General features: G+C 70.2%; 332 protein-coding genes and 1 tRNA gene (1 of these 333 cut by a window edge). 188 read left to right on the top strand and 145 right to left on the bottom strand.

Annotated elements, in window-relative coordinates; translation table 11 throughout:
- The 5 genes from FXF65_RS45220 to FXF65_RS12335 form a co-directional block, all read left to right on the top strand.
- Positions 1 to 1288, top strand: partial view of a type I polyketide synthase gene (locus FXF65_RS45220; RefSeq protein WP_148349896.1) — the 3' portion only. Its footprint begins 14957 nt before the window's first position; the window shows 1288 of its 16245 coding nt (coding positions 14958-16245); its start codon lies off the left edge, out of view; the stop codon is at positions 1286 to 1288.
- 161 nt (positions 1289 to 1449) lie between these two features.
- On the top strand, positions 1450 to 2355 hold the full coding sequence (locus FXF65_RS12350) for a proline iminopeptidase-family hydrolase (protein ID WP_148349895.1): 906 nt from the start codon (positions 1450 to 1452) through the stop codon (positions 2353 to 2355).
- Positions 2356 to 2357: 2 nt separating this feature from the next.
- Complete coding sequence (locus FXF65_RS12345; protein ID WP_187412241.1) at positions 2358 to 12836, top strand: type I polyketide synthase; 10479 nt, start codon at positions 2358 to 2360, stop codon at positions 12834 to 12836.
- A gap of 70 nt (positions 12837 to 12906) precedes the next feature.
- Entirely contained in the window at positions 12907 to 32805 is a 19899-nt protein-coding gene (locus tag FXF65_RS45215) for a type I polyketide synthase (RefSeq protein ID WP_148349894.1), read from the top strand.
- An 11-nt stretch (positions 32806 to 32816) separates the two neighbouring features.
- On the top strand, positions 32817 to 38267 hold the full coding sequence (locus tag FXF65_RS12335; protein WP_222868518.1) for a type I polyketide synthase: 5451 nt from the start codon (positions 32817 to 32819) through the stop codon (positions 38265 to 38267).
- Between the two features lie 33 nt (positions 38268 to 38300).
- Here FXF65_RS12335 and FXF65_RS12330 read toward each other — a convergent pair whose 3' ends face one another.
- From FXF65_RS12330 to FXF65_RS12320, 3 genes are all read right to left on the bottom strand, one after another.
- Positions 38301 to 39887 (bottom strand): MFS transporter, encoded by a 1587-nt coding sequence (locus FXF65_RS12330; RefSeq protein WP_148349893.1) that lies wholly within the window; start codon positions 39885 to 39887, stop codon positions 38301 to 38303.
- Positions 39888 to 39909: 22 nt separating this feature from the next.
- Positions 39910 to 41469, bottom strand: a complete 1560-nt coding sequence (locus FXF65_RS12325; protein WP_148349892.1) for an AMP-binding protein — start codon at positions 41467 to 41469, stop codon at positions 39910 to 39912.
- A gap of 73 nt (positions 41470 to 41542) precedes the next feature.
- Positions 41543 to 42511, bottom strand: a complete 969-nt coding sequence (locus tag FXF65_RS12320) for an ACP S-malonyltransferase (RefSeq protein ID WP_148349891.1) — start codon at positions 42509 to 42511, stop codon at positions 41543 to 41545.
- A 262-nt stretch (positions 42512 to 42773) separates the two neighbouring features.
- On the opposite strand from FXF65_RS12320, the gene FXF65_RS12315 reads away from it, so the two are divergent.
- From FXF65_RS12315 to thiO, 7 genes are all read left to right on the top strand, one after another.
- The gene (locus FXF65_RS12315; protein ID WP_148349890.1) at positions 42774 to 43634 is read left to right on the top strand and encodes an SDR family oxidoreductase; all 861 of its coding nucleotides are present in this window, start codon (positions 42774 to 42776) and stop codon (positions 43632 to 43634) included.
- 38 nt (positions 43635 to 43672) lie between these two features.
- Entirely contained in the window at positions 43673 to 43921 is a 249-nt protein-coding gene (locus FXF65_RS12310; protein WP_148349889.1) for an acyl carrier protein, read from the top strand.
- A 1-nt stretch (position 43922) separates the two neighbouring features.
- Positions 43923 to 45503, top strand: coding sequence for an AMP-binding protein (locus tag FXF65_RS12305; protein ID WP_148349888.1), 1581 nt, complete (start codon positions 43923 to 43925; stop codon positions 45501 to 45503).
- A gap of 82 nt (positions 45504 to 45585) precedes the next feature.
- Positions 45586 to 56484 (top strand): type I polyketide synthase, encoded by a 10899-nt coding sequence (locus FXF65_RS12300; protein ID WP_148349887.1) that lies wholly within the window; start codon positions 45586 to 45588, stop codon positions 56482 to 56484.
- A 51-nt stretch (positions 56485 to 56535) separates the two neighbouring features.
- Entirely contained in the window at positions 56536 to 57126 is a 591-nt protein-coding gene (locus tag FXF65_RS12295) for an FcoT family thioesterase (protein WP_222868517.1), read from the top strand.
- Between the two features lie 13 nt (positions 57127 to 57139).
- On the top strand, positions 57140 to 59266 hold the full coding sequence (locus FXF65_RS12290; RefSeq protein WP_148349886.1) for a type I polyketide synthase: 2127 nt from the start codon (positions 57140 to 57142) through the stop codon (positions 59264 to 59266).
- A 16-nt stretch (positions 59267 to 59282) separates the two neighbouring features.
- Positions 59283 to 60392: a glycine oxidase ThiO gene (thiO, locus tag FXF65_RS12285; RefSeq protein ID WP_148349885.1), complete on the top strand. Its 1110-nt coding sequence runs from the start codon at positions 59283 to 59285 to the stop codon at positions 60390 to 60392.
- A gap of 67 nt (positions 60393 to 60459) precedes the next feature.
- On the opposite strand, the gene FXF65_RS12280 is transcribed toward thiO, so the two are convergent.
- Positions 60460 to 71271: a type I polyketide synthase gene (locus FXF65_RS12280; protein ID WP_148349884.1), complete on the bottom strand. Its 10812-nt coding sequence runs from the start codon at positions 71269 to 71271 to the stop codon at positions 60460 to 60462.
- Between the two features lie 76 nt (positions 71272 to 71347).
- A complete protein-coding gene (locus FXF65_RS12275) occupies positions 71348 to 72121 on the bottom strand; it encodes a thioesterase II family protein (RefSeq protein ID WP_148349883.1) in 774 nt (257 codons plus the stop codon).
- 283 nt (positions 72122 to 72404) lie between these two features.
- On the opposite strand from FXF65_RS12275, the gene FXF65_RS12270 reads away from it, so the two are divergent.
- From FXF65_RS12270 to FXF65_RS12260, 3 genes are all read left to right on the top strand, one after another.
- A complete protein-coding gene (locus FXF65_RS12270) occupies positions 72405 to 73949 on the top strand; it encodes an acyl-CoA carboxylase subunit beta (RefSeq protein ID WP_187412249.1) in 1545 nt (514 codons plus the stop codon).
- 49 nt (positions 73950 to 73998) lie between these two features.
- Positions 73999 to 74208: an acyl-CoA carboxylase epsilon subunit gene (locus tag FXF65_RS12265; RefSeq protein WP_148349881.1), complete on the top strand. Its 210-nt coding sequence runs from the start codon at positions 73999 to 74001 to the stop codon at positions 74206 to 74208.
- 71 nt (positions 74209 to 74279) lie between these two features.
- Positions 74280 to 74960, top strand: coding sequence for a thioesterase II family protein (locus tag FXF65_RS12260; RefSeq protein ID WP_148349880.1), 681 nt, complete (start codon positions 74280 to 74282; stop codon positions 74958 to 74960).
- Positions 74961 to 75067: 107 nt separating this feature from the next.
- Here FXF65_RS12260 and FXF65_RS12255 read toward each other — a convergent pair whose 3' ends face one another.
- Positions 75068 to 78022: an ATP-binding protein gene (locus tag FXF65_RS12255; protein ID WP_148349879.1), complete on the bottom strand. Its 2955-nt coding sequence runs from the start codon at positions 78020 to 78022 to the stop codon at positions 75068 to 75070.
- 1867 nt (positions 78023 to 79889) lie between these two features.
- Here FXF65_RS12255 and FXF65_RS12250 point away from each other — a divergent pair.
- Positions 79890 to 81047, top strand: coding sequence for a magnesium and cobalt transport protein CorA (locus FXF65_RS12250; protein ID WP_148349878.1), 1158 nt, complete (start codon positions 79890 to 79892; stop codon positions 81045 to 81047).
- A 90-nt stretch (positions 81048 to 81137) separates the two neighbouring features.
- Here the strand turns inward: FXF65_RS12250 and FXF65_RS12245 are convergent, their stop codons facing one another.
- The 3 genes from FXF65_RS12245 to FXF65_RS12235 form a co-directional block, all read right to left on the bottom strand.
- Positions 81138 to 81329: a YbdD/YjiX family protein gene (locus FXF65_RS12245; RefSeq protein WP_246198508.1), complete on the bottom strand. Its 192-nt coding sequence runs from the start codon at positions 81327 to 81329 to the stop codon at positions 81138 to 81140.
- Positions 81326 to 83506, bottom strand: coding sequence for a carbon starvation CstA family protein (locus FXF65_RS12240; RefSeq protein WP_148349877.1), 2181 nt, complete (start codon positions 83504 to 83506; stop codon positions 81326 to 81328). The genes FXF65_RS12245 and FXF65_RS12240 overlap by 4 nt, the downstream gene beginning before the upstream one ends.
- Positions 83507 to 83627: 121 nt before the next feature.
- Positions 83628 to 83882, bottom strand: a complete 255-nt coding sequence (locus tag FXF65_RS12235; protein ID WP_148349876.1) for a DUF3311 domain-containing protein — start codon at positions 83880 to 83882, stop codon at positions 83628 to 83630.
- 136 nt (positions 83883 to 84018) lie between these two features.
- On the opposite strand from FXF65_RS12235, the gene FXF65_RS12230 reads away from it, so the two are divergent.
- From FXF65_RS12230 to FXF65_RS12195, 8 genes are all read left to right on the top strand, one after another.
- Positions 84019 to 85590: a sodium:solute symporter family protein gene (locus FXF65_RS12230; RefSeq protein ID WP_246198507.1), complete on the top strand. Its 1572-nt coding sequence runs from the start codon at positions 84019 to 84021 to the stop codon at positions 85588 to 85590.
- 349 nt (positions 85591 to 85939) lie between these two features.
- Positions 85940 to 86446: a sigma-70 family RNA polymerase sigma factor gene (locus FXF65_RS12225; RefSeq protein ID WP_148349875.1), complete on the top strand. Its 507-nt coding sequence runs from the start codon at positions 85940 to 85942 to the stop codon at positions 86444 to 86446.
- Positions 86443 to 86718, top strand: a complete 276-nt coding sequence (locus tag FXF65_RS12220) for a hypothetical protein (RefSeq protein ID WP_148349874.1) — start codon at positions 86443 to 86445, stop codon at positions 86716 to 86718. The genes FXF65_RS12225 and FXF65_RS12220 overlap by 4 nt, the downstream gene beginning before the upstream one ends.
- 67 nt (positions 86719 to 86785) lie before the next feature.
- On the top strand, positions 86786 to 87154 hold the full coding sequence (locus FXF65_RS12215) for a VOC family protein (protein WP_148349873.1): 369 nt from the start codon (positions 86786 to 86788) through the stop codon (positions 87152 to 87154).
- An 83-nt stretch (positions 87155 to 87237) separates the two neighbouring features.
- Positions 87238 to 88026, top strand: coding sequence for an SAM-dependent methyltransferase (locus FXF65_RS12210; protein WP_148349872.1), 789 nt, complete (start codon positions 87238 to 87240; stop codon positions 88024 to 88026).
- Between the two features lie 118 nt (positions 88027 to 88144).
- Positions 88145 to 89683, top strand: coding sequence for a phospholipid carrier-dependent glycosyltransferase (locus FXF65_RS12205; RefSeq protein ID WP_148349871.1), 1539 nt, complete (start codon positions 88145 to 88147; stop codon positions 89681 to 89683).
- 109 nt (positions 89684 to 89792) lie between these two features.
- Positions 89793 to 91478, top strand: a complete 1686-nt coding sequence (locus FXF65_RS12200) for a PHP domain-containing protein (protein WP_148349870.1) — start codon at positions 89793 to 89795, stop codon at positions 91476 to 91478.
- Positions 91475 to 92074 (top strand): hypothetical protein, encoded by a 600-nt coding sequence (locus FXF65_RS12195; RefSeq protein WP_148349869.1) that lies wholly within the window; start codon positions 91475 to 91477, stop codon positions 92072 to 92074. The genes FXF65_RS12200 and FXF65_RS12195 overlap by 4 nt, the downstream gene beginning before the upstream one ends.
- Before the next feature lie 9 nt (positions 92075 to 92083).
- Here the strand turns inward: FXF65_RS12195 and FXF65_RS12190 are convergent, their stop codons facing one another.
- On the bottom strand, positions 92084 to 93130 hold the full coding sequence (locus FXF65_RS12190; protein WP_148349868.1) for a hypothetical protein: 1047 nt from the start codon (positions 93128 to 93130) through the stop codon (positions 92084 to 92086).
- The gene (locus FXF65_RS12185; protein WP_148349867.1) at positions 93127 to 93630 is read right to left on the bottom strand and encodes a SigE family RNA polymerase sigma factor; all 504 of its coding nucleotides are present in this window, start codon (positions 93628 to 93630) and stop codon (positions 93127 to 93129) included. The genes FXF65_RS12190 and FXF65_RS12185 overlap by 4 nt, the downstream gene beginning before the upstream one ends.
- A gap of 262 nt (positions 93631 to 93892) precedes the next feature.
- On the opposite strand from FXF65_RS12185, the gene FXF65_RS12180 reads away from it, so the two are divergent.
- On the top strand, positions 93893 to 94996 hold the full coding sequence (locus FXF65_RS12180; RefSeq protein WP_148349866.1) for an L-type lectin family protein: 1104 nt from the start codon (positions 93893 to 93895) through the stop codon (positions 94994 to 94996).
- Between the two features lie 66 nt (positions 94997 to 95062).
- Here FXF65_RS12180 and FXF65_RS12175 read toward each other — a convergent pair whose 3' ends face one another.
- Positions 95063 to 96541 (bottom strand): M1 family metallopeptidase, encoded by a 1479-nt coding sequence (locus FXF65_RS12175; protein WP_148349865.1) that lies wholly within the window; start codon positions 96539 to 96541, stop codon positions 95063 to 95065.
- A 246-nt stretch (positions 96542 to 96787) separates the two neighbouring features.
- Between FXF65_RS12175 and FXF65_RS12170 the strand changes: the two genes are divergently transcribed.
- The gene (locus FXF65_RS12170) at positions 96788 to 97375 is read left to right on the top strand and encodes a VanZ family protein (protein ID WP_148349864.1); all 588 of its coding nucleotides are present in this window, start codon (positions 96788 to 96790) and stop codon (positions 97373 to 97375) included.
- 199 nt (positions 97376 to 97574) lie between these two features.
- Here FXF65_RS12170 and FXF65_RS12165 read toward each other — a convergent pair whose 3' ends face one another.
- Both FXF65_RS12165 and FXF65_RS12160 read right to left on the bottom strand, forming a co-directional pair.
- Positions 97575 to 98144 (bottom strand): hypothetical protein, encoded by a 570-nt coding sequence (locus FXF65_RS12165; protein WP_148349863.1) that lies wholly within the window; start codon positions 98142 to 98144, stop codon positions 97575 to 97577.
- Between the two features lie 251 nt (positions 98145 to 98395).
- Positions 98396 to 98704 (bottom strand): hypothetical protein, encoded by a 309-nt coding sequence (locus FXF65_RS12160; RefSeq protein WP_148349862.1) that lies wholly within the window; start codon positions 98702 to 98704, stop codon positions 98396 to 98398.
- Between the two features lie 601 nt (positions 98705 to 99305).
- Between FXF65_RS12160 and FXF65_RS12155 the strand changes: the two genes are divergently transcribed.
- Positions 99306 to 100022, top strand: a complete 717-nt coding sequence (locus FXF65_RS12155) for a response regulator transcription factor (protein WP_148349861.1) — start codon at positions 99306 to 99308, stop codon at positions 100020 to 100022.
- A gap of 200 nt (positions 100023 to 100222) precedes the next feature.
- Positions 100223 to 100504, top strand: a complete 282-nt coding sequence (locus FXF65_RS12150) for a hypothetical protein (protein WP_148349860.1) — start codon at positions 100223 to 100225, stop codon at positions 100502 to 100504.
- Between the two features lie 120 nt (positions 100505 to 100624).
- On the opposite strand, the gene FXF65_RS12145 is transcribed toward FXF65_RS12150, so the two are convergent.
- The gene (locus tag FXF65_RS12145; protein ID WP_148349859.1) at positions 100625 to 100891 is read right to left on the bottom strand and encodes a hypothetical protein; all 267 of its coding nucleotides are present in this window, start codon (positions 100889 to 100891) and stop codon (positions 100625 to 100627) included.
- Positions 100892 to 101234: 343 nt separating this feature from the next.
- Between FXF65_RS12145 and FXF65_RS43675 the strand changes: the two genes are divergently transcribed.
- From FXF65_RS43675 to FXF65_RS12105, 9 genes are all read left to right on the top strand, one after another.
- On the top strand, positions 101235 to 102131 hold the full coding sequence (locus FXF65_RS43675) for a DMT family transporter (protein ID WP_187412240.1): 897 nt from the start codon (positions 101235 to 101237) through the stop codon (positions 102129 to 102131).
- On the top strand, positions 102128 to 102583 hold the full coding sequence (locus FXF65_RS46210) for a phosphatidylglycerol lysyltransferase domain-containing protein (protein ID WP_187412239.1): 456 nt from the start codon (positions 102128 to 102130) through the stop codon (positions 102581 to 102583). The genes FXF65_RS43675 and FXF65_RS46210 overlap by 4 nt, the downstream gene beginning before the upstream one ends.
- Positions 102570 to 103073 carry an FBP domain-containing protein gene (locus FXF65_RS12135; RefSeq protein WP_148349858.1) on the top strand — a complete coding sequence of 168 codons (504 nt, stop codon included), beginning with the start codon at positions 102570 to 102572 and terminating at the stop codon, positions 103071 to 103073. Before FXF65_RS46210 ends, FXF65_RS12135 begins: the two co-directional genes overlap by 14 nt.
- A gap of 523 nt (positions 103074 to 103596) precedes the next feature.
- Entirely contained in the window at positions 103597 to 104007 is a 411-nt protein-coding gene (locus tag FXF65_RS12130) for an STAS domain-containing protein (RefSeq protein ID WP_148349857.1), read from the top strand.
- A gap of 295 nt (positions 104008 to 104302) precedes the next feature.
- Positions 104303 to 104956: a DUF4360 domain-containing protein gene (locus tag FXF65_RS12125; protein ID WP_148349856.1), complete on the top strand. Its 654-nt coding sequence runs from the start codon at positions 104303 to 104305 to the stop codon at positions 104954 to 104956.
- A 30-nt stretch (positions 104957 to 104986) separates the two neighbouring features.
- Positions 104987 to 105634: a DUF4360 domain-containing protein gene (locus FXF65_RS12120; protein ID WP_148349855.1), complete on the top strand. Its 648-nt coding sequence runs from the start codon at positions 104987 to 104989 to the stop codon at positions 105632 to 105634.
- A gap of 401 nt (positions 105635 to 106035) precedes the next feature.
- Positions 106036 to 108489, top strand: coding sequence for a LamG domain-containing protein (locus tag FXF65_RS12115; RefSeq protein WP_148349854.1), 2454 nt, complete (start codon positions 106036 to 106038; stop codon positions 108487 to 108489).
- A gap of 82 nt (positions 108490 to 108571) precedes the next feature.
- On the top strand, positions 108572 to 109756 hold the full coding sequence (locus FXF65_RS12110) for an MFS transporter (protein ID WP_148349853.1): 1185 nt from the start codon (positions 108572 to 108574) through the stop codon (positions 109754 to 109756).
- Positions 109753 to 110787, top strand: coding sequence for a TolB-like translocation protein (locus FXF65_RS12105; protein WP_148349852.1), 1035 nt, complete (start codon positions 109753 to 109755; stop codon positions 110785 to 110787). Before FXF65_RS12110 ends, FXF65_RS12105 begins: the two co-directional genes overlap by 4 nt.
- A gap of 1 nt (position 110788) precedes the next feature.
- On the opposite strand, the gene FXF65_RS12100 is transcribed toward FXF65_RS12105, so the two are convergent.
- Positions 110789 to 111430: a hypothetical protein gene (locus FXF65_RS12100; protein WP_148349851.1), complete on the bottom strand. Its 642-nt coding sequence runs from the start codon at positions 111428 to 111430 to the stop codon at positions 110789 to 110791.
- A 108-nt stretch (positions 111431 to 111538) separates the two neighbouring features.
- Here FXF65_RS12100 and FXF65_RS12095 point away from each other — a divergent pair, with 108 nt between their 5' ends.
- On the top strand, positions 111539 to 112450 hold the full coding sequence (locus tag FXF65_RS12095) for a glycoside hydrolase family protein (RefSeq protein ID WP_148349850.1): 912 nt from the start codon (positions 111539 to 111541) through the stop codon (positions 112448 to 112450).
- Positions 112451 to 112464: 14 nt separating this feature from the next.
- Here FXF65_RS12095 and FXF65_RS12090 read toward each other — a convergent pair whose 3' ends face one another.
- Positions 112465 to 113454 (bottom strand): sulfotransferase family protein, encoded by a 990-nt coding sequence (locus tag FXF65_RS12090; protein ID WP_148349849.1) that lies wholly within the window; start codon positions 113452 to 113454, stop codon positions 112465 to 112467.
- Between the two features lie 385 nt (positions 113455 to 113839).
- Between FXF65_RS12090 and rox the strand changes: the two genes are divergently transcribed.
- Positions 113840 to 115276 carry a rifampin monooxygenase gene (gene rox, locus FXF65_RS12085; protein WP_148349848.1) on the top strand — a complete coding sequence of 479 codons (1437 nt, stop codon included), beginning with the start codon at positions 113840 to 113842 and terminating at the stop codon, positions 115274 to 115276.
- A gap of 271 nt (positions 115277 to 115547) precedes the next feature.
- Complete coding sequence (locus FXF65_RS12080; protein WP_222868516.1) at positions 115548 to 117110, top strand: N,N-dimethylformamidase beta subunit family domain-containing protein; 1563 nt, start codon at positions 115548 to 115550, stop codon at positions 117108 to 117110.
- A gap of 24 nt (positions 117111 to 117134) precedes the next feature.
- Here FXF65_RS12080 and FXF65_RS12075 read toward each other — a convergent pair whose 3' ends face one another.
- The 6 genes from FXF65_RS12075 to FXF65_RS12050 form a co-directional block, all read right to left on the bottom strand.
- A complete protein-coding gene (locus FXF65_RS12075) occupies positions 117135 to 117779 on the bottom strand; it encodes a DedA family protein (protein WP_222868515.1) in 645 nt (214 codons plus the stop codon).
- 147 nt (positions 117780 to 117926) lie between these two features.
- The gene (locus FXF65_RS12070) at positions 117927 to 118337 is read right to left on the bottom strand and encodes a RidA family protein (RefSeq protein WP_148349847.1); all 411 of its coding nucleotides are present in this window, start codon (positions 118335 to 118337) and stop codon (positions 117927 to 117929) included.
- A 155-nt stretch (positions 118338 to 118492) separates the two neighbouring features.
- On the bottom strand, positions 118493 to 119080 hold the full coding sequence (locus FXF65_RS12065) for a maleylpyruvate isomerase family mycothiol-dependent enzyme (protein WP_148349846.1): 588 nt from the start codon (positions 119078 to 119080) through the stop codon (positions 118493 to 118495).
- Between the two features lie 67 nt (positions 119081 to 119147).
- Positions 119148 to 120107, bottom strand: a complete 960-nt coding sequence (locus FXF65_RS12060; protein WP_148349845.1) for an RNA polymerase subunit sigma-70 — start codon at positions 120105 to 120107, stop codon at positions 119148 to 119150.
- A gap of 56 nt (positions 120108 to 120163) precedes the next feature.
- A complete protein-coding gene (locus tag FXF65_RS12055) occupies positions 120164 to 120781 on the bottom strand; it encodes a methyltransferase family protein (protein ID WP_148349844.1) in 618 nt (205 codons plus the stop codon).
- Between the two features lie 73 nt (positions 120782 to 120854).
- Positions 120855 to 121382 (bottom strand): cation diffusion facilitator family transporter, encoded by a 528-nt coding sequence (locus FXF65_RS12050; RefSeq protein ID WP_187412237.1) that lies wholly within the window; start codon positions 121380 to 121382, stop codon positions 120855 to 120857.
- Between FXF65_RS12050 and FXF65_RS46205 the strand changes: the two genes are divergently transcribed.
- Entirely contained in the window at positions 121298 to 121492 is a 195-nt protein-coding gene (locus FXF65_RS46205; RefSeq protein ID WP_187412248.1) for an ABC transporter ATP-binding protein C-terminal domain-containing protein, read from the top strand. The genes FXF65_RS12050 and FXF65_RS46205 overlap by 85 nt on opposite strands.
- Before the next feature lie 130 nt (positions 121493 to 121622).
- Here FXF65_RS46205 and FXF65_RS12045 read toward each other — a convergent pair whose 3' ends face one another.
- Both FXF65_RS12045 and FXF65_RS12040 read right to left on the bottom strand, forming a co-directional pair.
- The gene (locus FXF65_RS12045) at positions 121623 to 122270 is read right to left on the bottom strand and encodes a DUF4360 domain-containing protein (RefSeq protein WP_148349842.1); all 648 of its coding nucleotides are present in this window, start codon (positions 122268 to 122270) and stop codon (positions 121623 to 121625) included.
- A gap of 793 nt (positions 122271 to 123063) precedes the next feature.
- On the bottom strand, positions 123064 to 123627 hold the full coding sequence (locus FXF65_RS12040) for an RICIN domain-containing protein (protein WP_187412236.1): 564 nt from the start codon (positions 123625 to 123627) through the stop codon (positions 123064 to 123066).
- 565 nt (positions 123628 to 124192) lie between these two features.
- On the opposite strand from FXF65_RS12040, the gene FXF65_RS12035 reads away from it, so the two are divergent.
- Positions 124193 to 124708 (top strand): TIGR04222 domain-containing membrane protein, encoded by a 516-nt coding sequence (locus tag FXF65_RS12035; RefSeq protein ID WP_148349840.1) that lies wholly within the window; start codon positions 124193 to 124195, stop codon positions 124706 to 124708.
- A gap of 112 nt (positions 124709 to 124820) precedes the next feature.
- Here FXF65_RS12035 and FXF65_RS12030 read toward each other — a convergent pair whose 3' ends face one another.
- Complete coding sequence (locus FXF65_RS12030; RefSeq protein WP_148349839.1) at positions 124821 to 125699, bottom strand: NAD(P)H-dependent oxidoreductase; 879 nt, start codon at positions 125697 to 125699, stop codon at positions 124821 to 124823.
- Between the two features lie 107 nt (positions 125700 to 125806).
- On the opposite strand from FXF65_RS12030, the gene FXF65_RS12025 reads away from it, so the two are divergent.
- Entirely contained in the window at positions 125807 to 126802 is a 996-nt protein-coding gene (locus tag FXF65_RS12025; protein ID WP_246198519.1) for a GlxA family transcriptional regulator, read from the top strand.
- 117 nt (positions 126803 to 126919) lie between these two features.
- Here FXF65_RS12025 and FXF65_RS12020 read toward each other — a convergent pair whose 3' ends face one another.
- Positions 126920 to 128116 (bottom strand): MFS transporter, encoded by a 1197-nt coding sequence (locus tag FXF65_RS12020; protein ID WP_148349837.1) that lies wholly within the window; start codon positions 128114 to 128116, stop codon positions 126920 to 126922.
- A gap of 103 nt (positions 128117 to 128219) precedes the next feature.
- Between FXF65_RS12020 and FXF65_RS12015 the strand changes: the two genes are divergently transcribed.
- Complete coding sequence (locus FXF65_RS12015) at positions 128220 to 128837, top strand: TetR/AcrR family transcriptional regulator (protein WP_148349836.1); 618 nt, start codon at positions 128220 to 128222, stop codon at positions 128835 to 128837.
- Positions 128838 to 128934: 97 nt separating this feature from the next.
- Here FXF65_RS12015 and FXF65_RS12010 read toward each other — a convergent pair whose 3' ends face one another.
- Positions 128935 to 129816 (bottom strand): LysR family transcriptional regulator, encoded by an 882-nt coding sequence (locus FXF65_RS12010; protein WP_148349835.1) that lies wholly within the window; start codon positions 129814 to 129816, stop codon positions 128935 to 128937.
- On the opposite strand from FXF65_RS12010, the gene FXF65_RS12005 reads away from it, so the two are divergent.
- The gene (locus FXF65_RS12005) at positions 129785 to 130609 is read left to right on the top strand and encodes a TrmH family RNA methyltransferase (RefSeq protein WP_148349834.1); all 825 of its coding nucleotides are present in this window, start codon (positions 129785 to 129787) and stop codon (positions 130607 to 130609) included. The genes FXF65_RS12010 and FXF65_RS12005 overlap by 32 nt on opposite strands.
- A gap of 34 nt (positions 130610 to 130643) precedes the next feature.
- Here the strand turns inward: FXF65_RS12005 and FXF65_RS12000 are convergent, their stop codons facing one another.
- The 6 genes from FXF65_RS12000 to pdxH all read right to left on the bottom strand — a co-directional run bounded on the left by FXF65_RS12000 (position 130644) and on the right by pdxH (position 136266).
- Positions 130644 to 131402 (bottom strand): hypothetical protein, encoded by a 759-nt coding sequence (locus FXF65_RS12000; RefSeq protein WP_148349833.1) that lies wholly within the window; start codon positions 131400 to 131402, stop codon positions 130644 to 130646.
- On the bottom strand, positions 131399 to 132028 hold the full coding sequence (locus FXF65_RS11995; protein WP_148349832.1) for an RNA polymerase sigma factor: 630 nt from the start codon (positions 132026 to 132028) through the stop codon (positions 131399 to 131401). The genes FXF65_RS12000 and FXF65_RS11995 overlap by 4 nt, the downstream gene beginning before the upstream one ends.
- Positions 132029 to 132294: 266 nt before the next feature.
- Positions 132295 to 132924: a DUF2461 domain-containing protein gene (locus tag FXF65_RS11990; RefSeq protein WP_148349831.1), complete on the bottom strand. Its 630-nt coding sequence runs from the start codon at positions 132922 to 132924 to the stop codon at positions 132295 to 132297.
- Between the two features lie 14 nt (positions 132925 to 132938).
- Positions 132939 to 134075 (bottom strand): 3-deoxy-7-phosphoheptulonate synthase, encoded by a 1137-nt coding sequence (locus FXF65_RS11985; RefSeq protein ID WP_246198506.1) that lies wholly within the window; start codon positions 134073 to 134075, stop codon positions 132939 to 132941.
- On the bottom strand, positions 134072 to 135637 hold the full coding sequence (locus tag FXF65_RS11980; RefSeq protein ID WP_148349830.1) for a (2,3-dihydroxybenzoyl)adenylate synthase: 1566 nt from the start codon (positions 135635 to 135637) through the stop codon (positions 134072 to 134074). The genes FXF65_RS11985 and FXF65_RS11980 overlap by 4 nt, the downstream gene beginning before the upstream one ends.
- Positions 135638 to 135663: 26 nt before the next feature.
- On the bottom strand, positions 135664 to 136266 hold the full coding sequence (gene pdxH / locus FXF65_RS11975) for a pyridoxamine 5'-phosphate oxidase (protein ID WP_246198505.1): 603 nt from the start codon (positions 136264 to 136266) through the stop codon (positions 135664 to 135666).
- A gap of 56 nt (positions 136267 to 136322) precedes the next feature.
- On the opposite strand from pdxH, the gene FXF65_RS11970 reads away from it, so the two are divergent.
- Positions 136323 to 136985: a methyltransferase gene (locus FXF65_RS11970; protein WP_148349828.1), complete on the top strand. Its 663-nt coding sequence runs from the start codon at positions 136323 to 136325 to the stop codon at positions 136983 to 136985.
- A 36-nt stretch (positions 136986 to 137021) separates the two neighbouring features.
- Here the strand turns inward: FXF65_RS11970 and FXF65_RS11965 are convergent, their stop codons facing one another.
- Genes FXF65_RS11965 through FXF65_RS11925 form a run of 9 tightly spaced genes read right to left on the bottom strand, consistent with a single transcriptional unit; the run spans position 137022 to position 154944 of the window.
- On the bottom strand, positions 137022 to 137771 hold the full coding sequence (locus tag FXF65_RS11965) for an ABC transporter permease (RefSeq protein ID WP_148349827.1): 750 nt from the start codon (positions 137769 to 137771) through the stop codon (positions 137022 to 137024).
- A complete protein-coding gene (locus tag FXF65_RS11960) occupies positions 137768 to 138547 on the bottom strand; it encodes an ABC transporter permease (protein ID WP_148349826.1) in 780 nt (259 codons plus the stop codon). The genes FXF65_RS11965 and FXF65_RS11960 overlap by 4 nt, the downstream gene beginning before the upstream one ends.
- Positions 138547 to 139494, bottom strand: coding sequence for an ATP-binding cassette domain-containing protein (locus FXF65_RS11955; protein WP_148349825.1), 948 nt, complete (start codon positions 139492 to 139494; stop codon positions 138547 to 138549). Before FXF65_RS11955 ends, FXF65_RS11960 begins: the two co-directional genes overlap by 1 nt.
- Before the next feature lie 46 nt (positions 139495 to 139540).
- A complete protein-coding gene (locus tag FXF65_RS11950) occupies positions 139541 to 139912 on the bottom strand; it encodes a nuclear transport factor 2 family protein (protein ID WP_148349824.1) in 372 nt (123 codons plus the stop codon).
- Positions 139913 to 139945: 33 nt separating this feature from the next.
- Positions 139946 to 140716 carry a thioesterase II family protein gene (locus FXF65_RS11945; protein ID WP_148349823.1) on the bottom strand — a complete coding sequence of 257 codons (771 nt, stop codon included), beginning with the start codon at positions 140714 to 140716 and terminating at the stop codon, positions 139946 to 139948.
- Positions 140713 to 141813 (bottom strand): Gfo/Idh/MocA family oxidoreductase, encoded by a 1101-nt coding sequence (locus FXF65_RS11940; protein WP_148349822.1) that lies wholly within the window; start codon positions 141811 to 141813, stop codon positions 140713 to 140715. Before FXF65_RS11940 ends, FXF65_RS11945 begins: the two co-directional genes overlap by 4 nt.
- Entirely contained in the window at positions 141810 to 142844 is a 1035-nt protein-coding gene (locus tag FXF65_RS11935; RefSeq protein ID WP_148349821.1) for a saccharopine dehydrogenase NADP-binding domain-containing protein, read from the bottom strand. The genes FXF65_RS11940 and FXF65_RS11935 overlap by 4 nt, the downstream gene beginning before the upstream one ends.
- The gene (locus FXF65_RS11930; protein WP_148349820.1) at positions 142841 to 148291 is read right to left on the bottom strand and encodes a non-ribosomal peptide synthetase; all 5451 of its coding nucleotides are present in this window, start codon (positions 148289 to 148291) and stop codon (positions 142841 to 142843) included. The genes FXF65_RS11935 and FXF65_RS11930 overlap by 4 nt, the downstream gene beginning before the upstream one ends.
- Entirely contained in the window at positions 148288 to 154944 is a 6657-nt protein-coding gene (locus tag FXF65_RS11925; RefSeq protein ID WP_246198504.1) for a non-ribosomal peptide synthetase, read from the bottom strand. The genes FXF65_RS11930 and FXF65_RS11925 overlap by 4 nt, the downstream gene beginning before the upstream one ends.
- Before the next feature lie 447 nt (positions 154945 to 155391).
- Here FXF65_RS11925 and FXF65_RS11920 point away from each other — a divergent pair, with 447 nt between their 5' ends.
- From FXF65_RS11920 to pabB, 5 genes are read left to right on the top strand one after another with little or no spacing between them, the layout of a single operon-like run.
- Positions 155392 to 156108, top strand: a complete 717-nt coding sequence (locus FXF65_RS11920) for a Phenylacetic acid catabolic protein (protein ID WP_187412235.1) — start codon at positions 155392 to 155394, stop codon at positions 156106 to 156108.
- Complete coding sequence (locus FXF65_RS11915) at positions 156087 to 156665, top strand: hypothetical protein (protein ID WP_148349819.1); 579 nt, start codon at positions 156087 to 156089, stop codon at positions 156663 to 156665. The genes FXF65_RS11920 and FXF65_RS11915 overlap by 22 nt, the downstream gene beginning before the upstream one ends.
- Entirely contained in the window at positions 156658 to 158208 is a 1551-nt protein-coding gene (locus tag FXF65_RS11910) for an AMP-binding protein (protein WP_148349818.1), read from the top strand. The genes FXF65_RS11915 and FXF65_RS11910 overlap by 8 nt, the downstream gene beginning before the upstream one ends.
- 2 nt (positions 158209 to 158210) lie before the next feature.
- Positions 158211 to 159035, top strand: a complete 825-nt coding sequence (locus FXF65_RS44535; protein WP_148349817.1) for an aminotransferase class IV — start codon at positions 158211 to 158213, stop codon at positions 159033 to 159035.
- Positions 159023 to 161170, top strand: coding sequence for an aminodeoxychorismate synthase component I (pabB, locus tag FXF65_RS11900; protein ID WP_148349816.1), 2148 nt, complete (start codon positions 159023 to 159025; stop codon positions 161168 to 161170). The genes FXF65_RS44535 and pabB overlap by 13 nt, the downstream gene beginning before the upstream one ends.
- Here pabB and FXF65_RS44530 read toward each other — a convergent pair.
- The 5 genes from FXF65_RS44530 to FXF65_RS11875 form a co-directional block, all read right to left on the bottom strand.
- Positions 161115 to 161879 carry a helix-turn-helix transcriptional regulator gene (locus FXF65_RS44530; protein WP_222868512.1) on the bottom strand — a complete coding sequence of 255 codons (765 nt, stop codon included), beginning with the start codon at positions 161877 to 161879 and terminating at the stop codon, positions 161115 to 161117. The two genes, pabB and FXF65_RS44530, sit on opposite strands and share 56 nt — an antisense overlap.
- A gap of 526 nt (positions 161880 to 162405) precedes the next feature.
- Positions 162406 to 165207 carry a CHAT domain-containing tetratricopeptide repeat protein gene (locus FXF65_RS11890; RefSeq protein ID WP_148349815.1) on the bottom strand — a complete coding sequence of 934 codons (2802 nt, stop codon included), beginning with the start codon at positions 165205 to 165207 and terminating at the stop codon, positions 162406 to 162408.
- Positions 165204 to 165749, bottom strand: a complete 546-nt coding sequence (locus tag FXF65_RS11885; protein WP_148349814.1) for a hypothetical protein — start codon at positions 165747 to 165749, stop codon at positions 165204 to 165206. Before FXF65_RS11885 ends, FXF65_RS11890 begins: the two co-directional genes overlap by 4 nt.
- Before the next feature lie 1072 nt (positions 165750 to 166821).
- Entirely contained in the window at positions 166822 to 167574 is a 753-nt protein-coding gene (locus tag FXF65_RS11880) for a methyltransferase domain-containing protein (RefSeq protein WP_148349813.1), read from the bottom strand.
- Entirely contained in the window at positions 167571 to 168737 is a 1167-nt protein-coding gene (locus FXF65_RS11875; protein WP_148349812.1) for an MFS transporter, read from the bottom strand. Before FXF65_RS11875 ends, FXF65_RS11880 begins: the two co-directional genes overlap by 4 nt.
- A gap of 104 nt (positions 168738 to 168841) precedes the next feature.
- Between FXF65_RS11875 and FXF65_RS11870 the strand changes: the two genes are divergently transcribed.
- Positions 168842 to 169831 carry a GlxA family transcriptional regulator gene (locus FXF65_RS11870; RefSeq protein ID WP_148349811.1) on the top strand — a complete coding sequence of 330 codons (990 nt, stop codon included), beginning with the start codon at positions 168842 to 168844 and terminating at the stop codon, positions 169829 to 169831.
- Between the two features lie 279 nt (positions 169832 to 170110).
- Here the strand turns inward: FXF65_RS11870 and FXF65_RS11865 are convergent, their stop codons facing one another.
- Both FXF65_RS11865 and FXF65_RS11860 read right to left on the bottom strand, forming a co-directional pair.
- The gene (locus FXF65_RS11865) at positions 170111 to 170674 is read right to left on the bottom strand and encodes an NADPH-dependent FMN reductase (protein WP_148349810.1); all 564 of its coding nucleotides are present in this window, start codon (positions 170672 to 170674) and stop codon (positions 170111 to 170113) included.
- Positions 170675 to 170730: 56 nt separating this feature from the next.
- The gene (locus FXF65_RS11860) at positions 170731 to 171885 is read right to left on the bottom strand and encodes an FAD-dependent oxidoreductase (protein WP_148349809.1); all 1155 of its coding nucleotides are present in this window, start codon (positions 171883 to 171885) and stop codon (positions 170731 to 170733) included.
- A 456-nt stretch (positions 171886 to 172341) separates the two neighbouring features.
- Here FXF65_RS11860 and FXF65_RS11855 point away from each other — a divergent pair, with 456 nt between their 5' ends.
- The 4 genes from FXF65_RS11855 to FXF65_RS11840 all read left to right on the top strand — a co-directional run bounded on the left by FXF65_RS11855 (position 172342) and on the right by FXF65_RS11840 (position 174739).
- Complete coding sequence (locus tag FXF65_RS11855; RefSeq protein ID WP_148349808.1) at positions 172342 to 172914, top strand: TerD family protein; 573 nt, start codon at positions 172342 to 172344, stop codon at positions 172912 to 172914.
- A 63-nt stretch (positions 172915 to 172977) separates the two neighbouring features.
- Entirely contained in the window at positions 172978 to 173898 is a 921-nt protein-coding gene (locus FXF65_RS11850; protein WP_148349807.1) for a cation diffusion facilitator family transporter, read from the top strand.
- A gap of 5 nt (positions 173899 to 173903) precedes the next feature.
- Entirely contained in the window at positions 173904 to 174170 is a 267-nt protein-coding gene (locus FXF65_RS43660; protein ID WP_187412234.1) for a BlaI/MecI/CopY family transcriptional regulator, read from the top strand.
- 44 nt (positions 174171 to 174214) lie between these two features.
- Complete coding sequence (locus FXF65_RS11840; RefSeq protein WP_148349806.1) at positions 174215 to 174739, top strand: AMIN-like domain-containing (lipo)protein; 525 nt, start codon at positions 174215 to 174217, stop codon at positions 174737 to 174739.
- A gap of 203 nt (positions 174740 to 174942) precedes the next feature.
- Here FXF65_RS11840 and FXF65_RS11835 read toward each other — a convergent pair whose 3' ends face one another.
- A complete protein-coding gene (locus FXF65_RS11835; RefSeq protein ID WP_246198503.1) occupies positions 174943 to 175869 on the bottom strand; it encodes an alpha/beta fold hydrolase in 927 nt (308 codons plus the stop codon).
- A gap of 133 nt (positions 175870 to 176002) precedes the next feature.
- On the opposite strand from FXF65_RS11835, the gene FXF65_RS11830 reads away from it, so the two are divergent.
- Entirely contained in the window at positions 176003 to 176332 is a 330-nt protein-coding gene (locus FXF65_RS11830; protein ID WP_246198502.1) for a TraR/DksA family transcriptional regulator, read from the top strand.
- A 60-nt stretch (positions 176333 to 176392) separates the two neighbouring features.
- Here FXF65_RS11830 and FXF65_RS11825 read toward each other — a convergent pair whose 3' ends face one another.
- Positions 176393 to 176965 (bottom strand): TetR/AcrR family transcriptional regulator, encoded by a 573-nt coding sequence (locus FXF65_RS11825; protein ID WP_148349805.1) that lies wholly within the window; start codon positions 176963 to 176965, stop codon positions 176393 to 176395.
- Between the two features lie 70 nt (positions 176966 to 177035).
- On the opposite strand from FXF65_RS11825, the gene FXF65_RS11820 reads away from it, so the two are divergent.
- Positions 177036 to 178160: an FAD-dependent monooxygenase gene (locus tag FXF65_RS11820; protein ID WP_148349804.1), complete on the top strand. Its 1125-nt coding sequence runs from the start codon at positions 177036 to 177038 to the stop codon at positions 178158 to 178160.
- A 77-nt stretch (positions 178161 to 178237) separates the two neighbouring features.
- Here FXF65_RS11820 and FXF65_RS11815 read toward each other — a convergent pair whose 3' ends face one another.
- Entirely contained in the window at positions 178238 to 179323 is a 1086-nt protein-coding gene (locus FXF65_RS11815) for a DUF5937 family protein (RefSeq protein ID WP_148349803.1), read from the bottom strand.
- A gap of 99 nt (positions 179324 to 179422) precedes the next feature.
- Between FXF65_RS11815 and FXF65_RS11810 the strand changes: the two genes are divergently transcribed.
- The gene (locus tag FXF65_RS11810) at positions 179423 to 180664 is read left to right on the top strand and encodes an MFS transporter (protein ID WP_148349802.1); all 1242 of its coding nucleotides are present in this window, start codon (positions 179423 to 179425) and stop codon (positions 180662 to 180664) included.
- Between the two features lie 33 nt (positions 180665 to 180697).
- Here FXF65_RS11810 and FXF65_RS11805 read toward each other — a convergent pair whose 3' ends face one another.
- The gene (locus tag FXF65_RS11805; protein WP_148349801.1) at positions 180698 to 181162 is read right to left on the bottom strand and encodes a nuclear transport factor 2 family protein; all 465 of its coding nucleotides are present in this window, start codon (positions 181160 to 181162) and stop codon (positions 180698 to 180700) included.
- Positions 181163 to 181360: 198 nt separating this feature from the next.
- Positions 181361 to 182383 carry an LLM class flavin-dependent oxidoreductase gene (locus FXF65_RS11800; RefSeq protein WP_148349955.1) on the bottom strand — a complete coding sequence of 341 codons (1023 nt, stop codon included), beginning with the start codon at positions 182381 to 182383 and terminating at the stop codon, positions 181361 to 181363.
- A gap of 334 nt (positions 182384 to 182717) precedes the next feature.
- Between FXF65_RS11800 and FXF65_RS11795 the strand changes: the two genes are divergently transcribed.
- From FXF65_RS11795 to lanL, 3 genes are all read left to right on the top strand, one after another.
- Positions 182718 to 184661, top strand: coding sequence for an ATP-binding cassette domain-containing protein (locus FXF65_RS11795; RefSeq protein WP_246198500.1), 1944 nt, complete (start codon positions 182718 to 182720; stop codon positions 184659 to 184661).
- Positions 184662 to 184802: 141 nt separating this feature from the next.
- Complete coding sequence (locus FXF65_RS11790) at positions 184803 to 184964, top strand: cinnamycin family lantibiotic (RefSeq protein ID WP_148349799.1); 162 nt, start codon at positions 184803 to 184805, stop codon at positions 184962 to 184964.
- A gap of 92 nt (positions 184965 to 185056) precedes the next feature.
- Positions 185057 to 187783, top strand: coding sequence for a class IV lanthionine synthetase LanL (lanL, locus tag FXF65_RS11785; protein ID WP_246198499.1), 2727 nt, complete (start codon positions 185057 to 185059; stop codon positions 187781 to 187783).
- 71 nt (positions 187784 to 187854) lie between these two features.
- Here the strand turns inward: lanL and FXF65_RS11780 are convergent, their stop codons facing one another.
- The 11 genes from FXF65_RS11780 to FXF65_RS11730 form a co-directional block, all read right to left on the bottom strand.
- Positions 187855 to 188868, bottom strand: coding sequence for a CU044_5270 family protein (locus FXF65_RS11780; RefSeq protein WP_148349798.1), 1014 nt, complete (start codon positions 188866 to 188868; stop codon positions 187855 to 187857).
- A gap of 2 nt (positions 188869 to 188870) precedes the next feature.
- The gene (locus tag FXF65_RS11775) at positions 188871 to 189443 is read right to left on the bottom strand and encodes an RNA polymerase sigma factor (RefSeq protein ID WP_148349797.1); all 573 of its coding nucleotides are present in this window, start codon (positions 189441 to 189443) and stop codon (positions 188871 to 188873) included.
- Positions 189444 to 189838: 395 nt separating this feature from the next.
- Positions 189839 to 191488: a carboxylesterase/lipase family protein gene (locus FXF65_RS11770; protein WP_222868511.1), complete on the bottom strand. Its 1650-nt coding sequence runs from the start codon at positions 191486 to 191488 to the stop codon at positions 189839 to 189841.
- Between the two features lie 760 nt (positions 191489 to 192248).
- Complete coding sequence (locus tag FXF65_RS11765; protein WP_148349796.1) at positions 192249 to 195149, bottom strand: hypothetical protein; 2901 nt, start codon at positions 195147 to 195149, stop codon at positions 192249 to 192251.
- Between the two features lie 194 nt (positions 195150 to 195343).
- A complete protein-coding gene (locus FXF65_RS11760) occupies positions 195344 to 196375 on the bottom strand; it encodes a serine hydrolase domain-containing protein (RefSeq protein ID WP_222868510.1) in 1032 nt (343 codons plus the stop codon).
- A gap of 205 nt (positions 196376 to 196580) precedes the next feature.
- On the bottom strand, positions 196581 to 198842 hold the full coding sequence (locus FXF65_RS11755; protein WP_148349794.1) for a GDSL-type esterase/lipase family protein: 2262 nt from the start codon (positions 198840 to 198842) through the stop codon (positions 196581 to 196583).
- A 191-nt stretch (positions 198843 to 199033) separates the two neighbouring features.
- A complete protein-coding gene (locus tag FXF65_RS11750; RefSeq protein ID WP_222868509.1) occupies positions 199034 to 199960 on the bottom strand; it encodes a carbon-nitrogen hydrolase family protein in 927 nt (308 codons plus the stop codon).
- Positions 199961 to 200666: 706 nt separating this feature from the next.
- Positions 200667 to 201947 (bottom strand): lipase family protein, encoded by a 1281-nt coding sequence (locus FXF65_RS11745; RefSeq protein ID WP_148349793.1) that lies wholly within the window; start codon positions 201945 to 201947, stop codon positions 200667 to 200669.
- Positions 201948 to 202052: 105 nt separating this feature from the next.
- A complete protein-coding gene (locus FXF65_RS11740; protein ID WP_148349792.1) occupies positions 202053 to 203276 on the bottom strand; it encodes a pyridoxal phosphate-dependent aminotransferase in 1224 nt (407 codons plus the stop codon).
- A complete protein-coding gene (gene hisC / locus FXF65_RS11735; RefSeq protein ID WP_148349791.1) occupies positions 203261 to 204361 on the bottom strand; it encodes a histidinol-phosphate transaminase in 1101 nt (366 codons plus the stop codon). Before hisC ends, FXF65_RS11740 begins: the two co-directional genes overlap by 16 nt.
- Positions 204362 to 205021 carry a GntR family transcriptional regulator gene (locus FXF65_RS11730; RefSeq protein WP_148349790.1) on the bottom strand — a complete coding sequence of 220 codons (660 nt, stop codon included), beginning with the start codon at positions 205019 to 205021 and terminating at the stop codon, positions 204362 to 204364.
- A gap of 77 nt (positions 205022 to 205098) precedes the next feature.
- Here FXF65_RS11730 and FXF65_RS11725 point away from each other — a divergent pair, with 77 nt between their 5' ends.
- The 12 genes from FXF65_RS11725 (at position 205099) to FXF65_RS11670 (ending at position 218516) form a co-directional block, all read left to right on the top strand.
- Entirely contained in the window at positions 205099 to 206298 is a 1200-nt protein-coding gene (locus tag FXF65_RS11725) for a diaminopropionate ammonia-lyase (protein ID WP_222868529.1), read from the top strand.
- 205 nt (positions 206299 to 206503) lie between these two features.
- Positions 206504 to 208096 (top strand): peptide ABC transporter substrate-binding protein, encoded by a 1593-nt coding sequence (locus tag FXF65_RS11720; RefSeq protein ID WP_148349788.1) that lies wholly within the window; start codon positions 206504 to 206506, stop codon positions 208094 to 208096.
- 15 nt (positions 208097 to 208111) lie between these two features.
- A complete protein-coding gene (locus tag FXF65_RS11715) occupies positions 208112 to 209035 on the top strand; it encodes an ABC transporter permease (protein WP_148349787.1) in 924 nt (307 codons plus the stop codon).
- Positions 209028 to 209939, top strand: coding sequence for an ABC transporter permease (locus FXF65_RS11710; RefSeq protein ID WP_148349786.1), 912 nt, complete (start codon positions 209028 to 209030; stop codon positions 209937 to 209939). The genes FXF65_RS11715 and FXF65_RS11710 overlap by 8 nt, the downstream gene beginning before the upstream one ends.
- Positions 209936 to 210997, top strand: a complete 1062-nt coding sequence (locus FXF65_RS11705; protein WP_246198497.1) for an ABC transporter ATP-binding protein — start codon at positions 209936 to 209938, stop codon at positions 210995 to 210997. Before FXF65_RS11710 ends, FXF65_RS11705 begins: the two co-directional genes overlap by 4 nt.
- Positions 210975 to 211973 carry an ABC transporter ATP-binding protein gene (locus FXF65_RS11700; protein ID WP_148349785.1) on the top strand — a complete coding sequence of 333 codons (999 nt, stop codon included), beginning with the start codon at positions 210975 to 210977 and terminating at the stop codon, positions 211971 to 211973. The genes FXF65_RS11705 and FXF65_RS11700 overlap by 23 nt, the downstream gene beginning before the upstream one ends.
- Positions 211974 to 212013: 40 nt before the next feature.
- Complete coding sequence (locus tag FXF65_RS11695) at positions 212014 to 213267, top strand: metal-dependent hydrolase family protein (RefSeq protein WP_148349784.1); 1254 nt, start codon at positions 212014 to 212016, stop codon at positions 213265 to 213267.
- Positions 213264 to 214463, top strand: coding sequence for an amidohydrolase family protein (locus FXF65_RS11690; RefSeq protein WP_187412232.1), 1200 nt, complete (start codon positions 213264 to 213266; stop codon positions 214461 to 214463). The genes FXF65_RS11695 and FXF65_RS11690 overlap by 4 nt, the downstream gene beginning before the upstream one ends.
- Before the next feature lie 90 nt (positions 214464 to 214553).
- Positions 214554 to 215597 carry an alpha/beta hydrolase gene (locus FXF65_RS11685; RefSeq protein WP_222868508.1) on the top strand — a complete coding sequence of 348 codons (1044 nt, stop codon included), beginning with the start codon at positions 214554 to 214556 and terminating at the stop codon, positions 215595 to 215597.
- Between the two features lie 37 nt (positions 215598 to 215634).
- A complete protein-coding gene (locus FXF65_RS11680; RefSeq protein WP_148349782.1) occupies positions 215635 to 216300 on the top strand; it encodes a nitroreductase in 666 nt (221 codons plus the stop codon).
- A 294-nt stretch (positions 216301 to 216594) separates the two neighbouring features.
- Positions 216595 to 217248, top strand: a complete 654-nt coding sequence (locus FXF65_RS11675; RefSeq protein ID WP_148349781.1) for a DUF4360 domain-containing protein — start codon at positions 216595 to 216597, stop codon at positions 217246 to 217248.
- A gap of 74 nt (positions 217249 to 217322) precedes the next feature.
- Positions 217323 to 218516, top strand: a complete 1194-nt coding sequence (locus FXF65_RS11670; RefSeq protein ID WP_148349780.1) for a hypothetical protein — start codon at positions 217323 to 217325, stop codon at positions 218514 to 218516.
- Positions 218517 to 218664: 148 nt separating this feature from the next.
- Here the strand turns inward: FXF65_RS11670 and FXF65_RS11665 are convergent, their stop codons facing one another.
- From FXF65_RS11665 to FXF65_RS11650, 4 genes are all read right to left on the bottom strand, one after another.
- Positions 218665 to 222036 (bottom strand): hypothetical protein, encoded by a 3372-nt coding sequence (locus FXF65_RS11665; RefSeq protein WP_148349779.1) that lies wholly within the window; start codon positions 222034 to 222036, stop codon positions 218665 to 218667.
- Between the two features lie 96 nt (positions 222037 to 222132).
- Positions 222133 to 222738, bottom strand: coding sequence for a hypothetical protein (locus FXF65_RS11660; protein ID WP_148349778.1), 606 nt, complete (start codon positions 222736 to 222738; stop codon positions 222133 to 222135).
- The gene (locus tag FXF65_RS11655; protein WP_148349777.1) at positions 222735 to 223061 is read right to left on the bottom strand and encodes a hypothetical protein; all 327 of its coding nucleotides are present in this window, start codon (positions 223059 to 223061) and stop codon (positions 222735 to 222737) included. Before FXF65_RS11655 ends, FXF65_RS11660 begins: the two co-directional genes overlap by 4 nt.
- 12 nt (positions 223062 to 223073) lie before the next feature.
- A complete protein-coding gene (locus FXF65_RS11650) occupies positions 223074 to 224375 on the bottom strand; it encodes a CHAT domain-containing protein (protein ID WP_187412231.1) in 1302 nt (433 codons plus the stop codon).
- A gap of 725 nt (positions 224376 to 225100) precedes the next feature.
- Between FXF65_RS11650 and FXF65_RS11645 the strand changes: the two genes are divergently transcribed.
- Positions 225101 to 225895, top strand: coding sequence for an AfsR/SARP family transcriptional regulator (locus tag FXF65_RS11645; protein WP_222868507.1), 795 nt, complete (start codon positions 225101 to 225103; stop codon positions 225893 to 225895).
- A 216-nt stretch (positions 225896 to 226111) separates the two neighbouring features.
- On the top strand, positions 226112 to 226966 hold the full coding sequence (locus tag FXF65_RS11640) for a hypothetical protein (RefSeq protein ID WP_148349775.1): 855 nt from the start codon (positions 226112 to 226114) through the stop codon (positions 226964 to 226966).
- Positions 226967 to 227033: 67 nt separating this feature from the next.
- Here the strand turns inward: FXF65_RS11640 and FXF65_RS11635 are convergent, their stop codons facing one another.
- The 6 genes from FXF65_RS11635 to wrbA all read right to left on the bottom strand — a co-directional run bounded on the left by FXF65_RS11635 (position 227034) and on the right by wrbA (position 232012).
- Positions 227034 to 228011 carry an aldo/keto reductase gene (locus FXF65_RS11635; protein WP_148349774.1) on the bottom strand — a complete coding sequence of 326 codons (978 nt, stop codon included), beginning with the start codon at positions 228009 to 228011 and terminating at the stop codon, positions 227034 to 227036.
- 6 nt (positions 228012 to 228017) lie between these two features.
- Positions 228018 to 228989: a DUF6081 family protein gene (locus FXF65_RS11630; protein ID WP_148349773.1), complete on the bottom strand. Its 972-nt coding sequence runs from the start codon at positions 228987 to 228989 to the stop codon at positions 228018 to 228020.
- Between the two features lie 16 nt (positions 228990 to 229005).
- Positions 229006 to 229938 (bottom strand): NADP-dependent oxidoreductase, encoded by a 933-nt coding sequence (locus FXF65_RS11625; RefSeq protein WP_148349772.1) that lies wholly within the window; start codon positions 229936 to 229938, stop codon positions 229006 to 229008.
- Positions 229935 to 230399, bottom strand: coding sequence for a lipocalin-like domain-containing protein (locus FXF65_RS11620; RefSeq protein WP_148349771.1), 465 nt, complete (start codon positions 230397 to 230399; stop codon positions 229935 to 229937). The genes FXF65_RS11625 and FXF65_RS11620 overlap by 4 nt, the downstream gene beginning before the upstream one ends.
- 6 nt (positions 230400 to 230405) lie before the next feature.
- Positions 230406 to 231320, bottom strand: coding sequence for a DUF6081 family protein (locus FXF65_RS11615; protein WP_148349770.1), 915 nt, complete (start codon positions 231318 to 231320; stop codon positions 230406 to 230408).
- Positions 231321 to 231400: 80 nt separating this feature from the next.
- On the bottom strand, positions 231401 to 232012 hold the full coding sequence (wrbA, locus tag FXF65_RS11610) for an NAD(P)H:quinone oxidoreductase (RefSeq protein WP_148349769.1): 612 nt from the start codon (positions 232010 to 232012) through the stop codon (positions 231401 to 231403).
- A gap of 301 nt (positions 232013 to 232313) precedes the next feature.
- Between wrbA and FXF65_RS11605 the strand changes: the two genes are divergently transcribed.
- The 4 genes from FXF65_RS11605 to FXF65_RS11590 all read left to right on the top strand — a co-directional run bounded on the left by FXF65_RS11605 (position 232314) and on the right by FXF65_RS11590 (position 237616).
- Complete coding sequence (locus FXF65_RS11605; protein ID WP_246198495.1) at positions 232314 to 232931, top strand: TetR/AcrR family transcriptional regulator; 618 nt, start codon at positions 232314 to 232316, stop codon at positions 232929 to 232931.
- A gap of 145 nt (positions 232932 to 233076) precedes the next feature.
- On the top strand, positions 233077 to 234999 hold the full coding sequence (locus FXF65_RS11600) for a flavin-containing monooxygenase (protein WP_148349768.1): 1923 nt from the start codon (positions 233077 to 233079) through the stop codon (positions 234997 to 234999).
- An 8-nt stretch (positions 235000 to 235007) separates the two neighbouring features.
- Positions 235008 to 236603 (top strand): FAD-binding oxidoreductase, encoded by a 1596-nt coding sequence (locus FXF65_RS11595; RefSeq protein ID WP_148349767.1) that lies wholly within the window; start codon positions 235008 to 235010, stop codon positions 236601 to 236603.
- A gap of 41 nt (positions 236604 to 236644) precedes the next feature.
- Complete coding sequence (locus tag FXF65_RS11590; protein WP_148349766.1) at positions 236645 to 237616, top strand: alpha/beta hydrolase; 972 nt, start codon at positions 236645 to 236647, stop codon at positions 237614 to 237616.
- A gap of 51 nt (positions 237617 to 237667) precedes the next feature.
- Here FXF65_RS11590 and FXF65_RS11585 read toward each other — a convergent pair whose 3' ends face one another.
- From FXF65_RS11585 to FXF65_RS11535, 11 genes are read right to left on the bottom strand one after another with little or no spacing between them, the layout of a single operon-like run.
- Positions 237668 to 238063: a nuclear transport factor 2 family protein gene (locus FXF65_RS11585; protein ID WP_148349765.1), complete on the bottom strand. Its 396-nt coding sequence runs from the start codon at positions 238061 to 238063 to the stop codon at positions 237668 to 237670.
- A gap of 2 nt (positions 238064 to 238065) precedes the next feature.
- Positions 238066 to 239436, bottom strand: a complete 1371-nt coding sequence (locus FXF65_RS11580) for an acetyl-CoA carboxylase biotin carboxylase subunit (protein WP_148349764.1) — start codon at positions 239434 to 239436, stop codon at positions 238066 to 238068.
- A 4-nt stretch (positions 239437 to 239440) separates the two neighbouring features.
- On the bottom strand, positions 239441 to 241123 hold the full coding sequence (gene accA / locus FXF65_RS11575) for an acetyl-CoA carboxylase carboxyl transferase subunit alpha (RefSeq protein WP_148349763.1): 1683 nt from the start codon (positions 241121 to 241123) through the stop codon (positions 239441 to 239443).
- Positions 241120 to 242256 carry an acyl-CoA dehydrogenase family protein gene (locus tag FXF65_RS11570; protein WP_148349762.1) on the bottom strand — a complete coding sequence of 379 codons (1137 nt, stop codon included), beginning with the start codon at positions 242254 to 242256 and terminating at the stop codon, positions 241120 to 241122. Before FXF65_RS11570 ends, accA begins: the two co-directional genes overlap by 4 nt.
- A gap of 25 nt (positions 242257 to 242281) precedes the next feature.
- Entirely contained in the window at positions 242282 to 242788 is a 507-nt protein-coding gene (locus FXF65_RS11565; RefSeq protein ID WP_148349761.1) for a flavin reductase family protein, read from the bottom strand.
- 17 nt (positions 242789 to 242805) lie between these two features.
- On the bottom strand, positions 242806 to 243720 hold the full coding sequence (locus FXF65_RS11560) for an MBL fold metallo-hydrolase (RefSeq protein ID WP_342787297.1): 915 nt from the start codon (positions 243718 to 243720) through the stop codon (positions 242806 to 242808).
- Complete coding sequence (locus FXF65_RS11555; RefSeq protein WP_148349760.1) at positions 243717 to 244661, bottom strand: aromatase/cyclase; 945 nt, start codon at positions 244659 to 244661, stop codon at positions 243717 to 243719. The genes FXF65_RS11560 and FXF65_RS11555 overlap by 4 nt, the downstream gene beginning before the upstream one ends.
- Positions 244658 to 244918, bottom strand: coding sequence for an acyl carrier protein (locus tag FXF65_RS11550; protein ID WP_148349759.1), 261 nt, complete (start codon positions 244916 to 244918; stop codon positions 244658 to 244660). Before FXF65_RS11550 ends, FXF65_RS11555 begins: the two co-directional genes overlap by 4 nt.
- Positions 244919 to 244958: 40 nt before the next feature.
- Positions 244959 to 246182, bottom strand: a complete 1224-nt coding sequence (locus FXF65_RS11545) for a ketosynthase chain-length factor (RefSeq protein ID WP_148349758.1) — start codon at positions 246180 to 246182, stop codon at positions 244959 to 244961.
- Positions 246179 to 247447 (bottom strand): beta-ketoacyl-[acyl-carrier-protein] synthase family protein, encoded by a 1269-nt coding sequence (locus FXF65_RS11540; RefSeq protein WP_148349757.1) that lies wholly within the window; start codon positions 247445 to 247447, stop codon positions 246179 to 246181. Before FXF65_RS11540 ends, FXF65_RS11545 begins: the two co-directional genes overlap by 4 nt.
- Before the next feature lie 60 nt (positions 247448 to 247507).
- The gene (locus FXF65_RS11535; RefSeq protein ID WP_148349756.1) at positions 247508 to 247936 is read right to left on the bottom strand and encodes a nuclear transport factor 2 family protein; all 429 of its coding nucleotides are present in this window, start codon (positions 247934 to 247936) and stop codon (positions 247508 to 247510) included.
- A 168-nt stretch (positions 247937 to 248104) separates the two neighbouring features.
- On the opposite strand from FXF65_RS11535, the gene FXF65_RS11530 reads away from it, so the two are divergent.
- Complete coding sequence (locus tag FXF65_RS11530) at positions 248105 to 248890, top strand: SDR family NAD(P)-dependent oxidoreductase (protein WP_148349755.1); 786 nt, start codon at positions 248105 to 248107, stop codon at positions 248888 to 248890.
- Positions 248890 to 249345: an acetyl-CoA carboxylase biotin carboxyl carrier protein gene (locus FXF65_RS11525; RefSeq protein WP_148349754.1), complete on the top strand. Its 456-nt coding sequence runs from the start codon at positions 248890 to 248892 to the stop codon at positions 249343 to 249345. Before FXF65_RS11530 ends, FXF65_RS11525 begins: the two co-directional genes overlap by 1 nt.
- A 170-nt stretch (positions 249346 to 249515) precedes the next feature.
- On the opposite strand, the gene FXF65_RS11520 is transcribed toward FXF65_RS11525, so the two are convergent.
- The 7 genes from FXF65_RS11520 to FXF65_RS11490 form a co-directional block, all read right to left on the bottom strand.
- Entirely contained in the window at positions 249516 to 249842 is a 327-nt protein-coding gene (locus FXF65_RS11520; RefSeq protein WP_148349753.1) for a DMT family transporter, read from the bottom strand.
- Positions 249839 to 250180: a DMT family transporter gene (locus FXF65_RS11515; RefSeq protein ID WP_148349752.1), complete on the bottom strand. Its 342-nt coding sequence runs from the start codon at positions 250178 to 250180 to the stop codon at positions 249839 to 249841. The genes FXF65_RS11520 and FXF65_RS11515 overlap by 4 nt, the downstream gene beginning before the upstream one ends.
- Complete coding sequence (locus FXF65_RS11510) at positions 250180 to 250725, bottom strand: TetR/AcrR family transcriptional regulator (RefSeq protein ID WP_148349751.1); 546 nt, start codon at positions 250723 to 250725, stop codon at positions 250180 to 250182. Before FXF65_RS11510 ends, FXF65_RS11515 begins: the two co-directional genes overlap by 1 nt.
- A 227-nt stretch (positions 250726 to 250952) precedes the next feature.
- Positions 250953 to 251330: a hypothetical protein gene (locus FXF65_RS11505; RefSeq protein WP_148349750.1), complete on the bottom strand. Its 378-nt coding sequence runs from the start codon at positions 251328 to 251330 to the stop codon at positions 250953 to 250955.
- Positions 251331 to 251722: 392 nt separating this feature from the next.
- Positions 251723 to 252397 carry an anti-sigma factor family protein gene (locus tag FXF65_RS11500; protein WP_148349749.1) on the bottom strand — a complete coding sequence of 225 codons (675 nt, stop codon included), beginning with the start codon at positions 252395 to 252397 and terminating at the stop codon, positions 251723 to 251725.
- Positions 252394 to 252597, bottom strand: coding sequence for a sigma factor-like helix-turn-helix DNA-binding protein (locus FXF65_RS45210; RefSeq protein WP_246198494.1), 204 nt, complete (start codon positions 252595 to 252597; stop codon positions 252394 to 252396). The genes FXF65_RS11500 and FXF65_RS45210 overlap by 4 nt, the downstream gene beginning before the upstream one ends.
- A gap of 336 nt (positions 252598 to 252933) precedes the next feature.
- Positions 252934 to 253389: a COG4315 family predicted lipoprotein gene (locus FXF65_RS11490; protein ID WP_148349747.1), complete on the bottom strand. Its 456-nt coding sequence runs from the start codon at positions 253387 to 253389 to the stop codon at positions 252934 to 252936.
- A 176-nt stretch (positions 253390 to 253565) separates the two neighbouring features.
- Between FXF65_RS11490 and FXF65_RS11485 the strand changes: the two genes are divergently transcribed.
- Positions 253566 to 254615: a CHRD domain-containing protein gene (locus FXF65_RS11485; RefSeq protein WP_148349746.1), complete on the top strand. Its 1050-nt coding sequence runs from the start codon at positions 253566 to 253568 to the stop codon at positions 254613 to 254615.
- Positions 254616 to 255023: 408 nt separating this feature from the next.
- Here FXF65_RS11485 and FXF65_RS11480 read toward each other — a convergent pair whose 3' ends face one another.
- The gene (locus FXF65_RS11480; protein WP_148349745.1) at positions 255024 to 255767 is read right to left on the bottom strand and encodes an anti-sigma factor family protein; all 744 of its coding nucleotides are present in this window, start codon (positions 255765 to 255767) and stop codon (positions 255024 to 255026) included.
- Entirely contained in the window at positions 255764 to 256336 is a 573-nt protein-coding gene (locus FXF65_RS11475) for a sigma-70 family RNA polymerase sigma factor (protein WP_148349939.1), read from the bottom strand. The genes FXF65_RS11480 and FXF65_RS11475 overlap by 4 nt, the downstream gene beginning before the upstream one ends.
- A 430-nt stretch (positions 256337 to 256766) precedes the next feature.
- Between FXF65_RS11475 and FXF65_RS11470 the strand changes: the two genes are divergently transcribed.
- The gene (locus FXF65_RS11470) at positions 256767 to 257645 is read left to right on the top strand and encodes a PhzF family phenazine biosynthesis protein (RefSeq protein WP_148349744.1); all 879 of its coding nucleotides are present in this window, start codon (positions 256767 to 256769) and stop codon (positions 257643 to 257645) included.
- A gap of 254 nt (positions 257646 to 257899) precedes the next feature.
- Here the strand turns inward: FXF65_RS11470 and FXF65_RS11465 are convergent, their stop codons facing one another.
- Complete coding sequence (locus FXF65_RS11465) at positions 257900 to 261091, bottom strand: DEAD/DEAH box helicase (protein WP_187412230.1); 3192 nt, start codon at positions 261089 to 261091, stop codon at positions 257900 to 257902.
- 1132 nt (positions 261092 to 262223) lie between these two features.
- On the opposite strand from FXF65_RS11465, the gene FXF65_RS11460 reads away from it, so the two are divergent.
- From FXF65_RS11460 to FXF65_RS11430, 7 genes are all read left to right on the top strand, one after another.
- A complete protein-coding gene (locus FXF65_RS11460) occupies positions 262224 to 262496 on the top strand; it encodes a histidine kinase dimerization/phospho-acceptor domain-containing protein (protein WP_148349742.1) in 273 nt (90 codons plus the stop codon).
- Between the two features lie 188 nt (positions 262497 to 262684).
- Positions 262685 to 264958: an ATP-binding protein gene (locus FXF65_RS11455; protein ID WP_246198493.1), complete on the top strand. Its 2274-nt coding sequence runs from the start codon at positions 262685 to 262687 to the stop codon at positions 264956 to 264958.
- A 166-nt stretch (positions 264959 to 265124) separates the two neighbouring features.
- The gene (locus tag FXF65_RS11450; RefSeq protein ID WP_148349740.1) at positions 265125 to 266183 is read left to right on the top strand and encodes a branched-chain amino acid ABC transporter permease; all 1059 of its coding nucleotides are present in this window, start codon (positions 265125 to 265127) and stop codon (positions 266181 to 266183) included.
- Positions 266173 to 266949, top strand: coding sequence for an ABC transporter ATP-binding protein (locus tag FXF65_RS11445; protein WP_148349937.1), 777 nt, complete (start codon positions 266173 to 266175; stop codon positions 266947 to 266949). Before FXF65_RS11450 ends, FXF65_RS11445 begins: the two co-directional genes overlap by 11 nt.
- The gene (locus tag FXF65_RS11440) at positions 266946 to 267671 is read left to right on the top strand and encodes an ABC transporter ATP-binding protein (protein WP_246198492.1); all 726 of its coding nucleotides are present in this window, start codon (positions 266946 to 266948) and stop codon (positions 267669 to 267671) included. Before FXF65_RS11445 ends, FXF65_RS11440 begins: the two co-directional genes overlap by 4 nt.
- Positions 267664 to 268578, top strand: a complete 915-nt coding sequence (locus tag FXF65_RS11435) for a branched-chain amino acid ABC transporter permease (protein ID WP_148349739.1) — start codon at positions 267664 to 267666, stop codon at positions 268576 to 268578. The genes FXF65_RS11440 and FXF65_RS11435 overlap by 8 nt, the downstream gene beginning before the upstream one ends.
- Before the next feature lie 9 nt (positions 268579 to 268587).
- Positions 268588 to 269790, top strand: a complete 1203-nt coding sequence (locus FXF65_RS11430) for an ABC transporter substrate-binding protein (protein WP_148349738.1) — start codon at positions 268588 to 268590, stop codon at positions 269788 to 269790.
- A gap of 16 nt (positions 269791 to 269806) precedes the next feature.
- On the opposite strand, the gene FXF65_RS11425 is transcribed toward FXF65_RS11430, so the two are convergent.
- Positions 269807 to 270493: a GntR family transcriptional regulator gene (locus FXF65_RS11425; protein WP_148349737.1), complete on the bottom strand. Its 687-nt coding sequence runs from the start codon at positions 270491 to 270493 to the stop codon at positions 269807 to 269809.
- A gap of 72 nt (positions 270494 to 270565) precedes the next feature.
- Between FXF65_RS11425 and FXF65_RS11420 the strand changes: the two genes are divergently transcribed.
- From FXF65_RS11420 to FXF65_RS11380, 9 genes are read left to right on the top strand one after another with little or no spacing between them, the layout of a single operon-like run.
- Positions 270566 to 271087 carry a flavin reductase family protein gene (locus FXF65_RS11420; protein ID WP_148349736.1) on the top strand — a complete coding sequence of 174 codons (522 nt, stop codon included), beginning with the start codon at positions 270566 to 270568 and terminating at the stop codon, positions 271085 to 271087.
- A gap of 41 nt (positions 271088 to 271128) precedes the next feature.
- On the top strand, positions 271129 to 272580 hold the full coding sequence (locus tag FXF65_RS11415; RefSeq protein ID WP_148349735.1) for an aldehyde dehydrogenase family protein: 1452 nt from the start codon (positions 271129 to 271131) through the stop codon (positions 272578 to 272580).
- 32 nt (positions 272581 to 272612) lie between these two features.
- On the top strand, positions 272613 to 274541 hold the full coding sequence (locus FXF65_RS11410) for a primary-amine oxidase (RefSeq protein WP_148349734.1): 1929 nt from the start codon (positions 272613 to 272615) through the stop codon (positions 274539 to 274541).
- Positions 274528 to 275730 carry an acyl-CoA dehydrogenase family protein gene (locus tag FXF65_RS11405; protein ID WP_148349733.1) on the top strand — a complete coding sequence of 401 codons (1203 nt, stop codon included), beginning with the start codon at positions 274528 to 274530 and terminating at the stop codon, positions 275728 to 275730. Before FXF65_RS11410 ends, FXF65_RS11405 begins: the two co-directional genes overlap by 14 nt.
- Complete coding sequence (locus FXF65_RS11400) at positions 275727 to 276119, top strand: hypothetical protein (RefSeq protein ID WP_148349732.1); 393 nt, start codon at positions 275727 to 275729, stop codon at positions 276117 to 276119. Before FXF65_RS11405 ends, FXF65_RS11400 begins: the two co-directional genes overlap by 4 nt.
- A gap of 1 nt (position 276120) precedes the next feature.
- Positions 276121 to 276945, top strand: coding sequence for an alpha/beta fold hydrolase (locus FXF65_RS11395; RefSeq protein ID WP_148349731.1), 825 nt, complete (start codon positions 276121 to 276123; stop codon positions 276943 to 276945).
- Positions 276942 to 278426 carry an aldehyde dehydrogenase gene (locus FXF65_RS11390; RefSeq protein ID WP_148349730.1) on the top strand — a complete coding sequence of 495 codons (1485 nt, stop codon included), beginning with the start codon at positions 276942 to 276944 and terminating at the stop codon, positions 278424 to 278426. Before FXF65_RS11395 ends, FXF65_RS11390 begins: the two co-directional genes overlap by 4 nt.
- A gap of 43 nt (positions 278427 to 278469) precedes the next feature.
- Positions 278470 to 279213, top strand: coding sequence for an SDR family oxidoreductase (locus FXF65_RS11385; protein ID WP_148349729.1), 744 nt, complete (start codon positions 278470 to 278472; stop codon positions 279211 to 279213).
- 18 nt (positions 279214 to 279231) lie between these two features.
- Positions 279232 to 279666 carry a RidA family protein gene (locus FXF65_RS11380; protein WP_281288899.1) on the top strand — a complete coding sequence of 145 codons (435 nt, stop codon included), beginning with the start codon at positions 279232 to 279234 and terminating at the stop codon, positions 279664 to 279666.
- Between the two features lie 49 nt (positions 279667 to 279715).
- On the opposite strand, the gene FXF65_RS11375 is transcribed toward FXF65_RS11380, so the two are convergent.
- Positions 279716 to 280465: an IclR family transcriptional regulator gene (locus tag FXF65_RS11375; RefSeq protein ID WP_222868506.1), complete on the bottom strand. Its 750-nt coding sequence runs from the start codon at positions 280463 to 280465 to the stop codon at positions 279716 to 279718.
- A 171-nt stretch (positions 280466 to 280636) separates the two neighbouring features.
- Here FXF65_RS11375 and FXF65_RS11370 point away from each other — a divergent pair, with 171 nt between their 5' ends.
- The 6 genes from FXF65_RS11370 (at position 280637) to FXF65_RS11345 (ending at position 288356) form a co-directional block, all read left to right on the top strand.
- Entirely contained in the window at positions 280637 to 281848 is a 1212-nt protein-coding gene (locus tag FXF65_RS11370; protein ID WP_148349726.1) for an FAD-dependent monooxygenase, read from the top strand.
- 136 nt (positions 281849 to 281984) lie between these two features.
- Positions 281985 to 283475, top strand: a complete 1491-nt coding sequence (locus FXF65_RS11365; RefSeq protein ID WP_148349725.1) for an aldehyde dehydrogenase — start codon at positions 281985 to 281987, stop codon at positions 283473 to 283475.
- A gap of 7 nt (positions 283476 to 283482) precedes the next feature.
- Positions 283483 to 285204, top strand: coding sequence for a thiamine pyrophosphate-dependent enzyme (locus tag FXF65_RS11360; protein ID WP_246198491.1), 1722 nt, complete (start codon positions 283483 to 283485; stop codon positions 285202 to 285204).
- 149 nt (positions 285205 to 285353) lie between these two features.
- The gene (locus FXF65_RS11355; protein WP_148349724.1) at positions 285354 to 285965 is read left to right on the top strand and encodes a hypothetical protein; all 612 of its coding nucleotides are present in this window, start codon (positions 285354 to 285356) and stop codon (positions 285963 to 285965) included.
- A 2-nt stretch (positions 285966 to 285967) separates the two neighbouring features.
- Positions 285968 to 286963, top strand: a complete 996-nt coding sequence (locus FXF65_RS11350; protein WP_148349723.1) for an amidohydrolase family protein — start codon at positions 285968 to 285970, stop codon at positions 286961 to 286963.
- Between the two features lie 106 nt (positions 286964 to 287069).
- Positions 287070 to 288356 (top strand): MFS transporter, encoded by a 1287-nt coding sequence (locus tag FXF65_RS11345; protein WP_148349722.1) that lies wholly within the window; start codon positions 287070 to 287072, stop codon positions 288354 to 288356.
- Between the two features lie 77 nt (positions 288357 to 288433).
- Here FXF65_RS11345 and FXF65_RS11340 read toward each other — a convergent pair whose 3' ends face one another.
- The 4 genes from FXF65_RS11340 to FXF65_RS11325 are packed head-to-tail and all read right to left on the bottom strand — an operon-like array spanning position 288434 to position 293933.
- Positions 288434 to 289945: a CoA-acylating methylmalonate-semialdehyde dehydrogenase gene (locus FXF65_RS11340; RefSeq protein WP_378231701.1), complete on the bottom strand. Its 1512-nt coding sequence runs from the start codon at positions 289943 to 289945 to the stop codon at positions 288434 to 288436.
- Positions 289942 to 290922, bottom strand: coding sequence for an alpha/beta hydrolase (locus FXF65_RS11335; RefSeq protein WP_148349721.1), 981 nt, complete (start codon positions 290920 to 290922; stop codon positions 289942 to 289944). The genes FXF65_RS11340 and FXF65_RS11335 overlap by 4 nt, the downstream gene beginning before the upstream one ends.
- A gap of 39 nt (positions 290923 to 290961) precedes the next feature.
- On the bottom strand, positions 290962 to 292314 hold the full coding sequence (locus FXF65_RS11330; RefSeq protein WP_148349720.1) for an amidohydrolase family protein: 1353 nt from the start codon (positions 292312 to 292314) through the stop codon (positions 290962 to 290964).
- A gap of 17 nt (positions 292315 to 292331) precedes the next feature.
- On the bottom strand, positions 292332 to 293933 hold the full coding sequence (locus FXF65_RS11325) for an FAD-dependent oxidoreductase (RefSeq protein WP_148349719.1): 1602 nt from the start codon (positions 293931 to 293933) through the stop codon (positions 292332 to 292334).
- 261 nt (positions 293934 to 294194) lie between these two features.
- Here FXF65_RS11325 and FXF65_RS11320 point away from each other — a divergent pair, with 261 nt between their 5' ends.
- Genes FXF65_RS11320 through FXF65_RS11310 form a run of 3 tightly spaced genes read left to right on the top strand, consistent with a single transcriptional unit; the run spans position 294195 to position 297040 of the window.
- Positions 294195 to 295001 (top strand): IclR family transcriptional regulator domain-containing protein, encoded by an 807-nt coding sequence (locus tag FXF65_RS11320; protein WP_148349718.1) that lies wholly within the window; start codon positions 294195 to 294197, stop codon positions 294999 to 295001.
- Positions 295002 to 295025: 24 nt separating this feature from the next.
- Positions 295026 to 295964 (top strand): dioxygenase family protein, encoded by a 939-nt coding sequence (locus FXF65_RS11315; protein ID WP_148349717.1) that lies wholly within the window; start codon positions 295026 to 295028, stop codon positions 295962 to 295964.
- A 2-nt stretch (positions 295965 to 295966) separates the two neighbouring features.
- On the top strand, positions 295967 to 297040 hold the full coding sequence (locus FXF65_RS11310; RefSeq protein WP_148349716.1) for a maleylacetate reductase: 1074 nt from the start codon (positions 295967 to 295969) through the stop codon (positions 297038 to 297040).
- Positions 297041 to 297161: 121 nt separating this feature from the next.
- Here the strand turns inward: FXF65_RS11310 and FXF65_RS11305 are convergent, their stop codons facing one another.
- The 5 genes from FXF65_RS11305 to FXF65_RS11285 form a co-directional block, all read right to left on the bottom strand.
- Complete coding sequence (locus FXF65_RS11305; RefSeq protein WP_148349715.1) at positions 297162 to 298214, bottom strand: ABC transporter permease; 1053 nt, start codon at positions 298212 to 298214, stop codon at positions 297162 to 297164.
- Positions 298211 to 299698, bottom strand: a complete 1488-nt coding sequence (locus FXF65_RS11300) for a sugar ABC transporter ATP-binding protein (protein ID WP_222868505.1) — start codon at positions 299696 to 299698, stop codon at positions 298211 to 298213. The genes FXF65_RS11305 and FXF65_RS11300 overlap by 4 nt, the downstream gene beginning before the upstream one ends.
- Before the next feature lie 101 nt (positions 299699 to 299799).
- Complete coding sequence (locus tag FXF65_RS11295; RefSeq protein ID WP_148349713.1) at positions 299800 to 300945, bottom strand: sugar ABC transporter substrate-binding protein; 1146 nt, start codon at positions 300943 to 300945, stop codon at positions 299800 to 299802.
- A gap of 718 nt (positions 300946 to 301663) precedes the next feature.
- Positions 301664 to 303697 carry an acetoacetate--CoA ligase gene (locus FXF65_RS11290; protein WP_148349712.1) on the bottom strand — a complete coding sequence of 678 codons (2034 nt, stop codon included), beginning with the start codon at positions 303695 to 303697 and terminating at the stop codon, positions 301664 to 301666.
- A complete protein-coding gene (locus FXF65_RS11285) occupies positions 303694 to 304446 on the bottom strand; it encodes a GntR family transcriptional regulator (protein ID WP_148349711.1) in 753 nt (250 codons plus the stop codon). The genes FXF65_RS11290 and FXF65_RS11285 overlap by 4 nt, the downstream gene beginning before the upstream one ends.
- A gap of 112 nt (positions 304447 to 304558) precedes the next feature.
- Between FXF65_RS11285 and FXF65_RS11280 the strand changes: the two genes are divergently transcribed.
- The 11 genes from FXF65_RS11280 (at position 304559) to FXF65_RS11230 (ending at position 317090) form a co-directional block, all read left to right on the top strand.
- A complete protein-coding gene (locus tag FXF65_RS11280) occupies positions 304559 to 305413 on the top strand; it encodes a fumarylacetoacetate hydrolase family protein (protein WP_148349710.1) in 855 nt (284 codons plus the stop codon).
- Positions 305414 to 305420: 7 nt separating this feature from the next.
- Complete coding sequence (locus tag FXF65_RS11275; RefSeq protein ID WP_148349709.1) at positions 305421 to 306344, top strand: VOC family protein; 924 nt, start codon at positions 305421 to 305423, stop codon at positions 306342 to 306344.
- Between the two features lie 15 nt (positions 306345 to 306359).
- Positions 306360 to 307856 carry a bifunctional 3-(3-hydroxy-phenyl)propionate/3-hydroxycinnamic acid hydroxylase gene (locus FXF65_RS11270; protein WP_148349708.1) on the top strand — a complete coding sequence of 499 codons (1497 nt, stop codon included), beginning with the start codon at positions 306360 to 306362 and terminating at the stop codon, positions 307854 to 307856.
- The gene (locus FXF65_RS11265) at positions 307853 to 308710 is read left to right on the top strand and encodes an SMP-30/gluconolactonase/LRE family protein (protein WP_148349707.1); all 858 of its coding nucleotides are present in this window, start codon (positions 307853 to 307855) and stop codon (positions 308708 to 308710) included. Before FXF65_RS11270 ends, FXF65_RS11265 begins: the two co-directional genes overlap by 4 nt.
- Before the next feature lie 152 nt (positions 308711 to 308862).
- A complete protein-coding gene (locus FXF65_RS11260; RefSeq protein WP_148349706.1) occupies positions 308863 to 309939 on the top strand; it encodes a sugar ABC transporter substrate-binding protein in 1077 nt (358 codons plus the stop codon).
- Positions 309936 to 311477, top strand: a complete 1542-nt coding sequence (locus FXF65_RS11255) for an ATP-binding cassette domain-containing protein (protein ID WP_222868504.1) — start codon at positions 309936 to 309938, stop codon at positions 311475 to 311477. The genes FXF65_RS11260 and FXF65_RS11255 overlap by 4 nt, the downstream gene beginning before the upstream one ends.
- Positions 311478 to 311480: 3 nt before the next feature.
- Positions 311481 to 312611 (top strand): ABC transporter permease, encoded by a 1131-nt coding sequence (locus FXF65_RS11250; protein ID WP_148349705.1) that lies wholly within the window; start codon positions 311481 to 311483, stop codon positions 312609 to 312611.
- 42 nt (positions 312612 to 312653) lie between these two features.
- Positions 312654 to 313634, top strand: a complete 981-nt coding sequence (locus tag FXF65_RS11245; protein WP_148349704.1) for an amidohydrolase family protein — start codon at positions 312654 to 312656, stop codon at positions 313632 to 313634.
- Between the two features lie 8 nt (positions 313635 to 313642).
- On the top strand, positions 313643 to 315106 hold the full coding sequence (locus tag FXF65_RS11240; RefSeq protein ID WP_148349703.1) for an aldehyde dehydrogenase family protein: 1464 nt from the start codon (positions 313643 to 313645) through the stop codon (positions 315104 to 315106).
- Positions 315103 to 315861: an SDR family NAD(P)-dependent oxidoreductase gene (locus tag FXF65_RS11235; RefSeq protein WP_148349702.1), complete on the top strand. Its 759-nt coding sequence runs from the start codon at positions 315103 to 315105 to the stop codon at positions 315859 to 315861. The genes FXF65_RS11240 and FXF65_RS11235 overlap by 4 nt, the downstream gene beginning before the upstream one ends.
- Positions 315858 to 317090 carry an acetyl-CoA C-acetyltransferase gene (locus FXF65_RS11230; protein ID WP_148349701.1) on the top strand — a complete coding sequence of 411 codons (1233 nt, stop codon included), beginning with the start codon at positions 315858 to 315860 and terminating at the stop codon, positions 317088 to 317090. Before FXF65_RS11235 ends, FXF65_RS11230 begins: the two co-directional genes overlap by 4 nt.
- Positions 317091 to 317222: 132 nt before the next feature.
- Here the strand turns inward: FXF65_RS11230 and FXF65_RS11225 are convergent, their stop codons facing one another.
- Positions 317223 to 317597: an RICIN domain-containing protein gene (locus FXF65_RS11225; RefSeq protein ID WP_187412227.1), complete on the bottom strand. Its 375-nt coding sequence runs from the start codon at positions 317595 to 317597 to the stop codon at positions 317223 to 317225.
- Between FXF65_RS11225 and FXF65_RS43650 the strand changes: the two genes are divergently transcribed.
- The 8 genes from FXF65_RS43650 (at position 317596) to FXF65_RS11190 (ending at position 325301) form a co-directional block, all read left to right on the top strand.
- Positions 317596 to 317766: a hypothetical protein gene (locus tag FXF65_RS43650; protein WP_187412226.1), complete on the top strand. Its 171-nt coding sequence runs from the start codon at positions 317596 to 317598 to the stop codon at positions 317764 to 317766. The genes FXF65_RS11225 and FXF65_RS43650 overlap by 2 nt on opposite strands.
- 762 nt (positions 317767 to 318528) lie before the next feature.
- Positions 318529 to 319494, top strand: a complete 966-nt coding sequence (locus FXF65_RS11220) for an ABC transporter substrate-binding protein (protein WP_246198490.1) — start codon at positions 318529 to 318531, stop codon at positions 319492 to 319494.
- Entirely contained in the window at positions 319491 to 320360 is an 870-nt protein-coding gene (locus FXF65_RS11215; RefSeq protein ID WP_148349698.1) for an ABC transporter permease, read from the top strand. Before FXF65_RS11220 ends, FXF65_RS11215 begins: the two co-directional genes overlap by 4 nt.
- Positions 320357 to 321229 carry an ABC transporter ATP-binding protein gene (locus FXF65_RS11210; RefSeq protein WP_148349697.1) on the top strand — a complete coding sequence of 291 codons (873 nt, stop codon included), beginning with the start codon at positions 320357 to 320359 and terminating at the stop codon, positions 321227 to 321229. The genes FXF65_RS11215 and FXF65_RS11210 overlap by 4 nt, the downstream gene beginning before the upstream one ends.
- A complete protein-coding gene (locus FXF65_RS11205; protein ID WP_148349696.1) occupies positions 321226 to 322254 on the top strand; it encodes an ABC transporter substrate-binding protein in 1029 nt (342 codons plus the stop codon). The genes FXF65_RS11210 and FXF65_RS11205 overlap by 4 nt, the downstream gene beginning before the upstream one ends.
- Positions 322251 to 323225: an LLM class flavin-dependent oxidoreductase gene (locus FXF65_RS11200; protein ID WP_148349695.1), complete on the top strand. Its 975-nt coding sequence runs from the start codon at positions 322251 to 322253 to the stop codon at positions 323223 to 323225. The genes FXF65_RS11205 and FXF65_RS11200 overlap by 4 nt, the downstream gene beginning before the upstream one ends.
- Positions 323215 to 324399 (top strand): LLM class flavin-dependent oxidoreductase, encoded by a 1185-nt coding sequence (locus FXF65_RS11195; RefSeq protein WP_148349694.1) that lies wholly within the window; start codon positions 323215 to 323217, stop codon positions 324397 to 324399. Before FXF65_RS11200 ends, FXF65_RS11195 begins: the two co-directional genes overlap by 11 nt.
- Positions 324396 to 325301 (top strand): ABC transporter substrate-binding protein, encoded by a 906-nt coding sequence (locus FXF65_RS11190; RefSeq protein ID WP_148349693.1) that lies wholly within the window; start codon positions 324396 to 324398, stop codon positions 325299 to 325301. The genes FXF65_RS11195 and FXF65_RS11190 overlap by 4 nt, the downstream gene beginning before the upstream one ends.
- Before the next feature lie 280 nt (positions 325302 to 325581).
- Here FXF65_RS11190 and FXF65_RS11185 read toward each other — a convergent pair whose 3' ends face one another.
- The gene (locus FXF65_RS11185; protein WP_148349692.1) at positions 325582 to 327075 is read right to left on the bottom strand and encodes a DHA2 family efflux MFS transporter permease subunit; all 1494 of its coding nucleotides are present in this window, start codon (positions 327073 to 327075) and stop codon (positions 325582 to 325584) included.
- A gap of 129 nt (positions 327076 to 327204) precedes the next feature.
- On the opposite strand from FXF65_RS11185, the gene FXF65_RS11180 reads away from it, so the two are divergent.
- A complete protein-coding gene (locus FXF65_RS11180; RefSeq protein ID WP_148349691.1) occupies positions 327205 to 327804 on the top strand; it encodes a TetR/AcrR family transcriptional regulator in 600 nt (199 codons plus the stop codon).
- A gap of 127 nt (positions 327805 to 327931) precedes the next feature.
- Here FXF65_RS11180 and FXF65_RS11175 read toward each other — a convergent pair whose 3' ends face one another.
- Positions 327932 to 328153 (bottom strand): hypothetical protein, encoded by a 222-nt coding sequence (locus FXF65_RS11175; protein ID WP_148349690.1) that lies wholly within the window; start codon positions 328151 to 328153, stop codon positions 327932 to 327934.
- 260 nt (positions 328154 to 328413) lie between these two features.
- On the opposite strand from FXF65_RS11175, the gene FXF65_RS11170 reads away from it, so the two are divergent.
- Positions 328414 to 332130: a hypothetical protein gene (locus tag FXF65_RS11170; protein WP_148349689.1), complete on the top strand. Its 3717-nt coding sequence runs from the start codon at positions 328414 to 328416 to the stop codon at positions 332128 to 332130.
- A 3-nt stretch (positions 332131 to 332133) separates the two neighbouring features.
- On the opposite strand, the gene FXF65_RS11165 is transcribed toward FXF65_RS11170, so the two are convergent.
- Positions 332134 to 332985 (bottom strand): hypothetical protein, encoded by an 852-nt coding sequence (locus FXF65_RS11165; RefSeq protein ID WP_148349688.1) that lies wholly within the window; start codon positions 332983 to 332985, stop codon positions 332134 to 332136.
- A gap of 899 nt (positions 332986 to 333884) precedes the next feature.
- Here FXF65_RS11165 and FXF65_RS11160 point away from each other — a divergent pair.
- Together FXF65_RS11160 and FXF65_RS11155 are read left to right on the top strand one after the other, a co-directional pair.
- Positions 333885 to 334091, top strand: a complete 207-nt coding sequence (locus tag FXF65_RS11160) for a hypothetical protein (protein ID WP_148349687.1) — start codon at positions 333885 to 333887, stop codon at positions 334089 to 334091.
- Positions 334092 to 334180: 89 nt separating this feature from the next.
- On the top strand, positions 334181 to 334375 hold the full coding sequence (locus FXF65_RS11155; RefSeq protein ID WP_148349686.1) for a CsbD family protein: 195 nt from the start codon (positions 334181 to 334183) through the stop codon (positions 334373 to 334375).
- Between the two features lie 169 nt (positions 334376 to 334544).
- Here the strand turns inward: FXF65_RS11155 and FXF65_RS11150 are convergent, their stop codons facing one another.
- From FXF65_RS11150 to FXF65_RS11130, 5 genes are all read right to left on the bottom strand, one after another.
- The gene (locus FXF65_RS11150) at positions 334545 to 335189 is read right to left on the bottom strand and encodes a transposase (protein ID WP_148349685.1); all 645 of its coding nucleotides are present in this window, start codon (positions 335187 to 335189) and stop codon (positions 334545 to 334547) included.
- A gap of 21 nt (positions 335190 to 335210) precedes the next feature.
- Positions 335211 to 336212, bottom strand: a complete 1002-nt coding sequence (locus FXF65_RS11145) for a hypothetical protein (protein ID WP_148349684.1) — start codon at positions 336210 to 336212, stop codon at positions 335211 to 335213.
- Entirely contained in the window at positions 336205 to 336501 is a 297-nt protein-coding gene (locus tag FXF65_RS11140) for a hypothetical protein (RefSeq protein WP_148349683.1), read from the bottom strand. The genes FXF65_RS11145 and FXF65_RS11140 overlap by 8 nt, the downstream gene beginning before the upstream one ends.
- Before the next feature lie 3 nt (positions 336502 to 336504).
- A complete protein-coding gene (locus FXF65_RS11135; protein WP_148349682.1) occupies positions 336505 to 336753 on the bottom strand; it encodes a hypothetical protein in 249 nt (82 codons plus the stop codon).
- A gap of 398 nt (positions 336754 to 337151) precedes the next feature.
- Positions 337152 to 338111 carry a winged helix-turn-helix domain-containing protein gene (locus FXF65_RS11130; RefSeq protein ID WP_148349681.1) on the bottom strand — a complete coding sequence of 320 codons (960 nt, stop codon included), beginning with the start codon at positions 338109 to 338111 and terminating at the stop codon, positions 337152 to 337154.
- Positions 338112 to 338245: 134 nt separating this feature from the next.
- Here FXF65_RS11130 and FXF65_RS11125 point away from each other — a divergent pair, with 134 nt between their 5' ends.
- The 6 genes from FXF65_RS11125 (at position 338246) to FXF65_RS11100 (ending at position 347911) form a co-directional block, all read left to right on the top strand.
- On the top strand, positions 338246 to 339277 hold the full coding sequence (locus tag FXF65_RS11125) for a hypothetical protein (protein ID WP_148349680.1): 1032 nt from the start codon (positions 338246 to 338248) through the stop codon (positions 339275 to 339277).
- Positions 339278 to 340784: 1507 nt separating this feature from the next.
- A complete protein-coding gene (locus FXF65_RS11120) occupies positions 340785 to 343094 on the top strand; it encodes a dynamin family protein (protein WP_187412224.1) in 2310 nt (769 codons plus the stop codon).
- Complete coding sequence (locus FXF65_RS11115) at positions 343091 to 344002, top strand: P-loop NTPase family protein (protein WP_148349678.1); 912 nt, start codon at positions 343091 to 343093, stop codon at positions 344000 to 344002. The genes FXF65_RS11120 and FXF65_RS11115 overlap by 4 nt, the downstream gene beginning before the upstream one ends.
- Positions 343999 to 345003, top strand: coding sequence for a hypothetical protein (locus tag FXF65_RS11110; RefSeq protein ID WP_148349677.1), 1005 nt, complete (start codon positions 343999 to 344001; stop codon positions 345001 to 345003). Before FXF65_RS11115 ends, FXF65_RS11110 begins: the two co-directional genes overlap by 4 nt.
- Positions 345000 to 346103 carry a patatin-like phospholipase family protein gene (locus FXF65_RS11105; protein WP_187412223.1) on the top strand — a complete coding sequence of 368 codons (1104 nt, stop codon included), beginning with the start codon at positions 345000 to 345002 and terminating at the stop codon, positions 346101 to 346103. Before FXF65_RS11110 ends, FXF65_RS11105 begins: the two co-directional genes overlap by 4 nt.
- 308 nt (positions 346104 to 346411) lie before the next feature.
- Positions 346412 to 347911, top strand: coding sequence for a DUF2971 domain-containing protein (locus FXF65_RS11100; RefSeq protein ID WP_148349675.1), 1500 nt, complete (start codon positions 346412 to 346414; stop codon positions 347909 to 347911).
- Between the two features lie 361 nt (positions 347912 to 348272).
- Here the strand turns inward: FXF65_RS11100 and FXF65_RS11095 are convergent, their stop codons facing one another.
- Entirely contained in the window at positions 348273 to 349019 is a 747-nt protein-coding gene (locus FXF65_RS11095) for a hypothetical protein (protein WP_148349674.1), read from the bottom strand.
- Between the two features lie 1098 nt (positions 349020 to 350117).
- Between FXF65_RS11095 and FXF65_RS11090 the strand changes: the two genes are divergently transcribed.
- A complete protein-coding gene (locus tag FXF65_RS11090) occupies positions 350118 to 351947 on the top strand; it encodes a hypothetical protein (protein ID WP_148349673.1) in 1830 nt (609 codons plus the stop codon).
- Between the two features lie 282 nt (positions 351948 to 352229).
- Here FXF65_RS11090 and FXF65_RS44525 read toward each other — a convergent pair whose 3' ends face one another.
- The 6 genes from FXF65_RS44525 to FXF65_RS11070 all read right to left on the bottom strand — a co-directional run bounded on the left by FXF65_RS44525 (position 352230) and on the right by FXF65_RS11070 (position 357438).
- Complete coding sequence (locus FXF65_RS44525) at positions 352230 to 352523, bottom strand: hypothetical protein (RefSeq protein WP_148349672.1); 294 nt, start codon at positions 352521 to 352523, stop codon at positions 352230 to 352232.
- Positions 352524 to 353058: 535 nt separating this feature from the next.
- Positions 353059 to 353208, bottom strand: a complete 150-nt coding sequence (locus tag FXF65_RS43645; protein ID WP_187412222.1) for a hypothetical protein — start codon at positions 353206 to 353208, stop codon at positions 353059 to 353061.
- Positions 353209 to 353288: 80 nt separating this feature from the next.
- The gene (locus tag FXF65_RS45835) at positions 353289 to 353423 is read right to left on the bottom strand and encodes a hypothetical protein (RefSeq protein ID WP_281288898.1); all 135 of its coding nucleotides are present in this window, start codon (positions 353421 to 353423) and stop codon (positions 353289 to 353291) included.
- A 175-nt stretch (positions 353424 to 353598) separates the two neighbouring features.
- Positions 353599 to 354069, bottom strand: coding sequence for a hypothetical protein (locus tag FXF65_RS11080; RefSeq protein ID WP_148349671.1), 471 nt, complete (start codon positions 354067 to 354069; stop codon positions 353599 to 353601).
- A gap of 613 nt (positions 354070 to 354682) precedes the next feature.
- Positions 354683 to 355399 (bottom strand): hypothetical protein, encoded by a 717-nt coding sequence (locus FXF65_RS11075; RefSeq protein ID WP_148349670.1) that lies wholly within the window; start codon positions 355397 to 355399, stop codon positions 354683 to 354685.
- Positions 355400 to 356832: 1433 nt separating this feature from the next.
- Entirely contained in the window at positions 356833 to 357438 is a 606-nt protein-coding gene (locus tag FXF65_RS11070) for a hypothetical protein (protein WP_148349669.1), read from the bottom strand.
- 452 nt (positions 357439 to 357890) lie between these two features.
- On the opposite strand from FXF65_RS11070, the gene FXF65_RS11065 reads away from it, so the two are divergent.
- Positions 357891 to 358739 (top strand): pentapeptide repeat-containing protein, encoded by an 849-nt coding sequence (locus FXF65_RS11065; RefSeq protein WP_187412220.1) that lies wholly within the window; start codon positions 357891 to 357893, stop codon positions 358737 to 358739.
- Between the two features lie 909 nt (positions 358740 to 359648).
- On the opposite strand, the gene FXF65_RS11060 is transcribed toward FXF65_RS11065, so the two are convergent.
- The 3 genes from FXF65_RS11060 to FXF65_RS11055 are packed head-to-tail and all read right to left on the bottom strand — an operon-like array spanning position 359649 to position 380013.
- Positions 359649 to 368330, bottom strand: coding sequence for a LamG domain-containing protein (locus FXF65_RS11060; RefSeq protein WP_148349667.1), 8682 nt, complete (start codon positions 368328 to 368330; stop codon positions 359649 to 359651).
- Positions 368331 to 368368: 38 nt separating this feature from the next.
- Entirely contained in the window at positions 368369 to 378349 is a 9981-nt protein-coding gene (locus tag FXF65_RS43640) for a hypothetical protein (protein WP_187412219.1), read from the bottom strand.
- The gene (locus FXF65_RS11055) at positions 378346 to 380013 is read right to left on the bottom strand and encodes a phospholipase D family protein (RefSeq protein WP_148349666.1); all 1668 of its coding nucleotides are present in this window, start codon (positions 380011 to 380013) and stop codon (positions 378346 to 378348) included. Before FXF65_RS11055 ends, FXF65_RS43640 begins: the two co-directional genes overlap by 4 nt.
- A 77-nt stretch (positions 380014 to 380090) precedes the next feature.
- On the opposite strand from FXF65_RS11055, the gene FXF65_RS46200 reads away from it, so the two are divergent.
- The 5 genes from FXF65_RS46200 (at position 380091) to FXF65_RS11030 (ending at position 384139) form a co-directional block, all read left to right on the top strand.
- On the top strand, positions 380091 to 380627 hold the full coding sequence (locus FXF65_RS46200) for a DNA methyltransferase (protein WP_425458744.1): 537 nt from the start codon (positions 380091 to 380093) through the stop codon (positions 380625 to 380627).
- A gap of 348 nt (positions 380628 to 380975) precedes the next feature.
- Positions 380976 to 381365 carry a tyrosine-type recombinase/integrase gene (locus FXF65_RS45205; protein WP_281288897.1) on the top strand — a complete coding sequence of 130 codons (390 nt, stop codon included), beginning with the start codon at positions 380976 to 380978 and terminating at the stop codon, positions 381363 to 381365.
- 4 nt (positions 381366 to 381369) lie between these two features.
- A complete protein-coding gene (locus FXF65_RS11040; RefSeq protein WP_148349665.1) occupies positions 381370 to 381627 on the top strand; it encodes a hypothetical protein in 258 nt (85 codons plus the stop codon).
- A 476-nt stretch (positions 381628 to 382103) separates the two neighbouring features.
- Positions 382104 to 382730: a hypothetical protein gene (locus FXF65_RS11035; RefSeq protein ID WP_148349664.1), complete on the top strand. Its 627-nt coding sequence runs from the start codon at positions 382104 to 382106 to the stop codon at positions 382728 to 382730.
- A gap of 797 nt (positions 382731 to 383527) precedes the next feature.
- Positions 383528 to 384139: a protein NO VEIN domain-containing protein gene (locus FXF65_RS11030; protein WP_148349663.1), complete on the top strand. Its 612-nt coding sequence runs from the start codon at positions 383528 to 383530 to the stop codon at positions 384137 to 384139.
- A gap of 1744 nt (positions 384140 to 385883) precedes the next feature.
- Here FXF65_RS11030 and FXF65_RS11025 read toward each other — a convergent pair.
- Complete coding sequence (locus tag FXF65_RS11025) at positions 385884 to 386315, bottom strand: hypothetical protein (protein WP_148349662.1); 432 nt, start codon at positions 386313 to 386315, stop codon at positions 385884 to 385886.
- 885 nt (positions 386316 to 387200) lie between these two features.
- Here FXF65_RS11025 and FXF65_RS11020 point away from each other — a divergent pair.
- The 3 genes from FXF65_RS11020 (at position 387201) to FXF65_RS11010 (ending at position 398234) form a co-directional block, all read left to right on the top strand.
- Complete coding sequence (locus FXF65_RS11020) at positions 387201 to 390707, top strand: LamG domain-containing protein (RefSeq protein ID WP_246198513.1); 3507 nt, start codon at positions 387201 to 387203, stop codon at positions 390705 to 390707.
- 136 nt (positions 390708 to 390843) lie between these two features.
- Positions 390844 to 397803, top strand: a complete 6960-nt coding sequence (locus tag FXF65_RS11015; protein ID WP_148349660.1) for an RHS repeat-associated core domain-containing protein — start codon at positions 390844 to 390846, stop codon at positions 397801 to 397803.
- A 74-nt stretch (positions 397804 to 397877) separates the two neighbouring features.
- Positions 397878 to 398234, top strand: coding sequence for a hypothetical protein (locus FXF65_RS11010; protein WP_222868501.1), 357 nt, complete (start codon positions 397878 to 397880; stop codon positions 398232 to 398234).
- A gap of 125 nt (positions 398235 to 398359) precedes the next feature.
- On the opposite strand, the gene FXF65_RS11005 is transcribed toward FXF65_RS11010, so the two are convergent.
- Together FXF65_RS11005 and FXF65_RS11000 are read right to left on the bottom strand one after the other, a co-directional pair.
- Positions 398360 to 398842: a hypothetical protein gene (locus tag FXF65_RS11005; protein WP_148349658.1), complete on the bottom strand. Its 483-nt coding sequence runs from the start codon at positions 398840 to 398842 to the stop codon at positions 398360 to 398362.
- A gap of 431 nt (positions 398843 to 399273) precedes the next feature.
- Positions 399274 to 400821, bottom strand: coding sequence for an ATP-dependent nuclease (locus tag FXF65_RS11000; protein WP_222868500.1), 1548 nt, complete (start codon positions 400819 to 400821; stop codon positions 399274 to 399276).
- A gap of 1270 nt (positions 400822 to 402091) precedes the next feature.
- Here FXF65_RS11000 and FXF65_RS10995 point away from each other — a divergent pair.
- Positions 402092 to 402310, top strand: coding sequence for a hypothetical protein (locus tag FXF65_RS10995; protein WP_148349656.1), 219 nt, complete (start codon positions 402092 to 402094; stop codon positions 402308 to 402310).
- A gap of 149 nt (positions 402311 to 402459) precedes the next feature.
- Here the strand turns inward: FXF65_RS10995 and FXF65_RS10990 are convergent, their stop codons facing one another.
- The 4 genes from FXF65_RS10990 to FXF65_RS10980 all read right to left on the bottom strand — a co-directional run bounded on the left by FXF65_RS10990 (position 402460) and on the right by FXF65_RS10980 (position 411724).
- On the bottom strand, positions 402460 to 405846 hold the full coding sequence (locus FXF65_RS10990; RefSeq protein WP_187412215.1) for an NACHT domain-containing protein: 3387 nt from the start codon (positions 405844 to 405846) through the stop codon (positions 402460 to 402462).
- Positions 405847 to 406503: 657 nt separating this feature from the next.
- Positions 406504 to 407013 carry a hypothetical protein gene (locus FXF65_RS10985; RefSeq protein ID WP_148349654.1) on the bottom strand — a complete coding sequence of 170 codons (510 nt, stop codon included), beginning with the start codon at positions 407011 to 407013 and terminating at the stop codon, positions 406504 to 406506.
- Positions 407014 to 407410: 397 nt separating this feature from the next.
- A complete protein-coding gene (locus FXF65_RS43630; RefSeq protein WP_187412214.1) occupies positions 407411 to 407581 on the bottom strand; it encodes a hypothetical protein in 171 nt (56 codons plus the stop codon).
- Between the two features lie 1920 nt (positions 407582 to 409501).
- Entirely contained in the window at positions 409502 to 411724 is a 2223-nt protein-coding gene (locus FXF65_RS10980) for a tetratricopeptide repeat protein (RefSeq protein WP_187412213.1), read from the bottom strand.
- Positions 411725 to 412496: 772 nt separating this feature from the next.
- Between FXF65_RS10980 and FXF65_RS10975 the strand changes: the two genes are divergently transcribed.
- The 3 genes from FXF65_RS10975 to FXF65_RS10965 are packed head-to-tail and all read left to right on the top strand — an operon-like array spanning position 412497 to position 415301.
- Positions 412497 to 413285, top strand: coding sequence for a COG4705 family protein (locus tag FXF65_RS10975; protein ID WP_222868499.1), 789 nt, complete (start codon positions 412497 to 412499; stop codon positions 413283 to 413285).
- A 10-nt stretch (positions 413286 to 413295) separates the two neighbouring features.
- Positions 413296 to 413952 (top strand): response regulator transcription factor, encoded by a 657-nt coding sequence (locus FXF65_RS10970; RefSeq protein ID WP_148349652.1) that lies wholly within the window; start codon positions 413296 to 413298, stop codon positions 413950 to 413952.
- A 59-nt stretch (positions 413953 to 414011) separates the two neighbouring features.
- A complete protein-coding gene (locus FXF65_RS10965) occupies positions 414012 to 415301 on the top strand; it encodes a sensor histidine kinase (RefSeq protein ID WP_222868498.1) in 1290 nt (429 codons plus the stop codon).
- Between the two features lie 64 nt (positions 415302 to 415365).
- Here the strand turns inward: FXF65_RS10965 and FXF65_RS43625 are convergent, their stop codons facing one another.
- Positions 415366 to 416037 (bottom strand): M14 family zinc carboxypeptidase, encoded by a 672-nt coding sequence (locus tag FXF65_RS43625; RefSeq protein ID WP_187412212.1) that lies wholly within the window; start codon positions 416035 to 416037, stop codon positions 415366 to 415368.
- A 394-nt stretch (positions 416038 to 416431) separates the two neighbouring features.
- On the opposite strand from FXF65_RS43625, the gene FXF65_RS10955 reads away from it, so the two are divergent.
- The 3 genes from FXF65_RS10955 to FXF65_RS10945 are packed head-to-tail and all read left to right on the top strand — an operon-like array spanning position 416432 to position 418469.
- The gene (locus FXF65_RS10955) at positions 416432 to 417124 is read left to right on the top strand and encodes a DedA family protein (RefSeq protein WP_187412211.1); all 693 of its coding nucleotides are present in this window, start codon (positions 416432 to 416434) and stop codon (positions 417122 to 417124) included.
- Between the two features lie 44 nt (positions 417125 to 417168).
- Entirely contained in the window at positions 417169 to 417525 is a 357-nt protein-coding gene (locus FXF65_RS10950; protein ID WP_148349648.1) for a BlaI/MecI/CopY family transcriptional regulator, read from the top strand.
- A gap of 5 nt (positions 417526 to 417530) precedes the next feature.
- Positions 417531 to 418469, top strand: coding sequence for a M56 family metallopeptidase (locus FXF65_RS10945; protein ID WP_148349647.1), 939 nt, complete (start codon positions 417531 to 417533; stop codon positions 418467 to 418469).
- A gap of 36 nt (positions 418470 to 418505) precedes the next feature.
- Here the strand turns inward: FXF65_RS10945 and FXF65_RS10940 are convergent, their stop codons facing one another.
- Complete coding sequence (locus tag FXF65_RS10940; protein WP_148349646.1) at positions 418506 to 418895, bottom strand: BlaI/MecI/CopY family transcriptional regulator; 390 nt, start codon at positions 418893 to 418895, stop codon at positions 418506 to 418508.
- A gap of 89 nt (positions 418896 to 418984) precedes the next feature.
- Here FXF65_RS10940 and FXF65_RS10935 point away from each other — a divergent pair, with 89 nt between their 5' ends.
- A complete protein-coding gene (locus tag FXF65_RS10935) occupies positions 418985 to 419647 on the top strand; it encodes a phosphatase PAP2 family protein (RefSeq protein ID WP_148349645.1) in 663 nt (220 codons plus the stop codon).
- A 1-nt stretch (position 419648) separates the two neighbouring features.
- Positions 419649 to 420344, top strand: a complete 696-nt coding sequence (locus tag FXF65_RS10930) for a response regulator transcription factor (protein WP_148349644.1) — start codon at positions 419649 to 419651, stop codon at positions 420342 to 420344.
- Here FXF65_RS10930 and FXF65_RS10925 read toward each other — a convergent pair.
- Positions 420326 to 421708 carry a sensor histidine kinase gene (locus FXF65_RS10925; RefSeq protein WP_148349643.1) on the bottom strand — a complete coding sequence of 461 codons (1383 nt, stop codon included), beginning with the start codon at positions 421706 to 421708 and terminating at the stop codon, positions 420326 to 420328. The two genes, FXF65_RS10930 and FXF65_RS10925, sit on opposite strands and share 19 nt — an antisense overlap.
- Before the next feature lie 215 nt (positions 421709 to 421923).
- On the opposite strand from FXF65_RS10925, the gene FXF65_RS10920 reads away from it, so the two are divergent.
- From FXF65_RS10920 to FXF65_RS10905, 4 genes are read left to right on the top strand one after another with little or no spacing between them, the layout of a single operon-like run.
- Positions 421924 to 422547, top strand: a complete 624-nt coding sequence (locus FXF65_RS10920; protein WP_148349642.1) for a hypothetical protein — start codon at positions 421924 to 421926, stop codon at positions 422545 to 422547.
- Positions 422535 to 423212: an ABC transporter ATP-binding protein gene (locus FXF65_RS10915; RefSeq protein ID WP_148349641.1), complete on the top strand. Its 678-nt coding sequence runs from the start codon at positions 422535 to 422537 to the stop codon at positions 423210 to 423212. The genes FXF65_RS10920 and FXF65_RS10915 overlap by 13 nt, the downstream gene beginning before the upstream one ends.
- Positions 423209 to 423898, top strand: a complete 690-nt coding sequence (locus FXF65_RS10910) for an ABC transporter ATP-binding protein (RefSeq protein WP_148349640.1) — start codon at positions 423209 to 423211, stop codon at positions 423896 to 423898. The genes FXF65_RS10915 and FXF65_RS10910 overlap by 4 nt, the downstream gene beginning before the upstream one ends.
- Positions 423886 to 426555 carry an ABC transporter permease gene (locus FXF65_RS10905; RefSeq protein ID WP_148349639.1) on the top strand — a complete coding sequence of 890 codons (2670 nt, stop codon included), beginning with the start codon at positions 423886 to 423888 and terminating at the stop codon, positions 426553 to 426555. Before FXF65_RS10910 ends, FXF65_RS10905 begins: the two co-directional genes overlap by 13 nt.
- A 99-nt stretch (positions 426556 to 426654) precedes the next feature.
- On the opposite strand, the gene FXF65_RS10900 is transcribed toward FXF65_RS10905, so the two are convergent.
- Both FXF65_RS10900 and FXF65_RS10895 read right to left on the bottom strand, forming a co-directional pair.
- Entirely contained in the window at positions 426655 to 427440 is a 786-nt protein-coding gene (locus tag FXF65_RS10900) for a hypothetical protein (RefSeq protein WP_148349638.1), read from the bottom strand.
- On the bottom strand, positions 427437 to 427748 hold the full coding sequence (locus FXF65_RS10895; RefSeq protein ID WP_148349637.1) for a PadR family transcriptional regulator: 312 nt from the start codon (positions 427746 to 427748) through the stop codon (positions 427437 to 427439). Before FXF65_RS10895 ends, FXF65_RS10900 begins: the two co-directional genes overlap by 4 nt.
- A gap of 81 nt (positions 427749 to 427829) precedes the next feature.
- On the opposite strand from FXF65_RS10895, the gene FXF65_RS10890 reads away from it, so the two are divergent.
- The 3 genes from FXF65_RS10890 to FXF65_RS10880 all read left to right on the top strand — a co-directional run bounded on the left by FXF65_RS10890 (position 427830) and on the right by FXF65_RS10880 (position 430428).
- Complete coding sequence (locus FXF65_RS10890) at positions 427830 to 428804, top strand: hypothetical protein (protein ID WP_148349636.1); 975 nt, start codon at positions 427830 to 427832, stop codon at positions 428802 to 428804.
- 72 nt (positions 428805 to 428876) lie between these two features.
- Positions 428877 to 429818 (top strand): ABC transporter ATP-binding protein, encoded by a 942-nt coding sequence (locus FXF65_RS10885; RefSeq protein WP_148349635.1) that lies wholly within the window; start codon positions 428877 to 428879, stop codon positions 429816 to 429818.
- Positions 429805 to 430428, top strand: a complete 624-nt coding sequence (locus FXF65_RS10880; RefSeq protein ID WP_148349634.1) for a hypothetical protein — start codon at positions 429805 to 429807, stop codon at positions 430426 to 430428. The genes FXF65_RS10885 and FXF65_RS10880 overlap by 14 nt, the downstream gene beginning before the upstream one ends.
- A 725-nt stretch (positions 430429 to 431153) precedes the next feature.
- Here the strand turns inward: FXF65_RS10880 and FXF65_RS10875 are convergent.
- Entirely contained in the window at positions 431154 to 432152 is a 999-nt protein-coding gene (locus FXF65_RS10875; protein WP_148349633.1) for an AraC family transcriptional regulator, read from the bottom strand.
- Between the two features lie 225 nt (positions 432153 to 432377).
- On the opposite strand from FXF65_RS10875, the gene FXF65_RS10870 reads away from it, so the two are divergent.
- Complete coding sequence (locus tag FXF65_RS10870) at positions 432378 to 433298, top strand: NADP-dependent oxidoreductase (RefSeq protein WP_246198489.1); 921 nt, start codon at positions 432378 to 432380, stop codon at positions 433296 to 433298.
- A gap of 11 nt (positions 433299 to 433309) precedes the next feature.
- The gene (locus FXF65_RS10865) at positions 433310 to 433750 is read left to right on the top strand and encodes a DUF6069 family protein (RefSeq protein ID WP_148349631.1); all 441 of its coding nucleotides are present in this window, start codon (positions 433310 to 433312) and stop codon (positions 433748 to 433750) included.
- 196 nt (positions 433751 to 433946) lie between these two features.
- Here FXF65_RS10865 and FXF65_RS10860 read toward each other — a convergent pair whose 3' ends face one another.
- Positions 433947 to 434324, bottom strand: coding sequence for a hypothetical protein (locus tag FXF65_RS10860; RefSeq protein WP_148349630.1), 378 nt, complete (start codon positions 434322 to 434324; stop codon positions 433947 to 433949).
- 162 nt (positions 434325 to 434486) lie between these two features.
- Between FXF65_RS10860 and FXF65_RS10855 the strand changes: the two genes are divergently transcribed.
- The 4 genes from FXF65_RS10855 to FXF65_RS10840 all read left to right on the top strand — a co-directional run bounded on the left by FXF65_RS10855 (position 434487) and on the right by FXF65_RS10840 (position 439995).
- On the top strand, positions 434487 to 436427 hold the full coding sequence (locus FXF65_RS10855; RefSeq protein WP_148349629.1) for a hypothetical protein: 1941 nt from the start codon (positions 434487 to 434489) through the stop codon (positions 436425 to 436427).
- A 276-nt stretch (positions 436428 to 436703) separates the two neighbouring features.
- The gene (locus tag FXF65_RS10850; RefSeq protein WP_148349628.1) at positions 436704 to 437027 is read left to right on the top strand and encodes a hypothetical protein; all 324 of its coding nucleotides are present in this window, start codon (positions 436704 to 436706) and stop codon (positions 437025 to 437027) included.
- A 719-nt stretch (positions 437028 to 437746) separates the two neighbouring features.
- Positions 437747 to 438139, top strand: coding sequence for a GNAT family N-acetyltransferase (locus tag FXF65_RS10845; RefSeq protein ID WP_222868497.1), 393 nt, complete (start codon positions 437747 to 437749; stop codon positions 438137 to 438139).
- Positions 438140 to 439341: 1202 nt separating this feature from the next.
- Complete coding sequence (locus FXF65_RS10840; RefSeq protein ID WP_148349627.1) at positions 439342 to 439995, top strand: SMI1/KNR4 family protein; 654 nt, start codon at positions 439342 to 439344, stop codon at positions 439993 to 439995.
- A gap of 57 nt (positions 439996 to 440052) precedes the next feature.
- Here FXF65_RS10840 and FXF65_RS10835 read toward each other — a convergent pair whose 3' ends face one another.
- Entirely contained in the window at positions 440053 to 442023 is a 1971-nt protein-coding gene (locus tag FXF65_RS10835; protein ID WP_187412210.1) for a hypothetical protein, read from the bottom strand.
- An 808-nt stretch (positions 442024 to 442831) separates the two neighbouring features.
- Here FXF65_RS10835 and FXF65_RS43620 point away from each other — a divergent pair.
- The 3 genes from FXF65_RS43620 to FXF65_RS46190 all read left to right on the top strand — a co-directional run bounded on the left by FXF65_RS43620 (position 442832) and on the right by FXF65_RS46190 (position 446056).
- On the top strand, positions 442832 to 443005 hold the full coding sequence (locus tag FXF65_RS43620) for a hypothetical protein (protein ID WP_187412209.1): 174 nt from the start codon (positions 442832 to 442834) through the stop codon (positions 443003 to 443005).
- A 1249-nt stretch (positions 443006 to 444254) separates the two neighbouring features.
- The gene (locus FXF65_RS46195) at positions 444255 to 445574 is read left to right on the top strand and encodes a LacI family DNA-binding transcriptional regulator (RefSeq protein WP_378231784.1); all 1320 of its coding nucleotides are present in this window, start codon (positions 444255 to 444257) and stop codon (positions 445572 to 445574) included.
- Positions 445475 to 446056 carry a tyrosine-type recombinase/integrase gene (locus FXF65_RS46190; RefSeq protein ID WP_425458743.1) on the top strand — a complete coding sequence of 194 codons (582 nt, stop codon included), beginning with the start codon at positions 445475 to 445477 and terminating at the stop codon, positions 446054 to 446056. Before FXF65_RS46195 ends, FXF65_RS46190 begins: the two co-directional genes overlap by 100 nt.
- Here FXF65_RS46190 and FXF65_RS10825 read toward each other — a convergent pair.
- Together FXF65_RS10825 and FXF65_RS10820 are read right to left on the bottom strand one after the other, a co-directional pair.
- Positions 446045 to 446713, bottom strand: coding sequence for a hypothetical protein (locus FXF65_RS10825; RefSeq protein ID WP_148349625.1), 669 nt, complete (start codon positions 446711 to 446713; stop codon positions 446045 to 446047). The genes FXF65_RS46190 and FXF65_RS10825 overlap by 12 nt on opposite strands.
- Before the next feature lie 650 nt (positions 446714 to 447363).
- On the bottom strand, positions 447364 to 448623 hold the full coding sequence (locus FXF65_RS10820; protein WP_187412208.1) for an NsdA family TPR-like regulatory protein: 1260 nt from the start codon (positions 448621 to 448623) through the stop codon (positions 447364 to 447366).
- A gap of 206 nt (positions 448624 to 448829) precedes the next feature.
- Here FXF65_RS10820 and FXF65_RS10815 point away from each other — a divergent pair, with 206 nt between their 5' ends.
- The 13 genes from FXF65_RS10815 to FXF65_RS10750 all read left to right on the top strand — a co-directional run bounded on the left by FXF65_RS10815 (position 448830) and on the right by FXF65_RS10750 (position 457980).
- Positions 448830 to 449138 carry a hypothetical protein gene (locus FXF65_RS10815; RefSeq protein WP_222868495.1) on the top strand — a complete coding sequence of 103 codons (309 nt, stop codon included), beginning with the start codon at positions 448830 to 448832 and terminating at the stop codon, positions 449136 to 449138.
- Positions 449139 to 449443: 305 nt separating this feature from the next.
- Positions 449444 to 449665, top strand: a complete 222-nt coding sequence (locus FXF65_RS10810; RefSeq protein WP_148349623.1) for a hypothetical protein — start codon at positions 449444 to 449446, stop codon at positions 449663 to 449665.
- 181 nt (positions 449666 to 449846) lie between these two features.
- A complete protein-coding gene (locus tag FXF65_RS10805) occupies positions 449847 to 450788 on the top strand; it encodes a hypothetical protein (RefSeq protein WP_222868494.1) in 942 nt (313 codons plus the stop codon).
- Positions 450789 to 450879: 91 nt separating this feature from the next.
- Positions 450880 to 451755: an FtsK/SpoIIIE domain-containing protein gene (locus FXF65_RS10800; RefSeq protein ID WP_148349622.1), complete on the top strand. Its 876-nt coding sequence runs from the start codon at positions 450880 to 450882 to the stop codon at positions 451753 to 451755.
- A gap of 65 nt (positions 451756 to 451820) precedes the next feature.
- Positions 451821 to 452099, top strand: coding sequence for a hypothetical protein (locus tag FXF65_RS10795; protein WP_148349621.1), 279 nt, complete (start codon positions 451821 to 451823; stop codon positions 452097 to 452099).
- On the top strand, positions 452096 to 452461 hold the full coding sequence (locus FXF65_RS10790; RefSeq protein ID WP_148349620.1) for a hypothetical protein: 366 nt from the start codon (positions 452096 to 452098) through the stop codon (positions 452459 to 452461). Before FXF65_RS10795 ends, FXF65_RS10790 begins: the two co-directional genes overlap by 4 nt.
- Positions 452458 to 453099, top strand: coding sequence for a hypothetical protein (locus FXF65_RS10785; protein ID WP_222868493.1), 642 nt, complete (start codon positions 452458 to 452460; stop codon positions 453097 to 453099). Before FXF65_RS10790 ends, FXF65_RS10785 begins: the two co-directional genes overlap by 4 nt.
- A gap of 112 nt (positions 453100 to 453211) precedes the next feature.
- Complete coding sequence (locus FXF65_RS10780) at positions 453212 to 453640, top strand: RRQRL motif-containing zinc-binding protein (protein ID WP_246198488.1); 429 nt, start codon at positions 453212 to 453214, stop codon at positions 453638 to 453640.
- Positions 453637 to 453930, top strand: coding sequence for a hypothetical protein (locus tag FXF65_RS10775; protein ID WP_148349619.1), 294 nt, complete (start codon positions 453637 to 453639; stop codon positions 453928 to 453930). Before FXF65_RS10780 ends, FXF65_RS10775 begins: the two co-directional genes overlap by 4 nt.
- Positions 453931 to 454216: 286 nt before the next feature.
- Complete coding sequence (locus FXF65_RS44510; RefSeq protein ID WP_222868492.1) at positions 454217 to 454897, top strand: hypothetical protein; 681 nt, start codon at positions 454217 to 454219, stop codon at positions 454895 to 454897.
- On the top strand, positions 454894 to 456516 hold the full coding sequence (locus tag FXF65_RS10760) for a replication initiator (RefSeq protein ID WP_222868491.1): 1623 nt from the start codon (positions 454894 to 454896) through the stop codon (positions 456514 to 456516). The genes FXF65_RS44510 and FXF65_RS10760 overlap by 4 nt, the downstream gene beginning before the upstream one ends.
- A 16-nt stretch (positions 456517 to 456532) precedes the next feature.
- Positions 456533 to 456775 carry a helix-turn-helix transcriptional regulator gene (locus tag FXF65_RS10755; RefSeq protein WP_148349617.1) on the top strand — a complete coding sequence of 81 codons (243 nt, stop codon included), beginning with the start codon at positions 456533 to 456535 and terminating at the stop codon, positions 456773 to 456775.
- Positions 456772 to 457980 (top strand): tyrosine-type recombinase/integrase, encoded by a 1209-nt coding sequence (locus FXF65_RS10750; protein ID WP_148349616.1) that lies wholly within the window; start codon positions 456772 to 456774, stop codon positions 457978 to 457980. The genes FXF65_RS10755 and FXF65_RS10750 overlap by 4 nt, the downstream gene beginning before the upstream one ends.
- 82 nt (positions 457981 to 458062) lie before the next feature.
- Here the strand turns inward: FXF65_RS10750 and FXF65_RS10745 are convergent.
- Positions 458063 to 458136, bottom strand: a tRNA-Pro gene (locus tag FXF65_RS10745).
- 219 nt (positions 458137 to 458355) lie between these two features.
- Here FXF65_RS10745 and FXF65_RS10740 point away from each other — a divergent pair.
- Positions 458356 to 459138 (top strand): hypothetical protein, encoded by a 783-nt coding sequence (locus FXF65_RS10740; RefSeq protein WP_148349615.1) that lies wholly within the window; start codon positions 458356 to 458358, stop codon positions 459136 to 459138.
- Positions 459139 to 459321: 183 nt separating this feature from the next.
- Complete coding sequence (locus tag FXF65_RS10735) at positions 459322 to 461220, top strand: SpoIIE family protein phosphatase (RefSeq protein ID WP_148349614.1); 1899 nt, start codon at positions 459322 to 459324, stop codon at positions 461218 to 461220.
- Positions 461221 to 461373: the final 153 nt, after the last annotated feature.

Raw genomic sequence — 461373 nt, 5'->3', positions numbered from 1 at the left:
GCTCGTCCCGATCCGGCTGGACCTGCGGGCCCTCGCCGCCGCGACCGGCGACGAGACGCCCCCGATCCTGCGCGGGCTGGTGCCGAGGACGCGCCGCAGCGCGTCGGCGGCGGGCGGCCGGGCCGACGCCGACGCGCTCCGCCGCCGCCTCGCCGCCCTCCCGGCGGACGAGCGCGAGGGCGAACTGCGGACGCTGGTGCTGACCCACGCCGCCGGGATCCTCGGACACGCCGGCCCGGACGCCGTCGACCCCGAACGCGACTTCCTCGAAGCGGGCTTCGACTCGCTCACCGCGATGGAGTTGCGAAACGGGCTCAACGCCGCCACCGGACTGCGGCTCCCCGCGATGGCCGTGTTCGACTCGAAGAACCCGGGCGAGCTGGCCCGCTACGTCCACTCGCAGCTCGCCGGTCACCTCGACGGCACCGCCGAAACCGGCGGAACACCGGCCGCCGAGTCCGGCGGGGACACGCTCAGCGACCTGTTCCGCTCGGCCGTCCTGGCGGGGAACTCGATGCAGGGGTTCGTCCTGCTCAGCGCGGTCGCGGACATCCGTCCGAGGTTCGGCGGGATCGCCGACCTCCCGGAGGTGCCCGCGCCGGTCGTCCTCGCGGACGGGCCCGAGCGCCCGCGCCTGATCTGCGTGTCCACGCCGATGGTGGTGGGCGGCGTCCACCAGCACGCCCGGCTGGTCTCGCACCTGGGCGGGGACCGGCACGTGTCCGCGCTCCCGCTGCCCGGCTTCGCGCCGGGCGAGAGCCTGGCGAAGTCGCTGGCGGCCCTGACCGAGGTGGTCACGGAGAGCGTGCTGCGCGCCGCGGACGGGGAGCCGTTCGTCCTGCTCGGCTACTCCTCGGGCGGGCTCATCGCACACGCCGTCGCGCGCCGCCTGGAGACGGCCAAGGACGTCGTGCCGGACGGCGTCGTCCTGCTCGACACCTTCCAGCCCCGGGACAAGGCCATGACGGCCGGACGCGAGCCGCTCGCGATGGCGATGCTGGAAATGGAACCGGCGTTCGGACGGTTCGACAGCGCCCGGCTGTCCGCGATGGGCCATTACACGAAGCTGCTCATCCAGTTCACGCCGAAAGCGCTGCGGGCGCCGGTGCTGTTCGTCCAGGCCGCCGAGTCGTTCATCACCGCGGGCGGCGGAGAGGAGCAGCTCGCGAAGCCCTGGGATTCCGCGCACGTCCTCGAAACGGCGCCAGGAAATCACTTCTCGATGGTGCAGGACGAGGCGGAGAGCACCGCCGCGATCGTGAACGAGTGGATCCGCACATTGCACTGAAGCCCGTCCCCGCGCGCCGCGGATAGGGGGTCGGAGGGGTCGGTTCAGGGGGGATTGCCTGGGCCGGCCGCCACTAGTGTCGAGTTGGACTGCCGCCGGTCCGGGGGACCGTCCTGCGGCGGGCAATTCACCGGCCGCACGAGCCGAATTAGGGGGACCAGGTGTCATTGGCGCCCAGTGCCAAGGGAATAGCGCCCTTCGGCGAGCACGGGACCTGGTACCGCGTCACGGGAGACCTCGGGGCCGGCCGCCCGCCGCTCGTGGTCGTCCACGGCGGGCCCGGGAGCACCCACGACTACCTGCTGAACCTCGCCTCGCTCAGCGAGCGCGGACGGCCCGTCGTGCACTACGACCAGCTCGGCAACGGCGGCTCCACGCGGCTGCCCGACCGGGGCCCGGAATTCTGGACCGTGCGGCTGTTCCTCGACGAGCTCGACAACCTGCTGAACGAGCTCGGAATCGCCGACGACTACATCCTCTACGGGCAGTCGTGGGGCGGATTGCTGTCGGCCGAACACGCCGCGACCCGTCCCGCCGGGCTGCGCGCACTCGTCATCGCGAATTCGCCCGCGTCCTATCCGCTGTGGCGGCAGGAAATGACGGTTCTGAGGAATGCGCTCCCGCCCGGAGTGAACGACACCCTCACCGAGCACGAAACCGCCGGAACGACCGACAGCCCGGAATACATGCAAGCCATGCAGATCTTCTATGAGAAACATCTGTGTCGAGTGCAACCGTGGCCGCGCGATCTCATCGCGTCGCTGATGGAGATCCAGAACGACTCCACGGTCTACGGCACGATGAACGGCCCGTCGGAGTTCCACGTGATCGGAACCCTGCGGGACTGGACGGTGGAGGACCGCCTGCCGCGCGTCGCCGTCCCCACGATGCTGCTCTCGGGGCGGCACGACGAGGCGACGCCCGTCACCGTGCGCCCCTACGCGGAACTGATCCCGGACGTCCGGCGGTGGGTGATCTTCGAGGAGTCGAGCCACGTGCCGCACCTGGAGGAGCCCGCGCGCTTCACCGACGTGCTGGCGGAGTTCCTGGACGAGGTCGGAGGCTGACCGTGGACGCGTCCGTCGAAGAGATCATCGAGGCGCTCCGCGACTCGCTGGTGGAGAACGAGCGGCTGCGGCGGCACAGCGCCGCGCTGGAGGCCGCCGCCACCGAACCCGTCGCGATCGTCGGCATGGCGTGCCGGTATCCGGGCGGCGTCGCCTCGCCCGAGGACCTGTGGCGGCTCGTCGCGGGCGGCGTCGACGCGGTGTCGGCGTTCCCGTCCGACCGGGGCTGGGACACCGAGCGCATCTACGACCCGGAGCCCGGCACGCCCGGCAAGAGCTATGTCCGCACCGGCGGTTTCCTGCACGACGCGGCGGAGTTCGACCCGGCCTTCTTCAAGATCAGCCCGCGTGAGGCGCTGGCGATGGACCCGCAGCAGCGGCTCCTGCTTGAGGTGTCGTGGGAGGCGCTCGAACGGGCGGGGATCGACCCGTCGTCCCTGCACGGCGAGCGGACCGGCGTGTTCGCCGGGCTCATGTACCACGACTACGGCAACAGCTCCAGCAACGGCAGCATCGTCTCGGGCCGGATCGCCTACACGCTGGGGCTGGAAGGCCCGGCCGTGACGGTGGACACGGCGTGTTCGTCGTCGTTGGTGGCGTTGCATCTGGCGGTGCAGGCGCTGCGGTCCGGGGAATGCTCCCTGGCGCTCGCCGGAGGTGTGACCGTCATGGCCACGCCGGGGACGTTCATCGAATTCAGCCTGGAAAGGGGCCTCGCCGGCGACGGCCGAGCGAAGTCGTTCGCCGCTTCGGCGGATGGGACGTCGTGGGGCGAGGGCGCGGGGATGTTGTTGGTCGAGCGTCTTTCTGACGCTCGGCGGCTTGGGCATCCGGTGCTGGCTGTGGTGCGTGGCTCTGCGGTCAATCAGGACGGTGCTTCGAATGGGTTGACGGCTCCTAACGGGCCGTCGCAGCAGCGGGTGATCGGCCAGGCATTGGCGAGCGCCGGGCTCAGCGCGGGTGACGTGGACGCGGTCGAGGCGCATGGCACGGGGACGAACCTCGGCGACCCGATCGAAGCGCAGGCATTGCTTGCGACTTATGGCCAGGGGCGTTCGGATGGGCATCCGCTGTGGCTGGGGTCGATCAAGTCGAATATCGGGCACACGCAGGCTGCGGCCGGAGTCGCCGGGATCATCAAGATGGTCCAGGCGATGCGGCATGGAGTGCTGCCGAAGACGCTGCATGTCGATGAGCCGACGCCGCACGTGGATTGGTCGGCGGGACGTGTCGAACTGCTCACCGAGTCGCGTGAATGGCCGGAGGAGGAGCGTCCGCGGCGGGCCGGGATTTCGTCGTTCGGGATCAGTGGGACGAATGCGCACGTCATCGTCGAGCAGGCTCCTTCGGTGGAGGAAGAGCCGCGTTCGGATTCGCCTGACGCGGGCGTGGTTCCGTGGGTGATCTCGGCGCGGAGCCGGGACGCGGTGCCCGCGCAGGCCGCGCGGCTGCTGGATTTCCTTGGGGAGCGGCCTGAGCCGCTTCCTGGGGACGTCGGGTTCTCGCTGGTCACGGCGCGGGCGGCGTTCGAGCATCGTGCGGTCGTGGTGGGCGAGAGCCGCGAGGAACTGCTCGTCGGGCTCGGACGGTTGGCGTCGGGGGAGTCGCGTCGTCCTGTTCGCTCCGACGGCAAGACGGCGTTCTTGTTCTCGGGGCAGGGGTCCCAGCGTGTCGGGATGGGACGGGAGTTGTATGCCGCGTTCCCGGCGTTCGCCGAGTCGTTCGACGCGGTGTGCGCGGAACTGGATAAGCATCTGGATCGGCCGCTGAAGGAAGTGGTCTGGTCCGAGCCTGAGTTGCTGAATCAGACGGCGTTCACTCAGACGGGTTTGTTCGCGGTTGAGGTTGCGCTTTATCGGCTGCTGGAGTCGTGGGGTGTCCGCCCTGATTTTCTGGCGGGTCATTCGATCGGTGAGTTGGCGGCTGCACATGTAGCCGGGATGTTCTCGCTGGAGGACGCGGCCCGGTTGGTGGCTGCTCGGGGTCGGTTGATGCAGGCGCTGCCATCGGGTGGGGCGATGGCGGCGATCCAGGCGACCGAGGATGAGGTCGTCGCGCTGCTGGACTCGACGGTCGTCGGCGTCGCGGCGGTGAACGGTCCTGAGTCGGTCGTGGTGTCGGGCGCCGAGGACGCGGTCACCAAGATCATCGAGCATTTCGCTGGGCTGGGACGCAAGACGACTCGATTGCGGGTGTCGCATGCGTTCCATTCGCCGCTGATGGACCCGATGCTGGACGACTTCCGCCAGGTCGCTGAATCCGTCACGTTCAAGACGCCTTCCATTCCTGTCCTGGGGGCGGAGGCGGATACCGGGTATTGGGTGCGGCATGTTCGTGAGGCTGTCCGGTTCCACGCCTCGGTGACTGATCTGCGTGATCAGGGTGTGTCGCGGTTCTTGGAGATCGGACCTGATGGCGTGCTGTCGGCGATGGTGCGGGGCGACTCGGACGCCGAATTCGTCGCGCCCACGCTGCGCCGGGACCGTCCGGAGGCCAGGGAGCTGCTGACTGCCCTGGGGCAGGCCCACGCGCACGGCCTGGACATCGACTGGCGTGCGATGTTCGCCGGACGCGCGGCCCGTGTGGTCGAGCTGCCGACCTACGCCTTCCAGCGTGAGCGCTACTGGCTCGACTCCTCGGCCCAGGACGGGGACGTCACCTCGGCCGGTCTGGAAGCCGTCGATCACCCGCTACTCGGTGCCGTGGTCGTCGCGCCCGACTCCGGCGGGGCCGTGCTGACCGGACGCCTGTCCGCCGAATCGCAGCCGTGGCTCGCCGACCATGAGGTGCTGGGGACCGTCCTGCTGCCGGGCGCCGCGTTCGTTGAACTGGCGATCCGCGCAGGTGACGAGGTCGGATGCGACGCGCTGCGGGAACTGACGCTCGGGGTGCCGCTGGTGTTGCCGGAGCGTGGCGGTGTCGCCGTCCAGATCGTGGTCGGCGACGCGGATGCCTCCGGCGATCGCCCGGTGGGCATCTACTCCCGGCCCGAGAACGATTCGTCCGACCAGGAATGGAAGCGGCACGCCACCGGGGTGCTGGGAACCGGTGCCGACATCCCGCCGGTCGACCTGACCGCGTGGCCTCCGCCGGGCGCCGTCCCCGTGAACCTGGACAACGCCTATCAGCGCCTGCACGACGGCGGCTACGCCTACGGTCCAGCCTTCCAGGGATTGCAGGCGGCCTGGCGGCGCGGCGACGACCTCTACACCGAAGCCGTCCTCCCCGAACAGGCCCGGGCCGACGCAGAACGGTTCGGTCTTCACCCGGCCCTGCTCGACGCGAGCATGCACGCCGAACTCCTCGACGTCGAACGTCCGGACGGCGCGACCCAACTCCCCTTCGAGTGGAGCGGGGTGAAACTGCACGCCTCCGGCGCGTCGGCGCTGCGCGTTCACACCCTGCTAGGACGGGACGGCGGCCCCACCACCATGACGGTGGCGGACGAGAACGGCCGCGCGGTGCTCAGCGTGGAATCCCTGGCAGCCCGGACGGTGTCACCCGAACAACTCACGGTGGCTGGCGGGGCGAGTGATTCGCTTCTCAAGGTGGAATGGTCGCCCAGGCCGGTGGGCGCGCTGAATGGTGATGTGAGCCTGGCCGTCCTGGGTTCGGATCGATGTGGCCTTTCCACAGACGTTCCAGTGTTCGCGGATCTGGCGGGTATCGCGGATGCCGGTGTGCCGGACGTCGTGGTGTGGTCGCCTCTCGCCGCTGATGGTGACGTTCTGGCGGATGTGCGTGTGACGGCTTGTTCCGCATTGGCTGTCGTGCAGGGGTGGCTGGGGGATGAGCGGTTTGCCGCCTCCCGCTTGGTGGTCGTCCTTCGCGATGCTGGTCTGGTTCTGGCGCCGGTGCGGGGTTTGTTGCGTGCGGCGCAGGCGGAGAATCCGGGTCGTTTCGTTCTGGTGGATCTGGATGACGAGTCCCAGTCGGCTAATGCGCTGGCTGGGGTCGTGGTGTCGGGTGACGAGCCCGAGGTCGCCATTCGTGGTGGCCAGGTAGGCGTCTCCCGCTTGGTGCGAACTCGCCCGAGCGAACCGTTCCGGTGGAACCGGTCTGGGACGGTCCTGGTGACCGGTGGGACGGGCGGCCTAGGTGCGCTGGTCGCGCGTCACCTGGTGTCGGTTCATGGTGTGCGGCATCTGGTTCTGACCAGCCGCCGTGGTCTGGACGCGCCGGGTGCTGCGGAGCTTCGCGCGGAGCTGGCGGACTTGGGCGCCGAGGTTTCGGTGGCCGCGTGTGATGTTTCGGATCGTCAGGCCGTGGCGGATTTGCTCGACGGGATAGCTGCGGAGCATCCGCTGACTGGTGTGGTGCATGCCGCCGGGGTGGTCGACAGCGGCTTGATCGGTTCGCTGTCGCCTGAGCGGGTTGATGCGGTGTTCGGTCCGAAGGTGGACGGTGCGTGGCATCTGCACGAGTTGACCCGTGACCTGGATCTGTCGGCGTTCGTGTTGTTCTCGTCTGCCGGTGGATTGGTTTTGGCGGCGGGGCAGGGCAATTATGCCGCGGCGAATGTGTTCTTGGACGAGTTGGCGGAGCATCGCCGCTCGCGCGGGCTGGCGGCGACGTCAATGGCGTTCGGGCTCTGGGACACCGGCGATTCCGCGGATCCCGACGGCGTGGACGCCGAACGCATGCGACGTCTGGGCCTGCCGCCGTTGTCCACGGACGAGGCCCTGGCATTGTTCGATGCCTCGCTCGCGGCGGATGACGCGGTGGTCGTCCCGCTCCGCGTCGACCGCGCGGTGCTGCGGAGGCGGGGCGATGACGTCCCGGCTCTGCTACGCGACATGTCCGGCGGCGGTTCAACCCGGGTGGTGCGAGGGCGCGCTGACTCGTCGATACAAGACCGCCTGGCGAATATGGATTCGGCCGGCCGCTTGGTCGTCCTCCTGGATTTGGTGCGTGCTCAGGTGGCGTCCGTTCTCGGACACCTGTCAGCGGAAGCGGTGGAGCCCAGCCGTGCATTCCGTGACCTGGGTTTCGATTCCCTCTCGGCGGTGGAGTTGCGGAATGCGCTGCGTGCCGAGACGGGTCTTCGTCTCCCGGCAACGCTGGTCTTCGATTACCCGACCGCACAGGCCGTCGCCGAATATCTGGAGGAGGAACTCTCCGGGACGACGACTGGCGGGCCGATCGTCACCGCCGGTGTTCAGAAGGTCGATGACGATCCGATCGTGATCGTGGGGATGGCGTGCCGTTATCCGGGTGGTGTCGCCTCGCCTGAGGACCTGTGGCGCCTGGTTGACGGCGGTGTGGACGCGGTGTCGGGGTTCCCGGCCGATCGCGGCTGGGATGGGGAGGGTCTGTTCGATCCGGTTCCTGGCCGCCCGGGTAAGAGCATCGCCCGTGAGGGCGGATTCCTTTACGACGCGGCGGATTTTGATGCTGATTTCTTTGGTGTGTCGCCGCGTGAGGCGGCGGATACTGATCCGCAGCAGCGTTTGTTGTTGGAGGCGTCGTGGGAGGCGTTTGAGCGGGCGGGTATTGATCCGTCGTCTCTGCGGGGGAGTGCGACCGGTGTTTTCGCCGGTCTGATGTATCACGACTACGCCCTCGGTGACCTGGACAGCGCAAGCACGAGTGGCGGGAGCCTGGTCTCCGGCCGTGTCGCGTACACGCTGGGCCTTGAAGGCCCGGCGGTCACAGTGGATACGGCGTGCTCTTCGTCCTTGGTGGCTCTGCATTGGGCCGCGCAGGCGTTGCGTTCGGGTGAGTGCTCGCTTGCTCTGGCTGGTGGTGTGACGGTGATGTCTACGCCGGGGATGTTTGTGGAGTTCAGTCGTCAGCGTGGTTTGGCTGCGGATGGGCGGTGCAAGTCGTTCTCGGCGTCGGCTGATGGCGCGGGTTGGGCTGAGGGTGTGGGTGTGCTGGTGGTCGAGCGTCTGTCGGACGCTCGCCGTAATGGTCACCCGGTGCTGGCGGTCGTTCGGGGGAGCGCGGTCAATCAGGACGGCGCGTCCAATGGCCTGACCGCTCCGAATGGCCCGTCGCAGCAGCGGGTTATTCGCCAGGCACTGGCCAATGCGGGTTTGGGCGTCGCCGACGTGGATGCGGTGGAAGCGCACGGCACGGGCACGGTCCTGGGTGACCCGATCGAGGCGCAGGCGGTGATTGCGACCTATGGTCAGGATCGCCCGGGGGATCGGCCGTTGTGGTTGGGGTCGATCAAATCCAACATGGGTCATGCGCAGGCCGCTGCCGGTGTCGCGGGGATCATCAAGATGGTTGAGGCGATGCGGCATGGTGTGCTGCCCAAGACGCTGCATGTGGACGAGCCGTCCCCGCACGTCGACTGGTCGGCTGGAGCCGTCGAGCTGCTGTCCGAGGCGCGCGAGTGGCCGCAGAACGGCCATCCCCGCCGGGCTGGGGTCTCCTCGTTCGGCATCAGCGGCACCAACGTTCACGTGATCATCGAGCAGGCCGAGGAAGCCGAAGCGGCGGCGTCGAAGTCCCCCGCTAGTCCGGGTGCGGTGCCGTGGACAGTCTCCGGCAAGTCCGTGGACGGCTTGCAGAATCAGGCGCAGAAACTGCGGTCCCACCTGCTCAACCACCCCGAACTCAACCCCTTGGACGTGGGTTTCTCGTTGGCGAGCGACCGTGCCTTGTTGGAGCGGCGTGCGGTTGTCTTGGCGGGCGATGGCGAATCCGCTTTGGAGGCGTTGGCTGCGTTGGCGGCTGGGAAGCCGCATCCGGACGTGGTCGTCGGCGGCGACTCCGCGAGCCCGGGTTCGACCGCGCTGCTGTTCTCCGGCCAAGGCGCACAACGTCTCGGTATGGGCTGGGAACTGTACGAGACGTTCCCGGTGTTCGCCGACGCTTTCGACACCGTGTGCGCCGAGCTGGAGCGGCACCTAGATCGGTCGTTGAAGGACGTCATCTGGTCTGAACCGGAACTGCTGAACCAGACCGCTTTTACCCAAACCGGTCTGTTCGCCATCGAAGTAGCCCTGTACCGCCTCCTGGAGTCGTGGGGTGTTCGCCCGGACTTCGTGGCGGGTCATTCGATCGGCGAGTTGGCGGCCGCGCATGTCGCGGGGATGTTCTCGCTGGAGGACGCGGCGAAGCTGGTCGCGGCGCGAGGCCGGTTGATGCAGGCGCTCCCGTCCGGGGGAGCGATGGCCGCGATCCAAGCCACCGAAGACGAAATCACTCCGCTTCTGGATCCGGCGGTGGTTGGTGTCGCGGCGGTGAACGGCCCGGATTCGACCGTGATATCCGGTGCCGAAGAGGCCGTCACCGGAATCATCGGCCACTTCACCGACCTCGGGCGCAAGGCGACCCGGCTCCGGGTCTCGCACGCGTTCCATTCCCCGTTGATGGATCCGATGCTGGACGAGTTCCGCCAGATCGCCCAGTCCATCACCTACAACACGCCCACCCTTCCCGTCGTGGGTGCGGAGCCCGACCCTGAGTACTGGGTGCGGCACGTTCGTGATGCCGTCCGGTTCCACGACACCCTCACCCACCTCCACGACAACGGCGTCACCCGATTCCTGGAAATCGGACCCGACGGCGTCCTCACCGCGATGGTCCAGGCCGACGGCACCGTCAGCGTCGCCGCGCTTCGTCGGGACCGTCCCGAAACCACGACCCTCCTCACCGCGCTCGCCCACCTCCACGTCACCGGAACCACCATCGACTGGCCCGCACTGTTCACCCACCACGGCGGACACCGAGTCGAACTCCCCACCTACGCATTCCAACGCACCCGCTACTGGACGAACGCGCCCACCTTCGCCGGGGACGCCTCCAGCCTCGGCCAGGCGTCCGCCGAGCACCCGCTGCTCGCGGCCGTGGTCGCCTCGCCCGACTCTGATGGCGTGGTGCTGACGGGACGGCTGTCCCCGGCCACGCAACCGTGGTTGGCAGACCACGAGATGTTCGGCGCGGCGGTCTTCCCCGCGTCCGGCTTCGTGGAGCTGGCCGTCCGGGCCGGGGACGAGGTCGGCTGCGATGTCGTCGACACCTTGACGGTCGACGCGCCCCTGTCGCTTCCAACAGACGGCGGGATTGACGTCCAAGTCGTCGTCGGTGCCCCGGATGAGTCGGGGAAGCGGACGGTGGCGATCCACTCCCGCCAGGACGGCGGACCCTGGGCCCGGAACGCCTCGGGCACGCTGACGTCCGACGCCGAAACACCTGCGACCGACCCGACCGCCGCTTGGCCACCCGCCGGAGCGACGGAACTCGATCTGGACGACGTCTACGACCAGCTGTTCGGCCGTGGCCACGCTTACGGTCCCTTCTTCCAAGGACTGCGCGCCGCATGGCGCCGAGACGACGAGCTGTTCGCAGAAGTGGCCCTCCAAACAGAGACGGAGACGGAGACCGACCGTTTCGGCATCCACCCGGCCTTGCTCGACGCCGCCACCCAACTCCAGTCGCTCAACCACGACGACGGACCACGGATACCATCCGCGTGGACGCGATTCACCCTCCACGCCACCGGCGCCAAGGCCCTCCGCGTCCGCCTCTCCCCAACCGGGGAAGGGCAGGACGGCATGAGCCTGCTGGCCACCGATGACACGGGAAGCCCGATCCTTTCGGTCCGCGCCGTGGCGTCGAGCCCCATAACGCCCGACCAGCTCGGTGCGGCCCGCGCCGAATACCTGGACTCGCTGTTCCGCGTCGAATGGTCCCCGATCACCCAAGCGACGACACCACACGAAAAGTCCTGGGCCCGCTGGGAGGACCTGGACGACGAAATCCCGGACGTCGTCGTCTTGGAGCCCGAAACCGGCGACGACGCGGAATCCGCTCACGCGACCGCGCACCAGACGCTCGAAGCACTCCAGACCTGGATGACCGACGAGCGGTTCCTGCAAAGCGACCTCCTGGTGCTCACCCGAGGCGCGATCTCCGTGCGTGGCGAGGACGCAACGAACCTCGCGGGCGCCGCGATATGGGGCCTCGTGAGGACGGCCCAACTCGAACACCCGGGCACGATCGTCCTAGCCGACCTGGACGCCGACGCGCACGACGCGACGGACATCGGCGCGCTCATGGCCGCGCAGCAACCAGAACTGGTCGTCCGCGACGACGTCACCTACGTGACGCGCCTGGCCCGAGTCCCACGCCCTCGACCTACCCCCAACGACCCCGCCGCCCCGACGTTCGCCCCGGACGGAACCGTGCTGATCACGGGCGGGACGGGCATGGCGGGACGGCTCGTCGCGACCCACCTGGTGGCCGAGCACGGCGTCCGGCACCTGCTGCTCGCCGGGCGGCGCGGCCTGGCCGCCGAGGGCGCCGCCGAGTTCCGCGACGAGCTGTCCGCGCTCGGCGCGACCGTCACCGTGGCCGCCTGCGACGTCGCCGACCGCGACTCCGCCGCCGCGCTGCTCGCCGGGATCGACCCCGCGCACCCGCTGTCCGGGATCGTCCACGCGGCGGGCGTCGTCGACGACGGCGCGCTCGGCTCGCTGACCCCCGGCCGGCTGGACGCGGTGTTCCGCCCGAAGGTCGACGCGGCCTGGAACCTGCACGAGCTGACCCGCGACCTGGGCCTGGACCTCGACGCCTTCGTGCTGTTCTCGTCCAACTCCGGTGTCTTCGGCAACGGCGGCCAGGGCAACTACGCGGCGGCCAACACGTTCCTGGACGCGCTCGCGGCCCACCGCCGGGCGAACGGGCTCGCCGGGCAGTCGCTCGCGTGGGGACTGTGGGCGGACGCCAGCGAGATGACGTCCGGGCTCGGGGAGGTCGACCGGCGGCGGATGGCCGAGGCCGGGATGATCCCCATGGCCGGGGACGAGGCCATGGGCCTGCTCGACGCGGCGGCGGGCGTGGACGAACCCGTGCTGGTCGCCGTCCCGCTGGACGAGCGGGCCGCCGCGCAGGCCGACCCCGCCCTGCTGCCGTGGAAGCTCCGCACCCTGTTCCGGGGGACGGCGCGCCGGACCGTCCGGGCGGGTCGGGACGCCGCCGCCGACCTCACCCGCCGGCTCGCCGGGCTGCCCGGCCCGGAACGCGAGAAGGAACTCCTCGGCCTGGTCCGCGAGCGAGTGGCGGTGGTGCTGCGGCGCGGGTCCGCGGGCGAAGTGGAGCCGGACCGCGCGTTCCGGGAACTCGGCTTCGACTCCCTCACCGCGCTGGAGCTCCGGAACGCGCTCAGCGCGGCGACCGGACTGCGGCTCCCCGCGACGCTGCTGTTCGACCATCCGACCGCCCGCGCCGTCGCGCAGGAGATCGGGACGTCCATCGCCCCCCGCGAGGACGACCCGTCGCGGCTCGTCCTGGCCGAGGCGGACCGGCTGGAGACGGCGCTGTCCGCACCCGGCCTGACCGCCGCCGACCTGCCGGACGGCGCGCACGCGCGCATCACCGCCCGCCTGGAGGCCCTGCTGCGCGCCTGGCAGGACCGGCACGACGGCGACGGCCCGGAGGACGACGCGGGCCGCGCGCCCGATCTCGACTCGGCCAGCGACAGCGAGCTGTTCGCCGTCCTGGACGAGGAACTCGGAATCTCCTGACCCCCGTACCTGCCTGACCTGTCCACTCCCTCGACTCTGATCTGCGATTCGCCGGAGATTGGTTCATCCGATGTCGAACGACGAGAAGCTCCGCGACTACCTCAAGCTCGCCACGAGCGAGCTCCAGCAGACCCGGCGGCGCCTCCGCGACCTGGAGGCCCGCGACCGCGAACCCATCGCGATCGTCGGGATGGCCTGCCGCTTCCCCGGCGGGGTGTCCTCGCCGGAGGACCTGTGGCGGCTGGTCGAGGACGGTCGGGACGCGGTGTCGCCGTTCCCGTCCGACCGCGGCTGGGACGTCGCCGAACTGTTCGACCCGACCGGTGAGCGGCCGAACACCAGCTACGTGAACACGGGCGGGTTCCTGGACGGCGCCGCGTCGTTCGACGCCGAGTTCTTCGGCATCAGCCCGAACGAGGCGCTCCTGATGGACCCGCAGCAGCGGATCCTCCTGGAGATCTCCTGGGAGGCGCTGGAGCGGGCCGGAATCGACCCGTCGTCGCTCGCGGGGACTTCGACCGGAGTTTTCGCGGGCCTCGTCTACCACGACTATTTCGCCAACAGCAATACGGGCGCCATCGCGTCCGGTCGCGTTTCTTACACGCTCGGGCTTGAGGGCCCGGCCGTGACGGTGGACACGGCGTGCTCGTCGTCCCTCGTGGCGTTGCATCTCGCGGTGCAGGCGCTGCGGTCGGGTGAATGCTCCCTGGCGCTGGCCGGGGGCGTGTCCGTCATGGCCACCCCGGAGACGTTCGTCGACTTCAGCCAGCAGCGCGGGCTGTCGCCGGACGGGCGCTGCAAGGCGTTCGCGGCGTCCGCCGACGGCACCGGCTGGGGCGAGGGCGCCGGGATGCTCCTCGTGGAGCGCCTCTCGGACGCACGCCGCAACGGCCACCCGGTGCTGGCCGTGGTGCGGGGCTCGGCGGTCAACCAGGACGGTGCGTCCAACGGCCTCACCGCGCCGAACGGGCCGTCGCAGCAGCGGGTGATCGCGCAGGCGCTCGCGAGCGCGCAGGTGTCCGCCGCCCAGGTCGACGTGGTGGAGGCGCACGGCACCGGGACGAAGCTCGGCGACCCGATCGAGGCGCAGGCGCTTCTCGCGACCTACGGCCAGGACCGTCCGGACGGGCGTCCGCTGTGGCTCGGGTCGATCAAGTCGAACATCGGTCACGCACAGGCCGCTGCCGGGGTCGCCGGGATCATCAAGATGGTCGAGGCGATGCGGCACGGCGTCCTGCCGAAGACGCTGCACGTTGACGCGCCGTCCCCGAACGTCGACTGGACGGCCGGGCGCGTCGAGCTCCTCACGGAGGCCCGCGAATGGCCGGAGGAGGAGCGTCCGCGCCGCGCTGGGATCTCGTCCTTCGGGATCAGCGGCACGAACGCGCACGTCATCGTTGAGCAGGCTCCTCCAGCCGAGGTGGAGTCGCGTTCGCCCGCGCCGGGCCCCGTGCCGTGGACGATCTCCGCGCGGAGCCGGGACGCGGTGCCCGCCCAGGCCGCCCGCCTGCTCGACTTCCTCGCGCAGCGCCCGGACCTGGACCCGGTGGACGTCGGGTTCTCGCTGGCCACGACGCGCGCCGCGCTGGAGCACCGCGCCGCCGTCGTCGCCCCGGACCGGGCCGCGCTCCTCGACGGCCTCGCCGCGCTCGCCGCCGACGAACCCGACTCGCGGGTGGTGCGCGGCTCGGCACGCCTGGAGGGCGGGACGGCCTTCCTGTTCTCTGGCCAGGGTTCGCAGCGACTCGGAATGGGCCGGGAACTGCACGAGAAGTTCCCTCTCTTCGCCGAGGCTTTCGACGCGGTATGCGCGGAACTGGACCGTCACCTGGACCGGCCCATCCGCGACGTCATCTGGTCTGAGCCTGAACTGCTCGATCAGACGGTCTTCACTCAGACGGCTCTGTTCGCGGTTGAGGTCGCGCTGTTCCGTCTCTTGGAGTCCTGGGGCGTCCGCCCCGATTTCCTGGCCGGTCATTCGATCGGTGAATTGGCGGCCGCGCATGTGGCCGGGATGTTCTCGCTGGAGGACGCCGCCAGGCTCGTCGCGGCTCGGGGCCGGTTGATGCAGGCGCTGCCGCCGGGTGGGGCGATGGCGGCGGTTCAGGCGACCGAGGACGAGGTCGTCCCGCTCCTGAACGACCAGGTCGGAATCGCCGCGGTGAACGGCCCCCAGGCCATTGTCGTCTCCGGCGCCGAAGCCGAAGTCACTCGCGTTCTTGCGCACTTCACGGAGCTGGGACGCAAGACGACCCGCCTCCGGGTTTCGCACGCCTTCCATTCCCCGCTCATGGACCCGATGCTCGACGACTTCCGCCAAGTCGCCGAATCCGTCGCCTACGCCGCCCCCGAAATCCCCATCGTCGGTGTGGAGGGGGAGGGCGAGTACTGGGTGCGGCACGTCCGCGAAGCCGTCCGGTTCCACGACGCCGTCACGCGCCTCCGCGACGAGGGCGTCGTCCGGTTCCTGGAGGTCGGGCCTGACGGCGTCCTCACCGCGATGGTGCGGGGCGGCGTGGACGGCGCGGTCGCCGAGCCCGTCCTGCGCAAGGGCCACGCCGAAGGGACGTCCCTGCTCACGGCCGTCGCGAACCTCCACGTGAACGGTGTCGCGCCCGACTGGCGCGCCGTGTTCGACGGACGCGACGCGGGCCGCGTGGACCTGCCGACGCACGCCTTCCAGCACCGCCGCTACTGGGTGGAGGCGTCGAGCGGCGCCGCGGACGTCGCGTCCGCCGGGCTGGGCAAGACCGGGCATCCGCTGCTCGCCGCGAGCGTGGTCCTGGCTGAGTCCGACGAGGTGATCCTGACCGGTCGGTTGTCCGCCGGGACGCAGCCGTGGCTCGCCGACCACGTCGTCGGCGGCGTCGTGCTGTTCCCCGGCGCCGGCTTCGTTGAACTCGCCGTCCGCGCCGGGGACGAGGTGGGCTGCGCCCGGATCGAGGAGCTGACCCTTCAGGCGCCGCTCGTCCTCCCGGCACAGGGCGGCGGGGTGCAGGTGCAGGTCGTCGTGGGCGTGCCGGACGCGTCCGGTGCGCGCCGCGTCAGCGTCCACTCCCGTGACGAGGGCGTCCCGGTGTGGACGCAGCACGCGGCCGGGACGCTCGCCCCCGCCGCGCGCCAAGACGGCGCCGACCTGACGCGATGGCCGCCGCCGGGCGCGGCCCCCGTCGAACTGGGCCGCTTCTACGAAGAACTCGCGGCGTCCGGGCTGGAGTACGGGCCGACGTTCCAGGGTCTGCAGGCCGTGTGGCGGGACGGCGACGACATCTACGCCGAGGTCGTCCTCCCCGACCAGGTCGCGGACGACGGCTACGGGCTCCACCCCGCGCTGCTCGACGCGGGCCTTCACGCGATCACGCTCCACGAGCCGGGCGGAGACGGCACGGCGCTGCCGTTCGCCTGGTCGGGCGTGGAACTGTACGCCTCGGGAGCCAGGGCGCTGCGGGTGCGGGTGTCTCCGACGACCGGCGACACGGTGTCCCTCCAGGTGGCGGACGGCACCGGACGGGCGGTCGCGGCGGTCGGGTCGCTGGCGCTCCGGCGGATCACCGCCGATCAGCTCTCGGCGGCCCGCTCGGTGTTCCACGAGTCGCTCTACCGCGTCGAATGGGCGCCCGTCCCGGACTCGCCGCCGGACACGCCCGCCTGGATCGGCTGGGACGACCTCGGGGCCGACGACGAAGTCCCGGCGGTCGTGGTCCTGCCGGTGGCGGGGGGCGTGGACGCGGCGTCCGTCCGCCCGGCGGTGGTGCGGGCGCTGGACGCGGTGCGGGCCTGGCTCGTTGAGGAGCGCTTCACCGACTCGACCCTGGTCGTCGCCACGGCGGGCGCCGTGTCGTCGTCCGGCGGTGAGGACGTCACCGACCTGGCGGGCGCGGCGGTGTGGGGGCTCGTCCGGACGGCGCAGTCGGAGAACCCGGGGCGGATCGTCCTGGCCGACCTCTTCCCAGGCGCCGGGCCCGCCGACGCGGCACGGGTGGTCGGTTCCGGTGAGCCGCAGGTGGCGGTGCGCGACGGTGCCGTGCGGGCTCCGAGGCTTGCTCGCGTGTCCGTCGCCACGCCGGACGCGCCGTCGGCGTCGGTCTTCGGCGGCGGCGCCGGGACGGTGCTGATCACCGGTGGCACCGGTGGCCTGGGCGCGCTGGTGGCGCGCCATCTGGTGACCGAGCACGGCGTTGATCGTCTGCTGCTGGTGAGCCGCCGGGGCGCGGATGCGCCGGGCGCGGTCGAGTTGCGGGACGAGCTGGCGGGCTTGGGCGCCGAGGTCGAGTTGGCGGCCTGCGATGCGGCCGACCGCGACGCTCTCGCCGGACTGCTGGCGGGACGCGACATTTCCGGCGTCGTGCACGCGGCCGGTGTCCTGGACGACGGCGTGATCTCGTCGCTGACGGCCGAGCGGGTGGACGCGGTCATGCGTCCCAAGGTGGACGCGGCGTGGAACCTGCACGAACTGACCCGCGACCTGCCGGACCTGTCGGCGTTCGTCCTGTTCTCATCGGCCGCGGGCGTGCTGGGGACTCCCGGCCAGGGCAACTACGCGGCGGCCAACGCCTTCCTGGACGGGCTCGCGGCGCACCGCGCATCGCTGGGCCTGCCCGTCCAGGCGCTGGCCTGGGGACCGTGGACGGCAGGGAGCGGGATGCTCGCCGGGCTCGACGACGGCGAAGTCCAGCGCATGGCCCGCTCCGGAGTGGAAGGGCTTTCCGGGGACGAAGGGCTCGCCCTGCTGGACACCGCCTGTGTGCTCGGCGATGCTTCGCTCGTCCCGATCCGGCTCGATCTGAAGGCGTTGGGCGCGGGCGGCGGCGAGGTCCCGCGGCTGTTCCACGGGCTCGTCCCGCGGGTGCGGCGGACCGCCGCGAGCGTCCAGGCGGACACGGGCGCGCTGCGGCGGCGGCTCGCGTCCCTGCCCGAGCCGGAGTGGTACGACGCGCTGTCGGTGCTGGTGCGCACGCAGGCGGCGATCGTCCTCGGGCACTCGGGGCCGGAGGCCGTGGAGCCCGAGCGCGCGTTCCGCGACCTGGGCTTCGACTCGCTGTCGGCGGTCGAGTTCCGCAACGCGCTGGCGGAGGCGAGCGGGCTTCGCCTGCCCGCGACGCTCGTCTTCGACTACCCGAGCCCGGACGTCCTGGCCCGCTATCTGCTGAGCGAGGTGTCCGGGGCGGGGGAGGCCCGGCTCGTGACGGCCACGTCCGCCGGGTCGGACGACGAGCCGATCGCGATCGTCGGAATGGCGTGCCGGTACCCGGGCGGCGTCGCCTCGCCGGAGGACCTGTGGCGGTTGGTCGCGGGCGGCGTGGACGCAGTGTCGCCGTTCCCGTCCGACCGGGGATGGGACACCTCCGGCCTTTTCGACCCCGCCGGGGAAAAGCCCAACACCAGCTACGTGAACACCGGCGGCTTCCTTCACGAAGCGGCGGAATTCGATCCGGGGTTCTTCGGCATCAGCCCGAACGAGGCGGCCGAGATGGACCCGCAGCAGAGGTTGTTGCTGGAGGTTTCGTGGGAGGCGCTGGAGCGAGCCGGGATCGACCCTTCTTCACTGCGGGGGAGTTCCACCGGTGTGTTCGCCGGGGTCATGTACCACGACTACGCGGACAGCAGTAGTTCCGGGTCTGTGGTCTCCGGCCGGATCTCCTACACGTTCGGGTTCGAGGGTCCGGCGGTGACGGTGGACACGGCGTGTTCGTCGTCGTTGGTGGCGTTGCATTGGGCGGCGCAGGCGTTGCGGTCGGGGGAGTGCTCGCTCGCGCTGGCCGGTGGCGTCGCTGTAATGGCGACCCCGTGGACGTTCGTGGAATTCAGCCGCCAGGGCGGTCTGGCCGCGGATGGACGAGCCAAGTCGTTCGCCGCTTCGGCGGATGGGACGTCGTGGGGTGAGGGTGCGGGGATGTTGCTGGTCGAGCGTCTTTCTGATGCTCGGCGGCTTGGGCATCCGGTGCTGGCTGTGGTGCGTGGTTCGGCGGTGAATCAGGATGGTGCGTCGAATGGGTTGACGGCTCCGAATGGTCCGTCGCAGCGTCGGGTGATCCGGCAGGCGTTGGCCAATGCCGGGTTGGGTGTCGGTGATGTGGATGCGGTTGAGGCGCATGGCACCGGTACGACTTTGGGTGACCCGATCGAGGCGCAGGCGTTGCTGGCGACCTATGGCCAGGACCGTGCGGACGATCGGCCGCTGTGGTTGGGGTCGATCAAGTCGAACATCGGGCATACACAGGCGGCTGCTGGGGTGGCTGGGATCATCAAGATGGTCCAGGCGATGCGGTATGGAGTGCTGCCCAAGACACTGCACGTGGACGAGCCGACGCCGCACGTGGATTGGTCGGTGGGGCAGGTCGAACTGCTGGCGGAGGAGCGGGAATGGCCGCAGAACGGTCATCCGCGCCGGGCCGGGATTTCTTCGTTCGGGATCAGCGGGACGAACGCGCACGTCATCGTCGAGCAGCCCCCGGCGGCTGACAAGGAATGGCCGTCTGCTGCGGAACTGCCGGTCGTTCCCTGGGTGGTGTCGGCACGGAGTGAGGCCGGTCTTCTGGGGCAGGCTGCTCGGCTCGCCGAGTTCGTCCGCGAGGACGAGCGGGTTTCGCCACTGGACGTGGGTTTCTCGCTAGTCGCCACGCGCGGAATGTTCGAGCACCGCGCGGTTGTGGTCGGCCAAGACCGCGATGAACTGCTGGCCGGGCTGGATCGGCTGGCAGCAGGAGAATCGCGCCGCCCTGACCGAAAGGAGGGCGGAACTGCCTTCCTGTTCTCGGGTCAGGGGTCGCAGCGTGTGGGGATGGGCCGGGGGTTGTATGAGGCGTTCCCGGTGTTCGCGGAGTCGTTCGATGCGGTCTGTGTGGAGTTGGACCGGCATCTGGACCGGCCTTTGAAGGATGTCGTGTGGTCTGAGCCTGAGTTGCTTGATCAGACGGTGTTCACTCAGACGGGTTTGTTCGCGGTCGAGGTTGCGCTGTTCCGTCTCTTGGAGTCGTGGGGCGTCCGCCCTGATTTCTTGGCGGGTCATTCGATCGGTGAGTTGGCGGCTGCGCATGTGGCGGGGATGTTCTCGCTGGGGGATGCCGCGAGGTTGGTGGCTGCTCGGGGTCGGTTGATGCAGGCGCTGCCGCCTGGTGGGGCGATGGCAGCGGTGCAGGCGACCGAAGACGAGATTCTCCCGCTGCTGGATCACCATGTCGGCGTCGCGGCGGTGAACGGCCCGGATTCGGTCGTGGTGTCCGGCGCGGAGGATGCGGTTTCCCGGATCGTGGAGCACTTCACGGAGTTGGGACGCAAGTCGACCCGGCTGCGGGTGTCTCATGCTTTCCATTCCCCGCTGATGGACCCGATGCTGGACGACTTCCGCCAGGTCGCCGAATCCATCACCTTTAACGAACCCGCCATTCCCATCGCGGGCGCCCAGCCGGACGCCGAGTACTGGGTTCGGCACGTCCGCGACGCCGTCCGGTTCCACGAGACCGTCGCTGAGCTGGGCAACCAGGGCGTCGGTCGGTTCCTGGAGGTAGGGCCGGACGGTGTGCTGACCGCGATCGTCCAGAGCAACTCTGACGGCGCGGTCGTCGTCCCGGTAATGCGCAGGGAGCACGACGAGACCAAGACCCTGTTCAAAGCTCTGGGCGGGCTGCATGCGTCCGGTGCGTCCATTGACTGGCGCACGGTTTTGGCAGGACGCGGTGCGCGTCAGGTCGAATTGCCGACCTACGCCTTCCAGCGCGAGCATTTCTGGCTGTCGGCTCCGCAGGCCGGTGGTGACGCCGAGTCGATGGGCCTCGGATCGGCCGACCATCCGCTCCTCAGCGCAGTGGTCTCCTCACCAGAGTCCGATGGTGTGGTGCTGTCGGGTCGCCTTTCCGTACACGCGCAGCCCTGGCTCGCCGACCACGCTTTCGGTGGCGTGACGGTCTTCCCGGGCACGGGATTCGTTGAGCTGGCCGTCCGCGCTGGAGATCAGGTCGGCTGCGGCCGGATCGAGGAACTCACCCTCGAACAGCCACTCGTCCTTCCTGGAGACGGCGGCACGTCGGTCCAGATCGTCGTCGGCGCGCCGCGCGAGGACGCCCGGCGGACCGTGAGCATCCATTCGCGCCAGGACGACGATGCGCCCTGGACCTGCCACGCAGTCGGCCTCCTCACCGACACCGGCACCGAAGCCGCCCCCGATTTCGAGATGGAGCAGTGGCCTCCGGCCAGTGCCGTCGAGGTCGAGACCGATGGGCTCTACGACGTCCTGGACTACGGCCCGGCATTCCAAGGCTTGCAGGCGGCCTGGCGGCGCGGCGACGAGGTGTTCGCCGAAATCGCCCTCCCTGAGCAGGTCGCCGAGGACCGCTTCGGCCTCCACCCCGCGCTGCTGGACGCCGCTCTGCACGCGATCGCGCTGAGCGACGTCGCGTCCGGTGACGGGGTGCTGCTGCCGTTCGCGTGGTCGGGCGTGGAACTCTTCGCCACCGGCGCGAGAACGCTCCGGGTGCGAGTGTCCCCGGCGGCGGGCGATGCCGTGTCCTTGCAGGTGGCGGACGGGTCCGGGCGTCCCGTCGCGGCGATCGGCTCGCTGGTGCTCCGGGAGGTCTCCGCCGACCGGTTCTCCGGGGCCGAGGCTCGCGATCCTTCCGGCGACTCCCTCTACCACGTGGAATGGACGCCGATCGGGCTCGAAAGCGACTCGGCGCCGTCCTGGACACGCTGGGAGGAACTCGACCAGAACACCGCCGTCCCCGATGTGGTCGTCCTTGAACCGGACGCGGGCGGCGAGGTGCGGGCGAGTGTCCATCAGGCGCTCGCGGCCGCGCAGGCGTGGTTGGCGGACGAGCGGTTCGCGTCGTCCACCCTGCTGGTCGTGACGTCCGGCGCGGTCTCCGTCGACGGCGAGGACGTCACCGATCTCGGCGGCGCGGCGGCCTGGGGGCTGATCCGCTCGGCGCAGTCGGAGAACCCGGGGCGGATCGTCCTGGCCGACCTCGACACCGGCATGAACACGGCCGATGCCCTGCCGGCGGTCGCGTCCGGGGAACCGCAGGTGGTGTTCCGCGATGGCGGGACGTTCGTGATGCGCCTGGCGCGCGTGCTCGCCCCCCGTCCGTCCGAGGAGACCTTCTCCGGCGACGGGACGGTACTCATCACCGGCGGAACCGGCGGCCTCGGCGCGCTGGTGGCGCGCCACCTGGTGACCGAGCACGGCGTGAGCCGCCTGCTGCTGGTGAGCCGCCGAGGCGCGGACGCGCCGGGCGTGCCCGAGTTGCGCGACGACCTGACCGCCTTGGGCGCCGAGGTCGAATTCGCCGCCTGCGATGTGTCCGACCGTGATGCGGCGGCGCAGCTACTGGCGGGCCGGGAAATAGCGGCCGTCGTGCACGCGGCCGGTGTCCTGGACGATGGCGTCATCTCGTCTTTGACCCCCGAGCGGATCGACGCGGTGCTCCGTCCCAAGGCGGACGCGGCCTGGAACCTGCACGAACTGACCCGCGACCTGAACCTGTCGGCATTCGTGCTGTTCTCGTCTGCGGCGGGCGTCCTGGGTTCGCCCGGTCAGGGCAACTACGCGGCGGCCAACGCGTTCCTGGACGGCCTCGCCGCACACCGCCGCGCCCACGGCATGCCCGCGCAGTCCCTGGCCTGGGGCCTGTGGAGCACCGGCATGGCGGAGCGGGCACAGAGCTTCGACCGGACCGGCCTGGAGGCGCTGCCGGACGACCAGGGCCTGGCGCTGTTCGACGCGGCGAGCCGGGTGGACGAGGCGATGCTCGTCCCCGTCCGCCTGAACCTGCGGACCCTCGCCTCCAACGGTGCCGGCGACGTGCCGCACGTGTTGCGGGGCCTGGTCCGCGGCACGCGCCGCCGTGCCGCCGCCGACAGCGGGGCGGGCGGCGCGGCGGCGCTCGGACGGCGCCTGTCCGGCCTGACCGAGGCCGAGCAGGAGGAGGCGGTGCTCGACATCGTGCGCGGCCGGGCCGCGTCCGTCCTCGGCTACGCGGGTCCGGCGGCCGTCGAGCCCGAGCGCGCGTTCCGCGACCTGGGCTTCGACTCGCTGTCGGCGGTCGAGTTCCGCAACGCCCTCGCGGAGGCGACCGGGCTTCGCCTGCCCGCGACGCTCGTCTTCGACTACCCGGCGCCGGTCGTGCTGGCCCGCCACCTGCTGGACGAGGTGACGGGCGCCGCGTCCGACCGCCCCGTCGTGGCCGCCGCGCGGGCGGACGACGAGCCGATCGCGATCGTCGGCATGGCGTGCCGCTTCCCCGGCGGCGTCACCGCGCCGGAGGACCTGTGGCGGCTCGTCGCGGACGGCGTGGACGCCGTCTCCGAATTCCCCGCCGACCGAGGCTGGGACGTCGACGGCCTATACGATCCCGAACCCGGCACGCCCGGAAAGAGCTACGTCCGGACCGGCGGCTTCCTGCACGACGCGGCGGAATTCGACCCGGGATTCTTCGGGATCAGCCCGCGCGAGGCATTGTCCATGGACCCGCAGCAGAGACTGCTGCTGGAAGTGTCCTGGGAGGCGCTCGAACGCGCTGGAATCGACCCGTCGTCCCTGCGCGGAAGCGCGACCGGCGTATTCGCCGGGGCGATGTACCACGACTACGCGGCGGGAAGTAATACCGGCTCGATCGTCTCGGGCCGGATCTCCTACACGTTCGGCCTCGAAGGCCCGGCGGTGACCGTGGACACGGCGTGCTCGTCGTCCCTGGTGGCGCTTCATCTCGCCGCGCAAGCACTGCGCTCCGGCGAATGCACCCTCGCGCTGGCCGGAGGTGTCGCCGTCATGGCGACGCCGGACACGTTCGTCGACTTCAGCCTGGAAAGGGGCCTTGCCCAGGACGGCCGCGCGAAGTCGTTCGCCGCCGCCGCGGACGGCACGTCCTGGGGCGAAGGCGCGGGAATGCTCCTGGTCGAGCGCCTCTCGGACGCCCGCCGCAACGGCCACCCGGTATTGGCTGTCGTGCGCGGTACGGCGGTCAATCAGGATGGGGCCTCGAATGGCTTGACGGCGCCGAACGGGCCGTCGCAGCAGCGGGTGATCCGGCAGGCATTGGCCAACGCCGGATTGGACGCCGCCGACGTGGACGCGGTCGAAGCGCACGGCACGGGAACGACGCTGGGCGACCCGATCGAGGCGCAGGCATTGCTCGCGACGTACGGACAGGGGCGTTCGGAGGATCGGCCGCTGTGGCTGGGGTCGATCAAATCGAACATCGGTCACACCCAGGCCGCCGCCGGCGTCGCCGGAATCATCAAGACGGTCTACGCGATGCGGCACGGCGTCCTGCCGAAGACGCTGCACGTGGACGAGCCGACCCCGCACGTCGACTGGACGGCGGGGCGCGTCGAACTGCTGGCGGAAGCACGGGAATGGCCGCAGAACGGTCATCCGCGCCGCGCCGGAATCTCCTCGTTCGGAATCAGCGGCACGAACGCGCACGTCATTCTCGAACAGGTTCCCGCGCCGGACGCGCCGGAGCGTCCTTCCGCCGAGGACGGAGTTCTTCCCTGGCTGCTCTCAGCGCGCGATGAGGCGGGTCTTCGCGGTCAGGCCGAAAGGCTCCGCGCGCATCTGCGCACGCACGCAGAGCCGGAACCATTGGACGTGGCGTTCACGCTGGCCACGTCCCGTGCGGTCCTGGAACACCGTGCGGTCGTGGTGGGCCGAGGCAGGGAAGAACTGCTGGCGGGCTTGGACGTCCTCGCCGAAGGACGCGCCGGCGGGCACGGCGTCGTCCGCGGAACCGCCAAGCCGGGCCAGACGGCCTTCCTGTTCTCGGGTCAGGGGTCGCAGCGTGTCGGGATGGGCCGGGAGTTGTATGAGGCGTTCCCGGTGTTCGCGGAGTCGTTCGACGCGGTCTGCGCTGAACTGGATCGGCATCTGGACCGGCCGCTGAAGGAAGTAGCTTGGTCTGAGCTTGAGCTGCTGAACCAGACGGTGTTCACTCAGACGAGTCTGTTCGCGGTTGAGGTTGCGCTTTACCGGTTGCTGGAGTCGTGGGGTGTCCGCCCTGATTTCCTGGCGGGTCATTCAATCGGTGAGCTGGCGGCCGCGCATGTGGCGGGGATGTTCTCGCTGGAGGATGCTGCGAAGCTGGTTGCGGCTCGGGGTCGGTTGATGCAGGCGCTCCCGTCCGGCGGAGCGATGGCGGCCATTCAGGCGACCGAGGATGAGGTCGTCCCGCTGCTGGATTCGGCGGTTGTCAGTGTCGCGGCGGTGAACGGCCCGGATTCGGTCGTGGTCTCCGGCGCCGAAGACGCGGTCTCCCGAATCATCGACCATTTCGCCGAGCTGGGACGCAAGACGACCCGCCTCCGAGTCTCGCACGCCTTCCATTCGCCGCTGATGGACCCGATGCTGGACGACTTCCGCCAGATCGCCGAATCCATCACCTTCAAGGCGCCTTCCATTCCTGTCCTGGGCGCGGAGGCGGACGCCGGGTATTGGGTGCGGCATGTCCGTGACGCCGTCCGATTCCACGACGCGGTTACCGAACTCCGCGATCAGGGCGTCACCCGGTTCTTGGAGATCGGGCCCGATGGCGTACTGACGGCGATGGTGCGGGGCGACTCGGACGGCGAGATCGCCGCGCCCGTCCTCCGCCGGGATCGTCCCGAGGCGCAGGAACTCTTGACCGCGCTGGGAAACGTCCACGCGCACGGCCTGGACGTCGACTGGGACGCCGTCTTCGCCGGGCGCGCCGCCCGCACGGTCGAGCTGCCGACCTACGCCTTCCAGCGCGAACGCTTCTGGCTGCTGGACACCGCGGCGAGCGACGACCCTTCGGCGCTCGGACTCGGCCCGGCCGAACACCCGCTGCTGGGTGCGGTGGTGCCGATCCCCGGATCGGACGGCGTGATGCTGACCGGCCGGCTTTCGGCCGACGCGCAACCGTGGCTGGCCGAGCACGAAGTGCTGGGCAGTGTCCTCCTGCCAGGCGCGGTGTTCGTGGAGTTGGCCGTCCGGGCCGGTGACCAGATCGGCTGCGATGTGCTGGAACAGCTCACGTTGGAGGCGCCGCTCGTCCTGCCCGAGCACGGCGGCGCGGCGATCCACGTGACGGTCGGCGCGGCCGACGAGCGGGGCCGCCGCCCGGTGAGCGTCCATTCGCTCCCCGAGGGCGGGACGGGGGACGGCGAGTGGACGCGGCACGCGGAGGGCGTCCTGGCCACGGGTGCGGCGCGGCCGCCGTCCGATCTCGCGCAATGGCCGCCCGCCGACGCGACCGCGCTCGACGTCGCCGACGCCTACGAGCGCCTCGCCGACCGTGGCTTCGGCTACGGACCCCTGTTCCAGGGGCTGCGGGCCGCCTGGCAACGCGGTGGCGACCTGTTCGCGGAGGTGGCGCTGCCGGACGACGCGCGAGACCAGGCGACCGCCTACGGCATCCACCCGGCGCTGCTCGACGCCGCGATGCACGTGATCCTGCTGGACGGAGGCGACGACGCGCTGCTCCCGTTCGAGTGGAGCGGGGTGAGTCTGCACGCGGCCGGTGCCTCGACGTTGCGGGTACGGGTGTCGCAGTTGGGCGACACGGTGGTGAGCCTGCTCGCGTCCGACGAGACGGGCCGCGCGGTGCTTAGCGTGGAATCGCTGGCGTCGCGGGCGTTGTCGGCTGAGCAACTGAGCACGTCCGGCGGACTGAACGATTCGCTGTTCACGGTCGCCTGGTCGCCCGCCCCGTCGATGGACGGACAGCCGCCCGCGTCGAGCCTGGCGGTGCTGGGTTCGGACCGGTGTGGCCTTTCCTCGGACGTCCCGCTCTTCGCCAATCTGGCGAGTATTGCGGACGCTGGTGTGCCGGACGTCGTCGTTTGGTCGCCTCCTGTGGCTGGTGATGGCGTTCTGGCGGATGTGCGTGCGACGGCCTACTCCGCGTTGGCCGTCGTGCAGGAGTGGCTGGGGGATGAGCGGTTTGCCGCGTCGCGACTTGTAGTCGTCCTTCGCGAGGGTCTGGCGCAGGCTCCGGTGCGGGGTCTGTTGCGTGCGGCGCAGGCGGAGAATCCGGGTCGTTTCGTTCTGGTGGATCTGGATGGTGCGTCCGAGTCGGCTGATGCTCTGGCCGGGGTCGCCGGGTCCGGTGACGAGCCCGAGGTCGCTATTCGTGGTGGCCTGGTTCGCCTGCCTCGTCTGACCGCCGCCCAGTCGGCGTCGTCCTTCGAGTGGGACCCGGACGGCACAGTCCTGGTGACTGGCGGGACGGGCGGCCTGGGCGCGCTGGTGGCGCGTCATCTGGTGTCGGTTCATGGTGTGCGGCATCTGGTTCTGACGAGCCGCCGTGGACTGGAGGCCCCGGGTGCTGCGGAGCTTCGCGCGGAGCTGGCGGGTCTAGGCACCGAGGTTTCGGTGGCCGCGTGTGATGTCTCGGATCGTCAGGCCGTGGCGGATCTGCTCGACGGGATCCCGGCGGAGCATCCGCTGACTGGTGTGGTGCACGCCGCGGGAGTGGCGGACAGCGGCTTGATCGGTTCGCTGTCGCCTGAGCGGGTTGATGCGGTGTTCGGTCCGAAGGTGGACGGTGCGTGGCATCTGCACGAGTTGACCCGTGACCTGGATCTGTCGGCGTTCGTGTTGTTCTCCTCTGCCGGTGGGATGGTCCTGGCGGCGGGGCAGGGCAATTACGCGGCGGCAAATGTCTTCTTGGACGCGCTCGCCGAGCATCGCCGCTCGCTCGGGCTCGCCGCGACATCAATGGCGTTCGGGCTCTGGGACACCACGGAGGGCATGTCCGCCGAACTGGACGCCTCGGACGCGGATCGCTTGCGGCGGCTCGGCATGCCGCCAATGTCCGTGGACGAAGGACTGGCGCTCTTCGACGCATCGTTGGGCGTCGATGAGGCGACGGTCGTCCCGTTGCGCGTGGACCGCGCGGTGTTGCGGGCACGACAGGGCGACGAGATCCCGGCCTTGCTACGCGGCCTCTCCGGCAATGGACGACGGCCCGTGCGCGGTCGGGTGGAAAGCTCACTGAGTGACCGCCTGATCAGAATGCTCCCGGACGAACGCCTCAACGCCCTGTCGGACATCGTCCGGACCCAAGTTGCGGCCGTACTGGGCCACGCCTCGGCAGATGCCGTACAGCCCGACCGTGCGTTCCGTGACCTGGGTTTCGATTCCCTTTCTGCGGTGGAGTTGCGTAATGCGCTGCGTGCCGAGACGGGTCTTCGTCTCCCGGCAACGCTGGTCTTCGATTATCCGAATGCGCACGCTGTGGCCGAATACCTGGAGAGTGAACTCTCCGGCACGGCGGCCGCTGGTGCGGTCATCGCCGCCAGTGTTCAGAAGGTCGATGACGATCCGATCGTGATCGTGGGGATGGCGTGCCGTTATCCCGGTGGTGTCGCCTCGCCCGAGGACTTGTGGCGTCTGGTCGAGGGTGGCGTAGACGCAGTCTCAGGTTTCCCGGTCGATCGGGGCTGGGATGTGGAGGGTCTGTTCGATCCAGTTCCTGGTCGTCCCGGCAAGAGCGTGGCCCGTGAGGGTGGGTTCTTGTATGACGCGGCGGATTTTGACGCTGGCTTCTTTGGTGTGTCGCCGCGTGAGGCGGCGGATACTGATCCGCAGCAGCGTTTGTTGTTGGAGGCGTCGTGGGAGGCGTTTGAGCGGGCGGGTATTGATCCGTCGTCTCTGCGGGGGAGTGCGACCGGTGTTTTCGCCGGTTTGATGTACCACGACTACGCGCTGGACGTCGATGCCGCCAGCACCAGTGCGGGCAGCCTCGCCTCCGGTCGCGTCTCGTATGTGTTCGGCTTGGAAGGACCCTCGGTAACGCTGGACACGGCCTGCTCGTCCTCTCTGGTGGCTTTGCACCTGGCAAGTCAGGCGCTGCGTTCGGGTGAATGCTCGCTCGCGTTGGCTGGTGGTGTGACGGTGATGTCTACGCCGGGGATGTTTGTGGAGTTCAGTCGTCAGCGTGGTTTGGCTGCGGATGGGCGGTGCAAGTCGTTCTCGGCGTCGGCTGATGGTGCGGGTTGGGCTGAGGGTGTGGGTGTTCTGGTGGTTGAGCGGTTGTCGGACGCTCGCCGTAATGGTCACCCGGTGTTGGCGGTCGTTCGGGGCAGTGCGGTCAATCAGGACGGCGCGTCCAATGGCCTGACCGCTCCGAATGGCCCGTCGCAGCAGCGGGTTATTCGCCAGGCACTCGCCAATTCCGGCCTGAACGCAGTGGACGTCGACGCGGTCGAGGCACACGGCACCGGCACTCGGCTGGGTGACCCGATCGAGGCGCAGGCGGTGATTGCGACCTATGGTCAGGATCGTCCTGAGGATCGGCCGTTGTGGTTGGGGTCGATCAAATCCAACATGGGTCACGCGCAGGCTGCTGCCGGTGTCGCGGGGATCATCAAGATGGTTCAGGCGATGCGACACGGCGTGCTGCCCAAGACGCTGCATGTGGACGAACCGTCCCCGCACGTCGACTGGTCGGCCGGAGCCGTCGAGTTGCTGTCCGAGGCGCGCGAGTGGCCGCAGAACGGCCATCCCCGCCGGGCTGGAGTCTCCTCGTTCGGCATCAGCGGCACCAACGTTCACCTCATTCTCGAAGAGCCGCCAGCCGCGAAATCCGAGGAAGTATCGCTCGATCCTCCCGCGAGGATTCCGTGGCTGATCTCCGCGCGTGACGAAGCGGGTCTTCAAGCCCAGGCGGAGCGGCTTCGCGCACATGTCCGTTCGACTCCTGAGCTGCGTCCCCTGGACGCGGGGTTCTCGTTGGCGAGTGACCGTGCGTTGTTGGAGCGGCGTGCGGTTGTCTTGGCGGGCGATGGCGAATCCGCTTTGGAGGCGTTGTCTGCGTTGGCGGCTGGGAAACCGCACCCGGACGTGGTCGTCGGTACCGGCCCGGCGAGCCAGGGTTCGACCGCGCTGCTGTTCTCCGGCCAAGGCGCACAACGCCTGGGCATGGGCCGGGAGTTGTACGAGACGTTCCCGGTGTTCGCCGACGCCTTCGACACCGTCTGCGCCGAACTGGACCAACACCTGGACCAGTCGTTGAAGGACGTCATCTGGTCCGAACCCGACCTACTGGATCAGACCGCTTTCACTCAGACCGGTCTGTTCGCCATCGAAATCGCCCTGTTCCGGCTTCTGGAATCGTGGGGTGTCCGCCCGGACTTCGTGGCGGGTCACTCGATTGGCGAGTTGGCGGCCGCGCACGTTGCGGGGATGTTCTCGCTGGAGGACGCGGCAAAGCTGGTCGCGGCGCGAGGGCGGTTGATGCAGGCGCTCCCGCCTGGCGGAGCGATGGCTGCAATCCAAGCCACCGAAGACGAGATCACTCCGCTGTTGAGCGACGAGGTCGGGCTCGCTGCTGTCAACGGCCCGCAGGCCATCGTCGTCTCTGGCACGGAGAACGAGGTCGCCCGAATCATCGACCATTTCACCGGCCTTGGGCGTAAGACGACCCGGCTCCGGGTCTCGCACGCCTTCCATTCCCCGCTGATGGATCCGATGCGGGACGAGTTCCGCCAGATCGCCGAATCCATCACCTACAACACGCCCACCCTTCCCGTCGTGGGTGCGGAGCCTGACCCTGAGTACTGGGTGCGGCACGTTCGTGATGCCGTCCGGTTCCACGACACCCTCACCCGCCTCCACGACAACGGCGTCACCCGATTCCTGGAAATCGGACCCGACGGCGTCCTCACCGCGATGGTCCCGGCCGACGAGGCCGTCAGCGTCGCCGCGCTCCGCCGCGACCGTCCCGAAACCACGACCCTCCTCACCGCGCTCGCCCACCTCCACGTCACCGGAACCACCGTCGACTGGCCCGCACTTTTCACCCACCACGGCGGACACCGAGTCGAACTCCCCACCTACGCATTCCAACGCACCCGCTACTGGTCGGACCCCGTCAGCACCACCCGCCCGTCCGACCCGGCAGACGCCGCCTTCTGGGACGCCGTGGAGCAGGGAGACCTCTCCTCCCTGGCCCAAAGCCTCGACCTGGCCCCCGAATCGCTCCGCGATGTCGCCCCTGCCCTCTCGGACTGGCGTCGCCGCAGCCGCGAGACCCGGGCCGTCGACTCCTGGCGCTACCGGATCGCGTGGAAGCCCCTGGCCGACCCGCCCCAAAACCCGCCGTCCGGCGAATGGCTGGTCGTAATGCCGTCCGGCCTCGACCTCACGCGGATCACCAAGGCGCTCACCGACAACGGCGTCCACCTCGTCCCAATGGAAGTGGACGACGACGACCGGAAGTCGCTGGCCGACAGGCTCCGTGACACCAAGGCCACGGACGGCGTCCTGTCCCTGCTAGCCCTGGACCCACGCCCCCACCCTCGCCACCCGGCGATCACCCGGGGAGTCGCGGCGACGATCGCCCTCGCACAGGCGCTGGACGACGCCGGGCACGACGCGCCGCTCTGGTGCGTGACGCAGGGCGCGGTCGCCGTGGACGACCCCGCCGAGATCACCGACCTGGCGCAGGCGTCCCTCTGGGGCCTCGGCACGGTCCTCGGCCTGGAACGCCCCCGGACCTGGGGCGGGATGATCGACCTCCCCGCAACCCCGGCCCGGGGCGACCTGGACGAGACGGTCCTCCGCACGCTCGCCACAGCGCTGACGGGCGAGGCCGGAGACCAGGTCGCGATCCGGCCCGGCAAGGTGGCCGTGCGCCGCCTGGTCCGCGCCGGGCTCAACGGCAGGACGCCCGCGCGCACCTGGCGTCCGCGCGGGACGGTCCTCGTCACCGGCGGCACCGGCGGCGTCGGCGCGCAGGTCGCCCGCCGCCTCGCCGCGGACGGCGCCGAGCACCTCGTCCTCACCAGCCGAAGCGGCCCGGCCGCGGAGGGGGCCGCCGAGTTGGAGGCGGAGCTGTCCGCGCTCGGCACCCGCGTGACGGTCGCGGCGTGCGACGTCGCCGACCGCGACGCCCTGCGCCGCCTGCTCGACTCGATCGGCGACGACCTCACGGCGGTCATGCACGCGGCCGGGACGCTCGGCGCGAACGCCCCGCTGTCCGACCTCACCCTGGACGAGCTGGCGGCGGTCATGCCGAAGGCCGTGGGCGCGGCGCACCTGGACGACCTCCTGGCGGACCGTCCGCTGGACGCGTTCGTGCTGTTCTCGTCCGGCGCGGCCGCGTGGGGCGGGGCGGGCCAGTCGGCCTACGCCGCCGCCAACGCCTACCTGGACGCGCTCGCCCACCGCCGCCGGGCGGACGGCCGCACCGCGACAGCGATCGCCTGGGGCACCTGGAACGCCGGGATGGTCGACGCCGACGCGGGCGCGGCGGCGCGCCGCCTCGGGCTCGCGCCGATGGAGCCGCGCCCGGCGATCAACGCGCTGCGGCAGGCGCTCGACCACGACGAGAGCCACCTCGTGGTCGCGGACATCGACTGGTCCCGGTTCACCGCCGCGTACACGCTCGCGCGGCCCCGTCCCCTGCTGGACGAACTGCCCGAAGCCCGCGCCGCCCTCGCCGCGCAGAACGACGACGAGGAAGAGACGAGCAGGCCCGAGTCCGGGTTCGCGGCGCGGCTCGCCGCGATGCCGGAGGCCGAACGCGGACGCGCGCTGCTCGACCTCGTCCGCACGCACGTCGCGGTGATCCTCGGCTACGACGACAGCGCCGCGCTCGACCCCGGCCGCGCCTTCAAGGAACTCGGGTTCGACTCGGTCGCCGCCGTGGAGCTCCGCACCCGGCTGAGCGCGGCGACCGGGCGGAAACTGCCCGCGACGCTGGCGTTCGACCACGCCTCCCCGGCCGCGCTGGCAGCGTTCCTCCAGACGCTCATGCGCCCGGCCGACACGACCGTCCAGGGCGACGTCCCGATCACGACCGAGCTGGACCGGCTCGAGGCGGCCGTGGCGGCGCTCCCCGCCGAGGAGATCGAGCGCTCCGGCGTCACCGCGCGGCTCCAGGCGCTGGTGGCGTCGCTGAACCAGTCCCTCGCCGGACGGGACGGCGGCGCGGACGTCGCAAGCCGCCTGGAGGACGCGACGGCCGACGACCTCTTCGACTTCATCGACAAAGATCTCGGGATGGCCTGAGAGAGGCGGACATGGCGAACGACGAGAAGCTGCTCGGCTACCTCAAACGGGTCACCGCGGAACTGCACCAGACCCGGCGGCGGCTCCAGGACGTCGAGACCAGGGAACGGGAGCCGATCGCGATCGTCGCGATGAGCTGCCGGTACCCGGGCGGCGTCCGGTCCCCGGAGGGGCTGTGGAAGCTGGTCGCGGACGGGACCGACGCCGTCGGCCCGTTCCCCGACGACCGGGGCTGGGACACCGGGCGGCTGTTCGACGCCGACCCCGACCGTCCCGGCGCGAGCTACGTCCGCGAAGGCGGGTTCGTGTACGACGCGGGGGACTTCGACGCCGGGTTCTTCGGCATCTCCCCGCGCGAGGCCCTCAGCATGGACCCGCAGCAGCGGATCGCGCTGGAGCTGTCCTGGGAGGTGTGCGAACGCGCCGGGATCGACCCGCACTCCCTCCGCGAGAAGCAGGTCGGGGTGTTCGTCGGGTCCGGCGGGCAGGACTACGCCTACGTTCTCGACGCCCTGCCCGAGGCCGAGGAGACGTACCTCAGCACCGCCAACGCGGCCTCGGTGATCTCCGGCCGGATCGCCTACACGCTCGGCCTTGAGGGGCCCGCGCTGACCGTCGACACGGCGTGCTCGTCGTCGCTGGTCGCGGTGCACCTCGCGGCGCACGCGCTGCGCCGCCGCGAATGCGACCTGGCGCTCGCGGGCGGCGTCCTCGTGATGTCGCTGCCCGCGCCGTTCATCGCGTTCAGCAGGCAGCGCGGGCTCGCTCCGGACGGCCGCTGCAAGGCGTTCTCCGACGCGGCGGACGGCACCGGCTGGAGCGAGGGCGCCGGGATCCTGCTGCTGGAGCGGCTGTCCGACGCGCGCCGCAACGGCCACCGGGTGCTGGCCGTCGTGCGGGGCAGCGCCGTCAACCAGGACGGCGCGTCCAACGGCCTGACCGCGCCGAACGGGCCGTCGCAGCAGCGGCTGATCCGGCACGCGCTCGCCGAGTCGCGGCTCGCGGCCGGGGACGTCGACGCGGTCGAGGGCCACGGGACGGGCACCACGCTCGGCGACCCGATCGAGGCGCAGGCGCTCCTCGCGACCTACGGGCAGAACCGTCCGGACGACCGTCCGCTGTGGCTCGGGTCGATCAAGTCGAACATCGGCCACGCGCAGGCCGCCGCCGGAGTCGCCGGGATCATCAAGACGGTCATGGCGATGCGGCACGGGCTGCTGCCGAAGACGCTGCACGTGACGGAGCCGTCCACCCACGTCGACTGGGACGAGGGGAACGTGCGCCTTCTCACCGAGGCGCGGGAATGGCCGGAGCACGACGACGACCGGCCGCGCCGCGCCGCCGTCTCCTCCTTCGGCGTCAGCGGCACCAACGCCCACCTGATCATCGAGCAGGCGCCGGGGGAAGACGCCGAGGCCGCGCCGCCGTGGCCGGACGGCGCGCCGGTGCCGTGGCCGGTGTCCGCGCGGGACGCCGCCACGCTCCGCGCCCAGGCAGGACGCGTCGCAGCCCACGTCGACGGCACCGATGCCCTGTCCGTCGGGTACTCGCTCGCGACCGGGCGCGCTGCGCTGGAGCACCGCGCCGTGGTCCTCGCCGCCGACACGGCCGCCGGGTCGAGCGGGCTCGCGGCGGTCGCCGCGGGCGAGCCGCGCCCGGACGTGCTCGGCGGCGTCGCCTCGACCGGGCTGACGGCGTTCCTGTTCTCCGGCCAGGGCGCGCAGCGTCCCGGCATGGGACGCGAGCTGTACCAGGCGTTCCCCGTGTTCGCGGACGCGCTCGACGCCGCGTGCGCCGAACTCGACAAGCACCTGGACGTGCCGCTGAAGACCGTGCTCTGGGACGACGACCGCGAGCGGCTCGACCAGACCGTCCACACCCAGGCCGGGTTGTTCGCCGTGGAGGTCGCGCTCTACCGGCTGCTGGAGTCGTGGGGGCTGCGGCCCGACCTCGTCGCCGGGCACTCCATCGGCGAGCTGGTCGCCGCGCACGTCGCGGGCGTCTGGACGCTGGCGGACGCCGCCGCGCTCGTCGCCGCGCGCGGGCGGCTGATGCAGGCGCTCCCGGCAGGCGGCGCGATGGCGGCCGTGCGGGCGACCGAGGACGAGGCGTCCGCCGTCCTCGGCCCGGACACCCCGAACACCGCGATCGCCGCCGTCAACGGCCCCGACTCGGTCGTCGTCTCCGGCCCGGAGGCCGAGGTCGAGCGCGTCGTCGCGCACTTCGCCGCGCTCGGCCGCAAGACGTCAAGGCTGCGCGTCTCGCACGCCTTCCACTCCCCGCTGCTCGACCCGATGCTCGACGAGTTCGGACGTGTCGCCGCCGGGCTCGACCACGCGGAGCCGTCGATCCCGATCGTCTCGAACGTCACCGGGGACGGCTCCGCCGACCACCGGTCGCCCGAGTACTGGGTGCGGCACGCGCGGGACGCCGTCCGGTTCGCCGACGGCGTCCGCCACCTCGAATCGGAGGGCGTCACCCGGTTCGTGGAGGTCGGGCCGGACGCCGTCCTGACCGCCCTCGTCGAAGACGTCCTCGACGGCGCGCACCGAGTCGTCGTGCCCGTGCTCCGCCGCGACGCAGGTGAAGCAGCCGCGCTCCTCACCGCGATCAGCGCGCTGTACGCGGACGGCGCGGACGTCGACTGGCACGCGGTGTTCGCCGGGCGCGGCGCCCGCGCCGTCGACCTGCCCACCTACCCCTTCCAGCGGAAACGCCACTGGCCCGACACGGCCGCCGGAGCGGCCGGGGACGTCGGCGCGGCCGGGCTCGAACCGGCCGGGCATCCGCTGCTCGGCGCCGTGGTCGCCGCGCCCGGCTCCGGCGGCGTCGTCCTCACCGGACGGCTCGCGGCCGGGGCCCGGCCGTGGCTCACCGAGCACGAGGTGCTCGGCGCGACTCCGCTGCCGGGCGCGGCGTTCGTGGACCTGCTCGTCCGCGCGGCCGACGAGGTCGGCGGCGACCTGGTCGAGGAGCTGACCGTCCACGAGCCGATGGTGCCGCCGGAGAGCGGGCTCGCGCTCCAGGTCGTCGTGGGGGAGCGGGACGAGTCCGGTGGATGGCCGGTGAGCGTCTTCTCCCGTCCCGCCGATGCCTCCTCGGACCTGCCGTGGACGCGCAACGCCACCGGACGCCTCGCCGCGGACGGCGCGCCGTCGCCCGCCGAACCATGGCAGTCGCCGCCGCGGGGTGCCACCGCCATCGACGTCGAGGACGCCTACAAGCGCCTCCTCGCCCGCGGCCACGCCTACGGCCTCCTCTTCCAAGGGCTGCGCGCGGCCTGGCGGCACGGCCGGGACCTCTACGCCGAGATCGCGCTGCCCGAAGGCACGGCCGGAGCGAGCGGATTCGGGATCCACCCCGCGCTGCTGGACGCCGCGACCCATCTCGTCCTGCTGGAGGAGGACGCCGAGCACGTCAGCCTTCCCACCGCGTGGAGCGGAGTGCGGCTGCACGCCGCAGGCGCGGAGGCCGTCCGGGTGCGGATCACGCCCGCCGAAGGCGGCGCGCACGCGCTCGACCTCGTCGACGAGGCCGGACGGCCCGTGCTGTCGGCGGCGTCCGTCACGCTGGAGCCCGTGTCCGCCGAACGGCTGGACGCGGCGGGGAACGCCCGGAACGACGCGCTGTTCCACGTCGAGTGGACCGGGACGCAGCTCGCCGCCACCGCCGTCCCGGACTGCGTCGTCCTCGGCGGCGACCGCTACGGCCTGCCGGGCGTCGCGGACCTGGCGGCACTCGCCGGATCCGCAGTGCCCGAAGTGGTTTTCGCGCCCGCGCCGTCCGGCGCCGGCCCGGCGGAGGTGCGGCGCGCCGGGCACGAGGTGCTCGCGCTCGCGCGGGAGTGGCTCGCCGACGAGCGGTTCGCCGGGTCCCGGCTCGCGGTGGTCACCGAGAACGCCGTCGCCGCCGCGCCGCACGAGAAGCCGGACGACCTCGCCGGGGCCGCGCTGTGGGGGCTGATCAGGTCCGCGCAGGAGGAGAACCCCGGACGGTTCGTCCTGCTCGACACCGACGGCGCCGACGACTCCGCGCGGGCGTTGCCCGCGGCGGCCGCGCTGTCCGAACCGCAGGTCGCGTTGCGCGCGGGCGAGCCGCGCGTGCCCCGGCTCGCGAGGTCGGCCGCGCCGCGCTCGGGCCCCGCGCCCTGGGAAGCCGCCGGGACCGTCCTGATCACCGGCGGGACGGGCGGCATCGGCCCGTTGATCGCCCGGCACCTGGTGTCCGCGCACGGCGTCCGGCGGCTGCTGCTGGTAAGCCGCCGCGGGCCCGACGCGCCAGGTGCGGCTGAGCTGCGCGACGATCTCGCCGCGCTCGGCGCGGACACCGAGATCGCCGCCTGCGACCTCGCCGACCGGGATGCCGTGGCCGAGCTCCTCGACGGCCGTCCGCTGACCGGCGTCGTGCACGCCGCCGGCCTCCTGGACGACGGCGTGATCTCGTCCCTCACCCCCGACCGCATGGACGCGGTACTGCGTCCCAAGGTCGACGCGGCCTGGAACCTCCACGAGCTGACCCGCGACATGGAGCTGACGGCGTTCGTGCTGTTCTCGTCCGTGTCCGGCGTCCTCGGCGGTCCCGGCCAGGGCAACTACGCCATGGCCAACGCCTACCTGGACGCGCTCGCCGTGCACCGCCGCGGCCTCGGCCTGCCCGCCGCGTCGCTCGCGTGGGGCCCGTGGGCGGAGGCGGGCATGGCCCGCCGCCTCGGCGACGCCGACCTGCGCCGCCACGAGCGCTCCGGAATCCCCGCGCTGACCACGGCCGACGCCCTCGGCCTGTTCGACCTCGCGCTGCGGGACGGCGCGCCGGCGCCGCTGCCCGTCCGGCTCGACCTGGCGGCGCTGCGCGCGCACGCCGCGTCGGGCGGGATCCCGGCGATGCTGCACGGCCTGGTCAAGGTTCCCGCACGGCAGTCCGTGCAGGACGGCGGGGCCGCCGTCCTGGCGCGGCGGCTCGCGGAGCTGGCCGGGCCGGAACGCGACCGGTTCCTGCTGGAGCTGGTGCAGTCGCAGGTCGCTGCCGTCCTCGGGCACGACGACCGGGACGCGGTCGAGCCGGAGCGCGCGTTCCGCGAACTCGGGTTCAGCTCGCTCACGGCCGTCCAGCTGCGGAACGCGCTCAACGCCGTCACCGGGCTGAGGCTTCCGTCCACGCTGGTGTTCGACCACCCGAACGCGGCGGCGGTCGCCGCCCTGCTCGACGCGGAACTGGACCCGGCCGAGCCGTCCGCCGCCCCTGCCCTGGACGAGCACCTGCGCGCCCTGGAACTGGCGGTCTCCACCGCTTCGGACCCGGACGCGCGGGCCCGCGTCACCGCCCGGCTCCGCGAGATCACCGCCGCGTGGGCCGCCGCGTCCCGCCCGGACGGCGAAACCGCCGCCGGGTCGGACGACCTGGCGGCGGTTTCGGCGAGCGAGATGTTCGAGATCCTGGACGGCGAGCTGGAGTCGTCCGCCTGACCGGGCCGCGCGGGGGACGCGGCCCGGTCAGGGTCAGCGTCCCCCGGCGGGCTCGGGAGTCTTCTCGACGGCGGCCTCCGGGCCCTCCTCGGGGCCGGTCTGCTTCGCGCCGTGGCCCCGCAGCAGCACCGTCCCGACGACCGCGATGACCGCGACCACGCCCGCGGCGATGCCCGCGTTGACGTTCAGGCCATGGACGAAGGCGTCCCGCGCCGCCTCGAGCAGCCCGGAACGCGCGTCGCCCGGCAGGCCCTTGGCGACCTCGGCGGCGCCGCCGAGCGTCTTCTCCGCGGCCTCGACCGCGTGCGGTGGCAGCCCGGCCGGGACGGCGTCGCCCATCCGGTCCCGGTAGATCGCCGCGCCGATGCTGCCCATGATCGCGACGCCGAGCGCGCCGCCGAGCTGGTTCCCGGTCTCCGACAGCGCCGACGCCGCGCCCGCCCGCTCCGGCGGCGCCGCGGTGAGGATCATGTCGGCGGTCAGCGTCATCGCCACCCCGAGGCCCGCCGCGACCAGCACCACGCCGGTCACCAGCACCGCCAGCGACGAATGGACCCCGACCCGCGTCACCACCAGGAACCCGGCCGCCGTCATCAGCAGGCCCGTCCCGATGATGTAGGCGGGACGGACCGTCTTGGCGAGGCCGCTCGCCACCGTCGTGGCCACCGCGACCGCCGCCGGGGCGGGCAGCGACCACAACGCCGCCTCCATCGGCCCCATCCCCCGGACGAGTTGCAGCCACTGCGTCGAGTACAGCGCGAACCCGACGAGCGCGAAGAACGCCACCAGGTTCACCGCCATCGGCACCGCGAACGTCCGCACCCGGAACAGCGCGAGGTCGATCATCGGGTCGCGCCGGGTCCGCTGCCACACGACGAACAGCGCGCCGAGCACCAGCCCCGCGACGACCGCCGCGACCGGGACGGCGCTCACCCCGTCCTGCGCCAGCTCCTTGATCCCGTAGACGGCGGGCAGCACGGCGGCGAGCGACAGCACCGCGCCTACCAGGTCGAACCGTCCCGGACGCGGGTCGCGGTACTCGGGGATCAGCAGCGGCGCCAGGATCAGCAGCAGGACCATCGGCGGGACGTTCAGCAGGAACACCGAACCCCACCAGAAATGGTCCAGCAGGACCCCGGACACCAGCGGGCCGAGCGCCGCGCCGCCGGAGAACCCGGCAGTCCAGATCGCGATCGCGGTGCGGCGCTGGTCGCCGTCCCGGAACATGCTGCGGATCAGCGCGAGCGTCGACGGCGCGAGCACCGCGCCCGCCACGCCCAGCGCGGCCCGCGCCCCGATCAGCGCCTCCGCGCTGGAGGAGTACGCCGCCGCGACCGACGCCGCGCCGAACAGCGCCGCGCCGAGCAGGAGCATGCGGCGGCGCCCGAACCGGTCGCCGAGGACGCCCATCGTGATGAGCAGACCGGCCAGCAGGAACCCGTAGACGTCGAGGATCCAGAGCTGCTGCGCGCCGCTCGGCTCCAGGTCGGCGGTGATGAACGGGACGGCGAGGTACAGCACCGAGACGTCCATAGCGACGAGCAGGTTCGCGAGGACCAGGACGGCGAGTCCCGCCCACTCCCTCCGGCCGGCGCGCTGCGGTGATGCTGAGGTGGACATGATCCTCCGTAAGACGGCCGCTTTAACCGCGCGCCGCTGGTCCGGCCGCCGCGGTCGCGGCGAGGCCGGCTCTGTCGATCTTCCGGTTGGGATTGAGGGGAAAGGACTCCAGGTGCCGGAACGCCCGCGGCAGCATCCCCTCGGGGAGCACCTGCCGGAGCCGTCCCGCGAGGACGGCGGGGGAGACGGGCGTGCCGGTGTAGAAGACGACGAGCTCCAGGCCCCCGGCGCCCGCCGGGCGGGTCACGGTCACCGCGTCCTCGACGCCGGGGCAGTCGCGGACGGCGTCGTCGATCTCCGCCAGCTCCACCCGCCACCCCTGGATCTGCACCTGGGCGTCCAGGCGGCCGAGGTAGGCGAGCTCGCCGCCGTCGAGACGGCGGACCCGGTCGCCGGTCCGGTACCAGCGGCGCCCGGCGTGGACGAGGAAGCGTCCCTCGTCGTCGCGGGGGTCGAGGTAACCGGGCGTCATCTGCGGTCCCGCGATGCACAGCTCGCCCTCGGCGCTGTCCGTCGCGCCGTCGTCCGGGTCGAGGAGGAGGTGGTCGTGGCCTTCGTGGACCGTCCCGATCGGGACGTGCCCGTTCACGCACAGCGCGGGCGACGTCTCCGGCGACCAGCGGTGCCCGGACACGGTGACGGTCAGCTCGGTCGGCCCGTACAGGTTCTCCACGGCGGACGCGGGCGCCGCGTCCTGCCATTCGGCGGCGTCCGCCTGGCGCAGCGCCTCACCGGCGAAGAAACTCCAGCGCAGCGACGGCATCGCGCCCGGCGCGAGCCCGCCCATCCGCCGGACGAGAGCGATCGCGGACGGCGTCGAGAACCACACCGTCATCGCCCGCTCGGACAGGAACGACGGCAGGTCCGTGTACGCCCGCACCGGGACGGTCCGCACGCTCGCCCCCGCGCCCCACGCGCAGAACAGGTCGAACATCGCGCAGTCGAAGTTGAGGCCGAACGTCTGGGAGAAGACGTCGTCCGGGCCGAAGTCGTACCGCTTGTCCAGCAGCGTGAAGTAGTGGTGCGTGGCGGCGTGCGTGATCTTGACGCCCTTCGGCCGTCCCGTCGAGCCGGACGTGAACAGCAGGTAGGCGACGTCCTCCGGGCGGACGGGGCGCGGCGCGTCCAGGGCGGCGCGTGCGGACGGGATGACCGGCGGCCGACCGGCGTCGTCGCCGTCCGTCAGGACCGGCAGCTCCAGTTCGGCGGCCTCCAGGGCGGCGATCCCGGCGGCGTCGGCGACGGCCGCGGAGACGTTCGCGTCCGCCAGCATCCGCCGCGTCCGGGCGGCGGGGAAGTCGGGGCTCAGCGGGACGACGGTCGCGCCCGTGTACAGCGCCGCGAGCAGCCCCCCGTACGCGACCGGGCCCTTCTCCGCCAGCACGGCGACCGCGGACGGCGGCCCGCCCGGCCCGGCGAGCAGCGCGCCCGCCCACGCCAGCGCCCGCTCGTGCAGCGCCTCGTATGTCATGGACGCCGTGGTCGTGGAACCGGTGTCGACGTGTAACGCGGGGCGCGAAGGCGACAGGGCGAGGCCGCGCAGGAAGCGGCCGTGCAGCGCGTGCTTGGGGATCTCGTTCATCGTGGTGTCTTCCCGGAAGAGGGTCGATTCGGAAGGAACGCCGCCGCCCGGCCCCGCCGCGCCGTCCGCCGTCCTAGCGGCCCGCCCGGGAGGCGCGCGCCGGGGTGCGCCGGGTGCGCGGACGCATCGCCAGCTCGGGACGCAGCGAGACGACGTCGAACCGGTCGGTCGCGCACCGCACGCGCCCCCACAGGTTGTCCGGCCCGCACACGTAGAGGCGTCCGACGCCGAGGCCCCTGAGGGCCTCCATGACGCCCGGCCAGCGGACCGGGCGGACCGCCGCGTCCAGCAGGAGCGTGCGCAGCTCCGCGCCGGACAGCAGCGGCCTCCCGTCGTGGTCGGAGACCACGGGAAGGGACGGATCGCGGAACTCGACGCCCGCGAACACCTCGCGTTCCAGGGAGTCGCGCAGCGACCCGAAGGCGCTGGAATGCATGGGCGGACGCATCACGGCGAGCGGAAGGCCGCCGACGCGGCGCAGCCGCTCGGTCAGCCAGTCGAGCCTGTCCTCGTGCACGGACAGCATGTAGAAGTCGTGGTCGACGTAGCAGGAGACGTCGTACCAGGCGCCCCGCTCGTCGAGGTCGCTCAGCACCTCGGCCAGCGCCTCCGGCGGGGTCCGGGCGAACGACTGGGTGACGATCCCGCGGTGCTCGCGCTGGAAGTACTCCTCGATGTGGCGGCCCGCGGCGGCGGTGAGGCGCACCGCGTCGGCGAAGCCGAGCGCGCCGGAGTGGACGGCCGCGGGCGTCCCGCCGAAGCTCGGCCCCGCGCACGCCACCGGGTCCGCGTCCAGGGCCGTCTCCGCCCACCCGGCCATCGCCAGGCAGTTCACGAGGAACGCGACCCGGGCGGGCTCGGTGTACTCGCCGTCGCTCGCCCGGAACCGGTCGACGAGGGAGTAGCCGAGCGCGTCGTCGGCCTCCGCGACGAGCCGCCGCGCGGCCGGGTGCATCAGCATGAATTTGCCGACGTCGCCGAAACTCGACGGGCTGATGGCGGGAAAGACGAGCGCGGCTTCCGCCCGGGGGCCGGTGTCCATGTCGTTCTTTCCCCCTCGCGTCGCGGCTGCCGCCGATCCATTGATTCCCGAGTTTGGCCGCGCCGCCGGCGGCCCCTGTACCCCTAGCCGCCCCTAACGGATCGGCGGGTCCGGCCCCTAGGGGTGCATAAGGGTTGGGGGGTGTTGGCGGCGCCGATAGCGTCCAGCGGAAAGAGGCGTGAAAACCGTCGGTTCCCGCGATTCCCGAGACGCGGTCGACCACTCCATTCCAGCCGACGGTGCCGCCAGTGGAGGAATTTCGATGAAGGTATTCGTCACCGCCGGGACGGGCGTCGTCGGCACCGCCCTGATCGCCGAGCTGAGGTCGCGCGGAGCCGAGGTCTCGGTGCTCACCCGCAGCGCCGAGAACGCCGAGGCGCTGCCCGACGGGGTGCGCGGCGTCGTCGGCGACCTGCTCGACTTCGAACTGGTCCGCACCGAGTTCGCCGCGGCCGACGCCGTCTTCCTCAACCTGCCCGTCGGCGCGGACGAGCTGTACCAGGGGCTCCTCGCCGTCGACGCCGCGAAGCGCGCCGACGTCCAGCACCTCGTCTACCTCTCCGCGCAGGACGTGGAGACGATGGTCACCGCGCCGTACTGTGCCGGCAAGGCCACGATCGAGCAGGCCGTCAAGAACTCGGGCGTCCCGTACACGATCATCCGCCGGGGCGAGCTGATGCAGAACGACATCGGCGCCAAGCCCATGCTCGACATGGGGATCTACGGCATCCCGTTCGGCGAGATCGGCGTGTCCCGGGTGGACGTGCGCGACGTCGCGGAGGCGGCGGCGATCGTCTTCACAACGCCCGGCCACTTCGGCGAGACCTACACCGTCACCGGCCCCGAGCCCGTGACCGGGCGGTTCGCCGCCGACACCTGGAAGCGCGTGCTCGACAGCGAGGTCGCCTACGTGGGCGACGACCTGGACTCGTGCTGGCAGATCCTCAACCAGATGATGCCGTCGCACATCGCCCGCGACATCTGGCTGATGTACGAGCACTACGACCACCACGGCCACGTCGCCGCCGAGGACGACATCGTCCGCGCGACGAAGCTGCTCGGCCACCCGCCGCGCTCCTTCACCGAATTCGCCGAGGAGACGGCCGCGGCCTGGAAATCCTGATCGGCCGCCGCCCGATCACGACACGCTCAGGAGCCATCATGTGGGATTCGCGCTTCGAGGAGATTCTGCGCGGCAGGCTGCCGTTCCTCGAAGAGGAGGAAAAGGTCGGCGAGGACCTCAGTCTGCGGGACTTCGGACTCGATTCGATGGGCGCCGTCGAATTGCTCGCCTCGTTGGAGCGGGCCTATTCGGTGCGGTTCGTCGACGACGCGCTCGACATGGCGAACTTCGCCACCCCCGGCGTCCTCTGGACGACCCTTTCCAAGATGATCGAGAAGGCGTCCTGAGATGAGCCCCAGCACCATGCTGCCCGCGCGCGTGCGGGACTCGGTCGACAACCTGCACGGCTTCATGCTCCAGACCGCCGGCGACGCCCCCGGCGCGCCGGCGGTCGTGGAGCCCGGCCCCGGCGGCGAGCTGACCGTCGTCACCTACGGCGAGCTGCGCGAACGGGTCGACGAGTACGCGGACGCGCTCGGCGCGCTCGGCCTCGACGTCGGCGACCGGGTGATCCTGGAGTCGCACACCTCGTCGACGGCGATCGCCGTCTACCTGGCGTGCTGCGCGCTCGGGCTGCCGTTCATCCCGGTGAGCCCGGAGACGCCCGCCAAGCGGCTGCTCGCGATCATCGACTCGGCGCGTCCCGCCCTGTACCTGCAGCACGAGGACGGCGGCCGGGACGGCGTCCCGCCCGGCGTCGGCACCGCGCGGTTCGGCCCGGCCGGGCTGCGGGTCGAGCGCGCGCCGGAGCCGCGGGCGCGGCGGCGGCGCGAGGTCGTCGGCACCGACCCGGCCTACATCATCTTCACCTCCGGGACGACGGGCCGCCCGAAGGGCGTCGTGATGAGCCACCGCGCCAGCACGGCCTTCTTCCGCGCGGTGCACGGGCTCGGCATCCTCCGCCCGGGGGACCGGGTCGCGACCGCGTCGCCGCTCCAGTTCGACTTCGCGCTGTTCGACATCGGCATCACGCTCGGCAGCGGCGCGACCCTGCTGCCGATCCCGCGCGAGCGGCTGCGCTGGCCGCGCCGCTTCGTCGGGTTCCTGCGGGACGCGGGCGCCACGCACGTGCACGGCGTCCCGTCCATCTGGCGGCCGCTGCTGCGGAACGAGCCGGACGAGCTGGCGACGCTCGGCCTGCGCGGCGTCCTGTTCTCCGGCGAGCAGTTCCCGATGCACGAGCTGCGCCAGCTGCGGTCGCTCGCGCCCGGCGCGCGGATCATCAACTGCTACGGCCCGACCGAGTCGATGGCGTGCTCGTTCACCGACGTCCCCGACCCCATCCCGGACGACCTGGAACTGCTGTCCATCGGGCACGCCTACCCCGGCGCGGAGATGATGATCGCCGACGAGCGCGGCCGGCCGATCGAGCGGCCCGGCGTCCCCGGCGAGATCTACCTGCGCGCCCCCGCCCTGTTCAGCGGCTACTGGGACGACCCGGAGACGACGGCGCGGGCGCTGGTCCGCGACCCGCTCAACCCGGCGTCGGGGCAGATCGTCCTGCGCACCGGGGACCTCGCGCACCGCGGCCCGGACGGCGAGCTGTACTTCCGCGCCCGCGTCGACTCGCAGGTGCAGATCCGCGGCAACCGGGTCGAGCTGACCGAGGTGGAGCGCAGGATCGCCGAGTTCCCCGGCGTCGGCGCCGCGGCCGTGACGGTCGCGGACGGCGGCTCCGCCGACCCGGTGCTGTGCGCGTTCGTCGTCGGTGCCCCGGGCGAGGGCGACCCGGACCGGATGGCGGTCCGCGCGTTCTGCGCGGAGGCGCTGCCCGACTACATGGTGCCGAGCGAGATCCACGTCGTCGCCGAGCTGCCCCTCACCGAGAACGGCAAGGTCGACCGCGCGCTGCTCGCGTCGACGCGCTAGGGCCCGCCGGCCGCCGGACGGCCCGCGAACGGGACGGCCGGACGGCCGCGGGCCGGAACGAGAGAGATGGTGGAGTGCGCGAATGAGTGAGCCCGGCGCGCCGGCGGGACGTCCGCCGCTGGACGTGGTGATCTCCGAGACCCTCGCCGTGCTGCGGAAGGTCGACCCGGACGGCCGGCACGCCGTCACCGGGGACCGCCCCTTCCTGGAGCTCGGGCTGGACTCCCTCGGCCTGGTGGACCTGCACGCCCGGCTGACGGCGGCGACCGGCCTGACGCTGCCGGTCACGGTCGGGTTCGACTACCCGACGCCGGGACGGCTCGCCGAGTACCTGCGCGCCCTCGCGGGCGGCGAGGAGACGGACCTCCCGGCCGTGCCGGCAGGCGCGGGCGGGGCGGCGGACGATCCGATCGCGGTCGTCGGCATCGGCTGCCGGTTCCCGGGCGGCGTCGCGTCCCCGGACGACCTGTGGCGGCTCGTCGACGGCGGCGTCCACGTCATCTCCGACTTCCCCGCCGACCGGGGCTGGGACCTCGACGCCCTCTTCGACCCGGACCCGGACGCGCCCCGCACCAGCTACGTCCGCGAGGGCGGCTTCCTGGACGACGCCGCCGACTTCGACGCCGCCTTCTTCGGCATCAGCCCGAAGGAGGCCCTGGCGATGGACCCGCAGCAGCGGGTCCTGCTGGAGACCTGCTGGGAGGCGCTGGAGCGGGCCGGCATCGATCCCGCCGACCTGCGCGGCTCCGCGTCCGGCGTGTTCGTCGGGATGGAGCCGCACGAGTACGGCCCGAAGACCCACGAGGCGCCGGACGGGCTCGACGGGCACCTGATGCTCGGCACGCTGCCGAGCGTCGTGTCCGGCCGCGTCGCCTACGTCCTCGGCCTCGAAGGGCCCGCGCTGACCGTGGACACGGCCTGCTCCGGCTCGCTGACCGCGCTGCACCTCGCCGTGCAGTCGCTGCGGCGCGGCGAGTGCTCGCTCGCGCTCGCGGGCGGCGTGACGGTCATGTCCGGACCGGGGACGTTCACGACGTTCAGCCGCCAGCGCGGCCTCGCCCCGGACGGCCGGTGCAAGGCGTTCGCCGCCGCGGCGGACGGCACCGGCTTCTCGGAGGGCGTCGGCGTGTTCGTCCTGGTCCGGCTGTCGGCGGCGCGCCGCGCGGGGTATCCCGTCCTGGCGCTGGTGCGCGGGTCGGCGATCAACCAGGACGGCGCGAGCAACGGCCTCACCGCGCCCAACGGGCCGTCGCAGCAGCGGGTGCTGCGCGCGGCGCTGGCCGACGCCGGGCTCACGGCTGACCAGGTCGACGCGGTCGAGGCGCACGGCACCGGGACCAGGCTGGGCGACCCGATCGAGGCGGGCGCGCTGATCGCGGCGTACGGGCGCGAGCACGCCCCGGACCGGCCGCTATGGCTCGGCTCCGTCAAGTCGAACATCGGGCACTCCGGGGCCGCCGCCGGGGCCGCCGGGATGATCAAGATGATCATGGCGATGCGGCACGGGGTGCTGCCGCGGACCCTGCACGTGGACGAGCCGTCCCCGCACATCGACTGGTCGGCCGGGACGGTCCGGCTGCTGACCGAGGCCGTTCCCTGGACGCGTCCCGACGACGGTGACGATGCCGCCGCCGAGCCGAGGCGGGCCGGGATCTCGTCCTTCGGGGCCAGCGGCACGAACGCGCACGTGATCATCGAGCAGCCGCCGGAGATCGAGGCCGAGGCGGGGCCCGAGCCGTCCAAGGAGCGGATCACGCCGCTGGCGCTGTCGGCGAAGAGCGAGCCCGCGCTGCGCGACCAGGCCCGCCTGCTGCGGGCGGCGCTCGCGGCGGACGAATCGCCGTCCCTGCTCGACGTCGCCTTCTCGGCGGCGACGACGCGGGCGTCCTTCGACCACCGCGCGGTCGTCGTCGCCGGAGACCGCGACGAGGCCCTGCGGGGCCTGGACGCCCTGGCCGACGGCAACGCCGTGGCCGGTGTGCCGCGGGGAGCCGCCGCGTCCCCGTCCGGTGGGACGGCGTTCCTGTTCACCGGGCAGGGCAGCCAGCGTCTCGGCATGGGGCGGCGCCTCTACGAGACCTTCCCCGCCTTCGCCGACGCTCTCGACGACGCCGCCGACCACCTCGACCTCCAGCTCGACGTGCCGCTGCTCGACGTCCTGTTCGGCACCGACCCGGACGCCGACGCCCTGCTCGACCAGACCGCCTACGCGCAGCCCGCGCTGTTCGCGGTCGAGGTCGCGCTGTTCCGCCTGCTGGAGTCGTGGGGCGTGGCCCCGGACCACGTGGCGGGCCACTCGGTCGGCGAACTGGTCGCGGCGCACGTCGCGGGCGTCCTGTCGCTGGAGGACGCGGCGCTGCTGGTCGCCGCGCGCGGACGCCTCATGCAGGAGCTCCCGCCCGGCGGCGCGATGATCGCCGTCGCGGCCGCCGAGGACGAGATCGCCCCCTACCTGGACGAACGGGTCGGCCTCGCCGCCGTCAACGGCCCGTCCGCGCTCGTGCTCTCCGGCGACGACGAGGCCGTGACCCGAGTCGCCGCCCTCTTCGCGGACGGCCGGGTCGGGGAGCCGCGCCGGACTCGTCGCCTCCGCGTGTCGCACGCGTTCCACTCGCCGCTGATGGAGCCGATGCTCGCGGAGTTCCGGCGGATCGCGGACGTGATGGCGTACGCGCCGCCGCGTGTCCCGATCGTGTCGAACGTGACCGGGCGGCCCGTCGAGCCCGACGCCGAGTACTGGGTGCGGCACGTGCGCGAGGCCGTCCGGTTCCGGGACGGCATGCGCTGGCTGCGCTCGGCGGGCGTCACCAGATTCCTGGAGCTGGGCCCGGACGGTGTCCTCTCGGCGATGGGCCGCGACTGCCTCGCCGCCGACGACGAGGACGCGCTCTTCGTGCCGGTCATGCGCGACGGACGCGACGAGGAACGCGAGCTGGTCTCGGCCGTCAGCCTCGCCCACGCGCACGGCGTCCCCGTCGACTGGGACGGCCTCTTCGCCGACAGCGGCGCCCGGCGCGTCGACCTGCCGACCTACCCCTTCCAGCGGCGGCGCTACTGGCTGGACATGGGCTCCGCTCCTGCCGGACGCCGCGACGGGCACCCGCTGCTCGACACCGTCCTCGGGCTGGCCGGGGGCGGCGGGACGGTCCTCGCCGGACGCCTGTCGACCCGCACGCAACCGTGGCTCGCGGATCATGTCGTCGCCGGGACCGTCCTGCTGCCCGCGACCGCGTTCGTCGAGATGGCGGTCCGCGCCGGAGACGAGGCGGGCTGCGGGACCGTCCGCGAACTGACGCTGGAGGCGCCCCTCGCGCTGCCCGCCGACGCCGAGGTCGCGGTGCAGGTCGTGGTCGGGGAGCCCGGCGAGGACGACGGCCGGACGGTGGAGATCTACTCCCGTCCCGGCGACGCCCTCCCGGGCGAGCCGTGGATCCGGCACGCGAGCGGCGCGCTGTCCGCGCATGCGGACGACACAGCCGCACCGGACCTCACGGCCTGGCCGCCGCCCGGCGCCGAGCCGATCGACCCCGCCGACCTCGACACCCCCGGTCTTGAGTTCGGCCCCATGTTCCAGGGCCTGCGCGCCGTCTGGCGCCGGGGCACGGAGATCTTCGCCGAGGCCGCCCTGCCGGAGGACGCGCAGCCCGGCTCGGAGCGGTTCGGGCTGCACCCGGCGCTGCTGGACTCGGCGCTCCGCCCCGCCGACCTCGCCGGAGACTCGGCAGAGGACGAGATCCGGCTCCCCTTCGCCTGGACGGACGTGACCCTCCACGCCACCGGTGCCGCGTCGGTGCGGGTGCGGATCGCGCCCGCCGGTTCCAGCGGCGCCGTGTCGGTCGCGGTGGCCGACGCGGCGGGCGCGCCGGTCGCGTCCATCGGCACGATCGTGACACGCGCCCTCCCCGCCGGACACGTCGAGAGCGGGAACGAGCCGCTGCACGTCGTCCGGTGGGAGCCGGTTCCGGCGCCGGAACCGGCGGCTGCGGACGGCTGGGCCGTCCTCGCGAGCGCGCCCGAACTGGAGAACGCCGGGACGGTCCACTCCGGGATTGAAGACCTTCTGGCGTCCGGTGCAGCAGTACCCGGTGTCGTGGTCGCGCCGTTCCTCCCGGCGGAGGGCACGCCACCCGAAGCCGCGCGGGCTGCCACCGTGCGCCTTCTCGACCTCTTCCAAAGCTGGTTGGCCGAGGAGCGGTTCGCCGCGTCCCGGCTGGTCATGGTGACGCGGCGGGCGGTCGCGGCCGGAGCCGACGAGGCCCCCGATCTCGCCACGGCCCCGCTCTGGGGCCTGGCGCGCGCCGCGCAGGCGGAGCACCCCGGACGCTTCACGCTCGTCGACCTGGACGCCGCCGCCGACGCCGTCCGCGCGCTGCGGACGGCGCTCGCGACCGGCGAACCGCAGGTCGCGGTCCGCGCGGGCGTGCCGCACGTGCCCGTCCTGGCGCGGGTGACCGGGGCCGGACGTCCCGCACCGTGGCGCGCCGACGGAACCGTGCTGATCACCGGCGGCACGGGCGGGCTCGGCGCGCGGGTCGCGCGGCACCTGATGGCCGGGCACGGCGTCCGGCGCCTGATCCTCGCGTCCCGGCGCGGCCCGGACGCCCCCGGCGCCGCCGACCTCCGCGCGGAACTGACCGGCCTCGGGGCAGACGTCACGATGGTCGCCTGCGACGTCGCCGACGCGGGGGCGCTCGCGGCCGTGCTGGCGGCGGTGCCGTCCGAGCATCCGCTGAGCGGCGTCGTCCACACGGCGGGCGTCGTGGACGACGGCCTGGTCGGGTCGCTGACCCACGAGCAGGTGGACGCCGTGCTGCGTCCCAAGGCGGACGCGGCCTGGAACCTCCACGAGCTGACCCGCGAACTCGACCTCTCGGCGTTCGTGCTGTTCTCGTCCGCGGCGGGCGTCATGGACGCCGCCGGGCAGGGCAACTACGCGGCCGCCAACGTGTTCCTCGACGCGCTGGCCCGGCACCGCCGCTCGGCAGGGCTCGCGGCGACGTCCCTGGCCTGGGGCCTGTGGGCGGGCGACGACGGCATGGGCGGACGCCTGGACGAGGTCACCCGCCGCCGCGCCGAACGGTCCGGCCTGGCCGCGCTGGCGGCGGACGAGAACCTCGCCCTCATGGACCTGGCGCTGCAAACGGAGGAGCCCGAGCTGGTCCCGGTCCGCGTGGACACGGCGGCGCTGCGGGCCCGGACGGACGCCGTCCCGGCGGTGCTGCGCGGGCTGGTGCGCGGACCGTCCCGCCGCCGCGCGGGCACGCCCGCCGGAGGGCTGGCGGCCCGCCTCGCGGACCTGCCCGAGTCCGAGCGGGAACGCGTCGTCCTGGACCTGGTGCGCACGCAGGTGGCGACCGTCCTCGGCCACGACGGCGCGGCCGAGATCGACCCCGGGCGCGCCTTCAACGAGATCGGGTTCGACTCGCTCGCGGCGGTCGAGCTGCGCAACGCGCTGAGCACGGCGACGGGACTGCGGCTGTCCACGACCCTGGTCTTCGACCACCCCAACCCGCGCGCCCTGGCCCGGCACATCGCGGACAAGGCGCTCAACACCGCGTCCGGCCCGCGCGCCGTGCGGGTGGCCGCGCCCGCGGACGAGCCGATCGCCATCGTCGGCATGGCCTGCCGCTACCCCGGCGGCGTCGCCGCCCCCGAGGACCTCTGGCGGCTGGTCGCCGCCGGACGCGACGGCATCGCCGAGTTCCCCGATGATCGGGGCTGGAACGTCGCGGACCTGTACGACCCGGAGCCCGGCCTGCCCGGCAAGAGCTACATCCGCGAGGGCGGGTTCCTCTACGACGCGGCCGACTTCGACGCCGACCTGTTCGGCATCAGCCCCCGCGAGGCGCTCGCCATGGATCCGCAGCAGCGCCTCCTGCTGGAGGTCTGCTGGGAGTCGCTGGAACGCGCGGGCGTCGACCCGCTGTCGGTGCGCGGCGCCCCGGTCGGCGTGTTCGCCGGGATCATGTACCACGACTGGGCCACCCGGCTCGCCGAAGTGCCCGAGGACCTCGCCGGATACCTCGGCAACGGCAGCGCGGGCAGCATCGCCACCGGACGCGTCTCCTACGCGCTCGGCCTGGAGGGCCCGGCCGTGACCGTGGACACGGCGTGCTCGTCGTCGCTGGTCGCGCTGCACTGGGCGATGCAGGCGCTCCGGCAGGGCGAGTGCACGCTCGCGCTGGCGGGCGGCGTGACGGTGATGGCCACCCCGGATACCTTCGTCGACTTCAGCCTCCAGCGCGGCCTCGCCAAGGACGGCCGCTGCAAGTCGTTCGCCGCCGCCGCGGACGGCACCGGCTGGGGCGAGGGCGCGGGCATGCTCCTGCTGGAGCGGCTGTCGGACGCCGAGCGCAACGGCCACCGGGTCCTCGCGGTCGTGCGGGGCAGCGCGATCAACCAGGACGGCGCGTCCAACGGCCTGACCGCGCCGAACGGGCCCTCGCAGCAGCGGGTGATCCGGCAGGCGCTCGCCAGCGCCGGGCTCGGCACCGGCGACGTGGACGCGGTCGAGGCACACGGCACGGGCACGACGCTCGGCGACCCGATCGAGGCGCAGGCCCTCCAGGAGACCTACGGTCAGGACCGTCCGGACGGGCGTCCGCTGTGGCTGGGGTCGATCAAGTCGAACATCGGCCACGCACAGGCCGCCGCCGGTGTCGCCGGGATCATCAAGATGGTCGAGGCGATGCGGCACGGCGTCCTGCCGAAGACTCTGCACGTTGACGCGCCGTCCCCGAACGTCGACTGGACGGCCGGGCGCGTCGAACTGCTCACCGAGTCTCGCGACTGGCCGGAGAACGGCCGCCCGCGCCGGGCCGGGATCTCGTCCTTCGGGATCAGCGGCACCAACGCGCACGTCATCATCGAGCAGGCCCCCGCGCACGCCGCGCCCGACGAGCCCCGGCCGGAGACGCCGCGGCTCGTGCCGTGGGTCATCGCCGGGAAGACCGCCGACGCGCTGCGGGCGCAGGCCGAGCGCCTCCACGCACACGTAAATGCCGAGGACGATCCGGCGGCGGTCGGCCGGGCGCTCGCGACGACCCGCGCCGCGCTCGAACACCGCGCGGTGCTGATCGGCGCCGATCACGACGAACTCGTCCGCGGCTTGGACGCCCTGGCCCGGCGGGACGCCTCCGCGGTCGCGGGCCAGGTCACCGGCGGCGGCGTCGCGTTCCTGTTCACCGGACAGGGATCGCAGCGTGTGGGAATGGGCCGCGAGCTGCACGCCCGGTTCCCCGTATTCGCGGACGCGTTCGATGCCGTCTGCGCCCGCCTTGACGAGCACCTAGAGCGTCCCCTCCGCGACGTGGTGTGGGACGACCAGGACCTCCTGAACCAGACCGTCTACACCCAGGCCGGGTTGTTCGCGGTCGAGGTTGCCCTGTTCCGGCTGCTGGAGTCGTGGGGCCTGCGCCCGGACCACCTGGCCGGGCACTCGGTCGGCGAGATCGCCGCCGCGCACGCCGCCGGAGCGCTGTCGCTGGACGCCGCCGCCGCGCTCGTCGCGGCGCGCGGCCGGTTGATGCAGGCGCTCCCGTCCGGCGGGGCGATGGTCGCGGTCCAGGCGGCGGAGGACGAGATCGTCCCGCTGCTGGGCGCCGGGGTGGCGATCGCGGCGGTCAACGGCCCGTCGGCGGTCGTGCTGTCCGGCGAGGCGGACGCGGTGCGCGCCCTCGCCGCCCGCCTGGCCGACGACGGCCGCCGGACCCGCGCCCTCGCCGTCTCGCACGCCTTCCACTCGCCGCTGATGGAGCCGATGCTCGCGGAGTTCCGGCGCGTCGCGGAAGGGCTGGACTACCGGCGTCCGGAGATCCCCGTCGTGTCCAACCTGACCGGCGAACCCGCCGACCAGGGATCGGCCGAGTACTGGGTGCGGCACGTCCGGGAACCGGTGCGGTTCGCGGACGGGATCAGCTTCCTCGAGTCGGTCGGGACGACGACGTTCGTCGAGGTCGGCCCGGACGCCGTCCTGTCCGCGATGGGCCGGGACTGCGCGGGCGGCGACGCGGCGTTCGTTCCGCTGCTGCGCCGCGACCGCCCGGAGGAGCACGAGCTGCTGACCGGGATCGCCGCCGCGTTCACGCGCGGCGCCCGCGTCGACTGGGACGCCTTCTTCGCGGACGTGTCCGGGCGGCCGTCCGTGGAGCTGCCGACGTACGCGTTCCAGCGCCGCCGGTACTGGCTCGACGCGGGAGTGCCCGCTGGCGACCCGGTCCGCGCGGGCCTTGACCCGGTCGGGCATCCGATGCTCGGCGCCGCCGTCGCCGCGCCCGGCTCCGACCAGGTGGTCCTCACCGGCCGCCTGTCCGCCGGGACGCAGCCGTGGCTCGCCGACCACGAGGTGCTCGGCTCGGTGCTGCTGCCCGGCACCGGGCTGGTGGAACTGGCTCTGCGAGCCGGCGACCAGGCCGGCTGCCGCTCGCTCGAAGAACTGACGCTGGAGGCGCCGCTCGTCCTCGACGGCCGCGCCGGGCATGCCGTCCGGGTCGTGGTCGACGGCCCGGACGAGGCGGGCGAGCGCGCCGTCGCCGTGTACTCGCGGCCGGACGGCGAGACGTCGGGCTGGACCCGGCACGCGTCGGGCGTCCTCGCCCCCGACCCCGGCGAACCGGCCTCCGACCTCGCGCACTGGCCCCCGGAAGGCGCGACCGCGCTGGACCTGGACGGCGCCTACGACCGGCTGTCCGGCATGGGCTACGGCTACGGTCCCGTCTTCCAGGGGCTGCGCGCGGCGTGGCGGCGCGGCGACGAGGTCTTCGCCGAGGTCGCCCTCCCGGACGACGCGCGCGGCGACGCTGCGCGCTACGGACTCCATCCGGCCCTGCTCGACGCCGCCCTGCACGCCGACGCCCTGAGCGACGACGCGGGGGAGGAGGACGCCGCTGCGAGCGTCCCGTTCCAATGGACGCGGGTGACGCTGCACGCGGAAGGCGCGTCGGTCGTCCGCGTCCGCACCCGCCGGGCGGACGCCTCCGGAACCCTCGCCATCGACCTCGCCGACACGGCCGGACGCCCGGTCGCCACCGTGGAGTCGCTGGTCACGCGCCCCGTGTCCGCCGACCAGCTGGCGAGCGGACGGCGGCCAACGCTCTACCGGGTCGGGTGGGGCGCGTCCCGCGCGACGTCCCCGGCCGAGGTCGGCGCGGTTATCGGCGTCGACCGGCTCGGCTTGGACGACGGCGTCCCGGCGTTCGGCGCCGTGGCCGCGCTGGCCGCGGCGGTCGGCTCCGGCGCGATGCCCGTGCCCGAACTGGCGGTGTTCGCCTGCCCTGCCGCGACCGCCGATCCTCTGGACGACGCTCGCACCGCGACGACCGCCGTCCTGGAGGCGTTGAGGGCGTGGCTGGCGGACGAGCGCCTCGCCGCGTCGCGTCTCGCCGTCGTCACTCGGAGCGCCGTCGACACCGGCGACGGGCGCGTCGAACCGGGACAGGCGGCGGTGTGGGGCCTGGTCCGCGCAGCGCAGGCGGAGAACCCCGGCCGATTCGCCCTGCTCGACCTTGACGGGCTCGACGCTTCCCTCCGCGCCCTGCCCGCCGCGCTGTCGCCGTCCGAACCGGAGGCGGCGCTGCGGGAAGGCACACCGTACGTCCCCCGCCTCACCGAAGCGCCCGCCCCACCAGGCGGGGCCTCGCCGTGGAACGCCGACGGAACCGTGCTGATCACCGGCGGGACGGGCGGCCTGGGCGCCCTCGTCGCGCGGCACCTCGTCACCGCGCACGGCGTGCGCCGCCTGGTGCTGGCCGGACGGCGCGGACCGTCCGCCGCCGGAGCCGCCGCGCTCGCCGCCGAACTGACCGGCCTCGGCGCCGACGTCGAGCTGGCCGCCTGCGACGTCGCGGACCGCGACGCGCTGTCCGCCCTCCTCGCCGCGATCCCGGCGGACCGTCCGCTGACCGGGGTGGTGCACCTCGCGGGCGTCCTGGACGACGGCGTGATCGGCTCGCTCGACCCCGGCCGCGTGGACGCGGTGCTGCGTCCCAAGGCGGACGCGGCCTGGCACCTGCACGAGCTGACCCGCGGCCTGCCGGACGTGTCGGCGTTCGTCCTGTTCTCGTCCGCCAGCGGCGTGCTGCTCGGCGCGGGCCAGGGCAACTACGCGGCGGCGAACGCGTTCCTCGACGCGCTCGCGTCCCACCGCCGCGCGCTCGGCCTCCCCGCGACGTCGCTCGCCTGGGGACTCTGGGACGAGAAGGACGGCATGGGCGGTCGGCTCGGCGACGCCGACCTGCGCCGCGCCGCCGAGTCCGGCATGCCCGCGCTGTCACCGGACGAGGGCCTCGCCCTGTTCGACGCCGCGCTCGCCGCGGACGCGCCCGCGCTGGTGCCCGTCCGGTTCGACCCGGCGGCGCTGCGCGCACAGGGCGGGGAGCCGCCCGCGATGCTGCGCGGCATCGTCCCGGCGGCGCCGCGCCGACAGGCGTCCGGGCCCGCGTCCGGCGGGCCCGGACTTGGACGTGGACTCGGACTCGCGGAGCGGATCGCCGCGCTGCCCCCGGACGACCGGGAGCGCGCCGCCCTGGACGCGGTGCGCGCCGAGGTCGCCGCCGTCCGGCACGACGAGGACCCGGCGTCCATCGACCCGGGCGCGCAGTTCGGCGACCTCGGGCTCGACTCGCTCGCCGCCGTGGAACTGCGGAACCGGCTCGGCGCGGCGTCCGGGCTGCGGCTCCCGGCGACCCTGATCTTCGACCACCCGACCCCCGCGCTGCTGGCGAAGTTCCTGCTGACCGAGCTGCTCCCGGACGACCCGGCGCCGTCCGGCGGCGAGGCGGCGGTGCGGGCGGCCCTCGCGGGCATCCCGCTGGACCGGCTCCGCGCGGCGGGAATCCTGGACACGCTGCTCGGCCTCGCCGACGCCGCCCCGCCGCCGCCCGCCGCGCCCGGCCCCGAGGACGCCGGGGACCCCGCCGAGGCGATCCGGAGCATGGGCGTCGACGACCTGCTCCGCGCCGCGCGCCGGACGACGCCGGGCTGACCGTCCCCGCGCCGACCAACGGACACCTGCGAACCCGAGGGAGACACCGAGATGGCGGAAGTGATGGAACGGCCGGGCGGCGCGCCGGCCCCGGCCCGCTACCCCGACGACCGGGACCTGCTCACCCAGGTCCTGCGGCCGTACCGGGCGAAGCGCTGCGAGTACCTGACGTCGGCCGAGCTGACCGTCGAGCGCGACCCGGCCGGGCCCGCCGACCAGCTCCGGGTCGGCGCGGCCTGCACGTTCGAGATCCCCGAGTCCTGCTACATCGACGACACCGGCCACTTCAACGCGGTCGAGTTCAACATCTGCTTCAACCAGATGTTCTACTACCTGGTCGCCAAGGCGGTGAAGGAGCGCGTCGTCGCGCCCTTCTCCCGCTGGGACATGGACGACTTCTGGACCCGCCAGCTCGGCGAGATCCTCATCACCGACCTGCGCAGCGCGTTCCGCACGCAGATGCGCGGACGGCTGTTCCAGGGCGAGATCCAGATCGCGGACGTCGCCGAGTGGGACGCCAGCGACATCCGCGACGCCCTGGTCGTGATCCGCACCACCTGCCGCTTCTGGGACGAGCACGGCGGCGACAGCCACGGCGAGGTCACCGCCGCGATCCTGAACCCGCCGCCGTCCGGCGGCTGAGCCGGAGGCAGCGATGGACGAGACGACGCCCGTTACCACCGAGACCGCGGAATGGCCGCCGCCGGACGCGGATCCGGTCGACACCGCCGACCTCTACGCCCGGCTCGCCGAGCGCGGCTTCCGCTACGGTCCCGCGTTCCGGGGGCTGCGGGCCGCGTGGCGGCGCGGCGACGAGCTGTTCGCGGAGATCGCCCTCGACCCGGGCCTGTCCGGCGCCGCGGCCTCCTACCTGCTGCATCCCGCCCTGTTCGACGGGGCGCTGCACACGACGCTGCTGCCCGCCGCGACCGGGCCGGACGCGCCGCGCGTCCCGTTCGTGTGGCGCGGCGTGCGGCTGGGCGGCGCGTCCGGGGCGCGCGAGCTGCGCGTCCGCGTGGCGCCGGACGGCGCGAACGCGGTGTCGCTGACCGTGACCGACGGCGAGGGGCGGCCGGTCGCCTCGGTCGCGTCCCTCGCGCTCCGCGCGCCCGGCGGCGGCCGGTCCGGCGCCGGGGCCGCGCTGCTGCGCCTCGACTGGACGGCCCTGGCCCGGCCGAGCGTCCCCGGCACCGGCGCGCTCGCCTTCCTCGGCACCGACCATCTCGGCGTCACCGGCGCGCTCAAGGCGGCGGGACGGCGGGTCGAGCTGTATCCGTCACTGCGGGCGTTGGACGACGGGCTGCGCGCGGGCGACGCCGTCCCCGAGACCGTCGTCGTGTCCTGCACCGACGAGGCCGCTGAGGTCCGGGCGGCGACGCAGCGGGCGCTCGTGCTGATCCAGGAATGGCTCGCCGACGAGCGGCTCGCCGGATCCCGGCTGGTTTTCGTCACCCAGGGCGCGGTCGCCGTGCGGGACGGGGACGACGTCCCCGACCTCGCGGGCGCCGCCGTGTGGGGCATGGTGCGGTCCGCCCAGTCCGAGCACCCGGGACGGTTCGCGCTCGTCGACCTGGACGACACCGGATCGTCGGGGCCCGCGCTCGCCGCCGCCGTGGACACCGGGGAGGCGCAGCTCGCCGTCCGGGACGGGCGCCCGTCCCGGCCCCGGCTGACCCGCGTGCCGCCCGCCGCGACCTCAGCCGCGTCGCCCCGCTGGGACCCGGCCGGGACCGTCCTCGTGACCGGCGGGCTCGGCGCGCTCGGGGCGCTGGTCGCGCGCCGCCTCGTCCGCGAGCACGGGGTGCGGCGGCTGCTGCTCCTCGGTCGCCGCGGCGACGCCACCCCCGGCGCGGCGGGGCTGGCAGCCGAGCTGAACGGCCTCGGCGCGGACGTCGACATCGCCGCCTGCGACGCGGCGGACCGTCCGGCGCTGGAACGCGTCCTCGCCGCGATCCCGGCGGAGCGTCCGCTCGTGGCAGTGGTGCACGCGGCGGGCGTCGTGGACGACGGGACCGTCACCGCGCTCACCCCCCGCCGGTTCGAGCGGGTGCTGCGTCCCAAGGCGGACGCCGCGCTGAACCTGCACGAGCTGACCGAACACCTGCCGGGCTGCGAGCTGGTCCTGTTCTCCTCCGTCTCCGGCATCGCCGGAGGCGCGGGCCAGGCCAACTACGCGGCGGCCAACGCGTTCCTGGACGCGCTCGCGCACCGCCGCCGCGCGACCGGGCTGCCCGGCCTGTCCCTGGCCTGGGGCCTGTGGGAGGACGGCATGGGCACCGGCCTCGGCGCCGCCGACCTCACCCGCCTCCGCCGCTCCGGCCTGGCACCGCTCACCGCCGACCAAGGCTTGGACCTGCTCGACGCGGCCCTCCGCCAGGACCGGGCCGTGCTGGCGCCCGTCCGGCTCGACGAGTCCGCGCTCCGCGCGGGACCGGGCGCGCTGCCCGAGGTGATGGCCGACCTCGCCGTCTCCGGCCGCACCGTCCGCCCCTCCGATGGCCCTGACCTGCGCGAACGGCTCGCGCACCTGTCCGGCGCCGAACGGGAGGACGTCGTCCTTGAGTTCGTGCGGGCACAGGTCGCCGACGTCCTCGGCCACTCGTCCCCGGACGGCCTCGACCCCGCCCGCGAGTTCGGCGAGCTCGGCATGGACTCCCTCACCACCGTGGAGCTGAACCGGCGGCTCGCCGCCCGGACGGGCCTGCGCCTCCCCGCGACCGTCGCGTTCGACCATCCGAGCGCCGCCCGGCTGGCCGGGCACCTGCACCGGCTGCTCTCCTGACCGAAGGGACCCCTCCATGCACGTGGTGATCGCCGGTGGCGGCGTGGTCGGCCTCGCCACCGCCTGGCGGGCGCTGACCGCCGGGCTGCGGGTGACCGTCGTCGACCCGGCCGAGCCGGGCCGCGCGTCGCACGTCTCCGGCGGCATGCTCCCGCCCCTCACCGAGCAGGTCCACGAGGAGGGCCCGCTGCGCGGGCTCTACCTCGCCTCGCGGGACCGCTACCCGTCCTTCGTCGCGGAGCTTGAGGAGGACGCGGGCCGCGACGCCGGGCACCGCCGCGACGGCGTCCTCGACGCCGCGTTCACCGGCGCCGACCTCGCCGTCCTGGAGCGGCTGCGCGCCCTCCAGGAGTCGCTCGGCATCCGCACGGAGGCGCTCACCGCCGCCGACTGCCGCGCGTACGAGCCGCGGCTCGCGCCGTCCGTCCGCGGCGGGCTGCTCGCCCCGGACGACGGCGCGATCGATCCGCGCCGCATGACGGCCGCGCTGACCGCCGCCATCGAGCGGCGCGGCGGGACGCTGATCGCGGACGCGGTCACCGAGGTCGTGGCGGGAGGCCGCGCGACCGGCGTCCGGCTCCGCTCGGGCGGGACCGTGTCCGGCGACCGCGTCGTCCTCGCGACGGGCTCCTGGACGCGCCGCATCGGTGGGCTGCCGCCGGGCGCCGTCCCGGAGATCCGGCCGGTCAAGGGGCAGATCGTTCGGCTGCGCTCCGCCGAGCCGTTCCTCGCGCGCACCACCCGCGCCGTCGTCGACGGCCGGGCCCTCTACCTCATCCCGCGCCTGGACGGCGAACTGGCCGTCGGCGCCACCTACGAGGACGTCGGCGACGACATGACCGTCACCGCCGGAGGCGTCCGCGACCTCCTGGCGCGGGCCGCAGCCGTCCTGCCGGACGTCACCTCCCTGGAGTTCGCGGAGGCGGGCGTCGGCATGCGTCCGGGCGCACCGGACGACCTTCCCGTGCTCGGCGAGACCATCGTCCCCGGACTGCTGCTGTGCACGGGGCATTTCCGGATCGGCGTCCAGCTCACGCCCGCCACCGCCGACGCCATGGTCCACGCGCTGACGACCGGCGCCCTGCCCGACGTCGCGAAGCCTTTCACCCCCCACCGCTTCGCCTGACCCACGCTCCTCTCAGACGTCTGCCCCGGCCGGATCTCCTTCCGACCGGGGCGGACGCGCGTCACGGTCAGGCGACCGGCTCCCTGACGGACGTCGTGGCGAGGGTCCCCTCGGCGTTCTGCGTCCAGGACGTGTCGTTCTCGCCCCGCGACCGGACGGTGACGGACCTGCGGCCCGTCTCGTCCGCCGGGCCGACCGCGACGTGCAGCAGGACGGCCCCGCGCGCGTCGAACGTGACCAGCGTGTGCAGGACGAACTCCTCGATCTCGTCGCACCCGGTCAGGGACGCGGCGTGCATCGCCAGCTCGACCAGCGCCGTGCCGGGCAGCAGCACCTCGTCCATGATCGTGTGGTCGGCGAGCCAGGGCTGGGCGTCCAGGGAGATCCGCCCGGTGAGGAGGCGGCCGCCGCCCGGCAGCTCGGTGGCCGTGGCGAGCAGCGGATGCCCCGCCGGGTCCAGGCCGAGGCCGGTGGCGCTGCCGGCCGCGGCGGGCGCCTCCAGCCAGTAGCGCCGCCGCTCGAACGGATAGGTCGGCAGGTCCACTCCGCGCCCGCCGGTGGGGAGGGCGGCGGGCCGGTCCGCGTCGGCGCGCACGTGGGCGAGCGCGGCGAGCAGCGTGCCGGGCTCGGACCGTCCCGGCCGCAGCAGCGGCAGCATGACCGCGTCCGTCTCGGGGTCGGCGTCCGCGACGGCTGTCTGCGCGAGCGCGGTCAGCACGGCGTCCGGTCCGAGTTCGAGGTAGGTGGTGACGCCTTCGCGGTGGAGTGTCTGTGCGCCTTGGTGGAATCGGACGGCTTGTCGGACGTGGCGGACCCAGTATTCGGGTGTGGTGATGTCGGGTCCGGCGATGTTTCCGGTGAGGTTGGAGACGATGGGGGTTTCGGGCTGGTGGTACTCCAGGCTTTCCGCGACTTGCCGGAATTCGTCGAGCATCGCGTCCATGTGTGGGGAATGGAATGCGTGGCTGACGCGGAGCTTGTGCGTCTTGACACCGCGTTCCTTCCATTCCGCCGCGATGGCCTGGACGGTATCGGCGTCGCCGGAAATGACGGTCGATCGAGGGCCGTTCACCGCCGCAATCGAGACGTCGCCGCGAAGGGTTTCGGCTACGTCGTCCTCGCCTGCCCGGATCGAGACCATCGCGCCGCCGGAGGGGAGTTGCTGCATGAGTTTGGCGCGGGTCGTGATGAGGACGGCGGCGTCGGGGAGGGTGAGTATCCCGGAGAGGTGGGCCGCGGTGAGTTCACCGAGGGAATGCCCGAGGAGGTAATCAGGGACGATGCCGTAGCTCTGGAGGAGGCGGTGAAGCGCGACTTGGAGAGCGAAGAGTGAGGTCTGCGTGCAGAGGGTTTGGTGGAGGAGGTGGTTTTTGGGGCTGTCGGGTGCGGCGAACAGGATGGGCTTGAGCGGGTGGGGGAGATGTGGGTCGAGATGGCGAATGGTCTCGTCGAGAGCCTCGGCGAACACCGGATAGGTGTCATAAAGCCCCCGTCCCATGCCGGGACGCTGAGAGCCTTGCCCCGTCAGCAGGAAGGCCAGTTTCTCCGAGCCCCCGACATGGCTGACGGGCGCCTGCCCAGTGGCCAGCGCATGCAGCCCGGAGAGGAGATCGTTGCGGGTCTCGCCGCTGACCACCGCCCGGTGGTCGAATTTCGTCCGGGTGTCGGCGAGCGTGTGGGCGACGTCGGCCGCCTCAAGCTCGGGACGAGCGGAAACGTGCTCGTGCAGGCGCGCGGCATGACTCCGCAGCGCCTCCTCCGACTTCGCGGACAGCACCCACGGCAGCGGTTCGTCCGAACCCGCGCCATCCACCCGTGCGGCCTCCACGGGCGGGGCCTGCTCGATGATGACGTGAGCGTTGGTCCCGGAAATCCCGAACGAGGAAACGGCGGCCCGGCGCGGGTGATCGGTGTCAGGCCAGGGCATCGGGTGATTGAGAAGCTGGACGGTCCCGTCGGACCAGTCGATATGGGGCGACGGCTCCTCGGCGTGCAAAGTGCGGGGCAGCAGTCCGTGCTGCATGGCCTGCACCATCTTGATGATTCCGCCCACCCCGGCGGCGGCCTGGGTGTGGCCGATGTTGGATTTCAGCGACCCCAGCCACAACGGGTTCTCGGTGTCGCGCTGCCGCCCGTAGGTGGCGATGAGAGCCTGCGCCTCGATCGGGTCGCCCAAGGTCGTTCCGGTGCCGTGGGCTTCCACGACATCGACGTCGCCACCGGTCAGCCGCGCATTGGCGAGCGCCTGCCGGATGACGCGCTGCTGCGACGGCCCGTTCGGCGCGGTCAGTCCATTGGAGGCGCCGTCCTGGTTGACCGCGCTGCCTCGGACGACGGCCAGAATGCGGTGGCCATTGTTGCGAGCGTCGGAGAGCCGTTCCAAGAGCAGCAGTCCCGCGCCCTCGCCCCATCCTGTGCCGTCGGCTTGGGCCGAGAACGCCTTGCATCGTCCATCGGTCGCCAACGCGCGCTGACGGCTGAATTCCACGAACGTCGTGGGCGTCGCCATGACGGTGACGCCACCGGCCAACGCCAGGTCGCATTCGCCGTTCCGCAGCGCCTGCGCGGCCAAATGCAACGCCACCAGCGAGGACGAGCACGCCGTGTCGACCGACACCGCCGGGCCCTCGAAACCGTACGTGTAGGAGACGCGCCCGGACGCGACGCTCGGCATGCTCCCGCTGCCGACATACCCCTCGAATTCGCCCGGTGCCGGGTTGAGGCGCGAGCCGTAGTCGTCGTACATGATTCCCGTGAAGACGCCGGTGCGGCTGCCGCGCAGCGTGCCGGGCGCGATGCCCGCGCGTTCGAGGGTCTCCCAGGCGACTTCCAGCAGGATCCGCTGCTGCGGGTCGATGGCGAGGGCCTCTCTCGGGCTGATCCCGAAGAAGCCCGGGTCGAAGTCGGCCGCGTCGTACAGGAACCCGCCCTGGCGTGTGTAGGACGTGCCGGTGCGGTCCGGGTCCGGGTCGTACAGCTCGTCGAGGTTCCAGCCGCGGTCGTCCGGGAACCCGGAGATCACGTCGGCGCCGTCCGCCACCAGCCGCCACAGCGCCTCCGGCGACCGGACGTCCCCCGGATAGCGGCAGCCCATCCCGACGATCACGATCGGGTCGCCGTCATCGGCCGCCCGGCCGGACGGCTCGACCTCCCGCGCCTCCGCGTCCTCGCCGCCGGACAACTCGCCGACGATGTGGTCGGCGAGGACGCCGGGCCTCGGATGGTCGAACAGCAGCGTGGTCGGGAGGCTGAGCCCGGTCGCGGCGTTCAGGCTGTTGCGCAGCTCGACGGCGGTCAGCGAGTCGAAACCGAGTTCCTTGAAGGCGCGCTCGGTGTCGATGTCGTCGGCGCGGCCGTGCCCGAGGACGGCGGCGGTGCTCGTCCGGACGAGGTCGAGAACGCGGGCGCGGCGCTCGGCGTCGGTCAGACCGTCCAGCCCGCGTAGGGACGCGCCGCCCTTCGCGCCGCCCTTCGCGCGGCCCCGGACGGGGGAGCGGACCAGGTCGCGCAGCAGCGGACCGGGCGTGCCCGCGCGTCCGAGCGCGGCGAGGTCCAGGCGCGCGGCGACGACCGAGGCACGGTCGCCGCCGAGGACGGCGTCGAGCAGCGCCAGCCCCTCGTCGGCGGGCAGCGGGACGACGCCGCCACGGGACCAGCGCGCCTTCTCCGCGTCGTCCAGGCCGTCCGCCATGCCGCCGTCCCACAGGCCCCAGCCGATGGAGACGGCGGGCAGGCCGAGGTCGCGGCGGTGCTGGGCCAGGGCGTCGAGGGACGCGTTGGCCGCCGCGTAGTTCCCCTGGCCGGGGCTGCCGATCGTCCCGGCGATCGAGGAGAACAGGACGAACGCCGCGAGGTCCAGGTCGCGGGTCAGCGCGTGCAGGTGCCAGGCCGCCGTCGCCTTCGGCCGCAGGACGGCGTCGAGCCGCTCCCCGGTCAGCCCGGTGACCACACCGTCGTCGAGCACGCCCGCCGCGTGCACCACCGCCGTCAGCGGATGCGCGTCGGGAACGGCGGCGACCAGTCCGGCAAGGGCGGCGGGATCGGCGGCGTCGCAGGCGGCGAACGTCACGTCGGCGTCCAGCGCGGACAACTCGGCCGCCAGCTCGGTCGCGCCGTCCGCGTCCGGCCCGCGGCGGCTCGCGAGCAGCAATCGCCGGACGCCGTGCCGCTGGACGAGATGCCGCGCGACCAGGCGTCCGAGGCCCCCGGTGCCGCCGGTGATCAAGACGGTCCCATCCGGGTCCAGCCGCCGACCACCGGCCGCCGCTGTGGTCCGGGCGAGGCGGGGCACGTACGCCCGGCCGTCGCGCAGGGCGACCTGCGGCTCGTCCCCGGCCAGGACGGCGGGCAGCGCCCGGTACGAGGCGGGACGGCCGTCGACGTCCACGAGGACGATCCGGTCCGGGTTCTCCGACTGCGCCGACCGCACCAGCCCCCAGCACGCGGCGGCGGCGGGGTCGGCGGGGCCGCCGTCCCCGGTCGCGACCGCGCCCCGCGTCACGACGGCCAGCCGGGACGACGCGAACCGCTCGTCGCCGAGCCATTCCCGCACCAGGTCGAGCGCCCGGCGCGCGTAAGCGTGGACGGCCTCGGCCGGATCGTCGTCGTCCGACGCCAACGCGACGGCGACGACCCCCGGCACCGAACCGCCGTTCGCGACGGAGGCGAGATCGCCGTGGACGCCGCCGTCCGGGGCGGCTTCGGTCAGGTCGGCGCCGACCGCCGCCCATCCGTCCGCCGGGACGCCGCCGACGTCGATCACCGGCCACCGCACCTCGAACAGCGACGTGCCGTTCGCGCTCGCGGCCGCCGAGATCCGGTCGGCAGAGGCCGCGAGCAGCGTCAACCCGGCGACCGACACGACGGGCGCTCCGGTGTCGTCGGTCATGGTCAGTGCCACCGTGTCCGGTCCGGTGCGGGTGACCTTCGCGCGTGACGCCGAGACGCCCGTGCCGTGCAACTGGACGCCCGTCCAGGAGAAGGGGAGGCGGAGGGAGGACGTTCCGTCCACGCCGAGCGCCGCGTGGAGGACGCCGTCGAACAGGGCCGGGTGGACGTTGAACCGTCCCGCCATCGCCTCCTGCTCCGGGGACAGCGCCACGTCTGCGAACACGTCGTCGCCGTTCCGCCATCCGTCCCGCAGGACGCGGAACGCCGGGCCGTACTCCAGGCCCCGGTCAGCGAGTGTGTCGTAGAGGTCGTCCGGGGCGAGGCGCTCCGTGTGGTTCGGAGGCCAGGGCCCGAGGCCGTCCGGGACGGCGTCCGCGCCGTCGCTGAACGTGCCCGTCGCGTGGCGGGTCCATGGCACGCCATCACCCGGCACCGGCCGCGAATGCACGCTGAACTCCCGCGCGCCGCCGGAGGACGGCGCGGTGACGATGAGCTGCACGTCCACCCCGGCCCCGTCCGGGACGGGTAGCGGGGCGTGCAGCACCAACTCGTCGATCCGGTCGCGGCCCGTCCGCCGTGCCGCTTCGAGGACGATTTCCACGATCGCGGTGCCCGGCAGCAGCACGGTCCCCGCGACGGTGTGGTCGGCGACCCAGCGGTGGGTGCGCCGGGAGATCCGTCCGGTGAAGGCGGTGCGGTCGTCGGCGAGCGCCGTCTCCGCTCCGAGCAGCGGGTGAGCGTCCGCGCCCGCGCCGCCGGAGGACGGCGCGTCGAGCCAGTAACGCTGCCGCTCGAACGGATAGGTCGGCACGTCCGACGGCCGCGCGGACGGGAAATGCGACGTCCAATCGACCCGGGTTCCGGCGACGTGGAGGTGCGCGAGCGCGGAGGTGAGCGTCGCCGCCTCCGGCCGGTCACGTCGCAGGACGGCGACGGCGGCGGCGTCCGGCAGCGCCTCCCGCACGAGCGCGGTCAGCACGGCGTCCGGTCCGAGTTCGAGGTAGGTGGTGACGCCTTCGCGGTGGAGTGTCTGTGCGCCTTGGTGGAATCGGACGGCTTGTCGGACGTGGCGGACCCAGTAGTCGGGTGTGGTGATTTCGGGTCCGGCGATGTTTCCGGTGAGGTTGGAGACGATGGGGGTTTCGGGCAGGCGGTACTCCAGAGTTTCCGCGACTTGCCGGAATTCGTCGAGCATCGCGTCCATGTGCGGGGAATGGAATGCGTGACTGACGCGGAGCTTGTGCGTCTTGAGGCCCCGCTCCGCCAACGCGGCCCCGATCGTCTGAACGGTGTCGGCGTCACCGGAAATGACGGTGGACCGGGGCCCGTTCGCCGCAGCTATCGAAACGCCGTCACCGTCACCGAGAAGCGGCCGGATCTCCTGCTCGCTCGCCTCCACCGCCAGCATCGCGCCGCCGGAGGGAAGTTGTTGCATGAGTTTGGCGCGGGTCGTGATGAGGACGGCGGCGTCGGGGAGGGTGAGTATCCCGGAGAGGTGGGCCGCGGTGAGTTCACCGAGGGAATGCCCGAGGAGGTAATCAGGGACGATGCCGTAGCTCTGGAGGAGGCGGTGAAGCGCGACTTGGAGAGCGAAGAGTGAGGTCTGCGTGTAGAGGGTTTGGTGGAGGAGGTGGATTTGGGGGCTGTCGGGTGCGGCGAACAGGATGGGCTTGAGCGGGTGGGGGAGATGCGGGTCGAGATGACGAATGGTCTCGTCGAGAGCCTCGGCGAAGACCGGATAGGCGTCGTAAAGTCCCCGCCCCATCTGGGCGCGTTGAGAGCCCTGACCGGTCAGCAGATAGGCCAGTTTCCCGGGGCCCGCGACATGGCGGACGGGCGCCTGCCCGGAGGCCAGCGCCCGCAGCCCGTCCAGCAACTCGCCACGGGACTCGCCCGTGACCGCGGCCCGGTGATCGAACGTCGCACGGGCTGTGGCCAGTGCAGACGCGACACCCGAGATATCCGGCTCGACGGCACCCGCGAGAGCGTCGTGCAACCGCTGAGCCTGTGCCCGGACCGCCGTCTCCGTCCTGCCGGACAGCAGCAACGGCGAGGAAGCGCCCGCCCGCGGAACGGCGACGGGCGCGTGCTCGATGATGACGTGCGCATTGGTGCCGGAAATGCCAAACGAGGAGACGGCGGCGCGACGCGGACGCCCGCTCTCGGGCCAGGGCGTCGCATCCGTAAGCAGTTGGACGGCCCCACCAGACCAGTCGATATGGGGCGACGGCTCCTCGGCATGCAAAGTGCGGGGCAGGAGACCATGCTGCATGGCCTCCACCATCTTGATGATCCCGCCCACCCCTGCCGCCGCTTGGGCGTGGCCGATATTGGATTTCAACGACCCCAGCCACAAAGGCCGCTCGGCATCCCGCTGCCCATAAGTGGCGATCAGCGCATGTGCCTCGATCGGATCGCCCAGAGTGGTCCCCGTGCCGTGGGCCTCCACCACATCGACATCGCTACCAGACAGCCGTGCATTGGCGAGCGCCTGCCGGATGACGCGCTGCTGCGACGGCCCGTTCGGTGCGGTCAACCCATTGGAGGCGCCGTCCTGATTGATCGCGCTTCCGCGGATGACCGCCACGACATGATGGCCATTGCGCTGAGCATCGGAGAGCCGCTCCAAGAGGAGCATCCCCGCGCCCTCACTCCATCCGGTGCCGTCCGCCTGGGCCGAGAACGCCTTGCATCGTCCATCCGACGCCAATCCGCGCTGACGGCTGAATTCCACGAACATGCCCGGAGTCGCCATGACCGTGACGCCGCCCGCCAAGGCCAGCGCGCACTCGCCCTGCCGGAGCGCCTGTGCGGCCTGGTGGATCGCGACCAGCGAGGACGAGCACGCCGTGTCGACCGTCACCGCCGGGCCCTCAAGCCCCAGCGTGAACGCGATGCGCCCGGACGCGATGCTCGCCGTGTTGCCGGTGAGCAGGTATCCGCCGACGTCCTCAGGCGACTCGTGCAGGCGCGGCCCGTACTCCTGGGCCGTCGCGCCGACGAACACGCCCGTCGCGGTGCCGTTCAGCGTCAGCGGGTCGATGCCCGCGCGTTCCAGGGTCTCCCAGGCGACCTCCAGCAGGACGCGCTGCTGCGGGTCCATCGCCGCCGCCTCACGCGGGCTGATCCCGAAGAACGCGGCGTCGAACCGGTCGGCGGCGTCCAGGAAACCGCCGTGCCGGGAGTAGGTCTTCCCGGGCAGGCCGGGCTCGGGCGAGTACAGGGCGTCGACGTCCCAGCCCCGGTCGTCGGGGAACCCGGTGATGGCGTCGACGCCGTCCGCGACCAGGCGCCACAGGTCGGCCGGAGAGGACACGCCGCCCGGATACCGGCAGCCCATCCCGACGATGGCGATCGGCTCGTCGGCGGCCGTCGCGGCGGTCACCGCGACGGGTCCGCCGGACGCGAGCGCGTCGCGCAGGTGCCCGGCCAGCTTCGCCGGGGTCGGGTGGTCGTAGACGGCCGTGGCGGGCAGCGGCAGGCCGGTGGCGTCCGCGAGCCGCTCGCTCAGCTCGACGGCGAGCGTCGAGTCGACGCCGAGGTCCTTGAAGGTCCGGCGGGTGTCGACCGTGTCCGCGGTGGCGTGGCCGAGGACGTCGGCCGCGTGCGCGCGCACGAGTCCGAGCAACTCGCCCGGCTCCGCGACCTCCGGGGTCGGCGCGACGGGGGCCGGTGCGGGTTCGCCGTCCGGCCAGTGGCGTTCGCGCTGGAACGCGTACGTGGGCAGGCCGACGCGCCGGGGCCGCCGTCCCGCGAACACGGCGGCCCAGTTCACCGGGACGCCGTGGACGTGCAGCTCCGCCATCGCCTCCAGCAGCGCCGTCCAGGACCCGGTACCGCGCCGGAGCGACCCAACGACGACCGAGGAAGCGGATACCCCCCGCACGATTCCACTGAGGACGGGATGCGGACTGACCTCGACGAACGTCCCATGGCCGTTCTCGACGAGGGCGCGTACGGCGTCCTCGAACGGCACCGGATCGGCGGCGTCCCCGCTACCGGACACCACGAGGCGGGCGGCGTCGTCCAGCGTCAGCGTGCCCGCGACGCAGTCGGCGGCGAGCCGCCCCGATCCCCGGCCGAGGACGGCGTCCGGCCGCACGCCGAGCCGCTCCCACACCCCGGCCAGCGCGACCATGACCGCGAACAGGACGGGCCGCGCGACGGCCGCGTCGTCCGCGTCCGGCGCGCCGGGCTCGCCGGTCAACACGTCCAGCAGCGACCAGCCCGTGAGCGGGTCGAGCACGGCGGCGCACTCGTCGATCCGCTCCCGGAACACGGCGGACGACCCCAGCAGATCGCGCGCCGCGACGTCCCACCGCGCCCCGCCGCTCAACTCGGGGAACACCAGCACGACGCGGCCCGTGCCGTCGCCGGTCTCGCCCCGCACCACCCCCGCGGAGTCCGTGCCTGCGGCGATGGCGTCGAGGCGGGCGAGTAGTTCGTCGCGGTCGGCGCCGAGCGCGACGGCGCGGTGCTCGAAGTGGGTACGGGCGGTGGCGAGCGTCCAGCCGACGTCGGCGGCGTCCTCCGGACGGTCGAGCAACAACTCCCGCAGCCGCTCCGCCTGGGCGCGGAGCGCCGCACCGGTCCGGCCGGACAACGTCCACGGGACGATCGGGACGGCCTCCACCGAAACCGACCCAGAGCCTCCGGTGACCGGGACAGGCGGCGGGTCGGACAGCACGACATGGCAGTTCGTCCCGCCCATCCCGAATGAACTCACCCCCGCGAGCAACCGCTCGCCGGGCCGTGCCCACGGACCGGTCTCGGTCTGGACGCGCAGCCCCAGCGCGTCCAGATCGATGCGCGGGTTCGGGGTCTCGAAGTTCAGGCTGGCGGGGACCTCGCGGTGCCGGATGCTCAGCACCGCCTTGATCAGCCCGGCGATGCCCGCCGCCGCCTCCAGGTGGCCCACGTTGGTCTTCGCCGAGCCGACCGCGACCGGCGGTCGCCGCGCCGCGTCGCCGAGCGCGGTCGCCAGACCCGCCGCCTCCAGCGGGTCGCCGACCGGCGTCCCCGTCCCGTGCAGTTCGACGTACTGCAGCGTTCCCGGGTCGATCCCCGCGCGGCGGCACGCTAGCCGGATCGCGTCGGCCTGCGCCGCCGCGCTCGGAACGGTCAGCCCCTCCGTCGCGCCGTCGTTGTTCACCGCGCTGCCGAGGACCACGGCGCGGACGTCGTCGCCGTCCTCGACCGCCCGGGACAGGAGCTTCAGCGCGACGACCCCGCCGCCCTCGCCCCGGACGTAGCCGTTGGCGCGGGCGTCGAAGGTGTGGCAGCGTCCGTCCGGCGACAGGGCGCCGAACTCGGCCACCGTCACCGCGCCGCCGGGCACGAGGTTCAGGTCGACGCCGCCCGCGAGCGCGAGGTCCGCCTGCCCCGTCCACAGGCTCTCGGCGGCCAGATGCACCGCGACCAGCGCCGACGCCTGCGCGGAGTCGACCGTCAGGCTCGGCCCGCGCAGGCCGAGCGCGTAGGACACGCGGTTCGCGATGATGCCGCGCTGCACGCCGGTCAGCGTGTGCGCGTTGATCGCGTCCGGTTCCTGGACGAGCGACGCGAAGTCGTTCGACATCGCGCCGACGAACACACCGGTCCCGCTGTCCCGCAGCGACGCCGGGACGATGCCCGCGTCCTCCAGCGCCTCCCAGGCCAGCTCCAGCGTCAGCCGCTGCTGCGGGTCCATCGCCGCCGCCTCGCGCGGTGAGATCCCGAAGAAGCCGGGGTCGAACTCGTCCACCCGGTCCAGGAACGCGCCGAACCGGACGCCGGGCCGGTCGAGGCCCGGCGCGTCGGCCGCCCAGCGTCCGGCGGGGACCTCGGTGACGGCGTCCGCCCCCGCGTGAAGCAGCCGCCAGTACGCGGCGGGGCTCGGCGCGCCCGGAAGCCGGCACGCCATACCGATGATCGCGACGGCCTCGCGGTCCGCCGCCGGAACGCCGGACGGGGCACGGCCGGACTGACTGGTCCCGGACTGACTGGGCATGGCGCCGAGCGCCTCCCTCACTGTGAGAGGAACGTGAAAGGAACCGGGCTGGGAGAACTGGGCCGGGCGAACCGGTCTAGGAGAACCGGGACAGCACGTCCGTGAGGCGGGCGAGGGTCTCCTTCGGCCGGGCGGTCAGGTAGAAGTGCCCGCCCTGGAAGACCTGGAGGTCGAACCCCCCGGTCGTGTGGTCGCGCCACGCCCGCGCCTCGTCGAGCGTGACGTGCGGGTCGTCGTCGCCGGTGAACACCGTGATCGGGCAGCTCAGCGGCGGTCCCTCCGGGCATTCGTAGGTCTCGATCGCCTGGTAGTCGCCGCGGACGGCGGGCAGGAACGTGCGGAGCAGCTCCTCGTCGTCCAGCAGGACGCTGCCCGTGCCGTTCAGGCGCTTCAGCTCCCGGACGATGCCGTCGTCGTCCCGCAGGTGCACCGACTCGGCGCGGCGCCGCGACGGGGCCCGGCGCCCGGACGCGACCAGCACGGCGGGGGAGTGGCCGTCCTCCCGCTCCATCCGGCGGGCGACCTCGAACGCGACGATCGCGCCCATGCTGTGCCCGAAGAACGCGGGCCGGTCGGCGAGCCGCGGGCGCAGCGCCTCGAACACCCGGTCGGCGAGCACCTGGATGTCGGTGATCGGAGCCTCGGCGCGGCGGTCCTGGCGGCCCGGGTACTGGACGGCCAGCACCTCGGTCTTCGGCCGCAGCGCCGCCGAGACCGGAAAGTAGAAGCTGGCGGCGCCGCCCGCGTGCGGAAAGCACACGAGCCGCGCGGCGGCGTCCGGCGCCGGGTGAAAGGCCCGCGCCCAGGCGTCGCCCGCCGTGCTGGAACCGGTGGTGGTCGAATGGGCCATCGTCGTCATCTTCCCCGCGAATGAAAGGAGAGTGGCATCGGATCATGATGCCGCCGCGCGGTAATTGGCCCCAACCCCTACGCTCCCCTAAGAGAATCCGCGGGGGTTGAATTCTCCGGCCGCGCCGGGTGACCTTGTCAACGACATGAGATCGCGGAGGAGCGCCGGTATGACGATAATTGCCCGTCCGGACTCGGCGGCCGCGACCGGGGCCGGGGAAGGCGAATCCGCCGGGGAGCCCGCCGGGGAGAGGACCGCCGCGGACCGCCCGGGGTCCGCCGATATGCGATCGAATGTGGCGGAGCTGCGCGAGGCCCGGGCCATGGCGCGGGAGGGTCCGTCGGCGGCGGCGACCGAGCGGCAGCACGCGCGCGGGAAGCTGACCGTCCACGAGCGGATCGACCTGCTGTTCGACCCCGGCACGTTCAGGGAGATCGAGCAGTTGCGGCGGCACCGCGCCAGCGGCTTCGGCCTCGAGGACAAGCGTCCCGCCACCGACGGCGTCGTGACCGGCTGGGGCAAGGTCATGGGCCGCACCGTGTTCGTCTTCGCGCACGACTTCCGCATCTTCGGCGGCTCGCTCGGCGAGGCGCACGCGCAGAAGATCCACAAGGTGATGGACCTCGCCGAGGCGGCCGGAGCGCCGCTGGTCGCGCTGAACGACGGCGCGGGCGCCCGGATCCAGGAGGGCGTCACCGCGCTCGCCGGGTACGGCGGGATCTTCCGCAGGACGGTCCGCGCGTCCGGCGTGATCCCGCGGATCAGCGTCATCCTCGGGCCGTGCGCGGGCGGCGCCGCCTACGCTCCGGCGCTCACCGACTTCGTGTTCATGGTCAGCGACACCGCGCAGATGTACATCACCGGGCCGGACGTCGTGAAGTCCGTGACCGGCGAGTCGATCACCCATGAGCAGCTAGGCGGCGCGGACGTGCACGGCTCGGTGTCCGGCGCCGCGACGATCGTCTGCGCGGACGAGCGGGAGTGCCTGGAGGACGTCCGGCACCTGCTGTCCCTGCTGCCGTCGAACAACCGCGAGCTGCCGCCGGTCGAGCCGTCCGGCGACCCGCCGGACCGGCGCTGCGAGGCGCTGCTCGACCTCGTCCCGCCGGACGCCCGGCAGTCCTACGACATGCGCGCGGTCATCGCGGAGTTCGTCGACGACGGCGATTTCTTCGAGATCCATTCCCGCTGGGCGCCGAATATCGTCTGCGCGTTCGCCCGGCTGGCCGGGCAGGTCGTCGGAATCGTCGGCAACCAGCCCGCCGCGCTCGCCGGCGTACTGGACATCCATGCGTCCGAAAAGGCCGCGAGATTCGTCCAGTTCTGCGACGCGTTCAACATTCCGCTGGTGACGCTGGTCGATGTGCCGGGATTTCTGCCGGGCAAGGACCAGGAATACGACGGCATCATCAGGCACGGCGCGAAACTGCTCTACGCGTACTGCGACGCGACCGTTCCGCGGATCCAGGTGATCCTGCGGAAGGCGTACGGCGGCGCCTACATCGTGATGGACTCCCGCTCGGTCGGCGCCGACCTGTCGTTCGCCTGGCCCGCCAACGAGATCGCGGTCATGGGCGCCGAGGGCGCCGCGAACGTCGTGTTCCGGCGGGAGATCGCCGCCGCGCCCGACCCGGACGAGGCCCGGCGGCAGCGGATCAAGGAGTACCGCCAGGAGCTGATGCATCCCTACTACGCGGCCGAGCGCGGGCTCGTCGACGACGTCATCGACCCCGCCGACACGCGGGCGGTGCTGGTCGACGCCCTCGCGATGCTGGCCGCGAAGGACGCGCCGACGCCGTCCCGCAAGCACGGCAACCAGCCGATGTGACCCCGCCACACGCCACGCCGTCAGGCGCGAGGCCGAGAGAAGGTGCCCGGTGGAGCATGCGACCGCCCCCGTCCTGCGCGTCGTGCGCGGCGCGCCGACCGATGCGGAGCTCGCGGCCGCCACCGCGGTGCTGCTCGCCGTGCTCCGCGGCCGTGCCGCCCGCGCCGACCCGGCGAACGTCGCGGGGCGGCCGCGCCGCCCGCCCCGGCGCCGCGTCCCGCGCCCGTACCGTGCCCCGAGGGCCTGGACTTCGGAGTGACCCCCCGCCCGGCCTCCCCCGAGACCACCGCCGCCGTGGCGGGCTCCATCCCCTGTGAGGATCGCGCCGACATGCCCGGCCCAGCTCCCGCCCGACTCTGGATCCGACAGTTCCGGCCGCTCGCCGGCTGCAAGGTGCTGATGGTGTGCCTGCCGCGCGCGGACGGGCGGCCCGACTCGTTCGCGGCGTTCGCCGACGCCCTCGCGCCGTCGGTCGGCGTCCTCGCCGTGCAGTACCGCGGCCCCCGCGGCGTGCCCCGCCGGTCGCCGCCGGAGAGCGTGGGGGAGCAGGCGGACTGCGTGCTGGAGGGGGTGAGCGAGTACATCGACCGTCCGGTGGCGCTGTTCGGGGACGGCGCGGGCGCCGTCCTCGCGTTCGAGATGGCGCTGCGGCTGGAGGAGGAGTACGGCGTCGACCCGGTCGCGCTGTTCGCGGTCGCGTCGCGGGTGCCGGCCAGGCGGTCGCGGGTGCGGTCCGCCATCGTCGCGCTCGGCGGGGACACCGACCGAGGCGTCCCGGTCAGCGACGTCCTGGACTGGGGCGCGCACACCGACGGCGAGTTCCAGACCAAGATCCTCACCGGTGGGCCGCCGTTCCTGGACGGCCATTTCGCCGAGGTGGTCAACACGGTGACCGACTTCCTGCTGCCCTTCTTCGACCCGGACGTCTCCGGCGCGGACGTCATCGACATCCGCCGCTACACCGACCCCGACGGCCGGATGCGAGCGCGGACGGATGAGGCGGGCGAGTAGATGAGAAGGCCCCCGCCGCGCTCGGGAGGCGCTGGCAGGGGCTGCGATCGGCGGGCTTGGAGGCCGGGGTCGGGAACTGGGGGTTCTGGGTGCCGTCGGACGGTCCGTCAGACGGCCTGGGAGTTGTCGATGTGGATGGCCGCGAGGAGCTGCTCGCGGTTTCTGATCTCCATCTTGCGGTAGACGCGGGTCAGGTGCTGCTCGACGGTGCTGACCGTGATGAACAGCTTGTCGGCGATCTCGCGGTTCGTGTACGCCTGGGCCGCCAGCATCGCGACGCGCCGTTCGGAGTCGCTCAGCCGGGCGAAGGTGTCGTACCCCGCCGCCGCGCCGTCGCCGCCGGCGGCGCTCGTCGCGGCGGGCTGCGGCGACGCGGTCGGCAGCAGCGCCTGGCACATCGCCTCCGCGTTGCAGCTCTTCGCGATCCGCCACGCCCGGCGCGCGGTGCGGCGGGCCTTCGCCTTGTCGCCGAGCTTCTGGTACGCGCCGCTCAGGTCGGCGAGCACCCCGGCCGTCTCGTACCGGGCGCCGCTGGCCTCCAGCAGTTGCAGCGCGTCCTGGAGGATGGTGGGACGCTGCGCCGCCGTCCGCACCGAGGCGAGCGTCTGCAACGCCATCCCGCGCGACCGCCGCAGGCCGGTGTCGGCCCGGGCGAGCTGCTCCTCGACGAGCCGGGTCGCCTGCTCGTGGTCGCCGAGCCGCCGCCACGCCTCCGCCGCGCCGAGCCGCCACGGGACGAGCGCCGGAGTGTCGATGTTCCAGCGCCGCATCAGCTCGCCGCACTTCATGAAGTCCGACAGCGCCATGTAGGTGTTGTCGGTGGCGAGGAGGTGGCGTCCGCGCGCGTACAGGTAGTGGAGACCGGCCCGGGTGAGGAACAGCTCCGGCGGAACCTCTAACGTCAGCTGCCGCGCCGCCGCCTGGTGATCGCCCATCGCGGTGTGCGCCTCGACCAGGATCGCGACCGCCATCGCGCCGCTGACGTTCCACTTCTGCCCGGACAGGACGGCGAGCGCCGTCGTCGCCTCCTCCACCGCGTGCGCGAGGCGGCCGCGGCGCAGCGCGACGAGCGCGCTCACGCAGTCCATCACCGCCCGACCGGCGGGCGCGTCGTGCTCGCCGATCTCGGCGGTGAGCCGCTCGCACCAGTCGCCGGCCGCGTCCAGCCGGTCGGCGTAGATCAGCGACAGCAGCGCGGCGAGGCGGCGTCCCCTGGTCATCGCCGGGGGCCGCTTCTCGGTGCTCTGCAGCACCTGCTCGGCCGTGGCGATCGCGTACTCGTCGGCGCCCCGTTCGAGGATCCGCACCAGGGCGTGCGAGGCGCGCAGCCCGGACGGCGACGTCACCGAGACCTCGACGCCGGGCAGCGGACGGCTCATCCGCTCCAGTACGCCCGGATACTCGGCGGCGAGCAGCAGCCGGGTGCCGTGCAGCTCGATGTCGGACTCCCAGTCGGCCTGCTGCCCGGTGCCGAGATGCTCGATGACCGCCAGGGCGTCGTCGAAGTCGAGATGGAACAGCATCCCCTGCGCGAGTTGCAGCGTGTCGTCGGCGGGGAGCCGCCCGGCGAGCAGCGGGGCCTTCAGCGCGGCGAAGTGCTGCGCCGACGCGGCGGGCCTGAGCTGCCACTGGACGCCCGCGTACTGCACCTTGACCGCCGTGCGCTGCGCCTCGTCCGTGCAGCACTCGTTGGCGAGCTCCAGGTACCGGATGACCCGCGTCACGTCGTTGTCGACGAGCGCCTCGTGCGCGGCCTCCTGCAGCACCGGCAGCACCCAGCCCTCCCGCAGCGGACCCGCGCCGAGCAGGTGCGGCGCGACGACCCGGGCGGGCGCCCCGGCCTCGTGCAGGAGGCGGGCGGCGCGGTGCCGCAGGTCCGCCCCGTCGCCCGGCGGGATCTCGTGCAGCACCGCCTGCCGGACGGCGACGCGGCGGAACCGCGGGCCGTCGAGGACGCCGATCTTGGTGAGCATCCGGATGAGCCGGTCCACCAGGTCCGGGTCGATGCCGCTCAACCGGCTGAGCAGCAGGGTGCTGGCCGAGTCGTCCAGGAGCGCGATGCTGTGCGCGAGCCGGACCGCGCTCGGGCCGAGCCGGTGCACGCACGCGAGCACCGCCTGGTGGAAGACGTGCCCGGTGGGCAGGCCGTGCCCGGCGTCGGGCCCGGTGCCGAGGTCGCGCGGGTCGTCCGCGCCGGGCTCGCCGCAGACCCGGTGCTCTTCGAGCAGGGCCTCGACGAGCAGCGGGTTCCCCGCGGTGAGCGCGTGGATCTCCGCGACGAGGTCGGGCGTGTGGGCGCACGACGTCCGGCCCTCGTCCTCGGCCAGGTGGGCGATGTCGTCCAGGGACAGCGGTTCGAGGTGGAAGCGCCGGACGTTCGGCCGGTAGAGCAGGTCGTGCAGGATGCTCGGCGGCTTCTCCTCGATGGACGCGCCGTGCGTGAACACCAGCGCGAGCGAGAGCGGCGAGAGGCGCTGCGCCACGTACCGCAGGCACCAGAGCGAGGCGGCGTCGGCGTGCTGGACGTCGTCGACGGTGATCAGCAGATGGTGCCGCCGCGTCAGCCGCGTGATGATCTCGTGCGCGGCACGGGCGATCGCGAGCGGCTCCCCGTCGTTCGGCTCCTTGCTCCCGGTGTCCTTGTTCCAGGCGTCCTTGCTCTCGGTGTACCTGCCGTTCCAGATGGTGTTCCCGTCGCCCGTGTCCGAGGCGCCGTCGTTCTGACCGCCGGTGTCGAGGGCGGCCGCGTCGTCGTCGCCCGTGTCCGGCGTGCCCGCCCCCGAGCAGGGCTTCGCCGGACCTCGCGGCTTCGAGCGGCGCAGTTCCATCGACGGGAACAGTTGGCCGAGCACGCCGTAGGGCACGTGGCGCTCGTCCCAGGAGCCGAGCGCGCTGAGCACCAGGCTCCCCGTCCCCGCCGCGCGTTCCGCGACGGCGTTGAGCAGGGCGGTCTTCCCGATCGCGGTCGGGCCGCTGATCGCGGCGACGGCCCCGTCCCCCCGGGCGGAACTGATCAGTAGGTCGTGAAGGTTCTCAAGAGTCTCTGCTCTTCTGACCAACATCCGCTGAGCTTCCCCCTTTGTAAGCTGCGGCGCCGCGAGGCCGGTTCGCCCCGCGGCATGCTGTCGTCCGGCTGTGGCGCGCGCGCCGTGCGTGTCATTCGCGTCGCGCGCGCCGGGTGCCGGCGTGCGGCCCGTCCGTCCCGCCAGAGTCCACATCCCCGTTGCTTTCACTTTCGGTCGGCTGTCGTACGTCTATCCGGATCTCTGGCCGGCGCCCCGGAGCCCTCGGGACATTCCGGGCACGGCATCTCGGCCAGCCTATTGGGACCCCTAATCGGTGGGGACCCCTACACTCCCCCTAGTCCTATTTTCTAGAACGTGATCATGACCGTTGGCAAGTGCGTTTGCTTTGCCGTCGCCCATTGGGTCTGCACGACCTGTGAGCAGGCATTCGCACGGCGTGAAAACCGGCCGGTAGACATTACGTTCGGTATTCGCGCATCTACGAATTAGTGGGTGTACGCGGGGGGTCCGGGCGGGTAGGGAACGGTCAATTTAATAGCAGGTGAAACATTGCGCGCGGCGCTTGCGTGGACGCGCGCGTCTGTTTTATCGCGGAAACACGTAAAAGCGACGCACTATCGCGGTGCATCGCTTGCGCGGAGCTCTTGTGGTCCGCATTTCAACCCCCGTTCACAGACTTCCCAGGATCTGGTGGCGCCGCGCGGGGGTCGGCTGTTTACACGTGTGGTGGGCGGAAGGCTCCGGCTGTCCTGGCGCCGGGACACGCCCTCAAGGGACCGGGCGGGGGCGAGGGACGCGACCGGCGCCTCGCGGGGAACGCGAGCGCATCATGGCGATGACGTCTTTGGCCGGGGAGCATGCGGTCATCGTCTCCGACATTCGCTTACCGGTCGCTAACCTCCCGGCCACGCGCTCTGACCTCGGCAGGCGCGGCCGAGTGCCGCCGCCGACCTAAAAGAGGCCGTGACCAGGGGATTCGTGTTCGCGGACGACGTTCCGGCAGGCTTACCGCGGGCTCGTTTGGCCGGGACCGGCCAGCGCATCGGCGAAGGTCAGCGCGCTTGCGTCTCCCTTGGGGAGGACGTCGGCAAGGCGCGGGCGTCACCGGACGGGAGGTCGGGCCGATGAGCGCAGCTCCGCGCCGCCGATTAGCGGTGAGGACGCTTCCGGGATGGGCAGGCCCCGGCGTCCGACGAAGTCGAGTTCGCGTGGACGCGGGCTACGCGACATTGTCACCGTCATTGGTGCCGCCGCGGTCCCTGGTGCCCGCTGCGCACATTCATGGCGGACGGAGCCGGAGCCGATACGGGTGCCGGGCGACACGGCGACCCATGCCCGACAGTGGCATTCCGGCCGCCGGACGGCGCCGTTTCGCCCTGCCGTTCCCGGTGTGCCGCCGAAGCCGGAATGAGCAGCGGCCATCTCGATCACCCGTCAGCAGGTGTGAACAACGTTCGCGTTTTATCACGTGCTGATCACTACGCCGAGTAAACCCGACAAGATTTCATGATCCCGCCATGCGCAGGCCGAATGGCCGTGCTCGCCGTCCGCCGCTCATCTCACCGTCGCACTGCGGGACACCGTTTTTCGGCGGCGACCCATCTCTCCTGGTCGAGCCGAAATTGGTCACGTTGGGCAATCGCCATTTCACACTTCCGCCGGGCGTCCATTCACTGGAGGCGACGGCAGCGGCGAGCGCCCGGCGGTCTGCGGTCGGCGGCGGGGGACACCCCGGCCTGCTCGCCGGTATGGCCGTGATGTCACTGTAGGTGGCGGGGCTGCGGAGCCGCCGTGGCGGCGGCCGTCACGGCACGCCGACACACCGGACGGCGACCCGGATGGGACGCCGACCCGGACATCATGGGCACAATCGTCCCCGATCCGAACCGAGGAGGTGGGAGGGATGGCCGAGCGCAGGCTGCGTCCGCTGCGTCCGCTCAAACGCGCGCAGGGCCCGGACCGCGGCTCCGCCGCCGACGAGTTCGTCGCGCCGGAGGAGTCGATGGACCCGCGGTCCCGCATCGCCGACGCCGCGATGGACAACCGCGTCATCGACAACGCCCTCTACCGCGGTGGACGGCGCGTCGACTCGCCCGCGACGCTGGCCGACACCATCACGCGGCTCCGCGCCACCAGCGGCGGCCTCGCCTGGATCGGCCTGTACCGGCCGGTCGAGGCGCAGCTGCTCGCGCTCTCGGAGGAGTTCGGGCTGCACGAACTGGCGCTGGAGGACGCCATCGTCGCCCACCAGCGTCCCAAGCTGGAGCGCTACGGCGAGACCCTGTTCGTGGTGCTGCGCTCGGCCCGCTACCTGGACGAGACCGAGGAGGTCGACTTCGGCGAGCTGCACGTGTTCCTCGGACCCGACTTCGTGCTGACCGTCCGGCACAGCGAGGCGCCCGACCTGGCCATCGTGCGCCGCCGCCTGGAGGACGACCCCGACCTGCTCAAACGCGGCACCGAAGCGATCCTTTACGCGATCCTCGACGCCGTCGTGGACGGGTACGCCCCCGTTGTCGCCGGGCTGCAGAACGACATCGACGAGATCGAGACGGAGGTCTTCGGCGGCGACCCGAAGGTGTCCCGGCGCATCTACGAGCTCTCCCGCGAGGTGATCGAGTTCCAGCGCGCCACGATCCCGCTGCTCGCCATGCTCGACCGCCTCATCGCCGGTTTCGACAAGTACGGCACGGACGAGGAGCTGCGCCGCTACCTGCGGGACGTCGCCGACCACGCCACGACCGTCGTCGAGCGGGTGACCGGGTTCCGGCAGATGCTGACCGACATCCTCACCGTCAACGCGACCCTGGTCTCCCAGGCGCAGAACGAGGAGATGAAGAACCTCACCGAGGCCAGCTACGCCCAGAACGAGGAGATCAAGAAGATCTCCGCCTGGGCGGCCATCCTGTTCGCCCCCACCCTGATCGGGACGGTCTACGGGATGAACTTCGACCACATGCCCGAACTCCACTGGATCGCGGGCTACCCCATAGCCCTGACCCTCATGCTGGGCACCTGCCTGACCCTCTACTTGATCTTCAAACGCCGCGACTGGCTCTGACCCGCCCCACCGCACCGAAAGCCGCCCTCACCGCTCAACGAACACCCCCGCTCGGTTCGGGGGCGGGATCGGGCCAGGTACGAGGTGGGGTCAGCAGCAGCGGCCTTCGGGGTTTTGGTCTCGGTGGGCGGTTCGGTGTCGTTCGTATTCGCGGCGGGTGGGCGCGTGGCCGGGGTGCCGTGCGACGTGCCGCTCGTAGGCGGCGTCTCCGGTGATCTCGCGCAGATACCAGCGGACGAACCGGACGACGTGCCGCAGCCACTCGGACGGCATCCCGGTCATGACGCGAGCGGCTCCGCTTCCTCGCTCGGCCCGGCGCCTGCGGCGGCGAGTTCGCGGCGCTCCGCCGGGGTCGTGAACAGCCCGGCTGGCGCGACGATCGTGGACGGCGTGTACGGCGCCTCCGCCGTCGGCAGTGGGCTCCGGGCCCGGATCGCCCGCCACGACACGACGGCCCCGTTGCCGATCACCAGCAGTACCAGGATCGCGAACAGCGCGGCGAGCACCCCGTCCACCGTGGAGTTCAGGACGATCGTGTGCATGTCGTCGAGGTTCTTGGCGGGCGGCAGCACCTTGCCCGCGTCGATCGCGGCGGAGAACTTGTCGCGCTGTGCGAAGAAGCCGATCTTCGGGTCGTCCGCGAAGATCTTCTGCCAGCTCGCGGTGAGCGTGACGGCGGCGTCCCAGGCGAGCGGGATGCCGGTGACCCACGCCCACCGCAGCCGCCCGCTCTTGATGAGCAGCGTGGTGGCGAGGGTCAGGGCGATGGCGGCGAGCAGCTGGTTGGCGATGCCGAACAGCGGGAAGAGCTGGTTGATCCCGCCGAGCGGGTCGGTGACGCCGACGTACAGGAAGTAGCCCCAGGCCAGGACGACGACGGCGCTGGTGCCCCACAGCCCGGGCTTCCAGCCCACCCGGCCGATCGGCTTCCAGACGTTGCCGAGGGCGTCCTGCAGCATGAACCGTCCGACGCGGGTTCCGGCGTCCACCGTGGTCAGGATGAACAGCGCCTCGAACATGATCGCGAAGTGGTACCAGAACGCCTTGAGCGCCGACCCGCCGATGACGCCGGACAGGATCTCCGACATGCCGAGGGCGAGCGTCGGCGCGCCGCCGGTGCGGGCGACGACGCTGTTCTCGTCGACGGCGGACGCCGCGCTCCGCAGGTCGTCCGGGGTGATGGTGAAGCCGAGGTGGGTGACCGCGGCGGCGGCGCTGTCCGGCGTGGCGCCGAGCAGCCCGGCCGGGGCGTTCATCGCGTAGTACAGGCCCGGGTCGAGGACGCACGCCGCGATCAGCGCCATGATCGCCACGAACGACTCCATCAGCATCGCGCCGTACCCGATCAGCCGGACCTGCGACTCCTTCTGGATCAGCTTCGGCGTCGTCCCGGACGAGATCAGCGCGTGGAACCCGGACAGCGCCCCGCAGGCGATCGTGATGAACACGAACGGGAACAGCGACCCGGCGAACACCGGTCCGTCGCCGCTGCCCGCGAACTTCGTGACCGCCTCGGTCTTCATCGTCGGCGCGACGACGAGGACCCCGATCGCGAGCAGCCCGATCGTCCCGACCTTCATGAACGTGGACAGGTAGTCGCGCGGGGTCAGCAGCATCCACACCGGCAGCACCGACGCCAGGAAGCCGTACACGACCAGGCAGATGACGAGCGTCTCCGGGCTGAGCGTGAACGCCCCGGCCAGCGCGGACTCCTGCACCCAGCCGCCGCCGACGATCGCGAGCAGCATCAGCGACACGCCGATCACGGTCGTCTCCATCACCCGTCCGGGCCTGATCGTCCGGAGGTAGAAGCCCATGAACAGGGCGATCGGGATCGTCATCGCGATGGAGAACGTCCCCCACGGCGACTTGGCCAGCGCGTTCACGACCACGAGCGCCAGCACCGCCAGCAGGATGACCATGATGACGAACACCCCGACGAGCGCGGCGACGCCGCCGACCACGCCGATCTCGTCCCGCACCATCTGGCCGAGGCTCTTGCCGTCCCGGCGCATGGACAGGAACAGGACGACCATGTCCTGGACGGCCCCCGCGAAGATGACGCCGACGATGATCCAGACGGTGCCCGGCAGGTAGCCCATCTGCGCGGCGAGCACCGGGCCGACCAACGGGCCCGCGCCCGCGATGGCGGCGAAGTGGTGGCCGAGCAGGACGCGCCGGTCGGTGGGCTGGAAGTCCACCCCGTCGTCGAGCCGCTCGGCGGGGGTGGCGCGGCCGTCGTCCACCTTCAGCACCCGGCGGGCGATGAACCGCGAGTAGAAGCGGTAGCCGATGGCGTATGAGCCGAGCGCGGCCACGACCAGCCAGATCGCGGAGATCCGCTCGCCGCGCGACAGGGCCAGCACGCCCCACGCGACGGCGCCCGCGAGCGAGACGGCGCTCCAGACGAGCACCGATCTGGTGGTCACTCGTGAGGCGAGGGAGCCTGGTCCGGGCATGGGGAACCTCCTGAGTTCCGGGATGAGGGCAGCGCGGAAGCGCGCCCGGTGCTGAACTGCGCGACCCGATGTCCTTCGGGACGGAGGAGAAAGGCGGCGGACGCTACGCGCCCGTCACGGGTCACTCACGGTCGCGGCCTCCTCGCAGCAGATAGGCGGCCACCATGAAGACGACGCTCCCCGGCACCCAGGCGAACTGGTACCAGTAGAAGAGCCGCACGCCCGCGAGATGGACGTCCGTGCCCGCGTACCAGGGCACGCCCAGCAGCGCCACGACCGGCACCGCCAAACAAACCGCCGCCGCCCACCGTCGCCCGGACCGGGGCACCTGGATGGGGTCGGGCGGGTGGTCCGGTGCGGCGCTCGACTCGCTCATCGGGGCCTCCGTGGGGTTGTCGTCGGAGCAGAGTTGCGGGCGCCGCCGGATCGGTTTACACGGACATCGGCCGAGATTCGCGGGCATCCGCTGTCAACCGATGCCGTGATCCGCGCAACATTAGTGAGATCAGGCGATGACTGGCGGTGATCTGATGATCGAGCCGATGGGCGCGGCGACCTTCGTCGCGGTGCTCGGCTGCACCTCCCTGCTGGCGTTCGCCGCGCGCTGGTTCCGGCCGGGGCCCGAGCTGCCGACGCTGGAGGGCTGGGCGCTCGCCGACCGCCGGTTCGGGACGGCCACCGTCTGGTTCCTGCTCGGCGGCACCATCTACACCGCCTACACGTTCGCCGCCCTCCCGGGCCTGGTCTACGGGACGGGCTCGCTCGGCTTCTTCGCGCTGCCCTACACGGTCATCGTCTATCCGCTGGCGTTCGTCCTGCTGCCCAAGCTGTGGACGGAGGCGCGCCGCGGCGGGCACATCACGGTGGCCGACTACGTCCGCGACCGGCACGGCTCGCCCGGCCTCGCGCTGGTGGTGGCGATCACCGGCGTGCTGGCCACCATGCCGTACATCGCGCTCCAACTCCTCGGCATCCGCGCGGTGCTCGCCGCGGGCGGCCTCTACCCGCGCGGCGCCGCCGGCGACCTCGCGCTGATCGGCGTCTTCGCCTTCCTGGCCTTCGCGACCTACCGGCACGGGCTGCGCGCCCCGGCGATCATCTCGCTGGCCAAGGGCACGGCGATCTTCGGCTCGGTGCTCGCCGTGACCGCCGTCGTCCTGCACCGGCTCGGCGGCCCCGGGCCGATGTTCGACGGCGCGGAACGCGAACTCGCCGCCCACGGCGCGCCAGGCGCCTCGCTGACCCTCGGACCGGGCATGTTCACCGTCTACGCCACGCTCGCCCTCGGCTCGGCGATGGCATTGCTGATGTACCCGCACGTGTTGACCGCCGCGTTCTCGGCGAGGAGCCCCGACACGCTGCGCCGCGCGTCCATCGGCCTCCCCGCCTGGACGGGCGTGCTCGGCCTCTTCGCGCTACTCGGGGTCGCCGCACTCGCCGCCGGGGTGCGGGCCCCGCCGGGCGCCGCCGAGGCCGCCGTCCCGCTACTGGTCAGGGAGCTGATGCCGGCGGCGCTCACCGGGCTCGTGTTCGGCGCCCTCGCGGTAGGCGCGCTCGTGCCCGCCGCGATCATGTCGATCGCGGTCGCGACGCTGTTCGTCCGCAACATCTACGCGCCCTACTTCCATCCGGCGTCCACGCCCCGGCACCAGATGCGGATCGCGCGCCTCGTCTCGCTGGTCGCCAAGGTCGGCGCGATCGTCTTCGTCTTCGGCCTGCGCGACCAGGACGCCATCAACCTGCAACTCCTCGGCGGGGTGTGGATCCTGCAGACGTTCCCCGCCGTCGCGATCGGGCTCTACAGCCGCCGCCTCCACCCCCGCGCGCTGCTCACCGGATGGGCCGCGGGCATGGTCACCGGGACGGTCCTGGTCGTCCGCAGCGGGTTCTCCTCGGTCGCGCCCATCGGCGTCGGCGGCTGGGAGGTCAACGCCTACACCGCGCTCATCGCGCTCGCGGCGAACCTCCTGGTGGTCGCGGCGCTCACCCCCGTCCTCGACCGGCTGGGCGTCCCGCGCGGCACCGGCCCCCGGCCGCGGACGGTACCGCCGCCTCTCGGCGGCAGAACGGAGACGATCGCATGAGCGCCCTCCGGCCGGGCGTGCCGCGCCGCACCGGCCCCCGACCGCGGAGACTCCCGCCGCCCCTCGGCGGCAGGACGGAGACGATCGCATGAGCGCCGTCCGGCCGGGCGTCTCCGTTCGCCTCTTCGCCCCCGGCAAGACGGCCGTCCCTGAGTCCCTGCCTGAGTCCCTGCCCAAGTCACCGCCGGGGTCCCTGCCCGAGGCCCCGGCAGCGGCCCCGGCGGTGTCTCCGGCGGAGTCCCCACCCGAGGCCCCGGCGAAGTCCCCGCCCGAATCCCCGGCGAAGTCCCTGCCTGAGGCCCCGACGGAGTCCCCGCCCGGATCCTCGGCGGGGACTTCGGCGGAGGAGATGGCGGACGACCTGCGCGGCGTCGATCGGGAGACCGCTGTCACCCGTCTGTTCGGTGCGCACTACGCCGGGCTGCTCCGCCTCGCGGTGCTGCTGGGCGCCGACGACGGGGAGGACATCGTCGCCGAGGCGTTCTGCCAGCTCCACCGCCGCTGGAACCGGTTGCGCACCGCCGAGTCCGCGCTGCCCTACCTCCGGTCCGTGGTCTGCAACCTCACCCGCATGCGGCTCAGGCATTTGCAGGTCGTCCGGAAGCACACCGACTGGTCCGCCGAGACGGAGGCGTCCGCGGAGAGCGTCGCGCTGCTGCACGACGACCAGCGGGCGCTGATCGAGGCGCTGCGGCGGCTGTCGGCGCGGCAGCGCGAGGCGCTCGTCCTGCGCTACTGGCTCGGGCTCCGCGAGAGCGACATCGCCGACGCGATGGGCATCTCCGCCGGGGCGGTCAAGGCGCACACCTCGCGGGGAATGGCCGCGCTCACCAAGATCCTGCGGGAGCGACGATGAACGACACCGAGGACCGCCTGCGCGACGCGCTGGACGCCCTCGCGGGCGGCGTCACGCCCGACCCGGACGCCTATCCGCGCGTCCGGCGCGAGTGGCGCCGCCGGGAGAGGCGGCGGCGGCTCGTCCTCTACATCCTTATCGCAGTGATCTTCACCGCCGCCGACGCGATCGGCCTGTGGGCGCTCAACCACGCGCACAACCGCCCGCACGTCATCTTCAGCGTCGAGGACTCGGCCACCCCGCGTCCGGCGCCGCCGATCGGGCCGTCCTGAGCGAACCGGGAGGCGGCGGGGCGGGGCGACGTCGGGGCCGTCGGACCGTCCTGGTTCACTTTCGTCCGTGCTGACTATCGGATCTGTCGTGCTCGGCGTGTCGGACGTCCGCCGCGCGGTGACCTTCTGGACGCGGGCCCTCGGGTACGTCCCCCGCGACGACGCGAACGACCGCTGGACCGTCCTGCTCCCCGCCGAAGGGAACGGCGTCCAGGTGGCGCTGGGCCTGAGCGAGTCACCCGTCCAGGAGCATCCGCGCGTGCACCTGGACCTGTACGCGGACAGCGCGGCCGAGCAGGCCGCCGAAGTCGAGCGGCTCGTGTCGCTCGGCGCGGAGCACGTCGACTGGGACCTCTATCCGGACGACCCGGACTTCATCGTCCTCGCCGACCCTGACGGGAACCGGTTCTGCGTCATCGACACCGGCCGAAGTTGACGGCCGGGCAAAAGACGTCCCGCGCCCGTGCTCCGGTGGCGCTCCCCGTGAACGGGCGGGCGGTGTGTGGGTAGCCCTTCACTATGAACCGGACGGACAAAATCGACACTTCCGTCCCGCATTCGGCGCGGGTCTGGAACTTCCTGCTGGGCGGAACCGACAACTTCCCCGTCGACCGGCGGGCGGGGGAGCAGGTCATCGCGGTCTTCCCGGGGATGGTCGACATGGCCCAGCAGTCCCGGCAGATGCTGCGGAGGGTGGTGCGGTACCTGGCGGGCGAGGCGGGCGTCGAGCAGTTCCTGGACATCGGCACCGGCCTCCCCACCATGGACAACACGCACGAGATCGCCCAGCGCCTGGTGCCGCGCTCCCGGATCGTCTACGTCGACAACGACCCGCTCGTCCTGACCCAGGCCAGGGCGCTGCTGACCAGCACGCCGGAGGGAGTCACCGACTACGTCGAGGCGGACGTCCACGACCCCGACGCCGTCCTGACCGAGGCAGCCCGGACGCTCGACTACGCCCGGCCGGTCGCGCTGATGCTGATGGGCATCATGGGGCTGGTCGGTGACGACGACGAGGCGCGCTCGATCGTGGCGCGGCTCATGGCGGCGCTGCCGTCCGGCAGCTACCTGGCCCTTTACGACGGCACGACCGCCGACCCCGCCTACACGCAGGCGATCAGCGCCTACAACGCGGGCAGCGGCGCGGCCCCGTACAAACCGCGCGATCCCGAGCAGCTCGCCCGCTTCTTCGACGGGCTCGACCTCGTCGAACCGGGCGTCGTCCCGGTCACGGACTGGCGCCCCGACCCAGGCCACGAGAACGCCCCCCGCGTCTCCTGCTCAGGCGGCCTAGCCCGCAAGCCCTGACTTCGACGGGTTTGACGTTCGTTGGCCCTGATGCCCGCAACCTGGTGTTCACCGTCCGGCCACGGGGCCCGCCTACCATGATCGTTTCTGTCATCGAGAACGATAGGGCGGAGTAGGCGTGCCCCCTGGGCTGATCGCGGCGTTCCCCGGTTTCGGACGGCGTCTCGTCCCCCTCCTCCGGCACGGCCCCTTCCTGCTGGCGCTGCTCGGCGGCGCACTGCTGCGCTGGACCGCCACACGCGCCTACCCGCAGGGCCTCTGGTTCACCGGCGACTCCTACTTCTACCTCGGATACGCGATGCGTCCCGAGCCGTCGCCGAGCAAGACGATCGGATACTCCTTCCTGCTCCGCCTGCTGGAGCCGCTGCACAGCCTGACCGCCGTCATGGTCGTGCAGCACCTCATGGGCCTGGCGGTCGCGGTGATGCTGTACGCGGTGCTCGTCCGGGCGCGGCTGCCCGGATGGGCGGCGACCATCGTCACGCTGCCGGTCCTGTTCGACGCCTACCAGGTGGAGCTTGAGCACCTGCTGATGTCGGAGGCCCTGTTCACGTTCCTTATCGCCGCCGGGCTGACGCTGCTGCTGTGGCGGAGCGGGGACGACCGTCCGGGCCCGCCGTTCTGGTGGCTCGCCCTGCCCGCGGGCCTGCTGCTCGGCGCCGCGGTCCTCGTCCGGTCGGCGGGGGCTCCGCTGATCCCGCTGATCCTGCTCGTCCTCCTGCTGCGGAGACGCAGGGCGCGGCTGTTCCCCGGACTGCTGCCCAAGGCACGCCCGGACTGGCGTCCGGCGCTGGCGTTCGGCGCGGCGGCGGCGATCCCGCTGGCCGCCTACGCGATGTGGTTCCATTCCGAGCGCGGCACCTACGGCCTCACCACCGCAGACGGCCTCTACCTGTGGGGACGGACGGCCGGCTTCGCCAACTGCGCGAAGATGCACCCCCCGGCGGACGAGCGGGACCTCTGCCTCGACGCGAAGACCAAGGCCGAGCACGACCCGCCGGGCCACCTGATCTGGCGCGCCGACGTCCCGCCGCGGCAGCGTCTCGACAACGTCGTGTCACCGGAGTCCAACGCGACGCTGCGCGACTTCGCGATCCGCGCGATCCTCGCCCAGCCCCGCGCCTACCTCAGCACGGTGGGACACGACCTCCGCCTGGCCTTCAGCCCGCACCGGTACCCGCGTCCGACCGCTTCGACCGAGGCGCTGTACCACTTCCCGGACAGCACGCAGATCTTCCCCGGCGGACGGAGCTGGCGGCGCGGCGGGACGGTCCTGTCGGACGCCATGAGCTACGGCCGCACCGACGAGCCGAGCCAGGTCGTCCAGCCCTACGCGGACAGCATGATCGCCTATCAGAAGCGGTACCACCTGCCGGGACCGGCGCTCGGCGGCGTGTTCGCGCTCGGCCTCCTGGGGCTGGCCGCGGCGCGGCGGCGGCGCAGGGAGGTCCTCCTGGCCTGGGGCGCGGGGACGACCCTCCTGGTGTTCCCCATCGCCAGCGCCGACTTCGACTACCGGTACGTGGTCCCCGCCATGCCGTTCGCCTGCCTGGCGGTCGGGCTCGCGCTGTCCGCCCTCCGCGCCGGGAAACGCGACTCCGAAGAAGCCGAAACGGCGGTTCAGGACGCCGACGACCTCGATCGGCAGCTCACCTGAGGACTTTCGTCGGTTATTGATCATCCTGGTGTTCCGTGATGTTCATGTTTGCTGGTCAAAGTGCTTCGCGGAGCCGGCCGGGGGTCGGCGGCGTCAGCGAGGAGGCGGCATGGGCCATCACCACCATCACCATTCGCACGGGGAGCGTCAGGAACTGCCGCCCGTCCTGGACGCGGCCGTGCCGGACGAGGCGCTGTCGCCCGCCGAGGTGTCGCGCCGCTCGATGCTGCGCGGCAGCGGGCTGCTCGGCGCGGGACTCGCCGCGGGGAGCGTCCTCGGAAGCGGGGGGACGGCCGCGGCGGCGCAGGCCCGGGCGGGCCGCCGGGAGCCGCGCGACGGGTACGTGTGGCTGGCGGGCGACCACCACATCCACACCCAGTTCAGCCCGGACGGCCAGTACCGCGTCATCGACCACGTCCGGCACGCCAACGCCTTCGGGCTGGACTGGATGGTCATCACCGACCACGGCAGCGTCCAGCACGCCAAGATCGGTGTCGAGAAGGTCAACCCCGACATCCGGGCCGCGCGCTCGGAGGTCGAGGACACGCTCGTGTTCCAGGGGCTCGAATGGAACATCCCGGCGGCCGAGCACGGCACCGTGTTCGTCCACCCGGGAAGCAGCGAGGTCGCGGTGCTGAAGGAGTTCGAGAACTCCTTCGACGGCGTGGTCAAGAACGCGACGGCCAGCACGCCCGCCAACGAGGCGCTGGCGATCGCGGGCGTGAACTTCCTCGCGGACGCGGTCCGCCGCCGCAAGGTCACGGACGCGCTGTTCCTCGCCAACCACCCGGCCCGCAAGGGCATCGACTCGCCGCACGAGATCCGCGGCTGGCGCGACGCCCAGCCCCGGATCGCCGTCGGCATGGAGGGCGCGCCCGGCCACCAGGCCGCCGGGATCCCGAAGCCGCACGGCCCCGGCTCGGGACGCGGCTTCTACGACAGCAACCCGAGCGCCGACTCCTTCCCCGGATACCCCGCCGAGAGCTACCGGACGTTCGGCGGCTTCGACTGGATGACCGCGACCGTCGGCGGCCTCTGGGACAGCCTCCTCGCGGAGGGCAAGCCGTGGTGGATCACCGCCAACTCCGACTCGCACACCGTCTACGCCGACAACTCGACGCGGGGCCCGGACAGCGACTTCAACAAGAACGGCTACTACAACGACCCCGTCTACGCGGGGGACGTCAACCTCGCCAACGGCGACTTCTGGCCCGGCTACTACAGCCGCACGCACGTGGGCGCGACGTCGTTCTCCTACGCCGCCGTCATGAACGCCATCCGTGAGGGACGGGTCTGGGTGGACCACGGCGGCCTGATCAGCGGCCTGGACGTCCGGGCCAGGGCGACCGGCGCCGGGCAGCGCGGCGTCCCGCTCGGCGGCGTCCTGCACGTCCGGCGTGGAGGCAAGGTGGAGCTGGTCATCGAGATCGACCTGGCGAACGGCCCGAACTGGGCGCAGTTCGTCCCGACGCTCGCGCGGGTGGACGTCGTCCAGGGCGACGTGACCGGGGCCGTCTCCGACAAGGACGCCTTCACCACGCCGAACACCAAGGTCGTGAAGTCGTTCGAGGTCGGGAGGAACTCGGGCTCGGTCCGGCTGGTCTACTCGCTCGGCGCCGTCGACAAGCCCGTCTACCTGCGGCTGCGCGGGACGGACGGCAACCGGAGCGCCCCGGGACTGCGCGGAAAGGACGTCGACCCGAACGGTCCCGCCATGGACGTCGTCGGCAACGCCGACCCGTGGAAGGACCTCTGGTTCTACAGCAACCCCATCTGGGTGCTCCCCGGCCGATGACGGGTCCGACGCCGAGGACGACCGCGCCGCCGGAGAAGCCCGCGACGCGCGTCCTCGGCGTCGACACCGGCACGAGGACGCTCCTGGAGGCCGAGCACCTGATCCGCGATCTGGTCACCGCGCTCGGCCTCCAGGACGGCGCCACCGCCTGCACCCATTTCATCCGCGACGGGCACCCGCACGTCGCGGTGTCACTGGACGTGCCCGCCGACGCCGATCTCGGCGCTCTCCCGGACGACGCCGGGGTCTCCTTCGACAGCCGCCGGGGCCCGTCCGACCTCGCCGGATCGGCCGCCGTCGCGGCGGGGGAGCACGCCGCCCGCCGGTCGGGACGCGCCGTCCTCTTTCCGGGGGCGGAGCGGCTCACCGGAACGCTCACCGTGGGCGACGTTTTGGAATTGTCGGCCATCGAACGGATTCGGGTACTCGCCACGCCCGAGCCGCCCGCGTCTGAAACGGTGCTCGACACCCGCGGGCACGTCCGTCCCGAATGGGCGGACGGCGTTCTAGTGCTGGCCGCGATGCCCGCCGCGGGCGGTGTGCTCGTGCCCTTCGAGGTACCCAATCCGACACCCTGCTGCGCCGATCATGCCTGACCCGGGAGTTCAGCGGGCGTAGACCTCAAGCGTCCATTTCCCGGCGGGCTTGACGCCTTTCATCAGTTTCGCGAGCGCGGCTTCATCGGTGGCGCGCACCTTGTTCGCCTCCGCCGGGAGGACCGCGATCATCAGGCTCGTGTCCGCCTCGATCCGGACGTCCCGGACGACGCCCTCCGACTCGGCCGCCTCGCAGGCGATGACGCGAGCGTGCGTCCCGTACTGGACGACGGCGGTGGCCGCGCCGTCCAGGCAGGTCACCCGCATGCGCAGCGAGGTGCCCGGCCGCTTGAGCCTGACCGGGCGGACGCGCCCGTCGGCCGTTCCCGTCACCCGCGCCAGCAACGGCAACCCCTCCACCGACGGCTGCCGCCGGGCGTCCCGGGGATTCGCCATCCATGTGCACATCGAACCGCATTTTCCGTTGTAGATCCGAATGCTCCAGTTTCCCGGCGTCGGCGGGTGCGAATTGAGATACCGGTAAAGGCCGGACACGCCGCCTCCGGTGACGAGGGCGTCGCTGAGCCCCCGTCCCGGCTCGACGGGAAGGACGGTCATCTGAACGGTGACGGGCATTCCCGGAGTGGTTCTGAGATACGACGTCGAACCGCAGTCGCCGCTCCCGAACGTCCCGCGCGTCGTTTCGAACGCCCTGCCATCCGCGCATTGTGCCGTGTACATCGTGAACGGCTCGGTCGGGGTGAACGTGACGCGCGCCATTCGTCCGAACTGGGTGAAACGGACCTCTTTCAGCGGGTGGAGTCCCTCGGCCTGGGGGCCGTCCCGGAAGGTCTCGTTCGGCGTGCCTGGCATGGCCGCCGCGAGCGCCCGCTGCTCGTCCCCAGGCGGCGGGCCCCCGCCGTCCGGCCGCGCGATCACCGCGAACGAGCCCGCGGCCGCCAGCGCGACTCCGAGCGCGCCCGCGGCGGCGCGGCGACGGTTGCCGCGCCGGACCCGGCGGCGGACGCCGTCCAGCAGGTCGGCCGGCGGCGTCCCGCGCGCGCTCTCGTCCTCCATGACCTCGACCAGGTCCTGCATCGAGTACGGCATGGTCATTCCCCTTCCCGCGACGCTGAGGCCAGGACGCTCGGATCGACCCGGAGCTTGGCGAGGGCCTTGCTGGTCTGGCTCTTCACGGTCCCGACCGAGCAGCCGAGCGCCGCCGCGACCTGCGACTCGGACAGGTCCTCGAAGTAGCGCAGCACGACGGTCGCGCGCTGCCGGTGGGGGAGCCGTCCGAGCGCGTCCCACAGCACCGCCTTGTCCTCGGCCGCGCCGATCCCGTCCGCCGGGTCGGGCCCGTCCGCCGGACGCTCGGTGGGACGCTCGCCCCGCCAGCGCCGCCGCGTCCAGGACGCGTGCGTGTTGACGAGGATGCGGTAGACGTACGGATCGGGGTCGTCCTCGATCCGCCGCCACGCCCGCCACGCCTTGACCAATGCCGTCTGCAGCAGGTCCTCGGCGAGCGCCCAGTCACGGCACAGCAGATAGGCCGTTCTGAGCAGGCGCGGCGACCGTTCCCTCACGTACGCCACGTAGTCCGGTTGCTCCCGCATCCACCCTCCAAGCAGATCTCCTGCCGACAACTACCGGCTGGACCCCCGGAACGGTTGCCCGGACAGTCGCGGACGCGGGTGCCGCGTCGGCCGATCGTCGCAGACCGGCCCGTGACCGCCACGGGTGATCACATGCGGTTCCGTAATGATCTGTCGCGGAGATCTCCACGAGAGGGGAACCGCGCGTTTCCGGTCGCGGCTTCGGGTTCATATGAGTGCGGTGGAGAGACGGCGGCGGACTCGCGAAGGAAGAGCCAACAACATGAGGCATGGGTTCACTCGAATGGTCGCGTCGATCGGGGTCGGCGCGGCCGTGGTCGCCGCCGCATTGCCCGGGAACGCACTGCCCGGGAACGCTTCGGAGGCGGCAAGGCGTCCGGGTTCTCTGCTGCTGGACGAGTCGTTCACGGGAGCCACCGCGGATTCGCGTTTCATCGGATACGGGTCCGCGTGCCTGACCGGTGCGGCGCGCGGGAAGGCGCCGGCCGATGGCTCGAACCATCCGCTGCGCGGATGCCGCCGGGACCCGGCCGGTCCGGTGCCGCCCGGCGGCGCGGCACGGCACGGATATCTCCAGCTCACCGACGCCCACCCCGAACAGACCGGCGCCGTGCTCTTCGACTCGCCCCTCTCCGCCAGGGACGGGATCGAGGCGACCTTCGAGCAATGGCAGTACGGCAATACGACGCGGTCGCCCGCCGACGGCATCTCGTTCTTCCTCACCGACGGATCGCGGCGCCTCACGACGCCGGGCGCGTTCGGCGGCAGCCTCGGCTACGCCCAGAAACGGCCGGGCGGCAGGTCCGACGCCCAGTTCGTGCCGGGCGTCGACGGCGGATATCTCGGTATCGGGCTCGACGCGCTCGGCGAATACTTCGGCGACGGGGAAGGGCGAGGGAATGGCTGCGACCGCCGTTCCCCGGCCGGGACGTCGTCCCGTCCGCCCGCTCCCGGACCCAATTTCGTGACCGCCCGCGGCCCCGGCAACGGCGTCCAGGGCTACTGCCTGCTCGCCGCCTCGAGCGAGGACAGGTCGGGCAGTGGCCGCTGGTCTTCGGCGCTACCCGGCAAACTCCACGGCGATCTGAGGAAGATGCCCGCCAGGGTGTCGGCGGAACGGGCCGAAGAGCTCCTCGAACCGGTGAAGCGGACCGTCCGCGTCGTGGTGTCGCCCGGCCCCAACCCGGTCGTCACCGTCGACGTCGATTTCGAGGACGACGACGGTTTCCAGGAAGTGCTGAGATTCCGCGCCCCGCGCGCCCTTCCGGCGACCGTGAAATTCGGGTTCGCCGCGTCCACGGGGCCGCTCACCGACGTGCAGCTCATCCGCCGAGTGGTCCTGCGCAGCAAGCGCGCATCCGAATAGGAGCCGTTCCCCGGCGGTGACCATGCGGCTTTCCGAGCGGAGCGCATGGTCACCGCCGGGTGAGGGTCAGCGGCCTTCCAGCGTGCGGGTCTGCCGGATCTCCTTCCAGCTCCGCGGGCTCGACGCCACCGCGACGCGCTGCGGCGGCGAGGCGGGACGGCCCGGCGTGTAAAGCCAGGTCTGGAAGAGGCCGTGCAGATCCTTTCCGGAGATCTTCTCGGAAAGGGCCTCGAACTGGGCCGTGGTGGCATTGCCGTAACGGTGGCGCTTCACCCAGGTGCGGAGAATGGCGAAGAACTTCGCGTCGCCGACCGCCGCGCGCAGCGCTTGGAGGGTCAGGGCCCCTCGGTCGTAGACGGCGTCATGGAACTGGTTCTCGCCGGGACCGGGATCCGCGACCTTGACCTTCCAGAACGGGTCGTCGGCCGGGTAACTGTCATAGGTCTTCTTCGCGACCTCGGCGGCGGTGCCCTGCCCGGTCTTCTCCGACCACAGCCACTCGGCATACGAGGCGAATCCCTCGTTCAGCCAGATGTCGCGCCAGGTCGTGAGCGAAACGCTGTCACCGAACCATTGGTGGGCGTTCTCGTGGACGATCAGATAGGGCCGGACGCCCGAGGCGAACGCGGCGGGACTGTAGAAGACCCGCGTCTGCTCCTCCAGCGAGAAACGCGACTTGACGTTCGGGACGTAGCCGCCGATCGACGTGAAGGGGTAGGGCCCGAACACCGTGCTCGCCCAGTCGACGATCTCCGGGGTGAGTTCGATGCTCGCCTTGGCCGCCTTGAGCAGCGCCGGGGCGACGTCCGGGCTGTAGGCGGTGATGACGGGCAGACCGCTCTCGGTGCGGCCCTGGTGGACCTCGAACTTCCCGACCGCGAGTGTGGCCAGGTAGGTCGCCTGCGGCTTGGCCTCGTGCCAGGCGGTGGTCGTCCAGCCATGGGACGTGCGGCTGCGGCGTGGCTCGCCGTTGCTGATCGTCTGGAGGCCCTCGGGAACCGTGATCCTGATGTCGTAGCTGGCCTTGTCGAGCGGATGGTCATTGCTGGGGAACCACCACCAGGCGCTCTCCGGCTCCTGGGCGGCGACCGCTCCGTCCGGCGTCCTGGCCCATCCGACGTAGTCGTTGTACTTCTTCGTGGACGGCACGTCCGAGTAGGACACCGCTATTTCGATCCGCGAGCCCTTGCGCAGAGCGCGCGCGGGCGTGATCACCAGTTCGTGCGCACCGGACTTGGCGAACACCGCTTTGCGACCGTTGACCGTGACCTTCTGGGTGTCGAGCAGAAAGTCGAGGTTGAAGCGGCTGAGGTCCTGGGTGGCCCGAGCCGTGATCTTGGCGGTGCCCTGGAGCGTGTCGGTGGCGGGCTGGTACTTGAGGTCGAGGTCGTAGTGGCCGACGTCGTACCCGCCGTTCCCGTAGTCCGGGTAGTACGGGTCGCCGATCCCGGGCGCGCCCGGCCCGGGGGCGGCGAGGGCCGAGGTGGCGCACAGCACCACGCCGGTGGCTGCGGCCGTGACGGCAAGGAGGGGGGTTCTTCGCATGGGGAGCACTCCTTCGCAAACTCTACTATTCCTATAGGAATATAGGAGATCCGGCCGGGCCGTGGCGTCGCGCCGACGGCTCGCGGGGATGCCGGGAGTCACCCGATGATTGTCTTGGAGGCCCCCCGGCGCGACTAGGGCCCTCCTCCGTGCCGGGACGCGTGTATCGCGGGCGTATCGAAAACCGCATACGCCGCCGCAACCGCCCACCGTCTTCAATGGGGCGAGACGGAAGCGGGAGGCAGCGTGATCAGGGGATGGCAGAGCTTGGCCGGGACGTTCACCGGCGTCGTGTTCATCACGGTGGCCGTCCTGCCCTTGGCGGCGCTTGCGGTGTGGGTGCTGGCACACCGCCGGAAAGCCGCCGGCGCCACGTCCGCCCGGGCGTGGCGAACGTCACTCGCGGACGTCGGCATCCTCTACGGGACGGCGCCGGGAATCTGGATGATCATGTTGCCGGGCCCGGGGGCGGGCATCGTCCCCGGCCGGGTGAGCCTGGTGCCGCTGCGGGACCTGGCCACGATGCCGACGGGCCAGGTCGTCGGCAACCTGCTGGTGTTCGCGGCGCTCGGATTCCTCGTCCCGCTGCGGTTCCCGGCGCTGGCGTCGGTGACGCGGATCCTGCTGCTCGGGGCGGGCTGCTCGGCCCTGGTCGAGACCGCGCAGTACGTCCTGTGGCTGGACCGCGTGTCCTCGGTGGACGACGTGCTGCTCAACGCCTCCGGAGCCGGGCTGGCCGCACTGGCGTCCCGCTGGTACTGGCGGTCGTCGTCCGGCGCCGACGAACCCGGATCTCACGCCGCGACCGCGACCGGACGCTCCTACGCGGGCTGATCAGAGGCGGCGGTCCGGGTTTGCATATCTCGGCGGCATGTTCCGGCCCTGGAGGCGGTGCTCGCTGGCGCGGGGCTCACCGCAGCCGACCTGGTCGTGGTCCTTCGGCCACGCTGACACGCCCCGCCTTCCCGCGGACATGGCGTCGTCGGCCGCCCGCCGTTCCGGTCCCGCCTGAGTCGGCTACTTGGGGGCGTTCCTATTCGGCGGGGCGGATCGTCTGGGCCGGGGTCACGGCGAGACCGGTGTTGATGGACACGGTTTCCGGCTCGTAGCAGTTACGGGGATCCCAGACCTCCAAGCCACCGCCGATGCCGGTGCTCAACCACATTTCAACCCTCTGGTTCCGGTACAGGACTTCGCTCTTACCCACGCGATCCGTCGGGCTGCCGATCCTGATCGGACACTGTCCGCCAATGTCGATGACGAGGGGGGAGAGCGATGCGGACACCGTGTCGATGGAAGATAGGTACCGGGTGGCCGTCATGGTGATCGGAACTCGGAAGGTGGGGTAGCCCAGGTTGTTTGTGCCGGAGCAGCCGTGAACCGTCACCTTGTCGATCTGGCCCTGCCCGGAACTGTCGAGGAAATCGCCGCTGAAGCGCACGTAGCAGTTCAGTTCGTTGAGCCGGACGTCTCCCTCGGCGGTGAACGTGCCACCTGGGGAAACCGTCCATGTCGTCTGCTGAGCGGACGCACTGGCCGGGACGAGCCAGGTAGCCAGGAGAGCGGCGAAGCCGACGACGAGGCTGGCGGGGGACCTTTGCATTATTCCTCCAAGGTGTGGTTCCCGGGAGGTTACGTCGGCCGATGGTCCGTACCCAGACCCAATTGTGAAGCGGGCGCGGGCTCCCGGCCGACTCAATTGGCATCTGATGACAAGCGGTCCGCTCGATGATCGACAGATGGGAAGAAATTGTGGTGCTGAGGTGATCACTGGGAAGGGCGAAGCGAATCGAGAAGGCGGTCGTCGGGTTGGCCGATTGCGGCCTCAGGAAGGTCCTGCAGAAAGGTGAGTTTTCAGCGGGCCGTTGGGCTTCGGTGACCTTCCTTGAGAAGCGGGTCGCAGGGTGGTCGTTCGTCAACGCGGAGCGAGTTGTCACAGGCAGGCGAGGCGGCCGCCATTGCGGCCCGGGTGCGCTGGGTTTCGGCGCCCTTTGCGAAGGCGCCGCGGAGGGCGCGCAGCACGGCGGTGTACCCGGCGCGGGCGGCCGGGAGCCGATAGGCCGCGAACAGGGCGTTGGCGTCCAGCACGATGAGCCCGCGGGTGAAGCACTCCTTGAGTTCGCCGGGGCCGGCCTGCTGCGGCCCCGTCAGGGGCCTGGTCACGGACAGAGGAGAACGGGGCATCGGTCGGGGCCTCCTGGCGCCGTTGCGCATCTCCTCGTGCCACGGCTGGGGGCTCATACAAGGTGGGGGTCAGCCCAGGGCCTGGAAGCAGCGGAAGGTGCCGATAGCGCTTCTGCCTGGATTGATCACCGTGGGCGGGTAGGTAGTGCCGAGGCAGCGTGGACGCGACAAACGGCCCGCTGTCCTCCAGCGGAGGAGCGGCGGGCCGTCTCTTGGCGGTGCCCCCGGCCAGGGCGAGCGCGTAGTAGTCGGCTACCACGACGGCCGCGGCGCCGACCTTGAGCTTCGTGCTCCCAGTTGCTCCTGTTCTGGGAGCTGGAGCGGCGCTGCCGCTGGTAGCGGCGATGGATCCGTTGCTCATCTGGTCAGACGGCGTCCTGCGGTCTGCCGCCGTGCGCGATGAAGAGGGCGCGGGCGGAGTGGTGGCTGTACACGCCGTCGACGAGGCCGACGACGGCGCGCAGGGTGCACTACAGGTGCATTCTTAAGATCGCTGACCGGCTCGCGTACAGGTAAGGGGGCTGCCGGTCTAACTCGTTTGCATACGTCGGCGATACGCCGTGTTGCCTAGGCTTGAGCCATGCGCGTGCTGATCGTGGAAGACGAGCCCTACCTGGCCGAAGCCGTCCGGGACGGGCTCCGGCTGGAGGCGATCGCCGCCGACATCGCCGGTGACGGGGACTCCGCCCTCGAACTGCTCAGCGTCAACTCCTACGACCTCGCGGTCCTCGACCGCGACATCCCCGGCCCGTCCGGCGACGAGGTCGCCCGGCGGATCGTCGCGTCCGGCAGCGGCATCCCGATCCTCATGCTCACCGCCGCCGACCGCATCGACGACAAGGCGTCGGGGTTCGGGCTCGGCGCCGACGACTACCTCACCAAGCCGTTCGAGCTCCGCGAGCTGGTGCTGCGGCTACGGGCGCTGGACCGCAGACGCGCGTACGCCCGGCCGCCGGTCAGCGAGATCGCGGGCCTGCGGCTGGACCCGTTCCGCCGGGAGGTCTTCCGCGACGGGCACTACGTCGCGCTCACCCGCAAGCAGTTCGCCGTCCTCGAAGTCCTGGTCGCCGCCCAGGGCGGTGTCGTCAGCGCCGAAGAGCTGCTGGAACGGGCCTGGGACGCCAACGCCGACCCCTTCACCAACGCGGTTCGCATCACCGTCTCGGCGCTGCGCAAGCGACTCGGCCAACCATGGCTGATCGCCACGGTCCCCGGCGTCGGCTACCGAATCGACACCCGCACCGAGAAAGACACCGAAACGGACACTGGAACGGACGCAGACACCGACGCCACCTAGCCCGGCACCCGCCCCGGTCGGCGTCTCAGCCCTTGTCGCGCGCCTCCGCGCCAAGCCGAAGGCATAGTCACCGGCCCGAAACGGCCTTCGGCTTGATCGAACCTGGAACGGGGATTCTGTGAAATCCCTACAACTCGTCGATCTTCCTTGCGCTATAGTCCTGCCGTTTTCGGTTATCCATCCCCCGCGCAAGGAAGCAGATGAACTTCGATTTCAGTGCCGAGCCCCTGTTCTCCTGGTACGTCATCGCGCTGATGGCGTCCGGCGTGCTGATGGCCGTCGCGGCGGCACTGCCGGGCTCCAAGGTCACGGAGCGGCTCCTGTACGTCGCGCTGGGCATCGGGATGCTCGGTTACGGCGTCTACCTGGGCTTCATTTTCGACGGCGGCTCGTACGAGATCTTCTTCTACGTGTTCGTGGTGCCGATCGTGGTGCTGGCGCGGGCGATTCGCGCCCTGGTCAGCGGGCCGCAGCGCGCCTGACGGAGTGAACTCGCGCCCTCGTGACGCGGGTTTGTGAAAACTGGTCGCCATCTCGAGAAACGAGATCGGCGACCAGCTTTCACCCCGCCGGAAAACTCTGTTGTGTAATCCGGCCTCGACCTAGTAGCGACCCATACCTATGGCCGTGCCGTCGCCATTGGTGACGACGGAGCCGTGTCCGGCGGCGGGGGCGTCCGAAGCGGACGCGGCTTGGTCATGGCTGACGGCGAGGCCGTATTCGATCGCCGTGGCGAATCCGAGGAGTGCGGCGAGCAGCGCGCCCAGTGCGAGAGCCCGTACCCGGCGCTGCCTACGACTTCTTCCTTGCCGATGACCGGTGGTCAGCGTACTGGCCGACATCGTTTCCTCGGCGACACGTGTCCTCATCGGATCCTCCTCTGTCCGACGTACGAAACGTCCACAACTACATATGCGCCTGGGTTACACGCCCCGGCCCGAGGAGGGGGGCGGCGATCGCGCGGCTCGCCGGTGAGGGTGCGCAGGCCAACTTTCCGGCACTGCGTCGTGCCGACTGTCTCCGCGAGCGCCGCGCACCGGTCAAGGCCGGTAAAGGAGGGGCCGTCTTTGTTAAGGGCCTGCCGCGCCGGGAACGGAGTCGGGAAGATGCGGCTGTTTCGCCTGGTGAGCGCGGGTGGGACGCCGCCATGGCGCGGGCGGGGGAGGTGCGCCTGACGATGCGCGCGGTCCTCGGGCCCAGGGCCCGGTCCGGATGAGCCTCCTGGCGATCGCGCTGGCCCTGGCGGCGGCGGTGTTCTTCGCAGTCGCGGCGGCGTTCCAGCACCACGCGGCGTTCCACGAGGTCCGCCACCGGCTGTTCGACGTGCGGCTGCTGTGGCGGCTGCTGCACCATCCGATCTGGGTCTGCGGGCAACTCGGCGACGTGGCGGGGATCGTCCTGCACACCACGGCGCTGCACGTCGGCACGCTCGTCCTCGTCCAGCCCGTCCTGGTCAGCGGACTGCTGCTGTCGGTGCCGACGGAGGCCGTGCTCGACCGCCGCCGCCCGCACCGGCGCGACCTCATCGGGGTCGCCTTCGCCACGGCGGGGCTGGTCGCCTTCCTCGCCGCCGCCGACCCGAAGGCGGGGACCAACCGTCCGACCGGGGCCGCCTGGCTCGTGTCCGGGGTGCTCATCGGGGTGACGGTGCTGGTCCTGCTCCTGCTGGCGCGGCGCACGGTCAGGGGGGCCCGCTCGGGTGCCTACATCGGCCTGGCCACCGGCGTCCTTTACGGCTTCGGCGCGGCGCTGCTCAAGACCAGCGCGGATCTGCTGACCTCCCATCCGCTCACGCTTCCGCTGCACTGGGAGATGTACGCGCTGATCGGCAGCGGAACCCTGGCGCTCCAGCTCAACCAGAGCGCGTTCCAGCACAGCTCGCTGGCGGCACCGCTGACGACCATGACGCTCGCCGAACCCCTGGTCTCGGTCATCCTCGGCCTCACCGCGTTCCACGAGCAGATCAGGACGTCCCCGGCGCGGCTGGCGATCATCGCCGTCGCCGCGCTCGCCATGGCCTACGGCGTCAGGACGACCAGCACCGGACGGCGGCCTCCGACTCGCGCGCGGGGCGCCGCCGTCCGGCCAGACGATCGCGGCGACCGTTGACGCCGGGGCTGGAACACGGTGCTGAAGGCCCATCGTTTTACAGGTGGGACTCAGGCAGTCTGGCGCTCCTGACGCACCGCCGCCTCCTTGACGATCGCGCGCGGTGGGCGGTGGGCCGCCGGGTGGACGGCGAGCCGGTCGCGTTCCGGCGCTACGTCCCGTGCGCGCGGGGCGCGGCGATATCCCTGGACGCGATGCGACGCCGCCCCGACGCCCCCAACGGCGTGCACGAAAGAATGATCGCCGACATCGTGCCCTGGGGACGCCGGCACGGCGTGGACGAGGTGTCACTGAACTTCGCGACCTCTCGCACTCTCCTCGACACCGCGGACCAGCCGCCGCGGCGGCCTGGCTGCTGCGGCACATCGACGGCGTCCTCAGCCTGTGCCCGGATAACCGTTTGCCCTAGTCACGGGCGCGAATCTAAGCTCGCGACTCATGCGAGCGATTAGCGAACGCGAGCTGCGGTCCTGCTTCGTCAACTGCTCCAAGGGTGACGCCAAGCGTCTCAATCTCCCCAAGGATTTCGCGGAGTCGCCCTGGGACGACCTCGAATTCCTCGGCTGGCGGGACCCCAAGGCCCCCGAGCGCGCCTACCTGGTCACCGAGACGGACGACCGGCTCACCGGGATCGCGCTGCGGTTCGCGTCCACGCCCGGCAAGGCGCGCGGGTTCAACTCGACCAGCCTGTGCTCGTTCTGCCAGACCGTGCACACCGGTGGCGGTGTCGCGCTGATGAGCGCGCGGCGCAGCGGTGAGGCGGGCAAGCAGGGCAACACCGTCGGGCAATACCTGTGCACCGACCTGGCCTGCTCCCTGTACGTGCGGGGCAAGAAGCACACCCTGCTGGGCGACGGCCACGACGACGGCGCCCCGCTCGAGGAGAAGATCGCGCGCATCAGGACGAAGCTCGACGCGTTCGTCGCCTCGGTCGTCGGCTGATCGGCGAGTCCGCGGGAGCGGGCTCGGACGGCACCGGGCGTGCGGGCCCGGTGCCGTCCTGAACCAGCCGGGAACACGTCCTAGCTGGCCAGGCGCGCTCGGCGGTCCTGTCTGTGATGAAGGCCGCGCTGTACGCCGCGCTCGCGCTGGTCCTGATGACCGCCGCGTTCGCGGCCGGGGACGACGCCTCGCGTCGTGGTGGCGCTGCCGGTGCTGGCGTTCGCTGCCGTCGCCTCGTCGGCCGAAGCGCTCCCGCCGGAGCGGGGCCGCGCGCGTCCGGGCTCGTCACCGGGCCGCGTCGCCTGCGGGCGAATGAAGAGAAACGCCCGAACGCGACGAACCGGCCCGCCTTCTGGACGTGCTTCGCGCCCCGTCCGACCTGTCCTGACCGCGTGATGGCGTGTGCGGTGCGCGGATCCGGGGCGGCTCGCGAGAGGATGGAGGCGTCCGCGTCGGCTCCCGGGCGCCGGTCGGCCGCTGTCGAAGGACGACCCGGGTAAGGGACGAGCATCTGGAAGGAGGGGTGACGACCGCCATGCCCCTGACGCTGGAACACCGCTGCGACCACGATCTCGCCGTGGTGGTTCTCGCCGGTGAGATCGACGTCGCCACCAGCGCCGGGCTGCGCGAGGACCTGGCCCGGCTGGTCGCGTCCGGCGCCCGGCACCTGATCCTTGACCTCGGCGCGGTCGCCTTCATCGACTCCAGCGGGCTGAGCGTCCTGCTGTCCTTCCACCACCACCTGGGCGGTCGGCACGGATCGATCGTCCTCGCCGCGGTGAACCAGCGCATCCGCGAGGTGCTGCGCGTCACCCAGCTCACCCGCATCTTCCCCATCTACGGCACGGCCGAGGTCGCGATCCAGGCCCACCACGCCACGCGCACGGGGCCCGACACTTCGCGCACGCCGCCGCGGGACCGCGACGCCAACTGACCCGCCCGCCGCGCGCGGGTTTCCGCGGCCGGCCGTGGAACGGTCCTTGTCAAAATTTCAACCGCGCCATTCTATTGGCCGCGACCAGATAGAACCCCGCCCGCGGTTCTGTTGAATTCGCGCAAGTATAGAAGAGTTAAAAACTGGTGATTGACCGTTCCCAGTTCGATAGTTACGCTCCATTCAGCATTCAAACATGCCCCGATGGTGGGCCTCCGATAGAAGCCGAACCGCTGGGGCATCCGCCTCTTCGATCTCCGAAGAAAGGCGTTCAGTCCCAGCGAAGGGTAATCCCATGCGCAAAGGCATCGCATTTACCGCCGCGGCCGTCGCCGCCGTTTCCATGGCCGCCGCGCCGGCCGTCCCCGCGTCCGCGTCGGCGCCGCGGCTCGTCCGCGGCCCGGACGGCGTCACGGTCGAGGTCGTGACCGTCAACGGCTCCGGCTGCCCGATCGGCACGGCCGCCGTGGCCGTGTCGCCCGACAAGGAGGCGTTCACCGTCACCTACAGCGACTACCTGGCGCAGGCGGGCGGGGACTCCAAGGCCACCGACGCCCGCAAGAACTGCCAACTGGCCCTGAAGGTCCACGTGCCGCAGGGCTTCACCTACGCCATCGCGAGCGCGGACTACCGCGGGTTCGGCTATCTGGAGAAGGGCGCCAAGGGGACCCAGAAGGCCAGCTACTACTTCCAGGGGAACGCGCAGACCGCGAGCGCCACGCACTCCCTCCAGAGCCCCCTCAACGACAACTGGCAGTTCAGCGACAGCGTTCCGGTGACCCAGCTGGTGTGGAAGAAGTGCGGCGAGGAGCGCAACTTCAACATCAACACCGAACTGCGCGTCGACAAGGGGACCTCGGACCCCACGAAGGTCAGCTTCGTCTCCATGGACTCCACCGACGGCTCCATCAAGACGATCTACCACTTCGCGTGGAAGACCTGCTCGTAAGACCGCGATAATTCTGAAGGAGAACGATCCATGCGCAAAGGAGCGACCGCCGCGGCGGCCTGTCTTTCCGGCCTGGCGCTGACAACCGGTACGGCCCAGGCCGTGACGGCCGAGCCGCCGCCCCCCGGCAAGATCACCTTGCAGGTCGTCACGGTGAACGGCTCGGGCTGCAAGGCCGGGTCCGCCGCCGTCGCCCCTTCGAAAGACAAGACCGCCTTCACCGTCACCTACAGTGACTACCTGGCACAGGCGGGCGGGAAGTCCAAGCCGACCGATTTCCGCAAGAACTGCCAGCTCAGTCTGGCCGTCCACATCCCGCAAGGATTCACCTACGCGATCGCCAGCGCGGACTACCGCGGCTTCGCGAGCCTGGCCGGCGGCGCCACCGGTCTGGAGCAGGCCAGCTACTACCACCAGGGCCAGTCCCAGACCACGGCCGTCAAGCACACGATCAAGGGCAAGTACTCCAAGAACTGGCAGTTCACCGACCGCACACCGGTGGCCAAGCTGGTCTGGAGGCCGTGTGGCGAGAACCGCAACTTCAACATCAACACCGAGCTTCGCGTGACCGCCGGGACCGACAAGTCGAAGACCAGTTTCATGGCCTTCGACTCCGCCGACGGCAGCGTAAAGACCGTGTACCACTTCGCCTGGAAGAAGTGCGCGAGCGCGCGCTGATCCGGGCTCGTCGGGCCGCGCCTGCGCTCCCCCCGCGCGCGGCGCACGGGTGAGCGTGGACGATCTCGTCCACGCTCACCTGTTCCGTTTTCACCTCCTTGCAGGGTCATTCGGCCATCGGAAAGCGGCCGACAGAAATGATCTTTGTGGTTCGCGCGCAATGTGCGCTCCCGCCGCGCTCGGAACGACGCACAGTGATCTTTCGAGGTGGCGGCCATAAACCTCGCGAATCGGGTCCGCTTTCGGTCAGACGCCCGAATGATCGCGGCTCTGGGATGAGCTCCCATCTTGTTCTACTTTGAAGCAAGTCATGGGTGTGGCAGCGCGCGGTCGGAGCGTCCGGTGGGGCGGCGCGTCGCTCTTGTGCGGCCAGGGCTCGGGACCGACGGAGAGGTGATCGAGTGTTCGCGCGCAGACGCATGGGAACGGCCCTGTTGATCACGTTGTTCGTCGCCGTGGTCGGCGGGTCGGGGCCGCTGGCCACGGACGTCGGGGCCGCGGCGAAATGGCCCATGACCCCGAAGGTCGATCCGCCGCCGCTTCCCGTCGACCCGAGGACGCCCCAGGAGGAACTGGACAGCCTCGGAATCAGCGGATATCCGGACCGGCTGAGCGTCCAGCCGGGCGAGTCCGTGAAGATCATGGCGAGCACGAAGAGCCCGTCGTTCCGGGCGACGATGGTGCGGGTGGTGCACGGAGACGCGGACCCGCGCGGGCCGGGGCTCAAGGAGCAGGTCATCGCGTCCGACGTCAACAAGGAGTACCCGGGCCAGTACCAGACATTACCGCCCGGCTCTTACGTGACCGTCCCCGACAATGACGAGCTGCGGCCGGACGGAAGCTTCACCATCACGGCGTGGATAGCGCCGACCACCGTCCCCGGCTCCAAGCTCAACCCCATCGCCTACCAGCGGACCCCGGTCGCCACCGGAGCGGTGCAGGGCATCGTGACCAAGTGGTCGGACGCGGAGAAGGCCGGATACGGCATGGTCGTCGACCGGGACGGCGGTCTCGGCCTGCGCCTCGCCGACCGGTCCGGGAGCGTCCACACGGTGAGCAGCGGCGTGAAGCTCCAGCCGTGGGCCCCGGCGCTGCGCGGGGTCGAGCCCGGCGGCACCGTCCGGCCGCAGAACGTGAACTCGTCCGGCTGGTACTTCGCCGCCGTCTCCTACGACGCCGGGACCGGGAAGGTGAAGCTGTACCAGCAGCCGCTGAGCGGCCACCCCAACTCCTCCGAGGCCGTCGTGACCCGGTCCATCGGGGCCCACGGGCTGAAGAACGCCGCCTCCCCGCTGCTGATCGCCGCCTACCAGGGCGCCGACCGGCGACCCACCGGGTTCTACAACGGCAAGATCGACGCCCCGCGCGTGTTCGACCGGGCGCTTGACGACCGCGAGATCCGCGCCCTGCGGCTCGGCGGACCGGCCGCCGGAGCGGCGGCGGCCTTCGACTTCTCCAAGAAGATGGACACCGACCAGGTCGTGGACACGTCCGGCAACGGGCTGCGCGGCCGCGCGGTCAACCTGCCGGTCCGGGCCGTCACCGGCCACAACTGGCAGGCCGACGAGCAGAACTTCACCCGCGCGCCCGGGCAGTACGGCGCGATGTACTTCCACGACGACGACGTGAGCGACGCCGTCTGGAAGCCGAGCTTCACGTGGCGGGTGCCCACCGACGCGCGCAGCGGCGTCTACGCGGCGAAGCTGGAGGCGAACGGGCAGGTCTACCACGTGACCTTCGTGGTCCGTCCGAAGCGGGGCAAGCCCACGTCGAAGATCGCCATGCTGGTCCCGACGTTCAGCTACCTGGCCTACGGCTGGACGGGCAGCCTGCAGAGCGGGCTGAGCCAGTACTCGCGGCACTCCGACGGCAGCGGCGTCGTCTACTCGTCGGGGCTGCGTCCGATCACGAACCTTCGTCCGCTCGCCACCGGCCCCAAGGGGCAGGGGAGACCGTGGCAGTTCGAGGCGGACACCCACATCTTCGACTGGCTGGAGTCCACCGGCCACAATGTCGACTACATCACCGACCACGACCTGCATCGCGAAGGCAGGAAGCTGCTGGACGACTACAAGGTCGTCGTCACCGGAAGCCATCCCGAGTACACGTCCGCGCCCATGCTCGACGCCCTGCAAGGCTGGCTGAACGACGGCGGACGACTGATGTACCTGGGCGGCAACGGCTTCTACTGGGTCACCCCGCTCGACCGGACCGGCAACTACACCGAGCTGCGCCGCCACGACGGCACCGAAGCCTGGCAGAGCGCGCCCGGCGAGTACTACCACAGCCTCACCGGCGAGTTCGGCGGGCTGTGGCGCTTCCGCGGACGGCCCCCGCAGCAACTCGTCGGCGTCGGCTTCACCGCGCAGGGCTTCGGCTCCCGCATGGGCACCGGTCTGTACAACCGGCCCCTGGAGCGCTCAGCGGAGAGCCACGATCCGAGAGCGGCCTGGGTCTTCGACGGCGTCAAAGCCACCGGTCCCATCGGCGACTTCGACACCCTGCAAAGCCCGGGCGGTCCCATGGGAGAGGAACTCGACCGCGCCGACTACGCCCTCGGCACCGCCGACAACACGATCGTGCTGGGCTCGGGCACCGGCTTCGGCGACGAGTACATGTTCGTGAAAGAGGAGAACAACACCGCCAACCTCATGGAAGGCGGCACCGTCAACTGGCTCGTCCGCGGAGACGTCGCCCTGACCCAGTACCCGCACGGAGGCGCGGTCTTCTCGGCCAGTTCGATCGCCTGGGCCGGTTGCCTGTTCTTCAACCATTACGACAACGACATCTCCACCATCACCGGGAACGTCCTGAGAGCCTTCGCCACCGACAAGCCGCTTCCGGGTACCAGCTGACGTGTACATATCGGTACGAGGCATTCCGCAAGGGACGAGGTCGGCGGTCCGGGTACCGCGCGTCGTGGTCGTCCTCGGACTGGTGAGCCTGATCACCGACATCTCCACCGAGATGGTGACGGTCGTCCTGCCGCTGTTCGCGACCCTCGCGCTCGGGCTCACGCCCGCGGCGTACGGGCTGCTGGACGGCCTCTACCAGGCCGCGACCGTCCTGATGCGGCTGGTCGGAGGCTTCTTCGCGGACCGGTTGCGCCGTCCCAAGCTCATGGCGGGCACCGGCTACGCCCTCGGCGCCGCCGCCAAGCTGCTGCTGCTCCCGGCGGGGGGCGCGGGGGCGCTGTCGGCGGCGGTGGCCGTCGACCGCATGGGCAAGGGGCTGCGGACCGCGCCGCGTGACCTGCTCATCGCCACGGCGGCCCCGCCGGACCGGCTCGGCAGGTCCTTCGGCGTGCACCGCGCCCTCGACGCGACCGGCGCGCTGCTCGGCCCGGTCGTCGCGTTCGGCCTGCTCGCGCTCGCGCCGGGCGACTTCGACATGGTCTTCGTCGTCTCGTTCTGCGCGGGCGTCCTGGGCGTGCTGCTGTTCGTCAACCGCGTCCCGGAAAGCGAGACGCGGCGCGGTGCGGTCGCCGCCGACGCGCCGGGGGAACGCTCGGACGCGCGGGCGATCTCCGGTCAGGACGTCGCGGCCCTGCTGCGGATCGCCGGGTTCCGGCGGCTGCTCTGCGCGGCGGCGATCCTGTCGGCGGCGACGATCAGCGACAGCTTCCTCTACCTCGTCCTGCTGCGGAACGACTCGGTCGGGACCCGCTGGTTCCCGCTGCTGTTCCTGTGCACCAGCCTCGTCTACCTGGCCCTGGCCGTGCCGTTCGGCCGGGTCTCCGATCGCCTCGGCAGGCACCGCGTCTTCACCTTCGGGTACGGCCTGCTGCTGTGCGCGTACCTCGCCGCGATCCTCACCGGCGGGGCCTCCGGCGCCGTGCTCTGCCTGGTGTTCCTCGGCGCCTACTACGCGGCGACGGACGGCGTCCTGCCCGCGGCCGCCGTGCCGCTGCTCCCCGCCGAACTCACGGCGACCGGGATCTCCATCGTCCAGGCGGCGGTGGCGGCCGGGCGGGCGCTCGGGGCGGTGGCCTTCGGCGTCGTCTGGTCCGCCGCCGACGGCGACGCCGCCGTGTGGGCCTTCGCCGCCGCTCTCACGGCCGCCCTGCTCGCGACGGCGCCGCTGATCGCGCGAGCCCGCGTCCGCCGAACGGAGGTCCGATGATCCGTGTCGATCTGCGCAGACTGAACGACGGCAAGATCATGCTCGGGATCGCCGTCCTCGTCATGGCCGTGGCGGCGAGCTGCGTCGCCTCCTCGGCGCTGCGCGCGAGCACGACGGGCGGAGCGGGCGGCGGCTCGGTGGACCTGCCCGAGGGCCGCCAGATCGTGTTCCGGTCGCTGCGCCCGGGACCGGCGTTCGGGCGCATCGCCGTCCTTCCGGCCGCGGACGTGGGGCGCGAGCGCACCGTCCTTTCGACCCGCTGCGAGCGGACGGCCGCCTCGCCCAAGGGCGGTCTCTGCCTGCGCCAGACGCGCAACCCGATGCACCTCTACTCCGCCGTCCTCCTGGACGGACGGCTCCGGCCCGGCAAGGAGGTCCCCGTCAACGGGATTCCGAGCCGCGCCCGCATCTCCCCGGACGGCCGCTACTACGCCACGACCACCTTCGTGACGGGACATTCCTATCTCTCCGACGGCTTCTCCACTGAAACGGTCATCGGCCGGGTCGGCGGCGACCCGGTCGGCAACGTCGAGGAATTCACGTTCCTGCTGAACGGCCAGCCGAACCAGAACGTGGATCGCAATGTGTGGGGCGTGACGTTCGTCCCAGGCGGAGAGAGGTTCTTCGCCACCGTGGCAACCCAGAACCGCAGATACCTCGTCGAAGGCGACATCGGGCGGCGCACCCTCACCGCCGTGCGGGACAACGTCGAATGCCCGTCGCTGTCCCCGGACGGTCGGCGGCTGGTCTACAAGAAGCGGACCGGGTCCAACTCCGACGTGTGGCGCTTCCACGTCCTCGACCTGGCGAGCGGCGTCGAGACGCCGCTCGCGGAGACCCGCAGCGTGGACGACCAGGCGGCGTGGCTCGACGACGACAACGTGATGTACGCGGTGCCCAAGGGCGGCGCGGGCGGCCGCAACGCCGACGTGTGGGTGACGTCCCTGCGCGGCGCCCCGCCCCGTCTGCTCATCCCGGACGCGGACTCGCCCACCGTCCGATCGAACGGCCACGCCCAGCGCCGCGTGTAGATCAGTGGGCCTTCTCCGGTTGCAGCCGCGAAGCCACCGCACCGATGGTGCATACCACCAGCAGAATGGTCAGCAACGCCAATAGGGGATTGACGAAGCCGGGCACCGAATCGGCCCCGCAGGTCGTATCTGACAGGGGGAGCATGCTCAGGGACCCATCCGGCCGGGTTCCCGTTCCCGTGAACCGGCAGGCGTCTCCGGGATCTTTGCCCCACATGGCTTTGGTGCTCATCACGCCGTAGCCGTACAGCGCCACGAGCGCGAGCAGCCACGTCCACACCAGCCGCGTCCACGTCGCGCGCGCCGCCGCCCGCCCCGGCCGAAGCCCGGACCGGACGGCCATCACCCCCGTCGCCACGGCGCCGAGTGCGACGACGGGCCAGGCGATGATGGTCAAGAACACCATCAGCACCAGCATTTTGAGCATCTCGACCGGGTCGGCGATGAGCGCGGCCAGCAGCCCGCCGCCCATGATGCCCAGCACCCACCACCGCAGCCGTCCGAAGGCGGCGGGCCGCCAGGCTCGCAAGGGCAGCAGCACGGCCAGCGCCACCAGCAGCACCAGGAGGGTGAGAGCGATCGGGCCGCCCCCGAACCCCTCGGAGGCGAAGTCCCCGCTGTGTGCAACCGTCGAAAACGCCATGCGCCAAGCTATCCGGCCGACCCGGCAGCCCTCGCTTCACCCAGAAGCGAGCCGGACGCGCCGGACGGCGGACGTGTGAGCCGGAGCGTCGTGCCCTATTATTCCGACATGGAATTGGGGGAATTTGACCGGCGGGTCGCCGCGCTGCTTCCACGCCCGGACCGTTCCGCGGTCGTCGTCGAACCGCCGGGCGACGGCGACGGGTACTGGGCCGGAGCGCCGAGCGCGGTCGAGAGCGAAGGATGGATCTACCTGGCCTACCGGCTGCGCCGGCCCATCGGGAAGGGACGCGGGTACGCGGTGGTCGTCGCCCGCTCCGCCGACGGGGAGCGCTTCGAGCCGCTGTCGGTCATCAGCAAGGACGCGATGGAGGCCGAGTCGCTGGAGCGGCCCACCCTCGTCCGGACGCCCGAGGGAACGTGGCGGCTCTACCTGAGCTGCGCGACGCCCGGCACCAAGCACTGGCGCGTGGAGGTGCTCCAGTCCGACGCCCCGGACGGGTTCAGCCCCCGCGACCGGCGGGTCGTGCTGCCCGGCGACGAGAAGACGGGCGTCAAGGACCCGGTGATCGTCCGGCACGACGGCCGCTGGCACCTGTGGGCCTCGTGCCATCCGCTGGCCGTCCCCGCCGAGGCCGACCAGATGACCACCGAGTACGCCACCAGCGCGGACGGCCTGGAATGGGTCTGGCACGGGACGGCGCTCAGCCCCCGTCCCGGCCAGTGGGACGCCCGGGGCGTGCGGGTCAGCGCGGTCCGCTTCACGCCCGACGGGATCGTCGCGGCCTACGACGGACGGGCCAACGCGGCGGAGAACTTCGAGGAGCGCACCGGCTTCGCCATCGGCGACGACCCCGCCGCGCTCTCGGCTGTCGGCTCCGCCCCATGGGCCTCCTCGCCCCATCACGGCGGCGGGTTCCGCTACCTGGACTTCCTGCCCACCCAGGACGGTCGCCTCCGCCTGTTCTACGAGGTGACCCGCGCTGACGGAGCACACGAGCTGCGGACCGAGCTGCGCTGACCCGTCCGGTGTCGTCAGCGTGAGCGCGGACGCCCGTTGCGGGCCTGGCGCTGCCCGCTCGGCCTCGCGCCCACCCGTCCGCCGGACGCCGCCTTCGGCTCCAGCCAGTCGCCGAAGTCTTCGCCGGTGACCTCCTCCAGCTTCTTGATGTCGTCCTCGAACAGGGGGATGAGGGCCTGGCGCTGCTCCCAGGTCAGCGGCCGCCGGGACGGGCCGTTGCGCTGCAGCGCGCGTTCCAGCGGAGTGGTGACCCGGGTGGACAGGTCGCCGGGCAGCACCGCGCCCGCCGCCACGCCGGTCCGCAGCAAGCGTGACAGGAAGCGGTGACGGACCGTCCGGCCGGGATGCACCGTGACGTTCTCGCGCGGCACCTCGGTGAGGACGCCCTGCTCGACGTCCAAAAACGAGCAGATTCGGTCCAGCGTCGGCCCCGGACGCTCCAGCAGTTCGCGGTACCGGAAGACCAGGACCTGCTCGCGGGGGAACAGCCCGTACAGGTGCTCCAACTGCTCGCCGTACCGGCCCAGCCGGACGTAGTGCCAGAAGGCCGCCCAGCCCGCGTCGATCCGCCATTCCTCCTCCTCGCAGGCGCGGACCACGTCGTCGATGGGCTCCAGTCCGGCCGACCACAGATGCGTCCAGTTGGAGTGGGCCCGCTCCACCGGATCCCGCAGGACGGCGATCAGCCGGGCCTTGGGGATCAGCTCCCGGATGCGCCGCTGGGCGGCCCGGTCGTACAGGTAGAACGGAGTCGACTCCCCGCGCAGCGCGTCGGGCGGGGCGCCCGTGAACAGCGCCTCGTAGTCCGTCTTGCGCCAGACGTGCTCGCGGTAGGTCTGCGCGTCGCCCGGCCCGCCCCGCGTCGGCGGCGCGCCGTCGGTGAGGAAGAACTTGGGCTCCTTCACCTCCGACAGGTACAGCTCAGGGTGCCCGGTCAGCGCCGCGTGCAGCGCGGTCGTCCCGGCCTTCGGGGCACCGATCACCAGAAAGTCCGGCAGAGCCATCGCGTCCTCCCCGTGGACCTCGGTAGTGATAGAACTATATATACCAATTAAGTAGGAAATGCCTCCTGGGTTCTCGATCCCGGCAGGGCCGGGGTCACAGCGCGATGAGACCCGCCGGTGTCGGGTCGAAGCCGCCCCGCTACTCATAGGTGATCGTCATGGCGTGGGCGTAGAGGTGGCCGACGCCCACGGAGGATGCCGGAAAAAGGGTTGGACGGGACGGCGCCCGGGCTTGTAACTTGCCGTTGGCCGTGACGCCGTCCGAGGAGGTGAGACCCATGAACGCTATCGACGTGGGTGCTCCTCGTTCCCGTCATGGTCGGCGATTGACATAGGTGTCGCCGGGAGCGCCTCGACAACAAGGCACTCCCGAAAGGCAACACCTATGCACTCTCTGCACTACGACGTGATCATCGTCGGCTGCGGGCCGACCGGCGCGATGCTGGCCGCCGAACTGCGGCTGCACGATGTGCGGGTCCTCGTCCTGGAGAAGGACACTGAGCCCGCGTCGTTCGTCCGCATAGTCGGTCTGCACATTCGCAGCCTCGAACTGCTGGCGATGCGCGGCCTGCTGGACCGCGTCCTCCCGCACGGAAGGCGGCGTCCGGCGGGCGGCTTCTTCGCCGCCATCGACAAACCCGCGCCCGAGGGCCTGGACTCCGCGCACGCCTATCTGCTGGGCATCCCGCAGCCGGTCATCGTCCGCCTGCTCGAAGAACACGCGATCGCGCTGGGCGCGGAGGTCAGGCACGGCTGCGCGGTGGCCGGTTTCGAGCAGGACGACGACGGCGTGACCGTCGAACTGGCCGACGGGGAACGGCTGCGCTCGCGCTATCTCGTCGGCTGCGACGGCGCGCGCAGCACGGTGCGGAAACTGCTCGGCGTCGGCTTCCCCGGCGAGCCCTCGCGCAACGAGACGCTCATGGGTGAATTGGAGGTCGGGGCGCCGCGGGAGGAGGTCGCCGCCAAGGTGGCCAAAGTCCGCGAGACCAATAGGACCTTCATCTTCATGCCCTTCGGCGAGGAGGTCTACCGCGTCGTGGTCCCCGGTGCGGGAGTCAGCGGTCGCGCGGAACCGCCCACGCTTGAGGACTTCAAACAGCAACTGCGCGCCATCGCCGGAACCGATTTCGGCGTGCACTCGCCGCGCTGGCTGTCCCGCTTCGGAGACGCCACCCGGCTGGCCGAACGCTATCGGGTGGGACGAGTTCTGCTGGCGGGCGACGCGGCGCACATCCATCCGCCGATCGGTGGCCAGGGCCTCAACCTCGGTGTTCAGGACGCGTTCAACCTCGGCTGGAAACTGGCCGCGCGAATTCGCGGCTGGGCGCCGGAGGAACTGCTGGACACCTACCAGTCCGAACGCCATCCGGTCGCGGAGGAGGTACTGGACAACACCCGCGCACAAGCGGAACTGCTGTCCACCGAACCGGGTCCGCAGGCCGCGCGGAGGCTGCTCACCGAACTGATGGACTTCAACGAGGTGAACCGCCACCTGATCGAGAAGATCACCGCGATCGGCATCCGCTACGACTTCGGCGAAGGCCCCGACCTGCTCGGCCGCCGCCTGCGCGACATCGACCTGAAACAAGGCAGCCTCTACGGCCTGATGCATCGCGGCCGCGGCCTGCTGCTGGACCGCACCGAACGCCTGACCGTCGAAGGCTGGTCGGACCGGGTCGACTACATCGCAGACTCGGCTGCGGCACTCGACGTTCCATGCGTCCTGCTACGCCCCGACGGCCACGTCGCCTGGATCGGAGACGACCAGCAGGACCTGGACGCCCACCTTTCCCGCTGGTTCGGCAAACACGAGAACTGATCTCGGCCCAGCGACCGAAAAGGGCCACGCAGAGAATCAGAATTATGATTCTTTGACCCGTGTGCGGCCCCGGACAGGTAGTCTCACCGCCCGTCCGGGGCTTCCCTTGTCAGCAGCAGGATATGTCCGGCCGGCGGGCGGGGGAGAGCACCAACCGCTAGACCTGCGTTGATGACCATCTGTTTCGTGTGCGTTGGTCGATGCGGTGGCTTTCAGACCGCCGTGGCGGGGAGGATTTCCGCAGGAGTCGATGATCACCGGGGGAGTGGTTGTGGAAAGCCGTGCGCGCGGCGGGATCGGTCCTGGCGGACGCCCGGTCGCGGACAGGGGGCTGCGGTGCCGGGCGCTGCTCGTCCTCGTCCTGGCGTTGTTCCTGGCCGCCGCCTGTTCGTCCGGGACGCACGATCGCGACCCCGGCGGGCAGGGGGCGTTGAAGACGGCGGCCGTCGCGGAGAACGCCAAACACGGGGACGCGGACTGGCGGATCGCCCGCCGGAGCAAGGGAGCCGAGCACGAGATCGAGGGCTACGCCGATCACGTGAGCGTCCTGCCCGGCGGACGGTTCCGGCTGTTCGTGTCGACCACGACACCGGGGTTCAGCGTCCAGGCGTTCCGGATGGGCTGGTACGGCGGGGCGCAGGCCCGGCGGGTGTGGCGGTCCGGGACGTATCCGGGCGTCCGGCAGGGGAGCGCCCGCATTGACCGGGCGTCCCGGACGGTGTCCGCGCCGTGGCGGCCGTCGCTGACCGTGTCCACCGAGGGGTGGCCCGAGGGCAGCTACCTGATGATGCTGACCGCCGCGTCCGGGGCGCAGCGGTACGTGCCCGTGACGGTCCGTTCCCCCAACACGGCGGGACGCCTCGTCGTGCTGAACGGCACCACCACCTGGCAGGCGTACAACATGTGGGGCGGCTACGACCTGTACAAGGGACCGTCCGGCGGGGAGAACGACCGGGCGAGTGCGGTCAGCTTCGACCGTCCCTACGACGGCAACGGCGCGGGCAAGTTCATGCAGTACGAGCAGCCCGCGATCGCGCTCGCCGAGAAGTTGGGCGTGCCGCTGGCGTACGCGACCGACAACGACCTGCACTCCGATCCCGGCCTGCTCAAGGGGGCGCGCGGTCTGCTGTCCCTGGGGCATGACGAGTACTGGTCGTCCGCCATGCGGCAGCGCGCGACGCGGGCCCGCGACCAGGGCGTCAACATCGCGTTCCTCGGCGCGAACGCGGTCAACCGGCACATCCGGTTCGGCGCGACGCCGCTCGGGGCGAACCGGCTCGTGGTCTGCTACAAGGACTCCGGCACCGATCCCGTCGCGCGGACCGACCCGGCCGAGTCGACCCAGGACTGGCGGCTTCCGCCGATGCCGCGTCCGGAGAGCGATCTCATCGGCATCCAGTACATGTGCTTTCCGGCGGAGGGCGCGTTCACCGTCTCGCGGCCCGACTTCTGGCTGTTCCGCGGCACGGGCGTCCGCGCCGGGACGCGGTTCCCCGGCGTCATCGGACCGGAGGCCGACGCGCTCAACCGAGGCGGCCCCACCCCCGGCACGCTGGAGATCGTCGCCAGCTCGCCGATCACCTGCGGGAACCGGTCGGCCGTCGCGCACGCCTCCTACTACACCAACCGCCAGGGGGCGGGCGTGTTCGCGACGGGCACCATGCGCTGGGTCTGCGCCATGCGCGGCCCGGCCTGCGGACACGGGATCACCGAGGCGGGGCGGCGGTTCGTCACCCAGGTCAGCGAGATGCTCGTCCGCGCCATGGCCGAGGGGCCGCTTGGACGCGCGCACCCGTCCCGTCCCAACTACAAGCTCACCGCCAGCGGACGCTGAGCCGGAACGCTCGGGGGCGAACCGTTACCGGGAATCCGTCCCCGAACGGTCGTTCCCATCCCGCTTCCTGTGCAGGTGATCGCGCAGCCGCCAGATGACGACGGCCAGGACGACCACGCCCGCGATCACGATCGCGCTGATGCGTCCCGCGACGTGCTCGATCCGGGCGTAGGCGTGCCCGGCGAAGTAGCCGAGCAGCGTGAAGCTGACGCCCCAGACGAGACCTCCGGCGGCGTTGTAGAGCAGGAACACGCGGCTGGGCATGGCCGAGACCCCGGCCAGCGCGGGCATGATCGCGCGGAAGAACGCGACGAACCGTCCGACGAAGACGGCGACGCCGCCCCTGCGCCGGATCAGGTCGCGGGCCCCGTCCACGCGGTCGTGGTGACGGCGGAGCGGACGGGTCTCCAGGATCGGCTGCCCGGCGTGGCGCCCGATCTGGTACCCGACGAAGTCCCCGGAGATCGCCGCCAGCACCACGATCGCGGCCAGCGGCACGACCGAGACCTTCTGCTGCGCGGCGAGCGCCCCGCCGAGGACGACGGCGGTCTCACCGGGCAGGACGAAGCCGAAGAACAGCGCGTCCTCGCAGAACACGAGCCCGGCGACGACCGCGTAGATGACCGGCCCGGACAACCCGGACACCCACGACATGACCGACTGGAACAAAACCCGCGCGCCTCCATCCCGGCTCCCTCAGCGCCGACAGCGCCCGGAACCCACCCGCTGGTATCTCGCCCACCGAGCCCTGCTCTAACCCACCCCTGGTCGGGGCTGCCAGCCGGGCGCGGCGGCCACCCGGTGGAGCGGAGCCGCTCAGGGTGCGGGCACCACCGCGACCGCCTCGACCTCGACCAGGATCTCCGGAGCGGCCAGCGCGTCGACCACGATCAGGGAGTGGGCGGGCCAGTCGCCGTCCGGGAACCAGTCGGCGAACGTCGCGTCCCTGCCCCGCCGGGAGTCGGCGAGATGCTCACGGCCCGCCACCATGGTGAAGAGCCGCACCAGGTGCGCGGGGCCGGAGCCCGCGGCGGCGAGCAGGGCACCGATGTTGGCATAGATCTGGGCGGCCTGTTCCGCCGCGCCGGGCCCGGCGAGCGAGCCGTCCGGCAGGGCGCCGATCTGCCCGGAGATGAACAGCAGTTCGGCGGACGCCGGCACGGACGCCAGGTGGCTGTACTGCCCGACCGGCGGGCCAATCTCCCCGGGACTCCAGCGGCGGACCATCGCGAGTTCCTCCCATCCTCGTGCGCGACCGGACGGGACGGGCCGCGCGTGGATACGTCACATTCTGATGGGTCGGCCAGGTGTCGCACCGGCCCACCGCTCTCGACGCGCCGCAGCGGACCGGGCACCACTCTGACGGCTGGAGAGCTTCGCCGTCAGAGTGGGCGGCGGCCGGTGACCACGAGGAGGATCTCTTTCGCCGTCATCTTCACGACCGTGGGGCCTTCGCCGACGGAGATGTCGGAGTCGGTGGCGATCAGGCGCTTCCCGTCCAAGTTGACCCCGAAGTACTTCAGTTGGCGGGGGCCGCCCGACGCCAATACGAGCGCGATGCGCTCAGGTGGTGCGGAGGGGAGTCCGAGTGGTTCGGTGACGTCGAGGCCGTGGATGACGTCGTGGCTGAGAGCGCCTGCCTCCCCGCCGCCCGGCGGCCGCCAGGGGTGCTCGATGTTGCGCCGGAGCAGGTCGACGAGTTCGGCCTCGCTCATCGCCCTCGCCGTGGACCGGGCGTCCCGGTCGGCATACCTGTTGAACGAGAACCCGGCCCGGACCAGGCCCGCCATCACCCCGAGCGGCCTGGTCCGGAACGGCATCGTGATGTGGGCGACCACCTCGCGGGTCCGCCAGCCGTCACACAGCGACGGCGCGTCCCATTGCTCCGGCGTGAGGTCGGAGAGGAGACCGGCGAGCCGTTCGCGCTCCGCGTGGATCTCGCTGGTCAGGTCGGTTGAGGCTGTTTCCATCGGGCTGTCCTTCCGCGTCGTGTGGCCTTCATCGGCTTGTACGACGCGTCGCCCGGGAACTCATCGGTCACACGGTGCGCCGCCCGGAGGCTTGGAGCATTTCGGGGAGGCCGAACTCGGTGAACCGGTGCTCTGTGCCGAGGAACGTGACCAGCCGGGCGATCCGACCGTCCCGCAGGTCGACCGAGACGAGGGCGAACGGGCGCAGGACTCCGTCGTCGCCCGGACGGTACTGCCCGAAGCCTGGGCCGCCATTGATGCCGCACGGGACGAGGCGCGCGCCCGCGCAGGAGTCGCTGTCCGCGGTGATCGCGGCGATCTTGGGTCCGCCGTCCAGCCGCCACCGGAACGGCGGCATCGAGGTCACCGCGTCTTCGCGCATCACCGCGGTCAATTCGGCGACGTCATGGGACTCGAAAGCCGCCACATATCGATGCAGTAGATCCCGCTGCGCGGCGTCTTCGGGGTCGTAGACGTCGAATGGGTCGGGCCGGTTGGCGGCCAATGTGGCCCGTGCGCGCTGCAAGGCACTGTTCACGGCGGGCACGGTGGTCTGCAGAATCTCGGCGGTCTCTTGCGCGGAGAACACCAGGACGTCCCGGAGAACCAGGACGGCCCGTTGACGGGGAGCGAGGTGCTGGAGTGCCGCGATGAACGCCAGGCGAACCGACTCACGTCCGACGACGACTTCGCCAGGGTCCTGATCGGCCAGGACACGCGAGTCCGGGATCGGCTCCACCCACATCTCCGGCGGAAGCGGCGCGCCAAGGTCCGGTCCGTAGGATTCCGCGCTCATGACCAATGCCCGCCGTTTGGCCGCGCGGAGCATATCGATGCAGACATTGGTGGCGATCCGATGGACCCACGTGCTCAGTGCAGCTTTGCCCGGGTCGTACTGCTGCCGTTTGGCGGACGCTCGAATCAGCGTCTCCTGAACCGCGTCATCGGTGTCAGCCGACGAACCGAGGAGCCGGTAGCAGTAGCCGGTCAACGGGAGGCGCAGCGCCTCCAGATCCTCGATCGCCAACCTGCTTTCCCGCACCGGCCACCCCTGTCATCCGACTGCCGTGCCCATCCAACAGGCTAGTTTCCACTGGTCGGCTGGCTGCGGCCCAGAGTGGGGAGGAACCGGCCCACCTCGGCGGCGTAGCGGTCGTAGTCCCGGCCGTGGAGGCGTCGCAGGTAGGGCTCCTCGACCGCGCGGATCTGCAGTTCGATGGTCGCGACCGTGAGGACCAGGCCGAACAGCGAGACCACGTTGGGGACCATGGCGGCCAGCCCGGCGCCGGTGACGATCATCGCGGTGAAGATCGGGTTGCGGGCCAGGGAGAACGCGCCGGTGGTCACCAGGGCGGTGGGCTCGTCCTCGTCGACCCCGATGCGCCAGGAGGCGCCCATGGACGTCTGCGCCGCGAGGGTGCCGACCACGCCGAGCACGGCCACGACCAGCCCGGTCACGCGCACGGCCGTCCGGTCGAGGACGTCGAACGGGTCCAGGCCCGCCAGACCGGCGACGGGACCGGCGAGACCGATGAGGAGCGCGGCGAGGAAGGCGATCCGGGCCCACCACTGCACGCTGCCCGGGGCCAGACCGCCGCCGCGGAAACCGGTGTCCCCGGCGCGGCGCCATTGCACCAGGCTGCGCAGGCCGAAAGCGGCAGCGGCCCACACGAGATAGATGATCAGCGCTGTCAGCGCCATGGCGTCCTCCAGGGAGGTTGAGGGGATACGGGTGAGGTCGGAGCGGCGGATGGGCTGTGCGCGGCTCGCCGGATCAGCCCGTCGATCGCCCGGCCGGACGCGAACCGCCCGACCGTTCCGCCGCCGGGGAGCGGATTCCCTCGCCCTCCTCGCAGCCGTCGTGGTCGGGCGGCTCGATCTGCAGCGTGGCGTTGGCGATGCCGTGCCGGTCGCGCAGCAGGTCGCGGGCACGGTCCAGGACGGCGTGCGCGTCGGCCCCGTCCGCGGTGACCAGGTGGGCGGTCGCCACGTGCATGCCGGAGGTCAGCGTCCACATGTGCAGACCGTGCACGTGCCGGACGCCGTCGACGGCGGCCAGCTCGTCGGCGACCGTCCGGGTGTCGAGCCCTTCGGGGACGTGCTGCCCGAGCACCGCCACCACCTGCCGCCCCAGCGCCACGGCGCGGACCACGACGAACAAGCCGATGGCGAGGGCGACGAGGGTGTCGAACAAGGGCCGTCCGGTGGCGGCGACCAATATCCCGGCCACGATCACTCCCACGGATCCGGCGCTCGGCTTGGCCCGCACGTTCCAGCACCCGGCGGTGTTCGCGACGCTCACCGGGTCGAACCGTCGTCCTGCACGAGGGACGCCTACTGGCGGACGCGATCCCCGAAGAGATCCGGAACGACCCCCAGGTAATCGACGCCTACTTCGGCGCCGCGCTCTGACTCCTGACATCATACGGTGAACAGGGCCCTCGGCCTCAAACCGAATGGGTGGATACGGGGAGGTGCTGGTCCTGCGGTGAGCAGGCCAGCACCTCAACCAGGCCGAGAACGGAAAGGCGCCCTCTCGAAACTACTGGCAGACCTTCCAGGCGTAGTGGTAGGTCGTCTTGATGCTGCCGTCGGTGGAGTCCATGCTGATGTAGCTGACCTCCGACGGGGTCGATGTTCCCAAATCCGCTCGCAGTTCGGTGTTGATGTTGAAGTTTCGCTGCTCGCCGCAGGGCGACCATACGAGCTGCGCTACATCCACCGTGTCGGTGTTCTGCCAGTTCTTCTTGAAAGGACCGGCGATGGGGTACGAGTACGCCCTGGTGTCCTTGTTGCCTTGGAAGTAGTAACTGGCGAGCTGGGTGGCGCTCGCGCCGTCGCGCAGTGAGGCGTAGCCGCGGTAGTCGGTCGACGAGACGGCGTACGTGAAGCCCTGGGGGACGTGCACCTTGAGGTTGAGTTGGCAGTTCTTGCGTTCGTCGGTGGGCACCGACGAACCGCCTACCTGTGCGAAGTACTTGCTGTAAGTGATGGTGAACGCGTCGTTGTTCTCCGACAGGGCGATCGCGGCGCTGCCGAGCGGGCATCCGCTGCCGTTGACCGTCGCGACGGTGATGGTGACTCCGTTGGGACCGTGTTCGAGGTACTCGTCGGAGGCGGCCGCAGGGGTGGCGGACGCCGTGATCACCGCGAGCGCGGCGGCGGTCGAAAATGCGATTCCTTTACGCATGCGAAACCCCTGTTCTGGTGTGGTCGGGCGGTTCTTCGTCTTTGGTGAGTAAAGACGCGGTGCTGGATCTCGCGATTGAGAGGGCGCCATCAATGGCGTGTCCAGGATCTTGAAGGAAGGGTAACTTTGATCGTTAAGTAATGTCAACGCATGGGTTTTCAACTCGATGGTCGAACTCTATTGTTAGGTGCGCCGCGCCCTGGTCACCTTGATCATCGATTATCGAACGTCAACAGCTGTTTTTGACAAAGAACCGTTCCAACCGGCCTTCTGGTGTTCTGGAGGGCCGTGACCAGGTGTTACCGGGCCTGGAAATGGCCGGAAACGGTCGTCCCGCCGAGGCTCGGCCCATTTGTCAGGGCTTGTGATCAGGAGATCTGAACTCAGTCGACTTCGAAGACTTCTTCGCGTCAATTGCATTGCTGCTGGACGGGCTCGACGTGCTCGTGTAAGCGGCAGGGCGCGAGGTGGTGTCGTGAATGATGTCCGCCTGGGTGTGGCGGGGGGCGAGAGTGGCGACGCCGAGGAGCGGCGTCTCGTCGGCTCTCTGGAACTCTCGGCGGGTCGCGCGTTCGTCGTGACCACGTGTCGGCGAGGTGCCGGACGCGCGATCGGTGGCGTGGCTCGGGATATCGAGACGTCTCGCGTGTACTTGCGGGATTGACGGTGTCCGCGTCCCGGTCTTCGTGTCGCCCGGATGGATGGGTGACGGTGAGTCGGGACGCGGTGTTCCGTTCGGGTTCGATGAAGAAGAATGCCTCCGGCCGCCTACGCCGTTGTCACGGGCAGTCGGTCACGGGCTGATGTTCCAGCGCTGGCTCCAGGCCGGCTTTCCGTCCGATCCGTAGCAGTCCCAGACGTGGATGGTGGCGCCGTTCTCCCATCTGGGTCCCTCGATGTCGAGACAGCGGCTGCCCGCGACGTTCCTGAGTTGCGTCCAAGGGTCGTCGCCGAACGGGATCTTCTCCCACTTCTGGTTGTTGCCGTCATGGCATGCGTACTGGTAGACCGCGTTCCCGTTGCCGTTGGGAGTGTCTTCGGACTTGTCTAGGCATTTCCCCGAGAGGACGTTCCTGAAGCGGAAGACATCGTGCCCGTTGAGCACTCCGACTTTTTCGACGAACCACCGCTGGTTTCTCACGTCGTCGGTATTGCGGAGATCCCACAGGTGCACCCTGCCCCTGTCTTGCGTGGACCAGCCCTCCACGTCGAGGACCCTGGTGGGGTTCAAGAAACCGCTGATGAACGTGGGGTTCGCCGCATGGGCGGGGGCGGAGGCACCGACGAGCAGCGCGGCGGCCGCGACGGCGGCCATCGATCCGGCCGCGGCCTGTCGCCGCATGGTGAGCGTTCTCATTCCCGACGTTCCTTTCTGGGAGCGAACTCTGTCGTCGGGTAGGACGCTCGGCTCCTTTCTGTGGGCGGCAGTCGCTCTTGACCTTCCCCGGTCAGGCATCGGTCAGGCTCCGTCATTGACACATATTTGCGTTTCGCGTAACTCGCGCAATGGAACGAGTTATGATTCGTTGATGGACGCGAATTCGGGTGCCCATATTCGAAAAAGGCGGCCTGGTGCTCGTCCGAGATGCGCGAAGGCAAAGGTGTGCTGACCCAGAGGCCGCCGCAGAGACGCTCAGGCCGACTGGCCGTCCGAGGCATTAACGACCTCGAGGAGCCGGAGGAGGAAGGGGGTGGCCAGCCGACCGGCACTCGTCCGTCAGACGCAGACGACGCGCGCTGCCACACGGAGCGGGTCGAATGGACTGGCCGCCGGCACCGCGACCGCCGAGGGCGAATCCGATCTCCGTGTTTGCGATGTTCGGCACGAAGTGGATCTTTATGGCGGGTGGGGTGGAACGGTTGCAGCATCAGCAGTATCACTAGGCTTGGACCTTGCCGTGTGTGTATAGGACACTTTGTCCATGGACGGCCTGACTGTCTTCGAGATCGCCTGCCTGTGCGGTGGGGCGGAACGGGTCGCCATGACGGCCCTGGTCGCCCTCCACCAGGATGACCGGATCAAGATCGGGTTCGCTCGGCATCGAGTGGTCGCGGTGGCCGAGACCGCCGACGATCCCATTGAGCGAGACGCACTGGCCGCGATTCCGTCAACTGGACTGCTGCTGCGCCCCGCGCTGGCGGCGATCAAGAATACGGAGCAGGTGCGGCAGGTCACCGAAGCGCTGCGGGCCAAGGGCCTGGACGGTCGGATCCGCGCCCACCGGATGCGCAGGGAACTGGCGGCAGATCCAGGCACCGGGCTGCACCGCATCGCCGTGCTCGGCGTGCCCGGCATTGAGGACGACCGACTCCGCCGAGTGTTCGAGGAGCCCGATCCGAAGCCCGAGAAATTCAAGAGGTCGCGCCACCGGGGCCCCGACCAGCCTTCCAATCTCTCCGACACCACCTACGCGGGTGGCGGCGACGGTGGATTCTGAGGCGGCCGCCATCCGACCATCGGCTGTCCTCCAGCGTAGATGGACGTTCCCGGATAGCGGGTTGTGACTGTTTCGGCAAGGTGAGTCGCCGTGATGGTAGGCCGTCACCGGCTCACCTTCGCGGTGGGAATTCGCAGGGAAAGCGGTCCGATCCTGATCGCGGCCGACGTCGGCTGCGACGTGCCCCGCCTAGCCTTCCTTCCGCAGGATCGGGCTGCGCCGGCGTGTCGGTGCGGTGGACGGTGAGGCCGGTGCGTGCGGGAGCCAGGTGCGGACGCAGGACGAGGTCGGCGTCGTAGTCGCCGCCGAGTTCGGCCCGGTACGGGATGGGCGTCGCGGTGGGCAGAGCCCGCAGGCGGTCGTCCAGGGCAGACTGCGCGGCGGCGTGGTCAGTCGGACGGGCGCGGTCGGCGGAGGCGATGACCAAGGGCGGCAGGACGTCCATGCCGGTATAGAACAAGGTGCCGTGCAGTAGCGGGAAAAGGACGTCCTCGGCCTCACCGTGGACGCCGCGAGGGCCGAGGCCGGTGGGGCGGGCGCCGGCGGTGGTGATGACGAGGGCGCGGCGCCCGGCCAGTCCACCGTCGCCGTAGCGCAGGGTGCGGCCGTGGTCGTCGGTGACGCCGAACGCGAAGCCCTGGACGAAGACACGGTCGAACCAGCCCTTGAGGATGGCGGGCATCCCGAACCACCACAGCGGGAACTGCACGACGAGCGCGTCCGCCCAAGCGATCTTGTCGTGTTCGGCGCGGATGTCGGGGGCGAGCGTCCCCGCAGCGTGGGCGCGTTCGGACGCGGCGCCGACGAGGAGGCGGTCGCGCGGGTCGTGGCCGAAGTCGGCGGGGCCGACGACTGGATTCCAGCGCATCGCGTACAGGTCGGAATGGCGGACGCGGTGCCCGAGGCGCCGCAGCGTGGCGGCGCCGTGGTCGCGCAGCGCGCCGTTGAGGGAGCGGGGCTCGGGGTGCGCGAAGACCCACAGGACGTTCACGACGGTGGCTCCTTCCGGTCGGGCTAGGCGTTCGATGCTGCCGGGCGGACGGGCCGGGCACGAGTGGCCCGCAGGCCGCGATGTGTAAGGATCGGGCCATGAGGGCCATGAACGGCGGGCGCGGCGGGGAGGCCAAGGCGCATCGGGTGGCGGTGCTGGTCCGCGACGGGGTGCTGCCGCTGGAACTGGGGATCGTCCACCAGCTGTTCGGGCAGGCGCGGTCGGCGGACGGCGCGCCGCTGTACGCGGTGGCGTCGTGCGCGGTGCGGCCGGGCGAGGTCGCGGCGGCGGCCGACTTCGCGGTGCGGGTGCCTCGCGGCCTGGACGCGGTGGCCGAGGCGGACACGGTGATCGTCCCGGCCTCGCACCTCTTGGACGAGGAGCGTCCCGGCGAAGGCCCGGTCCCGGCGGCGCTGGCGGCCGCGGCCGGGCGGGGCGCGCGGGTGGCGTCGATCTGCACGGGCGCGTTCGTCCTGGCGGCGGCGGGGCTGCTGGAGGGACGGCGCGCGACGACGCACTGGCTGTCGTGCGACCGGTTCGCCGCGATGTTCCCGGGTGTCCGGGTGGACCCGGACGTCCTGTACGCCGACGAGGGGAACGTGCTGACCTCGGCGGGCGAGGCGGCGGGCATCGACCTGTGCCTGCACATGATCCGCCGGGACCACGGCGCGGTGGTGGCGGGGGACGTGGCGCGCCGCACGGTCGTGCCGCCGCACCGCGACGGCGGGCAGGCGCAGTTCATCGCCCGCCCGGTGCCCGACCCCGCGCCCGGACAGGCGGCGCCGTCTACGGGCGCGGCGCGGGCGTGGGCGCTGAAGCGCCTCGACCGGCCGGTGACGCTGGCGGAGCTGGCGGCGGAGTCGTCGATGAGCGTGCGGACCTTCACCCGCCGGTTCCGGCAGGAGACGGGTGTGTCGCCGCAGGCGTGGCTGAGCGTGCAGCGGGTGGAGCGGGCACGGCGGCTGCTGGAGGAGACCGACCTCCCGGTCGACCGGGTCGCCGAGCGCGCCGGATTCGGGACGGCCGCGTCGCTGCGCCAGCACCTGCACGCCGCGGTGGGCGTGCCGCCGTCGGCCTACCGCGCCACCTTCCGCGGCCCCTGATCCGACGACGGATGAGGGGCCGTGCGGTTCGGGCGGCGCAAGCCCAGACCGGGTCCGCTCGTCGGCGCGCGCTGGGAGGTCCCGCGCACGGCCGTGCGGCTCCGGTCCGGGTCGCGGTCAACGCAGGTCGGCGTTGCCTCGTGCGGTCCACACCGCCAGGGCCGCGACAAGGGCGGCGGCGCCGCCGATCCACAGCAGTCCCGACAGGCCGAGCGTGTCGAGGACGACGCCGCCGACCAGAGCGCCCAATCCGATCGACAGGTTGAACACCGCCACCCACAGCGCGGACGCCGCCTCCACCGCCCGCGGCGCGGCCTTGATCATCCAGGACTGGAGCCCGACCGACACCCCGCCGAAGGCGAGGCCCCACACGATCAGCAGCGCGATGCCGCCGATCATGCCTCGGCCGAGCAGCACGAACAGCGGCATCGCGACGGCCAGGGTCAGAGTGATCATTTGCACGGTGCGGTGCGTCCGGCGGGCCAGCGCCGCACCGGCGGCGAAGTTGCCGACCATGCCCGCGAAGCCGAATGCGAACAGCAGCGGCCCGACCAGCCGCGCGTCGATGCCGGACAGCCGCTGCAGGGCGGGGCTGACGAAGGTGTAGGCCACGAAATGCCCGGTCACCAGGAGGAAGGTGGCCAGGATGCCGATCCGCACGCCGGGGTTGCGCAGTTGCCGGGCCAGCAGGCGCGGGCTCATCACCTGGGACGCGGCCAGCGGCGGCAGCACGGCGAGCAGCGCGGCCAGTGCGAGCAGCGCCAGCACGCTGAGGATGGTGAACGCGGTCCGCCACCCGGTCAGGCCGCCGATCAGCGTGCCGATCGGGACGCCGAACACGTTCGCGGCGCCGACCCCGCCGAAGATGATCGCGGTGGCGCGCGGCACGTGCGCCCCGTTCACCAGCCGGACCGCCAGCCCGCCCGCGACCGCCCAGAACCCGCCGATCGCGACCCCGACCAGCACCCGGGACGCGACCAGCACGGTGAAGTCGGGCGCCAGCGCGGACGCCAGGTTGGCCAGCGTCATCAGCCCCATCAGGCCGAGCAGGAGCAGCCGCCGGTCGAGCCCGCCGACCAGCGCGGGGACCACCGGCGCCGCGACCGCCGCGACGAGGCTGGGCACGGTCACCATCAGTCCGGCGGTGCCCTCGGACACCCGCAGCGCCGAACCCACGTCGGTGAGCAGCCCGATGGGCAGTTGCTCGGCGGTGACCAGCAGGAACGTGCCCAGTGCCACGGCGACCACAGCCGCCCACCGGCTTGGTTCCGGCTCCTGCCGGACGTCCCGGACGGTCTGCTCGGTCGTCGTCACGTCTACCTCCACGGGGAGAACCTCATTTGGGAGCGATCGCTCCCATATGACGCCGGACTCTAGTATGGGAGCGATCGCTCCACAAGTCGGCTAAGGTGAGGGCATGGCACGACCCCGGCAGTTCGACGAGCACGAGGCGGTCGCGCGGGCGACCGACCTGTTCTGGCACCGCGGCTACACCGCCACTTCGGTCCGCGACCTGGGCGCCGAGCTCCACCTCACGCCCAGCAGCCTCTATCGGACGTTCGAGGACAAGCACACCCTGTTCCTGCGCGCCCTCGACCACTACCGCGCGACCGAGTCCCTCCAGGCGAAGGACCGGCTGGCGACCACGGACCGGCCCGTCCGCGAGACGCTCCGCGAATGGCTGCTGTGGCTGGTGGGCTGCACCGCCGACGCCGAGCCCGGCCCCGGCTGCCTGGTGGTGAACACTGCCACCGAACTCGGCACCACCGACGCCGAGATCAGCGCACGGACCGAGGCAGCCTTCGAGGTCACCCGGTCGGCTCTGCGCTCACTGCTGGACGAGGGCCGCCGCTCCGGCGAACTGCCCCCCGACCTCGATCTCGACGCCGCCGTGGAACTGCTGTTCACCACGGTCCTCGGGCTACGGGTCCGGGAACGCGCCGGACACGATGCGGGGCGGCTCGCCGCCGCGATCGATTTCGCCATCCGCGGCCTGGGTCCCGCACCGGCCGAGCCGGACCGTCCAGCGCAGTGAGCATCCGCTACCGGCTCGGCCACCTACCGCCGCTCGGCCAGCACGGGCGGGTCCTATGACGCCTACCCGGAAGCGGTAAGCAGCCATGCCTTCGAGGTCAGGCGGTCACACGCGAACTCTCCTCCGTCCGAGCCGGTGACAGCCGACCGCGCCGACGGGCCGCGATGGTGGTCGCGGTGTGGACGAACGCCGCGAGCGCGGCCGCTCGGTGTCCCTGCGCCCAGGCGAGGACGAGGGTGGTGGGCTGGGCGTCGGTGACGGGTACGCAGGTCAGGTCGTCGCGGAGGTAACCCCGGACGGAGGCGGGCACCACGGCGACCGCGTGGCCGAGCGCGATGAGCTGCATGAGTTGGCCGACGTCCCGCACGGGCGCCCTGTTCGGAGTGTCGCCGGGGTCGGTCGTCCAGTTCGGCATCGTCTCGTCGGCCAGGTCCGCGAGGCTCACGGCTGCCCGGTCGGCGAGGTAGTGGTTGCGGGGGAGGACGACCACCTGGTCTTCGGTCAGGAGTTCCTCGGCGTCGAGACCGGAAAGGTCGGTGTTCGGCCGGTGCAGCAGGCCGACGTCGGCGTGGCCGTCGCGGATCATCCCGGCGCGCTCGTGGGCCGAGCAGAGGACGATGTCGACCGACACCGCGTCCGGCACGGTCTCGTAGGCGGCCAGGATGTCGGGCAGCAGACCGCAGTCACCGCCGGGTTTCATCACCAGGACCAGCCGGGGCGCGACCCGTCCCGCGCGCTGCGCGCGTCGTACGGCCGCGTCGACCGCGTCCAGGGCACGGCGGCTCTCGGTGAGGAAGACCTCTCCGGCCGGGGTGAGCACGACCCTTCGGCTGGTGCGCTCCAGCAACGGCACGCCCATCCGGCGGCGCGCAGCAGAAACCCTTGCCCCGATCGCTTTGTGGAAGACTTGGCCGTTCGTCGGGTGAGAAGCGAGGACTGGAGCGCCGGTGGGGGATGTGCTGCGGATCTCGCGGCCCAACGCGCGGTTTCAGCAGTGGGAGGCGCTGCTGCGGAACCGGAACAAGCGGCAGCGGGCCGGGGAGTTCCTGGTGCAGGGCGTGCGGCCGATCAGCCTGGCGGTGGAGCGCGGCTGGCCCGTGCGGGCGCTGATCCACGACGCCGAGCGGCCGTTGTCGCGGTGGGCGGCGGAGATGCTGGAGCGCGCCGGTGGTGAGCAGGTGGCGATGGTGCCCGAGCTGCTGCGGGAGCTGAGCGGCAAGGAGCAGGACGTACCCGAGCTGGTCGCGGTGGTGGCGCTGCCGGACGATGACCTGTCGCGGATCTCGGTGGGGCCGTCGACGCTGGGCGTGGTGTTCGACCGCCCGACCGGGCCCGGCAACATCGGCACGATGGTGCGTTCGCTGGACGCGTTCGGCGGCGCCGGGCTGATCGTCACTGGGCACGCCGCCGACCCCTACGACCCCAAAGCGGTGCGCGCTTCGACCGGGTCGCTCCTGGCGGTGCCGGTGGTCCGGGTCCGGTCCCACCGCGAGGTGCTGGACTGGGTGCGGCGGGAACGGGCCGCCGGACGGCCGCTCACCGTGGTCGGCACCGACGAGAACGGCACCGACGACATCGCCGACGTGGACCTGACCGGGCCTGTGCTGCTGGTGATCGGCAACGAGACCGCCGGGCTGAGCGCGGGCTGGCGGGAGGGCTGCGACACGATGGCGCGCATCCCGATCGGCGGCGCGGCCAGTTCGCTGAACGCCGCCAGCGCTGCCACGGTCGCGCTGTACGAGGCCGTCCGCCAACGCGGCGGCCGCCCCTAGACGTCCGCGCCCGGCCGTTACGGGGCGGTGAGCGTCACCGTCCGGATACCGCCTGCGGGTCGCGTTCGGTGCCGCCGCGCACCCGGTAGACGCCGGAGGCGATCTCCTCCGAGCGGCTGACGATCCGCTCGCGCAGATCGAACGGCCAGCGGGTGTCCTCGTCCCACACCACCCCGTCCAGCACCGCCAGGTCGGACACTCGCACGATGGTCAGGTCGGCGCCGGAGGCGTCCACCGGCCGTGCCGCCAGGTCGCGGGCAAGGCCACGGGCAAGGTCGAGGGCCTGTTCGAGGACGCGATCCCGTTCGGCGGGACGGGCGAGTGCGAAGGCACGGGAGAGCGCATGGTGGAGTTCCCGGGCGCGGTCGAGCTCGACGAGGGCGCGGACGAGTTGGAGGGCGTGGATGAGGGTGAGGGCGGTGATGCGAGCGCGGGCGAGGATGACGCTGCCGTTGACGGCGGGGTCGCGGCCACAAGCGCGTTCGAGCTGGGTGAAGAGGTCGCGGGCGTGGCTGCGGGCGAGGATTCGCTCGGCTGCCTGCACGGAGTGGGGCGGCGAGGCGGCGGCGCGGCTGGACGGAAAAGCGGCCCGGTCCGACGCGGTGCCAGCGGCACTGTCGTTGAGCAGGGCGCTCAGCACGGACGCCGGGTCGGAATGTGCCTGCACATGGTCGAGCAGCTCGACATCGCCGACGGCAAGGGCGGCGTCCAGTTCGACGTCGGTGAGGTCGGTGCCGGTGGGTTCGTCTCCGAAGTCGTCACGGCCCTGCCCGAAAATGAAGTAGGACGTCATTGCTCGGGCCTTCCCTCGTGGTCGGCCGTTGGGAACCCGTCCGATGACGCCGTCGGCTGTCGCGGTGGCACGGCCAGGTGTTTCCTGAGCGTGCGGCGGGCCCTTTTGAGCAGGTCCCGGACGCGTTGCTCGGAGATGCTCAGGTGTGCGGAGATGGCCCGGGTGGGGATGTCGTCCAGATGCAGAGCCAGCACCATCCGGGTGTCGTGGTCCAACAGGCGCAGTGCGGCCACCAGGTCGCGGGCCTGGCCGGTCAGCTCGTCGTGCCCCGCGCCGGGGACGGCCGTCTCGGGCATTTGCCGGACAAGGACCTCCATCCGATCGCGGGCCCGGTGATGGCGCAGCGCCACCGTGCGGATCCAGGCACGCGGTTGGTCGATCCGATCCCATCGACCGTCACGCGCCATCCGCCAGCCCTGCACGAACGCGTGCTGCGCGCTGTCCTGAGCATCGTGGACGCCGGCGCCGTCGCGCATCACGAACCTGACCACCGACGAGAACTCCGCGTCGAAGAATTCGAGGAAGTCCCGTCGCATCGCCGCCATCCCGGCCCGCACGTCGCCGCCGTCGCTGGCCGGGCCGGGGACGCGGCGGCGCGCGGCCTCCCGGTCGTGCTCATCACTCATCACCGGCCCGCCGGTACCGATCCCGCCGGGCCCGTAACCGGCCGTCGACCACACCGATCACCGCGCCCAGCACCGGCGCCACCGCTGCGACCACCGTCCACACGTCCATCCCTCCACCCGCTCGGTCCCGGCCCGCGCGGGCGCTCGGAATGGCGCGTGCTCGGGCCGTCACCTGTAAGAGGGCCGAACTCAAGATCAACGGGAACCGCGATCGAGGATTTTTCTCGTCGGTCGGCGGCCTCTTCGGCGGCCGCGCGTCAGGAGTTTCACGTTGCGGTGTGTGTGGAGAGCCATTCGACCAAAGGGCGCAGGTCGCGCAAGGTGTCGCGGACGGTGGACAGCACGTCCCTACCGGTGGCCTTGGTCTTGGGGATGCGTTTCTCGGCCCCCAGTGACTTGTACCGGATCAATTCGATCCGTGGATGATCGGCCGAGTAGCCGCGCGGCTGGGTCTTGACCCGTTCGCCGACCAGGGAGAACCCCTTTTCGCGCAGTTGATCCACGATCGCCTGCGCCTCGGGGCCCGCCTTGTCGTCGGCGACGGCGGCTCGATACCCGGCGGTGCTGTCGGGGGTGAAGGCGTGAAAGCCCCCGCCGACGAAAAGACCGTCGGCATCGAGTTGCAGGTAGTAACCGGCGGGGCCCTTGTCGCCCACAGTGGCACCCTGGTTGGTCTTGTAGGGCGACTTGTCGTTGCTGAACCGGGTGTCGCGCTGTGGCCTGAAAAGCTTGGCCGGTCCGAACTCCTCCTCCAGTTCGTCCAGGAGCGTCTGCATCGGTTCGCGAACCGCGCTGTCGTAGTCGGCTTTGTGTGCGTGCCAATGTTCGCGCGTGTTGTCGGCCTCCAGCTCCTTGTAGAAGTCGAACGCCTTGCGCGGGATGCCGTCGAAGCCCATCGGTTCTTCCTTCCTCAGAGGAGGGCGGCGAATCGCTCGACCACCTCGGCGGCCTGCGTCGCGTTCAGCCGGGGGTCGCAGGCCGTGCGGTAGTGCGGCAGTTCGGGCGGTGGCCGGAACGGGGCGGGCGCGGTGGTGCACTCCGTGACGTCCTCGGGGGTCATCTCAAGATGCAGTCCGGCCGGGTGCCTTCGATGGGCTCGCATCACGCGGACGAACGCCACGATCTCGTCCAGGATCGCCTCCATGAGCCGGGTCTTGGGGCCCTTTCCGATTCGCATCGTGTTGCCGTGCATGGGGTCGCACAGCCACACGACCGGCCTACCCCGCCTCTCGACCTCCGCCACCATCTCGGGCAGGAGGCAGCGCACACGAGTGCTGCCGAGCCGGACGATGAAGAGCAGCCGGCCGTCCTCGCCGTGCGGGTTCAGCAGGCGGCTGAGCTGGACGGCCTGCGCCGGGCTGATGACAGGCCCGATCTTGACGCCGACGGTGTTGGCGACGGAGCGCGCGAAGGCGACGTGCTGCCCGTCGGACTGGCGGGTGCGGTCCCCGATCCATACCGAGTGCGCCGAGGCGGCGTAGTCGCCGCGCACCAGCGGACGCTCGTAGTCGAGCAGCAGCGCCTCGTGGGAGACATAGGCCCGCTCCAGCGGCGACCGATCCACCCAGGAGTCGCGTACCACCCGCAACACCCGCTCGGCGCACTGGTGGGCGCGGAGGAGCCGAGTGGGATCGGGGTGCCGGGCATCCGTGGCAGGGCTGTTGACGGCGTCGCCGCGATAGGACGGGACGACGACGCCATCGGCCGTGCGCTCGTAGGGAGCCGAGCGGGGCTTGCCGTACTGGCCGGCCAGGCGTCCAACCGGCACGGCCGCCTCGCCGGAGGCCGAGCGGATCGCCTCCGTAAGGCCGTAGAGCTGGGCGAGTTTGGCGCGCACCTCGGCGGGTCCGGACTCGCGGAAGCGCTCGGCGCAGTCGCCGCCCTGGAGAAGGAAACCCTCGCCTCGGGCGACACGCGCGACGGCCTGGCTGAACCGGTCGCACTCCGCCCGGCTGACCAGCGGCGGCATCAGGCGCAGCTCGTCGGTGACGTGGTCGAGCAGTGCGGGGTCGCCCCAGTCGGGCTGCTGCGCGATTCCGCTGATCACGGCGACGTGTCCTGGAGTCTGGCCTTGTCGACCTTGCCGACCGGTGTGAGCGGCAGCCGGGGGACGATGACCACGCGATCGGGGATCTTGTAGGCGGCCACGCCGCGTTCGCGCATGAACGCGGCGACCGTCTTGAGCGTGGGGGGCTCGTCCCGGGCGACGATGTAGGCGCAGGTGCGTTCGCCGAGGTAGGCGTCGGGCACCGGGACCACGGCGGCGGCCCGCACGTCCGGGTGGGCCAGCAGGTGCTCCTCGACCTCGTCGGCGGGCACCTTGTCGGCGCCGCGGTTGATGACGTCCTTGACGCGGCCGCGGATCTCCAGGTGGCCGGTCTCGGCGCGGCGGGCCAGGTCGCCGGTGCGGAAGAAGCCGTCGGGGGTGAAGGCCCGGCTGTTGTGCTCCTCGGCTCGGAAGTAGCCCCTGATCGTGTACGGCCCGCGGACGAGCAGCTCTCCCGTCTCCCCGGGCGGCACCTCGTCGTCCGCCTCGTCCACGATGCGGACCTCGTCGTGCGCCGACAGCGGTTTCCCCTGGACGCTGGTCAGCAGCTCGGGCGGGTCGTCCGGGGGACTTTGACTGAGCAGCCCTTCGGCCATCCCGAACGACTGCTGCACCGGGCCGAGCCGTCGGCCGACGTCGCGGGCCAGTTCCGGGCTGACGCCCGCGCCGCCGAGCTGGACGAGGCGCAGACTCGAAAGGTCGTGGGGGCTCCATGAGGCGGCGTCCACCCACAGCAGCGCCAGCGACGGAACCAGGCCGGTGACGGTGACGCGCTCGTCCTCGATGAGGGGGAAGGCGTCACCGACACTCGGTGTCGGACTGAGCACGACGCTGCCGCCCGCGTAGAAGGTGCCCAGGACGCCGGGGCACCCGAGGGCGTAGTTGTGCGCGATGGGGAGTGCGGCCAGATAGACATCCTCCGGGCCGAGACGGGCATTGGCGGCGCTCAGCCTGATGTTGCACATGTAGTCGTCGTGGGTGCGCGGGATCAGTTTGGCGCGTCCGGTGGTGCCGCCCGACAGCAGGAAGAAGGCCACGTCGCCCGGCTCGGGCGGTGGCAGCTCGGCGGGTTCGGCGTAGAGCGACGACAGTGATTCGAACTCCGCCGGTTCTCCTGCGACGATCACATGCCGCGGCCCGCTGATCTCCCGGGCGAGTTCGCGGTGGTCGAAACCCTGATGGACGTCGGGGACGACATAGGCGGCTGCCTCGGTGTGGACGGCCAGGTGGCCGATCTCGTCCCGCCGGTGCGGGGGCAGCGCGAGCACCGGGGCGGCGCCGAGCGTCAGCAGGGCGAAGAGCGTGTCGATCAGCTCCGGCGTGTTCGGCATCTGCACGATCACCCTGTCGCCCCGCCGCAGTCCGAGGCCGTGGAACCCCGCGGCCAGGCGGGCGGCGCGCTCGGCGAGTTCCCGGTACGTGCGCCGGGAGGAGCCGGAGACCAGGGCGGTTCGCTCGCCGTGGGCGGACGGCAGGGCGTCGAGGGTCTGGCCGGTCCACAGACCGAGCGCGCGGTAGCGCTCGGCGGTCTCCGCGGGCCAGGGCACGCATCCGGCGATCATCGGTTCCTCCTCACGGCCTGTGCTGCTCACGGCGCCACCCGGACCGCCTGCCAGCCCTCCTCGCGGCGGCGGTAGCGCACCCGGTCCTGGATCTCGTCTGCTCGGCGCTGCCAGAACTCCATCTCCTCCGGGGTGAGCCGGTAGCCGCCCCAGTGGGCGGGACGCGGCACCTCCTGCCCGCTGAACCGGGCCCGTTCGGCGTCGAAGCGCTCCCGCACGACCTGCCGGTCGTCGATCTCGGCGGACTGGTCGCTGCTCCAGGCCAGCAGTTGGAGGGAGCGGGGCAGGGTGGCGAAGTAGGTGTCGGACTCCACCTCGTCCAGCCGGCTGACCGGGCCCTCGGCCCTGACCTGGCGCCCCTTGGCGAGCCAGCCGAAGCAGAGCGCGGCCGTCGGGTTGACGGCCACGTCCGCGGCCTTGCGGCTGGCGTGGTTGGTGAAGTAGACGAAGCCGTGGTCGACGTAGGCCACGTCCACCCAGCGGGCCGAGGGGCGGCCGTGGTGGTCGGCCGTGGCCAGCACGGCGGAGCCGGGCGCCTGCGCGTCGGGCGCCTGCGCGTCGGCGGCGAGCCATTCGTCCCGCCACCGCGTGAACTGCCGCAGCGGATCGGTCGGCAACGGAGTCGGCATTCTTTTCATCTCCTCATTCGGTGGCATTCTGGACACTTTTCCCTATAATCGGCGGCATGCACCAAGTCGCACACGCTCTCATCGCCCGCCACCGAGAAATCGTCACTCCTCGAACATTCCGGCTGCTCGGCATGGAATGGGATCTCCTGCCCGGCGTCTACGCGCCCCATCTGTCGCAGTCGTCGGCGCTGTACGCCGAATGGCTGCCCTACCCCGCGCACGGTTCCTTCTGCGAGGTCGGCAGCGGAACGGGACACGTCTCGGTGCTGGCGGCGCTGCGCGGCTGCGCCTCGGTGACGGCGCTGGACGTCAGCGAGGCCGCCGCCGAGAACACCCGGCTGAACGCCGAGCGGCACGGCGTCGGGCCCGTGGTCCAGGTGGCCTGCGGCGACATGTTCGAGCAGCTGACCAGCGACGACAGGTTCGACGTCATCTACTGGAACTCCAACTTCGTCGAGGGCCGGCCCGCCGACGCCTTGGAGCGGGCCTTCTTCGACCCCGGCTACGCGGCGCACGCCGACTTCTTCCGCGGCGCCGCCGCGCACCTGGAGCCCGGCGGCAGGCTGCTGCTGGGCTTCACCGATCTCGGCGACGAGCGGCGCGTGCGCGCGCTGGCGGCCGAGCACGGCTGGCGGCCCGCACTGCTGCGCGCCGCGAAATGCGCCGCGGAAGAAGGGCATATCGAGTACCGCCTCCTCGAATTCAGGCGACGCGGCTGACCGGATTCGCCGGGCCTGCGCGCAGGCCCGGCGAATTCATTTGTAGAGGCGCACGGCGAGCGGCACCGATATCACCGTCGCGGCCACCGCCCAGGCGACGGTGAAGAGCGTCGGACGCAATATCTCTCCGCCGCTGGAAAGCCCGACCAGCGCGTCGGTCGCGAGCGACAGCGGATTGGCGCGCACCACGGGCCGCAGCCACGCGGCGAACTGGTCCACCGGCACGAAACCCGACGACAGGAACAGCAGCAGCGTGACCGGACTGCTGAGGGCTCCGCTGACCGCCTGCTCGCTCTTGGCCGACATCGCCACCACGACCGCGAGCCACAGGAAGATCCACGCGAAGAGGACGACGACCGCGAAGAAGCCGAGCGCGGCCAGCGGTCCCCGCGTGAAGCGGAACCCGACCGCGTGCGCGACGCCCGTGGTGACCGCCGCCACCAGCAGGACCCGCACCAGGTCGCTGACGATCCGTCCGCCCAGCACGGACAACCGGCTGATGTTCATGGCCCTGAACCGGTCGACGATGCCGCCGCGCAGGTCGGTGAAGAACCCGAGGCCGGTGCCGACCGCGCCGTAGGCGGCGCTGAACAGCACGATGGCCGGGGCGAGCCGGTCGATGTAGCGGCCGCCGGAGGCGTCGTCGACCAGCTCGCCGAAGACCAGCAGCATGAGGAAGAGCAGGATCAGCGGGAACAGCAGCGAGTCGGCCACCAGTTGCGTGCTCTTGGCGAAGCGCCGCAGGTTGCGGCCCGCCAGCAGACCCGTCTCGGTGATGACGCTCATGCCGCCCTCCTGAACGCCTGGACCGCCGCCGCCGAGAAGACCGCCAGCAGCGCCGCCAGCCACGCGATCGCCCTCAGCACCGGCCCGGCCGTCGGGCCGCCGTCCGCGAGCGCCCGCAGGGCGTCGAGGACGACGCTCACCGGCTGGTGCCGCACGAACGGCTCGATCCAGCCGGGGAAGGCGTCGGCGGGCACGAACGCCGAGGACACCATCAGCAGCGGCAGGTAGACGACGTGCAGCGTCGAGGAGACGGACTCGGGGTCGCGGGAGACGAGCCCGAGCGCGCTGGTGCCCGCCGAGACCGTGAGCGCGAAGCCCACCGAAAGCACCACGAACCCCAGGGACGCCACCGGTCCGGCCTGGAACCGGAAGCCCGCCGCGTACCCGGCCGCGATGATCACCGCGATCGCGAGCAGCGCCCGGACGGCGTCGGCGGCGATCCGGCCCACCACCACGGCACCTCGGCTGATGGGCAGCGACCGGTAGCGCGCCAGCATGCCGCTCCGGCGGTCGGACGCGAAGAAGAAGGCGGCGGTGATCGCCACCGAGAACATCCACTGCACGACGATCGCCGGAGGCAGGAACTGGGCGTAGTCGACGCCGCGCGTTTTCAGCAGGTTCTGGAAGAGCGCCAGGAACCCGAAGACGAAGACGATCGGGAACACCACCATCGTGCTGACGGTGTCGGCCGTCGAGTTCAGCCGGAGGTTGCGTCCCGCCAGCAGCAGTCCCTGCCCGAAGAGGTTGACCGGCCCCGCCTCTGTGCCAGTGGCCATCAGCCGACCTCCTCGTGCTCCCGGTCGGCCTTCGCACCGGTCAGCGTGAAGAACACCTCGTCGAGAGTGGGACGCCGCAGACGAATGTCGTCGGCGGTGATCCCCGCCTCGCGCAGCACCGTGACGACGTCCGTGAGCGTGCCGGGGTCGGCGCCGCGGACGGTGACCACGCCGCCGCCGGACTCCGCCACGTCGCCGAACCGCTCCCGCAGCACCCGCAGCGTCCGCTCGCGCGGCTCGGCGCGCACCTCGCACACCTGCCCGCCGACCTGGTTCTTCAGCTCGCCGGGGGTGCCCTGCGCGATCACCCGGCCGTGGTCGATGACCACGATCCGGTCGGCCAGCCGGTCCGCCTCCTCCAGGTACTGGGTGGTCAGGAGCAGCGTGACGCCCTCCGCGCGCAGGCCCTCGACCATGTCCCACATCTCCTGGCGGCCGACCGGGTCGAGCCCGGTCGTCGGCTCGTCGAGGAAGAGGACGGGCCGCTTGACCACCAGGCCCGCCGCCAGGTCCAGGCGCCGCCGCATGCCGCCGGAGTAGGACTTGACGGGCTGGTCGGCCGCATCGCCCAGCCGGAACCCGTCCAGCAGCTCGGCGGCCCGCGCGGCGGCGGCGCGGCGGTCCAGCTTGAGCAGCCGGCCGAACAGGACGAGGTTCTGCCGGCCGGTCAGCATGTCGTCGACGGCGGCGAACTGCCCGGTCAGCGCGATGGAGGCGCGGACGCCCGCCGGATCGCCGGCCACGTCGTGCCCCGCCACCGAGGCCCGGCCGCCGTCCAACGGCAGAAGCGTGCTCAGGCAGTTCACCGTCGTGGTCTTGCCGGCGCCGTTGGGGCCGAGCAGCCCGACCACGGCCCCCGGCTCGACCGTGAACGACACCTCCTCCAAGGCGGTCTTCTTGCCGAAGACCTTGCGGAGGCGCTCGACCTCGACTCCCTCTTCGCGCATGAGCGCTACCTTCCGATGTGGGCGGCCTCTGTGCCGCCTGGAGCCGTCAGCCGTCCTGCTTCACGGGGGTCTGCTGGTGGAAGACGAGTCTCCAGTCGTCGTCGCCGCGCTCGTAGACGCTCGTCATGTAGAGCTCGAAGGAGAAGTCCGCCTCGGTGAGCCGGATCGTGGCCCTGTAGGTGATCAGCGCCGACCCGTCGCCCAGGGGCAGAACCTTCACGTCGTCGAGCGTGTAGTCGTCGAACGGCGACTTGTTGGCCTCGATGTCGTCGGCCAGCTCGTGGCCGGTCTGCAGGCCGTCTGGCTCGACGCAGACGGTGCGGTCGGTGACGAGACCGCGGTAGAAGTCGCCGTCGCCGACCGAGATGGCCGCCCAGCCTTTCTCCTCCAGCTCGCGCAGCTCGTTCTCGATGCTCATCAGGGGCTCCTTTCCGTTGGTGATCGTGATGGGTCAGGGGGTGGACGGCCAGCGGCCGGGCATGCCGCAGAACAGCAGCACCTGCTCGACCAGCTCGTCCTCCTGCGGGATCAGGTAGAAGTGGTCGCCCGCGAACACCCGCAGCCGGAACGGGCCGGTGGTGTGGCGCTCCCATCCGGCGGCCTCGTCGCGGTCCACCTCGGGGTCGGTGGTGGAGACGCACGCGCACACCGGCGTGCGGATCGGGGCAGGTTCGGCGGGCCGGTAGGTCTCGATCAGCCGGTAGTCCGCGGCGAGCGTCGGCAGGACCAGCTCGCGCAACGCCGGATCGTCCAGGACCTCGTCGCTGGTGCCGCCCAGCCTGCGGAGGTCCGCGACCAGCGCCGGTTCGCCGCCCAGGTGAACCTCGGTGGGACGGAGCCGGTCGGGAGCCGGACGGCCGGACACGACCAGCCCCGCCAGCGGGCGCCCGAGCGCGCCCTCCAGCCGCCGGGCCGTCTCGTGCGCCACGGCGGCGCCCATGCTGTGCCCGAACAGGACCAGCGGCACCTCGCCCAGCGACGCGAGGGCGTCGGCGGCCGGCTCGACGAGCTCGTCCATGGTCCGTGCGTGCGGTTCGCGCAGCCGGTCCTGGCGGCCCGGGTACTGGACGCCGTACAACTCGACGCCGTCGGGGAGGCGCGCTCCCCACGTCCTGAAGAAGCCTGCGGCGCCACCCGCGTGCGGGAAGCAGACGACGCGCAGGCGGGGCACGTCCTGGACGCGCAGCGGACGCAGCCACCGTTCCCGTTGCCGGACGGTCATGTCGGTGATTCCTCCAACTCCGTTCTCGCGGCGGCGATCAGCTCGTCGGCGGGCATCGGACGGTGCGGCGGTCCGGACAGGCGCTCGGGGTAGCCGAGGCTAGTGGCCATCGCCTGCCATACCGAGCTCACGGTCAGGTAGTACTGACCCTCACGCAATGGATCACTGCCCTCACGCACGGCTGTCCATGTGCGCGTCATCGCGCGGCGGGCGCCCGTCGGCCACATCGACGCGAGGATCTCCCGATACGTCGGGGGAGCGGCGGGGCCGATCGCGCTGGTGGTGGGCAGGTCGAGGCCGGGATCCGCGGCGGCGTCGAGCCGGGTCGTCGTCCTCGCCTCGGCGGGCAGGTGCGGACGGGGCGACCACAGCACCGGGCCGTGGGTCTCGGCCAGGGAGAGCGTGCCGCCCTCGGTGCCGATGGTGACGCGGTGCAGCAGGTGGGCGTGGTTGTCAGGGTCTGCGGGGTGCAACTGGTTCTGGACGCGCAGCGTGAACGGGATGCCCGCCAGCGTTCCGTCGATCGTCCGGAACGGACCGCGTCCCGTCGGGGGCGGCAGGTCGAACGGCCGAAGACCGCCCAGCGCGCGGCCCAGGATGTCGAACAGGTGGTAGGAGACCTGCACGCCGCAGGCGGCCTCGACGTACACCGGTCGCAGCGCGCGGGCGGCGGCGATGAAGCGCCGCACCGGAGGGAGGTGCACGTAGTGGCTGTTCACGTGGTAGACCACCTGGTTGCGGCGGGCGGCGCGCAGAGCCGCGACCAGTTCGTCGCGCAGCAGCGGCCCCTCTTGCAGGACGTGCACGCCGCGATCCATCAGCTCGGTCGCCACCGTGCTGCCGGGTCCCCCGTTGACCTCGCCGAGCAGGACGACGCAGGCCAGGTCGATGTCGTCGGGCACGTCCTCGACCTGGGTGAAGAGGGGGACGCCCGCCTCGTTCGCGCACGCCTTGGAGCGCTCGCCGCCCTTGGCCAGGATTCCGGCGAGCTCGAAGGCCGAGTCGGGCGCGGTGAGAGCGGCCAGGTGCACGCGGCCGAAGCCCGTCCCGCACACCAGTGCGCGCGGGCGCCGACCTCCGTGCGCGCCGGTGGTCATAGCACCCCCTCCTCGACGGGCGCGCGGGACAGTTCGGTGACCTCCACGGCCGGGTCGTCGCGCAGCTCGTTGAGCACGGCGGCCGGGACCAGCACGTCGGAGGCGTCGTGGGCGCCCGGCGGCACCCGGCCCGCCGCCACCGCCCGCGTGGTCGTGGCCGCGAGCGCGGCGGTCAGCTCGTAACTGTCGGCGGCGCGGACGACGAGGACTCGTCCGTCCATGTCGAAGACGAGTTGGAAATACGGGCGGCGGCCGAGCGCGTCGAGGCGGGCGGCCAGTTCGAGGTCCTCGGCGGCCTGCCCGGTCTCCCTGCCCCTGGCTCCGGACAGCGCGCGAAGTGTCCGCTCACCGTCGAAGACGCCCCACCACTCGACCTCGGCGAGCTCCAGCGTGCGAGCCAGCCGCTGCGTCTCCCCGCTCAGGTAGGGGTAGGCGCTGACACGTCCCGGAAAGTGGGGCAGGACGACGTTCTCCGCCGGACGCAGCGCGCCGCGCAGCGGCCGGTGGCCGTGCCAGGCGGCCAGCGGAGCGGCGTCCTCGCCGTGCAGGGAGGCGACGTAGTCGAGCGCGGCGGCCCTGGTGAAGCGGTCCAGGCCGCCGACGTGCGCGACCAGCCGGGAGGGCCGCTCGACCCGCTCCGCCAGCGCGCGGGGCAGCAGCGCGGACAGGCCGGGCATCATCCCCGCGGCCAGCACCGTCGCGCGTCCTCGGGCGAGTGCCGTGAGGCGCGAACGGTCGAGCTGGTCTCCGGCCACGTCCACGTAGTGGGCCCCCGCCCTCAGCGCGGCCTGGGCCACCGTGTCGCCGATGCTCGCCGAAGGGCCCGCGCAGTTCACCACCACGTCGCAGCCGTTGCAGAACTCCGCCAGCCGGGCGTCGTCGTCGATGTCCACCTCGACGGCTTCGACGCCGGGACGGGCCAGCTTCCGCACCTGCGTCAGGTCCCTGCCGCCCAGGCGCAGCCGCCCCCGCAGGCGGCGCACGAGCGCACGGCCCACCGCGCCGTAGCATCCGATCACGCCGACGGTCATGACCGCTCCCACCCCTGGGTCAGCAGGGCGGCGACCTCGTCCACGTGCGGCGGACGGAGGCAGCTGAAGTGGTCGCCGGGGATGTCGGCCACCCTCAGCTCGCCCAGGCACAGCTCGCGCCAGAAGCCGGTCATGTCGTCGCGCAGCCACGGCAGGAAGCGCGTGTCGCCGAGCTGGCGCAGGAACGTGATGTCACCGGCGTACGGCTCCGGCGCGTGGGCGCCGACCGCGCGCAGGCTGTGCCGCACCACCCGGTAGAAGGCGGCGACCTGCCGTTCGACGTCGGCGTCCGAGTCCGCGTGGCGGCTCGCGGCGCGGCCGATGGCGGCCAGCCGTTCGTCCTGCGGACGGCTGGCCTGGGCGCGGAAGACGTCGGCGACGGGCGCCAGCTCGCCGGTGAGCGCGGTGACGCGCCCGGCGGGCACCCTGTCCTGGTCTTCGCGGAGCAGCAGCTCGAAGACCTCGGACATCGTCCGCTCGTCTCCGGGGTAGCCCGCTTCGGCCGGGTCGGCGCCCATGACCTTGGCGAAGACGTACTCCACGACCAGCTCGTCCTCGATGATCCGGGGCAGCGTGTAGCTGCTGATCACGGTGAGGCTCGCGACGTCGGAACCCGCCTCGGTGAGCTGCCTGGCGATCTCGGTGGCCAGCAGGCCGCCCATGCAGTAGCCGACCACGTGGAAGGCGCCGGCGCCGGTGTCGAGCAGCGCCCGGGTGTAGCTCGCCGCCCGGCGTTCGATCAGGCCCTGTGGATCCTCGGCCAGGTAGGACTCGACGTCGGTGATCGCGAGCCCGGCCAGCGCGCCGCCCTTGCCCGCCAGCAGCCGCGACAGCGCCCGGTAGGGGGCGAGCGTGCCGCTGCCCTCGTGGACGAGGACGCGCAGCGGCCCGGCGCGGTCGGGCTCCCCGGCGAACGGGACGAGCGGCGAGGCGTCGACGCGCTTGGCGGCACCGTCGCGGTCGCCTCCCTCGCGCAGCGCTTCGGCGAGCGCGGCCACGGTCGGCCGGTGCAGGATCTGGCGGACCAGGTCGTCCCAGAGCGCCTCCTCCGCGGCGGGCACGCGGGCGCGGAGCGTGGCGGCAAGCTTGGCGACCACGAGGGAGTCCCCACCGAGGTCGAAGAAGTCGTCGTCGCGGTTGGGCTCGGCGACGCCGAGCACCTCGGCCCAGATGGCGGCCAGCTCCCGCTCCAGGTCGTCGCGGGGCGGACCGCCCGCCGAGGCGCGGCTCGCGGCGGCGTGCGGCAGCCAGGAGCGCAGCGCGGCCGTGTCCACCTTGCCGTTGCGGGTCAGCGGCAGCTCGTCGACGATCTGGAGGTGCGCCGGGATCATGTACTCGGGCAGCCGTCCGGCCAGGTGGCCGGCCAGCGCGGTGACGTCCAGGGGCCGCCGGTCCGCCTTGAACCGGGCGGCGAAGACGTGCTGCCCGAGCCTGCCCGTCACGTCCTCCGGGCCGGGGAGGCACACGGTCGTGTCGGCGCCCGCGTCGAGCAGCAGCTCCTGCCACTGCTCGCGGCCGAGGAAGGTCTGGTCGAGGCCCTTGCGCGAGTCCTCGTAGTCCCATTTGCGCGGGTCCTTCTCCGGCATCATGAACTCCATCGAGGTCATGATCTGGTAGCTGTCCTCGGTGGTCTCGACGAACACCAGCCAGCCGCCGGGCCGCAGCATCTGCGTCAGCCGGTCGAGCACCCGGCCCGCGTGGCGGGAGTTGTGCAGGACGTTCACGCAGACGATGACCTCGAAGTCGTTGGGCCTGTACCCCTGCCCGCGGAAGTCCTCGTTGATGTCGAACAGCCCGTAGCGCACCCAGGGCCGGTCGCCGAAGCGCTCGCGGGCCTCGTTGAGGAAGAACGGCGAGACGTCGGTGAACAGGTAGTCGACGTCGTACTCCGCCAGCGCCGGGATCAGCTGCGCGCTGATGCCGCCGACGCCGGCGCCGACCTCCAGCACCCGCAGGCCGCCGTCGTGCCGTCCGGCGATGCGCCGCAGCATCTCGATGGCGGCGTGGTTGACGTAGCGGCTGATGACGTTCTCCCGGTAGGCCGCCTCGGAGATCTCCAGGCGGCCCTCGGGGAAGAGCAGCGGCAGCGGGTCCAGCTCGTCGCGGACCAGCTCGGGCAGGTGATCGGTGCTGGTCCTGAAGTAGTCGATCAGGACGGCGGGGTAGCTGTCCTCGCGTTGCAGTCCGGCGACCGACTCCCAGGCGGCGTCGAGGTCGTGCTCGTCGGCGGTGCGCACCGCGCGGCGGACGTTCCCGTCCCGCTCCAGGAACCCCTCGTTCTCCAGGACGCGCAGCCAGCGGCGCACCAGCCGGTGGTGCCGGGGGGCCGCGCCGATGGTCTCGATGACCTCCTCGGTGGTGGCCGTCTCGCCGGGTGCGCTGAACAGCCCCTGCCGCACAAGGGCGCGCATGATGCCGATGACGGCGGCCCTGTCCAGGCGGGTCATGAACTCCATGAGTTCGTCGCGGTCGAGGTGCGCGGTGTGCGGGTCGGCGGCGCGGGCTCCCGCCGTGCGCAGCTCGTTCGCCAGTTCTTCCGTGGGCCCATCCGACCGGTCGCGGGCGGGCTCGGCGAAGGCGGCGAGGCGGCGCTCCAGGCCGTCGCCGTCGACCAGCACGTGGGCGGCGGCGACCGCCGGGTGCTCCTGGACGGCGGCCTCGACCTCCGCGAGCTCGATCCGGTGCCCGCGGATCTTGACCTGCCGGTCCTCGCGGCCGAGGAACTCGATCACCCCGTCCTCGCGGTAGCGTCCGAGGTCCCCGGTGCGGTAGAGGCGCTCGCCGGTCTCCGGATGCCGGACGAACCGCTGCGCCGTCTTCGCCTCGTCGCCCAGATATCCCAGCGCGACCCCGGCGCCGCCGATGTAGAGCTCGCCGGCCACCCAGTCCGGGCACGGCCGCATCGCCCGGTCCAGGACGTGGAAGGTCTGGTTGGCCAGCGGTTTCCCGTACGGGACGCTCGTCCAGTCAGGTGAGAGGTCGCCGATCGGGTGGTAGATCGACCAGATCGACGCCTCGGTCGCGCCGCCGAGGCTGACCAGCTCGACGCCGGGCAGCCGCGCGCGGACGGCCGAGGGGAGCGTGACCGGGATCCAGTCGCCGCTGAGCAGTGCCAGCCTGAGCGTTCGCAGGTCGGCCTCGGGGTCGGCGTCCAGGTAGTGGGCCAGCATCTGGAGTTGCGCGGGGACGGAGTTCCACAGCGTGACCCCGTGCTCGGCGATGAGCCGCGCCCAGCGGGCCGGGTCGCCGCGCTCCTGCGGGCCGGGCAGCACCAGCGCGCCGCCCACGGCCAAGGGGCCGAAGACGTCGTAGACGGAAAGGTCGAAACCGAGGCTCGCCAGGCCGAGCACCCGGTCGGCCGCGGTGACCGAGAAGCGGCGGTCGATGTCGGCCACCGTGTTGAGCGCCGCCTCATGGGAGATCATCACGCCCTTGGGCTCGCCGGTGGAGCCGGACGTGTAGATGACATAAGCGAGATCGCCGGGGCGGGCACGACTGGTGGGGACGGGGGCGCTGGAGGGCGGCGTCGTGTCGACGTCCACGCAGCGCACCCCGGGCGGGCGCGCTCCGATCCAGGATTGGGTCAGCGCCGTGGTCACCCCGGCGTCGGCCATGATGCGCTCGCGCCGGGCGGGCGGCTGACCGGCGTCCACGGGCAGGTAGGCGGCGCCGGCGAGCATCGTGCCGAGCACGGCGACGACCTGCTCCCAGCCCTTCTCCATGAGCACCGCGACGGGCGCGTCATCCGCTCCCGCCAGGCTCTCGGCCACGGCCGTGGCCCGCGCGAGCAACTCGCCGTAGGTCAGCGTGCGCTCCGCGGTGACGACGGCGGGCGCGTCCGGCGTGGCCGCCGCCTGGGCCATGACGGGCTCGTGGAGCAGTCCTTCGGGACGGGGCGCGGCGGTCGCGTTGGCGCGGTCGCGCCGCTCGGCCTGCGCGTCGGGCAGCCCGACCGGCGCGGGCGACGTCCACGCGGAGTCGGACGCGGCCAGGTCGAGGAGCAGCGTGCGCAGAGCGCCGAACAGGTCCTCGATCAGCCCGGCGGGGAAGACGCCGTCGCGCACGTCGGCCCTGACCTCAAGGACGCCGTTCTCGACGAGGGCCTGGCAGTCGATCCACACCTGGGGTGTCCGGCTCCCGCCGTGCACCACCTCGGCCAGGCCGCGCATGCCCTCGTTCTCGTCGCTGAGCCCGACCGTGCTGGTGAAGACGATCGGGTACAGGGCGGTCCGCCTGCCCTGACGGCGGGCCATCTCGCGCATCAGTTCCACGCCCGAGTAGAGCCGGTGGTCCAGGTCGTCCCAGAGCCGCTGCTGGAGCCCGGCGGCGCGGTCGGCGAAGCCGCCTCCGGCGCCGTCCACCTCAAGGAGGCTGACGGTGGTGAAGTCGCCCACGAGCGAACCCACCTGCGGGTGGAGCGGATGCCGGTTGAGCAGCGTGAGGTTGAGGCAGAACGCCGGCTGGCGGCTCCAGCGGCCGACGACCTCGGCGAAGGCGGCGAGCACGGCGGTCGAGGGGGTGACGCCGTGCGCCGCCGCCCGTCCGCGCAGCCCGCTCCATTCGTCGGGCGAGAAGCGGACCGCGTGGCGGGTGAAGGAGCCGGTCGCCTGGACCTCCCGGTCCTCGCGGAGCGGCAGTTCGGGCGTCCCGGGCAGATCGTCCAGCCGGTCCTCCCAGTAGCGGCGGTCGCGCTCGTAGGCGGCGCCGTCGCGCAGGCCCCGGGCCGCCGCCACGTAGTCGCGGAAGGTGATCTCCAGCGGCGGCAGTTCCGCGCCCGGGTCGAGATAGAGGCGCTTCAACTCGGTGAGCAGGAGCTGGATGCTCAGGTAGTCGGCGATGAGGAAGTCGATGGAGACGTGCAGGAGATCGCGGTCGCCGGTCCGGGTGATCCGCACGTCGAACAGCGGCCAGACCGCGGGGTCGTAGCGGTGGCCGTCCATGGCGCTCCTGGTGGCGGCGACATGGGCCTCGACCTCGGCGGGGGAGCGGCCTCGCAGGTCGGCGACCTCGATGCCGTACCGGGGCGTCTCGGCAGCGGTGACCTGGTAGCCCTCCACGTGGACGGTGCAGCGCAGCATGTCGTGCCGCTCGACGAGGCGGTTCCAGGCGTCCTCCATGCGACGCGCGTCCAGGTCCGCGAAGGCCAGCTCCGCGTAGACCTGGCAGGCGGTGCCGCCGTAGTCGAAGGCGTCGCCCCGGCCGAGCAGGTAGGCGGCCTGGACGTCGGTGAGGGGGAACGGCTCGTGCCGGGCGTCGGGCTCGGGCACCAGCTCCGGCGTGGCCGGGCGGCTCAGGTGGTCCAGCAGTTCGTCCTTGCGGGCGGCGAGCTGCGCGCGCCGCTCCTCGGTGAGGACGCCCTCGGGAGCGCGGAACCGCAGCCGGCCCGCCTCTTCCCACAGGTGCACGCCCTCGCGGGCCAGTTCGGCGATGAGCTGACCAGCCGTCATATCGTCCCCTCCTCGAAGGCTCCGTCGTCGTGGCGCCGCTCGACCAGGGCCGCGTGCTCGGCGATGGTCGGCTCGGCGAACAGCGCTCGCAGGGGGAGCTCGACGCCGAACTCGATCCTGATCTCCTCGGCCAGGCGGGTGGCCAGCACGCTGTCGCCGCCGAGGGTCACGAAGTTCTGATGCCTGCCCACGTCGGGGACGTCGAGCAGCGCCTCCCAGATCCGGGCGAGGGCCTCCTCGACCGGTCCGGTGGGCGGGGCGTTCTCCACGCGGCCGTTGCCGTGCTCCTCGACCAGGCGGCGGAGCGCGTTCCGGTCGATCTTTCCGTTGGGGGTGAGGGGGAGGTCGGGGACCTGGACGACCGGTTCGGGGATCATGTACGGCGGGAGCCGCTCGGCCAGCCGGTCGCGGAGGTCGTCAGCGTCCAGGTCTTCTGCGTCCAGGTCACCGGCCGGGACGACCAGCGCGGCCAGCCCACGGGCGGCTCCGCCGACCGTGGTCGCCACCGCGCGCTTCACGTCCGGGTGGGAGAGCAGTGCCGCCTCGATCTCGCCGAGTTCGATGCGGTGGCCGCGGACCTTGACCTGGTGGTCCACCCGGCCCAGGAACTCCAGGGTTCCGTCCGGCCAGTAGCGGCCCATGTCGCCGGTGCGGTACCACCGCATCCCCTCGTGATCGACGAACTTGGCGCGGGTGGTGTCCGGGTCGCCCCGATACCCTTCAGCCACTCCCGCGCCGCCGATCCACAGCTCTCCAGGAGCCCAGTCGGGGCAGTCGCGGCCGAGCGAGTCGACGACCCGGAAGCACTGGTTGGCCAAGGGACGGCCGTAGGGCACCGACACCCATTCCGGCGGCACCTCGGCGGGCACCGGGCAGTAGTTGGACCAGATCGCGGCCTCGGTCGCGCCGCCGAGTGCGATCAGCCCGCACTCCGGCGCGACCCGTGCGAGCCGGGCCGACATGTCCAGGGGGACCCAGTCGCCCGACACCATCGCCAGCCGCAGCGAGCTCAGTTGCCCGCGTTCGGCCACCAGCAGCATGTCCAGCAGCGCGGGCACCGTGTTCCACACCGTCACGCGATGCTCGGCGACCAGGCGCGCCCATCGGGCGGCGTCGCGGCGGTCGTCCTCTTCCACCATCACCAGCGATCCACCGGCGGACAGCGTCCCGAACACGTCCCATACCGACAGGTCGAAGTCCAGCGCGGACACCGCCAGCACTCGGTCGTCCTCGCTGATGCCGAAGCGGGCGTTGACGTCCAGCACCGTGTTCAGCGCCGCGCGATGGGAGACCTCCACGCCCTTCGGCTCGCCCGTGGAACCGGACGTGAAGATCACATACGCGCTCGCGTCCGGCTTCACTTCCAGCGGGGCGTCCAACGGCTCGCCCGTGGGCAGCTCGGTCAGCAGCAGGCGCGCGTCGGCGCGGCGCATGATCTGCTCGCGCCGGGCCTCGGGCTGGTCGACCCCGATCGGCACGTAGAGCGCCCCGGCCGCCAGAACGCCCAGCACCGCCGCGACCTGGTCGGGGCCCTTCGGCAACGACACCGCCACCGCCTCGCCCGCGTGCACACCGCGCTCGCGCAGGAAGCCCGCCACCCGCAACGCCCGTCCGGCCAACTCGCCGTAGGAGATGCCCGGGTGGATCGCCGCGCGGGACGGATCACGGCGCGCCCGTTCGAAGAAGCGGCCGTGCAGCGTGCCCTCGGGAACCGGCGCCGCCGTGTCGTTGGCCGCCGCCCGCACCGCGAGCTGCGGCGCCGGGACCAGCGACGGCGCGGCCGCGTCCCAGTCGGACTCCAGCAGCCATTCCAGCAGTCGGCCGTATCCGTCGGTCATGGCGTCCAGGACGCCGGGCGGGAACAGGTCCTCGACCGCGTCCCAGTTGACGACCAGCCCGCCGTCGACCTCGACCACCTGGTGGTCGATCCACACCTGCGGCGTCTGCGACACGCCCCAGACCGGGTCGGCGAAGAGCGTGCCGGTCAGGGCGCCGTCCTCGCCCGCCACGCCGAGCGTGCTGGTGAACACCACCGGCATGGCGACGTCGGACGAGCCGGTTCGCCTGGCCAGTTCGCGCATCACCCACAGCGCGGACACGTCGCTGTGGTCAAGGTCGCGCGCCACCCGGCGCTGGAGTCGGCGGGCGCTGTCCAGCCACGTCTCGCCCGGCTCGTAGGCGACGAGCAGCAGCGAAGTGAAGTCGCCCAGGACCGTGTCGATGTCGGGATGTACTTGGCGCCGGTCGAAGAGGGTGAGGTTGATCGTCATGTCGCGGCGGGCGCTCCACGCGCCGAGCGCGTCGGCGAACGCCGTGGCGAGGACGGTCGAGAGGGTGAGGCCGTGCCGCCGGGCGGTGTCCTTGACGGTCCGCCACTGCTCGGCGGGGACGCGGATCTGGCGGCGGGTGAAGCGCGGGCGGCCGAGGCCGGCCGGGTCGTTCGCCAGCGGAAGCTGCGGCGCGGGCGGCAGCTCGGTGACTCTGCTCGACCAGTACTCCTCGGCCTCCCGTCGCGCCTTCGGATCGGGCTCGACCGTGAGCACGTAGTCGCGGAAGGACGGGCCGGTCGGCGGCAGTTCGGCGTCGGGGGCGTGGTAGACGACGTCGAGCTCACGCAGCAGGGTCATGATGCTGAGCGCGTCGAAGACGATGTTGTCGAAACTGACGCCGATCCGGACGCGGCCCTCGCCGTACCGCACGGCGCGCACGTCGAACAACGGCCACCTTGTGACATCGATGAGCTGGTGCGACATCGATTCGCGCAACTCGGCAAGGGCCTGGTCTGTGCCGTCGCCCGCTTCCGTGACCGGGATGGTCAGCTCCGGCGCCGAGGGGAGGATACGCTGCGCGCCGTCGGGCTGGAAGACCGCGCGCAGCATCTCGTGCCGTTCGATCAGCCGGTTCCACGCCGCGGCGAAACGGGACAGGTCGAGTCCGTCGAAGTCGTATTCGGTGTAGAAGTGGCAGCCGACGCCGCCGAGAGCGAAGTCGTCGGTGCGGCCGAACCAGTAGGCGCGCTGCACGTCGGTGGGCGGGAACGGCTCGTGCCGGTGTTCCGGGTCGTCCCGCAGGACGGACGCTCCGGCGGCCTCCTCCTCGCCGAGTCGTGCGGTTTGGGCGAAGGCGGCTAGTTCGGGGTTGTCGAACAGGTTCGTCAGCTCGGCGTCCGCGACTCCGGCGGCGCGCAGGCGGAGGATGAGACGGGTGGCCAGGAGGCTGTCGCCGCCGAGCGCGAAGAAGTTCTGGTCACGGCCCACCGCCGGTACCTTCAGCACCTCGGTCCAGATCGCGGCCATGACGCTTTCGATACCGGGACGAGGAGGCTCGAAACGTTCCGCACGTCCGACGAGGTCTCCGGTGAGAATCGTCCGGACGGCGGCGCGGTCGATCTTGCCGTTGGCGGTGAGGGGGAGGCTGGGGAGTTGCGCGATGTGCTCGGGGACCATGTAGGGCGGCAGGTGTTGGGCGAGGTGCGCGCGTAGGTCGTCCTCGTCGAGTCGGGTCTGATCATCGGTCGGGACGATGACGGCCGCCAATTGATGGGCGGCGCTCTCGACAGTGGTGGCCATTGCCCGTTCGACCTGGGGATGGGAGAGCAGCGCCGCTTCGATTTCTCCGAGTTCGATGCGGTGGCCGCGGATTTTGACCTGATGGTCGATGCGGCCGAGGAACTCCAATGTGCCGTCCGGCCAGTAGCGCCCCATGTCGCCTGTGCGGTACCAGCGCACTCCGTCGTGCTCGACGAACTTGGCGGCGGTGGTGTCGGGGTCGCCCCGGTAGCCCTTGGCGACTCCGGCTCCGCCGATCCACAGTTCTCCGCGTCCCCAGTCCGGGCAGTCGCGGCCTTGCGGGTCCACGACGCGGAAACATTGGTTCGTCAGGGGTCTGCCGTAGGGGACGGAGACCCATTCGGATGGAATTCGGGGTGGCACCGGACAGTAGTTGGACCAGATAGCGGCTTCGGTGGCGCCGCCGAGCGCGATGAGCCGACATCGCGGCGCGGCGGTAGTTAGGCGGGCGGACAGGTCCAAGGGAACCCAGTCGCCGGACACCAGGGCCAGTCGCAGGGAGGGGAGCGGGTCATCGGCGGCGATCAGCAGCATGTCCAGCAGCGCGGGCACGGTGTTCCAGACCGTCACCCGGTGCTCGTTGACCAGCCGCGCCCACTGGGCGGCGTCGCGGCGCTGGTCTTCGTTGATCATTACCAGTGAGGCCCCGGCCGACAGCAGGCCGAAGACGTCCCAGACCGACAGGTCGAAGTCCAGCGCCGACACCGCCAGGACGCGGTCGTCGCCGGTGATGCCGAAGCGGGCGTTGACGTCCAGCACGGTGTTGAGGGCGGCGCGATGGCTGACCTCGACGCCCTTCGGCTCGCCCGTGGATCCCGACGTGAAGATCACATAGGCGCTGCTCTCCGGGTCCACATCGACGGGGGCGTCCAGCGGCGGGACGTCGGGGAGTTCGTCGGGTGTCAGGGTCAGTGTGAAGCGGGCGTCGGCGCGGCGGACGATCTGCTCGCGCCGCGCGGGCGGCTGGTCGACGCCGACCGGGACGTACACCGCCCCTGCGGCCAGTACACCGAGGACCGCGGCGATCTGGCCGGGGCCTTTGGGCAGGCACACCGCCACCGCGTCGTCCGGACGGACGTCGTTCCGATGGAGGAAGCCCGCGACGCGCAGAGCCTGGTCGGCGAGTTCGCCGTAGCTGATGGCGGGCCCGGCGGCGTGGTGCAAGGCGGGACGGGAAGGGGCGCGGTGAGCCAGCTCGAAGAACCGTTCGTGCAGGGTGCCTTGGGGGAGGGGAGCGGCGGTGTCGTTGACCGTGGCGCGGACGGCGAGTTGGGCGGCCGGTACCAGCGGTGGGGCGGCGGCTTCCCAGTCGTGCTCCAGCAGCCAGTCCAGCAGCCGGTCGTGACCGTCGGCCATGCCGTCCAGCACGCCCGGCGGGAACAGCTCCTCGACGGCGTCCCAGTTGATCAGCAGCCCGCCGTCGACCTCGACCACCTGGTGGTCGAGCCACACCTGCGGCGTCTGCGACAGCATCGAACCGAGGCGGCCGAGGCTCCGCTGCACGTCCGCGCCGACGAGGTCGCCCATGCCGAGCGCGCTGGTGAACACCACCGGCGCGGTCACCTGGTCATGGCGGCCGCCCCGGTTGAGGTCGCGGAGAACCTCAACGCCGGAGTAGGCCGAGTGCGCCGCGTCGCGCTGGAAGCGCGCCTGCAGCGTCGCGACGCGCTCCGCGAACGTCTGCGGCCGTGACAGGTCCACCTCCAGCAGGACGAGGTTGGAGAAGTCGGCGACCATGTGCTCCACGTCCGGGTGGATCGCCTGACGGTCGAACAGCGGAACGTTGAGCACGAAGCGCGACGCGCCGCTCCACAGGCCGACGACCTCGGCCAGCGCGGCGGCCATGACCATCGGCAGCGTGACGCCGTGCGCGCGGGCGCGGTCGGCCAGCCGGTCCCGCTCCTCGGCGGTGAGCCTGCGGTCGCGGCGCACCACCCGGACCTGCTCCACCCGCTCCGGATCGACGGCCAGCGGCAGCGGCGGGCCGGAGGGCAGCTCGGGCAGACGGTCGGCCCAGTACCGGCGGTCGGCCTCGTGGTCGTTCGCCCGCAGCGGTTCCCGCTCGGCGAGGTATTCGCGGAAGGAGTAGGTCAGCGGAGGCAGATCGGCGTCCTCGCCGCGATAGAGGGCGCCCAGGTCTTCCAGGACGATCTGGATGCTGCGGACGTCGGCAACGAGGAGGTCGATGTTGACGTGCAGGCGGTAGCCGTCGTCGGGCAGCAGGGAGAGCGTCAGGTCGAGCACCTCGCCGCGATCGACGTCCAGACGCCGGTGCGACAGCTTCTCGCGCGTCTTGAGCAGGGCCTCTTCGGCGTCGTCCGCCGTGGTCAGGTCGTGGACGGTCAGGCCCGGCCAGGGGCTGTGCGGCAGAACCTGCTGGGTGCCGTCGTCGAGGAAGCGGGCGCGCAGCAGGTCGTGCCGCTCGAAAAGGGCACGGCCGGCGCGCTCTAGGGCGTCGCGGTCGATGGCGAGGCCGTCGAACTCGATGTAGAAGTGGCAGCCGACGCCGCCGAGCACCTGGCGGTCGCGGCGGCCGAACCAGTAGGCGTGCTGGAGCGGAGTGAGACCGAAGGGAGCGTCGCGATCGACCGGTTCGGTCTTTGATCGTGGCAGAGGGACGGCGCCGCACGACTGGAGCAATGCGTGCCATGACTCGATCGTCGGCGACTCAACGAGGTCGGTGAACTTGACGTCCAGACCCTGGCGCAGCCAGTCGTTGGCGAGCTGCATGATGCGGACGGAGTCGAGGCCCAGAGCGATGAGGTCTTCGCTGCGTTCGAGGTCCTCCGGGCGGACGCCGAGCAGGTCCGCTGCGGCACCGGCGATCTCCTCCATCGCGGGAGTCTGGGGGGAGAGGGCCTGGGCGTGCGTCCTTTCCGCGATTTGCGAGCCGGGCTGCTCGGTCTCCGAGGCGGTGCTCAGCGGGACGGGCGGGGTGGCCAGTGTGTCGACGTCACGGACCGGCAGCAGCCCGCGGCGGTAACGGGTCACGAGTTCCGCCCGGTCGGCCGTCAGCGATCCCGGGTCGACGAACGCCACCGTCTCCACCACCGCGCCGCAGGCGTCGATGACGGCGCTCCGCACCTGGCGGGCCGAAGGCCCTGCTCCCGGGACGGATTCCACCAATGCCGTCAGATTTCCCCCCTGAACGGTCTGAATTGCGCGGCATGGCGATCCCGTCAGCTCGTTCACGGCCGCTTCGAGGTCGTTCGGGGAAAGTGGCCAGCCTTGCACGGACAGGCAGTACGAACGCATCGCCGTTTCCGTCATGGCGCATAACACTGACATATACCTAAGTGTCTGACCAATCTCGAATTATTGGCATGCGTGCTATAGGTAGCCATCCGACGATTAGGGTTGCCTAACCTAACCGGTCGGCCCGGAAAGGTTGATCAGCGGGAACGTGCCAGCGGTGCCCGATCGATGCACCGTCCCAAGTCGGGAGGTGCTCTTTCGAGGTGCCCATCCGGGCACTTGCCTCCGCTTCGGGCCGCGCTTAGCTTCCGTCGATGATGTCCGGAAGGAGATGGGATGCCGCCCGCACTCACCGAGGAACCCCGGGACGCCGCCGCGGCGCACGCGCTCGGCGGCGAGTACGTCACCGCGCTCGGAAAGATCATCGGAAGTCATGTGCGCAATGAGGCGGCGGGGGCCGCGGTGTTCGATGAGCCGTCCATTTCGCTCGCGCCTACTCCGCGTGACAAATGGCTCGCCTGCAGAATGGCGATGGAGGAGTACGGCCACCATCTGAAGTTCAACAAGCTCGCGAATGAACTGGGCCTTGAGGACGTCCAGGACCGTCCGCCGCTGTCGGTCTTCGACTACCAGGTGGAGTCGTGGACCGGATATGTGATGACCAAGGCGATCGTGGATCTGGCCGAGGTCGTGCTGATGGAAGACCTGTGCGAGTGCTCCTATGTGCCGCTGCGCGAGTTGTGCCGGTCGCTGATGCCGGAGGAGCGTTTCCACGTCGGGTTCGGCACCGCGCGGGCCAAGCGGCTGGCCGCCGATCCGGGCACCCGCGAGGAGGTCCGCTCCTCGGCGCACCGCCTCATCGCGATGACCCTGCCCTTCTTCGGGCGCAGCGACTCAAGGAACAACGAGACCTTTCGCAAGTGGGGCATCAAACGGCAGACCAACGACGAGGCGCGGGCGGAGTTCGTCCGGCGCACCCGGGCGCTGCTGTGCGACGACCTCGAACTGGACTACCCGGAGGTGGCGACGCGTTGGCCCGTTACTACGAGCTGAGCGCCCCGCCGGAGGGACTCGCCCGCGACCTCGGACCCGGCGGAGACCGCGTCGCGGCCCTGCTCCACGGCGTATCCGCGCACGTCCCGGCGGACGGGGCGCGCGGCTGGGCGAGTGAGGGTTTGCCGAAAACGCTCGCGGGCGCGCCGGTGCGGCCGACGCCGCACGTCCCCGCCGCGCTCCTCGACCGCGTCGCTCCCAGCTGGCTGGCCGCGCTGGAGCGCCGCCGTCACGACGCCCGGCGACGGCTCCACGCCACCGGCCGCGCGGACCGGCTGGAACTGGCCGAGCACGTGGCGATGCTGGTCGCCACCCCGCGGCTGCGTCCCGCCGATCCCGAGGACGACGACGCGCTGGCGATGTCGGGGGCGATCCTCTGGCTGCTCGGCACCCTCGTCGCCGACGCGCTGGCCGAGGACCGCGCGGACGCGCTCGCGGAGCTGATCGCGCGTGGCTGGTGGCCGGTGGGCCCCGTGGACGGCGCCTTCCTCACAGCCCCCCTCGACCTGCCGCGCCGTCCCCGTGGCGGCCCGCCGGAAAGGTCCCGTCATGCCTGAGCCTCCGTCCAGCCGTGCCACGGTCCAGACGCCGACCGCGCCACGGCGCGGCGGTGGGAAGGCGGGGAGCCCGTCCGCGAACCTCGCGCTGCGTCTCGCCGCCAAGGCCCGCCGGGAGGGCTGGTGGCAGCGGCCCGCCTTCCACACGGCGGAGCGTTCCTGGATGCACGGCGAGGTGCACGCGATGGCCGCCTCCGCCGCTTCGGTCCTTGTCGGCCAAGGCGTCCGCCCCGGTGACCGGGTGCTCATCTCGATGGGCGACGGCATCGCATGGGTGACGGCGTTCCTCGCGGCCGCACGGATCGGCGCGGTCGCGGTACCGGTCAATCCCGAGATGGTCTCCGACGAGCACGGCTTCCTGGCCGACGACTGCCGGGCCCGCCTCGTGGTCGCCGAGCACCACCTCGTCGGACGCTTCGCCGGTCCTGCCGTCCTGACGGGCGAGCGCCTGATGCGGCTGGCCGCTGACGCCCCCGCCGGACCGGTCGCGGACGTGTCCGGCGACACACCGCTGTATGCGCAGTACACGTCCGGCACGACCGGCGTCCCCAAGGCGGCGCTGCACCGCCACGCCGACCCGGAGCGTTACCAGCGTGCGGCGGGCGACGGCGTGGTGGGCGTGCGGCGCGACGACGTCACGCTGTCGGTCTCTAAGCTGTTCTTCGCCTACGGCCTGGGAAACGCGCTGGTCTTCCCGCTCTTCTCCGGCTCCGCCGCCGTGCTCGTGCCGCACCGGCCGGTGCCGGTGGAGATCGCCGAGATCGTGGCGCGGCACGGCGTGACGCTGCTGTACGGCGTTCCGTCCGCCTACGCCAACCTGGTGGCTGAATGCCCGCCCGAGGCTTTCTCATCTGTTCGGGTGGCCGTCTCGGCCGGGGAGTCCTTGTCTCTCGCCTTGGGTGCCAGGGCCAGTGAGGTTCTCGGCGTTCCGGTCCTGGACCAGCTCGGTTCCACCGAGGTCGGCCACGCCTACTGCTCCAATACTGCCTGGCGGGACGAGCCCGGCACCATCGGCCGTCCGCTGCCCGGATACGAGGTCGTGCTGCGCGGCGAGAACGGCGCGCTCATCACGGAGGGCTCGGGAGAGATCTGGGTGCGAGGCGCCTCGGTCATGGCCGGGTACCTGGACCGTCCCGCCGAGACCGCGCGGGCGCTGCGCGACGGCTGGCTGCGCACCGGGGATCTGGCCGAATACGTCGACGGCGGCGCGCTGAAGCACTGCGGCCGCAACGACGACATGGAAATGGTCGGCGGCATCACCGTCTCCCCCTTGGAGATCGAGCGTGTGCTGGGCGAGCACCCGGCGGTGTCCGAGGTCGCCGTGGCGGTCATCCCCGACGAGCACGGCGCGCGGAAATTGCGCGCCTTCGTGGTGCCCTGTTCCGACGCGGTCCGCGCCGGGCTGGAGAGCGAGCTGATCGCCCTGGCCCGGCTCCGGCTCGCCCCCTACAAAGTGCCGCGCCACGTGGAATTCCGGGCGAGGCTGCCGCGCACCGCGACGGGCAAGCTGCGCCGCTTCGCGGTGCGCACGGGAGAGTGGTGACTATGTCGAGCCTGCGCCTGGTGTGGAACGAACCGTCCGGCCTGACCCCCGTGCCGGACTGGCGTCCCGACGCCCCGGTGGTCGTGGACTCCTGGCTGGTGGCCGAGGGGCGGGTGCGCGACCTGATGCTGCACGGGCGGCGCTTCCTGGGCGCGTGTGCGGAGCTGGTGCCCGAGTTGTCGCCCGCGACCGTCCTGGAATTCCTGGACGCGGTGCGTCACTGGCTGCCGTCCCATGGCCGCTGGTTCCCGAGGATCGAGGCGTACGGCGGGCCCGAGCCCAGGCTGGCTCTCTGGCCCAGACCCGCGCCCGCTCCCGGAGCCGGAGAGGTGACGCTGTGGATCCCGCCGGACGCAGATCCCCGCGTGTGCCCCACCGTCAAGGGCCCTGATCTCCGCGTCCTGGCTGGGTTGCGCGATCGGGCCAAGACCGTCGGCGCCGACGACGCTCTGCTCTACGGCAGCGGCGGCACCGTGCTGGAGACGGCCCACAGCGCGCTGGTGTGGTGGCGCGGCGACGAGTTGTGCGTGCCCGAAGCCGACCTCCCCGTCCTCCCGTCGGTGACCAGGACTCACCTGGAACGGCTGGCCGAGTGCTGGCGATGCGCCGTCCGGCGGGAGAGCGTCGACCTCGCCGAGTTGCCGACGCTGGAGACCTGGACCCTCAACGCTCTGCACGGCCTCCGTCCGGTGCGCGCATGGGTCGGCGCCGACGGCCGTTCGACGGCCACCAGGGTCTCGGCGAGGGCCGCGGACTGGCGGCGGGCCGTACGGCACCGCGCCGTCCTGCCCGCCGCCAACCTCTGGGAACTGCCGTGCGTACACTGATCGTCGACAACCACGACTCCTACACCTACAACCTGTTCCAGCTCGCCGCTCGGGCCTACGGGGTGGAGCCGGTGGTGATGCCCAACGACGATCCGGGCTGGGCCGAGCTGGATCTGAGCCGGTTCGACGCGCTCATCGTCTCTCCCGGGCCCGGACGTCCGCAGCAGCACCGCGACGTCGGCGTCACGCTCGACCTCGTCCGCGACTCGGGGCTGCCCACGCTGGGAGTCTGCCTCGGTCATCAGGCGCTGGCCTGGATGTCGGACGCCGAAGTGGTGCCCGCGCCCGCACCCGTCCACGGTCAGGTGGAAGAGATCAGGCATTGCGGACGCGACCTGTTCCGCGGTCTGCCCCAGGGCTTCCATGCTGTGCGGTACCACTCGTTGTGCGTCGCCACGCCCGTGCCCGACGACCTGGAGGTCACGGCATGGACCGCGGATTCGGTGGTGATGGGCCTGAGACACCGGGGGATGCCCTGGTGGGGCGTTCAGTTCCACCCGGAGTCGATATCGACCGACTTCGGGCCGACGCTGATGAAGAACTTCCGCGACCTCGCGGCGGAGTACAACGCGACGGCCAGGCCGGGCAGGGGTGCCGTGAACGGCTCGGCTGCGCGGGTGGGGACGTCCGATCGCTGGTCCCTGGAGGTCGAGCGAATTTCCAGCGTCCCCGATGCCGAGGACGTCTTCACCGAACTGTTCGCGGACGAGCCCTACTCCTTCTGGCTGGACAGCAGCCGGGTCGAGCCCGGCCTGTCCCGCTTCTCCTTTCTGGGCGACGCGGGCGGGCCGCACGGCGAGATCCTGTGCTGCCGCCCGGGATCCGGCGGTGTGGTGGTGCGAGCGGGCGGCCGGGAGTCCACGGTCTCCGCCTCGATCTTCGACGTGCTCGACGCGCATCTCGCGGCACGGGCCGTCCCGAGCGATCCGGCGCTGCCGTTCGACCTGAACGGCGGCTATGTCGGCTATCTCGGCTACGAGTTGAAGCGCGAGTGCGGTGCCCCCGCGGAATACGTTTCGTCGTCGCCCGACGCCATCTGGATGTCGGCCAGCAGGTTCGTGGCCATCGACCACGAAGCCGGAGAGGCGTGGGCGCTCGCGTTGACCGACCGCAGGGGTGAGAGCCGGGAGGCTGCCCGCGCCTGGGTCTCCAGGGCCGCCGATGTCTGCCGGAGGCGCGGGCTGAGGGCGCGACCGGTGCCTCAGCCGGGTCCGGAATTCGATCCGGAGCCGTGGCTCGTCCGGCCGCGAGAGCGCTACATGGCGGACATCGAGGAGTGCCTGCGGCTGCTGCGGGCCGGGGAGAGCTACGAGATCTGCCTGACCAACAGCGCCGAAATCCCCTTCGACGGCTCGTCCTACGAGCTCTATCTAGCTCAGCGGCGACTCAATCCCGCGCCCTACGCCGCATATCTGCGGTTGGACGAGATGCACGTTCTGTGTTCCTCCCCCGAGCGCTTCTTGAAGGTCGACGGGGAGAGGATGGCCGAGTCCAAGCCGATCAAAGGCACCGCACCGCGTGCTCCTGAACCGGCATTGGACACCGCCCTGCGTGACGAACTCGCCGCCTCGGACAAGACCAGGGCGGAGAACCTCATGATCGTCGACCTGCTCCGCAACGACCTGGGCCGTATCAGCGACATCGGCACGGTCAGCGTGCCGCGCTTCATGGCGGTGGAGTCCTACGAAACGGTGCACCAGCTCGTCTCCACCGTGCGCGGCCACCTGCGGGAGGGCGTGACCGCCGTCCAAGCGGCGAGGACGTGCTTCCCCGGCGGATCGATGACCGGAGCGCCGAAGCTGCGCACCATGGAGATCATCGACAGGCTGGAAGGGCGGGCGCGCGGCGTCTACTCCGGCGCGATCGGCTTCTTCGGCCTGGGCGGAACCGCGGACCTCAACATCGTCATCCGCACCATGGTGGCGCGCCCGGGCCATCTGTCGGTGGGCGCGGGCGGCGCCATCGTGCTGGATTCCGATCCCGCGGCCGAGTACGAAGAGATGCTGCTGAAAGCCCGCGCACCGCTGCGCGCTCTGGCCGCTCTGGATGGCGGTGGGCTGGATCGTGGCGGGCTGGTGTTCAGCGGCGTCGAGCCCGGCGCGAGGTCCCGGGGTCCCGGACCAGTCCGCGGCTGAGGGCGACGGCGGCCGCCAGCGTCCTGTTCGAGCAGTTGAGCTTGGCCAGGATGTTGGCGACGTGCCGTTTGGCGCCATGCTCGGAGATGCCCAGGCGGCGGGCGATCTGCTTGTTGCTGAGCCCTTCCACCATCAGCGACAGCGCTTGTAGCTCGCGATCCGTCAGCGTGGTGGGCTCCGCGCCTTCGCGAACCGGCACCGCCGCGACGGGCCCGGTCGGGTTGACAGGGCTGGACGGTGCGAGGGGGTCGGGCGGGGTGGCGGGGCCGACCTCGGCCAGGAGCCTGCGCGCCACTGGATGGGGGATCGGTACCAACCCGCTGTCCAAGTCGCTCAGTGCGTTCATCAGCACCTCGCGGGTCAACGTCGGCTCCAGCAGATAGCCGTCCGCCGGCACGGCGGCCACCGGCGCGAGCGTCTCTCCGCTGACGGTCCGCAGCATCAACAGCACTTGCACGCCGACGTCGGCGGCCGTGCTCGCGAGCTTCTCCGCCTGCTGAGGCTCGTCGCCGTAGTTCAGAACCAACAGCGTGGGACGACCCGAGTGCAGCAACTCCATGCTGTGGTCGAAGTTGCCGCTGGCGACCACGTCCTCCAGCGCGTTGAGCTCGCACAACATGGTGCGGAGCCCGCACCGGACCACTTCGCTGCCCAGCGAGACCAGGGCGATGTGGGTACCGTCCCGCCCTACCTGTCGATTCGAAGCCATCGGGACCTATCGTCGTTCCAGAGAGTAATGACCGTTACCGTAATAATGGCCCGCCGCAAACTCGGTCCTCTGTCGTAATACCCTCTAGAACGCACCTTATCCCCGCAAATGGACGTGTCCAGGAAGTGGACGTCGCTCACCTGGGTGATTGATCTGCGCACCTGCGTTTGGCCGCGCCCGGCTCAACGCCTGCCGCTTAGCCCTACAGAGGGCCGCGCCTCTGGGGTCGAAGAGTGCGAGCGACTCCATAACGGCAGGTCGTCCGGTTACCCGAATGTTGGGCGAGGCGCCGCCCAAGATGCCGATGCCGCCGACCTGATCCCATTCGTGGCCGTCAAGCGAACACTCGGCCGACGTCCAGCCCGGACCAGGTCGGCCGCCCGCGTGGTGTCGCCGGTCTTCTGGAGCAGGCGGGCGCGGACCACGCGCTCCCGCTGCCTGGTGAGCGGGTGCCGGGCCAGGCGGTGGCGTTGGTCGGCCTCGACCGCATCTGACCGAGGAACCGCTCTCCCGCCCACCCCGAAGTTCAGGATCGCCATTCGCCGAAGCATGCGTGGGGTGCCCAGAGAAACGGGTCGGGCGTGGCGCTGTATAGATCCTGCTGTGCGCTGGCGACTGCTGCCGGAACGTCAAGTCCGGCGGACAGCCTGCGATACATCGACTTGGCGAACTGCCGTGCGGTCCATTCATGGACCTCCCACAAGCCGCCGACGACGTGGCGTGCACCGGCCAAGAGGAAGGCATCGTGCAGCCCGAATGCCCCGTCCGATGTGGTCTCGATACGCTGGACGCTGATCCCCAGGCACGCATTCATGACGACGGTTTGAGGGACTGGTTGGGCCAGCACGTCCCAGGGGTACAGTCGCGCATCTGCCAGTTCCAGGTACCCGGCGGCCAGGCGCGGGTCCAGATCACCGTGGCAGGCGAAATGGACGAGGTCGTGTCGCTGCATTTCTGTGAGGACGGTGGCGAGTGTGGCATCGTCATCAGTCAGAACCGTGACCTCGTCGACGTACTCACGAAGAGATTCCAGGTCCGCGTCAAAACCGATGTCGCCAGCCGGGTCACAGCCAACGAACAATGCGCGCTCAGGGCGGGTCGGGGGACGGTACGGGCGTGTCGCGAACGAGACGGTCGGGAGATAAACGACGCGATCCACTTCGCCCCTGTCCATCGCCGCTCGCACCGTGGGCAGGGCATGAATGGGAAGTTCGCGCAGGTAGCCGTACGGGACCAAGATCACGGTTCGCGGCAGCGGAGACGGGAGCACGAGCGGGTCCTCCACCTGCGAAGGAAATCCGGTCGAGCAAAGGGTCGCAGGTCGGCCCGAGGTGATCATTGCCCTGAGTTCGCCACCGGTGACGTTGACATCCCGCGTCGTGACAGCGGCCTCCGAGGCGGTGATGGCAAGCCGGGACACCGTCTCGCCGAAGATCTCGTAAGTGTAGTAATCAGCGAGGACCGTTTCCGGACCAAGTGCTTCCTGAACTTCGGTGATCGTGATGTCCGTGTCGTATGCCTCGACGATCCGCGCCCGGCACGCCTGCCAAAGCTCGGCCGGGACTTCGGACCACAACTCGGTCGCCGCGACTGCATTGAACTGCCGCGCGTGGCAGAGCGCGGTGAGGCGGGCGTCTGGACGTCCCCCGTAGTCGGCGGCCAATACCCATTCGCGGTAGACCGGCTCGATGAGCAGCCACAATGATTCCGCGCGAAGGGTCGAGCCGAGTCTTACCGGGATTGGAGTATCTTGTTCGATGCGTCCTTCGGTGTCGTCTATGTATTCCGTCAGCAGTTGGTTCATGTCCGCTGGGAAGATCACCGCCTCAGTGTCCGGTCCAGCCAGAGCGAGTGACAGTTCATTAAGCGTGTCCGCAGCAGCGCGAAACTGGCTTAGGGCGTAGTCAGAGACGTTCTTTCCTCCACGCTCTCGGATCCAGTGCTCGACTTTCGCGGCATTCCCTCGGTCGTCGGGATGTATACCGTCGGCGGAGCGGCGTGCGACGGCAAGTCGCAGAACCGGCGACGGCCAGTCGACCGCGCCGTCCATGTGGCACGACAACGCGATAGCACCTGCAACATAATGAACGGCCCAGACGGCCTCGAGCGCCCCCAGCCGTCGCCCCACTCGCAGGGCTTCTTCCAGCCGCTGTAGGTGTCGAACCCGGTCCGGTGCGCTGGGTCGCCCGTCTGGCGAGAGATACCAGAGCTTCTCGTGTAGTTCCGACTCTTCAACAACTTTGACGTTGTACTCCGTGGTGGTACGGCTGAAGAAGAGAAAGCCCGGCGTGAGGGGGCTTTCCCGTCGAATATCCGCCAGTTCCGCGCGAAGAGCCAGTGCGGCCAGTTGGCTTTCCGCGTCTTGTGAGAGGTCGGGCGGCGTGGTCAGGTACCAACCATCGAAATCGCGGGCATCGTCGATGGCTTCCTGTAGTGCTTGGACGATTTTCTGGCGTTGACTCAGTGGCAGCGTAGAATCAGTGATGATCTCGAAAACGGCAGTGAAGCCGCGAACCTTGATGATCCGGCGGGTGATCGCCTTCGCGAAGGATCTCAGGTCGCAGTCCAGCCGAGCGGCTGCCACGAAGTCGGCCACGGCATCGTCGTAGTGCTTCAGTTCGTAGTGCACCCACCCGCGGTTGTACCAGCTATAAGCGTGGTCGGGGTTGCGGTGTAGCGCCTCGTCATAGGCGCTTAGCGCAGCCTCCAGATCCGCCGAATGCACCAGATGGTTTCCGAGGTCGTACCAGATGCTCCAGGCGTCGGGAATCAGGTCGAGATAGCTACGCAGGAGCCGCACGACGAGTTCGGACCGTCGATGATCGGCCGCTAGCCCGCCGAGTTCTCTAAGACCCATCACGGCCAGGTCGGTCATCGGAAGGTCGTTGCGTAACCGGTGCCGCACGGCATCGAAGACCGCGAACTCGTCCGGTGTGAGCACGTCATGCAGTTCTTCCAGGGCAAGGTCATACAGCGACCGAAGCCTGCGCAACTGCGGCCTCGTCAAAGGAGGACCGCTGTACTTCAGACGCGCGTCGGACGGGGGGCCGAGGGCCGGGTCCGCCGTCACCTCGTACAAGACGCGCCGGACCTTGCGCCAAAGGTCCGGCCGCCTGTCGGCGTTCGCCTGCTCGCCGAGAATCCGTAGCCCTCTGACGACAACGTCGTCAGCCACTTGCTGATCGTTGCGCAATTGGTGCCGGGTGAAGCCGAAGAGGGCCTCCTGCTCGGGTGTGAGCGCGGCACTTAGCTCTGTCATCAACAAGTCGTACAGCGACAGGAGTTCCCTTCGCTGCTCTGCATTGAACGACGAGATATCGTCACTCACTCCGGTTCCTCGACGATCTCAAAGGCGAATGCGAGGTCCTTCGCGGTCAGCAAGCCGCTGGCCGGATGGCGGCCGACACCCCACCCGTCCTTGCCGCGCAGCCAGGAATCGCGGTAGACACCGATGGAAGCTCCTGTTTCCCGTCTGAGGGCGTTCAGCATCGAGTCTCCGACGAGCAGCGCCGACTGCCAGGCCATCGCCAGCATCTGAGGATCGGGAACACCGGTGGCGAGCGTGAGCGCCTGGGCCTGAAGCGTTGTGGCAGGCTCGGACGTGACTACGTCCTGGACCAGCTCCGCCAGCGGCGAGGCCTGCGGTTTGTCCCGTGAAACGGCGACGAACATGCTCAGGAACCACTTCGGACGACCGTGGAACAACAACAGTCCGCCGTCACCGATCGGCAGGCGATCACCATCACCCACCCGAGGAAAGCTGAACGTGGTCGGCGCATACTCTGCCGTCGTGTTGCCGCCATGGACGACGAGCACGTCAAGACGCACCGCGGCGTCACCAAACCAACGCCGGTTCTCGTGAATGACCATCTCCAAGAGCCGAACCGCCAACCGATGCCGAGGAGCCCGTCGAACGGCACCGTGCCGTACCGCATCGAGAAGCACCTCGGAAGTCGGAGGCGAGATACCGGCTCCATCAACGATCCACTCAGACATGCTGGTCCCTTCATCGAGATCACTCGCGTCCAGCCTGGGATGATGATCACGAGGTGGTCGAGCAGGGGTGCTGTCGCTGGGCACAGAAATGAGACACAGGCGCAATAACTCCTTAGCTTTTGAAATCCCCCTGCAACCATGACTTTACGCATCATTGGAGGACAGGGACATGCCTTCCGACGAAGGATCACCAATACAAGTTGGCGATCCGCCACCGACCTCACACCAGGTCCACGCCTCGACGCCGGCTTCCAGGGGACCACGAGGGGCGCAACATCAATGTTCGTGACCTACTCCGGCCAACTTGCTGCGATCTTGTGTCCGGTTTGAGGTGCGAATTCACGAGAGTCGGATTATGCACCTCGAAATGACGCCGCAGCACCACGCCGGACCTGCGCCTGGATTCACCGCAGTTCACGATCGCGGCCCGGCGGTTGCCAGCCAACCTCGTCGCGCTTGCGCCGATCCGACCACAGCGCCAGTCAGGCCGTCGTTCAGTCCGCCCTCGCGACTCACGCTACGAGCCAGTCGAATGTCGGCGCTGACCCGCTGCCCGGCGGACGATGGTGGTCGCGTGTACACCATTCCGGGCGCACTCTGAAGACTCTTGGATGCCAGTGCGTCCGCGCGAATGGCGAGACCTTCAAAGCAGGGTTCTGGATGCTTATTCTGGCCGTGCCCCGTCGGCCGAAATGGGCTCTTACCGCACCGGTAGGGACTAAGTTCGCACCGCGGCGACGCCCCGTTCTAGACCTGGTCGCCCGGGAAATCCGAGTCACCCTCGTGGGCGGTCCCACCAGCCGGGCGACTCGGTCGGCAGCGCGGTCAGTTCGCGTCCCGTGTCGTCGAGCGCGGCTTGCATTGCGGCCCTGGAAACTGCCGGCGTGGCCGACTTTGCAATAGAGGTGACCAAGATGTGGCCTTCGCCGCGCAGTTCACGATTTGTTCAGCGGGGGCGGGTGGCAACGGCGGTGACCCATGCTTGGGCGAACATCGAGTTGGGGTCGGCGGCCCAGTTGCGGAGTCGGCGGGCGTGGGTCGTCTGTCCTGCAGTGTCGAGTTGGACGGCGAGGTAGTCGGCGATGCGGGACGGGTCGGCATGGCGTTCGTAGTGGGCGTCCAGGTGGTATTGCTCGAATCCCGCTTCGAGCAGGTACCGGCCGAGTTTGCGGCCGACGAAGGGGTCTCCGCCGTTGGCTTGTTGCAGGCGTGTGTAGGCGCTGATGGCGTCGTCGCAGGGCGGGGCCAGTAGGAAGCCACCCCAGTCGGGGCTGCAGAGGCCGACCGTCCCGCCGGGGCGCAGCACCCGCCGGATCTCGGCCAGCGCCCGAACCGGGTGGGCGAGGTGCTCGATCAGAGCGTGGGAGAAGACGCGGTCCACCGATCGGTCGTCCAGCGGGATGTCATAGCAGGAGCCCTCCCGGAACTCGATGTCGGTCAGGCCCCTGTGCCGGGCGAGGGCGCGTGCGTCGACGAGCTGGGAGGCTTGCCGGTCGAGTCCGAGCACGTGTCCCGGTGCGACGGCGGCGGCCAGGTCGGCGGTGATGGTTCCGGGCCCGCAACCCACGTCCAGCAAGGTCATTCCCGGGGCCAGGTGCGGGAGGAAGAAGCGTGCGTGCGTCGCAGCCGTCCTGGCGGCCATGAAATCGATGGCGGACGTGTCGTGGCCAGGTGTGTAGCGTTCGGTCTCGCCGGTCATCGTGTGATCGCCGCCTCGGTGCGCTTGTCGAGCAGTCCTGAGTAGACGGCCAAGGCGAGCCCGGTGGCTGCCAGCAGCGCGCCGACGGCGTTGGGGGCGGTGTAGCCGAACCCTGCTCTGATCACCGTCCCGCCCAGGAGCGCGCCGAGCGCGTTGGCGATGTTGAACGCCGACATGTTCAGCGCGGAGGCGAGGGCGGGGGCGCCCGCGGCCTTGTCCAGGACGCGCATCTGCAGCGCCGGAACGGTCGCGAACCCGAACAGCCCCAGCATGAACAAGGTGCAGGCCGCCAAGGGCTCGCTGTGCGCGGTCACCACGAACAGGGTCAGCACGACGGTCAGCCCGGCCAGGAACACATACAGGCTGGACATGGGACGCCGTCCGACATAGCGGCCCGACACCAGATTTCCGGTGGCCATGCCCAGCCCGAAGACGACCAGCAGCACCGTCATGCTGGACGGGCCGAACCCGGCGACCGTGGTCATCATCGGCGTGACGTAGGTGAAGGAGGCGAACACGCCGCCGAAGCCCGCCGTCGTCACCGCCATCGCGAGCCAGACCTGGGGCCGCCGCAGCGTCGCCAGTTCCGAACGCAGGCCCGCCTCGTCGTCGGGTCGAAGTCGGCGCGGGACCAGCACGGCGATGCCGGCCATCGACACTGCGCCCAGTGCCGCGATCCCCCAGAAAGCGGCCCGCCAGCCCGCGGCCTGGCCCAGCCATGTCACCAGCGGCACCCCGGCCACGTTCGCCATGGTGAACCCGCCGAACATCACCGACATCGCGCTCGAACGCCGGTCCGGCGGGACGAGTTGCGCCGCGACCACCGACCCGACCCCGAACAGCGCCCCCTGCGGCACGCCCGCGACCACCCTGGCCGCCAGCAGCACGCCGTAGCCGGAGGCGACCGCCGACAGGACGCTGCTCGCCGCCAGCAGCGCCGCGACCACCATCAGGGTGGTGCGGCGCGAAAGCCTGGTCGAGGCGGCGGTGAGCAGCGGCGCCCCGACGATCACACCGGCGGCGTAGCCGGTGATCAGGCCCCCGGCCGCCGGAACGGAAACCCCCACCCCGTGGGCGACCTGCGGCAACAGCCCCATGACGGCGAACTCCGAGGTCCCCACCCCGAACGCCGTGACGGCCAGGGCGAACAAAGCCAAGGGCATGGCGTCGCACTCCTCACCTAGCGGGAAAGATCGGTGTCCAGCCTGGTCGGCGGGCCAACGGCGGCGTGAGTGGCAGAAACGGCAATGTGGGATAGATTCGCGCCATGTTGCGTGTGGGAGTACTGGTCACCGAGCACGTCCGCGTGTTCGACTACGCCGTCGCCGCCGAGGTCTGGGGACTCGATCGCACCGCCCACGGCGTCCCGGCGTTCGAACTGCGCACCTGCGGTCCGGGCGGCACCGCCGTCGCGATGCGGCCGGGAGTGACCTGCGTGCCCGATCACGGTCTGGACGGGTTGGACGAGTGCGACCTGGTCGTCGTCCCCGGGGTCCAGCGCCCGACCGAGCCCGTCCACCCGGACGTGCGGGCCGCGCTGCGCGCCGCGCACGCACGCGGCGCCACCGTGGCGTCCCTGTGCTCGGGCGCGTTCCTGCTGGCCGACGCGGGCCTGCTGGACGGTCGGCGGGCCACCGCCCACTGGCTCGACACCGACGAGCTCGCCCGCCGCCATCCCGGCGTGACCGTGGATCCCCACGTCCTGTTCGTCGGGGATGGCGCCGTCTGGACCTCGGCGGGCGTGGCCGCGGGCATCGACCTGTGCCTGCACCTGGTCCGCCGCGACCACGGCGCCGCGGCCGCGGCCGAGATCGCCCGCACCATGGTCACCGCACCGTTCCGGCCCGGCGGGCAGGCGCAGTTCATCACCCGTCCCGTCCCAGTTGGCGTCGGCCGGGACGACGCCCTTTCGCGGCTACGCGAACGGATCGTCAACGATCTGGCCCACCCGTGGACCGTCGCCGAAATGGCGGGCCTGGCGCGAATGCCGGAGCGCAGTTTCGCCCGCCGCTTCGTCCAGACCACCGGCGACACCCCGCTGCAATGGCTCCTGGCCCAGCGTGTCCTGGCCGCCCAGCACCTCTTGGAGGTCAGCGAACTGCCCATCGCCGCCATCGCCCGCCGCTGCGGCTTCGGCACCCCCCTCACCATGCGCCACCACTTCACCCGCCACGTCGGCCTGCCGCCCCGCGACTACCGCCAAGCCTTCGGTGCCACCACCGACCACCTCCGAGCCGCTGACTCTTCACGCCCATGAACGCGATGGGATCTTTATGGCCAACGTCCGGACCCACCTGACGCGAAATGGCGAGGAGGCGTCAGACCTCATGCGCCGCTACCGCCTGAAACGGTAACCGGATGGGGACAGGCGCGAGTCTCGTCGGCCGCGGTGCCGAGGACCGATCGCTGAGACTGGCCGATGGGACGCGCGTTGGTCAGGGTTCTCGGCAAGAAGAGCGGTGATGAGCGCGTCGATGGCGGGCGGGACGGCGGAGCGTTGGTTGCTGGGCGGTCAGGGATCTTGGCGCTGTGCTGGTCAGGCGGTGGCGCGCCAGGTGGCCAAGGCGGTGGACCAGGCGACGAGCTGGTCCAGGGTGGTGGTGAGTGCGGCGGTCTGATGTTCGGCGGGGGTGAGCTCGGTGAAGCCTGTGAAGTCGTTGTGGAAGCTGAGCGCGACCTGCGCGGACACGTCGGCGACCTGCAGCGCGCCCAGGACGGGGCGCAGCGCCTCCACGGCGCGGACGCCGCCGTCGAAGCCGTAGGAGACGAAAGCGGCGGCCTTGTTGTTCCATTCGGCGTAGACGCGGTCCAGGGCGTTCTTCAACACTCCGGGATAGGAGTGGTTGTACTCCGGGGTGATGAACACGAAGCCGTCGTAGCCGGCCACGGTCTCGGCCCATGATCTGGTGTGCTGGTGGGTGTAGCGGCCGGTGGCGGGTGGCATCGGCTCGTCCAGGTGGGGCAGGTCGACCTCGGCGAGGTCGACCGGTTCGAAGCGGGCGTCGGCGCGCTGGGCGGCGTGCTTGAGGACCCAGTCGGCGACGGTCTCGCCGCGACGGCCGGGGCGGGTGCTTGCCAGGACGACTGCGATCTTGATCATTTCGGAACGCCTTTCGTTTGGAGCCGGGCACGGCCCCTGGGGCGGCGGGCGGGGCGTCAGTGCCGCTCGTGGCCGGTGAACATTTCGACCAGGCGGGCGATGGGGGCGGGGCCGAACAGCAGCTCCAGCGAGGCGGCCGATTCGGCGGCCGAGGTCTCGCTGCGCGGGAACAAGTCCTTCTCATAGGCCGTCAGGGCGGCTTCGGGGTCGCCGGGGTGGCCGGCGATGGCCAGACCGAGTTCGGCGCCGTCCAGCATGGCGAGGTTGGCGCCTTCCCCTGCGAACGGTGACATGAGGTGCGCTGCGTCGCCGAGCAGGGTCACGCCGGGGACGCGGTCCCACCGGTGGCCGACCGGCAGGGCGTTGATGCGGCGAGGCTCCAGGGGACCGTCAGCGTCGGTGATCAAGGCGTGGAAGGCGGGGGACCAGTCGGCGAAATGGGACAGCAGCGCGGTCTTGGCGGCCGGGATGTCGGTGAAGGCGATGCCGTCCAACCAGGTCACGGGGGCCCGCAGCGCGGTGTAGACGTGCAGGGTGCCGTCGGTTTCGAGGTGGGCGAGGAACCCGCGTTCGCCGTCCATGGCGATCAAGAAGCCGCTGCCGGCCATGTCGGCGGCTCCGGGGTGGCGGGTGCGGGCGTCCAGAAGGTCGAGTTCGACGAAGGAGATGCCGGTGTAGGACGGGTGCGCGGGGGAGACCAGCGGCCGGATCTTCGACCAGGCGCCGTCGGCGCCAACGAGCAGGTCGGTGGTGATGACGGCGCCGTCGGCGAAGGTCACCTCGTGGCGGCCGCGGTGCGGGGCGTCGTCCAGCGGGCGGACGCCGGTGGCCTTGGCGCCCCATCGGACCGTGCCGTCCGGCAGGGAGTCCAGGAGCAGGTCGCGCAGGTCTCCGCGGTCGACCTCGGGGCGATCACCGGTGCCGTCGTCCTGCTGTTGCAGCGCGACGGTCGCGTCGCGATTGAGCAGCCGCAGTCCCTCCCCGCCCGGATGGATGATCTTTTGGAAGCCGTCGTGGAGGTCGGCGGCGCGCAGCGCGACCTGTCCGGAGTCTTCGTGGATGTCGAGCATGCCGCCCTGGGTGCGCACATGGCGTCCGGCTTCCAGCTCGAACACCGCCGCCTCGATGCCGCGGGTGTGCAGGACCCGGGCCACGGTCAGGCCGCCCAGACCGGCGCCGATGATCGCGATGGGGTGGTGCGTGGTGGTCATGGCGAATGTCTCCTTACGGGGAGCGCGGCCAGCGTCACCGACCCGGGCCGGCCGGTGCCCCAGTGGCGAATGGTGCGGCATGCGGCTCAGGTGATTCCGGGACGTCATGGCCGATCACCTCGGACAGCAACATGAACGAGCCTACTAGTATCGCTGCTCGAAAATCATAACAGCTCTACTTTAGAAGTTGTTCCGCCCATGGCGGCCGGGGAGGGGCGTGACCGAGGCCGCCGCGGGGCGAAGAGAGCGCATGACGGCTCGTAGTCGTCGATGACGCGGCGGGTGACGCCGGGGCTGAGTGCGCCTTCTCCCACGGCGGCGGCGGTCGTCTGGTTGGACGGCCGCACTTGGTGGCCAGTCCGCCGACGCCGCGACCCGTGATCTGCTACAAGTGTAGTTTTAAACGTGCCCGCCGCTCGGACGGGTGCGGTCGGTCGGCGGTGAGAGGAGCCGGGTATGGCGGTTTCGATGGTGAAGGGGCAGCGGGTCTCGCTGGAGAAGGCGGGCGGGACGCTGGCCATGGTCCGGATGGGCCTGGGCTGGGACGCGATCAAGAAGAAGGGCATGTTCGGCAAGCAGCGCGAGCAGGACATCGACCTGGACGCCTCCTGCGTGCTGCTGGCCGACGGCGGCGTCGCCGACGTCGTCTACTTCGGCAAGCTGACCAGTGACGACGGTTCGGTCCGGCACACCGGCGACAACCTCACCGGAGTCGGGGACGGTGACGACGAGTCGGTGCTGGTGGACCTGTCCCGCGTGCCGGTGCACGTGACGTCGCTGGTGTTCACGGTCAGCTCGTTCAGCGGCCAGACCTTCGAGGAGGTCGAGAACGCGTTCTGTCGGCTCGTCGACGAGAGCACCGGCGAGGAGTTGACGCGGTACACCCTCACCGGCGGCGGGCGGCACACCACGATGGTGATGGCCCGCGTCTACCGGCAGGGCTCGGGGTGGAAGATGGCCGCGATCGGCGAACCCGGCCAGGGACGCACCCTTCAGGACATGCTCCCGGCGATCGCCTCCTACGCTTAGCCGGGCGACGAGAGGGATGGTCCTCGTCCGGACCCGTGACAGTCTCATCCGCCGGGGGAGTGCGTGAGCGCCGAAGGAAGCACCAAGGCCGTCCTCACCGCGCTGGGCGCGAACCTGGGGATCGCGGTCACCAAGTTCGTGGCTTTCGCGCTGACCGGGTCGTCGTCGATGCTGGCCGAGGCGATCCACTCGGTGGCCGACTCCAGCAACCAGGCGCTGCTGCTGATCGGCGGGAAGCGCGCCGAGCGCCGTCCGACCGAGGAGCACCCGTTCGGGTACGGGCGCGAACGCTATATCTACGCGTTCCTGGTCGCGATCGTGCTGTTCAGCCTGGGCGGGCTGTTCGCGCTGTACGAGGCGTGGCACAAGATCCGCGATCCGCATTCCATCGACGAGTGGCAGTGGGTGCCGATCGTCGTGCTGCTGGTCGCGATCGCCTTGGAGGGCACCGCGCTGCGCACGGCCGTCAAGGAGTCGAACCGCAGCCGGGGACGGTCGAGCTGGGTGCAGTTCGTCCGGCGGTCGAAGTCGCCCGAGCTGCCGGTGATCCTCCTGGAGGACACCGGTGCGCTCGTCGGCCTGGTCTTCGCGCTGGCCGGGGTGAGCCTGACCTTGATCACCGGCGACGGCGTATGGGACGGCATCGGCACCGCGGCGATCGGCGTGCTGCTCGCGGCCATCGCGATCGTGCTGGCCACCGAGGTCAAGAGCCTGCTCATCGGCGAGTCCGCCGGGCCCGAGCAGGTGCGGCTGATCCGGGCGGCGATCGTGGAGGGCCGCGACGTCCCCTCGGTGATCCACATGCGCACCATGCACCTCGGCCCGGACGAGCTGCTGGTCGCCGCCAAGATCGCCATTGACCTCCAGGACGACGCCCGCGAGGTCGCCGACGCGATCAACGACGCCGAGGCCCGCATCCGCGCGGCCGTGCCGATCGCGCGGCTGATCTACCTGGAACCCGACGTCCTGCGCCCGAAGGGGTGAGGCCGGTGCCACGCGGTCCGTCGCGCAGATCGCAGGGGCAGTTGGAGGCGGAGGTGCTGGCCGCGCTGGCCGCGCTCGGCGGCTCGGCCGGCACGACCGAACTCGTGGCACGGCTGGACGCCGACCCTGCGTATACGACGGTGAACACGATCCTTCTACGGAGCGCGCAGGACGAGGCGCGGCGGTCGCTGGAGACCGACGTCTCCATCACCGTCGCGGTGCCGGGCCGCCGCATTCGGACATGCTCCTGGGCCAACCGTCGGCGGGCATGAGGCGTCTTCTTGATCGATATCGCTTTGCGTGATGGAGGTCCAGTATGCGCAGACTGTTTGGTGGATTGCTGACGTTAGTCGTGTCGGCGGCTCTTCTCGGGGGTCTCGGCACGTCCGCGTCGGCCGCGTGCGACACGGCCTGGGGATCGCTGCCGAAAGGCACCCTGAGCGGTCATGCGGAGGGTCCGCTGGAGCGGGTCCGCACTGGCTCTCAGTCCTGTTATGACCGACTGGTCATCGAGGTGGCCGGATCGGGCTTCGGTTACCGGACCGAGTACGTCGACCAGGTGCTACAGGAGGGTTCGGGCAAGCCGGTTCCGCTGCGCGGCGGCGCCAAGCTGCGGGTCATCGTCCAAGCGGCCGCCGCTACGGGATTCCCCGCCAGCTCGCCCAACCTTGCCGACGTCACCGGTTACACCACGTTCCGGCAAGTGGCCGGAGCGGGCTCCTTCGAGGGCCAGACGACGATCGGCGTGGGCGTGCGGGCGCGCCTGCCGTTCCGGGTCCTCACGCTCCCACGCGACGGCGGCGGCACGCGGCTCATCGTCGACGTGGCCCACACCTGGTAATTCCGAGTCCGTCTCGCAGGGGACCGCGTGCTGGGCGGTCCCCGACGGGTCAGCCAGTCGGTTTCGTCGGAGCTTGGGCTCGGAGATTTCGCTAGCGACACCTTCGTCGGTCTGCGCCGTCGGAGGCTGCGGAGGGTCGCTGTTCGGTACCGCTTCCCCGTGTGCAGAATCAGCCGCTCGGCCACGTCCCGCGGTATCGGGGTTCAGCGGCTGGGGTCGGGTGGTGAGGTGGCCGAGGTTGTGGCAGAGGATGTTCGACGAATTCGCTCATTGAGGAATGTGCGGATCGCGTCGGCGACAGGCTCGGGGGCCTCCTCGGCCATGTGGTGGCCCGAGTCGATGGAATGGCCGCGGACGTCGTCGGCCCAGTTCTCCCAGATTCGCACCGGGTCGCCGTAGAGGTCCTCCAGGTCGTCCTTGGACGACCACAACACCAGCGTCGGGCACCGGACGCGGCGACCGGCGTGGCGGTCGTCCTCGTCATGCCGCCGGTCGATGCCCAGACCGGCCCTGTATTCCTCCAGCATGGCGTGCACGGTGGCCGGATCGTGAATTGCCTCGCGGAAATCGTCCCAGGCTTCGGGTGCCATGTGCTCGTCGGTGGCGGTGTACCAGGCGTCCGGGTCTGCGCTGATAATGCGCTCGGCGGGTTTGTCGGTCTGTCCGAAGAACCACCAGTGCCACCATTCCGCCGCGAATCGAGCGTCGCAGCGCTCCAGATGCTCGACCACCGGGAGCCCGTCCATGGGGATGAGCGCAGTGACCACCTCCGGATGGTCCATTGCAGTCCGGAACGCCACGAGCGACCCGCGGTCATGCCCTGCCACCGCGAACTCCTCGTGCCCGAGCGCCCGCATCAGGTTCACCATGTCCTGGGCCATCGCCCGCTTGGAGTACGGGGTGTGGTCGGCGTCGGTCTGCGGCTTGGACGACTTCCCGTAACCGCGTAGGTCCGGGCACACCACACGAAATTCGTCCGCGAGCACAGGAGCTACCTTGTGCCAGGTGGCGTGTGTCCGAGGGTGACCGTGCAGCAGCAACAGGGGCAATCCCGCCCCACCGTGCCGCACCCGCAACTCGACCTCACCGACATCGATCCGCTCCATCGTGAAGCCGTCAAAGAACATCATTCGGCGCTACCCGCACCACACCCCACCAATCCCATGCCTGCTCGGCGGCGTCCGGTCGCCTTCGCCGACAACCGTGCGCCGGCCGGGCTGGAAGAAGTGGTGGCGCCGCCGGCGTTGTCGTGATGTGGCTACGGTGGAGGAACGGTTGATCGCCGACCGTGCTGGCATGCTGGAGTTGGTCGCGTCGCTGAGCGCCGACTGGGACGGTGTCGTCGAGGCGTCGGCGCAGGCCAACGTGGACGATGAGCACGATCCTGAGGGCGCCACCATCGCCTTCGAGCGCGCTCGGATCGAGGCGTCCTTGATCCGGGCCCGCGAACGTCTGGCCGAAATCGACGACGCGCTGGGCAGGGTCGGCGACGGCACTTATGGCGTCTGCGAGCAGTGCGGCGGTCCCATCGCGGTGGAACGCCTGGAGGCGCGTCCGGCCGCCCGTACCTGCTTCGCCTGCGCCAGCGCTTGACCGCGCTCGGACACCGAACCTGGACCCGCGATTCACCTGGCGCCACTGAGGGCACCCGTCTCAACGTCCGCGCAGGAGGCCGGTGAGGAAGCCGGTCAGGTCGCGGCGTAGTTCGTCCATCGTCGGGTCGGTGCCCGCGCCAGCGAGCGCGTAGAAGATGACGCCCTCGGCGTAGACCACCAGGCGGCGGCCGTCGGCCTCCGGGTCGGTGGATCCGAGTGCCGTCATCAGCGCGACGGCCGGTTCCCGGAAGTGCCGGCCGCTCACGTCGTACAACGACCGCAGTTCCGGGCGTCGGGTGGCCTCCAGCGCCAACTCGTAGCGTGCCAGCGTGCGCCGTCGGCCCTCGGTGATCTGGCCGTGCAGCAGCCGCGCCAGCAATTCGATCGCGGGCTCCAGCCGGTCGGGGACGGACGCGACGCCGAGCGCGGCGAACTGCCGTTCCTCGAGCTCGTTCAGGCGTGCCAGGGCCAACTCCAGCAGGGCCGCGCGAGTGCGCGCGACGTTGGAGGCGGCGCCTGGAGGCAGTGCGGCGGCCGCGTCCACGGCCCGGTGGGTCAGTCCGCGCATTCCCCGCTCGGCCAGCAGTGTCAGGGCGGTCTCTGCGACCAGATCGGTGCGCGGCGATCCCATGGCGGAGACTCTACTTGCACAGGGGAAACTACATCCGTAGTCTTCACTACAAACGTAGTGTGGAGGTTTCGTGAAAGCGATCGTGATCGGTGGCGGGATCGGAGGGCTGACCGCCGCCGCGGCGCTCAAGGGCCGCGGCTGGACGGTCAGCGTCCTGGAACGGGCCCCCACGCTGGAACCGGTCGGGTCGGGCCTGGGCATGACGCCCAACGCGCTGCGGGCTCTCGACACCCTCGGCATCGGCGACCGGGTCCGCGGACTCGCGACGTTCGCCGGCGACGGCGGGGTACGGCGACCGAACGGCGGCTGGCTGAGCCGTACCAGCGCCGAGGCCGCCGCCCGGCGGTTCGGCGACCCGACCGTCGTCCTCCTGCGCGCCGCCCTGGTGGACCTGCTCCAGGAGTTGCTCGATCCGGCGGAGATCCGCCTGGGCGTCACCGTCGAGTCGGCGTCTTCTGACGGGACGGTGGCCACCTCGCAAGGCGAGGAGAGCGCGGACCTGATCGTCGCCGCCGACGGCATCGGCTCCCGCGTGCGGTCCACTCTGTTCCCCGGCCACCCCGGACCGCGCTACACGGGCCTGACGGCCTGGCGGCTGCTCGTCGCGGACCCTCGGGGGACCGGCGCCTTCTCCGAATCCTGGGGACGCGGCCTGGTCTTCGGACTCAACCCGATCGCCGGAGGCCAGGTCTACTGCTACGCCACCGCCGCCGCCGCGCCGGGGACGACCGCGCCGGACGAGAAGGCGGAACTGCTCCGCCTCTTCGGCGACTGGCACGACCCGATCCCCGAACTGCTGAGCGAGGCCGACCCCGCACGGATCCTGCGCAACGACGTCTACTTCATGCCACGCCCGCTTCCCGCCCTGCACAGTGGCCGGGTCGTCCTGCTGGGGGACGCGGCCCATCCCATGACGCCCAATCTCGGCCAAGGCGCCTGCCAGGCGATCGAAGACGGCGTGACACTCGCACACGAGGTCACGAAGGGCGTCGGCCCCGCCGGGTACACCGCCGCCAGGCTGGCGCGCACCTCGGCCATCATGAGGAGATCCCGCCAGATCGGCCGTCTCACCCAGATGAGGAACCCGCTGGGGACCGCCCTCCGCGACGCGGGCATGTGGACCGCCGGTCACCTCGGCCAGAACCTCGTCCTCCGCCAGGCCGCCCCCATCTTCAACTGGAATCCGCCGGCCTGACACCGCCGCCCATCTCCTCCGAAGCCCTCCGACCAAACGCGACGGCAGGCGTCCGTGTTCTGGCAGCTCGGAGCTACTCAGCGCAGTACGGCCGCCAACAGGTCGGACCCCAGTGCTGTCAGGTCGGGCAGGTTGAGGGTGTAGCGGACGTAACGACCGCGCCGCTGGGCCGTGAGCAGGCCCGCGCGGCGCAGGACGGCGAGGTGGCGGGAGACCTCCGGGGGCGAGAGTTCCCAGGCGTGGGCCAGCTCACCGGTGGTGTGCGGGCCCCGGGCCAGGGTGCGCAGGAGCCGCAGCCGTACCGGATGCGCGAGCGCCTCCAGCCGTAGCGTGACCGTTTCCAGGGACACCGGCTCCGGAGGGCTCGCCTCGGCCACGGGGTACTGCACCACCGGCCGCCACCTGGGCGCGTGGACCACTACCAGGTGCGGGCGGCCGAAGACACTGGGGAGGAAGGTGACTCCGGTCCCGTGGGCGGTGGTCGCATTGTCCTGCAGTTTGTCCACGATGATGCAGTCGCCGTCCGGCGACAGCGTCACGGCGCCGGAGACGGACGCGAGTGCCGCCGCGATGCCCTGGCGCTTCAACAGGTCGTTCTTCAGGCGCAGGTCGGTGGCGATTTGCACGGCGACGCTCGTCCAGGCGGCGTCGAAGAATGCCTCGGCGCACAGTTCGAGGGTGTGGCGCACCCGCGCCCGCACGGCGGCCGGGTCCGCGAGCAGCCGTTCCGCGAAGGCCTCCTGGAGCGCGCCGCGCGCTTGGGCCAGGTCCAGGGCCCGCTCGCGCGCCGTCGCGTCGGTGAGCGGCGACGGCGCGCCGAAGTGGACCCGGTTGCTGCCGCACGTGGTGATGAGCGCGGCGGTCACATAGGTTTCGTCGTCGATCCGGTCTACGTCGTCCAATTCCTCGGCGAGGGTCGGCCGGGGTGAGGAGGGGACCAGGAAGTCGGCTCGTGAGGAACGCCAGAGGAACTCCGCTTCCCTGAGCCGCTCGGCCAGCTCCGGCGAGAGCCCGGCCCAGACGTCTCCGGCCCAGCCGGCGAGCTGCGGATGATGCGCGGGTTCGGCCAGCACGTGCAGCATCGCGGTCAGCTCGGCCAGCGGGGAGGCGGCGAACCGCAGTCGCCCGGACGGCAGACCGCCGATGTCGATCCTCAACGTCACCCCCTCATCATCGCTGGTCGGACGGCCGACGACCGCGTCGGTTGACGATGTCCGTCAACCGGCGCGGTCGGCTCGGCGGCAGAACGCACCGTTGACGCCATGGCGACCACCACCAAGATCCAGCCGCGCGCCCTCGTCCGTGCCTCCGGAGGTCCGCGCTATGCCGTCGCCCTGGCCGTGGACGCGCTCGGCACCGGCCTGCTGCGGCCCTTCCTGCTGCTCTACGGGGTGTCCGTGCTGAGGCTGTCGGCACCGGCCACCGGCATCGCCATGACGGTCGGCGCCGTCGCGGGTCTGGTGTGCATGCCCGCGGTCGGCCGATGGCTGGACCGGGGCTCCCGCAGCACGGTCGTGGCAGCGTCGATGCTGGTGCGGGTGCTGGGCGTGGCGCTCCTGCTGGCCGCCCCGGCGGGGCACGTCCGGCTGTTCGCGGCGGCGGCGCTCTTTCTCGGCATCGGCAACCAGGCTTGGCCCGCCGCCCATGCGGCCCTCGTGGCCACGGTCGCCCACGGCCGGGAACGCGATGCCGCCCTCGCGGGGGGCCGCGCCCTGCGCAACGCCGGCCTGGGCGCCGGTGCACTCCTCGCCACCGCATGCCTGGCGGGCGGCACCACCGCGTTGCAGGCGCTGGCGGCCGTCACCGGGCTCGCCTACCTCGCCGCGGCGGCCTTGGCGTGGTCGGTCCACGTGCACGCTCGTCCGGCCGGTGCCGCGGCCAAAGGCGGGGACGACGCGCCCGCACCCCGGATGCGCGCGCTTCTGGCCGCCAACGTGATCTACGTGTTCTGCCTCAACGTCCCCGAAGTCGCGGTCCCTGTTGTCTTGGTGACGCAGTTGCATGCCTCCCCGGTGTGGTTGGGAGGCATCTTCGTCGCCAACACGGTGCTGGTGGTCACCTTGCAGGTTCCGCTCACCGTCCTGATGTCCCGCTTCCCGCGCCGGTCCGTGCTGGCCATTGCAGGCGTGGTGCTCACCGCGTCCTACCTCGGCTTTCTCGCGGCCACCTTCCTGGGACACGGCTGGGGTGCCCCGGCCGTCGCCGCGGTGTCCGTGGTCTGCACGCTCGGCGAGATCATCTACGCGGGCAGCGCCACGGCGCTCGTCACCGTCCTCGCCCCGGCGCATGTCCTGGGACGAGCCCTCGCCCGCTTCCAGCTCTCCACGGGCTTCGGCCTGGCCGTTTCCCCGGCGGTCATCACCGCTCTCGCGTCCCACGGCCAGGCCGTCCTCTGGGGCAGCCTCGCCGCCGCGACGTCTCTCTCCGCCGGAGCCGTCGCCATCGAGCAGGAACAAGGAGCGCGGCTCAGCGGCTACCGCCGCCGGGCGCGAGCAGGCTCGTGAACTCGGCGATCGCCTCGGGGGGCTTCCCTGTGCTCAGTCTCTCCAGCACCAGACCGGTCTCTTCTCGATGAAGTCGATCTGGACCGTCCGGCGCTCGATCCGCCAGAAGCCGCCCTCCCGCCGGTAGGCGTCGCTGAAGCGGACATGCCAGGCGAAGTCGGTGGGCTTTCCCGGCTCATCTTCGTTGAGATGGTGCGCGACGCAGGTGACGTGCCCGGTCGCCGTCGCGTTCTCGCGTCCCGGATCGAATACCTGGCCCACGATCTCGTGCGACGTGCGCGGGAACCTTTCCAGGGATCGGAGCGCTTTGGCGATCTCGTCTCGTCCCCTGAAGGAATGCACGGGTTCGAGCTGCTCTGGAGGGTCCGGCAGGACGAGAACCGCGTCGTCGGCGAAGAGACCAACGAGAGCGGTGTACTTGACGTGGTCGGCGTAGAGCGCGTACCTGGCGACGAGGTCGGCGAGCGCGATCCGGTCGCGCGGATCGAGCACCCTCACGAGAGCCTCGCGCGTTCAGCGTCGATCGCGGCGGGCCTCTCCGACGACCAGGGAACCTCGTCGTTCCACGACCTGAAAAACCCACGATCCAGCGACATGTCCGGAGCCTACAGGGACCCGAGAAAAAGCTCTCCGACCCGCGAGGGCGGGCACTGCGCCCGCCCAAGGCTCTTAGCTCGATGGGCGGGGGCTTCGCGTTCAGCGCCAGCCGAGTTCGGGTGCCACGTGGGTCAGGATGTTCTCCAGGACGTGTGCGTTGTAGTCGACGCCGAGCTGGTTGGGGACCGTGAGCAGCAGCGTGTCCGCGGCCTGGATGGCCTCGTCTTCGGCGAGTTGCTTGACCAGCACGTTCGGCTCGGCCGCGTACGAGCGTCCGAAGATCGCCCTGGTCTTCTCGTCGATCATTCCGATCTGGTCGCCCGAGTCGGCGTTGCGGCCGAAGTAGGCGCGGTCCAGGTCGCTGGTCAGCGCGAAGATGCTGCGGCTGACCGACACGCGCGGCTGGCGTTGGTGCCCGGCGTCCTTCCACGCCTGCCGGTACGCCTCGATCTGCTTGCGCTGCTGGACGTGCAGCGGCTCGCCCGTCTCATCGTCCTTGAGCGTGGAGCTTTGCAGGTTCATGCCCAGCTCGGCCGCCCACACGCTGGTGGCGTTGGAGCCCGAGCCCCACCAGATGCGGTCGCGGAGCCCTGCGGAATGGGGCTCGATGCGCAGCAGCCCGGGTGGGTTGGGGAACATCGGTCGCGGATTCGGCTGGGCGAAGCCTTTGCCCTGCAGCACGGTGAGCAGTACCTCGGTGTGCTTGCGCGCCATGTCGGCGTCGGTGTCGCCCTCGGGCGGCTCGTACCCGAAGTACCTCCACCCGTCGATGACCTGTTCCGGTGATCCTCGGCTGATGCCCAGTTGCAGGCGCCCGCCGGAGATCAGGTCGGCGGCCCCGGCGTTCTCGGCGAAGTACAGCGGGTTCTCGTAACGCATGTCGATCACGCCGGTGCCGATCTCGATGCGCGACGTCCTCGCGCCGATCGCGGACAGCAGCGGCAGGGGAGAAGCCAGCTGCCTGGCGAAGTGGTGCACCCGGAAGTAGGCGCCGTCGGCGCCGAGTTCCTCCGCGGCCACGGCGAGATCGACCGACTGCAGCAGGGCGTCCTGCGCAGACCGGGTTTGCGAGCCCGCGCCGTCACTCCAGTGACCGAACGAGAGAAAGCCAATCTTCTTCACACCGACGTCAACCACCCCAGCGCCTACGAGATTCCAGAGCGGTTGACCACTCGCCGTCTCACGGCCAGGGACCGCCCCACGTCAAGACCAGCGACAACCCACGACGGCCACCCTGGCATCGGCAGCCGTAGGCGTTCGGGTGCGGCGCGGATCTCAGGATCTCCTGACACAGAGCATCCTATCAATGACTCTTAGTTATCGACGTGAGTCATTCTGAGAGGCGCCGGGGTGGGGCGTGTGGTGTCGCTTCATCCTCTGAGGAGGTGTGATGCGGCTGTTCGTTCGGTGGGCACGGCGCGGGAGGCGGTCGAGGGCGGTGCCCCTGGGGCCGCAGTTGAGCGGACAGACCCGGTACGACAAGGCGAGCGAGCTGGCGGAGACCGGGATGCTCACGATGTCCCGGCGGTTGCCCGCGCTGGTCGGTCAGGTTCTGCGGCTGGGGTGGCAGGCGAACCGGGCCGACCAGGTCGTCACCGTCGCGTTCAACGTCGTCGCCGGTGTCTTCACCGCGTTCGGGCTGCTGGCCACGGCGGGCGTGTTGACCGCATTGTTCGCCGCGGGACCCACCCCGGACAGGGTGCGGGACGCGGTGCCGCAGTTGCTGCTCGTGGGGGCGGCCGTCACGCTCCGCGCGGCGTGCGCGGCGGTCGCGCAGTGGGCGCAGGCCCGGTTGCGGCCCCAGGTTCAGCAGGTCGTCGAGCGTCGGCTGTACGAGGTCACCACCGCGATCGAGTTGGCGGCCTTCGACAATCCCGAGTTCCAGGACGACCTGCACCGTGCGCGGCTGCGGGGCGCGGAGTCGGCCCCGCTGATGGTGGACCACACAGTGGAGTTGTTCACCGCCGTGGTCGGAGTCGCGGCGGCCGCCGGGGCTCTCGGCGTCCTGCATCCGGTGCTCCTGCCGCTGCTGTTGCTCACCGCGCTCCCCGAGGCGTGGGCGGCGGTCGCGGCGGCCCGGCTCGGGTATCTCACCCAGTTGAGCCTGGTGGAGGTCCAGCGGCGGAGCTGGATCATGGCCGATCTGATGACCGAGCGGCTGCACGCGGCCGAGATCCGTTCCTTCACGATCCGCGGCTTTCTGCTGCGCCGGTACACCGAACTCGCCGATCACATCCGGGGCGTGTCGCTGGACCTGGCGTGGCGTCAGACCAGGACACGGGTCTGCGGCGATGTTCTCAAGGGACTGACGATCGCGTTGATGTACACGGCGTTGGGGGCGTTGCTGTGGCGTGGCGCCATGCCGCTGGCCGTCGCCGGGACGGCGGTGCTGGCGATCCGTGCCGGACAGGCGTCCCTGGTCAGCCTGGTCCACTCGCTGAACCGTTGCTACGAGGACGGTCTGTACTTCAGTGACTACCTGGCCTATTGCCGGCGGGCGGAGGCGCGGGTGCGCAGAGCCCTTGGCGACCGGTCGTCCTCCAGCGAGACCGAGGCGTCGCGTCAGATCGAGACCTTGAAGCAGTTCCAGGAGATCAGCGCGGAAGAGATCACCTTCAGCTATCCAGATAGCGCGGTCCCGTCACTGCACCAAGTGTCGGTACGGCTGCGACGAGGCGAGATCGTCGCGCTGGTCGGCGAGAACGGGTCGGGCAAGACCACGCTCGCCAAGATCCTGGCCGGTCTGTACCTGCCCCAGCGCGGGCATGTCCGCTGGGACGACCTGCTGGTGGACGACCTCGACCCCGATGTCGTGCGAGGTTCCATCGCGGTCGTGGCCCAGGACCACACCCATTGGCCGATGACCGCCGCCGACAACGTCACCATGGGTGACGACGCCGCGGTGCCCGGTGTCCGGCGCGCTGTGGAGCGGGCGGTCGCCGCGGCCGGCGCCGCCCCGGTGATCGCCGAGTTGCCGTACGGGCTGGACACGCTTCTCGACCGGCGATTCCACGACGGACGCGAGCTGTCGGGCGGGCAGTGGCAACGGCTGGCGGTCGCGCGCGGCTTCTACCGGGACGCACCGCTACTGATCTGCGACGAACCCACCGCCGCCCTCGACGCCCGCGCCGAGCACCACCTGTTCGACAAGATCCGGGCCCATGCCGCCGACCGCGACCGCACCGTCTTGCTGATCACCCACCGGCTCGCGAGCGTCCGGCACGCGGACCGCATCTACGTCCTGAGCGGCGGCCGCGTCACCGAGCATGGCACGCACCCGCAGCTGATGAGGCGCGGCGGACTGTACGCCGAGCTGTACGCCCTGCAGGCGTCCGCCTACCGCTCGGCGGACGACGCCGCCGCGAGCGGCGGGCACCGCGAACCGACCACCGAACCGTAGGGCCGGTCGGCGCGACAGGGGGACGTCGCCGATCCCACTCCCAACAATCTCCACAGGCTTTGCCGTCGGAGCTGTGGCCATTGTCAATCAAGCTCTATTACTCTAAGTAATCGTTCTGTTACAACAAAGAAAGGAGGGGTAGTGTCAACTGAGCTCCCCATTCCGCGCGAAGCGGACGCGGTCGACACCACCGGGCTGTTCGCCATGGCGCCCAGCACCGAAGAGGTGAATATCGCCGGATCGGCGTGTCGCAACACCTGCGTCTCCGGCTGGACGATCCGCTGCGACGGCTACACCCTCTGACAGAGGGCGGATTGCCGTCAATTCCATGAAGTCCGGGCCGGAGCGGACAATTCCTGCCCGCTCCGGCCCTCTTTCCGGGTGAGGTCGAAACAGTGACGCGAGGGACCATCCACCGGCCCGGCTTCGCCGGCGGCGTTCCAGAACACGAGAAGGAGACCGCCGGGCTGCTCAGCGATCTGCTGGCGGGCAGCGGCCGGGTCATGACCGCCGTCGGCATGTGGCTCGACGTGGACGATCCCGGCTTCCGACCACCCGAGCAGGGATGGAAGCTCCACGTCTCCGCGCATCCCGCGTCGCTGGCCGAGACGCTGCGGGGCGCCGTCCCGGTGCTGACGGCGACTCCCTGCCGGTTCAAGGTGATCCGTTCCCGCGAGCATCTGGACGAGCTCAACTGCGTGCAGACGCCGCCGGGTGCGGTCGGCAAGGCCATGACCGTCTACCCGGCGTCCGACCAGGTGACGGGCCTGGCGCACGACCTGGCCGACGCGCTGACCGGGCTGAGCGGCCCCCGAATCAACAGCGACCGGCGGGTGCGGGCGGACGCCCCCGTCTACTACCGCTTTGGCCCGTTCCGTGCCCGCCTGGAGTTCAACGACAACGGCGACCTGTACCTGAGCGTCATCGATCCCGACGGGCGGCCGCATCCAGGTGAGGCCGGCCCGGTCGTGTGGACACCACCCTGGCTCGACGACCCATTCGCCGCCGAACCCGTCCAGGACGACGCGGCGACACCTGTGCGCGGCACATTGCGGCCCGCTGGCCGAGGGCCCGCTAGCCGCGCGGCGGCCTCCGAGGGCGATCCCGTTCCCGAGCCGATCACCTTGGGCGGCCGGTATCTCGTCCAGGAAGCGATCACCATCAACGCCAAGGGGGGCGTCTACCGGGCCGCCGACCGCCGCGGCGGCACCAGCGTGATCGTCAAGGAGGCGCTCGCCCACGTCAACCAGGACGAGCGGCAGCGCGATGCCCGGACCTGGCTGAGCCACGAGCGCCAGGTGCTCCACCTTCTGCGGGACGTCCCCGGCGTACCGAAGGTGATCGACCATTTTCGGCACGGCGACGCCGACTACCTGGCGCTCACCGACCTCGGGGCGCACACCCTGGTACGCGACGTGGTCGACAACGGGCCGTTCAGTACCGGCGGCGAATGCCCCGGGCGCGCGGCCGACGATCTCGCCGCCGCGTTGCTGTCCACGCTGGACGAGGTCCACCGGCACGGGATCATCGCCCGTGACCTGGCGCCCAAGAACGTCGTCATGGACGTCCGCGGTCGCCCGCACCTGATCGACTTCCAGATCAGCCACGTCGAAGGCGCCGCGCTGCACGGCTGGACGCCGGGCTACAGCTCCCCACAGCAGGAACACCGGCACCCCCCATGCGTCGAGGACGACTATTACTCGCTGGGCGCCACCCTGTTCTACGCCGTCACCGGCCTGGCCCCGGTCTGGCTGACCGGAGACGTCCGCAATCACGACGTCGACCGGATCGCCGCACTGCTGGACGGCCGGGACCACACCGGCGTGATCGTCGGCCTCATGAGTCCCGAACCCGCCGAACGCCGCGCCGCGGCCCGGCAACTGCGCACCGGTCGTCGCCTGCGCCGCGGGCCTGACCGGTCTCCGTCGGCGCAGCGGCCGTCCGACCTGCCCGCCCTCACCGGCCACACCCTCGACCAGGTCATCGTCCACGCCAAAGCCCTGCTGACCGGCCAGGACCGATCGCCCGGCGGATTCCCCAACCCTGCTGGCGTGTCCTATGGAGCCGCCGGAATCGGTATGGAACTCCTGCACCACCTCGATCGCCCCGGCGTCGGTGATCTGGTCCGCGCACTGGCCCACTGGTCGTGCGGGCTGCTCACCCTCAAACAGGCGCCCGCGTCCCTGATGATGGGCACCACCGGCACGGCGGTATTCACCGCGGCCGCAGGCCGCGCTCTCAACGATGACACCCTGCTCACCATGGCCGTCGGCCTCCCCGCGCCGCCACCGCATCGTGTCGAGCATCACGACTTCACCCATGGGCTGGCGGGAATCGGTCTGGGGCAGTTGCACCTGTGGCACATCACGGGTGACGCAGGCCATCTCCGTGCCGCCGCACACTACGCCGAGCACCTCATCGCCCGCGCCCCCTTCGTCGTGCACAACTCGGACGTCGACTATGACGACTGCAGCAACGTGGCCGAGACCCTGGGCTTCGCCCACGGACTGGCGGGAGCCGTCCAATTCCTGCACGCCCTGCACGACGCCACCGGCGACTCGTCCATTGAGGCGACAGCGCGCGACTACCTCTCCATCCTGAGCCGACACCTACCGGCGCTCCTTGAGGCAGCGGAGCGACCCTCCGCCCGACCGATGCACGCTTCGTTCTGCCAAGGTCTAGCGGGAATCGGTGCGGTCCTGACCCGGGCCACCGCCTCCGCGGCCCCACAGCACCTGGACCTGGCCCGCCGAGCCGCCACCACCTGCCTGCGCCTGGCACCGACCATGATCGTCGTTTCGCAGTGCTGCGGGCTGTCGGGCCTGGGAGAGTTCTATCTCGATCTGCACCAGGCCACCAAGGACGCCACCTACCACCGGCACGCCACCACCGTCGCTGCGCACATCCTCGACCGCGCCGGCGGTACTCCCACGGCCCCCGTCTTCCCCGACCACACCCAGCACGAGACCAGCGGCGGTTGGGCCACCGGTAGCAGCGGAGTCCTGTCCTTTCTCCGACGCCTCCGCATCCCCGACACGCCCCGCCTCTGGATCGACCCGCCCACCGTCCCATCCCACGCACCACGCCCTGATCTGATCCCGGAGGCGGTCGCTTCTAGATGACGTGTGGCGTGTCGCCGTTACGCAGCCTCGCGTTAGGGCGGCACGCCACAGGTCAACACTTGCGGGGACGGTTAGGGGAGGGTGGGAATCCTCGGGGCGCTGTCGGTCCAGCCGACCTGGAGGTACAGCTCCTTGTCGACCTTGCCGGGGACGTCGGGAGCGGAGCGCGAGGTGCTCAGCACGAGCGAGGTGTTCGGGTCGATGATCACGGTGTCGGCGACGCCGCGCAGGACCCGCACGTGCAGCCCGACCCCCTTGCGTCCGCGCTCGTCGGTGACCTCGCCCATGGCGGTGACCCCGGGCATGGCGGCGAGCATCCGGTAGGCGGCGGCGCGCACCTTCGGAGAGGCGGGGACGAAGCTGAGCAGGTCCGTCACGCAGTTCTTCACGACCTCGTCCGCGGTCCGTCCCGCGGTGGGGTGGTTGCGTGGGATCGCTCGCTCCAGGGCGCTCCTCAGCTTGCCGGGGTCGGCCGGCAGCGCCTGGACCTGCTTGAACGTCATCTCCCTGTCGCAGACCAGGAAGGTCTTCGTGGCGGTGTCCTTGTCGAGCACGGGGGAGATCGGGTTCGGGTCGGGCGAGCCGTCGCGCCTGAAGGCGGGCGCGTCCTTGGCGGACATGGGAACGGCGCCGAGTCCCCGGTATCCCGTCCAGGACCGGCCGTCCGGCCGGCTCCACTGCCCGATCAGTTGCTGCCCGAGCATCCAGTACTTTCCGCGCTCACTGTAAAAGGCCCTCGACTGCACCGTCAGGACATGCCAGTACCGGCCGGTGGTCGGTGCCGCCTCGGCGTGCTCGGCGGCGGTGAGCAGTACCGTCTTCGCCGACATCGGCTGGACGGCGGGACCGTGGCCGGCGTCGGGTGCGCGCGGGGTCGTCCCGGACGACAGGACGACCACCCCCGTGAGGGCGGCGGCGGTGGCGGTCAGGCCGATGCCGCTCCACAGGGCGGGACGGCGCCAGGCGCGGCGCGTCGGCCGCTCCGGCTCGCGCATCCCGTTGAGGAGGCGATGGCGGACGGCGGCCTCGCTCTCCGGAGTGGGCGGCTCGTCCAGCATCGTGCCGATCATCTGGAGCTCATCCATGGTCACAGTCCTTCCGTATGAGCGGGCAGTGCGGCGCGCAGGCTCTTGCGCGCCCGGTTCAGGCGGGACCCGACGGTGCCGTAGGGGATGCCGAGGACGTCGGCGATCTCCTCGTGGGAGAGCTGGGCGAGGGCCTTGAGCAGCACGACGTCGCGGTCCTTGCGGGACAGCGCGGCGAGCGCGCGGGCCAGCGACGGCTGGAGCCGTTCGGCCGACACCGAGGCCGCGACCCGGTCGTCGTGGCCGCCGGGATCACGGTCCGCCCCGACCTGCGCGAGCGCCTGGTAGCGGCGGGTCTCCGTGCGGCGGTGCTGGGCGATGAGGTTGGTCGCGATGCCGAACAGCCAGGGCCGGACGGACCCGCGCGACGGATCGAAGACGGCGCGGCGGCGGAACGCGGCGAGGAAGGTCTCAGCCACGACGTCGTCGGCCGTCTGCGGGCCGAGGCGCCCGGCGACGTAGCGGTGGACATCGGCGTAATGCCGGTCGTAGACGGTGGTGAAGCAGTCGCTGTCGTGGACGGACGCGGAGAGAAGATCCGCGTCCGTCGGAGCCGTGTCGGGTGGAGCGGTCACGCTGCCGCCCCTTCCGTTGGGTCCGTCATTCGCACCTCCGGGAGGATGGTCGTCACTTCTACTCCGCTCACTCCCCGGATCCCTTTCACGCCGGACCGGCACCCCGTCCGACGCCAACGAACACAACCCGCGCAAACGCCGCCCGGAAGGAGGGGCGTGATCGTCAGAGTGCCTCTAAAAACGTGCCGCACCACCACAGGGCACACGTCAATCTCAGCCACTAGGGCAGGCCGAGAGAAGCCCCTTGAGCGCTCGTGGCAGGAGCAAGGTTTATAAACGAGTTCAGCCCTCGGACCATCGCGAGGGGTGTCGCCGCCGGGCGGGACGGACTCAAAGAGAGAGCCATCGCCGGTTCGGGTGCCGCGCGAGGGCCGCACCCGAACCGGGTCGATGGGTCAGTGGTTGTAGGGAGTGAGCTTGTTCCAGAAGTCGCAGTGGTGCTGGCGTGCGATCTCTCGGGTCAGCTCACTGTCGCCCGCCGGGGCCAGGGACATGACGTCCGGGTTCTGGCGGGTGAACCGCGGCCACAGGGGGGCGCCCGGCACGGTCGGGTCGCCGGTGCGGGCGAATCCCGTCCACTGGGCCGTGATCTGCGCGCCGAACGCCTGCTGGTTGGGCGTGAACTGCTGCCCCGGACGAGGCGACAGGAACTGGTTCAGCAGGACGTGGAACGCGCCGTTCGGCTTGGTCTGGTCGAGGAAACTCGCCGGTGGGGCATCGGAGTTGTCGGACTGGTAGCCGTACACGGTGATGTAGCGCGACATCCGCTGGTGGTTGAGCAGGGACGGGCAGACGGAGTTGGAATCGGCCGCGATCGTCCGGTAGGCGATGAACGCCGCGGGCGCGGGGAAGCGGTCCAGCGGATAAAGGGCGAACACCTTGGAGGCGTACCGGCCGTACTGCTGCTGAACCAGCCTGCTGTAGTCAGCGGGTGTATTGGCGGAGGCCAGTTGGGTCTCGTCGCGGTCCACGCCGTGCATGAGCGTCACCTTGTTGATGTGGCCGGTGACAAATGCCTTCGCCGGGGACATGGTCAGGGTCTTGCCGTCGACGATCGGCGCCATCGTGCCCTGGTCGGGGCCCATCCCGTCGCCGGACTTGTCGAGCAGCGTCTTCACCGGCACCTGGCGCAGACAGGCGGCGGTGTCGGAGGCGTTCCCGCAGCCGACGGCGGCGGCGAACCTGTCGCCGGTCCGATGCGCCTGTTCCGCGGTGGGCAGTTCGGACTTGCAGTCCTGCGGCTGCCACGAAGTGTTGGTGCCGAGCAGCGAGTTGTACTCTCCGCTCTGCGCGATTCCCTTCTGGAACAGTCCCTTCGCAGTGGGGGAGACGGCGTTCGCGCAGACGCTCGACCCGCCTGCGGACGCGCCGAAAATGGTCACGTTGTGCGGATCTCCGCCGAATTTCGCGATGTTCGTCTGCACCCAGCGGAGCGCTGCCTGCTGGTCCTGGAACGCATAGTTGCCCGAGTGGCGGCCCAGGTCCTTGTGCGCCATGAAGCCGAAGATGCCGAGCCGGTAATGCACTTCCACCGAGATGACATTGCCGGACCGGACGAGGTGGCTTCCGTCGGCCGGAGTGCCGAACCTGAACCCACCGCCGTGGATCTGGACCATGACCGGCAGCCGTTTGGAACCGGCGTTCACGGGCGCCCGGACGTTCAGGTTGAGGCAGTCCTCGTTGGTCGACCCGGCGCCGAGCCCGTCCGCCTGCGGGCAGTTGGTGCCCTTCTCGGTCGCGGGGAACGTCGAGGTCCAGGCTGGTGCGGGTTCAGGCGGTGCCCAGCGCAGCCTGCCGACGGGCGGGGCGGCGTACCGGATCCCGAGCCAGGAGGCGACGCCGTCGGAGACCGTCCCGCACACGGATCCCTTGTCCGTGCTGACGGTCGTGCCGGACGCGCAGTCGGTCGTTTCGGAAAGTGTCGTGGACGGGGAGACCGGGGCCGCGGACACCGGGGCGGTGAACATCGTCATCGCCGCCGCCGCGGCGGCTGTGACGATGGGCCATCGGAGTTTCTTCGGCTCCATGCCGACCTTCTCTCTCACGCGGGGGATCGGACGGCGCCGCAAGGAAATGGCGGCGCCGTGGTCGCGGGGAAGACGGCCACACCGCCGAGGACGGGGCGCTGCGCATCGCCGCAGGACACGACGATGGGCAGCCCATATTCCCGGAAATGCACAGCGCCCCGAAGTAGGGCGATGCGCCGGACGCTCTTGTCCGGGCTTATGGTGTGGCGAGGGGTCAGGGATCTGTTTTCCGGGACCGGTGGTGGCAGCAGCGCCTTTACTTCTGCCGAATACAGTGGGTACGCATCACGAGGGCGGGTGAATCGAAGATTAAAATGGCGTTTTAGAGCCGGAAAGGGCCAAGTGCCGCCGTGTTCGCTCAATGGCCGCGTCCGAGCGATGACCGGGGCGGGTGATCGATGAGCGGTCGGATCCGCGCGATCAACGGTCGTTCCGGGGCGAACCTCCACTTTTGGTCGCATTTAACCCGATAAATCGGGACAATCCTCGCAAAGTGTGCGGTTCGCCGTGCGCTCCCGACCGCTCGGCGTAGCGGCCCGACGCTCGACGCGCCCGCGCGTCTGTTCGCCGCGGCGCCCTCATGACCTCCCAAGTGATCGCGTGACACTCTCGCCCGCCGAGGTCCACCGAGGTCCGCCGGGGCGCAGCCGTCCGAGTCTCGCTCGCTGGTCGCGAGCGTGAGCAGCGGCTCCGGCAGCCTTCCCTGCGGGTCGCTGATCGCCACGACCCGCTCGAACGTCGCGCGGAACGCCCCAGTGAAACCTTCAGATGGACTCGCCTATATGACGTCGCCGGTGGTTCGCCACCAGGCGGCCGCCGCGTCCGTGGCGAGGCCGGTGACCCAGAGGTCGGCCGGGTCGTCGGGCAGCAGGCGTTCCCGCACCGCGTCCCGCATGGGAAAGGAGATCGTGGCGCCGGTCGTGGGGATGTCGTCGGCCAGGGCCTCGGCGGGGAAGTCGCAGACCGCGACGGCGTCCGCCACCGTGAAGCCCGCACGTTTCGCCAGGTCGTGGACGGTGGCGGCGGCGTCGATCAGTGCGGGGCCGCGCTCGGCCAGCAACCGGATCAGCCGGACGACCCGGTCGGAGCCGCCCCAGCCCCAGCAGGGAACGGGCGCCCGAGCCGCTCGCCAACCGGGCGGCATGATCGGGCCGAACGTCCCGCCGGGTGCGTACTCCACGGCCGTCGCGGTCCTGGCGTGCCGCTGATAGTCCATGATCAGCAGGGTGCCGGTCGGAGTACGCCAGAGCTCTCCGGGCGCCGTCCTCTCCAGTTCCTTGTCGACCATCTGACGCTCGGCGTTGGACTCCCCGTCGCCGCCCGCCGGAGTGAGGCGCAGTATCCGGCAGGCCGCCGTCGCCGTGCCGTCGCCGATCGGGGCGTTGGCCCAGAGGCGCAGGACGTCGAGGACGTCTTCGCGCTGCGCGTCGGCAGTCCATGGCAGGACGGCCGGGAGGACGTGACCCGCCAGGGTGTCCATGCCGACGCCCACGTAGCCGCCGCGTGGCAGGGAGACCGTCCGGACGAGATAGGGCTCGTCGGCCGCGGGCTCGTCTGTCGCCGCCGACTCCAGCGCGCGGGCCAGCAGCCGTTGGTGCACGAGCCACCTGGTCCGCGCCGCGGTGCGCGCGAAGGGCAGGTCGGACGCCGGTGAGACCAGCGCGGGCAGCGCCGGAGGCTGCGGACGGCCGGTCCGGTCGCGCAACTCGACGGCCAGCAGCAGGCACTCGACGGCCGTCCGGGCCGCTTCGAGGACGCCGTCGCGGAGGGCGGGAGCGGTCACCTCGGGCAGCACGGCGTGCAGCACGTCGGCGGCCGCGCGCGGTCCGGTCAGCGTCGCCTCCAGCAGGCGCGCCGCGCCCTCGCGGTCGAGACGTCGCAGTGCCGCCGACCCGTCTAGGTCCACCGGGTCGCGCCGCGACCACCAGCCGGGCGGCGGCACCAGGCCGCCCTTCGTCCTCATGACGGGCGAGAAGAGCAGCCGGGCCGTCCGGGTCCCGTCCGGGGCGGTGACGGTGATCGCGCCGCGGCACAACCGGACCTCGCTCGGCCCGGCGGCGCCCGGGAACGTCACCTCGGCGGCTCCGGGCGCCTCGGGCCTGGCGGTGGCGGTGTCGGGGTCGAGGGTCAACGCGACGGTCTGGCCCGCCCGTCCCTCGACCCGGAACGTCTGCCAGACGCCGTCCCGGTTTCGCGACAGGAGCCCGGTGTCGCCGTCGTACCAGGGCAGCAGCCCTTCCGGCAGTTGGGGAAGCTTCACCGACAGTTCGTCGGCGCCGATGACGGACGCGTAAGCGTGCCAAGACCGTTCCGTAATGGTCAGGAATCCCAGGTGTTGGACGATCGTCCGGCCTGATTTCGGAGACTTGTGCGGCATTCCGTCGCCGGGCACGGCCAGTTCGGCGGGGATGCCGCCGCGCAGGGCCATCAGCAGGGCGTCCACGGGATCGGCCGGTTCGAGCCCGTCGGCGACGCCCGGCTCCAGGTCGAGGAGACGGCCGGGGCCGGTGAGTCGCACCAACCGGTGCAAGGCGTCGTACAGGAAGGGAAGGTCTCGGCGGCCCGTGTCGGCCTTCCATGCGTCGACGGCTTCGCTCGCCACCTCGCGGGTCTCCGGCAGGCCCCAGAGCGCTCGCATCGTGGCCGCGTAGTCGACGTTGCCGAAATAGCCCATGTCGCGGACGAATGCGTCCAGCAGACTGGCGAAACGCTCGCGTCCTTCCGGCCCGGACGCCAAGTCCGCTGCCTGCTGCCCCACGTCGAAGGCCGACTGCCACCAGCGAGGCGAGTCGGTGGTGAGCTCTCCCTGGGGAATGATGTGCCGGTAGTCGGGAGGCGGAATCGCGGGGTCTGTTTCTTCACCGAACATCACTTCGGACTCCGGGAAAAGCCGATTCCCGGCCTGGTCGACGAGCTTCAGCAGGACGTTCGCCGCGCAACCCCGTCCCACGGTGCCGAACCACCGCGGCGACAGATGCGTGCCTGCCCCGCTCTCGGCCAGGGTCTCCAGCCACATCTGCCGGATCTCCTCGGCGACCTCCTCGCCGCTCTCCTCCTCGTGCCGGGCCCGGTCGGGTTCGGCGGCGATCAGCAGTTTCATCAGGTCGTCGTCGCGTCCGGCCACCGCGGCGAGCGGTTCCCGGGCGGCCGCCCAGACCTGGTGGGACGCGACGGGCACGAGCCCGGCGCGCAGCAGCCGCTCGGCCAGGAACGCCTCCTCGTCCCGCTTTTTGATCTTCGCCGCGCGGGCCAGCGCGCGGAGGTCGGGGAAGATGCGGGCGTACGGGATGAGTCCGGCGTCGAATCCCGCGCAGATCACCGCGCGGAAGCGGGCGTGCGCCTCCTCGCCCGGCAGCTCCGCGGCGAGCGTCTTGGCGTAGTCGCGCAGCGCGGCGGGTCCGACGCCTCCCGCGGGGACCAGTTCGAGGAAGACGTCCTGCACCCGGTCGAGGTCGCGTAGCGCGGGATGGTTCTTCTCGACCTTGCGCGCCTGCGCGAACGCCCAGAACGCGAGTTCGCGCTCGCCCGCCCGCGCCAGCTCCCGGCAGGCGTGCTCGAAGAACGGCGCCAGTTCGGCGGCGGGCAACGGGCCCGCAGCCTTGTTCAGCGTCTTCTTGGCGCCTGTGGGCCCCGCCGCGGCGAGATCCGCCGGTGCCGGCAACTGGGGAAACTGAGTCATCGCGTCCTTCGCCTCGATCGTCTGACCGACCATGAAACCCTGCGACGGCCCGCCCACGTGACCGGTTCCACGAAGCAGCACCTCGGAGGCAAGCACGGCCCCGCCCAGCTCCGAAGCGCCGCAGACAGCTTTCACCGAATCGAGAGGGCGCTCTTTCGGGCTCTCTTATGGGCGGGAGGCACCGGAGCCGCCGTTTATGAGGGCGGGCAGAATATGGCCTCCATGGCTTTGCCCATGGCTTGGCCCGGCCCGCTGAGGTCCTTGACGCTCAAGGTTGCCGATATCGACAGCTGGCGGCGGCCGTCTTCTGAGTAGAAGGTCATGGCGAGAAAGCCGGGGGCGGTCCCACCCGTGACGTAGATGTCGTCGCCGCATTGGCTGCGGCGTTCGCCCAAAGGGCGCGGGGGATTGGGTAGCCGGTCGGTCAGGACGCGCTGGAGTTCGGGTGGCAGCAGTTTGCCCTGGGTGAATGCCCGTTTGAAGACGCTCACGTCGTGCGCGGTGGAGATCACGCCTCCGGCTGCCCCGCCGATGCTGGAGTTGAGTTGGTCCACGTCGCGCAGCTTGCCGTCTGCGTCGGGGTAGTAGCCGTGGCCGTGCGGCCCCTTGATGCCCTGCGGTGGCTTGACGGCGAGGTAGGTCTTGGACATCCCCAGTGGGCCGAACAAGCGGGTGTGCATCTCGGTGGCCAGGTCGTGGCCGGTCAGTCTCTCGGTGATCAGACCGAGAAGGGTGTAATTGGTGTTGGAGTAGGAGAACTTCTCACCCGGCTCCCCGGTCCGGGGCCGGGCGCGACTCCACTTCACCAGATCGAGCGGCTGGTAGTGGGTCCTGAAGTCGAACGGGTCGAACGAGATCTCTCCCTCGGTTCCGTCCGGGTTCGGCTTTTCGGCGTACCAGTCGGGAATACCGGAGGTGTGCCGGAGCATCTGCCGCACCGTGACTTCGTCGGCCCGCACCACCAGATCGTTCTCGACCACTTCCGGCAGCAGGTCGGCGAGTTTGTCGTCCACCCCCAATCTGCCTTCGGCGACCAGTTGCAGCACCACGGTGGCCACCATTTCCTTGGTCTGGGAGCCGATCCGGAAGCGAGCGTCCGCGGGTATCTTGCCGCCCCTGCCGTCCAGCAGCCGGGAGCCCGCGCTGCCCAGTCCGATGGACCGTCCGTCGGCGTAGGCCCCGCCGACGGCCCCCACGACCCCGGGAGTCCTGGCGAGTTCCTCCATCGCCTTTTGGACGTTCCCCGTCCGCGCCGGGGCGGCAGTGGCAGGGCCGGAATGAGCCATCATCAGCATCGTGACACCGGCGGCCAGACCGGCCCTCCTCAACGGCGGCCGTCGCCGAAAAGGCCGCCGCTCGCGGGGTCCGCGGCCTCGGTCTGGCCGCGGACCCCGTCTGTCGCCAGCGGCGGGAGCGGTGGTCAGCCTGGTGTCAGGCCGGGTCTCCGCCCTTGTTGATCCACGCCTGCACGCTTCCGTCCTCGACGTTGACGGCCAGATAATCGTCGCGTCCGTCGCCGTCGATGTCGGCGAACGCGAGGGTGTGGCCGTCCGGCAGGACACCGGAGGCGATCTGTCCGCGCTCGATCCAGCCTGGCTTGCCGTCCCGGTCGCCGCCGCGGTTCAGCCACGCCTTCACCGCCGAGGTCTGGGGGTCGGCTATCAGGTAGTCGGCGCGGATGTCGCAGTCGACGTTGGCGAAGTAGGGCCCCATCCCCATCGGCGTCACGCCGGAGGCGATCTGGCCGCGTTCGATCCAGCCGGGTTTGCCGTCCCGGTCGCCGCCGGCGTTGATCCAGGCCCTGACCGTTCCGGTTCTGGGGTTGGCCATCAGGTAGTCGGCGCGCTTGTCACCGTCGATGTCGGCGAAGACCGGCCGTGCGGTGGACTCCACGCCGGAGGCGATCTGCCCGCGCTCGATCCAGCCGGGTTTGCCGTCCCGGTCGCCGCCGACGTTGATCCACGCCTTCACCGCCCCGGTCACTGTGTTGTACACCAGGTAGTCGTCACGTCCGTCGCCGTCGATGTCGGCAAAGTCGATGCCTTCCTGTGCGTCGAGCTTCACGCCGGAGGCGATCTGGCCGCGTTCGATCCAGCCTGGCTTGCCATCCTGGTCGCCACCGGCGTTGATCCAGGCTCGCACCGCCCCGGAGTCGTCGTCGACCACCAGGTAGTCGTCGCGTCCGTCGCCGTCGATGTCCGCGAAGTGGACGCTGTCGGCCTTGCTGAGGCCGACGCCGGAAGCGATCTTCCCGCGGGGGAGCCAGCGCCCTGGAGCGTCCGTGCAGCCCGGGGTGCCCGCGTCCACGATCCAGTCCTTGGCCGCCGCCGTGAGCAGGGCGTCTTCGAACGCATCGGCCATCTTGGCGTACCCGCGGTCGTTGGGGTGCAGGTTGTCCGCCAGATCGTCGGTCGTGACGTCGCTCATGTCGACCACGGCGACGTGCTTGCCGGTTCTGGCCCGCTGGGCGACCAGGCCGGGGATCTGCTTGTTGAAGGCCTCGATCCTGGACTGGACCGCCCCGTCCTTCGAGGGCACCAACTCGGACACCAGCACCGCGGCGTTGGGAGCGTCCTCGACCACCTGGTCGATCAACGACCCCAGCGCGGCCGGGGCGGCAGCGGCGTCACCGCGTTCCAAGTCGTTGGTCCCGGCGTGCAGCAAGACGACATTGGGGTGGTACAAGGGAACCGCGGTGTCGGCTCTGCGCGCGATGTCCTTGATCATCGCGCCGGGATAGCCCTCGTGATCGCGGTCGGGCGACTGCCCGGACTGCTGCGAGCCGACGAAGTCCAGACTGTGGGGGCCATCGGCGACCAGCCTGCGGCGCAGCTCGTCTCGATAGCCGGCCCCGGATGAGCTGCCGATACCGTAGGTGATGGAATCGCCCAGTGGCATATTCAGCAGATCGTCCACCGCTATCCTGGTGCGGACCGGCGGAATTCTCGTGTTCTGCTGGATCCATCCGCGGATGGACTCCAGGGCCACCGCGAACATGTCTCCCTCATCCTCGTTTGAATGAACGGCTACCAACACGCCGTTATAGATCACTCCGGCACCGGAATCGGCTCGGCCGGTGTGCCCGTTGATCCCGGTCGATCGGAGCATTCCCCCAGGAACGCCTTCCCCAGGGATTTCCGGTTCAGCATGATTGTCTTCCAAGCGAATCTGCGCGCTCCTGAGTACCGGTGACGGCTCCGTGCTGCCGTCTTGGGTGGCTCCCCACCCATGGACGTCGAGGCGCTCGTTGTTCCCCGGCCTGCGGGTATCGTCGTACTGGATGGCCCTGTTGAACGGCTGCACCGGCTCCCTGATCTCGAGCAGAAGGACATCCGCGTCTGGATGTTCCACCTGCCGGAGCACATCAGAGACTGCTCCGTTTCCCCGCATTCTGCTGCCGATCCGCACCGTTACGGTCTCGCCCGGCTGAACGCAGTGCTTCGCAGTGAGAACCCAGTTCTCTGCGATGAGCGACCCGGAGCAATTGAACTCTCCGTCCGTCAGCACCTCGACTTGTCCGAAAGTGGTGAGGGCCGGTTCGCCGCCGACGATGGCCAGTGCCGAGGGCACGGACGGGGCGGCCACGACGGCCGAAGTCGCGACCAGCGCCGCGGCCAAGCCCTGGACCAGGCGGCGCGACAGCATGCGGATTCGTCGGACGCCGTAGCCGCCGGCAAAAATGGTTCTGTCCATTCAGGCAAGCTAAGTCGCTGATCGAGACCTACCGAGGCCCTGCCGGACAAGATGACGGGCACCCTTGATCAAGACGTGAAGGCAAAACGGATTGCCTTCACGTGCATCTGGGCCAGCCCGGCCCACCAGGGTAGACGCGACATAAGATTTCCGGATCGACAAGGCGGTGAGCCTCGCAAGACCGGAAGTCGTCAATCGACGTACTCTGCCGGAACCGGGCGGCGGCGATCAACGTTGAGGCGGAGGACGTCGGCTCGTGCGTAGTGGCCGGCGGGGTCGAAGTTCTGGCGCTCGGCGCGGACGGCGGCGGGGTCGATGTCGGCGGTGACGAGCCGTTCCTCGCCCGAGACCGGCGGAACGACCCATTGGCCGTCTGGCCCGGCGATGGCCGAGCCGCCGTCGTAGCGGGACGCTTGTTCGGCGAGTTGGTCGTGGAAGGGGAAGTCGGTGGGGATGTCGGCGTAGGAGAACAGGGTGCCGGCGGCCAGGGAGTAGACGCGGCCTTCGAGGGCGATGAACCGGGTGATGTCCCCGGTGAGGCGGGACGAGCCTGGCCAAACCGAGACGTGCAGATCCTCGCCTTGGGCGTAGAGGGCGTGCCGAGCTAGCGGCATCCAGTTCTCCCAGCAGATCAGGCCGCCGACGGAGATGCCGCCGATCCGATGGGTGCGCAGGCCGTGCCCGTCGCCGATGCCCCACACCAGGCGTTCCTCGTGCGTGGGCATCAACTTGCGGTGGACGCCGACGATCCCGTCCTCCGGGGAGATCGCGAGGAGCGTGCAGTAGACGGTTCCGCGGACCCGTTCGGTGATGCCCAGGTAGGTGAAGACCTTCAGGTCGCGGACGGCCTCGACGATCACGCGTAGCTCGGGGCCGTCGAGTTCGACTGCGGCGTCCAGGTAGGCGGCGTAAGCGCGTTTCTGGTCGGGGTCGTCGAACCGGGCCCCGCCGGTCTGCTCGACCCAGAACGGGTAGCCCGACAGGAACGTCTCGGGGAAGGCGACCAGGTCGATCCGGTCCGCGGCGGCCCGTTGAAGGAACTCCACCACCTTGGCGACCCCGGCGGTGGAGTCGAGCCAGGGGCATCGGGCTTGTGCTGCGGCGACACGCATGCCCATGATCCTCCCAGAACGGTCAACATCACCGCGCCGTTCCGTTCGCGGACACCGATCACGACGAAGCCGTGGCGAGCAAAGCAACTCCGACAGTTCGTCGGCGGGAGCCCAGTCTTACCCTTCCATTGTGCGGTGACCAGGTTCATCGTGCGCAAATGGATGATCCTCCTGTTCCGGCGCAGGAGATGGCGCGTGCCGCAAGGATGCCCTGGTCAGATTGAAGGTGCGTGGAATCAAGAAACTGGCGGGTAAAGGGGCCGGGTAAACGTTCCCCCTTTGGAGGAAGGCGTCATGAGCGTTCCGGTGTGCGGGCAGTGCGGCCGCGTCCGATGTATCTGTCCCCCGATGCCCGCTCTCCCGATGCGAACCGTGGCAGGCGTCCTGGTGTCGTCCTGCTCGACCGATCCGTCATCCCTACGTACACGCCTGGCCAGGACGGAGGCCGAGCCGCAGTCGTAGGTCCGCCCGGTAGGCCGTGCCCTCTCTTCTCGGCCCTGGCGGGTGGCCGGTGGGGCAGGCCGAAGGGGCAGAGCCGCCCGGCGCCGTCGCGGTCGCCCGGTCTACTCACGCGGCCGGGCTGAGATGGGCCGCACGATGCCGTCGGGCCGATCCGATGCCACCCGCGCAGCGAGACGAGTTGTCCTCCGGTCCCGGAGTGGATCGCTGGCTGCGGTCCGCAGCCAGCGATCCACAGACCGTCGGGGCGTCGTCATCGTTCGAGGTGTTGGAACCAGCGGAGGGTGTCGGGGACGCCCCGGGAGAGTGAATTCATATGCCGCATGTCCCGGCCGTAGTCGACGAGGTGCGGCTTCGCGCCGTGTGAACGCAGGGCTGCCGCGCAGTTGAGCGTGTTGGAGAAGGTGACCTGCTCGTCTCCCGATCCGGCCGACAGCCGGATCGGGACGCGCGGTCCCCAATCACAGGTGCCGTCGGACGACCGGATGGCTCGCAGCAGCGCCCCGGAGGGATGGAGCAGCCACTGCCGGTATCGGGGAGTGAGCAGTTCTCCGGGTGTGTCCGGCAGTCGCGGCATGATCTCGGTGTCCTGGTCCTTGGTGCCGTCGAAAAGACCCTCCACGATCTTGTCGTAAGGGGCCTTGAACACCTCCGATGGGGAGGCGTAGAGGTCGTACAGGCGGTCCCACGAGACCGCCGTATAGGCGAGATACAGCACAGACGCCTTCGGCGCGAGCGTGGACCCGGCTCGGAGCGATTCCGGGATCTGTGCGTGTCGCAGATCGTAGGGGCCGCTGACGGGGGCGAGCGCTCCGAGCCGAAGGTAGGGGTCCGCGCCGCGCTGCAACTCGCGGCCCAGCGCCATCGCGGCCGTACCGCCTTGGGAGAACCCGGTCACCAGGACACGCCTGTCGAACCGCGCGCCTTGGGTGGCTGCGACCGACCGTGCGGCGCGCAGCATGTCCAGGGACGCCGATGCCTCGGAACCCGCGTCCATGTACGGATGCGTGCCCGGCCCGAGTCCCAATCCGAGGTAGTCGGGGGCGACCCCGGCGTATCCGGCGGCGGCGTAGTAGATCGCGGCGGCCCGGCTCTGGCCGTCCTCGGCGATCGAGCCCGCGTAGTACCTGGAGACATGGGTTCCGTGGGCGAAACTGACCGGCCGCAGTGCCTTCTTCGCCGCTGCGAGCGGCAGGGAGACCACGCCGCTCGCGGTCGTGGGCCCGCCGCTGGGAGAGATCGTCCGATAGACGACCCGGTAGGTGTCCACGCCGTTGCGGGGACGGGGTGATCCGAGCGCGGGGTCGATCGAGGTGAGGTAGGCACGGGTCTGCGCGGGCGACATGTGCGCGACCCTGGTCACCGACACCACGCTGCCGCGCTGGAGGGTAGCCGCGTTGGCGGCGGTGGCGCTGTGACCGTTCGGGGGCCTGATGGCGAGGCCGATCGCGGTCGCGCAAACCGCGGTGAGAACGATCCCGGCACCGCCCAGCGTGACGAGATGGGAGCGCCTACGAGCCACGAGTTTCGTCATGCCGCTGACGCTAGGACCGCCCGCGCCCGCGCTCGATGGGCCTGAGCACCGAGCGCGGGTGTACCTTCCTACACCCTCTTAGAGAGATGAACAGCGTCGGTCGCGTCAGTGCACGTGGGCGCGGGGGAGGTCCTGCGAACTGAGAAGCCGTTGGAGGCGTTCGAGGCCGGTCTGGAGGCTCTGGTCGTCCAGGGCGTAGGACAGGCGCAGGCAGCCGGGGGCGCCGAACGCTTCGCCGGGCAGGAGGGCCACCGACACCCGGTCCAGGACGAACGTCGCCAGCTCCGCGGTCGAGGCGAACGAGTGGCCGAGGATCGAGCGGGTGAGCAGCCGCTTCACCGAGGGGAAGCAGTAGAAGGCCCCGGTGGGAGTGGGGCAGTCGACTCCGCGGATCCCCTGGAGTATGTCGACCATGAGGTGGCGGCGCCGATCGTAGGACGCCAGGACGTCCTCGAACCCCGGACGGCCCGCCCGCAGCGCCGCCATCGCGGCGGCCTGGGCGACGTTCGAGACGTTCGACGACATGTGGGACTGCAGGTTGACGGCCGCCTTCACCGCGCCGGCCGGGCCGTACAGCCAGCCGACCCGCCAGCCCGTCATGGCGTACGTCTTCGACACGCCGCCGATCACGATGCACTGGTCCCTGACACCGGGCGCCGCGACGGGCATGGAAGCGGCCACCGCGCCGTCGTACAGAAGGTGCTGGTAGATCTCGTCGCTGATCACCCATATCCCGCGCTGCGCCGCCCAGTCGCCGATGGCTCGGATCTCCTCGGGCGTATACACGGTCCCGGTCGGGTTGGCCGGTGACCCGAAGAGCAGCACTTTGGTGCGCGGCGTGAGGTGGGCGTCCAGGGCTTCGGGCGTCACCTTGTAGTCCCGGGCGGGATCGCTGCGCACCGGGACGGGCGTCGCGCCGGTGAGCCGTACGGCCTCCGGATAGGTCGTCCAATAGGGGCTGGGGACGAGCGCCTCGTCGCCCGGGTTCAGCAGGACCATGCACGCTAGGTAGACGGCCTGCTTGGCGCCGTTGGTCACCAGGACGTCCGTCTTGTCGATCGCGAGGCCCGTGTCGGCCAGCACGGACTCGGCGACGGCGCGGCGCAGCTCCGCCAGCCCGGCCGACGAGGTGTAGCGGTGGTTGACAGGGTCCGCGCAGGCTCGCTGGGCGGCCTCGACGATGTGCCCGGGGGTGGGGAAGTCCGGCTCGCCCGCCCCGAAGCTCACGACGCGGTTTCCGGCCGCGCGCAGTTCCGCCGCTCGGGCCGAGACCGCCATGGTCGCGGAACCGGCGATCGCCCCCGCCCGCTCACTCAGACCGATGGACATGGTGACCCTCCGATAGTGCAGATTTCTGTCAGGACCTTGAGGAAGACGTCGTTCTCTTCGGGGCTTCCAACACTCACGCGCAACCACCCGGCATGGCCCAGGTCACGGACCAGCACACCGCGTCCGGCCAACTCGGCCGCGACCGCGGCGGAATCGGTGTTGGTGTCGAAGAACAGGAAATTCGTGTCGCTCGGCGCGACCGCGTGACCGGCGTCCGCCAGCGCGCCGCGCAGCCTTTCGCGCTCGGCGAGGATGCCCGGGACGTGCGCCAGCGACTCCCCGGCGTGTTCGAGGGCGGCGAGCGCGACCGACACCGTCAGGGTCGACAGGTGGTACGGAAGCGCCACCACGCGCAGCGGCGCCAGCAGGTCGGGCGAGGCGACGAGGAATCCCACCCGGATCCCGGCGATCCCGAACGCCTTCGACATGGTTCTGGCGATCACCAGTCCCTGATGCCGGGCGAGCAGGTCCGCCCGGCTTCCGGCGGCGGAGAACTCGACGTACGCCTCGTCCAGCACCACCAGACCCGGTTCCGCTCCGAGGACGACGTCCAGAGTCGCGGGATCGAGCGGTGTTCCCGTCGGGTTGTTGGGCGCGCAGAGGAAGACGACGTCGGGCCTGTGACGGTCGATCGCGGCACCGGCCGCCGCGGGGCTCACTCCGAAATCGGGGCCCCGGTCGGCCTGCGCCCACCGGGTGCCGGTGATGGCCGCGATCTGCCGGTGCATCGAATAGGTGGGCCCGAAGCCGAGGGCCGTCCGGCCGGGTCCGCCGTACACCTGGAGCAGGTGCAGCAGCGTCTCGTTCGACCCGTTTCCCGGCCACACCATGTCGGCCCGCACGCCGTGACCGGTGTATTCGGCGAGGGCGGTCCGCAGCGCGAGCAGCCCGGTGTCCGGATAGCGGTTCGCCGTCGCCAGCGCCCGCGCGGCCGCCGCGCGCAGGGCCGCGAGATGCCGCCCGGACGGCGGGTGCGGACTCTCGTTGTTGTTCAGGTGCGCGAGCGGACGGATCGGCGAGGAGAACGGCACGGTGACGTACGGCCGGGTGGTGCGCAGGTCGTCACGTACGGGCGGGGGCGGCATTCAGTCTCCGTTCGCTTCCTGTGACCCGGTCATGCGCGTGATGAGGCGGTGCATGGAGATCGTCCAGTTGCTCTCGAGCTCGGCGCAGGCCGCCTCCAGGTCCTGCTCGCGCAGCGCCGCCGCGATGCGCTTGTGCTGGTCGACCGACTCCCGGACGCTGTGCGCGTCGCCGAGGTAGGCGAACTCGTAGCGGTGGACGATGCGCTTGGTGTCGCCGATCATCTCCAGGAGCCGCCGGTTCGGGCAGGCGGCCAGCAGGCCCGCGTGCCACTCGTCGTCGGCCTGCTGCACGCCCTGCGTGTCCGCGCTGGTCGCCATGTTCTCCGCCAGCTCGATGAGCAGGGGAGCGCGCCTGGCGAGCTCCTCGGGGTCGGACAGCCTGATCGCGAGGACCTCGAGCTGGGCGATGATCGGGTAGGTCTCCCGGATCTCCCGCTCGCTCAACGCGGAGACCCAGTAGCCCCGGTTCGGACGGGCGTCGAGGATGCCCTCCTGCGCCAGGCTCGCGAGGGCCTCGCGCAGCGGTGTCCTGCTGACGCCGATCTCGGCCGCGAGCTGCACCTCGTTGATCCGGCTGCCCACGGGGAACACGCCTTTGAGAAGGCGGTTGAGGATCTCGTCCCTCACCTGTTCACGCAGGAGTCTGCGATCGACCGCCATGTACGCCTCCCTCTCACGCCGGGGCCGGTCCCCATGCTACATACTGAACTCAGTGTGCAGATCACGCTAGCGTGGCGATGATCCCATTCCTCTGCCCTGGAGGCGGCTCCATGCCCGGTTTTGCTATGACCCCATCACTCAAAGACGGTTCGTCCCTCACTCTCAGTAACGATCCTCGTGACGCACCTTCGCGTTTTCACCGATCGATGCCGGGCTACGCCCGCACGCCGCTGATCGAGGCGCCCGACCTCGCGCGCAGGCTGGAGGTGGGGCGGGTGTTCGTCAAGAACGAGCAGTCCCGGCTCGGGCTGCCGTCGTTCAAGATCCTCGGTTCGTCCTGGGGAATCCATCGGACGCTCTGCGACCGCCTCGGCCTCGATCCGTCGATCTCCTTCGGCGCGTTGCGCGAGGCAGCCGGGCCGCTGCGCGACCACGTGCTGACCTGCGCCACGGACGGCAACCACGGCAGGGCCGTGGCCCACATGGCCGGGCTGCTCGGCATGCGCGCCCGCATCTACGTGCCGCTGGACGTGTCGGCGTCGCGGGCGGCCGCGATCGAGGGCGAGGGAGCGCAGGTCATCCGGGTGTTCGCGAGCTACGACGACGCGGTGCGCTACGTCGCCCGCCAGGCCGAACGCGACTCGCGCGAGATCCTGGTGTCCGACACGTCCTGGCCGGGATACGAGACGGTGCCGCGACACGTGATCGACGGCTACTCGACGATCTTCGACGAGATCGACGAGCAGCTCGCCGAGGCGGGCCTCGATCCCGCCCGCGCCGTGGACCTGGTCGTCGTCCCCACCGGGGTGGGCGCGTTCGCCGCCGCGGTCGGGCTGCGGTTCGGGCCCCGGGCCGCCACGCGCGTCGCGACGGTCGAGCCCGACTCCGCCGACTGCGCGCACCGCTCGCTCGCGGCCGGAGTCCCGACGACGGTCAAGGGCCCGCACCACTCCGTGATGGCTGGCCTGAACTGCGGCGAACTGAGCCTCATCGCGTGGCCGATCCTGCGCGCCACCGTCGACGCGACCATCACGGTGGACGACCGGGCGGCCCGCGAGGCCATGAGGATCTTCGCCGGGTGCGGGATCGAGGCGGGGGAGAGCGGCGCCGCGTCCCTGGCCGGGGCCCTGCTCGTGTGCGCCGACCAGGGCTCCCGCGCGGCCGCCGGGTTGTCGCGGCGGAGCACGGTCCTCCTGCTGAACACCGAGGGCGCCAGCGACCCGGCGAGCTATCTGAGCGTCATGAGGCGGCGGGGCGCCGACGCCCTTCCGGCCTGAGCGCACGCGCTCCGGGCCGGTCCGAGCGGCCCCGACCGGACCTGTTTGCCCAGCAAGCTCCCGCTTTCCGTCCTTGACAGTGACGAAGAGCATCTGCATTCTGTGTTCAGCACGCAGTTGGAATCGCAAGTCGGGGAGTCGCTCCGGCTGCCTGCGCCACCCCGATCGCCGGACTCCGGCGTCATTGAGACTCACTGAAGGTGGGATGACCGTGTTCCTACGCGTCAGAGGCATGGTGGCCGTCGGCGCCGCCTCCCTCATGGTTGTCGGTTCCGCCGCCGCCTGCGGCAGCTCCCAGGCGGGGACGAAGGCGCAGTCGTTCTCGGCCGCGATCCTCGAACCGTCCTCGCTCCTGCCGGCGAACTATTCGGAGATCTACGGAGCGCAGGTGGTTACCGCGCTCTTCACGCCGCTGGTGACGTTCGACATCAAGACGAACCAGACCCATCTGGAAGTCGCCCAGAGCATCGAGAGCACCGACAACAAGGTGTGGAAGGTCAAGCTCAAACCCGGCTGGAAGTTCCATGACGGGGAGGCGGTCACGTCGAAGTCGTTCGTCGACGCGTGGAACTTCGCGGCGAACAAGAAGTCGGCCCAGCTGAACGCGTACGTCTTCGGAGACATCAAGGGCTATCGCGACGTGTCGTCCGGAGCCGAGACGAAGATGTCGGGCCTGCGCGTCATCGACGACGGCAATTTCGAGATCACGCTGAGCAGGCCGTCCTCGCAGTTCAGGCAGCTGCTCGGCTATCCCGCGTTCTCGCCGCTGCCGACCGTGGCGTACAAGGATCCCAAGGCGTTCGAGCAGCGGCCGGTCGGGAACGGTCCATTCAGCATCGACGGCGCCTGGGAGCACGACCAGCAGATCAAACTGCGCCGCAACGACTCCTACGCCGGCGCGAAGGCCAAGGCCAGGGAAGTCAGCTTCAAGATCTACCAGAGCTTCGACACCGCCTACAACGACCTGCTCGCGGGCAACCTCGACGTGCTGCCCGCCGTCCCGACCGCGCGGGTCGGCGAGGCCAAGGGCCAGTTGGGAGACCGGTTCAGCGAGTCGCCCAGCGGGCGCATGGAGTACCTCGGCTTCCGCGTGGACGGCGACAAGTTCTCCTCGCCCGGCGTGCGCAAGGCCATCTCGATGGCGATCGACCGGCCCACCATCGCCAAGGCGATCTTCCGCGGGACGCGCATCCCGGCGACCGGGTTCGTCCCGCCCGTCGTCCCCGGCGCGCCCCGCGACGCCTGCGGAAAGCTGTGCGTGCACGACCCCGCCGAGGCCAAGGCGGCGCTCGCCGCGGCGGGCGGGATTCCGGGGAACACGATCACCATCGGCTACAACAGCGACGCCCCGGAGAACAAGGAATGGGTCGAGGCGGCCGCGCGGCAGATCTCCGAGACCCTCGGCGTGACCGTCAAGACGCAGGCATATCCCAAGCTCGCCATGCTCCTGAGCGGACTGAGCGGCGGAAAGGTCGACACCGCCTTCCGCACGGCGTGGACGTTCTATTTCCCGAGCCCGGAGAACTACCTCAAGCCCCTGTTCACGCGAGGCGCGGGCGAGAACTTCTCCGACTACGGCAACGACAGGTTCGAGACGCTGCTCCGCGAAGGCGCGGCGGCCACCGACCCCCAGGCGGCCAACGCGAAGTTCGCGCAGGCCGAGCAGGTGCTGCTGAACGACATGCCGTACGTGCCGCTCTGGTACCAGGGCGTCATGGTCGGGCACTCCGAGCGGGTCGACCAGGTGAGCGTGGACTCTTTCCGCAGACTGCGGATCGAGTCCGTGGTCGTCCGATAGCCGGAGGGGGTGATCATGTCTCGCTACATCGCGAGCCGTGTCCTGCAAGCCGTGCTGGTCCTGGTCGGGGCGACCTTCGTCATCTTCGTCATCACCTTCGCGCTGCCGGGCGACCCCGTCCAGGCGCTGGCGGGGGAGCGGGCGGCCGACCCGGCGTTCGCGGAGGCGATCAGGGCCCGCTACCACCTCGACGAGCCGCTCGTGCAGCAGTACGGGAGGTTCCTGTTCGGGCTCGTCCAAGGCGATCTCGGCCAGACCTACAGCGGCCAGGACGTGGCGGCGCTGATCGGCCAGCGGATCGGCGTGAGCGCGCAGCTCGCGGCGTTCGCCCTGGCGTTCCAGATCGTCATCGGGGTCAGCGGCGGCGTCCTGTCCGCGCTGCGCCGCAACGGCGCCGCGGACGCGGGCGTCCGGATCCTCACCCTCGCCGGCCTGTCCGTCCCGTTCTTCGTGACGGCGTTCGTGCTGCAGCTCGTGCTGGGCGTGAAGTTCGGCCTGCTGCCCGTCGCCGGCGTCGAGGGCGGTCCGCTCAGCTATGTCATGCCCGGATTCGTGCTCGGATCGCTGTCCACCGCCTACGTCGCCAGGCTGACCCGCGGGCAGCTCGTCGAGACACTGCGCGCCGACTACGTCCGGATGGCCACGGCCAAGGGGCTGACCAGGGTCAGGGTCGTGGCGCACCACGCGCTGCGCAACAGCCTGATCCCCGTCGTCACCTTCCTCGGCCTGGAGGTCGGCGCCCTGCTGAGCGGCGCCGTCATCACCGAGAGCATCTTCAACCTCCCCGGCATGGGCCAGGCCATGGCACGCGCGGTCTACCTGGGGGAGCGCACCACGCTCGTGGGCGTCGTCACCGTCTTCGTGCTGGTCTACGTCGTCGCGAACCTCGTCGTGGACCTGCTGTACGCCGTACTCGACCCGAGGATCCGCTATGCCTGAACTGGTGACGGCCCCCGAGGTCGTCAAGCAGCAGACGATCGCCGAGGGGAAGCGGCGCGGCCACTGGGGCGCGGTCTGGCGCAGGCTCTCCCGCAGCCCCCTGTTCTACGTGTCGGCCGTCCTGCTCGTGGTGATGGTGGGCATGGCCCTCGTCCCCGCCCTGTTCGCCCCGGCCGACCCGCACGAGTGCGACCTCGGCGACACGCTCGCCGGCGCGGGCGGGGGCCAGTGGCTCGGCCGGGACCTCCAGGGCTGCGACGTCTTCTCGCGCAGCGTCTACGGCGCCCGGGCCAGCCTCGGCATCGGCATCGCCGTCTCCCTGGTGACCGGGGCGCTCGGCGGGGTCGTCGGCGCGGCGGCCGGCTACTTCGGCGGTCCGGTCGACGCCGTCCTGTCCAGGATCACCGAGATCTTCCTGGCGATTCCGCTGCTGCTCGGGGCGAGCGTCCTGCTGACGCTCTTCGGTTCCAAGGGCAGCGGCGCCCTGACGGTGATCGTGGCCCTGTCGGTGCACGGCTGGCCGCAGGTGGCCCGCATCACCCGCTCGGCGGTGATGGAGACGAAACAGCAGGACTACGTCCTCGCGGCGGCCGCCATCGGCTGCTCCCGGGTCAGGGCCCTGACCCGCCACGTCGTGCCGAACAGCCTCGGGCCCTGGCTGGTGGTCGTGACGACGAACCTCGGCGTGTTCATCACCTACGAGTCGATCATCTCGATGCTCGGGATCGGCCTGCGCCCGCCGACGATCTCCTGGGGGCAGATGATCCACGACGCGCAGGCGCGCTTCCTCGAGGCGATCCTGCCCGTGCTCGGCCCGGCCCTGTTCCTCAGCGTGACCGTGCTGGCGTTCATCCTCCTCGGCGACGTCGTCCGGGACGCGATCGATCCGAGGATCCACTCGTGAGGGGCCGGAAGGGCGCGGCGAACTCGAAGACCGCGGCGAAGGGGCAGGGGATCGTGACCGCCGGACATCTGCTGGAAGTGGACGACCTGCGGGTCGAGTTCGGCGCCGAGGGCGGCCCCGTGCCGGTGCTGCGCGGAGTGACCTGGCACGTGGACCAGGGAGAGACGCTCGCGGTCCTCGGGGAGTCCGGCTCGGGCAAGAGCGTGACCGCCCAAGTGATCATGGGGATTCTGGAGAGCCCGCCGGCCAGGGTCGTCGGCGGGAGCGTGCGCTGGGACGGCGCCGACCTCCTCGGCCGACCCGAGTCCGCCAGGCGGGCCGTCCGCGGAGAGAAGATCGGCATGGTCTTCCAGGACTCGCTGTCCGCGCTGAACCCCGTCCTGCGCGTCGGGCCGCAGATCGGCGAGACCCTGCGGACCCGGCTCGGCCTCTCCCGTAGGGAGGCCCGGGACCGGGCGGTCGAGCTGATGCGGCAGGTCCGCATCCCGGACGCCGAGAGGCGCTACGGCCAGTACCCGCACCACTTCTCCGGCGGCATGCGGCAGCGCGCCGTGATCGCGATGGCGCTCGCGCTGTCCCCGGACGTGCTGATCGCCGACGAGCCGACGACCGCGCTGGACGCCACCGTCCAGGTGCAGATCCTGCGGCTGCTCCAGACGCTCCAGCAGGAGTCGGGCATGGGGCTGGTGCTGATCACCCACGACTTCGGCGCCGTCGCGTCGATCGCCGACCGGGTGGCGGTGATGTACGCCGGACGAGTGGTGGAGACGGGCGCGGTCCGCGACATCTTCCGCGGTCCGGCCCACCCCTACACCAGGGCGCTGCTCGAGGCGGTCCCGCGCGCCGACCGCCGGGCCGGCCGGCTCGCCGCGCTGCCCGGCCAGCCTCCGGTGCTCAGGCGGGACTCGGTCGGCTGCCCGTTCCGCTTCCGCTGCCCGCTCGCCGCGGCCGTCTGCGCCGAGCGGGAGCCCGCGCTCGGCGAGCACGCCGCCGGCCGCTGGAGCGCCTGCCACTTCGGAAAGGACGTGATCGCCGGTGCCGTCCCAGCCCATCCTTGAGGTCGCCGACCTCACCCGCCACTACTCGTCGGGCGGCCGGTGGCCCTTCGGCGGCGCTTCGTGGGTCCGTGCGGTGGACGGGGTGTCCTTCACCCTGGGCGAGCGGGAGACGCTCGGCCTCGTCGGCGAGTCCGGGTGCGGGAAGTCCACGCTCGGCCGGATGCTCGTCGCCCTCGACCGGCCCACGTCGGGGACCATCAGATACCGGGGCGAGGACGTCCACCGGCTCAGCCGGGTGGGGTTGAAGGCCCTGCGGCGCAAGATCCAGATCGTCCTGCAGGATCCCTACACCAGCCTCGACCCGCGGATGACGGTCGGCGACATCGTCGCGGAGCCCCTGGTCGTGCACGGCGAGGGGACGCCGGCCGAACGCCGCCGCCGGACCCGGGAGCTCTTCGAGCTGATCGGGCTCAACCCCGATCACCTGAACCGCTACCCGCACGAGTTCTCCGGCGGTCAGCGGCAGCGCGTCGGCATCGCCCGCGCGCTCGCGCTCGGCCCCGAGGTCATCGTCTGCGACGAGCCCGTCTCGGCGCTGGACGTCTCCATCCAGGCGCAGGTCCTCAACCTGCTGGCCGACCTGCAGGAGCGGCTCGGCCTGTCGTACGTGTTCATCGCGCACGACCTGACGGTCGTCCGGCAGATCAGCCACCGGGTGGCCGTGATGTACCTGGGCAGGGTCGTCGAGGAGGGACCCGAGGACGCGGTCTACGGCCGTCCCCGGCACCCGTACACGCAGGCGCTGCTGTCGGCCGCGCCGCCCACTGACCCCGATCTGGCGCGGGAACAGGAACCCATCCTGCTGGACGGCGATCCGCCCAGCCCGGCCGCGCCGCCGAGCGGATGCAGGTTCCGCACGCGGTGCTGGAAGGCGGCGGAGGTGTGCGCCGTGGAAGAGCCGGCGCTGGTGGCGGACGCGGGCTCGCACAGTGTCGCCTGCCACTTCGCCCCCGCCGCCTCCCTCGACCCCGCATGAATGTTGTACTCTGAATACAGAACACAGAAGGAGATATGAGATGCCCCTGAACGACCGGCAGTTCGCCGTGCGGGCCTCCCGCGTCCTCGACCCGGCGAGCGGCGAGTACTACGAGAACGCGGCCGTCGTCGTCGCCGACGGCCGGATCGTGTCCGTCGTGGACACTCCGCCCGCCGACGCGGAGGTCGTCGACGTGGGCGGGTTGACCCTGATGCCCGGGCTCGTCGACTGCCACACGCACATGCTGCTGCGCCCCGAGGACCAGGTGTGGCCCCCGGCGATCCTGTTCAAGACGCAGGTCTACCGGGTGATCGAGGGCGTCGCGGCGGCCGAGCGCGCGCTGCGCATCGGCTTCACCAGCGCCCGGGACACCGACAACGAGCAGGTGTGGCACGGCGACACCGCGCTCCGGGACGCCATCGAGGCCGGCATCATCCCCGGCCCGCGGATGGAGGTCGCCTCGGACGGCATCTCCATCACCGGCGGTGACATGCGCATCGACGACAAGGTCAACCCGGAGCTCGACCTGCCCGACGTCGCCGGCATGGTCGACACCCGGGACGAGCTGATCAAGGAGGTGCGCCGGCAGATCAAGATCGGCGCCGACTGGGTCAAGATCTACGCGACCAGCACGCGCAAGGACGTCGAGCCGGAGGAACTGGAGCCGCTGCACCAGTTCACCGAGGAGGACATCGCCGCCGTCGTCGCCGAGGCCAAGCGCTACCGGCGCGACGTCGCCGCGCACGCCTACGGCAAGGACGGCGCCCAGGCCGCGATCCGCGGCGGCGTGCGCACCCTGGAGCACGGCCCTCTGCTCACCGAGGAGGACCTGCAGACCATGCTGGAGTTCGGCACCTTCTGGGTCCCGACGATGGGCACGTACTACAAGCGCCAGCACACCGAGTTCGACCGGCGCTTCGTCAAGCGGCACGAGGGCGCCTTCAAGCGCGGCCTCGAACTGGGCATCAAGATCGCGTTCGGCACCGACGTCGGGTCCTTCCCGCACGGCGAGCAGATGGACGAGTTCAGCCTGATGGTGCAGTACGGCATGAAGCCGCTGGACGCGATCAGGTCGGCCACGGTGGTGGCCGCCGAGGTGCTGCGCAAGGAGGGGCAGATCGGCACCCTCGCGGCGGGCGGCCACGCCGACCTCATCGCCGTGGACGGGGACCCGGGGCGCGACATCGAGGCGCTCAAGCGGGTCGGCTTCGTGATGAAGGGCGGCCTCGTCCACCGGGACGACGTCGCCGCGACCGCGAAGGCCCCCGAGCTCCGCTGGCAGCCGGCACGGTGAACGACCTGGTGGTCTACGCGGGGCGGCTGCGCGCGGACGCGTGGTCGCGCGACCTCCGCCCCGCGTGGCTGCTCATCCGGGACGGCCGCTTCGCCGAGATCGCTCCCGGCGCCGACCGGCCAGGGGACTGGCCCGCCGACCTTCCCCACCTGGACCTCGGCCGCGCGGTGGTGCTCCCCGGGTTGCTGGACTCCCACGTCCACCTGACCGAGCCCGGCGACGGGACGGAACCGGCCGACCGAAGCGTCGCCGAGAACGTCGAGCTGGGTGTCGCGAACGCGCGGACCGCGCTGCGCGCGGGCGTCACCACCGTCGCGGACTGCGGCGGTCCGCCCGAGGCCGTGCTCGCGGTGCGCGCCAGGACCGCGGCGCTGCCCGACTGCGCCAGGGCGCTCGTGGCCACCGCGCCGATCACCAAGGTCGGCGGCCACTCCTGGCGCTACGGCGGCGAGGTGCGCGACGCGGCGGACCTCCGGGCGCTGGTCGGACGGTACGCCGCGTCCGGCGTCGACTTCGTCAAGGCCATGGCCTCCGGCGGGGGGACGCCCGGCGCGCCGCCGTGGGAGCCGGGCTTCGACGAGGACGTGCTGCACGCGGCGGTCGAGGCGGCCGCGTCCCACGGACTTCCCCTGAAGGTCCACTGCCTGTCGGCCGGTTCGATGCGGGCCGCCGTCACCGCGGGCGTCGTCCTCGTCGAACACGGGAAGTTCCGCAACGCCGCCGAGGACGGCCGCGGCTTCGACCCGGCCGTCGCGGACCTGCTCGCGCGGTCCGGCGCCGTCGTCTGCCCGACCCTGTCCGTGGGCCATCACGTGCTCTCCGTCCCGTCCGGGGTGTCCGGGGAGGCGGGCGCGTTGTGGGGACGGCGACACCCGCACGACCTCGACGACTTCCGCCGCCTGGTGGAAAGCGGGGTCAGCATGGTGAGCGGCACGGACGCGGGCTGGCGGTTCACGCCCTTCGACGCGCTGCCGGGCGAGCTGCGGATGATGGCCGGCGCCGGGATGACGAACCGGCAGGCGCTGGCCGCGGCGACCACGGACGCTGCCACCGCGCTCGGCAAGGGCGACCTCATCGGCAGGATCGCCCCCGGATACCTGGCGGACTTCGTCGCGTCCGGCGCCGACCCCGTCGACGACCTCAGCGCCCTGGACCGGCTCGTCGCCGTGGCACGCGACGGGCATGTACTGCGATAACGGCCCGCCGAACGAGGCTGGGCGCGGCCGGTCCGGTCGCGCCCGGCCGGGACCGCCCCCCGCCGACACGAGGAACACGAAGGGAACGCCATGAAACGTCGCGCATTCCTCGCGAGCGGCGGGGCCGGTGCGATCGCCGTCTCCACCGGGGGAGCCGCCCTGGCGGACGACGCCGGCATCCGGGTGCGGGAGGTGGGCAGCTTTCACATCGGCGGAAGCCCGATCACCCTGAGCGGCGCCGAGCCCAGGGAGGCTTACGTCGCCGAAGGGCAGCCACCGGCCCGCGTGGACCCCAATGGGGACTTCGAGACCGGTCAGGTCTATGTCCAATATGTGCGTCTGGTGCGCCCGCGCAGTCGGCTGCCGCTTCTTATGTGGCACGGCGGCGGCCTGACCGGCGCCTGTTTCGAGAGCACGCCGGACGGTCGGGCGGGGTGGCAGCAGCGTTTCCTCGCCAGCGGCCTCGACGTCTATCTGGCCGACGGATTCGGCGGTGGGCGCGCCTCGTGGCAGCGCTATCCAGAGATCTCCCTGGCGGAGCCGCTGTTCCGGACCAAGCGGGAACTCTGGGAGCTGTTCCGCGTCGGGCCCGCCGGGTCGTACGCCACCGACGCGGCCAGGCGCAGGCCATACGCCGACACGCGGTTCCCCGTCGCCTCCTTCGAGGCACTCGTCAGGCAGACGGTGCCGCGCTTCCGCACCTACGACAGGTCCACGCAGGCCGGCTACGACGCACTGGTCGTCAAGGTCGGGCCGAGCGTGATCCTCACCCACAGCGCCGCCGGCCCGCTCGGCTTCGCCGCGACCATCGCCGCGCCCGACCACGTCCGCGCCCATGTCGCCATCGAGCCGTCGGGCGCCCCCGACCCGTCGACGGTCGACCTCGACCGGCTCCGCCGGATCCCGCACCTCATCATCTGGGGAGACCATCTCGATGCGGACGACTCATGGGGCGACCTGTACGCCTCCACCCGGCGCTTCCACGACGCACTCCGCAAGGCGGGTGGACGATCGACCTGGATCGACCTGCCGACCATGGGCCATCGCGGCAACTCCCACATGATCATGATGGACGCGAACTCCCATCAGGTGGCGCACCTGATCGACTCCTGGCTGAAGAAGAACGCGAGGTAACGCCCTCGGTCGTCGTTGAATGAGGGGCCGAGAAGACGTGGATGTGTACGAAGCGGTGGACAGCCGCCGGGCCGTGCGGGCGTTCGGCGACAAGCCGGTGCCCAAGGAGACACTCGAACGCGTGCTGACCGCAGCGGCCAGGGCCCCTTCCAGCGGAAACCTCCAGCCTTGGCATGCATACGTCGTAACCGGCGCCCCCTTGGCCGAGTTGAAGAGGCGTGCGACGGCGAGGGCACTGGCCGGGGATCCGGGCGATGAACGGGAGTATGCGATGTACCCGGCCGAATTGACCTCGCCGTATCTGGACCGCTTTTCCGCCGCGGCTGCCCAGCGTTACAAAGCGCTGGGGATCGATCGTGACGACCCCGACAGGCCCATGAAGATCGCCGCCTTGAACTCAGAGGCATTCGGAGCGCCGGTCGTACTGTTCTGCTACATCGACCGGACGATGGGGCCCGGACAGTGGGCGGACGCGGGGATGTACCTGCAGACCGTCATGCTGCTGCTGAGGGCGGAAGGCCTGCACAGTTGCCCCCAAGTGATGTGGACGATGTACCGCAAGACCGTCAGCCACATGGTCGGAGCCGATGACCGGCACCTGCTGCTCTGCGGCGTCTCGGTGGGATTCGAGAAAGAAGGTGTGCCACCGCTGCGCACCGGGCGGGCGGACATGCCAGAGACCACGACCTTCATCGGAGTCTGACCACACGCGGACAAGACCCATTGTTGAGCACGCTGTCGCCGTGCCGCGCCGATGCGGGCCGGGCAGACCGTGGCCGCGTCGGCTCGCCGCCGGATGCTGAGATGGAACGGTCCCTGTCAAAACCCGATGTTAAATCTAATAATAGATCATCGGGTTGAAATTCGCCGATTGACAAAGCTTGAACGCCTGGCTACCTTCTCGGTAAAGATCTTGATTTGCATACCATTGACGGGCATCTGGAGAGCAACATGTTCTTACTGTCGAAGAGCGTCCAATTTTGTGAAGGGGAATCGCATGCATAAGGAGATCGCACTTTCCGCCGCCGTGGCCGCCGCCGCGCTCGCCCTGGCCGCCGCGCCGGCCGTCGCGTCCGCCCCGGTCAATGGTAGGTCCGGCTTCCCGCCCGACATGGGAATCGAGATCGTGGCCTGGAACGGCTCCGGATGTCCCAAGGGCACCGCAGCAGGCCAACTGTCGGGCGACAGAGAAGCCTTCACGATCACATACAGCGAGTACAGGGCTCAGACGAGCGGTGACTCCAAGCCCACGGACATGCGGAAGAACTGCCAGCTCGGCCTGAAGGTGTACGTCCCGCAGGGCTTCACCTACGCCGTCAGGCAGGTGGATTACCGCGGCTCCGCCTACCTGGAGAAGGGCGCCTCGCTCGTCCAGAAGGGCGGCTTTTACTTCGAGGGCAGTACGGATGGCGGCGCCGTAACGCACACTTGGCCAGGTGATTTCGACGACAACTGGCAGCTCACCCAAACGATCCCCGTGGACCAGCTCGTGTGGAGGAAGTGCGGCGAGCAGCCGAACCTCAACATCAACACCGAGCTGCGCGTGGTCAAGGGCACCTCGGATTCGAGGAAGGTCAGCTGGGCCTCCATGGACTCGTCTGACGGCAGCATCAAGCAGACCTACCACCTTTCCTGGAAGGCCTGCCCCTGACCGGACCGCTGTAACCCCTCGCCATATCCCTTGGTGGACACGATCGTCCTATGCCAATCCTCTGAGGGGACAGCATGCGGAAAAGAACGATTCCTTTCCTGGCACTGGCCGCCGCGGGCCTGATTCTGGCGAGCTCCACCGGAGCGGACGCGAGCGCCTCGATCTTCCGGGTGGTGCCCAGCGTTGACACCGCCACGGCGCCGGTCTCCAACGACCTCCTGTCCTCGACGGCGAGCATTACGCCGCGGGACGGGTGGGCGGTCGGTTTCGTCTCGAAGCCCGACACCACCGAGCACACCTTGGCGGAGCACTGGAACGGAACGCGCTGGTCGGCGACGCCATCCCCGGACGGCACGTCGGGAAGCCAGCTCGCCGCCGTCGCGGCCGTGTCGTCGAAGGACGTCTGGGCGGTCGGCCTCCAGAACTCCAACCTGTCCATCGAGAAGAACGCCACACTGATCGAGCACTGGAACGGCACCGCCTGGTCGATCGTGCCGAGCCCGAACGCGGGCACGCAGGGCGACCGGCTGACCGGCGTCGCCGCGGTGTCGGCCAATGACGTGTGGGCGACCGGCTATTTCTCGACCCCTACCGAGATCCTTCCGCTGTTCGAGCATTGGAACGGCAAGACGTGGAGCGTCGTTTCGGTGCCGAACGTACCGAACGGAGTGAACTTCGTGAGGGCGATCTCGGCGGTGTCCACGAACGACGTATGGGCCGTCGGCTCCGACGTCGACTCACACAGCGGCAACACCGACGAACTGATCCTGCACTGGAACGGCACCCAGTGGTCCGTCCTGCCGACCCTGCCCATCGGGCAGACCTCTCTGGAAGCGGTGCACGCCGTGTCCTCCAAGGACGTCTGGGCCGTGGGCACGTCACTCGGCGACAACGGTGGAGAATCGCGCAATCTCGCATTGCACTGGAACGGTACGGCGTGGAGCAAGGTGCCGGTGCCGAACGTCGGCAACAGCGTCAATCCCAATTTCCTCAGTGGCGTCACCGCGCTGTCTTCGCGTGACGTGTGGGCAGTGGGCGCGGCCACCGGTGGTGCCGACGGCGTCAACCGGTCGCTGATCGAGCACTGGAACGGCAGCGCCTGGAGCATCGTGCCCAGCCCGAGCAACCCGAACGGGTCGAACTCCACCACCCTGGCCGGGGTCGCTGCGGTCGCACCCGGCAACGTCACGGCGGTCGGCACCTGGAACAGCGCGCAACAGGGCAATCCCGGCCTGCGCACCCTCGTCGTCACAACGTCGCGCGGCTAAGGGATCCGCACCACGACAAGTGATCGTGCCACTCCGGAAGCCGTACTCTGCCCACAGGGCTCACCCTGCCTGCAACGAACCCGAAAGGGGACGGCGGAGTCCGGAGAACAACGACTCCCGGAGTGGTACTGATCGCGTCGGTGTCCGGTTACTCGGGGTGGGCGTCCAGTTGGGCTCTGAGTTCGTTGAGGCGGGCGGCGATCGCGGGGGCGGCCTCCCGGAGCGCGGTCAGCGGTTGCCTGGTCTGCAGGGACTGGGACCACAGGACGGCGCGGCCCTGTTCGAGAAGCTCCAGCGCGCGCTCGGGACGGTCGGCGTCGAGCGCGGTGGCGCACGCGTCGCCCGCCAGCCAGGGAAACCGGGCCAGGACGCTCTCCTGCCCGTGCCGGGTCATGCCGCGCCAGGCGACGAGGTCGAGGAGGGAGATGGCGGTCTCGTAGGCTTCCAAAGCGTGTTCGGCAGCGTTCCCGGTCAGTTCGGCCCATTGGACGGCCGCGCGCAGCTTGGTCAGCGGGGCGTCCGCCGAATGGGTGGCGGCCTCGCGGAGGTGCTCGGCGGCCTCCGCGCGATCGGATTCGAGCCCGGTGCGGTTGAAACGGACCGTCACGGCGTTTCCGAGGTTGAAGAGCATCGTCGCGCCCCGGTCGACCTCCGCCCCGCGCCGGAGCAGGGAGATCGACTCGTCGAGCGACGGCGCGTCCCCGTCCCGCTCGAACCGCCGCCGGACGGCCCCGGCGAGGTTCGACAGGACGACCGGATGGTCCGGGAGCAGCGCGAACGCCTCGCGGCAGAGGGCGATCGCCTCGTCGAGGTCGGCGGCGTCCCCACGCGCCTCGAAGCGTTCGCGCAGGGCGCTGCCGAGGTGGGTCAGGTTCGCGGCCCGATCGCCGTCGGAGTCCCATTCCAGGACGGCGCGGTAGGCCGCGATCGCCTCGTCGACATCGGCGGGATCACCGGTGACGGAGAAGCGGCGCAGCAGGACCTGCCCGCGGCTGGTGAGGGCGGACGCGGAGGGTCCGGCGGACGGGGGAGCACCGGCGGGTGGCACGTGGGCGAGCGCCTCGTCGAGGTCGGCGACGTCCCCGCGCGCGTCGAAGCGCAGGCAGAGCGCCAAGGCGAGGGTGCTCGAACAGGAGTTGTCGGGGGCCTGCGCGAGAGCGGTGTGGAGCCGGTCCACCGCCTCGTCCAGCAGCGCCGGGTCGAAACCCGCCTGGTACCTGGTGAGCAGGAGCTGGGCGAAACCGCTCGCGGCGTCCGGCAGGGGCAGCGACGCCCAGTCGCCGTACTCGTGCGCCGCAAGGAGAAAGGCCGCCCTCAGTCTGCGCGTCTCGTGCTCCGCATCGTCGTCCAGGACCTCCTGCTGGGCGACGCGGGACAGTTCGGCGAGAAGGTCCAGCGCGGAGGAGTCCGGGCCCTCGACGTCCGCGACGCCCGCGATGCCCGCGGCGGCGAGCGCGAGCGCCGTGTAGACGTCGTCCGCCGACCCGGCCGCCTGGTAGCGGCGCAGGTAGAGGTAGCCGAGATTCCTTGAGTACAGGGGCCGCTCGAAATGGTCCGGCGGGACGGCGTCGAGCGCCGCCCGCCGGGCCGCGATCGCGCCGTCCAGGTCCGGCAGGTCGCCGTGCCGCTCGAAGCGGGTGAAAAGGATCTCCGCCAGTGTCTCCTGGATCCGGGCGCCGAACTCCCTCTCCGTGTTGACCGAACCCGCGGCGGACCTCGCGATGCCGACCGCCTCGTCCAGCGCGGCCGGATCTCCGGTGCGCTGATGGCGCAGGTACAGGCTCTGCGCGAGGTTGGCCAGCCGCATCGGGCGCCACCGCGAGCCGTCCCCGCCCCGCACCGACCGGCGGCCGTGGTCGATCGCCTCGTCGAGGATCGTCTCGTCCCCGTACAGCCGGGACCGGGCGCGCAGGTGGAGGCCGAGGTTGGCGAGGTACCCCGACCGCTCGTCCGTCCCCTCCGGCTCGACGGCGACGGCCTCGCGCAGCGCGTCGATCGCCGCCGCCAGGTCTCGCGGGTCGCCGTGGCGCTGGTAGCGCACGTTCAGCGCACCGGCGTACATGTTGAGCCGGTTCGCCCGTGCGTCGTGCCCGTCCGGGGTGCGCGCCACCGCGAGTCTCGCCTGCTCCAGCGCCTCGTCGAGGACGCCGGGGTCGTTGGTGCGGTGATAGTGCTGCTGCAGGGCGCCCGACAGCGCCGACAGCGCGTTCCCGAGGTCGTAGTGATCGGGCGGCAGCGAGTCGGTGACATGCCGGAGCAGTGCGATCCCGAGGTCCACCGCGGCGGCGTCACCCGACTCCCGCGCCCACTCCAGGGTGTCGATGGCCCGGTTCGTCAGCGGGGCCAGCGTCCCGGCGTGGTGGTCGGACGCCTTCCGGAGGAGCCGGTCCGCGGCCTGCATGACCAGCTCGCGCGCGCTGAGCAGCGACCGGCGACCGGGGTGGCCGTCCGGAAGGGCGTCGATCCCCGTCGCGAGGATCTCGGCGGCCGCGCCGAGGTCTGCCGTCGATCCCGTGTGCTCCGCGCGCACCGCGAGGACGTGCGCGGCCAGCGCCCGGTAGGACGACCACTCCCAGTGGGCGGGCGGTGTCGCGTCCACCGCGCGGCGGCCGAAACCGATGGCCTGATCGAGGTCGGCCGGGTCGCGTCCGGCGCGGAACCGCATGAGCAGCAGGTTCGCGAGGTTGTAAAGGTGGCCGCCCACCTCGGGATGCTCCGGCGCCAGGCGGACGGCCTCCTCTGCGAGCCCGATGGCGGCGGACAGCTCGGCGCCCTCGCCGTTTTGCCGGTACCGGCGCTGGTGGATCGTCGCGGTGTTCGCCAGGAGGCCCGCCAGGGTGTCGGCGTCGTCGGCGGCGAGCTCCCGCGCACGGGCCGCGAGGTCCAGAGCAGTGTCGAGGTCGGACGGGTCGCGGGAGACGTCGAAGCGCCTGCCGAGGGCGCCCACCAGGGTGCCGAGCGGCCCGGCCAGCCACGGTTCGTCCGGGCCGGACACCGCCTCCAGTTGGACGGCCACCGACTCGTCGAGGTCGGCGGCCGCCCCGCAGACCTCGTGCCGGCGGCACAGGGCCACTCCGAGGAGCGCGCGTGCCCGCGCCTCGGGATGCTGGTCGAGCGCGGTGCGCGCGAGCTGGACCAACTCGTCGAGGACGCCGGGGTCCGTCTGCCCGAGCAGGTCCCAGCCGAGGTCGAGGAACCATCCGAGCGGCGCCTGGATCCGGGTGGTGATCAGCGTTCTGATCTCGGCCGGCACCCGGTCCGGCGCGACGCGGTACACCGACGCGAACAGCTCCACCGACCGGTGCGTCTCGTCCGGGTCGCCGACGAACTGGCCGCGGTACCAGTGGAGGGCGGCGAGAACGACGGCGGCGTCGCCGTCGTGGACGGGATCCGCGACCCGCGCCAGCGCGGCCATCTCCGCCGCCGCCCCGGGCTCCAGCGCCGCCGCACGGCTCTCGTCCTGCTCGATCCGGCGGACCCGCTCCCACAGCGCGGCGATCAGCTCATCCCGCCCCGGCATCGCGACCTCCTCGACGCTCCGGCCCCCCGCGGCGGCGCACCGGCACGCGCACCGCTTCTCCTAAGCGCGCCGCTTTTCCCGAGCGCACTGGTTCTCCTAAGCGCACCGGTCGACCGGGAGCATCGCCGTCACCCCGTTCAGGTCGACGGTCCGCCTGCCGGTGTCGGTCTGCAGGACGAGCTTCCCGCCGCCGGTCTCCCGCACCGACCCGCACACCGCCTCCCCCTGGATGATCACTTTCAGCACGGGCTTGGCGCGTCCCGGCCCGTACCAGGTGGTCGCCACCCCGCCCACCAGGAGCGCGGTGCAGGCCAGGGTGGCGGCGATGCCCATCCGCAGGGCCCGCGTGGTCGCCGCGGCCTCGCGGCGGTCGGCGATCGGGCCCGGCGGCAGCTTCGCGAGCGCCCGTACCGCCGGCCTGCCGTGCGCGGCCCTGAGCAACAGCAGCGCCCCGGACGTCCCGGCGATGAGCGCGAGCAGCAGCACGACCCCGACGGTCGCGGCCCAGCGCTCGTCCAGCTGCCCGACGTCGGTCCTGCCCTTGACGAGCCCGAAGCCGAGCAGCCCGGCGAGCAGCGCCCCGAGGCCGTTCCGCCAGGCCAGGGCGGCCGCGCGGACGCGGGGAAGCTCGTCGCGCAGCAGCTGCTCCCGCTGCTGCGCGCGGCGCAGATCGGCCGGGGACGCGGTGCCCGGCTCGGTCATGACGGGCTCGCGGGGACGGCGAACAACCAGTAGGCGCCACAGCCCACCCGCCCGTCCGGCCTGCCGGGATGGGCCTCGGTGCAGGTGCAGATGACGGGCTCCACGGGCTCCGGAGCGGGCGGCGGCGCGGGCGAACCGCGGCGCCACCCGAGCAGGCCGCGGGAGAACACCTCGTCGACCAGCGCGACCTCGATCACGCTCGCGCAGCGCGGGCAGGGGCCGCGCAGCAGCAGGCCGTCCGGATAGGTCTCCACGGCGAACGTCCGCGCGGCGGCCCCCGCGAATTCCGGGTCGGTGGTCTCCTCGTACGGGATCTCTGTCATGTCGCCTTTCGGTCAGGGCCCGAAGTGAGCGAACGGCGTCCACGCGCTCGGCCGTGGGTCCCGCTCCCTGAGACGCCTGACGGCCCGGTCCAGCGCCGTCGCGGCCGTTTCCGGACGGAATCGGCCCGACGCGAGCAGTTCCGTGTAGACATCGGCGGCGATGCGGGCCGCCACGGTGTCGTACACGGACCACAGCGTCGCGAGGACGTGGCGGTAACCGGAGTAGCGCAGCGCCGCGGCCAGGCTCATCGCCTCGTTCGGCAACGCCACCCCTCCCGTCGCGGTCTTGCACGCGGACAGGAACGCGAACTCGCCGTCCCTGCTCCCGGAGCCCAGCTCCGCCACGGTGATGCGCCCGTCGTGGACGATCAGGCCGCCGGAGGCGGGCGCGCCGAGATCCTGGTCGCCGTGGCAGCTGAAGTGCACCCACCGGTGGCGGTTCAGCTCGCGCAGGACCCGGGCGCGGGTGGCCTCGGCCCCCGCGAGGCAGGTGACCCGGTCCGCGGGGAACGAGCCCGTCAGCAGCTCGCGCTCGCCGTCCGCGTCGGGAAGCGGGGGCTGGCCCCCCGCCTCGGGGACCGAGACGAGCAGGAGCCGGTCGCCGCCGCCGGGACCGTGCCAGGTCTCCTCGTCCCGCGCGTCGTCCAGGAGCACCCGCAGCGTGGGGGTGTAGGACGACACCACGCGATCGAGCACCGTCGGCCCTCCCCGGTCGTGGTGACCCGCCGCGTGCAGCGGGAGCAGCGTCATCGGCCCGGTCGGGCACCACCACAGGCGTGGCCTGCCGCCTTCGTCCGAAATGGAACCGGTGAGCCCCAACGCCGTCAGGACGGGGTCGGCGAAGGCGTCCCAGAGCCAGCGCGCGGTCGAGTCGAGGACGTCCTCGGTTCGGGCGCGAGCGCCGGCGAGCTCCGTGCGGGCCTGGTGATGAGCCTGGAAGTCGGCCGGACCCCGGTCGCCGGCCGCGAACCTCCGCTTGGCGTGGAAGAAGTCCTCGTCGGCCTTCTGCATGGCCAGGACCGTCCGCACGTACCGGTTGGCCCGCTCGACGGTCTCCTCCGCGGTCAGCCCGGGAAGCCGGACGACCTCGACCCCGTCGGCGGTCACCACCAGCGCGTCGCACCGCCGGGTGCTGACCACGGGAACGACGATCGGCCCGCCGGACGCCGCCGGAAGCAACGTCTTCACCCGCGCGGGACGCAGGAAGTCGGCGAAACCCTCGACCGCGCGGGCCCGTTCCAGGGCCTCGTCCCATTGGCGTCCGAGCCGGAGCCTTTCCGCACGGACGCTCGACGCCTGCCCTGGGCCAGCCACCTCGGGACACCTGCTCTCGAACCGCCGCCGACGCCGCGCCGCGCGCCGCCTGACCGTCATCTCAGCCTATTTCGCGGAGCGGCCGATTCCGTCGAGCCTTTCCCCATGCAGCCAGGTCCGGCCACCGGCCACGCTCCACCGGCCTCGGAACACCGGCGATGCCGGAATCGCGCACGCCGAGCCGAAACTAGGGGGAGTGCGGGCCGCGGCGCCGCCGCGCGCAGGCGGCGTCCGGTGACAGTAACCTAACGTCATCGCCAGGGCGCGGTCGGTCGTCGCAACTCTTGCCTTCGGGTGAACATTTCGGAACATTTGAGACGTTCTCAAGATCAGAAATTAAAGGTCACGTCTGAATTAGGAGTTATCATCGCCCATTCCAGATTTTCGGGCCTGACGGTTTTACCTTCCTTGTAAGGAGTTTGACTGTTCGCGGTGGAGTGTGTAGCCTCCGATGAGGATTCTCGGGGGAAGTTCGGTGTGTCACACCACGGGCACACGGGGTCGCCCGAGTCTGCCACGGGGATGCACGGAAGGCAGTGAACGGCGTGATGCCGTAGGGGGCGAGCGGGGGCAATCCATCCAACCGGCGTTTCATCGGAGCCGGTGCGTGCCGCTGAACGAAAGCACGTCGACGCGATGCAACTGGTCCTTCCCGCCGAGGAAGAAGTCACACACCCCGCAGGACACCTGGGGAGTTTTTCGTGAGGTTCAACATTCTTGGATCCATGGAGATCGTCAGTGACGACGACCGCTCGATACCTGTGAAAGCGTCGAAAATGGCTCAGATCCTCGCGCTTCTGCTCGTGCGGAGGAACGAGGTGGTGAGCTCCGGAACGCTGATGGAGGAGCTGTGGTGCGAGAATCCACCGCGAAGCGCCTCCACGACACTGCAAACCTACGTCTACCACGCGCGGCGAATGTTCGCCCGCGAGGGAATCAGCGCCCGTGACGGGGCGGATCTCCTGATCACGCGGTCGCCCGGATATCTGCTCCGGCTCGACGATCGCGAAGTGGACGTGGGAGTCTTCGAACACCTGGTCATGTGCGGTTCGGCGTGCCTGGACCGCGGTGACCTGACGACCGGGCTGCTCAAATTGGAGGAAGCCCTCGCGACCTGGCGCGGGCCGGTCTTCGCCACGGTGCCGACCGGGCCGATCCTCGACGATTGCGTGGTGCACCTGGAAGAACTCAGGCTCCGCGCGATCGGTCTCAGAGTCGAAACGCTTCGGCAGCTCGGGCGACACCAGATCGTCGTTCCCGAACTGCGCTCTCTCGTGACGAGTTATCCGCTCAACGAGTTCCTGCATTACCAGCTCATCAACTCGCTCTTCCGCTCCGGGCGGCGAGCCGAGGCGCTGAAGGAATACCACTCGTTACGGCAAATGCTCGCCAACGAACTCGGAGTGACGCCGACCTCTGAGGTCGAGCGGCTGTTCCAGGAGATGCTCGGCAGCGACAGGATCCCCGCCGGAGTGGCGGCCTCGCCGGCGGATCTGCTGCGTTCCGCTCGTCCTGCGTAGGCATTCGAGAAGGTGGATAGCCCTCTTCTAGGGGGTTTCGAGAGCGCCTGGGCATCGTGACCCGAGGAGTTCGGACGATGGCCGGAATCACCGATCGCGCGGCGGCCCGCGCGCGTCCCGAGATTTCCGGCCATCGTCACCGATAAAGAGTGTCCCCGAGAGGAAGCTCAGGTGAAAACGACCGAACGTCAGAGAATCTGGACCGGTTTAGCTCTGGTGGGCGTGCTCAGCATCGCGATGATCGGCGCCGCCTCGGCGTCCGGCGGCTCGAATCGCCCGGCGCGGGAGCGGACGTTCTACGGTCCCGTGCAACGTCTCGGCAACGGGACCGTCCAGATGTACGCCGTCTACAAGGGAAAGTCTCCGCGGACGCTCGGCTACCGCCTGACGGCGAACGCGTTGAAGGGCCTGCCCACGAGCGGATCGGACGGAAAGCTCTGCTATCCCATCGAGCGCGATGGGAAGACGACCGTCGAGTGCGTGCAGGAGTACGGAAGCACGCTGGCCCTTCCTGAGCGCGCTACCAGGGACAAGGCGTTCCCGTTCACCTGGGCGCTGTTGACCTGGGACCCGAAGGGGCACGACCCGCCCGAGATCTACGGCGTGCCGCACTTCGACTTCCACTTCTACATGCAGAGCGAAGCCGAAGCGAACGCCATCGCCACCGGCCCCTGCCCGGGGCTGATGAACTGCGAAGACCTCAAGAGGGCCCGCATTCCTGTTCCGGACCAGTACAAGCCCGACGTCTACCACGACATGGGCGCCGTCGTGCCCGGCATGGGCAACCACCTGATGGACATGAACTCGCCGGAGTTCCACGGCAAGCCCTTCACCCAGACGTTCATGTACGGCGCCTTCGACGGGAAGATCACGTTCTACGAACCCATGATCACCAAGGCGTGGATCGAGGGGCTGGCCGCCGGTCGCAAGGGCTCCTGCACGGCGTTCCCCCAACCCCGGGCGTGGAAGAAGGCCGGTTGGTATCCGACCGCCTACTGCCTCGACTACCAGGCGAAGTCGAAGGTCTACACGATCAGCATCACCGATTTCGCCTACCGCAGGGCGTCCTGACAAAAGGTCCGCAACGCGCAAAAAACCCGCGGTCCAAACGGACCGCGGGTTTTTCATTCAACCGCGTTCATCGACTGCCGGCCCGCGGCGGCGGTGGTGCGTACCGATCACCTTGGACCTGGTCGGCCAGCCCGCCGAGCGCCGTCAGTTCCCGGTCGGTCAGGCGGATGTCGACCGCGGCCGCGTTCTCCTCCAGGTAGCGCACCCGCTTGGTCCCGGGAATCGGGACCACGTCGCCTCCCTGGGCGAGCACCCAGGCCAGGGCGATCTGCGACGGTGTGACGTCGCGAGCCTTCGCGACGCTGCCGACCTCCTCGGTCAGCGCGAGGTTGCGCGCGAGGTTGGGACCCTGCCAACGCGGGTTGTTCTGCCGGAAGTCGTCGGAGGCGAAGGCCGCCGTGCCCTGGTACGCGCCGGTCAGCAGGCCCCGGCCGAGCGGGCTGTAGGAGACGAGGCCGATGCCGAGCTCCCTGAGGACGGGCAGCACGTCCGCCTCGATCTCCCTGGTGAACAGCGAGTACTCGTACTGGCCCGCCGTGATCGGATGGACGGCGTGCGCCCGCCGCAGGGTCGGCCCGTCGGCCTCCGAGATGCCCAGGTGCCGCACCTTCCCGTCCGCCACCAGCTCGGCCAGAGCTCCCCAGGTCTCCTCGATGGGGACCGAGGGGTCGACGCGGTGCTGATAGTAGAGGTCGATGTGGTCGGTCCCGAGCCGGCGCAGCGACGCGTCGCACGCCGAGCGGACGTAGGCGGGATCTCCGCTGATGCCGCGCCAGCCCCCGTCGTCGGATCGCTGGACACCGAACTTGGTCGCGACGGTGACGGCCTCCCGCCTCCCTTTGACGGCCCGGCCCAGAAGTTCCTCATTCGTAAACGGACCGTACATATCAGAGGTGTCGAGGAATGTGATGCCCAGATCGAACGCCCTGTGAAGCGTCGCGATCGATTCGGCCTCATCGGCCGGGCCGTAGAACTCGCTCATTCCCATGCACCCGAGCCCGAGCGCTGAGGTGGAGAGGCCTTGGCCGAGGATACGTTGCCGCATAAGGGATCAGTCTTTCTGCGCGGGACGCGAAGTGATGGTGTATCCCGTGCAGGTGAGTTCCGCGCCCTGGCCGAACAGTCGGCTCGCCGGATCGCTCTCGGAATCCCAGAAGACGGGCCGGGCATAGTGTTCGTCGTGTTCGGTGAGCTGGACCAGCCCGCCTTCCTCACCCGGACGGGTGGCGTCGAGGATCGTGAACATCCCAAGGCCGCAGTTGAGCTGGCGTGGCGCCACCGTGGCCTCTTCGCCGCCGTGGTCGAGGACCAGGTGCTCCCGGGACGAGAGGTGACGGCCGATCTGGTCGACGCGCATGACCTCGATCCCGTCGACGTACCAGCGGGCGACCCCCGCCGTGCGGTCGTAGCCCACGCCCAACCGGTGCTCCTGCTCCGGCGTGCGCGGCCCGACCGGGACGGTGTAGAGGAACGCCGCATAGTTTCCGTGCTGCTCGCGGACGAACGGAAGCCGCTCATAGCCGGCGTAGATCCGCTCGTTCGACAGGAAGAAGTCGAAGAGCACGAACGTCTCGACGTCCAGCAGCGGCATGCACACGGCGGCCAGTCTCAGGTCGTCGCCCGCCGCGACCACCCGGCCGCCGAACGGATGCCCCTCCGTCCCGTACGTCCGGCCGCCGAGGACGGCCTCGATCAGCAGTTCCCGCCCGGGTTCGGCGTCGAAGCCCGGCAGCCCGGTGGAGGCGGTGTTGGTGCCGTACACCAGCCATTTGACGTGGTCGAGGACGCCGGGCAGGGCGGCCGGGTCGCCGTTCTCCCGGCCGGTCGTGCGCAGGAACGCGGGTTCCCCGGTCACCGGGTGGCGGCCCCGGGAGCGGACCCGGAGCCCCTTCCCGGTGCCGGTCGGCTCGCCGTCGTCGCCCACGAGGGCGCCGAAGGCGTAGTGGGCCCAACGGGCGTCGGGGCCGGTGGTCCGCAGCCCGCCGCCGAAGTCGTCCCAGACGAGGTGGTAGGGCCCCGACATGGCTCGCTCCCGCCGGTCAGAAGGTGATGACGGTCTTGCCGCGGTTCGCCGCGGCGGCGAAGTCGACGACCGCCGCGACCGCTTCGGAGAACGGGCGGACGGAGCTGACCTCGATCGCCAGTGTTCCGCCGGCGGCCTTGCCGACCAGCTCGTCGAGCCTTCCGATGCCGCCCTCGACGCCGGTGTAGACGGCGGTGACGTCGCGGTCGAAGCTCGGCGGCCCGCCGAGCGTGGACACGATCCGGCCGCCCGGCTTGGCGGCGGCCGCGGTCGCCGCGAGACCGGGTCCGAAGTTGACCAGGTCGATGACGGCGTCCACGCCGCCCGGCTCGGCCGCGCGGGCCAGTTCGGCCACGTCGCCGGCGGTGTAGTCGACGGCCTCCTTCGCGCCGAGTCCGCGCACGTAGTCGGCCTCGTCCCTGGTCGCCGTGGCCAGCACCTTCACACCGGCCTGCGCGGCGAGCTGGACGGCGAAGGAGCCGACGCCGCCGGTGGCGCCGACGATCAGCAGCGTGCCGCCCGTCGGCACGTCGGCCGCCGTGATCACGGCGGCGGCGGTCATCGCGGCGACGGGCAGCGCGGCGCCCTGCACGGGGTCGAGGCCGGCCGGCCGCCTGACCACGGTCGGCCCGGCGTTCGCCAGGGCGTACTCCGCGAGCGCGCCCGACCCGCCGTAGGTGAAGGCGATGACCTCGTCCCCGACCCGGAGGTCCTGGACGCCCTCGCCGAGCGCCTCGACGGTGCCCGCCGCGTCGAGACCGAGCGCGAACGGATGGTCCACCGGCATCTGGTCCTTCATGACGCCCGTGCTCAGCTTGACGTCGAGCGGGTTCAGGGCGGCGGCCTTCAGCTTGATGAGCACCTGGCCGGGGCCCGCCTCGGGACGGGGCTGGTCGGCCACGACCAGATCCTCGACCGGGACGTAACCGGGAGCGACGACGACCTTCATGAGGTTTCTCCTTCGGATGATTGCGGCGGCGGCTTCTGCTGCCGCCGCCAGTACAGGACGCGGTGCTGCGGACGGCCGTCGATGATCGCGGTGCCGCGAAGCGTGAGCGACGATCCCGCCAGCTCGAGGTCGCGTACCTGCTCGGTACCGATCTGATGCGGGTGGACGCTGGCCTCGACCGCGTGCACGACCCTGTGATACCCCTCCAACCGCCAGGTTCCCGAGTAGCTCATGAACTCCTCGGGAAGGCTCATCGGCGGCAGCAGGCCGGCCGACAGCTCCAGGTCGGCGGGCCCGGGTTCGGTTCTCATCATGGCCACGGCCATGCGGCCGTCGGAGCGGTAGGCCAGCAGGCCGCGCGGAGCCCGCCCCAGCGGCCCGACGCACGCGTTTCCGTGCTCGTCGAGATCGTGGTAGGCGTGCAGCGTCCAGACTCCGAGGACGGGGACTTTCACGGTCACCGCTGATCAACTCCTGGTGATCCGGACTGGACCCGCGCTGAATTCCGCCCCCTGCCCGAACAACCGGCTGCTCTCCTTGCTCGCGGGATCGAGGAAGCGCTGCGCGGCGGGGTAGAACCCCTCGTCCGTTGAGATCCGGACCGCCCCGGGGCCGCCGTCCGGGCCGGTGGCGTCCAGCAGCGTGAAGATTCCGAGACCGGCGTTGAGCTGGCGGGGTTCGGCGACGCTCTCGGTTCCCGAATGGTCCAGAACGAGGTGCTCGCGCCCTGGCAGGTGGTAGCCGAGCCGGGACACCCGGAACACCTCGTCTCCCTCGATCAGCCAGCGCACCACTCCGGCGGTGCGGTCGTAGGCGATCTTCAGCAGGTGGCGGTCGCCGGGTGACCTCGGGGCGAGCGGAACGGCGTAGGAGAACGCCGCGTACTCGCCGAGCGCCTCCCGGGCGAAGGGCAGCCGCTCGTAGAAGGCGTAGATGCGGGTATTGGTGAGGAAGAAGTCGAAGACCAGGAACGTCTCAGGGTCGAACGCGTTGAACGCCACGGCGGCCAGGCGCAGGTCGTCGGGTAAGACCGCGTCGCCGAACGGATGCGCCCCAGTGCCGTGGGTACGGCCGGTGAACGACGTCTCGAAAGCCAGTTCCAGCCCGGGCGGGGCGTCGAATCCGGGTACTCCCGCCGACCCTGTGTGGGACGTGTAGGCCAGCCATTTGACGTGGTCCAGCGTGCCGGGAAGCGCGTCCCCGGGTGCGATCGTCCGGGTGAAGGGCCGGGACACGACGTGGAGTTCGCCCATGCCGGTCGCGACCTCTCCGTCATCGGCGATATGCGGTCCGGCCGCCGAGTAGGCCCAGCGTGCGGCCGGTCCCGCGGCGCGGAATTCCTCGGTGAAGTCGTCCCACACGATGTCGAGTCGTTCTGGCATGACGGTCCCTCCCCAACGGCGTCGACGGGCTGCGGCCATGCTGACAACACGGACTTGACGGGTCCTGGAACGGTGATCGACTAGGCGGCGCGGCCGCGCGCCAGCCGGGCGGCGACGGTGGCCAGGCGCTCACCCTGGTAGGCGGCGGCCTTGAGCAGGGCGTCGCTCGCCTCACCGGCTCCCGAGGGGTGGCTGACGCCGTAGGGGTTGCCGCCCGCGGCGTAGAGCATCGGGTCGGTGTAGCCGGGCGGAATGATGAAACATCCCCAGTGGTGCATGGTGTTGTAGAGCGCGAGCAGCGTGGACTCGTTGCCGCCGTGGGTGTTGATCGCGCTGGTGAACGCCGTGACCGGCTTGTCGGCCAGCTCGCCCGCCTGCCAGAGGCCGCCGGTGGTGTCCAGGAACTGCTTGAGCTGCGCGGCGACGTTTCCGAAACGGGTGGGGGTGCCGAAGGCGTAGGCGTCCGCCCAGCTCAGGTCCTCCAGGGCGGCGAGCTGCACTTCGTTCGCGGTGCTGTCGGCGTGGGCCCGCCACGCGGGGTTCGCGTCGATGGCCTCCTGCGGCGCTAACTCTGCGACCCGCCGCAGCCGGACCTCCGCGCCGGCCTTGGCGGCTCCTTCGGCCACGGCCTGGGCGAGCCTGTGCACGTTGCCCGTGGCGGAGTAGTAGATCACGGCGACCTTGGTGGTCATGGGTTCCCCTGTGTCCTCGGGAAGGCCCGAAGCCCTCGAATTGCCTCGAATGTGCTCGGTGCGTCGTTCCGATCGGGTGGTGCGGAGAGACCTGGGCGCTCGGGCCCGGGGAAAGAACATCGGGCCCAGAGAAAGGACATCTCGCTCATACCGGATAGCTCTCCGCTTGCTATCCTGAGGCTAACCGAAGAGCTCTCCGGATAGCAAGGCGCGCCGCCCGGTGCGGCGCACCCGGATACGGTCTGAGAGCCGTGCCGATCAGCCGTGCCGATCAGCCGTCCGCGGCGGGAAGGAGGTCCGTGTGGCCCGCGACGCGCCCACCGGGCTTCCGATGGCGGGGCAGCCGCCCACCGAACGCGCCGACGCGACCAGGAACCGCATGAAGATCCTCCGCGCCGCGGCGGCGATGATCGCCGAGCGCGGCGCGGCGGAACTGTCGCTGGACGAGGTGGCCAAGGCCGCCGAGGTCGGCGTCGCGACCGTGTACCGCAAGTACCGCGACCGGTCGCAGCTCATCTTCGCGCTGCTGGACGAGCAGGAGCGCGAGTTCCAGCAGGCGTTCATCAACGGGCCGCCTCCGCTCGGCCCGGGAGCCCCGCCCGGCGATCGGATCCACGCGTTCCTGCACGCACTGGTCGACCGGATGGAGACCCAGGTCGACCTGCTCCTGCTGGCCGAGAACACGTCGTCAGGCAGGTTCCGCAGCGTCCCGTACGCCGTGCACCACACCCACCTCTCCATTCTTCTGGCGCAGCTCATCCCGGAAGCCGACTCCGCGTACCTCGCCGACGCCCTGCTGGCGCCGCTGTCGGCGACCCTCGTCTCCTACCAGCTCAAGGAGCGAGGGCTGAGCATCGACGAGGTCAGGGCCGGGCTGGACGACCTCCTCCGGCTCATGGGCTGCCCGCTCTCGCACTGACCGCTCCCGCACCGACCGCTCCCGGGCCGACCGCGTTCAAGCCGCGTTCGAGTTTCCTTTGATCGGGCCGCGACAGACTTTGGCAATCCTCGACGGCGACCCCCAGCAGTGACGACGCGCTACTCGCCTGCCGAAGAGGTGCCCCATGTTCCCGCCCATCTCCGCCGATGACGAGACCATCCGCCGCCACCTGCTCGACGCCGAGGTACCGCCTTTGCTGATGACGGTCGCGCACCTCACCGACGACCTAGCGGTTCTGCCTGGAGAGCTCCGGCCGAACGAGTGGCTGCTGCGTCCCCAGGGCGGCCTCGACCAGGAGCAGCAGGACGCTGCCCGGCAGGCGGCGTTCGAGGTGCTGACGAAGCTCAGGGACTCCGCGCCGCCGACCCCGGAGCCGCCCGACGGGGAGCGCCTCCGGCGGCTCACCTCATGGGCGATGGGGTACGACACCGCGGACCTGGTCCCGCTGCTGGCCGAGGAACTCGGCCTCACCGGCAAGGCCGCGAACTGGACCGCCCCGCGGATCGCGCCCGGCCGCCGGTTGCGCGTGGCCGTCATCGGCGCCGGCATGAGCGGCCTGCTGGCGGCCCACCGGCTGAGCGAGGCGGGCGTGCCCTGCACCGTCTACGAACGCAGCTCCGACGTCGGCGGCACCTGGCACGCCAACGACTACCCCGGCTGCCGCGTCGACGTGCCGAGCCACCTCTACAGCTACTCCTTCGCGCTCAGAACCGACTGGCCGGAACACTTCTGCACCCGCGACGTCCTCCGCGACTACTTCCGCGAGTTCGCCAAGGACACCGGTCTCTACGAGCGGATCCGGCTCGGCACGGAGGTGACCGCCGCGGAATGGGACGAGGACGCCGCCTGCTGGCGGCTGTCCCTGGAGACGGCGGACGGCGCCGCCGAGGCCGAGGCGGAGGTGCTCGTCAGCGCCACCGGCCAGCTCAGCAGGCCCGCCTATCCGTCCATTCCGGGGCGTGAATCCTTCGCCGGGGCGTCCTTCCATTCGGCCGAATGGGACCATTCGATCGACCTGGCCGGAAAGCGGGTCGCCGTGGTCGGCACGGGGGCCAGCGCATGCCAGTTCATCCCCGAACTGGCGGGCCAGGTCGCGGAGCTGAGCGTCTTCCAGCGGACGCCCCCGTGGCTGCGGCCCACACCGCATTACCGGCAGCCCGTCCCCGAAGGCATGCGCTGGCTGCTGGAGAACCTCCCCTACTACTCGGCATTCCTGCGTTTCTGGCTGCTGGCGCCCGGTCTCCACGGCGTCCTGGAGCAGTGGGTGGTCGATCCGGAGTTCCCGCCGACCGAACGCGCGGTGTCCGCGTTGAACGAGCAGGCGCGGTCACGGCTGGCCGCCTACCTGGAGGCGCAGCTCGCCGACAGGCCGGATCTCCTCCCCAAGGTCATGCCCGACTACCCGGTGGGGGCCAAGCGCGTCCTCCGTGACGACGGCCGCTGGCTCGCGACGTTGAAACGCGATGACGTCCGCCTCGTCACCGAGCCCATCCGGGAGATCACGCCGACCGGGATAGCGACGGCGGACGGCCGGTTCCACGAGGTGGACGCCATCGTCTACGGCACCGGTTTCCGCGCCGCGGAGTTCCTCATGCCGATGCGGGTCACCGGCCGCGGCGGACGCGACCTGCATGCCATGTGGAGCGGGGACGCCCGCGCCTACCTCGGCCTGACCATCCCGGGATTCCCCAACCTGTTCTGCCTGTACGGACCCAACACGAATCTGTCCGGCCAGGGCGGCAGCATCTTCTACTTCTCCGAATGCGGCGTCACCTACCTGCTGGACGCGGTCCGGCATCTGCTGGCCACGTCGACGGCCTCCCTTGAGGTGCGCCGCGACGTCCACGACGACTACAACGCGCGGCTCGACACGGCGAACGCCAACCGGGCCTGGGGCTGGTCGAAGGTCCCGAGCTGGTTCGTCAACGCCTCCGGGCGGACCGCGCAGAACTGGCCCTTCACCGCCGAGGAGTACTGGAAGCGCACCAACCGGATCGACACCGCCGAGTACGTCGGCACACCGTTGAAAACCTCCGGAGAGGACTGACACACCACATGAACGAATCGCACGGACCGCAGATCCTGGACGGCGGGGAGGCCGTCGACGGGGACGCGCCCCCCTCGGCGTCCCCGATCCCCTTGGACGGCACGGTCACGGTCACCCCCGGCAGCCCCCGCTTCAAGGAGTTGACGGTCGGCAACAACCAGCGCTGGGTGGCCGCCCCCGAGTCGGTGCAGATCGCCGGTGACGCCGACGACGTGCTCCGCATCGTCCAGAAGGCGGTGCGCGGCGGCAAGCGGGTGTCGGTCCGAGGAGGCGGCCACTGCTATGCCGACTTCGTCTACAGCACCAGCACCGAGGTCATCATCGACACCTCGGCGATGAACCGGATCTCCTGGGACCCGGCCTACCACGCCTTCGCCGTCGAGCCCGGCGCCGAGCTCGGCCGGGTGTACGAGGTGCTCTACCGGAGGTGGGGCGTCACGGTGCCCGGCGGGGTGTGCCCCTTCGTCGGCATCGCCGGCCACGCCACCGGCGGCGGCTACGGCCTGCTCTCGCGCAGGTTCGGGGTGGTGGCCGACCACATCGCGGCCGTGGAGATGGTCGTGGTGGACTCCCGCGGTCGCGCGAGGCTCGTGACGGCGTCGCGCCGTCCCTCCGACCCGAACCACGACCTGTGGTGGGCCGTCTGCGGCGGCGGGGGCGGCAACTTCGGCGTCATCACCAAGTACTGGTTCCGGTCGGCGGACGCCGCGGGCACCTCGCCCCGCGAGGCGCTCCCGAACCCGCCGAGCCAGGTCGTCGTCAGCGCGGGCTTCATCCCGTACGCCCGCCTGCCCCAGGACGCCTTCAGGACGCTGATCGGCAACTTCGGCGCCTGGCAGACCGCCAACGCGTCGCCCGCCTCGCCGTACACGTCGCTGTCCGGGATCGTCTTCGTCCCGCACAGGGCCGCCGGGGGACTCGGGCTGGTCACCCAGATCGACGCCACCGTGCCCGGCGCCACCACGCTGCTGGACGACTACCTGACCGCCCTCGTGCGCGGGACCGGCATCCAGACGCCGACCCTCCCGCACCGGACGCTCAACTGGCTGGCGTCCACGCGCTACATCGGGACGAGCCAGCCCGCCCTGATGACCGACCCGAGCGAGCGCAGCGCGGTCAAGAGCGCCTACATGCGGCAGCCGTTCACCCCCCGGCAGATCGACGCCATCTACGAGAACATCATGCGGACCGACTACGCCAACATGTCCGCGACCGTGCAGCTCACCGGGGTGGCCGGCGGGAAGGTCAACGCCGTGGCCGCGGACGCCACCGCCTACTCCCACCGCAACGCCACCTATCTGGCGCTGTTCGAGAACTTCTGGGTCCCGGAGAGTGAGGACGCCCAGCACATCGGCTGGCTCCGCGACATCTTCGGCCAGGTCTTCGCCGATACCGGCGGCTACCCGACGCCGGGCGCCCAGACCGACGGGTGCTACATCAACTCCCCGGACCCCGACATCCTCGACCCGGCCTACAACAAGTCCGGCGTTCCGTGGTCGACCCTCTACTACGGCGGCAACTACCCGCGGCTCCAGCGGGTGAAGGCGAAGTGGGACCCGACGGACTTCTTCCGCCACTCCCAGTCGATCGCCCTGCCTCGCTGACCGGACGCCGCCCGGCTCCGGGCGGGGTCCCTGGAGTCGCCATGTTCGACCCGAACAGGCTCGATCCCGAACTCGCGGCGGCGCTCGCCGCCGCGCCCGGACCGGCGATCGACTTCTCCGGGCTGTCCCATGCCGACCTGCCCGCCCTCCGGAAGACGCTGGGCGACCTCGCCGCCCGGCGGGCGGCCGCCGCGCGGGCGGCCGCGCCCCGGGTCGCCGTGCAGGACGGGCGGACGCCGGACGGCCTCAGGCTCCGGATCTACCGGCCCGCCGACCGCCCGGAGCCGCTGCCCTGCCTGTACTGGATCCACGGCGGCGGGATGATCGTCGGGACCCCGGAAGGGGACGAGGCGATGATGCTCCGCATTGCGGACGAGGCGGACCTGGCCGTCGTCTCGGTCGACTACCGGCTCGCTCCGGAGCACCCGCATCCCGCCCCGGTGACGGACTGCCACGCGGGCCTGCTCTGGACGGCGGCGCACGGCGCCGCCCTCGGCATCGACACGGACCGGCTGGCCATCGGCGGCAGCAGTGCCGGCGGCGGCCTGGCCGCCGCGACCGCGCTGCTGGTCCGCGACGGCGGGGGCCCGGACCTCGTTCTCCAGGCGCTGCTCTATCCGATGCTCGACGACCGCTGCGCGAGCCCGTCGAGCCTGGAGTTCACCGGCACCCCGGTCTGGAACCTGGCCGCGAGCCGGTTCGGCTGGTCCGCGCTGCTCGGCGAGTCCGCGGGCTCCGACGGCGTGTCCTGCTACGCCGCCCCGGCCCGGGCGGCCGACCTGTCAGGTCTGCCGCCGGCCTACCTGACCGTGGGGGAGATCGAGCCGTTCCGGGACGAATGCCTGGCCTTCGGGCAACGGCTCGTCCAGGCCGGTGTCCCCACCGAGCTCCATCTGTACCGCGGGGCCTTTCACCGTTTCGACGTCCTCGCTCCGGACGCGGCGGTCAGCAGAAGAGCGCAGGCGGAACTCGTTCAGGCCCTCAGCCGGGCCCTCCAGGCCGAAGAAGCGTGAACGCCGCCCCTGAATCGCCCGGGGCGGCGTCCACACTCGTGTTCTACGCCTTTACGCGTCTCCCACCAGATGGCCGGGCTCCATCCCGTCCGGGACGGGCTGCGCGACGTCCCAGTGCTCGCACACCCGGCCGTCGCGGACGCGAAAGATGTCGACGCTGACCATCGGGGCGGCTCCGGGGGACGGCCGGAGCAGGTTGTGGGTCCACACGAGGTCCTCGTCGGCGCTGCTCCGGACCACTTCCAGCGTGAACTCCGGGAGGTTGGCGGCGACCTGTTCCCGGAACGCCGTTAACGTGCCCTCCCGTCCGGTGCCGACGTCCGGGCGGTGGTTGACGAAGTCCTCGGCCATCAGTTCCCGGGCGCGGGAGAAATCCTTGTCGTTGTAGAAGGCCTGGATGAACTCGGCGACCAGCTTCTTGTTCGCCGCCGGGCTTCCGTGCGCCATGGTCAGTCTCCTGCCTGCTGCTCAGTGGTCGGTTGGACCAGTTCATCGACGAATGAAGTGGAATGCTCGGCATTCCGGAATCGCGGGTGGTCGAGCATGGAGAGCAGAAAGTCCCGGGTCGTGTGAAGCGTGGGACCGGAGACCCGGAACTCCATCAGCGACCGCTTCATCCGCTGGATCGCCTCGTCCCTTCCAGGCGCCCAGACGACGAGCTTAGCCAGCAGGGAGTCGTAGTTCGGTGGAACGACATACCCGGAGTGGACGTGGGTGTCGACGCGCACGAAAGGCCCTCCGGGCGGGACGAACTCGGTGACCGGGCCGGGCGTGGGGACGAACCCGAGCGCCGGGTTCTCGGCGTTGATCCGGCATTCGATCGCCGCTCCGCGCGGGACCACGTCCTCCTGGAGGAGGCCGAGCGGCTCGCCGCCGGCGATCCGGATCTGCCGCTGGACCAGGTCGATCCCCGTCGCCATTTCGGTGACGGGATGCTCCACCTGGATCCGGCAGTTGACCTCCATGAAGTAGTAGCCGCCGTCCGGTCCGACCAGGAACTCGAAGGTCCCCGCCCCGGAGTACCTCGCGGCCAGCGCGCCCCGCACCGCCGACCGGCCGATCCGCTCGGCGAGCCCGTCGGGGAGCCTCGGCGCGGGCGTCTCCTCGATGAGCTTCTGATGCCTGCGCTGCACACTGCAGTCACGCTCACCCAGGTGGACCGCGTCTCCCCGGCCGTCGCAGAGCACTTGGATCTCGACGTGCCGGGCGTTCTCCAGGTACCGCTCGACGTACACGGTCCCGTCGCCGAAGAGGAGCTGCGCCGTCGCCTGCGTACGCCGGAACTCCTCGTCGAAGCAGGCCGGGTCGCGGACCACCGACATCCCCCGGCCGCCTCCGCCGGCCGCCGCCTTGACGATGACCGGGAACCCGATCTCCGCGACCAGCTCCCTGGCGGACGCGGCGTCGAGCGGGTCGAGGCTGCCCGGCAGCAGCGGCAGGCCGGCCTTCGCCATGAGGGCGCGGGCCGAGGTCTTGTCGCCGAGCTCGGCCATCACCGAGGCGGGCGGGCCGATCAGCGTGATGCCGAGGGACTCGCAGGCGTCGGCGAAGTCCGGGGACTCCGACAGGAAGCCGTAGCCCGGATGGACGGCCTCCGCGCCCGTCTGCTGGGCGGCCTGCAGGACCGCGGCGGCGTTCAGGTAGCTGCGCTGCGGCGGCCCGGGCCCGATCTGGACGCTCTCGTCCGCGAACCCGACCACGGCCGAGTCGCGGTCGGCCTCGGAGTGCACGGCGACGGTCGGGATGCCCATCTCCCGGCAGGTCCGGGCGACCCGGAGCGCGATCTCACCCCGGTTCGCGATGAGGATCTTCGCGAACACGCGCTCACCCGGTCCGGTCGCCGAAGCCGCTGAGCTCGGCCTTGGCCGGCTCCGTCGAGCCGAACCGGCGGAACCGGAGTCGCCGGTCGGCGACGAGCTCCGGGCCGCTGAGCCCGTCGAGCTCGTGGAGCGCCTGGCCGACCGCGTCCCGGAGCAGGTCGGCCGCCCGCAGCGGGTCGGCCTTCGTGCTCTCCCCGGGCTCGGGGATCACACCGTCCACGACTCCGAGCAGGAGCAGGTCCCGCGAGTTCACCCGGAGAGCCTCGGCCGCTATCGGCGCGGAGGCGGCGTCCTTCCACACGATGGAGGCGCAGCCCTCCGGACTGATCACCGAGTAGACGCCGTTGGCGAACATCAGCACCCGGTTCGCGACGGCCAGCGCGAGGGCCCCGCCGCTGCCGCCCTCGCCGATGACGACGCTCACCACCGGCACCGTGAGCCCGGCCATCAGGCGGAGGTTCTCGGCGATGGCCACCGACTGGCCCTGCTCCTCGGCGTCGGCGCCCGGGTAGGCGCCCGGCGTGTCGACGAGGGTGACGACCGGGATCCCGAGCTTGTCGGCGAGCCGCATCAGCCGCGCGGCCTTCCGGTACCCGGCGGGCGTGGGCATGCCGTAGTTGCGGGCCTGGAGCTGGGCGGGAGTGTGGCCCTTCTGCTGGCCGATCACCATGACCGGGCGGCCGTCGAGCCGGGCCGTCCCGCCCACGACGGCCGGGCACTCGCCGGAGATCCGGTCGCCGTGCAGTTCCTGGAAGCCCTCGAAGGCCGTGGTCAGATAGTCGAGCGTGGTGGGCCGGCCGAGATCGCGGGCCAGCCTGACCTGCCGCCACGAGTCCGGCTCCGGCAGCACGTCCGGGTCCCTCACCAGCGACGCCGCCGCGGGCGGCGCCGGCGGTTCGGTCAGGCCGCCCGCCCGGAGCAGCCGGCCCAGTTCGGCCCTGAGCCGCGAGCGCGGGACGATCATGTCGATGAAGCCGCGCTCCAGCAGGAACTCCGCGGTCTGGAACTCCGCCGGGAGCGTCTGCCGGATGGTCTGCTCGATCACCCGGCGTCCGGCGAAGCCCAGCCGCGCGCCCGGCTCGGCCATGATCACGTCGGTGAGCGTGGCGAAGGACGCCGCGACGCCGCCGTAGGTCGGGTCGGCGATCAGCGAGACCGTCAGGACGCCGGCCTCGTCGAGCGCCAGGAGCGCCGCGCTCGTCTTGGCCATCTGCATGAGCGACAGCGCGCCCTCCTGCATCCGGGCGCCGCCCGAGGAGGTCACCAGGATCAACGGGGTCAGCTCGTCCAGCGCCGTCTCCATGGCCGCCGTGATCGCCTCGCCGACGGCGCAGCCGAGGCTGCCTCCCATGAAACGGAAGTCCATCACCGCGAGGATCACCGGGGTTCCCTCGACGGCGGCCCGCGCGCAGAGCACTCCGTCCGCCATGCCCGTGCGGTGCCGCGCGTCGGCCAGCCGCGACGTGTAGGGGACGGTGTCCGCGAAGTTCAGCGGATCGGACGGCGTGACCGGGACCGGCAGCGGGTCGTACTCGCCGTCGTCGGCGAGTTGCCGCAGCCGCTCGTCGGCGGTGAGCGGGCGGTGCGCGTCGCATTCGGGGCAGACGTTGAGGTTGCGGCTGACGCGTCTCCCGTACAGCGGGTATCCGCAGTTCGAGCAGAGCACCCAGTCGAAGTACTCGGTCACGGCCGCGTCTCCTCGTCGTCGAACACGGTGGCGGCATAGGCGTTGGCGGCGGGCTCGAACTGGAGCGCGACATGGCTGGCGGCGGAGTGGACGTCCCGCCAGAAGCGCTGGACGGGGCTGCCGGTCGACTGGCCGCTCGTCCCGGCCAGGTCGAAGAGCAGGTCGACCGCGTGCACCAGCGTCCGGACGGCGATCGCGCAGTCTCGCAGGTTGCGCGCGGTCAGCGCCGGGGTGAGGGCCGCGCGGGCGTCGGCGACGGCGCCCGCTCGGTCCAGCAGCAGCGCGGCGGAGTCGATCTCCCCGGACGCCTGGGCGAGGGCCATGTCGAAGGAGGTGCGGCTCGGGCCGGGCGCTCCGGGACGGGAACGGGCGAGCTTCCCGGCGATGTAGCCGGTCCAGGCGGCGAGCGCCCCGCGAGCCGCGCCCAGGATCGGAGCGGCGAACGACAGCCCGTTCACCGTGTGGAGCGGGACCTGGTGGCAGTCGCCCTCGGCGGCGACGGCCTTTCCGGCGAACAGTTCCTCGCGCGGGAACGAGCGCGCGCCCGGGACGAAGGCGTCGTCCACCACGACCGTGTTGCTGCCGGTGGCCTGCATGCCGACGTTGAACCAGGACTCGGTGACCGTGTAGTCCCGCCGGGGGAGCGCGAAGATCCGCGGAGTCGCGTCCGGGACCGTCGCGCAGACCAGGGACCAGTCCGCGTAGTCGACGCCGCTGACGTACGGCCAGCTCCCGGACAGCCGCCAGCCCCCGGAGACGGCCCGCGCCGCCCCGAACGGCGACGGCGAGCCGACCACGACCGCGTCCGGTCCGCCCGCCCAGATCTCCCGCTGGCCGTCCAGGGGGAGATAGGCCGCGAAGCGCGGGAGGTAGGCCAGCAGCGAGGCGCACCAGGCGCTGGCCGCGCACGCCTCGCCGACCGTGGCGACCGAGGCGGTCAGCTCGGCGAAGCCGCCCTGCGTCCCGCCGAACCCCGCCGGGACGAAGTGCCGGGCGAACCCCGCGTCGATCAGTGCGCCCACGACGTCGGGGGCGAGCCGGCGGGAGTCCTCCGCGTCCGCCACGCACCGCGCCGCGACGGCGGCCGCGTCGGCCGCGGTCCTGGACACCCTCGGGACGTGCTGGTCCAGCATCGTTGTCTCCTCGTACTCGGTCGGGTCACCGGTTCAGGCAGGCGCCCCGGCCGGTGCACAGCGTGGCGAACTCGCGGCCGACGTAGACCGCCGGTTCGGTGGGTCCGTCGGGGACGTGCAGGTGCTCGACCTGGCCGACGAGGACGACGTGGTCGCCCGCGTCGAACCGGCCGTACGCCGAGCACTCGATGGTGGCGAGGGCCGTCTCGACCACGGTCGAGCCGGCCCCGGTCCTGGTGAAGCCGCCGCGGGCGAACTTGTCCGGATGCTTCCCGGCGAAGTGCATCGCCAGCTCGGCGTGGTGCGGGCGGAGGATGCTGACCGCGAAGTGCTCGGTCCTCGCGAACATCGGGAAGCAGTTGGCCGTCCGTGCCAGGCAGACCAGGATCAGCGGCGGCGACATCGACACCGAGGTGACCGAGCTCGCCGTGAAGCCGTACGACGTGCCGTCCTGGTCGTGGGTCGTCACGATCGTGACGCCCGCGGGAAAGCGGGCCATCGCCTCACGGAAGGCGTCAGGTTCGGCGGCCATGGGTGTCGTGCCTCCTTTCAGGCCAGACAGGTGAGGGGGCGGCCGCCGTTGTAGGCGACCATCTCGTTGAAGATCTCGGTGAGGTCCAGCCGCCCGGGGGCGCCGGTGCCGGTGTCGGCGTTGGCTTCGGAGTTGGCCTCGGCGTAGGCGCGGTGCAGGTTGCCCACGAGCCGTTCGGCGTCGAGCAGGCCGGCGAACGCCCCGAGGTCGGCCTTGGTCGCGACCTCCAGCGGGGTGAGCCCGGCGGCCCTGCCATCGGCCGCCAGCCGCTGGACCCACCGCAGGTACGCGGCGTTGGCGTCGAACACCTCGGGCCCGGCGATCGGCCCGTGCCCGCAGACGACCGTCACGGGTTCGAGCGCGCGGAGCCGCTCGATGGCGGCGAGCGTGCCCGGCACCGATCCGAACAGGCAGAACGGCGTCGCCCCGGACATGACCACGTCCCCGGCGAAGAGCACCCGTTCCTCCGGGAGCCACGCCACGACGTCGTGCCCGGTGTGCGCCGGGGCGACGGAGACGAGTTCCACCCGGCGTTCCCCGAGGTGCAGGGTCAGCCGGTCCTGGAAGGTCACCGTGGGCAGGGTCACCCGGACGTCTCCCCACTCCACCTCGGGCCAGAGACCGGTCAGGGCCGTGCCGGTCTCGGCCATCTCGGCGCGGGCCCCGGCGTGCGCGACGATCGTCGCGCCGGGGCCGTAGCGGTGGTTCCCGAAGGTGTGGTCGCCGTGGCTGTGGGTGTTGACGAGCGTCCGTCCGGGGCCGGTCGCGCGCCGGTCGACGGCCTCGCGAAGCCGGCCCGCCCGGATCTCCGTCGCCAGGGTGTCGATGACCAGCATGCCGTCGGGCCCGGCGACCAGGCCGGCGTTGCTGACGCACCAGCCGCCGGGTTCCTGGACGTATCCGAAGACCCCGTCGGCCACCTCGACGATCACTGCAGGGCATCCTTCCGCCTGGCCCTCGCGTACTCCCCGGCGTGGGCGAGCGTGGTCCGGCTGTTCGTGCCGAGGGCGTCGCGGACGAACTCCCGCGCGTCCGCGACGCCCTTGCCGGGGCCGAGGACCTTCGTGACGGCCATCGGCTGGACGGCGACCATGTGCCGGGCGACGACGGCGGTGCCGCCGTCCCGCTCGGTCATCTCCCAGGCCCCGCTGTGCCCGATGAGCAGGGCCGGGGGGACGAGCTGCTTGTAGACGATCAGCTCGTCCGGGAAGCAGAGCCGGATCGATCGGGTGGTGTGGGCGCCGCCGTCGGAGGTGACGGTCTCCATCTCCATGTCCTGGATCCCGCGGACGGTCTCCGTCAGGTCGACCCGGCTCACGTGGGGCAGCCGGGACGGCCAGAGGTCGGCGCGGTCGATGAAGGTGAAGACGTCGGCGGCCGTGCCGGGGAGCAGGACCTCGTCCTCGAACGTGAAGAACAGGTCCTCCGGCGGGTGGCCCAGCTCGGCCACCCGGGCCGTCGCCGCGAGCTCCCGCTCGCTGTTGGCGTTCACCGCCTCGATCAGACCGTCGACGGCGCGCTCGTCGGTGGCGGTGAAGTCGTGGTGGAGCAGGACGCGGCAGCCGCCGCCGTCCAGCGGCCGGAACTCCCAGGCCCCGCCCATCGAGGCGATCGGCGGCTGGCTGCGCTCCTGCCGGAACTCGATCCGCCGCCCGGTCCTGTCGTGCGTCCGCCTGGACGTCCAGGTCTTCACCTCGCCGCCCACCGTCGCCCAGAGCTGGAAGCGCTCGGTCGTGGCGCCCCGCTCCAGGGACCGGACGCGGACGGTCGGCTCGAAGATCACCGGCCACCGGCCGGCGTCCTCGATCAGCCCGTACACGACCTCCGGCGGCGCCGCGATGTCGCGAGTGTGCAGTGTCCGATGCTCGCTCACGACGCCTCGACCAGCGTCTGGTTGACCCGGTCGAGGAGGTCGCGGGGAGTCTTCAGCTCGGCGATGTCGTCGTCGGGGATCACCACGCCGTACACCGCCTCCAGCCGGGCCCCGGTCTCCATCAGGGCGAGCGAGTCGTAGCCGATCTCCTCGAAATCGGTGTCGATGATGTCTCCGGCCAGGTCGACGCCGGTCACCTCGCCCGCGCACTGGACGAGGAGGTCGCGCAGGTCGTCGAGGCTGATGGTCTTGCTCATGGAATGGCTCCTTGGTCGGTGAAGCGTCTGGTGAACCGCGTCAGCCGGTGAAGCGGCGGACGACGACGGCCGCGTTGAACCCCCAGCGGCCGCGCGCGAGGATCAGGGCGGTGCCGGGACGGCCCTCGCGAGGCTCGTCCACGACGAGGTCCAGGCCGTACTCCCGGGGGACGTCGGACGGGCCGTAGGTCGGCGGGATCACGCCCTCGGTCAGCGTCCGCAGCGCGGTCACCACGTCGAGCGGGCCGCCGCCCGAGTAGAGCCGGCCGGTCAGCGTCTTCGGCGCGGTGACCGGGACGCCGTGCGCGCCGAAGAGCCCGCGGATCGCCTCGGCCTCGGCGCGGTCCAGATCGGGTCGGCCCGCGGCGTCGGCGAAGACCACGTCCACGTCGTCCGGTGCGAGCCCGGCGTCCGACAGCGCCAGCTCGGCGGCCCGCCGCAGGCCGGGCGGGCGGCCCGAGTCCGGGGGCGGATCGAAGGTGGAGGCGTATCCGCAGATCTCGCCGTAGACCTCGGGCAGCCCGCGCGCCATGGCGAGCTCGGCGTCCTCCAGTACGAGGAGCGCGCCGCCCTCGCCGGGCACGTAACCGGAGGCCGCGCGGTCGAACGGCAGGTAGGCGCCCTGCGGGTCCGTCGACCGGCTCACCCCGCCGCCGGCGATCTGTGACGCCCATCCCCACGGGTCGAAGGCCGAGTCGACGCCCCCGGTCACCATGAGCGGGGTTCCCCGCCGGATGGTCCGGCGGGCGTGGCCGATCGCGTCCAGCCCACCGGCCTGCTCGGCGACGAGGGCGCTGCTCGGCCCGCGCATGCCGTGCCGGATGGAGATCTGGCCGGTGTTCACGGCGTAGAACCAGGCGAACGACTCGTAGACGCTGACCGACTTGGAGCCCTGCGTCCACAGCTTGCGGAACTCCCGGTGGGTGAACTCGAACCCGCCGCAGGCGTTGGCGGTGACCACGCCCATCCCGTAGTCGGTCATCGTGGACGGGTCCACCTTGGCGTCGCCCAGCGCCCATTCGGCGGCGATCAGGGCGAACCGCGTGGAGACATCGGTCTGCGGGAGCAGTCGGCTCGGGAGGTGGTCCTCGATGAGGAGGTCCTGGATCTGCCCGGCCAGCGTCGCCGGGTACGCGGAGACGTCGAACCGTGTCAGCGGCGCGATCCCGGACCTGCCCTCCAGGACCGCCTCCCAGTACCGCTCGACGCCGAGGCCGTTCGGGGCGACCACCCCGAGCCCGGTGACCAGCGTGCGCACGCTCATGCGGCCTCCGCTTCGGGTGCTCGCAGGACCATCGCGCTCTGGAAGCCGCCGAAGCCGCTGCCCACGGTCAGCACGGTGTCGACCTGCTTCTCCCGCGCGACCAGGGGCACGTAGTCCAGGTCGCACTCGGGGTCGGCCCGGTGCAGGTTGGCCGTCGGGGGGACGACGTTGTGCTCTATGGCCAGCATCGAGGCGGCGATCTCGATCGAGCCGATCGCCCCTAGGGAGTGGCCGACCATCGACTTGATCGAACTGACCGGTACCTTCCTGGCGGTCTCGCCCAGGCTGCGCTTGAAGGCGGCCGTCTCGTGCCGGTCGTTCTGCTTCGTGCCGGACCCGTGGGCGTTGATGTAGTCGACCGCGCCGGCGTCGGTCCTGGCCTGCGCCAGGGCGACCCGGATCGCCTCGGCCATCTCCCTGCCGTCGGTCTTCAGCCCGGTCATGTGGTACGCGTTGCACCGGGTCGCGTAGCCGGCGATCTCGGCGTAGACGCGCGCGCCCCGCCGGCGGGCCGACTCGTACTCCTCCAGCACGAACATCGCCGCGCCCTCCGCCAGTACGAAGCCGTTGCGCGAGCCGTCGAAGGGACGGGACGCGTGCTCCGGGTCGTCGTTGCGGGGCGTGGTGGCCTTGATGGCGTCGAAGCAGGCCACCACGATCGGCGTGATGGGGGTGTCGGCGGCGCCCGCGAGCATGACGTCGGCGCTGCCCTCGTGGATCAGCTGGACGGCGTGCCCGACCGAGTCGAGCCCGGAGGTGCAGCCGTTCGAGACCATCGCGACCGGCCCCTCGGCGCCGACCGTCCAGGCGACCTCGGCCGGCATCACGCTCGGGACGAGGTAGTCGAACATGTGGGCGGACAGGAAACCCGGGTCCACCTCCCACTGGCGACCGGCGTCGGAGAGCACCAGGTACTCCTGCTCCAGGCTGGACGCGGCGGCCACCGCGCTGCCGAGGCTGACCCCGACCCGGTGCGGGTCGAGGGCGCCGACGTCCAGGCCGCTGTCGGCCACCGCCTCGCGGGCGCAGACCACCGCGAACTGCGCGGCCCGGTCCATGCGGCGGATCTCCCGGGGCGTCAGGCCCTCGGCCGCCGCGTCGAAGTCGGCCTCCGCGGCGATCTGCGACCGGTACGGGGACGGGTCGAAGAAGCTGATGCGGCGGGTCGCGGTACGACCCGAGGTCAGCAAGTCCCAGAAGGCGGCGGCGCCCGAGCCGCCGGGTGCCCGCACACCGAAGCCCGTGATGACCACTCGGCGCGTCATCGGAGAATTCCTGATGATGCGATGAACAGCACAGTGTTTCCTTTTCGCTCGTTGGGTTCCTCAGAGAGCGGGGTCGTATTCGACCCGGCGGGACTTGTTGAGGAGTTCGCCGCCGGCCCGGGTGAGGACGTCGTGCACGACGCAACTCGCCGCGATCTCCGGAGCCTTCCCGGGGCGGATTTTCACGACGAGCGCATAGCAGATCGAGATGATCGTGCCGTCCGGCTGGGGATCGATGTCGATCATGTTGAACCAGTGCCGGCGGCGCAGCGGGTCGCCCTCGAAGCGCTTGTGGAAGTCCTCCAGGTCGGCGAGGATCCCGGCCCTGGTACGGGCGGGCTCGCGGCCCGGCGTATGGCTGAATTCGGCATCCTCGGTAAAGGTGTCCGCATAGGCTTCGAGTTTTCCTGAGTCGAGGCCCTGCATTTGCCGTGCGTAGAACAGCTGAACCTCTGCGTAAAGTTCGGCGAGCGTCGGAGCCGAGCCCATGGATGCCTCCGTTGGTCGTTGGCTCCAAGGTGCCCCGGTCGTCTCGATGGAGCCTTGATTGGACCTCGACCGAGTGGAGGCCAAGACAATTTCGAGGTCCGTTCGAGGAGGGCCGCGCACGCTGTTTCACGCCGATCAGTTTTCCCAGGCCGTACCGAAGGAGCAGCCATGGCGGAAAAGGTTCACCGGGTAGCGTTGGTCACGGGGGGCACCAGCGGGATGGGCCTGGAGATCGCCCGGCGCCTCGGCGAGGAGGGGGCGAGCGTCTTCATCTGCGCCCGGACCGAGGAGTCCGTCGCCACCACGGTGAAGGCGCTCCAGGGCGAGGGCCGCGAGGCGGACGGCGCGGTGTGCGACGTCCGCGACTCCGCCCAGGTCCAGGCCCTCGTCGCCGCCGCGGTGGCGAGGTTCGGCCCGATCGACGTCCTGGTCAACAACGCCGGACGGCCCGGTGGCGGAGCGACCGCGCAGATCACGGACGAGCTCTGGACCGACGTGATCGAAACGAACCTGACCAGCGTTTTCCTGGTCACCAAGAGCGTCCTCAACGCCGGTGGCATGCTCGCCCGCGGCACCGGCCGGATCATCAACATCGCCTCGACCGGCGGCAAGCAGGGCGTCATCCACGCCGCGCCGTACTCGGCCTCCAAGCACGGCGTGGTCGGCTTCAGCAAGGCGCTCGGCCTGGAGCTCGCGCACACCAAGATCACCGTCAACGCGGTCTGTCCCGGTTTCGTGGAGACGCCGATGGCCGAACGGGTCCGCGCGCACTACGCCGCGATCTGGGGCGTGGACGAGCAGGAGGCGTTCGGCCGCATCACCGGCCGGGTCCCGATCGGCCGGTACGTCGAGCCGCACGAGGTCGCCGCGATGGTGAGCTACCTGGTCGGCGACGGCGCGGCGGCGGTGACCGCGCAGGCCCTGAACGTCTGCGGCGGGCTGGGGAACTATTGATGACCGGCGAGGTGCGGGACACGCTGTCCGCCCTGGAGCAGGTCAGGGACGGGACGCTCGACCTTCTCGCCGGCCTGCGCTTCCCGCCGACCGTCCTGCGGCTGCAAGCGGCGGGCGTCACGATCGAGCTCGAATGGAGCGAAGCCGCCGGACCCGCCGCCGGCACGCCCCCGCCGCCCGTCCCGGCCGCGGCGGCTCCGGCGGCTCCGGCCGACGACCGGGCCTTCCTGCGGTCGCCCTCGGTCGGGATGGTCTACCACGCACCCGAGCCCGGCGCGAAACCCTTCGTCCAGGTCGGCGACACGGTCGCGGCCGGGCAGCAGGTGGCGATCGTCGAGGTGATGAAGCTGATGATCCCGGTCACCGCCGAGGTCGCCGGAGAGATCGTCGAGGTGCTCTGCGGCAACGCCACCGCCGTGGAGTTCGGCGAACCACTGTTCGCCATCGCCACCTAGACGTCCCGTCCGAAACATATGCCGAACGACAGGTGTCGTGGTTCCGGGGACCTTGCGGGACTCACCGTTCATCCTGGACACCATCCTCACCGTCGACGCTGGGCCAAGTCCCTCGGTGCCCTCGGCCTCGCGCTCATCGCCGTCGTGCCGGTTCTGCTCGGTGTGCCCGGTCAGTGGCCGGCGCCGAGCTCGATGAACAGGACGCCTCCGATGATGAGGCCGATGCCCGCGGTCATGGCCTTGGTGAGTGGTTCACCGAAGAGCGCGCGGGAGGCCAGGGCGGTGAGGGCGACGCCTGAGGCGGCCCAGATGCCGTAGGCGACGCCGATGCCCAGGCCGCCGGCGAGAGCCAGGCTGATGCAGGTGAAGGCGATGAGGTAGCCGCCGACGGCGGCGGCGATCCAGGACTTGGCGGCCCGCGGCTGGGAGGCCATGCGCAGGGACAGGGTGGCGGTGACCTCGGCGAGGATCGCCACGATCAGGTAGAGCCAGTTCACGCGTGGTCTCCTTGCTCGGCGTGCTGGGAGCCGAGCTCGACGCACAGGACTCCGGCGATGACCAGGCCGATCCCGGCGCCCATGAGGACGGTGAGCGCTTCAGAGAAGATCACCGCCGCCAGGACGGCGGTGAGGGCGACCCCGCAGGCGGCCCAGATGCCGTAGGCGACGCCGATGCCCAATCCGGCGCGCAGGCCCATGCTGAGAGAGAAGAACGCGCCGATGTAGCCGACGGCGACCAGGACGTACCAGGCGGGATGGTCCAGGGCGGCGCGCAGCGACAGCGTCCCGGTCACCTCCAGTGCGATCGCCGCGGCGAGCGGCAGCCACTTGTTCATCATCGGTCTCCTTCGTTCAGGAGCGCGTCGGCGATCGCCAGAATCCGCGACCGGTCGGCCTCCGCGACCGGGAAGACGCCGGTGGCCGCGGAGGTCCAGTAGCCGTCGGCCATGAGCCGGGCGGCGGTCAGCCGGGCCCGCTCGGGCGCGGGCAGGTCATCGGGCAGGCAGACCCAGGGCCCCATACGACCGGTCCACGCCTCGGACAGGGCCGGGGTGTACAGGGCGTCGGAGCAGATCGCGTAGTCCGCGCGGTCGTGCGGCTCGGTGAGCGCGACCCGAACGTAGGCGGCGACCTTCTCACGCGGCGACGCCTCGGCGAGCGGCCGGCCCAGACGGGCCAGCATCAGGCGCTCCCACTTCTGCGCGGCGTGATCCACCACGGCCTGCATCAGGGCTTCCTTGGTCGCGAAGTGGTACATCAACCCCGGCTTGGTCACCCCGGCCTGCTTCGCGGCGCCGTCCAGCGTGATGCTCGCACCGTCCTCGGCGCGCAACAGTTCAAGCGCCCCCTCCAGGATGCGCTCTCTGGCGTTTGATCCCATGCGTCGTACTTTACCTTCCGGAAGGTAAAGTTGAGAGTGCGTGGAAGGTGTGTCGGTGGTCACGTCCACGCGACCCGGAGGCGCGCCGCCACCAGACCGTCCCGCCAGGGCGTCGGAAAGCGTCGTCGACTCTTTGCGAGAAAGGCGGCGCGCGAATAGGAGAATCCGCCCCGCAACCGCGGGGCGGTTGCGGGACGGAAAACGGGTCGGTGCGCGACCGTAGTGGATCAGACCTGCTTCACGACCGGCTTTGCCTTGCTGCCGGAGGTCTCGAACTTGAGTTGGGTCTTGTTGCTCACTACCGACTTATCGGCCGAGCCGCCACCTTTGACGATCACATTGACGCTGACCGCGGTGCCCTTCGGCGGGGCCACCGTGAATGTCGCGGTCTGGCCCTTGCCGACGTTGTCCGTGCACCGGGCCTCAAGAATGTCGCCGACGCAGATCGCGGCGGTATAGTTGCCCTTCTGCGCGACCTTGACGGTGACCTTGGCGGGGGCGGCGGCGTCGGCTGCGGAGGCCATGCCGAGTCCGATGGCCGCGGCGGCGCCGACGAGGACGGTGCCGGTGACGATTCGGCGGACTGGGGAACTGTTTGCGGACATTGTCTCTCCTCGGTGCTGAGAAAGCCGAAGATCGCGGTCTCGGTGCGACCCTCGTGGGCCCTGGAGTACGAGGACCCGATCAATCTGGTTCAGCTTTTTCTGACCAATTTTTCCTGATCGATGATGCTTATTAATCGGCTGTTAAGAATTGTTCCGTTCCGTGCTGCGGTGCCGCACGTCTGGTGCGGCCAGGCGTGCGGAAGTCGTTGGCCAGCCAGCCGCACGCAAGCAGGACGTTCTGCGTTCGTCCGCGCGTCAGGGTGACGGCGTCGCGAACGACTGATTCGTTCTGGATGGTGAAGTCCGCAGCCGGTCGAGCGCCCGGGGCTGCCAGGCGGTGTCGTCGATCAGCACGACTGTCTGTTTCTGTGAATCGGGGACAGGACGGCAGGTCAGACGGAGATGCTCAGGAGGTCTCCGACGCCGTCGGCTCGAAGGACGAAGCGTTCGATGTCGCCGAGCGGGATCGCTGTTCCACCGTGCACCTGCAGGTGGTCGGGGGAGTCGATCGCGCCGTAGCCCCGCACCGGCACCTCCCAGCCGGTCACCTCGCGCTCTTCGCCTTCGGTGGAGACGACGATCAGACGGCAGGTACGCGGACCCGTGAGGTGGCCCAGGTCGAGGGCCACATGCGTTCCCCAACCCTTCTCCTGCAGCGCCGCGACGGCCGCCAGGCCGGACTTCACGTCGTCGGCCGACCGGATCTCGCCCCAGCCCCGCAGGTCGGCGGGGACCGTCCCATGGCGTTGGGTCGTCCCGACGACGACCCCGCCCGCGAAGAGGAGCACCGCGGCGACGGCGAGCAGGAGGCGGGTGCGCCGGGCGCCGCGTCCGAGGCCGCGGCGGTGCCGCATGAGGTCGACGACCCCGCTCGCCGATTCGGCCGGCGCGTCGTCCTGCACGGCTCCGAGCCCGGTCAGCAGGCCGGCCACGCCGCGGAGGCCGGCGAGCTCATCGGAGCACCGCTCACAGGAGGCAAGGTGGCCCTCGAAGGTCTTCGCGTCGGCGGGAGTCAGCAACCCCAGCGCGTAAGCCCCGACGTCGCTGTGCTCGACCTCGGCCGTCACGCCGTCACCCCTCTCTCCTCCAGGGCGACCCGCAGCGCTCGAAGCGCAAGGTAGACGCGCGACTTGACCGTTTCGACGGGGATCCCGAGCACCTCGGCCGCCTCGTTCACGGTGCGGCCGCTGAGCACCGTCTCGTTCAGGATCTCGCGGTGAGCCGCCGACAGCGCACGGACGGACTCCACCACCAGGACGGTGCTCACGAGAGTCTCCCACCCGTCGAGCGCGCCGCTCTTCGGCGTGAACCGACCCTGACGATACGACGCGCAAAGGATGATCCGCCAGGTCCCCACGGGCAAGTTCCGCTGCCCACGCGACTCCTTCACGGACCGTACGGTCTTGGGACGGCTTCGGCCTCCGGGCCCGATCAGACCTGCCCTGCGTGACGGGCCGTCAGGGTGCGCAATGCGCACGCGGCCTTCCGGGAGTCCTGCCGGTCTTCGCGCGGTGAGGTGAAATGCGGCTCCGGATTCCAGTGTTTCGCACCCCGAGAGTTTGGGCGGATCCGCGCGCCGTACCGGATCCGCCCGGAATGGTCGTCACGCTTCCTGTTTGACGAGCTTGCCATCGGCGCCGACGACGAACCATTCGTTGTCCACGCCCTGACCGTCGAGGTCGCCCGGCTTTCCGTCGCCCGCATAGTAGTAGAGCGGCCAATCGCCATAGGTGGCCTGGAAGGTGCCCGCCGACCGCTGGGAATTCTTCAGCAGCGACTGGTCGACACCCTGACCGGGGGTGACCTTCGTCCTGCTCGCGAGCGCCGGCCACGTGGCGATGCACTCGTCCTCGCAGACGCTGGTCCCGGCCCTGTCCTTGGTGAAGGCGTACAGGGCCCGTCCCTGCTGGTCGGTGATGATCGGCCCGAGTTCGGACTGACTGACCTTGATGGCGACGGCCTCACCTGATGCCTTTTCCGCGTGGCCCTTGCCGGAACCGCCGCATCCGGCGAGTCCGATGATCGCGACCGCGCCGAGCAGAGCAAAACGTGCGCGCATAAGAATTCTTCCCTTGCGTGGAGTGGAATGGATTGCACGTACCGCCCTGCTACACGTTGTGTGGACCGGGGAAGGTTCAATCGAATTCTTCTTTCTTCTGTTGAACCCGACCTCAAGATCTCGTCGTACACCGGGGCACCTCAGACGCACGTTCACTCACTCCGAAGGAACCACCAATGCGCAAGAGCCTCATCTCATTGCCGATCACGGCGGTCTCGCTGGCGCTGCTGGGGACGGTCCCCGCGCACGCGGACGCTCACCCGACGCCCGGCTCCACCGCCACCCAGGACCAGGGCCACGGGGCCGGTCATGGGGCGGCCGCGCCGACCGGCGAACCGTCAGGTGACCCGACCCCGGGAGCCTCGGTGCCGGCCACGCCGTCCGAGAGCGGGCAGCAGCCGCAGGACGGGCGGAGTCCCGCGATGGACAAGGCGCGCAACAAGCCGGTGTTCCTGGTGGCGAGGCTTTCGGGGGCCAACGAGGTGCCGGCCTCGGCGGGCGACGCGGACGGGAGCGGCACCGCCCTCGTCCGCGTTCAGGGCGACCGGGTCACCTTCGCCCTGGACTGGACCGGGATCACCGCCCCGACGCTGGGGCACATCCACCGGGGCCCGGCCGGTGTCAACGGCGATGTCGCGGTGCCGCTGTTCACCAGCGCGATGCCCGCGACGGTGACCTCGGCGGCGGGCGCCGTCACCGTTCCGGATCCCACGATCGCGGACGGCCTGCGTGCCAATCCGGGCAACTGGTACGTGAACCTGCACACCAAGGAGAACCCGAAGGGCGCCGTCCGCGCCCAGCTCGCGCCGCTCGGCGCCAGGCGCGACCTCCTGAGGCTGCTCAAGACCGGCGGCCGACGCGCCTTCATGTCCGGTGACCAGGAGGTGCCGGTGAAGGGCGGCCCGGCGGTCGGCGACCCGGACGGCAGGGCGATCGCCTTCGTCCGCCCCGCGGGAACCGGCTCGCTCCGATTCTCCATGGCCTGGATCGGCGTCGCCCCGAGCCTCGCCCACATCCACCGCGGCGCGTTCGGAACCAACGGCCCGGTCACCGCCGATCTGGTCACTACCGCCGTCCCCGGCACGATCTTCGCTGTGGCGGGCACCGCCACGGGCGTCGAGCCGAGCGTCGTCCAGGGCATCCGCGCCAACCCGCGCAACTGGTACGCCAACATCCACAGCACCGAGTTCCCGGGCGGCGCCGTCCGCGGTCAGCTCAACCGCTGACCTGCGGCGGGACGAGGCCGGGGCGCGGAGGAGGACTCCGCGCCCCGGCCTTCTCGCGTACGGGTCGGCTAGGCCGACGGTCAAGGGAGCCCGACGCTGTGGTCCGCATATTCGAGGAGCCCGGCGGCGGTCACGCTTGCGCGTCCGCCGCCGGGCTTCTGGCTGCTCGGGCCCCTCAGGTGGCTCGTCCTAGTCGTCGGCCGATCCACCGTCCCGAGCCGAGTGGGTCGCGGTTCGCTTCTCCACTTCAGCAGGCGGTACGGGCGAGGAGGGCCGATCTGTTCAACGGACCCAATAGGCGGGGCCCTCGGAGGGCCGGGGTGCTCGCGGGGCGTCGGCCGTCGGAGCGCGACAAGAAACGCTCGGCACGGTGCGGTCACCGTGCCGAGCGCTCTGCCGGACGTGGGGTCAGACCGGAATGGTGAGCAGGGTTCCGCCGCCCTCGATCTTCACCTCGAAGTGGTCGAGGTCCTCGCGCTGGATCGCGGTGCCGCCGTGAGTGATCAGCGGCGCGGGGGAGCCGGGCACACCGTAGCCCTTGTCCGGAACCCGCCAGCCGGTGACGACCGTTCGCCGACCGGTGCGGGACACCGCCTCCAGTCGGCATTCGAGCGGACCGCGGACGCCCTTCAACTCCAGCCCGACGTGCGTGCCCCAGGTCTTGGCCTCCAGCCCCACCAGGCCGCTCGCGCCCGTCCTGGCGTCGGAGCCGGAGTGACGCTCGCCGGAGACGACCAGCGCTTGGGCCGGGCTGTGCGCGTGCCCGCCCTCCACGGAACCGTCGTCGCCGAGGCCGGCGCCCACGGTGACGCCGGTGGCGATCAGCGCGGCGGCGGCCGCGGCGCCGATCACGTATGTCCCGCGCCGGTGGCGGCGCTCGGCACGCCGCCGTCGGCGCCCGAGATCGATCGCCCCGCCCGTGGGCCGCTCCGGTGCGGTCCCGGTCACACCGCCGTCGCCGTCCAGGTCGTGGACGGCTTCGGTGAACTCGTCGAGGCCGGAGAACATCTCGGCCATGCCGCTCAATTCTCGGAGTTCGGCCTCGCATGAGGCGCATTGTTCGAGATGCGCCTCGAACGCGCGACGGTCGTCCTCTTCGAGAAGGCCCAAGGCGTAGGCGCCGACATCGGTGTGCTCGACCTGCGAGCTCATGCCGTCACCCCCCTTTCTTCCAAAGCGACGCGCAACGCGCGCAGCGCGTAATAAACGCGGGACTTGACCGTCCCGACCGGAATGCCGAGCACTTCCGCGGCCTGGTTGACGGAACGGTCGCGCAGCACGGTCTCGGTCAGCACATCTCGATGAGGGGCGGACAGCGCGTTCAGCGCCTCCGCCACGACCACCTTGTGCAAAAGACTTTCCATCTCGTCCGCGATGGGAAGGTGCGCCAGGGCCTTGTCGCCGACCTCGGGCGGCCGAAGGTCCCGGGAGCGCCGATTGTCGATCACGATACGCCGAGCGACCGTGGCCAGCCAGGGCATCAGGGAGCCGGTCGAGGAGTCGAGCCGGTCCGCGCTCTTCCACGCCCTGATGAGGGTCTCCTGGACGACGTCTTCAGCCCATTGCCGGTCGCCCGCGGTGAGCCGCACGACGAAGGACGTCAGCGGCCGGTGGTACTGGCGGTACAACTCCGTGGCGATCTGTTCGTCATCACTGTCGGGTGAGGGCCGGGGGAAGCGGACGAGATTCCGAAACCCGCCGGTGGTTCCTGATGAAGCCATGGCCAAGCGTCTCCGGGTCTGAGGGGTAGGCCCTAGAGGAACGGGCGATCAGTAGGACGTACGAGTCGGGCCAAACATCTGGTTCAACGGTTTTGAGGCTTTCTTAAGGTTCTCTTCGGAGTCCAGCAGACCTGTCAGGACGACACGTCCATGCTGACCTGGCCATCTCTCGGGTGTCTTGACCGTCCCACCCGCCTTAAATGCGATTGTGAGTAATACACATCAAAAACCCGAATCGATCATTGTGCTCGTCCGCAATCCGCCGAAGGCCAGGCGGTGGGCATGAGCCCGCTGGCGACTCCCACCCGCGGCGTGGCCCGGGCCGACCCGCGATCGGGTCGCTAGGAAATCGCCGGACCGCCCCAACTCCAGTCCACCAGGTGGTTGGAGGGCTTGACCCACGGGTTGATCCCTGGTGTTCGATGGCGACATGACCGACCAGAGCAGAGACGTGCTGCACTACACCGCTTTCGCGACCGCCCCCGCCGGCGGCAACCCGGCCGGAATCGTCCTGGACGCCTCCGGGCTGGACGACGCGGCCATGCTCGCGATCGCGGCGGACGTGGGCTATTCGGAGACCGCGTTCCTCACCGCCCCGCCAGCCGGGCTCGGCGAGCCGGGCAGAGCCTTCACCCTGCGCTACTTCAGCCCCATAGCCGAGGTCCCATTCTGCGGCCACGCCACCATCGCCACCGCGGTCGCCCTGGGCGAACGAATCGGCCCAGGCGCTCTGACATTCGCAACCAAGAGCGGTACGGTCCCTGTCGAAGTCGCCGAGGTCGACAACGTCCTCCAGGCGACCCTCACCAGCGTTGAGCCGTACGTGGAAGAAGCGGCCGACCTCACCCTGGCCTTGGAAAGTCTGCGCTGGGACAAGGATGACTTGGATCCTGCTCTTCCGCCCCGTTTCGCCTATGCGGGGGCTCGCCACCTTGTGCTGGCAGCCGCCACCCGCGAACGCCTGGCCGATCTGGACTACGACTTCGACCGCCTCACCGCCTACATGACCACATACGACCTGACCACCGTCCAGTTGGTGTGGCGCTCATCGCAGCACGTCTTCCACGTCCGCGACCCGTTCCCGGTCGGCGGCGTGGTGGAGGACCCGGCCACCGGCGCCGCTGCCGCCGCGTTCGGCGCCTACCTGCGGGAACTCGGTGAGATCGCCTCTCCCGCCACGCTCACCCTCCACCAGGGCGAGGACATGGGCCGCCCCGGACTCATCAAGGTCGACCTCCATGACGGCGATCCCCGCGTCCGCGTCTCGGGCGCCGCCATCCAAATCCCCAGCCTCGACACCGAACGCTAGGAAGTCGCCGCCGGGGCCCAAACCTTCTGGCCCGTTGGGTGAAGGCGCGCGCAGGTCGTCCAGCGGCCCGTTCTCGGTCCCCTTGGAACTCACCGCGCTCCGCGCCGTCGACACGTCTCGGCCCGCCCCGGGTCCGGCCCGGTCGAGCAACGCCCGCGCGGCACGGTGTGGGTCCGGTTCGCGGGGCCATCGGAGGCGGCGGTCAAGGTGGATCGGACGCCCACATCAGCCGTGCGGCGCGCGGTTGGTCAGCCTCAGAGGTCGTGGGGAGGGCGGGGGTCTGTGCATGGCAGGTGGGCGGCCAGGACGTCGAAGTGGCGGTGGCGGGACCATTCCCGGTGGTTACCGATGACGTAGAGGCGGCGTCTCGCGCGGCTGACGGCGACGTTGACCAGGTTGGGCTTCTGCGCGGCCCAGCTCTTGGCGCCGGGCCTGGCCGGGTCGCCGCCGAGGACGAAGATGACGACGTCGGCCTCCTTCCCTTGGGCGGTGTGGATGGTGCCGCCGCGCAGCCCGTGGAAGGCGGGTTCCCGGCAGAGTCGGTCGATCTGGACGGCCACGTCGCGGAAGGGGGAGATCACGAAGATCTGGTCGAGGAGGATGCCACAGGCGTCCCGCAGGCTGGTCAGGACGCGGCGGAGTTCGGTGCCCTCGGCGGGAATCCAGTGTCCCTGGGATTCGGTGGAGACAACGTTGATCCACTTGCTGCCCGGTGGGGTCGTCCTTGGGGGCGGGGTGATGTCGGGGAAGGGCGCGTCCCGGTCGGTGACGCTGTAGACCATGAGACCGTCGTAGGCGACCTGGTTGGAGATGGTGAACATGGGTTCGTCGCAGCGGCGGTGGGCGCGCAGCGGGCTTCCGACCCAGACGGGATCGTCCTCTCCAGGTAGGTACGTGCCGTAGCGGCTGGTCTGGTCGGCGAGCTGTTGCGCGGAGGTGCGTTGCGGCAGCCACGACTCCTGGACGCGGAAGTGGCGGCGCAGGGCCTGCTGTGCGGTGAAGGGCAAGGTGACGACGGGTTCGAGTTGCCGAGGGTCGCCGACGACGACGGCTCGCCGCGCCCGCCATAGTGCCCCGACCGCCATTTGTGGAGCGGCCTGGCCGGCCTCGTCGATGAGCAGCCAGCCCAAGCTCTCTCGGCCGAGATGGGAGAAGACCCGGTCGAAGGAGGCGAAGGTGGTGGAGACCAGCGGTACGACGAAGAACAGGCTCTGCCAGGCTGCCTCGACCGCGGCGGGCGGCGCGTTGTCGGGGACGGCGCCTTGCAGGACGTCCATGGCCGCGCGCAGGTTCTTGGTCATGATGTCGGCCTGGTCGGCCAGGAACGATTGGTGCAAGCGCAGCGCCTCCAGGAAGAGGGTGCTGCGGGCGTGGTTCCATGGTGCGTCGGTCCAGGGAGTTGTTTTCTCCCGATCCTCTTCGCGCGCCCAGAGTTCGCTGTCCGGGAACGAGTCGCCCCACGTGGCGCGCGCCCGATCCATTCGTTCGCGCAACATGGTGACCCGGTCGTTGAGGGAATTGCAGTGCCACCTCAGGCGGGCGATTTCTTCAGTGGCGGCGCGCACGGCCTCCTGCTGGACGGTCAAGGCATGCTGAGCGGTGTCCAGTTGCTGTCGTGCAATTGTGAGGGCAGCGGTCAACCGTTCGTTTTCGGCGTACCAGGTGCGAGTGGCCCGTCCCCAGGTGAAAAGCGCGTCAAGAACGCTGGGCTTGGTTGCGGCGTGCGCCGCCCGTTCCTCCTGGTGGTGCCAGTGCAGTTGCGTGGCCTGGTGAACGGTCGCCTGGGCGTCCGTCAGGTGGCGTTGGAGCGTGGCGAGCCGTTGCCGTTCGCCGTTCAACGCCCCGAGCGACAATTCCTGGTCGCGTTCGGCTTCGGGAAGCGAGCGAGTCAGCTCGTGGGCATCGGCGCGTTCGGCGCGCAGGCGCTCCACCTCGTGCCGGGCTCGACGGAACGCTGCGACGGCCTCGCGCCAGCTGGGTGCCGTTCCGCCGCTTTGCTGATATTGCTTGAGGATGTCCATGAGGCCCGGTTCGTTGGTGTCCCGGTCGCTGAACCAGAACGAGCCGACGAACTCCTGCCGGTTCTTTTTGTTGCCGAGCCGGGCGGCGACAGTTCCCCATGCCTCGATCGGCGTGTCTCCCTTTCGGAGCACCCGGCCGGCCAAGCCGGAGAAGTAGTCGGCGGGCATGTGCACCGCGCCGCGCTGCGGTAACTCCAGGGAGACGTTCTCTACCGCACCGTTGTTGGCCGAGGCGACCGCCACCTCGAAGCCCGTTAGATGCGGCTGCCAGAGGCGAACTCTCCTGGGGTATGGCTGATTGGCGGTCTTCCACCCCGCATTGCCGGTGAACGCGGCGGCGGGTGAGGTCAGGTCCGCCAGCCGGGTCGCGCGTTCGACCACGATGGCGGCCAGGAGATCACGCAGCATCGTGGTCTTGCCCGTGCCCGGCGGGCCGTTGACCGCGATCAGGCCGGCGCCGTCCATCAGGTCGCCGATCGCCGTGTCGACGGCGAACTGCTGGCTGAGCGCCAGCGGCCACTCTGGCCTGGTCGGCCATCGGCCGGCCGGGACCTCGGTTGGGGCGACCCGGTCGTAGACCACGTCAGGCCGCGCCCGGACGTCGATGCGCGATGCGAGGTCGGGCGCCTCGCCGCCGCGCATGTACGCGCCCAGAGCGCGCCCGTAGTCGCCGCCCGCGACCCGGTTGCGCACCCGTTCCAGATCACGGACGAAGAAGCTGTTGAGGAAATCAGAAGAGTCCCCGTTGAACTGCGACTTCATCGATACCGGCACACTGGCGACGCGGAGCTCGGTCGCCTTGAGCACCTCGATGACGCCGAACGCCTTGTTCACCACCGCCGTGAACTTCGCCAGCTCGTCAAAGCCGATCGGCACACCCAGCCGCCACCCGCGTTCCAGGACCTCGGGCGGAGTGTCGTCCTTGTCTTGGGCTTCCATTAGCAGTGCGAGCTCGCCGGCGCAGTCCTCGCAATCCTTCTCGAACCCGTCCAGCCAACCCGGGGCGTCCGGTCCCGGGGACAGGGTCCGCCCTGTGGCCCACGCGCACCCCGACAGTTCCTGGGAACCCAGCAGCGGCTGACCGAGGTCGGTGATGGTCAACGCCAGGAGCGCGCTCTCCCCGAGCTTGCGCGCCTCAAGATCCTCGGGGTCCTTGCCGAAAACGTCTGTTAGCACGGCGCGCACGCTCTCCAGCGAGAAGACCCCGCCGTAGAGGGTGTGCCGCCAGGTCATGCCCCTGCGCAGCCGGACCGACCCGAGTTCGTGCCCGTTCTCCCAGGGGAGAGGCTCGCCGGGCCTTATCTCGAACACCCGGGCCCGGCGGCTCACCTTCGGTACGGCCTGCGGGCTGAACAGCTCCACCGCACGCCAGAACTCCAGAACTCTGGCCTGCTCCCGGCCCGTACGTTGCACAGCCATCCCCATCAACCGCTTATAGAGCATCCGATGCCAGTCCGAGCCGGTACATGTCGGCTCGTCGGCTCGGGCAAGAATAACTACACCACCGCCTCGAGCGGTGACTTTCTTCCATACCGGGCAGGGCCGGGACCGGCTATTGGGCCCACTGGGTCACGTGCATAGCAAGAAGTCAGCGCTTGTCACATCCAGCGTCCTAAGGTGCTATGCGTGGCGTAGGCGCTTCGGCGGTGAGATAACGCTGGTCGTTTCCGTGACTCAATGATCAGCTTTCCCGACCCAAGTGATACCGGTGTTTCGCGCCAGTTGTGTCAGCGGGCAGGTGACCAAGCGGTCGTCTCGCCGATGGGATGCCCACTCAAAGAGCCAACTGATCGCTCTGCCGGGAACACGTTCGGCCGCTCCGTGTCGCCCGGCAAACTAAGAGCGTGTCTCACGTGGATTGCGTGTGTTCTGCGGGATAACGCGCGATCGTGTCGTCGGATCTTGCGCCGCGGTCGGCGCGAGCGGCCGGTCGTTCAGGGGGCGGCGGTGGCCAGACCCGCCAGTGCGGTAGTTCGGCGCGGAGCGCCTCGCGGCATGCCCGTGTCTTGCCCGTGGAGGAATCCGCGACCATCAGGACCAGTCGGCTGCCGCGCGCCGAGCCCGCGACTGGTCGTCGAACGCTGGGCGCGGCAGAGGCAGTGGCAGCACTGGCACCGGCTGGGGCAAGGTCGTCGTGTTCGCCGTGCCGAGGGAAACGCCTGGTGCACCGCCAGCCCATCCTGCTCGCCCGGCCCACCCGCCGCTCGGCCACGTCCTGCCACGGCCGGGCCGCGCGTTCACTATCGCGATGCCCCGGCACGGCGGGATCTGGACGCAACGCCTCAACCTACGGAGGCATGATTCCTGCGGAGTGTCTGGTGCGGGGCGTCGGTCGGGCGTGCGCGAACTCCGACGAGAGCACCGGATAGGTACCTGGACGGGTAGTTCCCCCGCTGTCGTGGGTGCCGGTGGAAGTGAGAGTGGGTGATGTAACGACCAACGCCCATGTGGAAAGAGAGTGATGATGTTGACTAGTTCGACGATCGAACCGGGGCCAGGAGCCTGCTGTTGTGGCGAGAGTCCTGCTCGTGGGGTCGGTGCGGGTGGCGGAGAGCGGGTGCTGGCCGAGAGGGAGCGCCGATTTGCCGGCCAGGCAGCGCACGAGATGCGCACGCCGCTTGCCGCGCTCCGGCTGGAGTTGGAGGAAGCGCTGATCCACAGGGACACCGCTGACCCCTTCGCGGCCCTGACGGAAATGCTGCGCAGTGTCGAACGCCTGGAACACACGGTGATCGCCCTGCTCTGGTTGCTCCAACGGGATGCTTCCGGCCAGACGCGCGGGCAGCACCGCGGGCTGGAGAATCGGGAACCGGGCTCGACCGGCCTGTGAGGAGCAAGAGGTAAAGACGTCCTGCCCTGTCGGCGGTTCTTGTCGCCGGGTGCGGATGCGCGGGCGGTCCCGGCCACCGGCCTCTGGCAAACCGGGATTAACCTGGGGATTTACCCGATCGGGCGTAGGCTGGCACTGAGATGTCTGTACGCGCGACACCTCGATACCGTGGCGATCTTCCGGTCGAGGTGACGAGCTTCGTGGGCCGCCGGAGGGAGTCGTCGGAGGCGCGTCGCCTGCTGGGTCGTACGCGACTGCTGACGTTCGTCGGGGCGGGTGGGGTCGGCAAGACCCGGTTGGCGCGACGGGTGGCGGCCGACGTGCGTCGCACGTTCCCCGACGGGGTGTGGCTGGTGAACCTGGCGCCGCTGCGGGACGGCGACCTGCTGGCCTCGACGGTCGCCGCGACGCTGGGGCTGGCGGACTGGTCGGTCCGGCCGTCGCTGGACTCGCTGGTGGACTTCGTCTCCGACAAGCGCGTGCTCATCGTGCTGGACAACTGTGAGCACCTGCTGGACGTGTCCGCGGCGTTCGTCGACGGGTTGCTCAGCGCGGCGGCCAACGTGCGCATCCTGGTGACCAGCCGGCAGCCGCTCGGAGTCGGGGGTGAGACCGTTCTCGAGGTGCCTCCGATGTCTCTCCCGGTGCCCGACGAGGCCCTGTCGGCGCGCCGCCTCGACGAGTCCGAGGCCGTGCGGCTGTTCGTGGAGCGGGCGGCGGAGGCGGTGCCGGGCCTTGTGCTCGGCGAGGCCGACTGGGAGGCGGTGGCGCGCCTGTGCCGGCGGTTGGACGGGATTCCGCTCGCGATCGAGTTGGCGGCGGTGCGGCTGCGGTCGCTGTCGACGGAGCAGATCATCGACCGGCTGGACGATCGTTTCGGGCTGCTGACGCGCGGCAGCCGCACGGCGATGCCGCGCCAGCAGACGCTGCGGGCGACGGTCGACTGGAGCCGTGACCTGTGCTCGCCCGGCGAGCGGACGCTGTGGGCGCGGCTGTCGGTCTTTTCCGGGGGATTCGACCTGGCGGCCGCAGAACAGGTCTGCCGGGGTGAGGCCATCGCGTCCGAGGACGTTTTCGATCTGGTGGCCGCCTTGGTCGATAAGTCGCTGGTGCTGCGGGACGATTGCGGAGACGGCGCGCGATACCGGATGCTGGAGACGATTCGTCAGTACGGCCGGATGATGCTGGTCGAGTCCGCTCAGGAGGCGATGCTCGGCCGTCGGCACCGCGATCATTACCTGCGGGTGGTCGGGTGCTCGGAAGAGGCGCGGTTCGGCCCTGAGCAGTTGCGTTGGTATGCGCGACTCCGCCGGGACCATGCCAATGTCAGGGCGGCCATGGATTTCTGCCTGACCGAGCCCGGTGGGGCGCGGACCGTGTTCCAGATGGTCACCGCGAACTGGCCCTACTGGATTTATTACGGCATTTTGGGCGAGGGGCGTCACTGGCTGAACCTGGCGCTCGAACAAGATCCGGCGCCGACGGCGGCGCGGGCGAGGGCATTGTGGGTCGCCGGTCGGCTCGCCCTTTTGCAGAGTGACTTGTCCGGGGCCGAACTTCTCTTGCGGGATTGCGCCGCTCTGGCGGAGAAACTCGGTGACCCGTCCGCGGAGGCGCATGTCACGGAGCTGTTCGGCGTCGTCGAACTGTTCCGGGGCAACTACGCCAGGGCGATTTCGCTCCAGGAAGAGGCGGTACGCCGCTATCGCAGGATCGGTGAGCCTCCCGGCACCTGCGCGGTAACGCTGTATCGCATGGCGTTGGCCGCCTCCGCCTCCGGTGAGACCGACCGTGCCGAGAGGTTCTGCGAGGAGTCCCTCGCGATCTGCGAGGAGCACGGCACGCATCTGTACCGGCCTCTGGCGCTATGGGCGCTCGGCTTCACCCGGTATCGTCGCGGCGACCAGCCCGGGGCCGAAGCAACGATCGGGGAGAGCCTGCGGCTCCAGCGGCACAGCAATGACCGGTGGAATACGGCTCAGTGCGTGGAAGTGCTGGCCTGGATCGCGTCGGCCAACGGGCAGCATGAACACGCGGCCACGCTTCTCGGCGCGGCGCATATGCTGTGGCGGTCGCTGGGAACATCGATGCCCGAGACTCCGCCGTTCGCGGATTTCCACGGCCCCTGCGATTTCCAGCTCCGCGAAACGCTCGGCGACGAGGTCTTCGCCGCGGCTTTCGAGCGTGGCGTCGCGCTCGGGCCCGACGAGGCGATCGGCTACGCCTTGAACGAGAACCCGCGGCGGTCCCGGCGGACGTCTCGCCCTCGGTCGGCCCTCACCTCCCGGGAACGGCAGGTCGCCGACCTGGTCGCTCAGGGAATGACCAACAAGGAGATCGCGGCGACCCTGGTGATCGCCCAGCGCACCGCCGAAGGTCACGTCGAACACATCCTGGAGAAACTGGGCTTCGTTTCCCGGGCGCAGATCGCCTCCTGGGCCACGAGGAACAGCGGGACCTGAAGAAGATCACGGCCGCGGTTCTCCTTTTCGTCGTCCAAGCCGATAGCGACGGCGCGACTCGGTGCGGGGGAGGGGCGCGACCTCGCCCACGCCGGATCCCCCTTGCCCAGATCTGCACGTCATCGCAGGGTTGACAGAGTATCCAGCCTGGATACAGGCTGGATGTATGACCCGAGTTGATGGCCTGGTCGCACAGCGGCGCGGGCGTTCGGCCGCGTCGGCGACGCCGCCGAGCTGGCGGGCGCCGGTGGCGCTGGGGCTGATGGCCGCAGTGGCGCCGGTGGCGCTGGGTTCGTGGGTGATCCCGCTGCTGGTGCCCGTCGCGATCTCCAGCGTGAGCGCGGTGGGACTGTCGTTGCTGGTCGGCCGGGCAGGGCTGATCTCCCTTGGGCAGGGCGCGCTCACCGGGGTGGGCGCGTTCACCGCCGCGTCGGTGAGCGTCCGGCTCGGCGCCCCGCCGGAGCTCGCCCTGTGCGCCGCGGTCGTCGCGGGCGGCGCGGTCGCGTGCGCGCTGACGCCCTTCCTGCGCCTCAGCGGCCTCTACCTGTCCCTCGCCACTCTCGTACTCGCTCTGATGTTCCAGCGGATCGCGGTCCTGGCCGAGCCGGTCACCGGCGGAGCCGACGGGGTCGCGATGGAAGGGAGTCTGCGCCTGGGATTCCTCGACGTCTCCGGTGAGACGACCTTCTACGCGGTCGCGTGGGCCGCCGTGATCGTGACCGGCGTGCTGGTCGCCAACGTCCAGCGCAGCCGTATCGGGCGCTCCTTCGAGGCGCTGTCGGTGGGGGAGGACCTCGCCCGCTCGGTGGGAGTCCGCGTGACGAAGGCCAAGAGCACCGCCTTCGTGATCAGCGGCCTGTGCTCGGGGCTGTCCGGGGGGCTGTACGCGTACTACAACCAGTTCCTGACGCCCGAGCAGTTCTCGGTCGGACAGTCGATCGTCCTGCTCGCGGCGGTGATCGTCGGCGGTCCCAGAAGCCCCTGGGGCGGGGTCGTCGGGCTCGTGGTGCTGCAGGTCCTGCCCGAGGCCGTGGACCTCGGCTCGGACCGGGAGGCGCTCCTCACGCCGCTGCTGCTGCTGGTCTTCGCCGGGTTCCTCCCGCAGGGCCTCGTGGCTGCGGCCGTCACCGGACTCGGCCGCCTGTGGCGACTCGGGCCCCTGGCACACCCCTCGCGGTCCGTCGTGACGACCGGACCCTCGGAAAGGACCGCCGATGAGCGGTGACGAACGACACGGGCTGACCGTCGCCCGGCTCTGTCGAAGCTTCGGCGGTCTCCAGGTCCTCCGCGACGTGGGCTTCCGGCTGGACCCGGGCCGGGTGGTCGGGCTGATCGGTCCCAACGGCGCGGGCAAGTCCACCTTGATCAACTGCGTGACCGGGGTCCTCGCACCGGACGGCGGGGACATCTGGCTGAGCGGTTCCCGGGCGACCGGCCGATCACCCGACGACCTGTGCCGCGGCGGGTTGTCGCGGACGTTCCAGCACGCCCGGCTGCTCGAACACCTCACGGTCCTCGACAACGTCCTCGTGGGTGCGCACGTCCGCGGGCGGGTGGGCATCGTGGCCGCCGCGCTGCGGCTGCCGTCCGTCCGGCACGAGGAGATCCGGCTCCGCGAGTGCGCCGTGCGCGCGCTGGACCTCGTCGGATGCGGCCACCTGGCCGACACGCCGGCGCACGCGCTCACGACGGGCCAGCAGCGACTGGTGTCGGTGGCCCGCGGGCTGGCCGGCGACCCGCGGTTCGTGCTGCTCGACGAGCCCGCGGCCGGACTCGACGACACCGAGACCGGCGCCCTGGCGGACGCGCTGCGCCAGGTCGCGGCCGGGGACGTCGGGCTGCTGATCGTCGAGCACCACCTCGAACTGATCATGGAGCTGTGCGACGAGGTGCTCGTCCTCGCCGGCGGCGGGGTGGTCGCGTCCGGGCCGCCGGCGATGGTCCGCGATCATCCGGCCGTGGTCGACGCCTACCTCGGGACGCCGCTGTGAGCGCCCCCGTGCTGCGGATCAGTGAGCTGGTCGCCGGGTACGGGGCGGCCGACGTCCTGCACGGCATCGACCTGAGCGTCGGCGGCGGTGAGATCGTCTGCCTCCTCGGTTCCAACGGGGCCGGGAAGACCACTCTCGCGCGCTGCGTGGCCGGCCTGCTGAAGCCGCGCTCCGGTTCGGTCACGGACGGCGGGACCCGGCTGGACGGTCTCTCCCCGTCGCAGCGGGCGCGCCGAGGCATCGCCCTGGTGCCCGAGGACCGCGGTCTGTTCGGCGGCCTGACCGTCGCCGACAACCTCGAACTCGGCGGGTTCCGCCATGGCCGTCGGCACGCCCTGGACCGGCTGTCCCTGGTCGTGGAGATATTCCCGCCGCTGGCGTCCCTGCTCCCGCGGTCCGCCGGGACGCTGTCGGGCGGCGAGCAGCAGATGACCGCGATCGGCCGCGCGCTGATGGCCGACCCGCGCTTCCTCGTGCTGGACGAGCCCTCGCTGGGGCTCTCGCCCGGCATGACCCGGCAGATCCTGACGGCCCTGCGCGCGCTCGCCGACGACGGCATCGGAATCGTCCTCATCGAGCAGAACGCCGCGCTCGCCCTCGGAGTCGGCGACCGGGCGGCGGTGCTCCGGCGCGGCCGGATCGCGGTGACCGGCGCCGCGTCGACGCTGCTGGACGACCCGATGGTGATCAACGCCTACCTGGGAGGACGGGGCAGTGGCTGAGACCGCCCAATTCCTGATCACCGGCGTGATCGCCGGTGCCGCCTACGCGCTGCTGTCGCTGACCTGGGCGCTGGTGCGGAAGGTGTCCGGCCAGCTGTTCTTCGTCAGCGGCTGCATGGTCGTGCTCGGGGTCCTCGGGACGAACGCCCTGACCGAGCGCGGCTGGCCGATGGCGCCCGCCGTCGTCGTGGTGGTCGCGTCGGCGGGAGCGGTGACGCTCGCCGCGGACGTCCTGATCCTGCGGCGCGTCGCGCGGCAGACCGAACTCAGCGGAACCCTCGTCATGCTCGCCCTCGCGTTCGCGATGGAGGAGTTGCTGAGTCTCGGGTTCGGCCCGGAGCCGCGGCAGCTCGCCCCGGCCGTGGCGGGCCCTCCGGTCTCGTTCCTCGGGGCCAGTCTGCAGCGTCAGCAACTCGTCATCGTCGCCGCCACCGCCGTCCTCATCACCGCGCTCGTGCTCGCCGGACGATCCCGCTGGGGCAAGGCCATGCGCGCCTGCGCGGAGAATCCCACCGGGGCCATGCTGGTGGGGATCCACCCGACCGCGGTCCGGACGATCGGCCTCATCATCGCCGCGGCCCTCGGGGCGCTGTCCGGGGTCCTCCTCGGACCCGTCGCCGCGATGGCGCCCGCGTCGGGATTCCTGCTGTCGCTCAAGGGTTTCATCGCCGCGGCCCTCGGCGGCTGGGGCTTTCTCGGCGCGACGGTCGCGGGACTCTTCCTGGGGCTGACGGAGTCCCTCACGGCGGGCTACATCTCCTCCGACCTCAAAGACGTCGTGTCCCTGGCCCTGCTGCTGCTGGTCCTGCTCGGCAAAGACTCGATCCGCCTGCGGCGGGTCGGCCGCGTCCGCATCTCCGATGATCGGCGCGAGGCTCCCGTGTCCACTCACCCCGCCACAGATTAGGAGTCAGCCATGTCTCGAATCGCCCTGCTGGCCGTGGGCGCCTCCGTGGTCGTCGGCGCGGTCGGCTGCTCAGCCGGTCAACCGTCAGCGCAGAAGGACGAGAATTCCGTGTACATCGGCGCGATGTTCGACCTCACCGGGCCGTTCGCGCCGGTCGGCACCGCGGAGCGGCAGGCGTTCACGCTCGCCGTCGCCCAGGCCGAGCGCGACACCGGCATACGGCTGCGGACGCGCGTCGAGGACTCCCGGACGAGCCCGGACACCGCCGTGAAGATCACCCGCGAGTACCTCCGGGACAAGGTGTCGGCGATCGTCGGGCCGACCCCGACGCAGTTGTGCGATCCGGCGCACCGGCTCAGCGACGCGGCCCGCACCCCGATGTTCTGCATCACGCCGTTCCCCGAGAGCACCACACCGTCGCTGTTCCTGGTCGACGCTCCAAGGGTCACGCTCGTCGGCGACGTGCCCGCGCAGTTCATGCAGAAGCGCGGATGGCGGCGCGTGGCCTGCATTTACACGGCGGACGCCGGAGGCAAGGGCTACGCCGACGCCATAAGCCGGGCCGCGCCCAGATACGGCCTTGAGGTCGTCGCGAGCGAGTCCTTCCAGCAGGGGGACACCGACCTCACCGCGCAGCTCACCAAGATTCGCGCGGCGAAACCCGACGTCGTCTACTCCTGCTCTTCCGGAGCCAACCTCATCGCGGTCCTCAAGGGCATGGCCCAACTGCGGATGCCGCAACCGGTGTTCGCGGGCCACGCCTCGGTCAACTACGACCTCGCGCACTTGGCCGCTTCGAATCTGCCCGAGGGCGGCGTGTACTCCGACGCCAGCCCCGTTCTGATCCCCGATCAGGTGCCGTCCGGAATGGCCGGCGCGGCGAAGGCGAAGCAGTTCGTCGACGCCTATGTCAAGGCCAATGGCGGTAAACGCCCCGACACGGTGGCCGGCTATGTCGCCGACACCGTCGCGCTCATCGCCCAGGCGGCGAAGGCGGCCGGCAAGGGCGACCCGAAGTCCCTCGCCCGGCGCATCGAGAAGACCTGCGGGTACGAGGGCGTGCTCGGCCGGTACTGCTTCTCCCCGGACAACCACCGGGGCCTGGCCAGCGAGTCCAACATGATCGTCCGATGGACGCCGGCCGGGAGCTTCAGACTCACCGAGGTCCTCTCGGCGCGGCAGACCCCGGCGCCCTCGCCTTCGGCGGGCTGATCGTGCCGGGATCGGTTCAGTACGTGTCCGGCGCGAACTGGTCCACCGCCGCGTCCCGGTCGGCGCGCAGGTGGGCGCGCAGCGCGGCCTCGGCGGCGTCCCCGTCGCGGGCCCGCAGCGCGGTGAGGATGTCCCGGTGCTCCGCCAGCGCCGCCGAGAGCCTGCCCGGGTGCGTGAAGGTCAGATGCGACACCCGGCGGGACTCGTCCTCCAACTGCTCCAGAATCCGGGCCAGGCGGGCGTTGCGCGCCGCTCGGGTGAAGCGGCGGTGGGTGGCCACCGCCAGTTCGAACGCCCCCTTCAGATCGCCGGCCTCGCGCAGCCGGTCGGCCTCGTCGGCCTGCACCTCCAACTCCGCGATCTGCTCGTCGGTGAGCCGGCGGGCGCCGATCCGGATCGCATAGCACTCCAACTGCTCACGCAATTCATAGATCTCGACCACGTCGTGCGGCGCGAGCTCGGTCACGAAGGCGCCGCGACCGGGCACCAGCCGGACGAGGCCCGCCTGGGCCAGCTGCTTGATCGCCTCGCGCACCGGGGTGCGGCTGATCCCGTACGCCTTGGCCAGGCGGACCTCGGACAGCAGCATCCCCGGCTCCAGTTCGCGGGTGAAGATCTGCTCGCGCATCCGCTCATATGCCTGTTCACGCAGGTTGGGCTCCTCGCGGGGCCCACTTCCCGCAGCCAATTCGTTGATCGTCATACAGCCAGTATACCGAGGCTTGCACGCCTGGACGCACCCTGTATACTGCCTGGATACCGCTTGGGAGGATCGATGGCATCGGTCAGCCGCACCACTTCATCCGACGAAAGGCGGACAACGCCCGAGGAGCGGGAGTTCCGCGAGGCGATGAGTTCGTTCCCGACCGGAGTGACCGTCGTCACCACATTCCATGAGGGCGTGCCGTACGGAATGACCCTCAACGCGTTGACCTCGGTCTCGCTCGACCCACGGCTGCTCCTGGTCTGCCTGTCGTCGACGAGCCGGACGGCGCGCGCGGTGATCGACCGCGGGATGTTCCGGGTCAACCTGCTCGCCGAGAACCAGGCCGCGGTGTCCAGGGAGTTCGCCCGCCGGGGCGCCGACCACTTCGGCGACGGGGACTGCTCGCTGGACGAGCACCGGCTGCCGGAGCTTCCCGGCGCGCTCGGCTCGATCGTCTGCGAGGTCGACACCGTGCACCGCGGCGGCGACCACGAGATCGTCATCGGCCGGGTGCTCAGCTGCCAGGTCCGGCCGGGATCCCCGCTCCTGTTCTACGGCGGCGGCTACGGCCGGTGCACCCTCGTCGCCTGACGCCCGCCCCGTGAGAAAGACGTGAGAAAGAGAGGATCGACATGACCGTCACCGAGCAGCTCTACATCGGCGGATCGTGGACCGACGCGGACGGCGGCGCGACGTTCACCACCACCGACCCCGCGACGGGCGAGGTGATCGGCGTCTGCGCCGACGCCGGCGACGCCGACGTCGAGGCCGCCGTCCAGGCGGCGTGCCTCGCCCGTGAGGATCCGGCATGGGCGGGGATGAGCCCCGCGCACCGCGCCAGGCTGCTGTGGCGGGTCGCCGAGCTCATCGACGCGCACGCCGACGAGCTCGCCGAGCTGGAGACGCGCGACCAGGGCCAGCCGATCGAGATCGCCCGCACGGTCAATGTGCCGGGCGCGGCCGAGCACTTCCGGTACTTCGCCGGATGGTGCACCAAGATCGAGGGATCGGTGTCGCCGATCTCGATGCCCGACACCATGCACTACACGCGCCGTGAGCCGGTCGGCGTCTGCGCTCTGATCACGCCGTGGAACTTCCCGCTGCTCATCGCCTCCTGGAAGCTCGCGCCGGCACTGGCCTGCGGCAACACGGTCATCCTCAAGCCGGCCGAGCAGACCCCGCTGAGCAGCGCGCGCCTGGTGCGGCTGTTCCATGAGGCGGGCTTCCCGCCCGGCGTGGTCAACCTCCTCACCGGCGGCCCCGAGGCGGGGGCCGCGCTGACCGCCCATCCGCGCGTCGACAAGGTGTCCTTCACCGGATCCACCGAGGTCGGACGGCGGATCGTGCGGGCGTCGGCCGGCAACCTCAAGCGCGTGACGCTGGAGCTCGGCGGGAAGGCGCCCAGCATCGTGGCGCACGACGCCGATCTCGGCGCGGCCGTCCGGGGGAACCTGCAGGGCGGCCTGCTCAACAGCGGGCAGATCTGCGCCGCCTACTCGCGCATCTACGTGGACCGCCGCCGCGCGGACGAGTTCGTCGAGACGCTGGCGGCGGCGGCGCGGACGCTCCGTGTCGGCCCCGGCCTGGACCCGGCCACCGATCTCGGCCCGCTGGTCTCGGCCCAGCATCTCGAACACGTCGACGACTACGTACGCGGCGGCGTCCGGGACGGCGCGCGTCTGGTCACCGGCGGCGCCCGTGCCGACGGCGCCCTCGCGCGCGGCCACTTCTACCCGCCGACCGTGTTCGCCGAGGTGACCGACGCGATGCCGATCGCCCGGGAGGAGATCTTCGGGCCCGTCCTGTCGGTGTTGGCCTATGACGACCCGGAGGAGATCGCGGGCCGCGCCAACGACTCCGACTACGGGCTCGCGGCATCGGTCTGGACCCGTGATCTCGGTACGGCCCACCGCCTCGCGGCCGCCGTCAGGGCGGGCGCGGTGTTCGTCAACGCGCTGCCCGTCCCCGACGCGGCGGCTCCCTGGGGCGGGTTCCGGACCAGCGGCTGGGGCCGGGAGATGGGCCCCCAGGCGATCGACGCCTACACCGAGACCAAGGGCGTGTGGGTGCACCTCGGCGCCTGACACCCGATGACCCGTTCCAGAAAGGCCACGCCATGGAGACCCATCCGCTCGACCCGCTCTCGGCCGAGGAGATCGACGCGGTACGCGAGACCCTCGCCGATGAGGGCAAGCTGTCGCCCGGGGCCAGGTTCCCGCTGATCCTTCCCGAGGAGCCCCCCAAGGAGGCCGTCGAACGCGGTGAAGGGGCGGTCGACCGGCGCGCGCGGGCCGTGGTGCTCGACACCGCGAACGGGGACACCTTCGACGCGGTCGTCTCGCTCACCGACCGGAAGCTCCTCTCGTGGCGCCAGGTCCCGACCCGCGAGCATCCCTACGGCCAGGCGCCGGTCATGTTGCAGGAGTACGCGGACGTCGAGGAGATCGTGAAGGCCGACCAGGGCTGGCGCGACGCGATGGCCCTGCGGGGGGTCGAGGACCTCGACCTGGTGTTCGTCACTCCGCTCTCACCCGGCCAGTTCGGTTTCCCGGACGAGGTGGGCAAGCGCGTCCTCCGATCGCTGTTCTTCGTCCGCCACCACGCCGACGACAGCCCGTGGGCGCACCCGGTCGAAGGTCTGATCGCCTACGTGGACGTCATCGAGCGCAGGATCATCCGGCTCGTCGACACCGGCGTCGTCCCCGTCCCGGACGAGTGCGGCAACTTCGACGAGGCGTCGGTGGGACCGCCGCGGACGAGCCTGAGGCCGCTGGAGATCACACAGCCCGACGGCCCGAGCTTCACCGTCACAGGGCACCACGTGACCTGGGAGAACTGGCGGTTCCGGATCTCGTTCAACGCGCGCGAGGGCCTCGTCCTGCACCAGTTGGCGTTCCGGGACGGCGGCGTCGACCGGCAGGTGGTGTACCGGGCGTCGATCGCCGAGATGGTCGTGCCGTACGCCGACCCGAGCGACACCCGCTTCTGGATCAGCTACTTCGACCTCGGCGAATACTCCTTGGGCTCGTGCGTCAACTCGCTCGTCCTCGGCTGCGACTGCCTCGGCGAGATCCACTACTTCGACGCCGTCCTGGCCGACGCGGAGGGCCGTCCCTACGTGGCCCGCAACGCCATCTGCATGCACGAGGAGGACTACGGCGTCCTCTGGAAGCACACCGACGTCATCACCGGCGCCGCCGAGACCCGCCGGTCACGGCGTCTCGTGATCTCGTTCTTCACCACGGTCGGCAACTACGACTACGGCTTCTACTGGTACCTGTACCAGGACGGCACCATCCAGATGGAGGCCAAGCTCACCGGGGTGGTGTTCACCGGAGCGGCGGGCGAGGACTTCGCGTTCGGCACCCAGATCGCCCCCGGCCTGGTGGCGCCCTACCACCAGCACCTGTTCTGCGCCCGCCTGGACATGAACGTGGACGGCCCCGCGAACAGCGTCCACGAGACGGACATCGCCCCGCTGCCGATGGGAGACGACAACCGCTACGGCAACGCGTTCCAGCCCCGCAGGACGCTGATCGCCCGGGAGTCGGAGGCGGCGCGCATGGCCGATCCGGCCGCGGGCCGGTACTGGACGGTGTCCAACTCCGGTTCCTGCAACAGGCTCGGCCAGCCCGTCGGCTACAAGCTGACGCCTCACGCGAGCCCGACGCTCTTCGCGCATCCGGACTCCGCGGTGGCGAAACGAGCCGCGTTCGCCACCCGGCACCTGTGGGTCACCCGCTACCACCCGGACGAGCGCTATCCGGCCGGCGACTACCCCAACCAGCACGCCGGCGGCGCCGGACTGCCCGAGTGGACCGCCGCCGACCGTCCGCTGGAGGACCAGGACCTCGTGCTTTGGCACACCTTCGGCAGCACCCACATCCCGCGTACGGAGGACTGGCCGGTGATGCCCGTCGAGTACGCCGGATTCACCCTCAAGCCCGTCGGCTTCTTCGACCGCAACCCCGCGCTCGACCTCCCGGCCACGACCGGCGGGGCATGCGCCCATACCGCCCAGGGAGACTCCTGTGACCACTCGTGAACAGCGGTTCGTGCACCTCGCCGCGGAGCTGGCCGACGACTTCGCCGAACGCGCCGACGAACACGACCGCGACAACACCTTCCCGTTCGAGAACTTCGAGCGCATGCGCGAAGCCGGATACCTGCGGCTGACCGTCCCGGAGGAACTCGGCGGGCTCGGCGCCGACCTCAACGATCTGGTCGCCGCGCAGGAACGGCTGGCCATGGGATGCCCCGCGACCGCCCTCGTGGTCAACATGCACGTCTCGCCGATCGGCCAGCTGGCCAGCATGTGGCGGTCGGACCCGCAGCCCAGGCTCGAACAGTGGCTCCGCGACTGCGCCGAGGGCAAGGTGATCAACGCCGTGCTGTCGGCCGAGCCCGGCGCGCCGCTGCTGCGCGACTCGCGGTGCACGGCCGTCCGCGTCGACGGCGGGTACCGGGTCACCGGCAAGAAGATCTTCGGGACCGGCTCCTCGGTGATGACGCACTTCTCCAGCATGGCCCGCTTCGACGACCCGGAGACGGGCCCGCAGATCATCTTCTACCGGCTTCCGGCCGAGAGCCCGGGAATGGAGGTCCTGCGCACCTGGGACACGCTCGGCATGCGGGCCACGCAGAGCAACGACGTGCTGTTCGACGATGTCTTCGTCCCGGACGAGGCGGTCTTCCACCGGTATCCCGTCGGCACCCTGGACGGCACGCTCCTCAAGACGGTCTGGGGATGGGCGCAGCCGACGTTCGCCGCCACCTACCTCGGCACCGCGCTGGGCGGAGTCCAGCGGCTCCGGCGGCAGATCATCGAACCGCGCGGCCTCGCCGACCAGCCGCAGGTCCAGGCGCTGATGGCGGAGATCACGGTGCTCACCGAGACCGCCCGCGCCACGATCCGCGACGTCGCCCAGGAGATGGCGCGGGGGCGCCTGTTCACCGAGCTCGACGTCCAGAGTGGGATGAGCAGGGCCGTGATGGCCAAGTACGTGGGCGCCAACAACGCCGTGGCGATCATGGAGAAGGTCATGACGATCGCCGGTGGCGCGGCGTTCTACAACCGGTCCTCGCTGGCCCGCATCTACCGGGACGTGCGCGCGGCCACCATCCAGCCCTACAACAACCTCGACGCGCTCGACCTGTTCGGGAAGACCTCGCTCGGGCTCCCCGTCGCACCGGTCAACCCGCTGCCTGCGGAGACCGTCGGGAGCCGGTCGTGAGCGCCGTCGTCCCCGCCGCGGACCACCTCACCGGCGATCTGCTGGATCGTGCCATCGTCCTCCTGAACGCGGATCCTCACCTGGACCGGTGGAGGTCGGCGCGCATCTGCCTGCGCGAGACCCCTGGGCCCGACCTGTGGTTGGTGGTCGACCGCGGAACCGTCCGGCGGGCCGGCGACGGTCGGGACGGCGCCGACCTCAAGCAGATCCGGATCGCCGGCACCGCGGCCGAGTGGCAACCGATCCTGGACGGCCTGCACGGCGGGCTGCACCGCGCGTGGCGGTATCACCTGCTCCGCTTCGAGGGGGACTCCGTCGCGCTGCTCGACCTGTGGAAGACCATCTGGCGACTCGGTGACGCACTGGCCGACGCGTACCGGAGGGACTGACATGCCGTACCTCGACGTCGACGGCACTCGCCTGTACTACGAGCACTTCGACACCGGCCGCCCGCCGCTGGCCCTGGTGCACGGGGCGGGCCAGGACACCCTGTCGTGGCAGTACGTGAGCGACCGCCTCACCGACCACTTCTCCGTCATCGCCCTGGACCTTCCCGGCCACGGCAAGAGCGCTCGCCGCCCCGGCGGCGCCGCCATCGCCGACTACGCGGACCACATCCCGTACGTCGACGGTCTCATGGCCGCGCTCGGCCACCGCCGGTACGTCTTCATGGGCCACTCGTTCGCCGGCGGCCTCGGACTCAGCCTCGCCCGCGCCCGGCCGGACTCGGTGGCCGCCGTGATCATGCTGGACGGCACCGGGTGCCCTTCGGCCGCCTGGGGCGGAGACGCCTTCGATCTCGTGGCGATCAACCCGACCGACTGGATGGAGGTCAACTTCCGGCTGATCTGCGGCCCCGCCACGAACCCCGCACGGGTCGACGAGATCTCCCGGGACGTCCTGCGCTGTCCGCCCGACGTCGTCCAGGGCGACATCAAGGCGTTCGCCCGAACCGACCTGCAAGGCGATCTGCCGACGATGACAACACCCGTTCTGGCCATTCACGGATTGGACGACTGGTCCATCCCGCCGGAGCTCGGCCGCCGCACCTGCGAGCAGATCGGCGGACCCGCCGTCTTCCACGGCCTCGCCGACGTCGGGCACTTCCCGCACGTCGAAGCGCCCGACCGGCTGATGGACGCCGTCGACGAGCTCTGGCCGGGCTTCGCCGCCGACCACCTGGAGCTGAGCATGACCGAGGAGAGCACACGATGAACGACACCGATCCGTATCGGATGCTCATCGACGGCAAGTGGGTCGACGGCTCCACCGGCGAACGGTTCGACTCCCTCGATCCGTACCGCCAGAAGCCGTGGGCCAGCATCCCGCAGGCGTCCGACTCCGATGTGGACCACGCGGTCCGCAGTGCCCGAGCCGCGTTCGAGACCACCTGGCGCAAGACGAACGGAGGGGAGCGCGCCAGGCTCATGCTGCGGCTCGCCGACCTCATCGAGGCCGAGGCGCCGCGGCTGGCCAGGTTGGAGACCACCGACAACGGCAAGGTGATCCGCGAGACGACGCGGCAGATGGGCTTCGCCGCCCGCAACTACCGCTTCCTGGCGGGCCAGGCCGACAAGCTGTACGGGCAGACGATCCCCCTGGACAACGCCGATCTGTTCGACTTCACCCTGCACGAGCCCGCCGGAGTCGCCGCGCTCCTCGTCGCCTGGAACTCCCCGATCCAGCTGCTGACCAACAAACTCGCACCCGCGCTCGCCGCGGGCTGCACCGTGGTGATCAAACCGTCCGAGCACGCGTCGGTGACCACCCTGGAGCTCGCCCGGCTCGCCGAGGAGGCGGGTTACCCGCCCGGTGTGATCAACGTCGTCACCGGCGACGGACGCGTCGGAGCCGCGCTCACCGCGCACGACGACCTCGATCTCATCTCCTTCACCGGCGGGCAGCGCACCGGACGCCTGGTCGCCAGGGCGGCCGCGGACAACCTGGTCGCCGTGGCGCTCGAACTCGGCGGCAAGTCCCCGAACATCGTGTTCGCGGACGCCGACCTCGACGCCGCGATCCCCGGAGCGCTGGCCGGCATCTTCGGGGCCGCCGGGCAGACCTGCATCGCCGGGTCGCGGCTGCTGGTCGAGCGGCCCGTCTACGAGGAGGTTCTCCAGCAGCTCGGCGAGCGCACCGCCGCCATCCGCCTCGGCGACCCCCTCGACCCGGACACCGAGATGGGACCGGTCGCCAACCAGCTCCAATACGACACCATCCTCGACTACATCGCGGCCGCCAAGGCCGACGGCGCACGCCTGCTGACCGGCGGCGGGCCCGCCGACGACCCGGACCTGCCGACCGGGTACTTCGTGCAGCCGACGGTGTTCGCCGACGTCACCGGCGACATGAAGGTCGCGTCCGAGGAGGTCTTCGGCCCAGTCCTCGCGGTGATGCCCTTCGACGGTGAGGAGGAGGCCATCCGCATCGCCAACTCGACCCAGTACGGCCTGGCCTCGGGGCTGTGGACCCGCAGCCTCTCGCGGGCGATGCGCGTGGCGAGGGAGATCCGGGCGGGCACGGTCTGGATCAACACCTACCGCACCAACGCGGCGCAGGCCCCTTTCGGCGGCTACAAGAAGAGCGGATTCGGCCGCGAGCGCGGCCTCGATTCGCTCCACGACTACCTGCGCGTCAAGAACGTGATGGCCGACCTCTCCGAGGACGTCGGCGACCCCTTCGCCATGCGGGTCTGACCGGCGCACCTCTTCCACAACACTCCAAGAAAGCAGGAAACCAATGAGCCTCACCGGCAAGGTCGCCGTCATCACCGGCGCGTCCAGCGGCATCGGCCACGCCACCGCGAAGGCGCTCGCCGCCCAGGGCGCCACCGTCGTGGTGACCGGACGGCGCGAGGACCGGCTCGTCGCGCTCGCCAAGGAAGTCGTCCAGGACGGCGGCATCGCGGACACCTACACCTGCGATGTCACCGACGAAGGCCAGGCCACCGCGATGATCGAAGACGTCGTGAAGCGCCACGGGCGCGTCGACGTTCTCGTCAACAACGCCGGCGTGATGCTGCTCAGCCGAATCGAACGCGGACTCACCGACGAATGGCGTCAGATGACCGACGTCAATGTGCACGGTGTGCTTTTCCCGACCCACGCCGTCATTCCGGTAATGAAGGCCCAAGGGTCGGGCACGATCGTCAACATCTCCAGCACCGCGGCCCGCCGCAGCCGCCCGCTCGGCGGCGTCTACGCCGCCACCAAGGCGGCCGTCGCCGCCCTTTCGGAATCGGTCCGCCTGGAACTCCTCAAGGACGGCATCGGCGTCACCGTGATCATCCCGGGCGCGGTGGACACCGAACTTTCCACCCACATCACCGACAAGGAGGCCCAGGGCGGCATCGCGGCGCTGAAGCAGAACATGGAATTCCTGCAGCCGGAGGACGTGGCCGCCGCAGTGGTGTACGCCGTCGGCCAGCCGAGCAGGGTGAACGTTTCAGAACTGGTCATCCGGCCGCGAATGCAGGAATTCTGAGTCTCCTGGAGACATCACGTGAGCTCACCGGAATCATCCGATCCACGTCCGAGCCGACGGCTGCTGCGGCCCTACGGACCGGACGGTCACGACGCGCCGCGATTCGCCTACTCTCTCGGCGTCCAGCATGGAGACATGGTCTTCATCGCCGGCCAGGTCGCGCGCGACGCGGCCGGCCGGCTGGTCGGGCCGGCCGACCCCGAGGCACAGGCCGGGCAGGTCTATGAGAATCTGCGCGCCGTGCTCGCCGACGCGGGCGGGGGGCCCGGCCACGTCGTCGCCACCACCACCTACATCACCGACCGCGCCTACCGCGAACCGGTCACCGCGGTGCGCCGCCGCTTCTTCGACGGGGCGGACTACCCGACCAACACCTTGGTCATCGTCGCCGGTCTGGGACTCCCCGAGTATCTGGTCGAGGTCTCCGCGATCGCCGTGGTCCCGCAGGGGTGAGAGGCCCTGTCGCGGAGGAACGCAAGGAGGAACCGGCCGCAAGGCGGATTCAGGTGTCGCGGATCTTGATTCCGGGTCGCCATCCGAGCATGCGGGAGACGCCGAGACCACCTGCGATCAGCGACGGGAGCACCGCTTGGTGATGTACTGAACCGCGGCGCACCACCACGGACATCGCCGCCACGACGCGGCCTTCACCGTTCACGATCCGAGTGGCGATCGAGTCGGCGCCTTCGGTGAGTTCGCTGCGGACGGTGGCGTAGCCGGTGCGGCGGCATTCGGCGAGCTCGCTCCTGATGACGGCGGGGTCGATGGTCGTCTGGGGCGTGTACCGGTGCAGCCTGCCGGACAGGACCTCGTCGATCATGTCGGCCCCGCCGTGGGCGAGAAGCACCTTTCCGACGCCTGAGCAGTGCAGTGGAAGCTGGCCTCCCACATGGGAGACGAGGTCCTGCGCCTGCGGGGCGGACAGCCTTTCGATGATGACGGCCTCGGTCCCCTCCATGACCGCCAGTTGCACGTGCTGGTGGAGAGCGGTGTAGAGATCTTCCATGAAGGGCTGGGCCTTGGAGCGCAGCGACTCGGTGAGCGGGGCCAGCGTGCCGAGTTTCCACAACCGCAGGCCGATCGTGAAGCGGCCGTCGTGCTGCCGGGTCAGCGCACCGGCGTCGGTGAGCTCCATGGCCAGTCGGCGGACGGTCGCGTGCGGCAGGCCCGTCGCCCGCACCAGTTCGGCGAGGCTGAGGGTGCTGTGATCGGGCTGGAAGGCGAACAGGACCTCCAGGAGTCGTGAACTCACGCTCCTGCCAGGCTCACTGGTCCGAGGCATGCCGACCCCCTTTCATCTGTCCGGGATGGTAGCGGACGATGTTCATAGGATGACCAGCCACACGCTTTCCTCCCGGCTGACCGTGCAGCATGGCGCTGTCAATCTGGATGCGGGAGAACGGCTGCGAGGTCGAAGACTGAGATGCTCGGGTCGAATGTCGAGACACCGAAGATCGCGATCCTCGGCGGCGGAATCGGTGGCCTCGCGGCCGCCGCCTTCCTCGGCCGAGCGGGTCTTCGTAGCACGGTGTACGAGCAGGCGTCGGCGCTGAAGGAGGTCGGTGCCGGGCTCGTGGTGGCCCCCAACGCCGCCCGGCTCCTGCGCCGGCTCGGCGTCATGGAGCCTCTGCTGCGCAGCGCCGTCCAGTTGGCCGTCGGGTGGGAGTTCCGCCGCTGGCAGGACGGCACGGTCCTGTCTGCCGAAGACCTCGCGGGGGACTGCGAGCGGCTCTACGGCGAGCACACCTACACGGTGCATCGCGCCGAACTGCTGGACGTCATCAGGAGCGCCGTGCCGGCGGAGACGGTCCGGCTCGGCAAACGCTGCACCGCGCTTGACCTGGACGGCGAACGCCCGTCGCTGCGGTTCGCTGACGGCGAGGTCGTCGAGGCGGACATCGTCATCGGGGCGGACGGTGTCCACTCGGTGGTGCGAGGCGCCATCGCCGGACCGCGCCCGGCCGCCTTCTCGGGCCTGTGCGCGTTCCGTGCCCTGGTTCCGGGCGATCGCGCGCCGTCGTTCGCCCGGCGGCCCGCGCAGACATTGTGGATCGGTCCAAAGCATCATTTGGTGCACTACCCCATCTCCGCGGGAAGGTTCGTGAACCTCGTGGCCTTCGCCCCGGCGGGCGAGGACCTGGCGGAGTCGTGGACGGCGCAGGCGACGATCGAGGAGTTCCTCCTCGAATTCGACGGATGGGACCCGAGGCTCGTCGACCTCGTCCGCGCCGCGCAGACACCGGGTCGATGGGCGCTGCTGGACCGCGCGCCGCTTCCGCGGTGGAGCCGCGGCCCGGTGACGCTGCTCGGGGACGCCGCGCACCCCATGTTCCCGTTCTTCGCGCAAGGAGCCGCGCAGGCGATCGAGGACGCCGCGGTCCTGTCCCGCTGCCTCGCCGAAGGGCTGGCCGACCCCGCCCGAGCGCTGCGCCGATACGAGGCTCTGCGTCTTCCGCGCACGACCAGGCTGCAAACGGCGAGCCACGCGCGGTCGGACATCAACCATCTCCCCGACGGGCCCGAACAGCGTGCCCGCGACGCGTCGTTCACCGAGAACGATCCGCTGGTCGCCAACGGCTGGATCTACGAGTACGACCCTGATGTGGCGATGGCCGCCGAGGCCGCGACGCGCTGACCGTCCACGGTCCTGCCGCATGTCCGTTGAATGGACGTTCGCGTTGTGATCAGCCGTACGCCCATCTGAGACTGCCGGGCACCGGCGGCGTCCCGTCGAAGCCGCCGGCCCGAGCCTCCGGCCTGAAGGAGATTCCATGACCGCCACCGACGAGGCGCGCTTCGGCCCGCCTGCCGTCCGGACGTGCGAACTGTTCGTCGGGGGCCGCTGGATCGCGGCCGAGCACGGCCGGACCGTCCAGACGAGGTCGGAGCTGACCGGGAAGCCGGTCGCCGAGGTCGCGGCCGCGTCGCCCGCCGATGCGCGGCGGGCCGTCGAGGCCGCCGAGCGGGGCTTCGAGACGTGGGCCGGGTGGCCGCCCGCGCGCAGGCGTGCCGTCCTGGAGCGGGCCGCGGCGCTGTTCGCCGAGCGGGCGGACGACCTCGCGACCCTGATGCGGGAGGAGATGGGCGCGGCCCGGCCCTGGTGCGAGTTCAACGTGTCCGTCGCGCGGGGAATGCTCGCCGAGGCCGCCGCCCAGGTGTACTCGGCCGTCGGAGAGGTGATCCCTTCGGACGTCCCGGGCCTCACCGCGCTGGGCGTCCGCCAACCGGTCGGCGTAGTGGTCGGCATCGCACCCTGGAATGCTCCGCTGATCCTGGGCGTGCGCGCGCTGGCGATGCCGCTGGCGTACGGCAATGCGGTGGTGCTCAAGTCCTCCGAGCAGGTGCCCTGCACCCAGGCGGCGATCGTTGAGGTGCTGCACGACGCGGGCGCCCCGCCCGGCACGGTGAACCTGATCAGCAACGCGCCGCAGGATGCCCCGGACGTGGTCGAGGCCCTCATCGCCCATCCCGCCGTCGCGCGGGTGAACTTCACGGGCTCCACCCGTGTCGGCCGTGTCATCGCCGAGATCGCGGGACGGCACCTCACCCGGACCGTGCTGGAGTTGGGCGGCAAGGCCCCGATGCTCGTGCTCGCCGACGCCGATCTCCAGGCCGCCGTAGACGCCGCGGCGTTCGGCGCGTTCCTGAACCAGGGCCAGGTCTGCATGTCCACCGAGCGGCTGATCGTGGACCGCGCGGTCGCCGACGACGTCGCCGCCCGGCTGACGGAGCGTGCCGCGGGCCTGGTCGTGGGGCCGCCCGACGACCCGTCCAGCCAGCTCGGGCCGATGGTGAGCCGGGAGGCCAGGGACCGTGTGCTCGCCCTGCTGGACGACGCCCGCGAGCACGGCGCCGACGTGCTGACCGGTGGCGAGGCGCAGGGCCTCTACGTGCGGCCGACGGTGCTGCGGGGAGTGACGCCCGCGATGCGGATCTACTCCGAGGAGTCCTTCGGCCCGGTGCTGTCGATCATCGAGGCGGACGGGACGGACCACGCGATCGAGATCGCCAACGACACCGAGTACGGCCTGTCGGCGGCGGTGTTCAGCCGTGACGCCGCGACCGCGCTGGAACTGGCCCGGCGCGTCCGCTCGGGGATCTGCCACGTCAACGGGCCGACCGTGCACGACGAGCCGCAGATGCCGTTCGGCGGCGTCGGCGCGAGCGGGTGGGGACGGTTCGGCTCCCGCGCCGCGCTGGAGGAGTTCACCGAGCTGCGATGGATCACCGTCCAGGCCGGTCGGCGGCACTACCCCTTCTAGGAGAGCGGTGGTCGAGGTGAACAGCGGCTCCGGGAGGGGACACGAGCACGAATTCGCCGCCGCGCTCGGAACGAAGGCTGAGCTGATGCGAGATCAACCATCGGAACGGGACGCGTCGCCCATCAGCGTGCGTGACGCCGCGTTCGAGGTCATGCGCCGCCTCCGACTGACGACCATCTTCGGGAACCCAGGTTCGACGGAGATCCCGTTCCTGACCGGCCTGCCCGACGACATGACCTTCCGGCTGGCGCTGCACGAGGGCCCGGCCGTCGGCCTGGCCACCGGCTGGGCGCTCGCCCAGGGCCGCCCGGCCATGGTGAACCTGCACACGGCCGCTGGACTGGGGAACGCCGTGGCGGCGCTCGCCACCGCCCGCGCCAACCGGGCGCCGCTCGTGGTCGTCGTCGGCCAGCAGGACCGCCGCCATCTTGCGCACGACCCGTTCCTCGCGGGCAGGCTGAACGGCCTCGCCGGGGAGTACCCCGTGTGGACGCACCAGCCCGTCCGGGCCCAGGACATTCCGGGCGCCCTGGCGCGTGCCCATCACGAGGCGGTCACCGCTCAAGGCCCGGCGCTGGTCACGGTGCCGATGGACGACTGGGCCGCGCCCGCGGACACCGGCCGCGGCGCCGCTCCGGTCGTCCTGCGGCGGCCGCGCGTGGTGGACGGGGAGGGCATCGATCAGCTCGCCGAACTGCTCGGCGGGGCCCGCGCCCCCGTGATCGTCGTCGGCGCCGGGGCGGACGGCGCGGAGTCATGGGACGCGCTGGTCGACCTCGCGGGCAGGCTGGGCGCACCGGTGTGGCAGGAGCCGTTCGGCGCCCGGGCGGGCTTCCCGCAGGACCATCCGGCCTTCGCCGGACACCTGCCGCCCGGCCGCGCCGCGCTGCGGGCCGCGCTCACCGGCCACGACGTGCTTCTCGTCGTCGGCGCCCCGGTGTTCCGCCAGTACCCGCGCGAACCGGGGGACCTGGTGCCGGACGGCCTGCACGTCCTCCAGGTGACCTCCCATCCGGATGAGGCCCACAACAGCATCGCCGACCTTTCGGTCATCGCGGACCCGGCGAGCGTGTGCCGCCGGGTGGCCGGACGGCTCGGCCCCCGCGACCCGGCGGGGCCGCGCCCGGGGGCGGCGCCGATCGCGTACCCGATGGCGGCACCGGATCCGGGCGATCGGCTGCGGCCCGCGCACGTGTTCGATCTCCTTGCCCGGCTTCTCCCGGCCGACGCCGTCGTGGTCGAAGAGACACCGTCCAGCCGCCCGGAACTTCACCGCCGCGTGCCCGCCCGGACCCCGATGGGCTTCCTGAGCGCCGCCGCGGGCGGGCTGGGATTCGGGCTTCCGGCCGCGGTCGGCGTGAAACTCGGTGCCCCCGACCGTCCGGTGGTCGCCGTCCTGGGCGACGGTTCGTCGTTGTACGGGATCCAGGGACTGTGGAGCGCGGCGCATTACCGGGCCGGAGTCCTTTTCGTGGTTCTGGCGAACGGCGGATACGCGATCATGGACCGGCTCGCCGAGCAGGCCGGTCGCGGCACGCCGCCGTGGCCGGGATTCGCCGAGGTCCGCGTCTCCACCATCGCCGCGGGTTTCGGCTGCCCCGCCCGACGGGTCGCGTCCCACGACGAGCTGACGCGGGTCCTCGCCGAGGTCGTGCCCGCTCTCGCCGACCGGCAGGAGCCACTGCTCCTGGACATCGAAGTCGCGCCCGACCCGACTTATGGCTCTTGATCGGCGCGCGAGATGTCGACGCCGATAAAGCGTAGTCTCTATCGCCGTCCATTCAACGGACCAGGTGAAGCGGCGGCGGGCAAACGGCTCCTAAGCTGCACGAAACGGCCGGACCTCGACAATTGACGGCCTTCCAAAGGAGTGACGGGATGAAGGTTTTCGATGTACGGGACATCACGGCGGGCGTCGATGCGGCGCTCGCGGTGGTCGATGATCCGAAGCATCGGCACATGCTGAAGAACTACCGCAGGCACGCGCTTTTGGAGGTGTCCGGATTCTGGGAGGACATCCTCACCCCCGCGATGATCGTCGACCATCCGGTCTACCGGCTCACCGAACGCGGGAAGACGCTGGTCTGCGATGGCATGGCGGAGGTCCGGGACTTCTACTCCGAGATCGTCGGCAGCGGGATGAACGTCTTCGGCGCACTGGAGGAGGAGATCGCCGTCTCGGACTACGGGATCTTCATCGAGGCCATCTTCGCGCAGGTCGTCCGCGGCGATTCCGCCGCGCTCGCCGAGGAGGGCGTCGACCCGGACGGCACCTACCAGGTCTCGCACCGGTTCGCCGCCGCCTGGCCCTACCGCGACGGGCGGCTCGTGGGCGAATTCATCTACGACGACACCGGCAGCTGGCGCGTGGACGAGGTGGAGCATTCGGCGCTCACCTCACCCGCCGACGCGCGCAAGGCCCTCGCGCCCTATCTGGAGCAAAGCCCGCTCTCGGAGATCGAGAACGGCCTGAGCCTGTTCAAGGACTAGATATGGCGCAGACCAATGGCGGGCTCGCGGGGCGATACGTCGACGTCCACGCGCACTTCACGCCGCCGAGCGCGGAGCATGAACGCCTACGCGTCTGGCAGGCCATGCTGGGCAGGGGCATCTATTTCCCCGAACCCCACGAGTGGTCTCTGGAACGCACGCTCGCGTACATGGACGCGTCGGGCACCGCCATGCAGATGCTGAGCAACATCCCCACCCGCTTGGCGAGCCTCCGCGCGTCGAACGACTACGGGGCGTCCCTCGCCGCGGACCACCCGTCGCGGTTCGGCCTCCTGGCCGCCCTCCCCACGGACGCCCCTTCGGCCGCCGTGGACGAGGCCGTACGGGCGCGCGAGGAACTCGACGCCGACGGATTCGCCGTGACGACGAAATACAACGGCGTATACCTGGGCGACGAGTCCCTCACCCCGTTGTGGGAACTGCTCGACGACTGGGGGGCGGCGGTGTTCGTCCACCCCGACGCGCGGCTGCCGCCCACCCTCGACCACCCGGCCCCGCTGTACGAGGTGGCCTTCGACACCGCCCGGACGGTCTTCGACATGATCTTCCGGAAGACGTTCACGCGCTACCCGGGCATCACCTTCGTGATCGCCCACTGCGGGGGAGCGTTCCCCGCGCTGACCGGGCGGCTCCGCCTGCTGGGAAACGAATCATGGGTCCCGCAGGGAGTGACCGCTCAGGAGGTCGACGAGCAGGCGTCCTCTCTCTACGTCGACACCGCCGCGACGGCTTTCACGCATTCCCTCCTACCGGCAATGGCGACGGTGGGAGCCGACCACATCGTCTACGGCAGCGACTGGGGTGCGCCCTGCACGACCGAGTCGTCCGCCGAATCGAACCGCTCAAGCCTCCTTCAATGTGGCGCATTGTCACTTGAGGAGGAAGGCGGCGTCCGGGCCCGAGCGCTCGATCTTTTCCCGCGAGCGGCGCAGCGCCTTGCTGACGCCGAGCCGCTTTCCGAGGAATTCGTCCGATAAGGGCCGGGCGGTAGCGGCCGCCGCATTTCAAAGCTCCCCACCAGAGCGCCCCGTGCCTCTTTAACGCGCTCAAAAAACATCCGAACCCACTCATGGGGAGTCAGCCATGCCCGTCAGCAGTTTCTTCCGCCGCCCTGATCCGGACGCCGCGGACGTGAACCGGCAGAACACACTCGTCCTCATCATGTTCTTCGCCGCCGGGATCGTGTTCCTCGACCGCTTCGGCATCACGTTCCTCTTCCCGCAGATCGGCGACGACCTTCATCTGAACCACAGCCGGCTCGGCTCGCTGGTCTCCATCACCGCCGTGACATGGGCGATCTCCAGCCTGATCTTCGCTGTCGTGTCCGACCGCCTCGGCGGCAGGACCAAATGGATGATCGTCGCGAGCCTGGTCCTGTTCTCCACCGCGGTCGGCCTGATCGGCCTGGCGCAGGACTACGGGACCATGCTGCTGCTCCGCGCGGTCATCGGGTTCTGCGAGGGCCCCGCACTGCCCCTGATCCAGGGTGCGGTCGCCCGCGCGTCATCGCCGGACCGGCGCGGGCGGAACATGGGCATCGTCATCGCCGGGACGCTGCTCATCGGCAGCGCGCTGGCACCGAGCATCATGATCGGGCTCGCCACGGCACTGACCTGGCGGCTCGCCTTCCCGCTCGTCGCCGTCCCGGGCATCATCGTGGCCCTCCTCGTGGCGCTCTTCATGCGCGAGGACCACACGGCCCGCGCCGACGCCCCGCGCCTCAAGGCCCGGGACTTCCGCCTCGTCCTGGCCAACCGCAACGTCCCGCTGGCGCTCGCCGGCACGACCGTCTGCCTCGGCACCAACATCGGCTTCGGCGCGTTCGCGCCCACATACCTGCACGAGGAGGGACTCTCCCGGAGCACCGCGACGCTCGTGCTCACCGTGTACGGCTGCGTCATCGCGCTCGGCAGCATCATCACCCCCGCGGTGTCGGACCGCGTCGGACGCAAACCGGCCCTGTTCGCGGCGGCTGTCTGCAGCGGGCTCGTGCCACTGTTCTTCGTCCTCTTCGCGCACTCGGTGCCCCTGCTTCTGGCGTCGCTGGTCGTCGGCCTGATGGCGGGCGGATCGCTCACCCTGATCACCTATGTGGTGCCGGGGGAGTCGGTGCCCCGCGAGTTGATGGCCACGGCGTTCGCCCTGCAGATCGCCGTGGGCGAGACCCTCGGCGGAGCGCTCGGCCCGCAACTCGGCGGCGCGCTGGCCGACGCGACCCACAGTCTGAAGAGCGCGCTGCTGCTGTACGCCGCGGCGCCGATCCTGCTGGCGGTGGTGGCTCTGCTGATCCGCGAGACCGCCCCCCGCATCGGCAAGAGGACGCCCGCCCGCCAAGCCCCCGAGGCGAGCGGCGAGGCCGCCTTGTCCTGACTGTGCCTTGTCCCGACAAAGGCGGGTCCACCCGGCATGAGATGCCGGGTGGACCCGCCTTCGTCGGGAGGATCAGTTCAGCTGTTCTCGGGGAAGCCGAGGTCGATCCCGCTTCGCGCGGGTTCCGGCCACCGGCTGGTGACCACCTTGCCGCGGGTGAAGAAGTGCACGCCGTCGGCGCCGTGCGCGTGGGTGTCACCGAAGAGCGAGTTCTTCCAGCCGCCGAAGCTGTAGTACGCCATCGGCACCGGGACGGGGACGTTGACGCCGACCATTCCGGCCTCGACCTCGTTCTGGAACCGCCGGGCCGCGCCGCCGTCCCTGGTGAAGACGCAGGCGCCGTTGCCGTAGGGGCTGGCGTTGATCAACGTCATGGCCTCGTCGTAGGAGCGGACCCGGACCACCGACAGCACCGGCCCGAAGATCTCGTCGGTGTAGACCTTCATCTCGGGGGTGACGTGATCGAGCAGCGTCGGACCGAGCCAGAAGCCGTCCGCCGCCCCGTCCGGCCGGACGTGACGGCCGTCGAGGACGACCGACGCACCGTCACTCTCCCCGGAGCCGATGTAACCGGCCACCTTGTCACGGTGCTGTGCGGTCACCAGCGGGCCCATGTCGCAGGAGCGAGTGCCGTCGCCGACTTTGACGGCCGCCGCCCGTTCGGCGAGCCTGGGGACGAGCCGGTCGGCGACGTCGCCGACCGCGACCACGACGCTGACCGCCATGCAGCGTTCGCCGGCGGACCCGAACCCGGCGTTCACCGCGGCGTCGGCGGTGGTGTCGAGGTCGGCGTCGGGAAGGACCACCATGTGGTTCTTCGCGCCCCCGAGCGCCTGCACGCGCTTTCCGTGCGCGCTCGCGGTGGCGTAGACGTACTGGGCGACCGGGGTGGAGCCGACGAACGAGACCGCCTTGACAGCGGGGTTGGTCAGCAGTTCGTCGACCGCGGTCTTGCCGCCTTGCAGGACGGTGAACACGCCCGCGGGCAGTCCCGCCTCGGCCCACAGTTCGGCCAGCCAGATCGCGGCGGACGGGTCCTTCTCGCTGGGCTTGAGCACGACGGTGTTGCCCGCCGCGATCGCGATCGGGAAGAACCACAGCGGGACCATCGCCGGGAAGTTGAACGGCGAGATGATCCCCACCGGCCCCAGCGGCTGGCGCATCGAGTGGACGTCGACGTTGGTCGAGGCGTTCTCCGTCATCGCGCCCTTGAGCAGATGCGGCATGCCGCAGGCGAACTCGACGACCTCCTGGCCCCGGCTGATCTCGCCGAGCGCGTCGGAGAGCACCTTGCCGTGCTCGGCGGTGATCAGTTTCGCCAGTTCCGGCTTGCGCCGGTCCAGCAGTTCCCGGAACCGGAAGACGATCTGGGTGCGCCTGGCCAGGGAGAGGTCCCGCCAGGCGGGGAAGGCGGCCTTCGCCGAGGCGATCGCGACGCGCGCGTCGGCGGCGTCGGCCATGGAGACCCGGCCGGTGACCCGCCCCGTCGCCGGGTCCGTCACGGGCGCGGTCGTTCCGCTGGAGCCGAGGAACTCCTTGCCGTCGACCCAGTGACCTATCTCGCGCACGTCGTTGGCGGAAGTGGTCACGCGCCCTCCTCCGTCGCGGCGGGGGCGGCGTCCGGTCGGCCGCCGAGCAGGCCGCCGAGCAGGCCGGTCAGCTCGGACACGGCGGCGTCGGCCGCCGGGGACAGGCCGGGCATGCCGAAGAACGGGTGGATGAGGCCCGGGTAGACGCGCAGGGCGGTGGGCACGCCCGCCTCCAGGAGCCGGGCCGCGTAGACGGTGCCGTCATCCCGCAGGGGGTCGAACCCGGCCACCCCGATGACCGCCGGGGCGACACCGGTCAGGTCGGACGCCAGGGCGGGCGAGACGCCCGGGTCCGCCGCACGGGCGTCATCGTCGCCGAAATAGAGCTTTCTGATGACGGACAGGTCGTCCCGGGTCAGGAAGTAGCCGTCGGCGTTCTCGTCGACGGACGGGTACCGGCGGTCGAAGTCCGTCACCGGCGAGGCGAGCAGCTGGCCCGCCACGGGGATGCCCGCGTCACGGGCGCGCAGTGCCGTGACCGCCGCGAGGTTGGCGCCCGAGCTCTCCCCGGCGAGGCCGACGCGCGCCGGATCGCCGCCGAGGTCGCCGACGTGGTCGGCCACCCAGCGCAACGCGGTCATGGCGTCCTCGACCGCGGCCGGGAAGGGATGCTCGGGCGCGAGCCGGTAGTCGACGGAGACGACCCAGGCGCCCAGGTCGTGCGCGAGCCGCCGTGCGACGTCCTGCATGAGATGGGCGCTGCCCATGATGAAGCCGCCGGGGTGGAAGTACACGACGGTGGGCGCCGTCCCGGACGCCGCCGCTTCGAGGAGCGGCCGGACGACCTTGAGGCGCAGCCCGCGCACGACGATGTCGTCGACGCTCTTGACCGGGGCGAACCTCGCGGGATCCCAGTTCTCTTCGATCGCGTTCCGCATGCGCTCGCGCATCTCGCCGGGGGTCCCGGAGAAGCCGGGCGGGGCGCCGGCGGAGCGGAGGGCGGACAGGAACCCGGCAACGTCGGGGTCGAGCGTCATGGTGGCCTTTCGGGGAGTGGTGATTGTTCGGATGTGGTGTCAGCCGCCGAGGAGGCGGCGGTGGGAGGCCAGCGCGAGTTCCCTGGCGCGGTCGATGGAGCCCGCTCCGGCGCCGACGAGCGAACCGGCTCGCTTGCGGACGACGCCGTCGACCAGGACGGTGTCGACGTTGCCCGGGTGCGCGGAGCAGACCAGCGCGGCCACCGGGTCGGTGACCGGGAAGAGGTTGGGGTCGGTCGCGCGGACGAGGACGACGTCGGCGCGTTTCCCGGGGCTGAGGCTGCCGATCCGGTCGCCGAGCCCGAGCGCGTCGGCCCCGCCCTGGGTGGCCATCGCGAAGACCTCGGCGACGCTGAACGGGTCGAGCTTGCCGGTGAACCGGGTGCGCCCCTCGGCGAGCTGGCTGCGGTGCGCGGCCAGGCCCGCCCGCATCTGCGTGAACAGGTCGGCGGCCCCGGCGGTCTCGGTGTCGGTGCTCAGCCCGGCCGTGATCCCGAACGCCCGCACGCGGTCGATCGGGGTGTGGCCGATGCCGGGGAGGGCCTGCTCGTGCTGCGGCGCGAGCACGACCGCCGCGCCGTGGTCGGCCATCATCGCGAACTCCTCGTCGGCGGACTCGCTGCAGTGCACGAAGCTGAGGTCCGGGCCGAGCAGCCCGGCGCGCTCCAGCTGCGCGATCGCGGCCATCGCGCCGTACTCGGGGCCGCAGCCCATGTGGATGGACGTGCGTATCCCCAGGTCACGCGCCATGGCCAGGTCGGCGCGGGTGACATCGAGCGTGGACAGCTCCGGGCCCCGCCCGGCCAGGTGCAGCGTGACCAGGGCGTCGTCGTCCGGCAGCAGCTCGCGGCGGACGCGCCGGACGTCGTCGGTGTGCGGCCGTTCGCTCCCGGCGATCCACGCCGGGAGGTCGACCAGCGGCCAGCCGTGCCCGAAGACCGCGCGGACTCCGCTGTCGCGCAGCGCCGCGACGGCCTGGTCGCTGTGCTCGGGCGAGTTCTGGACGTGCGACCAGTCCATGAGCGTGGTGCTGCCCGCGTCGAGGGCGGACAGGGCGCCGAGCAGGTTGCCGGCGTACACGTCCTCGGGGCGGTAGCGCGGCCCGAGCCTGCCGAACATCTCTCCGAAGTAGGTTCTCAGGTCGAGCTCGGTGCACCGGTGCCGGACGGCGGACTGCCAGGTGTGCTTGTGGGCGTCGACGAGCCCGGGGATGACGATCATGTCGCGGGCGTCGATCACCTCGGCGCCCTCGCGGGGCAGGCCCGGCCCGACGGCGGTGATCCGGCCGTCCTGGATCAGGACGTCGCAGCCGGTGAGCGTGCCGAGTGCCGGGTCGCCGGTGACGACCCAGCCGTTGTCGATGAGAATGCGCCGTGGCGCGCGGTCGGTCATGTCCACCACTCCCTGTCTCACGCGTGTCCGGGCTGCCCGACGGCGGCCGCGCCCGCCCGCACCGGCCCGCCCGCCCGCGTCGCGTCGTCCGCCTGTACCGGTTCGCCCGCCTCCTGCCGTGTCGCGGTCCGGTAGGCGGCGGTGACCTGCTCGTCGGTGGGCCGCGCCGCCCAGGCACGCGCCACGTAGGCGTCGGGGCGGATCAGCACCGCCGCGGCGCCGCCGAACCGCTCCGCCAGCGCGGCGGCCGGGGCCGTGACCGCGGTGATCGCGTCGGGCAGCGTCCGAGGGCCGCCCGCGGGGCCGGCGGCGTCGGCCAGCACGAAGCCGGCGTCCTCGGCGACCCGGGTGTAGGACGAGCCGGACGGGGAGCCGGCGGTGTCGACGGGGAAGTCGCTCACCCGGGCGCCGTCGGCGTCATGGGGATCGGAGTCGCGGTGGTAGGCGGTGCCGAAGCCGCTCAGCCGGTCGCGGAGGATCGCGTTGACCTCCGGGATCGGCACGAGTTCCCGCTCGACGAAGTCCTTGAGGGCCAGCCCGGCGTGGGAGAAGTCGAAATGCAGCCCGCACTGCGCCGCGACGTCGTCCATGAGCGCCTTGAGCACCGGATGCCGCTCCTCGTGGTAGCTGTCGAGCAGCGCGTCGGGGGCGCGGCCGGACACGACCCAGCCGAGCTTCCACCCGAGGTTGAAGGCGTCCTGGATGCAGTAGTTCATCCCGATGCCGCTGGCGGGGTAGTGGACGCGGGTCGCCTCCCCGGCGAGCAGCACCCGCCCGCGGCGGAACTCGGGGACCATCCGATGCGCGTCGCCGTAGCGCGACAGCCACTGCGCCGACGTCAGCCCGAAGTCGTCCCCGAAGATCAGCCGCAGCGATTCGCGGACCTCGTCCAGGGTGACCGGCTCGTGCTTGGGCACGTGGCGGCGGCGCTCGGCGACGATGATGAACCGGGTGATGCCCCGCCCGAAGGGGTAGGCGAGCACCCAGCCGTGCTCGTTGCGTTTCATCTGCATCGACGCCTGCCAGGGGAAGGGCAGATGGGCGTCCACGGCGACGGCCGTCATCCGCGTCGCGTGGCCGTCGAACGGGATGCCGGTCACCTCGCGGACGAGGCTGCGCGCGCCGTCGGCGCCGACCAGATAGGACGCGCTGAGTTCGAGCGCGTCGCCCGCGGAGTCCCGGGCGGTGACCGTGACCCCGGCGGGGGTCTCGGCGTGGCCGAGATAGGTGAGCCCGCGGCGCAGGTCGACGCCCTGTTCGACGGCCCATTCCGCCAGCAGGTGCTCGGTGGTCATCTGCGGCAGGATCAGTGCGTAGGGGAACTTGCTGTCGAGCTGGTCGTAGCGCAGCCCGATCAGGCCGGCGTAGATGTAGCGCGGTACCTCGAAGTCGGGCCGCCACCGCTCGGCCGCGGCGCGGAACCGGTCCATGAGGCCGCGGACGTCGAACAGCTCCAGCACGCGCGGCTGGATCACTCCGGCCCGTGAGTGGGTGTCCTCCGTGCGGCGCTCCAACACGACGACCCGGGCCCCGGCGCGCGCCGCCTCTGCGGCGACCGTCAGGCCGGCGGGTCCGCCGCCGATGACGACGACATCGGCGGACGTGGCGCTGTTCGACATGTGCTGCCTCCACTGAAGTGACCGCTAGACGGTAGATTGACCGTCAGTCGGTCAATCCTGCTGCGTTTCAGCAGCATGGGACGCATGACCGGCGCTGTCAAGAGAAGAGTCCATTCAACGCACCCTTCGCTTTTCCTGCGAGAGCGACCTGAACGAGTGGGGGCCAAGTAGACGGGCACTTGACCGAAGAGCGGTCGCTTCCCGTACTCTTGGGCGAACAAGACTGGCGAGTGGCGATCGGCCACCGGCGAAGGGAGCGACATGCCGCGCGACGACGCCGGCCCGGACTTCATCGAGGCCCTGGCCCGCGGTCTCGACGTGATCAGATGCTTCGGCTCGCACCCGGTGCCGCTGTCCCTCACCGAGATCGCGGCCGCGACCGGGCTGGCCCGGCCGACCGCCCGCCGGATCGTGCTCACGCTCGAACACCTCGGGTACGCGCGCTCGACGCCCGCGGGGGTCGTCCTCACCCCCCGGGTGCTGGAGCTGGGCGTGGCCTACACGCTGTCCACCGGCCTTTGGGAGGTCGCGCTCCCTCACCTGCGCGACCTCGTGAGGCAGACCGGCCAGGCCGCCTCCATGGCCGAGTTGGAAGGCGCGGACATCGTCTACACCGCCCGCGTCGAGGTCCCCAAGGTGGTGGCCGTCAACATCAAGGTGGGGATGCGCCTCCCCGCCGCCAGCACCGCGCTCGGCAAGGTCCTCCTCGCGTCCCTGGACCCCGGCGCCCTGCACACGGCGCTGCGCGCGGAGCCGCGATCCCCGATCACACCCCACCGGTCCAAGCCGATCGACGAGGTCGAGGCCGAACTGCGTGAGGTGCGTGCCCGCGGTTGGGCCTCGACCGACGGCGAGGTGGCGCCGGGCATCCGTTCCGTCGCCGCGCCCCTGCGCGACGGCGACGGCCGGACGGTCGCCGCGGTCAACGTCACGGCGATCGCCGCCGAGGTCGGCCACCGCGAGCTGATCGACGACCTGCTGCCCCTCCTGCTCCAGACGACCGGCGCGATCGGACGCGACTACGACCTCATCCACGCCGCGCCACAGCGGGCCCTGCGCGCCACGTGACCGGCGAGAACACGAAAGACGACGATGGATTCGCACACTCCACCTGAGCCTGCCCAGCTGTTCAGCGAGGAACGGTCCGCCGATGTGGTCGCGGCGAGCTTCGCCGGGACGCCCGACGCACGGTTGCGGCGGATCCTCACCTCGCTCGTGCGGCACTTGCACGGCTTCGTGAAGGACGTCGAACTCACCGAACGGGAGTGGGCGGCGGCGATCGAGTTCCTCACCGCGACCGGGCAGGCGTGCACGAGCACCCGGCAGGAGTTCATCCTGCTCTCCGACGTCCTCGGTGCCTCGATGCTGGTCGAGACCCTCAACAATCGGGCCGGGGGAGGGCTCACCGAGTCCACGGTCGAAGGCCCCTTCCACATGGTCGCCTCCCCGCCCCGGGAGTTGGGGGCCGACGTCGCCGAGGACGGCAAGGGCACCCCGTGCCTGGTCACCGGCAGCGTGGCGGGCCCGGACGGACGGCCCGTCGCGGCGGCGACGGTCGACGTGTGGCAGGCCAACGACGAGGGCTTCTACGACGTGCAGCAGCCCGGCGTCCAGCCGGACCTGAACCTGCGCGGGCTGTTCACCGCGGACGGCGAGGGGCGGTTCTGGTTCCGCTCGATCGTCCCCCGCTACTACCCGATCCCGCAGGACGGCCCGGTCGGGCGGCTGCTGGAGGCCACGGCCCGGCATCCGAACCGGCCCGCGCACATCCACTTCGAGGTGTCCGCGCCCGGCTACCGCACGGTGACCACCCACCTGTTCGTCGCCGGGACGCCGTACATCGACTCCGACGCCGTATTCGGGGTCAAACCGAGCCTGGTACGCGAGTTCCCCGAGGTCGACGACCCGGAGCGCGCGGCCGCGGTCGGCCTGCCCAACCCGTTCCGCACGGTGAACTTCGACGTCGTCCTCCGCCCCGAAACCGACACCGACACCAACACCGAAACCGACACCGCCGACCCGGAAGCGTGACCATGGTCCAGACCTCCTTCTCCTACGACGCGCTGCCGATGCGGGTGCGCTTCGGGTCCGGCGTCGTCGCGTCCCTCCCCGAAGAGGTCGCCCGGCTGGGCGCGCGCAGCGCCCTCGTTCTCTGCTCGCCGGAGCAGCGCGCGACCGGGGAGACCATCGCGGGCGCGCTGGGCGAGCGTTCCGCGGGCGTCCTCGCCGAGGCGCGCATGCACGTCCCGATCGAGGTCGCACGACGCGCCCGCGCCCGCGCCGCCGAACTCGGCGCCGACGCCTGCGTGGCGGTCGGGGGCGGGTCGGCCATCGGCCTCGGGAAGGCCATCGCACTGGAGCACGACCTGCCGGTGATCGCCGTCCCCACGACCTACGCGGGCTCGGAGATGACCACCGTGTGGGGCCTCACCGAGAACGGCCGCAAGCGGACCGGCAAGGACCCTCGGGTGCTGCCCGCGAGCGTCCTGTACGACCCCGACCTCACCCTCGGGCTCCCCATCGCCATGTCGGTGACCAGCGGGTTCAACGCCGTCGCCCACGCGGTCGAGGCCCTCTACGCCCCCGACCGCTCCCCGGTCGTCTCGCTGATGGCCGAGGAGGGCGTGCGGGCGATGACGCGGGCGCTGCCGGGCGTGGTCGCCGACGGCGGCGACCTCGGCGCCCGCACCACGGCCCTGTACGCGTCCTGGCTGTGCGGCGCGGGCCTGGGCGCCACGACCATGTCCCTGCACCACAAGCTGTGCCACGCCCTCGGCGGGACGCTCGACCTCCCGCATGCCGCGACCCATACCGTGGTGCTGCCGCACGCGCTCGCCTACAACCAGCCCGCCGCCCCCGAAGCGACCGCGGCCCTGGCACGGGCGCTGGGCTCCGACGACCCCGCCGGCCGCCTCTGGAATCTGGCGGCCTCCCTGGACGCGCCCCGGTCGCTGCGCGAGCTCGGCATGGCCGAAGGCGACATCGAACCCGTCCGCGAGCAGGTCCTGAGCGCCCCGTACGCGAACCCCGCGCCCGTCACCCGCGACGGCGTGACGCGCCTGCTCCGCGCCGCCTGGAGCGGCGAACGTCCAGCGCCGCGATCCTGACCGCCGGGCCGCGTCACGTTTCGGAGGCCCTCCACGTGACGCGGTGCCGTCGTGCGCGGCCCCGGCGGTGTGACCGCCGGGGCCGCCGTCTATCGGTCGCGCCGTCTACCGGTCGCGCCGTCTACCGGTTGCTCTGGCGGGCGCCCGCGAGCGGTCCACCGCGCCGACGCGCCAGCAGAGTGGAGACGGCGACCGCGATGATCAGAGCCGCGCCGTTGAACACGGCGGGGACCCACTCCGCGGCGCCCGCGAGCGTCAGGCCGCTGACCGACACGGCGACGAACAGCGTGCCGACGACCGCGCCCAGCACGTTGTAGCGGCCGGGATCGATCGCCGTGGCGCCCAGGAAGACGGCCGCGAGCGCGGGGAAGAGGAGGTCGGCGCCGCTGTTCACGAGCCCTCCGCCGTTCCGAGCGGTGAGGATCACACCGGCGACGCCCGCGAGACCGCCCGACGTCACCAGCGCGCCGAAGGTCAGCGCGGTGACCGGGATGCCGACCAGCCGGGCGGCGGAGGCGTTGCTCCCGACCGCATGGAGCCGACGGCCGAAGGCGGTGTGGGTCAGGGTGAACCAGCAGACGGCGGTGATGAGCGCGACCAGCCAGATGACGCGGGGAAGGCCGAGCCACGTCAGCGACCCGAAGTCCCGCAGCGGCTGCGAGACCCCGCGGACGATGTCGACGCCCCGCGTGTACCACTGCACCAGGCCCGGGAGAAGCGTGGCGGTACCGATCGTGATGACGAACGCGTTGAGCCGCAGGAGGGCCACGAGCACGGCGTTGACCAAGCCGACCAGCACGCCGGCGCCCACACCGCACACGACCGCGACGGGCAGCAGGGCGTCGTGGTTCGACATCGTCGCGGCACACACGATCGACGACACCAGCGACGTCGCCGCGACGGAGAAGTCGAACTGGCCGCATGCGAGCGGGAAGACCGCGGCGACCGCGAGCACGGAGACCACGGCGATGCTCGCGAGCACCGACTGGACGTTGGCGGTGCTGGTGAACGCCGTCGAGCTCGCGGGCAGGACGCTGAAGAACGCGATGACCCCGGCGAGCAGAAGCACCAGGCCATACCGCTCCCCGTACGCGCTGAGGCGTCCGGTCCGTGCGGCGGGCGGCCGGGCCTCCGCCGATTCCCGCGCCGGTTCACGCAGCCGGGTTCCGCTCATGATTCCTCCTGGTCCGCGTACGAGTACCTGACGATCTCCCGGACGGAGACCGCCTCTCCGGAGAGCTCCGCCGCGACGCGTCCCGCCCTGAGGACCACCACCCGCCCGCAAAGGTGGACCAGCTCCTCGACGTCGGACGAGGCGACGAGTACGGACGTGCCGGCGGCGGCGACCGCGCGGACCCGCTCGTAGATGTCGGCGCGGGACACGACGTCCACGCCCTGGGTCGGCTCGTCCAGGAGCAGAAGGCGCGGGGCGCGCTGGAGCCAGCGTGCGACGACGACCTTCTGCTGGTTGCCGCCCGACAGCCGGGTCACCGTCTGGTCCGGCCCCGCGGTCTTGATCCTCAGGTCGTCGATGACGCCGGCGGCCGTGTCCCGCTCACGCGAGCGGACGAGTCGCGCCCAGCGCACGTAGCGCGCCAGCGTGGCGACGGTGATGTTCTGGGTGACCGACGACTCGTGGAAGAGGGCGTCCGCGAGCCGGTCCTCGGGGACGAGCGCGATCCCGCGGCGCATGGCCGCCTTGATCGACGGTGCCGCGATCGCCTCGCCCTCGAACGTCAGCGTCCCGGACGCCGGGCGGACCGCGCCGAAGATCGTTCTCAGCAGCGTCGACCGGCCGGATCCGAGCAGGCCGGCGAGGCCGACGATCTCCCCGGCCCGGATCTCCAGGTCGATGCCGCTGATCCCACCGGCCGACAGCCCCCGCGCTTCGAGCACGGGAACCGGGCCGCCGGCCGGGCGCGGCCGGGCAGCCGAGGACGCGGGGCCCTCATCGCCGTAGAGCGTGCCGAGGGAGCGGCCGGCCATGAGCTCGGCGAGCTGGAGCTGGTCCAGTCCCCGTGCGTCGCGGGTGGCCGCGACTCCGCCGTCCCGGAGGACGGTGACGGAGTCGGCCAGCGAGAGCACCTCGTCGAGCCTGTGGCTGACGTACAGGATGGTCTGCCCTTGCCGTGCCCGCCTGGAGAGCCCTTCGAGGAGGATGTCGACCTCGTGATGCGGAAGGCTCGCGGTCGGTTCGTCGAGGACCAGGACCTGCTCCGGCCCGTCATCGGCCAGGGCGCGCGCGATCGCGACCATCGCGCGGTCCGCGGGGCGCAGGGCGCGGACGACCGTCGTGGGACTGACGTCGAGTTCGAACCGTCCCAGCAGCGACTCCGTGGTCTCGTGCAGCTTCCGCCACGCGATCCTCCGACCGGCGCCTTTCGGAAAGCCCCGGGTGAACGCGAAGTTCTCGGCGACGGTCATGTCGGGAAGGAGCCCGAGGTCCTGGTGCACGAACCGCAGCCCGGCCTCCCGGGCGTGGGCCGGAGAGAACCCGGCCAGGTCCGTTCCGGCATGGCCGGGACGGCTGAGCACTCCGCTGTCAGCGCGGTCGATCCCGGCGAGAACCTTGATCAGGGTCGACTTCCCCGAGCCGTTCCCGCCGGCGAGCGCGTGGATGTGACCTCGGGTGAGCTCGAACGATACGTCTCGCAGCACCGACGCCGGTCCGTACGACTTGTTCACGCCCGACACCGCGAGCGACGTAGGGTGTCCGGCCGCCGATGTCGAGTCCGCGGAGCCGTCGGCGCTTGCGGTGGTCACAGTCCCCATGCCCGCCGGTAGGCCGACATGAAGTCGACCGGTGCCCGGTACGGACCCGAGCCCGGCAGGTTCACCTCGGAGTCGATGATCTGGAAGCCCATGCCCGACGGCGCGGGAGGCTCACCGGCGAAGGCCCGGATGAGAGTGTCGATCGACGCCCATCCGTACCAGTCGATCGGCTGCCCGATCGCGGCGCTCTGCCCCTGGTTCTGCCGGATCAGGCCGAGGTTCGGCGGCAGTCCCTCGCCGCCGATCAGCTTCACGTCCGCCCGGCGGGGCGAACCGGCGACGGCCTGGCCCGCGCCCGCGAGCACCAGCGAGTCCAGCGGTACCGCAACCCAGTTCGCCCGCGGATTCTTCAACAGCGCCGACTCGATGATCTGCCGGGTGCTGCCAAAGGACTGGTGCGTCACCTCGACCGTCTCGACCTCGCAGGACGCGCACTCTTTCATGCCCCGCTTGAATCCCTCGTGCAGGGCGGCGCCGATGTTGGTCCCCGTGAAATGCAGCTCGATCACGTTGGCCGTGCCGCCGGAGCGTGCCTTGACCCACTCGGCCCGGGCCACACCGATCGCCTGCTGATATGCCTCGTTGGTCCGGTACTTCGCAGAGGGGACGACCGACTCGGTGAACAGCTTCTCGCCCGTGGCGCTCTCCCCGGTGTCGCAGTCGAAGCCCCAGAAATTGATGGTCGTGATCTTGGCGGTCTTCGCCTCACCGAGTGGTTCCTTGACGGCCGCGCAGTCGATCGCCTCTGTCACGATCGCATCGACCTTCGCCGCGACCCCCTGGCGGACACAGCCGGCGAACGCGCCACCCGCGTTGAGCTTGCCGTCACATATCTGGGCGGTCCATCCCACTGTCTCGGCCGCCTTCTTCGCGGCTTCGGCGCCGGTCTGGCAGCCGATGGCGCTCTGGCCGCAGGAGACGATCCAGATCTTCTTGTCGCTCGCGACGGCCGGAGCCTTCGCCGGTGGCCGCCCGTAGGTGCTGGTCCCGGCCAACTCCGCGAGCGCCGCCGGCATCGTGCCCGCTCCACGGCTGGATGACCGGACATCGGACGATCCGCAAGCGCTGAGTGTGAGTACGAGTACACCGATTGCGGCAATACCTTGGATTCGGCGTGAGCCTGCCACTGTCATACCTCCTGGATCCTTGCCCGCGACGTGCGCAAGCCATGTCGCTCCGCCGAGACACCGCTGGCCGTGCAGCGGCGACTTGTACGGAGTGCGGTCGAAGCTAAGCTGCGCTCATCATGGCTGTCAAGCAATGTGCGGGTTCTACCTGCACTTCCATGCCAGATCTCGTCAGGCGTACAGTCGTACGCCAAGCGGCCCTGACGGGTGTGTTCGTGAAGCGCCCGCCCGCGGTCTCACCGTCATCAAGGCGTCCGGTTCCCGGCAGCACGCGATGTCGCTGACAGAGGCCGCGAACGAGACCGGACTGGCGCGCAGGACGCTCGGGTGCCTGGGTGCGTGGCTGATCGAGCGACTGGAGGACGAACCGCGAACGCCCGGACGCCATGTGTTCGAGCAACATGCGCGCGGAAGCCGGGCACGCGCCCCTCCTGGGCGGAACGTCTAAGCCGAGCTCCTGGTCGCCCTTCGCCAAGATGACCACGACGCTCGCGAGACTTAGACCGTCACACGATGACCTCGTTCGTCCTATCGCTGGCTATCGAGAGATCTTTCCCTGCTCGGCGTCATGACGACTGCCCCCGGCTCGTCGGAGGAAGCGGTGAGGCGGCGAGTCGGGGAGTGCCAGTGATGGGTGCAGCAGCTGCGACGGCGGGATGTTGACGCGTTGCGCGGGAGCCGATCCGGCACCGGTAACGGCGGGCGTTCGACCGTACCGTCGGCGTCACCGGTCCCGGTCGGGGTGGGGGCTCGCCTCGGTTCGCGCGTGGCGGCGCAGCGCGCCCTGCTGCCGGTACCAGTCCAGCAGGTCGGGACGGTCGACGCTGGCGGGGTCGAGTATCGAGTCGAGGTCGTCGCCGCGCAGGAGTCGCTTGACCGGCACTTCGAGTTTCTTGCCGGTGCGTGTGTGCGGGATGCCGGGGGCGCGGTGGATCTCGTCGGGGACGTGCCGCGGCGACACCCCGGCGCGGATCGCGGTGACGATCCGCGCCCGGAGGTCGTCGTCGAGTTCGACGCCATCGGCGAGGGTCACGTACATCGGCATCCAGTAGCCGCCGTCGGGTTCTTCCAGCCCGACCACGAGGGCTTCGGTGACTTCGGGGATCTCTTCCACCGGTCCGTAGATGTCGCTGCTGCCCATGCGCACGCCGCGGCGGTTGAGCGTCGCGTCCGAGCGCCCGTGGATGACCACCGATCCGTGCCCGGTGACGGTGATCCAGTCTCCGTGCCGCCACACTCCGGGGAAGGCATCGAAGTAGGACGTCCGCAGGCGCTCGCCGTCGGGGTCGTTCCAGAACCGCAGCGGCATCGACGGGAGCGGTCGGCGGACGACCAGTTCGCCGACGTCGCCCACGACCGTGCGGGCCTTGGCGTCGTAGGCGCACAGGTCGACGCCCAGACACGGTGCCGACAGTTCCCCCGCCCAGACCGGCAGGTTGGGCGCGGACGACGCGAACCCGCTGACGACGTCCGTGCCGCCGCTGCACGAACTGACCTGGACGGACGGCGGCACCTGCGCCATCCACCATTGGTGGAGGTCTGTCGGGAACGTCGAACCGGTGACGCACACCGCGCGCAGGGCGTCCAGTTCTCTGTCGCCGATGTCGACGCCGGCCTTCTGGCAGGCGGACAGATATCCGGGACTGGCCCCGAGGACCTGTACCCGCCATCGCTCGGCCAGTTCCCACAACCGGTCGACCGCGGGGTGCGACGGGCTGCCGTCGTAGCAGACGACACTCACGCCCTCCAGCAGCGCCCCGACCAGGAAGTTCCACATCATCCAGCTCGGGCTGGTGTACCAGAACAGGCGGTCGCCCGCCCGCAGCCCGAGATGCATCGACATCTGCTTGCGGTGTTCAAGGATGACGCCGCCGTGCCCGTGGACGATGCCCTTGGGCCGCCCGGTCGTCCCGGATGAGAACAGCACCCAGAGCGGGTGGTCGAACGGCAGCGCCACCGGCTCGATCGCCGTGGCGCCGCCGGTGAGCAGGTCGTCGAAGGACTGGGCGCCGGGGAGCCGCGCGTCCCGCTCGCCCACGATGATCGTCGTGCGCAGTGACGGCATCGTCTCGCGCAGGCGCGCCACCTCGGCGCTCCGGTCGATCGTCCTGCCGCCCACCGTCGCGGTGGTCGCGGCGACCAGCACGAGCGGATCGAGTTGCCCGAGGCGGTCCGCCGCGGCCGCGCCCGCGTAGTCGAGTCCGCAGACCGCCCAGACCGCGCCGATGCTCGCGGTCGCCAGGAAGGCGACCACGGCCTCGACGCCGTTCGGCAGGTAGCCGACGACGCGGTCGCCGACGCCGACGCCGCGTGCCCGCAACGCGGCGGCGACCGCCGCGGCCTGCGCTTGCAGCTCGCCCCAGGTGACCTCGCGGCGGGCGCCGGTCTCGGTCTCGGCGACGACGGCGACGTCATCGGTCGGACGGTCGCGGAAGACCTCGGCCGCGTAGTTGAGGGTGGTTCCGGGAAACCACCGTGCCCCCGGCATGGACCGATCGGCCAGAGCGGGAGTCCCGGGCGGAAGGGACGGCATGCCGAGGTGTTCCCACAGCGTGGTCCAGAAGGCGTTGGGTTCCTCGACCGACCATCGCCACAGGTCCCGGTACTCGCGTAGATCACGCCCGGAGGTCGCGGACGCCCGCCGCGCGAACGCGGCGACGGGCGAGGCGTCGGCGAGGGCCGGGTCCGGAACCCAGTCGGGGGTCTGGCCGTCCGTGTCCCGGCGTGCTCCGTCCGTGGCCTGGTGCGTGCCGCTCATGGCTTGGTCCGTTCCGACCGCTCGGTCCGCGCGGACGCCTCCGCGTCGGGCCCCTCCGCGTCGGGCCCCTCCGCCGCGCCCACGCCCGAGAGCAGCACCTGTGTGGTGCGCGCGATGTGGTCGCGCAGCAGCTCGGCGGCGCGGTCGGCGTCGCGCTCCAGTGCCGCGTCCAGGATCGCGCGGTGCTCGCCGGCGACGTCGCGGTCGTTCTCGTTGCCCAGCGGTCCGGCCCAGCGCCGGTAGAGCTCGGACTCCTCGCGCAGCCGGGAGGAGACCTCGATCATCCGCGTACTGGGGCAGCCGGTGAGCAGCGCGTGGTGGAAGGCCCCGTGGGCGAGGTACCAGTCGTCGAGGACCTTGGCGGACGCGGTGAACTGCGCGGTGTCGATGCGTGACAGCCGGTGGTGCGCGGCGAGGATCTCGCTTTCCCAACCGACGTCGCCGTGGGTGACCGCGAGCCTGAACGTGGCGCCCTCGATCTCCACGCGCGCGAGGGTGATGTCGACCAGCTCCGCGTGGGACAGCTCGGCGACGCTGTAGCCGAGGCGGGGCTGGAAGCGCACCAGCCGGTCGGCCACGAGCCGCGACAGTGCTTCGCGGGCGACGCCGACGCTGGTGCCGTATCCGGCGCACAGCTCGGGGAACTTCAGGCGGCTGCCGGGTTCGAGGACGGCGGCGAAGATGTCCGCTCGTATCTGCTCGTACACCCGGTCGGCGTTGGTCGGCTTGGCGTCTGCGCGGGGAGACATGCGAACAGACTACCGAGATGCGAACACTATGGATAGGTTTCGAAAGTTCTTGACACATACGAAAGTCTGGTCCAAGGTGATATGGGTCACGACCTGAAGGGACTTTTCGGATATGCGGATTGCCAACATCGACGCCCGCGCGGTGCTGCTCGACGAGGCCGGCAGGGGCCTGGACATCGCCGCCGCGAGCGACGGCGAGTTCGGTCCCTCGATCCACGGGTTGTACGGCCGATGGGATGAGTTCGCGGCCTGGGCGCGTGCCCGGCGGCGGGCTGTCGGTCCCGGCGCCTACCGGGACATCGACCTCGGCAGGGCGCTGCCCCCTTCTCCGACGCCCGCACAGGTCTTCGCGGTCGGCCTCAACTACGCCGACCACGCCGGCGAGTCCGGTGTCGAGCCGCCGGCCGAGCCCGCCGTGTTCACCAAGTTCGCCACCTGCCTCACCGGCGCCGACGCCCGGGTGGTCCTGCCCGCCGGGACCGTCGACTGGGAGGTCGAGCTCGTCGTCGTGATCGGCCGCCGGGCCCGCGACGTCGACGAGGCGGACGCGTGGGACCACGTCGCCGGCCTCACCATCGGGCAGGACCTGTCCGAGCGCACCCTCCAGCACACCGGGCCGATGCCCCAGTTCAGCCTCGCCAAGTCCTACGAGGGGTTCGGCCCGATGGGCCCGGTCCTGGTCACGCCGGACGAGTTCCCCGACCCCGACGACCTCGCCATCGGCTGCCGCCTCAACGGGGAGGCGGTGCAGAAGTCGCGGACCAAGCACATGATCTTCCCGGTGCCGGTGCTGATCGCCAAGCTGTCCGCGGTGACGACCCTGCTCCCCGGCGACGTCATCTTCTCGGGCACCCCCTCCGGAGTCGGCGCGGCGCAGAACCCGCCCCGGTTCCTCGGCCCCGACGACACCCTGGTGTCGTTCGTCGAAGGCGTCGGCGTGATGACGCAGACGTTCGAGAGGGCGTGAGGACGCCATGGCACTGCACCGTCTGAACTCGGTCACCATCGGCGTCCCCGACCCCGGGCGCACCGGCGAGTACTACGGCCAGTTCGGTCTGCGCGCCGAGGACGGCGGCTGGTTCTCCACGCTCGACGGCGGGCGGCAACTGCGCGTGGTGGCCGCGCCGACGCGCCGGCTGGTCGCCATGGAGATCGCCGTGGACGACCCGGACGACATCTCCCATATGGCCGCGCGACTGCGGCGGCTGGAGCTGCCGACCGACGCGGGCCCCGACCGCTTGAGCGTCGTCGAGCCGGTCAGCGGGGTCCGGGTGGACGCCGCCGTCCTGCCCCGCCTCGAACAACCGGCGGCCGAGCCGGTCGTCTACAACGGGCCCGGCGCCCCCGCCCGCGGCACCTCGCGGGCCCCGGGCATCCTGCGCACCGGGCCGGTCCGTCCGCGCAAGCTCGGGCACGTCGTCATCGGGTCGGTCGACCAGCCCGCCAGCGAGCGGTTCTTCACCGCGGGCGTCGGGCTCAAGGTCAGCGACGTCGTCCCCGGCCGGGCCGCGTTCATGCGCTGCTCGTCCGACCACCACAACGTCCTGGTGAGCCGGGCGCCGGTGAACTTCCTCCATCACACCTCGTGGCAGGTGGACGACGTGGACGAGATCGGCAGGGGCGCGACCGCGATGCTCGAAGGCCACCCGGAGCGCCACGTGTGGGGCCTCGGCCGCCACCACATCGGATCGAACTTCTTCTGGTACCTCAGGGACCCCGCGGGCAACTTCTCCGAGTACTACTCCGACCTCGACTGCATCGTCGAGGACGCGCTCTGGAAGCCGCAGGTCTGGGACGAGGCGCACAGCCTGTACAGCTGGGGACCGCCGCCACCGCCGTCGTTCATCACCCCCGAGGACCTGGCCGGTCTCATGGCCGGTGCGCACTCGGCCCCCTGAGCAGGGAGAGGAAACATGGACCCACAGCGCGATTCGTGCGACGTCGTCGTCGTCGGCGCGGGACCGGTCGGTCTGACGCTGACCCTGCTGCTGGCCCTGAAGGGCCGCTCGGTCGCACTGGTCGACCCGAACCGGATCGTCTGCCAGCATCCGCGCGCCACCCACCTGGACGACGAGACCATGCGGACGCTCCAGACCCTGGGAGCGGCCGATCTCGAACCCCGGTTCCTGCGCCAGCGGGCATGGAAACTCACGGCGGACGGCGCCGTCTTCCTGGAGTTCCACATGCCGGGCGGGGACTCCGACCAGGGATGGTACGCCGACTACCAGTTCCACCAGCCCGACTTCGAGTCCAGACTGCGCGGCCTGCTGCTCGACCGGCACGTCGACCTGCGGCTGGGGGAGACGGTCGTCGACTTCGAGCAGGACGACGACGCGGTGACGGTCACCATGGCCGACGCGGCGACCGGGGAGCTGCGGAGCCTGCGCGGCGGCTACCTGGTGGGCGCGGACGGCGCCAACTCCCTCGTGCGCCGGCTGCTGGCGCCCGAGGTCCAGGACCTCGACGGGACCCAGCGCTCGCTGATCATCGACGTCCACCCGTTCGAGCCGCCCGCGACCCTGCCGGACACCGAGGGGTTCGTCGCGTGCGACGGGGAGCGGCCGCTGACCTTCGTGCCCATCTTCCCGCCGAAGCTGCGCTTCGAGTTCATGCTGAACGACGAGGACGACAAGGCCGCCTGCGAACGGCCGCAGAACGTCTACCGGCTGCTCGACCCCTGGCTGCCCCCGGGCGGCTACCGCATCCTGCGCACCGACGTCTACGAATGGCACGCGCGCCTGGTGCGCGGCTGGCGCGACCGGCGGGTGCTGCTGGCCGGTGACGCCGCCCACGAGATGCCGCCGATGCTCGGGCAGGGCATGTGCTCGGGACTGCGCGACGCGATGAACCTCGCGTGGAAGCTCGCCGCGGTGGCCGACGGCGCGGACCCGGCGCTGCTCGACACCTACGAGAGCGAACGCGCGCCCCACGTCCTGCCCTACATCGTGGAGTCGGCCCGCCAGTCCAACCTCATCGAGTCGTTCGCCGATCCGGCCAACCGCCCGGAACCGGGATCGCCGCCGCAGACCCTGATCCGGCACCGGCCGCTGCTCGGGCCCGGCCTCACCGGCAGCCCCGCCGACCCGGTCGGGCAGCTCATGCCGCAGCCGGTGTCCGAGGACGGCGCCAGGCTCGACGACATCGTCGGCTACGAGTTCCTCGTCGTCGGCCGCGCGGACGTGCTCGGCGCGGTGTCGGCCGCGACGCGCTCGGCCTGGGCCGCGCTGGGAGCGGCCGTCATGGACTCGCCTCCGCCGTCGATGCTCTCCTGGCTCGACGCGCACCACGCGAACGCGGCGATCGCGCGTCCGGACCGCTACTGCTTCGCGGTCGCCGGCACCGCCGGGGAGCTCGACGCGGCGTCGGCCGACCTGGCGTCCCGCGTCCTGCCGGTGAGGACCCCGGCATGACCGCCCGGCCCACCCCCGGCGGCGGCGCCGTGAGCGTCTACGCCGAGGGACTCACCTGGGGCGAGGGTCCGCGCTGGCACGACGGCGCGCTGTGGGTGTCCGACACCCAGGGCGGCAGGCTGTGGACCGACGCGACCGGCGCCTGGACGGCCACCGAGCTGAGCACACCGTCCAACGGCCTGTGGTTCCTGCCAGACGGGCGCCTGGTCGGCGCGCTGATGAACGAGGGGCGGATCGGGGTGTGGGACGGGCGGGACTGGGAGACCTACGCCGACCTCGGCCCGCTGGGCGCCGGACCGCTCGGCGACCTCGTCGGCGATGCCCTCGGCAACCTCTACGTCGACGACGTCGGATTCGCGGCCGCGCGGGGCGAGGCGGTCCGGCCGGGCCGGCTCATCCTCGTCCGCGCCGACGGGACCGCGGAGGTCGCCGCCGAGGACGTGGAGTTCCCGAACGGCATGGCGCTGCTGGACGGCGGCCGGACGCTGGTGGTGGCCGAGACCTCGCGCCAGTGCCTCACGGCGTTCCGCGTCCGGGACGACGCGACCCTGCACGACCGGCGCCGGTACGCCGACATCGCGGACCTGGCCGGGCCCGACGCGCGCCCGGACGGCATCTGGCCCGCCGCCGAAGGAGTGTGGGCGGCCACGACGACCGGGCAGTCGGTCGTCCGGGTGGTCGACGGCGCCGCCGCCGACCGCATCGACACGGCCCCGCACTACCCGATCGCCTGCTGCACGACCGACGACGGCGATCTGCTCGTCACCCTCGCCGACACCGATGGCGCGCCGCTCATGCACGCTCTGGCTCACAAGGCCGTCAGCACGCGGGTCTTCCGCTACCACGCCCCCTGATCACACACCTGAAGCCACCCACCCCCACCCGTTCGGAGAGTCCCATGCACGACAGCTCTGTCAAGGCTGCCCAAAAACCGGTTCGGCGTCTGCTCACGACCGTCTCCGCGGCCGTTGCCTGCCTTGCTCTGGCGGCGTGCGGCAGCGACACGGTGGCGACGAGCAGCGGCGGACCCGCCTCCGAGGCGGGCAAGAAGGCCGCCGCCGCGCTCGCCGCGCGGTCGAAGCCCTTGAGCGCGGCGCCGGAACTCGGGCAGCCGTTCGACGTCCGCGCCCTCAAGGGCAAGACCGTCTACTACATCCCGATCGCGCTCAAGGTCGGCCACTTCCCGATCATCGTGACCAATTTGACGTCGGCGCTGGGGAAGGCCGGCGTGTCCGTCCGCACCTGCGACGGGCAGGGGAACCCGTCGGGCATCAGCGCCTGCCTCGACCAGGCCGCCGCCGCCGGACCCGGCGCGATCATCACCGACTACATCCCCTACCAGATGGTCCCGACGGCGTTCGAGCGGGTGAAGGCGAAGGGGATCCCGCTGCTGATCGCCGGCGCGAACGCGCCCGCGGGCACGGCGCAGACCCCGAAGTTCGCCTTCGGGAACGCCGACTCGCAGGGCTTCCCGCTGATGAGCGGGCTGACCGACGCCGTGATCGCCGACTCCGACGGCAAGGCGAACCTGCTGTTCCTCGAAGTCACCGACAGCGAGTCCACCACCAGCGCCGGCGAGCACGCGCTCGCGCAGCTCAAGCAGAACTGCGCCGGCTGCACCGTGACGGTGAAGAAGATCAACCTGAGCCAGATGAAGAACGTCGGCTCGCTGGTCAGCAGCGCGCTCCTCACCGACCCCAAGATCAAGTACGTCGTGCCCCAGTACGACACCTATCTCGCGGCGGTCATCGGCGGGCTGCAGTCCAGCGGCAAGGCGGCCGCCGTCAAGATCGCCACGACCGGGAACACCCTGGCGGCGGTGCAGCAGGTGAAGACCAACCCCCGGCTGATCGCGGTCGTCGGCGTCAACTCGCCCTACCTCGCCTGGACCGAGGCCGACTCGGCGCTGCGCATGATGGCCGGGCAGACGCCGCCGGCCGCCTATCCCGCCATTCCCCGCACGTTCACCAAGGACAACGTCTCCGGTCTGACGTTCGACCCCGCCCATGAGGCGAGCGGCGCCTGGTACGGCGACCCGGCGCTGATCCAGGACGCGTTCACGAAACTGTGGACCACACGGTGACGGCCACCCCTCGGCTGGAGCTGGAAGGGCTGTCGAAGTCCTTCGGATCCTTCCGCGCCCTGCGGGAGGTGGGCCTGTCGGTCATGCCGGGCGAGACCCACGCGGTCGTCGGGCAGAACGGCTCGGGCAAGTCCACCCTGATCAAGATCCTCGCCGGGTACCACGCGCCGGACCGCGGCGGCCGGATCCTCGTCGACGGCGCGCCGCTGCCCCTCCCGGCACGGCTGCGCGACCTGCGCGCCGCGGGCATCGCGCTCGTCCACCAGGACTTCGGCCTGCTGGACGAGCGGTCGGTCGCCGAGAACATCGCGGTCGGCGCGTTCGCCGTCCGCAGGCGGTCCCGCCGGGTGGACTGGGCCGCCGAACGCGCGCGGGCGGCCGAGATCCTCGCACGGCTGGACGTGCGGGGGCTCGCCCCGGACACGCTCGTCGGCGGACTCGACCCGGCGCAGCGGTCGGCGGTCGCGATCGCGCGGGCGCTGCGGAACCAGCGGCCGGGGGAGGGGCTGCTCGTCCTGGACGAGTCGACCCGGGCACTCCCCAAGGACGGCCTTGAGGACTTCTACCGCGTCCTGCGCACCGTCGTCGGCGCGGGCGGCGCGGCCCTGATGGTGTCGCACAACCTTCAGGAGGTGCTGCGGGTCGCCGACAAGGTCACCGTCCTGCGCGACGGGCAGGTCGTCGAGGCCGCCCGGGACGCCGCCGACCTCACCGAGCGCGACGTCGCCCGGATGATGCTCGGACGGACGGTCACCCAGGCCAGGCACGTCCGGGAACCGAGCACCGGCGGCGGGCCGCCCGTCCAGGTGCGCGGCCTGCGGGGACGGGCGCTCCAGGACCTCGACCTCGACCTCGCGCCCGGCGAGGTCGTCGGAGTGACGGGCGTCGCGGGCGGCGGCTGGGAGGAGATCCCCTACCTGCTCGCGGCCGCGCGCCGCGCGCGGGCCGGACGGGTGCGCGTGGCGGCCACCGCGCTCGACCTGGCACGCGCCGATTCCGTCGACTGCATCCGCGCGGGCATCGCCCTGCTTCCCGAGAACCGCATCGCGCACGGGCTCGCGACGACGCTGACCGTCGCCGAGAACGTGACGCTGCCACGGGTGCGCCAGCACGGCCGACGGTTCGCGATCGGCCGCGCGTGGCAGCTGAACGAGGTCGCCGCCGTCCTCCGCGACCTCGACGTGCGCCCGCGCCGCGCCGACGTCCCGGTCGGCCAGTTGAGCGGCGGCAATCAGCAGAAGGTCATGCTCGGCAAATGGCTCGCGGGCCGCCCGCGGCTGCTTCTGCTGCACGAGCCGACCCAGGCCGTCGACGTCGGCGCCCGCGAGGACATCCTGCGCGCCATCTCGGCGACCGCGCGGCAGGGCGTGGCCGTCCTGTTCGCCTCCATCCAACCGGCCGACCTGGCCGCGGTCTGCGACCGGGTGCTGGTCGTCCGCGACGGCCGGGTCGCCGCCGAGGTCGACGAGCCGACCGAGCAGGCGGTCGTCGAATCCGTCTACGCCGACGACCGGGCGTCGGCCGCACAGAAGGGCTGAGCCATGCGAGCCACCGACGCGCCCGATCCTCGGACGCTGACGAATCCGCCGAGCACGAACGGCGACTCCCCGCCATCCGACACCCCGTCATCCGACACCCCTCCATCCGACACCCAGCCGTCCGGCGCCGGGGTGTCCGGCACCGGGCCGACGTCCGCGGACGGCGGCGACCTCACGCGCGGCGCCGTGCGCTGGCACCAGTTCTCTAGCCGCTACGCCATCGTCGGCATCTGGGCGCTGATGTGCGTGGTGTACGGCGCCCTGATGCCGGACTCGTTCCTGCAGGCCGACACCTTCCGCAACATCTTCGCCTCACAGCAGGCCCTGGTGTTCCTCGCGCTGGCGGCGATGCTCACCTTCGTCGTCGGCGAGTTCGACCTGTCCATCGCCTCGACGCTCGGACTTTCGGCGACGCTCGTCCCCGTGCTGGCGGTCCTGCACGGCTGGAACCTGGCACTGGCCTGCGTCGTCGCGGTCCTGGCCAGCTCGCTGGCCGGGCTGCTCAACGGGATCCTCGTCGTGAAGGTGGGCGTGCCCGCGCTGATCGTGACACTCGGCAGCTCCACCCTGCTGCTCGGCATCGCCTCCCTGGTCTCACACCAGACGACCGTCTCGGGTCTGTCGCCCTCGTTCGCCGACCTGTCCATCCGCCGGTTCGCGGGACTGCCCGTGAACTTCTACTACGGGCTCGTCCTCGCCCTGGCCATCGGCTACGTGCTCACCTTCACCCCGCTCGGACGGCACATGGCGTTCGTCGGCGCCAACCGGGAGGTCGCCCGGCTCGCCGGCGTCGCCGTCGACCGGATCCGCATCGGCGCGTTCGTCGCCGGCAGCACGGTGGCGGGCATCGGCGGCCTCCTCCTCGTCGCGTCCGTCGGCGGGTACGACTCCACGGTCTCGCCGACCTACCTGCTGCCGGCGTTCGCCGCGACCTTCCTCGGCACCGCGGTGATCCGGCCCGGCCGCTTCAACCCCCTCGGCACGCTCGTCGCGATCTACTTCCTCGCCACCGGCATCCTCGGGCTGCAGATGCTCGGGTCCACCGGCTGGATCGAGAACGTGTTCTACGGCACCGCCCTGATCATCGCGGTGTCGGTGTCGACGATCGTCCGCCGCCGCACCTCCACCACCTGAGCCGCCGACACAGAAGAGCCGCCGGAGAAAGGAGAGACGTCCGTGCGCTACATCGCGCTCGAAGAAGCCTTCGCCATCCCGGACCTCGCCGCGCGCCAGCCCGCGACGCCGATGGGCATCAAGGTCACGTCCGAGTACGCCGCGATGGTCGGCCGCAAGATCATCGATTTCGAGGAGCACCGCCTGCCCGACATGGACGCGAACGGCATCGACGTCCAGGTGCTGTCGCTGACCGTCCCCGGCATCCAGGCCGACGAGTCGCCCGCCGCCGCGCGGGACAACGCCCGGTTCGCCAACGACTTCCTCGCCGAGGCGGTCGCGGCCCACCCCGACAGGTTCAAGGGCTTCGCGGCACTGCCGCTCCAGGATCCGGCCGCGGCGGTCGCGGAACTGCGGCGATGCGTCGAGGAACTGGGGTTCGTCGGCGCGCTCGTCAACGACCACACGCACGGGCGTTACCTGGACCACCCGTCCTACGACGATGTGTGGGCGGCCCTTGAGGAACTCCAGGCGCCGCTCTACCTCCACCCGGGCTCCATCCCGGCGGACGACTGGCATCTGCTCGACGGGCGGCCCGAACTGTACGGCGCCACCTGGAGCTGGCAGGCCGAGACCGGCGGGCACGCGCTGCGAGTGATCTACGGCGGGGTGTTCGACCGCCATCCCCGGGCCACCCTGATCCTCGGGCACCTCGGCGAGTTCCTCTCCTTCCAGCGCTCGCGCCTGGACTCGCGCTACCGCACGCTGGCCCTGAGCCGGTCCCTCGACCGGATGCCGTCGCAGTACATCGGCTCCAACGTCCTCGCCACCACGAGCGGGATCCTCGCACCCGAAGCGGTCCAGGCCGCGGTGCTGACCGCGGGCGAGGACGCGGTGATGTTCGCCGTCGACTACCCGTACGAGGAGACCGCCGACGCGGTCGCCGCGGTGGCGAAGGCGGACCTGCCCGAATCCGTCAAGGCCAAGATCGCGCACGGCAACGCCGAACGCGTCCTCGGCCTGGCACGATCCCAGGAAGGCTGACCCGACCCATGACGATCTACGACCACCGCTGGGCGAGCGCGGGAGCGCTCGACCCGTTCGCCGTGCACGACCCGGCGGACGGGACCGAGATCGCCTCCGTGCGCCCGCACACCAGCGCGGAGATCGACGCGGCGATCGACCGGCTCGCCGGGGCGCAGCGCGGCTGGGCCGCCCGTCCGGCCGCCGAACGGGCACGCGCGCTCATCTCGGCCGCCGACGCCCTCCGCGCCGACGCCGAGGAACTGGCCCGCATCGAGACGCGGGAGAACGGCAAGCCCCTCGACCAGGCGATGGGCGACGTGTTCGCGGGGATCGGGCTCTTCGACTTCTTCGCCGGCGCGATCACGGCCGAGCGGGGACAGGCGCGGCACACCCCGTTCTCGCTGGACACGACCCGGCTCGTCCCGTTCGGCGTGGTCGCCGCGATCATCCCGTTCAACTGGCCGCCGATCCACACCGCGGGCAAGCTCGCACCGGCCCTCGCGGCCGGGAACGCGGTCCTGCTCAAGCCCGGCCCGCAGACGCCGATGACGCCCACCCGCATGTGCGAGATCATCGCCGCGGCGCTCCCCGATCCCGTCGTCGAGGTCGTCCACGGCGGCGCCGACCAGGGCGCGTACCTCGCCGCGCACGAGGGTGTCCGCAAGGTGGCCTTCACCGGGTCGCCGGGCGCGGGACGCGAGATCATCAAGGCGGCCGCGACGCACTTCACGCCCACGCTGATGGAACTCGGCGGCAAGAACTGCCTGATCGTCTGCGCGGACGCCGACATGGACGACGCGGTGGCGTGGGCGATCGAGGGCGCGTTCTTCAACCAGGGCGAGGCGTGCACCGCCGCGTCGCGGATCCTGGTGCACCGGTCGCGGCACGAGGAGTTCCTGGCCGGGTTCGCCGCCGCCACCCGCAAACTCGTCGTCGGACGCGGCTCGGACCCGGGAACCCACGTCGGCCCCGTCGTCACCGCCGAGCAGCGCGACCGCGTCCAGCGCTACCTCGACATCGGCGCCGCCGAGGGCGCCAGAGTGGTCGCGACCGCCCCCGTCCCGTCGGATCCGGCACTGGCCGGCGGCTACTGGGTGGCTCCGACGGTGCTCGACGGCGTCACCGGCGACATGCGGGTCGCCCGCGAGGAGATCTTCGGACCGGTCACCTGCGTCATGACGTTCACCGACGACGACGAGGCGGTGGAGATCGCCAACGGCACCGAGTTCGGCCTCATCGCCGGTGTGTTCTCCGCCGACATCGCGCGAGCCGTCTCGATCTGCGACCGCCTCGACGTCGGGATGACGCTCGTCAACAACTACAACCGCGCCCTGACCGGCAGCCCGTTCGGCGGAACCAAGGCCAGCGGATACGGCCGCGAACACTGGCTGGGAACGCTGGAGGAGTACGGCTATCCGCGGCTGCTGCGGGTGCCCAACGGCCATCAGCCCGTTCCCCGGTGGGCCACGATCGAGGGGATCGTCCCGTGACCGCTTCTCCACGTCCGCACCACGGCCGGGTCGCGGTCGTCACCGGCGCGGCCAGGGGCTTCGGCGCGGCGATCGCCGAAAGCCTCGCCGCGGCGGGCGCCGCGGTCGCGCTGATCGACCGCGACGACGCTTCAGCGGTGTCGGACCGCATCACCGCGGCAGGCGGCACCGCCTGGACCCACACCGCGGACGTCACCGACGAGGCCGCGGTCGCCGGCGCCGCCGAGCGGATCCTCAAGCAGACCGGCGCCCGCGCGGACATCCTGGTCAACAACGCGGGAATCATCGACGTGCGCGACTTCTTCGACACCGACTACCCCGCGTGGCGCCGCGTGCAGTCGGTCAACCTCGACTCCCAGTTCCTGCTGGCGAAGGCGTTCGTCCCCCGCATGCGCGAGCGCGGGTGGGGCCGCGTCGTCAACATCGCCTCGAACACCTTCGGCCTGGCGGCCCCGCATCTGACGGCCTATATCGCCAGCAAGGGCGGCGTGATCGGGTTCACCCGCGGCCTGGCCAGCGACCTGGCGCCGCACGGCATCACCGTCAACGCGGTCGCCCCGACCGCGTCCCGCACTCCAGGCGGCGTCGCCAGCATCACGGAGGAGACCTTGCAACTCTCGGCACAGCTCCAGGCGATCAAACGGGTCGGCGTCGCGGACGACATCGTCGGCACGGTGAGCTTCCTGGCCTCCGACGCCGCAGAGTTCATCACCGGCCAGACACTGGTCGTCGACGGGGGATGGGTGCGCTCATGACCGCCACCAGACCCGAAGCCGTCATCGTCGCGGCGGCACGATCGCCGATCGGGCGGGCGCACAAGGGCTCCCTCGCCTCGATGCGGCCCGACGACCTCGCCACGGCGATGGTGCGCTCGGTACTCGGCGAACTGCCCGCGCTGGCCCCGCGCGAGATCGACGACCTGATGCTCGGCTGCGCGCAACCGGCCGGAGAATCCGGGCACAACCTCGCGCGCGCCGTCGCGGTCCTCGCCGGAATGGACCACCTGCCCGGCGTGACCGTCAACCGGTACTGCTCATCCAGCCTTCAGACGACCCGCATGGCGATGCACGCGATCCGCGCCGGCGAAGGCGAGGTGTACATCTCGGCCGGCGTCGAGACCGTCAGCCGCTACGGCTCCGGCGCCTGCGACGACCTGCCCGGCACGCACAACCCGCTGCTCGCCGAGGCCGAGGCCCGCACCGAGGACCGGGCGGCGGACGGTCACGAGGCGTGGACCGACCCCCGCTCCGCGGGACGGATACCCGACCTCTACATGACGATGGGGCAGACCGCCGAGAACGTCGCCCAGCACGCGGGGGTGACCCGGCAAGCCCAGGACGAGTTCGCCGTCCGGAGCCAGAACCGAGCCGAGAAGGCGATCGCCGACGGCTTCTTCGACGCCGAGATCACCCCGGTGGCGCTGCCCGACGGCACCGTCGTGTCCGCCGACGACGGACCGCGGGCGGGCGTCACGCTCGATGCGGTCGCCGCCTTGAGGCCGGTGTTCCGCCCCGGCGGGACGGTGACCGCGGGAAACTGCTGCCCGCTCAACGACGGCGCCGCGGCGCTGGCGGTCATGAGCGACCGCAAGGCCGCCGAACTGGGCGTCCAGCCGCTGGCGCGGATCGTCTCGACCGGCGTCTCCGGCCTCTCACCGGAGATCATGGGACTCGGACCGGTGGAGGCGTCCCGCCGAGCCCTGGCCCTCGCGGGGATGACCATCGACGACATCGACCTCGTGGAGATCAACGAAGCCTTCGCCGCACAGGTGATCCCGTCCGCGCGAGAACTCGGAATCGACGAGGACCGGCTCAACGTCAACGGAGGCGCGATCGCCCTCGGCCACCCCTTCGGCATGACCGGCGCGCGGATCACCACGACGCTGATCCACCTGCTCCGCAGCAGAGACAAGCAATTCGGGCTGGAAACCATGTGCGTCGGCGGCGGGCAGGGCATGGCAATGATCATCGAAAGACTCAGCTGACCCGCGCACCCGAAACGCTCGCCCTCCCGCCCCTCATGGGCGGTCGGTGTCGGAGCGACCGAACGGTGAGGATGGCCCAGGTCAGAGAGGGGCTCTCTGACCTGGGCCTGTGTCGCTGCGGGCGTGTCTCGGTCAGCTCGTCATCCAGGACTGGCCTGGGCCGCCGTTGCAACCGTAGGTCACCAAGGCGGCTCCGGCGGCGAAGTTGTTCGCCAGGACGCTGAGGCATTTGTCGTTGAGGCCGTTGACCAGCCTGCCGCCGTTGAGGCGCCATTGCTGCGGGTCTCCCTGGTGGCAGTCGTAGGTGTTGATGGCCGCGCCGTCGCCGAGGTTCCCTGAGCGTACGTCGAGGCACTTGTTGCCGGGCAGAGCGCTCTGAATTCGTCCCTGCACGAAGTTCCATTGCTGGTTGGCGGCGCCGGTGCAGGGCCAGAGGGTGACCAGGGCGCCGTTTCCGGTGTTGGCGTCGGCGACTTCGAGGCACAGGCCGCTGGCGCTCTTCGGCATGAGCGAGAGGCTCGCGAGGTGCGATGAAGGGGCCGCCGAGGCGGACGTCACGGCGCTGATCCCGCCGAGCATGGTGATGGCGGGCATGAGCACCAACATCATGAATTTGCGCATTATGCTCTCCGATCCGGTGATGGGGCTCGTCCGCCTGGGTGGCGGCGAGCCGTAGTGCCCCTAAAGGTCGCCGGGCCGGAGCCGCCGGAGTATCCCCAGTTCTTGGGGGTTGGCTTTGTGCTACCTATGGGTTCTCACCGGGGAGAATGCAACGGTCTGTACTCGCCGCCCTCCGTTCGGTGGCAAATGGCGGACGGGTGAAGGTTCTCCGCCATGCTCTTGGCGTTCTGTTCCCCCAGGAAATTGCCGTGCTCGATCGAATGCACACCCGCCGCGACGCAATGGTCGATCGACCGTGGCGACAGCGCGTGCGCCATGACGGTGCGTCGACCGCAGCGGCTTCCTCGACGATGGCTGTGGCCGGTCCGTTGTCGTCGTTCCCCGCGGGCAGACCGCTCTCTCATCGGCTCGCCCGCTGAAGTCCCCGAGCGCATCACCGCTTACGGAGGGCACGGCTCGCGTGTCGCTGCGCCGGGGCCGCTGCGTCTGGCTGGCGGCGGTCCTGACCTGCGCAGGCTTGACACATACTTTTCCTACCATAATTATGGGGATATGCCCCGTGCACTGACTGTTCGGCGTGTGGTGGACCACATGCGGCTGGACAGCACTCTCTGTCGCTGATCTGCCCTCTCCCCTCCTTCCCCTGAGTTCTCCTCCCGCGAGAACCCGCCGTTTCGTCCTGTCCGGACGCGGCGGCGGCCTTCTTGCTCGTTCGTGAAGGGCCAAGTCAGCCATGTCGAGTTCAGTTCCGCACGCCTCCCGCGCGAAAGCCCCGCGTCGTCGGCCACCGTTGCTCTGCGCCGCCCTCGTCCTCCTGTTGAGCCTGACCGCCGCCTGCGGCGGGTCGGCCACGGCGGGGGGCGGCGGCTCCGGACGCGGCGCGGTGATCAAGCTGAGCGACCCGGGCAACGCCGGCGTGCTCGCCTATGCCAAGCGCGAGAAGATCTTGGAGGAGCGGCTCAAGGCCGTCGGCGCGCGAGTGGAGTGGGGCGGCTCGTACGCCTCGTTCACCGCGACGATCGACGCGGTGCGGTCCAGGTCGGTGAATGTGCTGGAGGGCGCGATCTCACCGGCCGTGGGCTACCTGGCCAACGGTCGCGACCTGCGCATCTTCGCCGTCGCCGACCGGGTCACCGACAAGGCCGCGCCGTATGAGGACGGCCTGGTCGTCAAAGCGGACAGCCCGATCCGGACGGTGCGCGACCTGGTCGGCAAGCGCGTCGCCGTGAACAAGGCCGGACGCGGTGAGTACCTGCTGCTCCTCGCGCTCAAGCAGGCCGGGATCCCGGCCTCGCAGGTCCAGCGCGTCTATCTGAACCCGGCGCAGGGCGCGTCGGCGTTCGCGACCGGCAAGGTCGATGCCTGGTGGGCGATCGTCAAGGCCTATCCCGAGGTCGTCGCCAAGGGCGCGCGGGTCCTGCTGCACGGCCGCGACCTGCCCGACCAGGACCTCACCATCTTCGCCGCCCGCACCGAGGTGCTCCAGGGCAGCCCGCGCGCCGTGCAGGTCTTCCTGGACGTGCTCCGCGAGCTGACCGAGCAGGAGAAGCGCGACCCGCGCAAGTTCCAGAACGTGTTCCTCGACAAGGGCCCGACCGCCCTGTCCGGTGCGCGGTTGGACGAGGAGATCGCCAAGGCCCGCTACCAGAATGTGCCGCGTCCCGTCACCGACGCCGACGGCGCGCACGTCACCGCGGTCGCCGGTCTGTTCCGGGAGCAGGGCGTGGTGCCCAACGCGATCCGGCCCGAGGACGTCCTGTTCAAGTTGGGGGCCGCTCGATGACCGCCGAGATCGCGTCCGATGCCGGGGCGGTGACGCGGCGTCCGGCAGCGGAGGCGGCCGGCGAACTGCGCCCGCCGCCTTGGCTGGGGCAGCGGCGGCGGCGTCCGGCGGTCTCGCTGGCCCTGCGGCTGTCGGTGCCGCTGGCGCTGCTGGTCGCCTGGTGGTGGGCGGCGGGCAGCGGCCGCATCCCGCCGGACGTCCTGACCGGGCCGGGTGCGGTGCTGTCCGCGCTGCGGGAGCTGGCCTCCACCGGGCAACTCGCCGACTACGTGCTCGCCTCGGCCCGCCGCGCGGCCCTCGGCGTCCTGGTCGGCTGCGGGGCGGGGCTGGTGCTCGGCGCGGCCGCCGGACTGTCGGCGCTCGGCGAGGAGCTGATCGACCTGACCCTGCAGATGAAGCGGGCGGTGCCGTTCCTGGCGCTGGTGCCGCTGTTCATCTCCTGGTTCGGCGTCGGCGAGACGTTCAAGGTCGCGCTCATCGCGGTGGCCGCCTCCGCGCCCATGTACGCCTACGTCTACCTGGGGGTGCGCGGCGTGGACCGCAAGGTGGTGGAGGCCGCGCGCGGGTTCGGTCTGCGCGGCGCGCGGCTGGCGGTGTCGGTGGTGCTCCCGTCCGCGCTGCCCAGCGTGCTGATGGCGCTGCGGATCAGCCTGGCGGTGTCGCTGACCGGGCTGATCGCCGCCGAGCAGCTCGGCGCGACCGAGGGCATCGGCTACCTGGTGACGCTCGCCCAGCAGTACTACCGCAACGACTACATGGTGCTGTGCATCCTGATCTACGCGCTGCTCGGGCTGCTCATCGACCTGGCGATCAGAGGTGTGGAACGGCTCGCCACGCCGTGGCGGGGGCAGGTGACGGCCCGATGACCCGCGACGGGCACGAGGTGGCGGTGCGGGTGCGGGGGCTGCGCAAGGCGTTCGGCGCCAAGACCGTCCTGGACGGGATCGACCTGGAGGTCAGGCGCGGCGAGTTCTTCGCGCTGCTCGGGCCGAGCGGCACCGGCAAGACGACGCTGTTGCGCCTGCTGGCAGGGCTGGAGCGGCCCGACGCGGGGACGGTGCTGACCGCGCCGCGCGTCACCACGGTCTACCAGGAGCCCCGGCTGGTGGTGGCCAGGCGCGTGCTGGCCAACGTCACACTCGGGCTGCCGCGTCCGACGCGTGGTTCGTCGCGTGGTTCGTCGCGCGACAGGGGCGTCCGCGCGCTCGCCGAGGTCGGACTGGGCGGACGCGAACGCGCCTGGCCCGCCACCCTGTCGGGCGGGGAGGCGCAGCGGGTCGCGCTGGCCCGCGCGCTGGTCCGCGACCCGCAGGTGCTGCTGCTGGACGAGCCGTTCGCCGCCCTGGACGCCCTGACCCGGTTGCAGGCCCAGGATCTGGTGGCCGAGTTGTGCGCCCGGCACCGTCCCGCGGTCGTGCTGGTCACCCATGACGTGGACGAGGCGGTGCGGCTGGCCGACCGGGTCGCGGTGCTGGACGGCGGCGCCTTCGTGGTGGACCGTGCCATCGAGCTGCCCCGTCCGCGCGGCGCGTCGTCGGCCGCGTCCGACCCGGCGGCGCTGGAGCACCGTCGCGAGCTGCTCGCCCGCCTGGGCGTCTCCCCGCCGTCCGGCCAGGCGGTCGTCCCGTCCGACCAAGTGGCCCCGCCCTCCGACCAAGTGGCCCCGCCTTCCGACCGAGACGACCCGCCCTCCGACCGTGCCGACCTGCCCGCTGACCGAGGAGTGATCGCATGAGCAGCCCGCGTACCCGTGGCGTCGACAAGATCTGGTTCACCCGCTGCCCGGTTCCGACCGCCAGCGGCCTCGCCCATCGGCGCGGCGGGCTGGCCGAGGCGTTCGCGCCGTACGGGCTGGAGGTGGGCGTCCTGCAGGACGCCGAACCCGAGCTGGCCCGCCACCATTTCGACCACGACCTGCCCGGGCTGTTCCGCGAGGGCGGCAACGTCCCCGCGCTGGCCGCCCGCAGCGAGGGCGCGCCCACCAGGCTGATCGGGCTGACGTGGATCGAGGAGTGGCAGTCGGTCCTCGTCCGTCCGGGCTCGGGCATCGAAGGGCCGGGGGACCTGCGCGGCGCCCGCGTGGCGCTGCCCCGCTGGGCCCGGACCAGGGCGCAGAGCTTCCCGCGCGCGATGGCGCTGCACGGCATCAAGGGAGCGCTCACCCAGGGCGGTCTCGCCCTGGACGACGTCACGTTCGTCGAGGTCGCCGCCGACCTGTCGCCGTCGGTGGGACGTGACGCGCGCGGTGGCCGCATCGCCTGGCCCGGACTGGACGAACTGGCCAGCGGTCAGGTGGACGCCGTCTACGTCAAGGGCGCCCGCGCCGCCGAGCAGGCCGCCGACCTCGGCCTCGTCGTCGGCGTCGACCTGGACGCCCATCCCGACCCGTCGACCCGCGTCAACAACGGCACGCCGCGGCCGATCACCGTGCACGAGCGGCTGCTGGACGAGCGACCCGAGCTGGTGACCGCGTTCCTCGCCGCCACGCTGCGCGCGGCCGACTGGGCCGCCGCCGACCTGGACGGCGTGCGGGGGATCCTCGCCGGGGAGACCCGGTCGGGCGCGTCCGGCGTGCGCACCGCCTACCGCGACGGGTTCCACCGCACGCTGCGTCCCGACCTCTCACCCGAACGCCTCGACCTGCTCGTGAAGCAGAAGGACTTCCTGCTGCTGCACGGCTTCCTGGCCGCCGACGTGGACGTCGCGTCGTGGGCGGCGCCCGAGCCGCTGCGCGAGGTCTCCGCGAGGACGGCGGCATGACCCCCCGTCTCCGTTCCGGAAGGCGTGGCGGATCGTCCCCCTACGCGGAACCGCCCAGGTTCCTGCTCACGCTGCCGACGACCGGGCCGGACGCGGCCCCGGCGCCGCTGCCGGAGTTCGTCACCGACACCCGCCGCGGCCGGTACGGCGCCTTCGACACGATCGCCGAGGCGGGACGCGCCGCGGAGGTCACCGGGTTCGACGGCGTCGTCGCCCCCTTCGCGCCCGACGCCGAGGAATCGCTGGTCGCGGTCGCGGGCCTGCTGCGCCACAACCGCTGGATACACGGAGTCGCGGGCCTGCATCCGGGCGTCGGGACCCCGGTGTACGCGGCCAAGCTGTCGGCGTCGCTGCAGCGGTTCACCGGGGACCGCTTCGGCTGGTGGCCGGTCGTCGACCTTCCCCCGGCGACGGCGCGGGCGCACGGCGACTTCCTGGAAGGCCCGGACCGGTACGCCCGCGCCGACGAGTTCCTCACCATCGCCAAGGGCGTGTGGGCGCACGAGGACTTCACCTACGAGGGCAGGTTCTTCCAGGTCCTCGCCGGCGGCTTCCAAGGTCCGCTGGCCGCGCGGCGCTTCCCGGCCGTTCACCTGTCCGGCGTCTCGGCCGACGCGCTGGACCTGTCCGCGAAGCACGCCGACGTCCACGTCTTCGACGTGACCGGCGACCTCGACGCGCTCATCGCCGACCTGGGCGAACGGGCCGCCGAGCGCGGCCGGACCGTCGCCTGCGGCCTGCGGCTGAGCGTGGCGGCGCGTGAGGACGAGGACGAGGCGCGCGCCGTCCGCGACGTCCCCGAGCACGCCGTCACCGGGTCGTTCGAGCAGGTCGCGGCGGAGCTGCGGGGCTACGCCGAACGGGGCGTGAGCACGTTCGTCCTGGAACCGGCGCCGCATGTCGAGGAGATCTACCGGCTCGGGGAGCAGTTGCTGCCCCTCTTCGTTCGGGAGCACGCCCATGTCGATTGACATCTACTGGCGCATCGGGACGCACGGCGACCAGCCGTCGCTGCGCCGCCGCCTGGTGACCCGCGGCGACTGGTCGCCGGTCGTGCCGGGCAGCATCACCCCGGGTCTGCGCGAGGGCCGTCCGGACGGGTACAGCCACCTGGACCACATGGCCGACGTCGCGCGCTCCACCGAGCTGTCGGGGTTCGTCGGCGGGCTGCTGCCCTCGTTCCCCTTCACCGACGACCCCTGGGCGGCGGCCGCGAGCCTCGCCCGCGAGACCACCACCTACCGCTTCATGATCGCCTTCCAGCCCGGCTTCCTGCATCCGGTGCAGGCGGCGCGGATGTCGGCGAGCCTGCAGCGCGCCACCGGCGGACGCGTCGTCTACAACATCATCTCCGGCGGCGGCGGCCCCGCCCAGCTGTGGTGGGGCGACAGGGTCGGCCACGACGACCGGTACGCCCGGACCTCGGAGTTCCTCGACGTCCTCAAGGCGGTGTGGTCCGGCGGCCTCGTCACCCACGACGGCCGCTTCTACCAGGTCGAGGGCGCGGGGCTGCCCGAGCGCCTCGCCGGGCAGCCCTTCCCCGAGATCTACTTCTCCGGCTCGTCCAAGGCCGCGATCGAGGCCGCCGGGCGGCACGCCGACTACTACCTGTCGTGGCTGGAGCCGTTCCCCGCGCTGGCCGCCAAGTTCGACCAGGTCCGCGAGCACAGCGCCGCCATCGGCCGGTCGCCCAGGTTCGCGGTGCGCATCGACGTGCTGGCCCGCGAGACCGAGGACGAGGCGTGGGCGGAGATCCGCCGCGGCTGGCGGCACGTCGACCCGGAGCGGCTGCGGGGCCCCGAGTCCACCGGCGACTCGGTCGGCTGGCTGCGCAGCTCGCGGTTCGTCGACTGGCCGGTGCGCGCGCCCCGCGAGCTGGAGGCGAGCCCCAACGTGTGGGGCGGGTTCCACCTGCTGCGCGGCGGTCCCGCGTTCGGGCTGGTCGGCAGCTACTCGCAGGTCGCCGCCCGGCTCGACGAGCTGATCGCGCTCGGCGTGGACGCGTTCATCCTCGCCGGGGTGCCGCATCTGGAGGAGGCGCGCCGCGTCGGCGAGAACGTCCTGCCTCTGCTGCGCGGCCGCTGGCCGGACACCGCGCCTGACACGTCCATCCCCACCCTCGAACCGAAAGGATCGACTCGATGACCCGCGTCGGCTTCTTCCCCCACAACAACTCGCTCTGGGTGCTGCGTCATCGGGGCATCCTGGAGCGATCGCTGCCGGACGTCGAGTGGGTGGACCTGCGGTCGCTTCCCGCGGGCGACCGTCCCGCGCCCACGCAGGGCCTGCCGTCCCTGCACGGCGACCACCTGTTCGACGGCGGCTACGACTTCATCGGCACCGGCTCCACGCCGCCGGTCACCGCGCAGGCCCGCGGCCACGACATCGTCTACGTGGCGATCTCCGGACCGCGGGTGGACAACGGGCGCCTGGTCGCCCTGCCCGGCTCCGGCATCGCCTCCCCGGCCGACCTGGCCGGCAAGCGGGTCGCCCTCGGCCACGGCTCCTGGCAGACGACGCTCCTGCTGCTCGCGCTCGACCAGGCCGGGCTGACCTGGCACGACATCGAGCCGGTCGACGCCGGGAACGAGGGCGCGCGACTGCTCCTGGACGGCAAGGTCGACGCCTGGACGGGCAGCTACCCCGCGCTCGCCGAGGTGGAGAGCGAGACGCGGCCGGTGACGCTGATCGAGACGGCGGGGTTGTTCAGCCACCGCTCGCTGTGGTTCACGCGGCGCGACTTCGCCGTCCGGCACCGCGACGTCCTGGCGGCCATCGTCGGGGCGCTGCAGGAGTCGGACGCCTGGATCCGCGCGAACCCCCGGGAGGCCGCCGCGCTGTTCGCCGCCGACGACGGCGCCGACCTCGACGCGTGGGAGCACGCGCTGCGCGGCCGCCCGTTCGGGCTGCTCCCGGTCAGCGACGACTTCGTCGCCGAGCAGCAGCGGGCCGCCGACCTGCTGCACGCCAACGGCCTGCTCGACCGGAAGATCACTGTCGCCGACGCCGTCCTTCCGGACTTGGCCGATCTGGTCACCCGCGCCTAGGAGACGGCCGACAGCCCGAAAACGCCGATTCCGGGGACGCGCCGTCCGCCTCATGCCACGTGCAGGAGGCGGACGGCGCACGGCCTCGGGCGGGACGCTGCGGTCATAGCGGGACAGCGGTCACGAAGACGGTGTATCGGCTCCAGATCCGCCCGGTGATCGAGGTCAGGGCTGCCGCCATGGACCGTCTGTTCCCAGGGGCCGACTCGGGACGTAGTCACCCAGTTAGCTGCTACGGGGTTCCCGTGCGGCCGGGCCTGCCCGACGGTGGGTGCGGCCCTCATCGCAGCGGTCGGGACGGCGCCCCGGCCTCCGCGGCCTCCCCGGCCCTGGCTGCGTCCCGCTTCGTGCTGCGTTCCAGCGCGATCAGGCCGAGGGACGGCGCGGTGGCCACGAACGCGATGCCGAGCACCCACCAGAAGGCGGTGGCGAACCCTTCGGCCTGTGCGGCGGGTCCGGTCGCCTCGTCCAGCCGGTTCTGCAGGATGACGGCGAACAGCGCGGTGCCCGCGGACCCGCCGATGCGCTGGCCCACGTTCAGTTGGACGGTGGCGTCCGGGATCTTCGCCGGGGAGATCGCCCGGTAGGCGGCGGCGACGGCGGGCACCGCGCAGGCCCCGATCCCGAACCCGCGCACGAACATCATCACGCCGAGGAACCAGTAGCCGGTGTCGTCCTGGATCAACGCGAAGGGGACGGTCCCGATCACGGCGACCAGGCCGCCGGCGAGGGAGGCCCGGCCGCTGCCGAACCGGTCGGTGAGCCTGGCGGCCTGGCTGATGGCGATGGCCGCGCCGAGGCCCTGCGGGATGAGCAGCAGGCCCGTGTTCACCGCGTCTTCGTGCCGGACGATCTGGAAGTACAGCGGCATCAGGATGACGGCGCCGAAGACGGTGGCGCCCAGGCCGATGTTGGTGACGGAGGCGGCCGCGTACATCTTGTTCTTGTAGAGCCGCAGGTCGACCAGCGGTTGCTCGACCCGCAGGGCGTGTCCGACAAACAGCGCGGCCAGCAGGAGGCCGCCGATCAGCGCGGTCAGGACCTCGGCGTCGGTCACGTGACCGGTCGCGCCGATCTCGGCGAGGCCGTAGGTGAGGGCGACGCTGCCCGCGGTGATGAGGGTCAGGCCCGGCACGTCCAGCCGGGCGCGTCCCGAGCGGTCGTCGGCGGGCAGGAACCGGACCGCCAGCAGCGCGGTCAGCAGGCCGAGCGGGATGTTGACGTAGAAGATCCAGCTCCAGCCCGCGTGCTCCACCAGGAGGCCGCCGATGGCGGGGCCGACGACCGGGGCCAGGATGGTCGGCACGCCGCTGACCGCCATGACCCGGGCCAGCAGCGCCGGACCCGCCGCGCGCATGGTGATCATCTGCGAGATCGGCAGCAGCAGGCCGCCCGCGGCGCCCTGCGCCACCCGGAAGGCGATCAGCTGCTCGACGTTCCCGGCCAGCCCGCAGGCCAGCGACGCCGCGGTGAAGACCAGCACCGCGACGATGTAGACGCGCGCGCCGCCCAGCCGCGTCGCGAACCAGCCGGCGGCCGGGATGACCGCGGCCATCGCCAGCAGGTAGGCCGTCGTCAGCCACTGGATGGTGGACAGCGAGGCCGTCATCTCGACCGACAGCGTCCGGAGCGCGACGTTGACGATCGTCGAGTCCAGGAACGCCATGAAGGAGCCGAGCGTGGTCACGATGACCACGTTGCGCAGCGCGGGGGAGAAGCGTGCCGGGCCGCCCGGCGCGGTGGTGGGCGGGCTCTCGTCGTCGTCCGCCGTCATGGTGAGGTCCCTTCCTATCGCGAACGAGGGCGCCGGGTAATATGTGGAGCGCCGCTCCGAAAATATACGGAGCAGTGCTCCGAATATCAACACGATCCGGCGAGGAGAACTGCGTTGGCTGGACGGACCGTGAGCGCCGAACCGCGGGCGGACGCCCGCAGGAACCGGGAGACCCTGCTGGCCGTGGCCCGTGAAGTCTTCGACGAGCAGGGCACCGACGCGTCGCTGCGGGACGTCGCGCGCCGCGCGGGCGTCGGGATCGGGACGCTCTACCGGCACTTCCCCACGCGGGACGCGCTGCTGGAGGCCGTACTCCGCACCGGCCTGGAGAACATGCGCGCGGCAGCGGAGAAGGCCATCGAGTCCGACAGCCCGCGCGACGCCCTCATCGGCTGGCTCAGGCTGTTCTCCGAACGCTCCGGAGCGTGCCGCGGCCTTCCCGCCTCGGTGCTGGGCGCCCTGGGCGACGACGAATCCGAGCTGCACGCCTCGTCGTCGGCCATGATGCACGCCGCGGAGCGCCTGCTGACGCGAGCGCAGGAGGCCGGGGAGGTACGTCCGGACGTGACCGCCGAGGAACTGTTCGCCGCGTCCGCCGCCCTGGGCTGGGTGGCCGAGTACTCGGGACGCAAGCGCGCCGAACGGATCCTGGCGCTGCTCGGCGACGGCCTCGCCAAGCAGGACTGTCTTCCCACTGGGTCTGACCGGGCTGCCGGTCCTGTTTCGTAGGCAGGCCAGCGTCGCGGAGGGATTCCCAGATCCGTTCGTTGACCTCGACCAGGGCGTGCAGCGGGCCATAGAGGTCGCGAAGGGCGCTCCACCGCCCGACCGTCACGGTCTCTCCACCGCCCGATCGTCACGGTTTTCCCGAGGAAGTCTCCATACCGGTGCGCTCTGGTTCGGTGGGCACCTCGTCAGGCACAGCTCGGGAATGGCTGGTGAGCGCGGTACGTAGCTCATTCATCGCCTCGATCAAGGGAAGGCACGCGCGGAGCAGGTCCGCGGCCGCGGTTGGGATGCGCGCGGCGGCGCCGAGCATGGCGACGGTGAGGGCCAGTACGGCTAGGAAATCTGTCACGAGGTTCCTCCGGGGGAGAGCGTTCCGGCGTCAAGTGCGGGCTCCCAACACACCAGGAACGAACTCGGCCCGCATTTCTCGGGCGGCCCGAACCGGCCTCTGCCTGCGGCGACGTGATTTCCGATCCGGACCGATCCGGACGGCCGCCGCGCTGGTCGATGCTCGCGAGAACGAATCTCTTCATCGACGAGTCGCAGTGTGGAGACAATGGGGGAGTCCGGCGCGATGCGGGTTCGACCGGGGGAGGAGCACAGGGGACCGTGAGCGATCCGGGTGGCGGCGCACGGCACGAGTTCGCCTCACGTTTCAGTGAGCTGCTCGTATCATGCGATCTCACCTATGACCGGATCTCTGCCCGCGTGTCGGGGCGAAGACCGGAGGACATGCGGTGGTCGGTCAACGCGAAAAGCATCAGCGACTGGAAGCAAGGACACAACCTCCCTCGATCATGGGAACCTTTTCGCTGGGTGCTGCGAATCCTCGTCGAGGACATACGCGTGCGCATTCCCGCCGCACGGCAGGACGGGCTTCTGCTCGACGAGTCCCGGTGGCGCCTGCTCTGGGAGAGAGCGAGATCAGAGCGGGGATCCGCCAAGGGGATTCCCGCCGCGGCGAGCGAAGGCGGGGAGGGCGGACGACCTGGGCCACTCACCCTGGGCGTGCGCCAGTCACTCCAACCCGATCTCAGCGCCGAGCAGAATTCTTTGACGGCATACCTGCATCGTCCCCACGATCGAATCCTGTGGGAAAGCATCAGCCTGGTCAGGGACGGTGGAAAGTCTGTCTTCTGTCTCCTCTATGGCGACTCGGCGACAGGAAAGAGCCGAGCGCTGTACGAGGCGCTGCAAGGCGTGGTCCCAGACTGGCCCGTGCATTTTCCCATCGACACCGGCGACCTCCTGAGGCTGGTAGACGAAGGCCGGATCACCGAGGGGTGTGTCCTCTGGTTGGACGAGACGCAGAAGTACCTCCAGAACGAATCAGACCCTCGGGCCTCTGCCGAGTTGATCCGACTACTGCAGTCGGTCCGAGGTTTCGTCGTCCTGGGGACGATCTGGCAGCACCCCTATCTTGCGGATCTGACCGCCAGAGGACGATCGCCCGATGTGAATGCGGTCGCGCGTGACCTGCTGGGAGACGCCTACACGGTGCGGATTCATGTACCTGATTCGCTTTCTGGAGCGCAGCAGGAGGAACTGGCCGCACTCGCGGCCGTTCACGAGGGAGACCCGCGTCTCACCGCCGCGCTGGCTGGCGGGGCGGACCACGGTGATGTGATCCAGCACCTCACCGGCGGGCCCGAACTCGTCAGGCGTTTCTCCGAGGGAGGCTTCTTCCGGCCCGTGGAACTCGCCTTGCTCACCGCGGCACTCGACGCAAAGAGGCTGGGACATTTCCAGCCGTTGAGCGAAGGACTCCTGCGGGAGGCGGCTGACGGATACCTCGAACCGCGGCATCGCAGCGGCGAGCACGGGTGGGCGACCGGTCCTCTTCGGGCGCTGACCACCGGAGAACGCTCGGATGGCTCCCGTACCGACGTCCACGGCGCCGTCCCCGCGCTGGTGGCGGTGCGGGAGAGATCAGGGCAGGTCACGCCGCGTTACCAGCCCGACGACTACCTCGACCAGCAGATCAGACGTGCGCGGCGGCGTCTCGGCGCGCCCGCGCGGATGTGGAACGCGCTCCTGAACCATGCCCATGATCCAGACGATCTGGAAAGGGCCGCCACCGCCGCCCACGAGCAGGGCCTCCACAGGATCTCCGTTCTGCTGCGCAGGAAGGCGGTCGGCGCGGGAAGCGGAGTGTCGGCGATCCGGCTGATGCAGGCGTTCGGCGAGTACGAGGCATCGGGCCGTGCGGACTGCGCCGTCTGGCTCGCCGATCGGGTCGCGCTCACCAACCTCCACCTTCTCGTCCAGTTGGGCGAGCAGTTCAGCGAAGCGGGGGCACGGGGCGCGCTCAACACCCTGCATCGCAGGCTGGCCGACGTGCTCCCGGTGGATCCGCTCGCCTCCGTCCTCCAGTGGATCGACGCGATGGGCCGCGCCGGCAGCGATGAGGGGATGGAAACCCTGCTGAATCGCGCTGTCGATGAGCACGCGATCGACGAGCCGTCGGCCCTGGCTCGCCTCCTGCGCGCCCTGCGCCGAGCGGGGGCGCCCGCGCACATCGATGCCCTCATGGGCCGGAACCTGGTGGAGAACATCGATATCCGCGACGCCGCGGGCGTCGATTCGCTCCTCGAAGAGCTGGCGCATCGGCCGGAGACCGGGCAACTGGACAAGCTGCTGTCCCGCCGACCGGAGACCGTCGTGCGAATCGACGAGCTCGGCGCCGTCCAGCGGCTCGTCACAAGGTTGCAGGGCCTCCAGGCCGGCCATGCCGCGACCGCCTTGATCCAACGCACTCTGCGTGACGGCCCCTGGGCGGATCCCGAGCCTGTCGGCGCTCTGCTCAGTCGACTTCCGGACGCCGCCCGTCACGAGGCCGCGGTCGAGTTGGCTCACCGCACCGATGATCAGCGCGTGCGTCTGATGCTCTTGAGAATGGCGATGTCGGACGCTCCCACGGGGACGTCGTTCGTCGTCCGTCATACGGCCGCCGGCTACGGGCTGCTCGACGCGGCCGGCTGGATCGGCGGCGAACCTCCGCCTCCGGCACCGCGAACGCACGGGTCAGAGAGCCGACGTGACCTCCAAGCGCCTGACGCGTTCTCGCGCGAAAAGACAGCGGGCCCTCGGCGTCCGGATCGTGAGCACGACCTCGCGGCAGAAAGAGCGGCGCGCACCGTGAGGGCCCTCGTGCTCACCGACCCAGCGGTCGTCGCCCGTACACTGGACGCCCTTCGCGACGCAGGTCTGCACGACCAGATGGTGCTCCTGCTCGCCCGCGACCCCGCCCGCCACGCCCGCCTCAAGGAGCCGGACAGGGTCGCGGCGCTTCTCAGCGCCCTCTCGGCAACGGGAGACGAGGCCCAAACGCGCGAGCTGGCCAAGCGCATCACCATGGGCCTGCCGGTCGACCGACCGCGTCTCACCAGGCGCTTCATCACGCAGATCCGCCAAGCCGGTTTCCAGGAACTGGCAACGCTCCTCGGGCAGCGGGCCGCCGCGACGGTCGATCTTGCCGTCCCCGGCGTCGTCGCCGCCACTCTGGAGGCGCTCCGTGCCGCGGGTCTGGACGACCAGATGGCGTTTCTGCTCGACCGTGACCCCGCCCGCCATACCGACCTCCATGACTCCAAGGGCATCTCCGCGCTAGCCATGGCCCTGGAGAGCTCACCGGGACAGTTGGACCTGCTTTGCGGACGCGCGGCGGGGGCGGCCCCGACCGACGACGCGGAGCCGGTCAGCCGGATGCTCGGCCTCTTCCTGGACTTGGAGGACCGGACGGCGCTCCTGCGGTTCCTGTCCCGCGTTCAACCCGCGCGAATACGGCTGGGCAACCCCTACACGCTGGGCCGCCTGCTCGACGCGCTGCTCAGGGCCGACGCATCGGCGGCGTTCGAGACGGTACGGGACCGGCTCCTGGCGGATCCTCCGCTGGACAACGTGCATGCGCTGCGTCATCTGCTGGACGTTCTGCACCGGGCCGATTCCGACAGCGCGGTTCGGGAACTGGGCGCCAGGGCGGCACGGCGGGTGCGGGTCCAGGACGTCGGCGCGGTCGATCTGCTGTTGGAGGCTCTCTGCCGTGTAGAGGCCGAGGAGGGCGTGTCGCTTCTCGCGAACCGGCTCGTCGAGTGGGCACGCCTCGCGGAGACCACCGAGAGGGCGCGGGTGCTCGCGATGCTCCGGCGGGCCTCGCTCCACGAAGCGGTGGACGCCGTGGTGGACCACTCGATCTCCGCGGGGGAATTCCAGATGGCCCTGGCCTTCGCGAACGCCGAATTCAGGGCGCGCTACAAGTTCGGCCGAGAGCCGGACGGCTCCCCGTCGGCCCCCTGGGGCTGGGACTCGCCGGACGCCCCGGAGTGACGCTCACCACCGTCGTCCTTCGATAAGCACCGAGCGGCGCGCCAGGACGGCTGTGATCTGACGATCCACCGCCCCGCTTCTCTCCGTGGCTTGGAGCAGCGATACGCCCACTACGGACTGATCGCCGTGCACTCGCCGATAGACGACCTGCCTATCCTCGAATCCAAGGGAAAGAGAGTCGACCTTTCGCTGCTCGCTGAACGCATCGAGATGCCCGCCGATGAACTCACAGATCGCATTCAGTGGACGCGGTAGATTGTGGGCCATGTGCCCTAATGAGGGATGCTCGAAGAGATCGGCCGACGCAATCAGATTGCCTTCGAGAAAGAACCCGACATAATGAATTCCCTCCGGTGACAGCGCCGAATGGAGGAGAGAGATCAGCGGTGCGGAGGGCAGCGGCTCGGGTGCCTCTGTACCTCCGATTGCCCGATGACCTCCGGTCATCCTTGACGCAGGGAGCCCAAACTCCACGCGGAGGGTATCGACCAACCAGCCCAATTCTTCCCGAGCCGTCGCATCGTGCACGGTCCGCGCGACCACGTAATCGTCTCGAAGAACCGACAAAGCATGAAGCTCCTCGCCACGTGCTGCCACCGTGGCCCACAACAGCTTTCCATGACAAAGGGGTGTCATCAAGAACTCAAGGCGCTCAACCAAGGCCAAGAGTTTGCGTCCCGCGTGTTCGTCGCCACTCGCCCGCTCCAGTGTGAAGAGCGAAACGCCTGCCGAAAAATATTCCACGCTACGCAGATAGCTGGCACGGAAGGCTTGGCGAGTGACAGTCAGCGTCGTCTCGTAACTGGGACTCATCCAGGGAGACCGCCGCACGACCACCCCGTCATCCACATGCACGCCGCCAATCTTAGACGGACCTGCGGTTGTCCTGGCCCGACCGGTCACCCTGAGTGGTTCTCACCGAATTGGCGCGACAGTCGCGGGCCAGCCACCACATCGATAGATATAAGGCTGGATGACCTCGATCGCACACGGGTGATCTAAGCCGGCGGCTAGAAGGAGACCGGGCCGTGCGCGCTGTACCGCTTCCCCAGAACTCGGCCTCGTCCAATCAGATCACCGTTCGCGCCGCGACTTGCCCGGCATGCACCGCCTCGGCCAGCGCGCCGCGTCCGCGAGGACGGGATGATCCGTCGTGAGGCAGGCGAGTCCGACCCGGCCCACGCCCGCCCTTACGCGGCCAGATCCTCGCCGCCGCAGACGAAGCCGAACACCGCCGGTATCGGCATTGGCATCGGAGGCGAAGGAGGCTCGGCAGCGGGTTGACCGGCGTCCGCCGCGTGCGTCCGAAATGTGGAAAGCAGTTCGGTGAACCGTCCGGTGTCGATGTTCCTCCGGAGATGATGACGTCCACGCGCAGGCCCGGAAGGCGCCCAGGCGGCCGGCGAGTAATGCGGCGCCGGAGAGTGCGCCCGGTCGGTTCGGTGTCGCGGCCGACGACGCCTTCGACCTGGCGATCAGCACCACGCCGGCTTGCTGGTGCTGTCGCTCCACGTCTTCATGGTGCTCAGCCAGGTGCGGCTGCATCGCCCATGCAGGCGGAGTCGCCCGAGCTGCTCCGATTCTAAGATCATCGGCTGCCTGCCTCGGATGACGGGCTTCGACGGCACGACCTTTCGTGCCTTTTCCCCTTGTCTGGACATTGTTTGCAAAACCCCATGTCAGCGGGCGTGTGTGCATGGAACGCATCGAATGGGGCACATGGTCGCCCGTGCGCAGTGGAAAAGGAGCGGAACATGGGGCTGCTGCAGCGTTTCCGGCGACGGCGAACGGGACAGCGGGCCGCGACGCGGCCGGTACGAGCGCGGCGCCGTGTGCCGACCTTCCGTGAGATGCAGGCGAAGATGCGGACCGAGCGCGCCGAAGCCAGGCTCATGGCGACCGAGGCGAAGATCCATCATGAGGCGGAGCAGTACCGACGCGGCGGTCGCCATATCCAATGAGGGACGCGCCCAAGGCGAACAAGAGCGGGCCAGCGTTTCGGGCTTGTCGGCTACGAAGCCGCGGATGCCAGGCAGAAGGAGGAGAGCGCATGGGTCTGTTGAAGAAGCTGAAGAACAGTACGCAACGTGCCAAGGGCCGCGCCAAGGAGAGGGCGGGCCGCGAGTCACGCGATCCATATTTGGAGGCCGAGGGCCGCAAGGATCGTGTCGCGGGCGGGGTCAAGCAGGTCGGCGAGAAGGCCAAGGACACGGCCCGAGAGATCCGGCGCACCGGCGAGCGGTGACGTTCCGTCATTGGGCGTCGGTGGGGAATTCTCTCGTCACCCGCTAAGGGATAGCGATGTCGCGGCGCCGGAAGCCGACCAGCCCGATCGCGATCGGTAGCACGTGGAGTTCACCAGCCGGGAGTTGGGGTGGGCGGCCGAAGGGAGAGAGGTCGGCCGTCCTGCCCGGCTATTGGAGCAGTCCGCCCAGCGTGCCGACGGCGAGGGCGTACACCAGCACCGCCCAGGCGAGCGTGAGGGCCGTGGAGATGCCGAGGCCCAGGGCGCTGAGCAGCAGGAGGAAGGCGCTTCCGGGCAGGGCGACGGTCAGGTGGGCAGCGGCCCGCCTGGTCTGGGACAGGCCGGTGGTCAGGACCGGTTTCGCCGCGTCCGGCGGACTCCTCGCTGTGCGCGCGCTGGGTCGCCAGGATGGCGTAGATCGACACGACCACGGCCAGGGGCGAAATGACCCGCGACTACCTCGTCCGGGGCCGGCCGAGCCCGCAGCGAAAAACGCCGACGCGGCCTTCAATATCTCGTTGGCGCGCTTGAGCTCGTTGTTTTGCTTGCGCAGCTGTTTGAGCTCCTCACGCCCGACGCTGGTCAGCTGCTCGGACCGCTGCCCCGCATCGGCCTCGGGCTGACACACCCAGGTACGCAGGGCCTCGCGGTGAATACCCAGATCCGCAGCGATCTGAGCGATCGGCCAATCCGGCTCCCGCACCAAGCGAACAGCCCGATCCCGCAGGCTTCTGGGGGCACTTCCTCGCAGGTGCCATCGACGGTCAATCTCCTCTCCACCAGCCAAGATCATGACTGGCTCAAAGAACGTCACCGAACCCAGCACACCTCAGTTTCAGGTCTGGGCGATGACGACCATGCGGACCTGGGCCCATAGGGCTGCCAGGGCGTAGCTTCCTAGGTCTGGTTGGGCCTGTCCGATGGCGTCGCCGGTTGTCCAGCACCAGATCGCGGCCGAGTACAGGCGTTCGGGCCTGATCGGGAAGGTCGGTACCGGTGGCCCGTAGCCGGGGAAGGCGTGGTCGGAGGTGACCGAGGGCCATCCGGGGTTGGCGTGGACCCAGTTCCAGCCGGTCAGGTCGTCCCAGACCGGGGCCGGGTGGGTGTGGTCCTGCTCGAGGGCGGGTGGGCCGCCGTGCAGGTCCCAGCTGAGCACGTAGATGCCCCAGTGCGCCGAGCTGCGGGCGACCGCCATGTCGGACTGGTTGTTCCACAGGTACTCATACGGTGTGTAGGTGCGTACCTGCGCGGTGCCGGCCGGGCCCTGGCCGGGCGGGTGTCCGGGGGTGATGCGCATGAAGTCGACCCAGATCGCCGAGCTGCACACGATGGTCCCGGGCTCGGGGAAGATCTGGAAACTCCAGCCCATCTCGCCGGTCGCCCTGGATGCCCAGACGTCTTCGGTGTGGTGAGGGCGCCCGGTCCCGCCCAGGTAGGTTCCGTGGTCGGCGTAGGGGGCGGCGTAGATGTCCAGGTGTGGGTCCTGGAAGGGGTCGGGACCCGACAGCAGGCCGTGGCGGGCGTGCTCCAGCAGCCGCTCGTCGGTCATCACGTCGGTGCCCAGGCGGTGCGCGCGGCGGTCGGCGACGAGATCGGGCGGACAGGTCCGGTCGCCTCGCTGTTCAACGGCCGCCGCCATCTGGCTCCGGTAGCGGTCATCGTGGGCGAGCAGGCGATGCATTCCGTGGTGCAGCGCGTTCATGGCCAGGCCGTTGACGCGGCCGATCTGCGCATGCCGAACGGCCAGCGCCTGCAGGTGCCCGGTCAGGGCCTGGTGTGCCTGCGCACGCTGGTCGGCTGTGAGATGTCCCGGGCTGGCGGGCGGGGCCTCAGACATTGCCGCCGCCCTGCATGTCGAACTGCGCTGGCATGATCACGCTGTCGTAGAGGGCGGCGACGCTCACCCAGTACCGGGTGGAGTAGCCGCGCGCGCCGCGCCGCAGATAGCGTTCCTTGCCGAAGCGGCTCACCTCCAGCAGGCACTCCCCGCCCACCGGATTGGCCATGATCCATTGGGCGCCGAAATCGGTGCCGTCGGCCCGCTCGACCCAGATCCGCACCGGCACGTCGCCGGCGTACAGCGCGAACGGCTTGCCCCCGGGCGGCCGGACCCCGTTGAACGACATGCCTCAGCCCTCCCGCTCCACCAGCACGCCCGCTTGCCCGAGCCGGAACCCTGCCAGGGCGTGCAGGACCTGAAGGTCGTCGGCCTGGGCCAGTTCCCGGGGCACCTCGACCTCGTGCAACCGCTGCCCGGGCAAGGTGCCCAGCCCGGCCACATACTGCCCGTCCGGCTCGCCCAGGTGATGGGCGGCCAGCAGCCTGCCCTGCTCGTCGACCAGCACCACCATCCGCCGAGCACCCGAACCCTCTGCCATGCCGCCCCGTCCCCTTGCGCAAGGCGCCGCCCCCGTGGCACGCACCATCCTTCCCTTATTGGAATCGGCGCACGCCCCCGGGGCCACCGGCCCGACCGGTGTCGGCCAACCGGCCGCGACTGCTCGGGCCCGGAGGATCACTTCCCACACCCTGCACGTACGGACGTCTCTCGCGCGGCAGTGCTTCACCGCCAGCGGAACCGGCCGTTCGGCCATGTTCGGCCATGGGGGAACTGCGCTCGCCGTCATCGTGGCGTGAGTAGACCCTGGCTCAGAAATTCCAGAGCCTTAACTAGGCGGAGCCGTGATTGCCGTGATCGCTTGGCGAGGTAATTCTCGTGTGGAGGCGGTGGCGCGCTGCGGCGATCAGGGCCGGGTCTCGAAAGGCCGCCGGACCTTTAGATGATTCGCTGGTAGAGCACCCTTTGGGCCTGGCGTGCCCGCTGAATCATTCCGTCACGGTGGAGGGCTTGGAGGTGGTAGGACACGGTCCCGGGTGACAGGTTCAGTCGTTTGGCCAGCTCTGTTGTTGAGGCGGGAGCGGTGAGCTCTTGAAGCAGTTGGGCTCTGGTGGCGCCAAGACCCGGCGGCCGGGTGTGGGCTTTGGCCGGAGTTGTGTCGGCGATGGGATAGGTGATCATCGGGAGTCGGGGTTGGACCGCGTCGGGCGGGTCGATTGCGAAGGTGATCGTTCCCCTGAACAGTGCCGGGGTCAGTAACAGCCCGTCGGCTCTGGTTCGTCCGCCGTCGGCTGTGACTGCGAGGTCGAGGCCGCCGCCGCGCCAGCGTAGCGATGGGGCCAGTCCGGTGACCATGGTGGCGAGGCCATCGCGAGCGGTCTGCGCTCCGCGCAGCGCGATGTCGGCCTGGATCTGTTCTCTGATCCGAGACCAATGCGCGGCGAGCGCCCTTCTCCAAAAGACCTTCAACTCCTCGGCCAGGCTCTGCGCCAGCTGCGACTCGCCGCCCTGGGCCGCCTGCGCCATCACCGGTGCCCGGCTTACATCGCCTTTCAGGCACCATGGGTGGCCCCCGAAGATGATCGCGGCCTCGTAGCCGATCCGGTCGGCGGGTGTGGTGGCGACCCTATGCAACTGGTCGTCCACGTCTTCCTCGAAACAGACCGGTACGGGATTGATGAAGTCCGGAAAATAGCCGGTCGCCGCCTGCGCGACCAGCGCATTCAGCAGCGGCAGGTCCGGCTCGGCCAGCGCCGCGGCGGCACGGCGCCGCCATGCCAGGGGCAGCAGGTACGGGTAGCGGCCGAACTTGAATACCACTTCCTGTGCCGCCTTCAGCGGCGACACCACGAAGCGGATCCCGGCCACCCCACCGGCATCCAACTCGACACGAATCACCGAGCCTGCCCCCAGTCGTGATTTGAATTCCTCGAAACATCTTCTAACGGACAGGTGCGTCCCGCCAAGATCCTCCTCACTCGCCTAGCGGCATCGGAGTGCTCGCTTACTCCCCGCTGACTCAAAGGAGACCTATGCGCATCAAGAAGTCCCGCCCACCCTGGGTTGCCACCGTGGGTGCGGCAATGGCGGCAGGCCTGGCCCTTCTCGGCTGTCTGGCCGCTCCGGCATCGGCCGTCCCGTCCACGACGGCGGCCGAGCACCTTCTCGCATCCTCCAAGGCCGTCAAGGTAATGGCGGCCAAGGACTCGGTGCAGGGGTTGCGGCTGGTGTCCGAGCACCGCAATGGAGATGGGTCGATCACCTCACGCTGGACCTCCAACAACGGCACCGGCTTCACCTACGCCGGGACGGCCGACGTCACCGTGCACCTGCGCTCCGGGAAGGCCAGCCATGGCCGATACGGATCCATGACGGTGACCCTCCCCAAGGCAAGCAACCAATCCACCGGCCACTCCACCTACACCGACGCGCTCAACGCGGGCATCCCCAGAGCCGAAGTGGACGCCAAGCTGAGCAAGTACCGGCCCGACGGAGGCGCCCACGCCTCTGTCGTCGACCCCGGCGGACCCCCCCACCCCAGCATTGGGGGCTGCATCCAGCCGGTCAACCCGCCTGACGTCCGGGCGGTCTGGGGATGTTTCACCCGCACTTACCTTGGGGACATCAGCGAAGGGTGGGCCGCAGACGACGTCATGGCCACCGAGAACCCGCCGGCCTTCTTCTTCCCCAGCACCCTTTACGCCCTCATGTGGTACGAACAGGGCACGAGCGTCCCCCACTACACCCCCGCGCCCGGAGGAACCGGCTGCAAAGAGGCGTCCTGGAACGGCCAACTCGGCGTCAGCAACACCTCCATCGGCTACAGCGAAACCGCCAACATCTGCTCCGGCTACACCGAAGTCATCCATGACAGCGCGCACTTTGGGCTGTCATGGATCGACAACGTCTCCCACCTCCGCCGCCCCGCGCAGGAGACGATCGAGGAGATCGGCACCGTCTACGCCCCCCCGTGGACAAACTTGAACAACAGCGCCTTCGAACTCGCCTGGGGCCCCGGAGCTCGCGACGCGTGGGCCTGCACCGTCACCATCTGTCCGCGCTAACCCCATAAACCTCGGCCCTCCACCGGCATATGCCGGTGGAGGGCCGAGGAACAGAAGGGGCAGGCCGACGTCGATGACGCGGGCCCGTCCCGGCCAGGATCACCTTGGACGGCTTGAGGTCGCGGTGTGCCAGATCGCAAGCGTGGATAGCGGCGAGCCTTTCGGCGAATCCCGCCCCGTGGGCAGCGGTCGCGACCCTGGCTGGCCACCTTCAGCGAGATGAACATCTGAGCTCGGCCATGTTCACCGAGACGGCCCCGCTACAACCACTCGACCTGTCCACCTTCAGCGGGACGAACAGCAAACCACCTTCACTGGAACTTGGCCACGCGCTCTGCGACGGGACAGCGTCCCCGACCTGCGGGAACATGCGAACCCAGGGCGGTTCGAGGTGAGGTTCCTCGCCGTGGGCGAACCCCCCAGGGGGAGCGCGGAGCAGGCGAAAGAAAAGGGACGATCTCAAGATCGTCACACAGAATTCCCGCAGAGAGGCGCTCTCGTCCTCCGAACCAACCCCCGAAAGGGGTTCCGACCTGTGTCGGGACGGCGGGATTTGAACCCACGACCCCTTGACCCCCCCAGCAATGAAAGACGTCCCCGCCCACCTGTGATGATCAAGGTATTGGCAGGTCGGGCCCTTAGGGTCACCCGGCCTTAGCCAGTCTGACGCAGTCTGACCTTCATGATCATCCCACGGATTTTCCACAGCGGGGCAGCGGGTTGAGCGCTCCGGTTGGGGTGATCGGCACTTGTCGGTGCCACGGTCGGGATGGTGGTGTTCGCGGTCCCCCCTCGCGAGGCGTTGTAGGGCGCTGAAAGGTGCCTGTTGTGGCATCACGGTGGTGCCGCTGGACAGCTCTCGGGGACATCGGTCAGGTTGATGCGGGTTTGGAGCCTGCGTGTGAAGTGGCTGGGCTCTACTGCTTTGGGGGCCCCGGACGTCGCGGTAAGGGGTCGCTCGTCCGGGGCCTTTGCGCGGCGCGGCTGCGGCGGGCATGTCCGGCGGGTCGGATTCAGCGTCTTGGTCGAGCGTGCTCCCCGGCTGGTCGTTGTGCCTGTACCCGAACCTGCAGGGGTCGCTAGGTCCAGGGTTCCTCGACGTCTCCGCGGCGGTCGGGCCGAAGCGGGGGAGTCGCGGTCGTCGGTTTCCTCTCGCAGCCGGTCTAGGTCCGTCAGCGCGTCGGCGGCCCCAGCGTCGGCCGCTTGCCGGACGAGCCTTTGGACACCCTGCCGGTCACCGGTCGTCTCCCGCAGCCGGGCCAGGATTTGCCGGGTGTTGGGCGCCCGGCCTAGGCGGACTCTTGTGCGAGCCTTTCGGCGCCCTGATGGTTACCGCATCCTCTCGCAGCCCGGCGGGCAGCCTGCGATACGTGTACTCCATCGCCTCATTGGCAATCCATTCGTGGACGAGCGGAAAGCGGTAGGGCACTCGGTGCCAGCACGTTACTTAGCGGCTTGGGGAAGGTTTCGCGTTCACTCAGTGCGTTGTGACCACATCGGGTCATCCGTGCGGGCGATTCTGGCAGGGATAGGCATCATGGCGTTAAGCGATGGGGCACAGGGGCGTGCCTGGTCGAGGGGGGAGCCCAGAATGGGTGCTAGTGACGGAGAATTTCTCGCCTACCTTCAGGCCGATGTGCGAAATGCACTGATCGGGCTTGATCCGCTACTCGACCGAGCGGCCGAATTAGGACTGCATTCTGTCCAGGGTGGCCGGGGTGCCGAAGCCGCGCGGAGCGTGCTGCACAGCGATGTCCGCTCGATCGAGCGGATGGAACTGCGCATGCCGATCATCGCGCCGATGAACGCCGGCAAATCCACGATCATCAACGCGCTGGCCGGTTGCCGGCTGCTGCCCGCCCGGGGCAAGGCCATGACGACGATCCCGACCCGGATCATCCTGGACAACGAGATCGCCGAGCCCGTCCTTGAGATCGCCGAGCCCGACGTCGCCCTGTTCGACACCCTGCTCCAGGAACTGGTGCAGGAGCACGACGAGACGAAGCGCGAAAAGGCCACCACGCTGTACCGGCACCTCGAGCCGCTGCTGGATCAGATCGCGGCGGGCACCGTGGAGAGTTGCCCCGCGGTGGTGACGGGCATCGAGGAGATCCAGCGGACCTTGAAGCGGCTCAACGACCTGGAGCGCGTGGGGGCGGTGCTGGAGGCGGAGACCAGCGTCGTGCCGGCGCTGTCGGACGTCCCGACGCTGCGCAGCCCGGTCTGGGCCGCTCCCGGCTCGGGCGGGAACGCCGACCTCGGCACGCTGGTGTTGATCGACACTCCCGGTCCGGACGAGGAGGTCATGAGCGATCAGCTCACGCGGGTGGTCCGGGAACAGCTCGACCGGGCGCACGCGGTCTGCGTGGTGCTCGACTACACCAAGCTGCACGGCCTCGCCGACGAGGCGATCCGCAAGCTGGCCGAGCCGCTCCTGGCCAGGGTGGGCGTCGATCGGCTCATCGCTGTGATCAACAAGGTCGACCAGCGGCAGCCCGACGAGGACGGCGAGGGGGACGACGTCGTCCGGGAGGTCGCGCACCGGCTCGGGGTCCCGCCGGACGAGGCCGCCGATCGGGTGCTGGAGACCAAGGCCCACTACGGGCTCGCCGCCGCGGGGGTGCTGGCAAGGCTGGAAGAGAGCGGCGAGAACCTGGACCCGTCCGCCGACCCCGCCGTCACGAAGTTGCTGCAACTGCGTTCTCCGCTCGGCTGGCGCCACGACGTCACGACCGTGACGGTGCCTGCGCTGCGAGCCATGGCCGAGGAGGCGTGGCTGTCGAGCGGCCTGCCCGGCTTCAGAGACCGCGTCCTGAACCGGATGCGCGCCGAAGCGGCGCCGGTCCTGCTGACCGGTGCGCTCGACCGCACCGGGCGACTGCTGGAAGAGGTGGCCGCCGCCGCCGGCACTCGCGTGGAGAGCATGCGCGCCGACCAGGACGAGATCGCCGCGCGGATTCGCGAACTGGAAGCCGAGCTGGCCGAACTCGCCGAGTTGGCCCGCGACGCGCCGTCCAGGCCGCGGGTGCTGACGGAGGCGATGGCCAGGGCGAAGCCGATTCTGGAGTCCACACGCGACCGGGGCGAGGACGTCCTCGATGGCCTGCACGGTTCCAGGACTTTCTCGGACGGAGGCGACGCGAACAAATATGCGAAGAAGAAGCGCCGCAAGGCGTCCGAGCGCCTCGAAGACATCCTGTACGACGCCGGGCGGCGGCTCGAAGCGGAGCTGGAGCGCCTGCGCGTCGAGCTGATCGACGAGGCGGAAGGCCGGCTCGCGCCCGTGCTGGCGCGAGCCGACGTGTCCGCGCGGCCGCCGTCCGCGGACTCGCCGAATCTGCGGGTCGACACCTCGGGGTCGATCCGTGGCGGGTCGGCCACACCGCGCAAGAACACCGAGACGTACGTCACGGGCCACGAAGAGGTCGAGGAGACGCTGTGGGAGATGCTACGGCGTGGGTTGAAGGGGGAACCGGCGCCCACCCGTGCGCTCTACGGCGAAGAGACCACCTACAAGGTGAAACTGGGCGGCGTCCGGCGCGGACTGCGCGACTCCTTCGAGCGGCGCTTGGCAAGGATCGAGCAGAACCTTGAGAAAGTGATCGCCCCGGCCCTGGCCGATCACGTGGTCGCCTTCCACCAGCAGGCCACCCGCTTGGTGAGTGCTTACCGCGATGACCTCGAAGCGTCCCAGCGGGATCTGGCGAGCGAGACGACCACGCGCGAGATGCGGCAGGCGGACCTCGAACGGTTGGCCAAGGACGCTCTGACCGCCACCGAGCAGATCGACGAGCTGCGCGGGCAGCTCTTCACGTGACCGAGGGAGCCTTCTGCGCGACGGTGCTCGGTGCGCCGAAAGCCGGCGCATCGACTCTGGTCAACGCGCTCGCCGGGGCCAGGACGCTGCCCGCGCCGGTGTCCACACGGCCGGGCGTGCCGGTCGCGGTCTCCTTCGTGCGGGGCGAGGGGGACGCCGTACTCGTCCTCCCCCCGGAGATGGCCGAGCTCGTGCGCCGCCGCATGGGGGAGCTGGGCGACGGCCCCGCCGGGCGGATCGCGTCGCGCTTCCTGGCCCCCTCGCTGGACGAGTTCGTGCCCGTCGTCGGGACGAGTCCGGTCCACTCCGTGCTCGCGGATCTGCGATCGCTCCTTGGCGGCCGATCCGCCGACTCGCCCATGCCGGTAGCGTCGTTGTCGGTTCCGGCGGCCTGGTCACCGGGCGTGGTCACGTGCCTGGACGGCCCTTACGAGGCGGTGGCGGAGCTGCCCTGTACCGGCTGTCTCATCGTGCTCGACTACGCGCACCTCGGGACGAACGAGGAGGCGGCGATGCTGCGGCATGCCGCGAACGTGGTGAAGCAGGTCGGCGCCGACCGCGTGGCGATCGTGGTCAACCGGATCGATCTGTGGACGCCGCTCGACGCGGAGACCGAGTCGGAGCGAGTCACCGAGTACGTGTCGCACGTGGACGTCACGTTCCCGATCAGCGGAATCCCGGTCCTGACCACGTCTGCGCGGTGGGGTCTGGCTGGAGCTGCGTACCTCAACAACGGAACCGGCGCGGACACCCTTGAGCTGCTGTATCCGTCCAATGGCACGCCCCGCGCGGCCACGGAACTGTCACTGGTCGCGAACGAGCTCTGGACCGCGTCGGGCGTCGGCGCGCTGCGGGACGAGATCCTGTTGCCGTGGTCCCTGACGGTCGCGGACGGAGTGTCGGGATGACGACGTCCGACGACCTCGGGGTCTTCGCCGCCGGTATCCCCTTGGTCGACGATCGGGTCCTGCTGGAGATGGTCGAGGGGCTCGCCGTCGCCGACGACCTGACCCGGTTCCGGCGGGGCCAGAGTAGGTTCGCACGGCTGATGTCGTCGTTGAGCGGCCGGGACTGGGAGCGTCGGCTGCTGACCACGCAGAACATCCTGGACACGCAGCACGGCGTCGTCGCGTGGCTCACCGAGACGGTGGCGCAGGGCGCGCTGACGAACCTCGTGGTGGCGCGGGTGGCGCACCACCTGGAGGCGGTCGGGCAGATGGCGCTGAAGGCCGAGACGCGAAGTCTCCGCACCGAGGGCGACCTGCGAGAGCTCGCCGCGCTGGTCGGCGAGCTCGCCGAGGAGTGCCGACGGGCGTTCACCGGGATCCGGCAGGTCGTCGACGAGCTCGGTCGACGCACGAGCGCGGTTCAGGAGTTCATGGGCGTCACCGCGAGCTGGGAGGCGGGACGCAGGGGATCCGGACTCCCGTGGCTGGTGCGATGTGTGCTGCTGCCGCGCGAGCTCGCGTCAGGCTCCTGCGGGCTGGCCGAGCACGCGGACGGGGACCGGACACACCGGCGGCGGATCGACGACTGGCTGGTCGCCGGATCCAAAGGCCGGCCGCGGCGCGTCATACTGCCGGATCTCCTGGACCAGACGGCGGCCGAGCTCGGTGACCCCGAGCGCAGGGAACTGGTCGCCGCCGTGCTGGAGAGCGGCCTGGGCGCCGATCTGGGACTGCCCGCGGGGCCGGTGGTCACAGCCCTGACCACAACCCTGGAGATGGCGTCGCTTCGGCGGCACGTACGGCCCGCCAGACCAGGACACCTCGGTTGGGAAATCGCTCACCGGCGCTTCCCCGGTCTGCGCTCGGCGTACGAACTCGATCGGCTGGTCACCTTCGCCGTTGACGAGCAGTTCGACGCGGCGCTGCTGGCCCGAGTGCGCGCGGAGGTGCGATCCCCGTGAACGAGCAGGAGACGCTCGGCCGAATACGGGACGCGGCGAGGCGACTCGCCGAACGCGATGAGCTCGAAAAGCCGTCCGCACCGGCTTCCAGTGCTGCCGAATTCGGTCTGCCGGAGGCCGACGGCCTGCCCGAACTGTCTGCCGGAGTCGTCCTGGTCGGCGGCGGCGCCAAGGGCGCCTACCAGGTCGGTGCGTTGCAGTGCCTCGCCGAAGCAGGGCTTCGGCCCGCCGGGCTCCTGGGCACGAGCATCGGGGCGCTGAACGCTGCCGTGGTCGCGAGCCACGGCTCCCTGTGGGATGGTGTCCGCAACCTCGTGGAAATCTGGCGCGAAGCCGGGGCGGCAGCCCGCCCGCTCGGACGTGCGAGCACCGACCGGCTGGCCGAGGCCGAGACGAAGGGCCTTTCCCCCACCCAAGCCCGTTCGGTGCTGACCGCCCTGGGAAGCCCGGTGCTTCGCCCCGGCTTCCTCAGGGACCTGGTGGTGCGGCACGTCACTTCGCCGACGATACCGACGTGGGTGTCGGCGTTCCCGTCCGGTGATCCAGACCTGGTGCCGCAACTCCAGATCTGGATCGACGACCTGGTAGGAGCCGGGCTCGGCCGACAAGCCGAGTGGTTCGCCTTGCACGAACTGCCTTTGCCGGAAGTGCGCGACGCCGTCCTGGCCAGCTCGGCGCTACCCCTGCTGCTCGACTCGCAGCGCATCATGGGACGGCACTACATCGACGGTGGCCTCGGCGCCCGGCCGCAGATCGGGCTCGGCGACAACACCCCGATCGACTCGCTCGTCACGAGGACGGGCTCCCGCCTGGTGATCGTCATCCACCTGCGCCCGGGACAACTGTGGGACCGGCATCGCATCTCCGGCGCACAGATCCTGGAGATCAGGCCGAGCGGTCCGCTGGCACCGTCCGGACTCGGCGGACAACTGGCCGGAATGCTCGACTTCTCGCCCGAACGATTCGAGGCGCTCCGCAAACTCGGCTACCTGGACGCGCAGGCCCGCGTCGCCACCTGGCGAGGCGTCCTCGGCGCACACCAGGCCGCACGCGAATCGGCGCAAGCTCTCCTGGAGGCGATCAGCCGCCTCTCCGAATGAGGCGAGCCGGACCCGGCCACCATCCCGGATTCGCCTTCGAGATTGCCTCATGAGGAGGAGCAGGCGGTTTGGGTACGTACACCTCTTGACCGGTGTCTGGACCTATCGGACGGTTGATCGCCGCATGGTGCGAGTGAGGGCGCACTGCCTGATGGCGTCGCCGGGAGTCACCGATCGTGAGTTCGGCAGGCCTGACATCGCCGGGTTCTCATTCTTATCGTCATCATGACGATATTGCGCTAGTCTTCTCTGAACGCTTGAGGACGCGGCCACCGCTGACGGTGTGCCGCTGGCACGAGGGGTGTGGCATGACGACGAACGACCCTGCTGGATCTCTCCCTGCTGCACCAACCAGTGTCGACGGATACGTCGACGGTGTCACCGATTACGAGCAGATATGGGAACAAAGCCTGCGGGATGCGCCCAGGGTTCCCTCTGGGGTCGTCTACCACTACACCGGTGCCGATACCGCAATCCTGGGGATCCTGGCGAGCGGCATGCTGAGGCTGTCGCCATTCTCGACCACCAACGATCTGTGGGAGTCGCGTCCGTTCTATCCGTCGATCTCTGCTCACGCAGACGATCGCGATCCCGGCCCCGATATGGCGCTCTGGGAGGAGACCGACCGGCACATCCGAGCGCATGCCAAGGTGGCGTGTCTAACTCAGGATGCACAAGTGATGGACGGCATCCACGCCGACGATGCCCTTCGCGGCTGGGCGCACCTGTCGTTGTGGGCGCACTACGGCGCCGGTGGTGCGGGCATCTGTCTCGGGTTTGATCAACGCAAACTCCTCGAAAGATTTATGACTGCACCCCATCCGCAGGGCACTTTGCGGTTCCACGGCCCCGTTCAGTACCAACATTCCAGCAGGGGGCCGGTTCGGAGCATCGACATGGGACAGATTGAAGAATTTGGCATCGACGCGGCCGCGCTTAGCTTCGCTGAAGACAACAAGGAAACGGTGTTCTTTCGCAAACATGCGGATTGGGCTAACGAGTCGGAGTACCGGCTGGTCCTGATCGACCAGTCAGTTCTGCCTGCCACCGTCGACATTCGGAGTGCCCTCACTCACATCGTGTTGGGTGAGTGCTTCCCGGCCAGTAAACGTCCGGCCCTTGCCGCGGTGTTGGCCAGCTACCCCGACGTCGAGGTTCGACAGATGCACTTTCACAACCGCACGGTCTTTTGCGAGCCCATCTCGCTGGACGCCACGAACCGTCCGGTCTCGAGCGGGGCCGCCGCATCGCTATACTCACCCCGACGCAAGGGCTCGCTACATGAACGGCTGTGTCAATTGCGCGCCGCCGAAGAGGAGCAGCGTGCCGACGCCGAGCGTGCCCGGAACCTGGCGCTCGAACCCCTTGGGCAGATCGCTCAAGACCTTTCCTCCTTCGCGGAGACGGCGCCTAACGGCGCACAGATCCGGTTGATGCCTCGCGTTGATGCGGTGCCCGAGCAATTGCGGCAACGCGCCGCTGGCGTCCCCGGTGAAATCATCTGCTTCGAGGCAGGCCGGGCCCTGTCTATCCAGGACGCCGACGATCCGTATCGCGTCGTGGTGGCGGCGGGTGCCATCCAGGTCCTCGCTGAGCGGCACATCCGCATCCATGGCCTTGTCTGGCGCGAAGAGCCTCAGTCCTCCAGCGGCGTGACGCGCATCCAAGTGTGGAGGGATTCGCGCGACACCAACGTCGATACCGTTGCCGATGTGACAAGGCAGTTGCTCGACGATCTGGGGAAGGCCATCCCCGACGCAATGCAGGCATTCGAAGAGATGTGCGGTTCTTCCGAAGGAACTCACTGAGATTATCGGAGGTACAAACCCTCTCCGGGCTAGGGGCCCGCATGTGGTGCCTATAGGCGCCCCTTGAGGGTGCCGGTGGCCGGTCCAGATGCGCACTCGGACCCGGTGCCGGACCGGCGCGGATCGGCGATGCCGCTACCGCGGTCACCGGCGAACTGCTGCAGGTCAACCTCGTGGCGCCGCCCGCCACGGACACCTCGGCAGCCGAGGACACCGCCATCCAGCCGACCTGACCCCCCTCCGTGGCACCGAACTCACCACCGTCGGGCTCTGGCTGCTCAACCGCCCCTCACTCTGGAGGGGTTGTCCTGCTGGAGGGTGCCGGTCGCCGCCACCCGAGAGTGACGGCGACCGGGGTCGTTCACTGGTAGGCCGCGCCTTGGTCAAGGCAGTACACGTAGATCTGAGTGTTGAACTTCTGGTTGACCTTTTCCGGGGTGAGGGGACCTTGTGTCGCGTCCGGATGGGTGTTCACACCGGTCAAGTGCCCGAGCTCATGCAGCATGGTGACAAGCTGCAGGTCTGCTGTGGACAGCTGAACCGTCGGCAGGTCGAAGTAGATGTCGGGGTCGACGTAGCCGAGAACGGACGGCGTGGCGATGTTGAGGGAGAAGAAGCCGGGATAGATCCCGATCGTCGCCTTGCCGTTTTCTCTGGACGCGTAAGCGGCGGCCGCGACCGTCTGGTTCGTGAACAGGACGTCTGCCGTGTCCAGCGCTGTGATGGGGTTGGTGGGGTCGGGCGAGCGGCTGTCGGTGGGGCTGAGGGTGTCGAAGCACTTGGGCTTGTCGACGAGCGCCCTCTTGGCGGCGTTGACGGCGTTGTCGATGGCCCTCCGTTGTTCCGGCGACGGTGTGTCGCCCGGGTCTCCGCCGCCACCGGTCCCCGGCTCGCTCCCCAGGCAGGGCTCGGCGGAGCACGGCCTCGGCGGAGGGTGGAAGCGCGGATCGTTGCCGGGATCGCCGCCCTCGTCGCCGGGTTCGGTCTGCGAGTCGGTGGTGCCGGTGGGCGGGTCCAGCGGCGACGCGGAGGCTGGTCCCGCCCCCAGCAGCGCCGCCGTGAGTGACAGCGCAAGGATCGTGAGCAGCGCTGATATCCGTCTGTGCAAAAGAACCCCCGCGTAGGTGCGACGTGGTGAGCGCTCCGCCGCCGTTCTCTGCGGCGTTGCGCGCTGACATCACCTATTCGCCGCGCCCCGACATTTGGAGGGTGTGACGGTCATCACGCCCGGCCGGGCAAGACCGCCAGCCAGTCACTCAAGCTCTCCCGACCCGGGGCGCCGCCGCCTTGGCCCGCTACTGCCGCCAGGCAGCCCAGCACTTCGTCCACTGCGACTACGACGACCTGATGTACTCCGGCTTTGGTGGTGTCGGGTTGCTGGAATCCTCGTGCTGTTGATCACGAGGAGAGGCAGCGGGGGCTGCTCGGCGACAAGACTCCTCGGCAGGTTCGCCGGGGATGAGGGGGCGGGAGATCAGGCCGCGCGGGGCACCTGTCACCCACCGTGAGGGGCTTGGATGGCGCGGCAGTCCAAGACGGAGCTGTGCACGCCATCTGCCGTGACGTACGGGACGCGTTGTGGGCCGCTCACCACCAAGAGCATCGGGCCATACCGGCCTTACTGGGCCTCCAGGTCCCGGTGAGCGCGATCGAGGAGGGTGCGCACGGTCTCGACCGTTATCCCCGCATGGGCGGCCAGGTCCGGCAACGTCCAAGGTGAGCCGTCTGGGCGGCCACGCTTGTACTCGCGCAGGAGCGCCCGGCCTCGGACGAACGTCCACCGGTGTAGGCGTCCACCCGTTGACCGTGCGGCTGGCCCGGTCCCACTGCTCGTACCGCTCGACCTGGCGGGTCAGCGAGCCCCAATCGCCGCCCGGCGGCTCCAACAGGCCGGTGAGCTGCGCGAGTTCAGCGTGCGGGTCACGCGGATCAGGGAGTGGGGCGACGCCCGTTTCGCTCTCGTACTGATCGCTGCCGTGCGCTGAACTGGCCCGGCAGGTCGGCTTGAGCTGGCCCTTTGGACCAGCGGCCCCTGGGATAGGGGTTCCCGCCATTGTGCGCTCCTCGCGTGCGCGGGAAGCCGGACATCGGGCCGGTTCCGGCCGTGAGCGGCTGAGCTCTGGGGCGGTTTCGGATATCCGTCGGTTGCCGTACCTGCCGTATGGGACGACGTTGGGGTGACAGTCTCCAGCCTTGGCGGTGTCCCATGGTGTACGAACGCGACTGCTTCTCCGACCAGTCGTTCGCTATCCAGATCACCCTCACGAGCCGGGACGGGAGGCCCTCGGTGATCCGGCAGGTGGTCATCGGCGGCCGTCCTGCCGGGCCGTTCGGCCTCGCGCCCAAGAGCCACCTGTCCCCGTGGCTGTCGTTCTGCGACGGCCTGCGCGCCGACCTGGTCGGCCAGACCCTGCAGGACGGGCTGCACAGAGTGCTCGACCTGTGTGAGTGGGCCGAGTACCTGCCCAGCCAGCGACTCGCCGACGCGCTCCGATCGGTGCCGCTCAGGAAGGTCAAGGACGCGCGGACGCCGGCCTGGTGGCACGCCCAGGCCGCCCTGCACGCGGGTGCGGTCACCGTCGCGGCCCGGGAGTACCTCAACAAGGCCGACTCCGAGGAGCCCGAGGAGGAGCTGGAGCAGGCGCTGCTCCAGAACCTGGTCGCCGGTTACCTGCACCTTCGCAACACCGTGCCGCTGTCGGCCTTCCCCGTCATCCCCGCCGCGGGGCCGCCGACGAGTGCCGCGTCGCTCGTCCGTACCGCGGAGGGCCTGCTGGCCGACCGCCTGCTCCAGTCGAACGAACGGCGGGAGCTTTTGAAGAGCCTATGCGGCCTGCTCGACCTGAAGGCGCTCGCGGCGATGGGCGCCAAGCCCGAGGTGCTCTTCGACCTGGAGCTGACCTCGCGGATTCCCGAGCTGCGCGCCTTCGTGCTGGCCGACCACATCCGCACGATGGAGCAGGCCTACCCCCGCGCCACCGACGCGACCGACTTCCGCCGGTCGGCGGTCGACCTTCTGACACCACCGCTGAACCGCGACGAGGACCACGCGCTGAGCGAGTGCTTCTCCGGCACCGTCAAGGAACCGCCGAACAGCCTGGAACGGGTCCAGGCCTATTCGGGCGAGACGCTCCACACCGACGATTCCTCCTCGGAGGACGAGGAGACCGGCGACGTCTACGAGCGGTTCGCCGTCCAGTTCGAGGTGGACGGCGACAGCATCGACCGGATCTACATCGGTTCCCGGCCGGCCGCGCCCGCCGGCCGCCACGCCACGGCATGGGTGGTGCTCTGCGACCACCTGCGCGCCCTGCTGGTCGGCAAGAACCCGGCCGCCGTACCCGCCCTGCTCGACACCGCCCGCACCACCATCACCACCCTGGCCGGCCGGCTGAACCAGCAGGGCGTCGTCGCGGGGTTCGCCCCCTCCTCCACCTCACCGAGCCCCGACCAGATGGAGGAGGACACACCCGAGGAGGGCACCACGGTCCTCGCCGTTGCCCAGCGCGCGGCGGTCGACTACCTCACCGCGCTCAACTCGCTCGACGGCTCGATCGTCGACACCGGCGGCACCAGCCCCGCCGCGATCGAGCCCAAGCACCGGGCGACCCTGCTGTCCGGCGAAGCCGCCCCGACCCAGCTGGCTGGGATGCTCGACCCCCGCGCGCTGGCCTGGAAGGTGGGCCGCGGCCGGATCGCCTTCCGGATCGCGCTGCACCTCCACCTGATGAACACCGCCTACCGGGCCGTCATCCCGCTGCTGAGCCCAGAATGCTTCGCGGCCCTGCTGGTGCCCGTGGAGATCCGGGCGGACATGCAGGTCGCCATCGCCCAGGACGTCATCCATGCGCTCGACCCTCAGCAGGCCTTCTCACCGGACGCCTACGCCCAGGCCGCCGACCGGTACAGCCACGACAAGGCAGTCCAGGCCAAGGCCAAGACCAAAGCCAAGCCCGGGATGGTCGACGACGAAGCCGACTACCGGGCCTCGCTCGAATCCGACGACGGCGGCTCGTCCTACTCATCCTCCTCCTAGGCCGTGTCCGGTGGATCTGGGATGAGGTCGCGGAGCCAGACTTCGTGGCCGACGTGGTCCGGTTCATCATGTGGCCCGGTAGTCACGCGCCCGAGTTCTACGATGAGATGGCCGCGGGCTCTGAGCACCTGCTCGACGGTCCTGGCTTTGTTGACGCCGTCCATGAGTTGGCCTACCTGAACATGCGGGACGCCATCGAGATGCCCGCCTTCCGGCTCGGCTTCGCCGCGATGAGATCGCGGCCGAGGACGACGAAGTGGTCGCCGAAGCCATCTCCGACGGCTACGCGGCCTCCTCGCCCCTTGGAAGGAGGTCTACAGCGCCTTCATCCAATCCCGCAACCTCCGCCTCCGCCCGGGGATCTCCATCGACGACTTCGGCGGCCTCCTGGCCGCCGCCGTCGACGGCCTCGCACTCCGCAGCTTCAGCGGCGCCTCCACCGACCTGGTAGACCACCAACGCCAGCGCACCCTGCTGGGAACCGCGGCACTCGGGGTGGTCTACAGCTTTCTCGAACGAGCCGAGGACACAGACGGGCATGACCCTGGAAGAGGCCGTCCACAACCAGATCTGCAACCGTCCCTGACCGGCTTGACGAACGAGGCGACCGGATCGACCGCATCGTCCCCGGCAACATCTTCAACCGGGACATCTCGAACACCCACCCGCCGAAACAGTGCCGCTCCTATGGCACGGTCAAAGACCGCGGCGTCGGTGGCTCCGCCATGCGGCCCAACTCACACCCCGCCTGCGCGTGATGCAAGAGAACCTGTCCCTAGGCCCGCGCCCCAAAACGAAGACCTCGAGCCGCTGGGCTGTCGATTGATCCAGCCGGGATTTCGCTCCCCACCTGCGACGATCAAGGTTCCCCCAGGTCGCGGGCCTGTTCCGTGTAAGTCTGAGCCAGTCTGCCCCCGTCTCGCGTAGATGGTCGTCCCACAGATCTTCCACAGAAAAGCCGCAGGTTGGCACACCACGGGCTTAAGTCGGCCGCCGCTAGAGGCGGGGCGGGCGGGGCCGCGATCTCAGTGCGGAGGCCGCTGTGGGGGAGAGGTCACAGGAGAGATCGCGGAGCGTGGCCGGGAAGGTTCCGGCCAGGGCTCGTTCAGGTCTAGGGTTCCTCGACGTCTCCGGCGGCGGTCAGGCCGAAGCGGCGGAGTTGGTCCGCACTCTCGCGGTCGCCGGTCTGCTCCCGCAGCCGGGCCAGGTACTTCAACGTGTTACTTCTTCCGGTGTCGATGGCTTGGCAGCTGCTCCGCATCCGAAATATCACCGGCCCATTCCCGCCCTTCGGTCAGGTACGCCAGCGCGTCGGGGCGTCCGGCGTCGGCGGCCTGCTGGCTAGCCGCTCCGCACCCGGGAGATCACCGGCCCGCTCCCGCCACCTGGCCGGTCCATCAGCGCGACGATGCTTCCGGCGTCGACAGCCTGCCGGTACAGGTAGGTGGCGTGCCGATAGCGGCCTCTGTTCTCCACATGCCTTCCGATGGCGGCGAGGTCATCGGAGGTGTGGGCGCAGTGAGCAGTCCCAATCCAGAAGGTAGCTGGCGGGCTGAGGTAGGCGCGTTCGGCGCGGGCATGCTGATCGAAGTAGTCGGCCAGCCGGTACAGCCGATGGGGCGGCTGCGGCTCACCCGGTCGCGGGTAGTGCTCAACCAGCGGGCCGGACAGACGCCGGTACGGGGCGGGTGAGCTCGTCCAGCGCGTCGGGGAACCAGGAAGCGCCGCCGACCTGGTCCAATTCGTGGTCGTCGAGGTAATTGGGGGCGGCATCGTGTAGCAACGGTTCGGGCAGGAACAGGCTGTGACCGAGGCGGCGAGCGTCCATCACCGCCCACAGCACCGCCCGAGCCGCCGGGGTGGCCTGTTCGTAGCGGCGTAACAGGTCGGGGGCACCGGCCAGTTCCTGGGTGATCCGGCCGCCGCGCGTCTGGTCGACTGCGGCGCGCAGCCGCGGGTCGCTGCCGATGGTGGCGGCCAGCTCGGTAAGCTGCGCGTCGGTGTACCTGGACGGGGCGGTGACGTACTCAGCCTGACCGAGCAGCGCCCGCGCGGCACGGTGCGGATCGGGCCCGCAGGGTCGTCCGGGACGTTGGTTAGCGCGCGTCGGAATTCGGGCCACATCGATCCCAGCACCAGCACCGGCCCGGGGGCGGGGTCGGCCAGCAGCTCTTGCAGCTCGGCCGCCACTTGTGCCCCGCCTGTGGGTTGCAGGTAGAACTGGGCCTCATTCAGCCAGATCACCGTCCGCGGGGCGACCCGCCCGGCGTGGACCGCTTCGGCCACCGCGGCCAGTCGTTCAGGGGTCAGCGGGTGCCAGACTCGCCAGTCGGGCAGTTCGGCGCGGATCGCCTCCCAGCACGCCCGCGTCTTGCCCGTGGAGGAGTCTCCGACCACCACCATGCGGCTGCTCTGTGCCGCGCCCGCGACGGCGGCGCGCAACCGGTCGTCGAACCTGTGCCGGGGCAGGTACACCGGCAGCACCGGGCACCTGTCCGGACGTGCTCACGGTGTCTGCGGGGAACGCTTGGTGGATCTCTAATGCGAGCGCGTCCTGCTCGTCCAGTTCACCGATCGCTCGACCCAGCGGCTCTGAGGAGGGCGCCTGGCTCAACTCGCCGACGTTGGTGGTGTACTGGTTCCCGCCAGCGGTGAAGGCATCTCGGGCGGCGGTCGCATCTTGGCGGGTCCCGGTGGCTGCGTGACGGCAACTGACCGGCGGTCAATAGCGCGCGTTATGGTTGGACGGCGGTCCAGGGATAGTCGCTTCGAGGTGACCACCAGTGTCGGAGCCCTTCAGTGGCTGTGGTGCGGAAGTCTTGGCCATTGAGATCGACCCTGCTCGTCTTCTGCTGGCCAGTCTGAGACCAGGTCAGCAGGAGATGCCAGGAACAGTCGCAGTGGGCGGTGTCGGCGCTGACTATAAGGATCTCTGGATCGGCATCGGAAATCTTGTAGGGGAAGTTGATCGGCGGCTGCTCAATGTCCGCGCCGTCTGGGGCTTGGCTCGCGCCTGCCTGCGGCACCGGCTTGGGTGGCGATTGGTCCAGATCCACCGAGAACTTGCGTGGGTCCATCGGCCCGCCGCATTGTCCCGATGAGTACACAGCGCCAGTTCGGGCCGGTGGTCTGCGTTGTGTCACCTCTACTTGCAGATTCCGGAGTACGACCGCGTTCGGGGTGTTCCCTTGGAGCACGATCTCGATGGTGGTGTCTTCGGCGTCGACCGCGCCGAGAGCCTTCCACCAGCGGTCGGGCGGCGTACTATCAGGAATCCGCGGCATCGCTTCAACGGTTCGATCGATCAGATACAGCTTTCCGCAGCTGGGACCCGTGCCACTGACCTCGTTCATCCGGACGGTCATTGAGAACGGCAATGGAGATTCGGTGATGTGAGAGACGCCGCGTTGGAGGGCGGTGAAGATCACGGTACTGAGCACTGTGACGAGCACGGCCGATAGCAGACCGCCCAGCCACAGTCGATGCCTGCGGGACCAATGGCGGTGCCGTTTACCATGATGCCGGACAGGTCTTCGCGCTACGGGTCTCACCCGTCCAGCATCGCCCGGCATGCGGGGCCGTTCACGCGCCCTGACGAAATCGAGATAGGCCGCTTTCGGACTGGTGTCCTTATCCTATCCGTGGGTGCCGGACCGGATTGATCGAAGCTCGGCCACCTTCTCGGCGACCAACCGTGGGGGTGCCCGGTAGAGGCTGCTGCCCTCTCACGGTGCTGAAAAGCCTTGTGTGTAGTGCGTATCGAGGTCGTCGTCGGCTCCGTACGCTTCGGCCTTAACGACCGGGGCCTGTTTAGCATTTCCTGCGGCCGTGGCCCGATGTTGCCCGCAGGGCGGCGGGTCTGCACGTTCGTTGGTCGGCCGTCGGCTCATGGACAACCGACCGACACCGGTACGGGAACCGCACCTGCAGATAATCGCCAATGCGTATTTCCACGTTCATGAAGAGTGCCCTCACCGCGGCCCTGGCGGTCGGATTCATGGCGCCTACCGCCGCGACCGCCAAGGTGACCGGTGGGCATCCGGAGACCGGCACCAGCTACCACCCCACTCCATTGATGAGGTGCCTGAGGACGAGTGGCCCGGTCCAGGCGCGAACGGGTACCGCTCGATGAAGCTTCAGTGGGTGAGGTGAGCGCGGGTGTCTGGACACCGCCCGCTCCTATGCGTCTCCTTCGCCGACTTCTGCCCGGTGAACGGTCTGCGGCTGGCTCTGCCAGCGAGAAGCAGTACCGTTTATAGGCCGGTTCGGGCACCAGTTAATGATCAACGGGCCAGAAATGTTGATGAGTTTGAGTACCGCGTAGCCGACCATGCATGCCGGTCTCGTCTGGTCTGCGTCCAACATCCTGATCAGAGTGGGCGCCCTGCGAGGAGTGACCATCAGCTTCGAGACCGCCCACCCCTACCGGGAGGGAATCGGGGCTTTTCAGCTCCGGCTTTTGGTGGGGATGCGTACAGCGAGGCCATGGTGGAGGCGGCTCTCCGGCAGCTCGATGCTGACCAGTCGGAGATGGAACGCTGCGGACCGCCACTGGGAACATCTTCGCGCTCACACGCCGGTTCGAGAACGTCGGCTTCGATCCTGGGGCCCGCCGCTGGCCTCGGAGACCATGCACTATGAGCGAGGCGAGGCCACTGATGCCCTGACTGGCAAGGACGGTCCTATCTGGGCTCTGGCCCCGTTTCGTGAAGCGGGGCCGGTCGGTGATAGGTCACTCGGTGGTAGAGGTGCGGGCCGTGAGGACACCGCCCATGCCGGTATCGCCTCTGGCGATGACGCTTTTCCTACCAAGATCAGGTTCAGGGACGGCTTTGACGGTGGTGGTCGGGTGGCTCGCCGTCCGACCACCACCGTGGGCGATGTGCTACCAGGCGCACACGTAGGCGGACCAACTCGCCTGGGCGCCGACCGCGTCGCGGACGGTGAGCGTGGTGCGGTAGTCGGACTCGGCCTGGTTGTAGTTGCAGGAGAAGTGCGCCTCGGTCACGCGGGCCCCGGCGTCGGTGATGACGTAAGGGGCCGGGCGGCGGGTGGTCACCTGCCAGGACGCGGTGGCCGGGTCCACGCCGCCCGCCCACCGGGCGTGGCAGGTAAAGCCCGGACCGTTCTGATCCCGGCTGCATTCGCCCGACTCGATGCGCAACGCCGCGGGCGGCCTGCTGCCCGGGCACGTGACTGGAGTGCTCCCCGTGTTCTGGTCGACCTCTTCGATAAAACCGACCGTCACCCCGATCACGAACGTCTCGCCGGGTGTGCAACTCAAGTTGATCTGCCGGATGTCGTCGAACTCGCGAAGGTCGCTGTCATTCTTCGTCCATGTAATGAAGTCGATCCTCAGACCGTCGGTATCCGAAGGGACGGTGCAAATGACATTGGGTGTGCCGAGCAAACTCGGTCTGCACACGGGGTCGGACGCGTGGGCAGCGCTTGCTCCGGACAACAAACCTCCGAGCACTGCGGTCAGCAGCACGAAGACAGCGCCTAATCGTGGTCGCATCTGATCTCCACATCAGGTAGACACTGATCGATGAGTGGCCCGCGCGGACCACGCAGGTAATTCGCGCACGGGGGCCCCTGCGGATGATGTCAACGGCGGGCCAATCGCGGGATCTGAGGTCTGGTTAGGGGTGGGAAGGTGCCTGTTGCGCCATCTCCGCGCCATCACTGGATGCCTCGCGCGGACCGCCGATCAAGCTTCGGCACGTGCCTGGAACCGAAGAGTGAAGCGTTCCGGCTCCACTGTTGGGAGTCGATGAGCGACCCAGATGCCCAAGCCGAGCGGTGGCGCAAAGCGGTCAGGTGTCCGTCAGCGTGGCCGGACGTTCGAGCGTCACAACAGATGTGAGTGAGTCGAGCGGCGCTGTAGAACCTGAAGACCCTGCGTCTGGTGGCTCGGGTGATCCAGCGCCCGACAACGACCGGGTGAGGCTGCGGCCCCCCGGTCAGGCGGAGCTGGACGCGATACCGGCCGACCGGCGGCTAGAGTTGCTGGATCTGGAACGGCAGCACCATGATCGCGAGCTGCAGCGTCAAGAACGCGCACGTCAACAACGCACCCAGAGCAGACACCAATGGTTCAACAGCGTCGGGATCCTGGCCAGCGTGTTGTTCACCGCTGCCGGGCTGGTTGCGACAGCACTGACGCTTCAGGCGGGGCAGGACGAACTGCGCACGTCCAAAGAAAGCCAGATCACCGACCGCTACACCAGAGCGGCCGAACAGCTCGGCTCCACCAAACCCGAGGTCCGCACTGCTGCGATCTACGCCCTGGAACGCATTGCCGCTGACTCCACTCGCGACCACTACACCATCCGCAGCCTCCTGGCCGCGTTCGTCCGCGAACACGACCCGTCTGCGCGGGTCAAGGCCGAGGACCTGCCCCCCGAGCCCGCCATCGACGTCACAGCCGCGCTCGACGTGGTGGGCCGCCAGCCCGTCCTCGAAATCGGTGCACTGGACTCGGCGGGCCTGCTGACCGTTGCACGACTGGACCTGCACGCCATCCGCATCCCCCGCTACGTCTCCGGCGGCTATGCGAACTGGCGTGGCGCGCTCCTGCGTAACGCGGACCTACACCAGGTGAGCCTGACCTTTGCGCACCTGACCAACACCGACCTGCGCAACGCGAATCTCCACGAGGCCGATCTGCGCGAGGCGAACCTTAGCCAGGCGGACCTGCGTGATGCGAAATTGAGCGGTGCGAACTTGGGAGTCTCGGCGTCGGCTGTTGGGGACTGTCCGGTGGGGCAGGGGATCGCACGCGGCGGGTGATACCCGCGGTTGCTGAGGACTGGGGCGTCGGAGAAGGCATAGCCGCTGGTGCGCGACCAGGTCAGCGGGGCCAGATGCGTCATCGCGCCCACCTGGCGGAGGTGCAGCAGCTGGCCTCTTTTGCCCGGCACACGGCCCATCCACGCCCGTGCACCGCCCATGCCTCGGGTAGGGGCCGGGGGAGGATCTCGCGGTCGTTGGAAGAGCCGGGGGCGATCGTCAGATACTGACGCGCAGGCACCCCGCACTGGTCCGCAGGTGGGGCGGAACCACATGGCGGGACATGGCGGGACATGGCGGGGCGCACTTACGTCTATCTCGTTCGGATCCTGCGGGGCTTATCGACGGGGACTGGACGAGCGCGGGCGCCGGAGGATGTCAAGCCGCCGGCAGGTGGCTTGACACCCTCCGGGCGGCCCGTGCTTGAGTCCCCGCGTCGATAAGCCCCACAGGAGAAGCCTCCCCATGCCAGAGGTGTATTTGGCACCTCTGAGCGCCAGATTCTTGACCGAACCCGTGATCCGCCTCGCGATATGCGAATCGAGGCAGTGGACCTGTAACCGCGACTCCGGCGGGATCTTCCCCAAGGGCTGACGTTCCCTTGAACGAGTGCGAGCGTTTCGAGCCCGCGGCGGTCATCGCGGCGCCTGTGTGGCCGGTCGAAATGGAATGGGAGTCAGTTCCGGAGTTGCTCGCCAACGATCAGAGCCGGATCGCACACCTGTAGGTGGCAAGTACGTTCGGTTCTGCAGCGCCCCGCGTAGCGCGGCAGGGGCAGGCAGTATCGCCAGTACGAACCAAGGAGAATGCGAGTCACATCAACCCACTCTCGAGCACGGCGGCCCTCACGCGGCCGCCCGATGAACCGCCTTCTCCCTGAGAGATAGGCGAGCGGGTTTTCACCCCAGATCAGGTGCTGTGCAGCGGGATGTGCGTCGACCCGGCCTGGCTGACCTTCTGGATCGCGTAGACCTCCGCGCGGCCGGGGCGCGTCGAGTCGGTGTACTGGAACACCGCGCGTCGGCGCACCACCTCCGTGCGCAGGTCGGCCGGGTTTACGAGCTCGACGCGCTGCGCCTCCGGCCCCCAGGCGAAGCGCGGACACTCGACGTGCGTGCTCTCGCCGACCGTCTGGCCGCGCAGAAGCGCGTACGCCGCCTCCGTCGCGGGGATCACAGGGGCCTCGACGATGGTGATGTCGAGTACCGCCACGGCGGGCTTCACCGGGCCCGAGTCGACGTGCAGGACGAGCCGCAGCCGCTCGCCAGGGGTGAACGGGCCGTTCAGCTTCTGGAGCGCCGCCAGCGAAAGCTCATGCAGCTTCCCCGGGTCGAGCTGTACCGGCCCGCCGGTGGCGTCCGGGTCCACCAGGTCGCGTGGCGTCTGGTCCAGGTCGATCTTCTGGAGCGTCAGCGTGACCCTCGGGCTGCCCGGCGGCGGCTCGTCCCAGTCGAAGCGCAGGGCGAGGGTGCTGTCCGGGTTGCACTCCCGCCGCTCCGCCGAGAGCGTGACGACGCGCTGCGGGCTCGTGCCGCCCCCCGGTTGCTGGGGGAACTGCACCGGGACGCTGACGTGGGCGGAGGGCGAGGCGAGGCGCCGGTTGTACTCGGGGTCCTCGAAATGGACGTGGCGCGGGGCGAGCGGCAGGAAGGGCGCGTTCGGGTCGGCCACCCGGAGCGGGAAACCCAGCACATGGCTGTAGCCGTCGTGATACGGCTCCGCGCCGGGGTGGTGGGGGACGAACCGTGCCTTGGCGCGCGCGAGCATCGCCGCTCCGGGCGGCAGGGCGGCGATCAGCTCGCGGGCCTTGTCGGCGCGGGCCTTCGCGTCGCCGGCCAGCCCGAACTGGCGGATCGCGAGCTTCGCCGTGTCGACGGTGTCGACGTCCGGGCCCGGCAGGGGCACGCCGACCGCGCCGAGCTGGGCCCGCAGGGCCGGTGTCAGCGCCAGCGTCGGGGTGGTGATGTCGTCGAGCGCCGTGACCTGTCCGGCGGCCACGAGTTCCAGGGCCAGGCCCCAGTCACGGATGCCGCTCTCCGGTATGTCCGGCTTCTGCCCGCCGACCAGCGGGATGCTGCCGTCGATCCGGTAGACGAAGGTGAGGACGCCGTCCCAGCCCACGTCCAGCGTGTAGCGCTCGACGGCGGCCAGGTGCAGCCGCAGCCGCTGCGCGGTCTGCCGGTAGGTCGGGTTCTCCGGCGGGTCGTTGAAGTCGGCGCGGAACGCCTCGTCCGCCGGGGACGCCGTGACCAGGGCGAGCCTCCCAGGATCGAAGTGGCTCGCCCAGGTGCGCAGCGCGACCCCCTGACGCCCGTCGGCGTTGGCGGGCAGCGGCACCGGACGCGGCGCGCGATGCTCCACGGGCAGCCCGCCGGAAAGCATGCCCAGGCCGCGCGGGCGCGGACGCTCGCCCGCCAGGGTGATGCCGCTCTGCCGCAGAAGGTGGTGGCGCAGCGTGACGAACACCCCGGCACGCGCGCCGCTGACCAAGTAGCGCAACCCGCCGGGAAGGACCGGCTGCCAGCGCTCCAGCGCCAGGCCCGCGGGGACGCCCGGCTCCTGGTCGTCCGGCTCGGGAAGGGCAGGCTGGTCGAACACCGGCCCGGTCAGCGCGGGCAGCGGCGGGTTCGGCGGCGCGGGGAGCAGGCTGCTCACGGCGGGCGCGCGGAAGCGTCGCGGCAGGCCGCTGGCCGGTCGGTCGGTGTGCAGCGCCGAGCGAAACTGCACCGTCCGCTGGACGGTCTGCCACCACAGCGTCTGCCCCGAAGCGCCGGGAGTGGCCGCGCCGACGACGCCCTGCTCCCCCTTGGTGTAGTGCACGCTGACGCGTAGCGCGCTGAGACCCCACGGCCACGCCGGAAGGTCCTCGCGCACCGGGCGCTGGGTGAGGTAGAGCGGCTGCACCCCGACCGTCTGCGGCGGCGCGAGCTCGAAGTCGCGGGGCGTCGCGGGGATCGCCGCGATGTTGCACTGACCCTCGCGGTACCGCAGACCGGCGAGCTCCGGACGGATCCGGAACAGCCGCTTCGCCAGCGGCGACGCGGCCGTCACCCGGACGAGGGCGAAGGCGTAGCCGGTGGTCAGGGCCGCCTCCCCCAGGTTGTCCGGACGCGTGTTGTCGCTGATCGTCCGGTAACGCAGCACCGCGATCGGCGACTCCGGCGCCAGCAGCCGCTGGGACTGGACGGCCCACCCCTGCGCCTGGGCGCGCAGGTGCGCCTCGTCCGCCAGTTCGGGGTTGTCGGGCTGGACGCTCCACATGCGGCTCGCCACCGGCTGAAGCCGCATGGTGCTGGGCGCGAGGCAGAGCAACTCGGCCAGCAGCAGCCGGGTCTGCAGCGGCGACGCACCGGTCGCCGGGACCGCCGGAGCGGGCCGCCACTGGAGCCCCAGGTACGGGCTGACGACGAGGCTCAACGGGCGCGGGTTGTCGGCCCCGGCGAGCTTGAGCGGCGCGGGGATGAGGGTGGCCGCGGGATAGCGGCGCGGGCCCTGACCGCCCGCGGGAGGCTGGCTGAGCAACCCGCTGCTCGCGATGAGCGCGGCGGCGAGCGTCCAGCCGTAGGGCGGCTTGTTGGTCGGCGACACGGTGCTCACGGACTGGGTCAGCAGCAGCCCGTCCTCGCGCCAGACAGGGTCGGCGTACGGCGACGGTTCGGCCAGCGCGGGCTGGTCGCCGGGCCGGGGCGGGTAGAAGGGACGGCGCGGATCGAACGCCTGGCGCAGGGCGACCGGGCGGCTGAGCCGGGCCGGTGTCTCGGGAAGGGCGGCGAGGATGCTCTGCAGCAGCGCGTCCTGCGGCTCCGGGGACGGGTTCTGCGCGCGGAACCAGCTCTCCTCCAGGGCCACCGAGTCGAGCCGGGCGAAGCTGCGTCCGACCGCGGTGTCCAGGCCGGCGAGGGTGACGGCGATGGGGGTGTTGTCGGCCCAGCCGCTGAGGACGAGGGCCAGGGAGGGCAGCGCGGTGGTGGGGGCCGAGGCGCGCAGGCGGGAGATGAGCAGCACCGGGTCGGTCCGCAGCGCGCTGGGCTGCTGCCCGGCCGCCGGTTGCGCCAGGTCACGGGCCGGGTCCTGGAGCCGTCCGAGGAAGGGCATGGTCAGCAGCAGCCAGCGCGGATCGGTCGGGTCGCTCGGCGCGTAGTCGGCGGGGCTGCTGAGCTGGGCGCCCTGGCTGCCGGTCGGGAGGAACTGCAGCGTGGTGGCCGCGCCGTCCGCGACGGGCGTGAGCCGGACCAGGTGGTGGGCGCTCGCCTCGACGATCAGCGTGTCCGGGGGCAGCGCGTCGAGCGCCGCCCCCGAGTCGGCGAGCAGCGCCGACAGGCCCGCGGCGAGGTAGCCGCCGCCCACGCTGCCGAGCGGGCTGACGCCCTCGACGGGGTCGGTGGTCTCCCGGGCGGCCATGGCGCGCAGGAACCGCGCGGCGCGCTGGGGCGCGAGCAGGCGCACCTCCTGGACGGCCGTCCAGCGGGCCTCGCGGCCGAGCGTCCCGCCGCTCCCGTCGGCGCCGGGCGTCACCTCGACGAGCTGGTGCTCGACGAGGCCCAGGGTCTGCCAGCTCTGCCCCTGGGCGAAGGTGAACAGCAGCGGGCCCTGCGCGCCGGTCAGGGCGGAGCCGGGCACCTCGTGCTGGTTCAGCAGGACCCTGATCGTGTGGCGCAGATGGGTCAGGGGCGGGGCCCCGGCGGTGCGGGCCGCCGGGAGGGTGATCCGCGCGTTGCCCGCGTCGTAGTTGAGCTGCTGCGGCCAGGAGACCAGGTTGGTCGCCGCCAGCATCCCGTTGATCAGGAAGGTCTCCTGCCAGTCCGAGCTGTGCACGCCCGAACCCTGCAGGCGCGAGGTGTAGCCGACCACGAGGTCCCCGGCCGAGGAGCCGTACAGCTCCGCCGCCTGGGCGGTCCCGTTCGGGCCGACGTCGTGCAGCGAGCGGCCCCAGTGGGCAAGGAGCAGCGCCTCCACGAAGGCGCCGGTCAGCGGCAGCTTCGGGATGTCGTCCGGCCGGGCGGTGGCGCGGAACGTGACCGTCGCGAAGCCGGGGGCGGCGCGCTCGCGCAGGCCGGGCGTCTGGGCGTCGGCCAGGCGCATGCCCGGCAGGAACTGGAGCTTCTCGGGCTGCGGGGCGCTGTAGCCGTTCCAGCTGAACTGCAGCGCCGTGTCGCCCGCCAGGGCGGCGGGTGAGCCGTCGGGCAGCGTGACACCGAGGGTGAGGTCGCCGAAGAGGGTCGCGGTGTCGAGCGTGAAACGGTCGGCCCCCCCCGCCATCAGGTTGAAGGTCAGCGCGGCGGCGATGGCCTCTCCCCTGACCGTGGCCGTGGGCGGCGCCGTCGCCGGACCCGAGGCGAAGCGCGCGGACACCTCCTCGGCACTGAGGGCGCGGCTGTAGACGGCGAGCATGCGGTAGGTGCCGAGCCAGGCGTGTCCGCCCGTGAACTCATCGCCGAGGGCCAGCTCGAACTGGTCGTTCCACGCGGCGAGAGTCCCGGCCGCGCCATCGTCGGCCGCCGGCTCCCCGTTGATGTAGATCCGGGCCTTGCCGTCGGCGGAGCGGGTGTAGGCCACGTGGGTCAGGTCGGCGCCGAGCGAGCCCGCGTCGGTGGCCAGGTCGGGGGCGCCGTCCTCGGACGTGGTGCTGGTACGCAGCCACACGTCCACGAAGGACGATTCGAGCAGCCCCTTGCGCTGCTGGACGGTCACGTTGCGGTGCGCGTCGTCGGCGGAGACGGTGACGATGTTGAACTGCCCGTTCGTCAGCAGGCCCGTGACGGGCTTCACCCACGCCTCGACGCTGATCTCGTTGCTCGCCTTCACCGCGGCGGTCAGCTTCGTCGCGGGAGCCCCGGAGCGGATCAGCGTCGGCTTGGTGAGGGTCAGGCCGCTCGTGCCCCAGCTCATGCCCTGGGTCGAGGCCGCGGTCAGGTGCAGCGGATCACCCGTGCCCGAGGAGTCGTGGACGGTGCCGCCGCTGCCCTCGTCGAAGCGGTAGAGAGCCTGTAGGTCCGACGGCGGCCTGCCGACCCGCACAGCGATGGTGAGGTTCAGGGTGTGCGCGCCGCCGGTCATGTCGAGGCCGAGGGCGACCTTCTGCGGGACGATCGGGTCCGGGCCGTTCGCTCCGGGCAGGGTGAACGGCGGCGTCGCGGGATTCGGGAAGCTGATCGGCGGCAGGCCGACGGCCCACTCCACCCGGAACAGGTGGAAGTACAGCCGCACCTGCTGGACGGTCAGCCCGGCGCCACCGGACGCCAGCGCGATCCCGCCGACCCTCAGGCGCGGCGCGTCGCCCGCCTCACCGGCGGAGACGGCGAGGGGCCACTCCAGGACGTCGCCGACGAGGCCGACGGCGCTGAGGTTCAGCGCGGCGCCGCCAGAGCTGGCGGAGAAGGTCAGCCGTACGCAGTTGCTCAGATCGATCTGCTCGGCGCCGGACCCGGCCACCGGGAGCTGCAACCGCCCGATCACCTCGACCTTGGCCACGCCGTCGCCGTCGAAGACCACACGGTCGAGCACCAGCGGGAAGAACTGGAGCCCGAACAGGTCGAGCCCGGGCGCGGGCGCGTCCGGATCGTCGTCGAGCGGGCGCAGGCGCCACTCGTACCCGGTGCGGTGCTCGTAGTCGCTGCTGCGCGCCTCGGGGTCGTTGCTGTCGAGATCGAGGTCGACGGCCCTGGGCGATCGGGCGGACGCCTTGGTGAAGGTGGTGCCCTGGGCGGGCAGGTCACGGAACCACAGCTGCCAGCTTGCCGTGGAGTGGCCGAGGGTGAGCGGCGAGCGCGTGGTGGTCAGTTGCACGTCACCCCCGGTGGGGTGGCTCACCGGGGTCCGGATCAGGTTGGACGCGGGCACGCTCGCGCCGCGTGCCAGGCCGCGCTGGTCGGCGTAGCGGGCGTCACCGGTGAGCCCGGCCGCCATGCTCCCGGCGGTCAACCGGTACTGGACCGAGTCCGGTGGCGCGTCCGCGGGCAGCCGGCGCAGCCCGCCCGCCCCGTCGGCGAAGTCGCCGCCGACTCCGGGCAGGGCCGCCTCGCCCGCCAGCGTCAGGGGGGCGCTCGCGGCGGGGTCGGCGTTGTCCAGGCGGAGCTCGCCGGGATAGCCCTCAAGGTCGAGCGTGGCGCGGACCGCCCACGCGTGGACCGATGCCAGGTGCCGCAGCACGGTCTGGCCGTCCTGCCGGGCGAAGGCCGCCACGTCGTCGGCGGCGGCGAGGTCGGCGCGCTCGGCGAGGCGCCGCCAGTGGTCGGCGTAGTCCGCGCGGCTGAGCGGACGCGGCGGCTCCGGCCGCGCCGTGTCGGGCAGCGGCGTGCTCTCGCGAGGATCCTTGGGGATCTTGGGAAGCTGGGCCAGGGCCTGGACCTCGTCCGTGTACGGAAGGTCGTAGCGGTACTGGACGGGCAGGCCGAGCGCGAGGTCGTTCTGCGGCGGGTCACCGTCCGGACGCGGGTCGAGCACAAGCCCGGGCAGCGAGAGCGCCACCAGGGGAAGGTCGTACAGCTTCGCCTCGTCCGATCCGAGCCATTCGCGGGCGGGCGAGCGACCGCCCGCGTAGAGCGGCCAGCCCGTGGCGCCCTCCGCCGTGAAGCGCCAGCCGTTCGGCAGGTCCAGGCCGTCCTGGCGGGTCACCGGCAGCTCGAACGGGACGAGCTGCCGCCCGGCGATCGGCACGTTCGGCGGGGTGACGCTCTGGGTGAGCGCGAGGGCCTGCACCATCGGCAGGCTCGGGTGGCGACGCCAGACGAGAGGCAGCGCGGCGCCGACGACGTCGGACGGCAGGGCGCCGCTGTTCACCAGGGCCCGGAGCAGCGCCGGGTCAACGCCGTACTGGAACGCCCAGGGGCCGAGGCCGGCCGAGGGGGCGGGCTTGCTCCGCCACGCGAAGCTGATCGCCTCGAAGGCGAGCCGGACGAGGGGCGCGAACAGCTCGCGTCTGGTGACGGTGTGCAGGGGTACGGTCGTCAGGCCGCCGATCCAGTCGTCGAAGTCGGGCAGGGCGTCGGCGGCGGTCGGCGCCTCGGTGCTCAACCAGTACAGGCCGTTGAGCGCCACCTCCGGCGCGTCCAGCGCAAGATCGGCCGACTGAAGCTGGTAGCCCCCGGTGATCGCACCGAGCACCCAGGTAGCGGTCATGCGCTGAGCCGCGGCGAGGGTAAGGCTCCAGGGCTGCTCGCCGGGGAACTGGCCGAGCCCGGACGGGTCGTCGTTGCCAAAGCTGACGGCGCCGCGCAGCAGGTTGTCGGGTGCCGGGACGGGCTCCGCCTGCGCCACGCCCGCGTCCAGGTAGATCTGTTCGGACAGGTTGGGCAGCGGAAGCTGGGCCCAGCCGTCGTCCAGCGGAGTGAACCCCCACAGCACGGTCGGGGTGACGGGCCCGGTCTTGCCTGGCGGAGGCGGGCTCCAGGACGGCTCGGGCACCTGCAACGTGGCGCGGAGCCGTCGCGCGGCCTCGTTCGGGTCGAAGGCGAGCGTCGTGGCGCCGAGGGTGACCCGCTCGCTCCAGACGGCGGCGTCGCGGCTGGCCTGGTAGCTGAACGTGCCGGTGGCCGCGGCGGGCGGGCCGCCGGCCTTCAGCTCCATCCGCAGGTTCGTGCCGTCGACGGCGACGCGCGCGCTGGTCGGCGTGATCCGGGCGAGCGTGTCCGGCTGGGCCGACGGGTCGTAGGGCCGGCGGTCGCTGAGAAGCACGCTGAACTCGTCGCCCGCGAAGCTGATCGGACGCGTCCCCGGCTGCTCCTGCCAGGGCGCGATCTCCCAGAACAGGCGCGGGATGGTGAGCGGGTTGGCGAGCTCCAGGGTCGCCCACTCCGGCGCGGGCACCGGCTCGACGAGGCCGTTGAGCGGGTTGTTCGGGTTGAGGTAGCGGTTGAGCCGCCGCCAGGAGGCGATGATCGCCGCCCGCTCGGCGTCCGTCAGCCGCTCGGCCTCGATCGTCATCCGGAAGCCGCGCACCTTCGTCCCCGGCGTCGGCTCGGGGTCGGGGACGACCCGGGCCAGCTGGAACACGGCGTTGACGGGCGCGCTGTCCCAGAGCAGGCGGACCTGGCCGAAGGCCGAGAGCCCTCCGGCGTGGACGGCGAGGGCGCCGAGCAGCCGGGCCGCACCGGTGCGCCCAGTGATCGCCGCCGACCCGATTCCGAGCGCCGTGTACAGCTTCTGCGTGGCGCTGTTCTGGGCCGTCATCGGGTCGAGGACGATCTCGCCGCCGAGGCAGGTGAACGTCGGCAGCTTGCCCGCGATGTTCGCGGGCCACCCGTCCGCCGGGGCCTGCAGGAGCAGCAGGCTGGCGGTCCCCGCGCTGATCGCGGCCCGGATCGCCTGGGGCGGGAGGTGACCGTCGGGCTTCGTGCCGCTGCGCTTCCACACGTACTGCGGCGTGCTCCCGCCCGTCGGGCTGATCGTGACGCTGGTGACGTAGACCAGCGCCAGCCACGAGCCCGGTAGGAGCACGTCGTCCTCGCCGATCGCCCCGCGCGGCGTCATGTCCACGAACAGGGTACGGAACGCGTAGTTGGTCGCCGGATCGGCCAGCCGGATCACGTCCGCCTCGGCCGTCCAGAAGGGCCCCGCGATCCTCAGCTTCGGCAGCTCGGGAAGTTTCGCCATCTGCTGCTCCTGGTCCGTTCGTGGCCCCCGGGGGCCGCCTACACGTCTTCCGGCTCGATCGGTAGCGGCTCTATCGGTCGCGTCTCGCTCGGCGCGGCGCTGCCGCGGCTGGCGCGGATCACCAGGGATCGCCCGCTCATTCCGCTGTCCTGGCTCGCGCGATGTAGTCGCCCGAGGGCGAGCTGGTCGGGACGTCCGGGGTAGGACGGCAGCAGCGCGGCCGGGTCGTCCGCGCGCATCATGCCGTGGTAGCGCATCAGCACGGCGCCGAGCAGCAGCTTCTTGGCGAGGACGCCGCTGAGCCCGGACTGGCGGGGACGCACCGCGACGGTGAACGGCACCGTGATCGGAGGCGGCGGCGGGGGGTCGGTCGTGCCCGCCTCGCGCACCGCGACGATCAGCTTCTCCACGGCGTCGGCGAACGCGGGGAACCGGGCCCAGCGCCGCAGCGCGGCGATGTCGGCGTCGCTCATCGCGCCGGTCCATCCGAGGGCGGTGTACTGCGTGCCCGGCGCGTTGCGCGCGAGCTCCACCTTGCCCTCCAGCTCCTCGGGAATCTGCTCGGGCCCGACGGGGATCTCCACGCGGGTGACGGCGTCCGGGCCCGCGCCCGCGGCCTCAGTGATGATCTGCTCGATCGCCCCGGTGAAGGCGGTGTCGCCGGCGAGCCTCCGCAGCTCTGCCGCGGCGGCGTCCGAGGGTCCCTCCCATACGAGGGTCAGGGCCTGCGTGGTCGGGAAGTCGATCAACGCTTGGAGCCGGGCGGGCAGGTTCGCGGCGGGGCCGCTCACCGGCTCGGTGGTGTACCAGCTCTCGAACAGCTCCCGGATCTTCGCCGCGTCCGCCGCATTCACCAGGCCGACCAGGGCGTCGAGGTCTCCCTTCGTCATCACCCCGGCGAACAGCAGGCGCCCGTGGTCGTCGATGGCCACCCGGTTGCGCGTGCCGACCGGCAGGTGCGCCGTGGAGTAGCCGGTGCTCAGCTGCTCCTCGCTCACCTGGACGAGGTCGACCGCCAAGGGGAAGTCGTCGAGGGCACCCTTCGGTGGCAGCAGCGTGGTCCCCGACACCAGGAAGCGTTTGCCGAGCTGGCGGTGGGCGAACTTCTTCGTGACCGGGTCGAAGAAGCACTCGGCCTGCACCTCGATGTTGCCGCTGAACAGCTCGACGATCTGGTAGACGACCTCGGGATCGGGCAGGGCGCTGAGCTTGCGCGCGGTCGCGGGGCCGCTTGTCGGGTCGGGCTTCTCGCCGGGCCAGCGCTGCTGCGCCTCGTCGGGCAGGCTGTCCCAGAACGGGCGCAGCGGGATGGTGATCGTCCGCACGCGCGTGTCGGCCCGTAGCCGGCCACCGCCGGGCGTCCCGGCGGGGAAGGGCGGCACCCGGTGCCACACGATGTCCGCGCCGGTCACGGTGGCGCCCGGCAGCGGCGAGCGGTACGTCAGGTCGCGCTGGGTGATGCTGTTGATCGGCGAGACGGTGCCGTCCGTCTGGGCGATCACCAGCAGACGGTGTTCGTAGTAGAACGGCAGCGCCCGCCATTGCAGGGCGAGGACGCCCTGCGAGAAGTCGCCGACGCGCTCGGGCAGGTCGAGGCCGCGCAGCTCGTCCTGGTCGGCGGCGTCGTCGAGGACGAGATGGTCCGGACGGCTCGGCAGCTGGTCGGGGACGGGCGGGTACACGTCCTCGACAAGGCGCACGGGCAGCTCGCGCTGGTGCTCCTCGGCGAAGCCGCGCACCCAGTAGTACCAGCTCGGATAGCCGAAACGGCGCAGCAGGGTGAAGGCGATCTGGCGGAACGCGAGCTGGCGGACGAGCGTCTGGTTGCGCTCGGCGAGGGTCTGCTCGTGGTGCTGGGCGACGATCACCTCCCAGATCGCGCCCGGCGCCGGTGGACGGGCCGGGGTGGCCGCCTCGTCCAGCCGCCGCGAGCCGAGGATGAGCGGGGCGTCGACGGCCTGCGTGCGCTCGATCACCACGTCGAGCCCGCCCGCCGCGGGGTCGACCTTCACGACCGGGACGTCGACCTCGGCGGCGGCGCGGCCGGGGAACAGCGTGGGCGAGCGGCGCAGGCTCTGCCAGAGCAGGTCGTAGCGGCCGTAGGGCTGGAAGTAGTAGCGCAGCGTGTGGGCCCAGCGGTCCTCCAGCAGCTGGGTGTAGGTCAGGCGCCCGTCGTCGTCGGGCGTCGCCACCGCGGGCGAACCCGCGCGCGGGTAGGCCGTCGCGGCCCAGGGCCCGGCGCCCGTCGTGCCCAGCCCGTCCGGGCCCGCGAAGACCGCGCCGCTGGCGTCGAAGAAGCGTGTCGTCCAGGCGATCACGTCGGGCAGCGCCTTGGCGATCTCGGTCTCGTTGGTGGGGAGGACGACCCTGCTGGTGTCCGGCACCTTGGGGTCGTTGCTGTTCAGCGTCTCCAGGTAGTACTTGAGCCGTAGCCACTGGACGTGCTCGGGCACGGTGTCGTCCGGGGTGGCGAACACCTTGGCCAGCGCGTCGGTCGCGACGGTGAAGTGGCTGGTGCGCTCGTCGGTCGGGCCGAAGTCCTCGCTGCCGACCGTCCCGCCGAGGTTCTGCGCGGCCTGCACGTCGGCCGCGGCGAGGGAGGGGCGCAGCAGCTTGAGCTGGGCGGCGCTGAGCATGGTGGTGGCGGTGAGCAGCTTGCGGCCCGAGTCGTAGCTGAGCAGCGGCGCGATCGCCGGGGCGAAGGGCTTCGGATTCACGCTGAGCTTGGCCGACGGGCGTACCTCGATCGTTGCGGGAAGTGTCGCGCCACGCAGGAGCAGGGCCGCCTCGCCGTTGAGCGGCAGCCTGATCGTGCGGGTGATCGGGGAGGGCTGCGGTTCGAGCTCCGACTGGCCGGTCCCGCTGTCGGGCCGGTCGACCAGGCTGCACGGCGCGGTGAGCGTGAAGCGCACTTCGATGTCGGCGTTGGAGCGTCCGCTGATGGTGACGGCGCGGTAGCGCAGCCGCTGCCGGACGGTCGGCCGCAGGCTGATCTGGACCAGCGCCAGCAGATCGTCCCCCTCGGCGGGCCGCTGATTGAGCTGGACGCTGCGCCCCTGCTGGAACAGCAACTCGACGTGCAGGTGACGGCGGAATGCGGCGAAGGCCGGGGCGTCGGGGTCGGCGGGGGTTGCATCGCCGCCGAGCTTCGTGAAGAGCCCCTGGAGCAGTTCCAGCAGCTTCGGCCCGCGCAGGGCGCCCGTGTCGGGGTCGTGGAGGCTGAACGTCACGGCCAGGCCGAGGCGTTGGAGGGCGCCCCAGCCGTATCGGTCCGCGCCCGGCGGGCAGTTCGCCAGGAAGTCGGCCAGGTCGTTCGGCAGCGTCGGCGGGCTGGCCTGCAGCGCGGCGGCATAGCCGTTCGTAATCTGCCCCTGGGGGTCGGTGCCGCTGCCGGGACGCATCCCGCGCAGCCGCTCCACCAGACGTTCGAGCAGCGGATGCAGCGCCGTCTCGCGCCTCCCGCCGGGCTGGGTGACGCCCTGCCACTCCGGCCATTCGAGGTAGGAGTCCTGCCAGGAGTACCAGGGGCCGCGCTCGTCCTGGACGCCCTGGGCGGACGGATCGGGCTGACGCCGACGCTGGACGGCCCCGGGATACCACGCCTCCCACTGGCTGGTGTTCAGCGTGTCGCCGGGCACGAGCGGCAGGTCGTCGGCCGGGAGCATCTGGACCTCTTGCAGGAGCCGCAGCTCCTCGGCGAGCCGGGCGGCGCTGGCGAAGGTGTCCGTGGTGGCCGCGTCGATGTTCAGCTCGTACAGCCGGTAACCGGCGTTCAGCTCCAGGGGGTATGCGGCGTCGCCGCTCGGGCCCTGGTTCCAGCGGAAGCGGATCGCCCGGATGCCCAGGGGATGCGTCCGGAACCCGACGATCGTGCCGATGTCACCGGTGAAGACGAACGGGGCCGCCGCCTCGGCTTCGGACTGCGCGATGTTCTGGAGCGGCATCGGCATGTGAGCGAGGCCCGGCTCGGCCCGCTCGTCCTCGGGCAGCACCACGCCGAACGCCGTCGGGCGGGGCAGCCACTCCAGCTCGGCGGGACGGCGCTCCTCGCGCGGGTTGCCCGTGTGCTCGATGTGGTCGGTCGGCGCTGGGGACGTGGGCGGCGCGGCCACCGCTTCGGCGGCGAGCAGGAGCTGCACCGGCGCGAGGGCCGAGGGCACGCCGCGGTCGGAGATCGTCTGGAAGAAGACCCGCCACGCCTCGGGGCGCCACGCGCCGTCCGGCAGGAGGCCCCGCTCGCGCAGCGTGGCGACCGGGATCACCGCCGCGCGCGCACCGGCGGGCCCGAAGACGTGATCGAGGTCGATCTTGACGTCGGTGGGCAGCGGGCGGGCGTTCGACGTCGGCAGGCCGGTGGTCCGCCCGCGCTGGGTCGTGCTGTCCAGGCCGTAGGAGCCGATCGGCACGGTGCTCTCGCGGCGGAAGATCAGCCGGTAGGTGCGGACCGGCACCGCGGGACCGTCCTGGCGGGCGGGCTCGCTCCACTCGACGTACACCTGCCGCGGCGGCATCACCTGGGGTGTCGTCACCGGTCCCGCCGGGTCGACGTCGGACGGGGCGATGCTGTAGCTCACCGTGAGATCGCCGTCCACCGGCACCGCGGGCGGCGTGTTCGGGTAGCGCGTCGCGATCAAGGTCAGCGGACGCCCGGAGTTTCCGGCGAAGTCGACCGGAATGATCGTGTAGACGTAGCCGCGCCCTTCGCGGGGCAGGGCGGCGCGGTCGTCCGCCGTGTCGGGGAAGTGGTCGACGATCTGGAAGCGCGGCTGGAGCAGCGAGAGGGTGTCTGTCGGCGTCGCCGCGTCAGCGGCACCGGCGACGTCGGTCTTGTGGCGGTGCAGCACCTTGACCGGCTTCACCGTGGTGGTGCGCTCCGCCTCGTCGCCGTCGAGGGCGCGCCTGCGCACGAGGTAGTGGGCGAGGTGGTGGTCAGGGTCGTTCTGGACCCGGCTCGTCCCCGGACTCGCCCGGCGCCGCCAGCTCAGCTCCCAGGCGAGGGCGATCGTGCTCGCGTCGCTGTACTGGCGCACCTGCTCGAACTCGGGCGGGAACAGGTTGAACTGGGCCTGGGCGACGTTGAAGGAGCGCACGGCCTCGTTCGTCGGGCCGGGAGCGGTCGCGTCGGGCTTCTCACGCTGGCTGATCGACGGCTGCGCGTCCAGTCCGGTCGCCACCTGGTCGAGCCAGGCGGGCCGGTGGTTGTCGGCGCTCTTCACCGCGAACACCAGCCCCATCTGGAAGGCCAGCGAGCGGGCGATCAGGTGGTTCCGCTTGGTCTGGTCGCTTTCGGCGTGGAACGCGCGCAGGTCGGACACGATGTCGTGGATGATCACGCCGCGCAGCTGGTGGGCCTGCTGGTCGGCCTGGACTGGGCTGACGGTGCCGGGGTCGCCGTCGTCCTGGGCGGCGCCGTCGGCGGCGTAGATCGTCGTGCGCGGGTCGAAGGCCGCCTCCAGCAGCTGCTCGTAGAGCTCCTGGTGGTCGCGCTTGAGGAACGGCGAGCCGCTGAACTGCTCGTACGCTCCGCGCACCGCCGCCTCGTAGGAGCTGTCGGACGGGTTCTGCACCCTCGGGTCGCTGACCGGGGGCCGGTAGCCGGGCAGCGCGCCGGGGTCGCCGACCGGGTGGGCGTCCGTGCCCGTGTACTGCTGCTTGAAGGCGTTGGCGACGTGCTGCGCCAGGCTGAGCCCGTCCTGCAGGGGGGTGGGATCGCTCGGTTGCCCCGTCGCCTGGTTCACGACGCGGCGCTCGGCGGACCCGTCGGCGTAGAGCCGCGCCGCCCAGTTCACCGCCCAGGTGATCGGCTGGCCCGCGGTGACCGCGCCGCTCACGTCCACGAACTTCGGATCGGGCAGGGGCTCGAAGTGCCGCAGCGTGTAGGTCTCACCGGCCGCGGGCTTCGGGACGCGGAGCGCGAAGTCCTTCCCGACGACAGTGCCCTCGGTGGGAGGCGGCGGCAGGAAGCCCAGCTCGGGCTCCGCCACCGGGAAGCCGTCCTCGTCGAGGACGAGCCCGCCCTGCGCGTCGCGGTGCAGCCGTTCGCCCTGCGGCAGCAGCGCGAAGTAGGTCTGGTGCTCGTCGTCCCAGCTCGGCGCGTCGCGCAGCACGAAGAGGACGTAGCCGGGCACATGGAACACGTCGGCCTCGACCGCCGCCGTCTCGCCGATGACGGCCGCGAGGGCGCGCGGCGGCAGAGCGGCGCGGCGCGCGGCCAGGCTGCGCGTGAAGGCGACCGCCCCCTCGGTGCCCGGCACCGGCTCGACCTCGGTGGCCTCCAGCCCCAGCGACAGGAACTCCTTCGTCCGGTCGAGGGCGGCCTGGACGTTGTCCTCCTGGAAGGCGATCTTGACGGTGGCCTGGAGGCTGTGGCCGCAGCAGGAGACGCCGACGGTGCCGACGCCCCGCACGCCGGGGATGCTCAGCCCCTTGACGCCGATCTCCAGCCCGGCACTGAACGTGATCTCCAGACTGAAGCTGAACGAGAGCCTGATCGTGGTGAAGACCAGCGGGATCTTGATCCAGAACTCGATGGCGAAGGTGATCTGCACCTCCAGCCCGATCGCGCCGTACACGGCCGAGTTCCCGAACGGGTCCCGGAAGTCGACCACGCCGATGTAGCGCGCTCCGAAGGCGACCCGCGCGGTGGCGGTGATCCGCATGCCGACCAGCCCGAGGTCGACACCGGCGCTCAGCTCCAGCCTCCCGCGGGCCAGGAAGCTCGTCCCGAGCACCATCTCCGTCGTCGAGACGCGGAAGATGAACCCGCCCTCGACCTCCACCGCCAGCGGACCGAGCTTGGTGTGCCAGCGCAGCATGTTGGGCCAGCCGAGCTCGTAGTGGAACAGGCCCGGCTCGATCAGCAGGGTGGCCGAGAAGCGGCTGCTCGCGATCGCGTCGCGGACGAAGTCGGGCAGCGGCGGGTGGACGCCCGGCTTGCCGCCCTCCGGCTTGGAGATGTGGGCGAGGAAGCGCTTCTGGCGCGGCGAGAGCAGCACGAACCCGCTGAGGATGGGGTTCTCGCGGGCGCCGTCCTTGTTGGTGACGTAGTCGGCGTAATTGGTGTTGAACCAGCCGCGCACCGACATGAAGAACGTCAGGTCGCTGCGGAACGCGATGATCGCGTCGACGAGGAAGACGCAGGCGAGCTTTTCCTCGGCGGACGCCTCGTAGCGCAGCGGGGACGCCGACGCCGAGGTCTGCGAGATCATCGCGCGCAGCACGATCGTCCAGCGCGGGTCCTCGCCCGCGTCCTCCAGGTCCACCGCCCAGCGGTCGCGCTTGGACAGGTCGCCCTGGGTGCGGGAGAGGCCCTCCAGCGTCTTCAGCAGCTTCTTGACGTCGTTCTCGGCGTCGGCGGCCTTGATCGCGGCGATCGTGAAGCGGTAGCCGAAGCCCATCCCGATCTCGCGCAGGTAGATCTGGATGACCGGGATCATGAAGCTGACCTGGCGGATCTCCAGATACAGGAACCAGGCCCGCAGCCACGGCGAGCCGGGCCCGCGGCGCACGCGCAGGAAGCCGAAGCTGGCGGCGATGGTGGGCAGCCCGTGGATCTGGACGACGCCCTCGCCGATCAGCCCGGTCTGGTCGGGCTCGTCGACGAAGTCGACGGCGCCGCTGAGCTTGAAGGCGGCGCCGATGGCCAGGTTCACCGCGAGGCGCGTGAAGTGGATGCGCGGGACGAACTCGCCCGGCGCCGGGAGGCCGACGAACAGCTGGTGGTAGTCGGGCCGGGAGTCCGGCGTGTCACCGGCGCCCTGCGCGAACGTCAGCTGGCCGGTCACCTGCATGGCCCCGTCGCCGTCGAAGAACTCGCACTGCGGGACGAAGCCGATCGCGCGCAGCTCCATCTCGAAGCAGCCGAGGAAGCTGAACGACTTGGGCTTCGGCAGCTCGACGAGGAACTTCACATGCTTGCCGATCACCCGCGCGTCGCCGGTGAGCGGGCACTGGACGAGGTCGATGCGGATCTTGCCGAGCAGGCCGAGCGGCCCGTCCGCGTCGTCGCCGGGCGCGAGCACGAACTGGGCAGAGCCGGTGATGGTGAAGTAGAGATGGAAGGCGCCGTCGTCGACGAACCGCAGGCCGATGGCGTCCACCGAGAACTGGAAGCGCGTGCCCTTGCAATCGAGCAGCTTCACGCCGCGCAGGTTCGCGGCGCCCTGCACCAGGGTCAGGTTGCCGCCGTCCCGCTGCGCGAACTGCAGGGCGATGTCGGCCGTCGCGTCGCCCACGAGGTCGGGCGGCAGCGGGCCCGAGCCCGCGATGGTGAAGTCGGCGATGCGGTTCTCGCGGATCACGAAGCCGCTGTCGGTGAAGCGGAAGCGCGTGCGCAGGCCGTTCAGCCTTGCCGGCCGGTCGATGACGGCGGCGGCGAGGTTCACGCCCTTCGGCGTGAGGGCGAAGTCCTTCACGCTGAAGGAGATCGGCTCGTCGCTGGCGCGCGTGAAGTCCAGCTCCAGCACCGCCCCTTCGGGCTGCTGGATCTGGTAGTGGTAGTCCTTCGTGGCGACGGTGAAGTAGTGGAACGTCCTGTCGCCGAGATCCTTGCCCTTGAACCGCCAGCGCAGCCCGAACAGGTCGGGGAACTCGCGCTCGGCCTCCGGGGAGCGCAGCTTGATCCCCTGGTCGTGGTCGACCTTGAGGGCGAACGTGCTGAGGCTGAAGGTCAGGCGGCTCAGCAGGTCGAAGCTGAGGCTCAGCACGCGCAGCCGCACCCCGATGTCGAAGCTCACCTCGCCCTGGGGCAGGGTGATCGGCAGCCCGGTGAGCGGCGTGTTCGTGTAGAGCTGCAGGAACTGGGAGTCGTCGCCCTGGCCCTGCTTGAGGAAGGGCAGCGTGAACGCCCCCCCGGCCGCGTCGAGGTTGACGCTCAGCGTGGCCGTCCAGCCGTCGTGGAGGTCACCCGGGTCGAAGACCGTGGGCTTGCAGAGGGCCGCCGGGTCGGTGAGGTCGAGCGGAGGGATCGGCGTCGCGAGTTCGTGGAAGAAGCCGGGCAGCTTCGCGGCGCCGAGCGCGACGTCCAGCAGCACCAGGCTGCGCGGCCCGGCGGGCGGCTTGAGCGCGACGGTGAAGAGCGGCTTGTCGGGCGGCGGGGGCGGCTCGTCGTTGTGCAGCTCGCGGTCGCCGTCGCGCCCCCAGGCGAAGGTGCTGCCCGCCGTCACCGGGTCGGTCCCCGTCAGGGTGACGACGAACGCGGCCCGGCCGAGGCCCGCGCCCTGGCGCATCAGCAGCAGCGAGAAGCGGCTGGACGCCGGTACGTTCACGCTCAGGCCGGGGAGCGCGAAGGCGGCGCCCGGGGCGGCCGCCTGCCAGTCGAGGCGCGCCTCTTCGATGCCGTCGCCGATGATCAGGCGCAGGGTCACGTCCTGCTCGCCCGCCGGGCTGCGGTCGCCCAGGTTCGGGACGAACTGACCGAGCAGCCTGCTGAGCGCGCCCTCCTTCCACTGCAACACCAGGCACGTCTTGCCGCCCGCCTGGTGGAAACCGACCTTGGCGCTGTCGATCACCACCCCGGTGTCGCCGATCTGCACCGGGTAGGGCAGATCGGCGGTGAACGGTGTGTCGGCCCTGATACCGTCCTCGCTGGCGGTCCCGCTGATCTTCGGCACCGTGAGCTGGACGAACGGGTGCCCGGGGTCGGGCTCGTAGCCGCCGCCGCTCACCTTGCGCATGGGGCGCAGCAGCTTCGGCCCGAAGCGCAGCGCGACGGGTACGTCGGTCAGCCGCAGCAGGGTCTTCGGCAGGATGTCGACCTCAAGGCCCATCTGGGCGGGCTCGCCGTCGCCGCCGGCGGGGGCCAGCACCAGGCTCACCTCGTCGAGGCCGGGCATGGCCAGGACGAGTTCCCGCTCGAAGAGGAGGCGGGTGGCCATACCGCCCTTGTTGACATCGGCGGTGGTGAACAGCGGCTCGATCCAGATGTGGTCGAGCACGTCGGGGGCGGGCGGCTCGCCCAGGAAGGGCGGCCACTTGCGGCCGATGTACTCGTTGACGGTCTGGAACATGCTGCCGCTCATGGCAGGCAACCCCCCCATGGCGCGCGTGAGTCGACGTCTTCGTAACGGTCGTGTCTGTCCTGCTCTTCGTCGGTGAGGAACGTCGCCTCGAAGGGGAGCAGTATCGGTTTGAGGGTGGGCGGCAGGGTGACCTGGCTACCCGACGTGCCCCAGTTGGGGTCCCAGACGTTGAGCGCCTTGTCGATGTCGGCGATCTTCTGCTGGCCGGCCGGGTCGAGCAGGTGGAAGTGGTCGCTCCAGAGCAATGTCCGGTACTGCTGCACCAGCCCGCCGTCCACGTCGACGATGCCCACCGAGTGCTCGATGTCGGTGTAGAGACTGCGCTGGAACGCGTTGGCCGAGCCGATGATCGCCCAGTGGTCGTCGACGATCGTGCTCTTGGTGTGCACGAACACGTCGCTGAGGAACGCGCGCACCCGGCCGCGCTGCTGGTCGTTCAGATCGTGGAGCAGACCGTCCCACAGCGCGACGTCGGCGTACGCGGGGAAGGGCGGATCGTTCGGGTCGGCGATCCCCTTGAGCAGGACCACCTTGAGATTGTTGCGGATCTTGAGGACGCGGTTCAGCCAGGTCATCACGTCGGTCGACCAGAACCCCTGGTCCTCGATGTAGACATAGCGCTCGGCGGCGAGGACGGCGTTGAACCAGGCGGAGCGCACCTCGAACAGGCCGTCGGGAGCGAAGGAGATCTTCGGGTTCTCGGGCAGGTTGTTGGTGAACTTGTAGTTGAAACGCGGCACGGTGCGCAGCGACTGGACGTGATGCCCGCCCACCGGCGTCGTCGGCAGGGTGCGCGCCGGCACCGGGGTCGTCGCGGTCGTGTGGCTCGGGATCCTGTCCTTGACGGAGAGGAAGGACTTGATCCTCCGGTCCGCGTTCTCGTTCCAGATGGCGCGGTAGAAGTCGTACAACCCCTGAACCGCCGGGCCCTCGACCTTCGCCTGCACGTCGTGCCACTGTCCGGGAGGGTGCGGCTGGCCGCCGTGGCGGTCGTCCACCAGGTCGAGCCCGCCGGTGTAGCCGATGGCCCTGGTGCCATCGCCGACGAGCGCCATCTTGGTATGAGACGATCCGGCGGAGTGCCCGATGATGATCAGGCAGGCTCTGTCCTTGAGGGCGGGCTCCTTGCGCAACCCGTCGATGGAGGCCAACGTGTCCAGTTGGATGTCGAGAATCTTTATCCTTTTCCGGACCGACGTTCTGAGGATGCCGTAGTCGGCCATTCCGGCCCACGTGATGAAGCCCATGACGCGGACGTCGACTCCGGCACGCGCCTTGGCCTTGAGTACGTCGATCAGGTGATTCGGGGCTCCGGGGCCGTCGAGCGAGAACGGGGCCTCCCCGGTCTCAGGGTGTCCGGGAGCGGGCTGGCGGCCGGTGAGACAGAGCCACCAGCCGGTGAGGTAGATGAACTGGGCGCTGTTCTGGCTCGGCGTCCCGTTGCCCAGGGCGTCGATCCGCGTTTTGAGGTCGGCGAAGTAGGTGGCGCCGTCGATCAGCGGGGTGACCTGACAGCCGGAGAATGTGGCCGGCAGGGGCTCCGAAGGGGGATCCGTGTCGTCGGGCTGAACAAAGTACTTCTTTATCAGGGCATCGATATCGGCCACCAGACAGCCCCCGAGGCAAGTGAAATCAGTATTCTGGTTACAGAAGGCGACAAACAATCATCTGTCGGAAATGACAGTTCCGCTCGGCTACGATTAAGAGCAGGGTAAGCGGCCACTTAATTTTCACGCAAGAGGTGCGCCCGCACAACCGTCCGGCCCGATCCGGTCAACACGGATTCCCGCCTCCGGATCGCCGCCATCATCCACCGGGCAGCTCCCCTGATGGCCAAGAGCCCGTGGACCTGCCGTTTCACATAGATCGTCCGATACCTTCCAGCACGGCTGCTAAAGGATCACGACCCCACTCCCGAAAGGCCAGGCAGTGTCGACAAGGTGGGCTTTTCTGCTTATTTTTCCCCGTTAGTACCGAGCGTCAAGGCCCGCGCGCGTGCCGAGTGGGACGAGACCTGGCTGGGTTTGGTCAAGGGGTCCGTTCGGGTGGTGGACAGTCAGCCCGGCAGGTCGGAGGTGTGCCGCTCACCTGCGTTGCCGCCGGGTGCCGCCCGGACGGCACAGTCCTGGACATATTCGCGGCAGATGCCACCACAGGAATTGCCGCCCGGCACCTCGACCGCTCCTTCATCGGCGTGGAGCGATCAGCGGATCTGTGCCGTGCCGCAGAGCGGAGACTTCGGGAGGGCAGCGGCCACAGCGACGGCGATACGCGATGAGTGGGCCGAGACAAGATCCTAACCACTCGGTTAGATGCGCCGGGCTGAGCAGCCAATATGCTGCAGATTCACGCGATGGCCCCGGTGCTGACCAGAGGGCTGAGCGGCCGCTCTCGACGCGCGCGGAATTCCTCGCAGTGAGCGGCAGTGAAGGTCGAGCGCTGGAAGCGCTTCAACTCGCAGTGATCCGAGAGATTCTTCAATGGCTAGATCGACGCGCCGACCCGCAAGAGTAGACCCTCAAACGGCGCCGAGGCGAATGTCGTCCTTCCATGGCTTGAGACTGTCACTGACACTAATCCGCTTGATGGAGCCTCACAGGCCAGGCTGCCGGTACCGGTCGCGTGGTTGGGACGTACCTCCACCGATGACCAGAACGCCGCGAAGAAGGCCGCTGGCAAGGCATGGCAGGAACACGGGCTCGTGTTCGCCTCACGTGTCGGGACGCCACTCGACTCGCACAACGTCCGCCGCGGGTTCCGGCGCATGCTGGCCAACGCTGGACTACCGGCCGCGGAGTGGACGCCGCGGGAGATGCGGCACAGCTTCGCGTCGCTCCTGTCGGATAGCGGCGTCGCCCTCGAAGACATTGCCCGGCTGTGCGGGCACAGCGGGACGGCAGTCACAGAGGCGGTCTACCGGCTCCAGATCAGGCCAGTAATCGAGGGCGGCGCCACGGCTATGGATCACATCTTCCCTAGTTCCGAAAACAAGGCACAACCAAGTGAGGGAGAGTGAGGAGATGCCAACTGACCACAAGCGGGATCACGACCAGATCGCCGAGGCGATCAAGGGTGACTGGCTAGCAAGGGAGCGGCTGCTCGTCCACCTGGCACGAGAGCACGGATTCACTGTCAGCGACGTGGACAACGCTGGCCTGGCCGTGCTGATCGTCCAGCATGACGACGCTCACGGGGCACCGTGCTTCACAGAGGCCGAGAAGGCGGGCCCGTCCGACGGGCTGAGGCAAGGACTCCGGCACCTGCGTGAGGGTGCCTGACCGTCGCCCCTAGTCACTCAGTTAGATACTCAGGGCCAAAAAGAGGCCGGTTCTGTGTGAGCGGAATCGGCCTCTGAGCTGCTGTCGGGACGGCGGGATTTGAAGCCACGACACCTTGACCCCAGGACGGCGGGGGAGTGATCTTTGCAGATCAGAGGGTATTTCGAATGCGTGTTTGAAGTTCGCTCATCAGGAACTCGTTCGCCTGGGTGCATAGTGTGTGGTCCCCAGATGGTCCCCAGTTTGGAAGACGTCGGACCATGATCCCTTGAAGCGCTCTGACGCGGGTCATCCCTGTTTAGGCACTTCCTCTGAACCGCTGCGACTCCCTGCAAGTCACCGTCTGTACTGGCATGGTGCGGCACGCGGGGTGACACTTAAGCCTCAAGACGTGAGGAGTCAGCGAGTAGACATAGTTCTCCAGACATTCGGAGCAACAGCCGGAAAGGATCATGATCCTATGCCACACTATAGGTATGGCCGAAGATGCGGAAGATAAAAAGGAATCTCGATTTAATGTAGCGTTCCCTGCATGGCTTGCGCTCATTGGTGTACTTGTCGCAAGTATATTGTCAAGCGCTGGCACATATTTTGTAGCCCAGATCAACATAAAGGCAGATGAATCAAAGCGAGGGTCGGAAAGACGTTTCAAGCTAGAAGATGAGCAGCGAGACGCTCGAAAGAAGGCGTATCAAGATTTTTTGATTGCTGCCGAAAAAGCAGCAATCTATGAACGGTCTCTTTGGTGCAAGAATGGACATAGAGCGCCTTCACCTTCGGGAGTTTGGCAAGATGATTATAATATATGCCCCAACGCCCCCGATGGGACTAGCATTCAGAGATCGCTAGCCGATTCCTCGCCAATCGTTCTTTTGTATGCGGGCGACGACGTACGTAACTACACTTATCAATTTGTTGCCGAATCTACCTTTCTTCTGAAGAATAGAAAGAAGTTGGAGGCTAAGGCGAAAGCCACTTCTTTCAGTGATAATCCTGAAGGATATATAAATCACCTTGAGTGGAAGTATATGGAGTTGGCGTCGTATATGTGCAAGGATCAATCACTCTTGCCAAATAAATGCAAGACGCCGATTTTGAAATAAATGAACGGGAAAGCTGGACGGTTCCGGACTTGCGTGGGGGCGGGGCCTCGTAGCATGGTGCGGCGGCCGGGCGGCACCTGCCTGCCCGCACTGGCCCGTCGCGAGGCCCCGCGCGGGCCGCGCACGTCGGAAACCGGTCAGCGGTACATGGCGTGGGTAGCGCAGCCCCGTGAGACTGGGCGCTCGTCTTCGTGCGGCCTCGTAACAGCTGCTGGTCTTCGCGCCTGCCGACCCGGCCGTTTTAGGCCTGGCCGCCTGCCGTGCCCCAAGCTAAGGCCGGCGGCCAGGTTTCCGCGTCGGCGGCGCGTGCGGCCCGGTTCTCGGGCCGCCTTGAGAAGACGTACAGAGAGTCTGCCCAGGGCTCCAGAGGCCAGCGAAGAAGCGGCGTACAGTCAGAGGGGTACGCCCGTAGGTCGCTCGCATCCGGGCAAATGGACCGCGCCGCGTTGCTAGCACACTACTAGCCGGTCTCATTGCGCGCCCTTAGGGCTTATGTATCCCCGAAGGACGTTTCTCGGCCGTCCTCAGGGCTGGCCAACTCAGGCTAGGCGACCAAGACTGTCCCTGCCGCGTGCCAAGGTATGGCGCATGCGAGCCGTAGCCGATGACGGTCGAGTGCTGGATGCCGAGTACGCGGTCGAGGCCGAGCCTGAGAGCGGACTGTTGTCGTTGATGTTGGAGAGCAGTTCGGGCGTCGCGGGCCTGGCGGTACGAGCTGACCGGCTACACCCCGTTGGCCGCCCCGATCGGGCAACAGGCTCTACGACCGCTCGAAGACCAGCTTCGCGCCATCAAGAGTGACCTGGAAGCACATGTCAAATAGGCCGCTGTACTTCCCCTTCGTCTTCTCCCCGAACCGGCCGCTGCGCACCGCGCAGGCGTACCTTGTCAAGGTCCCCGCCGCCATCCTTGCTCTGCTCCCCGAGCTGGCGGAACTCACCCGCTCCACGCCCGCCGCCAATACGCCGAGGCGTACGTCCGCCCGTCCGCGGCGGCCCCGTTCGCGAACCGGCGCCGGCTACCTGGCCGACCCGGTCCTACGCAAAGCCATCGAAGAGCACGCCGTCCGCCGCGCCCGCGACCTCTACCCCGACCACCACATCACCGACGTCGGCGCAGTTTGCTCCTATAGCCTGCGAGCCGTCAAAAGCGACGAAGAGATCCACATCGAGGTCAAAGGCTCTATCGGCAACGCCGACACCGTCGAACTCACCACCAACGAAGTCACCCACGCCCGAACCACCCGAACTGATTTGGTGGTCGTCGACCAGATCACCTGGCAACGCCGATCCGACGGCACCATCCAGACCAGCGGGGGACGCTGCCGCCACTGGACCACCTGGCAACCCGACGAAACAGATCTCCAGCCCACCCGCTACCGCTACACCCTCCCCGCCTCGGAGGGGTAGTCACTCAGTTAGACACTCGGCACGAAAAGAGGCCGGTTCCGACTGGCTCGGATCCGGCCTCTGAGCTGCTGTCGGGACGGCGGGATTTGAACCCACGACCCCTTGACCCCCAGCAATGAAAGACGCTCTCGCCCACCTGCAATGATCAAGGTATCGGCAGGTCAGGCCCTTATGGTCACCTGGCCTTAGCCAGTCTGACGCAGTCTGACCTTCATGATCATCCCACGGATTTCCCACAGCGGGCCAGCAGGTTGGGCGCGTCATTGGGGGTGATCGATCGCTGTCAGGGCCACGGTCACGATGGTGTTCGCGGTCACCTTCGTGGGGCTTTGACGGGTGCTGGAAGGTGCCTGTTGTGCCATCACGGTGTCGTCACTGGACGGCTCTGGTGGACCGTTGGCCAAGTTCAACGCGTGCCAGGAACCGGTGCGTGAGGCATCCTGGCTTCGCCTTCTTCGGGCCCCGGACGTCGCGGCAAGATCGCTTGTCCGGGGCCTTCGCGTGGTGCGGTCGCCGCGGGTACCGCCGCCACCATCACCTGACTACTGAGCCTGCTTGCCCACCGGGTCTGACCATCCACGCCGAGGCAGCCGCGCGGCACGGCAACGGGGCACGCGGCCAGGCGCACGATCTGTGACACGAACCGGGGGAGGGGAGAGATGGAAGGAGCGTCATGGGTTGGTCGGGGTGCCTGAACCCGGCCCTGAACGGACTACTAGGTCAAGGGCTCCTCGGCGTCCCCGGCGGCGGTCAGGCCGAAGCGGCGGAGCCGCTCCGCACTCTCGCGGTCGCCGGTCTGCTCCCGCCACCTGGCCAGGGACTCAGCGCGGCGATGCTTCCGGCGTCGACAGCCTGCCGGTACAGGTGTGCGGCGTGCCGGTAGCGGCCTCTCTTCTCCGCCTCCCTTCCGATGACGGCGAGGTCGTCGGAGGTGGAGGCGCAGTGAGCAGCCTCGGTCCAGAAAGTGCTGGAGCAGAGGTAGGCGCGTTCGGCGCGGGCATGTTGTTCGAGGTAGTCGGCGAGTCGGTACAGCCGATGGGGCGGGTTCGGCTCACTGGGCGGGGCCGGTGTTCGACCAGCGGACCGGGCAGACGCCGGCGCTGGGCTGTGGGCTCGTCCAGCGCGTCGGGAAACCAGGCAGTTAGTTGTGCGGCGGTGAACCCGGGCGGAGCGGTGACGTACTCGGCCTGTCCGAGTAGCGCCCGCGTCGCACGGTGCGGATCGGGCCCCGCGGGGTCGTGCGGGACGCCGGTTAGCGCGCGCCGGAAGTCGGGCCACATCGCCCCCTGCACCAGCACGCAGGCGGGGTCGGCTGGCAGCGCCCTCCCACCACGCGCACGCAGGCTCGGAAGAGGCGGGCTCCGAAGGCGTCGCCTCCTCCGAAGGGGCGGCCATCTCGTCTGACGTCTTCCCCTGAGGTGGGCTGCGGAGCGCGGCGGCGGGCCTCCCCGGGGCCGATCCCTATTGTCGGTGAAATGTTCGGTCCACGCTAGGTTCACAGCGGGTTGCCATCAGCGGGATCCGGCGGCACTCGGCCGCCTGCGCCGTCCGATGGCTCCCTTGCCTCATCGGACAGGTCAGCGGGTGTTTCCGCTGGTGACGGTGGCGCGCACCCAACCCGGCGCAATGAGAACCTTTCGCCCCTAATCTCGGGGGACCGGTGGTGCCAGGCCGCAGGGGCTGGGTGAGCAGGGCGCGGGCTTGGCGGATCTGCTCCGGGGTCAGCGGCTCGTCCTTGGTCGGGTCATTGGGACTGCTGGCGCGTCACCCAGGTGTCAGCGCGTACTCCGAACTCCGTCTTCACCTGGAATTTGGTGACCTTTCCTCCGGAACAGTACGGCCAGAAGCCGACGTCCAGCTTGCTGCCACCGAACAGGATCCACCAGGCATCGACACCAGCTTTCTCCAGCCGAGCGCTGATCGTGCCCTTCTGTACGCCCGTCAGTTCATAGCTGGCTTGTTCACCCGGCTGCATGACGATGGTGAACTTCTTCTCGTGCAGGGTGCCGACGTAGGTTCCGATCCATTGGGGGTACTGAGACGCGCACTCCGCAGCCTGGACGGGAGCGGTCTTCGCTGGGGTCGCCCCGGCGGGGTGAGCCGCCAAGGGCGCCGCGACGGTGGCGGCGGTGACGCCGGTGGTCAGGGCGAACATGACGCGCTGGATTCGAGGCATGGCGGGATCCTTACCAGGTAGGGGCGGTACTGGACCGCCCGCGGGTCGGGGCAGCATCCACATGCCATCACTAAATGTGACTCATCAAAAACTCTCTGTAGGTGTCTGTGTCGCGTCCCAGGGGTTTGAGAAGTCAGTCTTCAGCGTGAGGTTGTGACGGTTCCGGGGAGGGGTGATCTGGCGTGGTTCGGGCGTGTGCTGTGTGCATGGTGCTTGGGCTGGTTGGGTGGTCGGGGCGGAATCGCGGTGTGCCTCTTACGGCGCGGATGCGAGCTCATGCGGTTTTGCAGTGATGTGTGCCGTGCTCCGGGTGAAGGTGGCGCGGGGCGACGCCCTCCCCGTGAAGGTGTTCAAGGAGAGACGGTGGTTCGGTCGGCGTGTCCGGGAGTGCGGGCGCGAGTGGCTGGCCGGGTCGAGCTGCGCGCGGATGCGGTGACTTGTCGGCGGAGAGTTCGTAGACCGCCGAGCGTTGGGGTGGGCCCGTGTTGAATCGGACTCATTGGGGCCTCTGAAGAAGGCGCGGGGTGTTGATTTATCCATTGAGGGCGAATTCAAACGCCATGTTGCGGCCGAAAGCGGTCAGCTCTCTGATCGCGTTCAGGTAGCGATATGCAACTGCCTGTCACTCTCGTCTCGACCGATTAAGAGGGGATGCCCAGGGCTCCCTCTTGGACTACTCTGTAACTGTGTGGTCTAGATCACACCTGCAAGATCAATCGGAATGCTTTCCCGGTTTCGAGTTGCGGGTTACGTTGAGGCGGTTTTGATCACCCTTTACGCCTTGGGGTTCATATGGGTCGCGGCCTTGTTCGCCGTTGCGCGTTTGTTCTTCGGTCGTTGTTGTGGCGGCGTCCGGCGTCGTTGGCCCATCTTTTGGCGTTGGTGATGGTCGCCGTATTGGTGCAGGTTCCTTTGTTGTCGGTGCTGCCGAGTCCTGCGGTTCGTGCTGAGGAGCCGAGGGCGGAGGCGACTGAGGAGCGGGCGTTGGCGGCGGCTCGGCGGTCGGGTGAGCCGGTGGAGGTGCTGGCCGGGCGGGGCGAGGACCGGACGGTGCGGGCGCTGCCGAGCGGGCGGATGGAGGTCGAGCAGCACATCCAGCCGATCCGTGCTCGTCGGGACGGCAAGTGGGCCGCGATCGACACGAGCTTGCAACGTTCCGGTGATGGTGTGGTCCCGGGTGCGACGACGGTCGGGCTGCGGTTCTCGGGTGGTGGTAGCGGGCCGATGGTGCAGATGACGCGGGCCGGGCGCAAGCTGGCGTTGACGTGGCCGCAGCCGTTGCCGGAGCCGTCCATCGCCGGTGACACCGCGACGTATGCGGGTGTGCTGGGCGCGGGCGTCGATTTGCAGTTGCGGGCTGAGGCGGACGGTTTCGCGCACACGCTGGTGGTCAAGACGGCAGAGGCTGCCCAGGACCCGCGGCTGGCGCAGTTGGCGCTGGCGTTGTCGGCTCCGGGGCTGTCGGTGTCGCAGGAGTCGGCGAGCGGGGTGCTGTCGGCCAAGACGTCTTCGGGTATGACGGTGTTCGACGCGCCGTCGCCGATGATGTGGGACTCCTCGACGGCGGCGGGTGGTGCGGGGTCGCCGACGGCGACCGTGCCGCAGGTGCGGGCGTTGGACAGCGGGCAGGGGCCCGCGGAGGGGGCCAAGACGGCGCCGGTCGATGTCGAGATTTCCGGCGGAACGCTCACCTTGACCCCTGATCGGGGCCTGCTGACCGCGGCGGACACGACGTTTCCGGTGTACATCGATCCGGTGTGGGGGGCGCATAAGGCGTCGGCGTGGGGGATGGTGTCGTCGGGGTATCCGAGCCAGTCGTATTACGAGTTCGGCGGGAAGTCGACCGAGGGTGTCGGGCGCTGTGAGGTGGCCAAGGACGGCAACTGCGTCAAGAACCAGACCAAGCGGCTGTTCTACAAGGTGAAATTGCCGTCGCTGAAGGGCCGCTACGTGCAGGCGGTGGAGTTCACCGCTTTTGAGACCGGTGCTTACGACTGCAATAATCCGACATCGGTCCAGCTGTGGCGCACTTTGCAGTTGAAGTCGTATGCGACCTGGAACAACACGGTCGGGTCGTGGAACGACGGGGGAGCCTGGGGCGAGCGCCTGGCCTCGCGTGATGTGGCGTACTGCTCGAAGGCGCCAGTGGAGTTCGGCGGGTCGTTGCTGCGTGAGCATGTGCAGTCGGCGTTGAACAAGGGATATGGCGACATCACGTTCGGACTGAAGGCCTACAGCGAGTCGACGATGGATTGGTGGAAGCGATTCTCTAACGAGGCTTTCCTGACGATCCAGTACAACAATCCGCCCTACACCGTCAACTACAAGTCGATGAGCACCGATCCCGGCGGGTTGTGCGCGCCTGGGAACGATCCGGTCGTCATCAACAGGGTGCCGAAGTTGACGGGGTACTTCTGGGATCCCGACGACGAGGATGCCAACAAGGTGCAGCCGGAGTTCGCCTCCTACTGGGACACCGGAGACGGAAAGGGCTTCATCCAGCGGTGGTCGTCGGGGCTGATCGCTCCGGCGGCGAAATCGGGGACGCCGCGCAGTGTCGTGATGCCGGGCACGATCCCGCAGAAGACGCTCATCGGCTGGCACGCGCGAGCCTGGGACGGCGAACTCTACGGGCCTTGGTCCTCGACGGGCGCCGCACCGGCCTGCTACTTCATTTACGACCCGTCCAAGCCAGCTCCGACCATCACCTCCACCGACTATCCCGATGACGGCGGGTGGCACGGCGGCGTCGGGCAGGCGGGATCGTTCACCATCGCCGATCCCGAGGGAGTCGCCGACCGGTACGAGGTCAGGCTCAACAACACATTGATCATGACGGTGGCCACGACCGCAGGCGCCGCGCGGACGATCACGCTGGCGCCTGATCAGTACGGCCCCAACTCGGTGAGCGTGGTGGCGTTGGCGCCGTCGGCGCAGGATTCGGCGACCGCCAGCCTCAGTTTCCTGGTCAATACCGGAGCCCCGGCCAAGGCGCACTTCACGCTGAACGAACAAGCCGGTTCCTCGGCCGCGGCGGCGCAGACCCGCGACGGTGAGCCGGCGGTCACCGCCGCCCTGGGCGGCGGTGGGACGTTCGGACAGAGGGGCCAGCTGGGGACGGCGCTGACCTTGGATGGGACGGGCTCGGCGGGAACCAGCGGGCCGATCCTGGATACGGGCAAGCCGTTCGCGGTGTCGGTGTGGGCGCGGCTGACTCAGGCGGGCGTGACCCAGACCGTCCTCAGCCAGGACGGGACGTCTAAGAGCGGCTTCTACCTCAAATACGACGGCGCTCTGAACAAGTGGGTGCTGTCAATGGTGCCGTCCGACTCCGCTGAAGCCGGCGCCACCCAGGCGGTATCGAAGAACCCGGCGGAGCTGAATACCTGGACTCATCTGGTCGGCGTGTACGACCAGACCAAGAAGCTGCAGATTTACGTCAACGGTGACGCCGGCACCCCGAGTTCGGCCGTGCCGGCGGCGTGGAACGCGACCCACGGGTTCCAGATCGGGCGTGGCCTATGGCTCGGCAATCCCGCCGACCAATGGCACGGGCAGATCGACGACGTCCACGTCTTTGACCGGATCGTCTCCGCCAAGGAGATCACGGATCTGTACCAGCAGGCCCCGGTCCTGAAGGCCCGATGGAAGCTCAACGCGGCGACCGGCGACCTAAGCGTCGGTGAAACCCATGGTGGAACGACCTTGCCGCTGAAGTTGCACAATGGGGCGACGATTTCGTCCGGCGCGGGGTTCAAGGGGCCGTTCGTGTCGTCGGCGGGACTGCAACTGGACGGGCTGGGCGCCTACGCCGAGGCCGATCCGGTCGATCCCGCGGCCGGACAGGCGTTGATCTCCACCGATGAGAGCTTCACCCTGTCCGGCTGGGTGCAGAACCTGCAGCGGCCGCAGACGACCGCCACGGTGTTCTCCGTCCCCGGGACTCAGACCAATGCGTTCGCGCTGCGCTATGTCCCGGACGCGGCCGAGCCGGCGGATCTGGGTGTGTGGCAGTTGGAGATGAACAATGCCGATCTCCCTGCCGGTGATGCCTCCAAGCCACAGCGGTTGACCAGTAATTCGGCCTATACCGAGGACGACTGGGACCACATCGCGGTCGTCTACGACGCGACGAACCGGACCATGAGCCTGTACATCAATGGTTCCATGGTGAACGGCGCCGAAGGCGACTCCGCAGAAGGCGACGTACGTCCCTTCAAAGGCACCGGCGGGCTGCAGGTCGGTCGCAACGCCCTCGGCGGGGGAGGCGCGGGAACCGGCTTCTGGCCCGCGGCCTTGGACGATGTCTGGCTGTATCGAGGCGTCCTGAGCCCCGTCCAGATCGTCCAGCTTGGCCAGCCGATCGAACTCGATACCGACGACGGACCCTAAACACCGCACCCCTGCGTGGCAGACGCCTTGGGCCTCGTGCACGGGCGCCTGCCCGCCGAATCCAGCAGATCCAACGGTTCGTGCCCCGGGGCCTTCCCGGGGTTGGAGCAGGCGCGCGTGGGCGCAGGAGGAAGCCGTGAGAACAGGCCGCAAGACCCTGGTGCTGTCCCGTCCCCGGACCGCCCGCGCAGTCGCGGCGGTCATGGCCGTGACCCTCGCCGCCGGGCTGTTGTCGGCTCCGCCGCCCGCGCTCGCCGAACCACCCAACGCTCACCGGCCGACCGTCGGTGATCATGAAGATCCGGTCAAGGGCCATGATCTGAAGGTCCGCCCGCGTAAGACGGCGACGTTGAGGCCGGGGCCGCCGGCCAAGGCCGCTTGGCCCAAGCCCGGCACCAGCGACGTGTCTGTGCCCGCGGACCCCGCGCGAAAGGTACGGGCGGACGCGTTGCCGGTGCGGGTGCTGCCCGCCGACAAGCGTGCTGTACGCAACGGGATAGGGGTCGCGGCGAAGGTGCGCGTGACGGTGCTGGACCGCGCCACCGCGCCCAGAGCCGGGGTGGACGGATTGGCGTTCACCGTGGCCCGCACTGACAAACCCCAGGCCGGCCAGGTCGGTGTTGAACTGGACTACTCGCAATTCGCGCAGGCATTCGGCGGCTCTTACGGATCCCGACTGCGCCTGTACCAGATGCCCGCGTGCGCGCTCAGCATTCCCGACAAGCCCGAGTGTCGTTTGGCCGCGCCGCTGAAGGCCGTCAACAACAGCCGCAAGCAGACCCTCACCGCCCAGATCACCGCCGCTCCCGCCCAGACCGCCCCGTCTGGGAGCTCGTCCACCGCGGCGACGGCGGGAACGCTCCTGGTCGCGGTGGCCGGATCGTCTGGCCCGCAAGGTGATTTCAAGGCGACCTCGCTGGAGGCGTCGGCGACCTGGCAGGCCGGGGGCAGCGGCGGCGAGTTCAGCTGGTCGTATCCGATGCGGGTGCCGCCCGTGCCCGGCGGCCTCACCCCGAACGTCGCGGTCACCTATTCATCGGGAAGCGTCGACGGTAAGACCTCCAACACCAACGGGCAGCCGTCCTGGATCGGTGAGGGGTTCGACCTGTGGCCGGGCTACATCGAGCGGCGCTACAAGTCGTGCGAGGACGACGGCGCGCCAAAGGACGAGTGGGGGAACTCGCCAGGCGATCTGTGCTGGGGATATGACAACGCGACCGTCACCTGGAACGGCAAGGGCGGCGAGCTGATCAAAGCCTCCGACGGCACCTGGCGGATGAAGGGCGACGACGGCACCAAGTTCGAAAAACTCACCGACGTGGCCACCGGCAACGGCGACAACGACGGGGAGTACTGGAAGGTCACCACGACCGACGGCGTCCAGTACTTCTTCGGCCTCAACCGCGTCCCCGGCTGGGTGAATGACAAGCCCGAGACCGACTCCACGTGGACCACTCCGGTTTTCGGCGACGACGAGAACGAGTACTGCCACAAGTCGACGTTCGCTGATTCGTGGTGTCAGCAGGCCTACCGGTGGAACCTGGACTATGTCGTCGACCCGTCCGGCAACGCCATCGTCTACAGCTACGCCAAGGAGACCAACCACTACGGCCGCAACCTCAAGGCCGCAGACGAAACCCCCTACGTGCGCGGCGGATATCTGAAGACGATCTCCTATGGGATGCGCAAGGACAAACTGTTCGACAAAGCGCCCGCACAAGTGAGCTTCACCCCCGCCGAACGCTGCATCCCGGATGCGACCTTCGACTGCGACCCGTCCAATATCGGCGATAAACCGGACTCGTGGTGGGACGTCCCGTGGGACATGCACTGCGACTCCGGCCAGGAATGCAAGGACACCCACGGCACGCTCTCGCCGACGTTCTGGTCCCGCAAGCGCCTCGCCCAGGTCACCACCCAGATCCTCAAACCGGACGGTTCGGGATACCGGCCGGTGGACTCCTGGGCGTTCACCCACGCCTGGGGCCTGGCCGACATCGACCGCGACCTGTTGCTGACCAGCATCCAGCACACCGGCCACGCCGCCGACGGGACGTTCGTCACGCTGCCGAAGACGACCATCAGCAACGTCCAACTGCCCAACCGGCTGGACAGGACCGGCGACGACATCCAGCGCTACGTCCGCTACCGAGTCGGAGCGATCGACGACGAATCCGGCGGGCAGATCGACGTCAGCTATTCCACCCCCGAATCGAGCTGCTCCCCGACCGACCGGCCCACCCCGGAGACCAACACCACCCGCTGCATGCCGGTGATCTGGACACCGCCCGGCCGCGACGAACCGATGACCGACTGGTTCCACAAATACGTGGTGACCAGCGTGATGCAGACCGACCTCACCGGCGGCTCACCGGAAATGGTCACCAAATACCAGTACCTGGGCGGCGCCGCCTGGCACTACGACGACGATGACGGCCTCACCAAGGACAAGAACAAGACCTGGTCGCAATGGCGCGGCTACGGCCAGGTCCGCACCTTCACCGGCAACTACAACGATCCCGCCACCCAGACCGACACCTTCTACCTGCGCGGAATGGACGGCGACCGAAAGAACAAGGACGGCGGTGAAAAGTCGGTCACCGTCTCCGACGGTGAGGGCGGCACCCACACTGACCACGACCCCTTCGCCGGGTTCACCCTCAAGACCGTCACCTACGACAAGCCCGGCGGCACGGTCTACGCCAAGACCGTCAACACCCCGTGGAAGGCGCAGACCGCGTCCCGGACACGGTCGTGGGGCACCACCACCGCCAACGTCACCGCCACCGACTCCACCCAGACCTGGACGGCCAGGGACGGCGGCGGCTGGACCCAGACCAAAACCGACAACACCTACCAGGCCTCAGGCCCCGGCGTCGGCCGCACCACCAGAGTCGACGACATGGGCGACGTCACCACCACGGCCGACGACAAATGCACCACCACCAGCTACGCCGACAACACCGGCGCCTGGATGGTCAACTCGCCGTCCCGTGTCGAGACCGTCGCGGTCAACTGCTCGACCACACCCGACCGATCCACCCAGGTCATGTCCGACGTCCGCACCTACTACGACAACGGCGGCTTCGGCGAGGGCTCCACGGTCGGGAACGTCACCAGAGTTGAAAAGATCGCCTCCCACAACGGCACCACCGCGACCTACGTCACCCAGGTGGAAACACGCTACGACGCCTACCGTCGCCCGGTGGAGGTCACCGACGCCGCCGGTCACGTCACCACCAGCGCCTACAGCCAAACCCAGGGTCTGACCACCCAGGTCACCACGACCGGTCCTCCGGCCAAACCCGGGGATTCCTCCACGTCGTTGACCCGGACCCAGCAACTCGACCCCGCCTTGGGCCTGCCGGTCACCGAACTGGACGTCTCCAACGGCAACCTGCGCACCGACCTGACCTACGACCCGCTCGGACGGCTGCTGAAGGTCTGGCTGCCCAACCGGCGCAAAGCCACCGACAACCCCACCTACGAATTCTCCTACCGGGTCACCCAGGGACAGATCGTCGCAGTCACCACAAAGACCCTCGCGGCCGACGGCAGCCAGAAACTCGGACAGATCGAACTGCTCGACGGGCTGCTCCGCACCCGCCAGCTCCAAGTCCCCGGCCCGGACGGCCGACTGATCTCCGACACCTTCTACGACAACCGCGGGCAGGTCACCAAGACCTACGCTCCCTACACCGCCACCGAAGCCCCCCAAGCCACTCTGTTCGGCGTCGACGTCCCCGGTGAGATCGAAACCCAGACCCACACCGATTACGACGGCTTGGGCCGCAAGACCGTAGAGCGCCTGAGCACTGGTAACGGCGACCAGCCCGACAGCGAACTGTGGCGCACCACTTACGCCTACGGCGGCGGTAACCGCGTCTCGGTCACCCCGCCCACCGGCGGCACCCCCACCGCCCAGCTCACCGACGCCCGCGGGCAGGTCATCCAACGCCGCCAGTACAAGGCCGCCACGCCCACCGGCGACTACGACGCCACCACCTACACCTACACTCCCGCCGGAGAGATCGCCTCGGTCACAGATCCGTCCGGCAACACCTTCACCACCACCTACGACCTGCGCGGTCGCAAGATCCGCACCACCGACCCCGACAAGGGCGCGACCACCTTCACCTACGACGACCTGGACCAGGTCACCTCCACCACCGACGCCCGCGGCAAGAAGGTCTTCCTCGACTACGACGGGCAAGGCCGCAAGACCGCAGCCCACGACGGATCAGCAGACGGCCCGATCCTGGCCTCCTGGACCTACGACACCAGCATCCGCGGCAAGGGCAAGCTCGCCTCAGCGACCCGGCGCACCCCCAATGGCGACTACACCAACGGCGTCTACAAGTACGACACCCTGGGCCGTCCCGAAACCACCACCCTGACCGTCCCAGCCTCCCAAGGCCCGCTCGCGGGAACCTACGCCTTCTCCACCAGTTTCAACGCTGACGGCACCGTCAAGGGCGAGACCATGCCCGCAGCGGGCGGGCTGCCCGGCGAAAGCCTCGTCTACGCCTACGACACCTGGCAGCGCCCCACCGGACTGACCGGCAAAGCCACCTACGTCAACACCGCCCAATACACCCCCACCGGCAAACCCACGCTCGTCGAGTACGGGACCGACCCCACCAAACAAGCCTGGCAGACCTTCTCCTACGAGTACGGCACCCAGCGGCTGGCCAACGCCCGCACCACCCGCGCAGGCATCAGCGGCGCCGACCGCAACGCCACCTACCACTACACCGACACCGGCACCGTCACCTCAATCACCGACAACTCCCGCGACGGTGTCGACAACCAATGCTTCACCTACGACCACCTGCAACGTCTCACCCAAGCCTGGACCCAGACCACCACCGACCCGTGCGCGACCGAACCCACCCCCGCGCTGATCGGCGGCCCAGCGCCGTACTGGCAGACCTTCACCTACGACACCGCCGGAAACCGCAAAACCCAAACCCTGCACGGCACCGGCGGCAAACCCGATACCACCCGCACCTACACCTACGCCGCCCCGGGCAACGGCAACCGCCTCAACAAGGTCGTCCAAACCGGCGGCGACGGCGACCGCACCAGCACCTATGCCTACGACGCCACCGGCAACACCACCACCCGCACCACCGCCGACGGCAGCCCGGCCACAAGCACCCAGACATTCGACTGGGGCACCGAAGGTGAACTGACCAAGGTCACCGAGAACAGCAACGACGAGACCTACGTCTATGACGCCGACGGCAACCGCATCATCCGAAAGGACCCCGCCGGCGCCACCTTGTACATGCCCGATGGCACCGAACTACGCGCCCTCAACGGCGCCGCCACCGCCACCGGCACCCGCTACTACACCTTCGCCGACCAAACCGTGGCGATGCGCACCTCCGACGGCACCCTCACCTACCTCACCGCCGACACCCAAGGCAGCGCCCAAGCCGCCATCAACGCTGCCAGTCAGCAGACCACCATCCGCCGCTTCGACCCCTTCGGCAACCTCCGCGGCTTCGACGAGAACGCGACCTGGCCCGGCGAAAAGGGCTTCGTCGACGGCACCCAGGACCCGACTGGCCTCACCCACCTCGGCGCCCGCCAATACGACCCCCAGACCGGCCGTTTCATCTCCGTCGACCCCCTCATCGACCAGGCCGACCCCCAACAGATGAACGGCTACACCTACGCCAACAACAACCCCGCCACCCACGCAGACCCCGACGGCACCTGCCCACCCGACATCTGCGGCAACGGCGTCATCAACGTCGGCCACAAGACACCAGCGAAAAATGGCGGCTGCGGCCACGACTGCGGAAACCCGCCTCGCGGTTTCGGGCACCCGTCGACCCCTTCCGGGGGTGGGAACGCAGTCGACAAGCCGGTGAAGGCCCGGTGGGGCGACCAAACGGTACATGCGCCGAACCTCGTTGCATACTGGACCGCCGTCTACAAGATGCTCCAAGTGGTGTATGACCGCCACAACGGTGATCGTGGCCCGCTCGATCCGCAACTCATGCCCGAATGCGGCATCAACAGCAGTGACAACAGCGCCTGCGGAATCGGAGACCTCGGCCGTCTCGGCAACTTCGGCAAACTACTCTGCCAAATCGGCCACTTCGCATGCGACCGCATGTCCGGAAAACAATTTCTCAATGCAGGGATGAGTGGCTGGGACGGGTCCCTCGGCAGAGACGGCGGCGTCACCGGCGCCGAGGGCATCGGCGGAATGGGACGAGGACGCCCCAGAGCAGAGGGAGGACTGGGAGAGTGCAGCAGCTTCGTCCCAAATACCTCGGTGCTCATGGCCGACGGCAGCCAGAAGACCATCGAAGACATCAAAGTCGGCGACGAGGTTCTCGCTACCGACCCGGAAACGGGGACGACCACAGCCCAACCCGTGCTGGGAACCATCACCAGCAAGGGTGACAAGAACCTCGTCCAAATCACCATCGACACCGACACTCCGATCCGCTTCAAGGCGACCCGCGACGCTCCACAGCCCCGTGTCGCAAAGCGGCTAAGCCCGAAACTCGCCAAGAGCGGCGTGGTCATCGCCACCGACACCCACCCCTTCTGGGCCGCCGGTGAGAGCAGTTCCTGGATCAAAGCCGCTGACCTCAAACCCGGCATGTGGCTCCGCACCAGCACCGGCACCTACGTCCAGGTAACTGCCACCAAGCACTGGACCGCCCACCACCAGCGCGTCCACAATCTCACCATCGCAACCCTCCACACGTACTATGTTCTTGTCGGCAGCACTCCGGTACTCGCTCATAACTGCGGCTTCAGCCTCGAGAGTGCAGACGAGCATTTCGACAAGCACGTTCTAGGGTTGGATGATGCAGGTAACCCGACTCGTAGACCGGACATGCCAGAGTATGACTATGATGGTGGATATGAGCAGATGGTCGCTGATGCTTGCGCCCTGATGTGTGGGGAAAAGCCTGCGGGGGCCATGGAGGCGATACGTGGAACCGATGGCGTATTGATTAGACTGGATGCTGACGGGCGGATCGGAATGCTGGATGGGAGTGAGATCACTACGTATTTCCGACCGGATGATCCAATGGGTTACTTCCTTCGGCAGGCTGGGCGGTAATGGAGCCAGGACTCTTCGAAGTGGCGTTCACCGAGTTCACGGAGGCGTCAGGAAGGTGGCGAGATACTTCGCCAGTGGACCTGCTTGGCCGCTGGGAAAGATTCGTTGCGGAATGCGAGCGTGGTTATCGGCAGGATGACGAGGACTACGTCAATGATCTGACTTCGCGCATGGCAATCGAGCGTGCCATGCGAAGCGAAGAACTTGCTCGATTTCCTGAGATGGCGGAGTTCCGGCGACAGGTTGTGCGAATTGATGAACGATTTCGTGTATTGCTGCACCCGGATGTCTTTCCTAACCTTCCGGCTGAAGAGTGGTGGGCGCGCGGTATGGTGCGATACGCCGGACACAAGCTCGTCAATGACCTCCGAAAGAGAGGAGTGACCATCGACCTCGTTTCGGAGGGCAACGATGCACCTGACGATTCGTGATCAGAATGCAACGTATGAAATTAGGAAATGGTGCCGGTGGCTCGGGCCAGTTCCTGAACAATCCGCCAGCCAAGCAGTGCGCGCGGCGCGGTGCGGATCTGGCGCCTCGTCGCTGGGAACGGCACTCAAAGCATGCTGAAGTCGGCCCACATCGACCCCAGTATGAGCACTGGCCCGCGGGCGGGGTCGGCCAGCAGCGCCTGCAGTTCGGCGGCGGCCTGTTCTCCGCCCGCGGGTTGCAGGTAGAACTGGGCCTCGTCCAACCAGATCACCGTGCGCGCCGCGAGCCGCCCGGCGCGGACCGCTTCGGCCAGCGCGGCCGGTCGTTCGGGGGTGAGTGGGTGCCAGATCCGCCGGTCGGGTAGTTCGCCGCGGATCGCCTCCCAGCACGCCCGCGTCTTGCCCGTCGAGGAATCGCCGACCACGAGCACCATGCGGCTGCCGTGTGCCGCGCCCGCGACGGCGGCGCGCAACCGGTCATCGAACTCCGGTCGGGGCAGGTACATCGGCAGTACCGGCACCTGTGCGGACGTGCTTGCGGTGTTCGCCTCGAACGCCTGGTGCACCTCCAACGCCAGCGCGTCCTGCTCGCCCAGCTCGCCGATCACCCGACCCGGCGGCCCTGAGGAGCGCGCCTCGCTGTGCTCGCCGAGGTTGATGATGAGGTCCTGGCCAGCGGTGTAGGCATCGCGTGCCGTCCAGATTCTGGCGGACTACGGACTCGGCTCTCGGCTCGACCTCGGACTCAAACTGCGGCGTTTAGCTCGTCCCGATCGGGCGGCGGATCGCTTTCCACACCTGCACGCTACGGAGCTCCCCCGCGCGGTGCCGCCCGTCGAACGCGGATGCAGTCGCTCGGCCACGTCCGGCCATGGGGTGGGCCGCGCGTTCGCCGTCATCGTGGCCTGAGCACACATTGGTCTTCTGGGGAGGCTCAGCCATGCTGTGTCGATCGTAGGGCTCAGCCACAGGCGATGCAGCACGAGCCAGGCCGCCGTCACAGCCATCTGGACTGGTTTGCAGCCTGGCTTTCAGGGCTTCACACTTGAGGGGGTGGCTTAAGCACCCACTCATTGAGTGGAGTTTCCCTACCTACGTGCATCCAATAGCCAACCCACTTAAGCGGCTTAAGTACCGTTATCTTGTATCTGCCCTCAATTGCCTCTACTTGAACCAGTTTAGAGTCGGTCTCTGATGTCGGCCCCACGGGCGCGGTCGCCCAGACTCCGGGATTAACACGATGTTCCCGAAGAAGGTTCTGTGCGATCCTCTCAACCTCCACGCACAGCGTCTCGAACTCGCTAACTGAAACATCGAGTTGGTAGCTGGCCCACTTGGCGACGGCATCCAGTCCTGAATGCTCTTTGACTCGCTTTATGAGAGCCTTTGCCCTAACGTTGTGTATTTCAGTCCCCAGCCCGAGCGCATCTTCCAGTCGTCCATCTTTATGAAGCCATACACCGGCAGACCTCCAGACATCAAGGAGAGCATCTCTGCGCAGCGCATAAACTCTGTCATCGTCGCAAGATACTTCTAGGCCAGCCAGCCAGCGGGCGCGCACGTCCGGCTTGCTTTCCAATTTTCGCTTTTTAGCCTCATGTCTAATTGGTTGAAGTACCTCACTGGTTTTCGCTGGGTCTGCAAGGAATGAATTCCGAAGATCCTCTTGGACGCCGGACCGTCGATCCACAGTAGCTTGCATACTTGGGTCAAAGATCGAATCCAGATCGCTGACTGCGCGCGCGTCGAGGCCGACGAGAGTCGCCATATCTAGCCATATTGGAATAAGGCTTGAACTCCCGCAAGGTATGAAGTCCGTTTGTGCAACTACGGTGGCCGGCATGTTCTTTGCGACTGCTTCCTTCAGTGCAATCACGTCATCCGGGCCTTCCACCAGTACAGGCCTTGGGCTAAAAACCAACTCAGACACCAGCGTCGGGTACTGGCCCAAAGACTCAGCAATCCTCCTGGCATGGTTGTGATGGAGGCGGGTGTCCAGCCCCTCACCTAGCCGTTTGGGCTTCTCTCCAGAGAATACGATTATTGCATCGAGGTCATCGAAGCTTCGAGGTGCCAGTGCACGCGGCTCATGCGTGACTACGATTCCGTTTCTTCCAGATACTTCGCACTCACGTTGAAGCTCGGTAATCAAAAGGCGCGTAAGCGACGGGTGAAGATGAAGCTCTGGCTCGTCTACAACAATGACCCGCCAGTCGTGGCGATAAAGTTTGCTCAAGAACACAATAAGTTCTTTCAGGCCATGACTCTCATCTCGGATCAGCGAATATCGAACCTTATCCTTTGTGATTTGGACGTCGAGGAAACCTGAGATGTCAACCAGGTCGAATCTTCGACCAAAGGCAGCCCCGAGAACGGATGCCACTTTGATGCGCACATCAGGCATATTGCGCATCGCGATTAACGCATCGGTGGCCAGACCGTAGTTTCTGGCGTCTTCGAGCGCCTTGCTTTGTTCTCCCGGAGTCAACGGACTACCCTTAATGGGCGCAGGATTCTTTTCCCCAAGCTGAGGGAAACGGGACATCCAGCCCGTGAGGCGGTCGGTGGATAGATAAGCTATCGGCACACCCTGGTTCCTCAAGAGCCTGCACGCTGTTTCCGCCGTCTTGCTTTTACCGGTCCCATTGCGGCCGACCAAAAATTGGACTGGCTTGTCCCAACTAAATGTGAACCATTCGTCTTTCGTTTGGGCCTGAAAGACCATCCCTCTAGTCAGAGCAAGTGGCGGAAGGTCGTCAGTCGAAGGAACGGAACTCTTGGCTGATGGCTCACCTGGACCAACTGGGATTGGCATGCCGCCAAGATACCTTCAGCCCAAGCCAGCCGCTCTTGATTCACGTCGAGGAGGTCTACGTCCTCGCGGCACGCGACGTGATAGTCGGGCGGTGCGTGGCGGGTCGGCCCGGAGGGGCCGCATGCCTGGCCCCGAGCTACCGGCGGCGGCCGCGTAGCGGGTGCCCGCCACACTTCCCACGAGTCGCCAACCTCGGGGAGTAGGCAGAGATCAGAGGCCGGTGTCGCCACGCCGCGCATCTATATCAGCAGGCCGCCGCCGGGCACCCCGACGCACTCCTAGAGTTCGACCTGCCGCATCCCCCGAGACCGGCCGGCTGGCAGGCGACGAGGCTCATCGAGCTGTCGTGGGCGAGCGCGGGCGTGGCCGCGGCGGCGGTGACCGCGAGGCCGAGTCCAGCAGCTGTCGCGACTCCCAGGAATCTTCGCGTGGTGCGTCTCACAACAATGCCTTCCTTCCGTAAGGCGTTCTTTCGGACGAGGCACAGCATCGTCAGACGCACATGGCAAAGGAAAGAGGAAAGGCCGTTCGAAATCGTGCGAAGCCGTTCGATATGCGGGGAAACAGTGTCGCGAACAAGCCTTTGCCAGCCCGTGCCGCTCGACCCGAACCACCGGCGCAGCTCATGGCGGCAGAGAGTCGATGTGCAACCTCGGTTGATGCTTGTCGTTTTACTATCGGGTGATGGTTGACGCCGGTCCTAGTCCTCGCACTCGATGTGGCCGGCGTGGGTGAGATCGCCGGACGGCGCGGGTGCGGGCGTGGCGGGCCGGCAGGGCCGCGAGCGGCCGGACGGGTGGCGCGGCTGGCACTGGCGGTTGGCGGCAGTATGTGGATGCTGGGGCCGGGTGTCCGATGTTGGCTGGTACACGTCGACGGAGTGAGGGTTGGCGGCACGGAGGGGCTGAGCGGTAGGGGTCTGGCGGATGCGTTGGATACGGTGTGGGGCCAGGCGATGCCTTGGGGACCGGGTTGTTGGCTGGGGCGGCGATTAAGGCGTCCAGGAGGCGCGCGGCGCAGCGCCGAGGCCACCCAGCGGTGCATGTTCGAGCTGACCGAGCAGGGACAGGACACCGACCGGTTCACCGCCGGTGCTCAGCTCGGCGACCTCTCGCCGGTCAGCAAGCTCGGCGGTGTGCACGTCCTGTCCGACCACGCTTCCATTCGTGAGTTTTCGCCAGACCTGCATCATTGTGCTGCTGCGCGTTCCGGTGCCAGTCCTAGCACCGCCGAGCGGGGTGACGAACCCAACGAGGGGTAGGTTCTGGGCGAGCATGCCGCGACCGAGGAGGGTGACCGGGAGGTCCACCACACACTCTCCTTCCATAATCGCAAGAGATTATGTTACATGTCCACTGGCATCGATCTCCTCAAATGCTGGACCAGACGAATTCGTGTAGCATTAGCACGTTAAGTGCGCACAAGAAGGAGTACCTCGTTGTTGTGAACCTGAGATTCCCCACCCTGGTCGACGTTCAATCCGTGCCATGCCTCGGCAAAGAGATCGGTGCTTTGGGCGTTGCCCAGTTTCTGAGATAGCGCCAGCGCGGCGAGTACCCCTAGCCGAGCGCAGGCGATAGTGTGTCGGTCACAACGTTGCCTGCGTCGAGCGACCGCATCAACATAATTGCGGACCATGTCGATAAATCTTACCGCTTTGTCTTCTTGGAGATGCCTGTTAGACGGCAAATCGTCGATGAATGTCCGGCGGGCAAGACCCAGCACGTCCGCTGGTTCCCTGTGCTTACGTCCGGCCATGCTTGGCGTGTCAGAAAGCGTTCGAACCGAGAAGTTGTGAAAATCACTGAAAAGCTTACCTTGTCGTGAGAGATTTGGCGTCCACACGTCTAGCAAGCTTGAGTAAGCCGCTACTGACAGGCGTATTTCAGGTGCCCGACCGGTCAATGCTGCTATTCGGTTGATGGCTCCATCGACGTCATTGTTGTTGAGGAGGTCGATAGAGGTTTGGCGATGTTCAAGGATCTCATCGGCGAGATTTTGAGTCTCCTGTAGTGCATGGACAACGCCTTCAGCAAGATGGGCGTGGCGGGTTGGTGCAAAGGGAGAAGATATGTTGGGGAGTCGAGTGAAAAACTGAGCTAGAAGCTCGCTGCGGTTTAGTGCAGCATTAAAACTCCGGTCAAACTCTAGGGAGAAATCTGCCGTGAGGCCGAGGGTCTGGTCGAGTAGGCGGTCCAGGGCCTGTGTCAGGAAAGGATTTCCGGCGGGCCTCGCAATAGGTTGGTGATATCGCAGCAGCTTGCGCAGCCTCCCCGCCAATCTCATATCAAGTTCGTATGTCAGGGAGCGAGCAACATTTGCACTGAGTCCAGGCAGAACCTCCTCCAATGCTGTGGTACGATCTTGGTCGTAAGTAGGGTCAATATCCAAGGCGATGCTCTGGCGGAGTCTGGCGCTGAGTTCGGTGGCCAAAATGGATATAGAACTATTGGCGCGGTTGAGGCTGCGGATAAGAGTTCGAGCGAGCGCGAGCCTTAGGGTTAGGTCGAACGTCTCACCGTCGTCCGCGTCAGGGGTCGAGATAAGTGCCAGAACGTGATTGCCGCCGGAGGCGGCATTAAGGGCCCATGGCAGGTATCGGGACGTTGAACTAAAGTCAGCCGCTACTTGTTTGGTAAGTTCATTGGGAAGGGGCGCGTACCGAACTGGAGCCCGTTGCGGTGTGAACAAGCCCGGGCGCGTCTCGTCTTGCAGAACCCAGACGGGTCGGTGACCTAGACCACTGATCAGATCCAGGGCAGGGTCTGTCATCTCAGAGGCAACGGGTAGCCGGTAGGCGGTGCCATCATCGAAGAGGGCGTTCAGCCATTGGACGAACCGATTTGCATCATCGGCCCAGATGCCCGTGACTGGCGCCTCGTCGTGGCTGGCCCGGTCTTGCCCATACCCGTTCTGCGATGGGGTGTGTAGCCCCGCAGCCTGCTCCTCTCGCACAAATTCGGCATACAGATCTCGGCCGACCGGATGTGCGCAAATTGGGACGTCTTCGCTGAGTAGGATGACCTCATGCAAACTCTGCATCGCCTTGACCGCCGTGATGAGCCGTCGGCGGTCGGGATCGTGCTCAGTTGCTGTCGCTGTAAGCAGGTCGTCGAGTTCGCCGCGTGTGTCAGGATCCACCTGGCGAGCTTGGTCTGCACAGGCGAACGCGAGTGACAGAGCACGGGTAGTGCCTGCATCCAAGCAGGCGCGAATCACCTCGGTCGCGTCGGCGCGCGCGACCCACAGCAGCGTGGTCTCGCGCCACCACGGATCGTTCACTGCGGAGACCAACGGTTCGGTGCGGCCACTGTCTCGAATATGCGCTGAGGCTAGATACTCCTGCAGGGTGAGATGTGCGAAGGAATACACGCCCTGCTCACGCTCCACCAGGAGACCGCTTTTATTAATCTCAGAGAGGAAGACATCGGGCAGTGCTGCCGGGGAAACTTGACGCAGAGGAAAAGCGATGGCTTCACATGCTTCTGTGAAGGGAATGTCCCGAATCTTTTGCGTCATCATCGTGTGGGCCATCGCCCGAACGACATGTTCTTTCTGGTCGCCACTCAGGCCGGTGGGGTTGGATAGCTGCTTGGCTTCTTGGCGGCGGTGTAGAAGGACCTCGCACATCTCGGCGTAGAGGGCCGCGCGGCTACCGGGCAGCGCGCCCTTGTACCGATGCACATTGGCGATCATCGTCAGCAATAGCGGGTTGGCTGCCAAGTCGTACAGGGCGGGTTGGCGTCGTAGCCGGTCGAGTAGATCTTCAGCCTTGCGGTCAGCAACGGCGCGGAGCTCTCGGCCCGGTGCCTCGGTGGCGCGGCGCTCAATCGCGTGATACCAGCTGTGCAGGAAGCGGGACACCTGTTTGCCGGTGAACCTGCGTACCTGCAGGACGTTGGCGTTAGGCAGGGGGTTTGCCTGGTAGCCATGCGGCCGGGAGGTCAGCACGTACTCGTTACTCGGATATCGATCGATCTGGTCGCCGATCCAACGGGCGACCCGGCTGCGCTCGGTCTCGTCAGCGACCTCGTCTAGCCCATCGAGCAGAATTAGGCAACCGCCCCTGTCCAACCGGCTTTGAATCCAGGCCGGAGATATACGCCCCGCCAGCCAACTCGCCGATACTGCAACTGCGCTCAGGTCGGGTGGGTCCTCGGTAAGGATCATTCTGGCGTGATCGCGCAAGTATAAAAGTACGGGCAAGGTCCTGCGTCGAAAAATGCGCCTAAATCCGTATTGACGGGATGACATGTACAGGCTCTTTCGGCCTTCCGACCGCCAGAGCGTGCGCCAGTTCCGGCTGCTCAACTCCAGAGCGGTTTTTCGCACCAGCGTTGTCTTTCCCGACCCTGGCCCGCCGATCACCGCCAGCACTCGCCGGTCACTGCCTCCTAGGAAGGACCGCAAGGCTCGGCGTTCTCCTGGCCTCTGTGCTGGCGCGCCAATAAAGGGTTCTCGATCGGTGTCCTGGGGAGGCCGTGGGACCAGGCTGACATCGACGTAGACTTGCTGCATCCGGAGTACGAACTCGCTTTGAGTGGCGATGCCGACGGTCTCCATGTCGCGCACGCTGCCTCGGATTTGCCGCAAGTAGGCGCGGCGTCCGACGCCCCGCCCTACGCCTGAGACGTCGCTTCCGCCAGTGGCTTCAGGGCTGAACAACTCTGCGTATATGGCGGTGATCGCTGCCACACAGAGTGAAACAATGGCCCAGTTCCAGCTCACCTTCGAGTCGTTGAGTACTTGGTTGGCCGTCACAGCGCAGACCACACCGCCCGCAGCGGTAGTTGTCACCCGGGCGAGCTTGCGTGATGGCCTCACCATCGCCCCCTCTGCCCCAAGACGCCTCCTCAGTCCCCTTGTGAAGCTCGACCCCTTGTCTTGCGGTCTCGAATATGGATAACACAATCGGTATTGGGGGCATGCGAACTTAATCAACCTGGTATCGATGGGGCGGATGCACGGGTGGGCAGGATGACACGCCAATAGGCATCGTGGTGCTGGTCGACAGGGCCGAAGTGAGGGCGGTGGCACGCCGGAGGAAAACGGATTGCTGCAGCGACCAAGCGGCGTTTCCTGAGCCCACTCGTGAGCGCCGATCCCGATCCCGATCCCGGTTCCGATCGCGAAGACGAGTCCGAACGCGATCCCGAAGATGAGGCCGAACGCGATCCCGAAGGCGAGTCTGGCGAGGCGGCTGATGGGGGTGTGGCTGATGGCGGCCAGTCGCCACCAGGCCAGGTCTCGGGGGGACGGTGTCCAGGAGGTGGCGAGGTAGCCGAGCCAGCGGGTGGCTTGGTGGGGGTCGTGTCGATGGCGGGGGCGGAACAGGTCGGCGGGGTCGATGCTGGGTAGGCGATTGTTGATGGGGGCGGCGACGAGCTTGTCGAACAGGTATGTCTGCAGGTGGCGCGGAGTGGGGAACCGCGTGGAGGCGGTGAAGGCAGTGGGTCAGTGCGGGTGGTGATGTGGGTGGTGCACAGGCCACAACCCCAACGGGGTGGAGACGACGTCGGTCAGGTGCGGGGCACCGCCATCGCGGATCTGTCGCAGGGTGCTGGCCCAGTCGGGCGGCGGTACCGGTGGCAGGCAGGAGGCCAGGTAGTCGGCAGCGGTTCCGGGGGCGAGGGGTTGGGGCTGAATGACGGCGGCGGAGGCCAGCACGTCGCGGGCGAGGGCGGCGTCGGTGAGCTCGCCGGTGCGGCTGGTGAGGATGACCTGGTCGCTATCGGCAGGCGACCCGTTCAGCGCGGCGATCACAGCGGTGCGGCCTTGGGCGGGGATCTCGTCGAGCCCGTCCAGCACGGGCAGAATGTGACCGCGCTGCACCAGTACCTCGGGCGCGTCCGGCCCGTATCGCGATGCCCGCAGCGCGGGGTAGATGTCGGTGAGGCGGGCGGCGAGCCAGCCCTGCAGCCGTGGGAGACGTTCGGTGTCCCAGTTGGCGATCGAGACCAGCACCGGGACCGGGTCACTTGGGTCAGGTGGTCGAGCAGTTCGCGGACCAGTTGCACGGCCAGGGTGGTCTTGCCCGACCCTGGCCCGCCGACGATGACCAGGCGGCGGCGCCGCAGCGCCCGGAACCGCCCGGCCATCTCGCCGATTTGGTCTGCGGTGCCCGTCCAGGTCAGGACTCCGGCGGCGGTGATATGCGCGGGATGGTCCATGATCCGCGGGTCGGCCGTGAGTTCCCAGCGCACCGGGATCGGGGCCGGGTCGTCAAACTCGCGGATCCGGGCCTCCTCCCGCCACTGCGCGGCGACCATCGCCGCCAGCGCGTCCCTGGCCTCGGCCAGCGTGTCGCCGTCGGTGACCGGGACGGGGCCCCGCTGCCGCCACCACCACGCCACCAGGCCGATCACCACTGCCGGGACGGCCAGCACACCCCGACCAGCTGCGCCACGTTCGCCGAGGTTTGCAACCCTCCCTTGCCGCGCCAGGCGGCGAGCATCCACACCAGCAGCCCGGCCACCACCACCAGCCCGGTGGCCACGACCACCCCACGCCATAGACCGCCGCGCCTTCGCATGCTCACCATCGTCCGGCCACGGTGTGCCGCAGTGCCGGGAACTCGTACGAATCGTGACCAGCACCTTGGCGGCCACCTCCGGCCGCCCAGTCAAATGCCCGGTGCCCACATGCACGTCGGGCACCCTCAGCCCGCTGGGCCGTCAGTCCGGGCGATCGTGATCCTGGGGCGGATGAGGTGGGGGACAGGCATGCCCGCGGAGATCAAGTTCTGCCGTCCGACGCGGTCACTACTCCTCAGGAATGGTGTCTCCCTTTGATTCCGACCGGTCCCCGGCCCCCGGGGTGCCGAAGGCGGGCCATGGCGGTGCGCGACCAGCCAGCGGTGCGCAATGCGAGCCGCGTAAGGCATACCGCCGCGCCGGTCCCGACTGCATCGGTGCAACCCGATGATCGACAGATGCTGTGACGGAACCGGCGCACCGCGCAGCCAGCGGCATACAGACAGGTAAATCTTCGACCGGCTGGGGACTGGCCATGAGGTGGAAGGGAGATCTCCTACTCTGCCATGCGCGACTATGGCGCGTCTGCCGTTCCGAGATGCGCGGGGAAGCCGGTGGGCGGCGTTAGAAGTCCGATCTCCCAGACGCACCAGTTGGTTGCCGAGACCGAGGTTGACTTCGAAAAGGAAGCTCACTCCAATCGGCCGCCAGTCTGCGCCTCAACAGCCCTTGGCATGCAAATCTACCCACAAGAGCAATAGCCACCCACCGCCGGATCAACCACGATGACTAGCACAACGACACGGGGAGGACCTTCTTGACCCTGTTCATTGGGCTTGTCGGCGCGATCCTCGGTGCCCTTACCGGAGGTATCGGCACCTACGTCACGACACGCTCCAGCCTTAGGCTCACCCTTGAGCACTCATATGACCAGGCACTGCAAGCAAAGAGACTGGAGCGCTATCAAGCCCTATTTCACGTTTCCGAATGCCTGCCTCGCTATTGGCCTCCGATGGAGGACGAGCCAAAAAGAAGTGACCTGACGCACTACATGCGAAGATTCCACGACTGGTATTTCGGGGAACAGGCAGGGGGAATGTTCCTCACCCCGGCAGCAAAAGACAAATACATGCGCTTACTTAACCTGCTCGCGGAAACAGCATATCCAAGTGCGGGTGGGGGCGAGAGTGCAAGCGACTCTCCCCGCTCAGTCAGAGAATCGGAGGGGCTGCGTGAACTCGCTGGCGAACTCCGACGCCAGCTCGCCGAGGATGTCGGAGCAGCAAATCCACCCCGCCTCCGGGGGACGCGCCCAAATCCGCAGGCTCCACCGCCGAGCATCGGCAGCTAACCCAGAGAAATCACGCTTGGTTCAGAGAACCCGGCTCGGAGTTGTTCTATTGCCGGTCGGGTCCGGTCAGAGCATATGAGGCGGCTGGGACGGAGGACGAAGCAGCCCAGCACCAACCGCTGGACGTTCCTGAGCAGCCGCCCCCGCATTTGGCCCCATCGCCCGACGACCTCGACACCCGGAACCGGTGACCTGGGAGTGGCGGAGGCCTGGGGACTCGAACTCGGAAAGGCGGGTACCTAAACCGCTTTAGGAGAGCGGTGACCTTCGTGGGGCCGGGTTTGGCGCTCGTTGGTTTGGCGAGGTCAGTGTGGCTCTGCGGCCGTCCTTCGTGGGGTCTGCGGGGGTCTGGTTGGGCGTGGGAAGGCGCCTTTTGTGCCATCTCCGTGCCATCACGGCCCGGTTCTCGTGGACCCCCGGTGAAGGTTCGGTACATGCCTGGAGCCGGCACGTGAAGCGTTCCGGCTCCACCGCTTTCCGGGCCCCGGACGTGGCGGTGAAGGTCGCTCGTCCGGGGCCTTCGCGCGGCGTCGCCGCGGCGGGCACGTCCGGCGGGGTGGAAGCAGCGTCATGGCTAAGCGTGCTCCCGGCTGGTCGCGGTGCTTGGGGCCGACCCTGAAACTGGCCGCTAGGTCCAGGGGTCCTCGACATCTCCGGCGGCGGTCAGGCCGAAGCGGCGAAGTTGGTCGGCGCCGTCAGGGTCGCCGGCCTGCTCCCGCAGCTTCGCCAGGTACGACAGCGCGCTGGTGTCCCCGGCGTCGGCGGCCTGCCGGTAGAACTGTTCAGCGCCCTGGTGGTCGTCGGCCCGGTCCCGCAGCCGGGCCACATGAAGCAGCGCGTCGGTCTGCCCGGCGTTGCTGGCCTGCCGGTAGAGCCGTTCGGCGCTGTGGAGGTCCCCGGCCCTGAACCGCAACCAGGCTATGTCTATCAGCGCGTCGGGGTATCCGGCGTCGGTGGCCTGCTGAGCGAGTTGTTCGGCTCGCTGGTAGTCACCGGCCTTCTCCCGCACCCGGGCCAGGTCCACCAGCGCGTCGGTCTGCCCGGCGTTGCTGGCCTGCCGGTAGAGCCGTTCGGCGCTGTGGAGGTCACCGGCCTGCTCCCGTAGCCAGGCTAGATTCGTCAGCGCGGAGGTGTCCCCGGCGTCGGCGGCCTGTCGGTAGAGCCGTTCAGCGTCCTGGAGGTCACCGGCCATCTCCCGCAGCCAGGCTAGATTCGTCAGCGCGGAGGTGTCCCCGGCGTCGGCGGCCTGTCGGTAGAGCCGTTCAGCGTCCTGGAGGTCACCGGCCATCTCCCGCAGCCAGGCCAGGGTCGTCAACGTGTCGGGGCGCCCGGCGTCGGCGGCGCGCTGGGCGAGCCATTCGGCGTCCTGGTGGTCACCGGCCTCCTCCCGGAGCCGCGCGGTCAACATCAGCGTGTCGGCGTGCCCGGCGTCGGCGGCCTGCTGAAAGAGCCGTCTGAGGCCCTGATGGTCACCGGCCTGGTCCCGCAGCCGGATCAGGTACAGCAGCGCGGAGGTGTCCCCGGCGTCGACGGCCCGCCGGTAGAGGCGGTCGGCGTGGCGGTAGCGGCCTCTGTCCATGGCCTGCTTCCCAAGGGCGGTAAGGTCCTCGGGGGTTTGGGCGTGGTCGGCGGCCGCGGTCCAGAAGGTCGCTGGAGGGCAGAGGCGGGCGCGTTCGGTGCGGGCGTGCTGTTCAAGGTAGTCGGCCAGCCGGTACAGCCGTTGGGATGGGCGCGACTCACCGGGGCGGGGTCGGTGCTCGACCAGCGGGCCGGGCAGCCGCCGATGCTGGGTGGTGAGCTCGTCCAAGGCGTCGGTGTACCAAGGGGTGCCGCCGACCTGGTTCCACTCGTGGTCGTCGAGATAGCCGGGCGCGGCGCCGCGCAGCAGCGATTCGGACAGCAACAAGCTGTGGCCCAGGCGGCGGGCGTCCATCGCCGCCCACAGCACCGCCCGAGCCGCCGGGCTCGCCTGCTCGTAGCGGCGTAGCAGTTCGGGGGCGCCAGCCAGTTCCTGGGTGATCCGGCCGCTGTGCGCCTGCTTGGCAGCGGCGCGCAGGCGCGGGTCGGTGGAGATGGTGGCGGCCAAGCTGGCGAGTTGCACGGCGGTGAACTCCGGCGGGGCGGTGATGTACTCGGCCTGGTCGAGCAGCACCCGCGCGGCTTGGTGCGGATCCGGTGCCGAAGGGTCCTCGGGAACGGCGGTCAGCGCAGCACCGAATCCGGGCCACATCGATCCCAGCACCAGCACCGGCCCGCGCGACGGGTCGGCCAGCAGCGCCTGCACCTCGGCCGCGACCTGTTCTCCGCTTGCGGGTTGCAGGTAGAACTGGGCCTCGTTCAGCCAGATCACCGTGTGCGGAGCGACTCGTCCGGCGCGGACCGCCTCGGCCATTGCGAGCGGTCGTTCGGGGGCGAGGGGGTGCCAGATCCGCCAGTCGGGCAGTTCGGCGCGGATCGCCTCCCAGCACGCCCGCGTCTTACCCGTCGAAGAATCCCCGACCACCACCACCATGCGGCTGCCGTGCGCCGCGCCCGCGACGGCGGCGCGCAACCGGTCGTCGAACCCTGGTCGGGGCAGGTACACCGGCAGCACCGGCACCTGCCCGGACATGCTCGCCGTGCTCGCCTCGAACGCCTGGTGCACCTCTAACGCGAGCGCGTCCTGCTCGCCCAGCTCACCGATGATCCGCCCATGCGGCTGTGCGCAGGATGCCTCGCTCTGCCAGCCGAAGTTGATGACGTATTGGTCCCGGCCCGCAGTGTAGGCGTCCTGGTCGGCGGCCACCGCCTGCCGGACCCCGGACCCGGGCTCATGCAGGTTGGACGGCTCGCCCGGAGGATTGCTTCCCACACCGTGCACGCTACGGAGGTTCTCCGCGCGGTACCGCTTCACCACCAGCAGAACCAGTTGTTCGGCCGCGTCCGGCCATGCAAGGAACCGCGCGTTCCGCATCGCATTGGTCTGGTCGTGCCGCGTTCCGGGCGTACGGAGCCTCGCCCCGGTGGTCGCCCGCCTGGGGAACCACAACATCCCCGCCATGACCGCCACCGCCCTGGCCGCAGGCGCAGGCGCAGCCAGCTGGCTGATCGGCGTGCAGATCTCCACCCGCTACGACGTCGCCGCGGGCGGTGCCATCACACTCGTCACCGGAACCTTGTTCGTCTCGTCCCTGGCTGTGACCACGGCATGGAACGTGGTGGCCACCCGCTGCCAGCGTGGCCGTCCGCCCGCACCCGATATGCCGTCCAGGCCAGCGGGCAGCGCGGTGAAGATGCATCTACGCCGCCGCCCTGCCGTCGCTCGGTGGCCAGCCCCGTGCGATGACGTCGAGGGCATCGCGTTCACCGACCGCCCCCAGCCCGATCCAGGGCTCGCCGCGAGTCGGTCGGTGAGCATGCCGACGCAGCCGAGTATGCGGGCGCCGAGACCGGCCGGCTGGGCGAGGATCGTCGCGGAGCCGGTGTCCGAAGCGGACGGTGCGCCCGTGATGAGCGAGTTGATCAGCTCGGCTGTGGGAGTGAGGGCGGCCAGGTCCGGTTCGGACTGGTCCAGCTCGTCGAGTCGGCGGATCAGGCGACGGTGTTCAGGTCGTTTTCAGATAACTCTTGCGATGCTCGCCCTCATGACGACCAGCACACGACAAACGGCGCTGACGCGCCCCAAGCTGAACAAGGTCCCAGAAGTCACGATCTACTTCTGGGTCATCAAGGTCCTGTGCACCACCGTCGGGGAGACGGCCGCCGATTTTCTCAACGACACCGTCGGTCTCGGGCTCACCAGGACGGCACTGGTGATGAGCGTCCTGCTGGGGACGGTCCTGGTGGTGCAGTTCCGACTCCGCGCATATGTGGCGGGCATCTATTGGGTGAGCGTCGTACTGATCAGCATCGTCGGCACCCTCATCACCGACGAACTGACCGATGGTCTGGGCGTTCCGCTCGAAGCCACCACAACGATCTTCACCCTCGTCCTCGCGGGGACTTTCGCGCTCTGGTACGCGGTCGAGCGGACGCTGTCCATCCACACCATCCTCACCACCCGCCGCGAAGCCTTCTACTGGGCGGCCGTCCTGTTCACCTTCGCGCTCGGCACCGCCGCGGGCGATCTCGTCGCGGAACGGCTCGACGTCGGATACCCGCTGTCGGTGGTGCTGTTCGGCGCCCTGATCGCGGTCGTGGCCGGCGCGCGTCTCGTGGTCGGTCTGCACGCGATCACCGCGTTCTGGATCGCCTACGTCCTGACCCGGCCACTGGGCGCGTCGATCGGCGACTACCTCTCCCAGGCGCGCGAGGACGGCGGGCTCGGCCTGGGCACCACCGTGACCAGCGGACTCTTCCTGGCCCTCATCTGCGCCCTGGTCATCTACCTGACCGTCTCCCGGCGTGATCGGACCCCGGCCGTCCAGTCGTGATACTGGGGCGGTGACCACCCATCACGTGCTGATCGTGGAAGACGATCGGCCACTGCGCGCGGCCCTCGCCCGCGGCCTGCGGGAAGAGGGCTTCGCCGTGTCGACCGCCGACGACGGCGCCGGAGCGCTGCGCGCCGGCGCGGTGGACGCCGTCGTCCTGGACGTCGCGCTGCCCGACTCCGACGGCAGGGACGTCTGCCAGGCCCTGCGAGCGCGCGGCGTGGACGTCCCCGTGCTGTTCCTGACCGCCCATGACGCCTTGGTCGACCGATTGTCGGGCTTCTCGTCCGGCGGGGACGACTACCTCGCCAAGCCGATCCATCTCGCGGAACTGGCCGCCCGGCTGCGTGCCGCGCTGCGCCGGGCGGGGCCGGCGCGCACGGAGGCCGGGCCCCTCACGCTCGACCCTGCCCGTCACACGCTGGAGCACCGGGGCCGTTCGGTGGCCCTCACGCCCACGGAGTTCCGCCTGCTGGCACGCCTCATGGCCGAGCCGGCGGCGGTCGTCCGCCGACATGCCCTGCTCGGCGCGGCCTGGCCGGACGGAGCCCAGGTGTCGGAGAACACCCTCGATCAGTACATGACGCGGCTGCGTCGCAAGATCCGGGAGTTGGACGCGCAGTGCGGCATCATCACCGTCCGCGGCGTGGGCTACCGGTTCGCATGAGGCCGGGTACGCCGCCGCGCCTGGTCCCGCGGACGCTGTTCCGAACGAGGCCCCGCACCTTGCGCGGGCGACTGGCGCTGCTCGCCCTCGTCACCACGGCCGCGTGGGTGCTGTTGCTGACGTTGCTGTTCAACGTCCTGCTCAGCGGCCGGCTGCGCGCGGACGCCGACGACCTGCTGCGCACACGCGCGGAGGCGGCGGCGTCCACCGTCCAGGTGCTGCCCGGCGGCACGCTGCGGATCGCCGAGCCCGCCGACGACAGCGCCCTGGACACCGACATCTGGATCTATCAGGGCGCTCGCGCGGTGGAGCGGCCCAACACGCGGCGTTCGCTGCAGCGCCAGGCCGACGCGCTCGCCGGTCGGGGATCGGGTTTCGCCACCGCCGCCGGGGTCCGCTGGTATGCCCTGCCCCTGCCCGGCCCCGGCGGTCGCCGCGCCGGGACGGTCGTGACGGCGGTCGGACTGAGCTCCTACCATCGGACTCTGACCTCGGCGCTCGCGGGATCGATCGTCCTCGCCGTGCTTCTGCTCCTGGGGGTGTACGCGGTGACACGTGCCGTGGTGGGGCGTGCGCTGCGTCCGGTCGCCGAGATGACCCGCCAGGCCGCCGACTGGAGCGGGCACGACCTCGGCCGCCGGTTCGGCGTGGGACGCCGTCCCGCCGAACTCTCGTCCCTGGCGGCCCGCCTTGACGAACTCCTGGACCGCCTGGCCGTCGTGCTGCGTCATGAGCAGCAGTGGAGCGCCGAGTTGTCGCATGAACTGCGCGCGCCGCTGTCGAGGATCGTCGCCGAGGCCGACTGGCTCTACCGGCGGCCCCGCCCCGCCGAGGGCCGCCGGGCGGCACTCGATGTGATCAGGAGCGCGGCCGACGAGATGCAGCAGATCTGCGAGACCCTGCTCGCCGAAGCCAGGAACCGGAGCACACGGCTGCCCGGCCGTTGCCATCTGGCGGAGTTCGCGGCCGATCTGTCCGCGCGGTGGCCCTCGGCGGCGCCCCGCCTGCGGGTGGAGACCGGTGACGGAGAGCTGACCGTCGGCGCCCCGCCGGAGATCGTCCAGCGGACCCTCGCGCCACTGCTGGACAATGCGCGCCGCTACGCTGCCACGACTGTTGTGGTGCGGTTCGAGCCCGGTGTCTCCATCGTCGTCTCCGACGACGGCGCCGGGATCTCCGAAGCCGCGCGTGACCACGTCTTCGAGCCCGGATACCGCGCGGAGCCCGGCGACGGCCACCGGGGCGCGGGCCTGGGCCTGGCACTGGCCCGCAGGCTCGCCCGCTCCGCGGGCGGCGACCTGGTCCTCGACGGCCACAGCACGTTCGTCCTGCGGCTGCCACCGGGCTGATCGGGAAGCGGGACCAGCGGGTTGACGGGCCTCTGTCGCGGTGCCTGACCAGCGCCTCGCGCGGTCACGGCCCGGTGATCCGACGGACGGCGTCCGCGTACCGGCGGACCGCCTGCGCCGATAGCCGCCCACCGGGGAGCTCGACCACGAACGCGCTGCCGCGGACGAGGGTGTTCTCCCAACCCGTGGCGCTCCCTGGATGGTCGGTGAGCTTCCGTGGCGGGAGTCCCACATCCCGGGCGAAGCGCCGCTCGACTCCCTTTGGGCCCTCGGAGTCGTCGACGACGGCCGTTTCCTGGTGGAACCACACTCCGATAGTCGGGCGGACCCGCCGTATGAGGTCGGCGGCGTACAGGGACTCCGGCTCTGAGAGCGGCCTGCCGCCGGGATAGTGGACCGAGCCGGGTGCGCCGTCCGGACGCCACCGTGCGGGGAAGTTGCGGTTGAGGTCGACGCCGCGCGCGTTGCCCCGCGTCTGGGTTGCCACACCGTCCGGGTTGAGCACGCGGACCACCCACAGGTCCGCGCTCGCCGGCGCGGACCCGGCGGCCAGGGCGTCCGCCACCGGTACACCGGCCGGCTCGTTCCCGTGCACGCAGCCGACGACCAGCACCCGCCGGTTCGCACGCGGGTTCCCCAACTCGACCGCAGTGATCGGGCGTCCCTGGACCGACCTGCCCAGCGGTATCGTCCGGCGGACCGTCGCGACCGCCGAGCTCTGCTGCGCGGCGGTCACTCCACCGCGGGCTCCAGGCCGCGCCGACGACCACCCGGCCCTGCCGGACGCGCCACACACCGCCGAGAAGATCAGAACGGCGAGGAGGAGCGTTGAAGCGCCGCGCCAGGACGTCCGCCGGCGAACCATCGCGATCCCCCCCCAGACTTGTGCTGCCAGTTGACCTGGGAGGAATTGGTTCTCACCTACCCGAGTCGCCAATAGTGATACATCGAATCCATATGGTGATCTTTCGATGCCCCGCACCGCAGGGAAGGTGAGTCGGCTCCGCGTATCGCGGCCGGCGGTCGCGGGGACCCCGAACACCTCCACCGAATATCTACAAGGATGTAGATTTTTTGGGAGGGCTGGGAACGTCGGGCCGGTCCGGGAACGGGGAGTGATGCTCGAAGCCATGGGAGTCGTTCCGGCGGTGGTGAATCCGCTGGACGCGGGTTCGCTGCTGGCGGCCTTCGGGACGGTCGGCATCGCGGTGGTGCTGTTCGCTGAGACGGGGTTGCTCGTCGGCTTCTTCCTGCCGGGTGATTCGCTGCTGTTCACCGCGGGACTGTTGTGCACGGCCGGGGGGCATGGCGACACGCGGCTGTCCCTGCCCTGGGTGCTGTGCGCTGCCGCGGCCGGGGCGATCCTCGGAGCGCAGTGCGGGTTCGTCCTCGGGCGCCGCGGCGGGCGCGTGCTGCTCGCCCGGAGCCGGAACCGGCACCTGCTGAACGGCGTGGCGCGGGCGGAGGAACTGCTGGGGCGCTACGGGCATGCCAAGGCGATCGTGCTGGCGCGGTTCGTGCCCGTCGTGCGGACCGTCCTCAACCCGTTGGCCGGCGCCCTGGACGTGCCCGCCGGAGCGTTCACACTGTGGCAGGTCACCGGTGGGCTCGTGTGGAGCGTCGGGCTGGTGCTGGCGGGCTATCTGCTTGGGTCCTCGATTCCGAACATCGACACCTACCTGCTTCCCGCCGTCGCCGTGGTCGTGGTGATCTCGCTGCTTCCGGTGGGCGTGGAACTGCTGAGGGCCCGGCGCCGGAAGGCTAGGTCCGGTGAGGCTCGCAGTGCGCGGAACAGCAGGCAGAGCGACGACCCGGCGCCGTGACACACTGGTCGGCGGAAGTGCTGAAGGGTTCGGCGAGGAGGCGCATGGCCGGCGGACGGCGCGAGGCGGGCGCGCTGGAGTCGGCGATCATGAGCGTCCTGCAGGATGCCGGTGAGGCGTTGGCCGCCGCCGAGGTGCGGCGCCGCCTGGACGGGGGACTCGCCTACTCCACCGTGGTGACCATCCTCTCCCGGATGCACGGCAAGGGGCTGCTCGTCCGCACCAAGGAGGGACGCGCCTTCCGGTACGCACCGGTCAGCGATGAGCCGGGGCTCGCGGCGCACCGCATGCACCAGGTTCTGGACGGGCGTCCCGACCGGGAGACGGTGCTGGCCCGATTCGTCGAGTCGCTGTCCGGCGAGGACGAGCGGCGGGTGCGCGAACTGCTCGAAGGCCGGTGAGCGTGATGGACGTGGACGAGTTCCTGCCGTTGGTGCTCCCGGCCGTGATGGCGTGCGCCGCGCGCCCGCTGTCCGGGCGACTGCCGCCCCGCACGGCCACCTGGCTGCTGACCGTGACCGGAACCCTGCTGGCCCTGGCCAGCACGGCCACGCTGGCGGTCTTCGCCCTCGGCGGGGCGCTGCGGCTGCCGCTGATCGCCAGGCTCGGGCACCTGTCGGGGCATGTCCTGCGCGATGGCGCCCAGCCGGTCCCCGCCGTGGCCGCGGTCGCCGCTCTGGCGCTGTTCACGTCCCTGGGCAGCGCGGGGTACGCCATGGCGACGCAGGCCCGGGCGCTGCTGGACGGCGCCCGGACCGCCCGCGGGCTTCCCGGCGAGGGCGAGCTGGCCGTCGTGGCGGACGACGCGGCCGACGCGTTCGCCCTCCCCGGCCGGCCGGGGCGCATCGTCGTGTCCACCGGCATGCTGGCGGTCCTCGATCCCGCCGAGCGGGACGTCCTGCTCGCCCACGAGCGCGCCCACCTGGCCGGACGCCACCATCTGTTCCGGACCGCGGCCCACCTCGCCGCCGCCGTCAACCCGCTGCTGTGGCCGCTGCGCGGCGCGGTGGTCTACGCGACCGAGCGGTGGGCCGACGAGTCCGCCGCCGCGCGCACCGGTCGGGAGCGGGCGGCGCGCGCGATCGGCAAGGCGGCGCTGGCCCGCAGCCACCGTCCCGGGCCGAGCGGCGCGTCCGCGCTCGGCATCGGCTCCGCCCTCGCCCGACGCGGCGGGCGCCGCCCCGGACCGCTGCCTCGCAGGGTCGCCGCGCTGCTCGCGCCCCCGCCACCCCGGCGAGTGCTGCTCGTCGCGGCCACCCTGGCCCTGGCCGCCCTGTCGGTCCTGGCGGCGAACGACGGGGCGTTCGACCTGCACCAGCTCATCGAACACGCGCAGGCGGGCTAGGGACGCGCCCGCGCGGATCCGGCCCGCCGCCCGCGGCTAGGCGGTGGCGCCGCCTCCATGGCCGGGCCGCCGGAGCAGGGAACGCAGCAGCCGCTCGTCGTCGGCGTCGAGGTCGGAGACGAAACGCGCCAGGACCGTCGGCCGGTCGATGCCGCTCCCGTCCAGTTCCCTGAGCATTCGCCGGGCGGTCAGCGCGGCCGGATCGGCCACCGCGGGACTGTAGGCGTAGGTCCGCCCGGTACGCGTCCGGCGCACCACGCCCTTGGCGTGGAGCCGGGACAGGATGGTGGTGATGGTCGTCCGGGCCAGACCTCCGCCCACGGCGGCCTGGACCTCGCGCACGGTCATCGGCTCCGCGGCGGCCCAGAGGGCATCGAGTACCGCGCCTTCGAGCTCACCCGCGGGGCGGCGCTCTCCCGAGATCACGAACCGAGTCTGCCACACGGTCGTCTACAGTCATGTAGACGTCTACAGTGCTGTAGACGAACAGTGTGTGAACACGATCGGACACCTGGATGAGCGCTGCCACGTCCCTGCTCGGCCCCGCCTCGCCCGACGCGGGCCTGTACGCCGAGGTGACCCGGCTGGCCCGGCAGACTCCGGACCTTCTGGACGACATGATCGTCCTCTATTCCGCGGTCGGACTGGCGCTGTTCGCGGCGGTCATGGTCGCAGCGTGGTGGCTGGCCCGCGGCGCCGGCGACGCCACGATGGCGCGGGCGCTCGCGGCCCCCGTGGTGGTGGTCGCGGTATACGGGGTCAACACCATGCTCAAGGGGGCCGTTCACGAGATCCGGCCCTGCCGTGCCATCCCGGGCAGCTTCACGCTGGAGAAATGCCCGTCGGCGGGCGACTGGTCGTTTCCCAGCAATCACGCCGCCATCGCATTCGCGGCGGCCGCCGCGCTGTGGGCGGTCAACCGGTGGCTCGGCGCGGCGGGGACGGTGGCAGCGGTCCTGATGGCGGCGTCACGGGTATGGGTGGGGGTCCACTATCCCCACGACGTCGCCGTCGGCGCGATCGTCGGCCTCGCCCTCGCGGCGCCGCTCACGGTGGCCGTCGGGAAGGCGTCCCCAATTGTGCGACGCGCGCGCGGCGGACGTCTGCGTTTCCTGCTGTCGGCGCGGCCCCCCACCGCAGGGGCGTCGCAGGGCCGGAGCTCGCTGGAGCATACTTAGCATGGAAATCGTGACTGCTCAACTGCTGATCGTCGAGGACGACCCGGCCATCGGGACAGAACTGGTCGAGGCGCTCACCGGTCACGGTTACGGAGTCGTCCTCGCGGTCACCGCCCAGGAGGCCATCGACGCGGCGGGCACGCGTCCGCCCGATCTGATCCTGCTCGATCTCGGGCTGCCGGACATCGACGGCCCCGTCCTGTGCCGGAGGCTGCGCGGTTTCCTTGCCGACACCGTGATCGTGGTGCTGACGGCCCGCACCGCGGAACTCGACGTGATCGTCGCCCTCGACGCGGGAGCCGACGACTACCTGACCAAGCCGTTCCGGCTCACGGAGTTGCTGGCCCGGTTGCGCGCCCATCTGCGGCGTCAGCGGGTCCTGCCCGACGACCGGGCCGTCGAGGTGGGCCGGCTCCGGCTGGATCTGGCGGCCCGGCGGGCGTTCCTGGACGGCGTCGAGCTGGACCTGCGCCCGAAGGAATTCGACCTGCTCGCCGTCCTGGTGTCCCGGGCGGGCCAGGTGGTCAGCCGTGAGCAGTTGATGGACGAGGTCTGGGACGTCAACTGGTTCGGGTCGACCAAGACGCTCGACGTGCACGTCTCGGCCTTGCGGCGGAAGCTCTCCCCGCTCGGCGAGGAGTCCGGGCCCATCACCACCCTTCGCGGGCGCGGTTACCGCTACGAGGCCGGCGCCTGAGACGGCGGGTCGGCGGGCGCCGCCGTCGCGGGCAGCAGCAGGGTGAACACCGGCGGACGCGCGCGGCGCAGCACCAGCCGGCCGCCCTCGGCCTCGGCGAGGGAGCGCGCCAGCGCCAGCCCGATCCCGCGCCCCGCCCCGGGCGCCCCGGCCGGGTGGGTGCGGCGGCGGGCGAAGACGTCGGGGGCGTCGTCGGCGATGCCCGCCCCCTCGTCGGTCACGTCGATGGCCAGGCTGCCGCCGACGTCACCGGCATGGACGGTGACCTCGCCGTGGCCGTGCACCAAGGCGTTGTCGACAAGGACGTCCATGATCTGTGACACCGCCGCCGGCGCCGCCCGTGCCTCGGGGAGGGGGTCCTCGCGCTCGATGGTCAGCGGACGGCCCCGGGAGGCCAGCGGGCCGTGCCAGCGAAGACGGACGTCCTCCAGCAGCGCGGGCACCTCCAGCGGTCGGCGTTCCGGCCCGGTGTCGCGGGCCAGGTCGAGCAGTTCGTCGATGATGCGCTGGATGCGGCGGCCCCGCTCGACCGCCGTGCCGATGGCGGCGCGCAGGTCCGCGCCCGGCCGTTCCAGCGCGCGCTCCAGCCCCAGGAGCAGACCGGTGAGCGGTGTGCGCAACTGGTGGGACACGTCCGCGCTGAAGGCGCGTTCCCGTTCCAGGACCGCGCCGAGCCGACGGGCCGTGGTCGTGAGGGCCGATCCGGCCTCGTCGGCTTCCCGCAGGCCCGAGCGTGTGGTCTGGACGCTGAAGTCGCCGCCGCCGAGTCGGCGGGCCGCGTCCGTCAGGCGTTCCAGCGGTGTGGCCAGCCGCCGGGCGAGGTAGCGGGCCAGCAGCGCGGCGCAGCCGACGATCAGGGCGGCGAGCCCGGCCATCGCGAGCAGGGCCCGCTCGATCCGGTCGGTGGTCAGATCGTAGGGCGCGCTGACCCGGACGATCGCCGTGACGCCCTCGTCGGAGGGGACCGGGGCCGAGACGGCGATCTGGTCGTGCTCGACCCGGTCATGGACCCGCCCGTCGCGCCCCCGGACGGCCAGCGGGGATTGGGACGGTCCGTCCCCGGTCAACCGGGAGCCGGTGAGCCCGTAGACGCCCACGGTCAGGTGGGGCGAGAGCCCTTCCGGCCGCGGCACGCTCCGCGGCTTGTGGGCGAGGTCGTCGGGGACCACGGCGGCGATCCTCGTGGCGTCCCGTTCGAGTTCGGTGATCGTCTCGTCCCGGTAGAGCCGTTGCACCGACAGGGCCAGCGGCAGGGCGAACAGCACGATCGCCAGGGCCGTGACCCCGACGATCGCGACCAGCACCTGGCGGCGCAGCGGCCTGCCCTCGGGCCGCCGCCCCGGCTCGACACGCGAATCGTCCACGAGCGCCAGCCTGCCATCGGAAAGGTAAGGGGAGCCCTAATGCGCGGACCTGGCGATACGCGGGCCTCGACCGCTCTCGGGCCAGGGAAGCGGTTTTGTGAGGCTGCGCTTGTCCGGCGTTAACCGTAGTTAGCCGACCGCTCACTCACCGGCTCCTAGCGTGAGGCCGAATGTCCTGATCAGAGCTGAATCGGCGCTGAGTGAGGAGCAATCAGATGCGAGTGAGGAGCATCCTGGCGGCCGGTGCGATCGTGGCGATCGCCGCCGCCGGCTGCGGGGGCGGCACGTCGTCTTCGACGAGTTCGGGACCCGCCACGTCCGGGCGTACGCCGGTGACCGGCGGGTCCGCGGCCCCCGCGCCGGTGGAGACCGAGTCCAATCCGCCCGGCGACATCCCGGACGACACCGCGTTCGTGCCCTTCCGGCCGTCCGGTGGCCGGTACGAGGTCAAGGTGCCCGAAGGGTGGGCGCGTACCGGACTGCCCACCGGGGCCGTCTTCACCGACAAGCTCAACTCGGTCCGGGTCGAGGTCGCGCCCGCGTCCACCCCGCCCACCGTGCGCGGCGCCCGGGCCGAGGCACCCGGGATCAAGGCGGCCAACCTGACCGTCGTCAAGGCCGAAAGCCTTCAGCGCAAGGGCGGCACCGCCGTCCGGCTGGTCTACCGCTTCGACAGCGCACCCGACCCGGTGACGGGCAAGGTGGTTCGGGACGAGGCCGAACGGTACGAGTTCTTCAAGGCCGGCCAGCAGGCCGTGGTCACCCTGTCCGGGCCGGTCGGCGCCGACAACGTCGACCCGTGGCGCACGGTCTCCGACTCCTTCCGGTGGCTGCGGTGACCGCGGCCCCGCCTCCTCTGGAGGCCACGGAGCTGTATCGCTTCTACCGTGCCGGAGACGAGGAGACCAAGGCGCTGCGGGGAGTCAGCCTGGCCGTCGCGGCGGGTGAGTTCGTCGCGGTGACGGGGCCGTCCGGGTCGGGCAAGTCCACCCTGCTGGCCTGCCTGGCCGGCCTGGACGAACCCGACGGCGGCACCGTGCGCGTCGGCGGCGTCCGCATCAGCCACCGCCCGCAAGCCGAACGCACGGCGCTGCGCGCCCGGCTGATCGGAATGCTGTTCCAGTCGGGAAACCTGCTGGAGCATCTCACCGTCCGGGCCAACATCGACTTGGCCCAGCGGCTGGCCGGACGCCCCGATCCCACGTGGCGGAACGCCTTGCTGGACGCGCTCGGGCTGGCCGGCCGGGGCCGGATCCGCCCGGCCCGATTGTCCGGCGGGGAATCCGCCCGGGCGGGCCTGGCGGTCGCGCTGGCCAACCGTCCCGCGGTGCTGCTGGCCGACGAGCCCACCGGCGAACTGGACCGGCGCACCGAGCGCCGGGTCCTCGACCTGCTGCGCGACCAGGCCGACCAGGGCACCGCCGTGATCGTGGCCTCCCACAGCCCGGCCGTCGCCGCCGCCGCGGACCGGACGCTCGCACTCGACAGCGGGCGGCAGGCATGACCGGCCCGGACTCCGACGAGCGGCTCGTCCGACTCACCGACGTGGCCCGGACCTACGGGCGCGGCCCCGACGCCGTCGTGGCCGTGCACGGGGTGACCCGCACGCTCGGCAGAGCGGACCGCGTCGCGGTCACCGGTGCGTCCGGGTCGGGCAAGTCCACCCTGCTGCACCTGATCAGCGGCCTGGACGACCCCACCGCGGGCCGGATCGACTGGCCCGGACTCGGCGGCCGGCCGTTCGGCAGGCCGGGAGTGGTCGGCATGGTCTTCCAGGGGCCCAGCCTCATCGCTCCCCTGGACGTCCTGGGCAACGTCGCGCTACCGCTGGTCCTAGCGGACACGGCGGAGACCGAAGCGGTGGACCGGGCCCGGCGGGCACTGGACGCCGTCGGGCTGACGAACCTGGCGACCCGGCTGCCCGAGGAACTGTCCGGCGGGCAGGCCCAGCGCGTCGCCGTCGCCCGCGTGCTCGCCGCCGAACCGGCGCTGATCGTCGCCGACGAGCCGACCGCGCAACTCGGCTCCGCACACGCCGCCCAGGTGATCGACCTGCTCGTGCGGGCGGCCGACGACCTGAACGCCGCGCTGATCGTGGCGACCCACGACCCGCACATCGCCGAACGGCTGCCGCGCCGCTGGCGGATGGCCGACGGCGCGCTCATGGAAGGAGAGCCATGCTCGTCCTGATATGGCTGCGCGGACTGCTGGCCCGCCGCGCCGCGCGATCGATCATGACCGCCGCCGGAATCGCCGTCGCGGTGGGGCTGCTCGCCTCACTCGGAACGTTCCTGGCGTCGGCCAAGGCGTCCATGACCCAGCGTTCGGCCGACCGGGTCCCGGTGGACTGGCAGGTCGACCTACCTCAGGGCGCCGCCGTCCCCGACCTGAAGGCCATGGATCCGCGCATCACCACTGCCCTCCCCGTCGGGTTCGCCGCGACCACGGGACTGCAATCACAAGACCGGGGGCAGGTCCTCAACACCGGCCCCGGCCAGGTCCTCGGCCTGCCACCGGGATACGCCACCGCCTTCCCCGGGGAGCTGCGCACGCTGACCGGGCGTCCGGACGGAGTGCTGCTCGCCCAGCAGACCGCCGCCAACCTGCACGCGGCCCCCGGTTCCACCATCACGATCCACCGGACCGGACTACCGGACGCCACGGTCGTGGTCGACGGAGTCGCCGAGCTTCCCGAGGCCGATTCCCTCTTCCAGAAGGTCGGCGCTCCCGTCGGCGCACAGCCGCAGGCCCCTCCCGACAACGTGGTGCTGCTGCCCGCCGCCACCTGGCACCGGCTGTTCGACACGGACACCCGGGCCCACACCCAGGTACACGCACGGTTGCGGCACGACCTTCCCGCCGACCCCGCCGCCGCCTACGTCCAGGAGACCGGCACCACCCGCAACCTTGAGCAGCGGCTGGCCGGCGCCGGGCTGGTCGGCGACAACCTGGGCGCCGCCCTCGGCGCCGCCCGTGAAGACGCCGCCTACGCGCAAATGCTCTTCCTGTTCCTCGGCGTGCCGGGCGCGGTGCTCGCGGCGCTGCTCACCGCGCTCGTCGCCGGTTCCGCCGCGGCACGGCGGCGCGCCGAGCAGGCGCTGCTGCGCACGCGGGGGGCGTCCCGGCGCACGCTGATCACCCTCGCCCTCACCGAAGCGAGTCTGGCGGGCGTGACCGGCGCCGCCGCCGGGCTGGCACTGGCCGCGCTCACCGGACGGCTGGCCTTCGGCGCCACCGGCTTCGGCACCACCACCGCAACGACCGCTCTGTGGGGCGCGACCGCAGCTGCGGCCGGGCTGCTCATCGCCGCGCTGACCGTGCTGCTGCCCGCCGTCCGCGACGCCCGCACCGTCGCCGTCGTGACCGCCCGCCGGGCGATCGGCCCACCCCGCCGGGCTCCGGCCTGGCTGCGGTACGGGCTCGACCTGTGGTTGTTGGGCCTGTCCGGCCTCGTCTTCTGGATCACCAGTCGCAACAACTACTCCATCGTCCTGGTACCCGAGGGGCTGCCGACCATCTCGGTGAGCTACTGGGCGTTCGCCGGCCCGGCCCTGCTGTGGCTCGGCGGAGGGATGCTGGCCTGGCGCGTCGTCCACATGCTCCTCGCCCCGCGCGGGCGGGACGCCGAGCCGCTGCGGCGGCGTTTCCTCACCCGCCTGCTGCGCCCGATCGCCGGGCCGCTCGCGGGCACCGTCACCACCACCCTCGGCGGCCAGCGGAACCTGCTCGCCCGCACCGTCGCCCTGGCCGCTCTGGCCGTGGTCTTCGCCGCGTCGACGGCCGTGTTCGGCGCCACCTACCGGCAGCAGGCAGCCGCCGACGCCCAGCTCACCAACGGCGCCGATGTGACCGTCACCGAATCTCCCGGCGCCTACGTACCACCGGCCCAAGAGAAGGCGATCGCCGCTGCTTCGGGAGTCTCCACCGTCGAGCCGCTCCAGCACCGCTTCGCCTACGTCGGCTCCGACCTGCAGGACCTGTACGGCGTGCGGACCTCGACCATCGCCCGCACCACCCATCTCCAGGACGCGTACTTCAGCGGCGGAACCGCCCACGACCTGATCGCGAGGCTGGCCCACCGACCCGACGGGGTGCTGGTCAGCCAGGAGACCGCGCATGACTTCCAACTACACCCGGGCGACCTGCTCCGGCTGCGGCTCCAGGACGGCCGGACCAAGCAATACCGCACCGTCACGTTCCACTACGCCGGCGTCGTCAAAGAGTTCCCCACCGCGCCGCGCGACAGCTTCCTGGTCGCCAACGCGAGCTACATCGCGAACCAGACCGGAACCGACACCGTGGGCTCCTTCCTCGTCGGCACTCACGGCGGAGCGTCACCCCCGGCCGTGGCCGCCGCGCTCCGCTCCCGTCTCGGCCCGCAAGCGCAGATCACCGACCTGCACACCACCCGCAAGATCATCGGTTCCAGCCTCACCGCCGTCGACCTCGGCGGCCTCACCCGCATCGAGCTCGGCTACGCCCTCGCCCTGATCGCCTTCGCCACCGGCGTGCTGCTGGCGCTCGGCTTCACCGAACGCCGCCGGACCTTCGCGCTCGTCCGCACCCTGGGCGCACGGCCCCGCCAACTCGGCGCGTTCGTCTGGGCCGAGGTCGCACTGATCCTGACCGGCGCGGCGGCTCTCGGCGGGCTCGTCGGCTGGGCCCTGACACACATGCTCGTCAAGGTCCTGACCGGCGTCTTCGATCCGCCACCCGACCACCTCGCCGTGCCCTGGACCTATCTGGCCGCCGTGGCCGGGACCGCCGTCGCGGTCATGGTCGCCGCGGCCCTCGTCGCCCTGCGCGCCGCCCGCCGTCCACCGCTCACCGTCCTGCGCGACCTGTGACCGCGCGACCACGAACCCAGGGACCCCGACCACGGGACGGAGGCACCGGCATGGCGGACGCGGCACACCCGGCCGGCCCGGCTCCGGGCCGTCCTGCGTTCACCGCGGCCTCGACGCTGCGGGCGTCCTGCCCGGGCGGAGGTCGTGGCCGGCGCGGATCGTCGCGGTGGTGAGCAGGCCCAGCGCCAAGGTCGCGGCGAGGGAGCCTGCGGTGGGTGCGGTCCAGACGACGGCGAAGAGACTCTGGCCCGTCGCAAGGGCGAGTCCCGCCCCGATGAGCAGCAGCGCCGCGCACAGCCTGCGCGTCGTTGGCATGGCGGCGGCTGGGGCGACCCTGGCGACGAGGCTGCACAACCGCAACGCGGTGAAGGTGAGAACGGCCCAATAGCAGCCGACCAGTGCGACGCGGACGAACCCCGTGGGTTGCTCGACCACGCCGCTGTTCGCCGCCAGCACCATGGCCGACAGCGCTGCGGCCGGGGCCGCGAGAGTGCGGACGGAAACGGTCGTCAGGTGGGCGAGAGCCTGCCGTCGCGGGACCGGGAGGGGGGTGCCGAGACCGATCCCGAGCAGGATGGGGAGAAGCCACAGACTCGTGGCGGGGTGGCCCGGGTCGGCGGTCAGCGTGGTGGACGGCTGGGTCGCCCGCAGCAGCAGTGCCGTGACGGCGGCGACCGCGAACAGCGCGACGGCCAGCACACGGCGGGTCTGCCCGGTGAGCGTCCCGGGCCAGTCGCTGGGGTGCAGCCAGAGCCGCGCCGCCCCGGCGACGGCGTCCGGCCAGCAGCGGATGCCCGCTTCGGCGACCTCGCGGCTGATCTCGGTTCCCCACCGCTGCCGGACGGCGGGCGGGTAAAGGCCGGTGATCAGTGTGGCCGCACTCATGCCGGCTCGATCCCCAGCGCGCGCAGCCCGGCCTGGGAGACGCGGGCCATCTGCTCCAGTTCGGCTCGCAGCGTCTCCCGGCCGGTGCCGGTGATCCGCATCGTGCGGTGCCGCTCTTTGGCGTCCGCCTCCTGGCCGGCGGGCTCGATCAGCCCACGCGCCTCCAGCCGGGAGAGCGCGCCGTAGAGGCTGCCGGGTCCGAGCCTGCGGCCGGTGAGCCCTTCGATCGCGGTGTTGACGGCGTACCCGTGCAGCGGGCGGTCCGCCAGGACGGTGAGCACGAGCATCTGGGCGTCGGCGCTGTGCATGGGCCTCCTTGCCTCCTCCCTATCGTAGTACGAGGCGCGATACTACTTTCCGCGTACTACGAGATGCGTACTATGGATCGCGTGGAACATGCCGATGAGAAGAGATGGACGTCCTCGGCCGCCGTGGCGGCGAGCCTCGGCGCGGCGCTGGTGTTCGAGGCACTGGCCGTTCTGGCGACCCAGGACGAGCCGGTCCGAGCGATCGGCCCATGGCAGGACGACCCGTATGACGCGGTGGTGTCGCTGGGCCAGTTCATGGTGCCGATACCGGCGCTGGTCATCGTGCTGCGGCTGCTTGCCTGGCGGATGCCGGGCGGCCCTGACCGCGGGCAGCGGACGATGCGCGCGGCGGCGGTGATGATCGCGTTGGTCGGGATCGCGCTGGTGGCGGAGTGGGCGGCGGTCATGAGTGGGGCGCACCGCTCTTCCTGGGACGGCTGGACCGGGGCGTTGAGCGGTGGACTGGCCACGGCGTCGATCCTCACGGTCGTCGCGGCCGCGACGCTGGTGCGATGCCGCCGGGCGCGCGGCTCGTCCCGCCGATGGCGGCACGACTGGCTCGGCGACGTCGTCATGCTGTGCAAGCGGACTCCCGTGCTGCGGAATTGGGCCGGACCGGAGACCGCCGCGTGGGTGCGCCGCCGCGCGATGACGGTGTTCGTCGCGCTGAGCGTGCTGGCCGCGGTGGGGATCACCGGGGCGCAGGCCATCGGCGAGCGATGGACGAACCCGCTGCTCACCGCCTGGATGCTGATCGTCGAGACGACCTCCTACCTCACGTTCTGCCTGATCGGCAACGCGATCGCCGGGTTCGTCGCCCGCCCGGCCCGCTCCCGGCGGCAGCGCGTCACCGAGACATCGGTGATCACCGGGTCCGTCGCGATCCAGGTCGCGACCGCGTTCCGTGACGCGCTCTGGCCCGGTGCGGCACCGCTGACGTCGGTGCCGGCGCTGGTCGCCCTCACCCTCGGGGCCGGACTGCTCACCTCCCTGGTCACCGCCGGGCTGCGGGCGACCTGGCCCCAGCCGACCGGCTCCGCGAACGGATCCGGCTGACACGCCGACACCCCGCCTCCAAGCCGCCCCGGACCGCCCACACGCGCATGACGCGCCCTGGAAAGGCACACGATGGAACGCTCGACCGCCGGCACGACGGCGATGATCCGCGCCGATGATCTATCCAAGAGCTACAAGCGCACACAGGCCGTCAGCCGGCTCGGATTCGCCGTGGACGCCGGCCAGATCTGCGCCCTGCTCGGCCCGAACGGCGCCGGGAAGACCTCCACCATGCGGATGCTGCTCGGCCTGGCGTTCCCCGACACGGGCAGCGCGCAGATCCTCGGCCAGCCGGTTGGTCTCGGCGCCGAGGTGCTCGGCCGGGTCGGCGTTCTCATCGACGGGCCCGCGTTCGTGCCACACCTGACCGGCACGCGCAACCTGAAGCTCCTATGGTCGGCGACACGGCGCGCCTGGCCGCCACCCGCCTTGGACGACGCGCTGGACCTCGCCGGGCTCGGCCCCGCGATCGACCGGAAGGTCAAGGGCTACTCCGCGGGCATGAAGCAGCGGCTGATGCTGGCCCAGGCCCTGATGCGGGCGCCGGACGCGCTGATCCTGGACGAGCCGGCCAACGGCCTGGATCCCGCCGAGGTCCGGTCCCTGCGCGAGCACCTCGGCGCGTTGGCCCGCCGGGGAGCGGCGGTGCTGGTGTCCAGCCACCAGTTGGCCGAGGTGCAGCAACTGGCGACCCACATCGTCGTCATGAACCTCGGCCGGCTGGTCACCGCCGGTCCGCTCGCCGACCTGCTCGGCGACGCCGGCGCCCACCGTGTCCAGGTGGACGACCCTCAGCGGGCCGCCGCCGTGCTGCGCCGGATGCCGGGCGTCGCCGCGGTCACCGCCGACGACACCGGGCTCGTCGTCACCGCACCGGGCGCACCGTCCCGCGCCCTCGTCCAGGCGCTGGTCACGGCGGGCATCGGCGTCATGTCGATCCAGCAGGTAAGCCGATCCCTGGAAGAGGTGTTCCTGGACATGACCGATGGACAGGCCGCGCATGCTGCGCGTTGAACTGACCACCCAGTTGCTCCGGATCCGGACGCTCATCGCACTGGCCTGTTTGGCCGCCGTCCCGGCCCTCGCCGCGTTCGCCACCGCCTCCCACGCCGGCCATCGCAACGGCGACCAAGGCGGCCTGTTCGGCGCGGCCACCTACTCCGCGCTCAACCACACGATGGCGAGCCTGCAATTCATCCTGATGGGCGGGCTCCTCAGCGGCCTCGCGCTGTTCGGATGGCATCCCTTCCGCATCATCGGCGCGGCCGACCTGACCGGCGGCGCCGCGGCCGACCGCGTCCTGGCCGCCACCGGCTACACACTGCTGTGCATGCTCGGCATCGCCGCGATCGCCTTCCTCCTCGCGCTGCTGCTGCCACAGGGCGCGGAAGCGCTCGCCGCCACCGTCGCCTTCGTGGTCGCGGCCAGCGTCCTCAACGGCCAGGCACACCTGCACGACGTCGCGGTCATCCTCCCCGTGCATTACTGGCAGACCTGGACCGACCTGTTCACCCCTGCCGGAACCGCCCACCTCAGCACCGGAATCGTGGCCCAGACCGCCACGATCGCCCTGGCCACCGGCATCGCCATCCTGGTACTCCGCCGACGCGACCCCGCCGCATGACCCGGCCCCCGGCGGTCGCGGGCCGGGCAGGCAGACCGCCGCAACCACCGCCAACAACAACACCGTCGCCACACCCGGGACGGGATCGGCGGGAAACGGACGTGTTACAGGTGACATCGCCCGGACCGGTCCGCTGTCAGGCCCGCGACCGTCTTGATCAGGGGCAAGCGCGCCTCGAAGACGTTTTTCACCTCCGGGGGCTCCCACCAGGGAATGCCGCTGGATGAGGCTTGCCAGATCTTTCCTGGCAACAAGCCGCCGACCGTGGCGCGATGCTTCCGTTCTCCCCGCTCCGGCGGGAGGGTGGGCGTTTCAACGAACGGTTGGGATGCCGAGGTTGACCCTCGGGAGTCGGCTGCGCTTGCGTGCCTCCTGCTTCTTGCTGTGCAGGAATTTCAGGGTGAGGCATCTTGGGATCGACTCATCGCATGCACGCATGGTGTGACTGTGACGTTTACTGATGAGCGGCTGGAAATCTTTGGCGGAATCTGGCAGATCGAACTGAGTGGCCGATCTTCAAGCTTGCTGCGGTGTTGGTCCGCAGCTCGGTCCTGAGGAATCGGCGCCGGACGTTTCGGGGGCTCCGGATTCGTCCAGCCAGTCACTGTCTACCAGTGCCAGGCGCCGGAGGATCTCGCTGTGCGTTTCACTGGTGGCGGTGGCGAACGAAATCAGCGCACCCTACTCTGGGCGACTGGTGGTGCGGAGCCCCTCGTCGCTCTTCGTCAAGGTGAGGCGGGCGCGTGGGCAGGATCGGAGTCCGTCGGATTTGGCTGGCCGGGAAAGCGACTGTTGCGCCGGTAGCGTCCGGGCGGAAGGTTGAATTCGCGTTTGAACGCGTTGGCGAAGGCGAATTCCGAGCCATATCCGACCTGTTCCGCCACGATGTTCAGGGGAGCGTCGGAGTCGCGCAGCAGCCGCATTGCGGTCGTCAACCGCCACCAGGTCAGGTAAGCCAGCGGTGGCCGCCCGACGAGCGCGGTGAAGCGGCGGGAGAAGGCAGCCCGCGACAGTCCCGCGTGGGCGCCCAAGCCGGCGACGGTCCAGGGACGCGCGGGATCGCGGTGGAGCGCCTCCAGGGCGGTGCTGATCGCCGGGTCGGCGAGCGCTGCCGCCCATCCGATGGCCCCGCTGCCCGCCGGTTGATCGGCGAACCATGCCCGTAGGATGTAGAGCAACAGCGTGTCCAGCAGAGCGGGCACGAGGGCACCGGAGCCCGGTTGAGGTTCTTCAAGTTCCGCGCCGAGCAGATCGACTGCGGCGCGCAGCCGGGGATGGTGACCGAGCCGAGCGGGCAGGTGCAGCAGCGGAGGTAGCTCGTTGAGCAGCGGGTGAACGCGAGCGGCGTCAAGTTGGTAGGCCCCGCACAAGGTCACCGTGGCGGAGGAGCCGGTGCGCGCCCGTCCGGCCGGCGCGGCAGCATATCTGCGTTCGAACCTGACGTCGTCTTGCGGATCGCAGACGTGTTCGGCCAACGGCGTGGATGGGGCGTCGGCCAGGCCGTGCCGGCCCTCATGCGGGAGGAACACCACGTCACCAACGGCCAGCGGGAACGGGTCACCATCTTCGGGGACGAACCAGCAGGGGCCGCGCAAGACGATCTGAAATCCCGCCGCTCCCGGCACCGTCCGGAACCGCTGCCCCCACGGCGCCGACCATTCGACCAGGGCCGATCGCGGCTCACCGGTGCGCATCACGGCGATCACATCGCTCAGTACATCCATCCCCGGATCCTAGCGATGGTCCCCTCCGGGGAGACGATCTCTTAAGAATCTGAGATGAACACGCATTGGTCGTCTCACATATCGGCCCTACGGTCGAATCACTCCGAGATCAGCAAACATCCGTACCGGTGCGGAGCGCGGATGCGGTCCCGCTCTCAGACAGGACGACTCATGAACCCAGAACCTCGATCGGGTCGGCGCGCCAAGAGCCCGAGCGCGACGATGATGACGGCACGCGTCCACGCCTTCGGCGGGCCCGACGTGATCCGTTATGAGCAGGTGCCCCGTCCAGCCCCTGGACCGGGCGAGGTGCTGGTACGTGTCGCGGCCGCCGGGTTCAACCCCTCAGACGTCGGCTTCCGGGCCGGCATGATGCGGGACATCGTCCGGCTGGACCTGCCGTTCACCCTTGGCTCCGAAGCCGCCGGGACGGTCGTCCAGACAGGAGACGGTGTCGAACGCTTCGCGATCGGCGACCACGTCGTCGGCCGCCTCGATGAGGGCGGCGCGGCGGCCGAATACCTCACCGCTTCTGCTGCCCGGCTGGTACGCGCCCCTTCCAGGCTTCCGCTCGCCCATGCGGCGGCGATCCCGGTCGCCGGCCTGACCGCCTGGCAGGGGTTGTTCGAATACTCCCGCATCGAACCAGGTACCCGGATCCTCATCAACGGCGCGGGCGGCGGCGTGGGCATGTTCGCCGTCCAGTTGGCCCGCCATGCCGGTGCGCACATCATTGCCACCGCAGGCCCGCGCAGCTCCGATCGGGTCCGCGGCTACGGCGCCGATCAGATCATCGACTACACACGGGTCCCGCCGCATCAGGTGCTGGACCATCCGGTGGATCTGGTGTTCAACCTCGTCCCGACACCGCCCGAGGCCGCGGAAGCACTGTGCCGCGCCGTCCGCCCCGGCGGTTCACTCGTCTCGATCACCATCCCGGTGAAGCCCCCGCCCGGAGCAGGCGTGACTGCCGCGCACTTCGTCGCCCGCAACGACCCCGCTCAACTCGCCGAACTCATCACCCTCATCGACAGCGGAAGGGTGCGTGTGGACATCACGGCAGCCCGTCCACTCGCCGAGCTCCCGGCCGTACACCGGGACGCCGAAGCCGGCCGCACGAGCGGCAAGACCATCCTCGTCCCCTGAGGGAGACCCTGATGACCACCACCTTCACCCGCTCGGCCGCGCCAGGCCCTCGCCTCCACGCATCTGCAGTCGGCGGCGCCGTCCTGGCCGCGGTCCTGCTGTGGGCCGCCGCCCGCAGCCTGGGCGTGGAACTTCGCGTTGATCCCGGTGACGGCCGGCCGGCCCTGGTCCTTGGCCTGCCTCTCATCGTCGGCGTCACGCTTGCCCTCTCCCTGCTCGCCTCAAGGTCGCGAGCAGTGCTGGATCGGTTGACCGATCGGGCTCCAGCCGTCTGGACCGGCCTGGCTGTCACTGTGTTGCTGGTGTCGTTCGTGCCCGTGCTGTATGTCGAGGCATCCGGCAGCGCCCGGGCTACGCTGGCGTTGATCCACCTAAGCGTCGCCGCCGTACTCGTTCCGCTCCTGGGCCGCCGCAACCAGGCGGCTCTTCACCGCGAGCAACCTGAAACGTAGCGCTCACCGGGCCCGCTTCGCGCCGTGGTGCGGTCAAGGTCACACTAGGGCGGGCGGCTGCGAAACAGCACCCGATGAACTCAGGGATGCCCAGATTGTCTTGTTCAGTGGCGACGTAGCCGAACGGTGATCTCCGACATGGCCGATCCCTTCTTCACGACGTCCGCTGTGTACTGATGGACGAGAAGGGTTTGGGTCAGCTCTCGGCTTCGGTGATCTCGATGGGCGTGCCCCTGCGAGGGGTCGCGACGGCGAGGTCACCGGTACTTGGCATGTGCCGCGCGGCATTCCGGGCAGCGGCAGCGGTGCTTCTCGTAGCTGGCGTCAACGCTGTGTTTGATGGCGGGGTCGCGGCGTCGGGGAGTGACGTGCCGTGCCGTAGGGCCTCCAGGAGCTCCTGCTCGATGCCGGGTGTGAAGCGTTCTAGGGCTGCGTCGCACCGCCAATCGCGGGTCTGGCGGTGGTCGAGCAGCCAGTTGGTGATCGCGTGGGCGGCTCCGGTGAAGGTGCCGCGGAGGGCGGCCGCGGCTAGGAGGAGGCGTTCGGTGCGGGTGAGAGCGGGTGTGGGTGTCATCGCGTGTCTCCGTGTGTCGGGTCGGGGCGGGTGTGTGCCGGCTGTTGTCCAGCGTGTGACCGTTCTGGAGCCCGGTGCCGGGTTGCGATGGGTGCGCCGCTATGCCTGGCGTGTGGGCATTTCAGCGCACGTCGGTGCCCGGTGGCGTGATGATGGTCTGCGATGAGTGGCGACGATGAAGGCCGACCGGTCACCAAGAGGCGGCGCCTGATCGCGCGGCCCCAGGTCCCGCCCGGGCCGCTGAGGGATCTCAAGGCTTTGATCTATGAGCTGTATGTGGAGGCCGGGGCTCCTTCGCTGGAGGAGATGGCCGCCTTGGTCGCCGCCGACGATGGGCTGGCGGGGGCTCCGGAGAAGGACACGATCCACCGGATCATCCGAGATACCGCGGTACCGCCTTCGCAGGCCGATGTCGTCGCGGTGGTCACCGTGCTGGCCCGCGCCACCACGACGTGGGACGGCCATGATGTGGCGCAACGGGCCCGCGATCTGTGGGTCGCGGCGCGTTTGGGCTCGGCGGTGGGTGTGCCGCTGGGCGAGGTGACCGATCCGTTCGTGCTGGAGGTGCACCGGCCTATCGCCTCGGAGCGGGCGGGGACGCTCCCGCCGTTGCCGCCGTATGTGCCCCGGCCTCATGACCGGCAGCTCGCCGGGGTCGTCGAGCGGGCCGCCGGGGGTGCCAGCATGATGGCGGTGCTGGTTGCCGGGTCGTCGGCGGGCAAGACCCGCGCCTGCTGGCAGGCCCTGGAGCCGCTGCGCGAGGCGGGCGGGTGGCGGCTGCGGCATCCCTTCGACCCGGCCCGCCCGGAGGCGGCCCTGCGGGATCTGGACCGGGTCGGGCCGCGCACGGTGGTGTGGTTGAACGAGACCCAGGACTACCTGGGCGGCGGGGAGGCCGGGGAGCGGGTCGCCGCCGGGCTGCGCACGCTGCTGGCCGCCCCCTCCCGGGGCCCGGTGCTGGTGCTGGGCACGCTGTGGCCCGCCCACCACGCCGAGTTGACTCGGCGACCGGAGTCGCAGGTGCGGCAGGTCCTGGACGGCACGATCATCGAAGTGCCCGAAACCTTCACCGGCGCCGACCCGGCCGCCCTGCAGCACGCGGCCGGCGCCGATGCGAGGCTGGCCGAGGCGATCGAGCACGCCGAGGACGGGCAGATCACCCAGTACCTGGCCGGCGGGCCGGAGCTGCTGGCCCGGCTCACCGCCGCGGAGCCGGCGGCCAAGGCGGTCATCTGGGCGGCGATGGACGCTCGCCGGATGGGACACCACAACGCCCTGCCCTTGTCGCTGCTGGAGGAAGCCGTACCGGCGTACCTGACCGCCACCCAGTACGACCAGCTGGGCCAGGACTGGCTGGAACGAGCACTGGCCTACACCGCCCAACCCTGCAAGGGCGCCTCGGGGCCGGTCACCCGCATCCGCACCCAACGCCCCCACCACGGCCGCAGGCGCCGCGCACCCCACGCATCAGCCCACGACGGTGGGCCGGTGTACCAGCTGGCCGACTACCTCGACCAGCACGGCCGCGCCACCCGCGCCGGCCACATCCCACCGACCGGTTTCTGGGAGGCAGCAGCCGTTCACGCCCACCCCGCCGACCAAGGCGCTCTCGGCGATGCCGCCTGGGAACGCGGCCTGTACCGCGACGCCACCCAACTGCACAAGAACGCCACCACCCACGGCGACCCGCGCGCCGCTCGCTCCCTCGTCGACCACCTGCACCGCCTACACCCCACCGACCAACGACCTTCCGCCCACGCCGCCGCACACGCCACTCTCAACAACCCGGGCGGCGTCGCCTTACTGCTGGGCGCGTTGCGGCAGGCCGGGGCCGACGATCAGGTGACCGCGCTGCTGGCCCGCGATCCCGCCGCCCAAGTCGCCCTCGACAACCCGAGCGGCGTCGCTAATCTGCTGGGCCGGTTGCGGCAGGTCGGGGCCGGTGATCAGGTGACCGCACTGGCCGACCGGTTGCTGGCTGTCGGCATGTTGGATCAGTTTCTGCAAATTGGTGATCACAGGGAGCGGTACCGGTTCGGGCGGGAACCGGAGGGTCATCCCGCCGACCGGTGGGGGTGGGAGGACCTGCTGGATCTGGAGTGACCAGCCGGTACAGACATTCCCTGCGTTCGCAGGGCCACGAGGGCGGTGCGCAGCGGGTGCGCCGCGGGACCGATCGCGGCGTGTCCCGGAATCGCCTGATTGTGGGACGGCGCTGGTCAGTGGGTGCGGCGGGGCGGGGCGAGGCCGCGGTGAGGGCGGCGCGGCCACGGACGGCGCGCGGGCCCTGCGGGGGCGAGGGGGCCGTGCCTGTTGAGCGTGGCCGCTGACCGGCGCGGCGGTAACCTGATGAGCAGCTTCCCGCTACGGTGGGAGCCGATGCCGCGAATCGACCTCAGCAGCTTCGCCCACGAGCCGGGCCAGGAGCTCGGCCTGCGCCTTCCCGGCCATGTCGTCGCCGAGTTGGAGCGGCTGGCCAGCACCGCCGAAGAGGTCGCGGACGAGTCCGGCCTGGACGCCGTCGCCGGGCTGCAGCCGGTGATGGTGTTCTGCGGCGCCACCGAGGCCGCGGCGCTGATGGGCGCGGCTTCCTGGTGCCGTGACCACGCCGGTTCTTCCAGCACGGTCATCGCGTCGTGGTTCCGGTTCGTCGCCGACGACGCCGAGCCCTACTACGAGGCCGGGCTCGTCCTGGAATGCTGACCCCGGACGGCGGGCGGCGGGGCGGTTCGAGCCGTGAGCGTCGGCGCCGCTCATCGGGTGATCGAGTTCGCCAACCCGTCCCTGGTCTGCGGGCAATGCCGCTGAAGGAACGTCGAGGTCGTCCACTGGCGCCTTGACCAGCCCATCGCCTGACCCTCGGCCCTCCCCGCACTAGCGTGGGGAGGGCCCCCGGTGTGTTCACGTCCGGGACGGCTCCGCCACGCGGGCCAGAAAAGCCGCCACGACACGTCGCCGGAGAGCGAAGGCCTTCCGCAGCTCGATCACCCGCCCGCGCTGGGGATGGCCAGCGACGAGTGCCTCGCGCGGCGGCGAACCGCATTCAATCTGACCACTCCCACCAGGCGCACGCGGGGTCCCGCCGGGTACCCAGATGGTCGCCATCGGTCGCATCCGGTGGCAATTGGCCGCCCTCGCCGTTTGGAAAGGCCGGACCTTCCTCGGACAGGTCAGCGGGTGTTTCCGCTGGTGATGGTGGTGCGCCCCCTGCAGGATTCGAACCTGCGCGCACGGCTCCGGAGGGGGCGCGCGAACAAGGCCCTGACCAGCAAGAACACTGCCCCTGGTGTCGATTTGGTCCATGGTTGGTGGCTGGCGCCGCGCTGAGAGCTGGTGTTCGGCCCACTCGATCGCATCGTGAAGACGGCCGGCGTTAGCGTTAGCCGGGCCCGTCACTACTGAGTCGCCGGAGGCGAGTGCTCATGGCCGACATCACGGTGTCGCTGACCGTCCGCGCCCTGATCCACGAGGATCTTCCCTCGTGCGCCTGGTCCGGGTCGGGCACCCACCTGGCGCGCATGGCCAAGGCGCTGGATCGGGCCGCGCGCGGCGAGGTGGACTATCTGGCCGTCTGCCCGCCGTCCGGTCTGCCGGTAGCGGTCGGCGGAGTCGACTACGCCAAGACCCCCGATGCGGGAACCCTCTGGCAACTGGCCGTGCATGAGGCGCTGCAGTCGTGCGGGATCGGTACCGTACTGATCCAGGCTGCCGAGCAGCGGATCCGCGCTCGTGGCCTGGACCGCGCCGAACTCGGCGTCGAAGTGAGCAACCCTCGGATGGAACCACCACCCGATATGAGACGGTGTGCACGCTGATGCGCAAGCAACTGCCGTAGTCCGGGGTGGACAGCTGGTGCCCACGAGGTCTCGACTGCGGCGAACCATCCAGCGGTCATGAGTTGTCTTCCTCGTTGGCGGAACCGGGGTGGCCCTCCAGTACGTCGTTGTGCGCTGGAACCAGATTTCATCGAAGCTGACGGCGACCTTGGCGTAGGTCTTTTGCAGCACGCTCGGCACGCCGAAACTGCATCGCAGCGCGGGCAGGGGAGGGCCGGGTCGGTCTTCGTGGTGTTCTGGGGGCGGCGCTGCCACGCGAGCGTGGCGCAATCGAGGTGGCACTGCCGGGATGGTGCAGGAGCTGGTCAAGCTAGGACAACAGCCAGCCGATGCAGGGGGTACGGTTCGCGGCGATGTCCCCGTGCGCACGAGCCCGGCGGGCGTGTCGTGGGGGCCTGCGGGCAGTCCGGGCGATCGGCGCCTGCTCGTTCACGATGGCCGTCCGCCAGGGAACGAGGTCCCGGTCTACTCCCGAAGAATATCCGGGGAGTACCGATGTTGATCAACTGTGGCCAACGTTGGGCTCTTGTATATATGCAGGTCAGGCAGTCTTGTTCAATGGTCTCCAACGATGGTCAATCGTTCTTCTTAGAAAGACGCGGGTTCGATTCTCGGCACCTCCACACCTCATAAAGCCGCTGCCAGAACACATCTGGCCAGCGGCTCTTGTGTTACGCGGCAGAAGGATCATGCCACGCATCGCCTCGCCGCGGCATCGAGTCCTCCCAGCGATCGGCCGGTACCGCTCGGTGATGGGACGCACAGTGTCATGGCTGAACAGTTGCCGCCTCCTGCGACGCCGCTACGAACCTAAGTTCGGGCACTCAAGTCCCGGGACGCCAGGGGGCGCAAAGCTCGCCCGGCTTCAGGGGCCGACGTGAATGTAGGGGGCCGAGAAGATGGGGAAGGCGGCTCGGCGGGCGCGGAGCGATCTGATGGCCAGGTGGAGCGCGGCCGGTTGCGGCGGGTCACGCGGTGCTGCCCGCTCGCCGTGTTGACGGGGACGCGCCAGAGGTGTTGAGTTCACCGGCTTGCAATCTTTGCGAGCGCGCCCTTCTCTGTCCTGACGTACTCCCATGCGGGCATTGTCCCTGTGTACAAGCTTCAAAAAGGGTCGGCCGCGGCGGCGCACTGAACCAAGAAGGGGGATCACCCCCTCCCGGTGTCCGTAGCATCAGCCTATGAGTGCCGATGCTGAAGATGTGGAGCGGCTGGTGGCGGCGTGGGGTCGGATTGAGACCTGGCTTGAGGCGCATGCGCCGGGGTCTGCCGTGCTGCTTCGCCCGCCGGCCAGCGAGGCTGATGTTGCTGCGGCGGAGGCAGCGATGGGGGTGGAGCTTCCCGCGACTCTGGCGGCCTGGTACCGGATTCATGACGGGGTCGACGAGGAGCGCACGCCGGACGCGGTCGAGGTCGCCGGAATCCTCCCGACGGGCAAGACGATGCTTCCGCTCGATCGGCTGGTCGCCGAGTACCGGACGCACACCGAGGAGTGGGACGACCGGGAGGCGGGCATCCTGCCGTTCGCGCGGACTCCCGGGGACACCTGGTACGGGTGGTACGTCGATGCGCGTAGGAGCGAGCCCTCCTATGGCAACCTCGGCAGTTGGGCGGTCGATCAGGCGGACGAGCCGTACCCGCGGCCCTCTGACGGGTGGCCCTTGCCGGACTGGCTGACAGAGATCGCCGTAGCTCTCGAACAGGGACGTCCGATGAAGCTTCCGACCGGTGCCGAGATAGCGAGGAATCGCCCCGCGCTCTACCGGAACGGACTGACATGGGTGGATGTGAGGCACCCGCACATCGACGCGGTCGTCCTCGACGGACCCAGGTGACATGAGGCGGGGCGGACCCGGTGGGATCCGCCCCGCCCCGAATCAGTCCGCCCTCGGTCAGGGCTTGGGCACGGTGCACCGTACGGTCGCTACGGTGGCGTCGCAGTGCTCGAAACCAGGGGTGCTGACCCAGTACTTGTCGTAGTTCAGCAGCCTGTATTTTTGGCTGAAGGTGCTTGCAAAGGACTGCATGGACTGGGTGTTCATCCAGTTGGACATTGCAGAACGCCCGCAGACCTCCGTGAACGTCGGAGCCGGCTTGCGCTCGTCGTCATACAGGTGCCAATCGTCTGCCCCGATGCGGGTGCCATAAGTCTGTAGGCACTGGTCACCGGAGGACACCTGATTCAGCCCGCCATCGGACGTCGGCATACCGCCGGAATTGTAGGACGCGGCGAAGGCGAACTCATCGCAACTGGGCACATCGCCGTCCTTCACAGGCGTGGTCTCGGGGTGGCCGTTTTTCCTGGCCCAGCCTGACGGGCAGATCACTTTGCGATTGTCATCGGGGTCGCGGCCGGTGGTGTCATCCGGTTTCGGCTTCGGCAGGAAGAACATCGGCTTTCCGTGCTCCCTGCTCCCCGGATGGTTGGGGAGTTTGGACTTGATCAACCAGGCGTGCGCCGCGGCGACGGGGAACTTCTTGGTGTTGAAGGTCCAGGTCGGTGTGTACCCGGGGAACACGCAGCCCGGCTGGGGCTTGGACAGGGTGTCACAGCGTATCGCCGCCTCGACGGCCATCCAGCTTCGCTTCTCCTGATTACCCGTTTCCCGGGTCTGGGTGATCGTCGGCTCGAGGTTGATGAAGGGGGAGCGCTCTCCTTCCTCCTTGCCGCCCTCCCAGGTGTGGGAGGTGGTGCCTTCAGCGGTGTGCAGATCGCCGGGGAGCCAGAGCCGGAGGCCGTCCCACTCGGGGGATCCGGAGCCAGAGGTGCAGAACACCAGGCACTTGAAGTCCACGTCGAGAGTGACCGCGAAGAACGGGTCGACCGGGTCCGTCGGCACGAGAGACATCTTCTCTCGGATGTCGCCAGTGTTGTTGGACAGCTGGTACTGCTGCTGGACGTTCCACTTGGCGTAGAGCGTGACGGGCTTGTTGTCTATGACCTTGACGGCTTCGGCCACCACTCCGAGGTTGATGCAGGCTTCATAGCGTTTGATGTATGAGCCCGCCGGGTTGTCATCGCACCAGTCCACCAGGTCGGGGGATGCGGCGCTCGTCTTGCTGCGTTTCTTGGGCGCCCTCTTGCCGTCATCGGGCACGATACGCCAGCAGATCTGACCATCAGCCCTCTTGAGGATGTCGGCGCAACTGGACCCTGCACGCCCGTTCCGCCCCTGCGTGCCCGGTCGGACCGCGACGCCATGATCCGATGTTTCGACGGGTTGGGCGATCTTTTGAGGCTGCTGGAACGCGTCCTGGTCCAGCGTCGGCTCGTCCTGCTTCGGCGCGGGCAACTTGATGTCCACCACGCGGTTGCGGATCTTGAACTTCGCCCAGGGAGACCAGCTGGTCTCATACAGGCTTCCGTCAAAGGCGGAGGTGCGGAAGACGTAGGTGACGCCCGGTTTGAGTCTGCCGGTGTCGACGGTGACCGAGGCGGTTTTGCCTGAGGCGACGAAGTCGGACACCAGGACGCCGTAAGGGTTGTCGTCGGTGAGTTTGACCCGGTCTTTCGGCTTGCCGTCGGCGTCGAGGGTCCAAACCTCGAAGGACAAGGTCGACTTGTCGCCATCCGCGTCGGTGACGGTGTTACGCAGGACGGCCATGCTGGTGTTGACCTGCCACACCCCGGACGCTTGGGTGAATGTCGGGCCGGCCTGAGGGTTCTTCCCCGATACCGGACGGCTGCCTGCGGCGGCCTTTGCTTCTGGTCCGGCCGCTGGCCTTGCCGAAGGTGCTGTGCTTGGGTCGGGGTGGGGGGATAGGTCGTTTCGCGGTGCGGCGGTTGCTGCCCCGGATCCCAAAAGCAGTGCGACTATGGCCATGAGAGCCAAGACGCCGAGTTGCCCGGTTCGTTTGAACACGCGCTTTTTCCTCCTCGCCTGTTCACGGGGTGCATCAAGGGAGATGCACGAGGTCAGGAATGAAACACTGATGAGTGACAAGCGGGGTTGCAGGTGATCTTGGCTTATCTCATGTCAATGCGCAAGACCGATCAAGTCGAGCAACGAGTCAGATGCGGAGCAAACTTCAGGCTTGACCCCCGATCTTGCAGTTGCTTTGGGCTGCAAAAATCTGGGCAACCTGCTTATGGTCAGGTCTTGATGCAATTTAGGGGCGAACAGAAAATGGCCGTTCCTCGGCTGTCTTTGAGCGGGGCCGGTAGCAGGTCCCCGCCTCTGGCCTACGAAAGGTGAGGGACGGGCGTCCGGAAGCTGTCGACTGCTGTAGCGGCGCTCGATGGGTAGGCTCCGCTCCCACACCTACGCGGCCAGCAAGGCAAGGAAGATCCGGAACAGGCCGGTCATGCCGCCGTTGGACAGAACGGTCCCGCCACGAGCGGCGCGGCGTAGGGGCGCCCAGACCGGAAGGTTCGTTGGACCGATCAGTGTCGGTCCTCCTAGGGGGTGCTACGCCGGTGGGTCTGGGCGCGGACTCGAGGGCGCTGTGAGGGGATGAAGGTCAGGCCATGGCAGCGTTGGCTGGCCGTGATGGTAAGAGCGGATCTCCGGGGCATCGCTGCTCGCTTCATGAGCGGTCTTGATCTGTAGCGTCAATGTCGGTCATGCTGTGGCTACAGACAAGTGCATGGGAGGACCCATGAGAGGATCGGCGTTGCCGTCACAGATCAACGGAGGCGACGTGGCCGATACGCCGTTCCGCCGTGTCCGCATGAGCGATGACATGTGGGCCCGGTTCGGCGAGGCCGTGGAGAACGCGGAGCCGGAACTCGACCGGTCCAAGGTGATCCGCGAGTTCGTTCGCTGGTACATCGGCGAGACCGACGATCTCCCCAGGCGCCCCAGGCCCGCGAACTCGACCCAGCCGCCCGCGGCTGAGCCCTAACGACGGAGTCTCGCCAGGCGGCCACAGCCCCAACCGATCAGTGCTGACCTCGACGACGCTGCGCGTCCGGGCGCCTGAATTGGCAGAAGCTCCCGGACGCATGTGATCATGCTGTGGCTCCACGTGCTCGACCGGCGCTCCGGGCGGGCAACGCTACAGCGGCCCAAATCGTGATCACGAACCACTCGGGCGGTCGAGCTCGCGATATCCGCGCTGACGCGAACTTCGCATACCGGGGAGCGTTCGGACCTGATCGGATCGGAAGTGAACTCACCTACGTCAGCTGGCCTGCGATCTCATCGACGGGGCTGAACCACGCGGGCGCACTCGCAACGGTTGTGCTTGAGTCCCGTCGTCGATGAGTCGGCGGGAGGCGCGTGTTCCCTGGTGCTGTTGCTGAACCAGGATTGAAAGGTGGTGAATGGATCCAGCCGTGAACGAGCTTCATCCCTGGGTTGGCCGTCGTCGTGGATGGCGGGCCTTGAGAGGGGTGGCACCGGGAGTTGCAGGGGCAGGCCTCTTACGCTGCCGGGCGCTAGTTGGGAGTACTGGCTGGCGCTCGAACAACAGCACTATCTTTCGGAGATGCTCGTCGGAGAACATGTACTTTCCTGCCAGCAGGCAATGCGGTATCTCCCGCAGGCGCGCTTTCTCGCACAGCCAGCTTTCGGTCACCCCCTCCGCGAGGAGACGTGCGGCTTCTTTGACCGGATGCAGATGAAACGACGGCCGATCAGAGCAACGAAGATTATCTTGCGGGTCCACGTCAACTCATCCGCGAAGGGTCCTGCGAAGGGAGCTGCTGACACTTCGTCGCATGGCTCGCCGTCGGAGCGGTGCGTGGTGCCTCGCTCGGCGCTGAGCGGTTGACGGCAGACCCCCGGACTCGTTCGTCAGCCTAGGCGACCTGTGGCACTTACAAGCTGTGGAGGCAAGGAGACGTATGCGAGAGATGGAGGAAACAAGTTGCCGCCCGGCACTCCGAAGGAGCACCAAACTCGCTGCTCACCTACCGCTTGGCATATGGCTCTCCTGTTTGCGTCAAAATCGGACATGGTGCCATCCTGACTTGCGCCCTTCCAAAGCGAGGATATCGGGGAGCCTGTCACGAGAACTGTCACCTCAGGTACTGCGGCAGGAACGGGGACGTGGCCAGCATCCGCGCATGGGCGGACCGCAGACACATCGAACTTGGGACCGAAAAGGGATACTAGAACACGCAATTACGTGCGCGAGCGTAAGGAGTGGAATGGCATACGTGGAGAAACGCGGAAGCGGAGCGAACGCCTACTATATCGCCTGCTTCAGCGATGGCCGCGGCAAGTGGCCCACGGTGAAGAATCCCGGAGGGGAAACTCAACGATTCAACCGGAAGCGAGACGCGCAGAAGGCCGGCGACGACACGGAAGCCGAGGTCAGGGCCGGGCAATGGAGCGAACCGAACGACACCGCGATGACATTCGAGTCGTGGGTGAATATGTGGTACGTGGCGCAGGATCTCGCGTTGTCATCCATGCAGAACCTCCGGCGCCACTGCGAGGACCATCTTCTGCCAGAATTCGAAAAAGACGACCTCGGCGACATCGACGCCGGTCGTATCGCGACATGGGTGGCAAGGGAGCGCGCGGCCGGATACGCGGCCAACTCCATCAATGCCTGGCGCAAGACATTGCACACCATCCTCGCCGACGCCACAGACCCCCGGGAAGTCGAACGGATACTCGGGCGTCCCCCCGGCAGCCGCACCACAGGGCTTATCCGCATCAACCCGGCGACCAGGCGGCGAGGGCGCGGCAAGCGCGCGGGCCTGAAGCGGGATCGCGGGCCGGAGAAGGAGATCACCGATGATCTGGGGGCTCTGCTGATCGCGGAGCGGGCCTCCCTCCTGACCGGCCGGGACAACGAACTGGTGATGGTGCTGCTGGCCTACTACACCGGCCTTCGGTGGGCCGAGACCGTCGGCCTGGAGGCGCGATACGTCCGGCCCGGCAGGCTCCGCGTCGAATGGCAGCTCTGGGAAGACAACGACGGCGTATTCCACCGCATCCCACCCAAGGACGACTCCTACCGAGACATCGACCTGCCCCCATGGCTGTCGAACCTGCTGTCGGACCACATCACCCGGACGGCACCGAAACCGTGCCCGTGTCACGGCGGGAAGTACGTGTTCCGCAATCGCGAATCGGCAGCCAGGCCACGTGGACCCGCAACCGCGGCGGACGTCGCCAGGCGCGCGGGCGTGAGCGTCGGCACCGTGTCCAACGTCGTCAACCATCCCGGACGTGTGGCCGAAGGCACGCGCACGCGAGTCGAGGCAGGATCGCGCAACTGGGGTTCGCGCGTTCGCCGGCGACCTCGGCGAGCGTGCCGGGTTCCCGGCACTGGCGCCGGTCAGGGTTCGCCGCGTGGGTATTCGGCCCGGCCACCTCGGGCTGGTACTCCAAAAAGGCGCCCCAGCCCGCACGGCCCATGCCACTGCTGGCCGACCCGTTCCCCGGCCGACCGGTGCGCGGGCGCAACCCGTGGGAACGCGCGCAGATGTGCTGGATGCCGATCGCCGCGGGCTTGACCCCGCACGGCCTGCGGCACAGCCACCGGACCATGCTGGAGGAGGCCGGCATCCGGCCGGTCCTGATCGACGAGCGCATCGGCCACGAGGACGGATCGGTACAGCGCCGCTACACCCACATCACCCAAGCGATGCGGGACGAACTGCTACAGGTACTCACGACCCGGTGGGAGGCGTCCCTGAAAGCCCGGCGCACGCTATCGCCCGGATCCCCGGTAGCCGCGCTGAACGAGCTGCTACAACCCCGACCGCAGACGAAAGAGAAGGGACGAAATCAAGATCATCCCACAGAATTCCCACAGAGAGTCGAAGGTGTGTGTGGAGCTTGTCCAGCAAGCATACGTTTGGTGGAAGGCGTGGCGTGTGGTCCCCGCATGGTCCCCAGGTCATGGGACATGTTGACGTTTGCGTGTCAACGCTTATGTTGCGCTGAGGCTCCTTACTTGGCCTTCGCATGGGAGTGGGGGTACTTAGCGGCGTGAAACTGCTCCATCTCGTGCCCATTGTACGAGAACTACGGCAAGGTGTACGACTGCTTGCGCTTCCTGAAGACTGGGTGTGCGGCGATTTTCGCTGGCATGACGATCGGGATTGGGCCACAGAGTTTTGAGCATGCCAACGACTGCCTTTACCTCGAACTTCATATCTTCGCCGGGAAGTATGAATTTGAAGAGCTCGCCTTGGCGGTCAAGTTGCCCTAGAACGTGACCCAATTGTGGCTTCTCTTGCTTGGGCACGATCAATGGTATCCAGAGTGCTTCTACGGCTTTGATTGCATGATCCCATGCGTCTGAGGGGTCAGGGCTTCGCCCATACGCTGCACTCCATGCCGCTTGCAGCTCTTCACTTGCTATATCCGAAACTGCCATAGCTTTATCGGCCATACTTTGTGCGGCAGAAGAGACTCTTCGCTGTAGCTCCTTTTCTTCAACTGATACACGCCATGCGGACCCCCCTTCCGCGAGAGCGGATTCTAGGCCGATGGCTTCCTGTTTACTTGCGTAGACTAGTGCGGAATCTATGACGTCTAGAAATATTAGCTCGTCATATATGCAGTGATTAACTATTTCCTTGTGAATGTTGTCGGTATAGGAGTTTGGACTTATTGACAGGCGTGCAGCGCTCGCGACTTTCATCATGAGTGGCACGGAAAGGCCACCCCCCTTGCTGAGAGGAGTGCGATAGCCAAAAACTCCTTGTAGCCAATATATTAGCGGTGCGTGGAGGTGGGATGGAACTCCGTCAAACAATTCTTCCTTGGGTTGCATACTTTCTCTGATGGAGAGGCGTGGTCGAGGGTGATTATTCATTTCGGCCTCCCCATGAAGTAGGATCTGGCGAAGAATCATATCGCCCTGCGTTGTGCCTTGCAGGTCCTTTTCGGCATGCAGTGCCAGGTTCGTGAGCTGGACGGCTCCGGACTTGCGTGGGGGCGGGGCCTCGTAGCCTGGACCGGCGGACGGGCTGGCGCTGCCGCCTGCCCGCATTGGCCCGTCGTGAGGCCCCGCGCGGGGTCCCCGCGCAAGTCCGGAACCGGCCAGCGGCACGGGCGCGGCCTGCCAACCCCGTGACTAGTTTCCGTCTTCGTACGGCCCCGTGACCTCTGCTGGTGTTCGCGCCTGCCGACCGGCGTTGGCCTGGTCCCGTAGCCGGAGCCCAAGCAGAGGCGGAGGGCCAGGTGCCGAGTCGGCGGCGCGTGCGGCCCGGTTCTCGGGCCGCCTTGAAGACGTACAGAAAGTTTGCACAGGGTCTCGGGCGCTGGTTGATGCCCTATCCGACGACTCCGCGGCTAGCGGGTCGCCGCTTGCAGTTGGCGAAGATGGTCGAGGTACTCGACGGCACTTGGCTCCGTCTCGTACTGCTCCTTAATCGTGGTGCCGAGTTCACGTGAGACCATCAGCAAGCTGGGCAAAGACTTTCGTTCACCCTGGAGTGCGCGCTCTCCGAAGTCGACGGCTCTTTCCACGTCGCCTTCCCGCGCTGCGATCAGCCCAAGAGTTAGGCGGGCTTCCGCGTTACGCATCGGTGAGCGCTCGACTCCACCGGCATCGGTTCCTACTCGGATGACGCCCTGGGCATAGGTTTCCGCAAGTTTATTTTCCGCTGCGCTGGCTGGCTGACCATTGCCGAGCAACCGGTAGCAATCCATGGAGTAGAAATCCCACTTGGCTGGGTCAACGGCAAAGTGGTGATCCAGGTTGTCTGGGTACGGCATGCGCTCCAGCAGAGTCCGGCCTTGGTCTAGGGCTACCTCGACCTGGCGTCGGTCACCGATGCGGGCCCATGCCTTGGCCTTTTGAGCATGGAGTTGGACGGCTGCTCGTGAGTTGGGCGCTATGGCGCTACCCGCCTCCGCGGCTGCGATGACACCCCGGTAGTCGCCTCGGGTGAGAGCAAACCACGCGCGCATCTCGTGTGCCCAGGCCATGACCTCGGCGTCACCGGACTCCTCGCCGAGACTCAGCGCGGCCTGTCGGGTCGCCTCGGCTGCGGGCCGATTGGTCGAGTCGTACTCGACACACCCGACCAGCGCAGCAAGCCAACCAGCCAAGGACAGAATCTCCTGATGCTGGGCGAGAGTCAGGTGCCGGTCGAGAAGCGTCGTGATGCGACGCAGCCAAGCGCGTCCCTCGACAAGTAGCTGATCGGCAGGCATGTGCGGGTACTCGCTACAGAGTCGATCAACGGTGATTCGGAGCCCCTCGATTACGGCTGGGTCCACGGAGGATGCTCGCAAGCGGGTGACGATCTCCAAGGTGTCCATGCCGGTCCCGGTGACGAGTTCGGCGTCGCTGTCCCGGCTGCCCGCGACGGGCCAAATGGCTGCGGTGACGGTGCCGAAGGTCTTGGCGATGACGGGTCGGTAGTCGTCATCCGGGCATGACTCGCCGCTCTCCCAAGCGTGCACGCGGCGAAGCATCGACGCTTTGCCTGGCAACTGGCGGTCTGCATGGGCCCGCAGAGCCTCGATGAACTGCGGCTTGTTCCAGCCACGAGCCTCTCGTTCAGCGGTGATGCGCTTGGCCCACTCTGGGCGCTCCTCCGTCACGAGGTACTCCTCCCGCTTCGGTGTCGTCTCCAGTCTGCGCACGTCGCGAGCGATGACGCGAGGGGTGACGAGCAATCAGCTTCCATCATCACCCCTCGACAGTCTGTTCGAACATCGACCTGATCTCGATCCTGGTGGCACAGCAAGGGAAGCGCACCGAGAGGCGGTGCGGCCCTGGATCGAAAGGGGAGCTGATGAAGCTCTACGTGGACACCAGCACGAAACAGGTCATGGTGTCGAAGGATCCGGTGGAGAAGACCGACCAGAACGGTCGCCAGCGGACCGAGCGGGACACCGGCCGGCCGATGTGGTCGACGCAGGTGTTCGTCCAGGACGACGACGGCGGCGATGTCATCACCATCACCACGGCGGGTGAGAAGCCGAACGTGAAGGTGGGACAGTTCGTCACCGTGTCCCGGTTGGAGGCCCTGCCCTGGGCGACCAACGGGCGTAACGGCGTGGCGTTCCGCGCGGTGGAGATCAAGGCGGCTGCAGCTCCGGCGGCCTCGAAGTAGCCAAGCGGTCCTATACCCGCATGGCCTGATGGTGCCTGGTTCCGGCGTCGGATTCGTCGGAAAGCATTCCCGTGTGTTCTTGGGGCGGCGCAAGTGATGTGCCCCGCTGGCTCGTGAGTGTGGCCCGTTTCTGCGGGCCACACCGGTCACTTTCTCGTTCGGCCCTGGTCTAGGGCTGTCTCCCCGGTTCAGGGGATTTGGTGCTATCAAACGGCACCTTTCACACATCACCTTGGCCCACGCGATCGCCGTGTGGGTCTTTCAGTTGCCCTGAAACGGCGCTGAATTCGACGAAAGGGTTTCTCATGGAATTCTTCTTCATCATCACTCTGCTTTACCCCGCCTACTCCGGTATGGCCTACTTCACTCGCAAGGGGACGGTAACCGCGAAGCCGGGCGAAACCCGGCAAGACCTGTTCAACAAGATCCTGGCGTCGGTCCACAGCAGCGTGGACGAGCCCGGTATCCGTCAGGCAAACGTCGTGTTCTTCTCGCTCGAAGCCAATGAGCTGCTCGTGACCGTTTAGGTCCGGCCTGTCACAACAAAGTGCGGGGCCTGGAGGACTGTCCTCCTCCGGCCCCGCCAATTCGATCCCTCCACTGCAAGAAGGGTGAATCATGTCCAAGTCTACGGGCCTGCCACGTCTGGGGCGAGGCTCATCTGCCGGTCGTTCGTTCGGCCGCGTCGGGCGCGGTGGAACCGTCACCGTGATCGAAGACCGCGTGTCGCGGTCGTACGCGCGCACCGCCAAAATCACCTTCTACGTGGTCGCGATCGTGGTGGGCCTGCTGGCCGCCACCATCACCACGTCCTACCTTCCGCCGATCGCCGCCGTGCTGCTGGGCGGACTCATCGGTGCTGCGGTCGGCCTGCTGGTCGCCGCGTTCATCGTCTGCTGGCCCGTACTGCGGGTCCTGTGGTGGTGGGCGCCCGAAATCGGGCTCACCCTGCTCGCCGGGTACGGCTGGGTGCTGCTGGCCACCCACCTGCCGCTGTTCGGCCGCATCATCATTCTGACCGTGCTAGCCGGTGTCCCGGCCGTGATCCCTGCCCTTCGCTCCCGCGTCAAGGCGATCGCGTGGTGCGTCATCACCCGGCACCGGCTGCGGGTGTGCTTCAACGAGTTCATCATCACCAACCGCAGCGGCACCCTGCCGCTGATCCTGTGGGCCCGTCCCACCCGTACCGGCGAACGCGTGTGGGCCTGGCTGCGGCCCGGCCTGTCGCTCGCTGACTTGCAATCCCGCCTCGACAAGATCGCCGTGACCTGCTGGGCCGCCAGCGTCACCGTCGAGGCCGCCTCCGATAGCAACGCCGCCGTAGTGCGCATCGACGTCAAGCGTCGCGCTGTGCTGACCGGCACTATCGAAACCCCGCTCCTGGATCTGGTGGACAACACCGACACCCCCACCACTCAGCGGGCCGCCCACCCCGTACCCACGGCCCTGGACCTCCCGGACGTCCCGGCCACCTCCGACGACAACCAACGTGGTCCGTCGCGTACGGCGGACCCCGACGCGGTCCCGGCACCTGACGCCGCCCGCGCCAAGCCCACGAAAACAAGCAAGTCCGCCAAGGCCGGTGCGACCGGCCCGACGGCCGTCCCGCAACCGGTCAACTCCGGTGAGGACATCAGCGACTGGATCTGATCCCCGGCCGCTGATCTGAAACCCATTCCGCGAGGTCGCGAGGCGACCCTGCCATGGGTCCCTCGCGCCTCCCTACCCAAAGAAGGGGGGCATGCCGATGTCCACCGCGTCACCGGTCGACCGGATCCCGGTCGGCCCGAACCTGTCGATGTTCGACCCGGTGTTCCTGGGGCTGGATGAGTTCGGCACCCCGGTCTACACACCGCTGGCCTACCGCCGCCTGTTGATCGCGGGCGAACCCGACGGCGGCAAGTCCAGCCTGATCAACACCGCCACCGCGCATATCGCGCTGTGCCGCGACGCCCGCCCCGTGCTGTTCGACGGCAAGCTCGTCGAGCTGGGGCCCTGGGAGGACTGCGCCGATGAGTTCGTCGGCGCGGACATGGACCACGCCATCACCACCCTGCGCCGTCTGCAGACGGTGATGAACAACCGCTACGCCTGGCTACGGGCCCACGGCCGCCGCAAACTCACCCGTACCGACGGTGTGAAAGCAATCGCCTGCATATTCGACGAAATTGCCCTGTACGCGACCGTGCTCGGCACCAAAGTCCAGCAGGACGAATTCATCACCTTGTTCCGTGACCTGGTGGCCCGTGGCCGTGCCGCCGCCATGCCGGTCATCGCCGCCACTCAGCGGCCAAGCATCGACATCATCCCCAAGAGCCTGCGGGATCTGTTCGGCTACCGCGCCGCATTCCGCTGCACCTCTTCCGGCAGCAGCGACATCATCCTCGGCGACGGCTGGTCCGGCGCTGGTTTCTGCGCCACCACCATCAAGCCCACCATGCCCGGCGTCTGTTACCTGATCGCCGAGGGCGGCGTTCCGACGCTGATGAAAGTCGCCTACCTCACCGACGACGACATCAGCACCCTCGCTGATTACGCCGCGTGGTCACGCACCGGTCACCGCACCACTTCGCCCGCGCCGCCGGCCTCTGTGTCCGCCGACGTGTTTGCAGCCTGACCACGAAAGGCATCCCGATGAGCCCTACAAAACCGCCATCCCCAACACACATCCTGGTCATCACGATGGCCCCGGAGACAAGCGGATACACCGGCATCTGCCTGGTCTGCTTCGAACCTCACACCGTCGCCCTCGGCGACTATCCGGCCCTGAGCCAATGGGGCCAGGAACACGTCTGCAACTCCGAACGCGCCCGCATCGTCGCCGCACTGGTCGGTGAACGGCACGTCCGCTGCCTGTACTGCGGCTCCATCGACGTCTACGAAACCCGCGTCCTGGTCGACGAGCGCACCGAAGAAATGGCGCTGCAATGCGGCGCATGCCACGGAGTGTGGGCTTCATGATTCACAAGTACTACCGGGCCAACGGCAAACCCGACTGGGGCCGCTGGGTCATGGAATGCGACTCCTGCCACACCTGCGCTTACCTGCTCGGCAACGACAATCCCCACTGGCTCGTCTCGGCCTGGCCGGACATGAACATTTACTGCCCGGCCTGCTTCAACACCTGGGCCGACCTGATCATTGCCAGTGCCTTGCACTGCCCGGACTGCCAATGCATCGACTTGCGCATCTGGCCGTGCAACTCCGACGCCGCGCCTGAAGACCAGCATCCGGGACTAGTCGACTGCGCCTATTGCGGCGCAATCCTCATCATCGTCGAACCACCTTGCTGGTTCCCGCTCGATCAGGACGATGACCAATGACCGCCGCGCGACCGGCCGAAACTGCCAGCAACGTGCTGCGCGCCCTAGAGGGTGTCTGGTACGCCATTCGCGACCGGCACACGGAAATCCCCGACGTCGTGCTCATCTTGGCTTCGGGCACCGAGGGGAAACAGGCTCGCTGGGGGCACCACGCCCCCGGCCGGTGGCACGTCGCAGACAGCGACCGCACCGAGATCATGGTCAGCGGTGAGGGATTACGCCGCACCCCGGCCGAAGTGCTCGGCACCTTGCTCCACGAAGCCACCCATGCCCTGGCCGAGGCCCGCGATATCCAGGACACCAGCCGACAAGGCCGCTACCACAACACCCGCTTCCGCGACCTGGCTACCGAACTCGGCATCGACGTCGCCAAAGACGACAAATTCGGTTGGTCTATCACCACCGTCCCCGACACCACCCAAGCCGCTTACCGCGCACCTCTGCGCGCTTTGGAGAAGGCCATGGTCCTGTGGCGGCGCGACGAGATCACCGCACCGACCGCCACCGGCAAGAGCAGCAATCTCATCGCCGCGATCTGCCCATGCGAACGCACCATCCGGATCGCCCGCTCCTCACTGGAACAGGCAGCCGTCACGTGCGGTGCCTGCGGGGGAGATTTCGAACCCAAAGCCCTTTGACGCTTAAGCGTCAACCGGGCCAGCCCGAACACGGCTGAGGGCCGGTCATCCACCAAGATCCCCGGCCCTCCGCCTTCACACCCACACCCCTCGACACGAAGGACGTGGACACATGCACATTACCTATGCCCATGCGTCAACTCAGCGTGTTCCGGCGCTCGATGACGCAGCCGTACACGGCATCGCCCTGCGGTTCTACGACCCGACCGGCGAACGCTACGGCCTGCCCACCTACCCCTACCGCTGGGCACCCGTCGGTCTGCTCACCGCCCGCCAGCTGCGCGCCCAGGGACTGCGGCCCGGCGGACAACCCATCGCCGCCCAGATCATCTGGCGTCGCGGCGCCCGTGTCGCCTACCTGTACCGCTACGACCTGGCCAAGCCAAAGCGCACCGCCACCCCCGCCCAACAAGCGGCCATCGCCAAAGCCCTTGCCGCTCGGCGTACCTGCTCCACCTGCGGTCGTGAGCGCTGGTACTACATTCCCCGCTCGCTGGGCGAATGCCTCGACTGCGCCGAACAGTCCGGGGGGCTGGCATGAGCGACTTCACCGTCAACCAATCCTTGACACCCAACCGTGTGCGGCGCGTGGTCGAGAACGACGAATACGCCGCCTTCCTGTGCCGCATACTGCGCGCCTACAGCCGCCGCATCGCCACCGGTGATGTCGAAGCCCTCGCTTGCCTGGCTGAGGTCGCCGACGAACTCGCCACCGCCACCCACGACGCCGTTACCGGCCTGCGTGCCTACGGCTACTCCTGGGCCGACATCGCCCGCCCGCTCGGCATTACCCGCCAAGCGGCCCAACAGCGCTGGGGTGGTGGCACCTGATGACCCCGCCGACCGGCGCGGTCTACCTCCTGCACTTCGACCGGCCATACAAGCACGCCAAGCACTACATCGGCTGGACCACCGATCTCCCGGCCCGACTCGCCGCGCACTCAACCGGCCACGGGGCACGACTCCTCGCCGTCGTCAACGCCGCTGGAATCGGCTGGCAACCCGCCTGCACCTGGCCCGGCACCCGCACCCGCGAACGCCAAATCAAACGCCAAGGCGGAGCATCCCGATGCTGCCCCGTGTGCGGCGTGACCCCTCGCCAGAAAGCGAGCACGCCATGAGCACCCAACGCATCGAGAATCTCGTCCAGGTCCTCATCCTGCTGCTGGTCGGCACCATGGCCGGTGCCGCCTCCTTCACCCACGTCCACGACTGGACCATGGCCAACAGCCCCGAAGGAACCGGCGACTGGTTCGGCTGGGCCAACGCCGTGATATCCGAACTCACGCCCACCGCCGCCGGACTGGAGATCCGCCGCCGCAAACGCACGCACCAATCCATCACCTACCCGATGGCGGTCCTAATCGCTGCTGCGAGTCTTTCCATCGCCGCGCAACTCGCCGTCGCCAAACCCGGCCCCACCGGCTGGCTACTGGCCGCCGTTCCCGCCCTAGCTTTCCTCGCCCTATCCAAACTGGTGCTCTCCCGCACCACCCCCATACCGGACACCGAACCGGCCGACATGTCACCAGCCGCGCGTCTGGACACCTCCGCCGCCGTGGCCGAACTACCCGCCCTGGAAACCGATCACCACACCCCGGTCGCGACTCCGGCCGAACCCGTTCCGGCACATCTGATCACCGGGGCTCGCATGGCGGCCTTCACCCACCAGCAGAACACCGGCCGCCTCATCACCGCCGACGCACTCGCCGATCACCTCGGCATCACCACCGGCCAAGCCATCACAATCCTGCGGGACATCCAGGCACCCACCCCCAGTGAGGGGGACCGCCTGTGAACACCCTTCCGGCGTCCGGTTCGACGCTGGCTCTCGCACCCGGAACCGCTTCCCCGGCACCGGGTGCGGGGGCGAACACCGAACACCGCCAACCCAGTCAACTGCGTTTGCCCACTCATCAGCTGCCGCCCTCACGAATCGCTCGCCGCAGCATTCTGGCCAGTGAAACCGCCCTACAACGCGCGGGAGATGGTTTCTTCGACTGGCTGGACCATGTCTGGTCTGCCGCCGGATGTGCTCATCCCATTCGCCTGTTCGGTGACCTGGACGTTGTCGACAGCCGTACCGGTGAACTCACCCGCAGCTTGTCCACGACTGGCATGCCGGACGGGGTGATCTACAAAGCCTGCGGTAACCGCCGCGCTACCGTCTGCCCTGCCTGTGCCGATACCTATCGACGTGATGCCTTCCAGCTGATCCGCTCCGGTCTGGCCGGAGGCAAGACCGTACCCGCCTCCGTCGCCCGACACCCGGCCGTGTTCGCCACCTTCACCGCGCCGTCATTCGGTCCCGTCCACACCCGGCATGTCCGCCGCCACATTTGTACCGACCGTGCCCACTGCAGCTGTCGCCCCGAACCCTGCCACGCCCGTCGCGACCTCACCCACTGCGACCACGGCGAGCCCGCGGCCTGCTTCGCTCGTCACGAACCCGGCGATTCCCGGCTCGGTCAGCCGCTGTGCCCCGACTGCTACGACCACGACCACCACGTCGTGTGGAACAACCATGCGAGCGAACTATGGCGGCGCACCAAACAAGCCATCAGCCGCCACCTCAACCGCCTAGCTAGCGCACGCGGTCTTCCCCCGGTCCGGGTCTCGCACGGCAAGGTCGCCGAATACCAGGCGCGCGGAGCCGTCCATTTTCACGCCCTGCTCCGCCTTGACGGTCTCGAACCCGACGACCCGGCTGCGATCCTCCCGCCGCCGCCCGGTATCACCGCCGTCGATCTTGACGCCGCCGCCCGCCTCGCCGCCGCGCACATCACCTGCACCACCGACCCCCACCCCGCACACCCCGACGGCTGGTTCATCACCTGGGGTGAGCAAGTCGACGTGCGTATCATCAGCCTGCACGGCGAGTCCGTCAGTGACGCCATGGTGGCTGGTTACCTGGCCAAATACGCCACCAAAGGCACCGAAGTCACCGGACATTCCTCCCGCCGCCTCCAGCACCACAACATCGGCCTGTACGCCGACCCTGGCGGGACTCACACCGAACGCCTCGTTCACGCCGCCTGGACCCTCGGCGACCACCCTGGCTTCGAATCCCTGCGCCGCTGGGCGCACATGCTCGGCTTCGGCGGCCACTTCCTCACCAAAGCCCGCCACTACTCGGTCACCTTCGCCGCCCTCCGCGCCGCTCGCGTCCACTACCGCCGCACCCAACCTCAGGGCCCGGACTACGCCGACGAACGGTTTGAGCGTCAAGACGACCTTGACACCCAAACCACGGTCGTCCTCGCCCGCCTGTCCTACGTCGGCACCGGCTGGAAGACCACCGGAGACGCCCTCCTGGCCAACACCGCCGCCGACCAAGCCCGCCGACGACACGAGGCCGGACGCGAAGAACTCGCCCACGAGCTTCACGCCCTCGCCCGGTCGAAAGAAGTCGCCTGATCCTGGAAGGAACGTGATGACAGAGACCCTCGAACTTCACAACGTCGCTGGGCTGCTGCTTGGCGGCTGGTACACCACCGAAGAACTTGCCGAGATCATCGGTGTTGACCCCTCGACGCTGCGACGTTGGCGAACCGCCAGTCCCGTGCAGGGACCTCCGTTCGTTCGGCTGTCCGGGGCCGTCACCCGATACAGCGCTGTTGACGTGCAGCGCTGGCTGATGAGTCACCGGATCGATCCGCAGGAGCCGTCCCGATGAGCCGTCGCGAACAGATTCCCGTCGGTGTTTCGCTGTCTGCTGATATCGAGTACCGGGCCGGTCGGCCACGGCCGTACCGCGCTCGGGTGCGCTGGGTCGATCCATCGACACGTCGCCGCCGCTCGGTGTCGGAGTCGGCCGAAGATGAGGATCAAGCGCAAGCCTGGCTTGACGAGATCCAAAAAGCCGCGCAAGCCGGAATCGACCCGGCCACCTTCACCATGACCCTCGCCGAATACGGCCAGAACGTGATGACGCTGGCCACACGCGGCCTGGAGGGCAAGACACTCGATCCCTATATGGCGGGTTGGCGGCGTCGCGTGGTGCCTTCCCTCGGCCACCTGCCCGTTCGGATGATCAGCAATGGTGCCGTTGATCGCACCGTCCATGCGTGGATCGCTGACGGGTGCGGCCGGTCGACGGTCAAGAACAGCCTCGCCATCCTCGTGCGGGTCATGGAACAGGCGGTCAGAGACGGCATCGTTGATCGCAACACTGCTCGCGTGACCGGCTGGCAACACGAGTACAAACAGGCCGAAGACGAGCTAGACGACCCCCGCTCGCTGGCTCTGCCGGACTGGACAGCCCTGACCGATCTTGCCGCTGCCCTGGTCGAACGCTCGGCCGGACAGTACGCAGGCTGGGGAGAAGTCGTCATCTTCGCCGCCTGCACTGCCGCACGAATCGGCGAGGTCTCGGGAGTCCGCGTCTGCGACATCGATCGGGACTCATGGACCTGGACGGTTCGGCGTCAGACCACCCCTGGACCTGGTGGGCTGGTCGACAAGGGCACCAAAGGCCGGCGGGCCCAGCCCGTCCCGCTCATCGAGGAGATCCGCCCGATGGTCGGTCAGCGGCTCGACGCGGTAGGGGATAACTCGATGGCCCGGCTTTTCACGGGACCGAAGGGCGGACGGATCTCCACTGCTGTACTCCGCGATGCCACGCACTGGGACGAGGTCGTTACCCGGCTCGGATACGAGTACCTGCGCCGTCATGACCTCCGGCACACGGGACTGACCTGGATGGCCGATGCGGGCGTGCCCGTGCATGTCCTTCGGAAGATCGCCGGTCATGGCTCGCTCAGCACTACACAGCGGTATCTGCATCCTGATGCCCAGTCGATCAACGCGGCGGGGGACGCGCTGAGCACGCATCTCAGGGGGCGGCGGTCCCCGGCTGGTCCCCGGCTCAGGGCGGTCTAGAGCCTGGTGGGGGAGTGCGCGGGAAATATAAAAGCCCTGCCGACCTCGACGGATGTCGTGATCTACAGGGCTTCCTGTGCTGTCGGGACGGCGGGATTTGAACCCACGACCCCTTGACCCCCAGTCAAGTGCGCTGCCAAACTGCGCTACGTCCCGGTGCCCGTTGGAGCGGGCGTGATTACTGTAGCGCAGTCTGCGAGGTCGTGCGTACCGAGATACGGGGCCGTTGATCTCTGGTAGGCAGGCCGGATGGTGTGGTTGCGGACGGGGCTGGCCGGGATCTTGTGTCTTGGGCTGTTGTGCGCGTGCGGCGCCGGCAGCGGGGGCAGCGGCGGTGGGCGTGGGGCGGAGCCGCAGGGCCCGGGGAGTGCTCCGGTGGTCAGTGGGAGTCCTGAGGCGTCCAAGACGAGTGGTCGCAAGCCGCCCGTAGTGCGGGTGCCGCGTGGGGTGCGGGTCTCCTACGTGGTGTTCGAGCGCGGGCGGGTGGTCGCGGAGCGGCGGTCGCGGCAGACGTTCCGGTCGGCGTCGGTGGTGAAGATCCTCATCGCGCTCGACTATCTGGAGCGGCACCGGGCGTCGGCGGCGGATCGGGCGTTGCTGCAGGTGATGCTGCGGTCCAGTGACGACAAGGCGGCGACGGAGTTCTGGCGGCGGGGCGGGCAGCGGCAGGTCGTCGAGCGGATGGTCAAGAAGGTGGGGCTGGCGGAGACGGCGCCGCCGCCCGGCGACAAGCCCGGGTTCTGGGGGTACACGGCGATCAGTGCGCGGGACGTGGTGAAGACGTACCGGTATCTGCTGGAGAAGGCGCCCAAGGGGCAGCGTGAGTTCGTCCTGGAGCAGTTGCGGAGGTCGACGCCGTGCGGGACGGACGGCTTCGACCAGACGTTCGGGATTCCGAGCGCCGCGAAGCGGCCGTGGGCCGTGAAGCAGGGGTGGTCGGGGTTCGGTGACGTCCCGGCAGAGCCGTGTCGAAAGGGCGGTGCGCGGCCCGCGGCGTGGCAGCCCGATCTGGGGCTTGGACGGCCCGTCCTGCACACGACCGGCGTGGTCGGGGACGGGAAGATCGTCGTGGTATTGACGCTGCAGCCGGCGGGCACGTCGTTCCGTACGGCCTCCGCGCGGGTCACGGATCTGGCGAGGCAGCTCGTGCGGGTGTGACGCGAGTCACGTGGTGGTCCACGGTTTCGTCCGGGGACGGTCATCGGAACCGGTCGAGTTCGGACGTCAACGGAAAAGTCGGGCAAAGACCTGGACTGTTTGCGCGGTTCGAGGCGAATAGTCCGGGGGTGGCGTATGTAGCTTTTTTCTCCCAAGGGCAGCCTTGCCGGAACGGGGGACAGGTTGGCGGATGCGGAGGGGGCCTCGGCGCAGCCGGGGGCGCACGTGGCGGACCTGGAGGACCTGCGGGACGCCGCACATGACCGCGCGGTCCTGTCGGAGGCGCGGGTCGTGCTGGCGCGGCGGCTCGGCGTCCCGCCCGCGGAGGCGTTGCAGCATCTGATCTGGCTCGCCCGCGACCTCGACATGGACCTCGCCGAGGCGGCGTCCCTGCTGGTCAAGGACGCGGGCGGGGGCGCGGTGGGGGCCGTCGCGGCGGGCCGGAACGCGCCCCGCGCGGAGGAGGCGACGGCGGAGCGCCAGGTGGTGCTGTCCGAGGCCGAGGACGTGCTGCGCCGGGTGACGGCCGAGGACACCGGGGACGACGCGGAGATCCTCGCCGCGGTGCCGGACGACCCGGCCGCGCGGGCGGTGCTCGACGGGGCGCTCGACTCCGCGACGCACCTGGTCCCGGTCAGGGGGCCGGACGGCCGCGTCGCCGACTTCCTCTACGCCGACCTCAACGACGTCGCCCGGGACATGTTCGGGCGCGGCAGGGAGGAGCTGACCGGGCTCCGGCTGCTCCAGACGGATCCGGGCGCGGTGCTGAGCGGGCTCTTCGACCAGTACGTCGAGGTGCTGGAGGGCGGTCCCAGCCTGGAGCGCCCCTCGATCCTCTACTCGACGGCGCAGCGGGGGCTGTCCAGGTCGTCCCGGATGAGCGTGCGGTGCGTCGCGGTGCCGACCGGCGTCTGCGTGACCTGGCGCTACCACTTCCACGAGGACCGGATCGCGCGGCGCCTCGAGCGGGTGGAGCGGCTCGCCCTGATCGGGTTCGGCGAGTGGGACCTCGCGACCGGCGACGCGGACTGGACGCCGCAGATGCTCGCCAACTACGGCCTCTCCCCGGACGAGGTGCCGCCCATGCCGCACGACCTGCCGAAGGTCGTGGCGGACGACGACCTCCCGCTGGTGGAGGAGGCCGTCCAGACGATGTTCTCGCGCCGGGAGCCGGTGGAGGCCGAGCACCGGGTGATCGGCAAGGACGGGACGCCGCGGAACCTGTGGGTGTTCGCCGAGCCGGTCCTCGGCGAGTCCGGGCTGCCGGTGTCGATCAACATCGTCTCGCAGGACATCACGCGGCGGCGCGGCGTGGAGCGGGCGCTCGCCGAGACGCGCCGGCAGATGCTGAAGCAGCAGGAGCGGATGGCGCAGGAGCGGCGCGTCGCGGTGACGCTGCGCCGCGCGATCATGCCGGACGAGGACGAGGTCGAGCAGCTCCCCGGCCTGCGCACCGCGATCCGCAGCATGGCCGCGGAGACCACCGCCCGGATCGGCGGGGACTGGTTCGCGCTGCGCCGGCTGCCGAACGGCCGGGCCCTGTTCGCGATCGGCGACGCGGCCGGGCACGGCCTGCCCGCGGCCGCGTCGATGGCCCGCACCCGCAACGGCCTGCTCGGCCTGTCCTGCACGGGCGAGCCGGTGGGACGGCTCGTCGGCTGGCTGAACGACCTGGTCAGCAGCATGGAGCCGCCCGCGACGGGCACCGCGATCGTCGCCGAGTTCGAGCCGCGCGGCCGCGTCCTGGAGTGGACGTGCGCCGGGCACCCGCCGCCGATCCTGATCCGGGACGAGCGGGCGGTGCCGCTGGAGGCCGTCCGGGACCCGCTGCTCGGCGCGATGCCGGAATGGGAGTACATGACGGTCGCGACGCGGCTCCTCCCCGGCGACATGCTGTTCCTCTACACCGACGGGCTGGTGGAGCGCCGCGACGCCGACCTGGACGAGCGGATCGACCGGCTCACCCTCATCCTGCGGGACTGCGCCCGGCAGCCGGAGCGGATGCTCGACCAGGTGCTGGCCCGGATGGGGCACGACCGCGCCGCCGACGACACCACGCTCTTCGCCCTGCACGTGGAGTGACGGACGACACCTTTGACCTGCGATGATCACCCCGTGTGACTTGCGTCTCACCATGCACGCGGGTGGAGGCCCTCCTGAGGTCAAATGACCTTGTCAGGGCGGGGGCCGCCCAAGCGCTCTTTACCAAATGCGAGAGGACCGGTAAGCCCCCTG

It is taken from the genome of Actinomadura syzygii (assembly GCF_008085905.1).
GTDB lineage: Bacteria > Actinomycetota > Actinomycetes > Streptosporangiales > Streptosporangiaceae > Spirillospora > Spirillospora syzygii.
Note: the sequence above shows the minus strand (reverse complement) of the source record. Positions and strands in the feature narration are given on the sequence as shown.

What these genes read in the sequence shown, in the direction of transcription:
- FXF65_RS45215 (WP_148349894.1), top strand. Translation starts at nt 12,907, where the DNA reads ATGTCGAACGACGAGAAGCTCCGCGACTACCTCAAGCTCGCCACGAGC.
- FXF65_RS12335 (WP_222868518.1), top strand. Translation starts at nt 32,817, where the DNA reads ATGGCGAACGACGAGAAGCTGCTCGGCTACCTCAAACGGGTCACCGCG.
- FXF65_RS12330 (WP_148349893.1), bottom strand. Translation starts at nt 39,887, where the DNA reads ATGTCCACCTCAGCATCACCGCAGCGCGCCGGCCGGAGGGAGTGGGCG.
- FXF65_RS12325 (WP_148349892.1), bottom strand. Translation starts at nt 41,469, where the DNA reads ATGAACGAGATCCCCAAGCACGCGCTGCACGGCCGCTTCCTGCGCGGC.
- FXF65_RS12320 (WP_148349891.1), bottom strand. Translation starts at nt 42,511, where the DNA reads ATGGACACCGGCCCCCGGGCGGAAGCCGCGCTCGTCTTTCCCGCCATC.
- FXF65_RS12315 (WP_148349890.1), top strand. Translation starts at nt 42,774, where the DNA reads ATGAAGGTATTCGTCACCGCCGGGACGGGCGTCGTCGGCACCGCCCTG.
- FXF65_RS12310 (WP_148349889.1), top strand. Translation starts at nt 43,673, where the DNA reads ATGTGGGATTCGCGCTTCGAGGAGATTCTGCGCGGCAGGCTGCCGTTC.
- FXF65_RS12305 (WP_148349888.1), top strand. Translation starts at nt 43,923, where the DNA reads ATGAGCCCCAGCACCATGCTGCCCGCGCGCGTGCGGGACTCGGTCGAC.
- FXF65_RS12300 (WP_148349887.1), top strand. Translation starts at nt 45,586, where the DNA reads ATGAGTGAGCCCGGCGCGCCGGCGGGACGTCCGCCGCTGGACGTGGTG.
- FXF65_RS12295 (WP_222868517.1), top strand. Translation starts at nt 56,536, where the DNA reads ATGGCGGAAGTGATGGAACGGCCGGGCGGCGCGCCGGCCCCGGCCCGC.
- FXF65_RS12290 (WP_148349886.1), top strand. Translation starts at nt 57,140, where the DNA reads ATGGACGAGACGACGCCCGTTACCACCGAGACCGCGGAATGGCCGCCG.
- thiO (WP_148349885.1), top strand. Translation starts at nt 59,283, where the DNA reads ATGCACGTGGTGATCGCCGGTGGCGGCGTGGTCGGCCTCGCCACCGCC.
- FXF65_RS12280 (WP_148349884.1), bottom strand. Translation starts at nt 71,271, where the DNA reads ATGCCCAGTCAGTCCGGGACCAGTCAGTCCGGCCGTGCCCCGTCCGGC.
- FXF65_RS12275 (WP_148349883.1), bottom strand. Translation starts at nt 72,121, where the DNA reads ATGGCCCATTCGACCACCACCGGTTCCAGCACGGCGGGCGACGCCTGG.
- FXF65_RS12270 (WP_187412249.1), top strand. Translation starts at nt 72,405, where the DNA reads ATGCGATCGAATGTGGCGGAGCTGCGCGAGGCCCGGGCCATGGCGCGG.
- FXF65_RS12260 (WP_148349880.1), top strand. Translation starts at nt 74,280, where the DNA reads ATGCCCGGCCCAGCTCCCGCCCGACTCTGGATCCGACAGTTCCGGCCG.
- FXF65_RS12255 (WP_148349879.1), bottom strand. Translation starts at nt 78,022, where the DNA reads ATGTTGGTCAGAAGAGCAGAGACTCTTGAGAACCTTCACGACCTACTG.
- FXF65_RS12250 (WP_148349878.1), top strand. Translation starts at nt 79,890, where the DNA reads ATGGCCGAGCGCAGGCTGCGTCCGCTGCGTCCGCTCAAACGCGCGCAG.
- FXF65_RS12245 (WP_246198508.1), bottom strand. Translation starts at nt 81,329, where the DNA reads ATGACCGGGATGCCGTCCGAGTGGCTGCGGCACGTCGTCCGGTTCGTC.
- FXF65_RS12240 (WP_148349877.1), bottom strand. Translation starts at nt 83,506, where the DNA reads ATGCCCGGACCAGGCTCCCTCGCCTCACGAGTGACCACCAGATCGGTG.
- FXF65_RS12235 (WP_148349876.1), bottom strand. Translation starts at nt 83,882, where the DNA reads ATGAGCGAGTCGAGCGCCGCACCGGACCACCCGCCCGACCCCATCCAG.
- FXF65_RS12230 (WP_246198507.1), top strand. Translation starts at nt 84,019, where the DNA reads ATGACTGGCGGTGATCTGATGATCGAGCCGATGGGCGCGGCGACCTTC.
- FXF65_RS12225 (WP_148349875.1), top strand. Translation starts at nt 85,940, where the DNA reads ATGGCGGACGACCTGCGCGGCGTCGATCGGGAGACCGCTGTCACCCGT.
- FXF65_RS12220 (WP_148349874.1), top strand. Translation starts at nt 86,443, where the DNA reads ATGAACGACACCGAGGACCGCCTGCGCGACGCGCTGGACGCCCTCGCG.
- FXF65_RS12210 (WP_148349872.1), top strand. Translation starts at nt 87,238, where the DNA reads ATGAACCGGACGGACAAAATCGACACTTCCGTCCCGCATTCGGCGCGG.
- FXF65_RS12200 (WP_148349870.1), top strand. Translation starts at nt 89,793, where the DNA reads ATGGGCCATCACCACCATCACCATTCGCACGGGGAGCGTCAGGAACTG.
- FXF65_RS12195 (WP_148349869.1), top strand. Translation starts at nt 91,475, where the DNA reads ATGACGGGTCCGACGCCGAGGACGACCGCGCCGCCGGAGAAGCCCGCG.
- FXF65_RS12190 (WP_148349868.1), bottom strand. Translation starts at nt 93,130, where the DNA reads ATGACCATGCCGTACTCGATGCAGGACCTGGTCGAGGTCATGGAGGAC.
- FXF65_RS12185 (WP_148349867.1), bottom strand. Translation starts at nt 93,630, where the DNA reads ATGCGGGAGCAACCGGACTACGTGGCGTACGTGAGGGAACGGTCGCCG.
- FXF65_RS12180 (WP_148349866.1), top strand. Translation starts at nt 93,893, where the DNA reads ATGAGGCATGGGTTCACTCGAATGGTCGCGTCGATCGGGGTCGGCGCG.
- FXF65_RS12175 (WP_148349865.1), bottom strand. Translation starts at nt 96,541, where the DNA reads ATGCGAAGAACCCCCCTCCTTGCCGTCACGGCCGCAGCCACCGGCGTG.
- FXF65_RS12165 (WP_148349863.1), bottom strand. Translation starts at nt 98,144, where the DNA reads ATGCAAAGGTCCCCCGCCAGCCTCGTCGTCGGCTTCGCCGCTCTCCTG.
- FXF65_RS12155 (WP_148349861.1), top strand. Translation starts at nt 99,306, where the DNA reads ATGCGCGTGCTGATCGTGGAAGACGAGCCCTACCTGGCCGAAGCCGTC.
- FXF65_RS12150 (WP_148349860.1), top strand. Translation starts at nt 100,223, where the DNA reads ATGAACTTCGATTTCAGTGCCGAGCCCCTGTTCTCCTGGTACGTCATC.
- FXF65_RS12145 (WP_148349859.1), bottom strand. Translation starts at nt 100,891, where the DNA reads ATGAGGACACGTGTCGCCGAGGAAACGATGTCGGCCAGTACGCTGACC.
- FXF65_RS43675 (WP_187412240.1), top strand. Translation starts at nt 101,235, where the DNA reads ATGAGCCTCCTGGCGATCGCGCTGGCCCTGGCGGCGGCGGTGTTCTTC.
- FXF65_RS12135 (WP_148349858.1), top strand. Translation starts at nt 102,570, where the DNA reads ATGCGAGCGATTAGCGAACGCGAGCTGCGGTCCTGCTTCGTCAACTGC.
- FXF65_RS12125 (WP_148349856.1), top strand. Translation starts at nt 104,303, where the DNA reads ATGCGCAAAGGCATCGCATTTACCGCCGCGGCCGTCGCCGCCGTTTCC.
- FXF65_RS12120 (WP_148349855.1), top strand. Translation starts at nt 104,987, where the DNA reads ATGCGCAAAGGAGCGACCGCCGCGGCGGCCTGTCTTTCCGGCCTGGCG.
- FXF65_RS12105 (WP_148349852.1), top strand. Translation starts at nt 109,753, where the DNA reads ATGATCCGTGTCGATCTGCGCAGACTGAACGACGGCAAGATCATGCTC.
- FXF65_RS12100 (WP_148349851.1), bottom strand. Translation starts at nt 111,430, where the DNA reads ATGGCGTTTTCGACGGTTGCACACAGCGGGGACTTCGCCTCCGAGGGG.
- FXF65_RS12095 (WP_148349850.1), top strand. Translation starts at nt 111,539, where the DNA reads ATGGAATTGGGGGAATTTGACCGGCGGGTCGCCGCGCTGCTTCCACGC.
- FXF65_RS12090 (WP_148349849.1), bottom strand. Translation starts at nt 113,454, where the DNA reads ATGGCTCTGCCGGACTTTCTGGTGATCGGTGCCCCGAAGGCCGGGACG.
- rox (WP_148349848.1), top strand. Translation starts at nt 113,840, where the DNA reads ATGCACTCTCTGCACTACGACGTGATCATCGTCGGCTGCGGGCCGACC.
- FXF65_RS12070 (WP_148349847.1), bottom strand. Translation starts at nt 118,337, where the DNA reads ATGGTCCGCCGCTGGAGTCCCGGGGAGATTGGCCCGCCGGTCGGGCAG.
- FXF65_RS12065 (WP_148349846.1), bottom strand. Translation starts at nt 119,080, where the DNA reads ATGGAAACAGCCTCAACCGACCTGACCAGCGAGATCCACGCGGAGCGC.
- FXF65_RS12055 (WP_148349844.1), bottom strand. Translation starts at nt 120,781, where the DNA reads ATGGCGCTGACAGCGCTGATCATCTATCTCGTGTGGGCCGCTGCCGCT.
- FXF65_RS12045 (WP_148349842.1), bottom strand. Translation starts at nt 122,270, where the DNA reads ATGCGTAAAGGAATCGCATTTTCGACCGCCGCCGCGCTCGCGGTGATC.
- FXF65_RS12040 (WP_187412236.1), bottom strand. Translation starts at nt 123,627, where the DNA reads ATGAGAACGCTCACCATGCGGCGACAGGCCGCGGCCGGATCGATGGCC.
- FXF65_RS12035 (WP_148349840.1), top strand. Translation starts at nt 124,193, where the DNA reads ATGGACGGCCTGACTGTCTTCGAGATCGCCTGCCTGTGCGGTGGGGCG.
- FXF65_RS12025 (WP_246198519.1), top strand. Translation starts at nt 125,807, where the DNA reads ATGAACGGCGGGCGCGGCGGGGAGGCCAAGGCGCATCGGGTGGCGGTG.
- FXF65_RS12015 (WP_148349836.1), top strand. Translation starts at nt 128,220, where the DNA reads ATGGCACGACCCCGGCAGTTCGACGAGCACGAGGCGGTCGCGCGGGCG.
- FXF65_RS12000 (WP_148349833.1), bottom strand. Translation starts at nt 131,402, where the DNA reads ATGACGTCCTACTTCATTTTCGGGCAGGGCCGTGACGACTTCGGAGAC.
- FXF65_RS11995 (WP_148349832.1), bottom strand. Translation starts at nt 132,028, where the DNA reads ATGAGTGATGAGCACGACCGGGAGGCCGCGCGCCGCCGCGTCCCCGGC.
- FXF65_RS11990 (WP_148349831.1), bottom strand. Translation starts at nt 132,924, where the DNA reads ATGGGCTTCGACGGCATCCCGCGCAAGGCGTTCGACTTCTACAAGGAG.
- FXF65_RS11980 (WP_148349830.1), bottom strand. Translation starts at nt 135,637, where the DNA reads ATGATCGCCGGATGCGTGCCCTGGCCCGCGGAGACCGCCGAGCGCTAC.
- pdxH (WP_246198505.1), bottom strand. Translation starts at nt 136,266, where the DNA reads ATGCCGACTCCGTTGCCGACCGATCCGCTGCGGCAGTTCACGCGGTGG.
- FXF65_RS11970 (WP_148349828.1), top strand. Translation starts at nt 136,323, where the DNA reads ATGCACCAAGTCGCACACGCTCTCATCGCCCGCCACCGAGAAATCGTC.
- FXF65_RS11965 (WP_148349827.1), bottom strand. Translation starts at nt 137,771, where the DNA reads ATGAGCGTCATCACCGAGACGGGTCTGCTGGCGGGCCGCAACCTGCGG.
- FXF65_RS11960 (WP_148349826.1), bottom strand. Translation starts at nt 138,547, where the DNA reads ATGGCCACTGGCACAGAGGCGGGGCCGGTCAACCTCTTCGGGCAGGGA.
- FXF65_RS11955 (WP_148349825.1), bottom strand. Translation starts at nt 139,494, where the DNA reads ATGCGCGAAGAGGGAGTCGAGGTCGAGCGCCTCCGCAAGGTCTTCGGC.
- FXF65_RS11950 (WP_148349824.1), bottom strand. Translation starts at nt 139,912, where the DNA reads ATGAGCATCGAGAACGAGCTGCGCGAGCTGGAGGAGAAAGGCTGGGCG.
- FXF65_RS11945 (WP_148349823.1), bottom strand. Translation starts at nt 140,716, where the DNA reads ATGACCGTCCGGCAACGGGAACGGTGGCTGCGTCCGCTGCGCGTCCAG.
- FXF65_RS11940 (WP_148349822.1), bottom strand. Translation starts at nt 141,813, where the DNA reads ATGACCACCGGCGCGCACGGAGGTCGGCGCCCGCGCGCACTGGTGTGC.
- FXF65_RS11935 (WP_148349821.1), bottom strand. Translation starts at nt 142,844, where the DNA reads ATGACCGTCGGCGTGATCGGATGCTACGGCGCGGTGGGCCGTGCGCTC.
- FXF65_RS11930 (WP_148349820.1), bottom strand. Translation starts at nt 148,291, where the DNA reads ATGACGGCTGGTCAGCTCATCGCCGAACTGGCCCGCGAGGGCGTGCAC.
- FXF65_RS11920 (WP_187412235.1), top strand. Translation starts at nt 155,392, where the DNA reads ATGCCGCCCGCACTCACCGAGGAACCCCGGGACGCCGCCGCGGCGCAC.
- FXF65_RS11910 (WP_148349818.1), top strand. Translation starts at nt 156,658, where the DNA reads ATGCCTGAGCCTCCGTCCAGCCGTGCCACGGTCCAGACGCCGACCGCG.
- FXF65_RS44535 (WP_148349817.1), top strand. Translation starts at nt 158,211, where the DNA reads ATGTCGAGCCTGCGCCTGGTGTGGAACGAACCGTCCGGCCTGACCCCC.
- FXF65_RS44530 (WP_222868512.1), bottom strand. Translation starts at nt 161,879, where the DNA reads ATGGCTTCGAATCGACAGGTAGGGCGGGACGGTACCCACATCGCCCTG.
- FXF65_RS11885 (WP_148349814.1), bottom strand. Translation starts at nt 165,749, where the DNA reads ATGGTCATTCACGAGAACCGGCGTTGGTTTGGTGACGCCGCGGTGCGT.
- FXF65_RS11880 (WP_148349813.1), bottom strand. Translation starts at nt 167,574, where the DNA reads ATGACCGGCGAGACCGAACGCTACACACCTGGCCACGACACGTCCGCC.
- FXF65_RS11875 (WP_148349812.1), bottom strand. Translation starts at nt 168,737, where the DNA reads ATGCCCTTGGCTTTGTTCGCCCTGGCCGTCACGGCGTTCGGGGTGGGG.
- FXF65_RS11870 (WP_148349811.1), top strand. Translation starts at nt 168,842, where the DNA reads ATGTTGCGTGTGGGAGTACTGGTCACCGAGCACGTCCGCGTGTTCGAC.
- FXF65_RS11865 (WP_148349810.1), bottom strand. Translation starts at nt 170,674, where the DNA reads ATGATCAAGATCGCAGTCGTCCTGGCAAGCACCCGCCCCGGCCGTCGC.
- FXF65_RS11860 (WP_148349809.1), bottom strand. Translation starts at nt 171,885, where the DNA reads ATGACCACCACGCACCACCCCATCGCGATCATCGGCGCCGGTCTGGGC.
- FXF65_RS11855 (WP_148349808.1), top strand. Translation starts at nt 172,342, where the DNA reads ATGGCGGTTTCGATGGTGAAGGGGCAGCGGGTCTCGCTGGAGAAGGCG.
- FXF65_RS11840 (WP_148349806.1), top strand. Translation starts at nt 174,215, where the DNA reads ATGCGCAGACTGTTTGGTGGATTGCTGACGTTAGTCGTGTCGGCGGCT.
- FXF65_RS11835 (WP_246198503.1), bottom strand. Translation starts at nt 175,869, where the DNA reads ATGATGTTCTTTGACGGCTTCACGATGGAGCGGATCGATGTCGGTGAG.
- FXF65_RS11825 (WP_148349805.1), bottom strand. Translation starts at nt 176,965, where the DNA reads ATGGGATCGCCGCGCACCGATCTGGTCGCAGAGACCGCCCTGACACTG.
- FXF65_RS11810 (WP_148349802.1), top strand. Translation starts at nt 179,423, where the DNA reads ATGGCGACCACCACCAAGATCCAGCCGCGCGCCCTCGTCCGTGCCTCC.
- FXF65_RS11780 (WP_148349798.1), bottom strand. Translation starts at nt 188,868, where the DNA reads ATGGATGAGCTCCAGATGATCGGCACGATGCTGGACGAGCCGCCCACT.
- FXF65_RS11765 (WP_148349796.1), bottom strand. Translation starts at nt 195,149, where the DNA reads ATGACTCAGTTTCCCCAGTTGCCGGCACCGGCGGATCTCGCCGCGGCG.
- FXF65_RS11760 (WP_222868510.1), bottom strand. Translation starts at nt 196,375, where the DNA reads ATGGAGGAACTCGCCAGGACTCCCGGGGTCGTGGGGGCCGTCGGCGGG.
- FXF65_RS11755 (WP_148349794.1), bottom strand. Translation starts at nt 198,842, where the DNA reads ATGGACAGAACCATTTTTGCCGGCGGCTACGGCGTCCGACGAATCCGC.
- FXF65_RS11750 (WP_222868509.1), bottom strand. Translation starts at nt 199,960, where the DNA reads ATGGGCATGCGTGTCGCCGCAGCACAAGCCCGATGCCCCTGGCTCGAC.
- FXF65_RS11745 (WP_148349793.1), bottom strand. Translation starts at nt 201,947, where the DNA reads ATGACGAAACTCGTGGCTCGTAGGCGCTCCCATCTCGTCACGCTGGGC.
- FXF65_RS11740 (WP_148349792.1), bottom strand. Translation starts at nt 203,276, where the DNA reads ATGTCCATCGGTCTGAGTGAGCGGGCGGGGGCGATCGCCGGTTCCGCG.
- hisC (WP_148349791.1), bottom strand. Translation starts at nt 204,361, where the DNA reads ATGCCGCCCCCGCCCGTACGTGACGACCTGCGCACCACCCGGCCGTAC.
- FXF65_RS11730 (WP_148349790.1), bottom strand. Translation starts at nt 205,021, where the DNA reads ATGGCGGTCGATCGCAGACTCCTGCGTGAACAGGTGAGGGACGAGATC.
- FXF65_RS11725 (WP_222868529.1), top strand. Translation starts at nt 205,099, where the DNA reads ATGATCCCATTCCTCTGCCCTGGAGGCGGCTCCATGCCCGGTTTTGCT.
- FXF65_RS11720 (WP_148349788.1), top strand. Translation starts at nt 206,504, where the DNA reads ATGACCGTGTTCCTACGCGTCAGAGGCATGGTGGCCGTCGGCGCCGCC.
- FXF65_RS11715 (WP_148349787.1), top strand. Translation starts at nt 208,112, where the DNA reads ATGTCTCGCTACATCGCGAGCCGTGTCCTGCAAGCCGTGCTGGTCCTG.
- FXF65_RS11710 (WP_148349786.1), top strand. Translation starts at nt 209,028, where the DNA reads ATGCCTGAACTGGTGACGGCCCCCGAGGTCGTCAAGCAGCAGACGATC.
- FXF65_RS11695 (WP_148349784.1), top strand. Translation starts at nt 212,014, where the DNA reads ATGCCCCTGAACGACCGGCAGTTCGCCGTGCGGGCCTCCCGCGTCCTC.
- FXF65_RS11685 (WP_222868508.1), top strand. Translation starts at nt 214,554, where the DNA reads ATGAAACGTCGCGCATTCCTCGCGAGCGGCGGGGCCGGTGCGATCGCC.
- FXF65_RS11675 (WP_148349781.1), top strand. Translation starts at nt 216,595, where the DNA reads ATGCATAAGGAGATCGCACTTTCCGCCGCCGTGGCCGCCGCCGCGCTC.
- FXF65_RS11670 (WP_148349780.1), top strand. Translation starts at nt 217,323, where the DNA reads ATGCGGAAAAGAACGATTCCTTTCCTGGCACTGGCCGCCGCGGGCCTG.
- FXF65_RS11665 (WP_148349779.1), bottom strand. Translation starts at nt 222,036, where the DNA reads ATGCCGGGGCGGGATGAGCTGATCGCCGCGCTGTGGGAGCGGGTCCGC.
- FXF65_RS11660 (WP_148349778.1), bottom strand. Translation starts at nt 222,738, where the DNA reads ATGACCGAGCCGGGCACCGCGTCCCCGGCCGATCTGCGCCGCGCGCAG.
- FXF65_RS11655 (WP_148349777.1), bottom strand. Translation starts at nt 223,061, where the DNA reads ATGACAGAGATCCCGTACGAGGAGACCACCGACCCGGAATTCGCGGGG.
- FXF65_RS11645 (WP_222868507.1), top strand. Translation starts at nt 225,101, where the DNA reads ATGGAGATCGTCAGTGACGACGACCGCTCGATACCTGTGAAAGCGTCG.
- FXF65_RS11635 (WP_148349774.1), bottom strand. Translation starts at nt 228,011, where the DNA reads ATGCGGCAACGTATCCTCGGCCAAGGCCTCTCCACCTCAGCGCTCGGG.
- FXF65_RS11630 (WP_148349773.1), bottom strand. Translation starts at nt 228,989, where the DNA reads ATGTCGGGGCCCTACCACCTCGTCTGGGACGACTTCGGCGGCGGGCTG.
- FXF65_RS11625 (WP_148349772.1), bottom strand. Translation starts at nt 229,938, where the DNA reads ATGAAGGTCGTCGTCGCTCCCGGTTACGTCCCGGTCGAGGATCTGGTC.
- FXF65_RS11615 (WP_148349770.1), bottom strand. Translation starts at nt 231,320, where the DNA reads ATGCCAGAACGACTCGACATCGTGTGGGACGACTTCACCGAGGAATTC.
- wrbA (WP_148349769.1), bottom strand. Translation starts at nt 232,012, where the DNA reads ATGACCACCAAGGTCGCCGTGATCTACTACTCCGCCACGGGCAACGTG.
- FXF65_RS11600 (WP_148349768.1), top strand. Translation starts at nt 233,077, where the DNA reads ATGTTCCCGCCCATCTCCGCCGATGACGAGACCATCCGCCGCCACCTG.
- FXF65_RS11595 (WP_148349767.1), top strand. Translation starts at nt 235,008, where the DNA reads ATGAACGAATCGCACGGACCGCAGATCCTGGACGGCGGGGAGGCCGTC.
- FXF65_RS11590 (WP_148349766.1), top strand. Translation starts at nt 236,645, where the DNA reads ATGTTCGACCCGAACAGGCTCGATCCCGAACTCGCGGCGGCGCTCGCC.
- FXF65_RS11585 (WP_148349765.1), bottom strand. Translation starts at nt 238,063, where the DNA reads ATGGCGCACGGAAGCCCGGCGGCGAACAAGAAGCTGGTCGCCGAGTTC.
- FXF65_RS11570 (WP_148349762.1), bottom strand. Translation starts at nt 242,256, where the DNA reads ATGCTGGACCAGCACGTCCCGAGGGTGTCCAGGACCGCGGCCGACGCG.
- FXF65_RS11565 (WP_148349761.1), bottom strand. Translation starts at nt 242,788, where the DNA reads ATGGCCGCCGAACCTGACGCCTTCCGTGAGGCGATGGCCCGCTTTCCC.
- FXF65_RS11550 (WP_148349759.1), bottom strand. Translation starts at nt 244,918, where the DNA reads ATGAGCAAGACCATCAGCCTCGACGACCTGCGCGACCTCCTCGTCCAG.
- FXF65_RS11545 (WP_148349758.1), bottom strand. Translation starts at nt 246,182, where the DNA reads ATGAGCGTGCGCACGCTGGTCACCGGGCTCGGGGTGGTCGCCCCGAAC.
- FXF65_RS11540 (WP_148349757.1), bottom strand. Translation starts at nt 247,447, where the DNA reads ATGACGCGCCGAGTGGTCATCACGGGCTTCGGTGTGCGGGCACCCGGC.
- FXF65_RS11535 (WP_148349756.1), bottom strand. Translation starts at nt 247,936, where the DNA reads ATGGGCTCGGCTCCGACGCTCGCCGAACTTTACGCAGAGGTTCAGCTG.
- FXF65_RS11530 (WP_148349755.1), top strand. Translation starts at nt 248,105, where the DNA reads ATGGCGGAAAAGGTTCACCGGGTAGCGTTGGTCACGGGGGGCACCAGC.
- FXF65_RS11525 (WP_148349754.1), top strand. Translation starts at nt 248,890, where the DNA reads ATGACCGGCGAGGTGCGGGACACGCTGTCCGCCCTGGAGCAGGTCAGG.
- FXF65_RS11515 (WP_148349752.1), bottom strand. Translation starts at nt 250,180, where the DNA reads ATGAACAAGTGGCTGCCGCTCGCCGCGGCGATCGCACTGGAGGTGACC.
- FXF65_RS11510 (WP_148349751.1), bottom strand. Translation starts at nt 250,725, where the DNA reads ATGGGATCAAACGCCAGAGAGCGCATCCTGGAGGGGGCGCTTGAACTG.
- FXF65_RS11505 (WP_148349750.1), bottom strand. Translation starts at nt 251,330, where the DNA reads ATGTCCGCAAACAGTTCCCCAGTCCGCCGAATCGTCACCGGCACCGTC.
- FXF65_RS11490 (WP_148349747.1), bottom strand. Translation starts at nt 253,389, where the DNA reads ATGCGCGCACGTTTTGCTCTGCTCGGCGCGGTCGCGATCATCGGACTC.
- FXF65_RS11485 (WP_148349746.1), top strand. Translation starts at nt 253,566, where the DNA reads ATGCGCAAGAGCCTCATCTCATTGCCGATCACGGCGGTCTCGCTGGCG.
- FXF65_RS11480 (WP_148349745.1), bottom strand. Translation starts at nt 255,767, where the DNA reads ATGAGCTCGCAGGTCGAGCACACCGATGTCGGCGCCTACGCCTTGGGC.
- FXF65_RS11475 (WP_148349939.1), bottom strand. Translation starts at nt 256,336, where the DNA reads ATGGCTTCATCAGGAACCACCGGCGGGTTTCGGAATCTCGTCCGCTTC.
- FXF65_RS11470 (WP_148349744.1), top strand. Translation starts at nt 256,767, where the DNA reads ATGACCGACCAGAGCAGAGACGTGCTGCACTACACCGCTTTCGCGACC.
- FXF65_RS11465 (WP_187412230.1), bottom strand. Translation starts at nt 261,091, where the DNA reads ATGGGGATGGCTGTGCAACGTACGGGCCGGGAGCAGGCCAGAGTTCTG.
- FXF65_RS11450 (WP_148349740.1), top strand. Translation starts at nt 265,125, where the DNA reads ATGACCCGAGTTGATGGCCTGGTCGCACAGCGGCGCGGGCGTTCGGCC.
- FXF65_RS11445 (WP_148349937.1), top strand. Translation starts at nt 266,173, where the DNA reads ATGAGCGGTGACGAACGACACGGGCTGACCGTCGCCCGGCTCTGTCGA.
- FXF65_RS11430 (WP_148349738.1), top strand. Translation starts at nt 268,588, where the DNA reads ATGTCTCGAATCGCCCTGCTGGCCGTGGGCGCCTCCGTGGTCGTCGGC.
- FXF65_RS11425 (WP_148349737.1), bottom strand. Translation starts at nt 270,493, where the DNA reads ATGACGATCAACGAATTGGCTGCGGGAAGTGGGCCCCGCGAGGAGCCC.
- FXF65_RS11420 (WP_148349736.1), top strand. Translation starts at nt 270,566, where the DNA reads ATGGCATCGGTCAGCCGCACCACTTCATCCGACGAAAGGCGGACAACG.
- FXF65_RS11415 (WP_148349735.1), top strand. Translation starts at nt 271,129, where the DNA reads ATGACCGTCACCGAGCAGCTCTACATCGGCGGATCGTGGACCGACGCG.
- FXF65_RS11410 (WP_148349734.1), top strand. Translation starts at nt 272,613, where the DNA reads ATGGAGACCCATCCGCTCGACCCGCTCTCGGCCGAGGAGATCGACGCG.
- FXF65_RS11395 (WP_148349731.1), top strand. Translation starts at nt 276,121, where the DNA reads ATGCCGTACCTCGACGTCGACGGCACTCGCCTGTACTACGAGCACTTC.
- FXF65_RS11390 (WP_148349730.1), top strand. Translation starts at nt 276,942, where the DNA reads ATGAACGACACCGATCCGTATCGGATGCTCATCGACGGCAAGTGGGTC.
- FXF65_RS11385 (WP_148349729.1), top strand. Translation starts at nt 278,470, where the DNA reads ATGAGCCTCACCGGCAAGGTCGCCGTCATCACCGGCGCGTCCAGCGGC.
- FXF65_RS11370 (WP_148349726.1), top strand. Translation starts at nt 280,637, where the DNA reads ATGCTCGGGTCGAATGTCGAGACACCGAAGATCGCGATCCTCGGCGGC.
- FXF65_RS11365 (WP_148349725.1), top strand. Translation starts at nt 281,985, where the DNA reads ATGACCGCCACCGACGAGGCGCGCTTCGGCCCGCCTGCCGTCCGGACG.
- FXF65_RS11355 (WP_148349724.1), top strand. Translation starts at nt 285,354, where the DNA reads ATGAAGGTTTTCGATGTACGGGACATCACGGCGGGCGTCGATGCGGCG.
- FXF65_RS11350 (WP_148349723.1), top strand. Translation starts at nt 285,968, where the DNA reads ATGGCGCAGACCAATGGCGGGCTCGCGGGGCGATACGTCGACGTCCAC.
- FXF65_RS11345 (WP_148349722.1), top strand. Translation starts at nt 287,070, where the DNA reads ATGCCCGTCAGCAGTTTCTTCCGCCGCCCTGATCCGGACGCCGCGGAC.
- FXF65_RS11335 (WP_148349721.1), bottom strand. Translation starts at nt 290,922, where the DNA reads ATGACGCTCGACCCCGACGTTGCCGGGTTCCTGTCCGCCCTCCGCTCC.
- FXF65_RS11330 (WP_148349720.1), bottom strand. Translation starts at nt 292,314, where the DNA reads ATGACCGACCGCGCGCCACGGCGCATTCTCATCGACAACGGCTGGGTC.
- FXF65_RS11325 (WP_148349719.1), bottom strand. Translation starts at nt 293,933, where the DNA reads ATGTCGAACAGCGCCACGTCCGCCGATGTCGTCGTCATCGGCGGCGGA.
- FXF65_RS11320 (WP_148349718.1), top strand. Translation starts at nt 294,195, where the DNA reads ATGCCGCGCGACGACGCCGGCCCGGACTTCATCGAGGCCCTGGCCCGC.
- FXF65_RS11315 (WP_148349717.1), top strand. Translation starts at nt 295,026, where the DNA reads ATGGATTCGCACACTCCACCTGAGCCTGCCCAGCTGTTCAGCGAGGAA.
- FXF65_RS11310 (WP_148349716.1), top strand. Translation starts at nt 295,967, where the DNA reads ATGGTCCAGACCTCCTTCTCCTACGACGCGCTGCCGATGCGGGTGCGC.
- FXF65_RS11305 (WP_148349715.1), bottom strand. Translation starts at nt 298,214, where the DNA reads ATGAGCGGAACCCGGCTGCGTGAACCGGCGCGGGAATCGGCGGAGGCC.
- FXF65_RS11295 (WP_148349713.1), bottom strand. Translation starts at nt 300,945, where the DNA reads ATGACAGTGGCAGGCTCACGCCGAATCCAAGGTATTGCCGCAATCGGT.
- FXF65_RS11290 (WP_148349712.1), bottom strand. Translation starts at nt 303,697, where the DNA reads ATGAGCGGCACGCACCAGGCCACGGACGGAGCACGCCGGGACACGGAC.
- FXF65_RS11285 (WP_148349711.1), bottom strand. Translation starts at nt 304,446, where the DNA reads ATGTCTCCCCGCGCAGACGCCAAGCCGACCAACGCCGACCGGGTGTAC.
- FXF65_RS11280 (WP_148349710.1), top strand. Translation starts at nt 304,559, where the DNA reads ATGCGGATTGCCAACATCGACGCCCGCGCGGTGCTGCTCGACGAGGCC.
- FXF65_RS11275 (WP_148349709.1), top strand. Translation starts at nt 305,421, where the DNA reads ATGGCACTGCACCGTCTGAACTCGGTCACCATCGGCGTCCCCGACCCC.
- FXF65_RS11270 (WP_148349708.1), top strand. Translation starts at nt 306,360, where the DNA reads ATGGACCCACAGCGCGATTCGTGCGACGTCGTCGTCGTCGGCGCGGGA.
- FXF65_RS11265 (WP_148349707.1), top strand. Translation starts at nt 307,853, where the DNA reads ATGACCGCCCGGCCCACCCCCGGCGGCGGCGCCGTGAGCGTCTACGCC.
- FXF65_RS11250 (WP_148349705.1), top strand. Translation starts at nt 311,481, where the DNA reads ATGCGAGCCACCGACGCGCCCGATCCTCGGACGCTGACGAATCCGCCG.
- FXF65_RS11240 (WP_148349703.1), top strand. Translation starts at nt 313,643, where the DNA reads ATGACGATCTACGACCACCGCTGGGCGAGCGCGGGAGCGCTCGACCCG.
- FXF65_RS11230 (WP_148349701.1), top strand. Translation starts at nt 315,858, where the DNA reads ATGACCGCCACCAGACCCGAAGCCGTCATCGTCGCGGCGGCACGATCG.
- FXF65_RS43650 (WP_187412226.1), top strand. Translation starts at nt 317,596, where the DNA reads ATGAGCGAGAGGCTCGCGAGGTGCGATGAAGGGGCCGCCGAGGCGGAC.
- FXF65_RS11225 (WP_187412227.1), bottom strand. Translation starts at nt 317,597, where the DNA reads ATGCCGAAGAGCGCCAGCGGCCTGTGCCTCGAAGTCGCCGACGCCAAC.
- FXF65_RS11215 (WP_148349698.1), top strand. Translation starts at nt 319,491, where the DNA reads ATGACCGCCGAGATCGCGTCCGATGCCGGGGCGGTGACGCGGCGTCCG.
- FXF65_RS11210 (WP_148349697.1), top strand. Translation starts at nt 320,357, where the DNA reads ATGACCCGCGACGGGCACGAGGTGGCGGTGCGGGTGCGGGGGCTGCGC.
- FXF65_RS11205 (WP_148349696.1), top strand. Translation starts at nt 321,226, where the DNA reads ATGAGCAGCCCGCGTACCCGTGGCGTCGACAAGATCTGGTTCACCCGC.
- FXF65_RS11200 (WP_148349695.1), top strand. Translation starts at nt 322,251, where the DNA reads ATGACCCCCCGTCTCCGTTCCGGAAGGCGTGGCGGATCGTCCCCCTAC.
- FXF65_RS11195 (WP_148349694.1), top strand. Translation starts at nt 323,215, where the DNA reads ATGTCGATTGACATCTACTGGCGCATCGGGACGCACGGCGACCAGCCG.
- FXF65_RS11190 (WP_148349693.1), top strand. Translation starts at nt 324,396, where the DNA reads ATGACCCGCGTCGGCTTCTTCCCCCACAACAACTCGCTCTGGGTGCTG.
- FXF65_RS11185 (WP_148349692.1), bottom strand. Translation starts at nt 327,075, where the DNA reads ATGACGGCGGACGACGACGAGAGCCCGCCCACCACCGCGCCGGGCGGC.
- FXF65_RS11160 (WP_148349687.1), top strand. Translation starts at nt 333,885, where the DNA reads ATGGGGCTGCTGCAGCGTTTCCGGCGACGGCGAACGGGACAGCGGGCC.
- FXF65_RS11155 (WP_148349686.1), top strand. Translation starts at nt 334,181, where the DNA reads ATGGGTCTGTTGAAGAAGCTGAAGAACAGTACGCAACGTGCCAAGGGC.
- FXF65_RS11145 (WP_148349684.1), bottom strand. Translation starts at nt 336,212, where the DNA reads ATGTCTGAGGCCCCGCCCGCCAGCCCGGGACATCTCACAGCCGACCAG.
- FXF65_RS11140 (WP_148349683.1), bottom strand. Translation starts at nt 336,501, where the DNA reads ATGTCGTTCAACGGGGTCCGGCCGCCCGGGGGCAAGCCGTTCGCGCTG.
- FXF65_RS11135 (WP_148349682.1), bottom strand. Translation starts at nt 336,753, where the DNA reads ATGGCAGAGGGTTCGGGTGCTCGGCGGATGGTGGTGCTGGTCGACGAG.
- FXF65_RS11125 (WP_148349680.1), top strand. Translation starts at nt 338,246, where the DNA reads ATGCGCATCAAGAAGTCCCGCCCACCCTGGGTTGCCACCGTGGGTGCG.
- FXF65_RS11110 (WP_148349677.1), top strand. Translation starts at nt 343,999, where the DNA reads ATGACGACGTCCGACGACCTCGGGGTCTTCGCCGCCGGTATCCCCTTG.
- FXF65_RS11100 (WP_148349675.1), top strand. Translation starts at nt 346,412, where the DNA reads ATGACGACGAACGACCCTGCTGGATCTCTCCCTGCTGCACCAACCAGT.
- FXF65_RS11090 (WP_148349673.1), top strand. Translation starts at nt 350,118, where the DNA reads ATGGTGTACGAACGCGACTGCTTCTCCGACCAGTCGTTCGCTATCCAG.
- FXF65_RS43645 (WP_187412222.1), bottom strand. Translation starts at nt 353,208, where the DNA reads ATGCGGAGCAGCTGCCAAGCCATCGACACCGGAAGAAGTAACACGTTG.
- FXF65_RS11060 (WP_148349667.1), bottom strand. Translation starts at nt 368,330, where the DNA reads ATGGCGAAACTTCCCGAGCTGCCGAAGCTGAGGATCGCGGGGCCCTTC.
- FXF65_RS43640 (WP_187412219.1), bottom strand. Translation starts at nt 378,349, where the DNA reads ATGAGCGGCAGCATGTTCCAGACCGTCAACGAGTACATCGGCCGCAAG.
- FXF65_RS11040 (WP_148349665.1), top strand. Translation starts at nt 381,370, where the DNA reads ATGCCAACTGACCACAAGCGGGATCACGACCAGATCGCCGAGGCGATC.
- FXF65_RS11035 (WP_148349664.1), top strand. Translation starts at nt 382,104, where the DNA reads ATGGCCGAAGATGCGGAAGATAAAAAGGAATCTCGATTTAATGTAGCG.
- FXF65_RS11025 (WP_148349662.1), bottom strand. Translation starts at nt 386,315, where the DNA reads ATGCCTCGAATCCAGCGCGTCATGTTCGCCCTGACCACCGGCGTCACC.
- FXF65_RS11020 (WP_246198513.1), top strand. Translation starts at nt 387,201, where the DNA reads ATGGTCGCCGTATTGGTGCAGGTTCCTTTGTTGTCGGTGCTGCCGAGT.
- FXF65_RS10995 (WP_148349656.1), top strand. Translation starts at nt 402,092, where the DNA reads ATGTTCGAGCTGACCGAGCAGGGACAGGACACCGACCGGTTCACCGCC.
- FXF65_RS43630 (WP_187412214.1), bottom strand. Translation starts at nt 407,581, where the DNA reads ATGCGAAGGCGCGGCGGTCTATGGCGTGGGGTGGTCGTGGCCACCGGG.
- FXF65_RS10975 (WP_222868499.1), top strand. Translation starts at nt 412,497, where the DNA reads ATGACGACCAGCACACGACAAACGGCGCTGACGCGCCCCAAGCTGAAC.
- FXF65_RS10955 (WP_187412211.1), top strand. Translation starts at nt 416,432, where the DNA reads ATGGGAGTCGTTCCGGCGGTGGTGAATCCGCTGGACGCGGGTTCGCTG.
- FXF65_RS10950 (WP_148349648.1), top strand. Translation starts at nt 417,169, where the DNA reads ATGGCCGGCGGACGGCGCGAGGCGGGCGCGCTGGAGTCGGCGATCATG.
- FXF65_RS10945 (WP_148349647.1), top strand. Translation starts at nt 417,531, where the DNA reads ATGGACGTGGACGAGTTCCTGCCGTTGGTGCTCCCGGCCGTGATGGCG.
- FXF65_RS10935 (WP_148349645.1), top strand. Translation starts at nt 418,985, where the DNA reads ATGAGCGCTGCCACGTCCCTGCTCGGCCCCGCCTCGCCCGACGCGGGC.
- FXF65_RS10930 (WP_148349644.1), top strand. Translation starts at nt 419,649, where the DNA reads ATGGAAATCGTGACTGCTCAACTGCTGATCGTCGAGGACGACCCGGCC.
- FXF65_RS10920 (WP_148349642.1), top strand. Translation starts at nt 421,924, where the DNA reads ATGCGAGTGAGGAGCATCCTGGCGGCCGGTGCGATCGTGGCGATCGCC.
- FXF65_RS10910 (WP_148349640.1), top strand. Translation starts at nt 423,209, where the DNA reads ATGACCGGCCCGGACTCCGACGAGCGGCTCGTCCGACTCACCGACGTG.
- FXF65_RS10905 (WP_148349639.1), top strand. Translation starts at nt 423,886, where the DNA reads ATGCTCGTCCTGATATGGCTGCGCGGACTGCTGGCCCGCCGCGCCGCG.
- FXF65_RS10900 (WP_148349638.1), bottom strand. Translation starts at nt 427,440, where the DNA reads ATGAGTGCGGCCACACTGATCACCGGCCTTTACCCGCCCGCCGTCCGG.
- FXF65_RS10895 (WP_148349637.1), bottom strand. Translation starts at nt 427,748, where the DNA reads ATGCACAGCGCCGACGCCCAGATGCTCGTGCTCACCGTCCTGGCGGAC.
- FXF65_RS10885 (WP_148349635.1), top strand. Translation starts at nt 428,877, where the DNA reads ATGGAACGCTCGACCGCCGGCACGACGGCGATGATCCGCGCCGATGAT.
- FXF65_RS10880 (WP_148349634.1), top strand. Translation starts at nt 429,805, where the DNA reads ATGCTGCGCGTTGAACTGACCACCCAGTTGCTCCGGATCCGGACGCTC.
- FXF65_RS10875 (WP_148349633.1), bottom strand. Translation starts at nt 432,152, where the DNA reads ATGGATGTACTGAGCGATGTGATCGCCGTGATGCGCACCGGTGAGCCG.
- FXF65_RS10870 (WP_246198489.1), top strand. Translation starts at nt 432,378, where the DNA reads ATGACGGCACGCGTCCACGCCTTCGGCGGGCCCGACGTGATCCGTTAT.
- FXF65_RS10865 (WP_148349631.1), top strand. Translation starts at nt 433,310, where the DNA reads ATGACCACCACCTTCACCCGCTCGGCCGCGCCAGGCCCTCGCCTCCAC.
- FXF65_RS10860 (WP_148349630.1), bottom strand. Translation starts at nt 434,324, where the DNA reads ATGACACCCACACCCGCTCTCACCCGCACCGAACGCCTCCTCCTAGCC.
- FXF65_RS10855 (WP_148349629.1), top strand. Translation starts at nt 434,487, where the DNA reads ATGAGTGGCGACGATGAAGGCCGACCGGTCACCAAGAGGCGGCGCCTG.
- FXF65_RS10850 (WP_148349628.1), top strand. Translation starts at nt 436,704, where the DNA reads ATGCCGCGAATCGACCTCAGCAGCTTCGCCCACGAGCCGGGCCAGGAG.
- FXF65_RS10845 (WP_222868497.1), top strand. Translation starts at nt 437,747, where the DNA reads ATGGCCGACATCACGGTGTCGCTGACCGTCCGCGCCCTGATCCACGAG.
- FXF65_RS10840 (WP_148349627.1), top strand. Translation starts at nt 439,342, where the DNA reads ATGAGTGCCGATGCTGAAGATGTGGAGCGGCTGGTGGCGGCGTGGGGT.
- FXF65_RS43620 (WP_187412209.1), top strand. Translation starts at nt 442,832, where the DNA reads ATGAGCGATGACATGTGGGCCCGGTTCGGCGAGGCCGTGGAGAACGCG.
- FXF65_RS46195 (WP_378231784.1), top strand. Translation starts at nt 444,255, where the DNA reads ATGGCATACGTGGAGAAACGCGGAAGCGGAGCGAACGCCTACTATATC.
- FXF65_RS46190 (WP_425458743.1), top strand. Translation starts at nt 445,475, where the DNA reads ATGCCACTGCTGGCCGACCCGTTCCCCGGCCGACCGGTGCGCGGGCGC.
- FXF65_RS10825 (WP_148349625.1), bottom strand. Translation starts at nt 446,713, where the DNA reads ATGATGAAAGTCGCGAGCGCTGCACGCCTGTCAATAAGTCCAAACTCC.
- FXF65_RS10810 (WP_148349623.1), top strand. Translation starts at nt 449,444, where the DNA reads ATGGAATTCTTCTTCATCATCACTCTGCTTTACCCCGCCTACTCCGGT.
- FXF65_RS10800 (WP_148349622.1), top strand. Translation starts at nt 450,880, where the DNA reads ATGCCGATGTCCACCGCGTCACCGGTCGACCGGATCCCGGTCGGCCCG.
- FXF65_RS10795 (WP_148349621.1), top strand. Translation starts at nt 451,821, where the DNA reads ATGGCCCCGGAGACAAGCGGATACACCGGCATCTGCCTGGTCTGCTTC.
- FXF65_RS10790 (WP_148349620.1), top strand. Translation starts at nt 452,096, where the DNA reads ATGATTCACAAGTACTACCGGGCCAACGGCAAACCCGACTGGGGCCGC.
- FXF65_RS10785 (WP_222868493.1), top strand. Translation starts at nt 452,458, where the DNA reads ATGACCGCCGCGCGACCGGCCGAAACTGCCAGCAACGTGCTGCGCGCC.
- FXF65_RS10780 (WP_246198488.1), top strand. Translation starts at nt 453,212, where the DNA reads ATGCACATTACCTATGCCCATGCGTCAACTCAGCGTGTTCCGGCGCTC.
- FXF65_RS10775 (WP_148349619.1), top strand. Translation starts at nt 453,637, where the DNA reads ATGAGCGACTTCACCGTCAACCAATCCTTGACACCCAACCGTGTGCGG.
- FXF65_RS44510 (WP_222868492.1), top strand. Translation starts at nt 454,217, where the DNA reads ATGAGCACCCAACGCATCGAGAATCTCGTCCAGGTCCTCATCCTGCTG.
- FXF65_RS10755 (WP_148349617.1), top strand. Translation starts at nt 456,533, where the DNA reads ATGACAGAGACCCTCGAACTTCACAACGTCGCTGGGCTGCTGCTTGGC.
- FXF65_RS10750 (WP_148349616.1), top strand. Translation starts at nt 456,772, where the DNA reads ATGAGCCGTCGCGAACAGATTCCCGTCGGTGTTTCGCTGTCTGCTGAT.